Below are 461373 nucleotides of genomic sequence, written 5' to 3' on the forward strand. Positions count from 1 at the left end.
AGTAGTTCGCGGCCACACCCGCCCACGCGATGAGCAGGCCACCCAACGCGGGCCCGACCATGGTGCCCAGGTCGACGGTCAGCGCCATCAACGCGCCGGCCGCCGCCATCTTGTCGCGCGGGACGAGCCCCGGCATCGCCGCGACCAGCGCGGTGGCCGAAATCCCACCCGCCGCACCGTCGATCACCCCGCAGGCGAGGATCAACCACACTTGCGGCGAGGGCAGCATGGCGTTCACGGCGAGCAAAGCGAATCCCAGCGTCGCCGCCCCGCGCGCGACCACGATCACAGTGCGCCGATCGACCCGGTCGGCGAGCGCACCCCCGATCAGCGTGCCGCCGAAGGTGGCGGCGCCTGCCACCACCGTCACCATCGCGATACGCGCGGTGGAGCCGGTGAGCTGGTAGACCTGAATCGGCAGCGCCACCATGAGGAACCCGATCCCGAGCACCGAGATGGCCCGGGCGATGAACAAGGTCCGGAACTCACGACTGCTGCGCAGGGGGTCCAGATCGATGGCGATCCTACGCGGCGACATTCGCGTCATGCGCCGAGCGTGCCGAACCGGCCGGACCGCGCCGGATCCGGTGCGGTCCGGCATGCGGCCCCTTCGGGTCCGCATCGATGACCGTCGACCCGGCACCGCGCGGATCAGCTTGCGCGACGATGGCCGTGTGCCACGTGCCGCGGACGAGCGTGCGAAGCATTTCGTTTCTCCCACTGCATGATTCGACGATGTGACGGCCGGCGAGAAGCGCTTCGGCCGGTGCCGGCGAGAACGTTCGGTACGAACTCGGTGAGATGAAACCCGTCGCCGCCACCCTGTTCCCGGGCCCCGCCGCCGTCCGCATACCCGCATCGGCGATTGACTCGACAGGCCGGCCGATCGGGATGCCCGACGCCGCCGGCCCGGTGCGGCGAGGCAGCCCGACCGGCCGCGAACCCGCGAGCACCGCCTTACCCGAGGCAATCGCGCCGTCCGATCGGCCCCACCGGAAGACCCTGCGACGGACATCGGCGGGTCCGGAGCCCGGACCCGCCGATCGAACCGCTCGGCGCCGTGGCTACTTGGCCGGAGCGGCGGGCGGCAACGGCGCCGTGACGGTGCTGAAGTACTCGATCGCACCCGCGATGGCGACCGGGACGCCGACGAGCAGCGCGCCGGCGATGGTGCCCACGGGAGCCAGCATCACGGCACCGGCGATGCAGCCCGCGATCGGTCCGCCGCCCAGCAGCAGGGCGACCGGAGCGGTCAGCGCCCCACCGAGCACGCCGCCGGCCACACAGCCGACCGCGGATGCGCCCACCGCGCCGACCAGCGCGCCGACGGCGGCACCGACCGACAGGCGGCTACCCAGCTTCTGCCAGGCCGCCTGCTCGCGCTGCGCCGCCGTCTGCTCGCTGATCTCCTTGGCGGCCGACAGTGCGGGGCGGAAGTAGGCGCCCTCGGTGGTCGGGGTGAGCTTGGCGGTGTTGCCGGTGATCTCGGCCTTCACCGGGTAGGCGATCTCGTCGACGGTCACCTCGAGCGGCACGCCGCCCACCAGCCTGCCTTCGGCATCCGTGATCTGGAACTGCCCGCCCACGACGGTGAGCGCGCCCACGTCGGTGGTGATGATCGCCGAGGTGCCGTCGTTGGTCGCGGTGTAGTTCACCACGCCCGGGATGATCGGGGTCGCGATGCCGCCGGGCGGAGCGACCGGTGCGGGCAACGCGTTGGCGGTGCCCCCGGCGATCCCTACCGCGGCGATCGCCACCATCGCGGCGACCGCCGTGTTCCTCATCTTCATGCTGCTTCCTTTGCCTCTTCGATCGCAGACGGCGTCACAGCCGCCTGCGATCCGTCGGGAATGTCCCGCCCGGCCGATCCGCAGCGGAGTCCCAGCACCGGACGGTGCCGGTCTCGGGCTCGGCGAATCCCGCTCAGCGGAACCCGAGCAAAGTTAGCCTATCCTTCATAACCGCACAAGAGGTTGCGATTCATCAAGTGCGACCGGGACACGAGAGCACCCGCGCCGGCGTCGCCGACGGGCGATCCGGCACACGACGGCACCGCACAGCCCCGCACGTCGGACGTGCGTGTTGTGTGCGAGAGCGACGGACGTGGCCCGGGGCGTCAGCGCGACTCGGCGGCCTCCGGTGCGCCGTCCACCGGCGCCAGCAACTCCGGCCCGTTGTTGCGCACGCTGTTGACCAGCGTCGACACCGGCCGCGCCACGATGCTCGCGACCACCTCCTCCGACGGCGTCTCGAGCAGGCTCGCGGGCGCGGGGTGATCCGGGTCCAGCCAGGCGTCCCAGTGCTCGCGGGGCATCGGCAGCGGCATCCGGTCGTGGATGCGGGTCAACTCGCCCACCGCGTCGGTGGTGAGGATCGTGCAGGACAGCAGCGGTTCACTATCGGCCACCGACCGGTCCCGCCACACCGACCACAGGCCCGCCATGTACAGGCGGGAACCGTCGGCATCGGCCATGTAATAGGGGCGCTTGACCGCCTTGCCCTTCGCGCCGCCGATCGGGTCGGGCTCGACCAGCCACTCGTACCAGCCGTCCATCGGCACCAGGCAGCGCCGGTACTTCACCGCGTCGCGGAACGACGCCGTGGTGGCCGCCTTGTCGGCGCGCGCGTTGAACAGCGGCTTGCCCTTCACCGGCACGCCCGGCTCGGCCGCCTTGGTCCACACCGGGATCAGGCCCCACCGCATCCGCCGCACGCGCAGGCGCGGATCGTCGTCTGGGTGGTCGCGGTCGTGGCGGGCGACGACGGTGAGCACCTGGGTCGTCGGGGCCACGTTGTAGTTCGTGAATCCGTCACCGCGGGAATCGTTTTCGCCGGTCTCGTCGATCGCGTCGAGGTCGGCCGCGAGCCTTCCCGGGTTGGTCGTCGTCGCGTATCGTCCGCACATGTCACCGATCCTCCCACCCGGGGCCGACATCGCGCGGACAATGGGAAGGGCAGGGGTGGTGACCAGTTGAGAGTTGTGGAATAACATTCTCTCAACGGATGGGATGAGCGTCACACCCCCGTCCGCACCGGCACGCGCACCGACCGGCCGATCGCACCGAGGCAGAGGAGAGCACCACCCGTGACTACCATCGAGACCACCCCCGACACGTCGCTCGAGTCGGTGAATCCCGCCACGGGCGAGGTCATCGCCACCCATCCGATCGCCGACGAGCAGGCCGTGCGCGCCGCCGTCGCCACCGCCCGCGCCGCCGCCACGACCTGGGGCGCACTCACCTACGACGAACGCCGTCACCATTTGCTGCGCTGGGCCAGCTACCTGATCAACAACGCGGACGAGTTCACCGCGCTCATCCACCGGGAGAACGGCAAGCCGCTCGACGACGCCTACCTCGAGCTCATGCTCGCCGTCGAGCACGTCTCCTGGGCGGCCAAGAACGCCAAGAAGTACCTCTCGCCCAAGCGCGTCTCGCCTGGCGCGCTGATGTCGAACTTCTCCGCCCGCCTCGAGCAGCGCCCCCTCGGCGTCATCGGCGTCATCGGCCCGTGGAACTACCCCGTCTACACCCCGAACGGTTCCATCGCCTACGCGCTGGCCGCGGGCAACACCGTGGTGTTCAAGCCGAGCGAGTACTCCACCACCATCGGCAACTACCTGGCCGACGCCTTCGCCAAGGCCAATCCGGAACTGCCCGCGGGCGTCTTCGCGACGATCAACGGCTTCGGCGCGACCGGCGCGGCCCTGGTCAAGGCCGACATCGACAAGATCGCGTTCACCGGCTCCACCGCCACCGCGAAGCGAATCATGGCCGCGGCCGCCGAGAACCTCACCCCGGTGTTGCTCGAAGGCGGCGGCAAGGACGCGGTGATCGTCGCGGCCGACGCCGATGTGAAGGCGGCCGCCGACGCGGTCGCCTGGGGCGCCACCTCCAACAGCGGCCAGACCTGCGCGGGCGTGGAGCGCGTCTACGTAGACCGATCGGTACGCGACGAGTTCGTCGCCGAGGTCAAGCGCATCCTCACCGACGTCAAGCCCGGTTCGGGCGACAAGGCCGCCTACGGACCCATGACCATGCCCAAGCAGGTCGACATCGTGCGCCGCCACATCGAGAGCGCGCTGAGCAACGGCGGCACCGCCGTGCTCGGCGGACCGGAGTCGGTCAAGGGCCCGTTCATCGAACCGGTCGTCCTGGTCGATGTGGACGAGAACTCCGAGGCGGTGCAGGAGGAGACCTTCGGTCCCACGATCACCATCAGGACCGTCGACAGCGTGGATGAGGCGGTCGATCTGGCCAACAATTCCCGCTACGGACTGTCCTCGGCGGTGTACTCGAAGCGCAACGGCCTCGATATCGCCCGGCGGCTGCGCGTCGGCGCGACGTCGGTGAACTCGGTGCTCGCCTTCGCCGCCATCCCCGGCCTGCCGTTCGGCGGCGTCGGCGATTCCGGCATCGGCCGCATCCACGGTGAGCCGGGCCTGCGCGAGTTCACCCGTCCGCATTCCATCGCGGTGCAGCGCTTCGCCATTCCCGGTATGGCGCTGCTGAGCTACGCGCGCACCGATTCGACCATGAAGCTGCTGCGCAAGATCACGCCCCTGCTGCACGGGCGCCACAAGTAGGCCGGCCGCGGGCGGTCGCGGTAACGGATCCGCGACCGCCCGTGTGTCCCGGACGGCGATGGGTCAAGATGGACGGGTGACTTTCTGGCCAGCGCCCCACGTCGATGTCCCCGTACACGCGACCGTCACCCTGCCCGGTTCCAAATCGATCACCAATCGCGCGTTGATCCTGGCCGCCCTCGCCGACGGGCCGTCCACCCTCACCGGCGCGCTGCGCAGCCGCGACACGGATCTGATGATCGCCGCGCTGCGCGCGCTCGGCACCGGCATCGACGGTGACGGCGACACGCTGACCATCACCCCCGCGCCGCTGGGCGGCGCATCCGTCGACTGCGGGCTCGCGGGCACCGTGATGCGTTTCCTGCCGCCGGTCGCCACGCTCGCGGGCGGCGACGTGGCCTTCGACGGCGACGCGCAGGCGCGGGTGCGCCCGCTGAGCACCATCCTCGACGCGCTGCGCGGGCTCGGCGCGCGCATCGACGGCGACGCGCTGCCGTTCACCGTGCACGGCGCGGGCTCGCTGCGCGGCGGTGCGGTGACCATCGACGCGTCGGGTTCCTCGCAGTTCGTCTCGGGCCTGCTGCTCTCGGCGGCCCGCTTCGACGAGGGGCTCACCGTGCACCACGACGGCAAGGCGCTGCCTTCGATGCCGCACATCGAGATGACGGTGGAGATGCTGCGCCGCGCCGATGTGGCCGTGCAGGCGCCCGCCGACAGCCGCAAGGCGCAGACCTGGACCGTCGCGCCCGGCCCGATCAGCGCGGTGGACTGGGACGTGGAGCCCGACCTGTCCAACGCCACGCCCTTCCTCGCGGCGGCCGCGGTGACCGGCGGCGAGGTGCGGATCCCGCACTGGCCGCGCCTGACCACCCAGCCCGGCGACGTGATCCGCGAGATCCTGGTGCGCATGGGCGCCGAGGCGCGGGTCTTCGACGGGGTGCTCACGGTGCGCGGGCCGGAGCGGCTGGCGGGCATCGACATCGACCTGCACGACGTCGGCGAGCTGACCCCGACCGTGGCCGCCCTTGCCGCACTGGCGGATTCGCCGTCCTGGCTGCGCGGCATCGCGCACCTGCGCGGGCACGAGACCGACCGGCTGGCGGCGCTGTCCACCGAGATCAACCGGCTCGGCGGCAAGGTCACCGAGACCGAGGACGGCCTCGAGATCGTTCCGGCCACCCTCCACGGCGGCCAGTGGCACTCCTACGCCGACCACCGGATGGCCACCGCCGGAGCGATTCTCGGCCTGCGGGTGCCCGGTGTGGAGATCGAGGACATCGGCACGACCGCCAAGACGCTGCCCGCCTTCACCCTCCTGTGGGAGCAGATGCTGGCCTCGGCCGGCGAGGGAGCGGCACGCTGAGCCGCCCGCGCCGCTCCGCCGCGGGGTACGACGAATCCGATGTGCGGGTTCGTCCGGGCCGCAGTTCCCGTCCGCGCACCAAGAATCGCCCGCAGCACAACGACGCCGAACCGGCAATGGTGGTGTCGGTGGATCGCGGGCGCTGGGGGTGCGTGCTCGACGGCGATCCGGAGCGGCGCATCGTGGCCATGCGCGCGCGGGAACTGGGACGCACGCCGATCGTGGTGGGCGACCAGGTGGAAGTGGTGGGCGACCTGTCCGGCCGGCCCGACACGCTGGCGCGGATCGTGCGCGTGGGTGAGCGGCGAACGGTGTTGCGCCGCACCGCCGATGACACCGATCCGTTCGAACGCATCGTGGTGGGCAACGCCGAGCAGCTGTTCATCGTGGTGGCACTGGCCGATCCGCCGCCGCGCACCGGTTTCGTGGAGCGCTGCATGGTCGCCGCGTTCGTCGGCGGGTTGCGGCCGGTGCTGTGCCTCACCAAGCACGACTTGGCCGCCGATTCCGAATTCGCCTCCGCCTTCGACGATCTGGATCTCACCATCGTCTACGGCGGTATCGACGACCCGCTCGAACCCGTGCTCGAACTCCTCACCGACCGGCTCACCGCGTTCATCGGGCACTCCGGCGTCGGCAAGTCCACGTTGGTGAATCGCCTTGTGCCCGACGCGGATCGGGCCGTCGGTGAGGTGTCGGGGGTCGGCAAGGGCAAGCACACCTCCACCCAGTCGGTCGCCCTGCCCCTCCCCGACGGCGGGTGGGTGATCGACACCCCCGGCGTCCGCTCCTTCGGCCTGGCCCACATCACCCCCGACGACGTCATCCACGCCTTCAGCGACCTCTCCGAAGCGATCGAGGACTGCCCCCGCGGCTGCACCCACCTCGGCCCACCCACCGACCCCGAATGCGCCCTGGATTCCCTGCCCGGCAAGCAACGCCGCGTCGCCGCCATCCGGTTGCTGCTGGTGGCGTTGAATTCGAATGATCCGTGGTGAGAGGCGCTAGCCACGCACAGTTGTCGTCACCGCCGAATCGAATGTACAATTTCTTGTACGTCAGCTGAAATGGTGGTGGTCATGATGCGCACGATGTCCTACTCCGAATCGCGGGCGCGCTACGCAGAGGTCCTCGACAGTGTCGTCAATGATCGGGAGGAAGTAGTGATTACGCGCGCTGGACACGAGCCGGTGGTCATGGTGTCTCTCGACGATTACGAATCCCTCAAAGAGACCGCCTACCTGCTGCGCAGCCCGGCCAACGCGCGCCGGCTGCTATCCGCGATCGAGCGGTTGGAAGAGGGTGGCGGCACCATCCGTGAGCCGATCGAATGAAGCTTGTCTGGGACGAGAACGCCTGGTCCGACTACCTGTGGTGGCAGACTCAGGACCGGAAGGTCCTCAAACGGGTCAACCAGTTGCTCGCGGACATCGATCGCAATGGCAACGAGGGAATCGGCAAGCCGGAGCCACTGAAGCACGGGTTCCATGGCTACTGGTCGCGGCGCGTCACCGACGAGCATCGGCTCGTCTACAAGATCGTCGGTGACGAGATCCGCATCGCGGCCTGCCGTTACCACTACAGCTGAGCCGGCCGGTTCTCCGGACGCAGGATGGCGTCGAGGAATTCGATCTGGTCGGCGAGAACCTTGGTCCGGTTCTCGGGGCGGTAGATGTCGAAGTGGGAGAACGAGTAGTTGATCACGCGGCCGTGCGGGGCCAGGTCGGCCAGCTGCCTGCTGTCGGAAGCCGCTGTCTCCTTGTCGAATTCGCCGACGCACACCAGGATCGGCATGCGCAGGTTCGGGGCGTGCTCGCCGGGTTTGTAGCGGGCCATGGCGAGCAGCGAGCGCGGGGCGACCTCGTTGCGCCAAGTGGCGCTGTCGAGTTCCGCGACCGCGGCCTGCGCCTGCGGGCCGGTCATGACGGCGACCTCGTTGGTAGCGCCGACGGCGGGGATGTAGTACGGCGGGCGGCCGAGCATCCCGCGCCAGCGGTCGCGCAGGATCGCCGCGAGCACCTTCAGCGTCGCCCACCGCGACCGTCCCTCGACCCGCTTCGGAAAACCGTTGTACGGCACCTGCGCGACCACGGCGGCGATGGCCGGGTCAGCCGCCGCCACGGTGACGACGTGTCCGCCGCCGAGGGAGGTGCCCCACAGCGCGATGCGGGACTCGTCCACGTCGGGGCGCGCTCGTGCGGCGGCGATCGCGGCCTCGATGTCGAGCGGCTGGCCCGCGATGTCCACGAGCTGGCGCGGCTCGCCGCCGCTGCGGCCGAAATTGCGGTAGTCGAAGGTGAGCGCCACATAGCCGGCGGTCGCGAACGCCGCCGCGGCCGCCTCCAGGGACGGGGTGTCCTGGGTACCGCCGTAGCCGGTGCACAGGACCACACACGGGTGCGGCCCCGCCCCCTCCGGCAGGTACACGAATCCCGCCAATTCGGTATCGGCGACGGTGAATTCGATCGGTTCGACTCTCATCGGGGCTCCGTTTCTCGGATCTGCGGATCGGCGAGCATCCGCGCGAGCACGGCGAGCAGGTGCTCGCGATGCCGCGACAGCTCGAAATCTTTTCGCGCGGCGTAGGTTTCGTGCAGTCCGGTCAGAGCGCCCAGCATTGCCGCAGCCGTGAACTCCGCGTCCTCGACGTCGAATTCGCCCGCTTCCACACCTTGCGCTATGAGCGCGGCGAACACCGGGAGAAGCCGCGCGGCAACCGATTCCGTGACGCGGTGATGCACGTCGGCGAACCCGCCGGAATGCAGATCCGCCGCGAGCTCCGCCCCGCTCGGCCGCGCCGCCAGCGCGTAGTTGTGGTCGACGTAGTCCACCAGCCGCCGCCTCGGCGAACGCGTTTCGTCACCCAGGATCGCCACGTACTCACCCAGCAACCGCTCGGCCAACGCCTCCACGCACGCCTCGAACACCTCGGCCTTGGACGCGAAGTGGTGATAGAAGCACCCCTTCGCCACCCCCATCCGCCCGATGATCGCCCCCACCGTCGTCCGCTCGAACCCCTCCTCCGCGAACAACCCCGTGGCCGTCTCCACGATCTCGGCCTTCCGCACCTCGGGTTTCTTCACCTGCCGCACACGGGCCAGGTTACCGACCGACCGTCGGTCTGTCGATCGCCTGATATTTCTGCACTTGTGCCCCTCGAACGCACAACGGTCTACGCCGAGGCCGAGGACCTCGCCGTGATCAAGGATGCCGCCGCCCGGACCGATGTCAGCGAAGCCGAGATCATTCGGGACGCGATCCACTCGGCGGCCATGCGGGTGCGACGACGCAACGAGCCGCTGCGGCTACGCCGATTCGCCACCGGCGACCCGACGTTGGCGCATCGAGTGGACGAGATACTCGCAGAGAACGGCAGGGAGCAATGTCCCATTCCCGACGGTTCGAGCGAGGCCGGCGACGCATAGGCACCGCCGAAATGAGTGCTACATTTTGGAGGGTTCACGGTGCGCGGTTGCCTGCGAAAAGCGGGGCGCGGGACCGGAATTCGATAAATTTCCGGGTGGAAGGTTTGGGGGAATCCCCCTTCGGGGCGTGCACTGGGCGGGATTCGGGGCGAATCGGGCAATCCGCGAGCGTAATCGGGTCTAGGGTGACGACTGATTCATTGATTCGTCAACGGCATCGGAGCCAGAAGGCGAGGCAGTTGTGGACAAGGATTTCGGAACCCGGTTGACCCTGGCGTTCGAGATGTGGGAGCGACGGTACGGGCGTCCACTCTCCGATGAGATCGTGGCCGGGTGGCTCACCGCCGTCGGCCATCGCGTCTCCGCCGACTACGTGCGCCGATTGCGCAAGGGCGAGATCACCGCCGTCCCCGCACCGACCAGATCGGCCCTGGCCCAGGTCTTCGGCGTGGACCCCGGCTATTTCGCCCACGTCCCCGTCCTGGCCCACTCCCACGACCAGGACGTCGTCGCCGATTTCGACAACCCCGCCCTGCGCCACCTCGGCCGCGTCGTCACCGGCCTCTCCATGCGCACCCTCCTCTACCTCGAATCCGTAGCCGATACCCTCCGCCGAGCCGACGGCCTCCCACCCGCCAACTGGACCGCCCAGATCTGACCGATCCCGGTCAGCGAGGAAGGTGCCCTCCTTTCTGGGGCACCTTCCTCGTATCGGTGATCAGCTGGTCAGAGCTCGCTCAGCAAGGCCACGACCTCACGGGTGAGGGTGTCGTCCGGCCCCCGCAGGACACCGAGATCGTCTCGGAGGGTTTGCAGCATCTCGCGAGCGCCTTCCCGATCCCCGAGCCGGTGCTTGAGTTCGCCGATCTCGAAACGCAGATCCAGGGAGAGTTCGGTACCGTCCCCTCCTGCCGCCGACAAGTCGGCCACCACCTGCTCGAGCTCGGCCAGACCGCCGGGCACGTCGCCCAGCGCCATGCGCGACCGGGCCGCAGCCGCACGGCACGCCAGCGCCGCGGCGCTGAACCGTCCTTCGACGCGCCGGTAAGCCGCGGCCAGCGCATCGAACTCACGGACCGCTCGGCGGTCGGCTCCGGACAGCTGCCATGCCACCGCGACCTGCTTGCGCAAGCCGAGCACACCCGCATTGTCCGGCCCGTTCGATTCGGCGGCGCTGGCCAGCACACCCGCCAGGACGTCGGCAGCCTGATCGAAGCGGCCCTCTTCCATCAACTCCCAATAGCGCTCGTCCGCGGCGGCGATGGCGGTGCTGAGGTGTTGCGCGGACAGCGGTGCCGTAGGCTCGGCCGGCGCCGGGCCGAATCGGGTGGGCTCGACCTGGTCGATCTCGAGTGGTGCGTTCGGACGCCGGAACACCCGGGTCGGGTCCGGATAGCCGGGCAAGTACAGCTCGGTGGGAGGGACCGGCGCGCCGGGCGCAGGCAGAAACGGCAGCAACCGTTCGTAGACGGTGTAGGCATCGGCGGGACGGTGACTCGGGTCCTTGCCGACGAGGTCGAGGACCAGGCGCTCGAATTCGGCGGGCACGTCGAAACCCAGTTCCCGCAACGGGATCGGTTCCTCCTCGACATGTCGCCGCTGGACCAGATACTCCGAAGCGGCGTCGAAAAGCGGGTTGCCGGTGATCATTTCATGCATGACGCACCCGAGCGCGTACAAGTCACTGAGCGGCGTACCCTGCTGACCGTGCACCCGCTCGGGTGCCATATACCGAAAGGTGCCGATCTGCTGCCCCGTTCGGGTGATCCGGGAGCGCTCGTCATCGAGGAGCGCGGCGATGCCGAAGTCGATGACCTTCACCGAACCGTCCCGGGTGATCAGCACATTGGACGGCTTGAGGTCGCGATGCACCACAGGCAGCGCGTGCGCGTGCGACAAGACCGTCGCGATCTGCGCGGCTACCGCCGCCACCCACGTGAACGGCAGCGGGTGGACCGGGTCGATGTAGTTCTGGAGCGCGACCCCGTCGATGAGTTCCATCACCAGGTAGACGCTCTCGAAGGACGCGTCGAGGACGGCGTCGAACACCTGCGGGACACCGTGGTGGCGGATGCGGGCGGTGACCCGCGCCTCCCGCCGGAACCGCTCGACGAACTCGGCCGCCTGCGACCCGTCGACCACCTGGTCGAGCCGGATCGTCTTCACGGCGACCTGCCGGTCGAGCACGGCGTCGTACCCCCGCCACACCGACCCCATACCGCCCGAGCTGATCTTCTCGATCAACTCGTAGCGGTCGCCGATCCGATGCACCTGCATCCCGCGACACCCCTGCCCCTGTTGTTCAGGCCACGCCGTCGAGGCCGTGCTGCCTTCTGATCATCCGCCACGCGGCGCGACTGGCGTGCCGGTTCAACGTCTCCTTGAACGCGGGATCGGAACGGCTGAAGTACTTGTTACCGAGGTCGGCCACGGTGTCGAAGTGCTCCATCATCTTGTCCTGGAAGACCTCGATGAACTTCCCCTGGAATTCGTCTTCGCTGCGGTTGGCGACGGCGGCGAGCTGCACGCCGGGGTCGGCGAGCGCCTCCTCGTACGGCTTGGCGACGTCGCCCTCGTCGAACTCGGTGCCGAACCGCTCGTTGAGCTGCTCGATGAGCTCGGACAGCAGTGATTTCTCCGGCTCGGACGTGGTCGCCGAGGTATCGCCGAATCCCCGAAGTTCCGCCGGGCCTTCCGGGGTGAGCCCGAGGTCGTACTCACCCATCTGCTGAACCCGGACGTGGCTCAGGTCCACTTCGCCGATGTCCACACCGCCGTCCCCCCGCCGCGGCAGCACGGAGAGCAGGTGTTTGCCGTATAGGTGCAGCACCGTCAGGTCACGGTCGTGATACGGGATGATCTGTGCCAGGAACGACCATTTGCGCACATAGTCGCGCAGCTCGGCGCGGAACTGTTCGGCCAGTTCCACATCGGAGTCCTCCTCGCTGTGCAGGAAGACCGCGAAACGGTCCACCGCGGGCGCGAGATGGCGGTAGAGCTCGGCGTGCAGCTTCTGCCATGCGGCCTGCGATCCGGCCGCCTGCTGCTCGGCGAGCAGGTACGCGTCGACGAAGGCGCGCATCTCCGATTCGATCAGAATCGGCGGCGCCATCACCTTGTTCTGGGCCAGATAGAGCAGATTCGGGTCGGTGGGCAATGTCTCGGCGAGTTCGTAGTACGGCTTGAACTGCTTCTGAATGTGGTCGCCCTCATTGGCGAAATCCAGCACCACGAGGTCGTCCTGGGTCTTGAGTTCGTGGGTTCGGTTGAGCCGCGAGAGCGTTTGCACGGCCGCGATGCCGTTGAGCTTCTTGTTCACGTACATCGTGGTGAGCAACGGCTGGTCGAACCCGGTCTGGTACTTCTCGGCAACCACCAGGATCCGGAACTCGCGCTGCCCGGCGCCCCCGGAGCGGGTCGCCACATCGTCGGCGCGGGTGTAGCCGAAGGCCTTGGGCAGCTGCGATTCCGGCAGCCCGTCGTTCTCCTTCGATTCGGTGGTCTCCTCGCCCTCGTAGTCGAGAGAGCCCGAGAAGGCCACCAGCACACCGACATCCGGGTACTGCTTGTCGAAACCGTTGTCCGCCAGATGCTTTTTGATGGCCCGGGCCATGGCGACCGCGCTCTTTCGGGAGTCGGTGACCACCATGGCCTTCGCCCGGCCGCCGAGCCGCGGGCGGGTGTGGGTGATGAAGTGCTCGACGATCACCTGCGCCTGCTGCACCACCGTCGACGGATGCGTGAACGCGAACCGCGCCAGCAGGGTCTTCGCCTTCGACTCCGGCACTTCGAAATCCGACGGATTCTCGTTGACCAGCCGGTAGAAGGTCTTGTAGGTGACGTAATTGCGCAACGGGTCGACGATGAAGCCCTCGTCGATGGCCTGGCGCATCGAATACGTGTGGAAGGGCTTGTACTTGTCGCCGTCCAGAGTGCCGAACGCTTCGAGAGTCTTTGCCTTCGGCGTCGCGGTGAACGCGAAGTAGGAAAGGTTCGCGGCCCGTGCGCGTTCGGCGGCTTTGCGGTCGAGTCGCCGTTCGAGCGTCAGTTCGGTGGCGCCTTCGTCGTCGTCATCGGCATCCAGTCCGAGGTCGCGCAACGCGGCGCGGACGGCGGTGGCGGCGTCACCCGACTGGGAGGAATGTGCCTCGTCGACGACGATGGCGAAACGGCCGCCACGCAGTTCGGTCGGGTTGCGGCGCAAGAAGTCCAGCAGGGCGGGGAAGGTGTGCAGCGTGACCGTGATGATCTTCCCGGACTCCTGGGTGAGCGCCTGGGCCAACTGTCCGGACTTCGCACCCGCCCGGTCGTCGATCTTCACCACCAGGCCGTGCACCCGTTCGAAACTGCCGACCGTCTCACGCAGCTGACTGTCCAGGTTCCGCCGGTCGGTGATGATGATGACCTTGTCGAAAACCGGTGCACCCGTGGGCAACCCCGCCTTGCGCGCTTCGGGATCGAGAGCCGCCGGATCGGTGGGAGTGTGCAGGTCGGTGAGCCGGTGCGCGAGCCAGCCGATGGTGTTCGACTTCCCGGAGCCGGCGGAGGCCATGATCAGGTAGTTGTGCCCCGGACCGTGTGTGGCGGCGTGCGCGGTGAGCTTCTTGACGACATCCCACTGGTGATAGCGGGGGAATATGGTGGTCCTGGTGCCGCGCCCGCCGGGGCCCTTCGACTCATGCGTGTGCACGAACCGTTCCAGCATGTCGAGCCAGTTGTCGGGCTGCCAGATCTGCTCCCACAGGTAGGCGGTCGCATGTTTACCGGGCTCGGACGGTGCGGGGTTGCCCGCGCCACCCGGGTTGCCCGGTCCCTCCGATCCGGTATTGAACGGCAAGAACCGCGTCTTCTTGCCGCGCAACTGCGTCGTGACGAACACCAGGTGCGGATCGACCGCGAAGTTCGCGATCACCCGCCGGGTGAAGATCAGCTCGCTCGGATCTCGCTCGGTGCGGTACTGCTCCTTCGCATGCTCCACCGTCTGCCCGGTGAGCGGGTTCTTCAGCTCGGCGGTGGCGACGGGGATCCCGTTGAGCAGCAACGCGAGATCGAGACGGTGTTTGGCATCAGCCTGTTTGGTCGCGTAGGGCAATTCCTGCACCACTGTCAGCCGGTTGGCGCGATACTGCGCCAAATCAGCCTCGGAGGTAACCAGATTCGGCTTGAAATAGGCCAATCTGATGCGGATGCCGCGATCCTTCACCCCATTCCGCAGTACATCCAGAACACCCCGCGACCCGATCTGCTGCTCGATCACCCTCACGAACCCGGCCTGCGCGGCGGTGGCGTCGCCCCCGTAGAACGAGACCAACTCATCCCACTCCTCCTGCTGGGTAGCGCCGAGGAACGCCAGCAACTCCCCCAGATCCATCCCCAGGTCGGCGCGGTACTCGTGCGGATTCCCCCGGCGCCAGCCGTTGTCCACCATCGCCGCGACGATCGAGTCGCCGAACGTGCGCTCATCATGCACCGGGCTCATGTGATCCCCTCTGTGTTGCCGAGCGGATTCATCCGCGATCTCGAACAGCATTCCCACCCCGGCGGTACCAGCGTGTTCGCCAGCGCCTTGATCGGCACGGTTCGCGAGTACCGCCGAGCGTTCACATCCGCCGACCTGAACCCTCGCCGTGAGTTCTTCCGCGGTCGACCAGCGCGGCAACAAGTCGCGGTCACCACGCCCACAACCGTCGAGTCGACACTCGGCGCAGACGGCGTCCAATGGAGCGCCCACAGTGGATCGGGAGCATAATCAGATGCTATCCGGGCGAACCGACAACCTTCACCAGCGCGATTACCTCGTGTCGATCTCGCGTCGGCAGCTCGCGGGGCGGGCGGCGCGCGCACTACCCCAGATACCACCGAATGCGTGGCCCGGGCTCACACCCAACCCGCGCCCGTTCCGAGCCTCGTACGACGGATCTGGTCGATCGTCGGCTGCCGCGAACCGGTCGCGCGACAAGGACCATCTCGGAACGAGTTTCCACTGTCATCCCCAGTGCCACAAAGCAGTTCGTCATGAACCTTCAACCGACGGGTTCCGGCCAACCTTGGCCGACTCCGCGTTCATCGCACCGTCGCTGTGGCATATTCGACGGGTGCGCAGCTCATCGGTACGGCAGTGCCTACATCAACTGACCCACGAGGAGCTCGAGGAGGTGTTGTCGTCCAGCCCGGGGCTACGCGCAGCGGTGCGGGAGGCTGCGAGCAAGCCCAAAGGGCAGCGTGTAGACGCGCGCGTATTCCGACGCTGGATGAGCATGCCCGCGGTATCCGATCCGCTGCTGCAGGATCTCGGAAAGCGTTACGCGCACGAGATAAAAAGACGGGAGCTGGACGGGGAAATCGTTCCACGTACCGTAGGTGTGCAGGCGTTGCTGGCCCTCGGCCACGATGCGATGACCGTGGAGCGGTTCACGACTCTACTGGCCGAGTTGCGGGCCGATCCACCCGATTTCGACGAGGAGCCAGGGCACAGCGTGACTGGTACGCACACTGACGATGACCAGCCGGCGCTCCCTCGGACTGTGCGGTCGCAAGTTGTCGAAGATCTGACAGTCCGGCTACAAAACCGGGCTACGCAGGTAGTCGAACAGCTAACACTCTGCATCGAAGACGTGCGGTCGGGTAAGCCCGTGCTCGAATCGACTGACCTCCTCGACTCGTGGAATACCGAGATCGCCTCTGCCTGGGCGGAACTCGGCGAAGCCGAAGTTCCCGCGCACGCGTCGTTCTCATCTATGGAACAGGTCCGCGAGCGCTTGGCCGCCGACGAAGAGTTGGAAGCAGACCGCGCACGGGCTCGCGAACACGAGGCTGCTGAACGGGACAAGCGACTCGAGCAACTGCGTGCGACTGCGACCGCGCTCGAACCGCTGATCGGAGACGCGCGTTTCCGGTCTGCATACGAGCAAGCGAACCAGCAGATCGCGGAGCTCGAGAGCGAATATGAGACCAGCAGGATCACTACCGACGCACCTGAGGTTGGACGTACCGGCGACACTGACAGTGCGTCACCCGATCTGACAGGCGGATTCGGTGCTCCGAGTAGCACAACACGATCCGGTGTACCCGGCAGACCAACGGACGTGCCAGGTCAGGACGACGAGCCCGTTGGCTCCCGAACGGCTGTCGGAGTCGCTGTGGAGACGTCTGGCGAGGAGGACAGTACCGACCGCTTGATCCCGGTCGCGACCAACGACGCTTCGCCTGAGATGCAGTCACATCCCCGGATCGCTGCCAGCACCGCAGTAGCCACAGAAGCAAATGCGGAAGCACACGAAACGGCCGGCCCCCTCGACACCGACGCACATGCCGAGGCGGCGAAGTCGTCGTACAACTGCGCGGACGATCTGGTTCGCCACCTGTTCGATCGGAATTTCGGTGCCGCGTGGCTGGTGGCCCAGGCCGCCGGCTTACCGGACGCCGATATTCAGGCCTACCGCTTCGCGGCCGCGGCGTTCCACTGCGCGACCGGCAGCATCGACCCGGCCGAGGTGCTCATCGGGTTGACGACACTTCTCGGTGGGCGTGACTTCGCGACCTCGCACGCGGCACGAACCGCGCTGGCCGCAACGTTGCGGGCCGGTTTGGCCGCAGGCTGGATTCCGCGGTCGGAACTGGAAAGCATTGCTCGACAAGCGAATCTGGACACCGCGTGGAGAACCTTGGTCGACGCCGCGATTGCGGCGAGCGATCGCAACTACCAGCATCTCCAGGACTCCGGTGACAGGCGCGAACTGTCGACCGACGACGTTACGGAGCGGGCCCGTGGGTTACGCGCAGAGATCGAAGGCCAGCGCATCAAGTTCGCTCGCGCCGACAAGGTCCGCAAGTACCTGCTGAGTCCACAGCAGCCGCTGGGAGCGGCCTTCGCAGCGATACTCGGGACCGGGCCGGCCGACGAACGTAGACTCGCACTCACCGAAGCGCTAGCCCGCCTGGAACAACCCGACGACGTGATCAAGGCTGCGGACCAGGCCGTGAGCTCACCACAACAGTTGCGTCGGCATATCGAGTCCCATGCGCGCAACCGGCTGCGCAAGATGATCGAGTCGGTGGCCGAATGCGCGACCGAAGCCCTCAACGCAGCCGTGGTGGTTGCCGCGGATTCACCCGCCGCCGTCACCCAGCAGGTGCGTCACGAATTGGTCGCAGCCGCGCAGGCGGCTCGCGCGTCGGTCGACGACACCGGGCCGGGCGAAGTTGCCCTGGCCCGTCTGGCCGACTGGATCGTCTCACCGGAATCCCCGGCCCGTGTTGCAAGCGAACTGGCCGTTCTGATCGAAGCATCGCTACCGGTCGTGTGCGCGGATCGCGACGCTAGCGGCCTGCCTATCATCACACCTGACAACCGCAACCAAATCATCACTGAACTGCGTACACCTCTCACATACCAGGAGTTGTTCGAAACCTATTTCTCGTGGCGATCTCCAAGAAGCCGCGCTGGTGGCCGCACACCAGCCCAACCTGCAAGATCGCCTCGCAACGGAGCGATCTGTGTGGATGAGGCGGCTGCGCCGGGGCGTCGACGCGGCGCGTGCCGACCTCGGCCGCACCTACGCCGACGATTCCAACCAGGGTGCGCGTGCGGTAGCCGAAGCGAAGCTGGTTGCGCCCGGCCAGTACACCGGAGACCGGTTCGATCTCCAGATGCGCGAGCTGCGTAGCTTGTCCGAGGAACTCGCAGACCATCGGAACGGAACGGCATCGAATCTACGTCACCGAGTGAACGAGGAGATCTCCGACAGCCGCGCGCGGAATCGCATTATCGCGCTGATCGACGACGCCGACTTCGTTGGGGCGAACGAACTACTCGCACTCGCCAGAACTGGCTCGTTACCAGAGGCCGATATTGGGGATACGCCCGTCGGCGCACATGTTTTCGATGCCTTCGTCAGCGCATTGGCATCGCTGCACCGCACGACGCCCACCACGATCCATGATGTCGTGGCGCAGGTCGGTGAGGCGCGGTCGGATGGCGACGCGACCATTGAGCACGGTGACCTGACCCGACTCGCCCACTGGGAGCATCTGGTACACAAGGGACACGGCAGCCGTACGAACCGGCAAGCGACTCTCGGGTCGATTCTGCGCGCGCTCGGACTTGATACACGCGGAGAAATCAACCGGGATCCGATTCCCGGAGTGCGCCACTTCGAGCGCTATCGGGTGACTGCCACGCCTGTAGATGGCTCCTTGGTCCCGGGTCTCGGCAGTCGAGCGACGCACTACATGGTGGTCACAACCGATGATCACAAGCTTCTGCGCGAGACCCTGTCGAAAGCGTTCCCTACCAAGAGCGGTCCCAATATCGTGTTGTTCGCCGGAGTGTTGACGTTGGATCAGCGCATTCAGTGTCTGAATACCTGCCGGGAACAGAAAATCAGTGCCATCGTGGTCGACCATGCGGTCGCCGCGTTCGTGGCGGCCCGATACCCTCGATCCTTCCGGGCGGTTCAACAGATCACCTTGCCGTTCACCTGCTTCACCCACTACACAGTCATCGCCGGAAATGTACCCGACGAAGTGTTCGTGGGCCGGGCAGATGAACTCGCGACGCTTACCGATCCCACCGGAAGCCTTTTCGTATACGGCGGTCGTCAGCTGGGCAAGTCGGCACTGCTGCGCAAAATTCAGCGAGACTTCAATGCCGAGCCGGATCATAGAGCGATCTTCATAGACTTGAATTCGCACGGCATCGGTACCTGGGCCGACTCTCAGCGACTGTGGCCCGTTCTGTACAACGAACTCGCCAGGATCGGCGGTATCGATGTCAAGCAGAACAGAGCCGTTCGAAATCCGGAACCGGTGATCCGCGCTATCCAGCAGTGGCTGGGCGGCAAAGAGTCACGGCGCCTGCTGCTACTGCTCGACGAAGCCGACGCTTTTCTGGAGAAAGAGTCGAGTGGCTCGGCACGTTCGTTCGAGAACATCGGCCCTTTGAAGGGCTTGTTCGATGATACCCAGGGCCGCTTCAAGCCGATATTCGCAGGCCTCCACAAGGTACAACGACTCCAGAACGTTGCGAACACTCCGCTCGCACATGGGGGGCGAGACGTACTCATCGGCCCACTGGCGGCCAAGCCTGCGAGCGATCTCGTCAGAAAGCCGCTGGAGGCACTCGGATATCGATTCGAGAATCCCGAGGCAGTGTGGCGATTGTTGGCATTCACCAACCTTCAGCCCGGTCTCATCCAGGTCGTTTGCAACGACCTGATTTCCCATCTCCAGTCGCGGCCGCTGCACAAGGGTGAGCCCCTCGTCACCATCCGTGACACCGACATCGACACCGTGACTCAGGATCCGCGCACCAGGGACAAGATCGCCGAGAAGCTGCGGCTGACAATCGCCCTGGAGGACCGTTACCGCGTGATCGCGCTCGCGGTAGCGATCATGTGCATGGACGACGAGTTCCGAGAGAAGTACACCGCAGCTGACGTTCGTGAGCATTGCGAAATGTATTGGCAGCAAGGGTTCGAGGACCTCAACAGCGCCGAATTCGAGGTCTACTTGGACGAGCTCGTCGGCCTCGGGGTTCTCATCAAGGATCGCGACGGCCGGTTCTCGGTGCGCTCGCCGAACATCGTCACCATGCTGGGGACCAAAGAGCAGCTGGAGACCGAGCTCGACGAGAACAAAGAGCAGTTCGAGCTACCGCACGAATACAATCCCCGGTCGACTCGACGCCAAGTCACCGTCTCGGGTCATACGGTTCGCAGTCCGCTCAGCGAGCACGACCTCAGTCGACTTGTTCCGGTGAAGACAAAATACGAGGCCGCCAATTTCGCCATAGTCGGAAGTCATGCACTCGGCGTGACCGACGTTGCGCGAGTTCTCAAATCGGTGGGAGACGAGCGCGCCATCGATGTCACCGTGATAGATGCTGCGCACTCTGCGGACATCGTCTTCAATCTGTCGCAGTTCAAGTTCGCGGGCAGCGGATCTAGTGTGCCTCGGATGCTGGTCGTGGATGCGTCCGAAACCCCTCCCCAACAGACTCGTGCTCTGGCCGACGCGGTGCGGTCGATGCGCGGCCGCGCACACGGACATCTCGTTGTCGTGTTGGGTGCCTCGGGTCTGGGCGCTGCACGTGCCCTCGCCGAAAACGCACACGGCACGACAACCACGGTGGTCCAGCTTGGCAAGTGGTCCGGCGACGGAATCCGGTCCTGGCACGATAACCCATTCAACACACCGAGCGACCGCCGCGAGCTGCTGACACACTCCGGCGGCTGGCCGGAGCTGGTGGAACGAGCGGTATCAGACGTCTCGAATCGGAATATCAGCCACAGCGAGGAGTGGGCCCGGCTGTCCGAATTCCCTGAGCACGAAGACGCGGCCCGAGCATTCCTGGAGAGGGTCGGCGTCACCGACCGCGACCGCAGCGTTCTGACTCCGTGGCTCGAGCTCGGGTCCGCAAGCTACGAGCGAATATCTGATATCGCCGAGGTGCTCGAGAGCGACTTCGACGAGATGAACGAGATTGCCGTCGACCTGGCTACTCTGGGCGTTCTCGATGAACGCCACGAGGAGTACGCGATCGATCCGGTAGTAGCACGAGCCCTCAATAGACTCCTATGAGTTCCGCCCCGATTTCTGAGGTCTACCCCCATCTTCCAGGACCCAACAGGTTGGTAAAAGAGGTGGTCGATGACCTCACCTCCGGTAAATCTGTGGTGATCGTCTTTCCCGATGTGCTGGTGGAGTCGAGTGTCGCAGACTCGATGCTTCATGACGTCGCATTGGAGGGGGCACGGTCGGAGTACTGCCACAGCTCAGCTGAGCCCTTTCACAGCAGGGTACTGACCACGTTCGGCGCCGACCCAGCCAAAGAGCGCGAGTTCGACGAGTGGGACACGATCATCGAGTGGGAACCATGGCACGGGTCGTGGTTGGTTGTCCCAAGCTGGGATCACCCTGATGTTGCCGAGATCGTCCGCAGGTGGCCGGCCCAGCTGACAGCCTGCGGGCTGCCCGTGGAACACCGTCCCAAGATGATCATCGGCGTCCGGCTGGCAGACCTGCCAAGGAGAATAATCGCCCACCTGGACCGCAGCGCGATCTCGGTGCGTTGGTGGTGGGGAGTCCTGGACCGACTCGATACGGAGTCCCTTCTGGTCGGACTCTCCGAATGCCGCCTCAGACCGCTGGACCACGCGGTCATAACGGAACTCTCCGGGTGGGACCTGCGGTTCACAAGATACCTTCTCGACAATTGGGACCGGACGACTCCGGGTCTCGCGCACACGGTGCATCGCTATCGGGAAACGATCACGAATCTACCGTCATCCGACCCATCCAGCTCAGGAGACGCACCCCGTCGACGCTTGACAGCTCCACCCGCCGATCTGGAAGAGTCATGGCGAGACGGCTTGGTCGACTGGTGGGGGCAGAGCCTCCGGTGGGCACCGGCGGTACTCGACACGACGGCGATCTCCCAGCGGTTGTGGCTGGCGCACAGTCGAGTACTCATGCCGCACGTCGACGAAGAGCGAGCACACTTCGAGCGGAAAATCCGAATAAAAGCTACGGAACGAGCACTGTCCGGCCTTTTCCGGCGAGACGACGACATCATCGAGATCGGCTCCCTGGCTTGGTTGGTCGAGTACCGCGGAATCGACATCGGCGTCCACGAACGTGGTCGGCTTCAGGCATTTCGGGACCTGCGCAACGTCCTCGCCCACCGCAATCCTGTTCCCGATGAGCTGTTACGACGGATAGCCGACTATCTCGACCTCTGACAGTGACCACCCGCGACGTTGATGAGCAGCGTGGCGGGGCCGTTCGTCAGGATATGCGAACCCGCACTATGCCCCGCTCACAAGCCCGCATTGCGCCCAGGGCAAGATCGGCTCAGGCCTATTTTCGTCGATCTCGTCAACACTGACCAGCTGACATCATCCGGGGGTATCCGTGTCAGATTCATTGCTGGTCACGAGGCTCTTCACATCGTTCAGCGCAAGCACCGGAATCGCGTAGTTGCGCACACGGAATGCGCTGGAGTCGGATGCGAGCGCCGCGTTCACGTAGCCGAGTGCGTAGGAGACGCCGTAATCGCGCATGAACTCGGTGGCTTCCGCGGGGGCCGGAGGATCGACATCGTTCTCGAAGAAGAATCTGCATGTCAGCTGATAGTTGATCTCTATGTCAGGCGCGTCCAGATTCACATCGAAAGCGGCGTCTACGTAGGGGATGTCTTTCGCTCCGTCCATACCCCCGACCGCGCTGAGGGAGATACTGAATCCGTCCGATGAGGGCGTATCAGGGCTTCCTTTCGCGCGTCGGCGAACGGACCGCTCGTTCCAGATGAGTAGCGCGGCTGTGGCGCGTTCAGCAAGATTCACGCCTTGACCTGCGTTTTCCCGTAGAAGTACTGCTTGGGCTCCGAAGGCACTGGATGCTGGTACGCCTCATTCGCCAGCTTTATCCCCCACATCGCCAGTCGGCTCGACGGAGCCTTGCCAGCACTCTGGGCGACGGGCCCTTGCGATGGAAGGCCACTGTCCTCCGCCGCACCACCTCGCTCGCCATCCCATCGGCGTGTCGAGATCCGCAGGATGGCTCCCACCGCACGCGCATAGCGACGCACCGTGGACATCGTCGGATTGGTCCCCCCGCTCTCGAATCGGGAAACCTGCGATGCGTCGACTCCCATCATCTCGGCGACGTCGCCCACCGACAGTCCGCGTTCGATGCGGATCTCGCGCAGGTCGAGGATCATGTTGAGCTGCTCGCCTGCGAGTTCGACACCCAGTTCATCCTCTGGTGTGGGGTTTCTGGTCCCCGGGGACCCGGTGGAACTCATGTACGTACCTCTCTCGTGTCGCCAGTATTCCGCATCGGACCCAAGAGCGCATGCGTTATAACGCAAACACTATCAAGCCGAGTCCCAGCGTCTCCATCGCTTGCGGACATTCCCGCATCGCGTCACACCCGATAGCATCGCGTCGTGGATCTGTCGCGTCTGGACTTCGCTCGACCAGTCCGGGTCATCCCAAGCGGGCTTCGCCCCAATGCCGGAGGCGACGACCTCATCTGTCACGGCCATCCAAGTGGGCCGTGCCTCGATGAAGTAGAGCCTGTACATAGTCCGCCGATCGTGCGACTCGGCGTACAGCTCGCCAGTCCACGGGAGCGGCAGATCGGCGGCGTCGAAGCGGCAATCCGGAAGGTCCTTCACCCGGTCCCCTACTGGACAGCGGTGGCTGGGCGCCCGGGCAGATGGGTCTGCGTTATTGGCTGTCGGCGGAAGACCATGGGATCGTGCCCGGCGTGTCATGGCTTCCAGTAGGTAAGCCGCCTCGGCATCGACACTGCGCAAGTGCTCGAAGTGCTCATCGCATTCGGACGTCCAACTCCACAGGCAGCCAGGTCGATGAATCCTGGATCGTAGAGCGCTGTCCACAGGCTCCCCCCTGTCGTGATCGAGAGTTCGATCTTGCCCCCGCACGTCATTCTTTGCCAATGATGTCCCAGCGTGTCGCACCGGAGTGTCGCGAGCTCTCGTTCTACCTGCACGATGCTGGCCTTCTGCTGCGGACTGCTTCGGCCCTATCGTGTAGGCCTGGGAGTTCAGGGACAACGTTCAGCGCAGTCACGCCGGCTCGTCGTCGAGCAGGTCGGCGAAGACGGCGCGTAGTTCCGGCTTGTTGGACAGCATGCCGACGAACGCCAGTGGGGTATTGCCTCGGTTGTTGGGGAGGTGGGGGTCGGCGCCACGGTCTCGGAGGAGTTGGACGACGCTCGCGGTGCTCCAGGGACTGCGGAAGGCGTAGTACAGGGGCGTATCACCCTGGGAATCACGGGCGTTGACGTCGGCGCCGGCATCGAGAAGGGTGCGCACCGTGTCGATGTGGTGGTGCTCGACGGCGGCGTGTAGTGGTGTGACGCCAGCGTGGTCGCGATCGTTGGGATCGAAGCCCGCAGCGAGCAGGTACGCGACGTACGAACTGCTGTCCTCGATACTGGCGGCGGCGTAGTGGAGTTCGGTGCGACCCGCGCGATCACGAGAAATCTTGGGCTGCGTCTTTTTCCACATGAACAATGGGGTCCCCCGAGGGTTCGGCGGTCGTCTGCGTGCTTCTCGGTGCTGTCAATGGTCCGGAGTCCGAGGAAGCGGGTGCCACGGTACCGGCCTGTGACGCGCGATTCAGTCGGTCTCCTCCAGGCCCTCGAGCACGCGCCATGCGAGATCCGCCAGCGATTCGCCGGTGCTCGCCACGACCCAACGTTTGGTGCCCTGGTTGGCGACCGGTTTGTCCTCCCATCCCGCGGATTCCCACATCGAGGTGATCAAACCCGACGGTGAATACTGGTTGCCGTCGACGGCCCACAGAATCGGCTTGAGGCGATGCGGAACCCAGGTGGCACGGCCACGCTGCGGATCCTGCGCGAGCCAGTCCGCCAGAGCTTCGGTCTCGGCGGGGAAGGCGTCCGATAGTGCCAACGCCTCCCCCTCGGCCAAGACATTGCGGTCGATCAGCACCGAGACCGCATTGGGGCGCCTGCGCCTCTTGGCCGGGCGCACACGGTCGTACTTGGTGGAAGTCGCGATATCCTCGGTGCCCGCGCGCAATACGGTGGCGACAACCTCGCGACTGCGGGAGATGTCGGCGCACACGGCGCGTACCTGGGAACGTTCGCCGTACAGGCGATCGATCACGTTCACCGTCTCGGGAAGCAGCCGGGCAACCAGACCCGGGATCTCGTCCCGCGCGCGGGCCAGCCACTCCAGATTGTGATCGGGTTCGCTGATCGCTTCGGTGTCCAAGCTCCGGAAGGTGAGGTGGGTCAGCAAGTAGACGCCGTGTTCGGCGAGCGCCACCGCCCTGCCCTCGTACTTCGGCCGCAGGGCGAGCAAAGTCCGGCGCACCTCACGCAGTACGTTGACCGCGTTCCACAGCAGATACGCGCTGGGGCGGGGACGGAACAGCACGTCGTAGATGCCTTGGGAACCGCGCTCCCACAGCACATCGAGGTCGGTGGCGATCCGAGCCGCGTACTTGGACTCCGAGTGCGCGCAGGCCAGTGCCAGCGCCGCTTCGACGACCGAGCAGCCCGTTTCGGGGGCGGGCTCGAGTTCGCCTCGGCGCACCACATATTCGAGCCCGAGCTCGATGCGCATATCGGCCATGATCTCCGCCTGCACCGATTCCAAGGCAATGAAATCCCTGGCCTCCACTCGGTTCTGGCGATTGGCGGCCTGCGTCGTCTTCTTGGCGAACTCGGCATCCGCACCGACCACGATGATGCGGACACCGACTTGGGCGCCGCCGGCATCGGTATCGCCCGCCACAGCTTCGGCGATGGATCGCACGGTTTGCGCCCCATTGACGACACTCGCATTGTGCAACCTCAACGCGAGCGGCCGTACGTGCGGCTGAAGCATCGCATGACTGAGCTTCTCCGCGGAGTCGCACAGGATCGTGATGCCGTTGTTGTAGTACCAGAAGTAGGCGGGCTCGCTGGTCAATGTTTCGATCACGCTGTTATTGATCGCGGTGCGGCCGAGTGGATTCCGGATATTCGACGTGAACAACCGGTCGCCTGCTCCCGCCCACTCCGCGACTTGCGCGGCGTACACGATGCCTTGGTAGGACTCGAACGGCGTCATCACCGAGAACCACGGAAAAAGGTCGGCGGTCAGCGAAACAGGCTGGGGCGCATAGTCATCGCGTACCGACTGCCAGATCTCGGGGGCGAGGACGATGCGATGGCCCAATACCGCACCGTGCTTGTTGAACTCCTTCTCTCCGTTGGCGATCGCGTCCAGGAAGCCCGGCGTGACCTCATCGGAGCGCATCAGAGCCACCACTTGGGTGACCGGAACCGCGCCCGAGTCCATGACCTTCCTGGCCAGTTCGGCGAGCTGACGTCCGCGCGGATTGAAGGGTGTGAAGTCCTCGCTGTCGATGAGGCGTAGACCGGCGAGCAACTCCATCACGGCCGATCGCTCACTGGGCGCCCGGCCGGTCTTGCTCCACTTCGCTTGCACCAGATAGATATGCGGCTGGGCGCCCTCCACGACGGCGAGGGCATCGATCCCCTGGTCGGCGACACCGTCGATCACAGTGCGCGCGGCGTGCTCCGGGCTGAACCCGGTGACGAGGCGGACCGCCTGCGCGGCGAGTGCGCGGGACAGCTCCCGAGGCTCACGTTCTTCCGCCGGCTTACCCTCGAGATCGCTCAGGTCGAGAAGACCGGAGTCGATATAGGTGCGGCGCAACCCTCGAGCGACCTGCCGGACCTGACTGGGCGCACCGGGACCACTACCCCGCTCCGCAGTCGTCACACGCCATCCTCCCTGCTCAGTAACACCCCAGCTCGACGCGCTCACACCTCGAGTTCGCCCGATCCGCACCAGAGTACCTGGGGCGCACCGCTATTCGCGCCCCTCCAGCCAACACGGAAGTCGAGATTTCAGGATGCCTCCGTCGCGTTCCGTCGAGCGGTCGTTACGTCGAACTGGCCGGTGACGGCGGCGGTGATTAGGGCTTGTTTGCGCTCCAACAAGAGCTGCTTCGCAACAGCTATCTTATTCTGAAGCACGTCAGTCGCCGCAATCAACGATCCCATCGCATCTATATACGATTCAGGGGCATTCGGGATTGGCAACCTCTGACGCCTCAACTGTTCTCCGGTCAGATGCGGGATCGTAGCTACGTTCCCCTCGGCATAGAACACGCCGCACGATTTCGCGAACCTAAGCCAGTACATCAACCACTCGACGGGCAGGCCGGAGGACGAGCGAACACGATGAAGGGACTTCTGAAAGTAGCAATCAGCGATCCTTCCATCCCATACGGCGGCCTCGGCTACACCAGCACCACCCTCACATACCAGAAGGTCGCCCTCCCTCAATGAATACCTGCGCACCTCGTCCGCGCCGAATTCCATCGTCGAAACATCGTCGATATTTATGTGGAACCAGCCAACGTTCGCGTTTCTCAGATAGGGACGCTGCCTATCTCCGCTCGCACGTTCAGCATTAAGCATCTTCCCCAACTCAGTGTCGTAGTGCGCGTAAACTGGAGCGATCGCCCAGTGCTCAGGAATTTCGGGCAACCACTTCCATCCAGTCCTTTTTCTCGGACCACGAACTGACGATCCGGATAACATGGCGCCGATGGACGACAGCAGATGTTCCGCCAAGGCCGACGCCTGTGCATCTCTCGACTGCGTAATACGATCGATGCGGGAGGTTTCGGCGTCGAGGAAGTCGGCGATGCGGCGCTGTTCGTCTAGTTCCGGCGGAGCAGGTACCAATGTCGTATACGCTACTTCTCTCGATAACCCCGGGACTCCAACATCCTGCGAAGCACCCTTAAAATTTACCGAATCAAGTGCGTAGTAGAGCCAGCGTAAGTCAACGGTTGTCAGTCGATCATTTATGAAGTAGGCCGTGTCGATCGCAAAACCATCACCGGGAACCCAATGTATCGATCCATAGGATCCCTTCCGTCCCACAACAATCCCCGGACCACTGAAGTTTGCCTCGTCATGATACCCGGACACACCTCCCGAACCCACAACGGGAATCGTTCCTTCTCTCCTCGATTCAGACGACAACGCATCGCCGTAGGCGAGCCTCGCTATTCTTCTCAGCGGCACCCGCTCCACAGGTTTCACGCTCACTGCGTAACCTCCCCCAACAACTTCTGAATCTCCGTCTCCAACTCCCTCAACTCCGCATCGATCTCCTCCAGCGGACGCGGCGGCGTATACACGTAGAAGTGCCGGGTGAAGGGGATCTCGTACCCGATCTTCGTCTTGGAGTGGTCGATCCACGCGTCCGGTACGTGGGGCAGTACTTCGCGGGCCAAGTACTCGTCAACATCCTCGTCGAGGGGAACGTTCTCGTAGTCGCGGAGGTCGGGATCGGGTTCCGGTGCGCCTTTCAGGAGCTGGAGTTCACCCTCCGGGTCGCGCACGCCGAGCGCATCACGGAGCGCCTTGGCGAACGGCGCCCCGGTGGGCCAGGGCTCGCCGGCGCCGACGACGGCGTCCTTCAACGCATTCACGGTGTCGGCCTTGGTTTTCCACACCGAACCCACCAGCGGGGCCAGCAATCCGCGGAAGACCCCCGGGTCGGTGTACGCCTTGCGGACCGCGGCGGCGGAGACGAGTTGGTCGAGGGATTCCTCGGTGAGCTCGAAGCGCAGGCGCAGGGGGCGTTCGACGGTGATGCGGCGGTAGCCGAAGTCGTTATTGGCGAATACCTTCACCTTGCCGTGCAGGGGGTGGTCGGGGTCGGCGGCGACGTCGAGGGCGTCGCGGTAGAGAAGGGTGATCTCGTCGATCTGCTCCTTGCCCACGTACTTGCGCTTGTCGCCCAACGACTTGCGCATCTTCTGCCAGTAGTCGCGGGCGTCGAGCAGCACCACCTTGCCGCGGTGGTCGGGTGACTTGCGGTTGGTGAGGATCCAGAAGTACGTCGAGATGCCGGTGTTGTAGAACAGTTGATCCGGCAGGGCGACAATCGCTTCCAGCCAGTCGTTCTCGATGATCCACTTGCGGATGTTCGACTCACCCGACTCGGCGGCGCCGGTGAACAGCGGCGAACCGTTGAAGACGATCGCGACGCGACTGCCGCCGCCGTCGACGCCCACGGGCTTCATCTTCGAGATCATGTGCTGGAGGAACAGCAGCGAGCCGTCGTTGATCCGGGGCAGTCCGGCACCGAAACGCCCTGCGTCGCCGAGGTTCTTGTGCTCCCACTCGACGTCCTCTTTCACCTTCTTCCACTCCACACCGAACGGCGGGTTGGCGAGCAGGTAGTCGGCGCGCAGGTGCTTGTGCCCGTCGTCGCTGAAGGAGTTGCCGAAGGCGATATTGTCGGGCACCTGCCCCTTGATCATCAGGTCCGAGCGACAGATGGCCCATGATTCCGGGTTGAGTTCCTGGCCGTAAACCTCCACGCGCGCTTGGGGATTCATCGCCAGGATGTGTTCCTCGGCGGCACTGAGCATGCCGCCGGTGCCGCACGCGGGGTCGAGCACCTTGCGGGTGACGCCCGGAGTGCCGACCAGCTCGCCGTCGGGTGCGATCAGCAGGTTCACCATGAGCTCGATGACCTCGCGGGGCGTGAAGTGCTCACCGGCCGTCTCGTTGGACTGCTCGGCGAATCGCCGGATCAGCTCCTCGAACACGTAGCCCATGTTGTGGTTCGACACCACGTCGGGCCGCAAATCCAGATCCGCGAACCTGCCGATCACCTGATACAGCAGATTCGCACTGTCGAGCCGCTTCACCTGTTGGGCGAATTCGTACTTCTCCAGCACCTCGCGGGCGTTCTCGGAGAAGCCGCCGATGTAGTTGATCATGTTCTTCGCGGCGTGCCCCGAATCGGCCAGGATGCTCTTCAAGGTCAACGGGGTGACGTTGTAGAAGCTGGTCCCGGATGCCTTGCGCAGGAACGGATCCAGATCCAGATCGCTGTCCTTGCGCGCCTCGACCACCGCGGACACCTTCTCCCGCGTCGGCTCCAGCACGCATTCCAACCGCCGCAACACCGTGAACGGCAGGATCACCTTGCCGTAGTCGGACTGCTTGTAGTCACCGCGCAACAGATCGGCCACCGACCACGCGTGGTTGGCCAGTTCGGTGTGCTTGTTGGTGTTCACTTCCTACCTTTCGAAGGTATGGCGGGAGGTTCGAGGGCGCCCGCGGTGAGGCCGGTATGGACGAGCTCGCCGATCCGATCGGCGAGTTCGGCGGTGCGGCGCCCGGAGGCATGCAGCTCGTGCAGGAGGCGGAACGCCGCACCGTAGCGCTGCTGCGCGGGCAGGGGCAGCAAGGGGATGCGCAAGCGGTTCGGCACCACCCGGACGACGGTGGCGCCCATCAACGCGCCGGAGTTCTCCGGGCTGCCGGTGAAACCGGCGACGAACCACGGGTCCAGGCGCTGCGGGTCGACGCGCAGGACGAACAGCCCGGGACCGAGCACCGCGCCCACCCAATCGTCCTGTGCGACAACGCCGACGGGCGCGTTCCCCCGGTGCGACCGGGATTCCTGCAAGACCACGTCGCCGGGCTCGATCCGGATGATCGCCGTGGACCAACTGTCATCGACGATCTCCGACGGCGCACTTGCGCTCGCGACATCCGCCGATCGCAGAACCGGTAGGCCGAGTTCATCCTCGGCCGGCTCGGCGTCGGCCCCCAGTGGACGTGTGAGGACGCGCAGCGCACCGCCGTTGACCAGGTCACCCACCGTGGCGGTCCGCCACGTCAGTCCTTGCAGGGCGGACAAGTCGCGTAGGTTGTCGGCAGCCGATCGCAGCACCGCCAGGTATCCACTCAGATCATCGAAGGCTCGCTCGGCTTGCGCGACGGCGCGGTCGGCGTCGACCGGTGCTCGCACGTAGCGAGCCGGCGTCAGATCCACCTCCTCGCCCAGCACATCCATCACGCGCACCACCGCCGCCACATCGGGAACGGTAGCCGCCTGTATCTCACCCCGGGCGTAGGCGTGCCAGGCGGCGAGCACAGTGTGCGCCAGACGATCCCAGGTCCCGCCGGCCCGCGCGTCGTCGTCCAGGCGCGCGGTGTCCATGAGCAGCAGGTCCTCGGGCTGCGGCTCACCGTCGACCGGACGGCGCAGGACCCACAGCTGCAACGCGACTTGACGAGGTGGAGCGGCGCCGGCCGGCAGCCCGATGACCGCACGTAATGCCCCCGCGCGCAAGAGATTCGTGCGGATCTTCCGGCCCGCGGCACGCATCGCCACCGATGGTGGCAGCAACAGGACCGCGACACCTCCGGGACGAAGGTGCGCGAGGGCGTGCTGGACCCACGCCATCTCGGATTCGTAGCGCGACGGCGCGCCGTACTCCCAGCGCGGATCCAAGGCGACCTCATCGGCGCCCCAGTCCCGCACGCCGTAGGGCGGGTTGGTTACGACGGCGTCGACCTCGAGGCCGGAAAAGGCGTCCCCGGTCAGGCTGTCGCCCAACCTGATCGTCGATTCGGCGGTGGGCGCGACCATGGACAGCAGCGCCTCTGCGCGGACGGCCTGCAAACGGTGCACGTCCTGCCCGTAACAGGCCTTGGCGCCCGCCTCGGCCGCGACGCGTAGCAACGTTCCGCTGCCGCACGCGGGATCGAGCACTTCGGCGGGTGGTTTGCCGTCCACGCTGAGCAACTCGACCATCAGCCGGGCCACCGGCGGCGGCGTAGCGTACGCACCTGTCTTCGCGGTCTCGCCGAGCCCCCGTTCGGCGAGCAGATCCAGGATCCGCTCGGGGGTTTCGTCACGGATCGCCGCGCGCAGGGCACGAACGAGATCGTCGTCCTGCAGAACCGCCCGATCGGGAACCTTGCCCGCCACGATCCCCGGTAGCACCTCGATCAGCACGGCGATGTCGTCGGGTGCGACGCGGGTGTGCAGCATCGCGCGCAACTCCCGCACCGGCGACTCCGCGGGCGCGAGTCCGTGCTCCCGGATCCATTGCTGCACACGAGGCAGATCGAAGAGCGGCCGCGATTCGCTACCACCCGCCGGCGCCGGAAAGTCGGGGTAGCGCCTACGCCAGTTGCTCACGGTGGCTCGGGTGACCCCGGTCAGCCGGGCGATCTCCGCGGCGGTGACCAGTGGGGTGACTTCGGACATGCCCCTCCTCTCGTATCGAACCAGCATCGTTCACACGATCCAGTAAGTCAATCTTCGGATTTCGATTGACGATGTTTTACCGATCGCATACGCTGGCACACGCCACACCGACGACGGTGTGCTCAGCCCTCCCGGTCCGGGAGACCCTCTGCACGACAGGAGCTTTCGCATGTCCACCACCGCTGTCCGACTCGTCGCCACGGCCGCCGCCTGCGCGGCGCTCGCCGTCCTCGGCACCGCCACCGCCGGTGGCGCCCAGGCCGCAACCCACCTGCGGCACTACTCCGGCCCCGGCGCGCAGTACGCGTGCAACGCCGACAAGGCGGCGCTGGGAAGCGTTCCCGGCTCGGTGGTGCTGTGCGACCGGTTGAACAACGGCGTCTACCGCCTGTCGGTGGTACCGCACCAGGAGATTCCGCTGCACCTGCTGCTGCTCGGCGTCACCGGCAGCTTCGACGGACTGTCGTCCTAGCCGCGTCACCCGGCCGCACAGGAACAGAAGGAGGAGGCAATGACCGGTCAGCGACAGCGGCGTGGCCTGCGCCGCGCCGACGGCGCCCTGCTGGTGCGGTCGGGCGCCGAGCTGCGGAAGACACGAGCGCGCATCCCGGCAACACGGTGCATCGGCGGCGGTAAGCGCAGATACTTCACTCGGGGCGATGCGGAACTCGTGCTCGCCTCCCTCGATCGGGACGATCCGCGCCGGCGCGAGCGGCGCGCGTACCGCTGTCCGATGTGCCACGGGTGGCATTTGACCAGCCGAACTCTCGCGCAGCACCGGGCCGAACAGCTCGCAGCGGCCCACTCGAGCGATTCGGTCGTGCACGACGGGGAGTTGCACGACCACACACCGCGCCCGGTCCGGGGCCAAAGGGCCGACCCAGTTCGCGAGAACACGCGCACCGCACCGGCAGATCCCGCTAGGCAGGTACCCACTCCCGCGGAGGTGGCCGCACGCACCGCGGCATTGCGGCGCCGGCGCGTCGAAGCAACTGAATCACCCGTGCCGCCACGTTCCGTCCGGAACAACCGGATCGCGAAACTGCTGCGAACAGCGATCACCCGGCTGACACGTATCGCGCCGCGTCGGGGTCGCTGACCCGCACAACTCCCACCGCGCACGCACCGACCGCCACACCGGGCGGCCGGTGGACCGAACGCGCCCTCGTCATCCCCCGGCCTCACCTGATCGGAGCGACCGAGCCATGCCCATCGAACCCGTAAATTCCTCCTACACAACACCTCTCGCTGTCGTCGATCGCGAGGACGATCACCTGATCGTCTGGCACGTCCAGACGGGACATACGAATGGACTCTCCCGCCTGGCCGGGGCGTGGGTCCTCGACGCGAGTGAGCTGCACCGCCTGCGCGGCTTGATCACCGAACGGCCGGGAGTGCGGTGCGCGCCGGAACTCGAGATGCCCACGGAACTCTCGTTCACCACCGAGATCGACGCGGATGCCACGGTACGGGCCGTGCGCGCGGAGGTCGCGGCGCTGGCCCAACGAGCGGCCGAGCACGTCGCGAACGCGAAAACCCGCCTCGTGGAGCCTGATTGGCCCGACCTGCCGCACCCGGCGGAGGCGAAGGCCGTCTCGCCACCGGACACCCGCGTCACCCGCGCCCTGCGCATGGCACACGGATTCGCCGAGCTCGCCGACGCCTGGGCCGCCTGCGAGGCCCTGCGCCTCACCCGCGAGTACCTGATCCCCCTCGGCGGGCCGGTCGCCCGCCCACTCCCCTTGGAGGAAATCCGATGACCCGTGAATTGTCCTTCGCCGCGCTCGATGTCGAGACGGCAAATCCGAAGCGCGGCAGCATCTGCGCGATCGGGGTAACCGTGGTGCAGGACGGCGTGCGTGTCGCGTCGCGTTCCTGGCTGTGCCGGCCGCCCGCGCCCGTGTCGGACTTCGCGCCGCTTCAGGTCCGCATCCACGGCATCACGCCGAATGCGGTCGCCGGTGAGCCGTCCTTCGCGCAGCGCTGGCCGGAGGTGCTGTCGGTCATCGACGGGCTGCCGGTTGTCGCGCACAACGCCGACTTCGACATCAGTGCCGTGACGCAAGCCTGCGGTCACAGCGGAATCCCGCTTCCCTCTTGGGACTACGGGTGCACGAAGGTCTGGTCGCAGCGCACGCTCGGCCTGCCCGACCACAAGCTGAAGACGGTCGCGAACCGCCTGGGTGTCCGGGTGGACCACCATCACCACGCGGGCGACGATGCGCGTGTAGCCGCGGAGATCGCCGTCGGGCTCGCCACCCTCACCAGTGCCGAGAACCTGCCCGACCTGGCCAGGGCTTGCGGTACGCGACTCGGGCGCATGAGCCCGTCCGGCGTGCGGGGATGCCGATGAGCGGGGCGGACAGCGCGATCGATGCGCTCACGGTGCCGCGCAGGCGCGACCTGCGCGGGATCAAGGCCACCCTCGCCGGCATCGTCCCCGGCGACACCGTGGCGGCGACCTTTCGCTCGGATCTGTTCGGCCCCTTCGTCCTCACCGGACGGGTAGTCGAGTCCGGGTCGACCGGCGGGCTGCTCGTCGGTGGTGTCCACCTCGACACCGGGAACCGCAACCCGGTGCCCGAGCTGTGCCGGCTGGCTGTGCTCGACGAGGCGTCGACCGAGACCGCGGCGGAGACGGTGCCCCAGCGTGTGTCGCTCCGGCACGGCGACGTGATCCGCGCGGCATTCGTGCAGGCCCCGTACGACGCGTTCGAGATCACCGGATTCGCCGTCCAGGCAAGGGCGAACGGCGACGTGTTCGCCGTCGGCGGCGGGTGGTTCCTCACCGAATCCGGCGGGATGGTGCGTGCCCGGCGAGTCCTGGTCGTCGACGTGCTGTGCCGGGCCGAGTTCCACCGGCTGCCGGTGCCCGCGCCCATCGACCGGTGGCCCGAACCGACCGGAGATCTCGACGCCTGAGCGGCCTCGTACGCACCACCGCGCAGCCGCGAATCGACAGTCCACATCCAACACCTAGTGAAAGTCACACTCCCATGCGCAAATTCATCATGTCCCTCCTCGCCGTCACCGCCGTGCTCCTCGGCGGCGCACCCGTCGCGGTCGCCGCGCCCGCCGACAGCGGCTCGGCCAGTGGCAGTTTCGGACCGGCGCGCAGCGCCGCGGATCGGCAGTTCCTGCGGCAGAGCTACTACGACGACGAGAGTTGGTCGGTGCAGGATGCCGCGATCAGCCTGGCGCACAGCCAGTGCCGGTGGCTCGATGCCCACGGCAGCACTGCGGCCAATCGGATCCGCCTCGCCGAACGCTCGCGCGACGCCGTCGAGTACCCGTACCTGTTCCTGAACGCGGCGATCGAGGCCTACTGCCCGTGGAACGGCTGAGGCCCGACAGGCACTCGACCGCACCCACTTCACAGCTCCCGACAACCCCTGACGAGGAATCGCCATGACTCACAACACCCCGGGCCCGCAGCCCTACCCGCCGAATTCCTATCCCCCGCAGCCCGTTCGGAAGAAGCCCGTGTGGCCGTGGATTCTGATCGGCGCCATGGTGCTGCTCTGCGGAGGCTGTTTCGGCATCGTCGGCATCGCGACGAACAACAGCGGCAGCGAGACGACCGCGACCGTGCTGCCGCCCAGCGCCGACCCCGCGGATCCGGCGACTCCGGCGCCCGCGCCGGAACCCGATGCGGCACAGGCGGGTTCGGCAGTACGTGACGGCAAGTTCGAATTCGCTGTCACCGCGGTCGACCCGCCCGTGACGGCGGTCGGCGACAACCCCTACCTCCAGTCCACGGCGCAGGGCGTGTACATCCTGGTCCACGTCACCGTCACCAATATCGGGGATCGGCCGCAGACCTACTTCGGCAGCAATCAGAAGCTCATCGATGACCAGGGCCGCCGGTACGAGAACGACACCCGCGCCGAGATCAACGTCAACGACCACCTGGCGACGCCGATCAACCCGGGCAACAGCGTCGACGTCACCATCGTGTTCGATGTCCCCGCCGGGACGGTTCCCGCGGTCTTGCAGCTGCACGACTCGGCGTTCTCCGGTGGCGCGAAGGTCGCGTTGCGCTGAATGCCGACGAAGGTGCCCGGAAACCCCGGGCACCTTCCTTCTCGACCGCTGCGCTGACGAGCACAGCCTCGGCGTCGAATACGCGCCCGGGGCCGGCGGCTGCGGGGACGTGACCGGCCGAGATCGATCACCCCCGCTCCACGACCGAATCACCCTGCTGGGCAGGATGATTCAGGAGACGAGTAATACTCCCGTGCCCGGGATGAGGGAGATGGGCATGGGTGGGGCGTTCCACTGTTCGCGCTGCTCGGTGGCGGTGGCGAGGATCGGGCCGGGGCCGGTGGGAGCGGTGGCGGCGGTGGGGAGGGAGGCGGCGTAGCCGGTGCTGCCCGAGGTGGGGTTGGTGGTCCAGTGGCGGATGTCGACGCTGCCCGTCGCGCCGGTCTGGAGGTTGCGCCAGTGGACCGTGATCCAGCGGTAGTTGTATTGACTGTCGTACGGCGCGAGGACCGGAATCGAGAAGGTCGCTGCGCCAGGTGTTTCACCGACGGTGCCCACCACACCGATCGTTCCGAACGAACCGCCCGGCACGCCGCCCGGCCCCACCTCCAACCCCTTCACCACCGGGATCTGGAACGCGACGTGCGTCGGCGCTGCCTCGGCGACCGGCATCCCGAGCCCGAACAGCAACGGCACCGACACCAGAGCGCCGGCCATCATCTTCTTGACACGCATGTACCCCTCCAGGACAGTTGACTTTCATGTTGGGACATCTATGTATCATTTCCAGCGCCTGTCACAGTAACCACTTCCCCTGCGGATAGCCACCCGCTTTCCGCAACGAACCGGTCGGCGGGTGCACGAGTGGCAAGTACGCGACTTCCGGTTCGAACCGAGACTCCGTTCCAGCCGCCCACCGCCGCATGCCCCTAACGTGTCCCTATTTCGGCGGCAAACTCGCTGACCAGGCCGCGAACCCTCGTAGCGTCGAAGCAGCGGTTCGCGCCGGTGGCGAACGCGCCGGATCCGGAGCCGAGCCGCCCGCACAGAACGGGACAGCCATGGGCTATCCGCAGATGCCCCAGCAACCATGGCCCGGCAATCAGCCAGGATGGCCACAGCCGTATCGGCAACCGCCCCCGCCACCGAAGAAACAGATCCTCTGGCCGTGGATTCTGATCGCGGCGATTGTGCTGTGCGGTGGCGGCTGTCTCGGCATCGTCGGCATCGTCGCGAACAACAGCGCCACCGATACCACCGCCACCGTCCTTCCTCCGACCACTGCGCACGATGCCGGAAACGCTGTCCCGGCACCGCAACCCGAAGACGCGCCGCAACCTGAACCGGCGCCGGAACCAGCGCCGCGACCAGCGCAGGAACCGGACGCGGCGCAAGCCGGTTCATCGGTCCGGGACGGCAAGTTCGAGTTCACCGTCACCGCTGTCGACCCTCCGGTAACCGTCGTCGGCGACAACCCCTATCTCCAGACGACCGCACAGGGCGTGTACATCCTGGTCCACGTCACCGTCACCAATATCGGCGACCGGCCCCAGACCTATTTGAGCAGCGACCAGAGACTCATCGACGACCAAGGGCGCCGGTTCGAAACGGACGTCTACGCCGAGATCAACCTCAATGTTTACCTTGCGACACCGATCAACCCCGGCAACAGCGTCAATGTCACGCTCGTCTTCGATGTCCCCCCGGGCACGGTCCCCGCGGTCCTGCAATTCCACGATTCGGCGTTCTCAGGCGGCGCCAGAGTCGCCCTGCGCTGACCTCGAACCGCACACAAAAACGAAGGCGCCCAACTGTTTCCGGTTGGGCGCCTTCGTGCTGGGCTCGGTCGCGGCGGGGACCCGCCACGGGGCTCAGTGCTTGCGGCGGCTCTTCGGCGCGCGCTTGCCCTTGGCCTGGGCGCGGGCGGCTTCGCGGCGCTCGCGGCGGGTGGCGGGGGCGCCGCCGTCGCCGTCGCCGTACTCCTCGGCGTCGCTGTGGACGGCCGCGTGGCCGCCCTCGTCGGGACCGGAGTAGCTGAAGCCGCGGGTGTTATTGGACTCGTCGATCCCCTTGGCGCGCAAGGCCGCCGGGGCGGCGCTGCCCGAGGGGGCCGGGGCGGCGGGGACCGGGGCGGGCGCTGCGGCGCCGACCGGGGAACGCAGGCCCGGGTCGACCGAGACGCCGGCGGGCTGCGGCTGCTGCACCTCCACCTGGAGGTTGAACAGGAAGCCGACCGACTCCTCCTTCAATCCGTCCAGCATGGCGGTGAACATGTCGAAGCCCTCGCGCTGGTATTCGACCAGCGGGTCGCGCTGCGCCATGGCGCGCAGGCCGATGCCCTCCTTGAGGTAGTCCATCTCGTAGAGGTGCTCGCGCCACTTGCGGTCCAGCACCGACAGCAGCACCTGGCGCTCCAGGTTGCGCATCGACCCCTCGCCCGCGAGCCCGTCGATATCCTGCTCGCGCTTGGCGTACGCGTCGTGCGCGTCGTCGAGCAGGGTCTCGAGGAGTTCCTCGCGGGTCAGGTCGCCCGCCTCGCCGACCTCGGTCTCACCGGTCAGCTGCTTGTGGTCGACGCTCACGGGGTACAGCGTCTTCAACGCGGTCCACAGCTTCTCCAGGTCCCAGTCCTCGACATAGCCCTCCGCCGTGGCGCCCTCCACGTAGGCGGTGACCACGTCGGTGATCATGTTCTGGACCTGGCCCTCCATGTCCTCGCCGCGCAGGATCCGGTTGCGCTCGCCGTAGATCACGGTGCGCTGCTGGTTCATGACCTCGTCGTACTTGAGGACGTTCTTGCGGATCTCGAAGTTCTGCTGCTCGACCTGCGTCTGGGCGCTCTTGATGGCCTTGGACACCATCTTCGCCTCGATCGGCACGTCGTCGGGCAGGTTCAGGCGCGTCATGATCGCCTCGAGCGCGGCGCCGTTGAAGCGCCGCATCAGCTCGTCGCCCAGCGACAGGTAGAACCGCGACTCACCCGGGTCGCCCTGACGGCCGGAACGACCGCGCAGCTGGTTGTCGATACGCCGCGATTCGTGGCGCTCGGTGCCCAGCACGTACAGGCCGCCCGCGGCGCGCACGTCGTCGGCGTCGGCCTCGGTCTGCTCCTTGACCTTCTCCAGGGTGGGCAGCCAGGCGGCCTCGTACTCGTCGGGGGTGTCGATCGGGTTCAGGCCGCGCTTGCGCAGCTCCAGGTCGGCGATGATGTCGGGGTTGCCGCCGAGCACGATGTCGGTGCCTCGACCGGCCATGTTGGTGGCCACCGTGACCGCGCCGGGCCGGCCGGCCTCGGCGATGATCTGGGCTTCCTGCTCGTGGAACTTGGCGTTGAGCACATTGTGCGGGATGCCGCGCTTGGTGAACTGCTTGGACAGGTATTCCGAGCGCTCGACACTGGTGGTGCCGATCAGCACGGGCTGGCCCTTCTGGTGCCGCTCGGTGACGTCGTCTACCACGGCGGCGAACTTGGCCTCTTCGGTTTTGTAGATCAGGTCCGACTGGTCGGCGCGGATCATCGGCTTGTTGGTGGGGATCGGCACCACGCCCAGGCCGTAGATCTGGTGCAGCTCGGCCGCCTCGGTCTCGGCGGTACCGGTCATACCGGACAGCTTGTCGTAGAGGCGGAAGTAGTTCTGCAGCGTGATGGTGGCCAGCGTCTGGTTCTCCGGCTGGATCTCGACGCCTTCCTTGGCCTCGATGGCCTGGTGCATGCCCTCGTTGTAGCGGCGGCCCACCAGGATGCGGCCGGTGAACTCGTCGACGATGATGACCTCGCCGTCACGGACGATGTAGTCCTTGTCGCGCTGGTAGAGCTCCTTGGCCTTGATGGCGTTGTTCAGGTAGCTCACCAGCGGCGAGTTCGCGGCCTCGTACAGGTTGTCGATGCCGAGCTGGTCCTCGACGAACTCCACGCCCGCCTCGTGCACGCCGATGGTGCGCTTCTTGATGTCGACCTCGTAGTGCAGGTCCTTCTTCAGCAGCGGCGCGATGCGCGCGAACTCGGCGTACCACTTCGAGGACGCGTCGGCCGGGCCCGAGATGATCAGCGGGGTGCGGGCCTCGTCGATGAGGATGGAGTCGACCTCGTCGACCACGGCGAAGTTGTGCTTGCGCTGGACCAGATCGTCCAGCGAGTGGGTCATGTTGTCGCGCAGGTAGTCGAAGCCGAACTCGTTATTGGTGCCGTAGGTGATGTCGGCGTGGTAGGACGTGCGGCGCTGGGCCGGGCTCATCCCGCCGAGCACCACGCCCACCTCGAGCCCGAGGAAGCGGTGCACGCGGCCCATCCACTCGGAGTCGCGCTTGGCCAGGTAGTCGTTGGTGGTGACGATGTGCACGCCGTCGCCGCTGAGCGCGTTGAGGTAGGCGGGCAGCACCGAGGTCAGGGTCTTGCCCTCACCGGTCTTCATCTCGGCGATATTGCCCAGGTGCAGCGCCGCGCCACCCATCACCTGCACCTTGTAGTGCTTCTGGTTGAGCACGCGCCAGGAGGCCTCGCGCGCCACCGCGAACGCCTCGAGCAGCAGGTCGTCGAGGGTCTCGCCGTCGGCGTAGCGCTGGCGGAACTCGTCGGTCTTGCCGCGCAGCTCGGCGTCGGTGAGATCCTCGTAGTCCGGGGCGAGCGCGAGGACCTCGTCGGCGAGATGGGACAGCCGCTTGACCGTGCGACCCTCACCAATCCGTAGCAACCTCGTCAAAGTCAGCGCAGGCACGGGTCTCGTCAGTCCTCTGGTCGGTGTGTCATTCGTGGTGTGGTGGTCCGCCCCGGCCGCCCGCCGGGCAGGCGGAATCTCCCAGCACGCCCCCATGGTAATGCCGCGACCGCACCGAGCGCCGGTGACCAGCGTCGTCACAGGTCGTGGCGCGACCTCGCCGGAGGCGTACCACCTCACCGTACCCGCACCGCGCAGTACTTCGACTGGGCAATCCCCACCGCCTGTGGTCGAATCGGTCAACACTGCCACGCGAACCGACGCGGGTGAAGATGTGCGCCGATTTCGCTGGAAATGCCACAGATCCCCTTCGGAACCGTTGTCGGGCACGACAATGGGTCGCAGGACACAGCGGCATCGGAAGGAGCATCGGGCAGCGTGATCACGCGATTGACGCCGCAGGACGCGTCGTTCTACCGGCTCGAATCGAGCAGCAATCCGATCCACATCGGCTCCCTCGCGATCGTCCGCAACGGCGACGACGAGCCCGCGCTCGACTACGACCGGCTGGTCGACCTGGTCGAGAGCAGGCTGTCGCTGGTCCCCCGCTACCGCCGCAAGGTGCGCGAGATCCCGTTCGCGCTGGGGCGGCCGGTGTGGGTGGAGGACAGCCGCTTCGACATCACCTATCACATCCGCCGCTCGGCGCTGCCCAAACCGGGCACCGACGACCAGTTGCACGATCTGGTGGCCCGCCTCGCCTCGCGCCCGCTCGACCAGAGCAGGCCGCTGTGGGAGATGTACCTGATCGAGGGGCTCAGCGGGGGTCGCAGCGCGATCTTCACCAAGACCCACTCCGCGCTGGTCGACGGATCCAGCGCGCTGGAGATCGGGCACGTGATCCTGGACAACACCGCCTCGCCGCGCGATTTCGCCGACGACTCCTGGATCGCGCCCCGCGAACCCAACGACGTGGAGCTGCTGGTCGGCGCGCTCACCCACCTGGCGGGGCAACCGCGCGAGGCGCTGGAGGTGGCCCGCGACGTGAGCGCCGACGCGTTCGCCATGATCAACGCCGCGGGCAAGGCGGTGGAGTCGGTGATCTCGGCCGTGCGCACCGCCGCGATCGGCGCGCCGGACAGCCCGCTGAACATCCGCACCTCGCGGCACCGCCGGTTCGACGTGGTGCGCACCGACCTCGAGGACTACCGCACCATCCGCAAGCGCTTCGACTGCTCGATCAACGACGCGATCCTCGCCGTGGTGACGGGCGCGCTGCGCAACTGGCTGCTCTCGCGCGGCGAGGCGCTGACCGAGTCGACCACGCTGCGCGCGGTGGTGCCGATGTCGGTGTACGTCGACGGGCAGGGCTCCGAACGGCTCGAACCCGACAGCGAGGTGTCCTCGTTCCTGCTCGATCTGCCGGTGGGCGAACCGAATCCGGTGATGCGCCTGTCGCACATCGCGCACGCCAACGAGGCGGGCGCGCGGCACCGGCGCGGGGTGCGGGCGCGCACGCTCGTCCATATGGCGGGTTTCGCGCCCGCCAGCCTGCACGCGATGAGTGTGCGGGCGGCGAGTACGTTCGCAGAGCACACGTTCAACTTGGTGATCACCAACGCGCCGGGTCCGCAGACGCCGATGTACATCGGCGGCGCGCGGATGCTGGAGATGTATCCGGTGTCGCCGTTGCTGCGCAACCAGGCCTCCAGTATCGGGATCACGTCCTATGACGGACAGGTGTTCTACGGGCTCAACGCCGACCGCGACGCGATGGCCGACATCGGGGTGCTGGCCGCCGCGGTGCACGAATCCATGGAGGAGATGCTCGGTGCCTGCGCCTGACCGGAACGAGACCACGCGGGTCTACGTGCCCGCGACCGTGTCGATGCTGCGGAGACTGGTCGCCGACCGGGAGCTGTTCCCGCTCGGCGGCACCGCGTTCGCGCTCACGCCCACGCTGCGGGAGGCGTACGCGTCGGGCGACGACGAGGAACTGGCCGAGGTCGCGATGGCGGAGGCGGCGCGCGCCTCGCTGCGGCTGCTGGCCGGTGAGCGCGAGGACGCCGAGACCGACCCCGCCGACGACGAGCCGTCGTCCTCGGGCCGCCCGGTCTACCGCCGCGCGGTGATCGCGGCCGACGTGTCGGGCGTGAAGCCGCGCCCCGATCTGGACGACGCGGTGGTGAAGCTCTCGGGCCCGATCACCTACGACCGGATCGCCTCGGTGCACGTCGACCTGGCCGAGGCCGAGCCCGCCGTCGCCAAGGCGGTGGACGTCGTCGATGCCGCCGACCTGGGCGATCCCGATGCCGAGTTCGTGCTCGGCGACGCCGAGGACCACCAATTGGCCTGGTACGCCGCCCAGGAACTCCCCTTCCTGCTGGATCTGCTCTAGTACGTGCGCGGGCTCACCGGAATCGCTAACCTACGATGCCGTAACCTTGCCCTATGACCGGTCGCCGACGGTGGCCGTCCCGACGGAAAGACGAACGGCAGCGAATGGTCCTGAAGAATGTCCGCGAGTGGCTCGAGGCACCCGCGGCGAGCGTGGCCGAGCGAGGTGGGCGGCTCAACGTGCTGCGCGGCGCCGTCGCCCGGGTCACCACGCCGCTGTTGCCCGACGACTACCTGCACCTGGCCAACCCGCTGTGGTCGGCACGCGAACTGCGCGGGCGCATCGTGGACGTCCGCAAGGAGACCGCCGATTCGGCGACCCTGGTGATCAAGCCGGGCTGGGGTTTCGACTTCCGCTATCAGCCCGGCCAGTACATCGGCATCGGCATCCTGGTCGAAGGCCGCTGGCACTGGCGCTCGTATTCGCTGACCTGCCCGCCGGACTGGAACGATCCCAGCCGCGGTTCCGGGCGCCTGATCTCCATCGCGGTCAAGGCGATGCCGGAGGGTTTCCTGTCCAGCCACCTGGTCAACGGCGTCAAGCCGGGGACCGTCGTGCGGCTGCAGACCCCGCAGGGCGGATTCGTGCTGCCCTACCCGCCGCCGCCCAAGGTGTTGTTCCTCACCGCGGGCAGCGGCGTGACGCCCGTCATGTCGATGCTGCGGGCGATGGATCGCCGCGACACCGTCACCGACGTGGTGCACCTGCATTCGGCGCGCACCGCCGACGACGTGATGTTCGGCGCGGAGCTGAAGGAACTGCACCGCCGCCACCCCGGCTTCGAATCGCACCTGCATCTCACCTCCGAGCAGGGCAAATTCGCGCTGGCCGACCTCGATACGCGCTTCCCGGACTGGAAGGAACGCGACACCTGGGCGTGCGGTCCGGCGGGCATGCTGGACGAGATCGAACAGCACTGGCGTGCGGCGGGCATCGAGAACCGGCTGCACATCGAGCGTTTCGAGATCGAGCGCTCCGCCGTCGGGGAGGGCGGCACCGTGACGTTCGGCAAGACCGGACGCAGCATCGAGGCCGACGGCGCGACCAGCCTGCTGGAAGCGGGTGAGTCGGTGGGGGTGCAGATGCCGTTCGGCTGCCGGATGGGTATCTGCCAGACCTGTGTGGTGACAATCAGTTCCGGGCACGCGCGCGATCTGCGCAACGGCGAGGAGCGTCGCGAGGGCGACAAGGTTCAGACGTGCATCTCCGCGGCCGCGGGCGACTGCACACTGGACGTCTGAAACACCCCCGACAGCCTGGCTCGCCTTCGGCGGCGCTTGCCCGGGTACCCTCGATGCAGACCGCCGAACGACGAAGGGACCCCGGTGGCCATCACCGACATTCAGGCGTTCTCGCACCTCACCGACTCCGACATCGAAGCGCTCGGGCAGGAGCTCGACAGCATCCGGCGCTCTGTGGAGTTGAGCCGTGGTGAACGCGACGCCAAGTACATCCGCCGCACCATCGCCGCCCAGCGCGGCCTCGAGGTCGCGGCGCGCGCTGTGCTGTTCGGCAGCCGCAACCGCTGGGCTTGGGTCGCGGGCACGGCCATGCTCTCGGTCGCCAAGATCATCGAGAACATGGAGCTGGGCCACAACGTGAGCCACGGCCAGTGGGACTGGATGAACGATCCGGAGATCCACTCCACCTCGTGGGAGTGGGATATGACCGGGCCGTCGGCGCAGTGGCGCCGCGCCCACAACTACTCCCACCACACCTACACCAACGTGCTGGGCAAGGACGAGGACCTCGGTTTCGGCATCCTGCGGATGACCCGCGACGAGGAATGGCGCCCCGTCCACCTGGTGCAGCCGTTCGCTAATCTGCTGCTGGCCGCCACCTTCGAGTGGGGCATCGCCCTGCACGACTGGACCATCGACAAAGAGCTGTCCGGCACGCCCCGCTACCAGCTGGCCTCCGAACCCAACAAGCTGTTCGCCCGTAAGATCGCGCGGCAGGTGGGCAAGGACTTCGTGCTGTACCCGCTGCTCACCGGCCCGGCGTGGAAGTCCACACTGAAAGCCAACGCGACGGCGAATCTGGTGCGCAACCTGTGGGCCTACGCGGTGATCTTCTGCGGGCACTTCCCCGACGGCGCGGAGAAGTTCACCATCGAACAGCTCGACGGCGAGACGCAGGCCGAGTGGTACCTGCGCCAGATGCTCGGCAGCGCCAACTTCAAGGCGGGCCCGGCGATGGCGTTCATGAGCGGCAACCTCTGCTACCAGATCGAGCACCACCTGTTCCCCGATCTGCCGAGCAACCGCTACCCGGAGATCGCCGCGCGGGTGCGCGAACTGTGCGACAAGTACGACCTGCCCTACACCACCGGCTCGCTGGGCAAGCAGTATCTGCTGGCGTTCCGCACCATTCACAAGCTCGCGCTGCCGGACCGCTTCCTCATGCGCACCGCCGACGACGCTCCGGAGACCTCCTCGGAGCGCAAGTTCGCCGGGATCACGCTGCCCGCCGCGGGGTGGACCGAGCACAACCGGCTGATCACCGACCCCGAAACCGGGCAGCGGCGCGGGCTGCGCTCGGCGCTGCACGAGGCGAAGGTGGCGCTGGAGGAGAAGGCGGCCCACGAGAAGCAGGTGCTGCGGGAGGCGAAGGCCTCGCTGAAGGAGAAGGCCCGCCACGAGAAGCAGGTGCTGCGCGAGGCCAAGCGCTCGCTGCGGGAGAAGGCCGAACCGCGCCGTAAGTCGCTGCGGGACCGCGTTTTCCGTGCGCGGGCACGCTTCGCGTGATATAGCACTCGTACGTTGCTGTGGCAATGCGGTATTTGCCACAGTATCGGCACGATCCCGGCAACCTACGGTGTCGTAACTTACGGTACTGTAACCGCCATGGCGATCTCGGATGTCAAGGAATACGCGCATCTCACCGCTGCCGACGTGGAAGCGCTCGGCGCGGAATTCGACGCGATCCGGCGGGAAATCGAAGCCTCGCGCGGGGAAAAAGACGCGCGCTACATCCGCAACGTGATCCGGCTACAGCGCGCCCTCGAGATCAGCGGGCGCACCGTGCTGTTCGCCAGCTTCCTGCCGCCCGCGTGGCTGGCCGGCGTCGCCCTGCTCGGCACCGCCAAGATCATCGAGAACATGGAGATCGGGCACAACGTCATGCACGGGCAGTGGGACTGGATGAACGATCCGGAGATCCACTCCACCTCATGGGAATGGGACAACACCGGCCCGGCCAAGCACTGGAAGCACACCCACAACTACCTGCACCACAAGTACACCAATGTGCTCGGCATGGACGACGACATCGGCTACGGCCTGCTGCGCGTCACCCGTGACCAGCGCTGGCGGCCCTTCTACCTGGGCAACCCGGTCTACAACCTGCTGCTGCAGCTGTTCTTCGAGTACGGCGTGGCCATCCAGCACCTGGAGCTGGGCAAGCTGGCCGCGGGCAAGTACAAGCCGGGCACGCCGGAGCGGGCGGAGTTCGAGCGCAAGCGGCGCGAGGTGCTGACCAAGATCGGCAAGCAGACCCTCAAGGACTACGTGATCTTCCCGGCCCTGACCGGCCCGGCGTTCCTGACCACGCTGACGGCGAACCTGGCCGCCAACATGGTGCGCAACGTGTGGACCAACGCGGTGATCTTCTGCGGCCACTTCCCCGACGGCGCGGAGAAGTTCACCAAGCACGACGTGGAGACCGAGACCCAGGCCGAGTGGTACCTGCGCCAGATGCTGGGCAGCGCCAATATCGACGGCGGCCCGATCATGCACTTCATGACCGGCAACCTGAGCCACCAGATCGAGCACCACCTGTTCCCCGATCTGCCCAGCAACCGGTACGCCGATATCGCGGTGCGGGTGCGCGAACTGTGCGACAAGTACGACCTGCCCTACACCTCCGGCTCGCTGCCGGTGCAGTACTTCAAGTCGTGGCGCACCATCCTCAAGCTCTCGCTGCCGAACAAGTACCTGCGCCACACCGCCGACGACGCCCCCGAGACCTCCTCGGAGCGCCGCTGGGGCGGCAACGCGGTCCCCACCGTCGACCCGCTGACCGGCAAGCGCCGCGGCCTGCGCACGGCTCTGGAGCAGGGGCGCAAACGCGCCGTGGCGGAGGGCCGCAAACGCCTCACCCGCCGTGTGCCGGTGCTGTCGAAGGTGGGCTGAACGACCCACTACGCTTCGCCAGGTGGATGATCCGACCGGCCACCTGATTTCGTTCGAACCGGACTCGCCGTCGCGCCAGAGGGTGCGCCACGCGGGTGGCGGCGAGAACGGCACGGAAGGTTCGCCGCGAACGGACGACGCCGATCGAGTTCGCGGCACCGCCTTGGACGCGCCGGCCCGCGCGGGCGTCTACGAGGCCATTCACCTGCGCCGTGACGTGCGCGCGGAGTTCACAGGCGAGACCGTGGACGAGTCCACCCTGTGGCGCATCCTCGATGCCGCGCATCGCGCGCCCAGCGTGGGCAATTCGCAGCCGTGGGATTTCGTGGTGGTGCGCGATCCGGACCGGCTGGCCGCGTTCGCCGCGCACGTCGCCGAGCACCGGATCGCCTTCCGCGACGGGTTGCCGCCCGAGCGCGCGGCCGTCTTCGAGCCGATCAAGATCGAGGGCATCGTGGAGAGCGGGACGGGCATCGTCGTCACCCACGACGACAGCCGCGGCGGCCCGCAGGTGCTCGGCCGCGCGACCGTCCCCGAAACCGGCGTCTACTCCACGGTTCTCGCGATCCAGAACCTGTGGCTGGCCGCCACCGCGGAGGGCGTCGGCGTCGGGTGGGTGTCGTTCTACGACCCGGCCTTCCTCAGCGACCTGGTCGGCCTGCCCACGGGTATCCGGCCCATCGCGTGGTTGTGCGTCGGGCCGGTCCGCGAGTTCCAGACCGTCCCCGATCTGGAACGGTTCGGCTGGCGCTCCCGCCGCCCGCTCTCGGCGGCGGTCCACCACGAAACCTTCGGCACCGCAGACTGATCCGCTGCGGCCGAAGGACCACCGCTCACACGCGTTCCAGCACCGCCGAGGCGCCGATGCCGCCGGCCGCGCAGATGCCCAGAAGGGCCGCGTTCTTTCCCGAGAGGGCGAGCTCATTGGCCATGGTGGTGACCATGCGGGCGCCGGTGGCGCCGAAGGGGTGGCCCAGGGAGACCGAGCCGCCGTGGACGTTGAGGCGGTCGACGTCGATCTCGCCGACGGCGGTGTCGCGGTCCAGGCGGGTCTTGGCCCACTCGTCGCTGGCCAGCGCCTTCACCACGGACAGGGTCTGGGCGGCGAACGCCTCGTGGATATCCACGAAATCCACGTCGACCAGCGACATCCCGGCCTTGTCCAGCGCGCGCGGCATGGAGATGGCGGGGCCGATGAGCACCTGGTCGGTCGGGTCCACGCTCACGTAGCTCCACGAGCGGAACGCGGCCAGCGGGGTGAAGCCCAGCTCGCGGGCCTTCGCCTCGCTCATGAGCAGCACCGCCGAGGCGCCGTCGGTGAGCGGGCTGGCGTTGCCCGCGGTGACGGTGCCGTTCTCCGCGAACACCGGCTTCAGCTTCGCCAGCTTCTCGACGCCGGTGTCGCCGCGCACGAGTCCGTCGCGGCTGATCTCCACGCCGTCGGGCGTGCGGACGCTCAGCACCTCGCTGTCGAAACGGCCGGAGGCGATCGCGGCGGCGGCGCGGGCGTGCGAGCGGGCCGCGAACTCGTCCTGTTCGGCGCGGGTGACGCCGTGGATGCGCGCCATCTTCTCCGCCGACTCCCCCATCACCTCGCCGGTGGTGCGTTCGGCGATCTTGGGCCGGCTCGGCAGCAGATCGGTGAACGGCGCGAGCTGCGCGGCGGCCGAGAGGTAGTCCTTGACCTTCGGCTTGCCCAGCGCCAGCGGCGCGCCCGCGTGCACCAGCTTCTGGGGCAGCTTCACCTCGGCGTTGCTGGTGGAGTCGCTGCCGCCGGCGATCATGATGTCGTACTCGCCTCGCTCGATGGCGGCGACCGCCGAGGAGACGGCTTGCAGTCCGGACGCGCACGCCCTGGTGACGGTGTGGCCCTCGCACCCGGGGTCGAGCTTCAGGTCCAGTGCGATCTCGCGCGCGATGTTCGGCGCGGCGCTCGGCAGGATCACCCCGCCCCACACGATGGCCTGCACCTGGTCACCCGGCAGCCCGGTGCGGTCGAGCAGACCGCGCACGGCCGCGTCGGCAAGTGCGATGGAATCCATCCTGGTGAAGTCGGTGAACGCGCGCACGAACGGCGTGCGGGCACCGGAGACGATTACGGCACGGCGAGCAGCGTCGGAGGCCATGCGGAGTCCTTTCGAGGGAGATGTACCCCACAAACTTACTTGGAAGTAAGTTCAAGGGCCAGTGATACCTCCACCAATCCTTCCCGCACCCCACCGGGCGGGAAGGCCGGCAGACCCCTCGTTGGATACGCCGACGAGCCGGAAGGGCTCAGCGATCCCCTCCGTGCCGCTGAGCCCGCCCGCGCCGTCACCGCGCGGGAGCCCGTCCGTCGAACGCCCCTGCTCGCCCCGGACGGCAGGTCCGGCGCTCAGCCACGCACGGACCGCACCCTACGTCCGGCGCGAAAGAACAGTAGCGTTCTTTCCATAGACTTTTCAAATCTTTTCTATGAAGTTGTCATTTGTACCATCGGCCGCTTAGCATGAACGGCACTATGAGAAGCCCTTCGGAGCTGTCGCGGCAGAAGCGCTTCGGCCGGATCATCAAGGACCGCCGGGACGAACTCGGCCTCACGCAGCTGCAGATCGGCGACCTGGGTGGGCCGTCGGCTCCGACCATCCGCAAGATCGAGGACGGCGACGCCGCGATCAGCACCCACACGCTGAACAAGCTGGACGCCCCGCTGCGCTGGCTGCCGGGCAGTGCGGCGCGCACGTACGCGGGCGGCGCGCCCACCGCGCACGAGAGCGCCGCCGCCCCCGACGAATCGGTCGTCGCCGGGCCGACCTCGATCCGGTTCGACATCGCCGACCTCACCGGCCTGCTCGCCGCGACCGGCAGGCTCAGCGACGCGGTCGAACACGGCCGCACCACCGAACCCGCGATCACCGAGGCCGTCGCGGATCTCAACCGCGTGGTGTCGCGGCTGTCGGCGCGCTACGCCACGGTGATGCTGGAACGCAACGGCGGGCCGGGGCGGCAGCTGCACCCGCTGGTGGAGATGGCCTTCGCGCATCTGCTGGAGACCCCCGCCGACACCGACGATCCCGAAGAACTGGAAGAGCGCCGCTACCGGCGCTGGCTGGCGGGCCGCCCGGCGGACCTGACCGCCGCGGCCGAAGCCCGATTCCGCGCCCGCTGGCTGGCTGCGGGCGGAACGCCGACCACGAACGGCAAGCACTGAGGTACCCATGCCCGACACCGTGAACCTGACCCTGAGTCACAAGATCAACCGCTTGTTCGCGGTGATGCATCCCCGCTCGGCGCCCGAACGCAGCACCGAATCGGTGGCCGAACAGGTCGCCGAAGCGTTGAACCGGGCGGTCACCCCGGACTACCTGGAACAACTGCGCGACGGCCGCGTCGATCAGGACGGCGCCGACACCGAGGTGCTGGCCGCCGTCGCGTCGTGCTTCGGGGTGGCGCCGTGCTACCTCACCACCGCGGGCCCGGCCGCCGCGGGCATCGATCGCGAACTCGAACTGCTGGCCACCATGCGCGACGCGAACGTCGCCAGCATCGCGCTGCGCGGCTCCGCGATCGACCGGTCCGTGCTGGCGGCGGTCGTGCGGGAGGTCGACGACACCGCGGGCGAAATCAACCGCTGATCGTGGATTCGCGGCGCCGACTCGGCAACGGCACCGACTCCGGTTACCATCGTCAGCCACGGGGCGGGACCGCGGAACTGCTGTAGGAGAACGCATCGCATGGCCGGTATGGATACCCGCTTCCGGGAGCTGTCCCGGGACGTGCCGATACCGCACCCGTGGCGCCTGGACACCTACCTCGACGCCGTCGCGGAATTCCGCGGCCGCCCGATCAGCCTGCATCCCGTGGACACCGCGGTGCTGGCCGGGGCGGGCTGCGGCACCGGCAGCGGCCTGTGGATCGCCAAGCGCGACGCCGACGTCATCGTCTACGGCGCCGACACCACCGAGTGGCACGCCGAGCACATCATCGCCCACGAACTCGGGCACATGCTGCTCGGTCACGGCCCCGACACCGAGGAGACCCCGGACGGGCCGACCGCGCGGACCGTCGCGGCGGTCGCCGAGCTGCTGCCCTCCATCTCCCCGGAGTCCATCGCGCACGTGCTCGGCCGCACCGACTACGGCACCACCCGGGAACGCGACGCGGAGACCTTCGCCGACATGGTGATGTTGCAGGCCATGCGCCCGCCGCACCGCGATTCGCTGCTGCACCGGACGTTCTTCCGCGACCGCCGCAGGTGAGTTCGCCGATCCCAGGCCCGGTCGCCGCGCCGCTGATCGCGTTCGTCGCCCTGGTGACGATCGGCCGCTGGATCCTCTTGCGCCGCACCGCGACCGATCGCCTGCTCAATCGCGCGCTGGCGTGGGCGGGCGCGGGGCCGCTGCTGCTCGAACGCGGCCTGGCCCCGCAGTTCGGCAGCCTCATGCATCAGGTGTCGATGGGCTGCATGGTGAGGGGCGTGATGAGCGCGTACGGCGCGGCGGCGCTGTGGGCGGGCGCCGATCCGGCGACGGCGCGCGCCCGGCAGCGACGTTACGACCTGGTCGGCGTGACGGGCGCGGTGACGATCCTGCTGGTGGGCACCGAGTCGCGGGGCGAGGGCAGGTTGCTGGGACTGGGAGTCGGCCGTGTCGGCGCCGGCGCTGTGCCTGCCCGCGGTGGCCTGCGGGCGGCTGATGTGGCGGGCGCTGTGGCGCGAGGCCCGGCGCGCCGACGCGACCCGGCGCGAACGCCTCGTCTACGGCACCCTGTTGGCCGCGCTCACCGCGGGCGCGGCCGGGTTGCCGTTCTCGGCGGCGCTGCTGATCGGCCGCCGCACCGTGGACGGTCCGGAACTGCTGCGCTGGGCGGTGCCCAATTTCGTGGTGATCACGGTCGCCGCCGTGCCGCTGGCCGATGTCCTCGCGACCCGCGCCGGACTGGATCGCTCGCGCTAGGCGCTGCCGCCGACTGCTGTGGCGGGACGTGACGGGCGCCGTGCCGGCAATCGTGCTCGATTCGGATGCCGCGCCGCACCGGGGCGACGCCGACGTCCGCCTGATCCGGATGACGGTCGAGATCCGCGACGCCCTGCTGCACCTGAATCGCTATGTGCCCGAAGACCTTCCGGACACCGGTGACGATCCGCCACGCCGGTACGCCACGCGCATCGCCGACGCCATTCGCACCGAGCGGGCGGGCACCGGCCCGGTGCGCACCAACCCGGGCTCGGCACCGCTCGGACCGGAGTGCGCCGATATCGACGCCGAACTGCGGCACCTGCTGGCGTTGGCGAAGGTGTCGCCGGTGGAGACAGGCGCCCGGCCGGCGCCGCGAACGGCACCGGCCGGGTGGTCCGGACGCTTCGCTACGCGAGCCTGATCAGGCCGTAGTCGAAGGCGTGGCGACGGTAGACGACCGACGGTCGGTCGGTCTCCTTGTCCTGGAACAAGAAGAAATCGTGGCCGACGAGCTCCATCTGGTACAGGGCGTCGTCGACGGACATCGGCGTGGCGGAGTGGACCTTGGTGCGCACGATGTGGCCGGGACCGGCCTCGTACTCGATCTCGTCCTTCTTCGCGTGCTCACCGGGGTGCTCGTGCGCGGCCGACCCGTTGGTCAGCGTGAACAGCGAGTCGTCGATGAGATCGGCGGTGGCCTCGGCCACCGAGAGCGGGGTCTTTTCGCCGTAGTGCACGCGGCGGCGGTCCTTGGTGCGCCGCAGCCGGCTCTCCAGCTTCGCGGTCACCGACTCGAACGCGGCATAGAAGCTGTCCGCGCAGGCCTCGGCCCGGACCACCGGGCCCTTGCCGCGCGCCGTGATCTCCACACGCTGGCAACTCTTACGCTGACGACGGTTGCGTTCGTGGAACAGCTCGACGTCGAACAGGAATATCGACGGGTCGAAGCGTTCGAGACGGGAGAGTTTCTCCGCGACATAGATTCGGAAATGATCGGGGACCTCCACATTGCGGCCCTTGACCACGATGTCGGCTCGGGTGGCCGGTGGCCGGTCCGCTTCGGATGGGTCTGTCGCGTCCACGACGCCGGCGAGCGTCGAGGGATCAGCGGCTTTCGCTGAAGGTCGTGAAGTAGTCGTCACGCGTACCTCCCGGATCTGGCCGCACGAACCGAATACCCGTGCGGCGGGATTGAACCGTGCCGAACGAGAATCCTGACGAATGGGAGCGCGGACCGAGAGAGGTCAGCCAGGCTGACGCCTTCGAGCGAGCTCACACCGGGGAATCGCACGACACGTAGATGTCCGAGGCGCCACCTCCAAACTCTCGGTTCGGGTGTGTGTTCGCGACGCTAGTACGCCGCGCGGCAGTCCGCCAGTGTTCACGCAAATTTCCCGGAGTCAAGCAGCGCACGTCACCAGAACGGCACGTGTCGCCAGCCCGGAACGGGCCAGCGCACGCACCGATTCGCGGGCGGTCGCGCCGGTGGTGAGGACGTCGTCGACCACGATCACCTCGGCGTTTTCCGTCACCTCCGCGTCCGGTACGCGGCGGTGGCACACCGATACCCGCCCGCTCAGGTTGTGCACGCGCTCACGAGGGGTGAGGCCGACCGAATCCCGCACACCCCGCCCGGCACGCAGGATCGGCGCCACCCGGCAATCGTCCAGCCAACCCGCCGCCACCCGCGCGGCGCGCAGCACCGGATCACCGCCGCGCCTGCGGGCCGCCGCGCGACGGGTCGGCGCGGGCACTACCAGCAGCGGACGTGCTGGCGCACGCAACCGGGCCAGCGCGAGCGCGTACGCGAAGCCGACCGGATTCGCGACATCGCGGCGCCCGGATTCCTTGGCCGCCAGCACCGCCCGCCGGGCCGCTCCGCGATACGGGGCGATCGCCCAGCACGGCACCCCCGGATCGGACCGCGGACGCAGCCGCACCGGCCTGCGGGCGAGCACGGCGGCGCAGTCCAGGCACCAGCGCACCCCGGGCGCGCCACAGCCCGCGCAGGCCAGCGGGAGCACCAGGTCGGCGAGGGTCGATTCCATGGGCGGATTCTGCCCCGCCGCACCGACATCCGGCCGGGCTCAGCCGGGCAGCACCGGAGCGGTGTCGGAGCCGGAGAGGCCGGGGATCTCGGTCCAGTAGCGCAACTCGCTGGTCTCGTTGCTGGTCAGCCCGAGCACGCCGCGCGAATCGGCGACGTACTGGGTGGTGGGCGAGGCCGCCACCACGCGCACCGGCGGGGTGAGGTTCTGCGAGGTCGTCGACACCTGCTCGGACCCGTCGATGGCGACGGTCACCACCGGGTCCACATTGCCCTCCCTGGCCACGATGATCCGGTCGCCGCCGAGCCAGTTCAGCGACACCGCGCTGGTGCTGAGCACGGCGATCGGCAGCGGCGAGGTGAGCACGTAGCGGCCGTCGGGGCGCGGCTCGACCACCGCGACGAACACCTTGCCGTCGGCGATGATCGCGGCGCGCACGCCCGTGGCGGAGACCCGCAACTCGGTGATGGGCCCGCGCAGCGCGGGCGCCGAAGGCGAACCGAAGAGCGCGGAGGTGTCCACATCCCGCACCGACACGTTGCCGGTGCCGCGGTCGTTGACGGCGCGGATCACCCGGTCGCCGTTGATCACCGCCCAGGCGGCGCCGCCGTCGGCCGTCCACGACGGTCTGCTGATGGTGTCGCCCTCCGCGACGGGGAACGCGCCGCCGCCGTAGGTGCCGATCATCAGCGTGCGTGGCGGTTCCGGGGCCGGGCGGCCCGCCTCGGCCACGGCCGCCACCAGCTGGCCGTCGGGGCTGAGCGCGATCGAACGCAAGTTGTTCACCCCGCCGAAGTAGCCGGGCGCGTTCACCACCCCGCTGTCGGTGACCTGCACCAGCGCCCCGTCGCGCAGCGCGTGCAGGCCGATCCGGTTCTGCGCCACCGCCGTCGGGCCGAAGTGCTCGACGTCGGCCACCGACCAGCCGTTGGCGGCGAACCGGTCGTCGAGGGGTTTGCCGTCGGCCAGGAGCATGTACGGGCCGAGGATGTCGGCGGCGGCCAGCGTGAGCACCACCTGCGCGGCGAGCAGTTCTCGATCGCGCGGGGCGAGTTCGGAGGCGCCCGCGAAATCGATGCGCACCCCGCCCAAGCCCACACCGACCTCGTCGGGATCGCCGTTGGCCTTGGTGATCGGACCGCGCAGCGTGACGGGGGCGGCGAGTTCGTTGCGCACCACGGCCGCCAGCGCGGGCTGGCTGCCCTCGGTGAGCAGCGTCAGCAGCCGCTGGGTGAGCTGGTTCTTGGGCACCGAGATCCAGCGCAGATCGGGCACCACGGAGGCGCCCGACGGGTCGGCGAAGTAGAGCACGTTGCGCCGGTAGGACTTGGCGAACGCGGTCTTGTCCATGACCACGCCGTCGGGCAGCTCGTCGATGCGCCACTCGCCGTCGACCCTGGTCATCTCGATCTTGTTCTCGACCGTGCCCTCCACGGCCCGGTAGGACCCGTCGGGCGCCAGTTCGGCCACCCGCTGCGCGCGGATCACGTAGGTGGCCTGGTCGCCGGAGCGCGACTCGCGCAGGGTGTCGGGCTTGTCCACGATGAGGGTGCCCGCCGAGTCGTCCCACTGGGCCGAGGCCGCGGGCGTCATGTACTGACGCGCCGCCAGGTGCCGGTTGGTGGGGTCGGCGGTGGCCTGCAGGAAGTCCCGCAGCAGCAGGTCGGGGTCGCGGCCGGGCAGGGGCGGCGGCGGGCCCTCGGTGGTGGGCTCGCGGTTGAGCGTGCCCAGCGCCTGCGGCGAGGAGGAGTCGGGCAGGCTCGCGCAGCCGCCGAGCACCAGCAGCGCCGCGAGCAAGGTCGCGCACACCGCGAACCGGCGGGGGGTTCTGGCACCGGGCATCGTCATGACTGTACGTCTCCGCGTTCGGTGAGCACCGAGCCCGCGGCCGTGTCGGCGGCCTCGGCCGCACCGTTCACCGGCGTGGCCGGGGGTGTCGTGCCGTCGCCGCGCGCGGCGGGCTCGGCGGGCGATTCGGCGCGCTGGAACGGCACCGTCGGCACGTCGCCGTCGGCGAGGTCCGCCGTGCGCGTGGGCTTGCGCCCGGCCGGTTCCAGCGGCAGCGGGCTCACGCCCATCTTGCGGCCGCGCACCATCGGCAGGGTGAGCCGGAACGCCGCGCCGACGCCGACCTCGCCCCACGCCTCCAGCCTGCCCTCGTGCAGGTTCGCGTCCTCCACGCTGATCGACAGGCCCAGGCCGGTGCCGCCGGAGCGGCGCATCCGCGACGGGTCCGAGCGCCAGAACCGGTTGAAGACCAGCTTCTCCTCGCCGGGCCGCAGACCGACGCCCTGGTCGCGCACGACCATCGCGACGGCGTTGACCTCGGCGTCGCCCCGCATGCGGATGAGCACCGGTTTGCCCTCGCTGTGGTCGATGGCGTTGGCCAGCAGGTTGCGCAACACGCGCTCCACGCGCCGCGGGTCGACCTCGGCCACCACCGGGTCCTCCGGCAGGTCGATGACGATCTCCACGCCGGCGTCCTTGGCCAGGTGGCGCACCGTGGAGATGGCCGCCCGCGCGCACATCCGCACGTCGAGCGACTCGATCTGCAACTCGGCCACGCCGGCGTCGTGACGGCTGATCTCGAGCAGGTCGTTGAGCAGGCCCTCGAACCGGTCCAGTTCGGTGACCAGCAGTTCGGCGCTGCGCGCCAGCGTCACGTCCAGATCCTCGCTGCTGCCGTGGATCAGGTCGGCGGCCATGCGCACGGTGGTCAGCGGGGTGCGCAGTTCGTGGCTCACATCGGAGGTGAATCGGCGCTGCAGGTTGCCGAATTCCTCGAGCTGGGTGATCTGGTTGGACAGGCTCTCGGCCATCTCGTTGAACGCCTGCGCCAGCCGCGCCATATCGTCCTCGCCGCGCACCAGCATGCGCTCTTTCAGGCGGCCGTCGGCGAAGCGGCTCGCGATGCGCGCCGCCGAGCGGATCGGCAGCACCACCTGGCGGGTGACCAGCGCGGTGATCGCGGCGAGCAGGACCAGCAGCACCAGGCCGCCGATCATCATGGTGCCGCGCATCAGGGCCAGGCTGCGTTCCTCGTTGGCCAGCGGGAAGATCAGGTAGATCTCCAGGGTCGGCACCTCGGCGCTGGGGCTGCCGATGATGAGCGCACTGCCGTGGTAGCCGTCCGGGTCGTCGACCGTGGCGAACTGGTAGCTGACCTGGTTGCGCTGCACGAAACGGCGCAGCTCCTCGGGCACCTCCTGGATCGGGCCGGAGGCGACCTGCTGCGGCGGGGTGCCGCCGATGACGCTCAGCGCCGAATCGAAACTGCCCGCGGCGCCCGCGGATTGGCCGGTGCCGCCGCGATTGGACAGGCTGTTGCGCGTCTCGTCGAGGCGCTGGCGCTGCGCGCCGATGTCGTGCACGCCCGAGAGCTGGCTCTCGACCGTGTTGCGGGCGCGTTCCATTTCCTCGACGGCCGCGTTGATCTTCGCGTCCAGCAGGCGGTCGGTGATCTGACTGGTCAGCACCACCCCGAGGATGGTGATGACGATGAGCGAGAGCGTCAGCGTGGACACGATGACGCGCAGCTGCAGCGAACGCCGCCACAAGTGCCCGAGGGCGGTGCCCGCGTCCTTGAACCATGCGATCGCGGGCGCGAGCCAGGTTTCCAGGCGTGCGATCACCCCGGCCGGCGGCCGAACCGGGTCCCCCGGACCCGACGCGTCACCGGCGGGGCGATCCGCGTCGCCATCGGTCACGGCGGTCCGGCCTTGTACCCGACCCCGCGGACGGTCAGCACGATCTCAGGATTCTCCGGGTCCTTCTCGACCTTGGCGCGCAGGCGCTGCACGTGCACGTTCACCAGGCGGGTGTCGGCCGCGTGGCGGTAACCCCAGACCTGTTCCAGCAGCACCTCGCGGGTGAACACCTGGCGCGGTTTGCGCGCCAGCGCCACCAGCAGGTCGAACTCGAGCGGCGTCAGCGAGATCTGCTGACCGGCCCGGCTCACCTTGTGCGCGGGCACGTCGATCACGATGTCGGCGATCGACAGCAGCTCCGCCGGCTCCTCCTCGGTGCGGCGCAGGCGCGCCCGCACCCTGGCCACCAGCTCCTTCGGCTTGAACGGCTTCACGATGTAGTCGTCCGCGCCGGACTCCAGACCGAGCACCACGTCGACCGTGTCGGTCTTGGCCGTGAGCATGACGATCGGGACACCGGAATCGGCCCGCAGCACGCGGCACACGTCGATGCCGTTCATGCCGGGCAGCATCAGGTCCAGCAACACCAGATCGGGGCGGATCTCGCGAACCGCCGCCAGGGCCTGTGTGCCGTCGCCGACCACGTGCGGGTCGAACCCTTCCCCGCGCAGGACGATCGTGAGCATCTCAGCGAGTGCCATATCGTCGTCGACGACCAGAATCTTCGGCTTCATAATTACTATGTTGTCATCTCCCAGGCCAGGATCGGGCCGCCACGCCAACACCGATGCGTAACAACCGGCCGTTCACACCGCGTAGCCGGACGAATTGTTTCGCCGCTCCACACTAATGGACGCGACCGGAACGGTCACCGTCAGGCCGCACCCGCGCGACCCGCTCATCTCGCGCGGATTTCGGCGATCCGCGCGGCCAGCACCTCAGGGTCGTCGCCTGGGGCGTGCACCCACCACCGGCCGTGCCATCCGGTCTCGACGAGTTCGCGGTAGACCTCCAGCGTGCGCTGCTGTAGGTCGGCGTCGCGTTCGTAGGCGTCGAGCGCGCGCGTGCTGTCGAGTTCGCCTCGGCGGCGCGCGCGTTCGGCCGCGAGTTCGGTCGGCACGTCCAGCAGCACTTGCGCGTCGGGTTCGGGCATGCCGAACCGACCGAACTCCAAATCCGCTGTCCAGCGGGTCATCTCGCCGTCGGCGGACTGGTGCAGGCGGGCCGCGTTGTAGGCGGCGTTGGAGGCGACGTAGCGATCCAGGATCACGATGTCGTTGTCCGCCAACAGTTTCGCCAGTTCGGTGCGGGCGTCGGCGCGGTCCAGCGCGAACAGCAGCGCCATCGCGTACACCGAGTCGGCCAGATCGCCGTGCGCGCCGCGCAACGCCTCGGCGGCGAGATCGGCGTGCGCGGAACGTCCGTAGCGCGGGAAGGCCAGTGTCGCGACCGAGAGTCCGCGCGCGGCCAGCGCCGCCACGACGGCATCGGTCAGCGTGCGCTTACCCGCGCCGTCCAGCCCTTCCACCGCGATCAGCACTCCCATGGCACGCACAGTACCCCCGCCCGCGCGAGGCTCCGGGCCGAGGTCACGACGGCGACCGGATGCGCCGCGCGCCAACGCAATACGCGAAAGGCCCGGCGGTGCGATGCCGCCGGGCCTGTCACAGATCGACCGGAAATGTCAGTACCGGTAGTGCTCGGGCTTGTAGGGGCCCTCGACGTCGACGCCGATGTACTCGGCCTGGTCCTTGGTGAGCTTGGTCAGCGTGCCGCCGAGCGCTTCGACGTGGATGCGCGCGACCTTCTCGTCCAGGTGCTTGGGCAGCCGGTAGACCTCGTTGTCGTACTGCTCGGGCTTGGTCCACAACTCGATCTGCGCGATCACCTGGTTGGAGAAACTGTTCGACATCACGAACGAGGGGTGCCCGGTCGCGTTGCCGAGATTGAGCAGACGCCCTTCCGAGAGCACGATGATGGACTTGCCCGACTCACCGAAAGTCCACAAGTCGACCTGCGGTTTGATGTTCAAACGCGTGGCGCCGGACCGTTCCAGGGCGGCCATATCGATCTCGTTGTCGAAATGCCCGATATTGCCCAGGATGGCCTGGTCCTTCATCGCCTTCATATGGTCGAGGGTGATGATGTCCTTGTTGCCGGTCGAGGTGATGACGATATCGGCGCCGCCGATCGCCTGCTCCACGGTGACCACGTCGTAGCCGTCCATCAGCGCCTGCAACGCGTTGATCGGGTCGATCTCGGTGACCTGCACCCGCGCGCCCTGCCCGGCCAGCGACTCCGCGCACCCCTTGCCGACATCGCCGTACCCGCAGATCAGCACCTTCTTACCGCCGATCAGCACGTCGGTGCCGCGGTTGATGCCGTCGATCAGCGAGTGCCGGGTGCCGTACTTGTTGTCGAACTTCGACTTGGTCACCGAGTCGTTGACGTTGATCGCCGGGAACACCAGCTCCCCCGCCGCCGCGAACTGGTACAGGCGCAGCACACCGGTGGTGGTCTCCTCGGTGACACCCTGCACGCTCTCCGCGATCGCCGACCACTTGCCCTTGTCGGTCTCGAAACGCTCGCGCAGCAGGTTCAGGAACACCTTGTACTCGGCGGAGTGCTCCTCCTCCTCGGGCGGCACCACACCGGCCTTCTCGAACTGCGCGCCGCGCAGCACGAGCATGGTGGCGTCACCACCGTCGTCGAGGATCATGTTGGCCGGCTCGCCGGGCCAGGTCAGCATCTGCTCGGCCGCCCACCAGTACTCCTCCAGCGTCTCGCCCTTCCAGGCGAACACCGGGGTGCCCTTCGGCTCGTCCACCGTGCCGTGCGGGCCCACCACCACCGCCGCGGCGGCGTGATCCTGGGTCGAGAAAATGTTGCACGAGGCCCACCGGACCTGCGCGCCCAGCGAAGTCAGGGTCTCGATCAGCACCGCGGTCTGCACCGTCATGTGCAGCGAGCCCGAGATCCGCGCCCCCTGCAACGGCTGCACCTCGGCGTACTCGCGCCGCAGCGCCATCAGACCGGGCATCTCGTGCTCGGCGAGCCGGATCTCCTTGCGGCCGAACTCGGCCAGCGACAGGTCCGCCACCTTGTAGTCGATGCCGTTGCGGACATCGGGGGTCAGGGACACACGTGCGGGAAGTTCTGAGGTCGTCATCTGCCTCTCCATGGTTCGGCTGTACCGAAGCAAGGCTAGCCGTTGTGTCCCGGCCGGTGTGGCGCGACCGCCGACGGGTCAGCCGAAGGGGATGCCGCTGGGCCAGAGGCTGGACTCGGCGGTGACCGATCCGTCCGGATCGTCGGCGAATTCGCCCGCGCAGTCACCGTTCAGCGCGGCGCGCACCTGCTCCCACACGACCGGCAGCACCGGTTCGAGGCTGTGGTCGAGGCCGCCGTTGCCGAGCGTGGCGAAGGGCGTCAGCCGGCACTGTCCGCCGTCGAGGTCGCCGGTGGTCCACTCGCGCTCGCTGCGGATCGAGTAGTAGGCGGTGTCGCCGGGGGTGTCGTCGCCCTCGTTGAGCGCGGCCATGAAGTCGGTGCCCGGGCACACCTCCGCGCCGACGGGCTGGCCGCACGCGCCGGGCGAACCGTATTGCGGCGCACCGATGGACACGTAGGTCGCCACCGACTCGGTGCCGCCGAGATTGCGCAGGTAGTAGCGGGCGCTGACGGAGCCGATGCTGTGCGTCACGAGCGAGACGGGCACGCCGGGATGGTCCGCGCGGGCGGCGGCGACGGCCGCGCCGATGACGGGCGCCTCGGCGGCGAGGTCGAATCCCTCGAGATCCAGCACGATCGGGGTGTAGCCCGCGCGGCGCAACATCTCGGCCATCGGCTGGTACGGCAGCGCGCCGAGATACTGACCGGGCACGATCACCACCACGCCGCGCGACGGGTCCTGCGCGTGCGCGGGCGCCGCGAGACCCGCCGCGACGAGCACGAAGAACAGAATCCGCTTCATCATCAGCTGAGCCTTACCTGAGCACGATGTGTGCCGGAAGGTTACCAAGCGGCGGCGGCACCGTCGGGAAAGTGGGAGTCAGCCCACACCGTGCTGGGCCAGCAGCTTCTCACGCTTGCGCGGCTGGATGTTCGCGCGGGTCACGTCGCCGCCGTAGTGCTCGAGCACCCGGTGATCCATGATCCGGCGCCACAGCGGCGGGATGGCGGCGAACACGATCATGCTCGCGTACCCGCCGGGCAGTTGCGGCGCCTGCTCCGAAGTGCGCAGCGTCTGGTAGCGACGGCCCGGGTTGGCGTGGTGGTCGCTGTGCCGCTGCAGGTGGAACAGGAAGATATTGGTGACCAGCCGGTCGCTGTTCCAGCTGTCGCGCGGGGAGCAGCGGGCCCAGTGCCCGTTGGGCCTGCGTTCGCGCAGCAGACCGTAGTGCTCGACGTAGTTCACCGTCTCCAGCAGCAGCGCGCCGATCGCGGCTTGCAGCAGCAGCCACGGCAGCACCTTCGGGCCGAAGGCCACGACCAGTCCGCCGAAGAGCACCAGCGTCATCGACCACGCCTGCAGGATGTGGTTGTCGAGCGACCACCAGCCCTTGCCCTTGCGCGCCAGCCGCTCCTTCTCCAGCCTCAGCGCGGACCGGAAGCCGCCCGCGACCGTGCGCGGCAGGAATTCATAGAGCGACTCACCCAGCCGGGCGCTCGCCGGATCGTCCGGGGTGGCGACGCGCACGTGGTGGCCGCGGTTGTGCTCGACGAAGAAGTGGCCGTAGGCCGACTGCGCCAGCGCGATCTTGGCCAGCCATCGCTCCAGGTGCTCGACGCGGTGGCCCAGTTCGTGCGCGGCGTTGATGCCGATGCCGCTGACGAAACCGAGCGTCGCGGCCAGGCCGAGCTTGTCGACCACGCTGAGGTCGTCGCCCGCCCACATATAGGAGGCGATCATCAGGCCGATCATCTGGATCGGGAGGAAAATGAAGGTGCACCAGCGGTAGTAGCGATCGTTGGACAGCAGTTCATAGTCCTCGTCGCGGGGGTTGCTGCCGTCCTCGCCGACCACCCAGTCCAGGACCGGAATGGCCACCAGCACGATGATCGGACCGATCCACCAGAAGACCTCGGAGCCGGTGTGGAGCACCAACTGCGAGGGCAGCAACGCGGACGCGGGCGCGATCAGGCCGAGAACCCACAGATGGCGTTTGGGATCGGGTGATCCCGCCGGTTTGCCAACCGTTTGCACGTTTGCCCCGCTAAAAAAAGACCCTGACTCAGCTATACGAGAATACTGACAGACCTTACGTCTCCCACACAGGGTCCATCGCTTCAAACGTGGTGACGGTTACAACCGTGGTGGTCGGTTTTTGAGCGGGTTCACCTGTGACCCGCGACACGGCACACTGCGCGCAAATCAGAAATGAGCAAAGTTCAAATATGGTGAGAGGCGGAGCAACTCGGGGTTCGCCGAGCCCGGAACCGTTCAGCGAACTTCGCGCGCGGCGAGAATCGCCTCGACGTACGGACCCAGCAACTCCGCGAGTTCGGACGGGGCGTTGCTGCCCGGGGCGGGCGGAGTCGGGATGTAGCTGAGCGCGATGCGGACCACGGCGTGCGCCAGGATCCGCGACTGTTCCGCCGTCGCGTTCACCCAGCTGTGCTCGAACACCGAGGCCAACCGCGCACCGGCGTGCTCGAGCAGCGGCCCCGCGTCCAGCGTGATCAGGCGCAGCAGATCCAGTTTCACCTCGCCGGCCAGCAACGACCGGACCAGCGGGTCGGACGCCGCGTCCAGGAAGAAGCCCGACAGCCCCTCCCGGAACGCGGCCCGCACATCACCCACATTGCCCGCGATGGCGGCGCGCACGTGGTCGACCAGGTCGTCGGCCAGCCGCAGCGCGTAGGCCTGCGCCAAGCCGGAGCGGGAACCGAACTCGTTGTAGAGCGTCTGCCTGCTCACCCCGGCGCGGCCGGCCACGTCGCCGAGGGTGATCTTGGACCAGTCGCGTTCGGTGAGCAGTTCGCGCATCGCGTCGAGGACGGAGGCGCGCAGCAGTTCCCGCGCCGCCTCCTGATACGGGACCCTCGGACCTGTGCGCGGCATACCCGCGAGGTTGTCACGGGCATCGGCCGCAGTCAAAATCTCACGACCGCTCGATCTCGACCATGAAGAAGTCGGCCTTGGCCGCGCCGCAGTCCGGACAGGTCCAGTCGTCGGGGATGTCGTCCCACCGGGTGCCCGGCGCGATGCCGTCCTCCGGCCAGCCTTTCGCCTCGTCGTACTCGAAACCGCACTGGATGCACTGGAAGAGCTTGTACTCGGTCACTTGCTCGACACCTCCACCGGTTCGAAGTCGATCTTGTCGCGAACGCCACAATCCGGGCAGTTCCAATCGTCGGGCACCGCGTCCCACGACGTGCCGGGCGGGAAGCCCTCGTGCGGCGCGCCTTTCGCTTCGTCGAAGACGTAGTCGCACACCGGACAGCGATACGAACTCATGCCCGCTCCTGCGCCCCGTAGCGCGCGAGCACCCGCTCGCGCTTGGCCGGATGGATATTGGCGCGGGTGATGTCGCCGTCGTAGTGCGCGAGCACCCGCTTGTCCATCACCTTGCGCCACAGCGGCGGAAAGTAGGCCAGCAGGATCATGCTCGCGTAGCCGCTGGGCAGGTTCGGCGCGCCGTCCCAGCTGCGCAGCGTCTGGTAACGCCGCGTCGGGTAGGCGTGGTGATCGCTGTGCCGCTGCAGGTGGTACAGGAAGATATTGGTGACGATGTGGTCGCTGTTCCAGCTGTGCGTCGGGGCGGGCCGCTCGTACCGGCCCGACGCGGTGCGCTGGCGCACCAGCCCGTAGTGCTCGAGGTAGTTGACCGCCTCGAGCAGGCTGAATCCCACTACCGCCTGCAGGATCAGGTATGGCAGCACCTCGAGCCCGAACACCGCGACCAGCGCCGCGTACAGCACCACCGACATCGCCCACGCCGAGAGCACCTCGTTGTGCCGCGACCACGGCTTCTTGCCCAGCCGCTCCAATCGCGCCTTCTCCAGGTGCCACGCGGACTTCAGGCTGCCCCACACGGTGCGCGGCCAGAACGCCCAGAAGGTCTCGCCCACACGGGAACTCGCCGGATCCTCGGGGGTGGCGACGCGCACGTGATGGCCGCGGTTGTGCTCGATGTAGAAGTGGCCGTAGAAGGACTGGGCCAGCGCGATGCGCGAGAGCCAGCGCTCCAGATCGACCTTCTTGTGCCCGAGTTCGTGGGCGGTGTTGATGCCGATGCCGCCGATCATGCCGACGGTGATGGCGATGCCGATCTTGTCGGCCACGTGCAGCCCGCCGTCGATGCCGAGCCAGGACAGATCGCCCGCGGTGATCAGGTAGCAGGCCATGATCAGCGAGGCGTACTGGAACGGCAGGTACAGGTAGGTGAGGTAGCGGTAGTACCTGTCGTTCTCCAGGTACTCCATGACCTCGTCGGGCGGGTTGTCCCCGTCGGGGCCGAAGAAGATGTCGGCCAGCGGGATCACCAGGTACACCAGGATCGGCCCGAGCCAGAACGGCACGTGCGCGAGTTCGGTCCACCCCAGCTGATTGAGCGCCCAGATCATCGGCAGCCCGATCGTGAACAGTCCGGTCGGCGCGAACAGCCCCCACAGCCACCAGTAGCGCTTGCGGTCCCGCCAGGCCGGAACCTCGACCGGGCGATCCGGCGCGTCGGCTTCCGTCGACATCGTTGTCTCCCATCACGCGGCGTCACGCTGTGACGCGCACAACATCCTGCTTTTGACAGTAGAACGCCGACTGTCGTCTGTCTATACAAATGACAAGATTTGTAAAGTTGTGACGGGTGGGGTTCTTGTGACGTGGACAAAACGGGGCACGCCCGGTTCGGCGCGTGGACCGAACGGGGCGTGCAAGGTCGCCGGTTGCCGGTCGGCTGATGGCTGAACCGATCCCGGCGTGCGGGAAGGACGGAGCGGGCCGACGCCCGGCCGCGCGAGCCCGTCAGCGCAGGAGCACGTCCGCGTCGGCGGGCAGGGCGTCGACCGGCCACCAGCGCAGGTCGGTGGACTCCGCGCTGCGGATCGGGACGGCGCCGGGCGGGGCGGTGATGCGGAACAGGAGGTCGAGGTGGCGGGTGGGCCGGCCGAGGGAGCAGGTGATGGGGTGGGCCTGGGCGCCGTAGAGACCGGGTTCGAGGCGCAGGCCCGCGATGCCGGATTCCTCGGTGGCCTCGCGGAACGCGGCGGCGGACACGGTGTCGTCGGACTCCTCGCAGTGCCCGCCGAGCTGGATCCAGCGGCCGACCCTGGGGTGCAGGGTCAGCAGGATCTCGCCGCCGTCATGGGAGAACACCAGCGCCGAGGCCGTGATGTGCCCGGGGGCATGTTCGCGTAGGCAGCCGCGCGGTGCGGAACCGAGGAACGCGAGCATCGCCTCACGCAGCGATTGATCGGAACCCGCACTCGGCGACCAGGATTCGAGCAGTTCGGTCGCGGAGGCGTGCAACGACTCGGCGCTCATCGGGGGCACCTCGCCGCGGGCGCACCACTCACAGCTCCACCAGCCCCGCCCCGGAGGGCACAGGCGTACGCGGAGCCAGCTCCTCGAGCGGGTGTCCGATCGCGATGGCGCCCAACGGGTTCCAGTCGGACTCCAGGCCCAGCACCTCGCGGGTGATCTCCGGGGCGAAGATGGTGGACCCGATCCAGCAGCTGCCGATGCCTTCGGTCGCCAGCGCCACGAGCAGGCCCTGCACGGCCGCGCCCACGGCGACGGTGAACATGGTGCGCTCGGCCGCGCGGCGACGCTCGTCGGGATAGTCGTGCGCCCCGTCGGGCACGCACACCGGAATGATCACCTCGGGGGCGTCGCGCAGAATCTGCCCGCGCCCCACCCGGCGTTCGACGCGCTCGGGGTCCAGACCGTCCCCGGCGAGGTCGGCGCGCCACTTGTCCGCCATAGCGTTCAGCAGCCGGGCCCGCTTCTCCGGATCGCGCACCCACACGAACCGCACCGGCCGCGTATGGTGCGGCGCCGGCGCCGTCAGCGCCACCGACACCGCCGCGCGGATCCGCTCGGGATCGACAGGGGTGTCGGCGAATTGGCGCACCGATCGTCGCAACAGCACGGCTTGGCGCCGGCCCAGCTCGATCGCCTCCGCCGTGCCGAGCCAGAACAGATCCTCTTCCCCGCCGCGCAGCAGATCCGCGGCGCTGGACCCGTCATCGGTGACGGGCAGCCCGCGCACCACCGCGACGGGCACGCCGCCCAGCTTGCCCTTCACCAGATCGGCCGCGGCGGCCAGTTCATCGGCGATGGCCACCTGGGTGACGTGCAGTTCGTTGCCCTGTCCGTCCACCGCGCCCGCGTAGTCGTGCAGCACCCGCAGCCCGGCCGCGCCGATCGCGGCGTCGATCTGCCCGTTGCGCCACGCGCGGCCCATGGTGTCGGTGACGACCACCGCGACCGTCACCCCCAAGCGCTCGAAGATCGCCGTGCGCAACGCTTTCGCGCTGCCGTCGGGGTCGGCGGGCAACAACACCAGCTCGCCCTGCTCCACGTTGGAGCCGTCCACGCCCGAGGCGGCCTGCACGATGCCGAGCTTGTTCTCGGTGATCAGGGTGCGGCCCTTGCGCGCGAGCACGCGCACCGCCTCCTGGTCGACCAGCGCCCGCCGCGCGCTGTCGCGCTCCTCGGGATCGGTTGGGGCGGTGACGATCCTGCCCTCCGCCTTGGCGACGATCTTGCTCGTCACCACCAGGATGTCGCCGTCGGCCAGCCACGGCGCGGCGGCGGCGATGCGCTCGCCGAGGTCGTCCCCGGGCCGGAACTCCGGCAGTCCGGTGATCGGGCGGATGGTCAGCTCCCCCGCCGCGTGGTCGTTCACCACTTCACTCCCGCGAGATCCAGTGCCGCACGCACGATTTCGGCCGTGGTGGGCGGGTCGGTCATGAGCAAGGGCACGCTGCGCACCTCCACGCCCGGCACGTCGGCGGTGTCAGTGGTGTGGATGAGCCAGCCGTCGAGAATACCGGTGGTGGCCCGGGCGCCGTAGTGCCGGCCGACGGCCTCGGCCGTGGTCTCCACCCCGATCACCGACAGGCACTCATCGGCCATGCCGCGCAACGGTTTTCCGTCGATCACGCCCGACACCCCGATGACCTTCGCCGGCGTGGTGCGCAGCGCGCCACGAATGCCGGGCACCGCGAGGATGGACCCGATGCTCACCACGGGGTTGGACGGGGCCAGCAGCACGGCGTCGGCCGACTCTATGAGATCGATCACATTGGGCGCGGGTTTGGCCTCCTCGGCCCCGATTGTGGCGAATCCATGGGTCTCGATGTTCGCGCGGTAGCGCACCCACCACTCCTGGAAATGGATCGCGCGACGTTCGCCAGGGTTGTCCGGATCGCTCACAACGACATGCGTTTCACACCGATCGTCGGTCGCCGGGATCAGCTTCACGCCGGGTTGCCAGCGATTGCACAGAGCCTCGGTGACCGCCGAGAGGGGGTAGCCGGCGCGCAGCATTTCGGTGCGGATCAGGTGGGTGGCGATATCCCGGTCGCCCAGGCCGAACCAATCCGGCTGCGCGTGGTATTTCGCCAGTTCCTCCTTGGCGTGCCAGGTCTCGTCGATCCGGCCCCAGCCGCGCCCGGTGTCGATCCCGCCACCCAGGGTGTACATGCAGGTGTCCAGGTCGGGACAGATACGAAGGCCGTGCATCCAGACGTCGTCGCCCACGTTCACGATCGCCGCGACCTCCGCGCCGGGCAGCAGTTCGCGCACGCCCTGCAGGAAGCGCGCACCGCCGACGCCGCCGACCAGGACGACGATCTTCGGCTCGGTCGCGGGCGCGATGTCCGCTTGTTGTCCAGTCACATCCGCACAGCCTATGCGGTACCCGTGACGCACTCCGTTCACACCATATTTGCTGCTCATTTGCTATTGCGCCCATCAAGATCAGCGCGGAAATCGGTCGCGGATAGTAACGGAATAGTGTCGGCAGCTTGACCATCGACACGTACGGCGTGTCTAATCACAGTCATGTCATTCCGGGTTCGCGCGAGAGGGCAAGGCGCGGACGGCTTTTCGAACGGATGTTCGCATCGGGATGGCGAGCTCGGGGATGTCCGCGGGACAACGTCGCGGGGTACGGCCGCCGGTGTGCGCGTTGATCCGGCGGAAAGAATCATTCTGCGCTAACACACAGTGAGGAGGCGGAGCGATGACCGAAGACATGGTCTCGCGAAGCGATTCCACAGCAGGCGCAGCACGTGGCGTCTGCGCAGACATCGACCGAAGCGAGCACGACGGCGGTGACGCGGTGCCGACACCCCGGCTCAGCCTGGTCGTGACCGGCTTCGACGAGATGTTCGACACCATCGAGGAGCAGTGGCAGGAGCGTGCCCTGTGCGCGCAGACCGATCCGGAGGCGTTCTTCCCCGAGAAGGGCGGCTCGACCCGCGAGGCGAAACGGATCTGCATGGGCTGCGAGGTACGCGACGAGTGCCTGGAATACGCCCTCGCCCACGATGAGCGCTTCGGCATCTGGGGCGGCCTCTCCGAGCGGGAGCGTCGTCGCCTCAAGCGCGGCATCGGCTGACAGTACGGTGTCGCACCGGCCTCCGCGGCGGGGTCGGTGCGAGTTCACCCCGGTGCCCTGATTCCCCTAGATTCGGAGCATGTCCCGTTCCCGCAATCGACGACCGCCGACCGCGCGTTCGGTGATCCGGCGCGGCCGCGGTGTGCGCGGGCCCATGCTGCCCCCCACCGTCCCCGCGTGGCGAACCCGCGGCCAGCAGTTCGACCGGCTGGTGCTGGAGGCGTTCGCCCCGCTCGACAGTCGCTGGCACGACCGGCTCACCAAGCTCGACATCGCCGTCGACGACGTGCCGAAAATCCGCCCGCTGCATCCCGATACGGTCACCTGGCCCGACGAGGTGGTGGCCGACGGCCCGGTGCCGCTGTCGCGCCTGGTGCCCGCCGGCGTGGACCGGCACGGCCAGGCCACCCGGGCGCGCGTGGTCCTGTTCCGCAAGCCGCTGGAGTTGCGCGCGGGCGATCCCGACGATCTGGTCGACCTGCTGCGCGAGGTGCTCGTCCAGCAGATCGCGACGTATCTGGGCGTGGATCCCGATCTCATCGATCCCGAGGCGTGAGAACACCGGTGTGAGCCGAGACTCGCACCCGCGTGTCTGTCCACATCCGGGGGTCGAGGGGGTTACTCTCATCGGCGTGATCCCCATGCGTCGTTGCTGCCGACCCGGCTGCAAGAACCCGGCCGTCGCGACGCTCACCTATGTGTACTCGGACTCGACCGCGGTGGTCGGCCCGCTCGCGACGGTGGCCGAACCGCACTCCTGGGATCTGTGCGAAACCCACGCCTCCCGGATCACCGCCCCGAAGGGCTGGGAACTGGTCCGCCACGAGGGCGGGTTCTCCACCACCCCGGACGACGACGATCTGACCGCACTGGCCGAGGCCGTCCGCGAAGCCGGACTGCGCCGCCGCCCCCCGGAACCCGATCAGCGCGGTTACCGCGACTACGCGCCCCCGCCGCCGCGCCCCACGCGCACCGGCCGCCGCGGCCATCTACGGGTCCTGCCCGATCCGCCCAACTGATCCTCCGCGGATCCCGCCCTGGCCTCCACCTCCCGCTGAGATCCCGGCCCGCCGTCGAGCATTCGCGGATCCGAGCCGCCGCACCCCGACCTCCTGCCGCACCCCTGACCTCCAGCGGCCCGCCACTCCCCACATCGACTCCGCGACAACGGATCGCCTCGACGCCCGGCCGCGCGCGGTTCCGCTCACCTCCCGCCCGAGCACACACAGTCCCCCAACCGGACGAAACGCCGAAACCGACTGCGCGCCCGGATCTCCCGGAGCGTCCGCCACCCGCCGTATCGCCGCCCGCCAACCGCGCGGCAAGCGGAAATCGGGCCGCCCGGCAGGGACCGTCCCGGCCCCGCGCGCGGGCACACTAGGGTAGGTGCCATGACAGTCGCCCGCTCTGCCGAATTCGTGAACGCGGTGATCAAGGCTTACGACGTTCGCGGTGTGGTCGGTGAACAGATCGACGCGCGGTTCGTCGGTGACGTGGGCGCCTCGTTCGCCCGGCTGATGCGCGCCGAGGGCGCCACCCGCGTGGTGATCGGCCACGATATGCGCGCCTCCTCCCCCGAACTGTCCGAGGCGTTCGCCGAGGGCGTGCGCGAGCAGGGCCTGGATGTGGTGCACATCGGCCTGGCCTCCACCGATCAGCTGTATTTCGCCTCCGGCCACCTCGGCTGCCCCGGCGCCATGTTCACCGCGAGCCACAATCCGGCCCGCTACAACGGCATCAAGCTGTGCCGCGCCAACGCGCTGCCGGTCGGGCAGGACACCGGCCTGGCGACCATCAAAGACGAAGTGATCGCGGGCGTGCCCGCGCACGACGGCCCGCGCGGCGGCGAGAGCCGGGTCGACCTGCTCGCCGACTACGCGAAGTTCCTGCGCGGCCTGGTCGACCTGGAGAACATCCGCCCCCTCACCATCGCGGTGGACGCGGGCAACGGCATGGGCGGGCACACGGTGCCCGAGGTGCTCGGCACGCTCGCCCCCATCACGATCGTGCCGCTCTACTTCGAGCTGGACGGCACCTTCCCCAACCACGAGGCCAACCCCCTCGACCCGAAGAACCTGGTGGACCTGCAGCGCCTGGTGCGCGAGTCCGGCGCCGACATCGGCCTGGCCTTCGACGGCGACGCCGACCGCTGCTTCGTGGTGGACGAGTTGGGCGAGCCGGTCTCGCCGTCCGCGATCACCGCGCTGGTCGCCGAGCGCGAGCTCGCCAAGGAGCCGGGCGCCACCATCATCCACAACCTGATCACCTCGCGCGCCGTACCCGAGCTGGTGCACGAACTGGGCGGCACGCCGGTGCGCACCCGGGTCGGGCACTCGTTCATCAAGCAGCAGATGGCCGCCACCGGCGCGGTGTTCGGCGGCGAGCATTCCGCGCACTACTACTTCCGCGATTTCTGGGGCGCCGACTCCGGCATGCTCGCCGCGCTGCATGTGCTGGCCGCGCTCGGGGAGAAGGACCGCCCGGTGTCGGAGCTGATGGCCGCCTACACCACCTACGCCGCCTCCGGGGAGATCAACTCCACGGTCGACGACGCCGCCGCGCGGACGATGGCGGTGCTGGACGCCTTCGGCGACCGGGCGCAGTCGGTGGACCGGCTGGACGGCGTCACGGTGCAGCTGGCCGACCACGCCTGGTTCAACCTGCGCGCCTCCAACACCGAACCGCTGCTGCGTCTCAACGTCGAGGCCCGATCGCCGGAGGAAGTAGACGCACTCGTAACCGAGATTCTGGGCATCGTCCGGTCCTGACTGGAATAGTGGAATCACAGACAGTGGATTCGCCCGACCCGGGCTCGGTGTGGACGATCCGGACGCAGCGCGATGAGGGGAGGTGGAACGCGGAGATGATCGCGGGAACACCGGTGCTCGACCTCGACGATGCCGCTTCGCTCGAGGCAGCCGACAACGGCGGCGCACTGCGCTCGGCCGCCTCCGGCGGCGCCCAGGTCCGGGCCACGGCGGCAGCCGTCGCCGAACAGGCCCTGGCTCGCCTCACCGATCTGCGCCCGCGCAGCCTGGTACTGGTCTCCGGTTCCGGGCGGGCGGCGCGCGCCGCGGCGATCCTGGTGGCCGCGCTGGGCGACCGGGCGGGCATGCCGGTGGTGCCGGTGTCGGCGCTGCCGCCCTGGGTCGGCCCGCTGGACGTGGTGCTCGTCGCGGGGGACGACGCGGGCGATCCGCGCCTGATCGACGCGGTGGACCGCGCGCTGCGCCGCGGCGCCGAGGTGGTCGTGGCCGCACCGCTGGAGGGTCCGCTGCGCGCCGTCGCGGCGGGTCGCGCCGCCGTGCTGGAGCCGCGGGTCCCGGTGCTCGATCACAACCGCCTGCTGCGCTATCTGGCGGCCGGAATCGCCGTCCTGCGCCTGGTGGACCCGGGCCGCACCGGCGCGTCCGTGCCGGACCTGACGGAGCTGGCCGACGTGCTGGACGCGGAGGCGTTGCGCGACGGCCCGCACAACGAGGTCTTCCACAATCCCGCCAAGACGCTGGCCGCGCGCATGCAGCAGCGCGGTGTGGTGCTGGCGGGCGACTCCCCCGCCGCGGCCGAGCTGGCCGGGCACGGTTCCGAGGTGCTGTTGCAGGCCGCGGGCCGTCTGGCCGCCGAGGCCGAACTGGCCGAGGCCGTCGCGGCGCTGCCGCGGCTCACCGCCGCCGCGGGCGCCGCGGCCCCCGACTTCGATCCGCTGTTCCACGACGAGGAACTCGACGGTCCCGCACCGGTCGAGCGGGTCCGGGTGTTCGTGCTCAGCGCCGACGCCGATCAGTCGGCCGCGCGGCGCAGGCTCGCCGTCTTCGGCGGCGACTCCTCGGCCCTGGTCGACGCCGATCTGGTGAGCGCCGATGTGGACCTGCTGCGCAGCGGGCTCACCGACCCGGCCGCACCCACCCCGCCCGAGGACGCCGAAACACCCTCGCGCGGCACCGAACTCGAACAGCTGGCGGTGCTGGCGCTGCGCCTGGAGATGGCCGCCGCCTATCTGCGGCTGATCGGCTCGCACGGCACCGACACCTCCGCGCGAGCGCCCTACGGCGGCGACCAGTACGACGGGGGACGCTACTAGTGCACGAACTCGTTGGTGCACTGCGTTCCTACGCTTGGGGTTCGCGCACCGCGCTCGCTCGGCTGTGCGGAAGGCCGGTCCCGTCGGCTCATCCGGAGGCCGAACTCTGGTTCGGCGCGCACCCCGCCGACCCCGCGCACGTGAAAGCCGCCGAGGGCACGCTGTCGCTGCTGGAACTGGTGGCGGCCGATCCGGAGGGCGAACTCGGCGCCGTCGCGGGCGAATTCGGCGGCAAGCTGCCGTTCCTGCTGAAGATCCTCGCGGCCGAGGAGCCGCTGTCGCTACAGGCGCATCCCTCGGCGGCGCAGGCGAAGGCGGGCTACGAACGCGAGAATCGCGCACGGGTGCCGCTGGATTCGCCGATGCGCAACTATCGCGACGACAACCACAAGCCCGAACTCGTGGTGGCACTGGACCGTTTCGAGGCACTGGCCGGGTTCCGCGAACCCCGCCGCACGGTCGAACTGTTCCGCGCGCTCGAGGTGCCCCAGCTCGTCTCCTACGCGGATATGCTGGCCGCCCAACCGGATTCGGCCGGCCTGCGCACCCTGTTCACCACCTGGATCACGCTGCCGCAGCCGGTGCTGGCCACCCTGCTGCCCGCCGTGCTGGACGGCTGCGTGCGCTACCTGTCCGGAAAAGGCAAGCGGCCCTTCGCCGCCGAGGCGCGCACCGCGCTGGAACTGGCCGAGGTGTACCCGGGCGACGCGGGCGTGCTCGCGGCGCTGCTGCTCAACCGCGTGACGCTGGAACCCGGTCAGGGCCTGTACCTTTCGGCCGGCAACCTGCACGCCTACCTGCACGGGCTTGGCGTGGAGATCATGGCGAACTCCGACAACGTGCTGCGCGGCGGGCTCACCCCCAAGCACGTCGACGTCCCGGAGCTGTTGCGGGTGCTGGACTTCGAGCCCATCGACCTGCCCGCCGTGCTGCCCGAACCCGCGGGCGACGGCTCGGTGCGCTACCGCACGCCCGCGCCGGAATTCGCGCTGCGCCGCTTCGACCTCACCGAGGGGTCGGGTCAGGTGCCGCTCATGTCGGCGGGCCCCGGCATCGTGCTGTGCACCGGGGGCACGGTGCGACTGCTGCGCGACGAGACCGAACTGATCCTGGGCCGCGGCTCGGCCGCGTGGATCTCGGCATCCGACAACGATATTCGTGCCCAGACCGTGGACGGACCGGCCCAGGTCTTCTGCGCGTGCGTCGGGCCGGGGGCCTGAACCGAGACGTCCCGGCGTGAGCGCGCTATCTTGACCGAGGTTCGCGCATACGAGAGAGGGCGGTCGGACATGTCGGCTAGCGGTGGGAAGAAGGCGATTCTGGCCGCGTTGGTGGCGAACGCGGGTATCGCGGTGGCGAAGTTCGTCGGCGCCGCGATCACCGGATCGGCGTCGATGCTGGCCGAGGGCGTGCACTCGGTGGCCGATACCTCCAACCAGGCCCTGCTGCTCTACGGCCAGCGCGCCGCCGCGAAGGAGGCCACCGAGCTACACCCGTTCGGGTACGGCCGCAACCGGTACTTCTATTCGTTCGTCGTTGCGCTGGTGCTGTTCACCCTCGGTTCGGTGTACGCGCTCTACGAGGGCATCCACAAGGTGCAGCACCCCGAGGAGCTGAACTCGCCGATCGTCGCGATCGTCATCCTGGTGATCGCGATCGCGCTGGAGACCTACAGCTTCATGACGGCGGTGAAGGAATCCCGCCCGCTCAAGGGCGGCGCGAGCTGGTGGCGGTTCATCCGCAACTCGCGCAGCCCCGAGCTGCCCGTGGTGCTGCTGGAGGACACGGGCGCGCTGGTCGGCCTGATCCTGGCGCTGTTCGGCGTCGGCCTGACGATGATCACCGGCGACCCGGTGTGGGACGGCGTCGGCACCCTGTGCATCGGCGTGCTGCTCGGCGTTATCGCGATCATCCTGATCATCGAGATGCAGAGCCTGCTCATCGGCGAGGGCGCCACCCCCGAAGAGGACCGCGCCATCCGCGAGAGCCTGGTCGACGGCGAGCGCATCGACCGCCTGATCCACCTCAAGACCCAGTACATCGGCCCCGAGGAGATCCTGGTCGCCGCCAAGGTGTCGGTGGTGCGGGGACTCGACATAGCCACCATCGCGGCCGCCATCGACGCCGCCGAGGCCCGGGTGCGCCGGGCCGTGCCCGCGGCGCGCACCATCTACATCGAGCCGGATCTGTATCGCACGGAGAACAGTCCGGCCAAGTGAGCGAGGCCGCGTCCGGATACGGCCTTCCGGTCGTTGCGCGCAAGTCATTTCGCGGCGACGCTCAGGTCCGGGCTGGGTCGTGTTTCGCGGCACGCGCACGTGCGGACCGGGCAGGTTCCGCGGCAACGCTCGAGTCCAGACCAGGCGTGTTCCGCGGCACGCTCACGTTCGGACCGGGTCGTGTTCCGCGACAGCGCACACGTTCGGACCGGGTCGTGTTCCGCCGCAGCACTCAGGTGCGGACCGGGTCGTGTTCCGTGGCGAACGCCAGCAGCCTCTGCATCACCTTGTCCTTGATGGCCCACGGCATTTCGTGGCCGACGCCGGGGTAGACCTCGATGTCGGCCGCGGGGATGTGGTCGCGGATGCGGCGGGCGACGGCCTCCGGATCGTTGACCACCGTCGCTGCGCCGAAAAGGACCAGCAGCGGAGCGGTGAGGGCGCGCAGCTGATCCTCGGTGAGCGGGCGCTCCCACGGCAGCGCGAACCGGTACTTGCGGCCGGCCCGCACCATCGCCCGCTCGTTCTCATCGAGTTCGAGTCCGGGCGTGAGCCATTCAGTCAGCTTGCGCATCCGCTCGTCGGTCGGTCGGAGACCCGCCACCAGGAACTTCCACAGCACGGACAAGCGCGGTCTGATGAACGCACCGCCGCTGGGCTCCAGCATGATCACGCTCGCCAACCGGTCGGAGCGGTGCGCGCCCACCACCCCTGCCATCCACGCCCCGAACGAGACGCCCGCGAGGTGCACGCGCTCGACGCCCAACCCGTCGAGGACCTCCACCACCCAGTGCGTGATATCGGCCTGGTCCAGGATGGGCGCGGTCTGCCGGCAGCGGCCCGGCCAGCCCATGATGTCGGGCGTGTAGACGACGCGGTCCTTGGACAACTCCTCGACGAACCCCCGCGACGCCATCCCGTTGCCGGTGATCCCCGGGAACAGCATGAGCGGCGCCGGTCCGCTTTCCCGCGTCGTCCCACCGATCGCAGGAGCCTCCCCGGACCTGCGCACTCGCGTTGTGCCGAACGAGGTTTCGATATCGAGGTCGGTGAACGACACCGGCCACTCCGCGCCAACCGCCTCGTACGCCCGCAGGAACGCCGCCTCGTCGGTCGCGTTCCGGAACCGTCCGATCTTCGCCATGGTCTCCCCTTTCCTCCGATCCGAGCGCTCAGGTCCGGGCTGGTTCGTGTTTCGCAGCGAAGGCCAGGAAGCGGGGGATCACCGTGTCGGTGCGCGCCCACAGCAGGTCGTGGCCGACGTCCGGGTAGGTCTCGACGTCGGCCGAGGGTACGTGGTCGCGGAGGCGGCGCGCGCCGATTTCGGGGTCGTTGACGACGGTGTCGCGGGCGAAGAGGACCAGTAGCGGGGCCGTGAGGGCGCGCAGCTGGTCGTCGGTGAGCGGACGCTCCCAGGGCAGCGCGAGCCGGAATTTGCGGCCCGCCTTCGCCATCGCCCACGCCTCGTCGTCGAGCGCGACGCTCGGCGTGAGCAGCGCCGCGATCTTACGCATGCGCCTGTCGGTCGGCCACAGCCCGGCCGCCAGGAGCTTCAGCAGCAGGCTCCACTTCGGTTTGGCGAAGGTCGCGCCGCCCGGTTCCAGCATGCTCAGGCTGGCGAGGCGATCCGAGTGCTTCGTTCCGACCAGGGCGGCCAGCCACGCGCCGACGGAATATCCGGCGAGGTGCACGCGGTCGACGCCGAGTCCGTCGAGGGTTTCCGCCAGCCAGCCGATGATGTCGTCCTGGTCCCGGATCGGCGCGGTCTGCCGACAGCGGCCGGGCCAGCCCATGATGTCGAGGGCGTAGACGACCCGGTCGCGCGCCAGTTCCTCGATGAACGGCTGCCAGAACAGGCAATTGCCGGGCATGCCCGACAGCAGCACCAACGGCGCGTGGTCGCCCGACCCGGATTTGCGTACTCGCGTTGTGCCGAAAGAGGTTTCGATATCGAGGTCGGTGTATGGGACCGGCCACCGCGCGGAGATCGCGTCGTAGGCCCGGAGGAACGCCGCCTCGGCCTTGTCGTTGGTGAACCGCCCGATTTTCGCCATGGTCTCCCCTGTTCCAAGTATGTGATATGAGCGTATCAGTTAAAGCGATACATGCATACCATCAAAATCGGGCGGTGGGACCGCCGTGTCGGGATCGCGGGGCGGGGCGGTCCGGGTAGCGTCGCGCGCATGGCGTCCAGTGGAGGCAAGGCGGCGATCTTCGCGGCGCTGGCGGCGGATGCGGGGATCGCGATCGCGAAGTTCATCGGCGCGGGGATCACCGGGTCGTCCTCGATGCTGGCCGAGGCGGTGCACTCGGTGGCCGACACGTCGAATCAGTTCCTGCTCCTGCTCGGGCAGAAGCGGGCGGCGCAGAGCCCGGACCGGTTGCATCCCTTCGGCTACGGGCGCAACCGGTATTTCTACGCGTTCGTGGTGGCGCTGGTGCTGTTCTCGCTCGGGTCGCTGGCCGCGATCTACGAGGGCGTCGGCAAGATCCGCGAGCCCGAAGAGTTGACGTCGCCGCTGGTCGCGATCGTGATCCTCGGGGTCGCGGTGGCGCTGGAATCGTTCAGCCTCGCGACGGCGCGGCGCGAATCCCGGCCGCTCAAAGGACGTTCCAGCTGGTGGGAATTCATCCGCACCTCGCGCAACCCGGAACTGCCCGTGGTGCTGCTGGAGGACAGCGGCGCGCTGGTGGGCCTGCTGTTCGCGTTCGCGGGCGTCGGGCTGACCGTGCTCACCGGCGATCCGATCTGGGACGGCATCGGTACCCTGGCCATCGGCGTGCTGCTCGGCGCGATCGCGGTGGTGCTCATCGTGGAGATGAAGAGCCTGCTCATCGGCGAGGGCGCCACCCCGGCGGAATACGCCGCCATCCGCGCCAACCTCGTCGACGGCGAGCACATCGACCGCGTCATCCACCTGGAAACCGAATACCTCGGCCCCGAGGACATGCTCGTCGCCGCCAAGATCGCCATCGTCCCCGGACTCGACATCGCCACCGTGGCCACCGCCATCGACGCCGCCGAAGTCCGCGTGCGCGCGGCGGTGCCGCACGTGAACCGGATGTACTTGGAACCGGACCTGTATCGCGCGGTGCGTGCAGATACGTGAGCCCGCGCGTCAGCGGGACCGAATCTTGCTGTCGCGCACCAGGTCCAACGGTTCAGTGTGGATGTCGAACTCGCGGCGCAGGACGCGGTGGGCGGCGTGGAGGCCGCACATGCCGTGGACGCCGGGGCCCGGTGGGGTCGCTGACGAGCACAGATAGACGCCGGGAAGTGGTGTGGCGTAGGGGTTCCAGCGGGGTGCCGGGCGGAATGCCGTCTGCAGCAGCGTCATCGCGCCCGCGGAGATGTCGCCGCCGACGTAGTTGGCGTTGTGCGTGGGCATTTCGGCGGCCGTGCACACGTTCTTCGCGAGGATCAGGTCGCGGAATCCGGGGGCGAAACGTTCGACCTGGTCGATCACGACCTCACTGATGTCGATATCGGAGCCGTTGGGTACGTGGGCGTAGGTGTAGAAGGTGTGTTTGCCTTCGGGTGCGCGCGTGGGGTCGACGACGCCGGGTTGGATGGCCAGCACGTAGGGCCGGTCGGCGTGGCGGCCCGAGGCGACCGCGCCTTCCGCCGCCATCGCCTCGGCCCGGCTGCCGACCAGGTGCAGGGTGCCCGCGCGATCGCAGCCCTCCGCCGCCCACGGCACCGGGCCCGACAGGGCGAAGTCGACCTTGCACGCCGCGCCGCCGTAGCGGAACTTGCCGAGCCGCTTGGCATATCGCTGCGGCAGCCGGTCACCGGCGATGCGCAGCAAGCCCGCCGGGGCCAGGTCGAGGAGAATCGCTCGCGCACCGCCGAATTCGTCCAGCGAGTCGACGCGGTGGCCGGTGTGCACGGTGCCGCCGAGGGATTCGAGTTCGGCGATCAGCGCATCGGGGATCGCTTGGCTGCCACCGCGCGGGATCACCCAGCCCTCGGCGTGCGCGAGGGTGCCGAGCAGCAGGCCCGCGCCCACGGCCGGGAGCGCGCGCGGTGACGTGATCGCGTGCGTCGCAACGCCACTCAGCAGCGCGGGCGCGGCGTCCTCGCGGAAACGGATGTTCCACAGCGGCGAGCCCTGTTCCAGTAGCCGCAGCCCGAACCGCGTCGCGGCTCCCAGATCGTCGGGGATGCCGCGCAGATCACCCATCGCGACGTCCACGACCCCGGGCCAGTCGCGCACCAGCGGCCCGAACAGCCGCCGCCACGCCTTCCCGTCGAGCCCGAGTCCCGCCACGGTCCGCTCCAGATCCCGCCACGCCACCGCACCCCGCCCGCCGTCGAGGGGATGCGCGTACGACGCCTCGGGGGTGAGCAGTTCCACCCCGTGCGCGGGCAGGTCGAACGCCCGGAAGAACGGTGACGCCGCGGCCATCGGATGCGCCCCCGCGCACACATCGTGCCGGAACCCCGGCAACGTCAACTCCGCCGTCCGCGACCCACCCCCGGCCGTGTCCTGGGCCTCGAACACCTCCACCGACAACCCCGCCGCCGCCAACGTCACCGCCGCCGCGAGCCCATTCGGCCCCGACCCGACCACCACGACATCAGCCATACGCCCACGCTACCCGCGCCCCAGGTTATCGATGGCCGGTGCCACGTCGCCGTGAATACAGTCATCGACGGTGCCACCACCCACTCGACCACCGACCCGGTCCGCGCACCGTCCGACGGCTGCGGACCGCTCCATGACGTGCGTCACATCGGGCGCCGAAGCGGTGAGTTCGACCGGTTCGTCTCGTCGGAAGGATGAACAGCGAGATGAGGAGAGTTCATGTCCGGCAAGCCGAGTGGTCCCGCTTCCTATTTCCCGTCCATCGAAGCCAAGTACGGCAAGCCGGTGACCGAGTGGTTCGAGTTGCTGGCAAAGTCCGGGGTGGCGGGGCACAAGGGATTGGTGGAGTGGTTGAAAGCCGAGCACGGGGTGGGGCACGGGCATGCGAACGCGTTGGTGCAGGTGCATTTGAATCCCGAGAAGTGGGGTTACTCCGCGTGATTCACGAACGAAGGGCCCGCGGATCGCGCGGGCCCTTCGTCGAGGGGGCGGGCGGCACCGGCGGGAGCTAGGCGCACGGTGCCGCCCTGGTCCCCGGCCCGGGCCGGGGACTGGCAACCGGGATCAGACCGGTACCAAGGACTTCGGTTTCGGGTCGGGTTCGGGGGAGGCGTGGTCGTCGACCATGGTGCTTTCGTCGAACGGGATCTCGCGGGCCAGCACACTGCGGACCCGGTCCACGTCGAGGGTTCTCGTCCAGGTGCCGATGAGCACGGTGGCGACGGCGTTGCCCGAGAAGTTGGTCAGCGCGCGGGCCTCCGACATGAACCGGTCGATGCCGACGATCAGACCGACCCCGTCGAGCAGTTCGGGCCGGTGACTCTGCAGGCCGCCCGCCAGCGTCGCCAGGCCGGCGCCGGTGACACCCGCCGCACCCTTCGACGCCACGATCATGAACAGCAGCAGCCCGAGCTGTTCGGGAATGCTGAGCGGCACGCCGAGCGCGTCGGCGATGAAGATCGACGCCATCGTCAGATAGATCGCGGTGCCGTCCAGGTTGAACGAGTACCCGGTGGGCACGACCACGCCCACGGTGGTGCGCTGCACGCCCATGTGCTCCATCTTCGCGATGAGCCGCGGCAGCGCCGACTCCGACGACGAGGTGCCCACGATCAGCAGGTACTCACGCCCGAGGTAGCGCGCCAGCTTGAAGATCGACACCCCCGACACCACCCGCATCAGCACGCCGAGCACGCCGAACACGAACACCAGGCAGGTCAGGTAGAAGGCGATCATCAGGGTGGCCAGCTGCACCACCGCGTCCAGCCCGGTGCGCCCGACCACGTTGGCGATGGCGCCGAACGCGCCGATCGGCGCCAGCCACAGGATCATCGCCAGGATGCGGAACACCAACTTCTGCACGATGCCGACGGCCTCGAGAATCGGCTCGCCCGCCGACCCCATCGCCTGCACCGCGAACCCCACCAGCAGCGCGACGAACAGCGCCTGCAACACGCTGCCCGCGGTGAGCGAGGAGACCAGTGTGGTCGGGATGATGTCGTGCAGGAATTCGATGGTGCCGCCCCCGCTGTGCGCCTGATCGGCGTATTTCGCTCCAGCACCGGCATTTTCGGCGATGTCCATACCGCTGCCCGGATCGAGCAGGTTGCCGACGACCAGGCCGATGCCGAGCGCGACGGTCGACATGACGAGGAAGTAGCCGAGCGCGAGCCCGCCGACCTTGCCGACCGTGGCGGCGGTGCGCACCGAGCCGATGCCGAGCACGATGGTGCAGAAGATGACCGGGGCGATCATCATCTTGATCAGGTCGACGAACATGGTGCCCAGCGGCGCGAGCGACTGCCCGACCCCGGGTGCGAGCCAGCCGACCAGCACGCCCGCGACGACGGCGACGATGACGGCCAGGTAGAGCCAGTGCGTGCGGTCGCGTTTGCGGGCCGGAGCGGGGGCGGCGTCGGTGCTGGCGCTCATCGGTTGACCTCCCCGGTGCCGCCGGGCGGCGGGGGCGGGCACTGGATGGCGCGCCCGTGCCCGGAGCGCCACGGCGCGGACAGCCGATCGCGTCGCGCGCAGTCGACACCAGCGTGCGACAAGCGCGCTGATCTAGATTTATCGCTCATGGCGAATCCTGCTCTCCGATTTGATGCCGGAATTGGCGGCCGCGCTGCCCGTGTGAGGCGGGTACGGCGTCGGAGCCGGGGTATGCACCGCGCGGCCCGATGTGCACAATGTTCTCGGCCCCAGTGACGCGGGTCACTGTTTGGTGCATAACGTTCAACGGTTATGCATAACGTTCGATGGAGGAAATCAAGTGCGACGTGATCGACCCGCATCCGGCGCGGGGTCCGATCCGTCCCCGCGACCTCGCCGGTTCCGGCACGGCCGCTATCGGCTGTCGCTGGCCGCGCAGGCGTTCGTCCTGCAGCTGGTCGTCCTGGCGCTGGTGATCGTCGGCGGTACCGTCGCCGCGGTCTTCGAGGCGCGGCGCACCAACGACCTCACCACCGAACGCGAGGTCAGGGACATATCGGTCAGCGTCGCCCAGGCTCCGTCCACGCGCGAGGCGGTGCTCTCGCCCGACCCGACGGCGCGGTTGCAGCCGGTGACCGAACAGATCCGCGTGCGCACCGGCATGGACTTCATCGTGGTCATGGCCCCCGATCGGACCCGGTTCACCCACACCAATCCCGCACAGATCGGCGGACAGTTCGTCGGCAATATCGATCGCGCGCTGGCCGGCGAGACCTTCACCGAGACCTTCACCGGCACCCTCGGCCCCTCCATCCGCGCGGTGACACCGGTGCGCGACGACGACCGGGTGATCGCCCTGGTGTCGGTCGGGGTCACCCGCGCCCGCATCGGGGATCAGGTGGCGGCGCGCCTGCCCGACATCCTGGGTGTCGCGGCGGCGGGCCTGGTGGTGGCGGCGATCGGCTCGTTCCTGCTCAGCAGGCGGCTGCGCCGCCAGACCCACGGCCTGGACCCCGACGAGCTGCGCATCATGTACGAGCACCACGACGCGGTGCTGCACTCCGTGCACGAGGGCCTGGTGGTGTTCGGCACGAGCGAGCTGGCCGAGGTGGTCAACGACGAGGCGCGCAGGCTGCTCGATCTGCCGGACGGGCCGGTGCGCCGTGCCGACCTGCCGCTGTCGCTGCGACGGATGGGCGGCGGCGTGGTGCGCGACGAGATGCACGTGACGGGCGATCGCATCCTGCTGGTGAACCAGGACATCGTCACCTCGCAGGGCCGCGCGCTCGGCACCGTGATGACGATCCGCGACCACACCGAATTGCGCAACGTGCTGGGCGAACTCGACTCGGTGCGCAGCTTCGCCGAATCGCTGCGCTCGCAGGCGCACGAGGCCGCCAACCGGTTGCACACCGTGGTCACCATGGTCGAACTCGGCAAGCCGCGCGAGGCGGTGGAGTTCGCCACCGCGGAACTCGAACTCTCCCAGTCGCTCATCGATCGGCTGATGGCCGCGGTCGGCGAACCCGCGCTGGCCGCACTGCTGCTCGGCAAGGTGAACCAGGCCGCCGAACGCGGCCTGGAGCTGACCGTCTCGGAGGACACCGCACTCGACTCCACCGCGCCGCTCACCGCCCGCGAGGCGGTGACGCTGGTCGGCAACCTGGTCGACAACGCCATCGACGCCGCCGCGGGCAGCTCCGCCGCATGGGTGGAAGTGGCGGTGCGCCAAGATGATTCGACGCTGTTCGTCCGGGTGTCGGACAGCGGGCCCGGCATGACGGCGGAGACCTTCGCCAGGGCGGCCGAGCGCGGCTACACCACCAAGGATGATCACCACGGCCTCGGGCTGGCCCTGGTGCACCGGGTCGTCGCGCGGCATCACGGGGTGATCACCGCCGACAGCACACCGGAAAGTACTGTCACCGTGACGATTCCGCGGGGGGAAGATCGAAAAAGCGCCGGACACAACGCAATACCGGCGCGAACCACCCTGGAAGGACCGTCGTGATCCGAGTGCTGATCGTCGAGGACGAACCGTTGATCGCCGAGGCGCATCGCGCCTACGTCGAGCGCATCCCCGGGTTCACCGCCGTCGGCGTCGCCCACACCGGACGCGACGCCATGCGCGCGGCCGCCACCGCCGCCGCCGACGAGAGCCCGATCGACCTGGTGCTCATGGACATCGGCCTGCCCGACACCAGCGGCCTGGACGTGGCGGCCGCGCTGAGCGGGCTCACGCCGAGCCCCGACGTCATCGCCATCACTTCCGCGCGCGACCTCACCATGGTGCGCACGGCCGTCGCCAACGGCGTGGTGCTGTATCTGCTCAAGCCGTTCACCTTCGCGGCGTTCCGCGACAAGCTGGAGCGCTACCGGGAGTTCCGCACCGCGCTACCCGCGGGCGAATCCGCCCTCTCCCAGCTCGACATCGACCGCGCGCTGAGCGCCCTGCGCACCCCCGACCAGCGCGCCAACACCCCGAAAGGCGTTGTGCCGCAGACACTCGAGGAGGTGTCGCGGTCGGTGCGCGCCGCCGCGAACGGCATCACCGCCGCGGAGGCCGCCAACACCGTCGGCGTCTCGCGGATCACCGCGTGGCGCTACCTGGAGAAGCTGGCCGACGACGGCCTGGTGCTGCGCAAGTCCGACTACGGGCGCGCGGGCCGGCCGAAGACGCGCTACCTGTGGAAGCGCGCCGACACGACCTGAGCTCAGACGTCGGTGGAGAAGCGGATGCCGCCGTCGGGGATCTCCACCCCCGGCCACACCCGCGCACCGCGCAGCAGTTCGCAGCGGGCGCCGATGTTGGCGCCGTCGCCGATGACGCCGTCGCGCACCAAGGCGCGGGGGCCGATGCGCGCGCCGAAGCCGATGATGGTGCGTTCCACCGTCGCGCCCGCCTCCACCACGGCGCCGTCGAAGACGACCGCGCCGTCCAGCCGCGCGCCCGCGCCGATCTCCGCGCCGCGACCCACCACGGTGCCGCCGATCAGCACCGCACCCGGCGCGACACCCGCGCCCGGGTGCACGAGCGATTCGCCGCGCTGACCGGGCAGCGCGGGCGAGGGCGCGATCCCGCGCACCAGATCGGCCGAACCGCGCACGAAGTCCTCGGGCGTGCCCATATCGCGCCAGTACGAGGAGTCGACGTGGCCCTGCACGCGCGCGCCCTCGGCCAGCAGCGCGGGGAACACCTCGCGCTCGACCGACACCGGCCGCCCGGCCGGGATCTTCTCGATGTACTCGCGGCGGAAGACGTAGCACCCGGCGTTGATCTGGTCGGTGGGCGGGTCCTGGGTCTTCTCCAGGAACTCCAGCACGCGGCCGTCGGCGTCGGTGGGGACGCAGCCGAACGCGCGCGGGTCCGAGACGCGCACCAGGTGCAGCGTCACATCCGCCTTGGTGGACTCGTGGGTGTCGAGGATGGCGCCCAGGTCGGTGCCGCCGAGGACGTCGCCGTTGAACACCATCACGTTGTCGGCGCGCAGCTTGGGCAGCACGTTGCGGATGCCGCCGCCGGTGCCCAGCGGCTCGGTCTCGGTGACGTACTCGATCTCGAGCCCGAGTTCGGCGCCGTCGCCGAAGTGCTCCTCGAACACCTCCGCCTTGAACGACGTGCCAAGCACCACATGCGTGATCCCGGCCTCGGCGATGCGCGCGAGCAGGTGGGTGAGGAACGGCAAGCCCGCCGTGGGCAGCATGGGCTTGGGGGCCGACAGGGTCAGCGGCCGCAGCCGCGTGCCCTGACCGCCGACCAGAATCACGGCGTCGGTGCCTGGATTTCCTGCCATCGGTGTTCCCCTGTTCGCCTCTCCACGCGGCGCTGGTGCGCCTGTTGACCGCGCCTCGGGGACCGTTACCGGCCCTGCTGGCGCAGAGCGGATCGAACCGCAATCCGGGAGCGGATCGCAAGTCCGGCGCGCAGCGCCAGCCGCAGCGGTGCCTGCCACCAGTGCGGATGCCGGTCGGCCTGGAAGCGGTACGCGCTGGCGTGGTGCGCGGGCAGCATCACCTCGGGATGCCGTCCGGCGGCGTGTCCCTTGGCGTGCGTGACCTCGGCCGACGGCACGAAGACATTCTGCCAGCCCGCCTTGCCCATGCGGTCGCCGAAGTCGACGTCCTCCATGTACATGAAGTAGCGGGAGTCGAAGCCCTCGATGGCGTCGAACGCCGAGCGGCGCACCAGCAGGCAGGAGCCGGACAGCCAGCCCACCGGGCGCTCGGAGATCTCCTCGTTCTCCTGGCGGTAGCGCCGCGTCCACGGGTTGCCGGGCCACACCGCGCCGAGGATGGCGTGGCCCGCGCCGTCGGCCAGGCCGGGCACCCGGCGCGCGGAGGGGTAGACGCTGCCGTCCGGTTCGCGCACCATCGGCCCGAGCGCGCCCGCGCGCGGCCACCGCTGGGCGGCGGCGAGCAGGTCGTCGATGGCGTCGGTGCCCCAGCGGATGTCGGGGTTGGCGATCACGATGAACTCGATCGACGGGTCGATCTCGGCGACCGCCCGGTTGATGGCACCGCCGTACCCGATATTGCCGCCGGTGCGCAGCAGCCGCACGTGCGCGTTGGCCTCGGCCACCAGCTCCGGCACCCCGTCCACCGACCCGTTGTCGGCCAGGATCACCCGCGGTTTCTCGCTGGTCGCGTGGGCCAGGGTGGTGATGAAGTGCTCGAGGTGCTCGCCGGGCGAATAGGTTACCGTGACGACGGCAAGGCCACCGGGGGCCGCGGGATCGGGTGCGCTCACGCCACAGCCTCGCTGGCGCTCGCCCGCAGCGTGCGCGCGGCGCACTGTGACATGGTTCGCTCACTACGTTCGCTCACGACTCCGCAGCCTAGTAGGAACCACGCCGCCGCGCGTGGCCGGTTCCACACTCGCGCGAGACCGGACGGTCTGGATCGGCGGGGCCGGACGACCCGAATCCGGTACGCGCCCATCGTTTCTCATCGCGCGGGTGGCGGGCCTTCCGGCTCGGGCCGCGCAGGGCCTGGGCAGCGGATCGACGTCACGGACCGGTCCGCTGCCTGCCGCCCCGCGGTATGTCGGCCAACGCGGGCGGTTCGCCGACGGGCCCGTTCGCGAAGTGCATCGCGCCGTTCCACCGGCCTACGTGCCGCCACAGATCTCCGGCCGAAGGCGAGCGTCGATCACCGCTCGTCCGACAGCGCCGCGTGCAATGCCGCGCGCCAGTCGCGCAGCGGGGTCAGCCCCGCCTCGGCCCAGGCGCGGCCCGAGAGCACCGAGTAGGCCGGGCGGCGGGCGGGGCGGGGGTAGGCGGACGAGTCGACGGGACGGATGCGCTCGGGATCGGCGCCGATCTCGGCGAATACCGCGCGGGCCAGGTCGAACCAGGTGGCATGCCCGGCGTTGGTGGCGTGCAGGACGCGGGGAGCGCCGGGGTGCGCGGCGAGTTCGAGCAGACCGGCCGCCAGGTCGCGGGCGTAGGTGGGTGAGCCGAGCTGGTCGTTCACCACGGTGAGGGTGTCGCGTTCGCGCTCCAGGCGGCGCATGGTGGCGACGAAATCGCTGCCCACGCCCGTGTAGACCCACGCGGTGCGGACCACGTGGACCTGCGCGGCGCGTTCGAGCACGGCTCGTTCTCCCGCGAGCTTGGTGCGGCCGTACACCGATCTCGGGCCGGTCGGGTCGCCGGTCTCATAGGGCGCGCGCGCTGTGCCGGGGAACACATAGTCGGTCGAGAGGTGGATGAGGCGCGCGCCGACCCGTGCGCAGGCCGCGGCGAGCACGGCGGGTCCGGTGGCGTTGACGGCGAACGCGGCGCCCGGATCGGACTCGGCGGCGTCCACGGCGGTATACGCGGCGCAGTTGATCACCACGTCACCCGGCGCGATCACCGCGCCGACGGCGGCCGGGTCGGTGATGTCGAGCTCGGCGCGGGGTAACCCCAGCGCAGCGGGGTCCAGTCGCAGGATCTGTGCGCCGACCTGTCCCCCGGATCCGGTGACGAGCAGGCGGCGGGCGGCGGGCGATGCGGCGGTCACGGCCGCAAGTCTGGCACGCCGGTACACCTGCGGGTCCGGTCCGCCGGGGTAACCGTTCGTTAGCCTGGGGGCGGGGTATCCGGTCGGCACGGCCGCCGGAACGCACTACGGGGGGCCACCGGACGCGGGGGCGGTCGGGGCGAATATCGGGCTTTGTCGAGAGGATGCGCAGTGCAGCGGAGGAGTACACCGGCAGCCGCGGCGCGGTTCGACCGGCGCCCGCTGGGCGCGCTGCGCCTGTCCGCCGCGGCGCTGGCGGCGGCGGTGTTCGTGGTGACGGGTTTCGGCTGGCACAGCGTGGACGCGCTCATCTCGGGCATCGAGCGGATCGGCGGGCTCGGGCTGGGCGGCGGGCGCGACGGCGCCGTCGACATCCTGCTGGTCGGCGTGGACAGCCGCACCGACGCCCACGGCAACCCGCTCAGCCAGGCCGAACGCGACATGCTGCACGCGGGCGACGAGGTGGGCACCAACACCGACACCATCGTGCTGGTCCGCGTCCCCGACGACGGGCGCTCCGCGACCGCCATCTCCATCCCGCGCGACTCCTACGTCGACATCCCCGGCTTGGGCAAGGGCAAGATCAACTCCGCGTACGGCGCCACCAAGGAGGCCGAACGCGCCGAACTCATCGAGAGCGGCGTCGCCGCGGACCGCGCCGAGCGCGAGTCCACCGAGGCGGGCCGGCGCGCCCTGGTCGAATCCGTGGCGAACCTCACCGGCATCACCGTCGACCACTACGCCGAGGTGAGCCTGCTCGGGTTCGTGCTGCTCACCGATGCCGTGGGCGGTGTCGAGGTGTGCCTGAACAATCCCGTGAACGAGTGGATGTCGGGCGCGAACTTCCCGGCGGGCCCGCAGCGCCTGGACGGGCCGCGGGCGCTGAGCTTCGTGCGCCAGCGCCACGACCTGCCGCGCGGCGATCTGGACCGGATCGTGCGCCAGCAGGTGTTCATGGCCCAGCTGGTCGGGCAGGTGCTCAGCGCGAAGACCCTGGCGAATCCGGGCCGGTTGAGCGAACTCACCGAGGCGGTCGGGCGCACCGTGGTGCTGGACGAGGACTGGGACGTGATCGCGTTTCTTCAGCAGCTCCAGGACCTGTCCGGCGGGCAGGTGACCTTCGAGACCATCCCGGTCGCCGACCTCAACGGCACCACCGCCGGCGGCGAATCGGTCGTGCGCGTCGATCCGAAGACGGTCAAGACCTACGTCGCCTCGCTGGTCGGCGAGCAGCAGGCCGACGAACCCGCGGTGGACCCGAGGACGGTCACCGTGGACGTGTTCAACGCCGGCGGCGTCGCCGGACTGGCCGCGCAGGTGTCGCAGGCGCTGGGCGGCAAGGGTTTCCGGCCGGGCGAGGTGGGCAATTACCAAGGGGCGGGCGTCACCGGCAGCCGGGTGCTCGCGGCCGACAGCTCGGACCCGAAGGCCGCCGCCGTGGCCGAGGCCCTGGGCGGACTGACCGTGGTCGCGGAACCGGGCATGGCGCCGGATGCGGTGAGCGTCGTGCTGGCGAGCGACTATTCTGGTCCGGGCTCGGCCGCGAGTTCGGTGTTCGACTTCTCCGGAACGTCGGGCACCGCGACACCGGTTCCCCCCGCCCCTCCGATCGACGCAGGCCAGAACGGACCGAAATGCGTGAACTGAAGCGTGAAGGAACCCATGCGTGACCACGGCGCGCCGAACCTCACCGAGGCGGTGCTCGATCCGATCCTGTCCAGGGACCCCGCCGGGCCGCGCGTCACGTATTACGACGACGCCACCGGCGCCCGCGTCGAACTGTCCGGCCTGACGCTGGCGAACTGGGCGGCCAAGACGGCCAACCTGATCCGCGACGAATTCGGCCTCACCCCCGGCGCGCGCGTGGCGGTGCTGCTGCCCGCGCACTGGCAGACCGCGGCGGTGCTACTGGGCTGTTGGTGGGCCGGGACCGAAGTGGTGCTGCGCCCCGATCCCGACGCCGAACTGGCGCTCGTCACGGCGGGCCGGATCGACGACGCCGACGGTATCGATGAGGTGGCCGCGCTGTCATTGGACCCGCTGGGCGCCCCGATCCGCGATCTGCCCGTCGGCATCACCGATTTCGCCACGGCGGTGCGCGTGCACGGCGACCAGTTCTTCCCCGGCGGCGCCGGTGTGGCGCTGGACGGCCTGGCGGTCGCCGAGGTGCTCGCGGCGGCCCGCAAATCGGCGGCCCGCCAAGGGTTCTCCGAGGGCGACCGGGTGCTCTCCAGCGCACCGTGGGACACCCCGGAGGAACTGATCAACGGGTTCGTCGCGGTGCTGGCGGCGGGCGCCTCGCTGGTGCAGGTCGCCAACCCCGACCCCGGCCGTCGGGATCGATTGATCGAATCGGAGCGGGTCACCGCGCAGGTGGGGTGAGCGCGAACCGGCGTCTCCTACCGGAGTAGGAGACGCCCTCCGACTCCGGAACAGTTCCCCCGTCGGCCGCGAATCCGTACCGTGGATGTTGTCCGCACAACGATGGGGTTGATGGGATATGAAGCCGCAGTACTGGTTCCGCTGGCTGTCACAGCAGGGTCTGCCTCGCCTGATCCTGCGCACCCGCGCGCGGCGCGGGGACACGTTCGCCCAGTTGATGGGCGGGCCCGCGGGCATCGCCGATCCGTATCCGCTGATCGAGGACCTGCGCGGCCGCGGCCGGATGGTCCGCACGCCGCTGGCCTGGGCCACCGTCGATCACGAACTGTGCCGCACCATTCTGCGTGACAACCGCTTCGGCGTGCGCACCACCGAGAGCTTCGGCATCCCGAAGCCGCTGCAGATCCTGGCCGACCGCTCGCCGCTGCCGCCCAACCCGGTCGAACCGCCGTCGATGCTGGTGATCGACCCGCCCCAGCACACGGCCATGCGCAAACCGGTCGCCTCGGCGTTCACCCCGCGCGCCATCGGCAGGCTGCGCGACCGCATCGAGTCGGTCACCGTGGAACTGCTGGACGCGCTGCCCTCCGGCGGCTCGGCCGACCTGGTCGCGGCCTACGCCTCGCAGGTCCCGATCGCGATCATCTCCGAGATGCTCGGCTTCCCCGACCGGGACCGCGCCATGTTCCTGGAGTGGGGCGACCGGATGACGCCACTGCTGGATCTGGGCATCCCGTGGCGGGCGCACCGGCGCGCGCTGGTGTCGATGGAGGTGATGAACGACTACCTCGATCAGCACATCGCCCGGCTGCGCCGCGATCCCGGCGAGGACATCCTGAGCACCCTGGTCGCCTCGGGCGACCTGGACGACTACGCGCTCAAGGCCACCGCCAGCCTGCTGATGGGCGCGGGTTTCGAGACCACGGTCAACCTGATCGGCAACGGGGTGGTGCAGCTGGTCCGCAATCCCGATCAGCTCGCGCGGCTGCGCGAGGAGCCGGACCTGTGGCCGAACGCCGTCGAGGAAGTGCTGCGCCTCGACTCCCCGGTGCACACCACGGCGCGCACCGCGCACGAGGACGTGGAACTCGGCGGCGTGCGGCTGCGCAAGGGCAACACGGTGGTGCTGTCGCTGGCGGGCGCGAACCGCGACCCGAAGGTGTTCGCCGACCCCACCCGCTTCGACGTGGGGCGGGCCAACGCCAGGGATCACCTGTCGTTCAGCAACGGCATCCACGTCTGCCTGGGCGCGGCCCTGGCGCGCATGGAGGGCACGTACGCGTTGCGGGCACTGTTCGAACGGTTCCCGGATCTCCGCCTGGACGGCGCACCCCGCCGCCGCGAACTGTTCACCCTGCACGGATATTCGCGGATGCCGGTCGATCTCGGGCACCGCGCGCCGCTGCGGACCACGGCGAGTGTCTGAGGAATCCGGGCGTCCGAACGTCGCGCGTTTCACCGCCCCTCGCAGGAGCGGGCGGCGCTGAATACACGCCGCGGCCGGAGTGTCGGGTACGCGGATGCGGCCCTCGTGGCTCGGACACGACCTCGAGATCTCGGCCGACGACGGGCGGGTCCTGGATCACGACACCGATCGCGACGATGACGACTGAGGGCTGACCGCCTCGGCGGACGGTGGGTCGGCGGGCGCGGTTCGCCTGGCGCGCAAGCGAACCGCGCGCACCGCTACCACCGCCGCCCCGGCGACCGACGCCACCACCAGGAAGATCGGCGCGGACGGCAGCACGTACAGCACGTGCTCGTACCCGCCCGCGCGACCCGCGAACACCAGCGAACCCAGCTGGGGCAGCAACACCAGCGGGGGAATCGCCGCCAGATAAGGCAATTGGGTCGCCACGGTACGCGCGAGCGGCCATCCGGCTCGACGGTCGGCCCAGCCCTTGGCGCGGCCGATCAGCACCCCCGCGCTCACCACCACACCGAGGGTGGCCGCGCCGAGCGCCCAGTCGGCGTAGATCCCGGCCGGGCGGCGCACCTCGGGATCCTGGCCTCGGGTCAGCGCGACCAGTCCGTCGGCGATGATCGCGGGGTCGTCCTCCAAGCCCATCCCCATGTTGGCGAGAACGGCTATGCCGTAACCGGTTTCGGGGAGCAGCACCTGCTGGGCGGTATAGGTGAACCAGTCGCCGCCGTGATAGACGCGCGTGGGATCGGTCTCGTCGTACTGCCACCCCATGCGATAGCCGCCGACCGGAGACGGGGCGTGCATCAGATTCACCGACTCCTCGGTGGCGATCCGCGGCCCCTCCCCCGCGCGCCCGCCGCCGTTCTGCACCGTCAGCCAGCGCGCCAGATCCGCCGCCGTGGTGACGATGCCGTGGCTGCCGTTGACGAACCAGTCGATCTCGCCGACCGCGATCGCCTTGCCGTACAGGCGGATATGGCCGCGCGGTACGTCGTGCGCGTCGGCCGGGCGGTCCACGGTGTAGCTGTCGGCCATGCCGATCGGCTCGAAGATGTGCTCGCGCAGGTAGTCCCCGTACGGTTGCCCCGCGACGACTTCCACGATGCGGGCGGCGACCTGGAAATTCGGGTTGTGATAGTGGTACTCGGTCCCCGGTTCGGAGGCCAGCTCGGCGTCCTTCAGCCGCGTCACCGCCTCCTCGAGCGAATGCGCCTGCGGCATACGCAGATCCGCGAACGCGCTGTCGGCCATCCCGGAGGTCTGCTGCATCAGCTGCCGCACGGTGATGCGCTCGGCGCGGTCGTCGGCCATGACGAAGTCGGGCAGGTACCGTCGCACCGGCTCGTCCAGCGAGACCCGCCCCGCTTCCACCAGCTGCATGACCGCCAGCGCCGCAAAGGATTTGCTCACCGACGCGACGGGCATCGGGGAGTCACCGGTGATGGCGGCCCCTGTCGAATCCGTTCCGTACCCCGCGACGTGCACCACCCGGTCGCCGTGCGTGATCGCCACCGCCACCCCGGGCAATCCGGTCCGGTCCAGGTACTCCTCCACGAACCTGTCCACCGCCGCCGCGTCGACGTCACCGGCCGCCTCCTGCGCACCGACCGGCCCGGCGGGAAATACGGCGAGCAGCAGGAACCCGAACACCGCGAGCAGCGCCCCGCCCGCGACCCGCCACGACGCCCCGCCTCGACCACCCATCACGCCACACTCCAATCCGGCACCCGAACCTCGGCGGATGCCGAACGCACCACCAGCCGCCCCCACCCGGCACATCCGGCCGGGCTCGACCGCCCCACCAGTCTGCCCGAGCCGATCCGCGAGCCCCAGGCACCAGAAATCGGGTCCACCGGCCCGACTGCGTGGCCCCGCGCTCAGCTGAAGCCCACGGCTTGGTCCCCCCAGGCGGTGAAGAGCTGTTCGTCGGGGTTGTCCACCACGCGGTCGGCGGTGTCGATGACGAGGGTCGTGCGGGTGGCCGGGTGGTACGGGGGCCAGTGCTTGGAGCCGTCGAGCGCGGCGGGCACGCCGTGGGTGGCGAAGGCCAGCCAGCGCCGCATCATGCGGCCGGAGATCTCCGTCGCCACCTTGCGGCCACCCAGCCAGAAGGTGGGGTCGTGGTTCAGCGTGCCGAAATTGCCGAAGACATACGGCAATTCGGTCGCGTGTCCCGCGCCGACGCGGGCGGCCCGCAACATCGGGGTGGCGGCGTCGAAGCGATAGGCCCAGGTGCGGGAGTGCTGGGCGTGGGCGTCGGCCACCCAGTGCGCGGGCATGCGGAACGCCGCGTCGGTGGACATGGCCAGCGCGCCGCGCGTCTTGTCCAGATCCGGGTAGGCGGAGGTGATCTCGGCGATGCGCTCCGGCGACATGTCGGGGTGGCTCTGCGCCACGTCGCGCAGCATCACGTTCACCGCGTCGGGCGTCACCGGCATGATCGGCGAGCGGAACACCCGGAACAGCGACGCCTCGTCCTTGTTGGTCCCGATGATCAGCGGCACCCGGTGCGAACGCCCCTGCTGGAACCGGTCGATCGGATACCCCGGCAACAGGTCGCCGTCGACCACCGGCGCGGCCGCCAGCCGTCCCGGCTCGGCCAGCGGCACCTCGTCGAGCAGGATGTCCGCCGCGCGCACCACCCGGTCGATCGGCAGGTCGATCAGTTCCAGCGCGCGCGAGGGCGGCAGCTCCAACAGCTCGAGGAATCGGCAGGCCACCCGCGCCGCCCGTTCCTGCCCGAAAACCGTTGTCGCGGGCGGACTCTGCGCGATCGCTCGGTGGAACAGCCCCTCGGCCGCCGGCGAGGTGAGCAGGGCCGTGACGCAGCCCGCGCCCGAGGACTCCCCGAACAGCGTGACGTTGCCGGGGTCTCCGCCGAACGCGGCGATATTGTCGCGCACCCAGCCCAGCGCGGCCAGCTGATCGTGCAGCCCGAGGTTCGGGGTGAAGCCGTGGAACAGCGAGGAGAGGTCGAGGAACCCGAGCGCGCCGAGCCGGTAGTTCACCGTGACGACCACCACGTCGCCGGTCTCGGCCAGCCTGCGCCCGTCGTAGATGGCCTGTGCGGCGGTGCCCAGGCAGTACGCGCCACCGTGCAACCACACCAGCACCGGGCGCGGCGCCTCGGCCGGCGCGAGCGGGGCCCACACGTTGAGCCACAGACAGTCCTCGCCCATGTGCAGGTCGGAGTCGACCGGCACCATGTTGCCCATCGTCTGCGGGGCGATCTCGCCGAACATGACGCAGTCGCGCACGCCGTCCCACGGCTCGGGCGGCACGGGCGGACGGAACCGGCGCGTCCCGGTGACGGGCGCCGCGTACGGGATGCTGCGCCAGACGGCGATCCCGCCCTCGGCCTGGCCGCGCACCCGTCCGGAGGTCGTCGGGACCACGGGGGCCGCCGCGTCGGCGAGGGCCCGGTCCTGCTCGATCCCAGTGCTCATGGTTCGCACCTCCTGCCACCGGCCCCACGTGCGCTGCGGAGTAGCCACACCGCGGCCGGCGCTTCGCGATCTTCCTTCGATGCTACGTCCGCCCCGGAGGTGCCACCGGGACGACGCACCAACCGTGACCGCGGCGCTACCCTGATCGAATGCCGAACTACAGCTTCCGATGCCGCAGCTGCGGGGATACTTTCGAGGTGAATCGGCCCATGGCGCGGTCCGCCGATCCGGCGACCTGCCCGAGCGGCCACGACGACACCGTCAAGCTCCTGACCACGTTCGCGACGGTCGGGAAGGCCGGTGCGGGCGCACCCCCGCCGCCCGCCGCGCCCGCCGGCGGGGGCGGTTGCTGCGGCGGAGGCTGCTGCGCCTGAGCGGCGCGGACCGGCTCAGGCGGACGGCCCATCCGCCTGACGGTCGGCATGACCGAGATCACGGTCCGGGGCGACCTTGTCGCGCACCCGCTGCTTGAGCACCGCGATCTCCGGGAACCCGCCGTCGGCCTTGCGCTCCCAGATCTGCGCGCCGTCGACGGTGATCCGGAACACCCCGCCCTCCCCGGGCACCAGCGCGACCTCGTCCAGGTCGGTGGCGAAGGTGGTGAGCAGCTCCTGCGCCATCCACCCCGCCCGCAATAGCCAGCGGCACTGGGTGCAGTACTCGATCGCAACACGTGGCATAGGGGTCGACGCTACTCGAGCGCGGGGGTGCGCGCCGGGCGGGGATCGGCCGCGTCAGGCTTCGATCACACCGTCCAGGTACATCCACGCCCCGTCTTCCCGCACGAACCGGCTGACCTCGTGCAACTCTCCGCGCCCGCGATCGTCCCGATAGTGCGCGACGAACTCGACCACCCCGGTGTCGTCGAACGGCCCGCCCCGCTCGGTCCGCAGCACCTCCAGGAACAGCCACCGCTGCCCGGGGTCGAGGTCGATCGTCGCGGGCCGGGTCCGCGCCGACCACGACCGCAGCAGGTAGTCCGCATCGCCGGTGGCGAACGCCGTGAATCGCGAGCGCATCAACGCCTCCGCCGTCGGCGCGGGCTTGTCTCCGGAAAGCGCGGGCCCGCAACATGATTCGAACGGCTCACCCCTTCGGCACGGGCACACCTGCGACTTTCCCATGCGCCCCATCCTGCCGCGCCCGGTTCGCGCTCGGGCGACCGCCCCCGCCCAGCGAACACGGCTCGATACCCACACCCGGCGGGCACAGCGCGAGCCACTACCCGCACCCCGCGAAGCCGGCTGGGGCAACCGCACCGCACCCAGCGAAGTCGGCGCACGCCACTACTCGCACCCGGCCAACGGCTCACGCCTCGGCCCGAACCCGTCACGACCGCCGACAGGCTCGGCGCAGGCTCACCCCTCGGTCCGCACCCACGTGTAGCCGTGACCCGCCAGCGCCTCGGCCACCGCCGCCGTCTGCTCCCGCCAGCGGCGCAGTTCGGTGACGCTCGGCGCGAGTTCGTAGTCGTGGTGGTGGGCGGCACGTGAGAGTGCCGCCCACACGGCCGCGACCTGCGCGGCGACCTCCGGCGTCGTGTACACGCGCAGCGCGACGAGCTGGGCGCGCATCGGGCAGCGGGTCAGCTCCGGCGCCTCGCGCGCCCACAGCTCGTCCACGGCCTGTTCGAGGGCCAGGCGCAGGATCCACGCCGTCGCCCGCGACCACACGCCACCGGCGGCCGTCACCTGGCCGTCGAGCAACCGGTCCACGGCGTCGAACCGTTCGGCCACCGACGGTCGCGGCGCGCGCGGCGGCCGCGGCGGGCGTTTCGCACCGTGCGGGCGCCGACCCGGACCGCGGCGGCCCGTCACCGGCTGATCCAGGCGATGAAACGTTCGGTGTCGCCGATCAATTCGCGCACACCGCGACGGATCGGCACGTGCGCGCCCGCCGTGACGTCGCGCAGCACGCCGACCAGCCAGCCCGCCTCCCGCGAGAGATGCGCGTTGAGGTGGTCCACGTTGTAGGTCACGCCCATGACGGCCAGCGCGACCATCGCCCGGGTGGTGTGCGCGCCCTCGACGTGGCGTTCCACCTGCCGGTGGTGCATCCCGCCCGAGAGCAGCACGCGCCGCGCCTTGGCCAGCGCCGCCGCCTCGATCGCCGAGCGGCAGCAGGTGGCGACGAGTTCGTCGGCGATGGCGGGCGGCAGCTGCGGGGTGCGGGCCAGCGACCGCGCGTCGTCGAGGTAGCGGCGCACCGGGTCGCTCGCGGTGCGCACCTCCACCACCGACCGCTCGCGCCGCTGCACCTCCAGCACCCGCGCGTCGAGTTGCATGCGGCGCACCGCCTCGGCCAGCCGCTCGTCGTGGGTGAAGACGACCACCTGCCTGCTCCACGCCACGAACGCCAGCACCCGGGCCAGCCCGTCCACCTTCGCCGGATCCATCGCCTGCACCGGATCATCGATCATGACGAAGCGAAAAGGGCTGTCCTCCACCGTGGCTCGCGGCAGGAACAGCGAAAGGCCCAGTGCGTGCAGCTCACCCTGGCTCATCACGCCCAGCGCCGCGCCGTCCACCTCGTCCACGGTGACGTCGAGCAGCACCCGCCGCGCCGTTCCGGCGTTGCCCTGCAAGCGAATCGCGCCCAGCTCCACATTGCTCTGCTGGCGCAGTGTGCGCCACACCCACCGCGCCGTGGTCTCCAGCGGCGCCATCCGTTCGTCGCGCAGACCGGCGGTGGCCGACTTCAACCACTCCTCGGCGCGCTTGAGCGTGCGCAGTTCGGCGGCGTTCACCGCCACCTCGCGCGCCCGCGCCAGCCAGCCCGCCACGCGCGGCACCAGCGGCGCCCACACCTCGTCCAGGCGGTCCAATTCCTTGCGCGTGCCCTGCTGGAGCAGATCCAGCTCGTCCACCAACCGGGTGTGCGCGGAACGCAGCCGGCCGGGCAGCCCCGGGCTGTACTCGGCGGAGCGCAGCGCGGCCCAGGCGGCCCAGGCGCGGCGCACGGCGCCGGTGTCGACGGTGGGCGGGTTGCTGGGATCGAAATCCAGTTCGGCGGGCACGTGCTCGGGCAACGACCGCGCCGCGCGCACGGCGTTGTCGAGTTCGGCGCGCGCCGTGGTGAGCGCGTCCACCTCGGCCGAAAGGCGCGCGATGGTCGCGTCGGTCTCGCGTGCCCACTCCTCGCCGAGAGTGCCGCGCCCGCACACCGGACACGCGCATTCTCCGCTCGCCGCAACGTGTTCGCGCGCACGGCGCAGCAGGTCGAGCACCCGCAGGTCGGCTTCGGCGTCGGCGGTGGAATCGCGCGCCAGCGCGTCGGCGCAGCGTTCCAGCCGTGCCGCGACGGCGTCCACCTCCGCCTCGGTGGGCAGCGCGAGCCGCACGATGGCGCGCAGTTCGGCCGGGCCACCGGTCTCGTCGGCGCCCATCATGTCGCGGCCGACGGCGGTGAGGTCGGGTTGCGCGGGACGCAGCAGTTTCGCCATCCGCACGGCGCGGTCGTCGGCCAGGCCGTCCAGCGCGGCGAGCAGATCCAGCTTCTCCTGCCGGGAATCGCGTGCGGCGCGCTCCAATTCGAGCCTGCGCGCCCGCAGGCGGTCCTGGGCGGCGGTCAGGTCGTCGAGGCCGAGCAGCTGATGCAGCGCGTCGAACAGATCGCTCGGCTTGCCGTCGACCAGGGTGCCGAGTTCGCTGTAGGAGAGGAACGGACGGTACAGCTCGAGCGCCGAAGACCAACGCGCGGCGTCGAATTCGGACTGCGCGCCGGAGGACCGGCGCTGGGTCCAGCGCGCTTCGGTGAGATCGTCGTGCTCGGACCACTCTTTCGTGATGGTGAGGTCGGGATCGCCGCCGCCGGTGAGCAATTCGAGTTCGATGCGGGTGCCACCGCCGTCGTGCAGGTTGCGCCACCCCTCCCGCCACGCCGCCGAACGCCCCTCCCACCGGCGATTTCCGCCGGTGAACGCGAGTTCGGCGGCCTCGGCGAAACTGGATTTACCGCTGCCGTTGCGGCCCACCACCAAGGTCAGGCCGGGGCCGGGCGCCAGGTCCAGGGTGGTCTCGGCGCCGATGCCGCGGAAGCCGCGCACCCGGATCGAGCGCAGGAAGATGCCGGAGTCCTCGAATTCGGTGGCCGGGTCGCCGGAGTGCACACCGCCCAGCGCGCCGAGCACCGCGTGCGCGACATCGGGGGTCACCGCGGGATCGTCGTGCAGTCGCCGCGCGACCACCTCGGTCAGACTCTCGGCGACCTCGGCCGCCGTGTCGACCGCGGGCTCGGGACACACTGTCTGACCACCCCTCCACCACCGCACCGCCGCGCGCCCTCCCGCTCGCACGCTCGGTGTCAACCTGTCGAAAGCTGAGCGAAACGCTACCCGATCGGCACGCATTCCCGCACTCGCGAACGGGTGCGACGGTGGGAAGGCGAATCTGCCCGCGGGGATGGATATGGCCATCGACAACCACGGCGGCGTCGATGTCCACCCCTCGGCCAACCCCGGCGGGCAGCTCGATGGTGTATCACCCGAAGGGGGGTGGCTCGGACGAAGCCGAACAAGACAGAATGCCAGACGAATTCGCGGTGCACAAGACCTGAGTGGTCGCGAATTCAACCATCGCCCAGCCGTTTCCACCGGCCCCTGGTGGGCGCGTCGACTGTCGGTGTGGTGGGGTAGAAATCGGGACGGCGGGGGTGGGGCCCTTGCCGTCGCGAAAGCAGGAGGCGAGATGACGCACGGCCCGATGAGCGCGCCGTGGCCCGCGGAACGGGTCACCGCGCTGGCGCCCGACGCGCGCTCGCTGGCCGCCGCGCGGGGCCTCGCCGATCGGTGGTCGGACACGGGATACCTCGGGGACGCACTGTGGGGGCGGTGTCGTGGCACGCAGATCTACGAGACCGTGGTCGATATGTCCGGTCCGGCGTCGCGCTGTTCGTGCCCGAGCCGGAAGTTCCCCTGCAAGCACGCACTGTCACTGTTGCTGGCGTGGTCGGCGGGCGCGGTGCCCGAGGCGCAACGGGTGGCCGATTTCGCCGAGTCGTGGCTGTCGGGGCGGGTCGCGCGCCCGGCTCCCGTCGCGCGCACCGCGAACCCGGCCACCGCCGAACAGCGCCGGGTGCGGGTGACGGCGGGGCTCGAGGAACTCGACCTCTGGCTCGGCGACCAGATCCGCACCGGCCTGGCCCAGACCGATCGGTCCTTCCGGGCGTTCGAGGCGGTGGCGGCGCGCATGGTCGACGCGCAGGCGCCCGCCGTGGCGAGCGTGTTGCGGCGGTTGCCCGGCACGGTCGTCACGCGCGCCGACTGGCCCGCGCGGATGCTGCGCGAGTTCGCCGGCCTGCACCTGCTCGTCGCGGCGCACCGCCGCCTGGACGAGCTGCCGCCCGGCCTGCGCGCGAGCGTCCGCACCCACATCGGCTACCCGACCCCGGCCGAGTCGGTGCGCGCCGAACCCCGCGTCCGCGACGAGTGGATGACGCTCGGCGTGCGCGTCACCGAGGACGAGCGGCTGTACACCCGCCGCACCTGGCTCTACGGCCGTCACACGCACCGCTGGGCCGTGCTGGTGGACCATTCCTTCGGCGATCCCACCTTCGCCGCCACCGCCCCCGCGCTCGGGTTCCAGAGCGACGCCGACCTGCACTTCTATCCGGCCGCCGCGCCGCTGCGCGCGCTGTGGGGGACGCGGCACGGGGCGGATGAACCGTTCACCACGCTGCCGAAGGCGCCCGATACAGCGGAGTCCTCCTCGCCCGGCGAAACTCCGGTGCCCCAACCAGCCGTGGGTCACTCGTCGACCGCACGCCGTGGGCCTGTCGCACGGGCGCTGGAGGAGCACGCGGCGGCGCTGGGGGCGGACCCGTGGTTGCGCGGGTGGCCGGTGCTACTGCGGAATGTGGTGCCCGTGGCGGCGCAAGCGCCGGGTGCCGAGGAACCTACCGGAGAGGGCGGTCTCGGCAGGTGGCGAGTGGTGGATGCGTCCGGTGCGGCGCTGCCCCTTGTCGCCGGTGCGGAGCCGTGGATGTCGCTCGCGGTGTCAGGTGGGTATCCGGTGGCCGTGGCCGGGGAATGGACCGCCGACGGTTTGGTGCCGGTCTCGGTGTTCACGTCCGGTGAGTGCGTGGGCTTGGAAAGCGAAGGCGGGCAAGGGAAAGAGGCCGCGTCCGAGTCCCCGGACGAACTGGTCTCCGTGGCGTTGCTCGGGACCGCGCGCCGAGCGCCCGACCCGTCGCGGCTGCCCGAACCGGTGGCCGCCGCCGCGAGCGCACTGGACACCGATCCCGCCTTCCTCCTTCTCGAATCCGCCGCTCTCCGCGACTCTTTCGCACATGGCGGGGTGCGCGCGGATACCGCCGATCCGCCATCCGCCGCCGTCGACGACGACCGCCCCGCACTCCCCCGGGCTGTCGCCGCCCGTCTGTCCGACATGCTGCGCGACCGCTCGCCGTTCCTCCCGGAGTGGTTCGCCGCCACCGCCGCGCGCGACTTCCGCGCCCCCGACGCGCTGTGCCCGCAGGTGCTCACCGCCGCGCTGACTACACAGGAACACCGCGAACAACTGCTCCGGCTGGCGGGCGCCCGTGGCCGGTGGCTCGCCGAGCAGCATCCCGGATGGCGGAACCTGTTGTCGCTGTGGCCTTCCGACGACGACGGCGACGATCTGTGGCGGCACGGCACCCCTGCGCAACGCCGCTCGTGGCTCGCGCGCCTGCGCCACCGTGACCCCGATGCCGCCCGCGAGATCCTCGCCGAATCGTGGGCGAGCGAACCGGGCGCGGAGAAAGCCGATCTGCTCGGCATTCTCGCCGACGGGCTCGGCACCCGCGACGAATCCCTGCTGGAGACCGCGCTCGACGACCGCAGGGCCGAGGTGCGCAGAACGGCCGCGAGCCTGCTCACGGTACTGCCGGATTCCGCATTCGCCCGGCGGATGCGGCACCGAGCGCGCGAGTGGGTTGTCCCGAACGCCGACGGCTCCCTGGCCAGGATCGCGGTCCCCGACGACCTCGACGCCGACGCCCGGTGCGACGGAATCACCGATCGCACCGTCGAATTCGCCTACCGCTGGAACGGCGCACCCGATCTCGCCGCCGGCCGCCTGCGCCAACTCGTCGCGGCCACCCCGCTGGACCACTGGGCGGCCGTCCTCGGCCCACCCGCCACGGCCCTGCGGGTCACGGTCGAGGAACGTTTCCGCCAGCCGCTGTTCGACGGCTGGGTCGACGCGGCCCTCGCCCACGGCGATCCCGACTGGGCGGCAGCGCTTTTCGCGGGCGGCATCCCTTCCGACACCGCACTGCTGCGCCGCCGCGAACTGTTCGCCGAACTCGCCGCCGAGGACCGGGTGCGGCATCTGCTCCGCCTCGACGGCTCCTGGCTGTCCGAACTGGAAGCGCTGCTGCCCGCCGCCCCGCACCCGTGGCCGCAGGCGCTGGCCCAGCACGTGCTCCTGCTGCTGTTCGAGCGCGCCCGCGTCGCCGCGGGACGCACCGCGGGGCACGGCGTCGGCCCCGCCGCCCACCGCTCCCTGCTCGCCGCGGCCGCCGCCCACCTCCCGGTCGACGCGGCCGACGCAGCGAGCGCCCTCGCCGCCCGCTGCGAGGACCCGGCCTGGTCGCGCGCCTTCGACCGCCTCGCCACCGACCTCACCTTCCGATCCGAAATGCTGGAGGAATTGCCGTGATCGAAGCGCTGTTGCGTCCGCACGCCGAGCAAGCGCACGCCGAGGAGTTGCGCGCGCTGGCCGCGGCCGACGACCGGCCGCGTCCGCCCGCGTGGCGGCTCTCGCCGTGGGCGGTGGTGACGTATCTGCTGGGCGGCACGCTCGACGACGGCACCGTGATCACGCCGAAGTACGTGGGGCCGCGCCGGCTCATGGAGGTCGCCGTCGCCACGCTGGCCACCGACCGCGCGCTGCTGCTGCTCGGCGTGCCGGGAACCGCGAAAACCTGGGTCTCGGAACATCTTTCGGCCGCGATCTCCGGCGCGTCCACGCTGCTGGTGCAGGGCACGTCGGGCACCACGGAGGAGTCGATCCGCTACGGCTGGAACTACGCGCGCCTGCTCGCCGAGGGGCCGAGCGAGGCCGCGCTCGTCCCCTCGCCGGTGATGACAGCGATGCGCACCGGCGCGCTGGCCCGGATCGAGGAGCTCACCCGCATTCCCTCCGACGTGCAGGACGCGCTGATCACCGTCCTGTCGGAGAAGACGCTGCCCGTACCCGAACTCGGCACCGAGGTGCAGGCGGCGAAGGGCTTCAACGTGATCGCGACCGCCAACGACCGCGACCGCGGCGTGCACGAACTCTCCTCCGCGCTGCGCCGCCGCTTCAACACGGTGGTGCTGCCGCTGCCCGCCGACGAGGAGGACGAGGTCGCGATCGTCACCCGCCGCGTCGCCCAGCTCGGCGCGGCACTGGAACTGCCCGCCACCCCGTCCGCCGCCGAGGAGGTGCGCCGGGTGGTGCGGGTGTTCCGCGAATTGCGCTCGGGCGTCACGGCCGACGGGCGCACCAAGCTCAAATCCCCCTCCGGCACCCTGTCCACCGCCGAGGCGATCTCGGTGCTCACCAACGGCATCGCCCTGGCCACCCACTTCGGCGACGGCGTGCTGCGCCCCACCGATGTGGCGGGCTCCCTGCTCGGCGCGATCGTCAAGGACCCGGTCACCGACGCCGCCATCTGGACCGAATACCTGGAAGCCGTTGTCCGCGAACGGCCCGACTGGGCCGACCTGTACCGCGCCTGCCGCGAGGTCGGCGAGTAGACGGACATGGTCGCGCCACTCGAAGGGTCCGGAGTCGACCGGCGATCCGACAGCGTGGACGCCGGGATCCGTCGTGCACCGGAAGCCGTTCGCGCCGAGCATGATTCGGCTCGGGCGGCCAACGGAGCGGTGGTTCCGACCGCCGCGCCCGAGTCGGCGACGCCAGCCACTACACGCCCTCCGGCTACCGCGGGTGCCGCCGAATCCGAGGTGCACGATCCGCGTGCCATCGGCGACGACGTGCTCCCCGACGCGGATCCGATCACCCGCGTGTTCGGGATCCGCCACCACGGCCCAGGTTCCGCGCGCTCACTTCGGTTGGCGCTGGAGAGTTTTCGACCGGACACGATCCTCATCGAAGGACCGGCCGACGCCGACAACCTGGTGCAGTACATAGCCGACGAGGGGATGGAACCGCCCGTCGCGCTGCTCGGATACCTACCGGATCAGCCTGCGCGCGCGGCGTTCTGGCCGTACGCCGTGTTCTCCCCCGAGTGGCAGGCGCTGCGCTACGCCGCCGAACACGAAGTGCCCGTGCGGTTCTGCGACCTCCCCGCCTCCGCCGCGCTGGCCACCGGGTCGGAGCCGGGCGATCGCGTCGACCCGCTGGCGCGGCTGGCCTACGCCGCCGGATACGACGACGCCGAACGCTGGTGGGACGCGGTGGTCGAATCCAACACCGACACCGATATTTTCGACCCCCTCACCGAGGCGATGGCCGCCCTGCGCGAGGAGCCCGAAGCCCTCGACGACCACACCCTGCGCCGCGAGGCGTACATGCGCCAGACCATGCGCAAAGCGTTGAAGGCCGGAGCACGGCGGCTCGCGGTGGTGTGCGGGGCCTGGCACGCACCCGCGCTGGCGGGCCCGCTCGGCCCCGCCGCCCCCGACGCCCGGCTGCTCAAGGGCCTGCCGAAGGTGAAGACCGCGCTCACCTGGGTGCCGTGGACACATTCGCGTCTCGCCGCGGCCTCCGGGTACGGCGCGGGCGTGGATTCGCCGGGCTGGTACCACCACCTCTTCACCGCAGGCGAGCAACCGATCGCGCGGTGGCTGACGAAGGTGGCGGGCGTGCTGCGCGCCCACGATCTGCCCGTGTCGAGCGCGCACGTCATCGAATCCGTCCGTCTGGCCGAAACTTTGGCGACACTGCGGCAACGTCCCCTCGCCGGGTTGTCCGAGGTGACCGAGGCGGTGCGGTCGGTGATGTGCGGCGGCGACGAGACCATGGTGCGGGTCGTCACCACCAAACTGGTGGTCGGCGAAGCGCTGGGCACCGTGCCCGAGCACGCCCCGACCGTCCCGCTGGCCGCCGATCTGCGCGCCCGCGTGCGCCGCCTGCGCATGAAGACCGAACCGACCGCCCGCACCGTGGATCTGGACCTGCGCAAGGAGCGCGAACGGGAACGCTCGCACCTGCTGCACCGCCTGCGTCTGCTCGGAATCGACTGGGGCACACCGACGGAGAGCGAGACCGGCAACACCGGGACCTTCCGTGAGACCTGGACCCTGCGCTGGCGCCCGGAATTCGCGGTGTCGATCATCGAGGCCTCCCGCTGGGGCACCACGCTGCGCACCGCCGCCGAGGCGAAGATCCTCGACGTCGCCGACCGCGACGACCGCACCCTCGCCGAGGTCTCGGCGGCGCTGGAACAGGCGCTGCTCGCCGATTTGGGCGATGCCACACCGGGTCTCATCGCCCGCCTGGCATCTGTGGCCGCGCTGGACCACGACATCACCCACCTGCTGGCGGCCCTACCCGCCCTGGTGCGCACCCTGCGCTACGGCGATGTGCGAGGCACCGACACCGCCGCGCTCACGCACGTCGCCGACGGGATGCTGGTGCGCATCTGCGCCGGACTCCCCGGCGCGGTCACGGGTTTGGACGCCGAGGCGGCCGCCCAGCTCCGCGGCCAGATCGACGCCGCGCACCTGGCCATCCACACCCTCGACGACACCCGGGCCACCGCGGCCTGGCTGGACGCGCTGCACCGCTTGGCGAACCGGCCGGATGTGCACGGCGCGCTGGTCGGGCGGGCCGTGCGATTGCTGTGCGACGCCGGGCTGATCGAGGACGCCGAATCGGCCCGCCGCCTGGCCGCCGCCCTCTCCGTCGGCGCGACCGCCGCCGCGAAGGCCGCGTGGGTGGACGGGTTCCTCGGCGGGCGCGGCCTGTTGCTCGTGCACGATCGAGACCTGTTGCGCCTCATCGACTCCTGGCTCGCCGCCCTCGACGACGACCAGTTCCTGGAAACCTTGCCCGCCCTGCGCCGCACCTTCGGGGCCTTCGAATCCGGGGAGCGCCGAGCCATCGGACGAGCGGTCCAGGACGCCGCGCCGACAGCCGAGCAGACCGCGCTCGACATCGAAAGAGGGCGCGTCGCCATGCGTACCGTCGCCGAGATCCTGGGGGTGCCGGTATGAACTCCCCCGCACCGAAGGGTGCGTCGACCGTGCCGCATCCGCGTACTCGAACCACGAGCACGCGTAGCGGATCTGCGAACGAACCGGGCGACCCGAGCCCGGCGCCGACACATCGCCGCGCCGACCGCGGGAGGCAGTAATGACCACTCCCGACGAAACCCGCGCGCGCCGTTGGCGTCTCGTGCTCGGCACGGCCGCCGAACCGGAGCTCGGCGGGCTCGGCTCGGCCGACGACCTCGCTGTCGACCGCGCCCTCGGCGCGCTGTACAACACGGGCGACGAACCGGCCCCGGGTCGGCGCACCGGCGGCCTCGGCGGGTCCGCGCCGCGCGTCGCACGCTGGCTCGGAGATATTCGCACCTACTTCCCCAGCAGCGTCGTGGAGGTGATGCAGCGCGACGCGATCGACCGGTTACAGCTCACCGAATTGCTGTTGGAGCCGGAGCTTTTGGCGGCCGTCGAACCCGACGTGCATCTCGTCGGCACCCTGGTCGGACTCAACCGGGTGATGCCCGAGACCACCAAGGCCACCGCGCGCACCGTGGTCGAGAAGGTGGTGCGCCAGATCGAGGAACGCATCGCCACCCACACCCGCACCGCCGTGTCGGGCGCGCTGAACCGCGCGGCCCGGGTGTCGCGCCCGCGCCCCCGCGATATCGACTGGGACCGCACCATTCGCGCGAACCTCGCCCACTACCTGCCCGAGCACCGCACGGTGGTGCCGGAGCGGCTGATCGGCTACGGCCGCAACACCCAGGCGGTGCGCCGCGACGTGATCCTGGCCCTCGACCAGTCCGGGTCCATGGCGGCGAGTGTGGTGTACGCGTCGGTGTTCGGCGCGGTGCTGGCGTCGCTGCGGGCGCTGCGCACCTCGCTGGTCGTCTTCGACACCGAGGTGGTGGACCTGACCGAGCTGCTCGCCGACCCCGTCGACGTGCTGTTCGGCGCGCAGCTGGGCGGCGGCACCGATATCAACCGCGCCCTGGCCTACTGCCAGAACCTCGTCACCCGCCCCGCCGACACGCTGTTCGTGCTCATCTCCGACCTGTACGAAGGCGGGATCCGGGAGGAGATGCTGCGCCGGGTGCGCACCATGACCGAGTCGGGTGTGCAGATGATCGTCCTGCTCGCACTCGCCGACGACGGCGCCCCCGCCTTCGACCACGACAACGCCGCCGCCCTGGCCGCCCTGGGCGTCCCCGCCTTCGCCTGCACGCCGGACCGCTTTCCCGACCTGCTCGCCGTCGCGTTGGACCGCGGTGACGTGCACGCCTGGGCCGACGCCAACGCCGGCCGGTGAACTCCTCGCGCCCGCGGCCGGGCCGGTTCGCCGAGATGTTCGATAGGCTCGGACGGTTCCGAGTCAGTCGAGGGGGTGCGTGTGCTTCGCCGGGGTGAGACGTTCGCCGGGTACGTCATCGAGCGGGAGCTCGGGCGCGGCGGCATGGGCGCGGTCTACGCGGCGCGGCACCCGCGACTGCCCCGCCTCACCGCGCTCAAGCTGCTGCACCGGGAGATGTTCGGCGACGACGAGCTGCGGGTGCGCTTCGAACGCGAGGGCGATGTGGTCGCCCAACTGGACCACCCGAACATCATCACCGTGTTCGATCGCGGTATCGAGGACGACCGGCTGTGGATCTCCATGCAGTACGTGGACGGTCCCGACAGCGCCACCGTGCCGCGCGACGGCATGTCCGCGGAGCGCGCGGTCCAGATCGTGGTGCAGACCGCCGCCGCGCTCGACTACGCGCACGGCAAAGGCATCCTGCACCGGGACGTGAAGCCCGCCAATCTGCTGCTCTCGCGATCGGCGGGCGTCGGCGCTGGGTTCGACGAACGGGTGCTGCTCACCGATTTCGGCATCGCGAAACTCCTCGACGACACCGGCCAGCTCACCCGCACCGGCAACCTCACCGCCACCCTCGCCTACGCCGCGCCCGAACAACTCACCAACACACCGCTGGACCACCGCTGCGACCAATACGCCTTGGCGTGCACGCTGTTCCGGCTCATCACCGGCTTCGGCCCGTACGACGCGCCGAGTGTCGGCGCCGTGGTGTTCGGGCACATCCAGGGCCCGATCCCGTCGATCCGCGCGGCCCACCCGGAGCTGCCCGCGGAATTGGACGCCGTGCTCGCCAGGGCGATGGCGAAAGATCCCGCGCAGCGCTACGACTCGTGTGGCGAGTTCGCCGAGGCGGCGCGCTCGGCGCTGCGCGATCCGGCGCGCCTGGCCCTGGCGCTCCCGCCGCACGTGCCCGACTTCACCGCGCCGTCCGGTCCCGAGCCGACTCGGCGCGTTGCGCCGCGACTGATTCCGGACCTGTCCGTGCACTCGAGTGGCGATCACCGGATAGACGAAACCGCCTCGACCTCGCGTGGACTTCGCGATTCCGGCACACGCGCCGATCCCGAACCCACACAACACAATTCGGCGCACCCGAGCACCGACAGGACGCTGCGCCGGGGCGAGATCCCTTCGGGCCGAACGGGATACCGGCCTTCCGCCCGGAGGACGCACGCGATCACCGCGCACCCGCCCTTGTCGCCGCACGACCTGCGCGACGCCGTCCTCGGCTGCCTGCTCGGCGGTGCCGTCGGGGACGCGTTGGGCGCGCCGATCGAATCCCTAGACCTCGAACGGATCCGGCGGCGCTACGGTCCCCGGGGACTCACCAGCGACCCCGCCGCCTACGAAGGCCGGATCTCCGATGAGACGCAGCTGACCCTGTTCACCGTGGAAGCGCTGATCAAGGGCTCGCAGCGGGCGCGCGAGCGCGGGGTGGGCGGCGCGACGCTCGGCCTGATGCAGCAAGGATTCCTGGTGTGGTTGCAGGGGCAGGGCGTCACCATCCCCGAACAGCCGGTGCCGCTGCACAGTTCGCTCGCGGCGTATCCGGAGCTGATGCAGCGACGCGGGGTCTCGCACGCGGCGTCCACCGCGCTCCAGCAGGCCGGGGCCCGCCGCGCGCCCACCGACCCGCTCGGCACCAGGTCCGCGCCGGTCAACGATTCCAAGGGCTGTGCCGCCGTGGTACGCGCCGCGCCGTGCGGGTTCGGCTACGCCAGCGACAGCACCGGCGCTGTGCTCGAGCACGTCTTCGAATTGGGCTGCGACGCCGCCGCTCTCACGCACGGCCACCGGTCGGGCTGGCTGCCCGCGGGTGCCATGGCCGCCCTGATCTACCGGCTGTGCCGGGGCGCGTCGCTGTCCGCCGCGCTCGACGACGTGCGCACCGAACTGGCCCACCACGACGGCCACCAGGAGACCACCGACGCGCTCACCGCCGCCGTGGACCTCGCCGCCCGCACCACCGGCGACCCGCGCGCGGAACATGTCGAAACGCTGGGTAGCGGCTGGGTGGGGCCGGAAGCGCTAGCCATCGCGGTCTATTCGGCCCTGAGCGCCGAATCCGTGGGCAGCTCACCGGAAGCGATCTTCCGGACCGGAGTCCTGCTGTCGGTCAACCACTCCGGTGACAGCGACTCCACCGCGTCCCTCTGCGGTCACCTCCTCGGCGCCCACCTCGGCCGCACCGCCATCCCGTCGGCGTGGGTGACGCCGCTCGACGCCGCCCCCGTCATCACCACCCTCGCCAACGCCTATTACACGGAGTTCGGGCCCGCACCGGTCACGCCCTGAACGGCTTCTCCGCTATCGTCGGCCGTAGTGGACGCCCGGCAATCCCGGGTGCGGCCGCCGCGATCGGCACCGGCCGGAATCGTGCCCGATGTGGGTGATCCCACACCGAAGTTCGATAGGCTCGGGCCGGTTCCGAGGTAACGGGGGAGACAGTCGTGTTGCGCCGAGGTGAGCTGTTCGCCGGGTACGTGATCGAGCGCGAGCTCGGCCACGGCGGCATGGGCTCGGTGTACGCGGCGCGACATCCCCGGCTGCCCCGCCTCACCGCACTGAAGCTGCTGCACCGGGAGATGTTCGGCGACGACGAGATCCGGGTGCGGTTCGAACGCGAGGGCGATGTGGTCGCCCAGTTGGACCATCCGAACATCATCACCGTCTTCGATCGGGGCGTGGAGGACGACCGGGCTGTGGATCTCCATGCAGTACGTCGACGGTTACGACAGCGCGTCGGTACCGCCCACCGCGATGTCGCCGGAACGCGCGGCCCAGATCGTGGTGCAGACCGCCGCCGCGCTGGACTACGCACACGCCCGGGGTGTGCTGCACCGGGATGTGAAGCCCGCCAATCTGCTGCTCTCCCGCTCGGCGGGCGTCGGCGCGGGGTTCGACGAACGGGTGCTGCTCACCGATTTCGGCATCGCGAAACTCCTCGACGACACCGGTCACCTGACCCGCACCGGCAACCTCACCGCCACTCTCGCCTTCGCCTCGCCGGAACAGCTCACCAACGCCGCGCTGGACCACCACTGCGACCAATACGCCTTGGCGTGCACGTTGTTCCGGCTGCTCACCGGCATCGGGCCCTATGACGCGCCCCGCGTGGGGGCGGTGGTGTTCGGGCACCTGCACGCACCGATCCCCTCGCCGCGCATCTATCGTCCCGACCTGCCCGCCGAGCTGGACGCGGTCCTGGAGCGCGCGATGGCGAAGGAGCCGTCCGAGCGGTTCGATTCGTGCGGGGCGTTCGCCGACGAGGCGCGGCGGGCGCTGCGCGGGCGTTCGGGTGGGGTATCTCGGCATTCGAAAGTGGATGTTCCCAGCGGATTGTGCCTCTCGCCGACTTCGGGGATAAACGCTCGCACGCCGAACCGCCGGTCCCCGAGCCCGATACGCGGCGGACGGTCACCGACGAGGATGCGGAAGGAGGGTCCGAGGAGGCCCTGATGACCGCCGGAAAGCCTTCGCCCGCGGCGGCCGAACACTCCCCGCCGAAGGCGAATCCGCTCTCGCACGAACGTCCGGAATACGTTGCTGCTCAATTAGATTCGCCAGACTGTGCACCGCGTCCCCCGGCGGCGGCACCCGCCGCTGCCCCACATGCCGTGCCGGCGGGCGGCGAACCCGAACACTCGTCTCGCCCACCGGCGGCAGACCAACCCCGCCTCGCCCGCGACCACGAGAACGCCGTGCTGGGTTGCCTGCTCGGCGGCGCGGTCGGTGATGCGCTCGGCGCGCCCGTGGAAACCATGCAGCTGCACAACATCCTGCGCCGCTACGGCCGACGCGGGGTCACCGGCGACGCCGAGACCTACAAGGGGCAGATCTCCGAGGAGACGCAGGTCGCCCTGTTCACGGTGGAAGCGCTCATCAAAGGTTCGGTGCGGGCGCGGGCGCGCGGAACCGGCGGCGCGACACTCGGTTTGATGCAGCAGGGCCTGCTGGTCTGGTTGCAGGGGCAGGGTGTGGTGATCCCGGAGCAGCCGGTGCGGATGCGCAGCGCGCTGGCCGGCTACCCCGAGCTGATGGCGCAGCGCGGCACCGCGCACGCGGTGGTCACCGCCCTGCGCCGGGCCGCCGCCCGCCGCGAGCCCACCACCCCGCTCGGCACCAGGGCCGACCCGATCAACGCGTCGAAGGGCTGCGGCGCCGTGGCGCGCGCGGCGCCGTGCGGGTTCGGCTACGCCCTCGACAGCGCGGGCGCATCGCTCGAGCACGTCTTCGAATTGGGTTGCGACGCCGCGGCACTCACCCACGGACACCCGTCCGGCTGGCTGCCGACCGGGGCGATGGCCGCGCTCGTCTACCGGTTGTGTCGCGGTGTGGGGCTGCTCGACGCGATCGAGGACGTGCGCACCGAACTGGGCAGGCACAGCGGGTACGAGGAAACCTCGGCCGCGCTCGCCACCGCCGTCGACCAGGCGCGCTGGACCGTCGACCAGGCCCGCCCCGAAGACGTCGAAACGCTGGGCCGCGGCTGGACCGCCCCCGAAGCACTGGCCATCGCGGTCTATTCGGCGCTGTGGGCCGAATCCGCCGGCGGCCCAACGGAACAGATCTTCCGCACCGGAATCCTGTTGTCCGTCAACCACTCCGGTGACAGCGACGCCACCGCCTCCCTCTGCGGCAACCTCCTCGGCGCCCACCACGGCCCCCGCGCCATCCCCACCCCCTGGCTCACCCCCCTCGACGCCGCCCCCGTCATCACCACACTCGCCACCGCCTACTGCACCGAATTCGGGCCCACGCCACCACCGGTGGGGGTGTGAATGTTTTCCATGCCGGGGGCGTCCCGGTTTCCATCGAGCGCGGCCGGGCAAAGGTGAATGAAAGTCCGTATGCTCGGCCGAGAAACCGCAGGTCAAGAAGTATGCTCCCCGCGCACGCGGGGATGAGCCCACGGGGAGGCGATAGCGGCCGACCTACTGACGATGCGCACGCGGGGACGAGCCGGTCAACCAGAAACGCAGGTTCGGGTCGGTGATATATGCCCCGCGTATGCGGGGATCAGGCCGCCTTCGACCTCGGCTTGTCGACAGTTACATTTGCTCCCCGCGCAGGCGGGGGATTGCCGCACAGACCCTCGGCCGGGCGGTTCGAAGCCGCCCGGCCGACAAGTCCGGTTACAGGTCCGCGATCGCCGCCAACGGTGGCGTTCGGGCCGCGCGGATACCCGGCCACACCGCCGCCAGGATGCCCACCACCGCCGACGCGATCACGACCGCGACCAGCTGATCCCATGGGATCGCGATCTGGTCGATCCCGAGGTCACGCAGGGTGCGCAGGAATCCGATCCCCAGACCGAGGCCGAGGATGACGCCCACGATCGCGCCGAAGACGGCGATCAGCATGGACTCCAGGTAGATCGTGCGCCGCACTTGCGCGCGGGAGGTGCCCACGGCGCGGAGCATGCCGATCTCGCGACGGCGTTCCACCACCGAGAGGGCGAGCGTGTTGACGATGCCGAGGATCGCGATCACCACGGCCAGCGCGAGCAGTCCGTAGAGGATGGCGAGCATGGTGTTGATCTGGCGGCCCTGCTCGCCCTTGAACTGCTCGCGGTCCTGCACCTGGATGATGGCGAACCGGTCGGTGGCGTTCTCCAGGTCGGTGCGCAGCGCGTCCAGATCGGTCCCCGGCTGACCCTTGACCAGCACGAAGAAGTTGCTGCGGAAGGCCGTCGGCGTCACCTCGTCGAACACCGCGGGCGGTGCCACCAGATCGCCGAGCAGCGGCGACGCCTTGAACACGCCCGCCACGGTGACCGGCACCTGCTCGTTCTTGTCCAGCGTGGTCAGCTCCACCTGCTGGCCCGGCTGCCAGCCGTGCTCGGCGGCCTCGTCCTCGGAGACCAGCACGCCGCGCTCCCCGAGATCGCGCGACCCCTCGATCAGGTCGATGCTCAGCAGCCCGGTGAGCGGCCCGTCGGGTGCGATACCGGCGATGCGATCGTCACCGACCCGCGCCGCCACACCGCGCAGCCCGACGACCTGACCGGCGGCGGGCACCTCGGCGCGCACGGTGTCGGGCACGCCCATCGGCAAGCCGATGAACTGCTGCGGCGGGCCGGTGAGCACGTAATCCGCCTCCACGCCCTTGTCCACCAGCACGTCCACGCTCGCTTTGGCCGAGGCGCCGAGCATGCCGATGGCCGAGACGAGCATGAGCCCGAGGGTGAGCGCGAACGCCGTCGCGGCGGTGCGGCGCGGATTGCGCACGGCGTTATTGCGCGCCATCCGCCCGATCGGTCCGAACGGGCGCAGCGCCGCACCGAGCGCGCCGACCACCGGCCGCGACAGCGCGGGCGCGGCGAGCAGCACCGACAGGATCAGCCCCAGCGCGCCGACCCCGACCGTTGCCGCGGCGCTGCCGCCGGTCGACTGCGCACCCACCACCACCAGCGCGATGCCGGCGACAGCGAGCACCGCGCCGACGAGCGTGCGGACCCGCAGCGAATCGCCCGCCGACGCGAACTCCTCGCGCATCGCCTCGACCGGCGGGATCTTCGCCGCGCGCCGGGCGGGCGCGTAGGCGCTGATCACGGTGACCGCGATGCCGACGAGCAGCGCCACGATCACCGTGCGCGGCAGCACCGCCATCGTGCCGGTCGGCAGGCCGAGATCGAACGCATTGAGCAGAGCAGCGAGCCCGAAGGCCAAACCCACACCCGCCGCGAGTCCGATTGCGCTGCCGATGATTCCGATCACCAGCGCCTCGCCGACCACCGATCCGCCGACCTGCCTGCTGCTCGCGCCGACCGCCCGGAGCAACGCCAGCTCTCGCAGGCGCTGCGCGACGATCATCGCGAAGGTGTTGTAGATGATGAACGTGCCGACGATCAGCGCGATCGCGCCGAAGGCCAACAAGAAATAGTTGATGAAGTTCAGCGCTTCGGAGACTTGGGATCTCAGGTCCTCGCGCACCTGCTCACCGTTCTGCACCTTGTAGCCGGGCAGCGCGGCGGCGATCCGTTCCTGCGTGGATTCCGAACCGTCCGTGGCGATGTCGACGTAGCCGACGTGCGCGCCGTCGGTGAACAGCTGGCGAGCCTGCGCGTCCTCGAACAGCACGCCGATGTATCCGCCTGTGTCGGACGGGGTTTCGTAGATGCCGGTGATGGTGACGTCCAGCATCGGCTGCTGCTGGGTGCTCTGCGAGGGGATGAGGACCTTGGTGGTGTCACCCACGGCGAGCCCCGCGCGTTCGGCGCCGCTCTTGTTCAGCGCGACTTCGTTCGTGTTCGCGGGCGGCGCGCCCTCGAGGAACTTCTCGGGTTCGGCGACAGCGCGTTCCGGCGGGAGGTAGGACTCGCCCCAGCTCGGCGCGCCACCCGTCTGCACGGGCTTCTCACCCGCCGGATCGAGCAGCACCAGCGGGCCGCCCACGCTCGGCGCGACCGTGCGCACGCCCTCCATGCCGGCGATCTCGTCGACCACGCTGTTGGGGACGCCGAACGACTGCTGCTCCTCGGGGCTGACCCGCACGTCCACACCCATCGCCTCGTTGGCGAAGATGCCGTCGAACGTGCGCTGGAGGGTGTCGGTGAACACGAACGATCCCGCGATGAACGCGGTGCCGAGCACCACCGAGAGCAGGGTCAGCGCCAAGCGCACCTTGTGCGCGGCGAGATTGCGCAAGGCGACCTTGCGCATCGGCGAGCCGGTCATGCCTGCTCCAGCGACTTCATCCGGTCGAGCACGGATTCGCTGGTGGGATCGCGCAATTCGGAGACGATGCGGCCGTCGGCGAGGAACACCACGCGGTCGGCGAACGACGCGGCGTGCGGCTCGTGGGTGACGATCACGACGGTCTGCCCGAACTCGTCCACCGCCGCACGCAGGATCGACAGCACCTCCTCCGAGGATCGCGAGTCCAGGTTGCCGGTGGGTTCGTCGCCGAAGATGATCTCGGGTTTGCCCGCCAGCGCCCGCGCGCAGGCGACGCGCTGTTGCTGCCCGCCGGACAGTTCGCTGGGCCGGTGCCCGAGCCGGGCGGTGAGCCCGAGCCGCTTGGTGACCGTGTCCAGCCATTCGGCGTCGGCGGCGCGGCCGGCGATGTCCAGCGGCAGGGTGATGTTCTCCAGCGCGGTCAGCGTCGGCACCAGGTTGAACGCCTGGAACACGAACCCGATCCGGTCGCGGCGCAACTGCGTCATCTGCTTGTCGCCGAGCGAGGTCAGATCGGTGTCGCCGATGCGCACCTGCCCCGAGCTGGCGCTGTCCAACCCGGCCAGGCAGTGCATGAGCGTCGACTTCCCCGACCCCGACGGCCCCATGATGGCCGTGAACTCCCGCTGCGCGAAATCCACCGACACCCCGTCCAGAGCCCGGACCTGCGTGTCTCCGGACCCGTACACCTTGACCAAGTCCACGGCGCGCGCCGCCACCCCGGTCCCGACGGCCTCAGCCGTCCCAGCCACTCCACCGTGCGAAGTCATGCACTCCAGTCTGTCGGTGATCGGTGCCGCGCGCCATCGGGGAAGTCCCCGATGGCGCGGGGTTGATGCAGATCACCCTCGAGAAGTAGGTGGTGCCGTGCCTCGATCGGTCTCCGGCTCGCGCCGGAGGCGGTCGAGGCGATCGGCTTCGGCGCGGGCCTGATCGCGCGCGCCGTGCAGATAGGCGATCGTCCCGATCATCACCTGTTCGAGCGGATCCCCCTCGGGGCCGAGCAACGCGAGACGAGCCGCCATCTTCGCGGCGACCTCCTGCATGTTCAGCCCCTCCGACGCCAACGGAAGATTGCGCCACCAGATGTCCGCGAAGGTGTCCGCCATCTGCTCCGAGGATTTCGCGAGCCGCTGCCAGATGTCGACGATCTGCTCCCGGTAGGCGTCCACGGTCTCGGGAGGGAACTCCGGCTCGTCGTTCATCGGTGTCCGCTGCGTTGCCGTGTGGCTCCGCCCGCCCGCCCCTGAGCCCCAGCGCGCGGGTGCACGCCGGCGACTACCAACGCACCCGCCAGCAGCACCACACCGAAGACTCGTCGCATGCTCACCCCCACTACCCACGCCGGGCCTTCATCGTTGCTGCAACTATACAAACGTCCACCCCTGACCGGGTTCCCGCCCAGATCGACCATCCAAAGTGCGGCTTGGTCGGGCATCCGCGCCGCCCACCCACCGTCGACGGCGATCGCGGGCGTGCGACAACTGCCCACCGGGCAGTTTCGAACCACCAGGGCAAGGTGCTGATGCGGAGATCCACACGCGCGGGGAGCGTGACGCCGATGGCCGGCACTACTTCGGCGGCCCAGGCTCAACCCCGCCGGCGCGGGGAGCACGTGCTACAGGCACGGTAGGGATGGATAGTACCGCCGGAGATAGTATCGCCAGAGATACTATCGCTCGCGATACTATCCATTTCGGTACGAACACTTCGGAATCCGCTCACGGGGCGGAGTCGCACGGATTCCACCAACGGCGATGATCGCGACTCTGCAAATGGTTGACCGCCTGGCACTTCGGCGCCGCCCGGCTGGGGGGGCATCGTGAACCATCTCCGCATGCGACTGGAGCATCCGAGCGGGTCGATCAGCGCGCCCATGACGCCGAGGCCCATCCCCGCATGCGCGGGGAGCATAAGGGGACCACCCAAGAACTCATGGCCGCCGCGGGCTCATCCCCGCACGGGCGGGGACCATCTCGGCGTCGAAATTAAGGCCGACACAACAGGGGGCTCATCCCCGCACACGCGGGGACCATGACTCGGCGGTCAGCAGGGTGATCGGGGTGGCGGGCTCATCCCCGCATGCGCGGGGACCATGGTCCAGGCAGATCAGGCCGAGCGCGTCGCGTGGGCTCATCCCCGCATGCGCGGGGACCATACTTCTTGACCTGCGGTTTTTCGCAGAGCTGAGCCGATTCTCATTCACTTTCGTCCGACCACGGCCATCGCGTCCGGACGCGACATCCACCGTATCCCCTCACCGTAAGATCAGCAGCGCCGATTTCTCGATCCGGTCGGCGATCTCCGCGTACGACGCGTAGCCCATTCCCGCGCGGACCAACGCTCCGGCGTAGAGCAGTTCGAGGGATTCGACGATGTCGGGGTCGGGGTCGGGGCCGAGGGCGCGCAGGATGCGTTTGCGGATTTCGGCGCCGATGCGGTCGCGCAGGTGGGCGACGTCGGGGTCGCGGCCGAGCAGGGCGCTGGTGACGGCGCCGGAGAGTTCTTGTTCGTCGGCGACGAGCAGGGCGATGTCGCGCAGTTCGGCGATGACGCGGACCACGGGGTCGGGGTCCTCGCTGGCGGGCGAGGGGGAGGCGATCAGGCGGCGCCAGAAGATCTCCGCGACCAGGTGTTCCTTGGAGGAGAAGTAGGTGTAGGCGGTGGCGGTGCCCACGCCGGCGGCGGCCGCGACCAGGCGGACGGTCATGCCGGCGAAGCCCTCGCGGGCGAGCACTTCCACCGCCGCTTTGGTGAGCTTGTCGACGGTGTCGGCCTGCTTGCCGCTGAGGCGACGGCGGGTCGCCTCCAGCATCACGAAATCACCTTCAGACATGTGTCCAGACGCTATCAGGGTCTAGCCGTCTTTGGCGGCGGCCCTCCCGGCACGGCGGCCGTAGAAGCTGCCGTCACCCAGCGACGCACCGCTGACATAGCCGCCGGCGCACAATCCCGACGTGCACCGGCCGGCCGCGTACAGACCCGGGATCGGCTCGCCGGACACGTGCAGGACGCGCGAATCCAGATCGGTGCGCAACCCGCCGAGGGTGAATCCCGCGGTGAAGTTGCGCATGTCGAAGCCCGCCAAGGGCGTACCGATCGGCCGCACCCATTCCGGCTTCTTCCCCAGCACCGGATCGTGCCCGTCGGCGGCGTGCCGGTTGTAGACCTCGATGGTGGATTGCAAAGTGCCGCTGGGCAATCCGATCTCGGCTTCCAGTTCGGCGACGCTCTCGCACGCCCACGTGGGCGGCTGCCGGAAAAACGGCGTGGCGGTCACGGTGGCCAGCGCCTCCTCGTAGGACCGCTCGTCGATCACCAGGAAGGCCTGATTCTCGTTGCGCAGCAACGTCGCCTGCCCGATGTGGCCGCCGTAGGTGTCCTCGGGGACGTAGCGCTGGCCGCGCCCGTTCACCAGGATGCCGCGCGCCAGCAGCTGCGGATCGCCGAAGAACGCGACCTCGGTGGCATCCATGTGGGCCAGGTCGGCGCCGAGCGCCTGCGCCACCCGGATGCCGATGCCGTCGTGCTCCTCGATCGCCGCCGCCGGACGGCCGATCAGGCGCGGCGCGTAGCCCTGCACCATGGACTGGGCGTAGGCGAAACTGCCGGTGGCGAGCACCACGCCGCGCTCGGCGCGGATCGCGACGCGCTCGCCGAACCGGGTGGCGAGCACGCCGACGACGCGGTCGTCGTCGTCGACGATCAACCGGCGGATGCGGGTGTCGAATTCGACTCGCGCGCCGAGCTTTTCGGCGGTCTCCGCGAGCGGCTTCATGAGCATGTAGCCGCCACTGCGCTGCCCGGGGCGCTTGTCGGAGTACTGCGGAACATGGCCGCGCGGTGCGGGTTTCGCGAGAGTGTTGAAGGGCGCGGAGTTCTCGCCGCCGGAATAGCCGAGCCCTTCGTCGTGGGGCACCTCCCACCCCGGCTCACCCCAGAACGCTTCGCGGAACGGCACTCCGCACGCCACGAGCCATTCGTAGTGCTCGACACTGCCGCGGCAGTAGTCGGCGATCCTGGCCTCGTCGGCGCCCGGCCCGACGGCGGCGAGCAGGAACTGCTCCATGTTCTCCGGGGTGTCCTCGAAGCCGAGCGCCTTCTGCAACGGCGTGCCGCCGCCGAGGTAGATCCAGCCGCCCGCCATGGACGCCGCGCCGCCCCAGCCGCCCGCACGTTCGAGGATGAGCACGTCGGCACCGGCCCGCGCCGCCTCGACGGCCGCGCACACCCCGGCGATCCCGTAGCCTGCGACCACCACGTCGGCGGTGTGCGCCCAGGTGTCCACGTCGCGGGCGCGCAGCGGTCGGACGGTGTCGATATCGGTCACGGTTTCTCCTCGGATTCCGTCGCGCGGGCCGCGTCGGTGCGCGGCGCCGCGAGGATGCCCACTCGTTCCGGAACGCGGTCCGGAGTCACAACAGCAACAGTAACTTGTTCCTGTTTTCCGAGTGGAGAACTTACCCGCCGCGACTCGATCCCATCGACCCATTGTCCCGGTAGCCGGTGCACTGATAGTGTCCAGACACATGTCCAGCTACGCGTCTCCACGAGTCGGCAACCCGGCGCGTGGTCGCGAGAACTCGTTACGGAAATTCCGGACCGAGATCGACTCGCCGTCACCGACCTTCGACCTGCGCGACACGTCCGCGCACCCGATCCCCGTGGAGAGGTAATGCCGCGCTTCGAACCCCATCCCACCCGCCGCCCCGCCCTGATCGCGGGCGCGTCCTCGGGCATCGGCGCGGCTACCGCCGTGGCGCTGGCCGAACTGGGCCATCCGGTCGCGCTCGGCGCGCGCCGCGTCGAGTTGTGCGAGGAACTGGCCGGCAAGATCCGCGCCGACGGCGGCGACGCGCTCGCGCACCGGCTCGACGTGACCGACGCCGACTCGGTGGACGCCTTCGTCACCGCGGCCGAGGACGCGCTCGGACCGGCGGAGATCCTGGTCTCGGGCGCGGGTGACATCGAATTCGCCCTGGTGCAGGACATGGATCCGGAGAGCTTCCTGCGGCAGGTGCACGTGCACCTGGTCGGGGCGCAGCGCTTGGTGCATCGGGTGCTGCCCGGCATGCTGGCGCGCAAGCGCGGCGACCTGGTCCTCATCGGCTCGGACTGCGCGCCGCAGCCGCGCCCCCGCACCGGCGCCTACACCGCCGCCAAGGCGGGACTGGAGGCGATGGCGACCCAGTTGCGAATGGAGTTGGAGGGCACCGGGATTCGCTCCTCTGTGGTGCGCCCCGGACCGACGCTGACGAATATGGGCATGAACTCGACGCCCGAGGTGGTCGGGCCGCTGCTGGAGGACTGGCAGCGGTGGGGTTTCGCCAGGCACCCCTACATGCTGCGCGCCTCCGACCTCGCGGCGGCCGTGGTGGCAGTGGTGTCGGCGCCGCGCGGGGCGCACCTGGTGCTCGTCGAGGTGCAGCCCGAGGCCCCGCTGAAGTGAACGGAGATCCGGTAGCGTGGCGCTCGGGGTGGGCCGACGACATCGAAGAGGTGTAGACGCGTGAGCATTCGCGAGATTCCGCTGCGGACCCTGACGGGCGCGCCGACCACGCTGGCCGAACTGGCCGGCGACAAGGCCGTGCTGCTGGTCAATGTGGCCTCCAAATGCGGTCTGACGCCGCAGTATTCGGGGCTGGTCGAGCTGAACAAGACCTACGGTCCGCGCGGGTTCACTGTGATCGGCGTGCCGTGCAACCAGTTCATGGGACAGGAGCCGGGCACCGCCGAGGAGATCGAGCAGTTCTGCTCCACCACCTACGGCGTCGATTTCCCGCTGCTGGAGAAGACCGAGGTGAACGGTGAGAACCGGCACCCGCTCTATGCCGAGCTGGTCGAGACCGCCGACGCCGAGGGCGGCGCGGGCGATATCCAGTGGAACTTCGAGAAGTTCCTCATCGACCGCGACGGCAAGGTGGCCGCGCGCTTCCGCCCGACCGTCACGCCGCAGGACGCGACGATCACCTCGGCCATCGAGGGCGTGCTCTAACTCAGCGGCGCGGACTGCCACCAGGCCATGAGCTCCTCGCGCGTGGCGATGAATCCCACGCTGTAGAGGAGGAAGGTGGCGCGGTCGGCGTCGCCGGAGAACCAGGTGACCATGCGCGGACGCTTGCTCACCGGATTGTCGTCGAGCAGGTAGTTCCGGTACAGGTACGGGCCGTGTTGCGCGGTCGAGACGGTGTACCCGGGCAGGTGATCGATCGCGACCTGCGCGCTCTCGGAGTCCTCGTAGACGAACAGCTGGTAGTTGGCCTTGTTGTCGCCGCCGAAGCAGTACCAGTACGCCGAGAAGTCGCCGAAATCCGGTGCGCCCGCGTCCATCGCGTTCGGTGAGCCCGCGTCGTGCGCGAAACAGGTGCTGCCGTTGAAGCCGTCGCCGATGTGGACGATGCCGTCCGGATCCACCGGCGGTGTCATGCCGGGGAACGCGGTGCTGATGCGGGTGAGCCGTTCGGCGAGGCTGCCGGAGAGTGGTGGTGACGCGGGCGCGGAATCGACCGTCGTCGTGGGCGTCGTCGTGGATGCCGCAGCGGGCTCGGTCGTGATCGCGGCCGCCGACGCGTCGGATTCGCCGCCGCGATCCAGGGCGAACACCGTCGCGCCCGCCCCGACCGCCACCGCCGCCACCAGGGCGAGGCCGATCCCCAAGGCGCGGCGGGATCCGGACGCGCGCGGCGGGCCGGGTGGGAGCGGGCTGTCGGAATCGCGGACGGGCGCGGCGTTGTCGTAGGCCAGGGGTTCGTGTGCGCGGTACGAGTCGGAGTCCGCCCCGGTCGCCCGCCCCTGTGCGAAACCCGGCCCAGCCGAGGAGAACTCGGCGGACCGCTCGGATGCGAAGCCCGGCTCGGCGGCACCGCCGGGCGGAAAGCTCGAATCGCCCGGCCGGCCCCGTCCGAATCCCGGTCCGTCAGCGTGGGCGAACCCGAAATCCGAAGCCGCAGGGCCTGGAACGAAGGTCGCGCCGGCGGCCGATGGTGACGCGAACCCTTGACCCGCACTCGGGCCGGGGGCGAGGGGCGGACCGTCCACGAACTTCGGTGGCGCACCCCATTCCGCGGTGACCGGCGCGCCGAAACCGTTGTCGCCCGGCGCATCCGGCGCGGCCAATGCGCGCCACGCGGCGGCCGCGAACTCCGTGCACGAATCGAACCGATCCGCGGGTCTTTTCGCGAGGGCGCGGGCGAGGACGGCGTCCAGCGCGACCGGCAATCCCGGACGGGCCGACGCCAGCGGCGGCGGTTGCCGCTGCATGTGACCCTGGATCACCGCGACCGGGTTGTCCGCCTCGAACGGCACCGCGCCCGTGAGCAACCGGAACAGCGTGCAGGCCAAGGAGTACTGGTCGGAGCGGTGGTCCAGCGGCACGCCGGACAGCTGCTCCGGCGAGGCGAAAGCCAGGGTGGCGGTGAAGGTTCCGGTCTGGGTGAGCTTGCGCTTGTCGTCGCGCAGGCGGGCGATGCCGAAGTCGGTGAGGAAGACCCGCTCCCCGGCGTCGGCCCGCTCCAGCAAGATGTTGGCGGGCTTCACATCCCGGTGCAGCACACCCTTGCCGTGCGCGAAGTCGAGGGCCTTCGCGGTCTCCGCGACGATTCGCACCGCGCGATGCGGCGGCAGGTGCCAGGCATCCAGCGACGCGGCATCCTCGCCCTCGACGTACCGCATCGAGATCCACAGCTGCTCGTCCTCGATGCCCCGGTCGAACACCGTCACGATGTTCGGGTGGTCGAGCCGGGCCACCAGATCCGCCTCCCGCTCGAAGCGGGCGCGGATCTCGTTGTCGTGGAACAACTCCCGATTGAGCAGCTTGAGCGCCGTCAGCCGGGGCAGGCGTGGGTGGCGCGCCAGGTACACCGACCCCATGCCCCCGCGACCCAGCAGGCGTTCGACGGTGTACCCGGCGAAGACCGCGCCGTTGTCCAGCATCGGGTCAGTTCAGCGGCGCCGAGCGCCACCAGCGCAGCACCTCGTCGATGGTGCCGACGATGCCGTCGGTGTACATCAGGTACTGGCCGCGGTCGCCGCCGAACACGGTGACCATCTTGGGCCCGCTGTCGTCGAACTTGTAGTTGGTGTAGGACTCGCCGCCGTTGGTGTCGGTGGACTTGGTGGCGCTCGAGGGCAGGTTGCTCAGCGCGGCCTCGGCGTCGGCCGCCGTCTCGTACACGAAGAACGTGTAGAACGGGTCGTCGTTATTGCCGCCGCCGTAGCAGTCCCACTGATAGGCCCAGTTGCCGAAGTCGGGCGTGCCCTGCGTGGGGTAGGCCGGGCTGTCGGGGGTGTGCGCGCTGCAATCGGCGTCGTTGTAGCCGCGATCCTCGCTGGTGGACGCCGGGACCATGCCGGGGAATTCGGCGCTGATCGACTCCGCGGTGGCCGCGACGGGACCCGAGCTGTTCGAGCCCGTGCCCGGCGCACCGGCGGTGGTGGACGTGCCGCCGCCACCGCTCGAGGACGAGCCGCCGCTCGACGCCACGACGACGATGCCGATCACGACACCGATCAACACCACGACGCCGAGTGCGAGCGCGACGATCAGTCCCGTATTCGACTTACCGCCGCCCGCACCCGCGCCGGTGCCGCCGCCCACGCCACCGCCGGGCGGCGGGGACGCGAACCCGTAGCTCTGCTGCGGCGCCGAGGCGTACCCGGCGGGCTGTTGCTGCTGACCCGAGGCGTACCCGGTCGGCTGCGGCTGCTGACCCGAGGAGTACCCCGCTGCCTGCGGGTGCGGGGCCGAGGAGTACCCCGCTGCCTGCGGGTGCGGGGCCGAGGTGTAGCCCGTGGGCTGCGACCCGGTGCCGGTGGGCGTCGAGCCCTGGTACGTCGGGGTGTTGCCCTGGTACGTCGCGCCCTGGTACGTGGGCGCGGTGCCCTGATGCGTCTGCTGACCGGTGAGCGGCTGTGATCCGCTGGTGGTGGGCCCGGGGAACCCGGCACCCATCACCGGCATCTGCCCGCCGGTGGACGCGTACGGCATCGCGCCGCCGGTCACCGGTCCGCCCGCCAGCGGCATCGCGGGCATGCTCTGCCCCGACAGCGCGGCCTTCGCGGCGGCGGCGAAATCCGAACACGAGTCGAACCGGTCGTCGGGCCGCTTGGCCATCGCCTTGGCGAGCACGCCGTCCAGCGCGTTGGGCAGGCCCGGCCGCACGCTGCTCAGCGGCGGCGGCGCGGATTGCAGGTGGCCCTGGATGACCTGGGCCGGATTGGTCGCGGCGAACGGCCCGCTGCCGGTGAACAGCCAGAACAGCGTGCAGGCCAGCGAGTACTGGTCGGACCGGTGATCCAGCGACGCGCCGGTGAGCTGCTCGGGCGAGGCGTAGGCCAGGGTGGCGGTGAAGGTGCCGGTCTGGGTGAGGTGACCGGTGTCGTCGCGCAGGCGCGCGATGCCGAAGTCGGTCAGGAACACCCGCTCACCGCGGCCGCCGGTGGACCGGGCCAGCAGGATGTTGGCCGGTTTCACGTCGCGGTGCAGCACGCCCATGCCGTGCGCGTAGTCGAGCGCGTCGGCGGTCTCGGCGATGATCTGCACGGCCCGTGCGGGCGGCAGCGTCTTCGGATCCACCGACGCGGCATCGACACCGTCGATGTACTGCATCGAGATCCACAGCTGCTCGTCCTCGAGCCCGCGGTCGTAGACGGTGACGATATTGGGGTGGTCGAGCCGGGCGACCAGATCCGCCTCCCGTTCGAACCGCGCCCGCACCTCCTTGTCGAAGAACATCTCTCGGTTCAACAGCTTGAGCGCCGTCATCCGCGGCAGCCGCGGATGCTTCGCCAGATACACCGAACCCATGCCACCGCGGCCGACTTGCCGCTCGATGACATAGCCGGCGAAAGCCTCACCGCTGGCCAGCATGTCTGCTCCACTTCTCGCCTGCACCGGGACCCGCCGGGAACAGACGTCCAGCACGAACGCGCGGACGGGTGGGCCCGACCACGGAAAACACCGAAACCTTAGCAGCGTCACCCGGTCCCGGACGGTCCGAGAGCGGAGCGCAGCACCTGCCATGCATAGCGAAAAGCTATGGCGGAGGCCGTTGTTCCGGTGGTTGCGGGCTGCTTCCCGCTCCCGGCGCGGCGCGCGGCCTGCGCACCTGATCGGGCAAAGCGATGGTGATGGGGCGCACCGGCCGGCCCGACGGGCGAGCCGAGCCTGGTGCGCGCGGGGGTTCGCCCGAGCCGGCACCCGGCGGACGCGGCGGGCTCGCGGAGTGACGCGCCTGCTCGGCGGGGCTCGAAGCGGCACCGCGCACCGGTTCGGCCGGGCCGGAAACCGGGCCGCGTACCGGCTCGGCCGGGCCGGAAACCGGGCCGCGCACAGGCTCGGCCGGGCCGAAAGCAGAACCCCGGACGTGCTCGGCGGGGCTCGAAGCCGCACCGCGCGCGTACTCCCCCGGAACGGGCCCGCGCACCGGTTCGGCGGAACCGGAAACCAGTCCGCGAGTAAGCGGGCTCGGACCCGAAACCGGGCCGCGCACCTGCTCCGCCGGGCTGGACACCGGCCCTCGGCCCCGCTCACCCGCGCCGGAGGCGGCTCCACGGCCCTGCTCACCGTGACTCGGAACCGCCCCGCGCCCCTGCTCACCGGGCACCGACCCCGGTCCACGGGTGTACTCCGGCCCCGTCCCCGGCCGACGGTTCCCCGACGGCCCCGCACCCGGGGGACGTGACGGCTGAGCGCCCCGATTCAGGTCCACGGGTGGTCCGTACGGCGGCATCGCGCCGGTGGGTGGCATCGCCCCGGTATGCGGGGCGACCGGCCGCCCGTGCGGCGCGACAGGCGGTCCGGGCCGCGGCGGCACGGCCCCGGGCGGAACGGCTCCGGTGTACCCCGGATAGGGCGGCGCGACATTCGGCCGCGCCGGGTATCCGCCGTACGTCGGCATCGGCGCCTGCGGGACCGAGTGCGGGTACCCGGGCGGCACGTGCCGGGGCGGCGCGGGCGGTGCGGCGGCGAGCGCCTGACGGGCGGCGGCCGCGAATTCGGTGCAGCTGGCGAACCGGTCGTCGGGCCGTTTGGCCAGCGCCCGCGCCAGCACCGCGTCGACGGCGGGCGGCAGCCCCGGACGCATCCGGCGGGCCGAGGGCACCGCGCCGTGCAAGTGCCCGTGCATGACCGCGACGGGCGTGGACCCGTTGTAGGGCACGCTGCCGGTGAGCAGCCAGAACAGCGTGCAGGCCAGCGAGTACTGGTCGCCGCGATGGTCCAGCTGTTCCCCCGACAGCTGTTCGGGCGCGGCGTAGGCGAGGGTGGCGGTGAGCGTGCCCGCCGAGGCGAGGGTGGTGTCGGAGTCGCGGATGCCCGCGATGCCGAAGTCGGTGAGCAGCACCCGCTCGGCTTGGCCGATCGGCATCTTGGCGAGCAGGATATTGGCCGGTTTCACGTCGCGGTGCAGCACTCCGTTGGCGTGCGCGAAATCCAGTGCCGAAGCCGTCTCGGCCACGATCTGCACCGCGCGGGCGGGCGCCAGCACGCCCACGTCGGCGCTGGAGGCGTCGGACCCGGAGATGAACTGCATGGAGATCCAGAGCTGGTCGTCCTCGGCGCCCCGGTCGTACACGGTGACGATATTGGGGTGATCGAGCCGGGCGACGAGATCGGCCTCGCGCTCGAAGCGACCGCGGCTCTCCGGATCGCCGTACAGCTTGCGGTCCAGCAGTTTCAGCGCCGTCAGTCGGGGCAGCCGCGGGTGCTGAGCCAGATAGACCGTGCCCATCCCGCCCTTGCCGAGGACACCTTTGATGACGTAACCGGCAAACACTTCGCCAGCACGCAACAAGTGAATTCACCCCCCTCATCGGGTCGAGCACGCGTCCTACGGATGTATCTCGCGCGCGCCCTCCAGCGCAACAGTCCCCACGATTCTCGCACCGAATCGGCACCTCGCCACCGCGGTTCGCGTGTCGGTGCCCCCGGCTACGCTGGCCGCATGCGCATTGGAGCACATGTCCGGCTCGACAGCGATCCGATCGGCTTCGGCGAACAGCTCGGCGCCGAGGTCATCCAGCTCTTCGTCGTCGACCCGCAGAGCTGGGACAAACCCGTCCCGCATCCCAGGACCGAGCAGATCCTGGCCAGCCCGATCGACGTGGTGGTGCACTCGTCGTACCAGATCAATGTGGCCAGCCTGAACAACCGCCTGCGCATGCCCTCGCGCAACGCGGTGGCCCAGCAGGCGAAGGCCGCCGCCGAGCTGGGCGCGTTCGGGCTGGTCGTGCACGGCGGGCACGTCCGTTCCGACGCCGAGATCGAGACCGGGATCGACAACTGGCGCAAGCTGTTCCAGCGCCAGGAGGACAAGGGCGGTTTCGCGGTGCCGATCCTGATCGAGAACACCGCGGGCGGCAATCACGCCATGGCCAGGCATTTCGACTCCATCGCCCGGCTGTGGGAGGCGGTCGGCGACTACGGCGCGGGCTTCTGCCTGGACACCTGTCACGCGTGGGCGGGCGGTGAGGACCTGGTCGGCGTGGTGGAGCGGATCAAGGCCATCACCGGCCGCATCGATCTGGTGCACCTGAACTCCTCGCGCGACGAGTTCGACTCCGGGGCCGACCGGCACGCCAACTTCGCCGACGGCACCATCGACCCGCAGCTGCTGGCCGAGGTGTGCCGCACGGCGGGCGCGCCGGTGGTGCTGGAGACGCCCGCCGAGGGGCTCGCCGAGGACCTGGCCTACCTGCGCGAACACGTGGGCTGACGCGGGCACGTGTTGCGATCGGGCCGAGAGAAAACCTGGTCGCCGCCGGAGCCGGCTGGTGTGCTCTAGGGCACCAATCCGGCTCGACCAGCGAAGGTGATCACGTATGACGATCGCAGCCCCCACCGTCACGGTGACCAAGCTCGGCGCCCGCATCGGCGCCCTGATCGAGGGCGTCCGGCTCGGCGGCGAGCTGGACGCCGACACCGTCGGCACCGTCCGGCGCGCCCTGCTCGAGCACAAGGTGATCTTCTTCCGCGGCCAGGACCACCTCACCGAGGACGGTCAGTACGAGTTCGCCCAGCTGCTGGGCACGCCCACCACCCCGCACCCGACGGTCACCTCGCGCGGGCAGAAGAGCCTGGCCATCGACTCCGAGTACGGGCGCGCCAACAGCTGGCACTCCGACGTCACATTCGTCGACCGCATCCCGAAGGCGTCCATCCTGCGCGCGGTGACGCTGCCGGAGTACGGCGGCTCGACCACGTGGGCCTCCACCGTCGCGGCGTACGAATCGCTGCCCGAGGCGCTGAAGCTGCTGGCCGAGAACCTGCGCGCGGTGCACACCAACGTCTACGACTACACCGCCACCCACCGCGACAAGGCGCGCCCGAAACAGAACGAGTACCGCGCCGAGTTCGAATCGACCCATTACGAGACCGAGCACCCCGTGGTGCGGGTGCACCCGGAGACCGGCGAGCGCACGCTGCTGCTGGGCCACTTCGTCAAGAACTTCGTCGGGCTGTCCGGCAACGAGTCGCACGCGCTGTTCCGGCTCCTACAGGACCGGGTGACCCGGCTGGAGAACACGGTGCGCTGGAACTGGCAGCTCGGTGACGTCGCGATCTGGGACAACCGCGCCACCCAGCACTACGCCGTGGACGACTACGACGACAAGCCGCGCAAGCTCACCCGCATCACCCTGGCCGGTGACGTGCCGGTCGGCGTCGACGGCACGCCGAGCACCGTGCTCACCGGCAACGCCGAGCACTACTCGATCGTCGACGAGCCCGGCAAGGCGGCCTGAGCGGGTGGGCGCTCGGCGCCGGGAACGGACCGAGCGCCCTGCCGCGCGGCCCCATGGTCCACACTGGTGGCCATGAGTATTCGGCCGCTGGACGGTATCCGCGTCCTCGAGCTCGGCAATTACATCGCGGCCCCCACCGCGGGACGCCTGCTCGGGGACTTCGGCGCCGAGGTGATCAAGGTGGAAAGGCCGAAGGTAGGCGACGAGCTGCGCAACTGGCGGCTCTACGGCGGCGACACCTCGATGCTCTATCGCACCGTCAACCGGAACAAGAAGTCGATCACCCTGGATCTGCGCACCGAGGCGGGCCGCGAGGTGGTGCTCGGGCTGTTGCGGCACTGCGATGTGCTGCTGGAGAACTTCCGCCCCGGCATGCTCGAGAAATGGGGCCTGGGCCCCGAGGTGTTGAACGAGGTCAACCCCGCCCTGATCATCACGAGGATCTCGGCCTACGGGCAGACCGGTCCGCTGGCCGAGCGTCCCGGATTCGCCGCGGTGGCCGAGGCCGTCGGCGGCCTGCGCGAACTGGTCGGCGATCCGGACCGGCCGCCGGTGCGGGTCGGCGTCTCGATCGGCGATTCCATCGCGGGCATCTACGCCGCGTTCGGCACCGTGATGGCGCTGTTCCAGCGCGAACGGGGTGCGCGGGCGCCGCTGCGGGAGCGGATCATCGACGTGGCGCTCAACGAGTCGATCCTGTCGGTGATGGAATCGCTGGTCCCCGACTATCTCGCCTACGGCATCCGACGCGAACGCGTCGGCGGGCGGATGGAGGGCATCGCGCCCAGCAACGCCTACCCCTGTTCGGACGGGTCCAGCATCATCATCGGCGGCAACGGCGACGCGATCTTCCAGCGCTACATGGACGTGATCGGCCGCCCCGACCTGGCCGCCGACCCCGAACTCCAGGACAACGCGGGCCGCTGGCGCCATCGCGAACGCCTCGACGCCGCGATCGGCGAATGGACCGTGCGCCACACCGGCCCCGAAGCGCTGGCTATCCTGGAGGGCGCGGCCATTCCGTGCGGCCCCATCTACACCGCCGCCGACATCGTCGACGACGAACAGTACAAGGCGCGCAACATGATTCAGCAGTTCACCGTGGATGTCGGCGCGGCGGAACCGAAGTCGGTGGGCTTTCCCGGGATCGTGCCGGTGATCGGCGAACAGTCGCTGCCTATTCGCAACGTCGGGCCCGATCTGGGCGAGCACACCGCCGAGGTGCTCTCGGAACTGCTCGGCATGAGCGCCGACGAGATAGCCGCGCTCGGGGCGGACAGCGGGGTGAAGGCATGAGCGCCCGGCGCAGGCGGACCAGGCGCAGGCCGGTGGGGCGTCGCAGCTGGGATCTGAGCTCACCCGGCCACGTGCGCCCGACGATCCATCCGAATCCCGCCGGGGCGCACCGCAAGCCGTGGGCGGGCGTGATGTGCGTGCCGCAGCAGGCGCGGGAGGACAAGCACCGATGACCGGGGCCGTGCTGCGCGACGTCACGCTGCGCGACGGGTTGCAGCTGACCGGTAAGACGTTGCCGGTCGAGCGCAAGGTCGAGGTGGTGCGGACGCTGCTGGCGCTGGGCGTGCCCGCGCTCGAGATCGGGTCGATGGCCCGCCCGGACCTGGTGCCGCCGATGGCCAACACCATGGAACTCGTGGCGGCGCTCACCCCGGAGGAGCTGTCCCGCTGCTGGGTGTGGGTGGCCACGCCCCGCCACGTGGAGAAGGCCGCGGCCGCCGGCGTGCGGAACTTCCAGTACTGCTTCTCGGTGTCGGACGCGCACAACCGCGCCAATATCGGCCGCGACACCGAGCAGAGCGTGGCCGCCATGCCCGACGCCGTGCGCCTGGCGCGGGACGCGGGCGGGTCCATCCAGCTGTGCCTGGCGACCAGCTTCACCTGCCCGTTCGACGGACCGGTCGACCCGGAACGGGTGCTGGCCATCGCGGCCGACCCGCGCACCGAAGGCGCCGAGGACATCGTGCTCGCCGACACCCTCGGCCAGGCGCACCCCAGCCAGGTGAGCGCGCTGGTCACGGCGGTGCGGGAGCGGACTCCCCCGCGCCGCGTCGTCTTCCACGGTCACGACACCTGGGGCATGGGCGTGGCGAACACCCTCGCCGCCGTCGCCGCCGGCGCGGCCATGGTGGACGGATCGCTCGGCGGGCTCGGCGGCTGCCCGTTCGCCCCGGGCGCCAGCGGCAACACCTCCAGCGAGGACATCCTGTTCGCCACCCGGCCCGCCTGGTTCACCCCGGCGACGCTGGCGACGCTGGTCGGGTTGACCGGCGGATTGCTCGCCGACCTGGGCGAACCCAACCGCTCTCGCACCACCGAGGGCGCGCTGTCGAAGGCGGAGGCTTTCGAATGGGTGGTCTCTCACCCGAAGCCGTAGTTCACGAAATCGTGGACGGGCCGGTAGCCGATGGCCCGGTAGATCTTGTTCGAGGTGGGGTTGGCGAGATCGGTGAACAGGCAGACGTCGAGTCCGTCGGCGCGCAGCACCCGCGACACGTGCGCGGTGAGCGCCGACGCGTAGCCGCGGCCCCGCTCGGCGGGCGGGGTGTAGACCGGGCCGATGCGCGACCAGCCCGCCACCGGCACCTGATGCGCGACCAGGCTCACCGGCACATCGTCCACCTCCCACAACCACCAGCGCCCGGCCGCCACCCTGGCGCGAATCGCGTCGGCGGACAGGCCGGGCGCCGAACCCAGCGCCTCCCGGTTCATCGCGGCCGCCCAGGCGACGCACGGGTCGACGTCGGCCTCGGTGGCGCGCCGGGGCGCACCGGGCGGGGCGGCGGGCGCGTGCAACTCCTCGAGCCGAAACAGTCTGGTGCGGTAGCGTTCTCGCGCCTCGACGCCGAGCAACGCGCACCATCGTTGGGCGAACGCGTCGGCATCGCGGAGTGTGGCTTCCACCCCGCCGTTGTCCGGCGCGACACCGGCCAGGACCTCGGCGACGGCGACGGCCCCGCCCTCCGGGAGAGCGCCCAGGTAAGCGTCACGACCCGCGGTGCGCATCGCCGCGCCGACGACCACGTCGTCGGCGTCGCGGGCGCTGAGGAAGAACGAGGTGCCCACCTCGCCGTGCAGGCCGGTCAGGAGGTTGCTCACGGCGGTCGCGATCACGCTGTGCCGCAAGGGATCACGATCCAGGAAGGGGGCCGCGGCGGCGCGGTAGGCCGCGGCGTCGGAGGTGATCTCGATACGCATCCACCGCACGCTAGACGGACTCCGCCGCGCGGGCACGCGGTTTACGCGCGCGGGTGGAAAGGCTTGTGATTCAGTCGGATTCGGACGATGCTCCGGCGTCGGCACGGAGCTTGAGCAGGACCAGTCCGGCGGTGCAGGCCAGGATCAAGCCGGCGACGGTGATCTCCACGTGCAGCCCGGCGATGCCGAGCACGGCGCCGACGAGGCCGCCCGCGAAGAACAACCAGGCGAAGGACCTGATCAGCAGGGTGGGGGTGGACATGGTGCGCGCGGACGGTGCGGGTGACTCCCGCCGCGCCGGTTGTTTCGCTTCGGCGGCCGCGGTGAGCGGCGCGGATGTCGAGTATGCTCCCATCATCTTCTCCTCGTTGACGCCGATCGAAGTGTTGCCGTCACTCGGGCGGCGCGTCTCCCATCTCGAACCAGGCGTCTCACGCGTAACTTTGCTCACACGCTACGTCGCGCGGACGGCCGAACCCCGCGACACGTGCCCGCGACACGCCGAAGAAATCATTTCGATATCTGAACTAACGATGTTTGAGATGCCCGGTGGCGGCCCCGCGGGACGCGGCCCGAATAGCCCGGCCACCCCGCCTGGTTTAAGGTGGGGCCACTCGAAGTACACGAGGAGTGTTCGCGGATGGATCGCAGCAGGGCCAGGATCGCGGGGCCGGCCGCCGCCGTGGGGGCGGTGTCCCTCGGACTCGTCGTCATCGGCTCCTGCGGCATCGGCGGCGAGGACGTCTACGTGCCGCCGCCCCCGCTGCCCGACGGTCCGGCCGCCGCCGCGGTCGTGCACGACGGCGCGACCATCACCGGCTCACGCATCGTCATCCCACCCTCCCCGACCTGGCAGGTCGCCCCCGAGGGCCCACCGCGCAGGCCCGCCGGATTCGTCACCATGACCGTCTCTCCCGACGAAGAACACCAGGACGAGACCACCCGTCCCACGCGGCCGGGCCGCACCACCACGCCACCCGCCGACGTCGACGCACCGACCACCACCACCCGCACCAGGACTCTGTCGGCCACGCCCACCGCCCCGCCCACCACCGAGGCGCCCGAGCCGACCACTCGGCCCACCACAACGGCGGCCCGCCCGACCACGACGACGCCCGAGTACGAGAACGAGTACGAAAACCCGTTCGAGTACGAGGACGAGTAGCCCTCGAAATACCAGGGGCGGCGACGCGAGAACGCGCCGCCGCCCCTGGTGTTTCTCAGAGCTCGACCAGGTCGTAGTTGCCGACCCCGGCCGTGAGCACCTTCAGGTGGTCCAGATCGCCGCCGAGGGTGCGCCCGATGGCGGTGAGCCGCGCGACGTAGTGCCCGACCGGGTACTCGGCGGTGACGCCGATACCGCCGTGCATCTGGATGGCCTCCTGCCCGATGTGCCGGGCCGACCGGCCCACCTGCAACCGCGCCCGCGAGGCGACCACCGGGTCGTGCGCGTCGTCGGCCAGCGACCCCGTGACGTACAGGCTCATGCTGCGCGCCAGTTCCAGCGAGACGTACATGTTCGCCGCCCGCTGGGTGAGGGTCTGGAACTTCGACAGCGTGACGCCGAACTGCTTGCGCGCCTTCAGGTAATCGGTCGTCAGACGCAGCGCTTCCTCCATCGCGCCGATCGACTCCGCGCACAGGCCCGCGTGCGCGTGCCCGAGCGCGATCGAGACCGCTTCGGCGCCGTCCCGGTCGCCGCCGAGCAATTCGCCGGGGGTGCCGTCGAATTCGATCTGCGCCCCGCGCTGACCGTCGACGGTGCGGAAAGGCTTGCGCACCAGGCCCGTCGCGTCGGCGGCCACCAGGAACAGTCCGGTGCCACCGCCGGGCAGCTTCGCGCTGACCACCAGTTCGTCGGCGCAATCCCCGTGCGGCACCGGGTTTTTCACGCCGGACAGCACGTATCCGTCGCCCTGCTGTGCCGCCGTGACGAACAACTCGGTCGACGGCCAGCGCACTCCGGGCTCGTTGTGCGCGAAGGCGAGCAGCTTCTCCCCCGCCGCCACGGCGGGCAGCACCCGCTGCCGCTGCTCGGCGCTACCGATCTGCGCGACAATCGATCCCGGCACCAGCACCGCGTCCAGCACCGGCTCCGGCGCCAGCCTGCGCCCGATCTCCTCGAGCACCAGCATGGTCTCCACCGGCCCCGCGCCCACGCCACCGTCCTCCTCGGAGAACGCCAGGCCGAGCACGCCGAGATCGGCGAGCTGACCCCACACGTCGCGACTCCAGCCGAGTTCGGTGTCGGTGATCTTCAGCCGCGACTCGGGATCGTAGGTGCGGGCCAGGACGTCACGCACGGTGTCGCGCAGCATGACCTGTTCATCGGTGAGTTCGAAATCCATGGCGCGACCTCACAATCCGAGGATCGTGGAGGCGATGATGGTGCGCTGCACCTCACTCGACCCTCCGTAGATGGTTGTCTTGCGGTAGTTCAGGTAGCCGGGGCCGCTGCGCTGCGCCCAGTCGGGCGAGGCGATATCGGCCGCGTCCACCGGCAGGGCGTCGGGGCCCGCGATGTCGAGCAGCAGTTCGGTGGCGGCCTGCTGGAGTTCGGAGCCGCGCAGCTTCAGCACCGACGAGGCCGGATTCGGCTTGCCGTCCGAGGAATTGGAGACGACCCGCAGCTGGGTCAGCTCCAGCGCCAGCAGTTCGTTCTCCAGTTCGGCGACGCGGGCGGCGAACACCGGGTCCTCGAGCAGCGTGCCCGACCCCGACTTGATCTGGCGCGCGTAGTCCTTCGCGACACCGAGCTTGACCTTGGTGCGGCCAACGCCGGTGATGCCGGTGCGCTCGTTGCCGAGCAGGAACTTCGCGTAGGTCCAGCCCTGGTTCTCCTCGCCGACGAGCTGATCGGCGGGCACCCGGACGTTCTCGAAGAACACCTCGTTCACCTCGTAGCCGCCGTCGATCAGCTTGATCGGGCGGATGGTGACGCCGGGGCTCTTCACGTCGAACAGCAGGAAGGAGATGCCCGCCTGCTTCTTCGGCGCGTTCGGATCGGTGCGGACCAGGCAGAAGATCCAGTCGGCGTACTGGGCCAGCGTGGTCCAGATCTTCTGGCCGTTGACGATGTAGGAGTCACCGTCGCGGACGGCGGTGGTGCGCAGCGAGGCCAGGTCCGAGCCCGCGTCGGGTTCGGAGAAGCCCTGGCACCACCAGATGTCGAGGGCCGCGGTGGGCGGGAGGAAGCGTTCCTTGAGTTCCTGGGAGCCGAAGTGCGCGATGACCGGACCGACCATCTGGGCGTTGAAGGTGAGCGGCTCGGGCACCGAGGCCAGCTGCATCTCGTCCTGCCACAGGTGGCGCTGCATGGGGGTCCAGTCCTTGCCGCCCCATTCCACCGGCCAGTTCGGCACGGCGAGCCCGTTGTCGTTGAGGATCTTGTGGGCGGTCACGACGTCCTCGCGGGAGAGTTCGCGCCCGCGCTTCACGCGCTCGCGGATCTCGGCGGGAATCTGTTCGCGGTAGAACTGCCGCAACTCGTCGCGGAAGGCCACCTCGTCGGGGGACAGGGATAATTTCATACGCAGCTCCCGTTGTGTCTCGTACTTCCGAGTGCAAACCTACCCCTCGGTTCACCGGCACTGTCGAGTGGATCACATACCCGCCCCGCCGCGGACCATCCCTCGCCGAGATCGCCGCGCCGCGCCGCGTCACATCCGGCGTCGACCCGGGCGGCGCGGGCCCCGTCGAGCTGGTACGTTGCTGGCCAGGGTTCGGGGAATCCCGTGGTTCATATACGAGGAGTACTTGGTGAACGGCAGAACCATCGCACGTGCGGCCGCGACGGTGACCTCTCTCGGCCTCGGCGCCGTTCTGGCCTTCGCGGGGCCCGCCGCCGCCGCGCCGGAGGGGCCGATCGGCGAGGCCATCGCGCAGCTCACCGAGCGCGCGGGCGAGGACGCCGCCGCTCGGGCCGGTGTGGGCGCGCTGGACAAGTACACCGACATGCTCGACATCCCGCAGGTCCGCGAGATCGCGGGTCAGTGGGCCCCCTTCGCCTACGCCGCGCCCACCTTCGGCTGCGGCACGCACGGCCCGATCACCACGATCATCGCGGCGGCCACCACCGGGGGCAACACGCCCGACCACGCCGAGAACCCCGATCCGGGCACGCTGCGCTTCAGCGCCACCCCCGCGCACTCGGGCGTGCCGCTCAGCTCCGGGCTCACCGTCGCGTGGGTGAACGTGAACAACGGCCGCAGCGGCATCGATGTCCTCGATGACACCACCGACCACAACATGCCCACGCTGTCCAAGACCGTGCACAGCGGTCCCGGCACCGTGCTGGCGTCCATGTGGGGCATCATCGGCTACCCCGGCGCGCACTGCGTGATGACGCCGACGGTCGGCATGTTCGTCGTCCCGGATCTGCCTCCTCCGCCCCCGGCGCCCGCGCCCGAGGCGCCCGGCACCCCCGCCGCGCCCGCGCCCGCACCGCAGGCGGCGGTCCCCGCGCCCGGCGCTCCGGGTACGCCCGCCGCGCCCGCGCCGGCGCAGGCACCCGAACCGGCCCCGGCGCCCGCTCCGGCGCCCGCCGCGCCGAACCCCGGTGTGTCCGTGCACAACTGACGACTCACGTCCGGCCGCCGCGGAGATTTCTCCACGGCGGCCGTCGTGTTTCCGAGGTCAGGCCGATGCCTTGGCCCGGTGGTCGATGGCGTCGAAGCAGGCGCGGATGTCGTCGGCGTGCGCGGCCGGTTGTTCCATGGCGACGAAGTGGTTGCCGGTGTTGCCCTCCGGCCAGTACGCGATGTCGTTGTCGCGTTCGGCGAGCCTGCGCATGAGCGCCGAGCCGCCGCCGTACACGCCGGTCGGCACCAGCGTCTGCCCGGCGGGCCAGCCGAATCCGCCGTCGGCCAGCCCCTCGTACATCGGCCACGACGAGGTGCCCGCGGTGTCGGTGAACCAGTACAGGCTCGCGTTGACGAGCAGATGGTCGCGGTCGATGACGTCCTCCACGTGGTCGGCCATCGGCGTGAACTCGGCGAACTTCTGCATCAACCAGGCCAGCAGGCCCACCGCGGAATCGGTCCACGCGTGCGCGAACGTGCGCGGGGCGGCACGCAGCAGCGTGTGGTGGTCGACGCCGCCGGTCATCCACTGCCCCATGAGATCCCATTCGGCGCGCTCGTCGGGCGTCATCCCGGGCACGTCGGCCTCCGTCGGCATGCCGATGCCGCCGTCCAAGTGCACCCCGACCACGCGGTCCGGGGCAAGCGCCGCCACCCGGGGCGCGATGTAGGCGCCGAGGTCGCCGCCCTGCACGCCGTAGCGGGAGTATCCGAGCCGGTCCATGAGCGCGATCCACATGCGGGCGACCCGGTCCACGGACATATCGGGGCCGTGCTCGGAGAAAGCGAAGCCGGGCACCGACGGCACGATCACGTGGAAGGCGCGGGCACCGGGGCGACCGTGCGCGGCGGGATCGGTGAGCGGGCCGATGGTCTTGGTGAATTCGGCGAACGAATTGGGCCACCCGTGGGTGAGCAGCAGCGGCAGGGCGTCGGGGTCGGCGGAGCGCACGTGCACGAAATGCACGTCGAGGCCGTCGATCCCGGTGACGAACTGCGGGAACTCGTTGAGCGCCGATTCCTGTGCGCGCCAGTCGAATCCGGTGCGCCAGTACTCGGCGAGCTCCTTCAGGTAGTCCAGCGGGACGCCACGCTCCCAGCCGTCGCCGGGCAGGGCGTGGGCGCTCCAGCGGGTGCGGGCCAGCCGGTCGAGAAGGTCGTCGACGTCGGCCTGCGGGATGTGAATGTGGAAGGGGCGGATCTGCTGGTCGGTCATCGAGTACTCCCTGCGTCGTTCTTATCGTTCGTAGACGAAGGTAGAGCGCATATAGGACCATTCAAGTCCTAGTTCTCCGTCATGATGGAAAACGTGAACGACACCCCCGCCCGCCTGCTGAAACTGCTCTCGCTGTTGCAGACGCCCCGTGTGTGGCCGGGCAGCGAACTGGCCGAACGGCTCGGCGTCACCGACCGCACCGTGCGCCGCGATATCGACCGGCTGCGGGCGCTCGGCTATCCGGTGGACGCGGAGCTGGGCGCGGTCGGCGGCTACCGGCTGGCGGCGGGCGCGGCCATGCCGCCGCTGCTGGTGGACGACGACGAGGCGGTGGCCATCGCCCTCGGGTTGCGGGCGGCCGCCGCGTCGACGGTGGCGGGCGTGGGCGAGGCATCGGTGCGCGCGCTGACCAAACTCGAGCAGGTGCTGCCCACCCGGCTGCGCAGGCGGGTTCGCGTACTGAGTACGGCTACCTCCCACCGCATTTCGGCGGAACCCGCCGTCGACGCGGAGGTGCTCACCACACTGGCCGCCGCCGTGACGAACCGGGAACGCGCCCGCTTCACCTACCGCGACGCGGCAGGCCGGGCGAGCGCCAGGCACGGCGAACCGGCCGGGCTGGTGGCCTCGGGCCGCCGCTGGTACCTGGTCGCCTACGACCTGGATCGCGGGGACTGGCGCACCTTCCGCGCCGACCGGATCGAGAATCCACGGGCGACCGGGGCACGCTTCACGCCACGCCCGCTACCGGCCGAGAGTCCGGCCGACTACGCGGCAGGGGCGCGCACCAACTGGGGCACACCGGTGCTGCCCGTGTCGGTGACCATCCACGCTCCCGTCGCGGCGGTCGCGGGACCCCTCGCCGACGCACCGGGTGAGCTCGTCGCGCTCGACGAGACGAGCTGCCGCCTGACCGGCGAGGGCGACGACGCGCCGGAGTGGTTGGCGCACCGGCTGATCCGGCTCGGCGTGGACTTCGAGGTGCACGAGCCGAGGGAGTTGATCGAGGAGTTGCGTGTGGTGCGGGAGCGGTTGGAGCGAGCGTTGGGTGCGAGGCGGGCGGAGTAGCAGGGGGCCGGACGGTGGCCGGCACCCCTCCGACCCGGGACACGGCGAGCTCGGGGGTGCGGGGATCTCTACCCCACCGGGTGGAGGCGGCCGCCGTCCAACGTGAGGGTGCGGTCGGCGAGGCGGGCGACGACCTCGGGCTGGTGGCTGATGAGGATCATGGCCAGGCCGGTGCCGCGCAGATCGTCCAGGAGGTCGAGAACCGCCGCGCGGGAGCGGATGTCGAGCGAGGCCGTGATCTCGTCGCAGATGAGGACGCCGGGGCGAGCGGCCAAGGCACGGGCGACGGCGACCCGCTGCTGCTGTCCGCCGGACAGGCGGCCGGGGCGGCGGTCCAGGAGTGCCTCGTCCAGGTGCAGCGAGGCGAACAGGCGACGGGCCTCCCGCTGGGCGGACTCGTGGTCCAGGCCGTGCAGCAGGCGCAGGGTGCGCCGCACCTGCGCGCCGACCGGATAGACCGGATTCAGCGACGTGGCCGGATTCTGGAAGACCAGCTGAATCGCCCTGCGCTGCGCGATAGTTCGCCGATCCACGCTCGCAGGGACCCGCCCGCCCTCGAACTCCACGTGCCCGGCGGTGGGTGCGTGCAAGCCCGCCAACGCCCGCGCCACCGTCGTCTTCCCGACACCCGACCGCCCGACGATCGCCAGGCACTCCCCTTCCGCCACAGCGAAATCCACGTTATCGAGCACGCGCGTCCACCGTCCGTGGGCGACGGACAGGCCGGTCACCCGCAGGACCGGCGCGCCGGGTTCGCGGGCGGCAACACCGCCGGTCGGGACCGATTCCACGCCGGGACCACCACCGCCCCTGTTCGATTCGGCGTCGGAAGCGCCGCCCGCCCGTCCCGGCACCACGCCCTTGGCGCCACTCGCTCCGCCCGGCGCCCGGCTCGAAGTGCCTCCTGCCCAGATCAATTCGCCGCCCAGCGCCCCCTCCGACAGGCCAGGATCGCCATCGGAAACATCGGCCGTCCCGCATGGTTCACCAGCAGATGCGCCGTGCGGTGTGACCGGCCCGTCGTCGGAAACGGCATCCGCCCTGCCCGGCTGATCGGCTGCCGCGATGGTTGTGCCGGTGTCCTCGGTCGCGTCATCACCACGAGAAGGGGGCGGGGCGCCGGTCGTATCGCATTGCCGGGTGCCGGGCGTCAGCGCGTTTCCGACGGGCGGACGCACGGCCAGGTGCACCGGGCCGCTTTCGCCGGGCTCCGCATCCGAACCAGGTGTCGGGCCGAAGGAGACGAGCTTGCCCTGATCGAACTCCGCTACGTCGTCGACGACCGGGGCGAGGCCGGCGAGGTCGTGGGTGACGATGAGAAAGGTTGCGGTGGTGGAGTTCTTGATGTCGGTGAGGGTGGCGACCAGGTCCGCGCGGGTGCGGGGATCGAGGCCGGTGGTGGGTTCGTCGAGGACGATGAGCGCGGGGTTGCCGGTGAGCGCCATGGCGAGCAGGACGCGTTGCTGCTGGCCGCCGGAGAGTTCGTGCGGGTAGCGGCGGCGGAATTCGGGGGTGCCGGGCAGGCCGACGCGTTCGAGGGCCGCGGCGACGACGCTCGCGCCGGCGCGGCGATCGTGCAGGCGGGCGATCTCGCGCAGCGACGTGCCGATCCGTAGCGCGGGATTCAATCCGGCCGCCGGATCCTGCGGCACATAGCCGACGGTGCGCAACCCCTCCGTCACCGGGGTCGTGATCACGCCCGTGGCGCGCAGGCCGCGCGGCAGGGCGCCGAGCACCGCCGAGGCGAAGGTCGTCTTCCCCGCGCCGGAGGGTCCGACGACCGCCAGACTGCGGCCGCGCGCCACCGACAGCGAAACCCCTTCCAGCACGGCGCGACCGTGCCGGTCGTGGACGTCGAGATCGGAAACAGCAAGTCCCGCATCGGGATCGGAGGCTAGGCGTGCCAGGCGCGAAGGTGGCGGGACGTGTCCGCCCAGCAGCCCGTCGACCAGCAGGTTCACCGACACCACCAGCACCATCACCAGCGCGGCGGGCGCGAGCACCGACCACGGCTGCACGACGAACCCCGGCCGGTTCTCGGTGATCATGAGCGCCCAGTCCGCCGAGGGCGGCCGCAGGCCGAGGCCGAGGAATCCGCTCACCGCGACCATCGAGATGGTGCCGGACACGCGAATTCCCGCGTCCGCCAACACGACCGAACGCAGGTTCGGCAGCACCTCCACCACGGCGACGCGCCACCACGGTTCGCCACGGGCGCGCGCCGCCTCCACGTAACCGCTGCCCGCGATCTCGAGCACGGCGGTGCGGACGATGCGGATGATCCAGGGTGAGGCGGCCAGCGTCGTCGTCACCACGATCGCCGCCGGACCGGGCCCCATGGCGGTGGCGATCACCGCGAGCAGCAGGAACCACGGCACCACCACCAGCGCGTCGACCGGGCGCGACACCCACGGATCGGCGCGGCGCCGCAGACCGGCGAGCAGCCCGAGCGCGAGGCCGAGTCCGTAGGCCGCCATCAGCGCGGCGGCGGTGATCGCGACCAGCGACAGCCCGCCGTGCAGCAGGCGCGAGAACACGTCGCGCCCGACGACATCCGTGCCCAGCGGGAACTGCCCGGACGGCTCCGTGAACGGCCTGCCGACCGGCGACGTGGCCGGATGCGGCGCGAGCAACGGGCCGAGCACCACCACGGCGAGCACCGCGAGCAGCAGCGTCGCGGGCACCACCACACGCAGTCGTACTTTCGAACCCCTTTGCACAGCAATACTTTCCACAGACCGCCCGGCACTCATGCCGCACCCCCGAGCACTTCCCGCCGGGCACGCGGGCTCACCGCCAGCGTCGCCAGATCCGCGAGCAGGTACACGGCGAGTCCGAGCGCCGCCATCAGCACCGCGGCCGACTGCACGAACGGGAAGTCCCGCGCGGCGATCGCGCGCAAGAGTTCCTGGGAGAGACCGGGATAGGCGAACAGCGTCTCCACCACCGCCACGCCGCCGATCAACCCCACGATCGATCCGGCGACCGGATGGATCGAGGCCGACACGGCGTTGGGCGCGACATGCCGGGCCAGCAGGCGCCATCCGCCCACCCCGTTCGACCGCACGGCCGTGATGTAGGGGCTCGCCATCACATCGGCGGTCTGCGCGCGCACCACCCGCACCGGGTGCGGCGCCAGCCCGATCAGCAGGCACAGCACCGGCAGCACCAGGATCTCCGGCCGCTCCCACGGACTCGTCCCGGTCGGCAACAGCGACACCGCGGGCAGCAGATGCAACGTCAGCGACACCGTCGCCACCAGGATCACCCCGGAGACGAAGGAGGGCAACGACTCCGCGACGAGGGCGAGCGAACTCACCGCGCGGTCGGTGCGCGATCCGGCACGCGAGCCCGCCAGCAACCCGAGCGCGAGCGCGAGCGGGATCAGCAGCGCGGCCGTGATCGCCGCCAGCACCACGGAATTGCCGAGGCGGCCGAGCAGCACCTCGCGCACCGGCCGCCCCGACAGCAGCGAATCGCCGAGGTCGCCGCGCACGAAATCGCCGGTCCACTCCGCGAATCGGACCGGCGCGGGCCGGTCGAGCCCGAGTTCGGCGCGTTTGGCCGCGAGCTGTTCGGCCGTCGGCTGACCGCCGCCGTGGCGGCTCAACGCCACGGCGGCGGCATCGGAATCCAGCAGCTCGAACAGGCCGAACACCACCAGCGCGACCGCGAACAGCACCGCGATCGCGCCGCCGACGCGGCGCAGCAGATAGCGGATCACCGCGAGACCGCTACTCCGCCAACCAGGTGGTGGTGAAGTTCGCCCAGTCGTCGGTGCCCGGCACGCCGTCGCGCACGCCCTGCACGCGGACGTGCGCGACATCGGGACGCTTGGCGAAGCTGTGCAGGATGTAGCCGCCCTCGTTCCAGAGTTCTTCCTGGAGTTCGAAATACAGCTGCCTGCGGCGCTCCTGGTTCATCTCCGCGCGGGCGGCCGCGAACGTGGCGTCCCACGCCGGGCGGCGCCAGCCGGAGTCGTTGCTGGGCGAATCGCTGGTCATCGTCTGGCCGTAGAAGTAGTCCAGACTGTAGTTCCACCAACCGATGTGGGAGAGCGGCGCTGTGCCCACCACCTCGGTGAAATAGGTGTCGGCAGGCACGGTTTCGAGCCGGATGGTGATGCCCGCGGCCTTGGCGTGCTCGGCGAACAGCGTCGCGGACTCGACCATGCCGGGGATCGCGTCGGCCGTCGGCAGCGTGACGGTCAGGTTCTCCCGCCCCGCCTCCCGCAGCAACTGGCGCGCCCGCTCCGGATCGTAAGTCCGTTGCGGCAGTTGGTCGTTGTAGAACGGCGCGCCCTTGCCGTAGATGTCGTTGCCGACCTAGCCGAAGCCGTAGTACACCGCCTCGACCATGGCCTCGCGGTCCACAGCCAGCCGCATCGCCTGGCGCACCCGCACGTCGTCGAAGGGCGCCACGTCCACCCGCATCTGGAAGGCGCCCATCAGGCCCGCGGGCGGGGTGACGACCTGCGCGTTCGGATCGTTCGCCAGCGTGTGCGCCTGCAGGTAGGACATCTCGTGCGCGGTGTCGGCCGCACCGGAGAGGAAGGCGTTCATGCGCGCTTCGGTCTCGGCGATCTGGATGATCTCCACCTCGTCCAGGTGGACCGGGCCGTCCCAGTACTTCTCGTTGCGGCGCAACAGGGTCCGGTCACCCGGCGACCAGTTCGCCAGCGCGAACGGCCCCGTGCCGACGGGCAGCGTGTTCCGGTCGAACACCGTGGTGCCGTCCTTGATCACGTAGCAGTACCACCCGGCCAGCACCGAACCGAAGTCCGCGATCGGCGTCTTCATCGCCACCACCACGCCGAGGTCGCCGTCGGCGCGGGTGCGCGACATGTCGACCACGGCCAGGTCGCCGGAGGAGGGCCGCGCCGGGTCGAGCATCCGCTCGAAGCTCCACAGCACATCGCGCGCGGTGAGCGGGCTGCCGTCGCTGAACACCACGCCGGGGCGCAGGGTGATGCGCCATTCGCTGCCGTCGGCGTTGGGTTCGAGCGCGCTGGCCAGGCGAAAGCGCAGGGTGAGGTCGTTGTTGTAGGCGACGAGTTTGTCCCACACGTTCTTGCTCACCGCACCGCCCGCGGAGCTGCCCGCCAGGTGCGGGTCCAGCACGTCCACGCTGGCGGCGCGTCCGGCGATCGCGGCGCGCAACCGGCCGCCCGCGCGCGGTGGACCGCCCTGGGGCCCGGTGCCGCCGTCACCGCAGCCGGTGAGCGTGAGCGCGCCGGTCGCGAGCAGCCCCAGTGCGCCCGCGCTGCGCAGCAGCATCTCCCGGCGGCCGAGTGTCCGCCGGTGTCGTATCGAGTTGTCCATCGCCATCCTCGTGGAGTCGTCCCGGTGCCGGCCGACGCAGGTGTCCTGGCTCCCGGATCGACGCTCCCCACCGGCCTTCCAACCCGGGCAGGTCGTGGCCGTACTGCGGCGGTTCGCTCCTCGGTGACAGTTGCGGGACAGCCCCGGATTCGCACCGGTGTTCCCTGCGTCGAGGCCAGACCCTACCGCCCCGAGAAGCGGGCGCGGGCGGGCTCGTCGGCGAACGGCCCGGTCAGGGGGTCAGCTGGGGCACGAACGGCGAATCGGCGGAAAAGTGTAGCCGGTGGCCGTGCAGGACGGTGAACTCCACTGAGTCGCAGAAGTTTTGGCACTATCGGTACATGTTCTACTTCGACGGCGCGCGCGGCCGGATGCACTATCGGCGGTGGCCGGTCGACAACGCGGTGGCCACGGCGGCACTCCTGCCGGGGCTCGGTCAGCACAGCGGGCACTACCACCGATTCGCCCGGAGTCTGGGGGCGGCGGGCATCCGGCTGTGGGCCCTGGACACCTTCGGGCACGGGCTCAGCGAGGGCGATCCCCTGCACCCGGGCACGCTGGCCGAACTGGTGGCCGACGCGACCGCGTTCCTGGACCGGGTGCGTGCCGAAGCGGCGGGCCCGCTGGTGCTGATGGGGCATTCGCTCGGCGCCGTCACGGCGCTCGGGACGCTCGGCGCCGCCGTCCCCGACATCAGCGCGGGCACCGATCTGAACACCGTCGAGGCCAGCTATCCGCTCACGCCGAGCGTGCCGCACGAGGCGTTGGCGGGGCTCGTGCTGTCCGGCGTGCCGCGCCGGGCGCTCGGCGGCGGACGCCCCGATGCGCCGGGTACACCGCTGCCGTCGACGCTGCCGATCCTGGCGGTGCACGGCACCGACGACCGCCGCGCGCCGGTGGAGGCGATGCGCGAATGGGCCGGGCGGCACCCGTGGGCGCGCTGGCACGAATACGCCGACACGGGCCACGACGTGCTGCACGAACCCCGCTACGCCGAGGTGACGGCCGATGTCGTCGCCTGGCTGCTGGAGCGGGCGCACAGCGCGGCGGCAGCTTCGCGCTAGTCCGTGACACACTTCACAAATCCGGCCGAGCCCGCCCGGCGCCACGATCGGGCGGGCCTGGGTTCCCCGCGTGTCGACTTCCTCGGCCGTTGGTGTTTTACGACAAAGGCGACATCGGCGGGGGACAACGCGCCCGGGTACCTGCTTAAAATTGCGGGGACCATCGGCCCCCGGGGAGTGACCGGCCGGGCCGGTGCGCGCGGCGACGGTGTGCTCGCGCGCGGTGGAGCAGGCGCCGCCGTGGGGTCGGCGCGGCGCGGGAGAACCGAGTACGGCCGCGGGGCACGCGGCACGATGAGGAAGGGGGACGGTCGATGCGGCCACAGGTCACGAACCTGAATCAGGCTGTCGACGAGGGCAGGCTCTGGATCGACGATGTACTCGTCGCGGACGGCGCGCACGAACGGTGCGCGCGCCGCTACGAACAGCTGGCCGATCAGGTGGAGGCCCAGATCCACGGGCTCACGGCCGCCACCTCGCTGCCGGGGTTCGGCGGATTCGCCTCCGGTGACGCGCTGCGCGCCGGCTTCGAGGGCAAGGCGGGCGAGGCGATCACCCGGCTGCGGGCCTACGCCGACTCCGCGCGCGAGCTCGCGGCGACCTTCCGCGCCGCCGCGGCCGCCTACAGCGCGGCCGACGACGGGCTGGCCGCGGCCGTCGCCGAGGTGGACGCGGCGGGGGTGGCCCATGCCTGATCTGCCCCGCACCGATCCGGCGTACGCGCCGACCGTCGAGGTGTTCGACCACCTCCAGCAGCGCGAGATCCATCAGAAGGTGCAACTGCTCGACCCGGTCGCGCTGCACGCGGGCAGCCAGGCGTGGCAGGGCTCGGCGACCGGGCTCACCGACGCGGTGGCGCAGGCGCACACCGAGATCCGCGCGCTCATCGCCGACGGCTGGCGGGGCGGTGCGGCGGGCGCGGCCGCCGACGCGGTCCGCGATTTCGAACAGCACGGCCAGCGGTTGGCCGATGTGTTCGCCGCCGTCGCCCAGCGGCTCGGCCAGGCGGGCGACGCGGCCGAGGCGCTGCGCGCCGCCATCGGCGTCGGCGAGCAGACCGAGGCGGATCTGTCCTCGGCACTGCTGGATCCGACCCAGGCCACCGCCATCGTCGCCACCCAGAAGGCCGCCGAGCACGACCGGCAGGATGTGGTGCAGGCGATGGACAGCATCTACACCAACGTGTTCCTCGGCGCGGGCACCGGCGTGCCCGCCTTCCCCGACGCCCCCGCGGGCATCGGCGCCCCGGGTTCGGGCACGCCCGCACCGGGCATCCAGATCACCACCACCGTTGACCCGTCGGGAACGCCTGTCTCCCAACCGGTTTCGAACGTCGTGTCCGCGCCGCAGGCCGAGACGCCCGGCGCGACCGAGCCGGAGCAGGCCGAGGAACCGCAGCCGGAGCGGGAGCCCGAGGCGTCCACCGTGCCCGCGAGCACCACGCCCGCCGCCGTGCTCCCCACGATCCCGGGCGGCACCGACACCGCGCCCGCCGTGGCCAAACCGGTGCCGGTCGCGGCCGACACCGCGTCCGCAGCGGCCGCGCCGCAGGATCGCGCGGTCCGTCCTGTCGCGGGCGCGCCGGTCACCGCCGCACCGGCGGCCACGGTGCCCGCGGCGACGGTGCCCACCACCACGACTTCGCCCGCGTCCGCCGACGACGAGCGCAAGCGCGAGGAGCGCCGCCGCGAGACCAACGCGGGCGACGCCGCCGTCACCGGCATGGGCGCGGGCGCCGTCGGCGGGCTCATGGGTGGCGCGCTGGCCGCCGCCGACACCACCCGGCAGGGGTCGAGCGTCGCGGCGAACGCGTCACGCCCCGCGCGTCCGGAGGAGGACGAGGACGACGACGATCTGCTCTGGGAGGACGACGATCTCACCTTCCTGGAGCCCGGCGAGGAGAACAGCGAGCTGATCGGCGAACTCGATCCGACGACGCCCCCGGTGGTCGGTGAATGGACCGAGCTGGAGTGAACTGGACGCTGACCCCGGACCAGTTCGCCATGGCCTGGGAGCGCACCGACGGGGACCGCGTGCCCTACCCGCTGGCCGTCCGGCTCTCGGCGCGCGACTCCGATGAACGCGCCGCGCAACTGCCCGAACTGCACCGCTGGTGCGAGCACACGCTCGACGCCGATCTGGAGGCCGCGCTGCGGCTGCTGACCAGGCCCGCGGTGCTGGTGGAGGTGTACGGCGAGCACCGGCGCACCCTCGGGCCCGCCGTCGCGGACGACGAGTGGTCGGTCGACACAGCGGAATTCGCCATCGGCGCGACCGGTGACGCCGCGGACGACACGGCCGGCGCACCCGCCGCCGAGGCGAAGCCGGTGCGCGTGCTGGCGGTGGCGGCCGGCGAGGTGGCCGTGGTCGCGGCGCAGCGCCCCGGTCCGCTGCCCGACCGCGGCGGCGACGTGCGGCTGTTCGTCGGCAACACCAAGAACCTCGCGGCGCGCATCGTGTCGACCCTGCCCGAACAGCGCCCCGGCACGCTCGGGCGGCTCAGCTCGCCGCTGTCGCGGGTCAAGGAGGACAGCCGCGATCTGGTGACCGTGCCGGTTTCGGGGCCGTCGGCGCCCGCGCGAATCCGGCGGCTGCTCAACCGTCCGCGCGACGGCATCGGGCAGATCGTCATCTCGGTGCGGCGCGGTGCGGAAATGCGGCCGTTCGGTGTGCTCTCCTGGATCGACGTCGCCGAGGACGGCCGCTACGCGGTGCGCACCGGCGCCGATGTGCACGTGGCCCCGGTGCATGCCGAGGCATTCGCCGCGCACCTGCGGCCGATGCTGGCCGCCGCCGAGCAGGCGACAGCGCACGCCGAACGCTGGTAGACCTGGACGCGTGCCACTCTACGAATTCGAAGGCAAACGGCCGCAGGTCGATCCGACGGCGTTCGTCGCGCCCACCGCCACCCTCATCGGCGATGTGCGCGTCGAGGCGGGCGCGTCCATCTGGTACGGCGCGGTGCTGCGCGCCGACCTGGCGCCCATCGTCATCGGCGAGCGCGCCAATATCCAGGACAACGCGGTGCTGCACGTACCGCCGGACGTGCCGATGACCATCGGCGCGGGCGCGACCATCGCGCACAGCGTGGTGTTCCACGGCGCGTCGGTGGGCGCCGAGGCGATCGTCGGCAACGGCACCACGGTGCTGGACCTGGCGAAGATCGGCGCGGGCAGCATGATCGCCGCCCATTCGCTGGTGCCGCCGGGCGCCGAGATCCCCGACGGCGTGCTCGCCGCGGGCTCCCCCGCCCAGGTCAAACGCCCCATCGAAGGCACCCAGGCCGAGATGTGGGTCCGCGCCAACCCCGGCTTCTACGCCGAACTCGCGCAACGCCATCGCAAGGGGATCACCGAGGTCTGATCGACGCCGCCCCGCACGCCGCCGTGGCGACCGGTGACCCGGGGCGGGCGAATCCGGCTGCGCGCCGGCCCCGTTCAGGCGAGCAGCACCGACACTTCCTCGTCGGCGAGCTGGTGGAAGTCCCGGTACGCGGTGCCCACGCCACCGAGATCCGGTGGCACCAGCGGGCACACCACCTCGTCGGCCTCGCCCGCCGCCCGATGCACCGCCTCCGACGAGGACACCGGGACGGCGACGACCACGCGAGCGGGCTGGTGCAGCCGCACCACGCGGCAGGCCACCACCACGGTCGCGCCGGTGGCCATGCCGTCGTCGACGATGATCGCGGTGCGCCCGCCGATCGGCACCGGGCCGCCGCTCCCGCGCCAGACGGCCAGGCGGCGTTCGAGTTCCGCGCGCTCCAGCCGTTCCACGCGGGCGAGTTCGGCGCGCGACACCCCGGTGTGCCGGATCACGTCCGGGTTGAGCACGCGCACGCCCTGCTCACCGATCGCGCCCATGGCCAGCTCCGGCTGCCACGGCACGCCCAGCTTGCGCACCAGCAGGATGTCCAGATCGCCCCCGATGACCGAGCGGACCGCCGCCGCCACCGGCACACCGCCGCGCGGCAGCCCGAGCACCAGCGGCATCGATGCGCGCAGATGCTCCAGCCGGGCTCCCAGAACGCGACCGGCCGCCGTGCGATCGGGGTAGGTCATCCACTCCGACGCTACTCCGGTGCGCGCTCGGTGATCGCGAATCGCCGCAAGGCCAGGCTGGGATTGACGGCCCGCACCTCGGCGAGGCGGTCGAGTTCGACGGTCGCGGTGAGCACACCGGGCTCTGCACCGAGTTCGGCGAGCACCGCCCCGGTGGGGTCGATGATCATGGACGCGCCCGCGCCGCGCGGGGCGGCCTGGTCGGCGGCCGCGACGTACACCGTGTTCTCGATGGCGCGCGCCCGCAGCAGGGTGGTCCACTGATCCACCTTGGCGGGACCGGGAATCCACTGCGCGGGCACCAGCAGCGCCTGCGCGCCCGCCGCGGCGAGACGCCGGAATCCTTCGGGGAAGCGCAGATCGAAGCAGGTCTGGACGCCGAAGGTGACGTCTCCCACGGTGAACACGGGCGGCGCGGTGAGGGCGCCGGGCTCCACCACGTCGGATTCGAGGTGGCCGAACGCGTCGTAGAGGTGCACCTTGCGGTAGCTGGTGACGAGGTCGCCGTCCGGCCCGTGCACGAGCAGCGTGTTGCGGATGCGATCGGCGCCGGGCGCGACCTGTTCGATCATGCCCGCCACCAGGTGGACCCCGAACTCGCGCGCGAGGCCGGCCAGTCCGGTGGCGAACGGCCCGGTGAGCGGCTCGGCGACGGCGACGACCCGCTCGTCGAGGCGCGTCACGGCGTACATCGAATACTCGGGCGCCGCCACCACCCGGGCGCCGCGGCGCGCCGCCTCGGCGACGTGGTCGCGCAGCGCGGCGAGGTTGTCCGCGGGCTCGGTCGTGGGCGCGAACTGCACCACCGCGACCGGCACCTGTGCGGCAAGGTGATTCCGATGCTCCGGCGCGTCGTTGGGTTGCATGGGTCTCACCGTATTGGCCCCGTGGCCGGAACGGCCACCGCGAGGCAGTAAACTCCTGGTCAATGAGTACCAATCAGGTCGACAGCGTTCCTGGCGACAACGACAGGGATTCGGGTGGGGACGAGGACACGGTCACCCACCCCGTCGGTCCTACCTTCGCCGATCTCGGCATCGATGACCGCATCCTGCGGGCCATCGCCGACGTCGGCTACGAGTCGCCCTCCCCGATCCAGGCGGCGACCATCCCCCCGCTGCTCGACGGCGCCGACGTGGTCGGCCTCGCGCAGACCGGTACGGGCAAGACCGCCGCGTTCGCCATCCCGATCCTCATGGGCCTGCAGGACTCCGGCAAGGAGCCCCGCGCGCTCGTGCTGGCCCCGACCCGTGAGCTGGCGATCCAGGTGGCCGAGGCCTTCGGCCGCTACGCCACCCACATGCCCGGCCTGCACGTGCTGCCGATCTACGGCGGCCAGTCCTACGGCGTGCAGCTGTCCGGGCTGCGCCGCGGCGCGCAGGTCGTGGTCGGCACGCCCGGCCGCGTGATCGATCACCTGGAGAAGGGCACGCTCGACCTGTCGAAGCTGCGCTACCTGGTGCTCGACGAGGCCGACGAGATGCTCAAGATGGGCTTCCAGGAGGACGTCGAGCGCATCCTCGCCGACACCCCCGCCGAGAAGCAGGTGGCGCTGTTCTCGGCCACCATGCCCTCGGCCATCCGCAAGATCTCCAAGCAGTACCTGCACGATCCGGTGGAGATCACGGTCAAGGCCAAGACCCAGACCAACACCAATATCTCCCAGCGCTGGGTGCAGGTGTCGCACCAGCGCAAGCTGGACGCGCTGACCAGGGTGCTCGAGGTGGAGACCTTCGAGGCCATGATCATTTTCGTGCGCACCAAGCAGGGCACCGAGGAGCTCGCCGAGAAGCTGCGCGCCCGCGGGTTCTCCGCGGCCGCCATCAACGGCGACATCGCGCAGAACCAGCGCGAGCGCACCATCGGCCAGCTCAAGTCGGGCGCCCTCGACATTCTGGTGGCCACCGACGTCGCGGCGCGCGGCCTGGACGTGGAGCGCATCTCGCACGTCGTGAACTACGACATCCCGCACGACACCGAGTCCTACGTGCACCGCATCGGCCGCACCGGGCGCGCCGGGCGCAGCGGTGAGGCGCTGCTGTTCGTGGCGCCGCGCGAACGCCACCTGCTCAAGGCGATCGAGCGCGCCACCCGCCACCCGCTGACCGAGATGCAGCTGCCCAGCGTGGAGGACGTGAACGCGCAGCGCGTGGCCAAATTCGGCGACGCGATCACCGAGAACCTCTCCTCGGCGAACCTGCCGCTGTTCCGCAAGCTCATCGAGGACTACGAGCGCGAGCACAACATCCCGCTGGTGGACATCGCGGCCGCGCTGGCCGTGGGCTCCTACGACGGCGACAACTTCTTCATGGAGCCCGAGCCGGAGCCGCAACGCCGCGAACGCCCGCTGCGCGAACGCCCGGCGCGCGCCTTCGACGAGGGACCGTCGCGGCACCGGGCCACCGGCGCGGAACTGGCGACCTACCGGATCAGCGTCGGCAAGCGGCACCGGGTGGTGCCGGGCGCGATCGTCGGCGCCATCGCCAACGAGGGCGGCCTGCGCCGCAGCGACTTCGGGCACATCAGCATCCGGCCGGACCACAGCCTGGTGGAGCTGCCCGCGCACCTGCCCGAGGAGACGCTGGAAGCGTTGCGCCGCACCAGGATCAGCGGTGTGCTGATCCAGCTGCAACTCGATTCCGGTCCGCCCTCGCACCGTCCGTTCACCCGCGGCCCGCGCCGCGACCGCGACGGGGGCAAGCGACCGGAGCGCCGCAAGCCACGCTCCTGAACCGGGCGGTGTCCACCGCGGCCGCGAGAAGTGGCTAAGGTGTTGCCGTTGTCCCGGCGTAGACACAGGAGGGGCGCGTTTGTTCGTGTTCGGTGATCGTGTCGTCTGCACCGCCGCTGATCTCGTGCGCGCGGCGCGCTGTGAGTTCGCGATGCTGCGCGCCCTCGACGCCGAACTGGGCACGGCGCCCGGCGAGCCCGCCGCCCCACCGCCGTTCGCGGCGCCGGGCGGCTACGACGATGCGCGCGAGCGCAGGCTGGCCGACCTGCGCGACCGCTACGGCGGCGCGCTGGTCGAGATCCGGCAGCCCTGGCAGAATCCGGACGACCCTGCGGCGCGAATGCGGGCGCTGAGCGACGCGCACGAGGCCACGGTGGCGGCGCTGCGCGACGGCGTGCCGGCCATCCGGGGCGCGGTGTTCTTCGACGGCCGATTCACCTGTTCCTGCGACGCCGTGGTGGCCGCCGGGTCGCGGTACACGGTGCACGTCACGGCGCCGACACCGCACGACCGGATGGCCGCCGCACTGGAAGCGGCCGCGTGCGCCGACGCGCTCACGGCGGCCGACGCGCGCAGCGAACCCGTGGTGCGGCTGTACCCACCCGGCGCCACGACGCCGCTCGCGGAGTTGCTGCCGGTTTACCAGGCGCGCAGGCGGCGACTGGAACGGATCGTGGACGAGCAGCTGGGCGAACTGCTACCCGTCCAGTGGGGCGATCCGAGGTATCTGGCGTGCGGACGCTGCCCCGTCTGTGTGCCCGAACTGACCGCCGCGCGCGACCCGCTGCTGGTGGCCGGGATGACCGGCACCGCGCGCGCCCGGTTGCGCGAGGCCGGGGCGAGCACCGTGGAACGGCTGGCCGGACTGGGGTCTGCCGTACCCGGCCTGCCGCCGCGCACGGTGAAGGCGCTGCGTAGGCAGGCCGAGATCCAGTCGCGCGCAGCGGATTCCGGCGGGCCGGTGTACGCGGTGCTGGACCCGGTGGCGCTGGGCGCGCTACCGCCCGCGTCGGACGGGGACCTGGCGCTGACCCTGTCGGTCGATACCGCAGGCGACCCCGCGAGCTTGGCGGTCGCCGGATACGAGGGCACGCTGCTGTCGTTCGACGCGGCGACGGACGGCGGCGTCGAGGGGCTGCGGTCGGCCCTGCGGCGCTTGTTCGGCCTGATCGAGCTGCGGCGCCGCACCTATCCGGATCTGCGTCTGTACCACCACACTTCGGCGGTGCGGGGCACGCTGACGCGCTGGACCGGCGCGCTGGGGGTCGGGGAGGAACCGCTCGACGAGTTGCTGCGCGCGGGTGCCGTGGTGGACCTGTATCCGATCGTGCGGGGCGCGGTGCTGGTCGCGACCACGTCGTACGACCTCGCGCGGCTGCGCCCGCTGGTCGGCGGCGAGGGCACGAAGACCGTACTGTGCCTGCGCGACTGGCTGCTGGACCTGGCCACCGAACACGACGCCCCGCCGTACCGCAACGACTCCGTCCCGCTCGGAACCGATCTCGGGCCGAGCCCCTCCTCCGTCGAAGCCGCGCTCGCGGAATACGCCGCGACGCAAGCCGATCCCCAGCACCCGGCGGCCGCGATGGCGGCGGCGCTGGGCTACCGGCGCCGCGAACGGCAGGCGCTGTGGTTCGCGCACACCGACCGCCTCAGCCACCCGGTGCCGGAATGGCCCGACGCGCCAGGCGTTCTCGTCGCGGAGTGGGGCACCGTGGACACCAAGTGGCACCACAGTCCGCAGCGCGCCACCATGCGGCGCTACCTCACGGTGACCGGCCGCATCGGCACCGGCGACACGGGCGCGGGCATCCCCGCCCCCGGTGACACCGTCTACACCTTCTACGACCGCTCCGTCTCCCCCGGCATGAGCGGCGGGCCCGGCTTGCGCGCCACCACCACCGCGACCGTCCTGGGGTGCGCCGTCGACGCCGATTTCGACGACACGGTGCGCCTCGAGGAACATCTCCCCGCGGGCTGCGCTCCCTTCGACGATCTCCCCATCGCCCTCGCGCCCGCGTTGCCGCCCTGGGACGAAAACGCCGAAGCCGCCAGGGAATCGGCGGCCCAGCACCTGTTGATGACGCTGCCGCGCATCCCCGAGGGCGCGCTGTTCGACATTCTCGCCCGGCGCGCGCCGCGCCTGCACGGCGATGCCGCGCTGCCCGAGGTGCACGGCGACCACGCCGCGGCCGTCACGGCGGCGGCCAGGGCGCTGGACGGGTCCTACGTGGTGGTGCAGGGCCCCTCGGGCACCGGGAAGAACTCGACGCTCGCGCGCGTGCTGGAGCGGCTGGTGGTGCGCGACCGGTGGCGCATCGGCATTGTGGCGCAGGCACATTCGACGGTGGAGAACCTGCTCGACGCGATCGTGACGATCGGCGTACTGCCCGAGCTCGTCGCCAAGCGCGACGCCGAATCCGTCGCGCCGGAATGGGCGGTGGTGGAGGCCGCACGGTTCCCGCGTTTCCTGGACAACGCCGTCAACGGCTGCGTGATCGGCGGTCTGCCCGCCGATTTCGCCGACGACGCCGTGGTGCCCACCGAGAGCCTGGACCTGCTGGTGATCGCCGACGCGGGCCGCTTCCCGCTGGCCGAGACGGCGGCCGTGGCGGGCAGCGCGCGCAATCTGCTGCTGCTCGGCGATCCGGCGCCCGCGCTCAGCCGCGCCGGACATCCGGCGCCGGTGGGCGATTCGGTGCTGGACTGGCTGCTCGACGGCCGCAACACGGTGCCGGCCGAGCGCGGCTACTTCCTGGACCGCACCTGGCGCATGCATCCGCGCGTGTGCGAACCGATTTCGCGGCTCTACTACGACGGACGGCTGCGCTCCAACGAAACCGTGGCCCTGGCAAGGACTCTCGACGGTCTGGCGCCCGGGATCGGCACGATCCTGGTCGAGCACCGGGGCGACGCGACCGAATCGGTGGCCGAGGCGCGCGAAGTGGTGCGCCAGGTGCGCGCCCTGCTGGGCATGTCGTGGACGGCGGGCACGACGACCCGGCGGCTGCATCCGCACGACATCTTCGTCATCGCGCCCTACGGCGCGCAGGTGGGGCGCATCCGGAGCATGCTGGCGCGCGCCAAGATCGAGGACGTGCTGGTGGGCACGGCCGAGAAGTTCCGCGGCCGGGAGGCGGCGGTGGTCCTGCTGTCGATGACGACCTCGAGCCCCGCCGACGCGCCGCACGGGATGTCATTCCTGTTGTCGCGCGGTCTCGTTCGCGCCGCGCTCAGCCGCGCGATGTGGCGCGCGGTGATCATCCGGTCCCCGCTGCTCACCGAGTATCTGCCCGCGACACCGCGCGAGGTCGCCGAGCTCGCCGGGTTCCTCAGCCTCGGCTGAGCGTCAGCCGAAGTTCTTTCCCTCACCGCGATAGGTCGGCACCGTGACGCGCGAGCCGTCGGATTCGACCAGGTGCACCTCGTCGAACCGCTCGCACAGTTCGCCCGCCTTGGCGTGCCGGAACCACACGCGGTCACCGATGCGCAGTTCCGCGGCGGCCTTCAACGGCGTCTGCACCTCGCCCGCCCCTTCGGTGCCGATCAGGCGTAAACCGTTGGGCCACACAGGCTTCGGCACGCGAGTCGGACCGGCCGGACCGGACGCGATGTATCCGCCCGCGAAGACCGTGGCGATGGACGGCGCCGGCTTGCGCAGCACCGAGGTCGCGAAGAACAGCGCGGGGCGCGGGGTGAAGGCGCGGTAGTGGTCGAACAGCGTGGGCACGTAGAGGCCCGACCCCGCGGTCACCTCGGTCACGTCGGGATCGACCACGCTGACCTCGATCGACCCACTGCCGCCGCTGTTGACGATCTCGAGCGGGCCGGTCACCGAACGCACCGCGTCGACCACGGCCCTGCGGCGTTTGGTGATCTCGGCCGCCGAGGCGCGCTTGACCAGCCGCACCGCGATATTGCTGTCGGGCAGGCCCGCGATCTGCGCTTCGTAGGTCATCACGCCGACCACCCGGAACCCGCGCTCTAGCGCGGCGCGGGCCAGGGCGGCGGCCTGGTCGGGGGTGCGCACCGGGGAGCGCCGCACGCCCAGGTGCACCGGACCGATGCGCAGCGAGGCGTCGACGTCCAGGCAGACGCGGGGGTGCACGCGGTCGGAGCCGACGGCGGTGCGGATGAAGTCGAGTTGATCGACGTCGTCGACCATCAGGGTGATCGAATCGAGCAGCGTCTCGTCGGCCGCGAGTTCGGCCAGCGCGGCCCGATCGACGCTCGGGTAGCCGAGCAGGACGTCGCGGGCGCCGAGGCCGACGAGCCAGATCGCCTCGCGCAGCGAATAGGACATGATCCCGGCGAATCCGCCGTCGGCGGTGAGTCCCGCATCCAGCACGGTCTCCAGGATCGCGCGGCAGCGGACGGATTTGCTCGCAACGCGGATCGGGACCCCGCCCGCGCGGCGGGCCAGGTCGGCGGCGTTGGCGCGCAGCGCGGTCAGATCGAGGGCGGCCAGCGGCGGGTCCAGCTCCGCGGTGGCCGCGTGCAGACCGGCGATCGGCGATATCTCGCTCACCGGATCCACTCAACCACCCAACTGGTCACATGTCCAGTATCGAGCGGGAATGTCGTCAGACTTCGACCGCGCGGCCGGCCAGGCCGGTGACCAGGTCGTCGAGCACCACCAGCGTGGTCTCGTCATCGCAATCGGCCAGCCAGCGCAGGACCGTGCCCTGCAACACCGAGACGACGTAAGCGGCGATCGCGTCGACGGGCTCGATCCACTGCGCGCCCGAGCGGCGCGCACACAGTTCCAAGAACTCGGCGACTTCGCCGTCCATCTGACGGAACCAGGCGGAGGCGACCGGGTCGGGCACGCATTCCGACTGCTCCTCCCACCGCTCGCGCAGGGTCTGCACGGTCTCCTCGTAGGCGCGGATCGACTTGGTCGGCGCGGCCTTGACCTGCGGCCAGTAGGCCGTCACGCCGGCGTGCAGCAGGACCCGCAGCGCCCGCACTCCGGTGATATCGAGCGAGGCGGCCGCCTTCTCGACGGCCTCGCAGAGGGCCGGTCGCAACCGGCCCTCGACTGTTTCTCCACGTACGCTCAACGACGACTCCCTCGGGATGAGATCACGCGCCGTCGCACCGGCGCGTCTCGCTGAACTCGGACGGGCAACCCTGACAATCCCCGGGTTGTCCGGTCCAACGTTCATCAATGGTAGAGGGTTTTCGGGGTTTGAGAACGGGTTCGGTGGGTATTTCCAAACTGGAAGAATGTTTTGTTATCCAAACGGAATGACTCCGCAACGCCGCGGTGCCCCCATTCCGCTGCCGCTCCCTGCGCCCGTCACGGCCCCTCGCGGCCGTGACACACGCTTGTTCCACAGTACGGATGGACAGACGACACCCCCGCATTCTGTGGCCGATCACACAGTGACTACGGACAAACCGGACGCCGAACCCGACATTCACCCCTCGCTCCGGCGCTACCCGCCCGCCATCGGCGGTCGATAGCCTGGACCGGTGACCCTCACCCCACCCGCCGACACGCCCCCCACCGACCACTTCCTCGTCCCCGGGACGTTCAACTTCCGCGACACCGGCGGCCTGCGCACCGAGGACGGCGCGACCGTGCGCCCCGGGGTGCTGTTGCGCTCGGCGCAACTGAGCGGCCTCGACGGCGACGGGCACCGGGTGCTGCGCGACCTGCGCGTCACCGATGTGTTCGACCTGCGCGGCCCGGCCGAGATCGACCACGTCGGCCACGACAACCTGCCCGGTGACGTGCGGCTCACCATCACCCCGTTCGACACCCGGATGGGCGAGACCCCGCCGCACGACGCGCAGACCTCCGCGGCCCGCATCCACATGATCGAGGTCTACCGGGCCTTCCCCACCCTGCCCGAATCGCACGCCGCGATCACCGCGATCGCCCGGACCCTGGTGGACGGCGAGGGCGCGGTACTGGTGCATTGCGCGGCGGGCAAGGACCGCACCGGCTGGGCGGTGGCCACGCTGCTGCGCGCGGTGGGCGTCACCGAGGACGAGGTGTTCGGCGACTTCCTGCTCAGCAATCACGCGGTGCCCGCGCTGCGCGCGATGATCGCGCCGAAGCTGGCGGCCGGCGCGAACGTGTCCGACGATCTGCTCGGCGTGCATCCCGAGTACCTGCGCACCGCGCTCGACGCGGCGGTCTCGCACTTCGGCGATTTCGACAGCTACCTCGAGGCGGCCGGGCTGACGGATCCGCTGCGCGAGCGGCTGCGCGAGCGCATGCTGCGCTGACGCGACGCAATCGCCGGCCGCTCACGCTGTTTCGCGCCGGACCAGGCCGTCGGCCCCGATGCGCACCTGGTCGCCGGTGTGGAACCAGGTGCCGGTGAAGCGGTGCGCGGTGGCCTCGGGATCGTTCCAGTACCGCCGCGTGACATTCGGCCCGCGACACAGCAATTCGCCACACCCCAGTTCGGCGCGCGGACCCCACAGCGCCAATTCCGTACCGCCGAACGGGAATCCGAGCACGGTGGCCGAATCGTCCTGCGCCACCGTGTCGTCCACGGCCAGCCCGATGCCGCTGGTCTCGGTGGCGCCCCACACCGACCACTGCCGCGCCTCGGGGAAGGCGTCGCGCAGCGCGGTCACCGATTCGGCGGGCACCGGCGTGCGATGCCCGGCGTTGCTGATGCGGCGCACCCGCGCGGTGTCCAGGCCCTCGCCGCGCAGTGCGGCCAGGTGCGGCAGCAGTCCGGCGAACAGCCGCGGTGTGCCCGAGACCATATCGATCCGCTCGGTGACGAGCGCCTCGGCCAGGCGGCCGGTGTCGGGGGCCAGCACGACGGTGCCGCCGACCGCGAAGGTGGGCAGCAGCTGGTCGACGCAGCCGCTGGCGTGGGCCAGGGGCAGCAGCACCAGGTTGCGCAGGCCGTCGGCGGGCAGGTCCAGCGCCCCGACCACCGACCGGATCGCCGAGAGCAGGTTCTCGTTGGTCAGCTCCACGCCGCGGCGGGTGCCGCTGGTGTAGCAGAGCAGGGCCAGATCGCCCAGCGCGGCGCCGTCGTCGATGAACGCGGCGCCGTCGGGCAGGTCCGCGTCGCCGTCCCCGAGCACGAAATCGGCTCCGGCGTCGGCGATCACGCGCTCGGCGACCGGGCCGGGCAGGGCGTGATCGACCAGCACCGGCACCGCGCCGCTGAGCAGGGCGCCGAGGAAGGACCGCACCCAGCGGACGCCGACCGGCAGGTGCACGGCCACCCGGTCGCCGTAGCCGATGCCGTGCTCCTGCAACCCGCCCGCGATCCGGGAGGCCGAATGCCACAGCTCCCGGTAGGTCAGGCGCGGGCCGCCGAGTTCCACGACGGCCTCGCGATTCGAGAACGCGTGCACCTGCAGATCGAGCAGTTCGGTCAGCGCCGGGGTGAGGTTGCCGTACCGCAGCACCCCGTCCGCGCCCCTGGCCAGGGGATTGTCGCGCGCGAGCGGGCGATTCAGGGGGTACTCGACCAAGATCTGCTGCGACATGTGTCCTCCGCGCGGTGCCTCGAGCTGCCAGGCACCTGCGACTATATGACGCGGATCACATTTTCGCGGCGATTAGTGGCCGACCGTGTCCGGCCCGTCATGTCCCGGAGTAGGTCGCCTTGCCCGGACCGACCTCGAGGAAGCTGCGCACGGCGCCGCGCAGATCCTCGGTCGCGAACAGTGCGCCCGACACCTCCGGCGTCACCGAATCCGCGTGCGCCACACCGCCGGAACGCCACGCCTCGATGATCCGTTTGGTCGCCGCGTGCGCCTTGGTCGGCCCGTCGGCCAGGCGGTGGGCCAGCGCCCGCGCGGCCGCGTCGACATCGTCGTGCACGGCGTTGACCACGCCCCAGTCCGCCATCGTCGCCGCGTCGTAGAGATCGCCCGTCATCACGAATTCGCGGGCCCGCCCCGAGCCCGCGCGCTCGGCCAGCCGCTGCGGGCCGCCCATCGAGGGCGTCAGCCCGACCACGGTCTCCACCAGACCGAACTTCGCGCGCGGCGCGGCCAGGATGATGTCGCAGGCCAGCGCGATCTCGAACGCGGCGGTGAGGGTCAGGCCGTGCGCGGCGAACACCACCGGGCACGGCAGCGCCTCGATCGGGTGGATGATCTGGGCGAACAGCGTCTGCCACAGTTCGGCGCCCTGCTCCTCGGTGAGGCCGTCGAACACGTGCACGTCCACCCCGCCGGAGACGACCTTGCCCTCGGCCCGCAACAGCAGCGCGCGCGGCGGTTTCGCGCTCAGTTCGGCGAAATCGGCGGCCAGCGCGTCCAGCATCGCCCGGTCGAAGAGGTTCAGCGGCGGATGGGCCAGGGTCAGCACGGCCACTTCCGCACCGCCACCGGTGTTCTCGCGGTCCAGTCGGGTCGCCTTCGAATCAGTCATGCCGTCAGCCTAGAACCGCGGGCCCGCCGATCTGCCAGACTGGCGGGGTGAGCGAGGCGGTATCGGAGAGCGGTTCCTACGTGGAACCCGGTGAGTTCAAGCGGGACACGAACTACATCACCACGCGGATCACGGCCGACGGCCGCGACGGCTACCCCGTCGAGCCCGGACGCTACCGGCTGATCGCGGCCCGCGCCTGCCCGTGGGCCAACCGCACGCTGATCGTGCGCAGGCTGCTCGGCCTCGAGGACGTGCTCTCGCTCGGACTGTGCGGGCCCACCCACGACAAGTACAGCTGGACCTTCGATCTCGATCGCGACGGCGTCGACCCGGTACTCGGCATCCCGCGCCTGCGCGAGGCGTACCTGGCGCGGTTCCCCGACTATCCGCGCGGCATCACCGTGCCCGCGATCGTCGACGTGCCGACCGGACAGGTCGTGACCAACGACTACGCGCAGATCACCCTCGATTTCTCGACCGAATGGAGCGCCTACCACCGCCCCGGCGCGCCACAGCTGTATCCGGAGCATTTGCGCGAGGAGATCGACGCGATCAACGCCGTGGTGTTCCGCGAGGTGAACAACGGCGTGTACCGCTGCGGGTTCGCCGGATCGCAGGAGGCCTACGACGCCGCCTACGACCGGCTGTTCACCCAGCTCGACGCGCTCTCGGCGCGGCTGGCCGGACAGCGCTACCTGGTGGGCGACACCATCACCGAGGCCGACGTGCGGCTGTTCACCACGCTGGTGCGGTTCGATCCCGTGTACCACGGCCACTTCAAGTGCAACCGGCAGAAGCTGAGTGAGATGCCGGTGCTGTGGGCCTACGCCCGCGACCTCTACCAGACGCCCGGTTTCGGCGACACCGTCGATTTCGGGCAGATCAAGACCCACTACTACGTGGTGCACACCGATATCAACCCCACCCGCATCGTGCCCAAGGGCCCCGAACTCACCGATTGGCTCACCCCGCACGGGCGCGATGCGCTCGGTGGCAGGCCCTTCGGCGACGGCACCCCGCCTCCGCCACCCCCGCTCTCGGAACGTGTGCCCGCGCTGCGCGGCCCGCAGTTGTGACGACGTTCGCTCCGGCGTATCCGGGGAACCCCGGTCGGGAAGCGGTTCGTTGTCGTGTTGGGCTGGTACACGACCGGTGCCATAGAGTTCTGCCAGCGAAGGCTGAGACTTAAGGGGTGTTGCCGATGAGGCACAGCGCGTTCGAGAAGACCGTGGTCGCGTTGCTCGAAAACGGGTCGAAGCTGCAAGCGCCCGCCGTGGAGAAGTACATCGATCGCATCCGGCGGGCCCACCCCGACGAGACCCCGGCGCAGGTCGCCACCCGTATCGAACGGCAGTACCTGCTCGCGGTCACCGGCAGCGGCACGGCAGCGGGCGCGACCGCGGCCATGCCCGGCGTCGGCACCGTCGCCTCGCTGGCCACCATCACCGCGGAGACCGCGTTCTTCCTGGAGGCCTCCGCCCTGTACACGCTGGCCGTCGCCGCCATCCACGGCGTCGCGCCCGAGGCCAAGGAGCAGCGCAGGGCGCTGGTGCTCGCGGTGGTGCTCGGCGATTCCGGCATGGAGATCGTGGAGAAGTCGGTCGGGCACTCCGCCAAGAACTGGGGCACCCTGCTGGCCAACCACGTGCCCGGCCTGGCCGGGATGAACGACTCGCTGATGAAGCGGTTCATCGTCCGGTTCCTCACCAAGCGGATGGCGCTGATGGCGGGCAAGGTGATCCCGATGGGCATCGGCGCGGTGATCGGCGGCGTCGGCAACCGCGCGCTCGGCAAGACCACGATCGTCAACGCGCACAAGGCGTTCGGGCCCGCGCCGCGGGTGTGGCCCGCCAGCAGGCAGCTGGTGATCGACGCCGAGCCGCTCCCCGCGCTGGAGGCGCCGCAGCAGCCCGTCGATCCGCGATGACGGCGGCCAGGCAGGTGCTAGCCGCGCGCGGGCTCGGCAGGCGATTCGAGATGTACGCGGCGGTCACCGACGTGTCGTTCAGCGTCGCGGCGGGCAGTGTCGCGGCACTGGTCGGTCCGGCGGGGGCCGGCAAGACCACGCTGGTGCGAATGTTGCTCGGGCTGCTCGAACCGACCTCCGGCTCGGCCGAGGTCGCGGGCCGCACGATCCCCGCCACCATCTCCGACGATCCGCGCGAAGACGCGGCGGCGCAGGTGGGCGGGATGCTCGTGCCGCGCGGTCTGCATCCCGCCCGCGGCGCCCGCGACCACCTGCTGGTGTACGCGGCGGCGGTGAATGTCCCCGACACGCGCGTGGACGCGGTGCTCGAGACCGTGGGGCTCACCGACGCGGCACGGATCGCGGCGAGCGCGCTCTCGGTCGGACAGCAGACCCGGCTGGCGCTGGCGACCGCGCTGCTCACCGACCCCCAGCTGCTGATCCTGGACGAACCGACCGAGGGCCTGGACGGCGCCGAGCGCGGCTGGTTGCACGATTTCCTGCGCAGGCACGCCCGGCGCGGTGGGTCGGCGCTGCTCACCGCGCGCAGTCTCGCGGCCGTGGTGCCGATGTCGGATCAGCTGATCGTGCTCAGCGGCGGTTCCGTGGTGTACCAGGGAACGCCGGCCACGCTGCGGCGCGGCCACCCCGACCGGTTGGTCGTCGCGTCGTCGTCCCCCGTCGCGCTGGCCACCGCGCTCGCCGCACGCGGGCACACCGACGCCGTCATCCGGCCCGACGGACGGCTCGCCGTCGCCGAGACAACCGAGGCCCAGCTGCACGAGGCCGCCGCGGCCGCCGGGGTGCGGCTGGACAGCGTGACGCCCGATCCGATCCACCCCGACCGGGTGCTGGCCTCGCTCGTCAAACCCGCCGCGCCGCCCGTGCTGCAGGGCGCGGCCGTCCACCGTCCGCCGACGCCCTACGGGATCCCGCGATGATGCTGCTGCCCCCGGACCTCGTGCCCACCGTGAACTCCGAGGTCCGCAAGGTCTCCACGCTGCGCCGCAACTGGTTGCTCGCCGCGGGGCTGCCCGCGGTGGCGCTGGTCGCGGCCACCACGACGGCGCTGACGGCCGGGCCCACCGACCCCGAGGCGAACCCGGCCACCGGCGCCGCCACCATCGGGCTCTACCTCGCGTTGCTCGCCACGATCCTCACCGCGGCCGCGGTCGGCGCGGCGGGAGCCGGCGGGGAGTTCCGTTACCGGTCGATGCCGCTGACCGCGCTGTTCACCCCCGACCGTGACCGGATCGCGGCGGCCAAGGCGCTGGTGACCGGCGCGGGCGCGCTGGCCGTAGCGCTGATGGTCGAAATCGTCGCGCTCGTCTGCCTTTTCGCGTTCGGGCGCGGCAAGATCGCCTTCGGCGGACAGCTGTTCGCGGTGTGCGGGATCGGATTGCTCGCGGTGGTGTGCTGGGCGCTGATCGGCACCGCCGCCGGGCTGCTGCTGCGCCAGTCGACGGGGGCGGTGGCGCTGATCCTGGGCTGGCTGCTGTTCGCCGAACCGCTGATCTGGGTGATCGCCGACGCCATGGGCCTGGGCGGCCTGGTCACCCTGCTCCCCGGCTCGGCCACCGTCGGCGCCGTCGCCGTCGGCTCCTTCCCCGACAGCGACATCCTCGCCCCCACCCCCGCCGCCTTCGTCGTCCTACTGCTGTGGACCGTCGCCCTCTCCGCCGCCGCCTGGTGGCACCTGCGCACCCGCGCCGTCTGACCTGATCCCGCTGCGCACGCCGTCGGAGCGACCGCCGCGCAGCAGCTGGAGGATCTGCGTGACGCCGTGCTCCACCTGCCGCACCTGGGTGCCCAGGGCGCCGATGCTCCGTTCCATGGTGTCGAGGCGTTGGCCCATGGTGTCCAGGCGTTGGTCCATGGTGTCCAGGCGTTGGCCCATGGTGTCCAGGCGTTGGTCCATGGTGTCCAGCCGTCCGTCGATGGCGTCCAAGCGCCCGTCCACCGCATCCAAGCGCCCGTCGATGACGTCCAAGCGCCCGTCCACCGCATCCAAGCGCCCGTCGATGACGTCCAAGCGCCCGTCCACCGCATCCAAGCGCCCGTCGATGACGTCCAAGCGCCCGTCCACCGCATCCAAGCGCCCGTCGATGACGTCCAAGCGCCCGTCCACCGCATCCAAGCGCCCGTCGATGACGTCCAAGCGCCCGTCCATGGCGTCCAGGCGCAGATCTTGTTTGTGGAACCGTTTGTCGATTCGGCGGAAGCCGCGATCCATCTTCTGTTCCAGGACCGCGACCTGTTCGTAGACGTCGTCGACGTCGTGGCGAAGCTGCTGGTAGCGCCGTGTGAACTCCCCCTGCGTGGTCATGCGAGCGACGGTAGACCGAGTTTCGCGACCTGCCAAGCGAGCCTGTGGACAACTCGGTCGGGCGCGGCGTGTCGGGATGTGTCGCTACCTTCGAGTGGGAGGTGAGTGCGGGTGCGTGAGGGTGCTGTGCGGGAGCGCGGGTGGGTGCGGCGGCTGTGGGCCGAGAGCCGTGCCTATCCGGGGACGGTCGCGGCGGTGGGAGCCGCGATCCTGGCGGGGGCGCTGGTGGAGGTGGCCGCGCCGCTGCTGACCAAGCGTGCCATCGATGCGGCCGGGGTCGGCGACACCGAGGTGATCGGGACGGTCGCGGCGCTGCTGGTGCTGCTCGCGTTCGGCCGGTTCGGCGCGTCGTTCGGCAGGCGGCTGCTGGCGGGCAGGCTCTCCCTCGACGTGCAGCACTCGCTGCGGATCCAGGTGCTCGGCGCGCTGCAGCGCCTGGACGGGGCGGGCCAGGACGCGCTGCGCACCGGCCAGGTGGTGTCACGCTCCATCACCGACCTGCAACTGGTGCAGGGCCTGCTCGCGATGGTCCCGCTGTCGGGGATGGCGCTGCTGCAGTTCCTGCTCGCCGCAGCGGTGATGCTGTGGCTCTCGCCGCCGCTGGCGCTCGTCGCGCTGCTGGTGGTGCCCGGGATCGCGCTGGTGGTGTACCGGATGCGCCCGCGCGTGTTCGCGGCCACCTGGTCGGCGCAGCAGCGCGCGGCCGAGGTGGCCCAGCACGTGGAGGAGACCGTCACCGGCGTCCGCGTGGTCAAGGGTTTCGGGCAGGAAGCCCGGATGGTCGACGTGCTGGAGGGCCACGCCCGCAGGCTCTACGCCGAACGCCTGCGCGCGGCGCGGGTGGATTCCCGCTTCGCGCCGGTGGTCGCGGCGGTGCCGCAGGCCGGGCTGGTCGGGGTGATCGGCTTCGGCGGCTGGCTGGCGCTGCACGGGCACGTGGGCCTGGGCACCTTCCTCGCCTTCGCCGCCTACGTCGCGACGATGACCTCCGCGACGCGCGCGATGACGTCGGTGATCATCCTGGCCCAGCTCACCCGCGCGGCCGCCGAACGCGTCTTCCAGGTCATCGACACCACGCCCGCGCTGACCGACCCGCCCGACCCGGTGCCGCTGCCCGACGGCCCACTCGGCATCGAGATCGACTCGCTCACTTTCGGTTTCGATCCCGACCGCCCGGTCCTGCGCGACCTCGACCTCACCGTGCGCCCCGGCGAGACCGTGGCGATCATCGGCCCCACGGGTTCCGGCAAGACCACCCTGTCGCTGCTGCTCCCCCGGTTCTACGCCCCCGACGCCGGCCACATCCGCCTGGTCGGCGGCGATCCGGCGCACCCGGTCGACATCGCCGACGTGCGCGCCGCCGAGCTGCGCGCCGCCGTCGGCGTGGTCTTCGACGAGCCCTTCCTCTACAGCGCCTCGATCGCCGCCAATATCGCGCTGGGCCGCCCCGACGCCACCGACGCCGAGATCAGGCAGGCCGCGAAACTGGCCGCGGCCGACGAGTTCATCGGCGAACTGCCCGACGGCTACGACACCGTGGTCGGCGAACGCGGCCTCACCCTCTCCGGCGGCCAGCGCCAGCGGGTGGCGCTGGCGCGGGTGCTGCTGACCCGTCCGCGCGTGCTGGTGCTCGACGACGCCACCTCCGCCGTCGACGCCCTCACCGAGGCCGCCATCTTCGACGCGCTGCCCGACCGCGGCGGGCGCACCACCCTCATCCTGGCCCACCGCGAATCCACCCTCGCGCACGCCGACCGGGTGATCCGCCTGCCCGCGCCCGCGCATCCGCTCGCGCCGCGCGTCACCGAACCCGAGGCGCCGCTCTTCCGCAAACCCCGGGCGACCGGCCGGACCGGCGGCGGTTTCGGCGCGGCCAGCGCCGCGCTCGCCGAGACACCCGAATTGCGCCGCACCATCGACAGCCTGCCGCCCGCCACCGAGGAACCCCACCAGGACGACGCCGACCTGCGCCGCCCCGATCCGCACTTCCGCCTGCCGCGCCTGCTGCGGCCGGTGCGCGCGCTGGTGGCGGCCGTGGTCGGGCTGCTCGCGCTGGACGCGCTGATCGGCGTCGCGTTCCCGCCGCTGGTCCGCTACGCCATTGATCACGGCGTGCACGCCGCCGACACGGGCGCCCTGCGCTGGGCTGCGGTCCTGGGCGCGCTGCTGGTGGTGGCCGGGCTGATCGTGGGCGCGGCCACCATCGTGCTCACCGCCCGCACCGGCGAACGCGTGCTCTACGGGTTGCGGGTGCGTAGCTACGCGCACCTGCAACGGCTGGGCCTGGACTACTACGAGCGGGAACTGTCCGGCCGCATCATGACCAGGATGACCACCGACGTGGACGCCCTGTCGACCTTCCTGCAGACCGGGGTGGCCACCACCGTGATCGGCGGGCTCACCCTGGTCGGCATCCTCGGCGCGCTGCTGCTCATCGACCTGTCGCTGGCCTCGGTCACGCTGCTCGCGCTGCCGCCGCTGATCCTGGCCACCGTCCTGTTCCGCCGGGTCTCGGGCACCGCGTATTCGGTGTCGCGGGAACGGGTTTCGGCCGTGAACGCCGATTTCCAGGAAAACGTGGCCGGCCTGCGCGCCGTGCAGGCCAACCGGCACGAGCCGCGCGCCGCCCGCCGCTTCGCCGAGTACTCGGCCGGCTACCGCGCCGCGCGCATGCGGGCGCAGCGGGCGATCGCGCTGTACTTCGCGTTCGTCATCGCCTGGGCCGACGTGGCGCTGGCCGCCGTGGTGTTCGTCGGGGCGCGCGAGGTGGCGACCGGCGTGACGACGGCGGGCACGCTGGTCGCGTTCGTGCTGTACCTGGAGCTGCTGTTCGGCCCGATCACCCAGTTGTCGCAGGTCTTCGACAGCTATCAGCAGGCCCGGGTGGGCCTGCGCCGCATCGGCGATCTGCTGCGCACCCCGTCGACCCTGGCCGAGGACCCACCCGACGCGACGCCGCTGCGCGGGCGGCTGCGCGGCGAGGTGCGCCTCGACGAGGTGCGTTTCCGCTACGGCGACGCGGGGAAACCGGCGCTGGACGGCGTCACGCTCGATATCGCGCCGGGGTCGACCCTGGCGCTGGTCGGCCCGACCGGCGCGGGCAAGTCGACCATCGTCAAGCTGCTGGCCCGCCTGTACGACCTGCCGCGCGCCGACGACGCGGGCGCGGTCACCGTGGACGGGGTCGACATCCGCGACTACCGCCTCACCGAGTACCGGGCCCGGTTGGGGATCGTGCCGCAGGAAGCTCACCTCTTCACCGGCGACGTCGCCAGCAACATTGCGTTCGGACAACCTTTCGCGACCGACGACGAGGTGCTCGCGGCCGCGAAGGCGGTGGGCGCGGCCGACATGATCGCCGCCTTGCCGCTGGGCCTGCGCCAGCCGGTGGGTGAACGCGGTCGCGGTCTCTCCGCGGGCCAGCGCCAGCTGATCGCGCTGGCCCGCGCCGAACTGGTGCGCCCCGACCTGTTGCTGCTGGACGAGGCCACCGCCACGCTGGACGCCCAGAGCGAGGCATCGGTGCTGGTAGCGAGCAGATCGCTGACCCGGGGCCGGACCACCGTCGTGGTCGCGCACCGGCTCAGCACGGCCGCGCGGGCCGACCGCATCGCGGTGGTGGAGCGGGGCCGGGTCACCGAGTTCGGGACGCACGAGCAGCTGCTGGCGGCCGACGGCACCTATCGCAGGCTGTGGGCTGCGGCTTCGCCGGGCGCGGCGCCCGCGCGCGGGTGAGCGGGCCGCGGGCGCGGGTCGGGTGCGGGGCGCCGGTCAGAAGGAATATTCTCGCTTCGGGACGGGTCTGCACAGAGGAGTTCGTGTCTGTCCGGTGGTGGGTGGCTCCCTCGATTTGCCGCTGGGCATATCCTCGACAGAGGGTGAATCGGCGCCCATCCGCCGATCCCCGTGCCGGGCACGTCACAAACGTCGCAGCGCGAAGAACGAAATGAGGCGAACACCTGCTGTGAGCAGCTCAACTTCCCAGTTCGGACAGAACCAGTGGCTAGTCGACGAGATGTATCAGAAGTTCAAACAGGACCCGTCGTCGGTCGATGAGAGTTGGCACGAGTTCCTCGCCGACTACACCCCCGAGGCCACGGGCGAGTCCACCGACAACTCCGCCGCAGCGCCGACCGCCAACTCCGCCCCCGCTCCCGCGCCCGCCAAGCCGGTGACCTCCGCGCCCGCCCCGGCCCCCGCGCCCGCCGCCGCCGCGCCCGCCCCCGCTCCCGCGAAGGCGGTCCCGGCTCCCGCCAAGGCCCCCACCCCGACACCGGCGAAGGCCACCGCGCGCGCACCGCAGACCACCCCCGCCCCCACCTCCAACGCCGCGCCGACCTCCGGCGGGCCCAAGCCCGCCGAGGCCACCGACGAGGCGAAGGTGCTGCGCGGCGCGGCCGCCGCGGTCGCCAAGAACATGTCCGCCTCGCTGGCCATCCCGACCGCGACGTCGGTGCGCGCCATCCCGGCCAAGCTGATGATCGACAACCGGCTGGTCATCAACAACCACCTGGCCCGCACCCGCGGCGGCAAGATCTCGTTCACCCACCTGCTCGGCTACGCGATCGTGCAGGCGGTCAAGGCGTTCCCGAACATGAACCGCCACTTCGCCGAGATCGACGGCAAGCCGAACGCGGTCACCCCGGCGCACACCAACCTGGGCCTGGCCATCGACCTGCCCGGCAAGGACGGCAGCCGCTCGCTGGTCGTCGCGGCCATCAAGGGCACCGAGGCGATGACCTTCGGCCAGTTCCACACCGCCTACGAGGACATCGTGCGGCGCGCCCGCGACGGCAAGCTCACCACCGAGGACTTCACCGGCGTCACCATCTCGCTGACCAACCCCGGCACCATCGGCACCGTGCACTCGGTGCCGCGCCTCATGCAGGGCCAGGGCGCGATCATCGGCGCGGGCGCCATGGAGTACCCGGCCGAGTTCCAGGGCATGAGCGAGGAGCGCATCGCCGACCTGGGCGTGGGCAAGCTGATGACGCTCACCTCCACCTACGATCACCGCATCATCCAGGGCGCGGAGTCCGGCGACTTCCTGCGCACCATCCACCAGCTGCTGATCTCCGACGACTTCTACGACGAGATCTTCCACGGCCTCGGCGTGCCGTACGAGCCGGTGCGCTGGCGCAAGGACATCCGCGAGCGCGGCGTCGACAAGAGCGCGCGCGTGCTCGAGCTGATCGCCGCCTACCGCAGCCGCGGCCACCTGATGGCCGACACCGACCCGCTGCGCCTGGTCAAGGACAAGTTCCGCAGCCACCCCGACCTGGACGTCACCTCGCACGGCCTCACCCTGTGGGACCTGGACCGCGAGTTCAGCGTGGCGGGCTTCCACGGCCAGGAGCGCATGAAGCTGCGCGACGTGCTGTCCATCCTGCGCGACGCGTACTGCCGCCACGTGGGCGTGGAGTACACCCACATCCTCGATCCCGAGCAGTTGCAGTGGATCCAGGACCGTGTCGAGCAGAAGCACGTCAAACCGACTGTCGCGCAACAGAAGTACATCCTGAACCGGCTCAACGCCGCGGAGGCGTTCGAGACCTTCCTACAGACCAAGTACGTCGGCCAGAAGCGCTTCTCGCTCGAGGGCGCCGAATCGGTCATCCCGATGATGGACGCCACCATCGACCAGTGCGCCGAGCATTCGCTCGACGAGGTCGTCATCGGAATGCCGCACCGCGGCCGCCTCAACGTGCTGGCCAATATCGTCGGCAAGCCGTACTCGAAGATCTTCACCGAGTTCGAGGGCAACATGAACCCGGCGGCCACGCACGGCTCCGGCGACGTGAAGTACCACCTCGGCGCGCAGGGCACCTACCTGCAGATGTTCGGCGACAACGAGATCGAGGTCTCGCTGACGGCCAACCCCTCGCACCTGGAGGCGGTGGACCCGGTGCTGGAGGGCCTGGTCCGCGCCAAGCAGGACCTGCTGGACAAGGGCGACGGCCCCGAGGGCTTCTCGGTGATGCCGCTGATGCTGCACGGTGACGCCGCGTTCGCCGGTCAGGGTGTGGTGGCCGAGACGCTGAACCTCTCGGGTCTGCGCGGCTACCGCGTGGGCGGCACCATCCACATCGTGGTGAACAACCAGATCGGCTTCACCACCGCCCCGGAGAACAGCCGCTCCACCGAATACTCCACCGATATCGCGAAGTTCATCGGCGCGCCGATCTTCCACGTCAACGGCGACGACCCGGAGGCGTGCGACTGGGTGGCGCGCCTGGCGGTCGACTTCCGGCAGAAGTTCCGCAAGGACGTGGTCATCGACCTGATCTGCTACCGCCGCCGCGGGCACAACGAGGGCGACGACCCGTCGATGACCCAGCCGTACATGTACGACGTCATCGACACCAAGCGCTCAGTGCGCAAGAGCTACACCGAGAGCCTGATCGGCCGTGGCGACATCTCGCTGAAAGAGGCCGAGGACGCGCTGCGCGACTACCAGGGCCAGCTGGAGCGGGTGTTCAACGAGGTCCGCGAACTGGAGAAGTACCCGCCGGAGCCGAGCGAATCGGTCGAGGACGACCAGAAGGTCCCCGCGACCGTGCAGACGGCCGTGGACAAGTCGGTGCTGCAGCGCATCGGCGACGCGTTCGTCAACGTGCCGGAGGGCTTCAGCGTGCACCCGCGCGTGAAGCCGGTGCTGGAGAAGCGGCGCGAGATGGCCTACGAGGGCAAGGTCGACTGGGCCTTCGCCGAGCTGCTGGCCTTCGGCACGCTCATCGACGAGGGCCGCGCGGTGCGCCTGACCGGTCAGGACTCCCGCCGCGGCACCTTCACCCAGCGGCACTCGGTCATCATCGACCGCAAGACCGCCGAGGAGTACACCCCGCTGCACAACATCGGCTCGGCCAACCCGGGCTGGTTCGCGGTGCACGATTCGGCGCTGAGCGAGTTCGCCGCCGTCGGTTTCGAGTACGGCTACTCGCTGGGCAACCCGAACGCGCTGGTGCTGTGGGAGGCGCAGTTCGGCGACTTCGTCAACGGCGCGCAGTCCATCATCGACGAGTTCATCTCCTCCGGTGAGGCCAAGTGGGGCCAGCTCTCCGATGTGGTGCTGCTGCTGCCGCACGGCCACGAGGGCCAGGGTCCCGACCACACCTCGGGCCGCATCGAGCGCTTCCTGCAGCTGTGCGCGGAGGGGTCGATGACGGTGGCGGTGCCGTCCACGCCGGCGAACTACTTCCACTTGCTGCGCCGCCACGTGCACGACGACATCCGCCGTCCGCTGATCGTCTTCACCCCGAAGTCGATGCTGCGCAACAAGGCCGTGGTCTCGGACCTGAAGGACTTCACCGAGTCGAAGTTCCACTCGGTGTTCGACGAGCCCACCTACGAGCAGGGCGTCGGTGACCGCGGCAAGGTGAAGCGGGTGCTGTTGACCAGCGGCAAGCTCTACTACGAGCTGGTCGCGGAGAAGACCAAGCAGAAGCGCGAGGACATCGCGATCGTGCGGGTCGAGCAGCTGTACCCGATCCCGGCGTACCGCCTCAACGAGGCGCTGGCCGGGTACCCGAACGCGACCGACATCGCCTGGGTCCAGGAGGAGCCCGCCAACCAGGGCGCCTGGCCGTTCTTCGGCCTGAACCTGCCCGAGCTGCTGCCGGAGCGCCTCGGCAAGCTGCGCCGCGTCTCGCGCCGCGCCATGTCGGCCCCGTCCTCGGGATCGTCGAAGGTGCACGCGGTCGAGCAGGCGGAGATCATCGAAGAGGCCTTCGCGCCGACCGCCTGATCGGGTCAGGCCCGGACGCCGGGTGCGAATCCTCCCCTCGGGGAATCGGATTCGCACCCGGCGTTCGCCGTGTCCGGGGTCGGTCAGCCGCCGATGGCGGCGCCGCGCAGGACCTCGCCGAGGTCGGCGTGCAGCGCCATGGCCAGGCTGATGAGGGATTCGACGAGCAGTTCGACCAGTTCGTCGCGGGTGATGGGTTCGGCGCGCAGCCAGGTGAGGGTGGTCTCCTCGACGAAGGCGATCCAGCCGCGCATGCCGAGCATCAGGCGGGGGTGGGCGGCCGGGTCGATAGGGACCGGCGCCTCGGCGAGGATGATGCCGATGATGGCGTCGCGGGTCTGCTCGACCAGCGGCACCAGATCGGGGCTGACGCTGGTGGGCCCGCGCAGCAGCGCCAGATACGACGTGCTGTTCTCGCTGACGTAGTCCACGTAGCGGCCGATGGAATCGCGCAGCATGTCGAAGATGCCGAGCGTGCGATCCGGCGAGACCCGTTCCAGCAGTTCGGCGTTCGCGTGCCGCACCACTTCGCGCTGGAAGTCCTGTTTGGTCGGGAAGTAGTGGAAGAGCAGGCCGCGCGAGATGCCCGCCTGCGCCGCGATCTCGCTGACGGAGATCTCCTCGATCGAGCGCTCGCCGAGCATCTTCACACCGAGGGCGAGCAGCTGTTCGCGGCGCTCCTCCGGGGTGAGCCGGGTGCGCTTGCCGTTCTCGCCGGGGCTTCTGCGGTTCACGGGACTCATGTTACTGAACGTGGTTCAATACTGTTGACTCCTGCTCAATAGGATCGTAAGCTAGGTTACATGAGTCGTAAGGTTACAGACAAAGCTGTCGGCAACCGGCCTGCCCGCCACCTCGAGACGATCATCATCGGCAGCGGGTTCGCCGGGCTCGGTCTCGCCATCCGGCTGACCCAGCAGGGCCGTGACGATTTCCTGGTCCTGGAGCGCGGCAGCGATGTCGGCGGCACCTGGCGCGACAACACCTACCCCGGTGCCGCGTGCGATGTGCCGTCCCACCTGTACTCGTACTCGTTCGAGCTCAACCCGAACTGGTCTCGCTCGTTCTCCCGCCAGGGTGAGATCCAGGCCTACATCCAGGGCGTCGCCGACAAGTACCAGGTCCGCGACAAGCACCTGTTCGACTGCGACGTCACCGGCGCGCGCTGGAACGCCGAGCTGGCCCGCTGGGAGGTCACCACCTCCCGGGGCGAGTTCACCGCCGACACGCTGGTCTCGGCCGTCGGCGCGCTCTGCGAGCCGAACCTGCCCGATATCAAGGGCATTCACGACTTCGAGGGCGAGATCTTCCACTCCGCCCGCTGGAACCACGACGCCGATCTCACCGGCAAGCGCGTCGCCATCATCGGCACCGGCGCTTCCGCCATCCAGATCGTGCCCGCGATCGCGCCGCAGGTGGCCCACCTCGACGTCTACCAGCGCACCGCGCCCTGGCTGCTGCCGCGCCTGGACCGCCCGTACCTGGGCATCGAGAAGCTGGCGTTCAAGTACGTGCCCGGCGTGCAGCGCCTGTCCCGCGCGGCCATCTACGCCGCCCGCGAGACCCAGGTCGTCGGCCTGGCCAAGGTGCCCGCGCTGATGCAGGGCTTCGAGCTGCTGTCGAAGGCCAAGCTGCGCTTCGAGATCCGCGACGCCGAACTGCGCCGGAAGGTCACGCCCGACTATCGCATCGGCTGCAAGCGCATGCTGATCTCCAACGACTACTACCCCGCGCTGGACCGGGACAACGTCGACGTGGTGACCGATCCGATCGCCGAGATCCGCGCCGGCTCCATCGTCACCGAGGACGGCACCGAGCGCGAGATCGACGCGCTGATCGTCGCGACCGGCTTCCACGTCACCGACTCGCCGACCTTCGAGACGATCACCGGCAAGGACGGCCGCACGCTGAGCGAGGTCTTCGACGAGATCGGCCAGCAGGGCTACAAGGGCGCCTCGATCGCCAACTTCCCCAACATGTTCTTCCTGCTCGGCCCCAACGTGGGCCTGGGCCACACCTCGATGGTGTACATGATCGAATCGCAGATCAACTACATCGCCGACGCGTTGAACACCATCGCGAAGCAGGGCCTGCGCACCGTCGAGGTCCGCCGCGAGGCCCAGGACGAGTACAACAGGGAACTGCAGGCCAAGCTGGGCAGGTCGGTGTGGAACACCGGCGGCTGCGCCAGCTGGTACCTGGACAAGCACGGCAACAACACCACGCTGTGGCCCGACTTCACCTTCGAATTCCGCCGGATCACCAAGGAATTCGATGTCGAGGCCTACGAGACCACCACCGCGCCCGCCGAACTGAAAGCAGTGTGACACCCGTGAGCAAGGACGCTTACTTCACCAACAAAGTCTGTGTGATCACCGGAGCCGGCTCCGGCATCGGCCGCGCCCTGGCCGAGGATCTGGCCGCGCGCGGCGCGAAGCTGGCGCTCTCCGATATCGACACCGACGGGCTGGCCGAGACCGTGCGCCGCTGCGAGCAGCTGGGCGCGCAGGTCAAGTCCGACCGGCTCAATGTGGCCGAGCGCGAGGCCGTGCTGCTCTACGCCGATGCCGTCAAGGCGCACTTCGGCGTGGTGCACCAGATCTACAACAACGCGGGCATCGCCTTCCACGGCGAGGTGCTGCGCTCGGAGTTCAAGGACATCGAGCGCATCATGGACGTCGACTTCTGGGGTGTCGTCAACGGCACCAAGGCGTTCCTGCCGCACCTGATCGAGTCCGGCGACGGCCACGTGGTGAACGTATCCAGCCTGTTCGGCCTGATCGCGATCCCCGGCCAGAGCGCCTACAACGCCGCCAAGTTCGCGGTGCGCGGCTTCACCGAATCGCTGCGCCAGGAGATGCTGGTGGCCAAGGCCCCGGTCAAGGTCACCTGTGTGCACCCGGGCGGCATCAAGACCGGCGTGGCGCGCAACGCCACCTACGCCGAGGGCATCGACGGCGCGTCCGCGGCCGCGATGTTCGACAAGATGCTGGCCATCCACACCCCCGAGATGGCCGCGAAGACCATCACCGAGGGCGTGCGCAAGGGCCACGGCCGCGTGCTGATCGGCTGGGAGGCCAAGGCGCTGGACCTGTTCGTCCGCGCGACGGCCTCGGGCTACCAGCGCATCGTGTCCGCCACCACCCGGCGCTACCTGCCCTGAGCCGCCGGAATGCGTGATTTCGACATCCCGCTCCCCGTGGGGCGGGCGCTGCTGAACCCCGTCTTCCGCGTCCTGCTGCACCACCGGCTGCCGTTCGCGATGCAGCGCGGGCTGATGGATCTGGGCTCGCGGGCCCAGCTGCTGCCCGACGGCGTCACCATGCGCCGGATGCGCCTGGCGGGCCGGGTCACCGAACTGCACACCGCGGGCGACACCGCGCCCACCACCGCCGTGCTCTACCTGCACGGCGGTGGTTATGCGGTCGGCTCGCTCGCCACGCACCGCTCGCTGGCGGCGCGTCTGGCGCGCGACAGCCGGAGCGCGGTCTACGTGCTCGACTACCGGATGGGCCCGGAGCATCCGTTCCCCGCGGCCTTGGACGATGCCACCGCCGCGTTCCGCGAACTGGTCTCGCGGTGCGGATTCCGGCCCGACCAGATCACCGTCGCGGGCGATTCCGCGGGTGGCGGTCTGTCGCTGGCGCTGGCGCAGCGACTGATCGCCGAGCACGGTATGCGCCCGGCCGCGCTGGGCTTGATCGCGCCGTGGACCGATCCGAACGCGGTGTCCTCGCGCGAGCGCGATCTCGTGGTCAACGGGCCGTGGTCGCGCGCCTGCGCCGCCGCCTACCTGGGCGCCGGCGACGGGGCCGACACCGGCTACGCGCCGTTGCGCGGTGAGATGCGCGGACTGCCGCCGACCTACGTCCAGGTGGACGTGAGCGAGTTGCTGCACGAGCAGTGCCTGGAGCTGGTGGCCGCGCTGCGCGCGGCCGGCGTCGAGGTGCACTACACCGAGACCGAGGGCCTGTGGCACGTCGCGCAGATGCAGGCGGCCTGGTTCGCGCCCGCCGCGCGGGTGCTGGGCGAGCTCGCCGACTTCCTCCGCGCGGCCGCCTCGCCAGTGGCGTCCGCGACCGAGGAGACCCGAAGGGCGCGCGGCGATCGCGCGGCCGGAAGTTTGCCTAGGATGGGCGCGCCAATGCGTCCGGACCGGGCGGCCGAATGCCGAACAGCGGAGTTTTCGGTGGTCGATGACGCGCGCCGGCAAAAGGTGTCGTAGATTACTGGCGAGTTAACCCACGTGGAAGGGCACTGATGCGAGAGTTCGAAGTCCCGGCTTCTTACACCATTCCGGACGACGCGAACAATTCCGACAACGTCTTCCGCCATGCCGAACAGTCACCGAACGCGGTGCTGTTCAACGTCCCGAACGGCAATGGCGGCTGGAACGATGTGACCGCGGCGCAGTTCGCGAAGACGGTCACCGGCGTGGCCAAGGGCATCATCGCCTCCGGCGTCGAACTCGGCGACCGCGTCGCCATCATGGCGCCCACCCGCTACGAGTGGGCCGTGCTCGACTTCGCCATCTGGGCGGCCGGTGGCGTGACCGTCGCCATCTACGACAGCTCCTCGGCCGAGCAGGCCAAGTGGATCCTGCAGGACTCCGCGACCAAGCTGCTGGTGCTCGACAACGACAAGCACCAGGCCACCATCGACGAGATCGAGGCCGGGTCGCTGCCGGACCTGCGCGAGACGCTCCAGTTCGAGAAGGGCGCGGTCGATGAGCTGATCGCCCGCGGCGCCGATATCGACGAGCAGCGGGTGCACGAACGCCGCGCCCAGGTGGGTGCGGCCTCGCCCGCCACCCTGATCTACACCTCGGGCACCACGGGTCGCCCGAAGGGCGTGTCGCTGACCCACGCGAACCTGTACGCGGAGTCCAAGTCCGACCGCATCGCGCTGAACAAGTACGTCAGCGAGGGCAAGCGCACGCTGATGTTCCTCCCGCTGGCCCACGTGTTCGCCCGTGCGGTCGCGCTGGCCGCGTTCGACGCGAAGGTCGTCGTCGCGCACACCTCGGACTGGACCACCCTGGTGGAGCAGTTCGGCAGCTACAAGCCGCACTTCATCCTCTCGGTGCCGCGCGTGTTCGAGAAGGTGTTCAACGGCGCGAAGCAGAAGGCGCACGACGGCGGCAAGGGCAAGATCTTCGACGCCGCGGCCGAGACCGCCATCGCCTACAGCGAGTCCCTCGACAAGGGCGGGCCCGGCCTGGTGCTCAAGCTCAAGCACACGGTGTTCGACAAGCTGGTCTACAGCAAGCTCAAGACCGCGCTCGGCGGCCAGTGCGAGGCGGCCGTGTCCGGCGGCGGCCCGCTGGGCGCGCGCCTGGGCCACTTCTTCCGCGGCGTCGGCGTGACGATCTACGAGGGCTACGGCCTCACCGAGACCACCGCCGCCATCACCGTGAACACCCCCGAGCACATCCGGGTCGGCTCGGTGGGCCGCCCGATCGAGGGCCACGCCGTCAAGATCGCCGAGGACGGCGAGCTGCTGCTGCGCGGTTCGGTCGTGTTCGGCGGCTACTGGGGCAACGCCGAGGCCACCGAGGACGCGTTCCAGGACGGCTGGTTCAAGACCGGCGACCTGGGCGCCATCGACGCCGACGGCTTCGTCACCATCACCGGCCGCAAGAAGGAGATCATCGTCACCGCCGGTGGCAAGAACGTCTCCCCCGCGCTGCTGGAGGATTCGCTGCGGGCGCACCCGCTGATCAGCCAGGTGATGGTCGTCGGTGACGGCCAGCCGTTCATCGGCGCGCTGATCACCCTCGACCCGGAGGCGCTGCCGGGCTGGAAGGAGCGCAACGGCGTCGCCGCCGACACCCCGATCGAGACCCTGATCGAGAACAAGGCCCTGATCGCCGAGGTGGACGCCGCGGTGGCCGAGACCAACAAGAAGGTCTCGCACGCCGAGCAGATCAAGAAGATCCGCATCCTCCCGGTCGACTGGACCCAGGAGACCGGCGAGCTCACCCCGAAGATGTCGCTCAAGCGCGCCGTCGTGATGAAGCAGTACGCCTCCGAGGTGGAGAAGATCTACAACTAGGTCAACCGGGAAGGCGCCGTCCGCGAGTTCTGCTCGCGGACGGCGCCTTTCGCGTGTCCGCCGTGGACGCGGTCGAGGAAATCGCCGACGAGCGGCGCGATCTCGGGCAGGTGGGTCTCCAGCGCGAAGTGGCCGGTGCCGAACAGGTGGAGTTCGGCGTCCGGGAGATCGTCCAGGTAGGCGCGCGCGCCGGGTGCTCGACACCCCCGCCCGCCTGGACGAGTGGCCGGCACTGGAAGCGGACCGATTCGGCGAGCCGGTGCCCAGCCGGTGCACCGCCGCCGACCTCGCCGCCGTCCGCGACGTGCGCGCGCACCTGACCGCGGTGCTACACGCCTTGCTGGACGGTCGCCCGCCCGCCCGCCGCCGCGCGGGCGGGACTCACCGCCGCCCAATCCGCCGCGCCCGCCGTACGCGAACTCGGCAGGCACGACGGCGCGATCACCGCCACCCCGCGCCGCGCGGGCGCCTCCGGCACTCGGCTCGCGGCGGTGCCGGCCGAGGCCGCCGCCGACCTCCTCACCGATCCAGCGCTGGCCCGGCTCAAACGCTGCGAAGCCGAGGATTGCGTCCTGCTCTTCCTCCCGGCGCATCCGCGCCGTCGCTGGTGCTCGCCCACCCGCTGCGGCAACCGCGCACGGGTGAATCGCTATTACCACCGCCACAAACAGGATTGACGACGTCAGGCCGAAAGGGTGTCGGCAGGTTGGGGTTTCGACGTATCGACACGCTTGCCGTGGCTCACGAAAAGCGCCGAGGCGACCACGCCGAGCAGCAGGATCGCGGCGGGCAGGAGCACGGATTCGCCCAGCGCCGTGCTGAATTCGTCGAGCACCTGCGGTGGCACGGCCCCGTGCCCGAGGCCGCCCTCGCTCACCTGCGCGTCACCGAGCCCGGCCGCCGACATGCGCGCGGCGATGAGCGCGCTGATGGCCGCGCTGCCCAGCACCGACCCCACCTGCCGGGTGGTGTTGTAGACGCCCGCGCCCGCCCCCGCGAGGTGCACGGGCAGGTTGTGGGTGGCGGTGGAGGCCAGCGGCGCCCAGATGCAGGCGTTCGCCAAGCCCGCCAGACCGGCCGTCACCAGCAGCAGCACCAGATTCGACTCGGGCGTCATCAGCATCGCCCACCAGAAGGTCGAGGCCGCGAACAGCGCGAAGCCGGCGGTCGGGACGATCTTCGGGTGCAGCCGGTCGGAGAACCGGCCGATGAACGGCGCGCTCACCCCGGTCACGATCGCCATCGGCGCGAACACCAGCGCCGACTGCGTGGGCGTCATCTCCCGCACCGCCTGCAGATAGAAGTACAGCGGCAGCATCACCGAGGTGACCGCGGCGCCCATCGCGGCGATCGCCACGTTCGACAGCGCGAAGTTGCGGTCGCGGAACACCCCGAGCGGCACCAGCGGCTCCCCGCGGGTGCGGGCCTGGTTCACCACGAACAGCACCAGCACCGCCAGCCCCGCGCCGATCAGCACCCAGATCCGCGGCGACCAGTCGTAGTTGCCGCCCTCCTGGATGCCGAACACCAGCAGGAACATGCCGGCGCCGCTGAGCACCACGCCCACGAGGTCGAATTTGTGGGTGTGCGTGGGCAATTCGGGCACCAGCCACATCGCCAGCGCGAACGCCGCGAGCCCGACGGGCACGTTGACGAAGAAGATCCACTCCCAGCTCAGCGCGTCCACCAGCACGCCGCCCAGGATCGGCCCCACCAGCGTCGCGAGCCCGGCCACGCCGCCCCACAGGCCCATCGCCGCGCCGCGCTTGTCCGGCGGGAAAGTGCGGGTGATGACGGCCATCGTCTGCGGCGTCATCAGGGCCGCGCCCAACCCCTGCACGGCGCGCGCCGCGATCAGCATCTCGATGCTGTGCGACAACCCGCACCACAGCGAAGCGGCGGTGAAGATCGTCAAGCCGATCAGGTAGATGTTCTTCGGGCCGAACCGGTCGCCGAGGCGGCCCGCCACCAGCAGCGGCACCGCGTAGGTGAGCAGGTAGGCGCTGGTGACCCAGATGACCTGCGGGATATCGGCCCCGAGGTCGGCCATGATCGAGGGGTTGGCGACCGACACGATCGTCATGTCCAGCAGGATCATGAAGAAGCCCACGACCAGCGCGAACAGCGCCAGCCACGGATTGCGTTGGGTGGACACGGATTTCGTTCCTCTCTCAGGACGGCAGCGGGCCCGCCGCGGGCGGCGTGCGTTCGCCGTCCCCCGCCCGGGGGGTGTCGGATGCGGTGCGGCGCGCACCGGTGTCCGGATCGAACTCCTCCCACTCCAGCGCGCCGCCGGACAAGTCCGTTTCGAACTCGCGCAGCCACGTCAGTTCGGCGGCGCGAGTGGCACGCAGGTACGGCAGCGCGAGCCAGTACCGCCGCCGCACGGCGTGCTCGCGCGCCCGCGCGCTCATGGCGTCGAGCGCGGCGAGCTCCTGTTCGAGGTGCGTGACGCGTTCGCGCACCAGGGTGAGCACGTCGGCCTTCGGCAGGTTGTGCGCCTCGGCGAGCGCGAGCGGGAACAGCGGGTACTCCGGCGCGGGGTAGCGCAGGATCTCGGAGACCCTGGCGCGCAACGCCTCCCGGCCCGACGCGGTGATCCGGTAGGTGGTGCGTTCGGGCCGGTTGCCCGCGCGGTCCACCCCCTCGGCCACCACCAGCTCCTGACCGGCCAGCCGCGCCACCGTGTGATAGAGCGAGCCGGGCCGCAGCTTCACGAGCTGGTCCTCACCCCGCTCGATCAGCGTCTGGTACATCTCGTAGGGATGCATGGGCCGCTCCTCGAGCAGTGCCAGCACCGAGATCCCCAGCGCCGTCACCTGAGCACCCACCCGCCCACCTCCTCGAGGTGTTCCAGACCAAATATTCCATTCGGAATATACGGCGCGGGGTACGGGGCGACAAGGGGGATGACGCAGACCACATTCCGGGCTCTACCTGCTCAAATGCGACTATCGGGACACACAGGACGAACGCGGCCGCCCCTTGGGCGTACCCGGAAGATCGCCCGAGGGTTGGCTCCGCCGCGCCCGCGCCCGCCGCACCGGCAGGCCACCGGGCATCCCCTACAGCGCGTGCGCGTCCAACCACTCGCGCGCGACGTGGCTCGCGTCGGCCCCGCCGCGCACCCGCTCGATCATGGCGAGCAGTTCGTCGGTGGTCAGTTCGCCCGCGACGTAGTTCAGCTTGCGGACGCGCCGGTCGTCCAGGGAACCCTTGCGGAACAGCGGGATCACGTTCTCGGCGCGCACGGCGAAATCGTCGTCGGCGAGTACGGTCAGGCCTTCGGTCGCGCGCTCGTCGTCGGGCGGTCCGTTCAGGATGCCCGCGCGAATCCGGCCGTCCAGCAATGCCTCTCGCAGCGCGACCGCGTCGGGCAGCTCGACCACACCGGCGAACGAGCAGTCCGCCACCGTCACCGCCGGACCGCGCACCAGGTCGGGTTCGGGCGCGACGCCCGCCGGGATCTCGGGGCAGCGGGGCGCGAGATCGGCTACGGCGTCGGCGTTCTCGCTCTCCACGACGAGCACCCGTCCACGCAGATCGGCACCCTCGGCCGGGTCGGCGACCACCAGTCCCTCCGGCAGCGAGCGGTTCAGCGCTTCGAGCACGTCGTCGGGGGTGCGGGCCTCGGACCGGTCGTCGAAGTGCGCGAGCAGCGCCCCGGTGTGCTCGCCGACGAGCGCGACCCGCCCTTCGTCCAGCGCGCCGAGGTAGTCACCGCGCTCCCCGAGCCCCGGCTCCACGGCCACCCGCAACCCGGTGCGCGCCAACGCCCCGGCGTACACTTCGGCGAGCACGCGGGATTCCACCGCGTCACCCGCGCCGACCGTGAACTCCGGGCCGGGGTCGTCGTTTCCGCAGGACAGCACCGTCCCCGCGGCCGCGACCATCAGCATCCTGGCCACCCACCGCCGCGACGCGCCCGATTTCATCCGGCGACACCACCCCTTCGAAGACGAGTTCAACCCACGTGATCGCCCGGTTCCGGGCAGTATGGACACCCAGAAACATACCGCTGGCCCCAGCGCCTCGGTCGCACCGCCCGCACCTGCCGGAAGGACTTCCGTGAAGACCACGATCACCCCAGCCGCCAGGCAGTCGGCGGTGCGCATCGCCCTGCGCGCCGCCCGCTACCTCGCCGCCGCGGCACTGCTGGCCGTCGGCATGATCCTGTCCGCGTGCGGCGACTCCGATCCGCTCGCCCAGTCGGGCACCTGCGAAGGCGAGAGCCTGATCGTAGGCTCGGCGAACTTCCCGGAATCGGAGACGGTGGCCAATATCTACGCGGAGGCCTTGCGCCGCAACGGCTTCCAAGTGGACACCAAACTCAATATCGGCAGCCGCGAGGCCTATATCCCCGCGCTGCGCGAGTGCGCCATCTCGGTGATCCCCGAATACACCGGCAACCTGCTGCAATACCTGGACGCCGACGCCACCGCGACCAGCGCCGCCGACGTCGAGGCCGCACTGCCCGGCGCGCTCGGCACGGAGCTGGCCATCGCCGCGCCCGCGCCGGGTCAGGACTCCGACGCGGTGGTGGTCACGCGCGCCACCGCCGAGCGCTGGAACCTCACCACCATCGCCGATCTAGCGCCGCACTCGGCCGAGGTGACCTTCGGCGCGCCGGCCGAGTTCCAGCAGCGCCGCGGCGGCCTGCCCGGCCTGAAAGAGAACTACGGTCTCGACATCGCCGCCGAGAACTTCGTCCCGATCGCCGACGGCGGCGGCCCGGCCACCGTGCGCGCGCTGGTCGACGGCCAGGTCACGGCGGCCAATATCTTCACCACCTCCCCCGCCATCGCCGAGTACGACCTGGTGGTACTCGAGGACCCGCAGAACAACTTCCCGGCGCAGCACGTGGTGCCGCTGTTCAATGCCGCCAAGCACTCCGAGAAGGCGGTCGCGGTGCTGAACGCGGTGTCGGCGAAGCTCACCACCGAAGAACTGATCGGGCTGAACGAGGCCGTGTCGGGCGAGTCGAAGACCGAGCCGAAGGACGCCGCGACCGCATGGCTGGCCGCGCAGGGGCTGGATCAGCCGATCGGGTGATCGCGCCCGATCAGGAAGGGTCACGTTGTCCGACATCGAGTTCCGCGGCGTCAGCAAGATCTACCCCGACGGCACGCACGCCGTCACCGAGCTGGACCTGCGCATCGAATCGGGTTCGTTCACCGTGTTCGTCGGCCCGTCGGGGTGCGGGAAGACCACGTCGATGCGGATGATCAACCGGATGATCCAGCCCAGCTCCGGCACGATCACCGTGGCCGGGCGGGACATCTCGACCGTCGATCCGGTGCGGCTGCGCCTCGGCATCGGCTACGTCATCCAGAGCGGCGGCCTGCTGCCGCACCGCACCGTGCTCGACAATGTGGCGACCGTGCCGGTGCTGCGCGGTGATTCGCGGCGCGCGGCGCGGGCGGCGGCGCTGGAGGTACTGGATCGGGTGGGGCTGGATCGCGGGCTGGCCGGACGCTACCCGGCGCAGCTGTCGGGTGGGCAGCAACAGCGCGTCGGTGTGGCGCGCGCACTGGCCGCCGATCCGCCGGTGCTGCTCATGGACGAACCGTTCAGCGCGGTCGACCCGGTGGTGCGCGCCGAGTTGCAGACCGAGATGCAGCGCCTGCAAGCGGAATTGCGCAAGACAATCGTGTTCGTCACCCACGACATCGACGAGGCGGTCACGCTCGGCGACCGGGTGGCGGTGTTCGGGCGCGGCGGTGTATTGCAGCAGTACGACGCGCCCCAGCGCGTCTTGGCGCAACCGGCAACGGATTTCGTCGCGGGATTCGTGGGCCGGGATCGCGGATATCGCGGCCTGTCGTTCCGTTCCGCCGAAGACGTTCCGCTGCACGACATCCGCACCGTCGTGGCCGAGGGCGTCACGGCGTTGCGCTTGGCGCGCGGCGAATGGGTGCTGGTGGTGGATGATTCGGGTCGGCCGCTCGGCTGGGTCGACGTGACGGGTGTCGAATCGCACCGGGCGGGCACGGCACTGGCCGACTGCCTGGCGGCGGGCGGATCGCTGTTCGGGCCGAGCGGCGATCTGCGACAGGCGCTGGATGCCGCCATCTCCTCCCCCTCGGGAATCGGTGTGGCCGTGGACGACTCGGGCGCGGTGCGCGGCGGCGTGCGCGCCGATGAGGTGATCGCCCAACTCGCCGCCCAGCGCACCGCCGAGGACGACGCCCGCAACGCCCTCGCTTACGAACACGGCCTCGGATGAACTACCTCCTCGACAACTTCGGCGAGATCATCGGCATCACCCGCACGCACCTGTTCCTCGCGCTGCTGCCGCTGGTCTTCGGCCTGCTGATCGCGATCCCGGTGGGCGCGTCGATCCGCCGCGTGCCATGGTTGCGCCGGGTCACCGTGACCGCCGCGAATCTCGCCTACACCGTGCCGTCGATCGCGCTGTTCGTGATCATCCCGCCGCTGGTGGGGATTTCGGCGATCGACCCGTGGAACGTGATCATCGCGCTCACCATCTACTCCGCCGCCCTGTTGGTGATCGCCGTTCCGGTGGCGCTGGATTCGGTGCCGGCCGACGTGGTGGACGCCGCCGACGCGGTCGGGTTCGGGCCGCTGCGCCGCATCCTCACCGTCGAAATGCCGCTGGCCATCCCCGTTTTCGTGTCCAATCTGCGCGTGGTTGTGGTGACGAACATCGCGATGGTCTCCGTGGGCGCGCTCATCGGCGTGGGCGGGCTCGGCAAACTGTTCACCCAGGGCTACCAGCGCGACTACCCCGACGAGATCATCGCGGGCATCGTCGTGACCTTGGTGCTGGCGCTGCTCTTCGACCGCGCCGTGCATCTGCTGGGCCGGTGGGCGACGCCGTGGACGCGGGCCGATCCGCGCGTCGGCCGAGGGGCGGGCGCGTGAACCTCTTCCTCGACGCTTGGCGCTACTTCACCGACGGTGCGAACTGGGGTGGACCCACCGGCATCGAATCCCGTGTGGCGCAACATCTCTGGTACACGCTGCTGGCGGTGGGGCTGTCGGCGCTGATCGCGGTGCCGCTGGGTCTGGTGATCGGGCACCGTCGCCGGGGTGCGGCGCTGCTGGTGGGTTTCGCCAACGCCATGCGCGCGCTGCCGACGCTCGGTCTGCTGACCTTCCTGGTGCTGTTGCTGGGCCTGGGCCTGGTGCCGCCGATGCTGGCGCTGCTCACCGTCGGCATCCCGCCCTTGCTGGCCGGCGCGTACGCGGGCGTGGCGAACGTGCCCGCCGACGTGGTCGACGCCTCGCGCGCGATGGGCATGACCGAACGCCAGATCCTGCTGCGCGTCGAGGTCCCCAACGCCGCGCCGATCCTGCTCAACGGCCTGCGCGGCGCGACGCTGCAGGTGGTCGCCACCGCCACCATCGCCGCCTACGTCAACCTCGGCGGCCTGGGCCGCTACATCTTCGACGGCCTCGGTCTGTACCGCTACGACCTCGTCCTCGTCGGCGCCCTCCTCGTCGCCGCCCTCGCCCTCACCCTCGACGCCCTGCTCGCCCTCCTCGTCTGGGTCACCGCCCCGGGCACCGGCCGCCTGCGCACCCCCACGAAACTCCCCACCTGAGCACCTCCACGAATGGCGAAGGGCGCCCGTTCCTTTCCGGAACGGGCGCCCTTCTCGCTCTGGTGGTTACGCCACGCCCTCCGCGCGGGCCGCGGCGGCGACGGCCTCGGCGACGGCCGGGGCGACGCGCGGGTCCAGGGGGCTCGGGATGATCTTGTCCGGGGACAGCTCGTCGGCGACGACGCCGAAGATTGCGTTGGCGGCGGCGACCTTCATGCCCTCGGTGATGCGGCGGGCGCCCGCGTCCAGCGCGCCCTTGAACACGCCGGGGAAGGCGAGCACGTTATTGATCTGGTTCGGGAAGTCGCTGCGGCCGGTGGCCACGATCGCGGCGTACTTGCGCGCCACGTCGGGGTGGATCTCCGGATCCGGGTTCGACATCGCGAACACGATCGACTCCGGCGCCATCGAGGCGATGAGCTCCTCGGCGATCAGGCCGGCCGACAGGCCCAGGAACACGTCGGCACCCGCCAGCGCCTCCGCGGCGCCACCGATCAGGCCGCGCGGGTTGGTGCGCTGCGCCAGCTCCGCCTTGACCTCGTTGAGGTCGGTGCGGGTGGTGCTCACGATGCCCTTCGAGTCGAGCACGGTCACATCGGCGACACCGGCGGCCAGCAGGATGTTGGTGCACGCGACACCGGCGGCGCCCGCACCCGACACCACGACCTTCAGGCCGGAGATGGCGCGGCCCTGCACCTTGGCGGCGCCGTTGAGCGCAGCCAGCACCACGATGGCGGTGCCGTGCTGGTCGTCGTGCATGACGGGGCAGTCCAGCGCCTCGATGACGCGCTTCTCGATCTCGAAGCAGCGCGGCGCGGAGATGTCCTCCAGGTTCACCGCACCGAAGCTCGGGCGCAGGCGGATCAGGGTCTCGACGATCTCGTCGACGTCCTTGGTGTCGAGCACGATCGGAATCGAGTCCAGACCGGCGAACTTCTTGAACAGCGCCGCCTTGCCCTCCATGACCGGCAGCGAGGCGCGCGGGCCGATGTCACCGAGGCCCAGCACCGCGGTGCCGTCGCTCACCACGACGACCAGGCGGTCGGTCCAGGTGTAGCGCTTGGCCAGCGCCTCGTCCTTGGCGATCGCGCGGCTGACCTGAGCGACACCGGGGGTGTAGGCGATGGAGAGGTCACGCTGGGTCTCCAGCGGAGCCGAAAGCTCGACCGAGAGCTTGCCGCCGAGGTGGCCGGCGAAGATCTCTTCCTGCGTGATCTCGGACAGGCTCGCGGTGGCATTCGGTGCGTCAGTCACAGGTGACACGATTTCACTCCTGCTCGGGTCGGGCTGAACCGGGGGACGGTTACCGCCGGGTAGTTGGTCATAGCTGATACGTTCCGCTCATCGAGTGCGCTGACCGGGACGTTTCGGGTAGATGCGGAATCGCGATCCGGCTGTCCTCATCGAGACGTGGCGCTGCACTGATCTGCGGAGCGGAACCGGACGGGTGGGTCCGGATACATCGTGCGGGGCGATCTTCGGGGTGCGACGGTGCGTCGCGCGGCGGAGGTCACCGTGGTTCCCGGACCCGGCGGTGGCAAAGGACGGGAATCCGCAACATTCTGCCAGTCGGTCCGACCGGTTGACAAACCGGTGTGCCGGGTACCGACTGCGCATCATGAATCGAGGGTAGGCCGCCGGAATTGCCCCGACGTTAGGGGAAACTCGCACCCCGGCGCGAGCGTCCGGTGAGCTGTCTCGGGCGGTCGCCCGGCGGGGTGTGAGGTGCTACGCGGACGGCAGACCCGATTCCACCCACTCGGCCTCGGCCGCCTCCGGGGCGATCGGTGGCGTGGGCGACAGCGCCGGAGCCGGCTCCATGCCGACGGGCACCTGTCCCCGCACGACCGACGGCGGCGGGAGCACACCGGCGTCCTCGCTCGCCCGCGGCAACGCCTCCGGGATCGCGGGCAGCGGGATGGTGTCCACCCACACCTCGTCGAGCCCGCCCGAGAGCACCCGCGCCCGCCAATCGGCGGTGGTGGCGGGATGGTCGGTGCGCTGGTGCATGCCGCGGGTCTCGGTGCGGGCCAGCGCGCTGTACTTGGTCCAGCGGGCCACGGCGAGCAGGGCGGCGGCTTGGCGGGCGCGCACCCGGTCGGCGCCCGTGCCGCCGAGGTCGAAGGCCGCGCCCGGCCACATGGCGTCGAGTTCGGCGATGCTGTCGCGCAGGCTGCCCTCGCTGCGCCAGTAACTGCGGCGCAGCGGCAAGGTGTGTTCCTGCACCAGCCCGATCACCGCGCGGGGATCGACGTGCGCGACCGGGCCGAGCCCGGCGCCGGGCACCGCGCGCACAGCGCCGGGTCTGCCGCGCTCGCGCGCGAACCGTGCCGCCCCGGCCCCGGCCCACACGCCCGACGCGATCGCCCACGCCCCGCTCTGCCCGCCGAATCCGCTCATCGCGCCGGTGATCGCCTCGCGCGTGGCCGCGTCACCGGCGGCGAAGAGTCCGAAAACATCGGTGGCGCAGTCGTTTCCGGTGATGCGCAACCCGCCCGTGCCGCGCACGGTGCCCTCCAGCACGGCTCGCAGCGGCACGCGACTGCGCCGGTCCACCGCGCCTTGCCTGGTGAGCCAGTGCCGGATCGTCTCGGGCACGTCGTCCAGCGCGGCGAACACCCGCCGCCCGCGCGAGATCGCCCCGAACGCCGAGCGGTGCCCATCGATGACCTCGCCCGTCTCGTCGTAGAGCGTCGCGAAATGCAGCGCCAGCCCCGGCGCGTAGCTCGAATGCATCGACCGCGCACCGGAATTCAGCACGGGCGCGAGACCGTAGGCGCTGGAGAACTCCATCCCCGACAGCCGGGCGCCCGCTTCGGCGGCGAGCAGCAGTCCGTCGCCGGTCGCCACCTCCGTTCCGGCGCTGCCGGACTGGAACGCGCAGCCGCCGGTCGCCACGATCACCGCCGAGGCCCGCACCGTCCACGGCCGAAACCTGTTGTTGCGCTGCACACCCGACGCACCCGACACCGTCCCGTCGGAGTCCACCAGCAGTTGCAGCGCCGGATGATGGTCGAGGACGCGCACTCCGGCCTCGAGTACGGCGCGGCGCATCCGCCGCAGATAGCCCGCCCCGTCGAGGCATACGCGCAGCGAGGCACCGCCCGCGCAGTCCTCGGGAAACCTGTGCCCCCAGCTCGCCAGCTGCCCCACGCGGCGATGCGTCTCGTCCAGCACCCGGTACATCAGCTCCGCGTCGCCGAGTGCGCCCCCGTGCGTGTACGCGTGCCGCACCGCTTCCTCACGCGCCGCGCCGGGAGGGATGTTCCACAGCGACGTGCTCCCGAACGCGGAAGGCCCGCTGCTTCCGCAACGGGCCTTGTCCACCAGCACCACACGCGCTCCCGCGCCGGCCGCCGCGACGGCGGCCCACACCCCGGCGGGTCCACCGCCGAGGATCAGCACATCCGTCTGGATATCGTTCACAAGACAAAATATTCGGCCACAATTCACCCGGCCGCAACCAGTACACGACCCTCAACCCCACCACTGTGTCCACAGCAACGTTCCCGTGACCAAAAAAACGACCGCGCATCCGGAGAACGCCGCCGAACCCCGACGCCGATCCGCGAAAATCTGCGCCGCGAGCACCACCGCCGAGGCCACCAGATGCCAGGTCACCGACTCCGCGCCCGGTCCGGGAAACCCGCGCTGCCCGCCCAGCACCGCCGCTCCGACGACCACCAGGGTGAGCAGCACGGTGCCCGCGGCGGCGACACCGCTCAGCCCCCGTAGCAGCCTCACCGGGCGATCACCGGCACGCCGGAGGACTTGCCCACCAGTTCCTCGAATTGCGCGGGGTCCGTGGTGAATTCACCGAGCCGGATGGTCTTGTTCCGGCCGTGGTAGTCCGAGGAACCGGTGGTGATCAGCCCGAGTTCGCCCGCCAGTCCGGTGAGCAGGACACGGTCGGACGCGGAGTGGTCGGGGTGGTCCACCTCGAGCCCGCCCAGCCCCACCTCGGACAGCGCGCGGATGTCGTCGACCGCGAGCAGGCGGCCCCGCTTTCGGGCCCGCGTGTGGGCCAGCACACTCACACCGCCCGCCGTGGCGATCATCTCCACCGCGCGGCGCAGCGGCGTGTCGGCCTTCTCCGCGTAGTAGCGGCCGTGCGGGGCGAGCAGGTCGGTGAACGCCGCGTCGACGGTCGGCACCACGCCCGCCTCCACCAGCGCCCGCGCCAGGTGCGGCCGGCCCGCCGACACGCCCGCCGAGGCGAGTACCGCGTCGGGATCGATCGGCAGTCCGTCGGCGGCCATCCGCTCGGCCATCGACCGCAACCGGTCGACCCGCTCGGCGCGCAACCGCTCGCGCTCCTCGGCGAAGCAGCGGTCGGCGGGGTCGAACAGGTAGGCCAGCAGGTGCACGGGTACCGGCCACCCGTCCTCCCCCAACCCCACGCACGACATCTCCATCCCGCGCACCAGCGTCATCCCCTCGGGCAGCGCCGCCTCGGCCTCCGCCCACCCGGACGTGGTGTCGTGATCGGTGATCGCCACCACGTCGAGCCCGGCGGCCGCCGCGTTCCGCACCAGCTCGGCCGGACTGTCGGTCCCATCGGACGCGGTCGAATGAGTATGCAGGTCGATGCGCACGCCTCCAGTCTTACAGTGCGGGTTCCGAGTGACGCACGCGCCGCCGACGTCTCGCTCACATGCGCATGACATGCGCATGTGCCCTGGTGTCATGAGTGTGGCAATTCAGATCAAGGATGTACCGGAAGAGATTCGGGACGCGATCGCGGCACGTGCTGCCGCACGCGGCCAGTCCACCCAGTCCTACCTGCGGAGTTTGCTCGAGCGCGAGTTCCGCGCGGAGCGCAATCGGCATCTGCTCGAGAGCATGGTCGGGCATCGGGGGCTCGAACTCACACCCGACGAGATTCTCGCCGAGATCCGCCGTGACAGAGGGTCCGACGATTGATCGTCATCGACGCCGACGTGATGGTTTTCGCTCTGGTCGATCACACCCGGGCCGGTGACACCGCGCGCGCCGCGATGATCGCCGACGACGACTGGTCCGCACCGGCGCACATGCCCTTCGAAGTCCAACGGACCCTGCACAAAGCTGTTGTGGCGCGCAAACTTCCAGCCGCGGATGCCGACGCCGCCACCGAGGCGCTCGCCGCGATGCAGATCGAGTACGTGAGCACCGACGCGACCTTGCTGCGCACCGTGTGGCGATTACGACACAACGTCTCCGTCTACGACGCGACGTATCTGGCGGTCGCCGCGCTGGAGGACACCACCGCGGTCACGTTCGACGCCCGGCTGGCGAAGGCGGCGGAGTACTGCGGCCTTCCCGCCGCGGTACGACTGCTCACCTACTGACCTGGCGCGCGTTCCCGTCCTCGCACGCGCCGCCGACGTAGCATCGTCGGGTGCCGTCCATTCCGCCGATGCCGTCGTTCCGCGGTCCCGGGCGCGCGACGCCGGCCGCGTGGGTGCCGGTGCCGACCGCGCGGGCGATCGTGGACTGCGGCGTGTACGTGGACGGGGAGCGGCTGCCCGGACGGTTCACGCACGAGGCGGCGCTGGCCGAAGTGCGCGAGCGCGGGTCGGGGTTCGTGTGGGTCGGTCTGCACGATCCCGATGAGCACCAGATGGCCGATATCGCGCACGCGTTCGACCTGCACCCGCTCGCCGTGGAGGACGCGGTGCACGCCAAGCAGCGCCCGAAGCTGGAGCGCTACGACGACACGCTGTTCCTGGTGCTGCGCACCGTCAGCTACGTGCCGCACGACATCCACGCCATCTCCGAAATCGTGGAGACCGGCGACATCATGGTGTTCACCGGCCCCGATTTCGCCGTCACCGTCCGGCACGGCGAACACACCGGGCTCGCGGGCGTGCGCCACGAATTGGAGTCCAAGCCCGAACAACTCGCGCTCGGGCCGGGCGCGGTCCTGCACGCGGTGGCCGACCACGTGGTCGACTCCTACGTCGATGTCGCGGGCTCGGTGGAGAACGACATCGAGGAGATGGAGGAGGCGGTCTTCACCCCGCGCAACCTCACCACCGTCGAAACGATCTACCAGCTCAAACGCGAAGTGGTGGAACTGCGCCGCGCGGTGAACCCCCTCGCCCTGCCGCTGCAACTCCTCGTGCACAAGCCGGATCTGCCGCTGCCCAAGGAGATTCGCCGCTACTTGCGCGACGTGGCCGACCACCACACCACCGTCGCCGAGCACATCGCCGACTTCGACGAATCCCTCAGCGAACTCGTGAGCGCGGCCCTGGCGAAGATCAGCGTCCAGCAGAACACGGACATGCGCAAGATCTCGGCGTGGGTCGCGATCGCGGCAGTGCCGACGATGATCGCCGGCATCTACGGCATGAACTTCGAGCACATGCCGGAACTCAGTTCACCGTGGGGATATCCGGCGGTGTGGATGGTGATTCTCACGATCTGCACGGGGTTGTACGTGACCTTTCATCGCAACAATTGGTTGTGAGGGCTCCGAGTACAAGCAGAGCTTTTACCAACTGCGCGCCACCGGACGGAAACTCGCCTCCAGGAGTTTGTGGAGTTCGCGTTCCATCTCGGCGGCCGAGCCCGGCGCCAGCGTGAAGTCCTGCTCGGAGTGATTGTGCAGCAAGTACCTTCCGTCGGCGGGCAGATAATCCATCCAGTGGAACCCGCGCCCGTCGCCGGTGGGCCTGCTGTCGTAGGCCGCCCCGCGATACACCATGATCTCACCCAGGCTCGAACGTGGGCGACGCACAAGGCGATTCAGTTCCTCGGTGGGCGACAACCGCGTCGGATGCTGTCCGTACTCGGGACGGTCCAGATCGGAGCGCCGCCCGCTCAATGGACGATGCTTACCGGGCCCGCACTGGGGCAGATTGCCGACGATGTGCGTGACCGCACCGCGCGCCGGGCATCGATACAGAATCACGTCGCGTCCGTATTGCTGTGTGGGGCCGGACATTTGCACGGCGACGGTCGCGCTGCGCGCGTCCAGTCCGGCGTGGATGCGCACCACCTGGGCGAAATCCGGGCCGTAGAATCCGTGCACTTCCACCCGGACCCGCGGTTCGAGCAGCACGGTCAGCGCCTCGTACAGACGCTCGTCGGCGATGCCCTGCAAGCGCCGCGCCGCGTCCACCCGCGCCCGCAGGTAGTCGTCATGCGCCTCGACACCCTCGACCTTGTACCGCAGCGGGTAGGGCAACCGATCCCGCCCGAACGCCTCCAACGCCAGCTGGAACATGAAACCGTCCATGCGCCACTGGAACTCATTCATGCCGCCGCCTCACCGACATTCCCAACACCATGAATCCACCCGCGCACCAACGGTTCCCGCGATGCTTGTCCGGTTCTCATCCGCCGATCACCCCACCGGGCGGGAGCGCGGGCGGCTGCGTGCCCAGCAGTTCGTCCCCGTGGTCGTAGACCAAATAGTCGGGGATCTTGTGGTTTTCGTCGTCATCGCCCTTGCCGCGAGCACCGGCGCCACCCATACCGGGCATACCGGCCATTCCGCGCCCCATACCGGCGCCCGCGCGATTGTTCGCACCGTTCAACCCGGGCTGCTGCGTGGTCGGCGTCGCGGTCACACTGCGCCCCGCCCCCGGCCCCGGCGTCCCGGGCCCCGGCACACCGGGAACCCCCGGCCCCGGCGTGCTCGGCGTGGTCGACTTCGGCAGATCCGTACTGGGGATCTTGGTGTCGGGCACGGTCGACGCCGGATTCGTCGACGCCGGATCGGTCGACAGCGGATTCGACGACGGGTCGGTGCTGGTATCCGTGTCGTCCGGGTCCGTCGACGGATCCTCCAGTTCGGTTCCCGGCTGCGTGGGGTCCTCGGTGGTGCCGGGCCCGGGGCCTGGCCCCGGACCACCCGGACCGGGACCGGGCTGGCCGGGGCCGGGGACATCCGTGTCGTTCTTGATCGTGCTCTTGGGTTCGGGGATTTTCGGGGTGTAGGGGTCCACTTCCTCGGCGACGCCGGGCTGGTAGACGCGGTCCATGAAATCGCGGACGCGGTTCTCCGCCTCGTCGGCGCGGTATTGGGCGCTTTTCAGAACGCCGTTGCCGGGGATGTGGCCGATCAGCTTGTCCGCCCACGACAGTTCATGCGGAGGATCTACCGTCTGCTGAGCCTGAGCCAGATAGCCTTCGGTCAGATCGAGGCCGCGCGCCACCATCTCGAAGGAAACGAGCAGCTTGTTCAGCTCGCCCGCGTATGACTTCGTCGACTCGACCACCGCGTTGGCGGTCTGCCCTTTCATATAGGCCTCGATGTCGTCCTTCACACCGTTGGCGAACACGTCGCTCAGTTCCCGGCCAGCCTTGACCATATCGCGCCAACCGTTGGCACCGTCATTGATCTCCCCCGGCTTCACATCTTTCAGGTTGTTGTAAATCCAGTCGTGCGACGCCGTCAGGAAGGACTCTTTATTCTCCCCGACCACCACGCGATCCGAGTACCCGCCCTCGTGCTGCGATTGCAGATCCGACCAGTTCTTGTTGACAATCGCCCGATCCGAATCCCACTGCTGCTGCGCACCGGACTTGCGATCATCGAAGTCCTTCGACTGCTGCTCCGCCTCAGATCTGGCGTTGAAGACATCCTTGACGATATTGATCGGGTCGGACGCATAGCCACCGATATTGTTGAGCCAGTCCCACGTGGACGTTCCCACAACCCCTCCTACACGTCCGTATTGTTGAGATCGTTGGCGTTGGACTGGTCCTGGTCGGCCAGTTTCTGGGTTGCCAGTTTGTAGGTATCGCGCATGAGAATGACCAGGTCAATATGCTTCTTCAACTGGTTGACTGCCGAGTCTTGGTCGATTACGGCCTTGTTCGCGAATTTCGAACGCAACGCTTCCGCCGACGGCAATGTTCCGAAGCCGCTCAACTGATCGAGCAAGCCAGCCTTGCTCAACAGCGTGTCTTCGAGTCCGCTCAACAAAGTCTCGCAACGCGCCTGCAACGCACGCCCGATTTGCTCGTCTATGCGAAATTCGCCGGACTCCGCTTTTTCCTTGTATCCGCGCCATTGCGTGAGACTAGCTTCTATCGAAGTGTTACCAGACATCCGATCCCCCTCCTGCTACCGGGTGGTAGTACCATTCTTGCGAGCTGTTCATCACGGATTTCAGCCTGGGAGATGGGGTTCGAAGTATCCCGCATATTCAATCGCCAAGCCGCAGGGCGGAGACTCGGTCATTTTCTCACGCTCACTGTAACGCCAAAGTATTCCGACTTCGAACATACCCTGATGCGCCGGCATGCTCACATAGCATGCCAACTTGTCCACGTCCTTGTTTGTCGTCACGATCGCATCGCGCGAACCGACGGTGACGTCCTTCACGAACGGACTGTTCTCGTTCGCACGGCGCTCCTCGACCGTTCGTCTGGATGAGAGAACCGCGACAGCGTACGGCCCCTCGGTCGAACGCCAATCGCAGATCTTCCACCAGCTGGGCGGACCGTCCTGCCTGTCCACGGTCACCTGCTTGGACGCAGGATCCAGATCGGCCCCCGCCAGCACCTCATCCGACAGATCAGTACAGGGATTGAACAGCGGGATCGACTCGTCATGACTGGTCGGCGCACTCCCCTGCCCTTGCTCGGTAGCCGTCCCGTCAACCGTCGACGAACACCCGGCGAGCACCGCGACCGCCGCCACCCCGACAGCCGCCAAACGCACCGCACCCCGGCTCGTTCCACCAACCATCACGCCCGCACCCTCCTGATCTCAAGCGCACCCCGCACCGGGAGCAGGACGCAACCAGGCCCCCCGCAACTCCCACTCGGGCAGGACAAGGCTAACCGACCATCGACCCCCATCCAATCGGACGGTTGCACAATCCCACCCACAAACCTCCGCACTTGCACCCCACACTCGCTGCCCCCAGCCGCCCACCACCTCGAACAGCGGTACACCCCACCCCGGATTCGCAGGCCGCAACTAGCGCATTCTCACAGGCCGCCCCCACCCGGGCCTCACGCACCCACTCGATGCACCGCCGGTGAGGTGTTCGGTGCCGGCTCGTCGGAGCCGACCCGAACACGGCCGCCGATCACGCTCGGGAACTCGGCCGCAGCCGACCGTGGTAGGGCGCGAGACGGCGGGACAGCGGACGATGAGGCCGACCTCTCCTCGCGTATCTCGGATCGGCGAAAGAGAACTCGAGAAGATACTCGGTGGCGGTCGAGCCGCGCGGTGTGGTGGGCTGAGCGAATACGTGTGGACTCCGGATGATTCCTTCGCGGGACGTGCCGGCGGTGGATGGCGAGGGCTGTTGTGCGGATAGATGATGCTGCCTGGCAGGTGATTCTCGGCGCCGCCAGCGTTCCGGGGCAGCCTCCGACGACGCCGAACGAAATTCTCCGGCACTTCGGCGTCGAGGACGGGAAGCGACTCGGGCTCGACCTGATGGAAAGCGCTGCGGCGCGGCGTGATCCCGACGATCTCGAAGCGGCCATGATCGTGGCGAGTCTCTTCGGGATCGATGCGGACCACGTCGAGATCTATCTCCGGCTGGCGACGGAAAATTGGCATCGAGCGCAGGAGAGCATCACGTTCCAGCTGGGCCTGTTCGGCGATCCCCGCGCGGTCGACGTGCTGCTCCGGCTGTGCGAATGGGTGCCGGATCACCTGGCCTGGGACGACAATCGGGCGCTGGCCTCGAAGGCTGTGCACGCCCTGGCGCGGATACCCGGCGACGACGCCGAGCGAGCGTTGCTGTCGGTGCTGTCGTCCGAGGATCCGACCGTCCGGGCCATGGCGCGCAGACAACATGACAAGCGAACTCGCCGATAATTCGTCGACGCCGAGAGGACCACGGCCCCAGCAGTTCGTGAACGGTCTCCGGACCCACCCGCGCCTCTCCGGCATCGAGGGCACGGGATACGACGTATACGTGGCCTTCCTGCCGGGCCTTCACTCGCGCACGGGATGGCCCCTGGCTCTACGACTTCCGCGAATACCTCGCCGACAGGTTCGGTGACGAGTGAGGCACACCCGAACGGCGCAGTCCAACGACGGATCGATGAAGTGAGAGTCCTGAACAGAGCAGTCCCCGGTAGTCTGCATCGAATCCATGAGCCTCAGTCGTCGCTGACGGCTCCGGTCTTCGACTGGCTTGCCGGGGGCCTGGCCGGATCTCTGGAGGATGTTTCGCGTTCTCCGAACGTCTTCTTCGAGCGTTGCGCACCCTTCGGTGTTCCGGTGTAGTTCCAGTGTCCTCCTCATCCGGCGGGAGTCAAGGGGTGGTCGCGGGAGATTTGCCCGGGGTTCGGTCCCGGTCCGGGACCCTCCGGCACCTCGGTGGAGTCGATGCTCAGGCGGCCCGCGCGGACCAGCCGTGATGGGTTTCCCGGGTGCGGGCGGGGACGGTGGCGACGGGTGCGCCGGAGCAGTCGTCGCTCGCGAAGACGAGGTAGCTGCGGGAGCTGCGGTTGTCGACGTCGATGTCGCGGGGGAAGCCGGAGGCCCAGCATTCGTCGAGGTTGCTGATCTCGAGCACGCCGTCGATGATCACCACCTGCCTGCCGTCACCGAACGAACCGGTGGGGATCGCCGACGCGGTGGGTGCGACGACGGCCGCGGCGGCGAGGACGAGCGCGCTTGTGCAAGACAGCATTCCGAGTTTCACACCGAGCATGCTACGAGCGCGAGGTGGGCACGTGCATCCGCCTCGAGGATGACGTTCGACGCGCACGCACCACCGGCGCCGGTGCCGCGAGCAGCCCGAACCGGGCGGCGCGCCGGCGCGATTCGGCCTGGTCCGCGCGAAGCGCCGCGCCACGACCGCAAGCCACGCACTAAGGCTGGTGCTCATCGCACGGTCTCGGAGAACTCGGTCATGGCCGGGTCGTCGGTGCACTCCGGTCGAGCGGGTCCCCGAGGTTGGTGAAGGTGCGCGACGCACGTGAATCACCTTCGGCCAGAAGTACTTTCCCCGGACTCACGCGGACGCAGAATCGCGTCCCCCGCTTCCACGTACCTCTGGAACAGGTCGGTGACGTCGTTCAACCGCTCCCGCGCCCGCGGCCCGTCGGCGAGTTCCGCACCGTCGCGCAGCACGTCCACGAACCGCCGCGCCCGCTGCTGACTGGCCGCCAGGAGGTTCTCCAACCCGCCGCACGCCTCCACGAGCAGGCGTCGGCTACCGGGCTGCGGGATGGTGCGGGCGAGCCCCCAGGACACCAGCTCGCGGACGGCGGTGCTCACCGCGCCCGCGCTGGCCCCGGTGAGCGCGCCGAGGTGGTCGAGGCCGACCGGTTCGGATTCGAGCAGCAGCCTGCCGTAGACGCGGCCGGTGGCGCGGGCGAGGTGCCAGGCGGCGAACAGGTCGCCGAGTTGCTGGGCGAACTCCTCGCGTTCGTCGGCGCTCACCGCTCGATTCCCCGCAGGAAGTCGACGAGCACCGCACCGACGGCGTCGGGGGCGTCCAGCGGCGCGAGGTGGCCCGCGTCCGGGATGACGTGGTCGGCGACCCCCTCGGCTTCCGCCCATCGCCGCATCGCCGTGGCGATATTGCCGGTCCGGTCACGCTCGCCGCGAATCAGGCAGAGCGGCAACGGAATCCGATACCCCGGATCCGGATCCACCAGGCTCGCGGTGGCCCGCCAGACCTGGACGAACTCGGCCTTGCCGATCCGCGCGAACGCCTCGGCGGCGTAGGAGCGGGCCGCGGGCGTCTCCGCCGACGCGTCGGCCATCAGCCGGGGCAGCGATCGCGCCGGGATCAGCCGCAGCATCGGCGCCGCCAGGCGCAACAGCGCACGCTCCCCCGCCCGCAGCGGCCCGGAGTTCCACGTCGAGTCGATGACGACCAACCCCGCGAAGCGCTCCGGCGCCCGCCGCACCGCCGCTTGGCTCAGATTCCCACCCAGCGAATGCCCGACGAGCACCGGCCGGTCCAGGTCGAGGTGGTCGATCAACGCGGTGAGATCGGCCAGCGCCCGCTCGGCGGTGAATCCCGCGCGGTCCGGGCGCGATTCACCGTGGCCGCGCAGGTCCCAGCTCACCGCGCGGAAACCGGCCCGCACCACCGCGTCCACCTGCTGGTCGAACATGCGCGCATCGACACCGGCCCCGTGGGTGAACACCACCGGCAGACCTGTCTCGCCGCTGTCGCGGAACCGGAGGTCGCAACCCGAAAGAGCAAGCGTGTGCGTCATATTCATAATATTCTGAATATAGCGCAGATTGAAGGAGATGTCCGTCGAACGGCACCCGGGAGGGAAAGGTGCCGCCGACCGGGAACACGCTGGTTTCAGCTGACCTCGTCGAGCACTTCGTGGAGGACCCGCGCGAACGCCTCCGGCTCCCCCGCGTAGCCGGACTCGGGGCCCGTGAACCCGCCGTGATGGCTGGGGAAGACCGCCGGCTCGAGACCGAGCCGCGCGGCGACCGCCGTCGAAGTGCGTTCGGTGACCGTGCCCCTCGACTCCTCGCCGTAGCCGAGCACGATCCGGGTCGGCGCCGCGGTGAGCGCGGCGATATCGGGGCGGTAGCCGACGACGGCCCGGGACCGCTCCGACAGCAGCGGGTCGTCGCGCGAGCCGTCGTCCTCGGTGGGCAGGCCGAACATCGCGGGGTCCGCGGCGGGCGCGGCGAAGTACTCGTCGGTGTATTCGCCCTGCCAGGACGTCATCGCGATGAACGCCGCCATGCCCGCGCCGAAACCTTCGGCGGCGTAGGCGTTGCGGTATCCGTCGGCGGCGCGTTCGGCCGCCGCGGCGTCGGGGAGCACGGACAGCAGGGGCGGTTCGTGCGCGATGAGGGTGGTCACGTCGTCGGCGTGCGCGGTGACGAGCGCGAGCGCGACGATGGCCCCGCCGCTGCTGGCGAAGATCTCGACCGGGCCGGCGTCGAGGGCGCGGACGACGGCGTGCACGTCCTCGGCGTGGACGGCCGGGTCGTTGTCGACCGCGCCGTCGGTGCGGACGCTGCGCCCGAGGCCGCGCGGGTCGTAGGTGACAACCGTGCGCTCGGGGAAGTACGAGGCGAGCGTGGCGAACCCGCTCGCGTCCATCGGGAGTCCGGTCATGAGCAGCGGCGGCCGCCCGTCGGCGGTCGGGATGGGCCCGTGGACGTCGTAGGTGAGCGTGGCGCCGGGCACTTCGAGCTTGTGTGTCGTCATGCCGGTAGTGACGGGGCGGGTGGCGAGAACTCATCGGCGAGTGCCCGATCTTTGCCCGCGCCGGCGCGACGCCTGGACCGTCGACAACCCGGACATCCCTCGCCGCCCGACTTCGCCAGGGACCGATACTCGATCGAGCGGCGTCCTCGCCGGCATTCACGGATCACGCAACGTGCCGACGCTTCACGAACTCCTACAGCGACGCCGCCCCGCGCCCCGGATCGCGAGTGTCGATCCCCGCCTCGGCCCACGCATCCCGCAGCGCCCCCGCACCGCGCACCCGGACCCACGCGGCCTCCGTCGCCGTCACCGGCGTAACCGTCAGGTACCGAACGGGTTCCGCAGGTTCGGGCAGCGCCACGGCGGGAATGTCGCTGTCCCCCAGCAATACCGCGGTGAACACCGCGCCCTGCCACAGCGGTTCGCCCAGGTCCAGCAGCGCATCCGGTTGCAGGACAACACCTTCCACGGCGGGCGTCGCGACCAGGATGCCGAGCGATTTGGGCAGTCCCGGCTGCGCGGTGCCGATCCGCAGGCTCAGCACCAGCTCGGCGCGCGGCCCGCGCACCGGGTCGGCGTGCAGGTCGCCCGGATCGCCCATCGGGTGGCGGGAACCGCCGAGGGTGACGTAGTGGACGATCTCGCCGTCCGGAATGCGCAGGATCTCGATCGGCTCGAGCCCGAGAAAGGTCACCGAGGCGGAGTCGATGGCGCCGCGCTCCACCCCGAAGTGGTCCAGCACGCCGGTGCGGACCGCGTCGATCACGTCCATGCGCTCAGATCGCCAACCGCGCCAGCATGTCCCGCGCCTGCTCGGCCGACTTCGGGTCGCACAGCACGTCGTAACGGCCCGCCACCAGTTGCATGGTGGAGGCGAAGTCGCGCTGGCCCTTGGTGGCCGCGTACGGGATCGACGTCGAGATGACGCCGAAGATGATGCCGCCGACCAGGCCGACGAGCAGCGGGCCGAGGGTGCCGCTGGTGGTGAACAGGCTCAGCAGCAGACCGAGGAACAGGCCCAGCCACGCGCCCGACACCACGCCGCCGCCGATCACCTTGCCCCAGTTCAGGCGGTAGAGCACGCGCTCGACCTGCATGAGGTCGACGCCGACGATGGTCACGTCCTGCACCGGGAACTGGCTGTCGGCCAGGTAGTCGACCGCCCGCTGCGCCTCGGCGTAGGTCGGGTACGAGCCGACCGGCCACCCCGACGGCGGGGTCGGCAGGCCCTGGCGGGCACGATTCGAGTTCCCCAAGGGATTCGTCATAACACCATTCTGCTATCCGGAACCGTAGTTGGGTGGTGTGAAACGCGTCGTTCGCGCCATCCCGGCGGCCCGGCCCTTCTCGGCGATCACCTGCGCCATCTTGGCGCTGGCCTCATCGATCATCTCCGCACCCAGCATCACCGCGCCGCGCGCGCCGCCCTCGATCGACGTATGAAAGGCATAGGCGTCCAGGATTTCTTCCGCGCGATCGTAATCCAACTGGCGGGGGCTGAAGATCTCGTTGGCCGCGTCGATCTGGCCCGGGTGCAGCACCCACTTGCCGTCGAAACCCAGGGCGGCCGTGCGGGCCGCCGCCCGGCGGAAGCCGTCCACGTCGCGGATCTGCAGGTACGGGCCGTCGATGGCCTGCAACCCGTGCGCGCGGGCGGTGAGCAGGATCGTCATGAGGATGTGGTGGTAGGCGTCGCCGGTGTCGTAGCCCTCCGGCTGCTCGCCCACCACGAGTGTGCGCATGTTGATGCTGGCCATGAAGTCGGCGGGCCCGAACACCAGCGCCTGCACGCGCGGGCTCGCGGTGGCGATCTCGTCGATATTGCGCAGGCCGAGCGCGTTCTCCAGCTGCGGCTCGATGCCGATGCGGCCCGGCTCCAGGCCGTTGGCCTTCTCCAACTGCGTGAGCAGCAGGTCCAGTGCGCGCACCTGGCCGCCGTCGGTGACCTTGGGGAGCAGGATCGCGTCGATGGCCGAGCCCGCGCCGTCCACCGCGGCGATCACATCGGCGTAGGTCCACGGCGTGGTCCAGTCGTTGACGCGCACCACCCGCAACTGCGCGCCCCAGCCGGGCTGGTTCAGCGCCGCGACGATGTTCGCGCGGGCCGCCGCCTTGGCGGCGGGCGCGACCGCGTCCTCCAGATCCAGGAAGACCTCGTCGACGGGCAAGCCCTTGGCTTTCTCGATCATCTTCGGGTTGCTGCCGGGGACGGCGAGCACCGAACGACGCGGCCTCATCGAACACTCCTCCCGTGCCGTGGTGCGGTCTCCCGGCACGTCAACCTCTAGCCTGGGCAGCATGGCAGCTACCAGGGTGTACGTCGCCAGGCTTGCCGGATTGGCGGTTCTGGGACCCGACGGCGAGTCTATCGGCAGGGTCCGCGACGTCGTCGTGGCCGTCCGCTACGACCGTCAGCAACCCCGCGTGCACGGCTTGGTCGTCGAATTGCCGACCAGGCGAAGGATCTTCGTCCCGATGTTGCGCGTCACCTCGATCGAGCCCGGTTCCATCGCGCTCAACACCGGCACCGTGAGCCTGCGCCGCTTCCAGCAACGGCCCGGCGAGATGCTGGCGCTGGCGCAGATCGTGGATTCCACGGTGCGCGTGGAGGATCCGGAACTCACCGATCTGGCGGGCGTGGACGTGTTCGTGGTCGATCTCGGGCTGGAGCTGACCCGCACCAGGGACTGGCGGGTGTCGCGGGTCGCGGTGCGCGGGCACCGCAGGATCGGGCGGCGGCGCACGGTGCACGTGGTGGACTGGTCGACGGTCTCCGGTCTCACGCCGTACGAGATCGGCAGGCCGGGCCAGGACGTGACCCAGCTGCTCGAACGATTCGAGGGCCTGCGCCCGGCCGACGTGGCGCACCAGCTGCGCGAGCTGCCGGAGAAGCGCCGCATCGAGGTGGCCGAGGCGCTCGACGACGAACGCCTCGCCGACGTGGTGCAGGAACTCCCCGACGACGACCAGGTGGATCTGCTCGGCCACCTGGAGGTGCGCCGCGCCGCCGACGTGCTCGAGGCCATGGACCCCGACGACGCCGCCGACCTCCTCGGCGAACTGCCCACCGGCGAGCGCGAATCGCTGCTGGCGCTGATGGATCCGGAGGAATCCGAACCGGTGCGCCGGCTGCTGCAGCACTCGCCCGACACCGCGGGTGGCCTGATGACGCCCAAGCCGGTGATCCTGACGCCGGCCACCACGGTGGCGGAGGCGCTGGCCAGGGTGCGCAACCCCGACCTCACGCCCGCGCTGGCGTCGATGGTGTTCGTGGTGCGCCCGCCGACGGCCACGCCCACCGGCCGCTACCTCGGCTGCGTGCACATCCAGCAGTTGCTGCGCGAGCCGCCCGCGCACCTGGTGGGCGGGATCATCGACGCCGACCTCGCGCCGTTGGGCCCCGAGGTGCCGCTCACGGCGGTCACCCGCTATTTCGCGACCTACAACTTGGTGTGCGGGCCGGTGGTGGACGACGAGAACCACTTGCTGGGCGCGGTCAGCGTCGACGACGTCCTGGACCATCTGCTGCCGGAGGACTGGCGTGAAGAAGAACGGCACCAAGGGGTCGCGGTCCATGACTGAGAAGGGCGCGTGGCCGCGGCCGGGCACGAGCTCGGCGCGCCAGCGGCTGGAGACGCCGATGGAGTCGCGGTTCCGCTTCGACTGGGATGCCGAGGCCCTGGCCCGCAGCTCCGAGCGGGTGGCCCGATTCCTCGGCACCGGCCGGTACCTGGCGATCCAGACCGTGGTCGTGATCGTCTGGATCATCCTCAACGTGACCGTGGTGGCGCTGCGGTGGGACCCTTATCCGTTCATCCTGTTGAACCTGGCGTTCTCCACCCAGGCCGCCTACGCGGCGCCGCTGATCCTGCTGGCGCAGAACCGTCAGGACAACCGCGACCGGGTGGCGCTGGAGGAGGATCGGCAGCGCGCCGCGCAGACCAAAGCCGACACCGAGTTTCTCGCCCGCGAACTCGCGGCGTTGCGGTTGGCGGTCGGCGATGTGGCCACCCGCGACTACCTGCGCCGGGAGTTGGAGGAGCTGCGCGAAGTCCTCGACCGCATCGCGGTGGCGACCACCGACGGCGCGTCCGCGACACCCGAGACCACGGCTGGAAAGGTCAAACGCAAGAAATCCTCCGGTGGACGCGCCGCAACACCCCAGGTCGCGCCGCCGGTCTCCGATGATTGACCGGAAATGCTCTACAACATCCTGACCCCTGGGTAACCTGGACAGCGTTGTCCCGAGCGGGCCGGGTCGGGGGTTGCGAGGGCCGGGTAGACGCCCGTCCCAGCCGCCCCCTGTCGACACGCTCCCGTGACGTTGAAGGATTGGTGTGGCCGAATGCGAGTATCCGCCCCGATAACCATGTCGGCCCTCGTCGTCGCTGGTCTCGTCGCCTCGGGCTCGGCCGCCCAGCACGCGACCACCAGTGAGCCCCCCGCCGCGCCGGAGGCGTTGCTCGCCGCGTCCGCCCGGCCGAACGGCACCGGCGAGGAGGCCGCCGCCGACGGGGACGCCGCATTGTCCCGGACAGTGGGACTGCTCCCGGTCACCCCTGACTCCCCCCGCAAACTGCGAGCTATGAACCCGACGGCCGACGGTCTGCCGCCGTTCGCGGGCACCGTGCCGCTGCGGGAGATCTCGCTGCCCAACACCGGCGGGGCACTCGGCATCCCCGAGGTCGTGCTCGCCGCCTACCGCAACGCCGAACTCGCCATGCAGTCCTCGCAGCCGGGCTGCGGGCTCACCTGGAACCTGCTCGCCGGCATCGGCCGCATCGAGTCCGGGCACGCGGGCAGCGGGCGCACCGACGCGGCGGGCACCACCGTCACGCCGATCTTCGGCCCGGCGCTCGACGGCACGCTGCCCGGCAACGAAATCATCAAGGCGGCCGACGGCGGTTACGTGCGGGCGATCGGGCCCATGCAGTTCCTGCCCGGCACCTGGAGCCTCTACGCCGCCGACGGCAACGGCGACGGCGTGGCCGATCCGCACAACGTCTTCGACTCCGCGCTGGCCGCGGGCAAGTACCTCTGCTCGGGCGGGCTCGACCTGCGCGATCCGGCGCAGGAACTGCGCTCGGTATTGCGCTACAACAACTCGATGTCCTACGCCGCCGACGTGCTCAGCTGGTCGGCCGCCTACCGCACCGGCGGGTCGCCCAGCCAGGTGACCATCTCGCCCGATCTCATCCCGCCCGGCTCGGCACCCATCCAGGCGGGCCCGGACATGCAGGCCGTCGGCACCACGGTGCCCGGCGCGCCCACCTCGCCCGCCGACGCGCTGCCCTCGACCACCTACGTGGTGCCGCCGCAGCAGACCCCGACCCAGGTGATGATCACCATTCCCGGCCTGCCGCCGATCCCGTGCGGCATCTTCTGCCCGCCGCCGCCCCCGCCGCCGAATCCCTGTGAGCCCGTGGTGGTTCCGGCGCCGATGCCGCAGCCCGGCGAGCCCGCGCGGCCCCTCGGTCCGGACGGCAAGCCGGTCGGCACCGAGCAGGAGTTCGGCGCGCAGGGCGATCCGGCGAACGCCCCGGAGCCGAACCCCGCGTGCGCGCCCGCGCCCGAACCGGGTCAGCCCGGTCCGCAGCAGGCCCAGGAACCGGCGCCCGCCGCGCCGCCCGCGCCCGAGGTCACCAAGACCCCCGAGCCCGGCCCGGCCGAGGCTCCGCAGGACGTCCCGCCGCCCCCGCCGCCGGCCCCGGGCATCACGCTGCCGTTCGGAATCGTGATCCCGCTGCCGCCCGGCCCGCCCGCTCCGCCGCAGGGCTGAGACCAAACCTCAATCCAGATCACGAAGTAGTAACAAAAACGTCTCGAATACGGTAATCTCTCCTTCGTCCACGAAGGTGACCCAGCGCTCCCCGCGCACGGACACTTCGCGGAACGCAGAGCCTCAGCGCTATTGGAGGAGGGTCACCACACCGTGGGGCGTCACCGCAAGCAATCGCCTGCCACCGTCAAACGCGGCTCCGTTCTCGCACTGACAGGATTGGTTCCCACCGGATTCGTGGCCTGCGCCGCGGCATCCGATCTGAATTCCGGCCACACCGCCGTCCAGGAGGTCGCCGAGGAGGGCGGTCTCCTCGGCGCCCTCGGCGCCGCGGAGGTCACCGACGACGGTTACGTCGAACACGCGATGGCCGCACAGGGCGTCGCGGCCAAGCCGGTCGTGAAAACCGTTGCGCTGCCCACTGATCGGGCGAAGGCCGAACTCCCCGCCGGGCCGGGCGGCATCCCTGGCGTCGCGGTGGCGGCGTACCAGAACGCCGAGCAGTTGCTCGCCGCGCAGAACCCGGTCTGCAACATGGAGTGGACCCTGCTGGCCGGCATCGGCCGCGTCGAGTCCACGCACGTCTTCGGCGGCAAGGCCGATGCCGAGGGCAATCCGCTCGACCCCGTCTACGGTCCCGTCCTGGACGGCTCGCTGGCGGGCAACGCGGTCATCCACGACAGCGACGGCGGTGCCCTCGACGGGCTCGGCGGCTACGACCGCGCCGTGGGCCCCATGCAGTTCCTGCCCGAGACCTGGACGCGATACGCCGCCGACGGCAACGGCGACGGCATCGCCGACCCGCAGAACCTCTACGACGCCGCGCTGACGGCCGGAAAGTACCTCTGCGACGGCAATCTGGACATGCGGGATCTGTCCCAGCGCTCCCGCGCGATCCTGCGCTACAACAACTCGATGGCCTACGTCGCCAACGTCATGGCCTGGGCCAACTCCTACGGCACGGGGGTCGCACCCAAGCCCGCGGAGCTCCCCCGTATCTGAAGCCCGTAAAATTCGGATATGCCAGTGGTAACGGAAACGGACGTGCGGGGCGCGCTCGCGAAGGTCGACGATCCGGAGATCCGTAAACCGATCACCGAACTCGGCATGGTGAAGAGCATCGGGATCGATGCCGAGAGCAACGTCCACGTCGAGGTGTACCTGACGACGGCCGGGTGCCCGTTGCGCACCGAGATCATCCAGCGGGTCACCAAAGCGGTGGCCGATGTGCCGGGTGTGGGTGCCATCTCGGTCGACCTCGACGTGATGAACGACGAGCAGCGCACCGAACTGCGCAAGCAGTTGCGCGGCGATTCGGCCGAGCCGGTGATCCCGTTCGCTCAGCCCGGATCGCTCACCCGCGTGTACGCGGTCGCGTCGGGCAAGGGCGGCGTCGGCAAGTCCAGCGTGACCGTCAACCTGGCGGCGGCGATGGCGGCGCGCGGCCTGTCGGTCGGCGTGCTCGACGCCGATATCTACGGCCACTCGGTGCCGCGCATGCTCGGCACCGACGCGCGGCCCACGCAGGTGGAGCGGATGATCCTGCCGCCCGTCTCACACGACGTGAAGGTCATCTCCATCGCCATGTTCACCCAGGGCAACACGCCCGTGGTGTGGCGCGGCCCGATGCTGCACCGCGCGCTGCAGCAGTTCCTGGTGGACGTGTTCTGGGGCGATCTGGACGTGCTGCTGCTCGACCTGCCGCCCGGCACCGGCGACGTGGCCATCTCGCTGGCCCAGCTGATCCCCAACGCCGAGATCCTGGTGGTCACCACACCGCAGCTGGCCGCCGCCGAGGTGGCCGAGCGGGCCGGGTCGATCGCCCTGCAGACGCGGCAGCGGATCGTCGGCGTGGTGGAGAACATGTCGTGGCTGGACCTGCCCGACGGCACCCGCATGGACCTCTACGGCTCGGGCGGTGGCCAGACCGTGGCCGACAGCCTCACCCGCGCGGTCGGCGCGAATGTGCCGCTGCTGGGCCAGATCCCGATCGAGCAGGCGCTGCGCGAGGCGGGCGACGAAGGCACCCCGATCGTACTGCGCGACCCCGACAGCGCCTCGGCCAAGGCCCTGCTCTCCGTCGCCGACAAACTCGCCGTCCGCCGCCGCGGACTCGCGGGCATGTCGCTGGGCATCGATACCACCCGCCACCTGTAGGGGTCCGCGCCGGCGGGCTCTCGACCGGGGCAGTCGCGATCGCCGCTGGAGGGGTCTGCCCCGGCGAGCTCCCGGCCGGTCCGGTCGCGATCGCCGGGCGGTGAATTGGTGCTGCGGTGCTCGGTGCTGGAGAACCCGTTCGGCAGCGGGGGCGCGCGGTAGACGGGTGCGCCCGTCCCGGGTGTCGGCGCGGCCAAATAAGCTCGGGGCATGCTCACGCTGCTGATGTACGTGGTGTTCGTCGGGCTGGTGGCCGCGGCGCTGTTCTTCGTCGCGAGCGCGATCTTCGGACGGGGTGAGGAACTGGGCCCGTTGCCGGAGGGCACGACGGCCACCGTGCTGCCCGCCGAGGGGATCACCGGCGCCGATGTGCGCGCGCTGCGGTTCCAGCAGGTGGTGCGCGGGTACAAGGCGGCCGAGGTGGACTGGGCGCTGGCCCGGCTGGCCGCCCGCATCGACGAGTTGCAGATCGAACTCGCGCAGGCGCGCTCCGTGCCCGCCCCGCGTCCGGCGACGGGCCGCGACTCCGAATCCCGGACCGGCGGTACGGCGTCCACACCCGAGCTCGCCAAGGACGACGTGGGCTTCAACGGCACGGCCGGGCAGACGTGGACTCCGGAGGCACCGGGCGGCACCGCGACGGGCCCGGGAACCACCCCCGACAACGGTGCCTCGAGCACAGCGACCGGGTACCGATATCCCACGGCCTGGAGTGCCACCGGCGAACCGGCCACCTCCGGCTACGACCAGCAGACCACACCGGCTGGCGGCACACCGACCAGCCCGGCAGCGAGCGGTGGCGACACCGCCGGATCGTCCGAGCAGACCACCACCGGCTGGGGCACCCCGCTCAGCCGCGACGAGCCGGCCGCCCCCGCCGCGCAGCCCGGCGCGACACCGTCCTCCGACAGGTGGGGCATCCCGTTCAACCTCGCGTCCGAGCCGGCCGAGGGCTCGCGGCCGCACCGGACCTCCGGCCCGTCATGAGCGACGACTTCACCCAGCCGCCCGACGGACGCGTGCGCTGTGAGTGGGCGGACGGGTCCGATCTCTACCGCGCCTATCACGACCGCGAGTGGGGCAAGCCCGTCCACGGCGACGACGCCTTGTTCGAACGGGTCTGCCTCGAGGCATTCCAATCCGGACTGGCGTGGATCACCATTCTGCGCAAGCGCCCGGCGTTCCGCGCCGCGTTCGCCGGCTTCTCGATCGAGCGCGTGGCAGGCTTCGGCGACGACGACGTGGCGCGCCTGATGGCCGACGCGGGCATCGTCCGCAATCGCGCGAAAATCGAGGCGGCCATCACCAACGCGCGCGCCGCACTCGCCCTGCCCGACGGGCTGGACCGGCTGATCTGGTCGTTCGCGCCGCCGCCGCGCCCGCGCCCGCGCACCCTCGCCGACGTCCCCGTCACCACGCCCGAATCCGTCGCTCTGGCAAAACAATTGAAGAAACAAGGCTTTCGTTTCGTGGGACCCACCACGGCGTACGCGCTGATGCAGGCCACGGGAATGGTCGACGACCACCTCGCGGACTGCTGGGTGGGCGGCGACCCCGGCGATACCGACCCGGCGGTCACATTTCGAACTCAGGTATCCGTCCACATCGGCGATAGGGAAGAATAGGACCGGTGTAGCTCGCCGAATACCGGCGAGCTGCCTGGTTGGTGACAACTGTAGTTCCAAGAAAGTGCGCAGAAGACCGCGCAGATCTGGAGGGAGCAGAGGATGGCGGCCATGAAGCCCCGCACCGGGGACGGTCCCCTCGAGGCAACCAAAGAAGGGCGTGGAATCGTGATGCGGGTTCCACTCGAGGGTGGCGGGCGTCTGGTCGTAGAGCTCACGCCGGATGAGGCGGCGGCGCTCGGTGACGAACTGAAGAGTGTCACCAGCTAGTCCCACGACACTCGCCGAGGTGGCCGGCCTGCTGGCCTGCCCGGAGTGCCACCTCGGCCTCGAGGTGGCCGACCGGGCGCTGCGCTGCGGCCGCGGCCACAGTTTCGACCTGGCCAAGCAGGGCTACGTCAGCCTGCTGACGGGTGCGTCGACCAAGATGACCGGCGATTCCGCCGCCATGCTCGACGCCCGCGCCGCCTTCCAGAGCGAAGGACATTTCGCGCCGATCGCCGACGCGGTGGCCGCCGCCGTCGGCGGGCACGCGCCCCTGCTCGAGGTCGGCGCGGGCACAGGCTACTACCTGGCCGCCGCGCTGGACGCCGCGCCCGAGGCGCGCGGTATCGCGCTGGACGTGGCCAAACCCGCCGCGCGGCGCTGTGCTCGCGCGCATCCGCGCGCCGCCGCGGTGCTGGCCGACGCCTGGCGCGGGCTGCCGGTCCGCGACGGCGTGCTCGGTGGTGTGCTCTCGGTGTTCGCGCCGCGCAACCCGTCGGAGGTGGCGCGGGTGCTCGGCGCGGACGGACGGTTCGTGGTCGCCGCGCCCACCGACCGTCATCTCGGCGAACTGGTCGAGCACCTGGGCATGGTCGGCGTGGACCCCGACAAGGACCGCCGCCTCGCCGAGACCATGGCGGGACACTTCGCGCCCGGCGACCGCACGGTGGTCGAGTACCCGATGAAGCTGGGCCGCGCGGCGGTCGCGGCGGTGGTCGGCATGGGGCCGTCGGCGCACCACGGCACGGACGAGCGCGCGGCCCGCCTGGCCGCACTCCCCGACCGGGTGGAGGTCACCGCGTCGGTGGTCGTGACGACCTACCGCCCGGTCTGAGCGGGGCTCGCCGCCGCCCTGACCGGGGTTCGCCCCGGCACCTGCACGCGCGCCGCGCATCCGGCACCATCCGTCACCGGCTGGCGCGGCGCGTACTCAACGGCTGGTACCCGGCCCGACAGGCGCCGGCTGGGCACGAGGCGTACGCGGCGGCTGACCTCCAGGCCCCCGCACGCCTCCCGGCCCCCGCACGTCCACCCGGCCGCGACCTGGCTACTGCCCCGGCTGACCCACCCGCTCGGCGCGCGCGTGCCGGTACACCTCGACGGTGCGTTCCGCGATCCGGGACCAGTCGAATTCCGCGATGGCGCGGGCCCGCCCGGCCGCGCCGAACTCCGCCGCGCGGATCGGATCGCCGGCGACCTCGTTCACCGCGTCGGCCAGATCGCGTTCGTACTTCTCGACGGCGCCCGGGTCGTAGTGCACCAGCCGTCCGGTGTCGCCGTCGACGACCACCTCGGGGATGCCGCCCACGTCGGAGGCCACCACGGCGGTGGCGCAGGCCATCGCCTCCAGGTTGACGATGCCGAGCGGCTCGTAGACCGACGGGCAGACGAAAACGGTGGCGGCGGCGAGGATCTGGCGGATCTGCTCGGTGGGCAGCATCTCGCGCACCCAGAACACGTTGCCACGGCGGGCGCGCAGCTCCTCGACGGCGGCCGCGGTCTCTTCGGCGAGCTCCTCGGTGTCGGGCGCGCCCGCGCACAGCACCAGTTGGATGTCGGGCGCGAAATCGCGTGCGGCGGCGAGGAGGTGCCCCACGCCCTTCTGCCGCGTGATACGCCCGACGAACGCGGCGATGGGTTGGTCGGTGCGCACGCCCAGCTCGTCGAGTATGTGCCGGGAGCCGGGCTCGGCGGGCCCGGGCTGCCACAGCGTGGCGTCGATCCCGTTGTGCACCACGTGCACCCGGGCGGGGTCGATCGCGGGATAGGCGTCGAGCACGTCCCGGCGCATGCCTTCACTGACCGCGATGACGGCGTCGGCGTGCTCCATAGCGTTGCGTTCCGACCACGACGAGAGCCGATAGCCGCCGCCCAGCTGCTCCGCCTTCCACGGCCGTCGCGGCTCCAGCGAATGCGCGGTGAGTATGTGCGGGACGCCGTAGAGCGTGGCCGCCAGATGTCCGGCGAGGCCGGTGTACCAGGTATGCGAATGCACCACATCCACCTCGCCGACGGCGTCGGCCATCCGCAACTGGGTGGACATCATCTGCAACGCGGCGTTGGCGGCGTACAGCGACGGATCGGGTTGGTGCACCACGGCATCCGCGCGCTCGGCGCCCATGCAGTGCACCGTCACCTCGCACAGCCTGCGCAGCTCGGCGGTCAGCTGCGTGACGTGCACGCCGGCGCCCCCGTACACCTCAGGGGGATATTCGCGGGTCAGCATCGCGACGCGTAACAGGTCGCCGAGCTGCCCCGTCTCGCCGGAAACCGCCGTCGAGCGCCCGCCGTCCGTGCCGAAACTCACCGGTTCAAAGTAGACGCTCGACTGCGCAGGGGCCACCCGCGCCCGCACTTCACGGTAGTTTGTGGACTGTGAGGAGCCAGCCGCACGTATTAGGGATCGTGCTCGCCGGTGGCGAGGGCAAGCGCCTGTTCCCGCTCACCGCCGACCGGGCCAAGCCCGCGGTCCCGTTCGGGGGTGCGTACCGGCTCATCGACTTCGTGCTGAGCAACCTGGTCAACGCGGGCTTCCTGCGGCTGTGCGTGCTCACCCAGTACAAGTCGCATTCGCTGGACCGCCACATCTCCCAGACCTGGCGGCTGTCCGGGTTCGGCGGCGAGTACATCACGCCGGTGCCCGCGCAGCAGCGGCTCGGCCCGCGCTGGTACACGGGCAGCGCCGACGCGATCATGCAGTCGCTGAACCTGATCTACGACGAGGACCCCGACTACATCGTGGTGTTCGGCGCCGACCACGTGTACCGGATGGACCCCGAGCAGATGCTGGCGCACCACATCGAGTCCGGCGCGGGCGTCACGGTGGCGGGCATCCGGGTGCCGCGCAGCGAGGCGAGCGCGTTCGGCTGCATCGATTCCGACGAGTCCGGGCGCATCACCCAGTTCCTGGAGAAGCCGGCGCACCCGCCGGGCACCCCCGACGACCCCAATGTCACCTTCGCCTCGATGGGCAACTACGTGTTCACCACCAAGGTGCTGGTGGACTCGATCCGCGCCGACGCCGACAACTCCGACTCCGACCACGACATGGGCGGCGACATCATCCCCGCGCTGGTCGCGGCGGGCGAGGCGGGCGTCTACGACTTCGCCGACAACGAGGTGCCCGGCGCCACCGAACGCGACCGCGGCTACTGGCGCGACGTGGGCACCATCGACGCGTTCTACGACGCGCACATGGACCTGGTCTCGGTGCACCCGGTGTTCAACCTCTACAACAAGCACTGGCCCATCCGCGGCGCGGCCGAGAACCTGCCGCCCGCCAAGTTCGCCCAGGGCGGGCTGGCCCAGGAGTGCATCGTCGGGGCGGGCAGCATCCTGTCGGCGGCCACGGTGCGCACCTCGGTGCTCAGCTCCAACGTGATGGTCGACGACGGCGCCACCGTGGAGGGCTGCGTCCTCATGCCGGGCGTGCGGATCGGGCGCGGCGCGGTGGTGCGGCACGCGATTCTGGACAAGAACGTGGTGGTGGGCGAGGGCGAGATCATCGGCGTGGACCTCGAGCGCGACCGCGATCGCTTCGCCGTCAGCAACGGCGGTGTGGTGACCGTCGGCAAGGGTGTGTGGGTGTAGCCGTCAGGGCTGCGGCGCGATGCAGAACGGCTCGCACGGGCCCGGTGTGCGGGTCACCCCGGGCGAGGGCGCCTCGTCACCGAAATCGGCGGTGGAGACCAGCGCGGCCAGCACCACGGCGATCACCAGCAGGATCCCGAACACGACGGCCGCGCCAGCCCAGTCCTCCGGCCGGTTGCGCTGCTGATCGTCGTCGTTCCTGAACATCGGCTGCTGCCCTTCCGCCCCGGACCATCCGAACACATCGGCGTCGTCGCGGAAAGACCCCACGGTGTCGTAGCGGCCGCCGGACGGGCGGGGGCTCGGGTGGGCGCGCCGGATTCGCTGCTGTCGCTTCACTGACGATCCTTCGTGCGGAATGCCACGCCTCCCGGCGCGGCGGTCTATCTGTGCGCGTTGCGGGTGACCGCGCCGTCACCGCCACGAGTGTGCACCCGCGCGGCTACCCGCGCGACGCGCACAGCAGCCCGTCGCCCACCGGGATCAGCACGCTGGTGAGTTCGGGATGTTCGGCGATCGCCCGCGTGGCCGCGCGGACCGACTGGGTGGCCGGATCGCGCTGCGCCGGATCGGGCACCCGCCCGCCCAGCAGCGCGTTGTGCAGCACGATCGCGCCGCCCTCGCGCAACAGCCGCACACCCTGTTCCACGTATTCGGGGTGCTCGAGCGGCGCGGCATCGATGAAGACCAAGTCGTAGGCGCCGTCGGCGAGGCGGGGCAGCACGTCCAGGGCGCGACCGTTGATGAGCCTGGTGCGGGCGGGCGGGATATCGGCGGCCCGGAATGCCTCCTTGGCCGCCCGCTGATGCTCCGGTTCGGAATCGATGGTGGTCAGCGTGCCGTCCTCGCGCATGCCGTCGAGCAGCCACAGGCCGCTGATGCCCGCGCCGGTGCCGACCTCGACGACCGCCCGCGCGCCCAGCAGCTGGGCGTACATGCTCAGCAGCGCACCGACCGACGGCGGTACGGGTGCCGCACCCAATTCGGTGGCGCGCTCGCGCGCGCTGACGAGGATCTCGTCCTCCACGACGGATTCCTCCACGTAGGAGAGATTTCGCTCCAGGTTCGATGCCACGGGTATGAGGCTAATGCGGTGCGGCTCTCAGCGGCGTCCCGACAACGCGCTTTCCGCGCGGATCGGTTTTCTCAGGTGTCCCTCAGGATCTCCATATCCGGGCCATATCAGGACAGGAAAGAGTGAAGGCACCAGACCAGCCGACCGTGTCACACGGGGCTCGGGAACAACGACATACAGGTAGTCGGTTGTATCTCGTACGCGAGGGTCCGTGACCCGGACCCGCGTGCCGCCCCGAGTTCTACGGTCCTTAGCAGGAGGTAGCCCCATCCACATGGTCACAGGTTCGTTCGCGGCGCAGGGGCGCTCCGAGGTCGCCGAGGCGTCGCCCGCCCTGCCACCCGAGTACGCCACGCTGCCCGAGCAGATCGTCGCGCCCGAGGACGCCGACATCGATCCCGCCGACCTCACCGGCACCGCAGCCTTCGACGCGACCGGCGACCGGTCGGTCATGCCCTCCTGGGACGAGCTGGTCCGCGAGCACGCCGACCGCGTCTACCGGCTGGCCTACCGCCTCTCCGGCGACGCGCAGGACGCCGAGGACCTCACCCAGGAGACGTTCATCCGGGTGTTCCGGTCGCTGTCGAACTACCAGCCGGGCACCTTCGAGGGCTGGCTGCACCGCATCACGACCAACCTGTTCCTGGACATGGTCCGCCGCCGCAACCGCATCCGCATGGAAGCGCTGCCCGAGGACTACGACCGGGTGCCCGCCGAGGGACCCGGCCCCGAGCAGGTCTACCACGACGCCAGGCTCGATCCCGACCTGCAATCCGCCCTCGACGCCCTGGCGCCGGAGTTCCGCGCCGCGGTCGTGCTGTGTGACATCGAGGGCCTGTCCTACGAGGAGATCGGCGCCACGCTCGGCGTGAAGCTGGGCACCGTGCGCAGCCGCATCCACCGCGGGCGTCAGGCACTGCGCGAGCACCTTGCGCATAATGGAACACACCAGCGGTTCGCCGCTGACGCGAACATCGGGTGATCGGCCGGAAGGCGTCGCCCGGATCAGAGCACGTCGTCGGAAGGGTGAGCACCGCATGAGTGGCGAGTCCAGTACGTTCGGTCATCCGCCGCACGGGGCGGACCGGCGAACGCAGGGCCGCACGCCCCGGTTCGCGCCGACCGAGCACCTGGCCAGCGAGGCGGTCGTCGCCTACGTGGACGGCGAACTGCGCATGAACGCGTATCTGCGCGCCGCCCAGCACATCTCGGTCTGCCCGGAGTGCGCGGCCGAGGTGGACGCCCAGCAGCAGGCGCGCATCGCGCTGCGCCAGTCGGGCCCGATCTCCATCCCGCGCGGGCTGCACGACAGCCTGACCCGCATCCCGCTCGCCGAACTGCCCGGCGGCACCACCGAGGGGCGCGGCGTCGGCGGAAACACCCGCAACGAGGCTGTTTTCGGTTTTCTGCCGGATTCGCGCACCGCGACCCGGTGGGCAGCGTGGTGGCGCAAGTAGAGTTTTCCGCGTGACCACCGAAGCGAGGAACACCGGACCCGTGCCGGACGGGCGGCCCACCGAGGGCGACACCCCCGATTCGGCGGCCGACAGGGGGACCCTGAGGCCGCCGGACGCGCCCGTGCTCGGCCCCCGCCCGGTGGTACGTCCCCACATCGACAACCACACCGCGCACACGTTCCGCAGGCCGTCCGGCCAGAGCGGGTCGTTCGCACCCCGCGCCGCGACGCCCGCCGCGCCCGCGGCGCCGGATCTGCCGCAGGCCCGTCCGCCCGACGCGGTGCTGGCCGAGGCGTTCGGCCGCCCCGAGGGCTCCGACGAGCTGTTGCAGCGCGATCCCGGCGCCGCGGGTTCGGCCCCGGCCACCGCCGCGCCCGCCGATCCGTGGCGCGATCCGCACGCCGCCGCCCGTCTGGGCGCGCCCGCGATCCCCACGCCCGAACCGCAGCCGCTGCCGCAGTACCGCAAGCTCACCGCCCGCGAAGTCCTCTTCGGTTCTCGCGTGGCGCCCAAGGCGCTGGCGCTGCTGGCCGCCATCGCGCTCGGCATCGGTCTCCTCGGCGGCTTGGCGGGCCGGCTCACCGCCGAGCAGACCACCAATCTCACCTCCCGCAAGGTCACCCTGGAGCAGACCGAGGGCATCGAGCAGCCGCACGGCCAGATCGCCAAGGTCGCCGACGCGGTGCTGCCGTCGGTGGTGTCGATCCGGGTCACCGTGGGCGACAACGGCGCGACCGGTTCCGGCGTCGTCATCGACGGCGCGGGCTACGTGGTGACCAATAACCACGTCATCTCGATGGCCGCGCAGGACACCAGCGGCCGCGCCGTCATCCGGCTCACCTTCGCCGACGGCAGCCGCGTGCCCGCCGAGATCGTCGGCCGCGATCCCAAGACCGACCTCGCGGTGCTGAAGGTCGACGTCAAGAACCTCACGGTCGCCACGCTGGGCAAGTCCGACGAGGTCCAGGTCGGCGACGACGTGCTGGCCGTCGGTTCGCCACTGGGGCTGAGCAAGACCGTCACCTCGGGCATCGTCAGCGCCCTGCACCGCCCGGTGAAGCTGTCCGGCGAAGGCACCGACACCAACGCGGTGATCGACGCCGTGCAGACCGACGCCTCCATCAACCCGGGTAACTCCGGTGGCGCGCTGGTGGACATGCAGGGCCGCGTGGTGGGCATCAACACCGCCATCCGCAGCGAGACCGGCGGTTCGGTGGGCCTCGGCTTCGCCATCCCGGTCGACACCATGACCGAGGTGGCGCAGACCCTGATCCGCGACGGCGTGATGCACCATCCGATGATCGGCGTGGCCGCCAACACCCGCACCGTCGCCAACGAGGTGATGAGCGGCGCGGCCGTGGCCGATGTGGTGGCGGGCGGTCCCGCCGCCAAGGCGGGCATCGTCGAGGGCGATGTGATCGTGCGGGTGGGCGACCGCGAGGTCACCGGTCCGGACGAGCTGATCGTCGCGGTGCAGTCGCACGAGATCGGCGACACGGTGAACGTGCGGTTGATCCGTGATGGCAGGCAGGTGGATGTGCCTGTGACGTTGGAGTCCGACTGACCTTTCGCGCCGAAGTGCGGGTAGCCTGGTCTCGTGTTCAGCAACATCGGGTGGGGCGAGATGATGATCCTGCTCGTCGCCGCCCTCGTCATCCTCGGGCCGGAGCGGTTGCCCGGCGCCGTGCGCTGGACCACGCAGAGCCTGCGACAGATCCGCGACTACGCCAGCGGCGCCACCGCCCAGCTGAAGAACGAGCTCGGCCCGGAGTTCGAGGATCTGCGCAAACCGCTGGCCGACCTGAACGAGCTGCGCGGGATGACGCCGCGCTCGATGGTCACCAAGCACCTGCTCAACGGCGACGACTCGGTGCTGCGCAGCCTCGAGAAGGCGGTGCCCACCAAGGACGAGTTGTACGGCGCCAACAGCGGAATGCCGGATCACCCGAAGCCGAAGCTGGAAAAACCGTTGGCGCACAATGAACGTCCGCCGATCGATTCCGACGCCACCTGACCGGTGTGTCGCCCGGCGCGTCGTCGGAAAATGCCCGGTGAGGCCGAAACAGACTGGGCCGTCGCGCAGTACGCGATGTCAACGGCTCTAGACACCTGACGCTGTTCAGCTGTCTAGACTTCGCACATGTCGGCCGATGACGTGGCGCGAGTCTTCGCAATCGAGGACAAAGTCGAAAGACTCAAGGCGGCCACCGAGGGGGTGGCGGCGGCGCAGCAGACGATCAACGAACTCACGCGGATCCGCAGGGCGGTCATCAGGGAGCTCCACGCCGAGGGGTGGACGTTCGCCAGAATCGGTGCGGCCGCGGGACTTTCCCGTGCGCGCATCCACCAGGTGAGCACGCAGGGGCCCGCACCGGAGGGGTTGTTCTTCGGGCACGGGTCGCTCACGATCCTCACCCCCGAGGTGCGGGCCGGGCGGGTGCTCGGCGCACCCGATCCCAGCGCGTCGGCGCGGTTGGTGGAGCTGTTGCGCGAACTCGGGTTCGCCGTGTCGGTGGAGACTTTTGCGCCGGGACGGCCCGTGGACCTGAACCGGGACGGGCTGATCGTGCTCGGCGGGCCCGAGCTGTCGCCCAACCTGCGCCAGCTGGTGGCCGCCGATCCGCGCTTGCGGCGCACCGTGGTTCGGGCGGGCGACGCGCGGCGCGGCATCGAGGACCGGGCGGCCCGGCGCGTGTACCGGCCCGCGGGGCCGGAACCGCACGACATCGCGTACCTGGCGCGGCTGCCGCGGCCCGACGGGCGCGGGACCTGCCTGGTGATCGACGGGCTGCATCCGCCCGGTTCACTGGGGGCGGTGCGCCTGCTGGCCACCCGGCTGGCCACCCTGCACGAACGCGCGGCGACCCACCTGTTCTCGGTGCTGGTCGCCGTGCGCTACGACCGCACCAGCGGCGAACCGGTCGACGCGGATCTGCTCACCCCGGTGTACCGCCACGACGGCGATCATCGCCCCTTGCGGCCGCGCCCGCGCCGCTGATCGGATGCCGATCGATTGCCGGTGCACCGAAAGCGCCACGGGCGCACGCAGATAGAGCCGCGGCGGTTTTCCTGTGGCGCATGTCACCCCACCCTCTTATCGTCGTCTTACGAGTCGATGTTTAGATAGCCGTCGAGTAACTGTCGTCCGGGTAGGTGAGCATTCATGGCACACGAGACACGCACACACGCCGGCCGCGGCCCGAGCCGCCGTTGCGGGGAGTCGCGATGAACGTCCTCGTGATCGCCGGACTCCTGGTGTTCCTGCTGACTTTCATCGCGGTCCTGATCGGCGTCACCCGCCGCTCGAACTCCCCCGAAGGTCAGCTCACCGTCGCAGCCCTCCAGGCTCGCCTGGCGCGCGAATCCGACGCCCCCGAACCGTCCGACGAGGACGACGCGGAGGTTTCGTCGGCCGAAATCGAGGAGCCCGCCGACCGCTGACGCGGGCCGGTAAGGCCGTCATCGAGAGCCGCCTCGTCCGAGGTGAGGGGCTGGGTCCCGTGTTCGGCGGGCACCCGCCAGGCCTGGTTGCCGTATGTCGGCGCAGGCGGTGGCCCCGCTACGATCGCCGACGGCTGCCCGCCCGCCGGAGCCAGGCGCTGTCGCGGAGTCCGACCGGATCGGATTCCGTGGTTCGTTGTCGCCGCAGGGCAAGGCCGAGGAGGAGTCGATCACCGGGGCGTGCCGACAAGAACGCGGCCGAGGCCGGCCACGGCCGCCGGATGGAACTTCGCGGCGGGATCTAGCGGTGGATCGGGCCGTCGAGGTGGATGAGGGGGCGGGCGGTGGCGTTATTGCGGTCGGCGAGGATCTGGGCGGCGATCGAGATGGCGGTTTCCTCGGGGGTGCGGGCGTCGAGGTCGAGGCCGAGGGGGCTGCGGAGGCGGCGCAGAGCCGCCTCGGGGACGCCCTCTTCGCGGAGGCGGGCCAGGCGTTCGGCGTGGGTGCGGCGGGAGCCGAGAGCGCCGACGAAGGCGAGGTCGGGCAGGGCCAGGGCGGCGGCGAGCATGGGGACGTCGAATTTCTGGTCGTGGGCGAGCACGCACACCACCGTGCCGGCGTCGACCCGCCCTGCGGCGTGTTCGGCGGCCAGGTAGCGGTGCGGCCAGTCCACCACCACGTCGTGGGCGGCCGGGAAACGCGCCGGGGTGGCGAAGGTTTCGCGGGCGTCGACCACCGTGACGCGGTAGCCCAGCTGACGACCGGTGCGGCTGAGCGCGCGCACGAACTCGTTGGCTCCGGCCAGGATCATCCGCGCCGGCGCGGCCCACACCTGCACGAAGACGCGGGGGCGCCCCGCCGCGCACTCCTCGGTGCCGACGATCCCGCTGCGCCCGGCCGCCAGCGACGCCGCCGCATCCCGCTCGACACCGCGCCACGCGCCGGAATCGCCGGGCCGCAACACCTTCCACTCCCCGGCCGAGTCGAGCACGGTCGCCAGAGCGACCGGCCGACCGGCCGCGAGTTCCGCTCGCACGGCGGACAACTCGGGCAGCCGCGCGGCATCGACGCGCTCCACGAACACCTCGATCTCGCCGCCGCAGGTGAGCCCCACCGCCATCGCGTCGGCCGCCGCGTACCCGAACCGCTCGGTTACCGCTGCCCCGTCGCGCAGCACCGCGCGCGCCGTCTCCACGACCGCGCCTTCCACGCAGCCGCCCGACAGCGACCCGAACACCTCGCCGGATGCCGTCACGATCATCGCGGCCCCGATCTCCCGCGGCCCGGCCCCGGTGGTGTCCACCACCCGCGCCACCGCCACCGGCCCCGCCGCGACGAGCCCGATCAGCCGCTCCACCATTTCCCGCATCAACCCACCGGCCCTTCCTCGAACCGGATCGGCAACCATACCGATCCGCCCGGGCGCCGTTGCCCCCATGCTAGTTGTCCTGCGAATATCTGCCACGCCACCACCATCGGCGGCACGCATCGTTATCCGTCAGCTATCAATAGGCAATCATTGCCGACGGGCCGCGCCATCGCCGCATACCCGCACCGGACACGGCCGCGCACCCACAGTCGATCGCCGGTCCGTGCGAATGCTCGGCAATGTCGACCGGGGCCAGGGTTTCGGACAACGGTCCACCCTCGCCCCCGGTACCTGAGGCGAGTGCACGACTCGCGCGCGTGGCGCCCCGACCGAGAAGGGTTGCCCCACAGAGGCATCTGCCACTGACCGGGCCGCGCGCTCCGGCCGTGCCGCTCTCGTCCCGCGGCCGCTGCGATCGAGCGGGCCACGTCGCGAATCGGCCGACCGGGATGCGCGCGCAGGGATTCCCCCGGCATCACGCGAACCCCTACCGCGCCGCCGCCTCTCGCCCTACGCCGCCACTCGCGACGGGCGCAGGGTGTTCATCGGGGGCCGGTCGGCCAGCGACACTTCCGTGCTGTGCGGGGTGAAAGCGTTTTCCACCAAGGGGAATTGGGTGAGGGCGGCGCCGGAGTCCTGGATGCCGCTGCGGCCCAGGACGGTGCCGAGGATCTGCCTGCTCATCACGCCGAGGTCGGCGAGCGGGCGGTTGCGGTGGGTGCGCACGCCCAGATTGACCTGGCCGATGGCGGACAGGCCCAGGCGGTCGTAGGTGTCGAGCAGCAGCCCGATCTCCACGCCGTAACCGGGGGCGAAGGGTACCGAGGTGAGCAGTTCGCGGGTGCCCGCGTATTCGCCGCCGAGCGGTTGCAGCACCGAGCACAGCTGCGGGCGCAACGCCGCCAGCAGCGGCCGCGCGACGAGTTCGGTGACCCGCCCGCCGCCGTGCGCGTCGACGGACACGCCCTGACGCAGCGGCCGCCGGTAGTACGCCTTCACCAGGTGCATGTCATCGACCAGCAGCAGCGGGCCGAGCAGCTTCGGCACGAACGCCGGATCGGGATCGATGAGATCGGAGTCCACGAACGCCACCAGATCGCCGTCGGTGACCGCCAGCGACCGCCACAGCACCTCGCCCTTACCGGGCATCGGTTCGAGTTCGGGCACGGCCTGCTCCCGGGTGACGACGCGCGCCCCCGCCGCCCGCGCCCGCTCGGCGGTGGCGTCGGTGGAGCCCGAGTCGAGCACCACCAGTTCGTCCACGAGCGTGCCGAGCAGCGGCCGGATGCTGGCCACCACGTCGGCGACGGTGCGTTCCTCGTTCAGCGCGGGCAACACGACCGAGACCGTGCGCCCGCCCTTGGCGTCGATGAGTTCGTCGACCGACCAGCCGGGGGTGTCCCAGGTGTTCGTGGTGGCCCAAGCGGATTCGCGGTGGTGGATTGTCATACCAGACCTCGCAGGGTTCGTGCGGGGGGCCGGATGCCCTGGATCGCGGCGATCATGTCCACGACCCGCCGGGTTTCGGCGACCTCGTGTACGCGAAAGACGCGGGCGCCCGCGGCGGCCGACCACGCTGTCGCTGCCAATGTGCCCTCCAACCGTTCGGAAAGACCGACACCAAGAGTCTCCCCGATGAAATCCTTGTTGCTGAGCGCCATCAAGACCGGCCACCCGGTTTTTACGAGAACGTCGATTCCCCGCAACAACTCGAGCCCGTGATAGGTGTTCTTGCCGAAATCGTGGGTCGGGTCGATGAGGATCGCGTCCTCGCGCACGCCCGCCGCGCGCGCGTTCTCCGCGGCCCGCACCACCGTGTCGGTGACCTCGCGCACCACGTCGGCGTAGCGCACCCGGTGCGGGCGCGTGCGCGGCACCGCGCCGCCGGTGTGACTGCACACGATGCCGACGCCGAGTTCGGCGGCCACCCCCACCAGACCGGGATCCGCGCCCGCCCAGGTGTCGTTGATCAGGTCGGCGCCCTCGGCCACCGCCGCCCGCGCCACCTCCGAACGCCACGTGTCGACGCTGATCAACAGGTCCGGGTATTTGTCGCGGATGGCCGCGACGAACGGCACCACGCGCCGCGACTCCTCGGCCGCGTCCACGGTCTCGCCCGGCCCGGCCTTCACACCGCCGATATCGACGAGGTCGGCGCCCTCGTCCACCGCGCGGCCCACCGCGTCCATGGCGGCGGCGTCGCCGAAGGTGGCGCCCCGGTCGTAGAACGAGTCGGGCGTCCGGTTCACGATAGCCATCACCAGCGCCCGATCCGTCGCCACCGGCTTGCCGCACAGCGTGGGGAGCGGCACTGCGGTCGGGCTGAGCATGCCCTCGACTGTAGCGGCCCGGTGACCGTCGCCCGGTGCGGAGCCCGCGGCGGTCGGGTGCCGCTCACCCACCCGCGTCCGGTCTTCACGCACTGCCGCTACCTCGCCGGAGATCGCCCGCACAGGCCGGTCGTCCGATCTTCGCGACCGGCGGCAGGTGTCCGCCACCGGTCGCCAGGGTCCGTAGCGCCGGCGAGCTAGGCAGTGGGGGCCTTGCCCGCCGCCACGTCGTCGGCGTACCCGTCGTAAGCCGGGACGTAGCCCTCGGACCGCCCGGCCAGCACGTAGAGGGCGGTCTCGCCGTCCGGCGCGTAGCCCTGCTTGCGCAGTTCCACCTTGCGGCTCTTGAATGTGGAGGTCTGCTCGAGTTCGTCGACCACGCGCACGAACAGCGGCACCGCGTAACCGGGCAACTGCTCGAAGGCCTTCGCGGCCAGCGCGCGGCCGTCGAACTCGGCGCCGGGCTGCAAGGTGATCGCCGCCATGCCCGCCTTGCCGTCGGTGCCCGGGATGTCCACGCCGAACACCACGGCCTGCTCGACGGATTCGTGTGCGCCGATCGCGCCCTCGACCTCGGTGGTCGCGACGTTCTCGCCCTTCCAGCGGAACGTGTCGCCGAGCCGGTCCACGAACGCGATGTGCCACCAGCCCTGGTCGCGCACCAGGTCACCGGTGTCGAACCAGGCGTCGCCCTCGGCGAACGCGTCGCGCACGAGCTTGGACTCGGTGGCGTCGGCGTCGGTGTAGCCGTCGAAGGGCTGGCGGTTGTTCACCTTGGCCAGCAGCAGGCCGACCCCGCCCGAACCCACCTTGCGCAGCCGGCCGTCGGGCCCGCGCTTGGCCTTGCCGGTGGCGTCGTCGTACTCGACGATCGCGTACGGCAGGGGACCGAATCCGGCCGTACGGTTCACCCCGAACGCGTTGACGAACGCGATCGGCGCCTCGCTGGCCCCGTAGAACTCCACCACGCGCCGCACGCCGAACCGGCTGGTGAAGTCGTCCCACAGTTCCGGACGCAGGCCGTTGCCCACCATCAACCGCACCTTGTGCTGCCGGTCGGTGATCCGCCGCGGCTGGTTGAGCAGGTACCGGCACAGCTCGCCGATGTAGATGAACGCGGTGGCGCGCTCACGGATGACCTCGTCCCAGAAGCCCGACGCCGAGAACTTGCGCCCGAGCGCGTAGGTCGCCCCGCCCGCGAGCACCGAGGACAGCGCCACCGTGAGCGCGTTGTTGTGGTACAGCGGCAGGCAGCAGTAGAGGGTGTCGTTGCCGCGCAACCGGACCCCGAGTCCGCCCAGCCCCGACATGCTCTTGGTCCAGCGCTGGTGGGTCATCACGCTGGCCTTCGGCAGGCCCGTGGTGCCGGAGGTGAAGATCAGGAAGGCCCGCTCCCCCGCCTCGATCCGCGCGGTCACGTCGGGATCGGCGGCGTCGGCGGTGCGCGCGGCGACCGCGAGTTCCTCGCTGGACAGCACGTTCGACAGCGGTTCGGGCAGCGAGCTGAGCGCCTGCGCGCATTCGTCGCCCACCACGTTCAGCACGCTGTCGAGCAGGCCGAAGCTGTGCGCGAGCACCTGGTCGCGCTGGTTGTGGTTCAACAGCCCCACGGTCGCACCGAGCTTCACGACGGCCAGCACCGTGAACATCGTCTCGGGCCGGTTCGTCATGAGCACGCCCACCACGTCGCCGCGGCCGACCCCGCGCTGGGACAGCACATCCGCGTACCGGTTGACCTCGGCGTTGGCCTCGCCATAGGTGTAGGCGCGTCCTTCGAACCGCAGGAAAACGCGGTGGGGATGGCGGTGCGCGTTGCGCTGGAAGAAGAGCCCGATGGAGGCCTTCGTCCCCGAGCGCACCAGCATGCCGGGCGCGTTGCGCAACATGCCCGGCGCGTCCAGCGCCATCCCGGGCAGGGCCGTGAGCAGATCGCGCAGGCGCACGGTCGAACGGCTGTCGGTACTCACTCGCTTCGTCTCCTAGCTTCGCGCGGCACTGACCCCCAGTGCCGTCGGTGTCTCCGGGTCAGCCCGGTCGCAGCGCCTCGAAGGCGCCGTGCAGATCGCCGGCCACGGTGATGCGGCCCAAGGCGCGGCCGTTGACGAACCCGCGGTCGCGCAGTCCGTCCACCCAGCGGAAGAGCCCCTCGTAGAAGCCGTCCTGATCCAGCACGACCACGGGTTTGCCGTGCTGGCCGAGATACCCGCCGGTCCACGTCTCGAAGAACTCCTCGAGCGTGCCGATGCCGCCGGGCAGGGTGAGGAACGCGTCGGCGCGGTCCTCCATGATCTGTTTGCGCTCGCGCATGGTGTCGGTGACGACGAGTTCGTCGGCGTCCACGTCGGCGACTTCCTGGTGCACCAGGTGTTTCGGGATCACGCCGATGGTGTTGGCGCCGCCGGCCCGCGCCGCGGTGGCGACCGCGCCCATCATCGAGACGTGTCCGCCGCCCGACACCAATTGCCAACCGCGGCGGGCGATCTCGGTGCCCACCCGGGCCGCGAGCGCGAGCGCGTCGGGATCGGTGGTGCTGGCCGAGCAGTACACGCAGACCGAGTAGGGCGCCGGGCTCACCACTTGTCCTCCGTACCGAGGGTGTCGATATCGGCGCGCTCGGCGGCGGCGCGCGCGATGATGTCGACCACGTCCTCCACCCGGTCGGTCACGTGGATGAGGTCCAGATCGGTGTGCGAGATCTTGCCGGACCCCTCCAGGGAGCCGCGCATCCAGTCGACCAGCCCGCTCCAGTATTTGGTGCCGAACAGGATGATCGGGAACCGCGTGATCTTGCGGGTCTGCACCAGGGTGAGCGCCTCGAACAGTTCGTCGAGGGTGCCGAAACCGCCGGGCAGGCAGACGAACGCCTCGGAGTACTTCACGAACATCGTCTTGCGCACGAAGAAGTAGCGGAAGTTGATGCCCAGATCGACCCACTCGTTGAGGCTCTGCTCGAACGGCAATTCGATGCCGAGCCCGATCGAATAGCCGCCCACCTCGCAGGCGCCGCGGTTGGCGGCCTCCATCGCGCCGGGGCCGCCGCCGGTGATGACGGCGAATCCCGCTTCGGCCAGCGCCGCGCCGATCGCCATGCCCGCCTGGTACTCCGGGTGGTCGACGGTCGTGCGGGCCGAACCGAACACGGTGACCGCGCGCGGCACCTCGGCCAGCGCGCCGAAACCCTCCACGAACTCGGCCTGGATCCGTAGCACCCGCCACGGATCCGTGTGCACCCAGTCGCTGTCGCCGCGGCTGTCGAGCAGGTTGCGGTCGGCGGTGCCGACCCCCGGCCTGCGGTCGCGGCGGAACATGATGGGGCCGCGGAACTTGGCTGTCGACTTCGGCTTGCTGGAGACCTCGGGATCGGCGGCGTCGGCGGACATGCGGACCACGTTACCGGTCCGTAGGTTCACCTCGCGGTGCGACCGGTGAACGCTGTGCGGACTCCCGGTGGCGGCCGTGTCAGGCGGTGCCCTCCAGGTAGCTGCGGAGCATCGCGGTGACGGCGGTGATCTGGGCGGTGGGGACGCGCTCGTCGCGTTTGTGCGCCAGATTCGGGTCTCCGGGGCCGAAGTTGACGGCGGGGATGCCGCGCGCGGCGAAGCGGGAGACGTCGGTCCAGCCGTACTTGGCGCGCACGCCGCCGCCACCGTGGCGGTTCACGGCGGCGATCAGGTCGGCGGCGGCGGGGGCGGTGAGTCCCGGCAGCGCGCCGGGGGCGGAGTCGGTGAGCGCGATCTCGAGATCGAGGCCGTCGAAGACCTCGCGCACGTGCGCGAACGCCTGGTCGACGGTGCGGTCCGGCGCGAAGCGGAAGTTGACGTGCACCTCGGCCTCGTCGGGGATCACATTGCCCGCGACACCGCCCGACACCCGTACCGCCGAGAGCCCCTCGCGGTAGACGCAACCGTCGATGTCGACCTGGCGCGCCTCGTAGTCGGCGAGCCGGCTCAGGATCGGGGCCAGCTTGTGAATCGCGTTGTCCCCCATCCACGCCCGCGCCGAATGCGCGCGCACTCCGGTGGTGCTCAGCCGCGCGCGCAGCGTGCCCTGGCAGCCCGCCTCGATCCAGCCGCCGGACGGTTCGCCGAGGATCGCCAGATCACCGTCCAGCCACTCGGGCAGGTCGCGTTCGATGTGGCCGAGGCCGTTGTACTCGGCGGCGATCTCCTCGCCGTCGTAGAAGATCAGCGTGAGGTCGTGCACCGGTTCGGCCACCGTCGCGGCGAGGTGCAGGAATACGGCGTCACCGGATTTCATATCGACGGTGCCGCACCCGAACAGCACCTCGGCACCGCTCTCGTCGGTGGTGTACCGGCTCGGCACGTTGTCGGCGATCGGCACGGTGTCCAGATGCCCCGCCAGGATCACCCGGCTCGGCAACCCCCGATTCGTCCGCGCCAGCACCACATTCCCGTGCCGCACCACCTCGAACCCCGCCGCCTGCGTGCGCAACGCCGCCTCCACCACATCCGCGATCACCCTCTCCTCCAGCGAAACGCTGGGGATATCGACGAGCGCGGCGGTCAGCGCGATGGGGTCGGCGGTCAGGTCGATGCTCACCCGCTTCACCCTACGGGCGGGCGACCGGCACGGACATGCCCACCTCGCTATCGTCTGGCGAACACGACAGGACCGAGCAAGGGGGGACCGTGACCGTCGAAGCCTTGCGCGACGATGCCCGCGCAGTGTCCGATCTCGGCGATCACATCAGCCGCGCCGCTGAAGCCGCCCGATGTTCAGTCTGAATCTGCGGCGGGCCGAAACCGGCAAAGACATCGTCATCGGTGTCTCCGTGCGCGGCTACAGCGAGAGCTTCCGGGCGGTCACTGTCCGGCTGCTCGACGATCGGATCGATTGGGAGTACACCCGCGGCCGGAGTATCGCCTACACGGCGAGCTCGATTTCCCTGGCCGACGTTCTCTTCGTACACCCCGTTGAACATCCACGCGGCGCACCGGAATACCTGTGGTTCGCCGCGCCCGACAACTATCCGTTCTATTCCCGGCGGCGAAAGTGGTGGTTTGCGGGTTCGAAATCTGTCTCGCGACATCGTCATCCCGAACCGCAGGCCGGAGCTGGCGGCCGAGGTGATCGCGCGGCGGATCCGGCGGTTCGAACGGATGCGGCGCGGCGGGTGGTAGATCAGTCGGCGAAGGGGGCATGCGTGGGCAGCGGCACAGAGGTGGGCGAACACTTCTGCGGCGGTGCTCGGTACCCTCTGTGGCGTGAGCATTCAGGGAGCAGCAGCAGTCGGTATCGCCAATGTGACCGCGGACGGCACCGTCCTGGACACCTGGTACCCGAGTCCCGAGCTCGGCGAGTTCGGGGAGACCGGCACCAAGCGCCTGGACGACGCCCCCGCCGAGTACGCGGCGCTGCTCGGGCCCGATGAGGCGCGCGGCGTCGAGGTGATCGCGGTGCGCACCGTCATCGCCGATCTGTCGGCCGCGCCGGTCGACGCGCACGACGTCTACCTGCGCCTGCACCTGCTCTCGCACCGGCTGGTCAAGCCGCACGAGGTGAACCTGGACGGCCAGTTCGGCCTGCTCAGCAACGTGGTGTGGACCAACCACGGCCCGGCCGCCGTCGAAGGGTTCGAGGCCACCCGCGCCAAGCTGCGCGCCCGCGGCCCCGTCACCGTCTACAGCATCGACAAGTTCCCGCGCATGGTCGACTACGTCATCCCCGCGGGTGTGCGCATCGGCGACGCCGACCGCGTGCGCCTCGGCGCGCACCTGGCCGCGGGTACCACCGTGATGCACGAGGGCTTCGTCAACTTCAACGCGGGCACGCTCGGCGCGTCCATGGTCGAGGGTCGCATCTCGGCGGGCGTCGTCGTGGGCGACGGCTCCGACGTGGGCGGCGGCGCCTCCATCATGGGCACCCTCTCCGGCGGCGGCACCACCGTCATTTCGATCGGCGAGCGCTCCCTGCTCGGCGCCAACGCCGGCGTCGGCATCCCCCTCGGCGACGACTGCGTGATCGAAGCCGGCCTCTACGTCACCGCAGGCACCAAGGTCACCACCCCCGACGGCACCGTGGTCAAGGCGTCCGAACTCAGCGGCCGCGACAACCTCCTGTTCCGCCGCAACTCCACCACCGGCGCGGTCGAGGTCGTCCCCCGCAAGGGCACCGGCATCGAACTCAACGCCGCCCTCCACGCCAACTAAGACCCTTCCGGCCGCGACCGCTCCCCTCCCCTGGTGAACACAAAGGTTGGGAAAGCGGCAGATCGCCACCACGACCGGTTCGGATCGAGCCATTCCTCGCCCGTCTCGAGATCGTCGGCGCGGGAACGATCGCCGCGAATCCGATTCCTGCCGAGCGGGTTCGGCTAGTCCAGGCCGAAGGCGATGATGCGGTCGGGGTGGAGGCGGATGAGGGGGGCCGGCTGGTCGGACAGGTAGGTGGGGACGGCGGTGAGGGGTTCGGCGGTGCCGCGGATTTCGACGCAGCGGACGCGCCACGGGGAGACCGAGACGATGTCGTCGACGACGAAGGAGACGCGGGGGTTGGTGGCGAGGTTGCGAAACTTCTTGGAGGCGGCCAAGTTGTGGCCCGCGATGTCGATGGTGCCGAGTTCCGGGTTGTAGCGGAAGCCGACCGGGTTGTTCTGCGGTGAGCCGTCGGGGCGCACGGTGGCGAGCCGGCCCAGCCGCTGGCCGTCCAGGTAGGCGATCTGCTCGGGGGTGAAGGTTGTCATGGAAACTACGGTAGGACCTCGAGCGAACTCGAGGTCAACACCTCAGCCGAGCTTCTTCTTCTGCACCTTGCCCATGGCGTTGCGCGGCAACGCGTCCACCACGCGCACCTCGCGCGGGCGCTTGTGCACCGAAAGCTGTTCGGCCACATGGTCGATCAGCTGCTTCACCAGCTCCGCCCCGGCTTCCCCACGCGGCACCACGAACGCGACCACGCGCTGCCCCAGGTCGTGATCGGGCAGCCCGACCACCGCCGCCTCGGCGACCGCCGGATGCCCCAGCAGCACCGTCTCCACCTCGCCCGCACCGATCCGGTAACCACCGGACTTGATGAGGTCCACCGACTCCCGGCCCACGATGCGATGGAAGCTGTCCGCGTCGATGACGGCCACGTCGCCGGTCTTGAACCAGCCGTCGTCGGTCCAGTTCTCGGCCGTCACCTCCGGCCTGCCGAAGTACCCGTCGAACAGCATCGGACCGCGCACCTGGAGACCGCCGATGCTCTCGCCGTCGTGCGGAACGTCGGCGCCCGCCTCGTCCCGCAGCCGGGTTTCCACACCCCGCACCGGGAGGCCCACCCAGCCCGGCCTGCGTTCCCCATCGGCGCGGGTGGACAGCGTGATCATCGTTTCGCTCATCCCGTACCGCTCGACGGGCGCGTGCCCGGTCAGCTCGCGCAGCCGCTCGAACACCGGCACCGGCAGCGGCGCGCTTCCCGACACCAGCAGTCGAGCACCGGCCAATTCCTTTGCGACATCGGGATCTTCGACGATGCGCGACCACACCGTCGGCACACCGAAGTACAGCGAACCCTTCGCGTCGGCGTACGCGCGCGGCGTCGGTTTGCCGGTGTGGATCAGCGGGCTGCCGACGCGCAGCGGACCCAGCACACCCAGAATCAGGCCGTGCACGTGGAACAGCGGAAGTCCGTGCACCAGAACATCCCTCGATGTCCACTGCCACGCCTCGGCCAACGCGTCCAACCCGGCGGCAATCGCACCCCGACTGAGCACGACACCCTTCGGAAGGCCCGTCGTGCCCGAGGTGTACAGGATGAAAGCCGGTGCGGCAGAAGCGGGTTCGGGGTAGGTGTGCCAGGACCGCGCGTGCAGGCGCACCGGAATCACCGGTAGTTCAGTACCTTCCGGAGCCTCACCGAGCCACGCCTGCGCACCCGAATCCGCCAGCATGTGCGCGAGTTCGGCCGCACCGGAATCGGGCGGGATCGGCACCACGGTGACGCCGGCGATGAGCGACCCGACCACCGCCAGCACCGTGCGCGCGGTGGGCCGCGCGAGCACGGCGACCCGCTCGGCCCGCGCCACGCGCTCGGCCACCGACGTCGCCGCGCCGAGCAGATCACTGCGCGAGAGGGTGACGCCGTCGATGGTGATCGCGTCGGGAATGTCCGCGCCCGCGGCGACCGCGGCCGGATTCAGGGAACGCAGCAGCAACACCCGCCCAACCTACTGCGTCGCGGGGCGGCGGGCGGCGCGCGGGCTGCACGAACCACCTCGGGTTGCCGAGAACGGTGATGGCCCGACACGCCCGCATCACCGCGTCACGACAGGAAGACGGTTGCGCGGTCCCTGTTGACACCCTCACGAGACGGTGAGAAGGTCAATACACATCCTTCTCAACGACGAGAACGGGGTCCACGATGACCGCACCGCAGCGCGCGCACACCGCGCCCCCTACGGACTTCGACATCGAAAACCACCTGGACGGTTCCGCCGCTTTCTTCGGCGCCGCCGCGAACGTCATCATGCAGCTCAGTGCGCCGCCGGTCGGTTACGGCGTGCTCGAAAGCACCGTCGACAGCGGCAAGGTCATGCTGCACCCCATCAAACGCACGCGCACCACGCTGACCTATCTCGCCGTGGCGATGATGGGCACCGACGAGGAACGCACGGCCTATCGGGAGGCGGTGAACCTTTCCCATCGAGCGGTCCGGTCCACCGCGGGCAGCCCCGTGAAGTACAACGCGTTCGATCCGCAATTGCAGTTGTGGGTGGCGGCCTGCCTGTACTGGGGTGCGCGCGATCTCTACGAACGCATGCACGGGCCGATGGACGCGGCGACCGCCGACGAGTTCTATCGTCACGCGGAACGCCTCGGGACGACCCTGCAAATGAGGCCCGAGCAGTGGCCGCCCGACCGGGCCGCTTTCGACGCCTACTGGAACGCGCACCTATCGAAGACGGTCATAGACCCTCCGGTTCGCGAGTACTTCTGGGACCTCGTGAACCTGAAGATGTTCCCGCGGCCCGTCCAACTCGCCCTGGCACCTTTTCACCGCTGGGTCACGGCGGGCCTCCTACCCCCGCACCTGCGCACCCAGATGGGCATGCACTGGACTCCGCGCGACGACCGCCGCCTCGCCCGTATGCTCACCACGATCGGCGCCGTCGAGGGCCGTATGCCCAAGCAGATCAAGGCATTTCCCGTGAACGCCTTCCTCTGGGACATGCGCCTCCGCCGCCGCCTCGGCCGCAGCTTGGTGTGAACTCAGACCTCGCCGAGATCAATCTCCACCGCGAACGGCGCGGTCACCTTGACCGTGCCCGTATACATCTCGCCCTCGCGGTACACTATCGTCGCCGGATCGAGAACGTAGGTATAGACCAACGGAACCCCGGTCACCGCCTGCTCGACCCGCCAGTAGAAGGCGATACCGGCCTTCGCGTACTGGTCGACCTTCACGATCCGGTCCGTGGTCTCCGATCCAGGCGAGACGACCTCCACGACCATCAAGACATGCTCGGGACGAGTGGGAGTCACGTCGATGGTGTCCGCGCGGTATACGACCACGTCCGGGCGGCGGTTGTTGAGCGGGACATCCTGCAACCGGACGTCGAAATCCGTGTCCGCGTTCCAGTCCGGCCCGGCGGCCGCGTCCAAGGCATTGGCGAGGATTCGCGCCAGCCGGTTGTGCCGCTTGGACGCACTCGGGCTCACGACCACCATCCCGTCCACGATCTCGATGCCTGCACACTGCTCCTCGGACCAGGAGTCGTACTCCGCTGCCGTGATCTGCTGGTGCATCCATGCAGGGGTCACGATTTCAACAGTCATGACACCGCACCTCCCATGGCACCGTCGAGCCGGATCCCGCACGGACCAGTGTAAAGCGGTTTGCACATGATCCGGCCGCTACCCGCGGAGTACTTGCTCAGTCCGCGGTGGGTACCCGGAACGACACCACCACGTGGTCCCGGGCGAACTCTCGCAGCGCGGCGTCGTCGCCGAACGGGATCACCGTTTGCGGGGTGAGGGCGAGGGAGACGGCGGTGCGCGCGATCATTTCCGCCAGGGGTTCCGGGTCGTAGGCGGGGAGCTTGCCTTCAGCCTGGAGGCGGGCGATGAATTCGGCGACGTAGTCGCGGCCGAGTTCGATGACGGGGGCGCCCTTGGTGGTGAGGTAGGGCAGGACGAGTTCGGGTTCGGTGGCGAGGAGGCGGTGCACGAGCTTGTTGTCGCGCAATCCGTTGGCGAACGCGACGAACAGTTCGACGATCTGGTCCTGCGCGCTCGCGTCGCGGTCGACTTGGCGCGCGACCACCGCGTCCACGCTCTCGATGAACTCCCGGGTCTGGCGCAGCCCCACCGCCTGGATGAGATCGCTCTTGCTGGCGAAACGCCGGTACAGCGTGGCCAGCGACAGCCCGCAGCGCCGCGCCACCTCCACCATCGAGGTCCGCTTGATCCCGAAGTCCAGGAACGCCACCAGCGCCGCGTCCAGCACCGGCGCCTGCCCGCTGTCCTCCGGCCCCGACCCCCGCACCAACGGCAGCAATCTCGTCAGCCTCGCCATACCCCCACCCTACCCACCAGAACGACATGGTGAGGTACCTTCCCTCGCACCTCCTCACGTGCGATGCGTACCCTACGACTTGCTGACCAGTGCACGGAGGAAGAAGGTGAGGTTGGCGGGGCGTTCGGCGAGGCGGCGGGTGAGGTAGCCGTACCACTCGTCGCCGTAGGGCACGTAGACGCGGACGGTGGCACCCGCCTCGGCGAGGCGGCGCTGCTCGAGGTCGCGGACGCCGTAGAGCATCTGCTGTTCGTAGCGAGCGGGGGTGCGGCCGGTCTCGGCGGCGAGGCGTTCGGTGGCGAGGATGAGGACCGGGTCGTGGGTGGCGACCATCGGGTAGCCCTCGCCGCGCAGCAAGATCTCGAGGCAGCGCAGGTAGGAGTCGGTGACCTCGGCCGAGCGCTGGAAGGCGACCTCCGCCGGTTCGCGATACGCCCCCTTGCACAGGCGGATCCGCGACTCCGGCCCGGCGAACGCGGCGCAGTCGGCCTCGGTGCGGTGCAGGTACGCCTGGAGAACCGCACCCAGCCAAGGGAATTCGGGCCGCAGCGCGCGCACCGTGGCGAGCGTGGCGTCGGTGGTGGTGTGATCCTCGGCGTCGACGGTCACCCAGACGCCCGCCTCCACCGCCTTCGTGCACAGCGTGCGCAGGTTCTCGGTGGCGATGGCGGGCCCGTCCCCCGGCAGCGCCTGCCCGAGCGCGGAGAGCTTGACCGACACCTCCACCGCCCCCGCCGGCGCCCCGAACGACGCCAGATCGTTGATGAGCGAAAGGTATTCGGCGACGGTGGCGTCGGCGCGGGCCCGGTCGGTGGTGTTCTCGCCGAGGAAGTCGACGCTCACCGACCGCCCGCTCGCCAGCAACTCCCGCACCACGGGAATCAGTTCGGCCCGCGACTCCCCCGCCACGAAGCGCCGCACGATATCGGCCGTGATCGGCGCCCCGGTGAGCATGCGCTTCATCCGGGGCGAGGCCGCCGCCGCCAGGATCACCGGACGCAACGGGTTCATCGCCTCACCTCCTGACGCTCACGAATTCATGTGCGGGTAGCGGTAATCCACGGGTGGCACGAAGGTCTCCTTGAGCGTGCGCGGCGCCACCCAGCGCAGCAGGTTCAGCGGCGAACCCGCCTTGTCGTCGGTGCCCGACGCGCGCGCCCCGCCGAACGGCTGCTGCCCCACCACCGCACCCGTCGGCTTGTCGTTGACGTAGAAGTTGCCCGCCGCGTATCGCAGTGTGGTGGCGGCCTGTTCGATGGCGTGCCGGTCGTCGGCGAAGATCGCACCGGTGAGCGCGAACGGCGCGGCCGATTCCGCCTCCGCGAGAATCGTTGTGTACGCGGCAGGTTCGGCGTCGTCGTAGACGTGCACCGACAGCACCGGGCCGAAATACTCGGTACGGAAGGCCTCGTCAGATGGGTCGTCGGACAGCAGTACGGTGGGCCGCACGAACCAGCCCTCCTCGTCGGAGTATGTGCCGCCCACGGGGATCGTCAACCCCGCCGACCTGGCGCGCTCGATCGCGGCGACGTTCTTGTCGTAGGCGCGCTCATCGATCAGCGCCCCACCGAAATTCGACAGATCCGCGACGTCGCCGTAGTCGATCTCGGCGGTCTGGGTGAGGAAGTCGTCGCCCATCTCCCGCCACACCGAGCGCGGGATGTAGGCGCGCGAGGCCGCCGAACACTTCTGGCCCTGATATTCGAAGGCACCGCGAATCAGCGCCGTACGCAACGCGTCCGGGTTCGCGGAGGGGTGCGCGATGATGAAATCCTTGCCGCCCGTCTCGCCGACGAGTCGCGGATACCCGTGGTACCCGGCGATATTCGCGCCCACCTGCTGCCACAGGTACTGGAAGGTCTTGGTGGAGCCGGTGAAGTGGATGCCGGCCAGGCGCGGATCGGTGAGCGCGACCTCCGACAGGTGCACCCCGTCGCCGGTGACCATGTTGATCACACCGGGCGGCAGTCCGGCGGCCTCCAGCAGGCGCATCGTGTAGAACGCCGAAAGCGTCTGCGTGGGTGAGGGTTTCCACACGACCGTGTTGCCCATGAGCGCGGGCGCGGTGGGCAGGTTGCCCGCTATGGCGGTGAAGTTGAAGGGCGTGATCGCGTAGACGAACCCTTCCAACGGCCGGTAGTCCATCCGGTTCCACACGCCGGGACTCGACTGCGGCTGCTGCGCCAGGATGTCGCGCGCGAAGGCGACGTTGAACCGCCAGAAGTCGATCAGTTCGCACGGCGCGTCGATCTCGGCCTGGGTGACCGATTTGGACTGGCCGAGCATGGTGGCGGCGGCGAGGGTCTCGCGCCAGGGGCCGGAGAGCAGGTCGGCGGCGCGCAGCAGGACCGCGGCGCGTTCGTCGAACGGCATGGCCCGCCAGCCGGGCGCGGCGGCGACGGCGGCCTCGATGGCACTGCGGGCCTCGTCGTGGGTGGTATTCGTGTAGGTCCCCAGCACGTGGCGATGCCGGTGCGGTGCGACGATCGGGCGGCGCTCACCGATCCCGGGACGGTGCTTACCACCGATGACCAGCGGCACGTCCACGGATTCGGCGGAGATCTCGGCGAGCTCGGCGACGATGCGCTCCCGCTCGGGACTGCCCGGCGCGTAGGTGTGCACCGGCTCGTTGGCGGGCGTGGGGACAACCGTGACAGCGTCCATAACTCAGGCTAGCCCCATTCCCGCACCCCGCGCGGGCCACGCCGGACCCGCGTGTCGTCGGCACTGGTCAGGAGCTGTCTGCCGCCGGAGGTCCCCACCGGCCGCCGGCTCAACGCGGCCCGACAGCGATCACTCGACCGGATCGCCCCAGCCGTACCGGCCGCTGTCGACAGCCCGCCGCAGCGCCCAACTCGCCCCGGTGCCAGACCTCGCCGCAGCCGCGAGCTGACGGCTGCTGCCCAGCCAACTCTGCCCGGGCATCGGACCGTGGTTCAGGTCGTCAACCGCTGCGCCGCCGCCGCGACCCGCTCGTCGGTCGCCGTCAGCGCGATGCGCACGTGCTCACCCGAGGTGGGCCCGTAGAAGTCGCCGGGCGCGGCGAGGATGCCGCGCTCGGCCAGCCACTCGAGGGTGACGCGACAGTTCTCGCCGCGCGTGGACCACAGGTACAGCCCCGCCTCGGAGTGGTCGATGCGAAAACCGGCCTCGCGCAACGCGTTTCGCAGGATCTCGCGGCGAGCGCGGTAGCGTTCGCGCTGCTGCGCCTCGTGCGCGTCGTCGCCGAGGGCGGCGGTCATGGCGGCCTGGATGGGGTAGGGCACCATCATGCCGGAGTGTTTGCGCACCTCGAGCAGTTCGGCGACCAGCTCCGGATCGCCCGCCACGAACCCGGCGCGGTAGCTGGCCAGGTTCGAGGTCTTGGACAGCGAGTGCACCGCCAGCAGGCCGGTGTGGTCGCCGTCGCTGACCCGCGGGTCCAGGATGGACACCGGTTCGGCGTCCCAGGAAAGCCCCAGGTAGCACTCGTCGGAGGCGACGATCACGCCGCGCTCGCGGGCGAACTCCACCACCTTGCGCAGGTGCTCCACGCCCAGCACCTTGCCGCTGGGGTTGGCGGGCGAGTTGAGGAAGATCAGCGCGGGCGACTGCGGGCCCAGACGGGTGAGGCCGTCCGCGCGCAGCACCTGCGCCCCTGCCAGCAGCGCGCCCACCTCGTAGGTCGGGTACGCCACCTCGGGGATGACCACGAGGTCGTCGGCGCCGAGCCCGAGCAGGCGCGGCAGACCGGCGATCAATTCTTTGGTGCCGATCACCGGCAGCACGGCCGCCGGATCGAGACCCGTGATGCCGTAACGACGTTTGAGTGCGTCCACCGCGGCGGCGCGCAGTTCGGGAGTGCCGTGCGTGGTGGGGTAGCCGGGCACTTCCGCGACCGAGTTCAGCGCGGCGCGGATGAGCGGGGCGACCGGATCGACGGGCGTGCCGACGGAGAGGTCGACGAGTCCACCGGGATGCGCGGCGGCCTTCGCCTTGACGGCCGCGATGGTGTCCCAAGGGAAATCGGGCAGCAGCGCACTGACCCGCGGACGCGAACCCACCCCGCGCTCACTCACCCATCGGAGGGAGTTCTTTGACGAACGGCGGGTCGTAGTCGACCTTGCCGACCTTCGTCGCGCCGCCCGGCGAACCCAGCTCGTCGAAGAAGTCGACGTTGGCGTTCACGTAGCCGGTCCACTGGTCCGGGGTGTCGTCCTCGTAGAAGATCGCCTCCACCGGGCAGACCGGTTCACATGCACCACAGTCCACGCACTCGTCCGGATGGATGTACAGCATGCGACCACCCTCGTAGATGCAGTCCACGGGGCATTCCTCGATGCATGCCTTGTCCTTCACGTCAACGCACGGTTCAGCGATGATGTACGGCACTGCCGTTCTCCTAGTCTGTCCTCACCTGCGGGGATGGTCCGCCACGCGAAACCCTATCCCGACCATCCCACGTTACTACCGGTCAGCCTGTCCTAACTTCCGCCGGCTCCGCCCCCATGTGGGACCGGCGCCGACCACCGCCGACGCCGCTGTCCAGTACTGCCGATGGTAGGCCCGATCCGCCCCGCGTGCGGGGCACGTGACAGGTCACACGGGGCGGTCGGGGCGGCCATCACGACAGCGAGAGGGAAAGCGGCTTGGGCTTGGCGGGCACCGGGCCGTAGACGGTGTTGCGTTCGCGGGTGGGACGGCCGATGCCGTCGGCGATCTCGACGAGTTCGGCGACGGTCTTGGCGGAGCCGTGCTGGGAGCCCGCCATCCGGGAGATGGTCTCCTCCATGAGGGTTCCGCCCAGGTCGTTGGCGCCGCCGTTGAGCATCATGCGGGTGCCCGCGGTGCCGAGCTTCACCCAGCTGGTCTGGATATTGGCGATGCGGCCGTGCAGCATGATGCGGGCCAGCGCGTGTGCGGCGCGGTTGTCGCGGATGGTGGGGCCGGGCCTGGCCGCCCCCGCGAGGTAGAGCGGGGCGCTCTGGTGCACGAACGGCAGCAGCACGAATTCGGTGAAACCGCCTGTCTCGTCCTGGATTCCGCGCAGCACGCGCAGGTGGCCCACCCAATGCTTCGGGCTGTCCACGTGCCCGTACATCATGGTCGAGCTGGACCGCAGGCCCACCTGGTGGGCGGTGGTGATGACCTCCACCCACGCCGAGGTGGGCAGTTTGCCCTTGGTGAGCACCCAGCGCACCTCGTCGTCCAGGATCTCGGCGGCCGTGCCGGGGATGGTGTCGAGCCCGGCCTCCTTCAGCGCGACCAGCCAGTCCCGGATGCTCTGCCCGCCGCGCGAAGCCCCGTTGACGATCTCCATCGGGCTGAACGCGTGCACGTGCATCGACGGCACCCGCCGCTTCACCGCGCGCACCAGGTCGGCGTACCCGGTGACGGGCAGGTCGGGGTCGATGCCGCCCTGCATGCACACCTCGGTGGCGCCGTCCACGTGCGCTTCCCAGGCCCGGTCGGCGACCTCGTCGGTGCTCAGGGTGAACGCGTCGGCGTCGCCCTTGCGCTGGGCGAACGCGCAGAACCGGCAGCCGGTGTAGCAGATGTTGGTGAAGTTGATGTTCCGGTTCACCACGTAGGTGACGTCGTCGCCGACGGTGTCGCGGCGCAGCTGGTCGGCCAGCGCGGCGACCGCTTCCAGATCGGGGCCGTCAGCCGTGGCCAGCGCGAGGTACTGGTCGTCGGTGAGCCCGGCCGGGTCGCGTTCGGCCGCGCGCAGGGCGGCGAGCACGTCGGAGTCCAGGCGTTCGGGGGCGGCGGTGGCCAGGTCGCGGGCCTGTTCGCGAATGGTTTCCCAGTCGCCGAACGCGCCGACCACTTCCTGCCCGAGCCCGGAGTCGCTGCGGCTCTCGGTGTTGCGGCCCTCGGTGTCGATCGCGGTGTTCAGATCGACGCGGCCCACCGAATCCCACGATTCGTCCGGTTCCTGCCAGGGCAGGCCGACGGGGATCGCGTCGGCCTTGGCCAACCCGGTCTCGGGATCGCTGAGCGCGGCCACGTGCGCGCCGATGCGCGGGTCCACCCACGGGTTGCCCGCGCGCACGTACTTCGGGTGCGCGGAGGTGCGCTCCACCAGGGTGAAGCCGGCGGCCTCGGTGAGCTCGCGCAACGTGTCCAGATTCGGCCAGGGCCGTTCGGGGTTCACGTGGTCGGGCGTCACGGGCGACACCCCGCCCCAGTCGTCGATCCCGGCGTCGAGCAGGGCCTGGCACTCCTCGAGCGACACCAGGTTCGGCGGCGCCTGCACCGGCACGTCGGGCCCGAGCAGCAGCCGGGTGACGGCGATGGTGGCGCGGAACTCCTCCAGGTTCGCGTCGGGCGCGCCGCGCATGGCGGTGTCGCTCTTGGCGCGGAAGTTCTGGATGATCACTTCCTGGATGTGTCCGAACGCCTTGTGCTGCTTGCGAATAGCCATGATGGACTCGGCGCGTTCGGCGATCGTCTCGCCGATACCCACCAGGATGCCGGTCGTGTACGGCACCGAGAGCCGGCCCGCGTCGGTGATGGCGCGCAGCCGCACCGCCGGGTCCTTGTCGGGGCTGCCGTAGTGGCACTGCCCCTTCTCGGTGAACAGCCGGGTGGAGGTGGTCTCGAGCATCATGCCCATGGACTGCGCCACCGGCTTGAGCCGCGCGATCTCCTCCCAGCTCATCACACCGGGGTTCAGGTGCGGCAGCAGCCCGGTCTCCTCGAGCACCATGATCGACACGGCGCGCAGGTAGTCCAGGGTGGAGTCGTAGCCGCGCTCGTCGAGCCACTGCGCCGCCTCCGGCCAGCGGTCCTCGGGGCGGTCACCGAGGGTGAACAGCGCCTCCTTGCACCCCAGCGCGGCGCCGGCGCGGGCGATGTCGAGCACCTCGTCGGGTTCGAGGAACATGCCCTTGCCCTCGGCGCGCAACTTGCCGGGCACCGTGACGAAGGTGCAGTAGTGGCATTTGTCCCGACACAGGCGGGTCAGCGGGATGAAGACGTTGCGGGAATAGGTGATGGTGCCCGGCCTGCCCGCGGATTCGAGGCCCGCGTCGCGCACCCGGGCCGCACTGCGGCTCAGATCCGCCAGGTCCTCGCCGCGCGCGTGCAGCAGCACGGCGGCCTCGTCCACGTTCAGTGTCACCCCGTCACGGGCCCGGCGCAGCGCCCGGCGCATGGCCGACGGGCTGGGCGGTGCGGGTGGAACGTTCGGGCTGGGTAGCTCGGTCACGCCCTCGATCATGCGCCAACCATCCTGGACTGTCTCCCTCCAAGGCTCGTGAGCCTTGACAACCTCCGCGCCCGGCGGGGTTATTCCACGGCGCGGCGCGCCGTCGCGCGTCACCGTGCAACCATGACAGGCATGTCGCAGCCGCGCACGATCATGGCCGATCCCGCTTGGCGTCCGAGCCCGAAGGCCAAACTGCTGTGGACGATCCAGGCGGTGCTCTCCTGGATCGCGCCGTTCGTCGCGCTGGCCGTGTGGGCGGTGCTCGACGACCAGCGCCGGGACTGGCAACTGCTTGTGCTGCTGATCGTGCTGGCGTGGGCGGTGTTCAGCGTGGCGGTGGTGCCGTGGTGGCGGTACGCGGTGCACCGATGGGAGGTCACCGAGGAGGCCGTGTACACGCGGGTCGGCTGGTTCACGCAGGAGAGCCGGGTCGCGCCGATCTCGCGGGTGCAGACGGTCGACACCGAGCGCGGGCCGCTGGAGCGGCTGCTGGGATTGGCGACCGTCACGGTGACGACCGCGTCGTCGGCGGGCGCGGTGCAGATCACCGCGCTGGACCTGCCGATCGCCGAGCAGACCGTCACGCGCCTGACCGAGATCGCCGCCAGACACCGGGGAGACGCCACGTGACCGAGCCCTACCCGGCCCCGCCCGTGACCGAACAGCTGTGGGCGCGCCTGGACAAGCGGATGCTGCTGGTGCATCCGGTGACCGAGGTCGTGAAGTTCATTCCGGTGCTGATCGGTTCGGTCATCCTCGGCACCAGCAGCGGCAATCCGCTGTGGAGCGTGATCCCGCTGATCGCGATCGTCGGATTCGCGCTCACCCGCTGGTTCACCACCACCTACCGGGTGGGGCCCACGCACGTGGAGCTGCGGACGGGGCTGGTGCAGCGCCGGAAGCTGTCGGTGCCGCGCAGCCGGATCCGGTCGGTGGACATCGAATCCGATCTGCTGCACCGGGCGCTCGGGTTGTCGGTGGTGGTGATCGGGACCGGTCAGCAGGCCGAGGGCGGGGAGAAATTCGAACTGGACGCGCTGGACGCTCGCGTGGTGCCCGCGCTGCGCACCGAGTTGCTGGCACACACGGCGGTTCCTGCTGGTGCGCAACAGGTTTCCGATAGCCCTGCGCCCGGCCCGGAGCCCGAGGGTCGCGAGATCGGACACTGGGAGCCGGGATGGGTGCGCTACGCGCCGCTTTCGCTCACCGGGTTCGCCGTGGTGGCGCCGATCGTGGGCCTGGCGTTCCAATACGGGCTCGGGGAAAGGGTTTTCGACTCCGACGCCGCCCACGACATCGGTGAGCGGGCCGCCACCGGCATCGTGATCGCCATCGGGTTGCTGGTCGGCGCGGTGGTGCTGATCGTCAGCCTCGCCGCCTGCGCCCGCTACCTCGCGACCTATCACGGGCTGCGCGTCGTGGATTCCGGACGCACCCTGCACATCCGCCACGGCCTGTTCACCACCCGCCAGATCACGTTGGACCTCGCGCGGTTCCGCGGGGCGACCGTGAACGAGCCGCTGCTGTTGCGCTGGTCGGGCGCGGCGGAGCTGGAGGCGATCATGGTGGGGGAGAATCCGCGCCAGAAGATCCTGCCGCAGGCGCCGCGCGAGGCGGTGGAGCGGACGCTGTCGGAGTTGCTGGGGCCGCGTGCCGCCCAACCGGCGGCACACGTCTCCGACGCCGAGCGCCGGACGGCCTCCACTCCGAAAACGCCGGACGCACAGGGCGATTCTCCCGCACTGCCGCAAATGGCGGTCCCCCTCACCCCACACGGCCCCGCCGCGCGCCGCCGCCGCTACACCCGCGCCCTCGCCCTGCCGGCCCTCGTCGCCCTGGCCGTGCTCGTCCTCTCCGTCACTACCGATCTGTCCGTCTGGTGGTGGCTGCTCCCCCTCACCCTCCTCGCCCTCGCGATCGCCCTCGCCGAGGACCGCTACCGGGGCCTGGGCCACGCCGTCCTCCCCCGCACCCCCGCCGGCCCCGCCTGGCTCATCACCCGCTCCGGCTCCCTCGACCGCGACCGCGACTGCCTCGAATCCCCCGGCGTCATCGGCTGGACCGTCCGCCAGACCTTCTGGCAGCGCCGCGCCGGCCTGTCCACCGTCGTCGCCGCCACCGCCGCGGGCAAGAAGCGCTACCTGGTGATCGACATCCCCGTCGACCAGGCTTGGACGCTGATCGACGCCGTCACCCCGGGCCACCTCGGAAACCGTTGAGCGGCTTGCCGACTCACCCGCTCGGGCGGAGGGAGAGGGGGTCGTCGAGGAGGGGGGTGAAGGCCAGTTCGGCGGCGCCGATGAGGGTGGCGTCGCCGGCGAGGGCGGAGGTGCGCAGGCGGACGCCGTCGCGGACGGCGCGCAGGCCGTCGGTGGCGAGGCGGCTGCGGACCTGGGCGGCGGAGGCGAGGTAGATGCCGCGCAGGACGCCGCCGAAGACCACCATCGCGGGGTTGAAGATGTTCACCAGGTTGGCGACGCCGTAGCCGAGCCAGTCCCCCACCTGGTGCAGCGCGTCGCGGGCGGCCACGTCGCCGTGGGCGGCGGCCTCCACGATGGCGTCCACCACGGCCGCGCCCGGCGGATCGGTGCGCCCCGCGGCCGCGATGAGCGCGAGTTCGCCCGCCTCGGCCTCGAGGCACCCGCGGGAACCGCACGCGCAGGCCCGCCCGCCCGGGTTCACGATCATGTGGCCCACTTCGCCGCTGTAGCCGCCCTGGCCGCCGAGCAGGTTGCCGCCCATGATGATTCCGCCGCCGATGCCGATATCGCCGTGCAGGTACAGCAGATCCGGCACGCCCGCGGCGACCCCGCGTTCCCGCTCCGCCAGCGCGCCGAGGTTGGCGTTATTGCCGACGGCCACGCGCACACCGAGATCGAGCCGCTCGGAAAGCAATTCGCCGAACGGCACGTCGGTCCAGCCGATGTTCGGCCCGTAGCGCACCACGGCGTCGGACTCGCGCACCATCCCGCAGAACGCCACACCCACCCCGACGCACTCGGCTCCCGGCGCCACCGACGCCATCAAGCCGCGCGCCATCTCGGTGAGCGCGCCGGCCACCTGTTCCGGATCGAACGCCCCGTCACCCCGGGGCGCCTCGGCGCGGCCCAGCACCGTGCCGCCGAGCCCTACCAGACCCGCCACCAGACGGTCGGCGCTCACATCGAGCGCGAGCACATACACCCGCTCCGATTCCGGGCGCACCACCAGCGAGGGGCGACCCGCGCGGCCGGTCTGGCCCGGCAGCTGTTCGCTGACCAGACCGGCCGCCACCAGATCGGTGGTGAGGGCGAGAATCGTGCTGCGGTTCAACCCCATCCGCTCGGCGAGCACCGCCCGCGACAGTGGACCGTCACGGTGCACATGGCGCAGCAGCACGGCGAGGTTGCGCCGCCGGATCTCGTCGGGAGCGGGTGCCGCTCGCATTCACCTGACCTTCACCGATCGTCCGTATCGGGTCATCGCTGCGGTGCGGCGCGGGTGCGTGACAGGGCGTCCACACCGGCCGCCAGCAGCAGGACGAATCCTGTCACAATGAATTTCGTCCCCGCGCTGTACCCCATCAGGCCCATGCCGTTATTGATCACCGCCACCACGGCGGCGCCGAGTACGGCGTCGAGCATGCGCCCGCGCCCGCCGAACAGGCTCGTCCCGCCGATGACAGCCGCGCCGACGGCGGTCAGCAGCACATCGCTGCCGCCGGTGTTGGGGTCCACCGAATTGGCGCGCGAGGCCGCGATCAACCCGCCAACGGCCGCCATCGTCGAGCACAGCACGAACGCGGCGATCTTGATGCGGTCCACCGGGATACCGGCCCGCCGCGCGGCTTCGGCGTTGCCGCCGACTGCGTAGATGTGCCTGCCGAATGCCGTGCGGCGCAACACGAATGTCCACAGCAACAGCAGCGCCACGAGCAGCGGGACCACGATCGGCACGCCGCGCAACGAGTTCAGATCCGGATTGCGGCTGCGTTCCTGGTTGAGCACGAACACCGCGATCCCGGCGACCAGCGCCACCGCCGCGACCCGCAGCCCGACCACGGCGAGGGTGTCGCTGGTGAGCCCGCGCGCCGTGCGGGCGCGGTACGAACGCAGTTGCACCACAGCGAATCCCGCGACCAGCACCGCGCACAGCAGCCAGCCCAGCGCCGGTGGCACGTTCTTGTTCGCGATCGCCAGGACGGTCTGATCGGTGATCGAGATGTTGCGGCCGTTGTCCATGATCTCGAGCACGACCCCTTGCAGCGCGAGGAAGGCCGCCAGCGTCACCACGAACGACGGCACGCCCACCCGCACCACGATCGCGCCGATCGTCAACCCGATCACCGCACCGGTCAGCAACGACACCGCTACAGCCGCGTACCAGGGCCACCCCTGATCGGTGAGCAGCGTCGCCAGCACGGCCGCGCACACCCCGGAGGTGAAGCCCGCCGACAGGTCGATCTCCCCGAGCAACAGCACGAAGATCAGGCCCATGGCGATCACCGCGACCGCCGCAACCTGCGTGAACAGGTTGGCGAAATTGGCCTCGGTGAGAAACGCGGGCCGCGCGAGGGAGAACACCACCGTGAGCACCACCAGCGCCACCACCGACGGCAGCGCACCCATATCGCCGCTGCGCACCCGGCGCAGATACGCGCCCGCCGTCTCCGCGACGGGCGCGAACGAGGGCGGCAGCTCCCGCACAGTTACCGTCATCGCAGCGCTCCGTTCTGGTCGAGGCCGAGTTCCCCGCTGCGCCCCGCGGTGATCAACTCGACCACCTGGGCGTGCGTGACGTCGGTGGTGCGCACCTGCGCCGCCACCCGGCCCAGGTACAGGGCGGCGATCCGGTCCGACACGGCGAACACGTCGTTCATGTTGTGCGAGATCAACACCACCGCAAGGCCTTTGTCGGCCAGCCTGCGCACCAGCTCGAGCACCTGCTGGGTCTGCGCGACGCCGAGCGCCGCCGTCGGCTCGTCGAGGATCACCACCTTGCTGTTCCACAGCACGGCCTTGGCGATGGCGACGGTCTGGCGCTGCCCGCCCGACAGGCTCGAAACCGGTTGCCGCACCGAGCGAACCGTCCGCACGCCGAGCGAGGACAGGGTGCTCGCCGCCGACTCCTCCATCGAGTACTCGTCCAGCACCGCGCCGCGGCGCAGCTCCCGGCCGAGGAACATGTTCTCGGCGATGTCGAGGTTGTCGCACAACGCCAGGTCCTGGTAGACGATCTCGATGCCGAGGGCGGCGGCGTCGCGCGGATTGCGCACGTGCACCGGCACGCCGTCGAACAGGAACTCGCCCGCGTCGATGGGATGGGTGCCGCCGATGCACTTGACCAGCGTGGATTTACCCGCGCCGTTGTCGCCGACCAGCGCGGTCACCTCCCCCGCGTGGGCGCTGAAGCAGACGCCGTGCAATACCTGGACCGCGCCGAAACGCTTGTCCACACCGCGTAATTCGATGAGTGGGGACATGCCGGCTCGTCAGATGCCGTTCTCGGCGCACAACTGCGCGAATTCGTCACGGCACAGTTCCGCCTTGTCGACGAAGCCGTCGGCGACGACGTCCTTGACCTCGGCGCGGAAGATCGGCTTGGGCTCCAGCAGCACCGAGGGCACGTCCGATCCCGAAATCGGGTCCCGCACAGTGCCGTTGGTCTCGCCGGTGCGGCCCTCGAACAGCGCGACGGCCAGCGACGCCGCCGCCCGCGCCTCCTCGCGGATCGCCTTGTACACGGTGAGGCACTGGTCGCCCGCCAGCACGTTCTGCAAGCCCTGCACGGTGGCGTCCTGCCCGGTCACCGGGATCTGGCCGTTGAGGCGCTGCTTCTTCAGCACCGCGATGGCGGCGTTGGCGAGCCCGTCGTTGGCCGCGACCACGCCGGCGATATTCGGTGTGCCGGTGAGCATCTGCTCGAAGATGGTGCCCGCCTTGGTGTTGTCCCACTCCGGGACGTCCTGGTCGGGGCCCTTCACGTATTCGCCCGAGGAGAACTTCGGGGCCAGCACGCCGTCGTAGCCGCTCTTGAACAGCGCCGCGTTATTGTCGGTCGGGCCGCCGTTGAGGTAGGCCACGACGGGCGCCTGCGCGTTGCGCTCGGACAGGCAGCGGGCCAGCCCTTCACCCTGGAGCCTGCCGACGCGGGTGTTGTCGAAGGAGACGTAGTACTCCGCGCCGCCGCCGAGAGTCATTCTGTCGTAGTCGATTACGGTGACGCCCTGCGATCGCGCCTTGTCGATCACCGCCTTCCCGGTGCCGCTGTCCAGGTTCGTGATCAGCAGGACGCGCGCACCGTTGGTGATCATCTGGTCGGCGATGGTCTGGAAGGCGTTCTTGTCGCCCTGGGCGTTCTGGATGTCGGCCCGCACCCCCGCCTCGTCGAACGCTTGCTCGAGATATTGACGGTCGGCGGTTTCCCAGCGCGCCGAGGTCTTGCTGTCGGGGAGGATGACGCCGATGTCCACGCCACTCGACTCGGTGTCGCTCCCGCAGCCGGTGAGCGAGGTGAGAACGACGGCCGAGGCGGCCGAAACGGCCAGGATGCCCTTGCGCATGGTGGGCCTTTCAGTAGGGACGCCCAGATGGGAGCGACCCGGAGAACGAATGTTGTTCGATACAACATATTCGACACATCCTGTTCACCGGGCGGTTTCGGCGAATCTCGCGGCGGGCTGTCGGGCGATGCCCGGAAGCGATGCACGGCGGGCTGGGACCGAGGCGGCGCCGCCTGGCGGCGCTGCCGAAGCCGGATGCGGTCGATGGTGTCCCCGGACGATTCCGCAACACACGGGCGCCGATGGCGCGCTGGTGCGGCAATCACTGTCGCGGACTGGCGCAAGCGCGGTCACGGACGCGGTGCGTGAAGATGTAACCCCGACAGGTCAGCGCGGGGCGAGGGTTCCTTCGTTGACGCGGAAGTACACGTAAGCCATCGGCGGCGCGAGTCCGCAGACCAGCAGCAGCAGGGTCGGCCAGTCGCTCATGAGGACCAGATCGCCGCCCGGTCCGGCGACGGTGCAGGCGAGGAAGGCGAAGGTCCACGCGACCACCGGGAGCAGAGCCACGCGCAGGCTGTCGGTGAGGGTGCGGGCGGCGGCGACCAGGGCGACGTTCAGGACGCCGGCGAGCAAAGCGGTGATCGGGAAGACGAAGACGCCGGGGCCGGCCTGGGCGGCCAGCGGCGCGGCGACCAGGGTCTCGGTGCCGGTGCGCAGATCGGTGGAGCCCAGGTAGATCGGCAGGTACAGGACCTCGAACGCGAGCGTGAACACACCGCTGAGCGTGAGCAGCACCAGCAGGATCGCGCGGACGGGGGCGGGCCAGTCCGCGTCGGGTTCGGCGGGCGCGGCGGCGCGCTTGTCGAGATCGGTCACGAGACGGGCGGGTAGCCGAGGAGGGTCAGCAGGTGGCTCTGCATGTCGGCGAACGCGTGGAGCACCGACATGTACAGCTCGTGCTGCTGCTGCGCGCCGGGGCGCAGACTGTCCACGAAGGCCGCGATCGCGTCCTGGAGCTGCCAGTTGTACACGTCAGCAGTCTAGGCGCACGGATCCGGCGACCGTTCCGCCGCCGGACCTAGTCACCGTCCACCGGAAGGTTCGCCACCACCGGGAACTCACCCGTGTACCCACGCCGTTCCTGCGCGATCGCCAACACGCGCCCGCGGCACACGAACCACCCCACGATCAACGCGGGCACGATCAGCGCCAGCGTCGCGACCGTCCACGTGCCGACCGGATAGTCGATCCCCGTGAGTACCACCACGAAGAACAGGAAGACCAGCGTGACGATCCCCGTGTACGGCGCGCCGAACAGCCGGAACGCGGGCCGCTCGACGCGCCCCTGCTTCGACCACCGCCACAGCTGCAACTGACACAGCACGATCGTCGCCCACGACGCGATGATGCCCAGCGAAGCCATGTTCAGCACGATCTCGAACGCCGAATCCGGCACCACACCGTTGAGCGCGATGCCGAACAGCGCGATCAGACTGGTCAGCAGGATGCCGCCGTAGGGCACGCCGTTGCGGCCCATCACGCCGGTGAACTTGGGCGCGCTGCCGTTCATCGACATCGACCGCAGGATGCGCCCCGTCGAGTACAGCCCGGCGTTGAGGCTGGAGAACGCGGCCGTGAGCACCACGATGTTCATCACGCTGCCGATGCCGGGCACGCCCAGCGCGGTGAAGAACGTGACGAACGGGCTCTCCTTGGACGAGTACGCGGTGTAGGGCAGCAGCAGTCCGAGCAGCACCAGCGACCCCACGTAGAACACCGCGATCCGCACGATCACGGCGTTGATGGCGCGCGGCATGATCGCCGCCGGATTCTCCGTCTCGCCCGCCGCCGTGCCCACCAATTCGACCGCCGCGTAGGCGAACACGACGCCCGACACCACGACCACCAGCGGCAGCACGCCGGTCGGGAACAGTCCGCCGTGGTCGGCGATCACCTCGGGCCCGGTGGGCGCGCCCTGCACGGTGAACCGGCCGAGCAGGAAGACGGTGCCGATGATGAGGAAGGCGCTGAGCGCGAACACCTTCACCAGCGCCGCCCAGAACTCCATCTCGCCGAACCACTTCACCGACACCAGGTTGATGCCGAGCACGAGGAGCAGCGCGATCAGCGCCAGCACCCACTGCGGCACCGAGGTGAACCCGGACCAGTAGTGGAAGTACTGCGCGATCGCGGTGGTATCGGCGATACCGGTCATGGACCAGTTCAGGAAGTACATCCACCCCGCGACGAAAGCGGCCTTCTCCCCGAAGAATTCGCGCGCGTAGGAGACGAACGAACCCGAGGAGGGCCGATGCAGCACCAGCTCACCGAGGGCCCGCAGGATCAGGAACGCGAAGAACCCGCACACCGCGTAGACCAGGAACAGCCCCGGCCCGGCATTGGCGAGGCGCCCGCCCGCGCCGAGGAACAGGCCCGTGCCGATCGCGCCGCCGATGGCGATCATTTGCAGCTGCCGGGGTTTGAGGCTCTTGTGATAGCCCTCGTCCTCGGCGCCGAGGTGATTGCGGTCGCTGACTGTCGTCATGGAGCGTGGGTTCCTCCGCGTCGGGTCGTCTTGTGGACGAAGGCACCCTACCCGCACGCCGCCTAGCAGCAGATATCCAGCTACCCGTAATGACCTGGGATAACCGGCAATTCAGACAAGACCGGCAAACAGGTCGTGCTCCCGGCCGTCCGCCCCGGACGGACCGCGCCTGCCGCGCACCAGCACGTAGTGCTCCTCCGGCAGCACCGGCTGCGCGACCCCGTTGGACAGCGCGAACTCCCGCCCCGACGGCGCCACCGTGACCTGCGTGGCATGGGCCCGCAGCGCCGCGCGCTTGGCGGCCAGCACGTCCGACACCTCCACGACCGTGGTCACCGTATGACTTGGCACACAAGCCAGTTCGCCCACCGAAGGCAGCCGCCAGCCCTTGGGCAGCGCGCCCGGCAACCCTTCGGCGGTGCGGCGGGCCAGCGTGTCGGTGTGGACGCGCAGGAGATCGGCGTCGGTGACGGTCCAGTAGAACTTCGGCACATCCCAGCCGCGTCCGGCGGCCGCCTCGACCGCTCCGGTCGTGACCTCGTGCGCGCGGATGTGGTCGGGATGACCGTAGCCGCCCCTCGGGTCGTAGCCGATCACCACGCGCGGGCGAAGTTCCAGCAATACTTCGGTCAGCGCCTCGACGGCCTCGGCGCCGGAGCGCACGAACGCGCGGGGATGCTCCGCCGATGGCGTGCCCGCCATCCCCGAATCCCGCCAGTGACCCGCGCCGCCGAGAAAACGGGGCGGGCCCGCGTCCAGCGCGTCGAGCGCCCTGGTGAGTTCCAGCACCCGGTAGCCGCCCAGCTGGTCGGCGCGGTCGGCGGTGAGCTGCGCCCACTCCTCGCCGATCACCTCGCCCTCCTCGCCGAGCGTGCAAGTCACCACCGTCACCGGCACCCCGCGACGGCGATACTGCGCGATGGTGCCGCCCGTGGTGATGGATTCGTCGTCGGGGTGCGCGTGCACCAGGACGATCCCGCCCGTGCTCATTGGATGCGGCGCCACATCGCGGCGTCCCCGAAGATGCCGACCTGGATCGCCCCGCTCAGCGACGCGCCGTCCACCCGCGGGCCCGCCGCCGCGACCACGTTGTCCTGCACGATCGGCAGCACGGTCCCCAGCGCCCACAGCGCCGGTTCGGCCGCGCCCAACGCCGCGGGCACGTCGATGCCGTGCAGGGCGGCGTCGATGGCGGGTTGCAGCACCGGATCGCACACGCCCGAGAGGTTGCTCGGCGCACGCCGCGCCGCTTCCACCGCGGCCTGCGCATCGTCGCCGTCCTCGGTGCCCACCGGGACGGGCGGGCAGCCGAACCGCGATGCCAGCACGGTCGCGGGATCGGTCCCGGCGACCTCCCAGCCGACGATCGCCTCCACGCCGCCTTCGACGAGTTCCTTGCCGTACAGGGCGTCGGCGTCCAGACTGCGCACGCTGGCATTGATACCGGCGCTGCGCAATTGGTCGGCGGCGGTGTTGGCGACGGCCAGCGCGGTCGCGTCACCGGTGACGGCGCCGATTCGGATCTCGAGCGCCCGCCCGTCCTTGGCCACCGGCCGCGGCTGCGGGGCGGGCGAGGTGGGCGACATCACCGGCGGCGGCTCCGGCGCCCGCGCGAAACCGGCCTCCTCCAGTAGGGCGAACGCCTCGTCGGTGGTCGGGCGCGGCGGCGCGGTCGCGGTATAGCCGGGGTCGGACGGGGTGAGGATCTGCGCGCGCACCGGCTCCACCCAGCCGCCCGTCTGCGCGCCGACGGTCGCCAGCAGCGCCGGATCGAGCAGCGCGAGCAGGCCGTGGCGCACCCGCCCGTCGACCAGATCGGCGTCGCGCCCGTTGAGCACCAGTTGCAGCTCCCGCGACTGCGGCATGATCGCCGTGCGCACCGAGGGGATCGCCGCCAGTTGGGCCTGCGTGGCGATGCCGCCGTGCACCAGCGCCATCTGCGCGTCGTCGGTGCGCAGCGAGTCGGCCAGCTGCGCGGGAGTTCCGCCGCGCCGCAACAGGATCTGGTCCGGCGCGGCGGGCGTACCCCAGTAGCGATCGTTGCGTTCCAGCAGGATCTCGTCGCGGCCGATGTCGACGGACTTGATCGCGAAGTTGCCGCCCGAGACCGGGATGCCCTCGGCCAGCCCGTTCATGAACCCGCCGGGCTGATCCTTGATCAGATGCGAGGGCAGCAGATTGGCGAACAGCTCCCGCCACGCCGGATACGGCCTGCCGAGCACCACGGTCACCGTCTTCCCGCCGCCGGAGGAGCCGACGTCGGTGATCAGCCGGTAGCCCGCCGGGTCCGCCACGCCGGGCTGGGTCACCATCTGCTGCCACAGGAAGCGGAAGTCCTCCGCCGCGATGGGCGCGCCGTCGGACCAGTTCGCGTGGTTGCGCAGCTTGTAGGTGACGGTGAACGGCTCCTGGGAGGTCACCTCCGCCGACTCGAGCAGCGCGGTGTCGGGCACCCACTCCGTCGCGCCCGGCACCGCCGGACTCGGCACCGGCCGGAACGGGCTCGGCAGCACCATCGAACTCACCGCCGAGGTGGCGGGCGACTGATTGGCACGCAGATGCGGGTTGAACCCGATCCCGATGTCGTCGATCGCCACCACGACGGTGTTCTTCGTCGGCTTGGCCGGCGTGGTCTTGGGGCTGTCGGTGCTCTCGATCGGCGGCGGCGGGTTCGCGGTGCACCCGGCGAGCACCGTCACCGAGGCCGCGAACAGAACCGATAGTGCGCGCAGCGTCGCGCGTCGTCTTGCCCCCGAGCTCACCTTCGGCACTCTACAACGCGGCCCGGTCCCGTGCCTTCCGCCGCGACAGCTCGCGTGCGCGCTCGTTGGCGTTGAGGATGACCTTGCGCACCCGCACCACCTCCGGGCCCACCTCGACGCATTCGTCGCCCGCGCAGAATTCCAGCGCGCCCTCCAGGTCGAGCACCAGCGGCCGGGCCAGGGTCTCCAGCACGTCACCGGTGGAGCTGCGCATGTTCGTCAGCTTCTTCTCGCGGGTGACGTTGATGTCGAGATCCTCGGCGCGCGGGTTGATGCCCACGACCATGCCCTCGTAGGTGTCGGCGCCCGGCTCCACGAAGAAGGTGCCGCGGTCGGCCAGCTGCAACATCGCGTAAGCGGTGACGCTGCCCGCGCGGTCGGAGACCAGCGAGCCGGTGTGGCGCGAGCGGATCTCGCCCGCCCACGGCGCGTACCCGTGCGAGACGGCGTTGGCGATGCCGGTGCCGCGGGTCTCGGTGAGGAAGTCGGTGCGGAAGCCGATGAGCCCGCGCGAGGGCACGATGAACTCCATGCGCACCCAGCCGTGACCGTGGTTGGTCATCTGGACCATCTTGCCCTTGCGGGCGGCCAGCAGCTGGGTGACGGCGCCGAGGTGCTCCTCGGGCACGTCGATGGTCAGCTCCTCGAACGGCTCGTGGATCTTGCCGTCCACCACCCGGGTCACCACCTGCGGCTTGCCGACGGTGAGTTCGAAGCCCTCGCGGCGCATGGTCTCCACCAGGATGGCCAGCGCCAGCTCGCCGCGGCCCTGCACCTCCCAGGTGTCGGGGCGCTCGGTGGGCAGCACGCGCAGCGAGACGTTGCCGATGAGCTCCTGGTCCAGGCGCGCCTTGAGCAGGCGGGCGGTGAGCTTGGTGCCGCCGTTGCGCCCCGCCAGCGGCGAGGTGTTGATGCCGACGGTCACCGAGATGGCGGGCTCGTCGACGGTGATGCGCGGCAGCGCGATCGGGTTCTCCGCGTCGGCGAGGGTGTCGCCGATCATGATCTCCGGGATGCCCGCGACGGCGACGATGTCACCGGCCTCGGCCTCCTCGGCCGGATTGCGCTCGACGCCGACGGTGGTGAGCAGCTCGGTGATCTTGACGTTCTTGGTGCCCTCGGCGCTCATCCACGCGACGTTCTGGCCCTTGCGCAGGGTGCCGTTGTGGATGCGGACCAGCGCGAGCCTGCCCAGGAACGGCGAGGCGTCGAGGTTGGTGACGTGGGCTTGCAGCGGGGCCGACGCGTCGCCCTTGGGCGCGGGGACGTACTTCAGCAGCACGTCGAACAGCGCGTCGAGGTTCGGGGCGTCGGGCGCCTGCCCGTTCTCGGGCGCCTCGGTGGAGGCCTTGCCCTCGCGGCCGGAGGCATAGAGGACGGGCAGGTCCAGCGCCAGCTCGGCGGCCTCGGCGGCCTCGTCGTCCAGATCGGAGGCCAGGTCGAGCAGCAGATCGTGGCTCTCCTCGACGACCTCGGCGATGCGGGCGTCGGGGCGGTCGGTCTTGTTCACCACCAGGATCACCGGCAGCGAGGCGGCCAGCGCCTTGCGCAGCACGAACCGGGTCTGCGGCAGCGGGCCCTCGGACGCGTCGACCAGCAGGACGACGCCGTCGACCATGGACAGGCCGCGCTCGACCTCGCCGCCGAAGTCGGCGTGGCCGGGGGTGTCGATGACGTTGATGACGGTGACCGAACCGTCGGGGTGGTGCCGGTGAACGGCGGTGTTCTTGGCGAGAATGGTGATGCCCTTCTCGCGTTCGAGATCGCCGGAGTCCATCACGCGGTCGACGGGCTCGGCCCGCTCCGCGAAAGCGCCGGATTGGCGCAGCATGGCGTCGACGAGCGTCGTCTTGCCGTGGTCCACGTGGGCCACGATGGCGACGTTGCGGAAATCGCGTGCAGACGACACGCCTGGATCCTCCTGCTGTTTCGGTGTTCGTTGGGCGGGCGAGCCCGGGACCCTTCGCACCGGCGCAGGCCGCTGCCTCCGGGTCCATAGCTCGCACCGCGCGTTGGTGCCGGCCGACCCCTGCAAACAGGTGGACAATGAAAGACGCACCGGGCATCGCGGCCAGCTACACACTACCGGCAACCGAACTCCCCCCGGGAGTCAGGCGTTCGAGTAAGGGTACGGTAACCAACTGTGGGCAAGGTGAAGGCGAGCAAGGTTTCGAAGCTGAAACCGAAGAAGAAGTGCTGTCGGAAGAAGACGCGCTGCCTGAAATGCCCGGTTGTGATCATGCGGATGAAGAAGCAGGAAGCCGCCGGGGTGAAGGGCAAAGACCTGAAGAAGGCACTGAAGCAGGCCCGTGCGGCCTGACTTTCGCCGAACCCGGTGCACGCCCGGCAAACGGGGGTAGAACCGAGGTATGGCGCTCCTATCCGAATCCGACATCGCCGAGGGGCTGGCCACGGTCCCCGAATGGACGCGCGCGGGCGCGAGCATCAGCCGCACGGTCCAGGCACCCACCTTTCTCGCGGGCATCGATCTGGTGCGCGCCGTCGCCGCGGCGGCCGAGGCCGCCGATCACCATCCCGATATCGATATCCGCTGGCGCAAAGTGACTTTCACGCTGTCCACCCATTCCGCGGGCGGGCTCACGGCGCGTGATTTCGCCCTCGCGCGCGAGATAGATCAGCTGGCCGCGCGGCCGGACTGAACGGGCTCGGCCGGCTCCGCCGGGGACCGCCGCCGCAGCGTCACGCGGGGCGACCCGGCGGGTTCGGCGCGGCGCGGGCCCATCACGATCACCCAGACGAGGAACACCAGCACGCCCGCCACGTCGACCGCGCCGAGCCAGGCCAGCAGTCCCGGCCGCGAGATCTCCCAGATCGTCGGCTGGAAGAACGAGAGCACCCACGGCACGCCGATCAGCGTGGTCACCAACCAGTAGCCGGCCAGCAACCGCGCGCCCGGGGCGTCGCGCAGCGGTCCGTAGACCAGCCACAGCACGGTCGGCAGCAGCCACACCCAGTGGTGCGACCACGAGATCGGCGAGACCATCAGGCCGAACAGCTGCACCAGCAGCAGCGTGCCCAGCCGGTCGTCGGGGCCGAGCGCGCGCCAGGCGAACCACGCCAGCGCGGCCACCACCAGCACCGCGCCGATCCACACCGGGCCCGACTCCACGTCGTAGCCGAGGACGCGGCTGAGCGCCCCGCGCAGCGACTGATTCCACACCGAGCCGACCGGGCCGATGCGGTCGGCGTCGCCGAGCAGCGTGCCGAAGTAGCGGGTGGCCTCGTGATCGTTGATCAGGTAGCTCACGCCGACCGTCGCGCCGAACACCACCGCCGACCACACCGCGGTGCCCCAGCGCCGCCGCGCCACGAAGTACAGGCCGGTGATGGCCGGGGTGAGTTTGATGCCCGCGATGACGCCCACGAGTCCGCCCGCGATCCACCAGCGCGTGCTGCGCACCGCGAGCATCGCGCCGAGCACCAGGAACACGTTGACCTGTCCGTAGTCCATGGTGGTGCGCACCGGTTCCATCCACACGCCGACCGTCGTCCAGCCGACGGCCGCCACCCGCCACGGCGTCTCGCGCATCCGCTCGCGGCCGACGAGCAGTTCCAGCGCGATCCACACCACGCCGAACAGCGCCGCCACGATGGCCAGCAGCCATCCGATGGCTATCACCGTGAAGGGCAGGTAGTGCAGGGGGAAGAAGACCAGCGCCGCGAACGGCGGGTAGGTGAACGGCAGCGGGAAGTCCGGCGTCTTCTCCGCGTAGGTGAAGTCGTAGAGGCGATCGGTGAGCAGCGCCGCGGACCCGTCGACGTAGACGTGCAGATCGACCAGGTTCATCCCGTTGGGCGAGACCAGCATCCACAGCAACCGGGCCAGCACGGACACCCCGAGCAGCAGCACCGCCCAGCGCAGCAGGACGGCCGGACGGTGGTCCGACCGGGCGCGGTCTCGGTTCAAATCGCGGGCTTTCGCGTCGGGGAGGGCCGCGCCGCCGCGGCGACCCGCCGATGTCGGGGGTGTCGGCGCTGTGCCGAATGCTGGGACTAGATTAGCGGCAGCGCCCGATCGCCCCCGCGCAGGCATCGCATCACCGGTAACATTTGCATCAACTTTCACACCAGTAACAGCACGGCGCGCTACCTTCTGATAACACTGATCGTCCACCGCACTACGTGAGAACCGCGCCCGCTGTACAACTCGTGGGCGTTGTCCTTAGAGTGACCCACGAAACAATGGGTTTTCACCCCCCATTGCCCAGATGTACCCGAGGTAAGGACGGCTAGACCAGTGCTTCGCACCCGAGGATCGCGGATCGCCTTGACCGCACTCGCCCTGGCGGCGAGCGCTTCGCTCGCCATGCCGACCGCAGTAGCGGCACCGGCGCCCGCCCCCGCCGCGGTTCCCAGCGTTCCGATGGTGCCCGAGGGCGTCCCGGTGGACGCGATCGCCGCGCTCACCCCCGCCATCGTCGGCGCGATCGCCGGTCCGGCCGATATCGCCGAGGGCCCGCAGGCCGCGATCCTCGATCAAGCCCGCGCGCTGCTGGCCACCCTGAACCTGCCGCCGCAGATCAAGGCCACCCTGGAGCGGATCATCACGTTCCTCGACGGCAGTGGCGGCGGCGGTCCGGACATCCCACCGCAGGACGGCCCGGCCATCGCGCAGTTCCTGTACCCGACCATCGGCCGCGGCTGCATCAGCCCGACCGCCGACTCGGTGGGCACCGCACTCGCCGTGCCCGGCCCGGCCACCCTGCCGCCGCCCGGCCCCGCCGCGGGTCAGACCGGTTTCGTGTTCACCGCGCTGGGCACCAAAAAGCCCACGGCCGTGCAGAACCCGCCGATGACCGTGCAGTGGCTCAACCTCGACACCCGCCAGACGGGCGTCCAGGCGCTGACCGACGAGGCCAAGATCAACCCCGACGGCCCGGCCACCCTCTCGGCCATCGCGAACACCGGCTCCGGCCGCGTCGTCGCCGTCGTCGGCGGTTCGCTGACCACGCAGGCCGACGACGCCGAGCCGCGGACCTGCTCGTTCCTGCCGACGCTCGGGTTCTTCACCGTCGCCTGATCGCACCTCGGAGCCCGGTGGTCACCGCGACCGCCGGGCTTCGTCGTGTCCCGGCCCGACACGCTGCGCCCGAATCCCGGCGGATCGGCCACGACCCCCGAGGCGGTGTGGTAGACCGAGACCATGGCCACTGTCGCACGTCAGGTCCGGTCCGGCCGCTCCGTCCGGAGCAGGCATTCGCACCGATCGATCCTCTCGATCCGGTCGGAAGGCTCGATCCTGTCCATCGGCTCGGCCTACTCGATCCTGTCCATCGGCAGCGTGGGCTCGGTGCTGTCGATCGGCTCGGTGGGCTCGTTCGCCTCGGTGATCTCCTCGGGCTCGTTCGTCAGCCTGGGGTCGGCGCTGTCGGGGCTTTCGCGCTGGTCACTGCTGTCCTGGCTGGGCAACCACGACGCCCCCGACACCCGGCCGACGCTGCGCGTGGTGCCCGACGACGAGCCGGACCTGCGGGTCGACCCGGCCTGCCACTGCCAGACCTAGGGATTCACCACTGCCCGTATTCGGGCTTCAGGATGTTGTTGAGATCGATGCCGATGCCGTCGATGGCGCGCTTGTCGATCTCGAATTGGTGCAGGTGCGCGGCCGGGTGCACATAGCCCTTGGGCGTGCCCCAATTGTGCTGCCAGAACCAGGAACCCAGCCCGGCGGCGCGGGCCAGGTCGATGGTGGGAGTGTTGGCGTAGACGCCCACGTTCCGCTTGCCGAGCACCGCCTCCCAGCCCAGCAGATACGGCGCGATCATGGTCGCGAATTCGACGGCCGTCGGGTTGTCGTCGATGGAGGCGTAGATGGGCCGATCCTCCGGTCCGCCCGCGGCCAGATGCAATTCCAATCCGCGTTCGGCGTGCTTCTTACCGGCTTCCAATCCGCCGCGCCAATCGGCCGTCGGGCCCTTTCCGAATTGATAGCACGAGACAATTTTCAGGCCGGCTTCGTTGAGCGCTTCGACCTCGTTCGCGCGCAAGGGTTTACCCGCCATCCATTCCGCGCCGGGGCGCCGATCGGAGACATAGCGAATGACGCCGAGATGCCCGGCGTCGCGGATGGCGGTGGCCGACGGGACGCCGCCGGAATAGTCGATGAGGGTGCCGAGCGAGGCGGCCGAGGCCCGGCCGGCGGTCGCCGTGATGCCGACGGCGGCGGCCGCGGCGGTGTAGGCGAACAGCTTGCGCCGGGACAGATCTGAAGAACGCATCGCAGGACTCCTTCGCGCAACCCCCATCGGCTGGCAGCGTGCCCGGCGCACCTTCCCCAAGGCTCGTGCGCGCGCCGGGAGCCTCGAACGTGGACTCATTTCACCACAATCACAGGGGAACCGCCAGACCCATCGGGCACTCTCATCCCATTCGTCACACGGGTCACGGACGGGTCAGGCGAGGCCGTCCATCCGGGCCGCCACATCGATGGTCCGGCCGGAGCTGTCGGCGAGTTCGCCGCGCACCACCTCGGCCACCTGGGCCACCACTTGCTTGCGGATTCCGGCGATCGCGCCGAGCGTGGCGGCGCGCATGCCGTGTGCTTTGTACTCGAGTGTCAGATCCGCCGGATCGGGCGGTACGACGTCGATGACGATGAGCAGCGGATCGGCCGCCCGCGCCGTCAGCCGCAACGGGATGTCGACCTCCGCGCGGTACTTGTTGGCCTTGAACACCTGCACCGTGATGTCCAGGCCCACCGGCAGTGTCAGGTCGAAGCCGACGTGTTCGCCCGCGTCGCGGTCGACCAGCACCGGCCGCTCGATCGCGCCCTGCACCGTGACGGTGGCCCGGTTCTTCGGCCCGGTGCGCAGCGGCCCCACCTCGATGGGACGGCCGGTCATCTTCTCCAGCACGTCGAACACGCGGTCGCGGGTGACGATGCGCTCGAAGAACCGGTGGCCGAACTCGCCATAGTCGATCCAGGTGAACTCCGCCCGCTCGTGGTGGGTGGATTCGACGCCGTCGATGATGGCCTCCACGTCGAACACGCGCCCGCTGCGGACCTGCGGTTCGGCCAGGATCGCGTTCACCCGGTTGGCCACCTCGCGCTGGACCATCCCCGCGATCGGCTCGAGCAGCCACTCCCAGGCCGCCTCCACTGCCTGGGCGCGCAGCACGAAACTCACGTCGCGGGTGGTCAGCGGCGGGATGTCGATGACGATCAGCAGCGGGTCGGCGGTGCGCGCGTGCAGGGTCAGATCGATCTCGACCACCGCGGCCAGGCGCAGTTTGCGCCCGCCGAGCAGCACTTTCACCGCGAGCGTGAGCGGGACCGTGACCTGGAAGACGACGTGCGGATCGTGGCGCAGCACCTTCGGCTCGCCCACCTTGCCCTCGGCCACGAATCCCGCGAGCCCGGCGGGGCCCAGGTTGAACGGCCCGATCGTCATCCCGCGCCCGGCCATGCCCGACACCGCGGCCACGATGCGCTCCTCGGTCACCGCGTGGGTGACGAAGCGTTCGCCGAACTCGGCGTAGTCGATCCAGCGCGGATCGTTCGTCGTTTCTCCGGTCGGCTGCATCAGAGTTCCGAAACCCTCACCTTTCAACGGACACCCGACACGGTACGCGACGAGATCGACGGCTCGGTGGCAGCGGCGGGGCCCTGTCCTGCTGATGAGGGGGTAGCAGGACAGGGCCCATACGGCAGCGCTGCCGGGCGCCACCACCCTCCATAGTACGACCGGCGCGACGTCCCGAGGAGGGCTCGCGGACCGGAATTCCGGCTGAAAGACCAGGGTTTCGGCGCTCAGAACCGGCCGATGCCGACCACGTCGCGCACCTGCGACAGCGTGAACCGGTGCAGGCGCACCTCGCCGAACTCGTTGCCGCCGATGGTGGTGACCTCACCCCCGGACGCCGCGAGCACGATATTGGTGTGCTGGGTGAACTGGCTGTCCGGCCCGTAGAGCAGCACGTCACCGGTGCGCGGCTGGTAGTCGGCCCCGATCGGGACGAATCTGCCCTGGGCCTGGTAGTACTCCTGGAGCGTGTAGACGCCCGGGATGCGCCACGACCCCGAATGCGGGTTGGCCAGCGGGCGCCCCGCCTCGCGCATCACCCAGCTCACGAAATCGGCGCACCACGGTTCCTCCACGCCCTCGGCGTATTCGGTGCCCGCGCCGGGATCGGCGTACTCGCGTTCCAGCACCTCGACCAGCGCGGATTGCGACGAGTCCAGCGCGGACCGGTCGAGCGCCGGAAACGACGACGGGCTCTCCCCCACCACCGCCGGACGGTCGGACCCGATCAGCCACCAGCCGACGGCCACCGCGACCACCCCGGCCACGACGGCGAGCGCCAGCGCGGACCACAGCCCCGCGCGCATTCGTGTGGACATCCCGCTCCCCCGTTCTGCCTGGCGGGTCCGCGTGCGACCCACTCGAAGACTAGGACGAACGGGCGGGCCGATCGGTTCCCGCCCGGCGAGATCAGGTGTCCTTCTTGCCCATCGGGATGCACGCGGTGAGCACGATGGCCACGATCGACGCCGCCACCGCGATGTAGAAGGTGGTGTGGAACCCGTCGCGCGAGGGCAGCACGTGCGCGCCGAGCGAGACGGTCATGTGGGCGAGCACCACGCTCATCACGGCGGCCGAGGTGGAGGTGCCGATGGAGCGCATGAGCGAGTTGAGCCCGTTGGCGGCGGCGGTCTCGGTGATCGGCACCGCGCCCATGATCAGGGCGGGCATGGCGGCGAAGGCCAGGCCGACGCCGCCCGCGACGATCACGCCGGCCAGCACGATCTCCCAGACGCTGTTCATCAGCAGCACCGCGCACAGATAGCCGACGCCGATCACCGCCGCGCCGAGCATGAGCGTGACCTTCGGCCCGCGCGCCGCCGACAACCGCGCCGACACCGGGGAGAGCAGCATCATCACCACGCCGCCCGGGGCCAGCGCGAGGCCGGCCTGCACCATCGACAACCCGAACCCGTACCCGGTCTCCTCCGGAGCCATCAGCAACTGCGGGAACGTCAGCGACATGCCATAGAGCGAGAAGCCGACCGCGATCGACGCGAGATTGGTGAACAGCACCCGGGGGCGCGCCGACACCCGCAGGTCGACAAGTGGTGCCGCCCTGCGCAATTCGTAGTAGCCCCAGCCGAGGAACACCACCACCGACACCGTGAACAGCGTCAGAATCGAGGCGCTGGACCAACCCCAGTCCACGCCTTTGGTGATGCCGACCAGCAGCGCGAGCAGCGCTATGGACAACCCGATCGCGCCGAAGAAGTCGAAACGCGCGGGCGTGCGCACCGGCGACTCCGGCACGAACGCGAACACCAGCGCCGCGCACAGCACACCCATGCCCGCGGCCGCCCAGAACAGCACGTGCCAGTCGGCGTTCTGCGCGATCAGCGCGGCCACCGGCAGGCCGATCGCGCCGCCGACGCCCAGCGTCGCGCTCATGATCGCCATCGCCGAACCGACGCGCTCGGGCGGCAATTCGTCGCGCATGATGCTGATGCCGAGCGGGATCGCCCCGACCGCCGCGCCCTGCAACGCGCGCCCCGCGACGGCGGGCGCCAGCGCGGAGAAGCTCGCGCAGATCACCGAGCCCGTGATCAGGAAGAGCAGGTTGATCAGCAGCACGCGCCGCTTGCCGTACATATCGCCGAGCCGGCCGCTGATCGGGGTGAACACCGCGCCCGCCAGCAGCGTCGCGGTGATCACCCAGGACGCGTTGGCCGCCGAGGTGTCGAGCAGGGACGGCAGCACCGGGATGATCGGGATGACCAGCGTCTGCATCAGCGAGACGACGACACCGACGGTGCCGAGCGTGGCGATCAGCAGTCCGGGCGACGGGCGGCGTGTGGGCGTCGCCCCGGTGGCCGTGGCGGCCGCGTCGGCTGCGAGAGACATGAATGTGTACGGTACACATCATGTGTATGGGCCACAATTTGGTGCGCGCGTGACGGGCGCGACATAGTGGACGCCATGTCCGACCGGGACCCCACCGCGCTGGCGCGCCTCGCCTTCGAGCTGACGCTGTTCTCGCGCCATTTCCCCGCCTCCGTCCTGCGCCGCCCCGGCTTCCGGCTGGACCGTTCGGCGTTCCTGATCCTCACCCGGCTCGAGATCGACAGCCCGCTCAGCCTGCGCGAACTCGCCGACGCCTTCCGCCTGGACATCTCCACCATCAACCGCCAGGTCGGCGCGATGCTCAAACAGGGCCTGGTGGAACGGGTTTCCGATCCCGACGGCGGTATCGCGCGCAAGCTGCGCGCCAGCGCGGAAGGGCTGGCGCAGCTCGCCGCGGACCGCGCGCTCAGCCGGACGAACATCGGCACCGTGGTCTCGGACTGGAGCGATGACGACATCGCCCAGCTCAGCGGGCTCATCGCCCGGTTCAACGGGTCGATCGAACAGCTCGAGGAGAATCCCTGGCCGCGCCCGCCCGACGCGCGCTGAGCCGGATTCCGCCGAAATCGCCGCGCCGCCGGCGGATCCCACTAGGCTCCCCACGGTGGCAACACATCGCCGGTCCCGCCTGGCGTGGGACAACTTCCTGGTCGGCGTCATCGGCCTGGTCTTCGCCGTCGCCTTCGGCACGGCCGCCGCGATTCTCGCCGAGGCGGGCCACTATCCCGCCGCGATAGCGCTGGCCGTGGCCGCGGTGCTGTTCGCGCTGCCCGCGACCGTGCAAGCCCTCGGCGAACTGCTCACCGGGGTGCTGATGGTCGGGATGCTGCTCGGCTCCGTGGTGTTGCTGCCCGCGCTGCTGGTCAGTCCGTCGTTGCGCCGGTGGGCGAAGCGGTACTGGGCGCGCGCGACGGCCTGACGACCACACCATCCACCACATCGACCTCGGCCGTCAGGTACGTCTGCACGGTCGGCGCGATCCACTCCACGACCTGCTGCCGATCCATCCCCGCCAGCGGCGGGAACGCGAGCACGTACCGGCACAGCGCCATCCCCAGGATCTGAGACGCCGCCAGTCCCGCGCGGATCGGCGCCGAGCGCGGGTCCGGGTCCAGCTTCGTCACGACGGGTGCGAGCTGCGCGGCGAAGATCGTGCGCATGCGCTCGGCGACCGACTCGTCGACCACGCCGGCGCGCAACAGGATGATCAGCGCCTCGTCGCGCTCCCACCGCTCCACGAAGTGGCGGGCGACGGTCTCGCCGAGACGCTCGCGCGGCACATCCGATAGATCGGGCAGCTCTAGGTCGAAGTCCACGGCCGCCGCGAACAGCCCCTCCTTGTTGCCGAAGTAGCGCATCACCATCGCGGGATCGATCGCCGCGTCCTTGGCGATGGCACGGATGGTTGCCCGGTCGTACCCGTCGGCCGCGAACCGTTCGCGTGCCGCCGCCAGGATGACCGCCTTCGTCTCTTCCGCTGATCGCCTCATGTCAACGAGTGTAGGCCAACAACTGTTGACATAGCCAGCGGCGCGGGTCTACCGTAAGTCAACAGATGTTGGCCAACGATTGTTGACAAAGGAGTGGTCATGATTCCCACCACCACGGAGGTACTGATCGTCGGGGCGGGCCCGGTCGGACTCGCCGCCGCACTCGCACTCGTCCGGCGCGGCCACGACGTCACGATCGTGGACAACCAGGCCGAGGGCGCGAACACCTCGCGCGCGGCCGTGATCCACCCGCACACCCTCGAACTGCTCGAGCCCTACGGGGTCACGCCCGCACTGGTCGCGCGGGGCGTACACATCCCCACCTTCACCATTCGCGACCGCGACCGCGTGCTGGTCGAGGTGCCGTTCGACAACCTGCCGACCGCCTACCCCTACACGCTGATGATCTCCCAGGCCGACACCGAGGCGTTCCTGCTGGCGCGGCTGGAAGAGTTGGGCGGCAAGGTGATTCGACCGGCGACCGTCACCGCGGTCACGCAGGACGCCACCTCGGTGACCGCCACCTTCCAGGACGGGCACCAGGTCACGGCGCGCTACCTCATCGGCGCGGACGGCATGCACAGCACCGTCCGGGAGCAGGCCGGGATCGAGTTCACCGGCGGCACCTACGCCGATTCGTTCGTACTGGCCGACGTCCGGCTCTCCGGCGGCGTGCCGGCCGACGAGGTGATCCTCTACTTCTCACCGGCCGGGCTGGTGGTGCTGGCGGCGTTGCCGGACAACATGTTCCGCGTCGTTGCCACCGTCGAGGACGCGCCGCGCGAACCCGGCGCCGCGTTCGTCCAGCGGCTGCTGGACCAGCGCGGGCCGGAAGCGAATCCCGTGGTGGTCGAGGAGGTCGTCTGGAGTTCGCGGTTCCGCGTGCACCACCGCGTGGCCGCATCGTTCCGCGCCGGACGCGTCCTGCTGGCGGGCGACGCCGCGCACGTGCACTCCCCCGCGGGCGGCCAGGGCATGAACCTCGGCATCGAGGACGCGATAACCCTCGGCGACAACCTCTCTCGGGTGCTCGGCGGCGCGGACGACCAGCTGCTCGACGCGCACGCCACCGCCCGTCGCGCCGTCGCCGAACAGGTGGTCGGGTTGGCGAGCAGGCTCACGAAGCTCGCGACCGCGTCGGCGGGCAAGCGGCCCGCGCGCAACCTCCTCGTGAGCCTGGCCGGGCGGCTGCCCGTATTCCGGCGCAAGCTCGCTCGCCAACTGTCCGGCCTCGAGCGCCGCTGACATCCCCGCGGAGAAAGGCAACATCATGCGAATCATCAACGACCACCTGGCCGTTCCGGCCCGCCTCGGCGAATCCGACGACAACGGCTATCTGCTGCTCGCCGCCGAGGTCGGCGGCTGGCTCGGACTCTTTCCGCTGCCGAGCAAGACGCGCGCGCGGCTGGTCGACCGGGTCGCCGAACTCGCCGAGAAGCTGGACGCCCGCGCGGATGTGGTGCAGGCGGTCGCGTTCCGCGCGATCTTCCGCACGCCCGGCGAAGGCAGCGAACTGCTGCGCCGCCACGGCGTGCGGCCCGCCCGCTACGACGTGGCGGTGCTGATCAGGACCAAGACCGTCGAGGCGATCGACGATGTGCGCGCCGACAACGACTTCCGCGCCCTACGGGCCGCGCTGGCGGAGTCCGAGCGGGTGCACGAGGTCGCGAGCCGCAATATCGCACGGATCGCCGAGGTCGCGGTGGACGATCGGAAACCGTTTCTGTTCAACTACTTCCATGCCACCGATACCGAAACACTGATCGACGTCTGGCGATACACGGCCGGCTGGTTCCAGGAGAAGACGCATCTCCCGGATTCGACGCTCCTGCGGCCGATTCCCGGCGAACCCGGGGACTACGGCATCGTGAACTTCGCCAGCTGGCCCAACGTCCGGACGTTCCTGCCCAAGCTGGTCTTCCACCCGCAGTTCCGCCGGTTCGTGCTGGCCAACTTCGCCGCGAACGGCATTGCGGCGCAGCCGATCATCTACCGGCACGTCCCGGCGCGCTAGCCGCGCCCCTTCGGACGCACGCGCAGATGGGCACGCTCCCCCTGTTTGCCGAACAGGCTCAGGATCTCCGCCGGCTGATCACCGGCGGAGCCGAACCAGTGCGGGACGTGGGTGTCGAACTCGGCGGCCTCGCCGGGGCTCATCACGAAATCGTGCTCCCCGAGGAGCACGCGGAGCCGGCCGTCGAGTACGTACATCCACTCGTAGCCCTCGTGCGTCTGCAACCGGGGCGCGCGGCCCGGATCGGCGGGCGGGAGGATGATCTTGAACGCCTGCACGCCACCGGCCCTGCGCGAGAGCGGCACCATGGTCAGGCCGTTGCTGGTGACCGGCCGCATGTGCACGCGCGGGTCGCCGGTGGGCGGTGCGTCCACCAGTTCGTCCAGCGTCACGCCGTAGGCTCTGGCCAGCGGGAACAGCAGCTCCAGGGTCGGTTTGCGCGCGCCGGACTCCAGCCGCGAGAGCGTGCTCACCGAGATGCCGGTGGTGTCCGACAGCTCGGCCAACGTGGTGCCGCGGGCGCGGCGCAGGTCGCGCAGCCGGGGGCCGACCGCGCCGAGGGCATGATCGAGATCTGTGTCCACCCCTCCAGTTTGCCACGTCGGCAAATTACTTTGCCACGCCGCTGGGAGCCGACGCATAGTCGGACGCGGAGGTGGTCCAGTTGACCGAAAAGCTGAACAGCAGCTACGAAGTGGTGGTCGTCGGTGGTGGCCCGGCCGGGTTGAACGGCGCGCTGATGCTCGCGCGATCGCGCCGCTCGGTGGTGGTGATCGACGCGGGTGCGCCGCGCAACGCACCGGCCGACCGGGTGCACGGCCTGCTCGGCCGCGAGAACACCCCGCCCGGTGAGCTGCTGGCGCGCGGGCGCGAGGAGGTGCGCTCCTACGGCGGGCAGGTGGTGTCCGGCGAGGTGGTCGACGCGCGGCCCGACGGGGACGGGTTCGTCGTCACCCTCGCGGACGGGCGCACGACCCGGGCCCGCCGGCTGCTCGTCACCACGGGCCTGGTCGACGAACTACCCGACATCACCGGCCTGCGCGAACGGTGGGGCCGCGATGTTCTGCACTGCCCGTACTGCCACGGATGGGAGGTACGCGACCGCGCGATCGGCGTGCTCGGCACCGGCCCGATGTCGGTGCACCAAGTGCTGATGTTCCGCCAGTTGAGCCCCGAGGTCACCTTCTTCCGCAACGGACTCGAGATCTCCTCCGAGGACGAACTCCGTTTGCGGGCAAGGGATATCACCGTCGTGAACCGCGAGGTGACCGGCCTCGACGTCGCGGACGACCACCTCACCGGCGTCCGCCTCGCCGACGGCACCTCCGTCGCCCTCGACGCCCTCGCCGTCGGCACCCGCATGGTCGCGCGCAGCGGCCTCCTCGACCGCCTCGGCCTGCGCCCCGAACAACACCCGATGGGCGAGTTCTACCCGTCCGAGCCGACGGGCCGCACCTCGGTACCGGGCGTCTGGCTGGCGGGCAACGTCACCGACCTGTCCGCCTTCGTCGGCGGCGCCGCCTCCGCGGGCGCCTTCACCGGCGCCCAGATCAACGCCGACCTCATCGCCGAAGAGACGGAGAGGACGGTCGCGCGTTATCGGGCGGAGGAGTTGACGCCGGCAACAGATTAGTGAACGTGCGCTGATCCCCTTGTGCGCGAGCCGATCTCGCCGGCGACGGTGACGGCGAGATCCGGCGCACACCTCATGGCGCCTCATCGGCCAGGAGGGTCGGGGTCGCTCAGACCTCGAGGTCTTCTTCGATGCCCTTGAGGCGGTGGCGGGCCAGGGCGAGGTTGGCGCGGCCGCGGTCGAGGGCCAGGTAGAGGAACAGGCCCTTGGATTTGCGGCCGGTCATGGGGCGGATGATGTGGTACTGGCCGGAGAGCGTGATGAGGATGTCCTCGATGGCATCGTTGAGCCCGAGCTGTTCCATGGTGCGCAGCTTCGCGCGCACCACTTCGGTGTTGCCGGCTCCCGCGACCTGCAGGTCGAGTCCCTTGGAGCTGCCGAGCATCCCCAGCGACATCCCGCTGGTGTAGTCGACCACGGCGGCGCCTATCGCGCCGTCGATCACCATCATGTCCTTCAGGGCGACATCCATTGCGGACATATCATTCCTTTCCATCGGTGTTCGAAACTTGTTGTCTTCGTTGGTCTTTCGTGCGAGCCGCCAGATGCTCGCCGATCGCGCGGGCGGCTGGACGCGATTCCAGGTGCAGGCGGCCGACATTCACGCCCGGCCCGGCCAGCACGGTGAGCGCGGCCGCCCACCCGGCCGCGTAGATCACGACGTTGCCCGCGGACCCGTTCACCACCACCTCGTCGAAACCACCGCCGTGCGCGGTGGTCGCGACCCGATGCGAGAGCGACAACTGCGAGGCCGTGAGTGCGGCCATCCCGTTGGGTTCGATGTGCGGCGGCAGATCGTGCGCGATGAGCAGGCCGTCGGTCGAGGCCACCAGCGTGCCGGTCAGTTCGGGCACGCGATCGCCGAGTGCTTTGAGTTCGGCCAGCACGATCGCGCTCGGTTCGGGTCCGGTCGTCGGCATCTTGGTCAGCCTTCCTATCAGTTCACCGAATCGCTTCCTGCGCACCGCTATGTCAACTCCCGCAACGCGACTCGGAGCCGGACGAGCAGGTCTCGGTCGACCGGCTGCCACCGGTCCGCGGCCGGCACCGGCACACTCGCCTGCGCGCGGCGACGCAGCGGCAGCGCCGGAGATCCGGCCTGCGTGGGCGAATGACGCACGAGGCCAACGGAATCGGAGAACTCGGCCGATTCCACCCGAGCATGCCGCGGACCACGGCGGGCAACGCCGTCGCTGCCACGCGAAACCGCCACGGCGGGAACAGCTTCCGGCGGCGCGATGAGACCGGCTTCGGTGAGGTCGCGCACCGCCACCAGGCATCCGTACGTCGTGCGGCCCAGTTCCCTGGCGATCCCGGCGATGCTGCGGCGCGCGTCGGCGGCGGCCAGCACTTCGGCCTGCCCACCGGTGAGCGTCACCCGCTCCTGGGGCACCCGTCGCGCGGGGACGACCGGCACGCGGTCGACCAGGTCCGCCAACCAGGGCCCGGAGTCCCCCCGCCGCACGCATTCGCGGACCAGGGCGCGCGGACGTACCCGGCACACCCCCGACAACCAATGCGGAGGTGTCGGCCGAAATTCGGGAGCGGCGTCGGAGGTCAGCACGAAATAGGCAGCGTCGTACACCGAGAGCACCGCCAGCGTTTCCAGCTTCGGCTTTTTCAGCAGCGGCGCGGCATCCCCAGATCCGGCGCGCCGCCAATCCTCGGTGGTCACCACCCCCGCTTCGACGGCGAGCCGCTCCAACCCGGTCGTGCGCGGGCAATCCACCGAGGTGATCGCGCCGTCCGAGAAATGGAAGACACCGTCGCCCGCACGCAGTACGCCGGTGCTGCCCTCCTCCTCGAGGCGACACAGTTCGCCGGCCAGATCAACGCTCATCGATGCCTCCGGCGAACTCTTCGAGAATTCCCCGCAGCCGGAATCTCGCCAGCGCGAGATTCCCGGTGTCTCCGTCGAAGACGACGTGCACGAACAGCCTGCCCTCGAAGTCGCCGTCGACCAGATTCACCAGGTGGAATCCGTGATCGCCGCTGACGACGATCTCGGTGACATCGTCACCGTGATGGCCGTTCGCGAAAGCGGGACAAGCCAAGACGGCCCGGACGACGTCGGTCGTGGCGGCCGCGTCCTCGTGCTGGTCGGTGGGGCCGGGCAGGCCGGCCGAGGCGATCGCCAACCCGCTCGCACTGTCCGCCAAGGTCGCCCCCCGGGCTCCGGGAATCTCCATGATCCGATCCAGACAACCCTCGATACCGATCACCGCATCACCATTCGCCTACCTGCCTGCCATTGGCACGAGACGCTACAGGCAACCCCTCGGGAAATCGCGGGCTACTGCCGAATTTTTCGGAAAATAGGGGAAAGAATACCTTCCGGTATTTCATACCGGAAGGTATAAGATACCCCCCGGTAGCCCGTGTTCCGATAATAAACCGTACGGAACTCTATACCTCCTGGTCGCTTACCGATCGGTATTCGGTTCGGTTCGGAAACCATTCGGGTGCGGGACATTTCGATGTCCGAACTCCACGGTTGGCAAAATCGCAGCGTCCTGGACTGCGCGGGATTCATGCCGACCGGTCGGCAATGTTCTGGCTTCTTCCGGGCCGCGATCTTTCGAGTCGACATCCCGGATGGATATCGCAGAGTGCGCGATTCAAGTAGGTGAGCTCCGTTGCGAGTCCCGCTGTGGGCCACCGTCTCGAGCAGGTCGGCCATCGGCACTCGCCGCGTTCCCGTCGAGACCGCTGAACCGGGGGCTCGGGTCCGCGCCGGGTGCGCCGATCTCGGCAACGGTGCGCCGGCCCCTTCGACCGCACCGGACGCGCCGTCGCCGTCCACCTGCGCCGCCCGCACCCGGCTGCGGATCAAGGTCTCACCCACGCAGAGCCCCATGAACGCCGACGGGATTACCGCACACGCACACCACCGCACGCATATGACCACCCCGCCACACGCGCGTGCCCACCGGACGCCCAGGATCGCCAGGCGAGCACTGGCTTGCCGAGATCAGCTCAGCACCAATAGCTCTCGCAACTGCGCCGCCCCCTCCAGCAACGCCTCGGAACGCGCGAGGATGCTCGCATCCCGAGCGGCCAGACCTTCCGCGACCTCCTCCCACCGCCGCGCACCGCGCAACCGCGGCATCAGCTGACGCAACGGTTCGATCCCGTACCCGGCCAGGCGGAGTTGATGCACGATCCGCGCGTCCCGCACAGCGGCGGGCGGGTACTTCCGCGCTGCGCCCACCGAATCACGTTCGGGAACAACGAGTTCCATAGCATCCCAGTGCCGCAACGTCGACGTGCGCACACCGAGCGCTTCCGCCAGCTCGGCGATGCTCATCTCATCCGCGGCGACCGGTTCCACGATCGGCTCGTCCGCGATGAAACGCACTGCCGCCCGCGCGGATTCGAGATCCCGCCGTTCCGCGTGCAACCGCGCGTGCACCTCGTCGAGCAGAGCGAACATGCGGGGCCGTGACTCGTGCGCGGCCCGCATGATCCGCTTCGCCTCCACCGGCCCCGCACCACGCGCCAACGCCCGATACGCGCGCGCCGCCACCACGTGCGGGCGTCCGTACACCCGGTATCCACTCGCTGTGCGCGCGGCAGCCGGCAGCACACCTTGCCCCTCCAGATTCCGGATCTGCTGCACCGAGAACCCGGCGGCCCGCGCCACGTCCGCCGTCCGCAATGCACCCGATTGGAGACTTTCCACAGATCCACCTCCAGAAACCGGCCAGAAGTCCACACTGGCACTTCAATGTAACGCTGGAACCATGACCATCGACGAGATCATCACCTACCTCGAATCCCTCGGCGGCACCCTCGTCCTGCGCCCGACCGAGGGCGACGGCTCCCCGGAGATCGCCTGGGGCGACGTCTTCTTCTACTACGCGCCCGACGGCAACGTCCCCACCACAACCCAACCCTTCGCCACGATCGTCACCAAGGACTACCCCGACGAACCGGCCTCCCGCCTCGACCGCCCCGGCGCCTTCCGCCTCAACATCAACGCGGGCCGCGACGCCTTCGTCCACCACACCGGCCACACACCCCGCGAAACCCCGAACCACCCCTTCGACCCAACCGCCGAAGACACCCTGTTCCCCCACCTGACCTACTTCTCAGCAGCCTGGCTCTCGGTCGTCAACCCCGGACCCGGCACTTCGGCCTACGTCAACGACCTCCTGCACTCCGCCCACGAACGCGCCCGTGCTCGATACGAGCGCAAGGGGTAGTGCGTGGCGAACCCACCCGGCAAGGGGCACGCCCGCGATACACACCACGCCCGTTATCGGACGCCCCTGCGGTTGCCGACCAGGCCGTCACGGGCAGCCTCGTCACCTCCATTCCGACGCGAACCGGGTCGGGGTGTCGCCGCTCCGCTCCGCCCGGACGGATCCCATCCCGATCCGCGCCGAAATACTCAGCGCACCAAGGTGATTCCGGCGTCGGTGCCGTCGCGCGTCCCACCGCGCCGGGTCGGATATGGCGGGCCACGCCACGTCCGCAGCCACCCGCCGGAACTGGCCACAGCGCATCCAGCGACGGCCGCGCGTCCCCGACCTCTTCGATCTGCCTGCTGGTCAGATGTCCACCTCGACCTCGACCTGACCCGACGAGGGCACTACGGTCCAGGATCGTGGGCCAGCCTCCGGAAGAATCGACACCGCCGACTATCTTTCGATCTTCGTGGGCCCGTTGGGCAGAGATGTTGTTGTTGGGCTTGATAGCGGTCGGGGGCGGCTGGTTGCTACTCGTGACGACCACGCCCGGCTCGCCGCTGATGTTTCCCGTGGTGGCGCCGATCATCGTAGGATCCCTCGCCCTCCTTCTCGTGCTGGACCGCGTCATCCGTCCCACACCAGAACTGGTAGTCGATGATCAGGGGCTGACGTTCAGCCCATTCGGCCGAATCCCGTGGGCTGCGATATCGCGCATCCATCTGATCACGGCCCACGGCACGAGGTACCTGGCCGTCGAACTGGTCGATCGCGGCCCGAAGGTCACCGAAAGCCGTTGGCCCAGATGGATTCTCGGACCGATAGGCAGACTTGCGGCCGGCTACCCGCGCACCCTCGCGGAACGCTGGCTACGCCCGGTATCGCTGGACGACATCGCCGCCGAACTACACAGCCGAAACCCCAGCCTGATCATCACAAGATCCGAACGCGGAGGCTTTCGACGCACTCGTCCGTAGCCGCTCGACCAGGCGAGTCAGGATGGTCACCGCCAATGGTCCGCGCGGGCGATGCCCTGACGCCAGTGACAAGTCGCCGCAGGTCAGGCGATCTGCATCAGCGGATGAGCTGCATCCGGTCAGAGCAAGCCATTGGAGCGCGCCCATGTCGGGAATTCGGATCCCTTGCAGGGCAGCCGCAATCCACTGTCATCCAACATATCGACCAGGTTCGAGGTCTCGCCTTCGGTGAGTTTGCCGTCGCTGCAGGCGCCCGCGAGCAGCCACAGCGTGCCGTGGACTTCCAGCCCGTGGTTCCTGGCCACCTTGATAGACGCCCGATCGTCGGTGATCGCGATACCGTTCAACAGCTCCGCCGCAGCGAAGACACTCGCCTCTCCCATATCGCGACTGCCTGCACCGATGCGCCGGACTCACCCGTCGAACGCGAGAAGTGCTTCGGCCGTGTCGAGTTGCTCGACGCTCAGCCGATCCGCTTCCGACGCACGGCGATTCCGGATACTGTCCGCAGCCGCCCCGCAGCTCCTCACGGACGAACTCCGTGGTCGAGCATTCATACTCGACCGGAACACATCCCAGAACATCCACGCGGTCGATGCGGGCGAAGCGCGCGAGACACGTTGTGTCGAAGACGAGCCGAGATCGTTCGCTCACGGCTCGTCCGCGCTGTCATCCTCCACGCCCAAGTCGTCGCGCGTGACCTGGCCGTGCATCAGCTCGATCACCCGCGCGACCGTGATCAGGTTGCCGGTCCACGCGGTGAGGACCGCATCGGCATACCCCGGTGGCACCCGTACTCGATCGAAGTCCGGGGGCGGAGTCCATTCGACCGCCTGTCTGATCTCGGCGTGCGTCGGCTTCGACGACGACAGCCAGCGGACCTCGTCCGAGGGGTCGATCAAGCCGGCAACGATGGCCTGCCTGATCGCCAACGTCCACGATGTGCGATACCTGGCCGCGAGCTCGATCAGGTAGGCGCGCGGGTCCCCGGTCGGCGGACCGCTCTGCCGGATCGCCGCCACCGGCAGCAGGAGTTCGGCGGCGAACGCATCGATGACCGCCTCTCGGTCGCGCCTGGCCGAGGCGACGCCGCCACCCAGGTCGCTCGAGTACTCGTCACCGAGCACCATGTGCCCGAGTTCGTGCGCCGCGGTCGCCCGCCGCCGCCCGGGATCACGCGTACTGCTGACCACCGCGACCGCGAGGTCGTCCTCGATCAGCGAGGCGCCGTCACCGGGAACGTCGACCACGAGCACGAGCTGGCCGGCCTTTTCGCACACCGACATCATCGTTTCGATGGGCCCCCGATCGAGACCCAGCTGCTTTCGCGTCCAGTTCGCCACACCACGCGCGTCGTCCGCGGTCTCGACGCTGCCTGGGTAACGCAACAGGGACGGCGGTTTCCACGAACCGAAGCCGAGGACATCCCGGACATCGCGCAACCACGCCGCCAGAACTGCCTCGACGCGATAGGACACTTGTGCCGTGGGCGAATTCGTATCGTCGACCAGCGGTGTCCGCTGGGAGATCACCTTCGGCCGAGCGTGGAGGAAGTGCCCCAACGGCATGCCCAGTTCGGTAGCCAGCCGCGTCAGTTCCACCGCACTGATCTGCCGCGCGCCCGCCTCGATCTTGGTGATCTTGCTGCGCTCCAGCCCGACACGCTGCGCCAACTCCCCCTGGGAGAACCCCGCGGCGAGCCGGCTCTCGCGTACGCGATCGCCGATCTCCGCCCACAGGCTTTCGTCCACCATGGTGCGATTTCGCACACCAGCGCCGTGCCGTCACCCGTCTCAGCAGTACGAATTCCGGGGATCTCGTCGGCCCGATAGGCAGGGTGGAGTGAACGCCGCCGACAGACAATCCTGTGTCCTCTGGGCTGACCATCGATGCGCAGGCCTTCAGAGCTTCCGGGCGGGTCACATCCTCACAGAGGCTAGTCCTCGGGCATTCCGACGATGCCGAACACGACGAAGAGCGCCACCACCACGACGAGCAGCAGCCCACCGACGACGATTCCGCCGATCGCAAGAGTTCTGCCCTGCTCACCGGTCCGGTTGATCTGTTGCAGCGCGATGATCCCGAGCGCGATCCCCGCGATCGACGCGAGCAGAGTAGCCGCGCCGAAGAAGAGCGCGCTCGCGGCGAGCCCGACCACCGGAGCAGCCACTGCGCCGATCGCCAGCCCGTTCGTACCGGGCCGTATGCCGAAACGCTCACTCATCCGTCGATGGGTAACGCCCGCCGTCGCGGCGCCTACTCCCTGGATTCAGACCCACGACTCCGCCCCATCCACCACGATGATGCGAGCGGAGAGGGCTGGGCACGTTGCGTTGAGGACGAGCCCACCGGATCGGGTCGGAACGTCAGACGTTGAACCTGAACTCGACCACGTCCCCGTCCACCATCACGTAATCCTTCCCCTCCATCCGCACTTTGCCCGCGGCCTTGGCGGCCGCCATGGAACCGGCGGCGACGAGGTCGGTGAAGGCGACGACTTCGGCTTTGATGAAGCCGCGTTCGAAGTCGGTGTGGATGACGCCGGCGGCTTTGGGGGCGGTGTCGCCTTGGTGGATGGTCCAGGCGCGGGCTTCTTTGGGGCCCGCGGTGAGGTAGGTCTGGAGGCCGAGGGTGTGGAAGCCGGCGCGGGCCAGTGCGTGCAGGCCGGGTTCGGTCTGGCCGATGGATTCGAGGAGTTCGGCGGCGGATTCGTCGTCGAGTTCGAGGAGTTCGGCTTCGACCTTGGCGTCGAGGAACACGGCGTCGGCGGGGGCGACGGAGGCCGTCAGTTCGGCGATCTTGGCCTCGTCGGTGAGGACGGACTCGTCGGCGTTGAAGACGTAGAGGAAGGGCTTGGTGGTGAGCAGCGACAGCTCTTTGAGCAGGTCGGTGTCGACCTCGCCCTGCGCGGCGAAGAGGGTCTTGCCGCCGTTGAGGATCTCCTGGGCGGCCTTGGCGGCGTCGGCGACCGGCTTGCGGTCCTTCTTGACCTTCGCCTCCTTGTCGAGGCGCACGACGGCCTTCTCCAGGGTCTGCAGGTCGGCGAGGATCAGCTCGGTCTCGATGACCTCGATGTCGGCGGACGGGTCGACGCGCCCGTCCACGTGCACCACGTCGTCGTCGGCGAACACGCGCACCACCTGGCAGATGGCGTCGGCCTCGCGGATATTGGCGAGGAACTTGTTGCCCAGGCCCGCGCCCTCGGAGGCGCCCTTCACGATGCCGGCGATGTCGACGAACGACACGGTGGCGGGCACGATGCGTTCGGAACCGAAGATCTTCGCCAGCTCGTCGAGCCGCGGATCGGGCAGCGGCACCACGCCGACGTTCGGCTCGATCGTCGCGAACGGGTAGTTCGCCGCCAGCACGTCGTTCTTGGTCAGCGCGTTGAACAGCGTCGACTTTCCGACGTTGGGCAGGCCGACGATTCCGAGGGTGAGACTCACGAGATGGGGAGTCTACGCGCTGGTCTCCGCCCCTCGGACGTCGCCGTCCGCCGGATCCAGCTACCGGCCGAGGGAGCAGGCGCTGCCGACCCGCTCTCGGATCGGGATGCGACGCGAAGCCCGACGTCCCCACTCACGGAACCAGCACGACCTTCCCCAGATTCGCCCGCCCGGCGATCACCGCGTGCGCCTCTCCCGCGTCGTCCAACACGAACTCGGCGTGCACGGCGGGACGCAGCTGACCGGAGGCGAAGTACTGCCAAAGCTCTTGGCGCAGGTCGTCGTACACCTCGGGCGCCAGGCGCGCGATCTGGAAACCGATGATCGACTTGGCGTCGGTGAGCAGGTCGTCGGTGCCGACGGCGCCGCCACCGGAGCCGAACGCGACAAGTCGCCCACCCGGAGCGAGCGCGGACAGTGCCGGTGCCAGATGCCCGACACCGTCGAGGGCGTAGTCGACCGGCTCGGCCGGCGGCTCGGCGTAGACGATCACGTCGTCCACGCCGAGGTCGCGCAGGAAATCGCCCTTGGCCGGATCGGAGACCGCCGCGACCACGCGCTTGGCGCCGCGCACCCGCGCCAACTGCACCGCGAGATGACCGACACCGCTCGCCGCAGCCGTGACCAGCGCCGATTCCCCCGATTGGGGACTCGCCGCGTCGAGTGCGCCGAGCGCGACCAGTCCACCGCGCACCAGGGCGACGGCGTCGACGGCCGACGCGCCGTCGGGGATCGGCGAGGCCAGATCGTCGCGCAGGATCGCGTACTCGGCGTAGGCGTGCCCGGTACAGAGCCCGGTGACGCGGAAGCCGGGCGCGCAGGTGGTGACGCCCTCGCCGACCGCGATCACCTCGCCCGCGATCTCACCGGCGAGCACGGCCGGGTCGCGCACGACGGGCAGGGTGACGCCGATCGCGTCGACCTTCACCAGAAGTTCGCCGGCACCGGGCACCGGTGTCTCCGCCGTCTCCGGTTCGAGCACGTCACGACCACCATGGCGCTCATAACGGATTCGACGCATGACACCTCCACTCTTCCAGGACCGCGTAACGGTAACCGTCTGGCAACCGCATCTCACAGGCCGTGACCGGCCCGTGTGCGCGATCTCACCGCCCCGGTGAGCGCGGCGCGCGCCACTGCGCGAGCCCGCTCGAAGCCGTTTGCGGATCGCCCGCACGGGCGTACCGTGACGCGTATGGAGCCCACCACGGAGGTGGTGAGAGCACGCCCCGCGCCCGCGCTGGCCGGCTTCATCGACCACTACCTCGGCTACCGGATGACCGGTTACGCACCCGGTCTGCACCGAGGGCTGCCATCACGCCACATGACGTTCATCGTCGCGATCGGCCCGACCATAGATGTGGTGGCGCAGACCGATCCGGCACAAAGTCCGCAGGATTACCGCTGTGTGCTCAGCGGGTTGCAGGCGGCCTCGGCCTCGATCTCCCACACCGGGAATCAGGAGGGCGTCGCGATCGCGCTCACACCGTTGGGGTGCCGCACGCTGTTCAGTGCCCCCGCCCGCGCGCTGTGGAACATCTCGCTCGAATTCTCCGATCTGGTGGGCAACGTCGGGGACGAACTGTGGGAGCGCTTGCAGGGCCCGGCACCGTGGTCGCGGCGCTTCGCCATCTGCGACGAGGTGCTGACCGGGCTCGCCCACCCGGACCGCGCCGTGGGGCCCGAGCTCACCTGGGCTTGGCGCACCGTCACCCGCACCGACGGCACCGTGCCGATCGGTGCGCTCGCCGAGCGCGTCGGCTGGAGCAGACAACACCTGACCCGCCGGTTCGCGGCGGAATTCGGGCTCGGCCCGAAGCTGGCGGCGCGCATCGCCCGGTTCGAGAAGGCGCGGCGAATGCTGGAACGCACGCCCTCGTTCGTCACCATCGCGCAGGTCGCGGCCAGCTGCGGGTACTACGACCAGGCGCACCTGAACCGCGACTTCGCCGAGCTCGCCGGATGCAGCCCGACGGTGTGGCTGGGCGAGGAGATTCCATCCGTCCAAGACGAACCCGACCTGCGCGGATGAGGCTGAGACCATGACGAATACGACGAACACCACCCGTACCGCACTCTGGCCCTGTCTGTCGTTCCGCGATGCGCGGGCAATGGTCGACTTCCTCGTGAACGCCTTCGGTTTCCAGCAGACCGCGCTCTACGCGCGCGAAGGCGACCCATCCATCGTCGAACACGGTGAACTGCGCTGGCCGCTGGGCGGCGGCCTCATGTTCGGCAGCGCCGACAAGGACGACAGCCCGTTCAGCCGCCCGCCCGGCACCGACACTATTTACCTGGTCTGCGAGCACCCCGACGACCTGTTCACCCGCGCTACGGCGGCCGGGGCCGAGGTCGTGCGCGGGATGCGCGATGAGGACTACGGCTCGCGCGGGTTCAGCGTGCGGGATCCGGAGGGCAATATCTGGAGCTTCGGGACGTACTGGGGCGAGTGATCTCCGGCGAGGTGTTGCGGTCGCGCGCGGGCTCGCGATGTTGAGGTGTGGAGCGGTTGGCTTCCACCTGCGGGCCCGCGGCGCGGGAGCGTCCGGACCGATCGACACGGGGGCGCGGTGGTGCCGGCCGTGAGCGATACGCGACCGGAGGCTGCTGATGATCACCGAAACACCCGTTCACCGCCGGGGTGACGGCATGTCCGGGAACGGGCGCGGTGATCGCGCGGCGCGGAGTCCCGGGAGATCCGCGGTGCGGACGCGCGGTTCGCGCTGCGTGGACGGGCCGTCGTGAACGACCGTCGCCCGGCCCGTGAGGTGCAGGTGTTGGTCGTGGGTGCGGGGCCCGCCGGGTTGACCGCGGCCGCGACGCTGGCCCGATACGGCGTGTCGACGTTGCTCGTGGACCGGCGCGCGGAGGTGGGTGCGGCGCCGCGCGCGACCGTGATCAGCCTGCGGTCGATGGAGATCTTCCGTGCGATGGGGTTGGAAGCCGAATTGCGTGGCGGCTCAGTCGATGTGGAGATGCTGGCCTGGCGATGTCGCACGCTCGCCGAGGTGGGGAACGGTGAGGCGTCCGATGTCGGGTTTCCGTCGCGCGGGCGGGCGGCGCGGCTGAGTCCCACCACACCGTTGTGCGCGCCGCAGGACCATCTCGAGCGGGTGCTGTCGCGCTATGTGGGCGCGTTGGCACCGGTCGAGGTGCGACGCGGGGTGGAACTCGTGGATCTGGAGGTCGGGCCGGACGGAGTGGACGCGCGGCTCTCGGATTCGACCCAGGTGCACGCGCGGTACCTCATCGCCGCCGACGGCGCGCACAGCACGGTGCGGAGCATGCTGGACATCGGAATGACCGTCCCACCAACAGAATTGACCGGGTTCACCGTCGTGATGCGGGCGCCTTTGTGGGATCGGATCGGGCCGCACCGGTATCTGATCTACAGCGTCGGTGCACCCGGAGCGGAGGGCGTATTCATTCCGGCGGGACCCGACGACAGGTGGGTGTACGCGGCCGAGACCACCGCACCGGACTCGGAAGCCGCGGCGCTGGAACGTATTCGGGTCGCAGCCGGCGATGCTTCGCTGAGCGCGGAGATTCACGGCATCCACCGAGTGACCGCTGTTTCCCAACTCGCCGAACGCTTCCGGCACGACTCGGCGTTCCTGGTGGGCGATGCGGCGCACCGGGTGACGCCGCGCGGTGCCACCGGCATGAACACCGCCGTCCACGACGGCTTCGACCTCGGCTGGAAGCTGGGCTGGGTGCTCGCGGGGTGGGCACCCCCGCACCTGCTCGACACCTACGAGGCCGAGCGCCGCCCCGTCGCCGAACACAACGTGGCGCGCTCCGCCGACCCGACGGGCTCGTGGCGCAGTGCCGAACAGGAACTGCGCGCCGACCTCGGCGGCCGGCTCCCCCACGCCCGCCTGCGCGACGGCAGATCGACGCTGGACCTGCTCGGGCCGGGCTTGACGATCCTGCGCCGCCGCGCACCCGGCCGTCCACCGCCGCGCACTCCCGACAGCGCGGCCATGATCACGCGTCTGGTGGACGAAAAAGCCTCCCGGGCAATCGGACTCGATGAGAACGGCGTGATCGTCCGGCCCGACGGGAAGTACGTCCGCACTGCGCGCGCGGCCCGCATCAGGCACACGGCCCAATCAGACGCCGCCGTGCGCTGAGCCCGCGCCCGCCGCCTTCCGCACAAGCCCCCAACCTCACCGCCCACCCAACCCCGACATCGCCGTCCCGCGCAGGAACGCCCGCTGCGCGACGGCGTACACCGCGACCAACGGCGCGAGAATCACCATCGCCGCCGCCATCAGCAGCGGCCACTGCGAGTAGTACTGCCCTTGCAGGCGCACCAGACCCAAAGTGGCGGTGGCGTATTCATTCCGCTGGATCATCACCAGCGGCCAGAGGAAGTCGTTCCACACGGTGATCCAGGTGAGGACCGCCAGGACCATGAGGGCCGGGCGGGTGTGCGGGAGCAGGACGCGCCAGTAGACCTGCCAGGTGGTGCAGCCGTCGAGGATGGCCGCCTCCTCCAGTTCGTCGGGGAGCGTACGGAAGAACTGCCGCATGAGGTAGGTGCCGAAGGCGCTGCCGAACAGGCCGGGCACGATCATCGACCACGGCGTGTCCACCCACCCGAAGGCCCGCATGAGCAGGAACTGCGGGATAACGGTGACGGTGAGCGGCACCATCAGCGTGGCGAGGTATGCCAGGAACAGCACGTCCCGCCCGCGAAACCGCAAGCGCGCGAACGCGTATCCGGCCAGCGAGCAGAAGAACACCTGCCCCGCCGTGACGCACGCGGCGTAGACAGCGGTGTTGAGCAGCATCCGGCCCATCGGCAGCACCTCGAACACCCGCCCGAAGTTGGACCACCGCGGGCTCTCGGGCAGCACCTCCGGCTCGACGATCTCGCCGTCGGACTTCAACGCCCCCGACAGCGCCCACAGGATCGGCCCCAGCGCGCACCACGCGACGGCCACCAGCGCGAGGTAGACGCAGATGCCCTGCACCACCCTGCGCCGAATCCCCCGCTCGGCCCGGCCCTTCGGCATCACCGCCGGTCACCGGTCGCGGGCCGCCCGGACCCGGGTCCGGGTGCCCCGACAGCGTTCGGCTCGGGCACTCGCGCCTCGCGAATCAGCACCCTCACAGGTCACTCTCCGCCCGCCGCGCCAATCGCAGCTGGATCACCGTGAGCACCAGGAGAATCCCGAAGATCACCCACGCCAGCGCTGAGGCGTACCCGACCTCGTAGAACCCGAAGGCGTGCTGGAACAACATGATTCCCAGCAGGTACGTCCCCGTCTCCGGTCCGCCGTTGCCGCCGGTGAGCGCGTACGCCTGGTCAAACGCCTGCACCGAATTGATCACCGTGATCACGAAGACGAACGAGAGCGGTCCCCGGATGAGCGGCAGCGTGATCGACCGGAACCTCCGCAGCACACCTGCCCCGTCGATCTTCGCCGCCTCGTACAGCGTTTCGGGTACACCCTGCATCGCGGCCAACAGGATGACGGTCGCGAACGGCAGGCTCTTCCACACCGTGACGATGCTCAACGAGACCAGCGCCCAATCCGGATCGGTCAGCCAAGGCACGGCCGGTACGCCCGCCCAGCCGAGCATCACGTTCAGCAGCCCGCCGTCTGTGGTGAACATGAACCGCCACACCACCGCCATCGCCACGGTCGAAGCGACCAGCGGCAGGAACGCCATGGTCCGGAATACGCCTATCCCCGGCACTTTTCGATTGAGCAGACCCGCGATCCCCAACCCGATCACTACGGTCGGCACCAAGGTCAGCACCGTGAATACGGCGGTATTGCGCAGCGCGATGAGGAACAGCGGATCGGAGCCGAACAACCGACGGTAGTTCCGCAGTCCGACGAACTGCGGCGGGCTGAACAGATCCCACGAGTGGAAGCTCAGGTACAGCGAGAACACCAGCGGAAACACCAGGAACACCAGCACCGCCAGCAGATTCGGCGCGATGAACAACCACCCCGCCCGCTCCCGGGTCCGCGCGAGCGCGCCGGGACGTCCACCGGTGTCCGCCGAAGCCGGTGCCACCGCGCGCTTCTGCGACGCGCCGAGAACCCCCGCTCTCATCGCGCCTCCAGCAAAGCGTTCACGTCCGCCGTGAATCCGCCGCCCAGCGACTCCGCCGTCGCCGCGCCTCGCAGCACCCGGTTCCCGCCGCGCTCGAGCAGCGCCGACACCTTCCCCCACGTCGGCGTAATCGGCAGTGCCCGTGAACTTTCCGGCCCTTCGGTCAGCACCGCCAGGTTCGCGATATCGCGATGCGCCCGCGCGAACCCCGGCGACGCCATCGCCGATTTCAACACCGGCACGAACAATCCCGACGCCGCCACGATCTCCTGCCCCACCGGCCCCGTCGCGAACTTCACGAATTCCCAGGCCTGTTCGATACGCGGACTGTCGGCGGCGATGGCGAGCCCGGTGCAGCCCACGTCGGTGATCGCCCCGGGTCCACCGTCCGGACCGACCGGCAGTACCGTCAGATCGATGGGCAGGCCCTCGATCCCGGCGAATTCCGAATACAGCCAGTGCCCGCCCAACGCCATCCCGGCCCGCCCGCGCCGGAACAGATCGGGCGCCGAAATCGACTGCCGGTCATCGACTCTCGGCGCGACACGGTGCCGCACGGCAAGGTCGGCGTAGAACTGGAATCCCGCCGCGAATCCCGGGTCGTCGAAGTTGGCGCGCACCGGATCGACCGGGGGCGTGAACCATTCCGACCCGTTGTTCATGCCGAAGCAGGCGGCGGAGAAGTAGGGCACCCACGCGTCGGCGAAACCCCATCGCGTGCTGCGCCCGTCGTGCCGGGTGAGCGCGCGCGTGGCGTCCAGGAACTCCTCGTAGGTCCAGGCGTCGCGCCACCGCGCGGGCGGGCGCACACCGGCCGCAGCGCACAGGTCGCGGTTGTAATAGAGGAACACCCCGGACCACTGCTCGGGCAAGGCGTACTGCCCGCCTCGATAGGTGAACGTGTCGTAGAGCGTGGCATAGCTGTCTGCCCGCAGCGCCGCCGCGTACTCCGGCTCGCGGTCCAGCAGCGTGTTCAGATCCAGCAGCACACCCCGCGCCGCCAGGCCCGCGTAGAGCAGTTCCCACGCCATCAGCACGTCGGGGCATTTGCCGCCCGCGCAGTAGGTGAGCATCTGTTGCAGCGGATCGGGCCCGGACATGATCGTCCGCACCCGGATGTCGGGGTGGCGCGCCCGGAACTCGTCGATGATCCGCAGCCGCACCCGTGCCTCCTCCGGGCGGGCCTGGAAGAAGAAGGTGAGCGCGTCGTCGTCGGCGCCGCAGCCGCCCGCGAGCAGCGGCGCGGCCAGTGCCGCGCCGATCAGCGTCCGCCTGCGGAACCGGGCGGGCGACGGCGGGATCGATTCCAGTGCGGCTTCCTCCGGCGACGGCGGGCTGCGGACCGGGTGGGAGCATACGTCCGGCGGCTGTCGCGGTGGCCGACGACACACGAACAATATTTAACGGTTGTCCGGCGGCGACCCGATACGGCACGGCCCCGAACGGCGATCGGCTACCTTTTCACCTGTTTTCCGCAAGATCCTGTGCGTTTCGCAGGGGAGAGTAGGGCAGATGGCGACAATCGAATATCTGCGGACCGACCCCGGCCTGCCGCCCGTCGGCGTGGTCGACCGGACTCCGATGACTCCGGCCAAGAAGGCCGTGTTCGCGGGGATCGCGATACTCGGTGCGCTCGCCTGGGCCATCCTGGCCTTGGCGCGCGGGGAGAACGTCAACGCGGTGTGGATCGTCATCGCCGCGGTCTGCACCTACGTCATCGCCTACCGCTTCTACTCGAAATTCATCGAGTGGAAGATCACCAAACCGCGCGACGACGTCGCCACCCCGGCCGAGATCCTGGAGAACGGCAAGGATTTCATGCCGATGGACCGGCGGGTGCTCTACGGACACCACTTCGCCGCCATCGCGGGCGCCGGACCGCTGGTCGGCCCGGTGCTGGCCGCGCAGATGGGCTACCTGCCCGGCACGATCTGGATCGTGGTCGGCGTGTGCGTGGCCGGAGCGGTGCAGGACTACCTGGTGCTGTGGGCCTCCACCAAGCGCCGGGGCCGCAGCCTCGGGCAGATGGCGCGCGACGAACTCGGCGCGGTCGGCGGCGTGGCGGCCATCGTCGGCATCCTCGTCATCATGATGATCCTGCTGGCGGTGCTGGCGCTGGTCGTCGTGAACGCGCTCGGCGAGAGCCCGTGGGGCGTGTTCTCCATCGCGATGACCATCCCGATCGCGCTGTTCATGGGCGTCTACTTGCGGTACCTGCGGCCCGGCCGGGTCGGTGAGGTCTCCGCGATCGGCCTGGTCCTGCTGCTGCTGGCCATCGTGTCCGGCGGCTGGGTGGCCGAAACCGACTGGGGCACGGACTGGTTCACGCTCTCGCGCACCACCATCGCGTGGCTGCTCATCGGGTACGGGTTCCTGGCCTCGGTGCTGCCGGTGTGGCTGCTGCTGGCCCCGCGCGACTACCTGTCCACGTTCATGAAGATCGGCACCATCGCGCTGCTGGCCGTCGGCATCCTCATCACCATGCCGGTGCTCAACGCGCCCGCCGTCTCCGATTTCGCCATCTCCGGCACCGGACCGGCGTTCGCGGGCAGCCTGTTCCCGTTCCTGTTCATCACCATCGCCTGCGGCGCGCTCTCCGGTTTCCACGCGCTGGTGTCCTCGGGCACCACGCCGAAACTGCTGGAGAAGGAATCCAACGCCAGGATGATCGGCTACGGCGGCATGCTGACCGAATCGTTCGTCGCGGTCATGGCGATCATCACCGCCTGCATCATCGACCAGCACCTGTACTTTGCCATGAACGCGCCGCTGGGCCTCACCGGCGGCACTCCGGAATCGGCCGCCGACTACACCAACTCGCTCGGCCTGTCCGGCCCGCCCGCGACGCCGGAGACGTTCTCCCAAGCCGCCGAGGACGTCGGCGAGGCCAGCGTCATCTCCCGCACGGGCGGCGCGCCCACCCTGGCCGTCGGCATCGCCGAGGTGTTCCACCAGTTCCTGGGCGGCGAGAGCATGAAGTCGTTCTGGTACCACTTCGCGATCATGTTCGAGGCGCTGTTCATCCTCACCACCATCGACGCGGGCACCCGCGTGGCGCGGTTCATGATGTCGGACGCGCTGGGCAACTTCGGCGGCCCGCTGCGCAAGTTCAAGGACCCGTCCTGGCGGGTGGGCGCGTGGGTGTGCTCGCTGCTCGTGGTGGCCGCGTGGGGTTCCATCCTGCTGATGGGCGTCACCGATCCGCTGGGCGGCATCAACGCCCTGTTCCCGCTGTTCGGCATCGCCAACCAGCTGCTGGCGGCGGTCGCGCTGATGGTGGTGCTCACGATCATCGTGAAGAAGGGCCTGGTGAAATGGGCCTGGATTCCCGGCATCCCGCTGGTGTGGGACCTGATCGTGACGATGACCGCGTCCTGGCAGAAGATCTTCTCCGCCGACCCCAAGGTGGGTTACTGGAAGCAGCACAGCATCTGCCAGCAGGCAAAGGAGGCCGGGCAGCTGTGCCTCACCGCCAAGACGCCCGAGGAAGTCGACACCGTCATCCGCAACACCTTCATCCAGGGCACGCTGTCCATCGTGTTCGCCGGACTGGTACTGGTGGTCACGGTGGTGGGTGCGCTGGTATGCCTGAAGGCGTGGCGTTCCGGCGGCACGTCCACCACCGAGTCGCCGGAGGAGCCGTCGAAGATCTTCGCGCCCAGCGGGTTCTTCGCGACCCCGGCGGAGAAGGCGGTGCAGAAGGAATGGGACGAGCTGATCGCCTCGGGCAAGGTGCGCGCGCCCGGCGCGGCGCTCACGAAGGCGGAGACGCACGCGTGAACGTCCCCGCGCCGCGGGACGCCCGGTCCGGACCGGGCGTCCTGCGGCGCGCGGGCGCGGGTGCGCGCGGCCTGCTGCGCTGGTTCGACGCGATCGTCGGCGGGCAGGACTACCAGCGCTACGTGGCGCACCTGCGCCGCATGCATCCGGACCGTCCGATTCCGACCGAGCGGCAGTACTGGCGCGAGCGGCACGACGCCGCCGACCGCAACCCCTCGAACCGCTGTTGCTGAGGGCGCCGGCACGGCTTCCGCGCAGGTGAGGCCACGTTCCTCGTACGCGTCCGTTTTCCGCTAGCACGGTCCGGCGGGAGCTGACATTGTGGAGGACGTGACCATCACGGGGTTGGATTTCGAACGATGCTATCGGGCGGTGTCGACGCGCGACTCGCGCTTCGACGGCCAGTTCTTCACGGCCGTGCGTACCACCGGAATCTATTGCCGCCCTTCATGTCCCGCGATCACGCCGAAGCGCGCCAACGTCACCTTCCTGCCGACGGCCGCGGCCGCGCAGCACGCGGGGTTCCGGGCCTGCCGCCGCTGCCTGCCCGACGCCGCGCCCGGTTCGCCGCTGTGGAACACGCGGGCCGATCTGGCGGCGCGGGCCATGCGGCTCATCGGCGACGGCGTCATCGAACGGGGTGGGGTGCCCGCGCTGGCCGCCACCCTCGGGTATTCGCAGCGCCAGCTCACGCGGGTGCTCACCACCGAACTCGGCGCCGGACCGCTGGCGCTGGCCAGGGCCCATCGCGCGCACACCGCGCGGCTGCTCATCCAGACCACCGACATGCCGATGTCGGATATCGCGTTCGCGGCCGGGTTCGCGAGCATCCGCCAGTTCAACGACACGGTGCGCGAGGTGTTCGCGGTGAGTCCCACCACCATGCGCACCGAGGCCCAGCGCGCGCAGCGGAATCCGGCCCGGTCCGCACCCGTGGCGAACGGCGTTCTCTCCCTGCGCCTTCCGTATCGGGAGCCGCTGGACAAGGCGTGGCTCGAATGGTTCCTCTCGGCGCACGTGGTGCCCGGTATGGAGCTGTGGGAGGACCGCGTCTACACCAGGAACCTGCGCACGCCGCACGGTCACGCGGCCGCCCGGCTCAGCTTCCAGCGCGATCACGTGCGCGCCGAGCTGGCACTGCACGACATGCGCGATCTCGCGCCGACCGTCGCCCGGGTGCGGCACCTGCTGGATCTGGACGCCGACCCGGTCGGGATCGATGAGGCGCTCGGGGTGTCGGGGCCCGACTCCGGTGGCGCCGCACCGGATGACGCCGGCGGCCGATCGAACGGTCGTTCCCGTCCCCAGCTGACGCCCGGCATCCGAGTGCCAGGCTGCCTCGACGGCCCGGAACTGTTGTTGCGCACCATGATCGGGCAGCAGATCTCGGTGTCGGCGGCCGCCACCCACACGGCCCGGCTGGTGGAGGCGCTCGGCGAACCCGTCGAGGGTCCGGTGCCGCGACTGTTCCCCACCCCGGCCGTGATCGCCGAGCGCGGAGCCGAGGTGCTCACCGGGCCCGCGCGCCGCATCCGCTCGATCGTGGGCGCGGCCGCCGCCCTGGCCTCCGGCGATCTGGTGCTGCACGCCGGGCGCACCGCCGCCGACCTGCGCCGCGACCTGCTCGCGCTGGACGGTGTGGGCCCGTGGACCGCCGATTACGTGACCATGCGCCTGCTGGCCGATCCCGACGTGCTGCTCGCCACCGACCTGGTGGTCCGCCAGGGCGCGGACCTGCTCGGCGTCGACCTCACCGACACGGGGCGCTGGGCGCCGTGGCGGTCCTATCTCTCCATGCACCTATGGCGCGCCGCGCTGCGTCAGCGCGCCGCCCGACCCTCGGATTCCCTTGCCGCACAGCCGAAAGCGAGCATCTCATGACCACCTCCAGCACCGCCGACTACGCCTTCGTCCAGACCAGGATCGGTCCGTTCACCACGATCGTGGACGGTGACGGCGCGGTCCTCGCGTCGGGCTGGACCGGCGATCCGGAGACGCTGCGAGGCCTCATCCACCCGAGCCTGCGGCCCGCCGACCTGCGGCCGCGCGACTCCCTCGGCGAGGTCACCGACGCGGTCGGCGCGTACCACGAGGGCGATATCGCGGCCATCGACGACATCCCCGTGCGCCAGCGCTCCGGCGAATTCCTCATGCACGCCTGGGACATCCTGCGCAAGGTACCCGCGGGCGCGCCCGTCACCTACACCGAGTTCGCCGCGCTCTCCGGCCGCCCCGACGCCACCCGCGCCGCCGCCAACGCCTGCGCCCGCAACGCCGCCGCCCTGTTCGTCCCGTGCCACCGGGTGACGCGCATCGGTGGTGCGCTGGGCGGGTTCCGCTGGGGGTTGTACGCGAAGCGGTGGTTGCTGGCGCACGAGGAAGAGTAGGTCGGCGATCCCGACCTCTCGGTGCCGTCCGGTGCGCGCCAGCTCCCGCTGCGCCGCGAACGCCCGCTGCCAATGCTCGTCATCGGTCGGCAGGTACTCGTAGGACTCGCGACGGGCGCCGCGCACCCGCTCGTACTCCCCGGCGCCGCGCGCGCTGAACAGCTCAGGCGACAGTGGTGCGGAGGTGGGAGCCGGTGCGGTCGCGCAGGACGTGGAGGCGGCTGGGGATGCGCTGGCGCATTTCATCGACGTGGCTGACGATGCCGACGACGCGGCCGCCGGCGCGGAGTTCGTCGAGGACGCCCATGACGGCGTCGAGGGTGTCGGCGTCGAGGCCGCCGAAGCCCTCGTCGATGAACAGGGTGTCCAGGGCGATGCCGCCGGATTCGGCGGCGACGGTGTCGGCCAAGCCCAGCGCCATGGACAGCGACGCCATGAAGGTCTCGCCGCCGGAGAGGGTTTTGGCGGGGCGGATGGCGCCGGTGTAGTCGTCGCGGATGTCCAGGCCGAGGCCGCCGCGCCTGCCGTGGCGGCCCGCGCGGTCGGTGTGGACGAATTCGTAACGGCCACCGGACATTCGGCGCAGCCGCTCCGAGCCCGCCAGCGCCACTTCCTCGAGCCGGGCGGCCAGCACGTACGAGCGCAGCGACATCTTGCGGTTGTTCTCGCCGCGCCCCGCGACCACGTCGGCCACGCCCGCCAGTTCCTCGTAGGCCCGCCTGCGCGGACCGATCCGCTCCACCTCGGTCCACAGCTGGGCGCCGAGCTCCTCCAGCAACTGCACCCGCCGCGCCGCCTCGGACTGCGCGGCGGCCGCGGTCTCGAGGCGCTCGCGCGCCTCGTGCAAGCGGCGTTCCAGCTCGGCGGGGTCGTCGAGTTCGGCGGTGGCCGCGGCGGCGCTCTCCGGCTCGGCCAGAACCTGTTCGGCGTGCGCCCGGGCGTGCTCGGCGGCGGTGAGTTCGGACTCGATCTCCCGCTGTCGCTGGGGGGTTCGGGCCGCCGCCTTCACGACCACGGCGTAGGCGGCGAGCAGGGCGATGTCGTCGCGGGGCGGGGTGGCCGAACCACGTTCCGCCGCAACGTTATCCGGTGCGGCGCCTGCCGAACCGGTCTCCGCGCGCACAGCGTCCGCCCCGGCGCGTACGCCATCCACGTGGAGTTGCGTGGAATCCGTCGCAACGGAATCGGGATCGGCGGCCGACTCCCCTTCGAGCAGGAAACCTGCGGCGCGGGCGAGGTTTTCGACGCGATCGGCGAGCGCGGTGACCTGTTCGCGGGCGGCGGTGGCGGCCGCGCGGGCGGCGCGCAGGGCGTCGGCGGCCGCGACCAGTGCGTCGAGGCGGGCACGGCGCGCTTCGACGGTCGTGTCCGCGCCCGCGGCGGCGCGCAGGCGTTCGGTGAGTTCGGCGAGGCGCGCTTCGCCGGCCGAGAGCCGGGCGGCCAGCGCGCTGCGGCGGGCTTCGGCGGCGCGCAGATCGTCGTGCAGGCGGGTTTCGTCGGTGCGCAGGCGGGTGACGTCGGCGGAGGCGGCCTCGATCTGTTCGGCGGCGTCGGCGGCGTCCTCGTAGCGGGCGGTGACGCCGCGCAGAGCGGCGGCGAGTTCGACGCGGTCGGTGTCGCCGCCGCGCGCGATCAGCGCCTCGATCTCGCGCTCCAAGCCGGTGACGACCGTCAGCGCGGTATCGCGCTCGGCTTCGGCGGCGCGCTCGGCCTCGGCCGCCTTCCGTTCCGCCGCGTCGGAGACCGCGCTCGCCCCGGGCGTCGCCGGATCGGGATGGTCCGGCGATCCGCACACCTTGCACGGATGGCCCGTGACCAACTGGCCCGCGAGCTCGGCCGCCATCCCGGACAGGCGGCGCTCGCGCAGGTCGAGCACCCGCTCCTTGGCGTCGTTGTGGGTGGCGCGGGCGGTCTCGTAGGTGACCCGGGCGCGGTCCAGATCCGTTCGGCGACCGGTCAATTCGACGGCCGCCGCGGTGGCCGATTGCAGACGTTCCAACTCGGCGCTCAGCGCGGGCAGCGTCGCGGCCGCGTCGGACACTTCGCGCATCCTGGCCTCGGCGGCGGCGATCGCCGCGGGCAACCGCTCCCGCGACGCCGCCAGCTCACCCATGCGCCGCGCCACCGCCTCCGATTCGGTGCGCAGGCCGGCCAGCTCGGCGGACAGCTGTTCGGCGGCCTTCGCGTCGGAGCGGACCTCGTCCAGCGCGCCGATGCGTTTGCCCCACCGCAAGATCGCGGCACCGAGATCGGCGTCCACGCGAATCCCCGGCTCGGTGGCGGGGCCGGCCCCTGTGCCTGATTGTTCAGGGTCGGCGGCGGATACACCGGTCAGCAGGTCCAGCCCACCGAGGTCCGCGGCGCGCGGGTCCAGCAGTGCGTCGGCGAGTTTCCGTGCGGCGGAATGCGCTTCGGATTCCCGCTTACGCGAGTTCATCACCGCGTCGCGCGCCTCGTCGATGGCTTCCTTGACGGGCTGGGCGCGGCGGGCCAGGTCCAGCTCGGCGGCGAGGGCGGAGCGATGCGGCGCCCCGGCGGCGTAGTCGTCCAAACGATGCCGGGCGGCGTCCATGCGGCGGCGCTGTTCGGCGAGCCTGCGCTGTGCGTCGGCGTGCTCACTCAGGCGGGTGGATTCGGCGCGGCACCGTTCGACCTCGGCGGAGGCGGCGGTGAGGTCGGCGCGGGCGGCGGTGAGCAGGTCCTGGGACCAGCCGACGGCGTCCACGGTGCCCACCGAATCGGTCGCGCTCAGCCCGGCCGCGCCCCGGATCTGGGCGATGAGCCGCTCGATGTGCTCGCGCTGGGTGTCCAGTTCCGCGCCCGCCACGCGTTTGCGTTCCAGCAACCACTGTTCGGCGGTGCCGAAACGCTCGGTGTCGAAGAGCTTTTCGAGCAGCTTCTCGCGCTCCTCGTTCTCGGCGCGCAGGAACCGGGCGAAATCGCCCTGCGGGAGCAGCACCACCTGGAAGAACTGGTCGGCGCTCATGCCGAGCAGGCGGATGATCTCGTCGCCGATATCGCTGATGCGCGCCAGGTTGACCCCGGCGCCGTCCAGCCATTCCAGCGTGGCCTTCGCGGGCTCGGTGCGCATACCGGTGCCGCGCAGCTTCGGCCGCTCGAATTCTGGTGTGCGCGTGAGCCGCAGCCGCCGCCCGCCCAGCGTCGCCTCCAGCACCACGCGCGGCGGCGTCTGCGGGGACGCGTGATCCGAGTGCAGCCGCTTGCTCTCCCCCCGCGCGCCCGGGACCTTGCCGTACAGGGCGAACGCGATCGCGTCGAGCACGGTCGTCTTGCCCGCCCCGGTGTGCCCGTGCAGCAGGAACAGCCCGTCGGCGCCGAGGGCGTCGAAATCGACCACCGTGGGCGCGGCGAACGGGCCGAACGCCGTCATCTCCAACCGATGCAGCCTCACCTCACCACCCCGATCCCACCCGTCGAGCCGTGTGGCGGGCTCCCACGCTTCCCCGCGAACAGTGCCCGTCCTCGTCCGGGCGCTCGGGTCTCAGCGGCGGCACCGCCGCGTTCCATCGGCCGCGACATCCCTGCCGTGATCACCCACGTGCTCATGCCGCGCGCCCGCTCGTCTCGGCCACACGCGACGCACACCGGCAGCTCACCCACCCGCGCATTCATACGCACCGCGCCCGCTCGGCTCCAGCACGCACGGAGCGCGCCAGCAGCTCACCCACGCGTCGTGCCCCCTCAGCGCAGGCGAAGCGCGTCAGCGGCTCACCCCACCCGCTCATGCCGTCAGCCCCTCCGTCACCGATCCGTCCTCGAGGACGACCGGAGCCGGCCGATCCGATTCGCGCACCGCCGCCGCCAGCGCGCGCTCCACCCACACCATCTCGCCCGCCGTGGGCTCGCGGCGCACATCGGTCAGAAAGCTCTGCGCCACTTCGGCATCGCGGCGGCCGCGCACACGCTCACGATAGTGCAGCTCCGGATTGCCGCCCGGCCGTTGCCATTCCACGTGCACGGCGTGCGGAAAACGTTCGCGCAGTTTGCGCAGCGCGTCGATCGGGCGGGTGTCGTCGGTGAGGATCGCGGACACGTAGTGGTCGACCACGGCCTCGTGCGTCGCGTCGGAAAGCAATTCCTCCAGGGTTCCGGTGAGGTTGCTCAACCCGCGCACAACGGGCAGATCGCGGCGCTCGACCGCACTCAGCCCCGACTCGTCCAGGTCCACGATCCACACGGCCTTGCGGTGGGAGTTCTCCGCGAACGAATACGGCAGGGGCGAGCCCGAATAGCGCACCGACTCCGAGAGTGCCTGTGGCGAATGCAGGTGCCCCAGCGCCACGTAATCGATGCCGTCGAACGCCGAGAGCGGGACCGTCTCGACCCCGCCCACCGAGATGGACCGCTCCGAACCGGTCGCCGCGCCGCCCACCACGAACGCGTGCGCGAGCACCACCGTGCGCACCCCCGGCCGCTCCGCGATATCGGCCCGGATCCGCGCCATCACGGCGTCGAGCACCTCGGCGTGCGAACGCGCCTGCGGCACACCGAGTTCGGCGCGCGTGACATCCGGCTCCAGGTACGGGATGCCGTAGAACGCGACCTCGCCGTGCGCGTCGGCGAGCAGCACCGGCCGGTGCGCCTCGGCGACGGTGGTGCGCAGGTGCAGCCCGCCGGCGGCCGCGAAACTCGCCCCCGCGCCCAGCCGGGTGGGCGAATCGTGATTGCCCGCCGTGGCCACGATGCGCGCGCCGGCCGCGCGGATCGCCTCGAAACCCCTATTGCACACCGCGATCGCGTCGGCACTCGGAATGGAGCGGTCGTACACGTCGCCGGGCACCACCACCACGTCCACCGATTCCGCCGCCACCAACTCGGCGACGGCCGCCAGCGAACACGCTTGATCGGCAAGCAGATCGACGCCGTGGAACGTCCGGCCGATATGCCAGTCCGAGGTGTGCAGGATCCGCATGGCCCGAAACCGTAGGCCCACCCACCGACAAGTGGCAATCGGCTGGCGTGTCGCCACGCGGACACGCGGGCAGGTCCGCGAACCTGTCGGTGGGGTGCGGCACTATCGGCGCCATGACCGCACCGATGCTCGTCGCGTTGCTGCTGGTGTTCGCCGCCGGGGCGGGCATCGGCTGGCTCGGCCACGCGGCGCGCGCGGGGCAGCGGGCCGTGGCCGCCGAGGCGCGGCTGGCGGCGGCGAGCGAGAACGAGCGGCTGCTGCGGCAATCGCTGCACGCGGCCAACGAGGATGCGGCGCGCAGGCATTCGCACGCGGTGGGCACGCTGGTGGAACCGCTGCGCGAGGCCGTCGGCGTGCTGAACCAGCAGATCCAGCAGGTGGAGCGCCACCGCGTCGACGCCTACGCCGGGCTGCGCGAGCAGGTGGCCACCATGCAGCGCACCTCGCACCAGCTGGCGGGCCAGACGAGTCAGCTGGTCGCGGCGCTGCGGGCGCCGCAGGTGCGCGGCCGGTGGGGCGAGATCCAGCTCGAGCGCGTCGTGGAACTGGCGGGGATGACCAAGCACTGTGATTTCTCCACCCAGGTGCATCGCGCGGCGGGCGACGAGCACCGCACCGGCGTGGTGCGGCCCGATCTGGTGGTGCACCTGTCCGGTGGCAGGCACATCGTGGTGGATGCCAAGGTCCCGTTCTCCGCGTATCTGGACGCGGCCACCACCGACGATCCCGACGTGCGCGCCGACCTACTCGCCCGCCACGCCAAACACTTGCGCGCCCACGTCGACCAGCTGGCCGACAAACAGTATTGGGCGGCGTTCGACCCGGCCCCCGAGTTCGTGGTGCTGTTCGTGCCCGGCGACCCGTTCCTCGACGCGGCACTCACCACCGATTCGGGCCTGCTGGAGTACGCGTTCGGCCGGAACGTGATCCTCGCTACTCCCACCACGCTCGTCGCCCTGCTGCGCACCATCGCGTTCGGCTGGCGCCAGGAGGCGGTCTCGCGGGATATGGCGGCGGTGCAGCGGCTGGGCCGCGAACTCCACACCCGGCTCGGCATGACGGGCAGGCACCTGGACCGCCTCGGCACCCAGCTGGGCAAGGCCGTGGACGCCTACAACTACGCCGTGGCCTCGGTCGAATCCCGGGTGATGGTCACCGCCCGCAAGCTCCACGACTTGGAGATCGCCGAACAGGAGGTACCCGCGATCGGCCGGGTGGACGTCCGGCCGCGAACGGTCGGTTTCGCCGACGTGGACGATCCACACTGACGGGCCGACGCCGCGCACCGCCGTAGGGAAGGCGCAGGTGCCCCTTCGGCCCTGCGTTGACACCCACCGCCGCCGTGGCGGTTAGTGTGCACTGTGTGGCTCCTTCCCAACGTGTGCGATCCGAGGTGCCCGCGCCGCAGCGTTCCATCCTGCCGACGGTGCCGGGTGTCCCGGCCTGGTCGGCGGTTCTGATCGCGGTCGCGTGCACGCTGCTCGGCTTCCTGATCGATGCCCACGGCGACCAGACCGACCTCACCGGCAGTTTCGCCGCGCTCTACGTCATCGGCTGTGTCGCCGCGGTGCTCGCCGTGCGCTACCGGGGGATCTTCACCACGCTGGTGTTACCGCCGCTGCTGTTGTTCCTCGCCGTGCCGCTGGCGTACCAGCAGCTCACCGGAAGCTCCTCCACCGGCATCAAGGACATCCTGTTCAACCTGGCGATCCCGCTGGTCAACCGGTTCCCGACGATGATGCTGGCCACCGCGCTGGTGCTGGCGATCGGCGCGGCGCGCATCCTGCTGCACCGGCGCGAGGCGGCGGCGGAGAAGTCGACCCAGGCCAGGCGGGGCACCAGCTGGGGCCGCAGTGCGATGGCGAAGCGCGAGGACAAGCGCTCGATGAAACGCGCGGAGAAGCGTCCGGAGCCGCGCGTCGCGAAGAAGGAGGCGCCGCAGGCGAAGCGCCGCCCGCGCAGGCCGCAGCCGGAGATCGATGATCCGGTGACCGACAAGTACGAACCCCCGCGCCCCGGCCGTCGCCCGCCCCGCGACGTCGCGGACGCGCCGCCCCGGGTAGGCGCGCGCGGACGGGAAGGCAGGCCCCCGGCACGCGGTGGCAGGCCCGCGGCGGTGCCGCGCGGCGAGGCCGAGCCCGCGCGCGGGGCGCGCGGACGAGCCGAGGCGCCACCCCATCCGCAGCCGAACGTCCGCTACCGCGACCGGGAACCCGGCCGCCCCCAGCGGCGCAAGCCGGAAAGTCTCTAGCGGCGGGCGGTGCGCAATTCGCGGGGCAGCGCGAACACCAGCGTCTCGTTGGCGGTGGTGACCGGCTGCACCTCGCCGAAGCCGTACTCGGCGAGCATGTCGAGCACGCCGCGCACCAGGATGTCGGGCACCGACGCGCCCGAGGTGATGCCGACCGTGCGCACGCCCTCCAGCCAGGCCGGGTCGACCTCGCGGGCGTAGTCCACCAGGTGGGCGGCCCGTGCGCCCGCGCCGAGCGCCACCTCGACCAGCCGCACCGAGTTCGACGAGTTGCGCGAGCCGACCACGATCACCAGATCGCACTCCGGCGCCATCGCCTTCACCGCGACCTGGCGGTTCTGGGTGGCGTAGCAGATGTCGTCGCTGGGCGGGTCCTGCAGCGAGGGGAAGCGCTCCCGCAGCCGCTGCACGGTCTCCATGGTCTCGTCGACGCTCAGCGTGGTCTGGGAGAGCCAGATCACCTTGCTCTCGTCGCGGACGGTGACGCGGTCCACCGCGTCGGGACCGTCCACCAGCTGCACGTGGTCGGGCGCCTCACCGGCGGTGCCCTCGACCTCCTCATGGCCCTCGTGGCCGATGAGCAGGATGTCGAAGTCGTCGCGGGCGAAGCGCTTGGCCTCCTGGTGCACCTTGGTGACCAGCGGGCAGGTCGCATCGATCGTGTGCAGGTCGCGCGCGGCGGCGGCCTCGTGGACGGCCGGGGAGACGCCGTGCGCTGAGAACACCACGACCGCGCCGTGCGGCACCTCGTCGGTGTCGTCGACGAAGACCACGCCGCGCTCGCGCAGCGTCTCCACCACGTGGCGGTTGTGCACGATCTCCTTGCGCACGTAGATAGGGGCGCCGTGCTTCTCCAGCGCCTTCTCCACGGTTTCCACCGCGCGGTCGACGCCGGCGCAGTAGCCGCGCGGCTCGGCGAGCAGCACGCGCTTGCCACCGTCGGCCTCGGTTTTCACACCGCCCGCGGAGCGGGCGATTCCGACGTTCAGGGGGATGGCCGAAGACATGCCCCTCAGCTTACGTGGGCCGGGCGAGTGGCGAGCGCCCGGACGAAGGCCGGGCTGCGGCATCCGGCGGGCTTCCTACAGAATGTGTCTGTGACAGCAATTAACACTACGATCGGCGAGTACACCGGGTCACTCGACGCGCGCCCGCCCGGCCGCGGCACCCGGAGTCTTTGCAGATCACGACGTATCGGGCAGGCTATGACCATGTTTCGACCTCCGTTCGTGGCACGGGTCGCCGCCGGTGCCGCCGTCTACGCCATTGAAGAAACCCGCCGGCTACCGACCGTCGCGCTGAACTTCCCGATCACCGCGATCAGTCAGGTGCTGCAGACCACGATGCACGTCCAGCAGTTCGTGACCAGCCTCGCTCTCAAGGGCGACGGCGTGTTCGAGCGTCTGGGCGGCAAGCCGGTCGAGCAGCCCGAATGGGCCACCTTCGACGAGGATCTGACCAACGGGCAAACCTCCGGCGCCGCCGCACAGGTCAGCGCGTTCGACCTGTTCACCGCCGAGGAGCCGGTCTCGGCCAACGGCCACGCCGCCGCGCAGGCCGAGGTAACCGAGATCACACCGGAGCCGGTCGCGCCGGAGCCGGTGGAGATCGTGGTCCCCGAGATCGCGGTCCGCTACGACTACGACAACATGACCCTGGCCCAGCTGCGCGCCCGCCTGCGCATGCTGACCATCGACGACCTCACCGCGCTGCTGGACTACGAGCAGCAGACGCACGCCCGCGCGCCGTTCGTCACCATGCTGACGAACCGGATCGCCACCGTCCGGGCCCAGTGACCGCTGTCCCAGCGGCCACGCGGCGGGCCGGCCGAGCACGAACCGGTCGGACCCGCCGCGTATACCTGTCCGTATGACACAGAGCGGGCAGCAGACTCCGGCGAATTCCGCCGAGAATCCCTGGCCGGTGCGCTCGGTGGCCGTGAAGGTCATGCAGTGGATCGAGCGGCTCGGCAGCGTCTGGGTCGAGGGCCAGGTCACCCAGATCTCCCTGCGCCCCGGGGCGCGCACCGCCTTCCTGGTGCTGCGTGACCCGTCGGCCGATATGTCCCTGCAGGTCACTTGCGAGGCCGACCTGTTGCGCCGCTCACCCGTCCCGCTGCAAGAGGGCAGCCGGGTGGTGGTGTACGGCAAACTCACCTTCTTCACCGGGCGCGGCACGCTGTCGCTGCGGGTGGTCGAGATCCGGCCCGTCGGCGTCGGCGAACTGCTGGCCCGCATCGCGCGCTTGAAGGCGCTGCTGGATGCCGAGGGCCTGTTCGATCCGCGGCTCAAACGGCCCCTCCCGTTCCTGCCCCGCACCGTCGGGTTGATCACCGGACGCGCGAGCGCCGCCGAGCACGACGTGGTGAGCGTCGCCGAGAACCGGTGGCCCGCCGTGCGTTTCGCGATCCGCAACACCGCCGTGCAGGGGCCCACCGCGGTGCCGCAGATCCTGGAGGCGCTGGCCGAGCTGGATCGAGACCCGTCCGTCGACGTGATCGTGCTGGCGCGCGGCGGCGGCAGCGTGGAGGATCTGCTGCCGTTCTCCGACGAGGCGCTGTGCCGCGCCATCGTGGCCGCCACCACGCCGATCGTGAGCGCGATCGGTCACGAACCCGACAACCCGCTCTCGGACTACGTCGCCGACCTGCGCGCCGCCACCCCCACCGACGCCGCCAAACGCGTCGTGCCCGACGCCGCCGCCGAACTGGCCGGTGTGCGCGAACTGCGCGCCCGTTCGGCCGCCGCCCTGCGGGGCTGGGTGGACCGCGAGACCCGCGCGCTCGCGCAGCTGCGGTCGCGGCCCGTGCTGGCCGATCCGCTGCGCGAGATCGACCGGCGCGGCGAGGAGATCGCCCGGCTGCGCACCGCCGCCCGCCGCGATGTCGACCACCTGATCCGCGCCGAGTACACCGCCACGCGGCATCTGCGCGAGAAGCTGACGGCGGTGGGCCCGGCCGCGACACTGGCCCGCGGCTACGCTGTCGTGCAACGCGTGACCGGCGCCGAACGCCATGTCGTGCGCACCATCGAGGACGCGCCCGCGGGCAGCCAGCTGCGCATCCGGGTCGCCGACGGCGCGGTCACCGCCGCCGCCCTCGGTACCCGGGAACTCGGCGCCCGCCAGCACACAGGAGGGAAGTGACCTTGGCCGAGCCCGGCAAGGACGAACTGGCCGAGATCGCGACCTTCGGCTACGAACGCGCCCGCGACGAGCTGGTGAACGTCGTCAAGATGCTCGAGCAGGGCGGGCTGGACCTCGACGACTCGCTGGCGCTGTGGGAGCGCGGGGAGGCGCTGGCCAACCGGTGCGAGGAGCACCTGGCGGGCGCGCGCAAACGGGTCGAGGACGCGCTGAGCCATGGGGAATCCGAGAACGACTGACGCCGCAGACTGACCGTCCGGGGTCACGGCCACGGGTCGGTGGCGGGGTTCCTCGGCCGCACTCCGCCGCGCATCGCACACGCCGACGATCCGCGCGGTCCTCGCGACGACAACGGCCCGCGCTCCGATTCGGAACGCGGGCCGCGTATCGACGCCGATCAGGGCAGCGGCGGCACCGCGCCCTCGTCGCCGTCGAAGTCCACCGAGGAGTACTCGCGCAGCTTGGTCAGGCGGTGGTAGGCGTCGATCATGCGGACGGTGCCCGACTTGGAGCGCATCACGATCGACTGGGTGGACGCGCCGCCGCCGAAGTAGCGCACGCCGCGCAGCAGGTCGCCGTCGGTGACGCCGGTCGCGCAGAAGAAGACGTTCTCGCCGGCGACCAGGTCGGAGGTGGTGAGCACGCGGTCCAGATCGTGGCCCGCGTCGATCGCCTTCTGGCGCTCGTCGTCGTCCTTGGGGGCCAGCATGCCCTGCAGCTCGCCGCCCATGCAGCGGATCGCGGCCGCGGCGATGATGCCCTCGGGGGTGCCGCCGATACCGACCAGGATGTCGGTGCCGGATTCGGGACGGGCCGCGGCGATGGCGCCCGCGACGTCGCCGTCGGAGATGAGGCGGATGCGCGCGCCCGCGTCGCGGGTCTGCTGGATGAGCTCGGTGTGGCGGGGCCGGTCCAGGATGCAGACGGTGAGGTCGGAGACCGAGGAGTTCTTCGCCTTCGCGACGCGGCGGATGTTCTCGCCGATCGGGGCCGAGATATCGATCACATCGGCGGCCTCGGGGCCGACCGCGATCTTGTGCATGTAGAACACGGCCGACGGATCGAACATGGCGCCGCGCTCGGCCACCGCCAGCACCGAGATGGCGCCCGGCGAACCCTTCGACATCAGCGTGGTGCCGTCGATCGGGTCGACCGCGAAGTCCACGTCGGGGCCGGTGCCGTCGCCCACGGCCTCGCCGTTGTACAGCATGGGCGCCTCGTCCTTCTCGCCCTCGCCGATCACCACGACGCCGCGCATGGACACCGAACTGACCAGCTGCCGCATGGCGTCGACGGCCGCGCCGTCGCCACCTTCCTTGTCACCGCGGCCCACCCAGCGACCGGCGGCCATGGCGCCCGCCTCGGTCACGCGGACCAGTTCGAGCGCCAGGTTGCGGTCGGGCGCCTCGCGGCGGCTGGGAGCGGGGGAAGATGCCGTCATTGCGGGGTGCCTCCTCGGTTGGTACGTACCGGACGATTGTCTCATTCCGCGATGGCGCGCCCGTGCACCCCTGGTCGGAGCCGGTGGGGTGCCCGGCGACCGGCGATCCCGGCACCGTGGATACTGGGAGTGTGTCGTACCAAAAGCCACGCATCCTGCACAGCTACAAGGATCTGTTCTTCTCGCTGATCCCGCTGGTGCTGATCGTCGTGGTCTTCGCCGGGCTGGCCAGTCAGTGCACCTTCGCCGCGCAGGGCCCGACGCCGGGCCAGATCCCGAACTTCGATGTGGACGCCGCGCTCGGCTCCGACGCGCGCACGCTCTCGTTCCCGATCCGCAACCCCGACCTGCCCGAGGGCTGGACGCCGAACTCCGGCCGCCGCGACACCATCACCGGCGAGGGCGGCGGCGCCGTCAGCGTGGTCGGCTTCCTCACCCCGCAGGGCCGCTACATGCAGGTCGCGCAGAGCAGCGCCACCGAGGAGTCCTTCGCCCGGTTCCTGCTCGGCTCGCGCTACGCCACCGGCGCCGAGCAGATCGGCGAGCAGAAGTGGGTCGTGTACACCGAGCCCACCGAGGAAACCGCCTGGATCGCCGACTTCGGTGATGCCCGGATCGTCATCAAGGGCGCGGGCAACGACGAATCCTTCACCACCCTCGCCACCGCCCTCACCAACGCCACCCCCCTCCCCCGCACGCAGTAGGGACTGCCCGGCGGACAGGAGCACAGTAGGGCTGTCTCCGGGACGGGACCACCGCAGGAGCGCGCCGCTGCCCCGCACACGGCGGCGGCCGTCTCCCGGACGGGCACACTGCTGGAGCCACCTCCCGGTCGGCACACTGAAAGAGCCACGCATCCGGACAGGTACGGCCGTGGCCGGTACGCAGTAGAAGCCACCCTGGACAGGCAAAGAGCGGGAGCCGCCGCTTCCAGGGCGAGCACGGCCGCCCACGGTGACATGGTGCGCACCAATGGAGCCGGGCAGGCCACCCGATAGCGGTGGTGTCGCGGCGGGATAGCGGGGATGTCGCATTGTGGATTCCGTATGGGGTTCGGGTGCGCGGGACCGGCGCGGCGGGGAAGATGGGGAGGTGATCGTCGGGCATGAATTACGTTTCAGCGCAATGGAACTCGTCAAAGAGACAGTTGCAGTGGGAGTCGGTGCGGGCGGGGGTCACGGGCCGCCCACCGTGCTGGTGGAACGGGCGGACGTTCTCGTCGTCCGGACCGGGGATGTGGTCGTGAAGGCGCACGCGGCGGAAACCTGTGGGGTGGAATTGGTTTCGCGACTCACGCTGGCCGAGGAGTCGGGCGCGCACGGCCCGCTGTTGCGGCCCGTGCGGGTGGCCGGGGCCCTGATCACCTGGCGCAAGCGGCGGATGCTGACGGTGTGGCCGTACGGGAAACCGGTCGACCCGGTCGATCCCGACGTGGCGCCGTGGGAGGAGGCGGCCGCGCTCCTGGCGCGGTTACACGGAACCGAAACGCGGGGGCGGGGTTTGCCGCGAGCGGGCGGACCCGGCCGTGTGCGGCGCGCGGTGCGGCGGTTGCGGGACGCGGGCGACGCGGTGCACAGCGCCGCCGCCGAGGTCGTGTGCCACGCATTCGCTCGATTGCCGGAACTGAATTCGGCGGGCCGGGCGTTGACGCACGGCGACTTCCACCTGGGCCAGCTGGTGTGCGTGACGGACGGCGGCTGGCGGCTGATCGACATCGACGACCTCGGAATCGGCGATCCCGCTTGGGATCTCGCCCGCCCCGCCGCGATGTTCGCGGCCGGCGTGCTGGAACCGGCCGCCTGGCAGCGTTTTCTCACGGCGTACCGCGACGCGGGTGGTGTCGCGGTGCCCGCCGAGGGCGACGAATGGGCGGCGCTGGACCTCCCGGCACGAGCGGTCGCCGTGCAGGCGGCGGCGCTCGCGCTCGTCACCGCCGCCCTGTCCGGACGCGAATTGGATGATCTGGACACGGCTTTGGTGGACGCGTGCCGGCGGATTGCTGCCGTAGACGCCATATCGTGATGCGCGCATAGGTCGTCGGATCCGAGTAGCGTGGCCGGAATGCAGTGTCCGAAGTGTGGGTTTCATGCAGACCTACCACCGCAGCAGGGTGCAGATCGAGCAGTGCGGTAACTGCCGGGGGATCTTCCTGGACTGCGGCGAGCTCGAGAATCTGACCCGCCTCGAGGCCGGCTACGCGGCTCCGCCGCCCCCCGGTCGCGCCCGTCGCGCCGCCCGCCGCCCCCGCCTGGGGCGCGCCCGCTCCGCACTACGGCTACGGCCATCACCACAAGCACCGCGCCTTCGGCAAGATGCTCTTCTCGTCCTGATCACTGTCCGCCGGAAACGGCAGCCGCGCACCGGCCGGAGAACGGCTCGCCGAGCAAGTCGCCCGCTCGGACCGGGGCACGCGACACGGAGCCGCCCGGGAGTCGGTTTCGACCCGACTTCCGGGGGCCGTTCCTGTGGCAAACCGCTCAGGCGTGGCAGCCCCACAGGCCCCGCGCGCGGCATAGGGTCGGGTTCATGACCGAGGAGACGCAGTACCGCATCGAGCACGACACCATGGGCGAGGTCCGGGTACCTGTGCACGCTCTGTGGCGGGCACAGACCCAGCGGGCCGTGGAGAACTTCCCGATCAGTGGACGCGGGCTGGAGCGGGCGCAGATTCGCGCGCTCGGATTGCTGAAAGCCGCGTGCGCGAAGGTGAACAAGGATCTCGGGCTGCTCGACGCCGCCAAGGCCGACGCCATCATCGCCGCCGCGACGGAGATCGCCGAGGGCAAGCACGACGACCAGTTCCCGATCGATGTGTTCCAGACCGGTTCGGGCACCAGCTCCAATATGAACGCCAACGAGGTGATCGCCTCCATCGCCAAGGCGAACGGCGTGGACGTGCACCCCAACGACGACGTGAACATGTCGCAGTCGTCCAATGACACCTTCCCCACCGCCACGCACCTGGCGGCCACCGAGGCCGTGATCAAGGAGCTGGTGCCCGCCCTGGACCACCTGCGCCTGGCGCTGCTGGACAAGTCGACCGAGTGGCGCACCGTGGTGAAGTCCGGCCGCACCCACCTGATGGACGCGGTGCCGGTGACGCTGGGCCAGGAGTTCGGCGGCTACACCCGCCAGATCGCGGCGGGCATCGAGCGCGCCATGGCCACGCTGCCGCGCGTGGGCGAACTGCCGATCGGCGGCACCGCGGTGGGCTCCGGGCTCAACGCCCCCGACGGTTTCGGCACCCGGGTGGTGGCCGAGCTGGTCCGCACCACCGGCATCGACGCGCTGTCGGAGGCGCAGGACCACTTCGAGGCCCAGGCCGCCCGCGACGGCCTGGTCGAGCTGTCCGGCGCGCTGCGCGTGGTCGCGGTGAGCCTCACCAAGATCGCCAACGACATCCGCTGGATGGGGTCGGGCCCGCTCACCGGCCTGGCCGAACTCCAGCTCCCGGATCTGCAGCCGGGCAGCTCGATCATGCCGGGCAAGGTGAATCCGGTGCTGCCCGAGGCGGTGACGCAGGTGGCGGCGCAGGTGATCGGCAACGACGCGGCGGTCGCGTTCTCCGGCGCGAGCGGCGCGTTCGAGCTCAACGTCTACATCCCGGTGATGGCGCGCAACGTGCTCGAGTCGATCACGTTGCTGGCCAACGTGTCCCGCCTGTTCGCCGACAAGTGCGTTCGCGGCCTGACCGCCGACGTGGAGCGCCTGCGCACGCTGGCCGAGTCCTCGCCCTCCATCGTGACGCCGCTGAACTCGGCGATCGGCTACGAGGAGGCCGCGGCCGTGGCCAAGGAGGCGCTGAAGGAGAAGAAGACCATCCGCCAGACCGTCATCGACCGCGGCCTGATCGGCGACAAGCTCACCGAAGAGGAGCTGGACCGCCGCCTCGACGTGCTGTCCATGGCGAAGGTGCGCGAGCAGGGCTAGACACGGCGAAGGCCGGGCGGTGCGACACCGCCCGGCCTCCCACCGGATCTCACGCGGGCAGGAATTCCCGCAGGTACTCCAGCTCGGCGCGCGCCGTACGGCCCTCGTCACCGAGGTCGGTGCGCTCGAAGACGTTCCAGCGGCGCAGCAGCGGCGCGAACACCAGCTCACCCTCCTTGGCCGGATCGTAGATACCGGCCTCGGCCAGCAGCTCGTCGCTGGAACGGCCGTCGGGCAGCTGCGCGGTGGGCACGTGGAAATCGGCCACGCGATCGGCGATGGCCCGCATGGTCTGATCGGGCGTGAGCGCGAACGCCGCCGCCACCAGGTCGGCGAAGAACTCCGACTGCAGTTCGTCGTCGGCGGCGATGCGCTCGGCGATCGCGGTGACGATCGGGTTCTCGTTCAGCGCCGCGGTGTTGCGGTGCCGGATGCCGGAGGCCGCCTCCTCGAACGCGCAGTTGGCGAGCACATCGATCAGGTGCAGCGGCGGGCGGCGGAAGCCGTTGGTCATGTGCGCCATGCGCAGCCGCTCCAGTTCCACCGGATCCACCGACCGGGTGACCATGAGGTAGTTGCGGATCATGATCTCGTGCCGGTTCTCCTCGGCCGTCCAGCGGCCGACCCAGCGCCACCACGGCCCGATCCGCAGGTACTTGCCGATCTCGCGGTGGTAGGAGGGCAGGTTGTCGGCGATCAGCACGCTCACCGTCAGCGCCAGCTTGGCGACCTCGCTCAGCTCGGACTGCTCCGGCGACCAGTCGACGCCGCCGAGGAACTCGAAGTTGCGGCCGTCGTCCCAGGGCACGTAGTCGTGCGGCTGCCAGCCGTCGGCGACGGAGATGTGGCGACGCAGATTCAGTTCCACCTCGTCCGCCAGCTGCTCGAGCAGTTCGCGGTCGGTCCAGAGATTTTGCACCATGACAACCTAGCTGCTCGGGCCCCGCAGCGGGGCACTACGGACATCGAACCGTCACGACACCCGCGAACGGGCCGCGGGTGTCGTGACGAATCACTAATTCCGGGTGACGGTGATCTCGCCGTTGATCCAGGTGATGGTGCCGCCGGTGAACTCGCTCTGCTTGCCGCCGGGGACGTCGGTCTCGTCGCTGGTCGGATAGCCGAGGTCGCCGTTGGCGCCGCCGTTCTCCTCCCACGCCTCGCGGATCAGGCCCCACACGATGTGCGGTTCGCCCTCCTCCGGCTCGTAGATGGTGCCGCCGACGAAGTCCTGGTAGCGGCCGTTGTTCGGGCCGGTCTCCTCGGCCTCCTCGGGGGCGCCGAGCGGACCGGTCAGGCCGCCCGATTCGAGGTACTTCTCGTAGATGTCCCCGGAGATGGTGACCTCGGCGCCGCCCGGCGTGGCGATGGTGGTCTGCTCGCCCGCCGCACCGCCGGGGGCCGGCATCGCGGTGCCGTCCGGGGAGGTGGTGTGGTCGCCCGCGTGCGTGGTCGTGGCCGCGGCGGCGGTCGTGGTGGTGGCGCTGTCGCCGTCGGTGTCGGTGTCGTCGCCGCAACCGGCGATCAGCAGGCCGGCGGCCGCGAGTGCGATGGTGAATCCAGCCGTGCGTCGAGCGTGGTGCATGTGGTCCCCTCTCGAGTAGGCAACAACGGGCAACGGCCCGGCGAATCGTGAGACGACCCGCCGGACCGCGCCCGAACTGGGTAACTCGGCGGAGTCTACCCACCCGCTGTGGTGTGAAACACGCACCTGGCTATCACATGTTGGGCCCGTACTCCTCCAGCATCTCGGTGACGAGCGCCGCAATCGGCGAACGCTCGCTGCGGGTCAGCGTGATGTGCGCGAAAAGCGGGTGCCCCTTGAGCTTCTCGATCACCGCGGCCACACCGTCGTGCCTGCCGACGCGCAGGTTGTCGCGCTGGGCGACGTCGTGGGTGAGCACCACCCGCGATCCGGTGCCGAGCCTGCTGAGCACGGTGAGCAGCACATTGCGCTCCAGTGACTGCGCCTCGTCGACGATCACGAAGGAGTCGTGCAGCGAGCGGCCCCGAATGTGGGTGAGCGGCAACACCTCCAGCATGTCGCGGCTGAGCACCTCCTCCATCACCTCCGGCGAGGCCAGCCCGTCGAGGGTGTCGAAGACCGCCTGGGCCCACGGGCCCATCTTCTCGCTCTCGGTGCCGGGCAGGTAGCCCAGATCCTGGCCACCGACCGCGTACAGCGGGCGGAACACCACCACCTTGCGCTGGGTGCGGCGCTCCAGCACGGCCTCGAGACCGGCGGTCAGCGCCAGCGCCGACTTGCCGGTGCCCGCCTTGCCGCCGAGGGAGACGATGCCGACGCTCTCGTCGAGCAGCAGGTCCAGCGCGATGCGCTGTTCGGCGGAGCGGCCGTGCAGGCCGAACGCCTCGCGCTCGCGCACCAGCTGCACGCGCTTGTCCGCCGTGACCCTGCCCAGCGCACTGGAACTCGGGCCGAGCAGCCGGACGCCGGTGTGGCACGGCAGTTCTCGCGCCTCCTCCAGATCCACCACCGATTCGGCATAGAGCTGGTCGATGCGGTCGGTGACCACGTCGATCTCGGTCATACCGGTCCAGCCGGAGGTCACCACGTCCTGGGCGTGGTACTCGTCGGCGTGCAGACCGACCGCGCTCGCCTTGACGCGCAGCGGGATGTCCTTGGACACCATCACCACGCGGCGGCCCTCGGCGGAGAGGTTCAGCGCGCAGGCCAGGATGCGGGAATCGTTGCTGTCGGTGCGGAAGCCCACCGGGAGCACGGAGGGGTCGGTGTGATTGAGTTCCACCTGCAGCGTTCCGCCCTCGGTGCCGATCGGCACCCGCTGATCCAGCCTGCCGTGCTGCAGGCGCAGATCGTCCAGGTTGCGCAGGGCCTCCCGCGCGAACCAGCCCAGTTCGTGATGATGCCGCTTGCCTTCGAGTTCGCTGATGACGACCAGCGGAAGCACGACGTCGTGTTCGCCGAACCGGGTGAACGCCCAGGGATCGGAGAGCAGGACCGACGTATCGATGACGAACGTCTTGGCACCGGCGTGACGGGTGTGCGAGGGGCGGTCCCCCTTGGTGTCGGAAGAGACAGCGGCGTCCGAACCAGCGGAACGGGAGGGCGCCGAGGGGGCGGAAACGGAGCGTGCAGCAGTCACGGTGGGCTCCTTTTGTGTCCGCGCGGCACCCGTGCGGACGATCTCGCTGGACCGGTCCGTCCTGATGGACCCGACTTGCGTCAGATGCCACGAGGGCCGGGTGCCGGCCCCCTCGTACTGAGTAGCTCAGTCACGGTCAGGACCTCCCGTACGGACCACACCGACGCGACCCGCACCACCGACGCTACCGCCGACCACCCGGTCCGCGCTCGCCGACGAATAGGCGTGTCGGTGAAGATCCCGTTAACGGGCGCATCGCACGTCCCGTTCGCCAGGGTGTTCCCGCAGGTCACCCCCGCCGGATAGAGTCGCTGACATGGCCGGTCAGGAAGAACTCGAGAAGCTGTCGTCCAAGGAACTGCACGACCGCGCGGTGCGGCTGGCGGTGCGGCGCGGGGACGTCAAATACCTGTGGAAACTGCTCACCCGCATCCCCGCCGCGGAGGCCGCCGCGGGCAATCTCGGCGAGAGCGAGGCCGAGATCAAGTACGTGCTCCCGCTCATCGACGACTACATCCACGCCGGGGACGGGGCGCTTGCCGAACAGTTGCGGCCGTACTACCTGGACTACTTGGTCGAGCATTCCTGACGCTGGCGGCCGCGTCCCAGAGCGGCTCGTGCGGCGCCCACCGCGACCCCGCGCAGCAGGTTCTCCCAGCTGAAGTGGTCGTGCCACAGCGTGATTCGGCCGTCGCGTAGCTCGAACGTGCCCGCCACCCAGAACTCGACGCGCAGCGGGCCGAAGATCAGGATGTCGGTGCGGTCGGTGAGCACGACGTCGCGGTCGGCGGCAATGTGGTGGATGCGCACGTCGAAACCCAGCCACGGCCGCTCCAGGCCGCGCAGCACCCGCCCCACCATCGCACCGCGCATATCGGGGAGCGAGGTGTTCCGCCATACCGCGTCCGGGGCGAGCAGTTCCAGCGCCTCGTCGACGGCGCCGAGCCCGAGCGCGGCGAAGAACTCCCGCACCGTGGTGATCGAGTCCTGCTGGAGGTCGAGTTCCTCGGACATTTCTCGACTCTAGGCCGAGCCGGGCGTCGGCGGGTTCGAGATGGCCCGATTCGCGATCAGGGCGGCCAGGCCGTCGAGGATGCGGTCGATGCCGAAGTCCAGTGCGGCGCCGGAACTTTCCTGTTCGGCCTCCTCCGCGAACGCGGCGAGAACCGCGGGGTAGCGGTCGCCCGCGGCCGCGAAGGTGTCGCGATAAGCGGACTGGATGCGGTCGGCGCTGACGTCGTCGGAGGCGGTGCCCAGTTGCTGGGCGAGGGCGCGGACGTGGCCGCTGAGCAGGACGACGGTGTCGAGCCGCTCCGGGCCGGTCATCCCGGTGCCGTCCATGGCCCGCAACGCCGCGTCCAGCCAGCCCATCTCGTTCGGGCCGATCGGGCGCGGGCCGACGGCGAGTTCCAGGGCCCACGGGTGCGCGCGGTAGCGCGTGAACAACGCGTGCGCCCAGTCGCGCAGACCCGCTCGCCACGAGTCACTCGCGCGGGACGGCGGTTCCCCCATGGCCGCGTCCAGCATCAGGGCGGTGAGCTGCTCTTTTCCCGGCACGTAGCGGTACAGGGACATCTTCGTGAAGCCGAGACGCTCAGCGAGCCGCTGCATCGACAGGTTCGCCAGTCCGTCGGCGTCGGCCAGCCCGATCGCGGCGTCCACGATGCCGCCGAGCGTGAGCGCGGGTTTCGGACCGCGGCGGGCCGGTCGCGCGGTGCCCCATAGCAATTCGACGGTGCTCGGCGACGTCATCGGCGGCTCCTCCGGGGGTTGACCAGGTAACTGTGTCTACCATACGCTAATTTGCGTCCATCGGAAACAGATTCCGTCGGACGCAGTAGATTGGAGACCTCATGCGCGCGCTCATCTCCGGTGCCGGTATCGCCGGGCCCGCGACGGCCTATTGGCTGCACGATTCGGTTGGACCGTCACCGTCGTGGAACGCGCCGCCGCGCCGCGACCGGGCGTGCAGGCCGTGGACTTCAAAGGCCGCACCCACCGCACCGTGCTGGAACGTATGGGCATCTGGGACGAGGTACATCGACAGCGCACCGGCACGACGGACTTCGTATTCGTCGACGAAAAGGATCGACGCCGCGCGACGCTGCCCGGCGAGTTCACCGGTGGCGATGTGGAGATCCAGCGCGGCGACCTCGCCGAAATCCTCTATCGCCACACGGCGGACACCTGCACGTACGTCTTCGGCGACACGATTGCGGACCTGTCGGAGGCGAGCGACGGTGTGCGGGTCACCTTCGAACACGGTGCGCCGCAGACGTTCGATCTGGTCATCGGCGCGGACGGAATACATTCCCGGGTCAGGCATCTGGCGTTCGGGCCTGAGCGCGAACACGTCAAGCACCTGGGGTATTACAACTGCGTCGCCGCCGCGAGTCCGTGGGGTGATGAGCAGAACCGTGATCGCCTCACCGCATACGGCTTCAACGCGCCCGGCCGACTGGCGATGAGTGGCGGGCCGAAAGCCCAGCAATTCTACCTTTTCGCGTCCGACGAATTCGCCTATGCGCGACGATGTGGACGCGCAGCGACGTATCGTCCGGGAAGGCTTCGCGGGACTGGGTTGGGAGATCCCCCGCATGCTGACGCCGCTACGCCCAGCTCGGCGGGCAGACGAATCCCGGGCGGTTCCTGGCCCCGCGGACCGCGACGGGCATCCGGCTGCGCAACCGGTTCGTGAACTCGCCGCTGTTCGCGCTCATGACGCGGGGTCGGCGACAAAGCCGCCGAGGACATCGACCTGATCGACTATCCGGCCGTCGCGGCGCGGTGATCAGAGGTAGCGGTGATCAGAGGTAATCGATTGCGTTTCAGTGGAACCCGGCGGGGAGTGGGTGCGTCTATAGGGTCAAACGAGCACTGACGAAGGGGCGTCGAGATGACGGTGCGAGGCACGGACGGGCGGGCGATCACCGATCCCGAGAACGCGCACAGCCTCACCCACGCCGAGATCAAGGCCGCGGCCGACGGTATGGACCCCGGTGCGGCCGGTGCCGCGAGCCGAGCGTGGGCGGCACTGGCGGCCACGGTCGCGGGGGCGGGCGAGGAGTTCGGCGCGGCGGCGGCGCAGGCGATGGAACAGGGCTGGGAAGGCGAGGCGGCGGAGTCGGCCGCGCGGCACGTGCGCGAGTTCGTCGCGGGACTGGGAGACCTGGGCGCGGCGTTGGGGGCGCAGAGCGAGCCGATCGTCGCGGCGGGGGAAGCGGCTGCGCGGTTCAAGGCCGCCATTCCCGAACCGGGCGGGTCGGAAACTGCAGCGGGGGAACGTAATTCGGCGGAGGAACAGGCGCGCGACGATATGCACGCGCTGTATATCGAGCCGTTTCTGCGCGTCGCGGGGAGTCTGCCGACCTTGCCGGAGCCGTTCGCGTCTTCGTCGGGGGCGGGTGGTGGTTGGGGTCCGCTGCTCGGGGTGTGGAGCGGCGGATCCGGCGATCCGGGGGGCGAGGAGGGCTGGGGTACGGACGCCGGTCGCGAACCGGACAGCGGCGCGGATCAGGGAGCTGATGCCGGTCACGGAACCGGTGCGGGTCACGGAACTGATGCGGGCGAAGGAACCGGTACGGGTGCAGGCACCGATGCCGATCAGGGAATCGACGCGGATCAGGGTGCGAACTCGGAGGTGGATACGAATCCCGCCGGGGACGACGGTGACGGCGCAGGCGGGAATCGACCCGAAAATTCCACGCAAGGCTCGCAGGACTCCTTGCTGGGCGGCGACCAGCCCGGCGAACAGGGCCGGCCCGACGATCAATCCGAGGCCCAGGGCGATCCCGCCAACCAGTCGGGCGACGACCAGGCCGAGCCGGGTGCGACCCCCGAGAGCGAGTCGCCGGACCAGAACCCGGAGGATCCGGCCGCACAGGAGAATCCGAGCGGTACGGACCCCGTGACAGATCCGGACCACGCCACGGATGATCGATCGTCGGACGGTGCCCCGCGACCCGGTGGCGGCGAGACGAACTCCGGTGACCAACCGGGTAACAACCACCCGGCCCCGGGCACGTCCACACCGAACGACACCACCCCGTCGAACTCGGTTACCGCGCAGTCGCTTTCACAGCCACCCGCACACCAACCGCAGGGATACCAGCCCGGCCCAGCACCCACGTCACCCATCGGCACCACCCCCATCGCAAGCCCCACACCAACGCCCGCACCCGCATACACAGGCCAACCCGCACCGCCAGGCTTCTCCCCCACACCGGAAACCCCTTCCCGCCCAGGCATTCCGACGGGCAGCACCGGTCTCCCCACTCCCCCACCCGCGCCGGGCTCGTCGGTCGCCGCCACACCCACGACTCCCCAGCCACAGCCCGGCCAACCCCGACCTTCTCTTCCCGGCGCACCGGGTTACGCCGGTGCGTTCGCCGCCGCACCCCGGGCGCGAAAGGAGGAGGACGGCGAACACGACACGGCCCGGTACCTCCGCTCCGAAGAGCACGGTCGAGAACTGATCGGCGAGATCCCCAAGACGGTGCCGCCCGCCCTGGGGGCCGACTGATGAGCCGCTGGACGTTCTCGTCCGAGCAATTCGCGGCGCTGTGGTTCGGCACCGGACTGGATCGGATGCCGTTCCCGTTCCGCTTCACCAGCCGCTACCCCGGTCTGCGCGAATACCGCGACTACCAAAGGGATTTCCGCGCCGAACTGGAGGACGAGGAGCACACGCCGCTGCACCGCTGCCTGCACGTGCTGGCCCACCCCGACTGGCGCGTCGAACTCCTTGGCATCGACAACCGCAAGGGCGGGATCGAGATGCGCGGTATCGGCTGCGGGAACCGCGCGGGTGCGGGCGTGGTCGCATTCCAGAACCCGGCGCCCGATGGCGGGAAGATCCAAGTGCGTCGCTGTCGCGTCGACCAGCTCGCTACCGAACTCGTGCGGCTGCTGCCCGATCCGCCGCCGGGCACCGTCGCCGAACGCGGCTACCTACTCGACGACATCGCAGGCGACCGCGCCGCCGACAACGACACCAGGGAGCGCTACCACCGCTTCTGGCGCCAGAAATACACCACCCGCGGCGCCGCCACCGTCCTGCTCGGCCCCCGCAATGCCACCCCACAACGCACGGGCCGCATCCGCTGGATCGACACCCCCGACGGCCGCTACTGCGAAGTCCCCGCCAACCGCTCCCTCATGATCCGCCCCGCCCGCAGCACCGACATCATCCGCTACCTGGACGAGTCCATAGTCCGCACCCGCGCCCGCCTCGACCGATGAGCGGACGCCCCGCTCGGGACAGCGATGCTCGTAACTTGCACAATCACCTGAGGGGTTCCCTGCCTGTCACTCGAATCGGTCCGGACGACGACGCCCTCGACAGGGCGACGCGTTCGATGGGAGCCACTACCGACGACGCCGTCAGCGCCGCACGCGGCGGCCTCCAGCGCGCGACGCGTGAACGCGGCGCGACGGCGGCGCGCACGCGGACAGCGTGGCGATTTCGAGCAGACGGCGACCGCGCACACTGCCGCGAAAGCCGCGCGGAAGAAGGTCTTCGAGCAGTGATCACCTGACGGCCAGCCCTTGAATTGGTCAGCTTATCTGACTATATTGATCAGATAAGCTGACCAACTCCCGAAGGGGTGACCCCATGGTGCACCGTGTGGAGCTGTTCGTCGATCCGGCGTGCCCGTACACCTGGATCGCGTACCGGTGGCTCAGCGAGGAAGTGCATCAGCGCAGGCCGATCGCGCTGCGCTTGCGCCTGATGAGCCTTCACCTGCTCAACACCGCCCCCGCACCCGACTACCGCGCGCAGCTAGCGGTCGCCGACCGGCTCACCCATCTCGCCGCCGGGATACGCGCCGCGCACGGGGAGGCCACGTTCACCCGGTTCTACCGCGAGTTCGGGCGCACATTCTTCACGCCCGCCCACACCGACATCGTCATCGCCGCCCGAGAAGATCAGCGGCCGTGGGCGACTCAGCTCACCACTGCCGTGGACGCCGCTCTCCACACCATCGGCCTCGAGCCACCGGCCGACATCACCGCCGCCGACGCCACCCTGCGCGCGGAGCACGCCGAGGCCATCGCGGCCGTCGGCACCGACGTCGGCACACCCGTCCTCCGCATCGACGGCGCGGCCTGCTTCGGCCCGGTGCTCAGCGCCGTCCCGCGCGGACGCGACGCCCTCGACCTCTTCGACGGCGTCCGCCTGCTCACCGCCCACCGGCACTTCTTCGAACTCAAACGAACCCGCCTGCGCGAGTTGAGTTTCCACTGAAACGCCGAGCGGCACCACCCACTTGTCGTCGGTTACAGCGAATCTCGGCATCCACTGAACGCCGACCGCCACCCACGTGAGCTACCGCGGAACTCGACCTCCACGGAAAACGCCGAGCGCCCCCGCACCAACGGCACGGGAGCGCTCGACGAAAACGGGCTCAGCCCAGCAGGTTCCAGTCTTCCAGACCCTGGTACAGCGGCACGCTCTGCGCGAGTTCGGTGACGCGGCCGCGCAGCGTCTCCACATCGGAACCGCCGGCGAGCGCGGTGGCGATGATGTCAGCGACCTCGGTGAACTCGGCGTCGCCGAAACCGCGGGTGGCCAGCGCGGCGGTGCCGATGCGCAGGCCGGAGGTGACCATCGGCGGGCGCGGGTCGAACGGAACGGCGTTGCGGTTCACCGTGATACCGATCTCGTGCAGCAGATCCTCGCCCTGCTGGCCGTCGAGCTGCGAGTTGCGCAGATCCACCAGCACCAGGTGCACATCGGTGCCGCCGGTCAGCACGCTGACCCCCTTGCCCGCCACATCGGCGCCGGTGAGGCGCTCGGCCAGGATCTTCGCGCCCGAGAGCGTGCGCTCCTGACGGTCACGGAACTCCGGGGTACCCGCGATCTTGAACGCCACGGCCTTCGCGGCGATCGCGTGCATGAGCGGACCGCCCTGCTGGCCGGGGAACACGGCGCTGTTGAGCTTCTTGGCCCACTCCTGCTTGGCCAGGATCAGGCCGGAGCGCGGGCCGCCCAGGGTCTTGTGCACGGTGGAGGAGACCACGTCGGCGTAGGGCACCGGCGAGGGGTGCAGCCCGGCGGCCACCAGGCCGGCGAAGTGCGCCATATCGACCCACAGGTAGGCGCCGACCTCGTCGGCGATCTCGCGGAACGCGGCAAAATCCTGGTGGCGCGGGTAGGCCGACCAGCCCGCGACGATCACGCGCGGCTGCGCCTCCCGCGCGATCTTGCGGACCTCGTCCATGTCGATCCGGTGGTCTTCTTTGCTCACCCCGTAGGAGTGGACCTCGTAGAGCTTGCCCGAGAAGTTCAGGCGCATGCCGTGGGTCAGGTGACCGCCGTGCGCGAGGTCGAGGCCGAGCAGCTTCTCGCCGGGGTTCATCAGCGCCATCAGCACCGCGGCGTTGGCCTGCGCGCCGGAATGCGGCTGCACGTTGGCGAATTCGGCGCCGAAGAGTTCCTTGGCGCGGTCGCGGGCGAGCGTCTCGACGACGTCGACGTGCTCGCAGCCGCCGTAGTAGCGGCGGCCGGGGTAGCCCTCGGCGTACTTGTTGGTGAGCACGCTGCCCTGGGCCTGGAGCACCGCGCGGGGCACGAAGTTCTCCGAGGCGATCATCTCGAGGGTGTCGCGCTCCCTGGCGAGCTCGCCTGCCATCGCGGCAGCCAGCTCGGGATCGAGCTCACCGAGGGACTGGGAATTGACAGAGGCGGTCGTCTGCGTCACCGGCCCAGTCTATGGGGCCGCGTCGGCGCAGATCACGCGGGGTTCGACCGGTGACCGCGGGGTGATATGGCACACATCCGGCCTCAGGTCCGCGGCGGTCCGGCGTCGAGCAGCAGCGCGAGGTTGGCCGCCACGTCGTCGAGCGGGCGGGTCGTCTTGCCCGCGCGGGACTGCACGATGGCGCCCTCGATCGCGCTGATGACGAAGCTCGCCAGCGAGCGCGACCGTTCGGCGCCCACCCCGTGCTCGGCGAGAGCGGCGGCGAGCAGTTCGGTCCAGTCGCCGAAGACCTCGCCCGCAGCCGATTGCGCGCGCGGCTCCGATTCGGCCAGCGCCGCGCCCACCACCGGACAGCCCGCGGTGAAATCGCTGGTCTCCAGGGTCTGCTTCCACCAGTCGACGAGCGTCGCCAGCCAGTCGGCCGGCGCACCCTGCGCGGTGACGCCGGTGAGCAACGCCGACATCCGCCGCCCCGCCGCCTTGGTCGCCGCCTCGACCAGTTCGCCCTTGCCGGACGGGAAGTGCTGGTAGAGCGAATTGCGCGAGGTGTTGCTGCGTTCGAGCAGGGCGGCCAGTCCGGCGCCGTGCACCCCGTGTTCGCGCACCAGCTCGATGGCGCCCTCGATCAGCCGGTCGCGCGGCCCCATACCCATGCGTCGCTCCTTCCGCTTGCGTGGACCGATCGGTCCATGTTGCAATCATGACAGATGTGGACCGATCGGTTCACCGAAAGGACGGAATCACCCATGAGTACCGCCGCCCCGATCGATCCGGCCCAGCTCTCCGGGCTCGAATTGCTGCGCACCGCGCTGGCGCTGGAGGACCGCCCGCCCGTCATCGGCGATCTGCTCGGCTTCGAGGTCGAGGAGATCGAGCACGGCCGCGTGACGTTCGCGCTGCACACCCGGCCCGAGTTCGCCAACCCGCTGGGCACCACGCACGGCGGCATCTGCGCCACGCTGCTCGACTCGGTGATGGGCTGCGCCGTGCACACCACGCTGGAGGCCGGCGTCGGCTACAGCACGCTCGAACTCAAGATCAACTACATCCGCGCCGTCCCCACCGACGGGCGCAAGCTCACCGCCACCGGCACCACCATCCACGTGGGCCGCACCACCGCCACCGCCGAGGGCCGCGCCCTGGATGCCGAGGGCCGGCTCGTCGCGCACGCCACCACCACCTGCGTCATCTTCCGCTGAAGGAGCCCACCGTGCCGACCTCGACGAGTCTGCGAAAGTTCAAGCGGGAGCGGTTCATCGGCCGCTACCTCGCCAATCCGGCGGTCGCCGCGCTCGACCGCGTCGGTATCCGGTCCAAGCTGGTGTCCGAACTCGAGACGACCGGCGCGAAGACCGGACTGCCGCGCCGGGTGCCGGTGACCGCGACCTTCGACGACGACGGCGCCTGGGTCATCTGCCAGCACGGGCAGCGGGCGGGCTGGGCGCGCAATATCGCCGCCGACCCGCAGGTGCGCATCCGCCGCGGCGACCGCTGGTACACCGGCACCGCCGAATTCGTCCCGGACGACGACGTGGTGGCGCGGGCGCGGACCTTCGCCGACGGGCGGATCATGCGGTCGGCCGTCGCGTGGACGGTGCGGGCGCTGGAGACCGACCCGGTCTCGGTGCGCATCACCTTCACGTCCTGACCGGGGTCCGGCGATCACCCGTAGGCATCGCCCGGACCGAGCGAACCGCCCTGAGCTGGGAATACGTCTGTCGACCCGAATATTCGGGGCAGGACAACGGGTAACGAGAGGCCCGGCGCGGACCGGTCTACCGGGTGTACGTCATGCCCGACCATCCGAAGGAAGTGTCACCCATGCTGCACCCGGTCTCCGTGCCCAACAACCCGATCGAAGCGCTGCTGCGCACCATCTCCTGGCTGATCTGTTCGATCTCGTCCGGCCAGGGCTGCGCGATCATCCAGTGACGGCGCGGCCGCTCACATCCGGCGCACGGCGGCGGGTGTGAGCGGCTCGTCCAGCAGCCGCCGGAAGCGCTCGGCCCGGTCGTCGGCGTCGGCCGCGCGATCCAGCCACCCGCCGAGCAACCGATACCCTTCCACGTAGGTGCTGATGTAGGCCCGCCACAGCGGCGAGGAGAGGAACCGCAGCGATTGGCGCGCCCGCTCCGGCGGCAACAGATTCCACCGCTGGAGGAACTCCGCCACCTCGGTCTCGTCGAGGCGGCGGTCGTGCAGGAGCAGCGCCGCGTCCTGCCGCACACCGAGCAGTTGCGCCGACGCCTCGGCCAGCCGCTCGGCGCGTTCCCCGTCGAAACGCAAGCCGAGATCCGCGTAGATCTCCTGCGCCCACTTACCCCAGCCGGGGCCGACGATCGACCGCAGGGCCAGATCGGCCAGACCCTCCGCCATCAGGCACTGCGGCGTGTTCACCAGGAACAGCGTCTGTTCCGCCTGTCCCGCCGCCACCAACCCGGCCTCCTTGCGGCAGTGCTCGGTGTGGTGGCCCGGATAGGACTCGTGCGCGATCAGATGCGGCAGGTTCGCCATGTGCTGCTTCAGGTCCGAGTTGATCGCGACCGTCGACCGGTAATCGCCCAGGTAGTAGTTGAATCCGGACCACGGCTTGTCGCCGACCACCTCGTAGGCGACGTGTTCGTGGTCGGGCAGCGGATAGCGGGCGCGGACCAGTTCGCGCAGCGCGCCGGAGAACGCCTCCACGCAGTCGCGCAGCCGCTCCGGCGGGATCTCGTCGGCCTTGCGGTGCGCGGCGACGCGTTCGGCCAGCGTGCCGTCGCCGGCCAGCACCTCGTCCATGCGACGGTGCGCCTCGCGGTAGTCGGCCTCGTCGCCGGGCGCGATGTCGACGTCGAAGTAGGAGCGGACCTCCTCGACGAACGGGATGTCCTCGCCGGCGAACTTGCGCGCGGAGGTCTCCAGCGCGCGCAGGTGCGCGTCCAGGAATTCGGTGCGCTCCGGGACCAGGCCCGCGTCGGGCAGCGCCGAGCGCAGATCGGCGGCCTTGCGGGCCAGCTCGCGCGGCTGCGGCGCGGGTGCGTTCTCGCTGTCCCTGCGCAATTGGGGATCGCCGGTGTAGGCGTCCACGAAACCGGATTCGAGGCGATCGAAGGCTAGACCGAGCCGCAGGTACTCGGTGACGAGCGGATGCGCTTCCATACCGGCCGACCCTAGCGCGCACGCGCGCGCGTGTTAGGCGCTGTGATGATCACCGCACGTCCGGGCGGTTACCAACCGGTAGCGGGACCCCCCGTTTCACCCCGCGCCGGTACCGGGGGAACAATTCGTCCATGCGGCAAGAGCTGGACCGAATCTCACCGGGGGGACCCGACAGGAGTGCGTGTTTGCCGAAACGGAGCGTCGGGTAAGTGGCACGAATGAGCGAGCCGAGTCCGTATGTGGAATTCGACCGGAAGCAGTGGCGAACCCTTCGCAAATCGACTCCCCTGGTGCTCACCGAGGAAGAACTCATCGGTTTGCGCGGTCTCGGCGAACAGATCGACCTGGAGGAAGTGGCCGAGGTCTATCTGCCGCTCGCTCGTCTGATCCACCTCCAAGTCGCCGCCAGGCAACGGCTTTTCGCGGCCACCGCGACATTCCTCGGGGAGACGCATCCGGACCGCCAGGTGCCCTTCGTGATCGGCGTGGCGGGCAGTGTCGCGGTCGGGAAGTCCACCACGGCGCGTGTGTTGCAGGCGTTGCTGGCGCGCTGGGATCACCATCCGCGTGTGGATTTGGTCACAACCGACGGGTTCCTCTACCCGACCGCGGAACTCACCCGGCGTGGGATCATGCACCGCAAGGGATTCCCGGAGAGCTACGACCGCCGCAAGCTGCTGCGCTTCGTCACCGAGGTGAAATCCGGTGCGTCCGAGGTGTGCGCGCCGGTGTACTCGCACATCTCCTACGACATCGTGCCGGGCAAACTGCACTGCGTGCGCCATCCCGACATCCTGATCGTGGAGGGGCTCAACGTTTTACAGACGGGTCCGCGTTTGATGGTCTCGGATCTGTTCGATTTCTCCATCTACGTCGACGCCCGCATCGAGGACATCGAGAACTGGTACGTGCAAAGGTTTCTCACGCTGCGCGCCACCGCGTTCGCCGACCCCGACGCCCATTTCCACCACTACGCCAATTTCACCGACGAACAGGCCACCGCCGCCGCCAAGGAGATCTGGAACTCCACCAACCGCCCCAACCTCGTCGACAACATCCTGCCGACGCGGCCGCGCGCCACCCTCGTCCTGCGCAAGGACGCCGACCACAGCATCAACAGGCTCCGCTTGCGGAAACTCTGAAATATTCAGACATACCGGGCATTACAGGCACCGGCGCACCGAACACCCCGCGCGGCAGCGGGAATAGCTACATAGAATCGAATTCCACTGGGGTGCACAAACTCCCGATCTACAATGCCCAGGCCCGATCCAGGCGGGTCGCCACGTCGATATCGAGGACGGCGGCGATGTGAGGTTTGCGGAGTTCGGCGCTGAGATACGTGGCGACGAAGCGGCGGATCTCCTCGTCCACGCCCACCAGGTGACGAAGGAGCTGGGCGCGTTTCGTGCCCGCGGCCACGTTGACGCGCACGTCGCGCGGATGCGGGTCGGCGATGTCGATGAGCACGCGCAGGGGCTCGGCGGTGCGGGCGGCCAGGCGCAGCTGGATGGCGCCGTCCACCTCGAAGCGGTGCCGGTCGATACCGAGATCGACCAGCAGGCCCACGCGCAGCGGCAGCACCAACCCGAAGTCGATGATCTCGTCGACGCGACGGTGCACGAGCGGTTCCCCGAGCCGCACGTGGGCGGCGACCTTGGCCAGCCGGGCAGGCCCGACCCGGATCGGACCGACGTCGAAGGCGGTGCCGGTGAGCGCGGCGAACGCGGCCGCGATGCGCTCCTCGGAGACGGCGTACTCGAGGAAGCGGCGGCCGAACTCCTCGTAGCTGATCGGGCGCTCCGGTGCGGCAACCGGCACCCGCGGGGTCTGCGTCAGAACATGCACGGACCGGACGGTACTGGAATATTATCGTTTCAGATGCCGAAACGGCGATGACGGGCCGCGTAATCGCGCAACGCCCGCAAGAAGTCCACCCGGCGGAACTCCGGCCAGTACACCTCGGTGAACCAGATCTCGGAGTACGCGCTCTGCCACAGCAGGAACCCGGACAGCCGCTGCTCGCCCGAGGTGCGGATGACCAGATCCGGATCGGGCTGCCCGGAGGTGTAGAGATGCTGGCCGATGGCGTTCACCGTGATCGACTGGACCAGATCCTCCCCGGTCTCCCCCGCCGCGATCTCCTGGCGCACCAGCGAGCGCACCGCGTCGGTGATCTCCTGCCTGCCGCCGTAGCCGACCGCCACGTTCACGTGCACGCCCTGACGCCCCTCGGTGCGCTCGGCGGCGGTGCGCAGCCGCTTGGCGATCAGCTCGGGGAACCCGTCCAGCGAGCCGACGATCCGCACGCTCCACTCGCGATCCGGCGCCGACAGCTCCTCCACCACGTCGGTGATGACCTCGAAGAGCGTCTCCAGCTCGTCGGGATCGCGCTGCAGATTCTCCGTCGAGAGCAGGTAGACGGTGACCATCTCGATGCCGGCGTCCGAACACCAGCCGACCAGTTCCGCGATCTTCAGCGCGCCGACCCGATGGCCGTGGCTGACGTCGGTGAACCCGTTCTCGCGCGCCCAGCGGCGATTGCCGTCGCACATCACCGCGACGTGGCGTGGGTGTTGTTTTCCGGCCAGCTGCTTGGACAGCCGGGCCTCGTAGATGCGATACGGCAGCACGCGCACCCGACTCCGAAGCTCCACGGCGTCCAACAGTACGCCTCGCCGACGCGATACCGGCATCGACCGCGATAGCGTGGGGCGCTGGCGGAGACCGATAACCTACGCTAGCGTAGGTTACTCGCCGGTTCACCAGGAGGTTGTCCGTGTCCGAACCCGTCGGCACCGCAGACCCGGAGCTGCTCGGCACGTCGCCCGCCGAAGCGCTGGCCGCGCTCGTCAAACCGAGCATGCGCGGCTGGATCCACACGTGGGCCGTCGGCATCGCCGCGATCGCGGTGGCGGTGCTGGTCGCCACCGCCGCCACCGTGTCGGCGACGGCGGGCTGGTCCACGTTCGTCTACGGCGTCACCGTGTGCGGCTTGTTCGGCATCAGCGCCGTCTACCACCGCATCACCTGGAAGTCGGTGCGCACTCGCATCCGGATGAAGCGCGCCGACCACTCGATGATCTTCCTGTTCATCGCGGGCAGCTACACCCCGTTCGCGCTGCTCGGCCTGCCGGGGCGCACCGGGCAGACGCTGCTGGCCGTGGTGTGGGCGGGCGCGCTCGCCGGCGTCGCGCTGAAGCTGCTGTGGCCCACCGCGCCACGCTGGGTGGGCGTACCGCTGTATCTGCTGCTGGGCTGGGCGATCGTGCCGGTGGCCGGGCAGCTCTACGACCGGATCGGGCTCGCGCCGCTGATCCTGCTCGTCATCGGCGGGCTCGTCTACAGCATCGGCGCCATCCTCTACGCCACCAAATGGCCCAACCCGTGGCCGGAGGTGTTCGGGCACCACGAGTTCTTCCACGCCGCCACCGTGCTCGCCGCGCTGTGCCACTACATCGCGATCTGGCTGGTCGTCTTGCGCTGACGCGTTCGCGCCCTCGGCGCGGGTGTGACGGATAAGCTCGTCGTTCGTGTCACCTGTCGCCCCGCGGCCGCCCGGCCGCACCCGTCTGCCGTGATCGCGAAGCTCGTCGTCTGGGCGCTCAAGGCGCGGTGGGGTCTGGCGACACTGTTGACCGCCGCCCACCTCAGCGGCCTCGCGGTGATCTTCACGCTGCTGGTGCTGAGCGGCTTCCTGGGCAGGCTCGGCACCGACTGGGTGCGCGCCCTGCTGATCATCGGCATCTACCCCGTGTTCGGCTTCGCGGTGGGCCTGGTGATGGCGGTGCATGACCGCGCCGCGTACTTCGGCTGGTTGGACCAGACCCGCAGACCGACCACGGAGGAGGCGCGCAGGCTGCTGCGCCTGCCGATGGCGGTGTCGCTGCGCGCGCTGGCGCTGTGGATTCCCGGCGTGGTGGTCGCGACCGTCACCTTCTCCCACCTCACCGAACACGATCCCGCCGTGACGGCCGCGCTGTTCACCATCGGCGCGTTCGAGACCGCCGCGGTGACGTTCCTGATGGTGGACCGGCTGATCCGCCCGACCATTCCCGTGCTCACGGCGGTGCTGGGCACCACCGTCCACTGGAGTTCGTCGGTGCTGGTGCGGCTGCTGCTCACCTGGGCGGTGGCGGGCGCGCTGCCGCTGCTCATGCTGATCGTGGTGCTGGCCGACAAGGTCGCCACACCCGCCGACCGCGTGCGCACCGGCATCTACCTGGCCGCCGTCAGCATCGGGGTGGGCGCGCTGGCGACGGCACTGCTGGCCCGCGCCGTCGCCTTCCCGCTGCGCACGCTGCGGTTGGCGCTGGATCTGATCGGGCGCGGCGAGCTGGAGGCGCGGGTGCCCGTCACCAGCAGCGGTGAGATCGGGCGGCTGGAGCATTCGGTGAACGAACTGGCCGCGAACCTGCGCGAACGCGAGCGCATGCGCGATCTGTTCGGCAGGCACGTCGGCGCGGAGGTGGCCGAGCGCGCGCTGGCCGGCGGCATGGACCTCACCGGCGACGTGCGGGTGGTCTCGGCGCTGTTCGTGGACGTGACGGGGTCGGTGGAGCTGTCGACCGGGCTGGCGCCGCAGGAGTTCGTGGCGAAGCTGAACCGGTTGCTCACCATCGTGGTGGCGGCCACCGAGGAGAACGGCGGGCTGGTCAACAAGTTCGAGGGCGACGCGGCGCTGTGCGTCTTCGGCGCGCCGATCGCGTTGCGCGACAACGCCACTCCCGCGCTGCGGGCGGCCCGGCGCATCCGCGACGAGGTGACCGAGGTCGGGGAACTCGACATCGGCATCGGCGTGGCGCACGGGCGGGTGTTCGCGGGCGACGTGGGCAGCGACACCCGCCTGGAATACACCGTCATCGGCGACGCCGTGAACGAAGCGGCTCGCCTGACCACCGAGGCGAAGACGGTGCCGCGTCGAATCCTGGTGAGCGGCGCGGTGATCGAGGCCGCCGACGCCGCCGAACGCGCCCGCTGGACCCGCTACGACGACATCCTGTTGCGCGGTATGGCGGAGCCGACCACCTGCTGGACCGACATCATCGGCGCGACACCGGTCCCGCCTCCGGTGGTCACGGAGGAACCGCCGGTCAGCGCGATGACCGAGATCCACGGGTCGGCGGCCGAACCCGAGGTGGGGTGATCACCTGCGGGCCAAGGACTCCTGAATCGCGTCGGCCGTCGTCACCGGGAGGTCGCACACCGAGCCCCGGCAGATGTAGGCGGCGGGGGCGGTGCCGACCAGCGGGCGTTCGGCCAGCAGCGGAGCCGAATCCGGTGGCGCGGCCAGGATCACCGAACCGCCCGGTGCCCAGTGGCGGGAGGCGGAGAGGAGTTCCGTTGCGGTGTCGGCGGTTTCGGCCGAGACGGCGATCGCGACCTGGATCGGGCCGCGCAGGGCGGCTTCGGCGACCGCCAGCCACTGACCGGCCGAGCGCGGGGCGCGGGCGAGGACCACGGCACCGCGGGCGAGGGTCCGGTCGGCCAGGTCGCGGTAGCGGATCGCGCGGTCGGGGTCGCTGAGGGCCGCGGCGGTGAGCAGGGCTTCGGCAAGCGAGGACGCACCGGCCGGGGTGGCGCCGTCGACGGGATCGCGGGGGCGGGCGACGAGAACCTCCGCGTCATCGGCGGTGTCGAACCAGCTGCCGGGGGCGTCGGGATCGGCGAAATGCTCGATGGCCGAGTCCAGCAGACGTTGCGCGTCGGTGAGATGGCCCGGGTCGCCGTCGGCTTGATACAGCGCCAGCAGCCCGGTGACCAGCCACGCGTAGTCCTCCAGCACGCCGGGCGAGGCCCCCGCCCGCCCGCCGAGCGAGGCTCGCCGCACGCGACCGTCCACCACGTGCTCGGCCAGCAGGAACCGCGCGCAGCGGTCGGCGGCCGCGACCCAGTCCGGACGGCCCAGTGCCGCACCGGCTTCCGCGAGCGCGGTGATCGCCATGCCGTTCCACGCGGTGACCACCTTGTCGTCGCGCTCGGGCTGCGGGCGGGTGTCGCGTTCGGCGCTGAGCCGGGCCACCACGCGCTCGAGCAACTCGAGGTCGTCGGGGTCTCGGTAGCGGGTGAGCACCGAGGTGCCCTGCTCGAAGTTGCCTCCCGTGGAGACGCCGAAGAACTCCGCCGCCCAGGTGCCGTCGCGCGGGCCGAGCACACCGACGAGTTCGGCGGGCGTCCACACGTACGTGGCGCCCTCGACGCCGGGACCGCCCGGCTCCAGATGGGTGTCGGCGTCCAGCGCCGAGGCGAACCCGCCGTGCTCGGTGCCCAGATCCTTCAGCAGGAAGTCGACCGTCTCGCGAGCCACGCGCAGCGCCAACGCTTCTCGTTCCCCGCCGGGGAATCGGCGCGCGAGATGGGCGTAGACGCGCAGTAATTGGGCGTTGTCATAGAGCATCTTCTCGAAATGCGGCACCACCCAGGCGGCGTCGACCGAGTAGCGCGCGAACCCGCCGCGCAGCTGGTCGTAGATGCCGCCGCGCGCCATCGCCTCCGCCGCGCGCCACACCACCTCGGCGATCCGGTCGTCGCCGGTGCGCTCCCAGCCGCGCAGCAGACCCTCCAGCAGCGCCGAGGGCGGGAACTTCGGCGCGCCGCCGAACCCGCCGTGCTCGGGGTCCTCGTCGCGCAGCACGGTGGCCGCGGTGTGGTTCAGCAGTTCGGCGGTGATGGTGAGATCGGCGTCGGGCAGGCCGGCGGTGTTCGCGCGCAGAGCCTCGGTGACCTGCGTCGATGCCTTGTCCACCTCGTCGCGGCGGGTGCGCCAGGTCTGGATGACGGCGGTCAGCAACTGCGTGAACGACGGCATGCCGCCGCGCGGCGCCTTCGGGTAGTACGTGCCGCAGTAGAACGGTTCCCCGGCCGGGGTGAGGAAGCACGTCATCGGCCACCCGCCCTGCCCGGTCATCGCGACGGTCGCGCTCATGTAGATCGCGTCCAGATCGGGCCGCTCCTCGCGATCCACCTTCACGCACACGTAGTTGTCGTTCATCAGCGCCGCTGTGGCCTCGTCCTCGAACGACTCGTGCGCCATCACATGGCACCAGTGGCAGCTCGCGTACCCGATCGACAGCAGAATCGGCACATCCCGCCGCGCCGCCTCCGCCAACGCCCCCGCATCCCACTCCCGCCAATGCACGGGATTGTCGGCATGCTGACGCAAATAGGGCGAGGTCGCACCGGCCAATCGATTCACCCTGCCAGCCTCCCACACCTCCCATGCGGCACACGAGATCCCGGCCAGTGCGATCCGGTCGTGACGCACCTTCCCAGCCCACAGCCACGAGACGCCACCTGCGTGCCTTGCACTGCCGTCTCGGGCCCTCTACACGAGATCCTGGCAATGTGACGGCCAAAACGCGCCCGATAGCCGATCAACTGACGATCGGCCGAGATCCGGGCGAAGGTCATCACGCGGATTGCCGTGCACGAGTTGCTCGCCGTCTCCGGTACGCACGCTGCCGGCAAGCATTGCTGCAGTACTTCGGTCGACGACCATGGTGGTGAGGGAAAACGAGCCGATAGTCGGCCATTGCGACGAACCGGGGGTCAGCCCAACCGCCCCCGAAGTTGGAGGCCGGTTCACACGGACACTCCTCACACGGTCTGCGCCCGAACGCAGGGACGTAGCCGTGGTACTCACACCAGGTCACCGCCGCCCGCTGCCCGGTAACTCCCGGACCTTCGACTTTCGCGGCGAAATCCCCGATCTGCTGCAGTACCCGGTCTCGATCACTCGCGTCCAGGTCGGCGAACATCGGACGCAACTCGGTGCGCAGCAGATGGGAGATCGTGCCCCAGATGAAGGCCTGGAACGGCCAGCTGACGTCGAAATCCCGCTCGGCCTCGATCCTTCGCCGGATCCAGTCGAGTTCGTACTGCGCCTTCGCGGAAGTGAGCGCCTCGTCGAACGCTGCTGTGAACCGCTGAAATACGTCTCGAACGACAGCCGCCGAGGCGGAGGTCTCTTCCACCGGCGTGCGGTTTGCGCGGCTCTTGCTCACTCGACCTCACCCAGTTCGCCGCGCACCTTCGCGGAAGCCGCCTGAAAGGCGTTTCGCTCGATGCGATCGTCGGCTCGTCGCTTTCGGAATCCGAATCCAGCCACGAACGCCGCGAAGATCTTCGATACATCGCTGCGTGGTGCCCTGCACAATGCCACGACAGTGACGATCGCGACAACCGCAAGGAAGACAACCGCCGGCCACACACCTGCCGTGATAGTCGAGTTCACGGGATGAAAGATGCTGCTGTACAAGGGACCTCCAGGAACCGGAGAAGCCCTCAGCGCGCGCGCCGAAGGCTTCTGGATAGTCTGAATCGGTTGCGAGACAACAAAAAAAGCCCCAGCGAAGACGCTGAGGCCGCCGAGAACATAGCTCTCCCGACATCGGACATCATATCAAGTCAACGGGATGCCGCAATCCCTGATCAGACGAGCCAAACTCGCAGTTAGATAGCACTTTTCGCCTTCTCGCTGATCTTTGGGCACCTTTCGTAACGCGTCCAGGGCGCTCCCCCACGTCTCCGAGTTCAGCCGACAGCCCTGAGTCAGCCATCACATCTTCGGAGGGCAACGTGCATGTGCGGGACCGATACGACGTGGACAGCGGCGAGAGCGTCGAAACCGCCGGTATCCCTGGGCTTGACGAGCGCATGGGAGCATCGCACACCGACGACATCGCGCGGAGAGAGCAACATCGAAGGATCCCCCGAGGTTTCTACGCCGCAAGGAGCTGTAGTGCCTACAGGTCCGCTGAGCCTGCCCGATACCGTCGGCGGACGAGATGGCGAGAGGACCGATCCGACTCGATGAGGTATTCCATGCGCAAGAATCGACTTCTCGGGCCGACCTGTGTTTTCGCGGGCCTGCTCGTGGCGATGGCAAGTGTGGTGGGCTGTGGCGGTGAACAGCATGGTGATGATCGACGACTGGAGACCACCCCGGTCGAAAGCGACATCGCCAGGGAGGCGTCCGAGTTCGGCGGGATCGTGATACCCGAGGACGCCACGGTGCTCGGCGCCCGCTCGGAGCACGGGCGCGACACGCTCTATCGGGTGGCCGTGTCGACTGATCCGGAGGGCCTGGCCCTGCTTCTGGCCTCGTCGAAATTCACCGTTCCACTGACCAAAGTGTTCCGCGTGGCAGAGACCACTATCGCAGGCCCGCCGTTGGAGACCTCTGCGTCTCTGCTGCAGGCCGAAGATGTCTACCAACGCCCGGACGGACTGTCGGTCAACCGGATCGTCGTCGTGGACGAGAGGGATTCGTCGAGCCGGATCGTTCACATTCAGCTGTTCGACACGTAATCAGCGGACACCCTCTACCACGCACGACCGGCCGCCAACCACACCATTCTCACCGCGCGAGACGGCCTCCCTCGGGGATCGATAGGTCCGGCTGTGGGCGTAATCGGAATCGTGTATTCCATCGGCTACAGGGTGCGCAAGGATGGGAACAGCCTTCGGCGCAACCGCCCGGGGCTGGCGGTCGCCGTAGTCCGCGTACTCCGGCTCTATCCGCCGCGCCTCGCTCATCGCCAACCCTTGATCCGGCACTCGGGCAGCACTGACATCGCCCACCGGCGGAACTGCGCGTCCAACGGCGAACGGATACATTGCCGACCGCGAGAACCTACAAGTCGTCGGGCAGGAGCGTGAACGCCTTCGCCTGGGTCAGCGGGCGGATCGTACGGAAGTCCCGGCGCTCGAGGGTCGGCACCGACTCGGTGCGGAACTCGGCGGCGGGTGCGACGCGCCCTCGGCCACCGCTCCGGTCACATCACCCCCGGCAACGGCCCCCCGCTCCCCTCGAAGGTCGGCCTGTCGAGCGAGTCGTCCCACACGCGACACGAGAGCGCCGCCAAACGAATGCCTTCACGAATGATCTCCGCCTCTGCGATGCCCCGCTGCTTCGCGGCTTGCTTGATCAGCGCTAGATCCTCGGCATCGGCATAGACGTTCGTTCGCTTCATCGGCATGCACCAAAGGTGACACATGCACCGACGGGAGCACCTGCCGTGCAACGACAACTCGTGCGATTCGCACTTTCGCAGGACCCGTACATCGCGGCCCGGTACCCGCCGATTCGCCGGACCCGCGCACGGGGCACAGGGCCCAAGGCACGGGATGACACCGTAACGGCCACCCGCACCGGCCGGGCGACCGATAAACTGTGCGGCCAGATCACCTGGGAGGGGCATTCGAGTGGCCGACTCAGCGACTGCACGTCCCTTTGCGCACGTCCATGCCACGAACTCGGAGCTGTACCGTGCCATCCTGAGCACCTTCACCACAGCCAAGCGCAGGTTCACGGTGCACCTGCGACCGGACGATGTGCACGCTGCGCTCCGTTCGGCCGGATTCGCCTGCGATCAACAAGGATTGGCGACCGCACTGAATCAGCTGTGCGAATGGGGCAACCTGCGCGCGGACCCCGACACCAGCCGGGTGACCACCGTCGAAGAGTTCCACCGCGCGCGATTCCTGTATCAGCTGACCAGGGAAGGCGAGGCCGCCGAAGCGGCGCTGACGGTCTACTACTCCGCGCTGGGCCGACGCGGTGCGCTCCAGTCTGTCGCGTTGACCGACATCGTGACGCACCCACGCGCCCTGCTCGCCCTCGCGACCGAATCGGAACCGGATGACGCGCGGGCGCATCTGTCACTGCTCGCGCTGGCGAGCCGTTTCAGGATCTCGCCGACAATGCCCAGGCGTTCATGGGTTCGCCGCAGAACGTGCGCGACCTGCACGAGGCCGACGTCGACGCCTTCCTCGCCTACGAGGACCGGCTCATCGAGTACCTGGAGCGGTTCATCAAGAATCTGGTCGGCACCGGGGCCGAGATCGCCGGTCTCGTCGTCGAACTCGACGGACGCCGGTTCGAAACCTGCTCGATCTGGCCGCGCTGCGCGAATCCGCCGAGACCGCACCGGACGGCACCGACGACTTCCGCGAGCGGGCGTTCGCGCGAGTACGGCCGAACAGGATCGGCACCGACACACAACCCCGGGTGGACGAACTCACGGTCCGATCAGCTCTTCACCGGCCATGAATGAGAATGCGCGGTCACCTCGACGCCGGTTTCGTGGACATACGGACGCTTGATTGGTGGTCACATAGACGGACTTCAGTGGTCGCTTGGACGCTGCCTCCAGCGTGGGCCGTGCCGCTCGGTCACCGTGCGCCCACGACGGCGATCGAAACATGGTCACCGGGCCGGCGATGAACGGCGCCGCAATCGTCCGGTCACCGATTCAGCTCGGGCCGCCGTCCGGCACCTCCACGTTCGTGTGCCACGTCCCTTCCGGATACGTGATGTACATCGGTCCCAGGTTGCACGGGTTGAGGCAGCCGGTGGGGGTGATGAGGGCGTCGGGGTGGTCGGTGCGTAGCGTGCGGTGGAGGGCGGCCGCGCCGTAGACCGTGCAGCGGGGGCCGCGGCAGACCAGGATGTGTTCGGTGTGCTCGGGGATCTGCGACCAGGCCGGGCTGCGGAAGGCGCGGGGGCTGGCGGTGACCGGGCTGCCCGGGGAATCCATCAGGCCGCGCACCACGTCGGCGAATCCGGCGGCCGCGTCGAGACTTTCGGCGATCCGCACCTCGTCATCAACCCCGCGGACCTCCTTCCAGTTCGCCACCGCCCGCGCGATCCAGGTCTCCAGGTACCGGTCGCGCGGCACGGCCAAGGGGATCAGGGTGACCGGCTCCCCCGCCGCGACCGCCTCGTCCAGCACGGTCCGGATGGTCGGCTCACCCTGATCGAGCAGGGCGTAGCCGATGCCGCACTCGGCGGCCAGCTTCTCGACGGCGGCGAGGTCGACACCCGAGGGCGTGGGCCGCGCGACCAGGACGTAGCGGCGGTTCATCGCGCCCGCACCGCCCGCGCGGCGGGGACCACCAGCGGGGTCCCGGTGGCCGGATCGTCGATGACCAGGCAGTCGAGCCCGAACACCTCGGCCACCAGGTCGGGCCGCACGACGGCCGCGGGCGCGCCGCTCGCGACGATCCCGCCGTCCTTCATCACGACCAGGTGGTCGGCGTAGCGGGCGGCCAGGTTCAGGTCGTGCAGCACTGCGATGATGGTGCGCGGCAACAGGTTTCGCAGCACCTCCAGCACGTCGAGCTGATGGGCCAGGTCCAGGAAGGTGGTCGGCTCGTCGAGCAGCATCACTTCCGGGTCCTGCGCGATGGCCAGCGCGATCCATACCCGCTGCTTCTGCCCGCCGGAGAGCAGGTCGACGGGGCGGTCGGCGAGGTCGAGGGCGTCGGTGAGTTCGAGGGCGCGGCGCACCGCGGCGTCGTCAGCGGCGGACCACTGCCGGAACCAGCGCTGATGCGGGTAGCGGCCGCGTCCGACGAGTTCGGCGACGCTGATCCCGTCGGGCGCCTGCGGCTGCTGGGGCAACATGCCGAGGCGGCGCGCCAGCGTGCGCGCCGGGGTGTCCGCGATGTCGGCGCCGTCGAGCAGCACCGCGCCCGCGGCCGGACGCACCAGCCGCGCCAAGCCGCGCAGCAGGGTCGACTTGCCGCAGCCGTTGCGTCCGACGATGACGGTGAGCTGCCCGGCGGGGAAATCCACGGTGGCGTCCGTGACGACGCGGCTGTCGCCGTAGGCGAGGCCGAGGCCCGCGGTCGTGAGATGTGCGGTCATCCTGCGTGTCCGATTCGAGTAGCGCGGGCAAGGAGATAGACGAGCACCGGCGCGCCGAGGATCGCGGTGACGACCCCGACGGGGAGCTCGGCGGGAAACAGCCGCCGGGCCGCGAGATCGGCCGCCGTCACGAGCAACGCGCCCGCCGCGGCCGCCGGAGCAAGCCCGGCACCGCGTTCGGCGAGCAACCGGCGCACGATCTGCGGCGCGACCAGCGCGACGAAGGCGATCGGCCCGGCCGCGGCGGTGGCCAGGCTCGCCGCGACGGCGGCCAGCACCGTCGAGGTCACGCGATGCGCGCCGCGCCGCCCGGCCAGGGCCGCGGCGAGATCGTCGCCCAGTTCCAGCAGCGGCAGCGTGCGGGCGAAGACCACCAGCGGCGGCACCACCGCGCCCACCGCCGCGGCGGCGAACCAGACGTGGGTCCAGTCGCGGTTGGCCAGGCTGCCGGTGAGCCACATCGCCGCCGTGTGCGCCTGGTAGGAATCGGCCCTGGTGAGCAGGAACGAGATCGCCGAGGTGAGCATGGCCGTCACCCCGACCCCGACCAGCACGAGCCGGTACCCGTGCAGACCGTCCTTCGTCGCCACCGCGACCACCAGCGCCATCGCCACGACCGCGCCGGCCAGCGCGCCCCCGACCATCGCCACCCCGGCGACGCCGAGCACGGTGCTCACCGCGAGCGCGCCGAGCGAGGCACCCGCGTTGATCCCGATGATCTCGGGACTGACCAGGGGATTCGACGCGATCCGCTGGAGGATCGCCCCCGAGATACCGAATGCCGCGCCGGTGCACAGCCCGGTGAGCACGCGGGGCAACCGGTCGGCGTAGACCACGTCGTATTCGATGAGCGTGCCGCCTCCGCCGAGCACCCGCACCACGTCGCCCGCGCCGAGCGGATAGTGCCCGACGGTCATCGACCACAGCGCCACACCCAGCGCGGCCGCCGCGAGCAGCACGGTGACCAGCACCGACCTGGTGTGCACCCGCACCACGACCCGGCGCCCGGGCGAACTCAGCAACACCGTGCCCGCGGGCAGCACTCCCTGCGCCCTCACAGCGTCGACACCTTCCGGTTGCGCACGAGGTAGAGGAAGAACGGCGACCCGGCGAGCGCGGTGACGATCCCGGCCTGGATCTCCTGCGGCGGCGCGACGACGCGCCCGAGCACATCGGCCAGCAGGAGCAGCGCCGGTCCGAGGACGGCGCACCAGGCCAGCACCCACCGGTAGTCCTGCCCGGCGAAGGCCCGCGCGACGTGCGGAACGACCAGCCCGACGAACCCGATCGGCCCGGCGATCGCCACCGCCGACCCGGCCAGCAGCACCACGCTCACCGCACCGGCCGCGCGCACCGTGGCGAGCCGGGCGCCCAGTGTGCGCGCCATATCGTCGCCGATGGCGAGGGCGTTCAGCGCCCGCGCCAGCGCCACGGCCAGCACCGCGCCCACCGCGAGGAACGGCGCCGTCACCGCCATGGTCTCGGTGTCGGCCCGGCTCAGCGACCCGACCACCCAGAACCGGAAGTCGTCGAAGACGTTGCGGTCCAGCAGGGTGACGGCCGTGGTGACCGACCCGCACAGCGCCGTGAACGCGGCCCCCGCGAGGACCAGCTTCACCGGCGTCGCGCCGCCCAGCCCCAGCGAACCGAGCGTGTAGACGAACACGGCGGCAACGGCCGCGCCGAGGAACGCGAACCAGACCAGCCCGGCCGGCGCCGTCATCCCCAGCCCGCCGATGGCCGCGACGATGGCCAGCGACGCGCCCGCGTTGATGCCGAGCAGACCGGGACCGGCCAGCGGATTGCGGGTCAGCCCCTGCATCACGGCACCCGCCAGCGCGAGCGCGGCACCGGCGAGCAGCCCGGCGACGGTGCGCGGCACCCGGATGTAGCGCACGATCCGGTCGGTGTCGGTGCCCTGGAAATCGGTGAACGCCGAGAACACCGCCGCCGGGGTGAGCGCGTGCCTGCCGACCAGCACCGACGCCAGGCAGGCGGCGGCGAGCCCGACGCCGGCGACCAGCAGGCCGACGCCGCGAGACGACGGGTTCACCCGCCGAACAGATCCGGGTGGATCAGCCGCGCCACCAGTTCGGTCGCGTGCGCGAGGCGGACCCCGACGGCGCGGTCGGCGAACAGGAACGGGTGCACCGCGCGCTCCCGCACGGCCGTCAGGTTCGCGAACGCGGGATCGGTGAGGATCTTGTCGGCCTGCGGCTGGGCGTCGGCGCGCGTATAGGTCGCCTGGCAGCACAGGCTGGTCAGGATGATGTCCGGGTCGCGCGCGATCAGCTCCTCCGCGCCGATCTGGATATTGCGCCGTTCGGTGCGGTCCTCGAAGACGTTCACCCCGCCCGCGGCCTCGATGAGCTGGGTGACGAAGTCGATGCCGCTCGCGATGCTGTAGGTGCCGTCGTCGCGGGGCGTCACGACCGCCACCCGGGGCCGTTCGGCGCCCGCCACGGTCGCGCGCACCGCGTCGATGCGGGCGCTCAGATCGGTCACCACCTGCTCGGCCCGCTCGGACACACCCCACAGCGCGCCGAGATCGCGCAGGTCGGCGTAGACGTTGTCGAAGCGGACGGTGGCCGGGTCGATGGCCTCGTCGGCCAGGCCGTCGGCGCTCGGGCACAGCGGGCTCAGCACCCAGGTGCGCACGCCGAGACCGTGCAGGCTCGCGCGGGTGCCCACGCTGGACTGCGCCGACTCGGCGAACATCCCGTTGTAGCCGGACAGCACGAAATCCGGGTTCTGCGCGAGCAATTCGTCGCGGCTGGGCAGCCGCTCGACGTAGGCCGAGCGGGCCTGCGCCTCCTGGTACTCGGGCAGCACCGCCGCGTCCAGGAACGCCGTCCCGGCCAGCCGGTCGGTGACGCCGAGCGCGTGCGCGATCTCGATGGACGGCTGATACGCCGCGTAGATCCGCTGCGGCGGGCCGTCGACGGCGACCTCGATCCCGCAGTTCACCCGGGTCGCGGCGGCCTCGCCCGCCGCGGCCGGTTCGGGTGGTGCGGCACAACCGGCCAGCGCGAGTGCGCCGACGATGAGCGCGCCGAGACGCGGGCGCGCGAAAACAGATGGGGTCACCGTGACCGCCTTCCAGGTCCTCGTGGAGCGGGTAGCGCCGTGGCCGGTCTCCTGGCTGACGGGTGGTGCGCGGCGTATCTACCTTCCCAGGGCGGGCCCCAGTGGCTCCGGACGCGCGGGCGCCCGGGTCGATATGTCACTCCCGATCACAGTGGCGAGGGCCGCACCGGTTCCACACCGGTTTCCCGAACACCACGGCCCCGGGACCTTACCAAGGGCAATGAACCTCCGGGTGACCCAGCGGCCGTCTCACCACTTGCGGCCGGTGTAGGCGAGCAGCTTGCGGTGCGCGGGGGCGTCATCCTCGATGGGGACCTCGGCGTCGTAGATACCGGGGCGGCGGAAGACCTCGATGCCGCCGCCCGCGTACATGGCCGCGAGGAGTTCGGCGCACAGGCCGTCGTCGGCGAGGTCGGGGCGGTCGATGGCCAGGGCCAGATCGACGCCGTGGACCACCACCTCGGCCAGGTGGATGAGCGCCGCGGCGCGGCCGGGCAACGGGCCGAGCGACAGGTGCACGGTGGCGTCGGAGACGTCGGGCCGGTGCCAGGCGGCCCGGTCGACCTCGGCGGCCGCCGAATAGGCGCCCAGCGCGTCGCCGCCCAGCCAGTCGTCGCCGCGCGCCCCGCGCGGATCGATGCCGCACAGCGCCGCCGCGTGGGCGTGCATACCGCCCACGGTGTGGTTGAGCACGGCGCGCACATCCCAGTCGCTGCACGGCGTCGGCGCGGCGAGCATCTCGTCGTCGACGGCGGCGACGATCGTGCCGGTCATGTCGAGGGCGCGGTCGATCTGGCCGAGGAGAGTGTCCATGGAGGTCCTTCGGTCGAGCGGAGTTCCCGCATTGATAGCACAACCGAGTGACCACCGCCGGATGACGGAACGCGCCGTTGTGGTCCACCCCAATCGACACGAAAAGTATTGTGTCACCGCAAGTATCGCGTGGTGCGAGGTACGCGGACCGCGACCCTGGATGTCGGTGTTCGTACCGGTCCGCGAGGGTGTCCTCGATGTGAGCGGAGTCATGCCCGCCTGTCCAGATCCCTTGCCGCGCCGGCCCGGCGGCTCAGCCGGTCTGCGGCTTCCCGCCCGCTTGTGCGTCGGGCTTCTCGCGCGGCACCGCGCCGGGCTCGGTGCCTTCGTCGGCCGCTTGATCCGGCTCCGGATGCTCCGGCTCGAAGGTGTCGGGCAGGTTCTTCAGGTGGCGGTTCATCGACCGCACGAGCAGGAAGGTGCCGACGAGCAGGACGAGCACGATGGCCAGGCCCAGCGGCGAGGCCTTGCCGAACTCGGGACCGGTCGGGGTGTTCGGGGTCTGGGCGAGCAGAACGAGCATCACCGCGACGCGTCCTCGATACCGGCGAACAGATCGGTCTCCGGGATGGCCGTGCGCACGCGGGTCTTGGCCAGCTCGAACTCCTCGGTGGGCCACAGCCGCTGCTGCAACTCCAGCGGGATCGCGAAGAACGCGCCGTTCGGGTCGATCTGGGTGGCGTGCGCGCGCAGGGCGTCGTCGCGCTGCGGGAAGTACTTGCCGCACTCCACCTGGGTGGTGACCCGCGCCATCACGTCACCGCGCTCCACGGCGTGCGAGCGGATCCGGTCCAGCCAGTCCTGCAGCGGGAACGGCTCGCCCATGCGCTCGTACTCGGCGGCGAACACCTCGAGCCGCTTCATGCTGAACCCGTGGTCGTAGTAGAGCTTGAGCGGCGTCCACGGCTCCCCGGCCTCGGGGAACGCCTCCGGATCGCCCGCCGCGTCGAACGCGGCCACCGACACCTGATGGCAGCGGATGTGGTCGGGGTGCGGGTAGCCGCCGGTCTCGTCGTAGGTGGTGATGACGTGTGGTTTGAACTCGCGCACCACGCGCACCAGCGCCTCGGTGGCCTCCTCGAGCGGCACCAGCGCGAACGACCCCTCCGGCAGCGGGGGCAGCGGATCGCCCTCGGGCAGCCCCGAGTCCACGAAACCGAGCCAGGTCTGGCGCACGCCCAGCGCGCGCGCCGCCGCCGCCATCTCCTCGCGGCGCACCTCATCGATGCGTTCGAGCACGCCCGGGGTGTCCATCGCGGGGTTGAGAATGCTGCCGCGCTCACCGCCGGTCAACGTCACCACCAGGACCTCGTGGCCCTCGTCGGCGTACCGTGCGGTCGTCGCGGCTCCCTTGCTGGATTCGTCGTCCGGGTGGGCGTGCACCGCCATGAGGCGAAGGCCACTCACGTCTCGTTCACCATCGCTCTCGGTCGCGGGTGTCGGGTCTTCGTTCCCTATAGTTCCATTCGACCGACTTTCTGTTCCGACCCACCCCCGGGAGCGAGAAGATGAGCGATACTGCGCCCGGCGGCGACGCGGCCGCGCGACACGCCGACCGGTACGGCAGCGCACCGCCCGCCCGCCGCCGCGGACTCGCCATCGCGCTCGGTGTCGGTGTGCTCGCGGCCGGTGTGGGCGTCGCCTACCTGGGATTTCAGAAGTACGGGCCCGACGAGATCAACGCCGAACAGCTCGGCTACACCGTCGTCGACGATTCCACGCTGAGCGTGCGCGTGAAGGTCAGCCGCGACGATCCGGCCAAGCCCGTGGTGTGTTTCGTGCGGGCGATGGACCGCGATGGCGCCGAGGTGGGCCGGCGCGAGGTCCTGGTCGAGGCGTCGGACTCCGGCACTGTCCAGTTCACCACCACGGTCCGCGCGTCGAGCAGGCCCGCCGCGGGCAGCGTGTACGGGTGCAGTGACAGGGTGCCCGCGTACCTGCGCGCCCCGTAATCCGGCCGCCGGATTCGCGATGTCCGGCTACCGTCCCCGCGTTTTCACCCGCCCAGGCACCGCCCCCACGGGCGAAAACGCCGGGCGACGTCCGGAAAATTAACTCCGACCTGCATGTTTGTGATTCATGCTAAAATGGCGTCACACACGGTTCCGGGCCACGGAGCCGTGTTTGCTGCATTGGCGGCCAGCGCTGCTGCGTTCCGGGGTCGGGTTCACCCGGAACCGGGCCTGTCGGGGTTCGTAGAACTTCCCCAGGATCGCTCTAGCCGTCGGCTGGTGCATGCCCGCCTCCGGGTGGGTACTGCGGCAGTGATCAGGGAATCCCGGCTCGCGCCGGGAACAACTACTAGGGAGTGATCGAGATGACCGAGACGAATGTGACCTGGCTGACCCAGGAATCGCACGACAGGCTCAAGAGCGAACTCGACGCGCTCATCGCCAACCGTCCGGTCATCGCCGCCGAGATCAACGAACGCCGCGAAGAGGGCGATCTCAAGGAGAACGGCGGATACCACGCCGCGCGCGAGGAGCAGGGCCAGCAGGAGGCGCGCATCCGCCAGCTGCAGGAGCTGCTGAACAACGCCAAGGTCGGCGTCGCGCCCACCAAGTCCGGCGTCGCGCTGCCCGGCTCGGTCGTGAAGGTCTACTACGACGGCGACGAGTCCGATACCGAGACGTTCCTCATCGCGACCCGCGAGGAGGGCCTCGGCCACTCCGATCTCGAGACCTACTCGCCGAACTCCCCGCTCGGCGGCGCGCTCATCGACGCGAAGGTCGGCGAGACCAGGGAGTACACCCTGCCCAACGGCAACACCATGAAGGTCACGCTGGTCAGCGCGGAGCCGTACCACAGCTGACCGGTTCGGTCTCCGCGCCGCGGATCGGCACGACCCGCACTGCCGCATCCCGGCGCGTGGACACCGCCGCAGCACCGCGTGTCCGCCGGATCGGACCGCCGGCCGAAGGACGGTCGCCTCCTGATCGGCCGTTTCCGACCGGACGTGCGGTCTTTCCGGCGGTCTGGTGAGTGACGGACGGTCGAGCCCCGAGCTGGTTACGCCCGGGCGCCGCGACCCTCGACAGACGCGAGCGGCCGCACTCGATCTCGAGTGCGGCCGCTTCGTCGTCTTCATGCCGGTGTCAGGCCAGCGCCTGCTCGACGTCGGCCAGCAGATCGCTGACGTCCTCGATCCCCACCGAGAGCCGCACCAGATCGGCGGGCACCTCCAGCACGGACCCCTCGGTCGAGGCGTGGGTCATGGCGGCCGGATGCTCGATCAGCGACTCGACGCCGCCCAGCGATTCGGCGAGCGTGAAAATCTGTGTGCGCGAGCAGAAGTCGTGGGCCGCCTCGCGTCCGCCGTGCAGGCGCACCGAGATCATGCCGCCGAACCGGCGCATCTGCTTGTCGGCGACGCCGTGGCCGGGATGCTCGGCCAGGCCCGGGTAGATCACCTGGGAGATGGCCGGGTGGCCGGTGAAGAACTCGGCCAGCTTCTCGGCGTTGTCGCAGTGGCGCTCCATCCGCACCGCCAGCGTCTTGGTGCCGCGCAGGGTGAGGAACGCGTCGAACGGGCCGGGCACCGCGCCCGCGCCGTTCTGCAGGAAGGCGAACGCGGTGTCGAGTTCGGCGTCGTCGGTGACGAGCGCGCCGCCGACCACGTCGGAGTGGCCGCCCAGGTACTTGGTGGTGGAGTGCAGCACGATGTCGGCGCCCAGCGCCAGCGGCTGCTGCAGGTACGGGGTGGCGAAGGTGTTGTCGACCACCAGCTTCGCGCCCGCGGTGTGCGCGATGTCGGCCAGCGCGGGGATGTCACCGATGCTCAGCAACGGGTTGGTGGGCGTCTCGATCCAGACGAGCTTGGTGTTGGGGCGGATGGCCGCGCGCATCTCGTCGGTGTCGAAGACGTGCGCCGGGGAGTGCTCGATGCCCCACTGGCTGAACACCTTGTCGATGAGCCGGAAGGTGCCGCCGTAGGCGTCGTCGGGGATGACGATGTGGTCGCCGGGGCGCAGCAGGGCGCGCAGCGCACAGTCGGTGGCGGCCATGCCGGACGCGAAAGCCCTTCCGTAGCGGCCGGATTCGAGCGCGGCGAGGTTGGCTTCCAGCGCGGTGCGGGTCGGGTTGCCGGTGCGGGCGTACTCGTAGCCGCCGCGCAGGCCGCCGACGCCGTCCTGGGCGAAGGTGGAGCTCGCGTAGATGGGCACGTTGACCGCGCCGGTCTGGGGATCGGGATCGAAACCGGCGTGCACGGCCCGTGTGGAGAATCCCAGCTCACTCATGGCCACAGCCTAGATGCGGCGTTCGCGGGACTTTCGCCGGGGCACCCCCTTTCCCGCGCGAGGGTCTGCTGCGCGCCCGCGCCTGCCTTTAGGCTGAGGCCCATGGTGACTGTCGAGGAATTGTTCGCTATCGATACCCTGCTCTCCGCCGAGGAGCGCGAGATCCGGGACACGGTCGCGGCTTTCGCGGCGCAGCGGCTGCGCCCGCACATCGCGGACTGGTTCGAGGCGGGCACCTTCCCGGCCCGCGAGATCGCCCCCGAGCTGGGCAAACTCGGTCTGCTGGGGATGCATCTGGAGGGGTACGGCTGCGCCGGGATGTCGGCAACGGCGTACGGCCTGGCCTGCCAGGAGCTCGAGGCGGTGGACTCCGGCGTGCGCAGCATGGTGTCGGTGCAGGGGTCGCTGGCCATGACCGCGATTCACAAGTTCGGCTCCGAGGAGCAGAAGCAGCGGTGGTTGCCCGAGATGGCGGCGGGCACCGCGCTGGGCTGTTTCGGCCTCACCGAACCCGACTTCGGCTCCAACCCCGGCGGGATGCGCACCCGCGCGGTGCGCGACGGCGACGACTGGGTGCTCAATGGCGCGAAGATGTGGATCACCAACGGCACGGTCGCCGATGTCGCGGTGGTGTGGGCGTACGCGCACGAAGGCGACGCCAAGCCCGTGGTGCGCGGATTCCTGGTGCCGGCCGGCACGCCCGGATTCACCGCTCGTGAGATGCACCACAAGCTCTCGCTGCGGGCGTCGGTGACCGCCGAACTCGACTTCGACGACGTGCGGCTGCCCGCCGACGCGGTGCTGCCGGACTCGCGCGGGCTGAGCTCACCGCTGGCCTGCCTGAGCGAGGCGCGGTTCGGCATCGTCTTCGGGGCGCTGGGCGCGGCCCGCGACTGCCTGAGTGCGGCGATCGACTACTCCCGCACCCGCGAGGTGTTCGACAAGCCGCTGGCCGGCTACCAGCTCACCCAGGCCAAGCTGGCCGATATGGCGCTCGAGGTGGGCAAGGGGCAGCTGCTGGCGCTGCACCTGGGCCGGCTCAAGGATCGCGGCGAGATCACCGCCGAGCAGATCAGCGCGGGCAAGCTCAACAGCACCAGGGAGGCGATCGCCATCGCCCGCGAGTGCCGCACCATCCTCGGCGCGAACGGCATCACGCTGGACTACCCCGTGCTGCGGCACGCGAACAATCTGGAGTCGGTGCTCACCTACGAGGGCACGGCCGAGGTGCACCAGCTCGTGCTCGGTAAGGCGCTCACCGACGCCAACGCGTTCCGCTGACCGATCGTTCACCCGAAGTGTCGCGCGCACCGGCGGCACCCCGACGCCGACCTGTTCCGCCGACCGATCGTTCGCCCAAAGTGTTCGCGCGCCGACAGCACCGCGACGCCGACGCATTCCGCTGACCCGATCGCCGGTCGTTTGCCCCAAGCGCCGCAGACGCCGCGCGGCGCTACGGGGTCACCGCGTAACCCGCTGATTGCCGGGCGCGCGGCCCGGATCAGCGAAAAGCCCTGCGGGACGGCGTGATCGAATCCGCGGGCCGGATCAGGCCGCCGCCGATCGCGACCGCCAGCGTCGCGCCCACGGTCACCAGAACCGTGACCAGGATCGGCACCGTGACCGACGCGGGAACACCGATCAGGGCCAGCGCGGCCACGGCTCCCGCGCCCCACACGAGCACCGCGGCGAACCGGCCCAGGATCCGTCCGTAGGGCGGCGCGCCCACCATCGAGGTGACGATCAGCCGCACCTCCTGTCCTACCACCGCCGCGACCACCGCGAGCACGATCGCCGCCGCGCACCTCGGCAACCAGGCCACCACGTCACCGAGCAGCGCGCCCACCGCGGTCGGCCCGAACACGCCCAGGCCGAGCCAGAGCGCGACCAGCAGAACGGTTCCGGCCGAAGCGGCGGTGAGCAGGCCGGTCGCGCGGTGACCGTACGGGAGCCCGCGCACGAGCCGGTCGAAGCCGGTCAGCCGCAGGACGCACGTCACGATCGCGGCGACGGCCCGCGCGACGAACCAGCCCGCGAGCAGGATCGCGAGGAACCCGGCGACCATGGTCAGGAAGGTCGCGACCGAACCCCACGCCTCGGCGAACCCCCACTCCGGATCGACCCCCGATCGAGAGGTGTGCACGGGCCCATCCCTTCGGAATCCGACGATGCCGAGCACGGTTGCCCGCCACGGCTCCAAGGCCGGTTATACCCCTGGAAGTGCTCGATCATAGGCAATTGCGATGAATTTGCCATATGCGTCGCCGCGACAGGCCCCGGTGCGCCGAAGCTGGACGGTCGTCCACAGCCGGACGCACGCGCTCACCGGAAAAGCCCACCGCCCGGACGCGTACGCCGACCGTCGCCGTCGGGCCCGAACTCAGGCGCCGATGCGCCCCGTGCTCAGGAACCCGAGCAGGTCGTGGCGGGTGATGACGCCCACGGGCTTGCCGTCCTCGACGACCATCAGCGCGTCGGTGTCCGACAGCGCCTTGGTGGCCGCCGAGATCGGCTCGCCCGACCCGATCAGCGGGAACGACGGGCTCATGTGCTCGGCCACCGAATCGGTGAGCTGGGCGCGGCCCTCGAACACCGCCGAGAGCAGATCGCGCTCGGTGACGCTGCCCGCCACCTCGCCCGCCATCACCGGCGGCTCCGCGCCGACGACCGGCATCTGCGACACCCCGTACTCGCGCAGGATCTCGATGGCGTCGCGCAGCGTCTCCGACGGGTGGGTGTGCACCAGGTCGGGCAGGCCGCCGGTCTTGCCGCGCAGGACGTCGCCGACCAGCGGCTCGGGGCTGCCGTCCAGGCGGCTGCGCAGGAAGCCGTAGGAGCTCATCCACCGGTCGTTGAAGATCTTCGAGAGGTAGCCGCGGCCGCCGTCGGGCAGCAGCACCACCACGACCGCGTCCGGATCGCGGCGCGCCACCTCGATGGCGGCCACCACGGCCATGCCGCAGGAGCCGCCCACCAGCAGGCCCTCCTCGCGGGCCAGCCTGCGGGTCATGTCGAAGGAGTCGGCGTCGGAGACGGCGATGATCTCGTCGGGCACGGCCGGGTCGTAGGCGGTGGGCCAGAAGTCCTCGCCCACGCCCTCCACCAAGTACGGGCGGCCGGTGCCGCCGGAGTACACCGAGCCCTCCGGATCGGCGCCGATGATCTTCACCTTCCCGCCGGAGACCTCCTTGAGGTAGCGGCCGGTGCCGGTGATGGTGCCGCCGGTGCCCACACCCGCGACGAAGTGCGTGACCTTGCCGTCGGTGTCGCGCCAGATCTCCGGGCCGGTGGTCTCGTAGTGGCTCTCGGGGCCGCCCGGGTTGGAGTACTGGTTCGGCTTCCAGGCGCCCTCGATCTCGTCGACCAGGCGGTCGGAGACGCTGTAGTAGCTGTCCGGGTGGTCCGGCGGCACGGCGGTCGGGCACACCACCACTTCGGCGCCGTAGGCGCGCAGCACGTTGCGCTTGTCCTCGGACACCTTGTCGGGGCACACGAACACGCACTTGTACCCGCGCTGCTGGGCGACCAGGGCGAGGCCGACGCCGGTGTTGCCGGACGTCGGCTCGACGATGGTGCCGCCCGGTTTCAGCAGGCCGTCCCGCTCGGCCGCCTCGATCATCTTGACGGCGATTCGGTCCTTGGAGCTGCCGCCCGGGTTGAGATATTCGATCTTGGCCGCGACCAGCCCGGCGTTCGGGCCGACGACGCTGTTCAACCGGACCAGGGGCGTGTTGCCGATGAGGTCCACGACATGATCCGCGATGCGCATTGCCCCATCGTTGCAGAAGGCTCCGGAGCGGGTTCGCCCACGCCACCCTCGAGGTGACGATTCCGACATCGAGGCACCGGCCGCGCTCCGCGCTTAGGATCGGGAGCCATGAGGCAGACCTCCATCACCAGGGCCGCCATCGTCCTCGCCGCATCGGCCGCCGCCACCGTCCTCGGATCCGGTGCGTCGGCGCACGCGGCCACCGTCGGCTTCCCGGACGTCCCGACGGTCGCGCGCGGCGGCCTGTGCTGGACCACCATCCAGACCTGGGCCGACACCAGCCCCGAATGGCCGGGCCGCGCCATCCTGAACATGCGCGCCGCGCCCGTCTCCGGCGTCGGCCCCGGCCGCTACCCGCTGGCCCCGCTGTGCGAGGTGAAGGCCACGGTGGCCTGGCGCAATGTGACCACCGGCGCGGCGGGCGTCTACGAGAACATCGTCGTCACCGGCATCTACGGCAGCATCCAGTACGCCCTGTTCCAGGACACCGGGCCCGGCCGCGTCGACGTCACCGTCACCACCGACGCGCCGAGCATCCCCGCCCACGCCTCCTTCGACGTCCCCGCCTGACCCATCCCGGCCCGCTCGCGTACCTCGTGAGCGGGCCGCTTGCTGCTCGGCGTACCGGGCGGTGCGGGCGCGTTGGCCCGACAGCCCCGAATACCGTCGACCCGCGCCGATCTCGCATCCTTCGGTCCCGGCGCGACGCGCGACCGTCGTCCCTGGTGAGCGGCCCGGGCGGGCGCGAGCACGTACCATGTCTGAACGTGGGCGCACCTAGGATCAGCTGGCGCACGGCCGCCGTGACCGGTGCCGCGACGCTGATCGCGGGATCGGGCGCGGGCACCGCGTCGTGGGTGGCGTATCGATGGTTGATGGCGCAGGCGGGGGCGGCGCGCGGCGTCATCGGACGCGACACCTCCAAGCCCCCGGAGGCCGACGGCATCTACACCGCGGGCTGCGCGGCGCCCGAACCGTGGCGCACCGGCAAGCACGCCGACCTGCACCTGATGATCTTCGGCGACTCCACCGCGGCCGGTGTGGGATGCGCCGACGCCGAGGGCGTACCCGGCGTGCGGATCGCCCGCGCGCTGGCCGAGGCCACCGGCAAGCGAATCCGGTTGAGCACCAAGGCGATCTCCGGCGCCACCTCCAAGGGCCTCGCGGGCCAGGTGGACGCGATGTTCGTCGCGGGGCCGCCGCCCGACGCGGCCGTGATCTTCGTCGGCGCCAACGACATCACCAAGAAGCACTCGATCAGCGCCTCGGCGCGCAGGCTGGGCGCGGCGGTGGCCCGCCTGCACCTGGCGGGCAGCGTGGTCGTGGTGGGCACCTGTCCCGATCTGGGCACCGTCGCGGCCATCCCGCAGCCGCTGCGCACCATCGTCCACAACTGGAGCGTGCGGCTGGCCAAGGCGCAGTTCGCCGTCACCACGGCCGCGGGCGGGCACCCGGTGCAGATGGGCGTGCTCGGCCGCGAATTCCTCGCCGCGCCCGACGAGATGTTCTCCGCCGACGGCTTCCACCCGTCGGCGGCGGGCTACGAACTGGCGGCGGCGCAGATCCTTCCGGTGCTGCTCGAGGCGCTGGAACGGCGCGGCGTCGACACCGACGACGGCGCGGCGCGGGCCCGGCGCGGGCTCGCGGCGCGGCTGGTCGCGATGGTCGCCCAGAAACCGGCGGCCGACGCCGGAGCGCGCAATGGCCGGGGCGACGTTCCCGGCGCTCTCCACATTCGGTACACATAGAGGTGCCAGTACAAAACTGAGCAGCACGCACGAAGGAGCCCTCATGCCAGAGGCAGTTATCGTTTCGACCGCCCGCTCTCCCATCGGCCGCGCAGGCAAGGGTTCCCTGGTGAGCATGCGGCCGGACGACCTCGCCACCCAGATGGTCCGCGCCGCCCTGGACAAGGTGCCCGCGCTGGATCCCACCCAGATCGACGATCTGATGCTGGGCTGCGGCCAGCCCGGCGGTGAAGCCGGCTTCAACATGGCCAAGGTGGTGGCCACCCAGCTCGGCTACGACTTCCTGCCCGGCGTCACGCTGAACCGCTACTGTTCCTCGTCGCTGCAGACCACCCGCATGGCGCTGCACGCGATCAAGGCCGGCGAGGGCCACGTGTTCATCTCGGCCGGCGTCGAGACCGTGTCGCGCTTCCCGAAGGGCACCTCCGACGGCTGGCCCGACACCCACAACGAGCAGTTCGCCGAGGCCGAGGCCCGCACCGCCAAGCGCGCCGAGGGCGGCTCCGACGGCTGGGCCGACCCGCGCGAGGCGGGCGAGCTGCCCGACGTCTACATCGCGATGGGCCAGACCGCCGAGAACGTCGCCCAGTTCACCGGCATCTCCCGCGAGGACCAGGACCACTGGGGCGTGCGCTCGCAGAACCGCGCCGAGGAGGCCATCAAGTCCGGCTTCTTCGAGCGTGAGATCACTCCGGTGACGCTGCCCGACGGCACCGTCGTCTCCACCGACGACGGCCCGCGCCCCGGCACCACCTACGAGAAGATCTCGCAGCTCAAGCCGGTCTTCCGCCCCGACGGCACGGTCACCGCAGGCAACGCTTGCCCGCTCAACGACGGCGCGGCCGCGCTGGTCATCATGAGCGACGTGCGTGCCAAGGAGCTGGGCCTGACCCCGCTGGCGCGCATCGTGTCCACCGGCGTCTCGGGCCTGTCGCCCGAGATCATGGGCCTTGGCCCGATCGAGGCGGTCAAGAAGGCGCTGGCGCTGGCGGGCAAGACCGTCGGCGATATCGACCTGTTCGAGATCAACGAGGCGTTCGCCGTGCAGGTGCTCGGCTCGGCGCGCGCGCTGGGCATCGACGAGGACAAGCTGAACGTGTCCGGCGGCGCGATCGCGCTGGGCCACCCGTTCGGCATGACCGGCGCCCGCATCACCGCGACGCTGCTGAACAACCTCCAGACCTACGACAAGCAGTTCGGTGTGGAGACCATGTGCGTCGGCGGCGGCCAGGGCATGGCGATGGTGCTCGAGCGCCTGAGCTGAGCGCACCCCCGAGCCGAAGGGCGGTCACCGGTCGCGGTGGCCGCCCTTCCGCTTTACCTCGCGGGTAATCGACTCCGGCCTCGTCGCGCGGAAGTATGAAGGGCGACAAGCAACCCCATCGCCCAGGAGGCCACGATGCCCGCCTACGCCGTCGCGCATCTGCACAACGTCGATCTCGGACCCGGAATCGTCGAGTACCTCGAGCGGATCGACGCCACGCTCGCGCCGTTCGGCGGGAAGTTCCTGGTGCACGGCGCGGGCCAGGTGGTGAAGGAGGGGCCCGCCGACGGCAACGTGGTGGTGATCCAGTTCCCCGATATGGCCGCCGCGGAGGGCTGGTACGACTCGCCCGCGTACCGCGACATCCTCGCCCTGCGCACCGACAATTCGTCGGGCGTCGCGGTGCTGGCCCCGGATTGCGGCGACGACCACGTCGCCACCGACGTGTTGAAGGACCTCGGCTGAAGGTCCGGACGAACGAAGGGCGGCCACCGGAATTCCGGTGGCCGCCCTGTGCCGGTAGCGGGCGTGACCCGCGGTCGGCTAGTCGCTCTGGAAGTAGGTCAGCAGGCGCAGGATCTCGATGTAGAGCCAGACCAGCGTGACGGTCAGGCCCAGCGCCACGCCCCAGGCCGCCTTCTCCGGCGCCTGCGCGCGGATCAGCTGATCGGCGGCGTCGAAGTCGAGCAGGAAGCTGAACGCGGCGATCGCGATGCAGACCAGGCTGAAGATGATGGCGATCGGGCCGCCGTCCCGCAAGCCGAAGCCGCCGTCCATGAAGAAGCTCGCGACCAAGTTGCCCAGCATGAGCACCACGACGCCGATGGTGGCGCCGATGATCATGCGGGTGAAGCGCGGGGTGACGCGGATGGCGCCGGTCTTGTAGACCACGAGCATGCCCGCGAACACGCCGAACGTGCCGAGCACCGCCTGCGCGATCAGACCGCTGCCGCCGACGCCGCCGAAGGAGATGTCGGTGAACATGAACGACAGCGCTCCGAGGAACAAGCCCTCGGCCACCGCGTATCCCAGCACGAGGGCCGGGTTGTCCATTTTGTTGGCGAAGCTGGCGATCAGCACCAGCACCAGGCCGGTGAGGCCGCCGACGATCACGAACAGCGGCGCGAGACCGGTGTTCATCGAGGTGAGGGCGTAGGCGATGATCGCGCTGACGGCCAGGACACCCAGGGTGATGCCGGTCTTGGTCACCACGTCGTCGATGGTCATCGAGCGGGTGGCGGGGGCCTGCTGGTACGGCTGGCCGTACCCGGCGGGGTACTCACCGTACTGCTGCTGGCCGTACTGGTGCCCCATCTGGCCGGCACCCGCTACGCCCGACCCGAAGTTGGCGTAGCCGCCGCCCTCCTGCCGAGGGAGGTTTCGAAAAACCGGATTGCTTGTCGTGCGCACCGTCAGTGCCTTTCTGGAGTCGTTGCCGCTGTCTGTCGGGGCAGTGCCCGATATCCAACTGCCTTCTCCAACGTACGGGCACCCGTACCGAGTTCCCGTCACGTCGGGCGAGGCGGACAATTCGGACTCTACCGCTGCCGGACGTCGTGCAGACCACGCACCGACCGTGTCACGGTGAACTTCCGGTTCCGGCCGACCACATCGGTCCGCCCGACCATCCGCTCCACAACGCCACGATAGTCCAGATGGGTGTTGTACACAGTCCAGAGTTCGCCGCCGGGACGCAGCACCCGGCCGGTCTCGGCGAACATCTTGATGGCCGAGCCGGTGTGCACGGCCGCCCCGACGTGGAACGGCGGATTGCACAGCACCAGGTCGGCGCTGTTGTCGGCGGCCGAGGACATGGCGTCGTCGCGCACGACCGCCACCCGGTCGGCCAGGCCGTTGGCCGCGACGGTGGCGCGCGCCGAGGCGACCGCGGCGGCGGACTGGTCGGTGCCGGTGACCCGCAGCGCGGGCCGGGCCTTGGCCAGCGCCACCGCCAGGATGCCGGTGCCGCAGCCGAGATCGATGGCCTCGCGCGCGTCGGGCTTCATCAGCTTGAGGTGTTCGAGCAGGAAGCGGGTGCCGATGTCGAGCTTGGCGCCGGAGAACGCGGCCCCGTGCGCAACCACCTCGATGTCCAGCTCCCCGATTCGCTCGTACACCGGAAAGGGCGGCTCCCCAACGGTTTTCGGACCCGAGACGAACAGCGCGCGGGACTTCTGCCTGCCCAGGCTCGCGCGGACCTCCGAAAAGTATTCGCCCAGCACGTCGTTCATGGACTTGGTGAGATGCTTGTCACGCCCACCCGCGATGATGCGCACCCCGGGCGCGGCGTAACGGGCGATGGCGTCGGCGATCTCGGCGAGCCCCGACAGCGCGCGCGGCAGGCGCATCAGCACCACGGTCGCGCCGGTGAGCAGGCCGGGGCCGAGCGGATGGGCGGTGTAGCGGTCGGTGCGCCCGGCGGCTTTGGCGTTGTTCGCGAGCGCGAGTTCGCCGGTCAGCAGATCCTGGTGCACGCGCACGTCGCGCAGGTCGTGCGCGGCGATGGCGCCGAGCGTGAGCGCGCCGTAGCTGTCGCCGATAATGGCAACCTCCCCGCTACCGGCGCTCGCGAGGGTGTCGGCGGCCACGTCGAGGATCAGCCGATCGGCGGCGTCCACGGCATAGAGGTTCGCCGCCTCCACATCCGGATACCGCCGCAGGCGACCCAGCACATCCTCGACCTCGTCCACGACTCAAGTGTGCTAGATCGTTGCCCGATCGGCGCGACCACCCCGGGGATCGGGGTCGTAATGGCTTGTGCCCGCGTCGCGAGTCCACGTTATGTCAACCGGCGCAAGCGAATTCGACAGGATCGCGCGATTACTTCCGACGCGAAAAATGCGCTGCCCCAACGACCGGCGTTCCGGACAGTGGGACGCGAACACGGTTTCGCCAGGACGCGCACGATTGCGAACCGCAACCTTCGTTTCGAATTCCGCCCGCACGCGTCCGAGACCCGTCGGGGCAGCGTCGCACCCCGCCGGAACCCCGGACGCGGAGGCGTCCGCCGTGCGGCTTTCCGGCATACCGCTGGCGACCACGCCGGCAGTCGGCGAAGCCATCGCGTTCCCCGGCAACGACTTTCACCACCCCGATGCGGGAACTTCCACTCGCGGAGCGAGTCTCGTCCTAGACTCGCGTGGGGACACATAACAGCACCACCGCCACACGCCGAGTCCCGGCGATCCCACCGCAACCCCCGCGCGTCTGAGTAGCATCTGCCACATGCGCAACAAGTTCTTGGTGGCGATCGCCGCGGTGGCGGCCCTGGTCGCGGGCTGCGACAGCGACAGCGGATCGTCCGCCGAACCCGGCACCACGGCGGTCGCGCCCACCTCGGACGCCGCACCGCCCGCCGACGCGCAGCCCAAGCGGGGCGCACACTCCCCCGGTGCCGCCCTCACCGTCACCGATATCCGCATCGGCACCCATTCCGGTTTCGACCGGGTGGTGTACGAGTTCGGCGGCACCGGGACGCCGGGCTGGCAGGTCGGCTACACCGACCGCGCGGTGCAGGACGGCAGCGGCGCCGTGCTCGACATCGCGGGTCAGTCGTTGCTGGAGGTGCGGATCACCGGCTCGGCGTATCCGTTCGACAGCGGCGTCACGCCGTACGAGGGCCCCGACCCCGCCACCGACGCCAGCGCGCCGCTCATCGCGGGCGTGTACCGCACCCTCGTCTTCGAGGGCACCACCCAGTCCTTCATCGGCGTGAACGACGAGCGCCCCGCCTTCGAGGTCACCACACTCACCAACCCCACCCGCCTGGTCATCGACATCGCCGCTCCTCACTAGCGGTTTTCGATACCAGCAGGGGGTACAGGTAACCACCCACCCCACTCCTCTACACTGGCGGCCGTGGACCTCGAGCCCGCCCCGCAGCGCGCATCCGGACTCCTCCGGCTGCTGGGCCTGCTCGCCCTCATCACCGGCATCCTCGCGATGCACACGGGCCTCGTCACCGGCCACGGGTCGGCCGACGCGACGCGTGCCGGCCACCACCAGCCGGGGGCGGGCGACCTTACCGCCGCACGTTCCTCCGCCGCGTTCCCGGCCGACCCTCACCACGCTCTTCTCGACTCTCGCCAGGCGGCCACCGGCTCCGCCACGAGCTTTCCCGCCGAACCTGCGGCAGGCGCCGCCTCACTGACGTATCTGCCTGACGACGTTGCGGCCGGCGACCGCCCGCACGACCCCACCACACTCACTCACGACCCGATCGCCGCCACCTGGGCCGAAGCTCTCACCGTGCCCGCCGACGCGTCGCTCACGCACGCCCACCACATCACCGACCCGCCAGTGAGCGAGCCAGGCTCGGCGAGCGCACCCACTGCCTTCTCCCCCGCTCCCGGGTGCGCGGACTGCGACGACAACCACGCCGGGCTGCACGCGTGCGTGTTCATCCTGACCATGCTCGCGCTGGCCGTGGCCCTCGTCGTGCTCTACCGCCTGGCCGTGGACCGGCCGGGCGGGGGTGTCACGCGGCCGCGACATTGGCGGCCGCGGCGGGAGCGCTCGCCACCGTGGACCGTGTTATCCCTGGCCGAATTGTCGATTCTGCGGATCTGATGGGCCTCCCGCGCCCGTGGCACAGCCACGCGGCGCGGTCGCAGCCTGCCCATTTCCGCACGAATTCCCCAGGAGTACAGACATGTCCCGCACCCGTACCCGCGTCGCAGTCACCGCCGTCGCGGCCGCCGCCCTGTTCGCCGCCGGCTGTAGCGACGACACCGAATCGACTACCACCGCCGACCACGGCACCCACGCGACGACCGCGTCCGCCACCACCGCGCCCGCCGCGCGCACCGATTTCACCGACGCCGACGTGATGTTCCTCCAGATGATGTACCCGCATCACGCGCAGGCCGTCGAGATGGCGCAACTGGTGCCGTCGCGCACCCAGAACGCGGCGCTGCGCGATCTGGCCGCGAACGTGGAGGCGGCGCAAGCCCCCGAGATGGCGCAGATCAGCACCTTGCTGGTCGCGTTCGGCCAACCCGCGCCCACCGCCGACGCCAGCGCGCACGGCGACCACGGCATGGCGGGCATGATGACGCCGGAGCAGATGGCCGCGCTCGAGGCCGCCTCCGGAGACGCGTTCGACCGGATGTGGCTGGAGATGATGATCGAGCATCATCTCGGCGCGGTCGATATGGCGAAGACCGAACTCGCCGAAGGCGTCAATCCCGACGCCCAAGCGCTGGCCCGCACCGTGATCGCCGATCAAGAGGCGGAGATCACCACGATGCGCCAGATGCTCGGCCAGAACTGAGCCGACCTGCGCGCGGCGGGCCCCGACCGGCCCGCCGCGCACGGGGGGCGTATATCGGTTGGCCATCGATATCGGCACGCCGAGCCGACAGGGAACACCGGGAGAAGTAACGTCGAAGCCGACCCGGCGCGATCCGTTTACGCCGATGTATCGAGGGGAAGGCGAACAGACATGCGACGATTGGAACGCGCGGGCCTGACCGCCACCGTGGCCGCCACCGCTACGGGACTGATCTTTCTGGGGGCGTGTGCCGAGCAGGTGACCGGCACACCGGAGGTGAATCAGGCCGATCTGGCCGCGTACGCGTCGGAGGTCACCTCGTCGTCGGTGGCGGCGTCGTCGTCGCGGGCGGCGGCGGCCGCGCGGGCCGCCGAGAGCGCCTGCGAGACGTTCGGCACCGCGAACGAGAGTTCGGTGGACACCTTCAACGCCTACATCGACGCGGGCAATAACAATGCGCCCGACGTCGAGGCCAAGGCGAACGCCGCGGTCGAGACGCTGCGCGCGAACGCGCAGGAGGTCGACGAGGCGATCACCCGGGACCTGCCGAGCGATCTGTCGGACAAGCTGACCGCCTACCGCGACGACACCAACGCGCTCGCCGACACGCTGGAGCAGCGCGCCGACGTCGACACGCTCAACGCCGCGATCGACACGTTCAACGACACCAAGGACGCGCTGCGCGAAGCCTGCCGCGCGTACTAGGCGCTGTTGCGGGACTTCAGGCTACAGTCCAGTTCACCAGGTCGTGCCCGTGCGCGCGCCGGGCGCCGATCGCGTCCAGCACGCCCGTGAGAAACGGTGCGGGCCTTGGCAGTTCGTAGCCGGGCGGCCAGAGCCAGTGCCGTTCGTCGGCGGTGATCCTGCGCCCCTCGCTGAGCAGGGGCAGGGCGATCTGGTCACCCCATTCGGCGATCCGCACGCCCGCGTCGGCCAGGCGCGCGCGGTCGTGCGGTTCGCATTCGGGAATGCCGTCGGTCAGGAACACCCAGCGCGCGGCGGCGGGGTCGGCGTACACGGGCCCGGCGTCCTGTTCGGGCTGGAGCAGCCGCTGTACGAGTGAACCGAGCGGGTCCGGCATGGACACGGCGCCGACCGCGCCGATCCGCAGGACCACCTGTGTTCCGGCCAGCGCCACCGGTATCCGGTACAGCTGCCGGTAGGTCATGTACGTCTGCCGTACTGTCATCGTCGCAATCCGCCTTCCGAGGGACCGGCCACCGTGGCCGGGGCATCGCGACGCGGTCGCGCATACGTCGCGCAATCTCCGCTTCGATCGTGACCTGGGTCTCAGTCCTGCGGCAACGCGATCCGCGATCGCTGGGGATTTCACCAGCGGGCCGACCGCCGCCCTGGAGATCCCACAACGAGTCCTCGGGACCGGCTACTAGTATGCAACTTGTGTCTAAGACGTATTCATCGGCCGAGCAGGCCTATCGCGCGGTCAAGGAGCGCATTCTCACCGGCGCGCTGGCCGGCGGCGAGCTGATCAGCGAGGGCGAGGTCGCCGCCGAGCTGGGCACCTCGCGCACGCCCGTGCGGGAGGCGTTCCTGCGTCTGGAGACCGAGGGCTGGATGCGGCTCTACCCCAAGCGCGGCGCACTCGTGGTGCCGATCCCGCCGGACGAGGCCGAACACGTCGCGCACGCCAGGTACGTGGTCGAGACGGCGGCCGTGCGCGCACTGGCGGTCACCGACCGCGCGGGCATCGACGCGGCGCTGCGCGAGTCGCTGGCGCGGCAGCGGGAGCTCGCCACCGATCTGGACGCGTTCGCGCTCGCCGACACCGACTTCCACCGCGCCTACGTGGCCGCCGCGGGCAACCCGCTGCTCACCGGCTTCTACGACTCGCTGCGGGAGCGTCAGCGCCGGATGAACAGCCTCGCGCTGCGCCGCGGCCCGCTCGACGTGCCGCGGATCATCGACCAGCACGCGCACCTGGCCGCTCTGATCGCCGACGGCGACACCGCCGCCTTCGCGACCGCGCTCGTCGAGCACCTTTCCGGCGTGCACCAGCTCGCGCTGCGAGGGCTGTGATGGCCACGCTCACCACCACCGCCACGCCGCCCGCGCGCTCCGGCACCGCGCCGCGCGCCTGGTGGGGCGTGGCCGCCGCCGTGTTCGCCATCGCGTGGGGCGGCAACGAGTTCACACCGCTGCTCGTGATGTACAAGAGCCACGGCCTGGGGCTCACCACCGTGGACCTGCTGCTGTTCTACTACGTGCTCGGCATCGTGCCCGCGCTGCTGATCGGCGGGCCGCTCTCGGACCGATGCGGTCGCCGCCCCCTGCTGCTGCCCGCGCCGCTGATCGCGGCCACCGGCTCGCTGCTGCTCGCGTTCGGCGGGGATGCGGTGCCCGTGCTGGCCGCGGGCCGGGTGCTGTGCGGCGTCGCGCTGGGGTTGGCGATGGCGGTGGGCGGCAGTTGGCTCAAGGAACTCGCCCAGCCGCCGTTCGGACCGGCGGCGCGCACCGGGGTCGGGGCACGCCGGTCGGCGATGAGCCTCACCGGCGGGTTCGCGGTCGGCGCGGGCGTGGCGGGTGTGCTGGCGCAGTGGGGGCCGCTCCCCGAGACGCTGCCGTACCTGCTCAACGCCGCCCTGTGCGTCGCCGCCGCCGCGTGGATGGCACGGGCTCCGGAAACTGTGGCACCACAGGCAGATCCGGGACGACTGGTGGACGACCTGAAGATTCCGGCGGCGGGGCAGCGGCGCTTCCTGCTGGTCGCGCTCCCCATCGCGCTGTGGCTGTTCACCTCCGCGGCCACCGCCTACGCCGTGCTGCCGACGCTTATGCTGCCGCACGTGGGCGGCGCGCCGATCGCGTTCTCCGCGTTGATCACCGTGATCACCCTCGGCTGCGGATTCGCCATCCAATCGGTGGCGCGCCGCATCGACCGGCCCGGCACCGCGCGGGCCGCCGTGGTCGGCCTGATCCTGGTCACCGCGGGCATGCTCGTCGCGAGCCTGGCCTCGGCGGCGCTCACCCTGTGGACGACGGTGCTCACCGCCGTGGTGCTCGGCGCGGGCTACGGCATCGGGCTCGTCGCGGGATTGCAGGAGATCGAGCGCCTCGCCCGCCCCGACGACCTCGCCGGCCTCACCGCGGTCTTCTACTCGGTGAGCTACCTGGGTTTCGGCATCCCCGCGGCACTGTCGTTCCTGCACCGCAGCACGGGGCTCGGCTACCCGATCATGTACGTGGGCCTGGCGGTCGTCGCGGCCGGCTGCCTGGCCACTGTGACGCGCCACTACCGGGCGCCCATGAACTCTCCGGCAAGGGAAGTCGGGGCGCAGGTGGGAGGCCGTTTCCGGTAACGCGCACCCGCCTCTTCCGATCTCACAACCGGGTCGAGGGAGACGGAGGACAGACGGTGCGGCGGTTCACGAAAATCCTTGCGGCTCTGGCTATCACACTTCTCGTGGCGACGACAGCCGGTAGTTTCCCCGGCACTGTGAGCGCCGCGCCCGCGGAGTTGCGCCGGTGCGCACTGCCCATGGGCCGCGACTTCCAGACCGCCACACCCGAGGAGGTCGGCCTCGACTCCGCCGCCCTCGCCCCGGTGCGCGCGATCATCGACGCGCCGACCCGGCTGAACGTCAAGATCTTCCGCAACAACTGCCTGATCGTCACCGGCCCGCGCAACGCCGCGACCGGCGGGCTGCCGTGGAACCTATGGAGCGCGACAAAGCCCGTGGTGGCGCTCGTCGCGGGGCTCGCGGTGGACGAGGGCCTGCTGGATCTGGACGCCCCCATCGACGCCTACCTGCCGCCCGGCCTCGGTGACGCCGAGCATCGCGCGCTTCTGGTGCGCAACCTGCTCACCGAATCGTCCGGGCTGCGAGTAGCCGTTGTCTCCGAAGGCTTTTCCGGCATCGCACACCTGGACTCGAATATCGTCGCGCAGGCTCTGGCCATTCCGTTCGAAGCGCCGCAGGGCACGGTGTGGAAGTACAGCCAGCGCGTGGTCGACCTACTCGCGTACGTCGTGCAGCAGGCGGTCGGCGAGGACTTCCAGTCCTACGCCCAGCGGAAGCTGTTCGACCCGTTGGGCATTCGACCCACCGACTACCACTGGGCGCGCGACCGCAGCGGAAACACCTACGGCCACGCGCATCTCATCATGGCGCCCGACGATTTCGCCAAACTCGGCCTGCTCGTGGCGAATCGGGGCATGTGGAACGAGACGCGCGTACTCTCCGCCGGCTATCTCGCCGACACCGCGCGCCCGTCGGCGGCGATGCCCTGCTACGGCTATCTGTTCGTGGTGAACGGTCCGATCTGCGAACAGGAATTCCCCGGCCTGCCCGCCGACGCGCTGAAGATGAGCGGCATGATGCGCCAGGACAACTACATCGCGCCGAGCCTGGACCTGCTGGTGAGCTGGACCGGGATCACCACACCGGGCACCGACACCGCCTTCGCCTACCGCGTGATGGAGACCGTCACCGGCGCCTTCCGCGTACCCCGCCTGCCCACCCTGCCGCCGTTCATCGAGCCCACCGACGTCAGCGTCACCGACCCGATGATGACCAACCTGGACGCCACCCTCGCCGCCTTCGGCCTCGGCCCGTACGCCTACCCGGGCTGCGATCCCCTCGCCTGCCTCGGCAAACCCCTCCCGCCCCCGTTCGCGGACTGGCCCGCCGGCTGTTTCGTGATCGGCTGCTTCAACCCGCAACCCGGACGCCGCTGACCCCGTGCCGACGCGCCCGCCCACCGCCGGGCTACGGTGGTCGGGCCGTCGGTCACAGGAGCGAACTAAGGTGCGCTCCTCTTCGGAACGAATCACCCCGAACGGGTCCGTCTCCCACGTCACCGGCGACGTCGAACGCTGCCTCGCGGACGACGGGGCGATCACCATTCCCTGTGCCGATGCCTTGCGGCGCGAATTCGATCTGGCGATATCGGTACATCACAGCGGTGAATTGCACAGAATACAAGCACCTTTGGCGGTTTGTCGCACGGAATCGTGCTACGGCTTGGCGCGGGGCTGGCTGGTTCACGAGGACGGTTCCGTTCCCGACGCGGTCGTCCTCGCCCACGAATACGACCGCGTCCGTCTCGCGCGCCTCGCGCCCGAAGCCCTCACGAATGCCGTCGTCGCGGGCGACCCGTGCTACGACCGCCTGTTCGCCAGTCGTGAACTGCGCGAACGGTATCGCGCGGTACTCGGCGCACCACCCGGCACCACGGTGGTCACACTGTCGTCCACCTGGGGCGCAGGCTCACCGCTCGGCAGGCACCCCGACCTGATCGATGATCTGATCAGCCAGCTCGACCTGGACGAGCACGTCGTCGCCGCGATCGCCCACCCCAACGCGTGGTTCGCGCACGGACCGCTGCAGATGCGCGCCTGGTTCACCGACGCCCTGCGCGCCGGCCTCCGCCTCATTCCGCCGGAAAGAGGCTGGCAGCAAACGATTCTCGCGTCCGATCTGGTCACTGGCGACCACGGATCGGTCACCGGATACGCCGCCGCGCACGGCATTCCCACCATGCTTGCCTCATTCCCGCGCGAGGAGGTGGCCGGGGGGCACGGCCATCGACCTGCTCAGCCGCATCGCCCCCATGCTGGACACGGAAACCGCACTACCCGAATAGATTTCGCGGGGCATCGCGACCTGCGATCGGGACGCGCTCGCCCAAGTCGCACGACTCACCACCTCGCTCCCGGGTACCGGAGCCGACGCCCTGCGCACCGCCTTCTACCGGCTGATGACTCGGCGTCGGAGTCCGCCTCGGTTCCGGCGGACCTTGGTGAACGCAGAATTTCGGCACCCCCGCGTAGTTCCGAGGTCGATAGCGGCGCCCCGGTCTCGATGACCCGGGGCATCGCGCCACGACCGTGACGGCCTCGGTCTCTGCGCTCACTGCCGGACGCCCCGGCCCACAGAGGGCCGGGACGTCGCACCACCCTTGACACCCGGTAAATGAAAGCGCACGCTTACGTACGTGACGGCTTTCGAAGATGTAGATCTGACCCTCCTCGGCGATCCGACGCGGAAGGTGATCTTCGAACGACTCGCCCGCACACCGTCCTCGGTCGGCGACCTGGCCGAGGCGCTGCCGATCACCCGGCAGGCGGTGTCTCAGCACCTTCGGGTGCTCAAGGAGGGCGGGCTCGTGATCGCGACACCGCAGGGCACCCGGCGCATCTACCGGGTGAATCCGGACGGGCTCGCCGCGTTCCAGGCGTACTTCCAGCAGCTGTGGGACCACGCGCTGAGCAGTTTCCAGAAAGCCGCCGAAACCGATTCCGAGCGGAAGGAACCGTCATGACCGTGCCCGTCTTGCGCCGCAGCACCGGCGTCGCGCTGCCCCCCGAGAAGGCCTTCGCCTTCTTCACCGAATCGTTCGGCTCCTGGTGGCCATCGGACTACCACATCGGTGCCGCCGAGGTCGCTGAGGCGATCCTCGAACCGCGCGACGGCGGGCGCTGGTACGAGCGCGGTGTCGACGGCAGCGAATGCGACTGGGGGCGCGTCCTGGTGTGGGAGCCGCCGCACCGGCTGGTTGTCACCTGGCAGATCAACGGACAGTGGCGCTACGACCCAGATCCCGAGCGCGCCAGTGAGGTCGAGGTGCGCTTCACCGCCGACGGCGCCGACCGCACCACCGTCGAGCTCGAACACCGCCACCTCGACCGGCTCGTCGACGGCCGCGCCATGCACGACCGCGTCTCCGCCGAACCCGGCGGGTGGGGCACCTTGCTCGGCATCTTCGCCGAAACCGCAGGCGGACAAGGCTGACCGCCTACCGGGCGACTTGGATCACCGCGTACTCACCCGTCGTGCGCCAGGGTCGTCCGGTGGCGTCCAGTTCGCGGACGCACTCCGCGGTGAGTCCCGCGATCACATCGGATTTCAGGGTGCGCAGGGCGGCGACGGGAGTGGGGAAGTACGCCACGAGGTCGCCGAACACGGTGGTGGGTGGCCAGTTCCGGTCGCCCAGTAGACGCCGGTAGTTCAGGTCGCCCTTGAGGATGGTGAGAGTGGAGCGCGCCAACTCCGTCGCGAGATCTTCGGGCAGATCGCGGTAATCCAAGGGGGCGCAGAAGAATTCGTGTGTGCGGAGTTCCAGCTGCCCGTCGACCATCGCGTCGCGGAGCCGCCGCCCGATCGCCGCCGCACCCTCGAAGCGGCTGTCGATCATCACACGGAGCGTGGCCAGCAGGTCGGCCATTGTCGCATCGGAGACGTAGTAGGGCGCGGGTTTGAGATACAGCGAAACCCGCTGCGCGCGGCTGGTGTTGAGGAGGTGGTCGATCAGCACCAGGTCCGGCAGCAGTTCTCGCCCGGCATTATCGGCGATGACCGCGACTGCGGCATTTCCGTTGTGCGGCAACGTATCCCAGAGCACAGCGCTGTCGTCCACCAGCAGCGGTGCGCGGGTGGCCGCGGCGGTGACCAGTTGGAAGCTGAGGTCGGCCTGATTGCCCCACAGCGCCGACATCAGTAGCGCGGTGCGCGTCTCCTCGGTGTCGGGGAACTCCCCGAGCGCGGACAGCTCCGCCTCGACCTCGCCCCCGCACAGTTCGGCCCTCTTGGTGGGCGCGAACGGATCCACCCCGCACCAGATTCCAGGACGGTCGTACTCTACCGCCGCCAGAATCCGCCGGTAGAAATAACTCTCGCCCCACAGGAACGATGCCTCGCTCCACGGCCGCCCCCACATTCCCCGGCCCCACTCCTCCCATCGCGCCGCGTCGGCCGGATTCCCCGGAATCCGTTCGATCACGCCGCCGGTCGATTCCGCGAGCAGCTCACGCAACGCCGCCCGCTGCGCCGCCCCGTACGGGTGGGCGCCGATCACCTGCTCGATCAGCTTCGGGTGGCGTTCGTGGAACACGCTACGGGCGAACGAGTCCGGTGTTCCGAGGGAGATCGGCGGTGGCAGGTCCATGGAGATGATGGTGTCAGTTCACCGCCAGCGCGAACCACGCCGATGCGGCGAGCAGGATCACCGCGATGGCGTACACGGCGCGGGTTGTGTAGGTGTGGCGCATGATTACCCCGTTTCAGACGAAGTCGAAGCGTTCGGTGTGCACCCGTTCGGCCGGGATGCCGAGGGCGGCGAGCGCGTCTTCCACGGCGGTCACCATCGGCCCCGGCCCGCAGAGGAAGTACTGCATCCGCTCGCTGCCGGGCGGCAGGTGCCGGGCCAGCATGGCGCGGTCGAGGAATCCGCGTTCGCCCGTCCAGCCTTCGGGCGGGTGCTCCAGGACGCGGACGACCGTGACGTCCACGCGCTCTTCGAGAGCGCGGATCTCGTCGTCCAGGGTGGCGTCGGCCGGTGAGCGGTTCGCGTAGAACAGGAGGCAAGGCCTGCGGTCGCCCCGATCGGCCATGGTGCGCAGAATGCTGGTCATCGGGGTGATGCCGACGCCGCCGGCGATCAACACGAACCCCGCCCCTTCGTTGCGGTCGGGGCTGAAGACACCGTGCGGCCCGTCCACGAAAGCGCGTGTGCCCGGCGCGATTTCGCCGACCGTGGAGGTGAAGTCACCGAGCGATTTGATCGTCATCTGCACCGCGTCACGGCGTTCGGCGCTGGAGGAGAACGAGAACGGGTGCGCGGTGACCGAGAACGGCGAGCGGTCCACGACCAGCCAGCCGAACTGTCCCGGCTGGAACCGGAATCCCCCGTGGCCCACGGGTTTCAGGGTGAGCGTGTGCGCGTCGCCGCGCTCGGCGGTGACCTCGGCGACCTCCCACGGGCACCGCAACCGCAGCACGATCGGTTTCACCACCCGCACCCACGCCAGCAGACCGACCAGCGCCACCGTCATCGCGACCCACAGCAGCTTCTTCCACAGGTCGTCGAGGTAGTAGCCGACGAGCAGCATATGGGCGAGCGCGAACGCCACCACCAGGACCGACAGCCCGCCGTGCAGGACCTGCCAGGTCTCGTATCGCAACCGCAGCCGCTTGCGCCAGATCGACGTGCCGATCACGATCAGCAACAGCACCGTGGACGCCACCGCGAACCTCGCGCGCGGCGGCGCCTGCGCGAGGTTCAGCAGCGCGACGATGTCGGTGCCCGCGACCTGCAACAGCACCGGATGCGCCAGGATGAACGCCAGCGCGACGTAGGACACCTGCCGGTGGAACTGCACCAGCGCGTCCTCGCCGAACGGCGCCGCCACCGCCTGGAACCGCGCCACCAGCGCGAATTGCAGCCCCATCATGGACATGCCGACGAAGCCCAGCGCCACCGAGAATTCGGTGAGGAACCCCCGTCCCTCGGGCGCACCCCCGGCCACCGCGAACACCAGTGGCACCACCGCCACCGCAAGATACAGGCCGAACCACGCGATACCACGAGTTACCAGCGACAACACATCCTCCTGACGGTCGCGCCCCGGCTACAGCAGTTCGGACACTTGCGATCGGAGATCGGTTGACGAGGAGTCTAGCTACGGGTGGTGCGGAAACGAGGGAAACGAGCCGCACTCGCCGCGCGCTCGTCGGCCTGCTTGCCGGGACCGTTCCAGTCGGAAACCCGGGACCGTTCCAGTCGGGAGCCGCAAGTCAGCGCGTCGGCCAGCACGGCGCCGACCGGGAGCCATGAGTCAGCGCTTCGGCCGGCACCGCACCGGTCGTGAGCCGCACGTCACCGCGTCGGCTGACGACCAGCGTCTCCCCCATCACCGGATGAGCCGGTGGGTGTCCTGCCTCGTCGCCTACAAAGTTCGCTCGATGAACACCCGAGCGGAGACGGCGCACAGCGGGCCACACGCTAGGAAGCGGGCAAGCCTTCCAATTCCGCTGCCGTCCTGGCGATTTCGGCGGCCTCGGCGGGCGGTACGCCCGAGGCGATGAGGGAGGCACGGGCGACGACGACGGCGGGCTGGGGGTCGGTCCAGGATTCGTTATTGCGCTCTTCGAGAAGGGTGAAGATCAAGGCGGTCTGGGTGCGGGCCAGCACATCGGGGGGTAGGTGGTCGGCGAAGTCGCCGCGCCGCTGGCCCTCGGCGATCAGTGCCCGGCACACCGCGTAGACCGGCGCGAGACGCTGTTCGATCCGCTGCTTCAGATCGGTCTCGGAGAGGCGCAGCAGCAGCCGGTACCTGTCCCCGACCTGCCACAGCGAGATCGTGTACCGCGCCGCGGTGACCCGGACCGGCTCACCGGGCTCGGGGTCGTGCAGCGCCTGCTCGATGTCGTCGAAGGCGCGGTCCACGATGCCGTCCAGCAGCGCGTCGCGGTTGGGGAAATGCCCGTAGAGCGTGCGGCGCACCACGCCCGCCGCCGCGGCGATGTCCTCCATGCTCGCCGACGGGTTCTCGGCGAGTTCGGTAGCCGCGACGTCGAGGATGCGACGCCGGTTGGCCTGGGCGCGCGCGCCACCCGGCGCGGTCATGGTTGCGGTCGAGCTCATGTGAATCCCTTCACTTCCTCCGCCGCCATAGTTGCACATCGGAGTGCAAATCTCCTAAATTGCACATAACTGAGCAATTTCACACCGGTGTGCATAAACGATGGAGGAACTCGGATGTCCCTGATAGTCACGACACCGGTCGCGCAGCTCGACCGGGCCTACGGCCGGCGCTGGGCCGCGCTCGCGGTGCTGTGCCTGAGCCTGCTCATCGTGGTGATGGCCAACACGTCGCTGATCGTGGCCGCCCCGGATATGACCATGGATCTCGGGCTGACCAGCAACGATCTGCAATGGATCATCGATGCCTACACCATCCCGTACGCCGCGCTGATGCTGCTCATGGGCGCGATCGGCGACAAGTACAGCCGGCGCGGCATGCTGCTGGGCGGCCTGGCGATCTTCGCGGCGGGCGCGGTGCTCGGCTCGACCGTCGACGGCGTCACCGGCGTGATCGTCGCCAGGGCGGTGATGGGCGTGGCCGCCGCGATGATCATGCCCGCGACGCTGTCGCTACTGGTGGCGACATTCCCGAAGCGCGAGCGCGCGCTGGCGATCACCCTCTGGACCGCCACCTCGGGCTTGGCCATCGCCGCGGGCCCGCTGCTGGCCGGCGCGCTGCTGGAGGGCAACGGCTGGGCGTCGACCTTCCTGATCAACGTGCCGATCGCGCTCGCCGCCATCGTGGCGGCCGTGGCGCTGGTGCCGCCGTCGCGGGCGCAGTCGGCCGGGCAGCTGGACCTCGTCGGTGGGGCACTGTCGGTGATCGCGGTCGCGGCGCTGGTGTTCATGATCATCGAGGGGCCGCGCAACGGCTGGCACCTGTCGGCGGTCGTCGCGGGCGTCGTCTCGGCGGTCGCGCTGGCCGGGTTCGTCGCGTGGGAGCTGCGGCACCCGAATCCGATGCTCGACATCCGCAAGTTCCGCGACCGGGGCTTCGCGGGCGCGAATCTGGCGGTGCTGCTGTTCTTCCTGGCCGCCTTCGGCTCGATCTTCTTCATGGCGCAGCACCTGCAGTTCGTGCTCGGCTACAACGCGCTCGAGACCGGCATCCGGCTGCTGCCGCTGGCGGGCGCGGTGTTCGCGGGCGCCGCGATCACCGGTGTGGTGGCGCCGAAACTCGGCCTGCGGGCCACGGTCGTGACCGGGATGACGCTGGGCACCGGTTCGCTGGCGTGGCTGATCGCGGTGGACGCCGCGTCGGGCTACTCGACGTTCCTCGGGCCGCTGATCCTGCTCGGCCTGGCCATCGGACTCAGCGTCGCCCCCGCCACCGACGCCATCATGGACGCGTTCCCCGAGCGGCTGCTCGGCGTCGGCGGCGCCGTCAACGACACCTCGCTGGAGCTGGGCGGCACGCTCGGCATCGCCATCCTCGGCTCCCTGCTGTCGAGCGCCTACAGCTCCGAGCTGGCCCCGCAGGTGTCCGGCAGGCTCCCCGCCGAGGCCGCCGACGCGGCGCAGGACTCCATTGGCGGCGCCCTCATGGTCGCCGAACGGGTCAGCGCCGCGGGCATGCCCGATGCCGCCGCCCAACTGGTCGCGGCCGCCGAAACCGCTTTCGCCGGTGCGGTTTCCAGCGCCAGCGGGATCGCCGCCGTCATCCTGGCGGTGGGGACCGTGGTGGTCGCGGCGCTGCTGCCGCGCAAGAGTGCGGCGGAGCCGGATGCGGCCGACGCCGAGCCCCAGGCGGTGGTGGTAGGGCAGTCGTAGGACCGGGCCGGAGCTGGTGACGGTCGGGCGGACGCAGCACCTCTAGAGTGCGAGTGCCCAGTGCACATCGATTGTGCACCGGGCATTTTCGCGTTGTCCTCCGCGAGCTACGGCACCAGCACCGCGGCCCCGTCGAACCTCCCGTGCGCGAGGTCGCGCAGCGCCTGATCGGCGCGGTCCAGGGAATAGGCGTGGGTCGAAACGTGCAGCCGATGCCCCTGGGCGAACGCCAGGAACTCGGCGGCCTGCCGCCGCGTATTCGAGGTGACGCTGTGAATCTGCCTCTCGCGGAACAGATGTCGCTGATAGTTCAACGGCGGGATGTCCGTCAGGTGGATGCCCGCCAGGGCGAGGGTGCCGCCCGCGTCCAGCGCCTCCAGCGCCGGCAACACCAGTTCCCCCACGGGTGCGAAGAGGATCGCCGAGTCCAGCGGTTCGGGCGGCGGGTCCGACGCCCCCTGCACCGAATGCGCTCCGAGCGCCGTCGCCAGTTCACGAGCCGCGGCGCCCCTGGTCATCACGTGCACCCGTGCGCCCCGCGCCAGCGCCACCTGCGCGGTGAGATGCGCACTACCGCCGAAACCGTAGATCCCCAGTACCCCCTTCTCTGGCAGATCGGCCCGCAGCAGCGCGTGATACCCGATGATCCCCGCGCACAACAGGGGCGCCACCTCTTCATCGCCGTAACCCGGCGGCAACCGCAGCGCGAAATCAGCTGACACCGTGGCATATTCGGCGTATCCACCGTCGGCGTCCCACCCGGTGTACCGCGAATTCGGACACAGATTCTCGGCGCCCCGCCGACAGTACCGACACTCCCCGCACGTGTACCGCAACCACGGAATCCCCACCCGCTCCCCCACCGTGAACCCCGCCGCCCCCTCGACCACCTCACCCACGATCTCGTGACCGGGCACCACCCCCGGCCGATGCACCGCCAGATCCCCCTCCACCACGTGCAGATCCGTCCGGCACACCCCACAAGCCAGCACCCGCACCAGCAACTCCCCGTCCCCCGCCTCCGGCACACCCACGGCCTCCATCACCACCGGCGCCCCATCCACCGGCCCCGGCTCCTTGACCCGCCATGCCCGCATCTTCCCACTGTGACAGCCCAGGCAGCCCGACGCACGCACCGCGGGCGTGCAACGGATTATCCGTCGACCCGACCGTGCGGCTGGCGCAGCCGTCCGGCCGGTCGCGTATAGGCCGTCAACGTCGAGCCACCTTCCTCGTACCGGCCGGGGAAGGTGGCTCGACGTAATCGGCGGTCACCTCACGCCAGGAAGAAGTACCACCGGCCGGACTCGAGCCAGCGATCGTTGAACTGCATCGGCGCATTCGGACTGAAGCAGTGGGAGATCGACCAGGCGAGGCCCGGGTGCGAGGATCCCGGGATCAGTTGATCCCGGGCGGCATTGCACTTCTTTGCTGTCGTAGGCACCGAAAGCGAGTTCGTCACTCCCCTTGGGAATGCAATTGACGGCGATCATTACGAGGGCGCCGCCGATCGTCGCGGCGATCGATCCGCCGGTGCCAGACCGCACGCGACTGCCATGCCAGCACATCGGCCTCGGGCGAATCGAGCAGTGCGGACGTGGCGCGCGGCCCCTCCGCGACGGCGGCGCGGCACAGCACCGCTGGACCGGCTGCTGACCGCCGTCGAGGATGTCGACACCGACGACGAACTGGACGACGAGGCGAAGGCGGCCGGTCTCCGGATCGCCGAACGACTGACACGGCGGTGGGCCGCGGACCCGAATCCGCCGATCGCGCTCGACGCCCGCCGGACCCGAATCCCGGCGTGGACGACCACGATCCGCGCCGCCGCGTCCAGCACCGCGGCACCGATCCAGAAGGTGACCGACGCCGCGTCCGGACTCGAGTACATCAGGGCGCCCGGCAGCAGTTCCGGAACGCGGATCACCGTATCCGCTTCCGGCGATCTGCCTGCCGCCGCCGATCTCGTCCGTGTCCGCGTTCTGGACGGCGGAACGACACCCGATCTGCTGATCCCACTGTCCCCCACGGAGAACGACCGCCTCGCGGGCCGCGTCATCACCACCCGCATCGCGATGTCGGACGAACTCGAAGGGTCGATCGCCGACGTGTCGTCTCTGGACGCCGCGGACGCCCTCGCCATCACCGAATCCGTGCACGCGGCGCCGATCGCGGGCCGCAACGCCTGGCGCCGGATCGCCAAACGGTACCCCGACGACCACCCCGTCCGGGCGGCGGTCCTGGAGGGGCTCCGACGCCGGTGATCGGATCGGCGTCGCTGATCCACATGGTCACCGACGCCGACACATTCACCGCCGCGCGCGGTCGACGTCGCCGTCTCACCACAGTGATCGCCGAAGCGCTTGCCCCAGCGCATAGTTCGCACCCCATTCGACTCTCCCGGCCGGATTCGATGGCTGCCGAATTTCGGGCGGCGCGGCGTATCTACGCGTTCTTGTAGATCACCCCGTCCTTCATGATCACGTCGAAGTTGGTCGTCGGGTCGCCGATGAGGTCGATATCGGCCAGCGGGTCGCCGTTGACGAGGATCAGGTCGGCCAGGGCGTTGGGCTCGACGACGCCCAGCGTGCCTTGGTAGGGGCTGCGGAGGCCGCTGAGGGCCAGGAGGCCGGCGTTGTCGAGGGTGGCCAGGCGCAGGAGTTCGGCCGGGCTGAACCATTCGGCGAGGGGGAGCAGGAAATTGTTCTGCTCGGCGTTCAATTCCGGCTCGAACAGGAAGTCGGTTCCCCAGGCCAGTTTCACGCCGGCGTTCTTGGCCATCGGCCAGACGACCGAATTCCCCTCCAGGACGGCTTGGCGCTTCGCGCGACGCTCGGCCGACATGCTCTCGGTATTGGGGCGCAGGTATTGGCCGCTGAGCCAGACGCCGCGTTCGGCGAGCAGATTCACCGTCGGTTCGTCCAGCAGTTGCCCGTGCTCGACGCAGAGAACACCGGCTTCGACGGACCGCTGCACCGCTTTGGGCGTGTAGGCGTGCACCGCCACATAGGTGTTCCAGTCGCCGGCCGCGTCGACGGCGGCGCGTAATTCGTCGAGCGTGAACTGCGTGACGTCGACCGGGTCGTACGCCGAGGAGGTGCCGCCACCCGCAGTGAGTTTCAATTGGCTCGCGCCCATGCGCAGGTTCTCGCGCGCTGCCGTGAGTACTTCGTCGCGGCCGTCGACGATGAATGTCGCGCCGATTTCCTCGGCGCGCGACTGCTTTCCGGTGAAGCGGCGCGACCTTTCCTCGGGAGTGCGGAAGTCGCCGTGGCCCGAGGTCTGGGAAATCATCGCGCCCGACGGCCACACCCGCGGCCCCTTGGCCTGCCCCGCATCGATGGCCGCTTTGAGCGGGAAGATCGGGCCGCCCATATCCCGGACGGAGGTGAAACCGCGCATCAGCATCTCGCCGGCCGAGGTGAGTGCGGCGCGGGCGTAGAACTCCGGGGTCTTCTCGGGATCGTTCAGGTCGGCCATCGACGCGCTGCCGAACACCAGGTGCACGTGGTTGTCGATCAATCCGGGCATCAAGGTGCGGCCACGCCCGTCGATGACCTCGGTCTGGTCGGCGGCGGGCTGACCCGTGCCGATCGCCGAAATGGTATTGCCGCGAATCAGGACATCCGTCGGATCCCCCAGCACGCCCTGCCGGACATCGAGCACCCGCACATTGCGGAACAAGCTGTCCGGCTTGGGCGGCGGCGCGGGAGTCGTGGTCGCCTGCACCGGACTCGGATCGTCCGACGTGCACGCGCTCGTCAGCACCGCGGCCCCGATCGATGCCACCCCCAGCACGGCGAAGAAATGCCGCCGAGTCAACCCTGCGGACAATCGACAGCTACACCCCGGAGATTGCGACATGGCAGCGTCCTTTTCCGTTCAGGGCCAGCACCACGTCCGGTTACCAAACAGTGAGCAGAGCGCCGGATGACCGATCGTCGAGTCCGGGGACAGATCCTTCGGGACGTGACACAACGCCGAGATGATCTTTCGGGCGTCAGAGTACGCCGCGCTGGTCGCGACCAGCGCCATTTGCCGCGAGGAAGTCCGGGGGCGACATCCGCCGGAGGAATTCGCACACCGCGCCGATGGCCTGCTCCGATTGCGGGTACACGCCGATCTCGGGGAAGAAGCCGTGAAATACCCCGTCGTAGCGAATGGCGGTGGCCGGGACTTCTTCCGCCGCCAGGCGCGCGGCGAAGGCTTCGGCGTCGTCGCGGATCGGGTCCACTTCGGCCGTCACGATCAATGCGGGCGGCAGGCCGCGTAATGATTCCGCCCGCATCGGGGCGGCCAGGGCATCGGAGAACTCGGCGCCGGCATATAGGCCGTAGCACCATTTCGCGTCGGCGGCGGTGAGCAAGGGGGCGTCGGCGAACTCCGTCCACGAGTGACGCGCGAACCGATTGTCGACGGCGGGATAGGCGAGCACCTGGGCGACCGGCATGGGCCCGCAGGCGTCGCGCTGCGCGAGACACAGTGCGGCCGCGAGGTTTCCGCCCGCCGAGTCGCCGCCGACGGCGATCGCGGCGGGATCGATCCCGAGGCTCGTCGCCGAGGCCCGGAGCCAGGCGAACGCGTCCACGGCGTCCTCGAGTGCGGCGGGGTACGGGGCTTCGGGGGCGAGCCGGTACTCGAGCGAGATCACCGCCCATCCGGTGCGCGCCGCGATCGCGCGGCACAGCTCGTCCACGCCGTCCAAGGTGCCGAGCACGAACCCGCCGCCGTGCAGATACAACAGGGCCGGCGCGCGCTCGGCCCGGCTTCGGCGATACAGGCGGGCCCTGGCCGCGCCCGCCCGGGTCGGAATCAGCATCACCTCGACCACGTCGACGGGCGTGCGCGGAGTATCCGCCGGTTGGGTCGCGAGCAGGGTTCTGGCGAGTTCCGGCCCCAGTTCGCGCAGCGGCGCGGGGAGTGCGGCGGCGATTGCCTCCGCTACCGCTCTCGCGTTGTCGTCCAAGAGATTCCAGCAGCTGGGCGGGCCCTCGCTCATCGCGGCCACCTTCCGTGTCGTTGACAAAGTGTGATCCGTACCGCACCATCATAGTCAAATGACCCAGACAAGCGACAATGTGGGACCGTGATCAACCGGCCCGCCGCGCACGCGATCCTGCCGAGTCGAAAGGACCGGAGATGACCGAAACCATCGCGCCACCGGCGCGCACCGCCGGAGCAGCCGCGGACGTCGAGGTGCGGCTCGAGGACGACGCGAGCCCGATCGTCCGCCTGATCGGCCGCACGCTGCGGGACTCGGTCCGCGCGGGCCACGCCCACACCACGTTGCGGGAGCTCAACGCCGTGGTGGCCCTTCGTTCCCACGACACACCACAGGCCGCGACGGTCGTGTTCGGGGGCGGTGTGATCGCGGTGTCGAGCGGCGTGTTCGTCGAGCCCGATGTGACGCTCGTGGTCGATCTGAACGCGCGATTCGCCCCCGCCGTCGACCCGGACGGCCCCGCCGACGTGGCGGCCGCCATCCTGGACGCCCTCCGCCCACCGGTGCCCGACTGGCGCGAGGCGGCCGCGAGCTTCTGGAGCGCCGCGCGCTCGCTGCGCGGCATCCCCGACGTGCTGATCGCGGTCGCCGCCGACGAGACGGGCGGCATCGAGACCGCCGTGCTCGGCGAGGGCGAGACCCAGTATCTGATCGCCGGTCCCCCGGACGCCCTGGCCGGGATCTTCAGCGGCGCCGACGATCTCGTCGCCGTTCTGGCGAGCGGCGCGATCGGGCTGCGCGGCACCATGTCTCAGCTATCGGTCGTGGCCGGCGCGTCCTGGAAGGTTCGTTACGATGTCTGACCTGCTCATCCCCACCGTCGAGAACGCCTCCGAGACAACGCGTCCCGGCGTGCGGGCCTACCGCCTCGAGGCCACGAACCACGACGGCTCGTTCCTCGGCAAGATGGTGGCGCCCAGGAAGTTCGCCGCGTGTTCGAGCTCGGGCTTCGCCTTCGCCGATCTCCTGTTCGGCCTCGATCTGGGCAACCAGCCGCATTTCGGCTTCGCCTACCCCTCCTGGCGCGGCCACCTCGAGGACCTCTACTTCCGCCCGGACATGGCGACGGCGGTCGCGTGGAGCCCCGAGGTGACCTCGGTGATCGGCGACTTCTGGCTGAAAACCGGTGAGCCGGTGTCGATCTGCCCGCGCAATCTGGTGCGCAAGATGGTGGACCGGCTCGGCGCGCTCGGCTACACCGCGACCATCGCCGTCGAGATCGAGACCACCCTGTTCGAGGAGTCGATCCACGAGGCGCGGGCGAAGGGCTACCGCGACCTGACGCCGCTCGGCGGCTCCGCGGGCACCGCGTATCACCTGGCCAGGTCCAAGGATTGGATCGACTACATGACGGCGGTGGAGCACCGCCTCGACGAGATCGGTCTCGAATGGGAGGCATGGAGCGACGAGGACGCGGCGGGCCAGGCCGAGCTCAATCTCGTTCCCGGAGCGCCGATCTCGGTCTGTGACGCGTGGGCGCGCGCTCGCCAGGTACTGCGCGAGGTGGCGTTCGAGCGCGGGCACACCGTGACGTTCATGGCCAAGCCCACCGCGGGCTACGGCCAGGCCTCGCACATCAACCTGTCGTTGCGGTGCGACGGCGCGAACGCGTTCTTCGCCGAGGAGGGCCCGTCGGAGGTGATGCGGCACGCCATCGGCGGCCTGCTCGCGACGATGCCGGGCGCCACCTCGATCGTGCTGCCCCAGATCACGTCGTTCCGGCGGCTCGTGGACCTCAGCGGTCCGCCGACCACCATCTCCTGGGGCATCAGCAACAAGACCACGTCGGTGCGCGCCGTCTGCGGCCACCCGGAGTACTCGCGCCTGGAGTATCGCGTGCCCGGCGCCGACGCCAACCTCTACCTGGCGGTCGCCGCCGTGCTGGCCGGCGTGATCGCCGGACTGGAACGCGCGATCGAACCGCCCGAGCCCGTGAGCGATATGGCGTGGTGCGTACCGCCGGGGCTGGGCATCGAACGGATCCCCGACACCATGTCGAAAGCGGCCGACGCCCTCGACGCGGACCCGGTCCTGCGCGAGATTCTGGGCGAGGAGTTCGTCGACTTCTGGGTCGGCTCGCGGCGCTGGGAGTGGATGCGGTTCCACACCGCGGGCGGCGATCCGTTCGCGGAGCTGTCGGAGTGGGAGTCCTTGCGCTACTTCGAGTTCCCGTGAGCGCCGACCGGAGGAAACCGCTGATCGGACTCACCGGCCGGCGGTTCCGGATGAACCTGATCAGCGGCAGCCACCCGGGCTACGGACACCGACTCACCGACAGTTTCATGTCCGATTTCGCGCACCGGATCGCGCGCGCGGGCGGCGTGCCGGTGATGCTGCCCTACGACGCCGATCCGCACGCCCTGTGCGATTGGTTGTCCGGCGTGGTGATCACCGGCGGCCAGGACGTGCACCCGAGCTGCTGGGGCGGAGACGAGTCGGCGGTCCGCGATATCGACCCGCTCTCGGATCCCGGCGTCCACGACCTGGACCGGGACATGTTCGAGACCGCGCTGACCACGGCCGCGCTGGACCGCGAGCTCCCGCTGCTCGGCGTGTGCCGCGGCATGCAGGTGCTCAACGTGACGCTCGGCGGCACGCTGATCCCCGACCTGCCCGCGGGCCCCGTGCGTCACCTCATGGCGACGGGGCCGCTGTCGGACGGCGACCCCGAGCACGTGGTGACATTCGATCCCGGCACCCGCGCGCACGCGGTGTTCGGCGACCGGCTGGTGACCAATTCGTGGCACCACCAGGCGATCGACATCTGCGGCAAGGGACTGGTCGTCACCGGCCGCACCGCGGACGGCGTCGCCGAAGCGGTGGAGCTCTCCGACGCGCCAGCGCTCGGGGTCCAGTGGCATCCGGAGTGGATGGTGGGCGACGACGGCGCACTGCGCTGGATCGTCGACGCGGCCGCCGCGCGACTCTGACCGACGCGAATGCCGCTGCCGCCCAAAGATAGTGGGCAGCAGCGGCATTCCGTCAGCTGACGCTCACCCAGGAGACGAGCGAACGCTTGGCCTGCGCGGGCTCCACCTCGGGAACCACGGCGGCGGGCCCGGACCCGGCACCGAGGTTCGCCGCCATCCACACATCGAGCGCGCCGAGGACGAGGTCGATCTGCCGCCGGGCCGCCGCGCTGTCGTCGAACACCAGCCAGTTGAGGGCGAACCCGTCGGAGAGCGCGGTCACGACATAGGCCAGTTCGTCGAGGGTGTCCGAATCGACCGTCCGGCCCGAGGCCGTGGCGTCGTTCTCGAGGATCGTCCGGATGGTCGCGAACGCCTCGTTGTAGACCATTTCGGCCTGCTCGCCCTCCTGGCGTTTGGCCCAGCTGATCAGCTCGACGATCGCCGCGCAGAACTCCCGGTTCTCCAGGTACCACTCCAGCACACCGCGCATCAGCCCGCGCGCGGTGGTCTCCAGGTCGCCGTGCACATCGCTGCGCACGAGCACGTCCCGATACTGCGCGGCGACGTATTCGAAGACCGCGGAGAACAGCACTTCTTTCGAGGAGAAGCAATAGTGCAGCGTGGCCAGCGGCGCGTTCGCCGCCTCCGCGATGCGGCGCGTGGTGGCGCCGTCCACCCCGTGGGTGGCGATCACGTGCACGGCGGCCGCCACCAGTTCGGCACTGCGTTCGGCGGCGGGAATGCGAGCCATACGTCTCTCCTGTCGAGCCGGTACTGAACAGATGATCAAGTCAAATCTACGTTACCAGTGTCTTCCGTTCGAATTTATCAGTCAAATGACTGGATCGTTTGACTGCGATGGGCTACTGTCTATGACAGGCCTCACAGACCGATTCCCGCCGTGGCGCGTTCCGGCTCCCGACATCGCGATCGGCCCGTCCGTCACCGTTCCAGCCCCCGGAGAACCACATGACCGAAGTCGACTCACTTCGCACCGAGCGCGAGACCGCGCTCGATCGCCTGGCGATGGATCCGCCGATCGACACCCTCGTGGGTCTGCTGGCACACCGGGCCGCCGAGTCGCCGGACCGCGAGTTCCTCCGGTTCGAGCGGGGTTCCTGGTCCTTCGGCGTGATCGAGGAGTGGACCGCGCGCCTGGCGCGGCGCTTGGCGACCGAAGACGGGGTCCGCCCCGGCGACCGGGTCGCGATCATGTTGCCCAATGTCGTGGAGTGGCCGGTCGCCTGGTTCGCGATCCTGAAGGCGGCCGGCGTGGCGGTGCCGGTGAATTCGTCGTACCGCAGCGCGGATCTCGAATTCGTGCTCCGCGATTCGGGTGCGCGCGTGGTGTTCACCGACGCCGAGCACACCCCGCTGGTCGAGGAGGTGCGCGCCGCGAACGGCGAGCTGCGCGACCTCCGCATCGTCGAGGTCGCCTCGCGGAGTGAACTCGCGGGCTTTCCGGCGGCCGGGCCGCAGGTGGTCGTCGCCGCCGAGACCCTCGCGAACCTGCAATACACCTCGGGCACCACGGGATTCCCGAAGGCGTGCATGCTGACCCACGACTACTGGGTCCGGCTGGGCTGGATCTGCGCGGGCGCGGCCGGCCTCGGGCCCGACGACGTGGTGCTCACCTCGCAGCCGTACTCGTACATGGACCCGCAGTGGAACACTGCGCTGTGCCTGACGATCGGCGCGCCGCTGGTGGTGCTCCCCCGGTTCTCGGCCTCCGGCTTCCTGGCCGATGTCCGCAGGCACCGGGCCACCTTCTGCTACGTCCTCGGCTCGATGCCCACACTGCTGTTCAAGCAGCCGCCGACCCCGCAGGACCGGGACAACGACCTGCGCCTGGTGCTGTGCTCGGCGATCCCCGCCGCGCTGCACGCGCGGCTCGAACAGCGGTGGGGCGCGCCGTGGCGGGAGATCTACGGGATGACCGAGAGCGGGGCCGACCTGGTCAGCCTACCCGGGGACACGGCCGATGTCGGCAGCGGACGACTCGGAAATCCCATCCCCACCAAGCGGATTCGGATCGTCGATCCGGAGGGTCACGAGGTGGGCGAGGGCGAACCCGGCGAGCTGATCACCTCGGGCCGCCCGATGATGCTCGGCTACTGGAATCGCCCCGAGGACACCGCGAAGGTCCTGCGCGACGGCTGGCTGCGCACCGGCGATGTCGCCGTGCGCGACGCCGGCGGCTACCGCCTGGTCGGCCGGATCAAGGACATGGTCCGCCGGGGCGGGGAGAACATCGCGAGCGCCGAGGTCGAACGCGTCCTCGAACGCGACGACACCATCGTCGCCGCGGCGGTGGTGGGCGTCCCGGACGAGTTGTTCGGTGAGGAGGTCAAGGCCTTCGTGCAGCTGAAACCCGGTGTCGAGGAGAGCCACGCGACCGCGGAGCGGATCGTGAACGCCGCGCGGAACCAGTTGGCTCGCTTCAAAGTTCCGCGCTATGTCGAGTTCGTCGCCGACTTCCCGCGCACCCCGTCCGAACGGGTCTCCAAGCCCGCGTTGAAGGCGCGCGCCGCCGAGCATCCCGGCACCACCTACGACCTGCGGCCACCGCGCACCGGCAACTGAGGAGCCAGCCATGACCGACAGCTATCTGGACGAGCGCCTCGACCGCGACGTCGCCGTGCTCACCCTGAACCGCCCGGCGAAGCTCAACGCGATGGACGTCGCCACGCGCGTGCGGCTCGCGCGGGCGATACGCCGTTACGGGACAGGCGATCTCGTGCGCGGGATCGTGCTCACCGGCACGGGACGGGCGTTCTCCGCCGGCGAGGACCTCCAGTCGGTGCCGTCCACCTACGACGAGATCCGCGAGGCGTTCGCGACGTTCCACGACATCACCCGGGCCGTCCTCGCGACGAGGGTCCCGGTGATCGCGGCCGTGAACGGGATCGCGGTCGGCGGCGCCTCGGAGATCACGCTGTGCTGCGACGCGCGGATCGGCACGCCCGCCGCCGAGTACTACCAGCCCGAAAACCACCGCGGGATCATCATCTCCAACGCATCGAGCGTGCTCATGGGTCGTTTGGTGGGCAACCACGCGATGCGCGTCATCCTGGGCTCGCCCCGGATCGACGCCGAAGAGGCCCTGCGCATCGGGCTGCTGGACGAGATCGTGGCGCCGGAGGCACTGCTGGACCACGCCATCGACACGGTCGCGCAATGGAATTCGGACCCCCGCACCACAGCGCTGCACCTGGGCCTGCTGCGGCCGCGGCCTGAGGACATCGAGGCCGCCTTCGCCCGGGAGGACGACGCCGCCCGCCAGGCGTGGGAATCCGGCGCTTTCACCGAGGGCATCGGCGGCTTCTGGGCAGCCAAGAGCACCGCGCCGACGGCGCCCGAGACCAGCAACCGAGATCGGAGCCGATTGTGATCACCACCGAGGCAGCACTGCTCACCGCGCTGAACGAGCCGCTCGAATTCACCGACATCCTCGTCGACGATCCGCAACCGCACGAAGTGCGCGTCGCGGTCTCGAATGTGGGCCTGTGCCACAGCGATCTGCACTACATGACCGGCACCGTGCACGCCGACCTGCCGGTGGTCGTGGGCCACGAGGTGGCGGGCGTCGTCGAAACGGTGGGCGAGGCCGTGACCTCGTTGCGGCCGGGCGACCGCGTGGTCGGCGCGCTCACCCCCTCGTGCGGGCTGTGTCGCAACTGCGCGGTGGGCCGCTCGACGCAATGCGAGCGCGTCGCGGAGATCCGACGGCGGCCCCGCCCGGCGTTCCAGCTACCCGACGGCCGCGCCGTCGAACGGCTCGGCGACATCGGCGCGTTCTCCCGCCACACCCTCCTGCGGGAGAACTCGCTGGTCCGGGTGCCCGACGAGGTGGGCCTGCACGTCGGGTGCCTGCTCTCGTGCTGCGTGGTCACCGGCGTCGGCGCGGTGTTCCGTGGCGCGCGGGTGCGGCCGGGCGCCACGGTGGCCGTAATCGGCTGCGGCGGTGTAGGTTCGGCCATCATTCAGGGGGCACGCCTGGCCGGCGCCTCGGCGATCGTCGCCATCGATCTGGACGACGCCCGGCTGGCGGCGGCCCGGCGGTACGGCGCCACGCACGTCGTGAACGGCACGTCCGATGTGCCCGCCGAGATTCGCGAGGCGCTCGGCGACGGGGTGGACTACGCGTTCGAGGCCGTCGGTTCCGCGCGCACCGCGGCCACCGCGCTGGCGGTGCTGCGCGCCACGGGCACCGCCTGCCTGGTGGGCATCGCGCCCGACGGCACCGAACTCACCCTGCCCGCCGCCGACTTCTTCTTCGGCGAGAAGCGCCTGGTCGGCTCGTACATGGGGTCGGGCCAGGCGCGCGAGGACATCGCGCAGTTCGCGCGCCTGTATCTCCAGGGCCGACTGCTGCTCGACGAGATGGTCACCGACGTGATCCCGTTCCGCGCGATCGACAAGGGCTTCGAGGCGATGACGTCGGGCGAGGTGACCCGCATCGTCGCCGACCTGACCGTGTGACCACACCCCGACATAGGAGGCCGCAGATGTCGAATCCGTCACTGCCCCAACCGATCAACTACATCGCCGACGAGTGGTCCGAGTGCCGGACGGTCCCGGACGCGTGGAATCTCGACCCCAACTCGGGCGAACCCGTCCACCGCACCGTCACCACCGCCCCCGAGGATGTGGAGCGGGCCCTGCGGCATGCCGAGCGGTCCTACGGTTTCGACCGCTGGGAGGACGCCGCGAGCGAGGAGCGCGCGGCCGTCCTCGAGCGCGCGGCCGCGCTGCTCGAGACCCGGATCGAGGACATCGCCAGAACCGACGCCCTCACCAGCGGCGTCCCGATCGCGAAGGCCAGGATCATCGCGGGGTTCCTCCCGCACCGGATTCGCGCGACCGCCGCGGACCTGCGCGCGCTCCCGCGGCGCACGGCGCTGAAGTCCGACGGCCGCGACGTGCGGCTGTACAAGGTGCCGTGGGGGCCCGCGGCGATCCTCACCCCGTGGAACGGGCCGAGTTTCATCCCCGCGGCGAAAGTGGTGAGCGCGCTGGCGGCCGGGTGCCCGGTCATCCTCAAACCGTCCGAGCACGCGCCGAGCAGTGCGCAGATCGTGGTGGAGTGCTTCGTCCGGGCGGGGCTGCCCGCCGGCGCGCTCCAACTCGTCCACGGCGCGGGTGAGGTGGGCGCGGCGCTCACCGGCGATCACCGGGTGAAGGTCGTCTCGTTCACCGGCGGTCCGAACGCGGGCCGCGCGATCGCCCGCGCGGCCGCCGAGGACTTCAAGGTGCTCCAGCTCGAACTGGGCGGCAACAACCCGGCTCTCGTGCTGCACGACGCCGACATCGACGTGGCCGCCGACGGGATCCTCGAAGGCATGACCAAACTCAACGGCCAGTGGTGCGAAGGTCCGGGCAAAGTGTTGGCGCACAAGGACATTGCCCAACCGCTGCTGGACGCGCTACTCGACCGCATCGCCCGCGTCGACATCGGGCATTCCCTCGACGAGAGCACGCGGCTCGGCCCGATCTCGAACGCCCCGCACTTCACCACGCTGCGCAACCGGATCGAGGAACTGCGCGCCCTCGGCGCGACGATCCATCAGCCCGCGCGGCTCCCGGCCTTCGGCGGGTTCTTCCTCTCGCCCACCGTCGCTTCGGGAATCGACCCGTCGGCGGCGACCGCCGAACTGTTCGGACCGCTGATCAGCCTGCACGCCGTCGAGTCCGACGAGGAGGCACTGCGCGCGGCCAACGCCAACCCTTCGGGCCTGGACGCGTATGTGTTCGGTGGCGATCTGGATCGCGCGATCGAGATCGGCTCCCGGGTGCTGTCGGGCGAGGTGCGCGTGAACGGCGCCAAGATCGCTGATCTCGGTGACGATTCGGCCCAGAGTTTCTGGGGCACTTCGGGAATCGGCGGGCACGGGCCCGGCGAATCCGTTCGGGTGTTCTGCGGCGACCGCGTGGTGGGCGTGGATTCGCCCGACCTCCCCCTGTAGCGCGCACCCACCTCGGAACCCAGGGACACGCACACGCCGCGAATTAAGTCAATTGATCCAGTCTTAAGACCACTATTCAGAAAGTGCCGATGCCATGAACTCCACCCCCACCCCGGCTCCCGCGGTCGTCGATGTCATCGGCGTCGGCGCCGGCTTCTCCGGCCTCTACCTCGCGCACCGGCTCACCAACGCCGGCTGGACCTTCGCCGGTTTCGAAGCCGGACCCAGCGTCGGCGGCACCTGGTTCTGGAACACCTATCCAGGCGCCCGCTGCGACGTCGAGAGCATCTACTACTCGTACTCGTTCGATGAAGCGCTGCAACAGGAGTGGACGTGGAGCCAGCGGTTCGCGCCGCAGTCCGAGATCCTCGCCTACATCAATCACGTCGCCGACCGCTTCGACCTGCGCAAGCACTTCACGTTCGGCACACGCGTGGTCGGCGCCACCTGGCACGCGGACGAGCGGCTGTGGGAGGTGCGGCTGGACAGCGGCGAGACGCGGCGCGGCCGGTATCTGATCTCCGGAGCGGGCGGGCTGTCCACGCCCAAGGATTTCGACGTGCCTGGCCTCGAGAACTTCGCCGGCCTCCAGGTGTCGACCAGCAGCTGGAACATCTCGCTCGACGAGCTCGCGGGCAAGCGCGTCGCGGTGATCGGCACCGGATCTTCCGGCGTGCAGGCCATTCCGCTGATCGCGGAGGTCGCCGAGCACCTCACGGTCTTCCAGCGCACGCCGAACTACGTGATGCCCGCCCGCAACGCCGAACTCACGCCGGAGCAGGTGGAGGCGATCAAGAGCGCGTACCCGGAGATCCGTGAGGAATGCCGGCACTCCCCCGGCGGCATCCCCGACCGCCCCGCCACCGACCGGGCGTTCGACGTCTCGGACGAGGAGCGGCGGCGGCGCTACGAACGGGCCTACGAACTCAGCGGATTCAACGGCGTCGGCGCCGAATTCGCCGACCTGCTCACCGATCCCGAGGCGAACCGGACCGCCTCGGAGTTCATCCACGACAAGATCCGCGAGATCGTCCGTGACCCGGCCACCGCCGAACTGCTGGTGCCCAAGTACCACCCGCTGGGCGCCAAGCGCAGCTGTTTCGGCACGGACTACTACGAGACCTACAACCGGCCGAACGTGTCGCTGGTGTCGTTGCGCCAGGAGCCGATTCAGACGATGACCGCGAACGCGATCGTCACGGCGGAGGGCACGTACGAGGTGGACGCCGTGGTGCTGGCCATCGGGTTCGACGCCTTCACCGGCCCGTTGTACGGGCTCAACCTCACCGGAGCTTCCGGACGGATGCTCCAGGAGGCGTGGCGCGACGGAGTCCGCACCTACCTCGGCATGATGACCGCCGACTTCCCCAATTTCTTCATGGTGGGTGGTCCGCTGAGCCCCGCGCTGGCCAGCAACGTGGTGATGACCATCGAACAGGCCGTCGACTGGATCGCCGACCTGCTCGACCACGCCCGCGAAGTCGGCGCCACCGTGGTCGAGGCGACCCCCGAGGGCCAGGACGACTGGGTGAACATCACCGAGGAGACCGTGGCCGCCACGCTGTACGCCACCACCGACTCCTGGTATCGCGGCTCCAACGTCGACGGCAAACCCAACACCTTCATGGGCTACGTGGGCGGCGTGGGCAAGTACCGCCGCATGTGCACCGAAATCGCCAAACGCGGCTATCCCGGCGTCGCGATCGACGGCGAAGCACAGGCCCGCACCCTCGGCCCGATCCACCAGGAGATCTCATGAGCACGGTCACGCATCGGCGCTACGTCGCCTTTTCCGACGCGCACTACGCCGGGAACCTGGTCGACGGCGCCTTCGCCTTGAAACTGTTCGGTGACGTCGGGACCAACCTGGCGATCGAGGTCGACGGCCACGAAGGACTTTTCGCCGGCTACTCGTCGGTCGAGTTCCTCGAACCGGTGCGCGGCGGCGATGTCGTGGAGGCCCAGGCCACGCTGGTGAAGAAGGGAAATCGCAGCCGCACGGTCGATTTCGAACTCCGCGTGCTCTGCCGCGCCGCCGACGACACCGGCCGCTCCCAGGTGCTCGAGACGCCGCTCGTCGCGGTGCGCGCCCGCGGCACGGCCGTCGTTCCCGCGCAAGGGGCGTGATCGACATGCGACTTCTCCACGACACCGGCTGGGCCGGGCAACCTGCCACCGTCGAACCCCCGCCGTCCGGCGACCTCGACTGCGAGGTAGTCGTGATCGGTGGCGGCGGAGGCGGCATGTCGGCCGCGATTCGCCTCGCCGACAAGGGGATCGACGTGGTGCTGCTCGAGGCGAAGACCCTCGGCTGGGGCGCGACCTCTCGCAACGCCGGGTACATCACCAACTCGATCGCCGCCGATCCGGCGTTGCTGGGCCTGTTGCTGAAGCCCGAGCGGCTGCGCGCGCTGTACCGGTATGCCGAGAACGCCGTGCACTTCGCCGAGAGCGCCCTCGCGCGGCACCGCATCGACTGCGGCTACCGGTCCGAGGGCATCGTGATGGCCGCAGTGTCGAAAGGCCAACTGCGACATGCCCGGCGCAACGCGAAAGTCCTTGCGGCGGCGGGCTCTTCGGCCGAGTTCGTCGCGGGTCCCGACGCGGGGCTGCCGGAGGGCTTCCTCGGCGGCCTGCGCGAGGGCGTCGGCGGCACGCTCAATCCCGGCGAGTTCGCCCTCGGGCTGCGCGCCGCGACGCTCGCGGCCGGCGTGCGCGTCCACGAGTACACCCCCGCCCTCGATGTCGTCGACACCGTCGGCGGGGTGACCGTCGAGACGCCGCGCGGGCGGGTCCGCGCCCGAAAAGCGTTGCTGACCACCAACGCTCACACTCCGAGCTTGCCCGGGGCGCCGAAGAACCTCGCCACCCCGGTGTGGACTTCCCTGGTCGAGACCGAACCCGTCGCGCCCGAGCGACTGGACGAGATCGGCTGGACCAGCCGGGCCCCGCTGGTGACGCTGCACATGATCCTCGAGAGCTATCGCGTCACCCCGCGCGGGACCATCGCTTTCGGCACCCGCCGCGTGCAGGCCGGCCGCATCCCGCTGCCGGATCGCACCCCCGCGCGCCACGTCGCCGACGACCTCGTCCGCGGCTTCCGCGAGCGCTTTCCCGGACTGCGCGATATCGAGCCGCGCCGCGCCTGGGGCGGCTGGATCGGGATGAGCTCCACCTGGTTGCCGGTCGCCGGCGAGGCCTCCGACAACGTGCTCTACTCCCTGGCCTGCAACGGCCACGGCTTCGCCCAGGCGCAGTACGTCGGCCACCTGCTGGCCGACCGCCTCGCCGGCGCGGCGCCCCACGCGGACCTGGCGGCGATCTGGCACGGCCGAAAGCGCTTCTGGCCCAGCCTCGTCAGCGGTCCCGCGCTGTACGCGGGCTGGCTCGCCGACCGCGCCTCCGACCGGCTGGCAGCCCTCACGAAACAACCCTCGACACCGTCCGACCGGCGTCACCCCCGAAGGAGAAGGTCATGACCATCCGAGAGTCGCTCTTCATGGTCGCCGACATCTGGATGATCGCCGTTGGATTCATCTACGGCGTCAAATTCATCCGGCACTACCGGAACTATCTGCTCGGCCTCGAGTGGATCATCGTCGCGACGTCGGGGACGAACTTCCTGATCTACGGCATTCTCAAAGCCGGTCACGACAGCCCGATGTACACCGCGGCGTACTTCCTGGACGCCTTCTCCCGGTCGATCGGCATCACCCTGATCCTGGTCCTCGGACTGATGAAGGTGACCCACCGCTACAAACCTTCCGCCGCCGTGGACATCGGCGCGTTCGCGCTCGCGGGCGTGGTGGGGTTCTTCCTCAGCGTGTACGCCGAGGAGATCGGCACCCCCGGCAAGATCTTCTACATCGTGGCCAACGTGCTCACCACGGCGTTCCTGATCTACTTCGTGCGGCGGCTGTGGGAGATCGGCGAGCGCGGCCACGCGGTGTGGGCGGGTGTCGCCACGGCCTGCGGATTCGTCATCGCCGCCACCTACGACTTCGTCCACATCCCGGGCGACGATTCCGAGCGGACGATCTTCTACATCTTCGCGCTGTCCACCTGGGGCTTGCAGATGTTCGCCTACTTCCGGGCCTACCGGGCGTTCGACGCCCACAACAAGCGCGTCGACGCCCGGGTGGTCGCGGGCGGCGCTCCGGTCACGGCCTGAGCCGGACCTCTCCCTTCGATCGCCCCACGGGCAGGAGTCCCCATGACAACGCATGAAGTACACGACGTGGTCGTCGTCGGCGCCGGCATGGCGGGTTTGACGGCGGCGACCACCCTCGCGCCCGACGCTGACGTGGTGGTGCTCGAATCCACCGATCGCACGGGCGGACGCGTGGAGACCGTCCGGCGGGGCGACTACTGGATCAACCTCGGCACCCAATTCACCGAGGGCACCGGCACTTTGATCAAGGCGCTGCGCAGGCACGGCATCGAGATGGGCTCGCTGGCGGACAAGAGTGTCGCGCTCTACTTGAACGGCGCGATGGTCGATACCTCGAATCCCGCGCAGCTCGTGTTCGGTTCGCGGATGAGCCTGCTGGACCGGATCGGGATGGCCGTCGTCGGCGCGCGCATCCTCGCGGTCACACCGTTCATGGAGTCGGAAAGCCTTGTGGCGCAGCGTGTTCGGGCGAGGCTCGATACCAAGCTGGCCTCGTACCTGTTGAAGGGCGTCCGGTCGGAACTGGCCGCCACCGTCGTCCGGTCGTGGTCGGCGCAGTGGATGGGCTGCGAGGTGGAGGAGACGGCCGCCACGCAGTTCGTCACGTCGGTCGGCATCGCGCTGGCCGATCCCGCGAAAGTCCCGAACTTCTCACTTCCGGTGGGCGGCAACCAGACGCTGACCGACGTGCTGGCCGAGGACCTCGGCGACCGCATCCGACTGAACTCGACGGCGCGGTCGGTGGTCCGGGACGGTGACGGCGTGCTCGTCGACTATCTCGACGGCGATCGTCCGGTGCGGCTGCGAGCGAAGCGCGCGATCGTCACCGCGCCCGCCGACATCGCCGAGCGGATCATTCCCGACCTGCCGCAGCGGCACCGCAACGCCTTCAACGACATCACCTACGGCCGGTACGTGGTCGTCGGCTTCTTCACCGACGAAACCGGGCCGCAGCGCTGGGACGACCACTTCGCCGTCTCGACACCCCAGCTCTCCTTCCAGGCGATGTTCAACCACGCCGCGGCCCTGCGCGGCGAGGGCGACCGGAAACCGGGCGGAGCACTGGCCTGTTTCGCCGGCGGCGCGAGAGCCGACGACCTGCTCGACCGCTCCGACGACGAGATCGTGGCGCGCTTCGCCACCGACCTGCTCACCGTCTTCCCCGAGCTGGACGGGAAACTCGGCGAGGGCATCGTCCACCGCCACCGCCGCGTGGTGCCCTTCTGGGCGCCGGGACGCCGGAATTCGCTGCCGGCACTGCGTGATCCGCTCGATGGGATCTACCTGGCCGGTGATTACCAGCTCGACCTGCCGTCGCTGGCGGATGCGGCGACGTCGGGTGAGCGGGCGGCGCAGGCGGTGCTGGAGAGTTTGGGACGTGTCCGGGGGCCACGCGGACGCCCGCACTGATCATCGCGAGGCGGAACGGCCGGCGGGCCGCGCAGTCGCGCAACGCGGCCTCGGTGGCATCGGGGTCGGCGGGCACCTGGCAGGTGATGATGTCTGACCAGCTCACGGGACCCGGTCGGTGCACGTGACGCACCCTGGTTTCGCGCTTCGACGAAAGGCCGGGTGAAGCACGCACATACATCCCGATTTGGCGCTACAGTCACGCAGCAGCGGTTCGGCGATCGGACGGAGGGCCCGATGCGAGAGGTGCAGGCGAGAGAGCAGTGGGGGTCGCGGGCCGGCTTCCTGTTGGCCGCGATCGGATCCGCGGTCGGCCTCGGCAATATCTGGCGATTTCCCTACGTCGCCTACGACAACGGTGGCGGCGCGTTTCTGCTCCCCTACCTGATCGCGCTGCTGACCGCCGGCATTCCGGTCCTGCTGTTCGAGTACGCCATCGGTCACAAGTTCCGGGGCTCGCCCCCGCGGGCCTTCCTGCGGCTGTCCCGGCCCGCGGCTGCGATCGGGTGGTGGCAGGTCGCGATCTGTTTCGTCATCGCCACCTATTACGCGGTGATCATCGCCTGGGCGGTGCGCTATGTCGGGTTCTCGGTCGGTCAGCAGTGGGGTGACGACACCGACGCCTTCTTCTCCGACTTCATCCACCAGGCCGACGAGCCGGGATTCAGCACCAACTACGTGGCCGGTGTGGCCGTACCGCTCATCGCCGTCTGGGCGATCACGCTGGGGGTGCTCGCATTCGGTGTACGGCGGGGGATCGAGACCGCCAGCAAGATCTTCATCCCGCTGCTGGCGGTGCTGTTCGCGATCTTGGTCGTGCGGGCCTTGTTCCTGCCCGGAGCGGCGCAAGGGCTGGACGCCTTCTTCACGCCCGACTGGTCGGCCATCACCGACGGCAGCGTCTGGGTCGCAGCGTACGGGCAGATCTTCTTCTCGCTGTCGGTCGGCTTCGGCATCATGATCACCTACTCCTCATACCTGCGCCGACGCGCGGATCTGACCGGTTCCGCGCTGGTGGCCGGGTTCGCCAACAGTTCGTTCGAGATCTTGGCCGGCATCGGCGTCTTCGCGGCTCTCGGGTTCATCGCCGCCCAATCCGGCGTCGCGGTGAACGAAGTCGCGACCAGCGGTATCGGGCTGGCGTTCGTAGCCTTCCCCGAAATCATCTCGCAGCTGACCTTCGGTGCGGGATGGTTCGGCCTGCTGTTCTTCGGATCGCTTGTCGTCGCCGGCCTGACGTCATTGATCAGCATCGTGCAGGTCATCATCGCCGCGGTCCAGGACCGCACCGGCATGACGCGGGTGCCGGCCGTTCTCATCGTCGGCGGCGCTACCGCCGCGGTCTCGATCGCGCTGTTCCCGACCGAAGGCGGACTGTTCCTGCTCGATGTGGCCGATCACTTCATCAATTCCTACGGCATCGCGCTCGCCGGCCTGATCGCGTTGATCGTCGTGGTGTGGCTGCTGCGCAAACTGCCGGTGCTGCAAGAGCATGTCGACGAGATCTCGGCGATCCGGCTCGGCCGAGTGTGGACGCTGACTCTCGGAGTGATCACTCCCGTCGTACTCGGCTGGATGATGATCGACACGCTGCGCGCCGAGTTCGCCGAGAACTACGGTGGGTACTCCACGGGTTTCCTGGTCATCGCGGGGTGGGGCGTCGCGATCGGCGCGGTGGTCGTCGGCGTTGTGCTGGCGATGATCCCGTGGCGCGACGTCGCCTCGGACGGTCCCGCGGTGACCCCGGAAACCGGTGGCGGTCAGGCGCAGACACGGAAGGCGGAGAACTGATGTCGGCGGGTGCGATCATCATGATGATCATCGCGATCACGGTGGTCTGGGGCGGCTTGGCCGCATCCATTCTGCTGTTGCGGCGTTTCCCTGAGGCGCCGGAGGACCAGGACTGATCGGATGCGCGGACGCTGAGCACCGGAGTGCGCGGCTACCGTGCGAGCAAGTGCGCGGTCACCGCGTTGGTCAGCCAATCGCGGTACTTGGTGGCCGGCCAAGCGCTTTCACGGCGCAGCAGCCGGAAGACGTGTGGCGAGGCGAGGGCGAAGAGGCTGTCGGCGGCGGTGTCGATGTCGATGTCCGGGCGCAGGGTGCCGCGCTCGGCGAGGCTGCGCACGAACGCCGCCCATAAGGCCCGGGTGGCGGCCGCGCCCGCTTCGGCCCCGGATCTCATGGCGGGGTCGGCGGACGCCGCGTCCACGCCGACCATGATGAGATCCCCGGCACGTTCGAGCAGGCCAACGGTGTAGTCCACGATCCTGTCGACGGCCGCCCGCGGATCGGCTTCGGCCAGCGCGGCCTGGACTTCTGGTCGTTCGGCCACCGCGATCGGCTCCTCGTCGCCCACCGTAGCCACGTCGAGAGCGTGCCGGAACAGCGCGAGCTTGCTGGGGAAGGCGTCGTAGAGTGTGCGTTCCCCGACTCCCGCCCGATGCGCGATCTCCCGCATCGGCGTGCCGGCATAGCCACGCTCGACGAACAGTTCACCGGCCGCCTGCCGAATCGCGGCCCTGGTCGCCGCGGCCCCCTCGGCGCGTTTGGTGGCCCGGTACGGCCTCTTGACGGGTTGGCTCACGAGGAGGATTCTAGCAATATTCACCGCAGTGGCACTGCGGCTAATTCGAGGAGGTGGCCCCGATGCCCGATCTCGCCGTCGTCCATCACGTCAAGATCCCGGGCTCCGACCTGCCCCGGTCGGTGCGGTGGTACCGCGAAGTCTTCGGCTTCCGCCCGACGATGCAGTTCGCCGACAGCGGCGACGGCGATGTCCGCGGCGCGGCCGGCGACATCCCAGGCCTCGGCATGGTCGCCCTACGCGAGACGCTGACCTCTGAGAGTCCGTGGTCGCGATGCCGGATCGGACGATTCGCTCGAGCCCGGCGCCGTGCGGGAAGCCGGTGCTCGAACGGGGTTCGGACGCTGGTTGCCGGTGCCCCCAGTCGGATTCGAACCGACACTGAATGGATTTTAAGTCCACTGCCTCTGCCAATTGGGCTATAGGGGCTGCGCGGCCAGACTAGCCGACTCGTACGCCTGTACCGGAATGATCGGAGGGGTAGGTCTCGGAGGATGGGATCGGGCGGAGCGCCGGGGTTGCCGGAGAGCCGCCGGTTTCTAGTGGACGCCCGCCATGTAGCGACTGATCCACGGTGCCAGAGCCGCGACGATCAGGCCGACCCCGATCGCCACCGCACCGGTGATGCCAAAGTAGGCGACTTCGTTGTCCGTGTCGTAAAAACGAGCGAGAACGCCCGACATCGACGTACCAATACCGACGGAGAAGAAGTACAACGCCATCATTTGCGCCCGGAACGCCTCGGGGGCGAGCTGGGTGGTGACGGCCAGGCCGATCGGCGAGAGCAGCAGTTCCGACACCGCGAAGCCGCCCATGATGAACAGCACGAACAGCGCGGGCACCGAATCCAGCCCGGCCAGCGGCACGAACAGCAGGAACGCCGCGCCCATCCCGATCACGCCGTAGGCGAACTTGCGCGGTGTGCTGGGCGCGCGGTTGCCGAGCTTGGTCCACATCAGCGCGAACAGCGGGGAGAGCGCGATGATCCACACCGGCTCCACCGAGCCGATCCAGCTCGCCGGCGCGGTCCAGCCGAAGATGTTCCAGTTCATCCGCTCGTCGGAGTAGACCGCGAGCACGGTGAAGATCTGCTGGAACAGCGACCAGAACACCGCGTTGGCGAGGAACAGCGGGATGAACGCGCGTACCCGGCTGCGTTCGAGCTGATCCACCCTCGGGCTGGTCAGCATCACGGCGAAGTAGACGATCGAGGCCACGGCGATGACGCCCGCGGTGACGTCGGGCAAGTTGTCCAGGTCGACCAGGCCGGTCGCGAAGGCCGCCACCACGACGACGGCGGCCGCGACGACGAAACCGACGATCCGTACGATCTCGTTGCGCCGCAACGGGTTCGGCACGTCACGGCCCGCATCGCCCAGATTGCGCCGGAAGATCACGTACTGGGTGAGGCCCAGCGCCATGCCGATGGCGGCCGCGCCGAAGCCGTAGTGGAAGCCGAGGCGGGTCTGGAGCAGACCGGTGAGCAGCGGGCCGACGAACGCGCCGAGGTTGATGCCCAGATAGAACAGCGTGAATCCGCCGTCGATGCGGGCGTCGTCCTTGGGATAGAGGGTGCCCAGCAACGACGACGCGTTCGCCTTGAGCGCGCCGCTGCCCAGCGCCACCAGCACCAGACCGACGCCCACACCGGCCAATCCGGGCAGGATCGCCAGCGCGATATGGCCGGCCATCACCACCACACCGCCGTAGAAGACGGTGCGCTCCATGCCCAGCACCCGGTCGGCAATCCAGCCGCCGAGCACGGTGGACAGGTAGACCAGGCCGCCGTAGGCGCCGACGATGCCGACGGCCGTGCTCTGGTCCAGCCCGAGCCCTCCGTCGGTCACCGAGTAGTACAGGTAGTACCCGAGGATGGTGACCATGCCGTAGAAGGAGAATCGCTCCCACAGCTCGACCCCGAACAAGTTCGTCAACCCGATCGGGTGACCGAACACCGTCCGGCCGGGTGACGGCCGGTCGGATTCCACTACTTGGGACATGACGAGCACCTTGACATAAATCGCTACTGTGCAGCAACTCACGTCTCCCGCGTCGCGCACATCGGATCACACGCCACGGGCGGCGCGGGGATTTCGGTCCTACGCTGGAACGCGGCGCCAGCCCAGACGAGCCGGAGGTGCGACCGTGTTGGATGCCGAACTGACCGTGCCGGTGAGCGCCCCCGCCGCCTTCGGCGTGCTCGCCGACGGGTGGCTCTATGCGAGCTGGGTGGTCGGCGCGTCCCACATCCGCGAGGTCGATCCCGGCTGGCCCGAGGTCGGCACCCGCATCCACTACAGCGTCGGACTGTGGCCGGTGATGGCGCGCGATGTGACCACCGTGCGCGCCGTCGACCCGCCCCGGCTGCTCGAACTGGAAGCGCGGCTGTGGCCGGTGGGCTCGGCGCGAATCCTGTTGGAGCTGGACGAGTTCCGGCCCGGCGAGACCAGGATCCGGATGACGGAGCACGCGGTGAGCGGGCCCGCCGCCCTCATTCCCGGCGACGTGCAACGCCTGGCCATCAAGCTCCGCAATCAGGAGTCCCTGTCCCGGCTGGCCCACCTCATCGTGGGCCGCGCCGCGCGCTGACGCGATCCGGCCGGATGGTCCGGCCGGATCGCGCCCGCCCTAACTGTGGATGCTGCGGTCCTTGGTCTCCACGATCAGATACGTGCACAGCACGCTGAGCGCGGAGAGTCCCGCCAGCAGCAACCCGACCCAGATCGCGCCGGGCCCGGCGATCAACGGCGCCGCGATCAGCGGGGGCAGCGCGCCGCCGAGGATGCCTGCCAGGTTGTAGCCCATGCCCGCGCCGGTGTAGCGGTAGCGCGCCTGGAACATCTCGGGCAGCAGCGCACCGGCCGGGCCGTAGGCGATCCCGAAGATCAGCAGGGTGCCGAGCAGGCCCACCGCGAAAGCCAATCCACCGCCGAGTTCCAGAATCGGGAAGAGCAGCAGCGCCCACACGACCGCGGCCGAGCAGGACACCAGGATGACCTTGCGCCGCCCGATCCGGTCCGACCACAGCGCCGAGGCCGCCGTCGACAGACCGAAGCAGACCGCGGCCACCATGCCCATGCCGAGCACGAAATCGCGGGACAGGTCCATGCTGTCGACGCCGTACTTGGTGAGGAACGCGGTGCCCATGTAGAACAGCGAGAACAGGCTGGCCAGCGCACCGGCGGCGATGAGGATCTCCCGGCTCTGGAAGCGCACCGCGTCCAGGAACGGCAGCTTGCGCGCGGCCGGTTCGGCGGCGGCGCGCTGTTCACGGAATACCGGCGTCTCGGCCACCGCGAGCCGCACCCACAGGCCCACGCCGACCAACGCGAAGGACAGGATGAACGGGATGCGCCAGCCGTAGTCGAGGAACGCGCTGGAGGAGGTGCCCAGCGTGCGGCTGGCGATCAGGAAGGTCGCGCTGGAGAGGAAGAACGCGAAGGCCGGTCCGAGCTGCGGGAACATTGCGTAGAGACCGCGTTTGCCCTGCGGCGCGTACTCGGCGGTGAGCAGTGTGGCGCCCGCCCATTCGCCGCCGACGGCGAACCCTTGCAGGAAGCGCATGGCCACCAGCAACACCGGCGCCCAGATCCCGATCCCGCCTTCGGCGAAGCCGAACACGCCGCTCTCGTAGCCGGGCAGCAGGCCGATGGCCACGGTGGCGAAACCCATGATCAGCAGGGTCCACACCAGGGTGCGCTTGCGCCCGATCCGGTCGCCGAAGTGGCCGAACAGCACCGCACCGACAGGACGGGCGAAGAACGCGACGGCGAAAGTCGCGAACGACGCCAGCGTCGCGGTGGTCGGATCGGCGGCCGGGAAGAACACCGTGGGGAAGACCAGCGCGGCGGCCGTGCCGTAGATGAAGAAGTCGTAGAACTCGATGGTCGTGCCGATGCTGCTGGCCGCCGCGACTCGGCGCAGACTGGTCTTGCCCCGCAACGTCTCCGGGGTCACCGGATCGGGCGGGGACGGCGGCGCGGATATGCGGGAGGTCGTCACCGTTGTCTCACTCTCTCGAAGCAGCCCAACGACTTCTTGGGCGTGGAGACCTCAAGGTAGTGATTCAGGTCACGTCGGGGTTACCCCCGAATGGGTGTAGGTCCGGTCCGCGCGGCAGGCGGATCAGGCGATGGACAGCGCGATCCCGTCGAGGATGTCGTGCTCGCTGACGATCAGCGCACCGATGTTCGCGCGCCGCGCGAGTTCCTCGGCGAGCACCTCGGTGATGAGCGCACCGCCGCCGATCACGTCGACCCGGCCCGGATGGATGGGCCCGAGCGCGGCGCGCTCGTCGTGGCTCATGGAGAGCAGCCGCGCGCACACGCCGTGTACGTCGTCGAGGGTGAGCTCGCTCAAATGCACACGGCTGGCGTCGTATTCGGGCAGGCGCAGCCCTACGGCGGCGAGCGTGGTCATGGTGCCCGCGACGCCGACCCAGGTGTGCGCCTGATCGACGGGCACCTTCGCGAACGCTTCGGTCAACCGCTCGGCCGCGAATTCCCGTGCGGCCGCGACCTGTTCGGCGGTGGGCGGATCGGAGTGCAAGCAGCGCTCGGTGATGCGCACGCAGCCGATGTCGGCGGAGAACGCCGCGCGCACGCCGTCACCGTCGCCGAGCACCAGTTCGGTGGAACCGCCACCCAGATCGACCACCACGAAAGGCCCTGCCGCGCTGGACAACTCACCGACCGCGCCGGTGAACGAGAGGCGCGCCTCCTCGTCGCCGGTGATCACCTCGGCCTGCGCGCCCGCCACCACGGTGCCGAGTTCGGCGCGCGCCATCGCGAAGAAGTCCTCGCGGTTGGCGGCGTCGCGGGTCGCGGAGGTGGCGACCATGCGCACCTTCGCCACACCGTGCTCGCGCATCAGCGCGACGTAGTCGGCCAGCGCGACCCGGGTGCGCTCGATGGCCTCCGGCGCGAGCGAACCCGTCGCGTCGACGCCCTGGCCCAGCCGCACGATGCGCATCTCGCGGTGCACGTCGGTGAGGCGGCCGTCGGCGCCGGAGTCCGCGATCAGCAGGCGAATGGAGTTCGTGCCGCAATCGACCGCGGCGACCCGCTCACTCATCGGTGCTTCCATCCTTCGGATAGTAGGCGGGCCAGTCGGCCGGCACCGCGGTGCCGCGCAACCCGTGATCGGCGGCGAGAGCGACGGATTCGTCGCCGAAGGGATTCACGCCCGGCCCCTTCGCGAGGCTGTGCGCGATGAGCACGTGCAGGCACTTCACCCGGTCGGGCATGCCGCCGCCGGTGAAATCGGTGCCCAGCGATTCGATGGCGTCGCGCTCGGCCAGGTAGCTCTCGTGCGCGGCGCGGTAGGTGGCGGCCAGCTCGGGATCGGCGGCCAGCCGCTCGGTCATCTCCCGCATCACCCCCGCCGACTCCTGCCTGCTCGCCTCGGCGGTGAGCCGGGGATCGGTGAGGTAGTACAGCGTCGGGAAGGGGGTGCCGTCCGGCAGGCGCGGCGCCGTCTTCACCACCGCGGGCACCCCGTCGGGGGTGCGGTAGGCGATGGCGAGCACCCCGCGCGGCTCCCGGCCGAGCTGGGCGGCGACGATCTCGAGATCGCGGTCTGTCGGTGCGGTCACCTGGGTCCTTCCGGTCCGGGCGGGGGCGGGGTGGTGGGAGACGGCGCGGGCTCGGTGGTCTGCGGCGGTTCGGAGATGGTGCGCCACAGATCCGTGTACCAGGGGTCGGGCACCTTCGACTTCGTCGGCGGGGCCGGGCGCGGCGGCGCCTCGATACCGGGCACCTGCACGATGTAGGGCGTCTCCCCCGGCATCACCAGGCGCAGCCGGTCCTTGGCCTCGGAGCGGATGTAGGCCGGATCCTGTTGCTGGGCACGGCGATCCCGCAGCCGCGCCAGATCCGCCTCCAGCTCCCTGCGCTCCTGCGCGAGCTGCGCGGCCTCGGCCCGCTGGCCGAAATAGGTGCGCATCGGCACCGACAGGGTCAGCGCCAGCGCGCACACCACCACCGCGAGCACCACGGCCTTCCCGGTGGACAGGCCCAGGATGGTGCGCTCGGGCTTGTCGGCGGAACGGGCCGCGATCTTGCGCGGCTCGGCCTTCTTCTTGTCGGCGCCCTCGCGCCTGCGGGCGCGTTTGGCGGCGGCGGGCCTGGCCGCGGACTCCGGGTCGGCGCCCGCCCGCGGGCGTGAACGCGCGGCGCGCGACGTGCGGCGGTCCCCGCGTCCGGCCGGACTGGTCCCACGCGCACGTCGCTCCGTCATCTCACACCTCGGTATCCGTGTTCACGACGCGGCCGAGGGTCTCGCGGTCGACCCGCCCCCGGACCGCATCGCCGTCAGCCCTCGAACGTGAAACGCGGGAACGCCACGTCGCCCGCGTACCTGGCCGAGTCGCCGAGCGCGTCCTCGATGCGCAGCAGCTGGTTGTACTTGGCCACCCGCTCGCTGCGCGCCGGGGCGCCGGTCTTGATCTGGCCGCTGCCGACCGCGACGGCGAGGTCGGCGATGGTGGTGTCCTCGGTCTCGCCGGACCGGTGCGACATCATCGTCTTGTAGCCGTTGCGGTGCGCGAGGTCCACCGCGTCCAGGGTCTCGGTGAGGGTGCCGATCTGGTTGACCTTCACCAGCAGCGCGTTGGCCGCGCCCTTGGCGATGCCCTCCTCGAGCCGCTCGGGGTTGGTGACGAACAGGTCGTCGCCGACGAGCTGGACCTTGTCGCCGATCTGGTCGGTCAGCACGACCCAGCCGTCCCAGTCGTCCTCCGACAGCGGGTCCTCGATGGAGACCAGCGGGTAGGCGGTGAGCAGCTCGGCGTAGAACTCCGCCATCTGGGCGGCCGTGCGGTCGCTGCCCTCGAACTTGTAGCCGGTGCCCGCGGTGTAGAACTCGGTGGCGGCCACGTCCAGCGCCAGCGCCACATCGCTGCCCAGCTTCAGGCCGGTCTTGGCGACGGCGGTGCTGATCAGGTCCAGCGCCTCGCGGGTGCCCGCCACGTCGGGGGCGAAACCGCCCTCGTCGCCGAGGCCGGTGGCCAGGCCCTTGGACTTCAGCACGGCCTTGAGCGCGTGGTAGACCTCCGCGCCCCAGCGCAGCGACTCCTTGAAGGTGGGCGCGCCGATCGGGGCGACCATGAACTCCTGCACGTCCACGCCGGTGTCGGCGTGCGCGCCGCCGTTGAGGATGTTCATCATCGGCACCGGCAGCACGTGCGCGTTCGGGCCGCCCAGGTAGCGGAACAGCTCCAGGCCCGAGGACTCGGCGGCGGCGCGGGCCACGGCCAGCGACACGCCGAGCAGGGCGTTCGCGCCGAGGCGGGACTTGTCGGGGGTGCCGTCCAGATCCAGCAGGACCTGGTCGACGGTGCGCTGCTCCACGGCGTCCAGGCCGATGACGGCGGGCGCGATCTCGTCGAGCACGCCCTCGACGGCCTTGCGCACACCCTTGCCCAGGTAGCGGTCGCCGCCGTCGCGCAGCTCGACGGCCTCGTGCTCACCGGTGGACGCGCCGGACGGGACGGCGGCACGGGTCAGCGTGCCGTCGTCGAGGGCGATTTCGACCTCGACGGTGGGGTTTCCGCGGGAATCCAGGATCTCGCGAGCTCCGACCTGTTCGATGATGGCCACGAAAACGACACTCCTTCGGCTGGCTGGCACGGTTTGTCTCACGGAAGGCCCGTGCGGTGCCGAGCCTAGCGCCCTCGGGCCGCGCGGGGTAACCGGCACTCCGGGGCGGCTCAGACGCGCCTGCCCACGCTGTAGGCGGCGGCGCGGTCGCGCACGGTGAGCAGATAGCTGTTGGAGCGGTTGTAGGTCATCAGGGCACCGTGCCAGCCGCGCTCCGAGGTGAGGTCGCCGCCGCTGGCGCACAGGTAGCGGGCGGCGGTCAGGGCCGCGTCATCGATGTTGTGCGGATCCGCGACGCCGTCGCCGTTGGCATCCACACCCCAGCGCTGCCAGGTCTCGGGGATGAACTGCATGGGACCGACAGCGCGGTCGTAGACCGTGTCGCCGTCCAGCACGCCGTCGTCGGTGTCCTCGATGCGCGCGACACCGGGTGACCCGTCCAGCGGGATGCCGATGATGGGTGGGCTGACGTTGCCCGCGTCGTCGGCGGAGGCACCGCGGTGGGTGCCGTGCGCGCTCTCCACGCTGCCGATTCCAGCCAGCGTGGTCCAGGCTATGCCGCACTCCGGGCGGGAACGGGCCATCACCGCGGCCGCGTATCCGTACGCCTCCAACGCGATCCGGGGGATGCCGAGCGCGCCGGCCTGACCGTCGGCCCAGTCTCGCAGTTGCAGCGCGGTGCGGCCGGGACCGTCGACATCGATCAGCGGCAGCGGCACGCCGGGGCCCGGCGGGATGCCCTCGGGGATCGGTGGCAGATCACGGCCGACACCGCAACCGGCGAGCAGAACGGCCACCACAGCGGCGGCCACGGCGCCGGACTTTTTCGCGAACACCCTTTCCATCATCCAGACGCGCGGAAGTGCGCACCCGCGCGTCGCTCGCTCGCGCCGGTCACGGCGGATTTCCGCGCACGCGACCGTGTTTGTCGTCACGCTCGGGAGAATGGCGCCGGTCGCCCTGCCGACCATCGCGGGGGATTCCCTGGGCACTCACGGGCCGGATCGCGCGCGTTCCCCGCCGGAGTCGTCACGCGACCCGCGCGACCGCGGCCCGGCGCGATGGACCGGAATCGCGCCCCTGACGCACCGCCGCCGGAAGCTGCGGCACGCGCGCAATGACGACTCGCCACACCGGAAATCATTCTCGACGCCTGGAACACCCTGCCCCGCAAGGAGTTCCACATCCGTTCGGTGCACCCAGCGACACCGCTCCAACCAGGGCAGGCTAGCCTAATTGCACTGTCCGCCTACGGATATGACGTCAGAGCGGTAGCACTCCCGCCGGTCACGGGCACGATGTCCGGGAAACGGCGTCGGCACTACCTCCGGGATTTAACCTCGGTGATACGCGCACGCTATTATCTCTCGCAGCAATTAGGCAAGCCTTGCTTAAGAGAGCAAGAGGCGCTAGCTTCGCAGATCGATCGTCACCACCCCGATTCTCGACCCGATGCGAAGAAGGGAACATCCGGTGAAAAGCGTTCTCTCCGAACGTAAGACGTTTCACCCGCATGATATCGAACGCCGCGAGCTGAGCGCCGCCACCGCCGCGGCGGTGCGCCGGATCGCCGGTGAGATCTGCGCCACATTACCGGACGGCCCGCGCGCGGCCGTGGCGCGCACCCTCACCGACCCCGCGCTGCTCACGCTGATCGAGGAAGGCACCGCCGATCTGCCCGAGGAGGTGCGCCACGCCATGCGCGCGCCGGGCGACGCGGGCGCCTGCGTGGTGCGCCGGATCCCGGTGACCGACGACGAATTCGGCCCCACCCCGCCCAGCTGGCGCGAGGCCGCCCGGTGGAGCGCGGATACCCGGCGCGGCAACTCTTTCCAGCTCGACGTCGTGCTGCTGCTGCTCGCGCGCGCCGCCGGTGAGCCGTTCGGCTGGCACGGCCAGCAGGACGGCCGCCTGGTCAATAACATCCTGCCGACGCCGGGCCACGAGGACGAGCAGTCCGGCGCGAGCAGCAAGACCCTGCTGTGCCCGCACACCGAGGACGCCTTCCACCCGGCCCGCGCCAACCTGCTGATGCTCGGCTGCCTGCGCAATCCGGACAGGGTGGGCACCACCGTGTCCTCGGTCCGCCGCGCCGAACTCACCGACGACGAGCGCGCGTTGCTGAGCACGCCGACGCTGCCGATCCTGCCCGACGTCTCCTACGGGACCGGGCACGAGAAATACACGCCGCCCCCGCTGCCGACCATGTGGGACGCCGCCGAAACGAGCGGCGGCGCTTCGGCTCCCACGCTGCGCTACGACCCCGCCTACACCCCGCTCGACGACGCCGATCCGGAATTCCGGCGCGCCTACACGCGACTCACCGCCGAATTGGAAAGGGTATGTGTCACCGCGGCGCTGGCCCCCGGCGAGCTGCTTCTGGTGGACAATGACGTCGCGGTGCACGGCCGGGTGCCGTTCACCGCGCGTTACGACGGCACCGACCGGTGGCTCAAGCGGGTCAATATCCGCTTGCCCGAACGGCCGCGCCGTCCCGCGGAAGCCGACGAGAATGGTTACGGGCAACGAATTGTCGCCCCGTTCCGGAACGGAAACGGCCGAGCGGAGACAGAGCGGGAAACGACGACACATGATCGAGGAACCGTTGAACACTCGTGATCGGAGCATGCCGCTGCGCGTGCTGAGCCGCAGCGACCTCGCGGACGTTCCCATCACCCCGCACGACGTGGTGCGCGCCGTCGAGGAGGCGTATCTCGCGCTGGCCGCGGGCGATTCGGACAACCCGCGCAAACTGAGCGTCGCCAACCCGGACGGCTGGTCGGTCGCCTACGCCATGCTCGGCCGCGACGGGCGCAGGCGCGTGGTGGCCATGAAGACCTCCTACAAGTTCGATCCGGGCCACGACCGCAGCACCAAGCGCTACTACACCACCATCACGCTCTACGACGACACCACCGGCGCGCCCATCGCGATGATGGACTGCGCCAGGGTCGGGGCGCTGCGCACGCCCGCCGTGTCGGCGCTGCTGGTGCGCGAGACCATGCGCCGCGGCGCGGAGAGCGTGCTGCTGATCGGCACCGGCACCCAGGGCCGCAACGCCCTGCCGCATCTGCTCGCCGCGAATCCGCAGCTGCGCAAGCTCATGGTGTACGGCACGCACGCCGAAGGACTCGCGGCGGTGCACAGTCATCTGGCCGCGCACAATCCGCACGCGGTGCTCGAGACCGTGCCCGACCCGCGCGCCGCCGCGGCCGCCGCCGATGTGGTGCTGGCGACCGCGGGGCCCGGCACCGAAGTGGCGCTGGAGGCCGACGATCTCGCGCCCGGCGCCACCGCCGTGCTGGTGGGATACGGCCTGGCGCCCTCCGCGCTGGTGCACGCCGACCGCGTGGTCGCCACCAGCGCCGAGCAGATGCGCCTGACCGGCACCGATATGGCGGGCCCCGACGGCACGCTGCGCGCCGTGGACGCCGAACTGCCGCACATCCTGACCCGCCGGGCCGTGGCCCGCCGCTCCGACGAGGAGAAGATCTTCGTCTACAACAGCGGTCTGGTGCTCACCGATATCGCGGTCGCGCACGCGCTCGCCGAGCGCGCCATCGCCGAGGGACGCGGCACGGAGGTGCCCCTGTGGGATTAGAGGTCGCCGCCGACAACGTCGCCGAGCCCGTCGACCCCGACGCCATGATGCTGTTCGACATCGACCCGCCACGCCAGGTGCGCGGCGGGTCCGCTGTGCCAAGCGATCGCGACGACCCGCTGCTGGAGTTCGCCCCGGTCCCTTGCCCTTTCGACGCACCCGCGCCACCGGCCCCCGGGAATCGCGACGACAGCACCTCGAACGCCTCACCGATGGATGTCGCGCTGCCGTTGCCGGAGCTGGAACATGTTGCGCCGCAGGTCATCGCGCCCGAACCGGCATCCGCGACTCCGGATCGTGCGCGCCCGCATACCGATACGCCCCCGCCGCGCACGATCGGCACCGCGCCGGAGGACAACGACACGCCCGCCCCGGAACGCGGCGGTGTGTCCGAACACGAACACGCGGAGACGAGCGCGGACCAGACGCCCACCGCCTCCGACGACTCCCCCCTGCTCGAGCTGGCGGCCGAGGAGATCGCGGCCGAGACCGCGCCCCACGGCATCACCGCCCCCGCCCTGCCCGCGCACCTGGACGAGTGGGAGCGGCGGGTGCTCGCCGATCCGGATCTGCTGGCCGATATCGCGTACGCGGTGGGCGGGCCGTTCCACCTGATGTATCCCGCGCGAGTCGGCCAGAACATCCGCGCGTTCCGTGACGCATTCGCCGCCGCGGGGGTCGACGGGGTCGTCTACTACGGCAAGAAGGCCAACAAGGCCGCGTGCGTCGCGCGGGCCTGCGCCGAGAACGGTGCGGGCATCGACGTTTCCAGCGTCGGCGAGCTGACCTCGGCGCTGGCGGGCGGGGTGCGTGGCGAGGACCTGGTGGTGACCGGTCCGGCCAAGGCGCGCGAGCTGCTGTGGCTGGCCGTGCGCCACGGCGCGCTGCTGGCCGTGGACGATCTGGACGAACTCGATCGCCTCGCCGAACTCGCCACCGCCGCGCTGCCCGCCCGGGTGCTGTTGCGCGTCCTGCCCCCGGGTTCGGCGAGCCGCTTCGGCATGTCCGCCGAGGAACTGGACGCGGCGCGGGCGGTGATCGCGGCGTCGGGTCCGGTCGGGCTGGAACCGATCCGCTTGGAGGGCTTCAGCTTCCACCTGTCCGGCTACGACGCCGTCGCCCGCGCGGAACTCGCCGCCGAGCTGATCGACCGCTGCGTCTCCGCCCGCGAATACGGCCATCCCGTCACCACCCTGTCCATCGGCGGCGGCTTCGGCGTCGACTATGTGCCGAACGACGCGTGGGAAGAGTTCACGGAAGGCGTCGATCGCGCCTGGTTTCACGCCGGGAAGTCGTTCGGCTCCTACTACCCGTATCACTTCCCCACGCCCGGCGCCGCGATGCTCGCCGAGATTCTCGCGCACAACGACCTCGCGACAAAGCTGCGCGACAACGACATTCGCCTCGCCGTCGAACCGGGCCGCGCCCTGCTCGACCGCGCCGGCAGCACGGTGTTCCGGGTGCAGGGCGTGAGAACCCGTCGGGCGCACGGCGCCCCGTACGACTTGCTCACCGTGGACGGCAGCAGCCTGAGCCTGTCCGAGCAATGGTTCGACAGCGAATACCTGCCCGACCCGGTGCTGTGGCCGCGGCGCCCCGGCACGCCGACCCCGACGAGTGTCGGCGCGGCCAGCTGTCTGGAATCCGACATGCTCAGCTGGCGGCGGATCCCGTTGCCGCGGGCGGCCGCGGTGGGCGATCTGCTGGTCTACCCGAACACCGCCGGTTACCAGATGGATTCCAACGAATCGGGCTTCCACGAGTTGCCGATCCCGCCCAAGGTGGTACTCGCGGAAGAACCAGGCGGCCGCCGACGCTGGTCGCTGGACGCTCGATAACCCCACGCACCACAGGCCGCACCGCACCCGCCCCGGCGGTGCCGCCCGCCCGCACACCCGAGGAGACTCCCATGCCGATCGTCACGCGTGTCACGGACCTGATCGGTCGCACCCCGCTGTTCGAGCTGGCCACCACCGACACCGGCACCCGCCTGCTGCTCAAGCTCGAACCGTTCAACCCCACCGGCGCCGCCAAGATCCGGATGGCGCGCGCGATGGTGCTCGAGGCCGAGCGGCAGGGTTTGCTGCGAAGTGGCGGGCATATCATCGAGTCCACGTCCGGCAATACCGGACTCGGCCTCGCGGTGGTCGCCGCCGAACGCGGATACCGGTTCACCGCCGTGGTCGACCACCACGCATGTAAGGACAAGCTGCGCGCGATGCGAGCGATGGGTGCGAAACTGGTGTTCGTCTCCGCCGAGGGCGACGACGACCTGGCCACCTCGGCGCGGGAGGACCTGGCCGAGGCCATGGCCGCCGAGCGCGCGGACGCCTACTTCACCGAACAGCACAACAACCCGGCCAACGCGCTGGGCTATCACGCTGTCGCCGAGGAGTTGCTGGAGGACCTGGATCGGGTCGACATCCTGCTCTCCGCGGTCGGCACCGGCGGGTCGCTGTTCGGCACCGCGGCCCGGCTGCGCCAACTCGGGCAACCCCCGTATGTCATAGGCGTGGAGCCGGTGGGCTCCATCGCGTTCGGCGGTCCCGGCGGCCCGTACTGGCAGTCCGGCACCGGCACCCCGCCCGGCGCCACCATCGGCACGGCCGTGGACTATTCGCTGCTGGACGAGGGTGTGAAGGTCTCCGACGAGGCCGCCTTCGCCACCGCGCGCGCCGTCGCCGCCAAGCTCGGACTCATGATCGGCGGGTCGGCGGGCGGCTCGGTGTACGAAGGGCTCACCCGGCTGTCCGACTTCCCGCCCGGCTCGACCATCGTCACCATCGTCTGCGACGGCGGCGAGAAATACCTCGACACCGTCTTCGACGACGAGTGGATGGCCGCGCGCGATCTGCTCGCCCCGGACACCGAACGCGCCGTGCTCGACCTCCTGGACCGCTACGCGCCCACGCGCCGAAAGCAATTGGCGGAGGTGTGGTGAACCTGGGCGAGTTCCGCGCCGACGGGCGACGGCTGGCCGCGCTGGCCACGCCGATCGCCATGACCCAACTGGCCCAGATCGCGGTGTCCACCACCAATATCGCGCTGATGGGCACGCTCGGCGTGCGGCAGGTGGCCGCGGGCGGGCTGGCGATCGTGCTGTTCAACCAGATCCGCACCATGTGCGTCGGATTGATCACCGGCACGGGCAACCAGATCGCGTCCGCGGTCAGCGCGGCGGGCAAGCGCGGCGAATCCGCCGACCGCGAGGTGCGGGAGGTGGTGCGCTCGAGCTTCCTGATCGCCACCCTCGCGGGCCTGCTCGGCGGTGTGCTGCTCGTCGGGCTGGGCTGGTCGCTGCAATGGCTCGGCCAGGACGCGGGCGTGCTCGCCGACGCGCGCCCGCTCATGGTCGCGCTCGCGCCGGGCTTGCTGCCATGCCTGTGGTTCCAGGTGCTGCGCCAGTACACCGTGGGCCTGCAACGGCCGCAGGCGCTGCTGCTGGTGACGCTCGGGTCGGTGGTGCTGAATCTGGTGCTGGCGCTGGCGTTCATGCACGGCTGGGCCGGGCTGCCCGCGCTCGGGCTCACCGGCATCGGCGTGGCCACCTCGCTGGTCTTCCTGATCACCTTCGCCGTGTTCTGGGCGATGGTGCGCCGCGACGCGGAACTCGGCCGCACGCTGGCGATCCGGCCGTGGCCGGTGCAGCGCGCCACCGTGGTGTCGGAGTTGAAGCTGGGCACGCCGATCGCGCTGACCTACGGGTCGGAGGCGGGCATGTTCTCGGTGCTGGCCCTGGTGATGGGCAGCATCGGCCCGGCGGCGCTGGCCGCGCACAATGTGGTGTACCAGATCATCTACATCGTGTTCCAGGTCGCGATCGGGCTCTCGCACGGCGCGTCCATCCTGGTCAGCCACGCCGTCGCGCGCGACGAGTACACGCACGCCAAGGCGCTGGCCTGGCTCGCCCTGCGCTACGCGGGCGTGATCGCGGTGGTCACCGGCCTGGCGTACGTGCTCGTGCCCGATCTGGTGCTGCGCCCGTTCCTCGATCCCGGCGACACCGGGACCGTCGAGTTGGCGCACACCCTGCTGTTGATCGGCATCGTGCTGCAATTCTTCGACGCGGCGCAGAACATCGGCACCGGATTGTTGCGCGGGCTCAAGGAGACCCGGATCGGATTCCGGCTCTCCCTGGTGGGGTACTGGATGGTCGGCCTGCCCAGCGCGCTGCTGCTCGCGTTCCCGGTGGGCCTGGGCGCGGCCGGTGTGTGGTGGGGCCTGACGGCCGGTCTGGCCACCACGGCCGTGCTCATGCTGTGGCGCTATTTCGCGCTGCTCGACGGCCGCGCCGCCGAATACCCGCGCCCGCTGCCCGGCCCGGCCGCCGAGCGCGAACTCACCCGGCGCCGCGGGGCCTGACCGCGACGAGAACCGCCCCCGGCTCGATCACGAACCGGGGGCGGACATCTCGCGTGGGTGCGACCTAAACGTTGACGCCGTAGTCGCGCGCGATACCGGCCAGGCCGGAGGCGTACCCCTGGCCGATGGCCCGGAACTTCCACTCCGCGCCGTGCCGGTACAGCTCGCCGAACACCATCGCGGTCTCGGTGGACGCGTCCTCGCTGAGGTCGTAACGGGCCAGCTCGGCGCCGGTGACGGCGTCGACGACGCGGATGAACGCGTTGCGGATCTGGCCGAACGACTGGCCGCGCGCGTCGGCGTCGTGGATCGAGACCGGGAAGAAGATGTTGGTGATCGTCGGCGGCGTGGCGGCCAGGTCGATGTTGATCACCTCGTCGTCACCCTCGCCCTCGCCGGTGAGGTTGTCACCGGTGTGCTCGATGGTGCCCTCCGGCGAACGCAGGTTGTTGTAGAAGATGAAGTGCTTGTCGGACAACACCTTCAGGTTCTGTCCCGTGGCGAGCGCACTCGCGTCGAGGTCGTAGTCCGCCCCCGTCGTAGTGCGCACGTCCCAGCCCAGGCCGACGGACACTTTGGTGAGATTCGGCGCCTGCTTGGACAGCGAGACGTTTCCGCCCTTGGCGAGTGTGACGCTCATGGTCCCCTTCCCTTCGGCGCGGGTGCGCCGCGTTTCCTCTTACAGTTTTACCCGGTTCAGTGGTCGTGCTCGCGCGCCCATTCCCTCAGCGTCTCGACCCGGCCCTGCAACGCCCGCAGCTCGGTCTGATCCAGCACGGTGCGCTGAATGCCCTTGTCGACCTCGAACGCCGACTGCCGGTGATCGTCGATCACCGCGACATCGATGCGCACGGCCACGTAGTCCGGCGCCTCGGGCATCGGATCGGCGATCACCTCGGCGGTGCCGCGCGCGCAGAGCGCGACGTTGCCGCCGCCGAGGATGACCAGGGCGACCTCGGGCCGCTCCCGCAGCCGGGCCAGCGAACCGCGATCGAACTTGAGGCTGATCAGGATTCGCCGGTCGCCCGCGCGCACGGGCCACGACACCGGGATGGCGTGCGGGGCCGGATCGGTGGTCACGAGGACGGCGATGGTCTCGCGGGGCCATTCCGGGAGCACGTCCAGCTCGGGATGTTCGGTCGAGTGGTCTTGACGTTGCGCTGGGCTCACTCCGGCTGCCATCTTCGTCACCTCGCGGATCGTCGCGCGCGACGGGCTGTGCCGCGCTGACAGCCAGTCTAAAACGCTGCGCCACATGCCCGCTGGCGCACCGAACTCCGAGCGGGGGATCTCAGGGAGATTTCAGGACCCGCCGGGGCCGCTCAGACGGCGGCCAGTTCGCGGATGGGCAGCGACCGCGCCCACTCGCGCGCCATGTCCTTCACCTTCACGTCGGTGGAGGCGTCGTGGCGCCCGTGCTCGCCGACTTGGACCGCGCCGCGCGCGGTCAGCTTCTCCGCGCAGATCTCGCCGCCGCGGTTGAACGTGTCCTCGTAGACCGAATCGCCCAGGCCGAACACGGCGAAGCGCAGGCCGGTGAGGTCGGGCTCGCGGGCGTCGAGCGCGTCGAAGAACGGCTCCGCGCCGGTGGGCAGGTCGCCGTCGCCGTAGGTGGAGCAGACGATGACGTGGAAGTCGGCGACGTCGAGGTCCTCGGGGTCGTAGTCGAGCATGTCGTAGAGGGACACGTCGTGGGCGGCCAGCTCGTCCGCCACGCTCTCGGCGGCGGACTCCGAGGTGCCCATCTCCGAACCGAACAGAATGACCACACGCACCGCGAACGCTCCTTTCCGTGCCGCCCCGGCCTGCGCCGGGACCCGCAGAATTCGTTTTGGCGAGGCTACCCTAATTTCGGCCCGAATGGGCAGCCGGGCCGGGCCCGATCGCCCCTGTTCGCGCCTCCGATTGACGGAATCCTCGCGCGGATGCATCATTTCTGGCAACGCCCTGTTCAACAGGGGTTCTTCTCCCGGTCGGCCGACGATTGCCCGACCGTCGCGCTGCCGCCGGTCCGGCCGCACCGCCGTATTCCGGTCCAGCGCTCCCGTCCACGTCGACGCTTCGGCGTCCCGCCGTAAGTGAGGTGAGAACTGGTGTCCCGATCGTTCGTCATCCGGCGTATCACCGCGTTCCTGCACTACGGCAGCGCTCCCCATTTCTGACTCCGCACCGCACCGGGTAAGGCCGTCCGCGACGCGACGCCGTCGCACGGCCCGCCCGGCTCCCGGTGCGGTGCGAACGAGCGCGCGGGCGAGTCATCCGACAGCGAAGTGGAGGCGAAGTGGACATCGAATCGGGTACGGCGCGCGTGGGTTTCGGCACGGTCGGCGCACTGGCGGGCAATCTCGCCGTCGCGGAGACGACCGTCGCCGACCTCGGCTATCTGCGCGGACAGCTGGCGGCGGCCGAAGTGCCGTTCCTGCTGGTCCGCGACACGGGGCACCGGTTGATCCTGGCCGCCGACGCGGCGCACCGCGCCATGGTCGCGCGGGTGACCGAAGCCGCCGAGGCCGCGGGATTCGCCTGCGAGCCGGTGGGGTCCGGTGTGCTGCGGCTGGGCCGCGACCCCGATCCCGCGCACCACGTGGAGCTGGAACTGTGGGAGTACCACGGTGACACCGTCACCTGCCCGCGCCCGAACGCGTTGACGCGCACCGTATTCGACCTCGCCGATGTGGAGACGACCCAGATCCGGCTCTACGACCGGGTCTGGCCGACGCTGGCGGACATGTTCGCGCCGAATGTCACCGACGTGAACTTCGACATCGACATCGTCTTCTCCTGGGTCGACGGTTCCGATCCGGAGTTCCGCGCCCGCCGGGCCGGGATGATGGCGCAGGTCGTCGTGGGCGAGGGCGACGACGCCGACGCGCGCATCCGCCAGATCGAGGAACTGCGCTACGCGCTGCGCTCGGTGCACAAGAACGCGCCGTGGATCCGGCGCATCTTCATCGCCACCGACTCCCGCGTGCCCGACTGGCTCGCCGACCACCCGCGCGTCACGGTGGTGCGCGCCCTCGACCACTTCCGCGACACCGACGGGCTGCCCACCTTCAACTCGCACGCCGTGGAATCGCAGTTGCAGCACATCGAGGGGCTCAGCGAGCACTTCCTGTACTCCAACGACGACATGTTCTTCGCGCGGCCGGTGCGCCCGTCGATGTTCTTCACCCCGGCCGGCGTGAGCCGGTTCATCGAGGCCGACACCCGCATCGGCGCGGGCCGGAACAACGAGCGGCGCAGCGGATTCGAGAACGCCGCCCGGGTGAACCGGCAGCTGCTGGCGCGGCGTTTCGGGCACGTCATCACCCGGCACCTCGAGCACACGCCGGTGCCGCTGCGGCGAGATGTGCTGCTGGAGATGGAGACCGAGTTCGCCGAGGATTTCGCGCGCACGGCGGCGAGCCGATTCCGTTCGGCCACCGACATTTCCGTCACGAACTCGCTCTACCACTACTACGCGATGCTCACCGGGCGCGCGGTGCCGCAGGAGGCGGCGCGGGTGCGCTACGTGGACACCACCAGCCGGGCCGGCCTGGCGCTGCTCGACGAGCTGGCCGCGCACCGCGACGTGGACTTCTTCTGCCTCAACGACGGCAGCTTCCCCGAGATCCCGGAAAGCGAACGGGTGCGGGCGGTTTCGCAATTCCTGGCGCACTGGTTCCCGGAACCCGCGCCGTGGGAACGGATCAGCGCACCGCCCCGTCGCCCGCTTGCCGATCCGACGGCGGGCGCCGCATGACGTGCGGGATGCGCGCGGCGGGCGGGATCACGATGCCCGCCGCGGCCAGCTTCTCGGCGGCCTGCTCGGGGGTGGCGGGCTCGCCGACGGTGGGGCCCGCGTCGATCGGGACCACCGTGTGCACCACGGTGTCCGGGTAGACGTGCACGAAGTTGAACGCCTGCGCGCCGTCGCGGCCGCGCAGGCCCCCCTCGGCGACGCCGAGATCCTGGGTGTAGCAGGTGGCCGAGGACACCGACACCGGGATGCCCGCGAACGTGGCGAAGGTGGACAGGTGCACGTGACCGGCCAGGATCGCGCGCACGTCGGAGCCGTCCAGCACCGCGGCCAGCCTGCGCTGATCGCGTAGTTCCACGGTGACGGCCAGGTCCAGCACGCACGGCACCGGCGGGTGGTGCATGGCCAGGACGGTGCCGAACGGGGCCGGCTCGGCCAGCACCGACCGCAACCAGTCGAGCTGTCGGTCGCTGATCTCGCCGTAGTGGTGGCCGGGAACGGAGGTGTCGAGGGCGACGATCCGCAGTCCGTCGACCATGTGCACCCGGTCGAACGGCTCGTCGGAGGCGGTCTCGCCGAGCAGGCCGCTGCGCAGCGCGCCCCGGTCGTCATGATTGCCCATCACCCACACCACGGGCGCGCCGAGTTCCTCGGCGAACGGGTCCACCAGCGCGCGCAGTTTCGCGTATGCGCCGGGCTCGCCCCGGTCGGTGAGGTCGCCGGTGAACACCAGCGCGGTGGGGCGGATGCGGCTGGCCGCCGCGTGGTCGAGCAGCTGGCGCAACCGTCGCTCGGCGTCCACGGCGCCGTAGAGCGCGTCGTCACCGGCGATCAGATGGGTGTCGCTGAAATGGAAAAGCACATGATCCGGCCGCGGGTGCTCCGCGACTCTGCTGATGGGCACCGGACCGCAGTCCCTCCCGGCGGGTCTCCGCCATCGGCTTCGGGTCGCCGGACAGAATAGCGAACCCGTACCGTTCTTTTCTCCCCCACCACGGTGACGGCCCGCTTGCGCGCGGGTGAGAGTTCGGTGTCGACTCGGAATCCGCAGGTATCGCGCCCGTCGCGGGGTTGACTTGGAGTGCGCTCCAGGTCATAGCCTGGCGGCATGCGACTCGGAATTCATGTGCCGAACTTCGATATGCCCGGTGGACCGGGCGCGATCGCGCCGGAACTGGCGCGGGTGGGGGCCGCCGCCGAGGAGGCGGGCGCCGACTGGCTCTCCTTCATGGACCACTTCTTCCAGATCCCGCCGCGCGGCGAGGCCACCCAGCCGATGCTGGAGGGCTACACCTCGCTCGGCTACCTCGCGGCGCACACCTCGCGAATTCGCCTGGGCCTCTTGGTGACCGGTGTGACCTACCGGCACCCCGGCCTGCTGGCCAAGATCGTGACCACGCTCGACGTGCTGTCCGGCGGGCGGGCGACGCTCGGGATCGGCGCCGCGTGGTTCGAGCGCGAACACCTCGGGCTGGGAGTCGAGTTCCCGCCGCTGGCCGAACGGTTCGAGCGCCTGGAGGAGGCGCTGCGGATCGTCCAGCAGATGTGGGACCAGGGCGAGAACGGGCCGTTCGAGGGCAAGTACTACCGGCTCGCGGAGACGCTGTGCTCGCCGCCGCCGGTGACGCAGCCGCGCCCGCCGATCCTCATCGCGGGCGGTGGTGAACGCAAGACGCTGCGGCTGGTCGCCCAGTACGGGGACGGGTGCAACCTCTTCTTCGACACTCCCGAGGGCGTCGCGCACAAACTGGACGTGCTGCGCGCGCACTGCGACACCGTCGGCCGCGACTACGACGCGATCGAGAAGACCATGATCTACGCCGCCGGACAGCCGGGCCCCGACTTCGCCGACCGAATGAGCGATTACGCGCGGCTGGGCATCGATACGGTGATGGTCGCCCCGCCCGGCGACCACCCGGCGCAGTGGATCACCGACGTGTGCGCGCCGCTGGTACCGAAACTCGCGGATCTGCCCAGGAATTGAGCCAACGCCTTCAGTCGTAGGCGGGCCAGTGGGTGCGCCAGTCCTCCGGGGACAGTGGAAGGCGTTCGCCCCGAACCGATTCCGCGGCGTCCTCGGCGGCGCGGATATCGGCGGCGAACGCCAATGTCGCCTTGCGCAGGCGTTCCTCGGCGCTCTCCGGCTCGCCGAGGTGCACGATGCGCAGGGTCTCGGGGACCAGATCGTCGGGCAGCCCGGCGCGCGCGCTGCGGGCGCGCACCTTCTCCGCCAGCGCGAGCGCGGGCTGCGCCATGGCGATGCCGTCCAGGCAGGAGCGGCGCGCCTTCTCCGTGGATTTGCGCTCCTCCCAGGCGCGTTCCTGCGCGGCGATCTTCTCCTCGACCGTCGCGTCCGGCCCCAGCTCCGACTCGCGCAGCAGCGGGCTGCGATGCACCAGCTTGGCCACCAGCGCGGCGGCCACGTCATCGACGGTGAATTCGCCTGCCGCTTCGGCGATCCGGGAGTGGAACAGCACCTGCAGCAGCAGGTCGCCCAGCTCCTCCTTGATGGTCTCGGCGTCGGCGTGCTGGATGGCGTCGAGCAGTTCGTAGGTCTCCTCGAGCAGGTAGGGGCGCAGCGAGTCGTGGGTCTGGGTGCGCTCCCAGCCGCCGAAATGCCAGAGCCGGTCCATCACCTCGACGGCGTCGGCCAGCCCCGCGGCCACCGTGCGGCGGGCCTCGTCGCGTTCGGCGCGCGTCACAGGCCCGCGCTCGCCTCGGTCGCGACCGTGAGATCCACGGCGCCCTGGGCCTTTCCGTCCAGCGCCAGCAGCAGATCCGCCACGAACTGCAACAGCCGCACGTCGCGCACCCGCTCCGCGCCCACGCTGTCCTCCACGCGCGGCAGCGGCAGCTGCACCACGCCGCTGGCGGGCTTGTAGCTCGCGCTCGGGTAGATCCGCTTGAGCCGCAGCTGTTTCGAGTCGGGCAGGTTCAGCATCGGCGAGATCTTCAATGTGGTTCCGGTGACGGCGATCTCGGTGACGCCGTACTCGCGGGCCAGCAGCCGCAGCTTGGCCACCGACACCAGCCTGCCCACCTCCACCGGCAGCGGGCCGTAGCGGTCGACCAGTTCCTCGATCACGGCGGCCAGCGCCGGATCGTCCTGTGCGGAGGCCAGTTTGCGGTATGCCTCCAGCCGCAGGCGGTCGCTGGCGATGTAGTCGGGCGGGATGTGCGCGTCCACCGGCAGATCGATGCGCACCTCCTTGACCTCCTCTTGCACGATCGGCTTGCCGTCGGCGGCCGCGCGATACGCCTCCACCGCCTCACCGACCAGCCGCACGTACAGATCGAAGCCGACGCCCGCCACGTGCCCGGACTGTTCGGCGCCCAGCACGTTGCCCGCGCCGCGAATCTCCAAGTCCTTCATGGCCACCGCCATGCCCGCGCCCAGATCGGAGTTCTGCGCGATGGTGGCCAGGCGGTCGTAGGCGGTCTCGGTGAGCGGCTTCTCCGGCGGATACAGGAAGTAGGCGTACCCGCGCTCGCGGCTGCGCCCGACGCGGCCGCGCAACTGGTGCAGCTGCGAAAGTCCCAGCGCGTCGGCGCGTTCCACGATGAGGGTGTTCGCGTTGGAGATGTCCAGGCCGGTCTCGATGATGGTGGTGCAGACCAGCACGTCGTATTCGCGCTGCCAGAAGCCCTGCACGGTCTGCTCGAGCATGTCCTCGTTCATCTGGCCGTGCGCGACCACCACCCGCGCCTCGGGCACCAGATCGCGAATCCGCTTGGCGGCCTTGTCGATCGAGGACACCCGGTTGTGCACGTAGAACACCTGGCCGTCGCGCAGCAGTTCGCGGCGGATAGCGGCGGTGACCTGTTTGTCGTTGTAGCCGCCGACGTAGGTGAGCACCGGATGGCGCTCCTCGGGCGGGGTGAGGATGGTCGACATCTCGCGGATGCCCGCCAGGCTCATCTCCAGGGTCCGCGGGATCGGGGTGGCCGACATGGTGAGCACGTCCACGTGCGTGCGCAGCGCCTTGATGTGCTCCTTGTGCTCCACACCGAAACGCTGCTCCTCGTCCACGACCACCAGGCCGAGGTTCTTCCACCGCACACCGGTCTGGAGCAGGCGGTGGGTGCCCACCACGATGTCGACGGAGCCGTCGGCCATCCCCTCCAGCACCGCGCGCGATTCGGCGGGATCGGTGAAGCGCGACAGGCCTTTCACGGTGACGGGGAAGCCCGCGACGCGCTCGGTGAACGTCTGGAGGTGCTGCTGGGCGAGCAGCGTGGTGGGCACCAGCACCACCACCTGCCTGCCGTCCTGCACGGCCTTGAACGCGGCGCGCACCGCGATCTCGGTCTTGCCGTACCCCACGTCGCCGCACACCACGCGGTCCATCGGGACCGGCTTCTCCATATCGGCCTTCACCTCGGCGATGGCCGTCATCTGGTCGACGGTCTCGGTGAACGCGAACGCGTCCTCCATCTCCTGCTGCCAGGGCGTGTCGGGTCCGAACGCGTGCCCGGGGGCCGCCTGGCGCGCGGCGTAGAGCTGCACCAGTTCGCCCGCGATCTCGCGAACGGCCTTGCGCGCCTTGCGTTTCGTGTTCGCCCAGTCCGAGCCGCCGAGTTTGGAGAGGCTGGGCATCTCACCGCCGACGTAGCGGGAGAGCTGGTCCAGCGACTCCATCGGCACGAACAGGCGATCGCCCGGCTGGCCGCGTTTGCCCGGCGCGTACTCGATGACGAGATACTCCCGGCGCGCGCCGCCGACGGTGCGCTCGATCATCTCCACGAACCGGCCGATGCCGTGCTGGTCGTGCACCACCATGTCGCCGGCATTGAGCGCGAGCGGGTCGACCTGGTTGCGCCGCTTGGCTGGCAGGCGCTTGCCCTCGGCGGGCGCGGTGACGCGGTTGCCGGTGAGGTCGGATTCGGCGACGACCACCAGTCCGGCGTCGTCGAAGATCACACCGTCGTGCAGCGAACCGCACAGCACCCCGACCACTCCGGGCGCGGGTTCGGCCCCCGGGTCCAGCGAGCCGGCAGGGACGTCGGCGTCGGACAGGCGCTCCAGCACGCGCTGCGCGGTGCCGTGACCCGCCACCACCACGACGGCGCGCCCGCCGGTGGCGACGTGCGCGCGCAGCGACGCGAAGATGGTGGCGACCAGCTCCTCGGACCCGCGCGCGGTGGGCCCGGCCAGCACCGGCAGCACCACCTCGGACGGGTCGCCCGAAGACAGCGGGCTCAGCGTCCACCAGGGCAGGCCGTGCCGGTCGGCGCTCTCGTGGATCTCGGGCAGCGCGCGATACGAGGAGGCCGCCAGGTCCAGGCCGTGCCCGCCCAGCGGGGCGGTGCCGCCGAACGACGCCGCCGTCCAGGACGCCTCCAGGAACTCCTCGCCGGTGCGCACCAGATCGGCCGCGCGGGTGCGGATCTTCTCCGGATCGCACAGCAGCACGTGCGTGCCCTCGGCCAGCTGATCGGTGAGCAGCCGCAGCTCACCGGGTTGCAGCACCGGCAGCAGCGCCTCCATGCCGTCCACGGGGATGCCCTCGGCGAGCTTGCTCAGCATCTCCACCAGCGCCGCGTCGGCGGCGTTCTCCTCCGCGACCAGGGCGGCGCGCTCCCGCACGGCCTCGGTGAGCAGCAGTTCGCGACACGGCGGGGCGACCACCACGTCGGCGGCGAGGTCGGTGAGCGAGCGCTGATCGGCGACGGCGAAGGGCCGCAGCTCGGTGATCTCGTCACCCCAGAACTCGACGCGCACCGGATGGTCGGCGGTGGGCGGGAACACGTCCAGGATGCCGCCGCGCACCGCGAACTCGCCGCGCTTGCCCACCATGTCGACCCGCGTGTAGGCGAATTCGACCAGGCGGGTGAGCAATTCGTCGAAGTCGAACTCGGCGCCGACCCGCAGCACGATCGGCTCGATGTCACCGAGGCCCGCCGCCATCGGCTGCATGAGCGAGCGCACCGTGGTCACCACCACCCGCAGCGGTTCCCCGAAGTTCGGGTCCTCGGGGTGGGCGAGGCGGCGCAGCACTTCGAGCCTGCGGCCGACGGTGTCGGCGCCCGGAGAGAGTCGCTCGTGCGGCAGCGTCTCCCAGGACGGGAACTGGGCGACCGATCCGCCGAGGATCTCGGTGAGCTCGACGGTCAGGTCGTCGGCCTCGCGGCCCGTCGCGGTCACCACGACCAGCGGGCGCTTCGCCGCCACGGCCGCCGCCACGAACGGCCGCACCGCCGAGGGCGCCACCAGCTCGACCGACGACTTGCCGACCAGCTCGGCGACGGTCCGCAGCGCGGCATCCGCACCGGCCGCCGCGGCCAGTCCTGCCAGTGGTGGACGGTGAGGCATCGACACAACTCCTGAGCTCGAGCGGGACACCCCGCCACTGGCGCGTTCACGGCCGGTCTATCAGTCGCCGCCACCACCTCCACACGACTAAGTCGGCAGGTCGAAGTGATGTTTCGGCGGTTAAAAACATACCTTGCCCGCCTCCCCGCGATTCTTGCCGGTCGTGGGAGCGGAGGCGCTTCGGGCACCGGGCCGGGGGTTGGCAGGGTGGTTGTGTTCTGGGCGTCGCATGCCCGCCTCCCCGCGATTCTCGCCGGTCGTGGGAGCGGAGGCGCTTCGGGCACCGGGCCGGGGGTTGGCAGGGTGGTTGTGTTCTGGGCGTCCCCGGTGAGTTACCCATGTTCGTGCGAAATCACGGGGGACTTGGATAGCTGGTGGGATGGGGCTCGATAGGTTTTCGTCCTGACTGGGGCAAGCACCGTTCAGTGCCAACGGGTCCCTCCGGCGTGTCCCCCGCTCCCCCGACTACGCGTCACACGGTCTCGCACGACCGTGGGTCACGCACCGGGTAGGCCCAAAAGGCTTGCAGTACACCGCTGTCGGACCTCACGCACTCCGACGACCGAGGGTTGGAAGGTGCAAAAGAACCATGTGATCTCGTACCTACATGGGTAACTCGTCGGGAACGCCCAGAACTCACCTCGCACAGAACCGCCGGCCCGGCCCGAAACCCACCCCCACTCCCACGACCGGCGAAAAAACGCGGAGAGGCGGAGGAGCGCAGCCCTAGGGCACGTAGCGGCGGAGGCGGCGGGCGGCGAATTCCCTGAAGTACGAGAGCTTTTCCGCCGGCACGATGGACGGCAGCAGGAAGTACCAGGCCCGCTCCATGCGGGTCGCCATCTGGTCGATCGACTCCGTGCCGATGGCCACGATGTGCACGCCCGCGGTGATCTCCTGCAGCAGCATGCCGATGACCTCGGGGTCGAGGTCGGGTTCGAGATCGCCTTGGGCGATGGCGCGTTCGGACAGGACGCGGTAGGTGTCGCCCCAGTTCTTGGTGATGTTGTCACCGGAAGCGCCGCGGTAGTCACCGATCTGGTGGGTGAGCTTGAGCATGGCGCCGACCATCGGGTCGTTCATCGACAGGTCCGCCACCACGTAGGTGATGCCGATGCACGCCTCCAGCGCGGGGACCCGGGAATCGAAGAAGCCCTGGCACGAACTGACCAGTCGCTCGTTGCCCTGATCGACGACGGCACGCGCCAGTTCTTCCTTCGACCCGAAGTGAAAGTACAAGGCGCCCTTGGTCACGTTGGACTGCGCGATGATCTCGCTGAGGCTCGCGTTCGCGTACCCCAACCGCAGAAAGACATCGGCCGCGCCGGCGAGTACGGAATCGCGAGTGATCTCCGCGCGCGCTTGCCTAGCCATCAGCTCCGCCTGTCATTCCTGAAACCAGCCATCCTGAAGTAGACCGACATCTCGAACCAAGACCGACATACCGCCCGAACAGCACCCAGAGGTTGGGAGCACCGTACCACCAGCGCGGTGCGCGACAGTCACTTCGCGCGTTCCCCCCGGACGCCGGCGCAATCGTCCCGCTAATCATCGCGGCGTTCGGCCGCCGGCCATTCCGAGTCCAGCCGCGGGTCCGCCTCGAGGTGACTCAACCCGTTCCAGCACAGGTTCACCAGGTGGGCGGCCACCACCTCTTTGGAGGGTTCCCGCACGTCCAGCCACCACGTCGCCGCGGTCGACACCATGCCGACCAGCGCCTGCGCGTACAGGGTGGCCAGCCCGGTATCCAGATCACGCCGCTCGAAATCGCCCGCCAGGATGTGCGCGACCTGGTTCACGGCCTCGTTGAGCAGGCTGGAGTAGCGGCCGTCGTCGGTGGTGGCGGCCTGATCGCGCACCAGGATCCGGAACCCGTCGGTGCGCTCCTCGATATAGGTGAGCAGCGCCAACGCCACCTGCTCCAACCGCACCCGCGACCGATTCTGCGTCAACGACGAAGTGATCATGTCCAACAGCATCGACATCTCGCGGTCCACCACCACCGCGTACAGGCCTTCTTTGCCCCCGAAATGCTCGTACACCACGGGTTTCGACACCTGCGCCCGCGCGGCGATCTCCTCGATCGAGGTCGCGTCGTACCCGCGCTCGGCGAACAGGGCACGCCCGATCTCGATAAGTTGCTGCCGCCGCTGCGTACCGGTCATCCGCGGCCGCACCACTCCTCCGCCTCTCCGCGATTTTTCGCCGGTTGTAGGTGCCTCGGACGTTCGGTCGCCGGGCCGGCGGTAGGTATCCGGTCGGGTTCTGGGCGTTCCCGGCGAGTTACCCATGTACGTACGAGATCACGTGGTTCTTGTGCACCGGCAACCATTGCTGGTTGTCATGGTCGCACGGTGGGCGTCGGGCCGACAGCCATGTACGGCAAGCCTTTTGGGCCTACCTGACGGACATCCCGATCCGCGCGAGGTCAGGTGGTGCGATACGCAGACTAGCAGCGGAGACTCGGGTGGGGGACAGCTGACCCAGTCAGTCCGCCCGCTCCGCCTCCCTCTTCCTCACCGCATCCCGCGTTATCCCCGGCATCCCGCGAGAACTCGCTGGACCTGGCGAGCACCTGGACAGCCCTTCGCCCCACGAAAACGACCTGCTCCCCTCGCCCGCGTGATCTCGCGAAGACACAGGTAAACCGCCAGGAACGCCCAACATTCACCCCCACAGAAACAGCTGACCCGGGCCGAAGCCAACCACCGCCCCGCCACCAAACCTCCACCCACCCCCTCCCACCGACCCCAAAGCACCCCGTGATCTCGCAACAACATGGGTAACTCACCAGGGAACGGGCTAACCCACCCCCTCCACGACTGGACACGGCAACCAAACCCCACCCGCACCTGACGCAGCCGCCTTGAACGCGGAGAGGCGGGTTAGCCCTTGGGTGGGGTTTTGTGCGAGGATTCTTCGCGTGCCGAGGCAGCAGCGGCGGGTCGTGAGGACCGCCGGTGTGACGGTCCGCCGTAGTGTAATGGCAGCACCTCTGATTTTGGTTCAGATAGTTCAGGTTCGAGTCCTGGCGGCGGAGCACACCGGCACGGTGACTATCGTTGGCCCCGCACATCGCGACCACGCACAGCCAGCACGATGACAGGCAGCCGAGGGAGATCCATGCCACAGCAGACCGCCGTCGTCGTTCTCGCCGCCGGAGCCGGGACGCGGATGCGGTCGAAGACTCCCAAAGTTCTGCATTCGCTGGCCGGCCGGAGCATGCTCGCCCACGCGCTGCATGCCGCCGACGAGATCGACCCCGCGCACCTCATCACGGTGGTGGGCCACGACAGAGAGCAGGTGGGTGGCGCGGTCGCCGCGGTCGCCGCCGAACTCGGGCGCGAGATCACGCCCGCGCTCCAGGAGGAGCAGTTGGGCACCGGGCATGCCGTCCAGTGCGCGCTGCGGGCGTTGCCGGAGGACTTCACCGGCGATCTGCTCGTCACCTCGGCGGACGTGCCGCTGCTGGACGGGCACACGCTGTCCGCGCTGCTCGACGAACATCGCAGCTACACGCCGCGCTCGGCGGTGACGGTGCTGACGTTCGTGCCCGACGACCCGAACGGCTACGGCCGCATCGTGCGCGACGCCGACGGCGGTGTCGTCGAGATCGTCGAGCACGCCGACGCCACCCCCCAGCAGGCCGCGATCACCGAGGTGAACTCGGGTGTGTACGCGTTCGACGCGGCGGTGCTGCGCACCATGATCGGGCGCCTGTCCACGGCGAACGCCCAGCACGAGCTGTATCTCACCGATGTGCTGCGGCTGGCGCGCGAGGCCGGGCATCCGGTGCACGGCGCGCGCCTGGTGGACGCGGCGAAGGTGACCGGCGTCAACGACCGCGTGCAGTTGTCGGAGGCGGCGCGCACCCTCAACCGCTACATCCTGGAACGCCACATGCGGGCCGGTGTGACGGTCGTCGATCCGGCGACCACCTGGGTGGACGCCTCGGTGAGCATCGGCAGGGACGCGGTGCTGCGCCCCGGCGTGCAGTTGCTGGGCGCGACCGTGATCGGCGAGGACGCCGAGGTCGGCCCCGACAGCACCCTCACCGACGTGGTGGTGGGCGACGGCGCGTCCGTCGTGCGCACCCACGGGGAAGGGGCCGCGATCGGGCCCGGCGCGACCATCGGGCCGTTCGCCTACCTGCGGCCGGGCACCGTGGTGGGCGATGCCGGCAAGCTCGGCGCGTTCGTGGAGACCAAGAACGCCACCATCGGCGCGCACTCGAAGGTGCCGCACCTCACCTACGTGGGGGACGCGACGATCGGTGAGCACAGCAACATCGGCGCGTCCAGTGTGTTCGTCAACTACGACGGGGTGCGCAAACATCACACGGTCGTCGGTTCGCATGTGCGGACGGGCAGCGACACCATGTTCGTCGCGCCGGTGACGGTGGGTGACGGCGCCTATACGGCGGCGGGTACTGTACTGCGCAGAAACGTTCCACCAGGGGCGCTCGCGGTGTCGGGTGGAGCACAGCGCAATATGGAGAACTGGGTGCAGCGGAACCGGCCCGGAACCGCTGCGGCGATCGCGGCGGCGGCAGCCCTCGCGGCCGAAGAGACGTCGGGTCAGGCAATCGAGCAAAAGGATGGCAAACAGTAGTGACCGCGTCATGGATCGAAAACCAGAAGAACCTGATGCTCTTCTCGGGACGCGCTCATCCTGAGCTGGCCGAACAGGTCGCCAAGGAACTCGACGTTCACGTCACCCCGCAGATCGCGCGCGATTTCGCCAACGGCGAGACGTTCGTGCGGTTCGAGGAGTCGGTGCGCGGGTCCGACGCCTTCGTGCTGCAGAGCTTCCCGGCTCCGGTGAACCAGCACATCATGGAACAGCTCATCATGATCGACGCGCTCAAGCGCGGTTCGGCCAAGCGGATCACCGCGGTGCTGCCGTTCTACCCCTACGGGCGCCAGGACAAGAAGCACCGCGGCCGCGAGCCCATCTCGGCCCGCCTGATCGCCGACATGCTCAAGACCGCGGGCGCCGACCGCATCATCACCGTCGACCTGCACACCGACCAGATCCAGGGCTTCTTCGACGGCCCGGTCGATCACATGCACGCGCTGTTCCAGCTCTCCGAGCACGTCCGCGCCAACTACAGCCTCGACAACATCACCGTGGTGTCCCCCGACGCGGGCCGCGTGAAGGTCGCCGAGAAGTGGGCCGACGCGCTGGACGGCGCCCCGGTGGCGTTCATCCACAAGACCCGGGACCCGCTGGTGCCCAACCAGGTCAAGTCGCACCGCCCCGTCGGTGACGTGGACGGCCGCACCTGCATCCTGATCGACGACATGATCGACACCGGCGGCACCATCGCCGAGGCCGTGCGCGTACTGCGCGAGGCGGGCGCGGGTGACGTCGTGATCGCCGCGACCCACGGCGTGCTGTCGGCGCCGGCCGCCGAGCGGCTCGCGGGCTGCGGCGCCCGCGAGGTGGTGGTCACCAACACGCTGCCGATCACCGAGGACAAGAAGTTCCCGCAGCTGACGGTGCTGTCCATCGCGCCGCTGCTGGCCCGCACCATCCGCGAGGTGTTCGAGAACGGTTCGGTCACCGGCCTTTTCAACGGCAACGCCTGATTCTCCGCGCCGCACCTCGGCGCTGGATTTCCGCACGGCCCCGGCTCGACGCCGGGGCCGTGCGTGTCGCCGGGGCCGTGCGTGTCGGCGAAGTCGTTCGCACCAGCGGCCGGTCGCCTCGAACGCCGGTCCCGCGGACGGCGGTGCGCGTCGAGATCGCGCCGGGGCCGACCCGCGAAGTGGTGTGCGGCCGGTGGCTCGTGATACGCATGTGGGGCAATCGCAGACTTCGGAGGGGACTCAGATGACGACGCCGCAGGAGCCGCGGCCGGGACTCGATCTCGGCAAGGGGGGCGCGCAGGACGATCGGCGTACCGCCGAAACCCAGGTGTACCAGCCGGGATCGTCGACGGGCCCGTCCGGTGCCGCGCCGGAGACGAAGGTCTACCAACCCGGCACCGCTCCCGAGACGCAGGTGTACCAGCCGGGTGCGATGCCGGAAATGCCCGGGCTGCAAGGGGGTTCGGTGTTGGAGCCGCCCGCCTACCAGTTCGGTGCGCCGTACGACGCGCCCGCGTACCCGTCCGATCCGATTCCGCAGCCGCCCGCCGCGCCGGGGTACCAGTCGGGGTCGTCGGCTCAGCCCGCCGCCTATCCGGAGGGTGGAGTGTACGGCTATCCGCCGGTCGGGGGGACGCCGCCGGCGGGGTATCCGCAGCAGGGTGGTTATCCCCAGCAGGCGGGGTATCCCGCGGCGGCGGGGTATCCGGCACAACCCGCCTATCCCGCGCAACCGGGCTACCCGCAGCAGGGCGCGTACCCTGCCTACCCGCAACAGCCCTATGGCTATCCCCCCACGCCCGGCGGTTACGGGTACCAACCCACGCCGACGCAGACGCTGTCCATCCTCAGCTTCGTCGGTGCGGGCTTCACGGTCCTGCTCGGACTGTGCGGCCTGGCGGCACTCATATTCGGTGTCACGAGCATCGTGCTCGCCGGCGTCGCCAAGAGCAAGGGCGAGCCGCTGGGAACCCGGGCGCTGATCGTGAGTACGAGCGCGTTCGGTGTCATGGTCGCGATCCAGATCGTGATCCAGGTCCTGATACGCGTCTAACGCTCGGCGTGGTCGCCCGCGACCAGCGATCTTGTCGCGAGCGACCCGGCTGTTCGCCGCTGACCCGCCTATCCAGCGGTGATACCCCGGTCCCAGCTATCCAGCTATTTTCCGGCGAGTCAGCAGCGACACGCGGGCCGCGCGACGATACTGGTCCCCATGAACCGTGAGCCACTCGATATGGACATGGGCGACGACGAGCAGGCCGACGAGATCCGCGAGTACGAGCGCTATGTGGAGGATCCGCCCGCCGACCTCACCATCCGCAACCGCGAGAACGAGGACGACGGACGCCTCGGCATCGGCGAGGAGCTCGATCAGGAGTGGACCCGGCGCGCCCAGCGCGCCGAGGACCTGGAGGCGGACGACCGGCCCGCCGAGGTGGCGGCCGTGGAGATCGTCGACGACTCCGACCTGTAGTGATTGACGCCCGCGACGAGTGGTACCCACGGTTCGGCGACCGAACTCGACAAGGAGGGCGCTGATGACCACCCCGAACGATCCCGGCGAGCCCGGCGAGAAGTCCGCCTCCGGCGACCGGCCACCGACCGGCGACCAGGAGTCCCCCTCGCTGCCCGAGCCCGGCGAGGCACCGGGGACAGGGTGGGCGACGCCCGCCGCATCGCCGGCGTGGGAGCCACCCGGATCCGACACATCAGGGGATACACCCTTCGGTGTGGGTGCGGGGGATGCGGGGGCGGCGACGCCGGGTTCCGGCACCCCCGGCGGCGCGGACCTGGGTAAAGCACCCTATGGAGCCAGCGGTAAAACGGGCACACCCAGTGGCACCCCGTCCAGCGGGGACCCGAGCCAGACGCCCTACGGCTCGGGACCTCCCGGCGCGACACCGCCAGGGTCCGAGACTCCCGGTGGCACCCCGTACGGGACGGATGCGGGCCAGACGCCCTACGGGTCGGGACCTCCCGGCGCCACGCCGCCCGGTCAAGGTGGCTGGGGCCAACCGGAATCCCCCGCCTACGGGCAGGCGCCGTACGGTTCGGGCCCGAGCGCGTACCCCGACCAGCCGGATTATCCGTCCGGGCAGCAGTACCCGTCTGATGATCAGCGCTCGTTGAGCGGGCAGAGCTACACCCCGCAGCAGCCGGGCGGATACCCGTCCTACCCGCAGGGTTACCAGCCCTACGACCAGGGCCAACCGGCCAAGCCCGGGACGCAGACGTTCTCCATCATCGGATTCGTCTGCGCCGCACTGGCTCTGGTGATCTGCCCGATCATCTTCGGACCCGCGGGCATCATCCTCGGCCTCATCGGCCACAGCAAGGGTGAACCGCTCGGCCGCTGGGCCGCCATCGCCGCGGGCGTCGCCATGCTCCTGGGCTTCGTGATCGGCTTCGCTGTCCTCAACACCGACATAGTCCCCGATCAGAGCTGACCGCGAGCCGGGCCCGATCCTTCGATCGAGCCCAGCTTTCGCCTGTCCGGGACCCCTCTCACACCCGGGTGGCGAGCAGCAGGGCGAAGCGGTCGGCGGGGTCGGTCCAGATGTGTTCGGTGCGCAAGCCCGCGGCGGCGAGTTCGGCGGTGAGGGTGCCGGGGCGGAACTTGGCCGAGATCTCGGTGCGGAGCTGTTCGCCGCGGGCGAACTGGACCGTGAGGTCGAGGTCGGTGAGGGTGACGGTCATGTCCTCGGTGGCCGCCAGGCGCATCTCGATCCACTCGCGTTCGTCGTCCCACAGCGCGATGTGCTCGAACTTCTCCGGGGTGAAGTTCGCGCCGAGGCGGTTGTTCAGCACGTACAGCACGTTGCGGTTGAATTCGGCGGTGACGCCCGCCGCGTCGTCGTAGGCGGGCACGAGGACGGCCGGGTCGATCACCAGGCCCGCGCCGAGCAGCAGGTGCTCGCCGGGTTCGAGCACGTCGTGGATGCCGCCGAGGAATTCGGCGCGTTCGGAGGGCACCAGATTGCCGAGGGTGCCGCCCAGGAAGGCGATCATGCGCCGCCCACCGCGCGGCAGGTTGTGCAGGGTGTCGGTGAAGTCGCTGACCACGCCGTGCACGGCCAGGCCCGGGAACTCCACGGCCACCCGCTCGGCCGACTCGCGCAGCGCCGCCTCCGAGACATCCTGGGGTACATAGGTTTTCAACGGCCCCTCGGCGGTGAGCGCCGACAGCAGCAGCCTGGTCTTGGCGGCCGAGCCCGCGCCCAGCTCGATCAGCGCCTCGGCGCCCGCCAGTCGCGCGATCTCCCCCGCCACGCGCTCCAGCAGGGCGCGCTCGGTACGGGTGGGGTAGTACTCGGGCAGCGCGGTGATCCGCTCGAAGAGTTCGCTGCCGCGCGCGTCGTAGAACCATTTGGGCGGCAACCACTTCGGGTCGGCGGTCAACCCGAGGCGGGCGTCCGCGCGCAGTGCCGCGGTGAGATCGGCGTCGGAGAGGTGGACTTCCAGCGTCGGTGCGGTCATGGCGGTGAGCCCTTTCGGTGTGGCTGAGTGGTGCGGATCGTGCTGCGGCGGTGCGCGTCTCAGGTGGGCGTGAGCTCGTCAACGGAGAGCTCGCCCGGTCGCGCGACCACCAGCTTCCGGTCGGCGACGGGTTGCCAGCGCGGGTCGTCGTCGTACGGCTCGGAGGCGAGGACGGCCGCGTCCTCGGTGACCAGCGCCGACAGCCCGTGGTGCACGGAGACGGCGAGGAGTTGTTCGCCGTCACCGAGCAGCAGGGTGAGCCGGGCCTCGGGCGCGTGCCGCAACACCGCCTCGGCCACCAACCGCAGTGCGGTGGCGGGCGATTCCCCGTATCCGCCCGATTCGGCGGAGGCGATCAAGTCGCTCAGCAGCACCCACAGCACCGCCGAATCGGTGAGCGCCTCCGCCTCGAGCAGCCGCGCGGTTTCGAACAGCCGGGTGGCACCGGCCCGGGTCGCTTCCACGTCCAGATCCGACGAAACGGCGGTGAGCACCTCCCGCCAGCGCGGCACGACACCGTTGTGGCTGAACGCCCACCGCCCGGCGGTGAACGGCGCGCAGGCCGACCGCTCCACCGGCATCCCGACCGTGGCCGACCGCACCGACCCGAGCACCGCGCCGGAGGTGAGCTGCGGCAGCACGTCGGTGACAGCCGGGTCGGTCCAGATCGGCGCCGGGTTGCGGTAGCGGCGCACGGCGCCCTCCTGCCACCACGCGACGCCGAACCCGTCGGCGTTGATGGTGCCGCCGCCGCGCATATCGCGCGGGGCCCACGACTGATGATGCAGCGAATGCGTTCCGCGCGTGAGGATTTCCCCGACACCGACGGACGGACCGACGTACCCCAGGTGACGGCACATCAGCGCTCGTCCCGCCGCAGGTCGCGGGCCAGCCGGAAGCCGGCGAAGATCTGGCGGCGGATCGGATGGTCCCAGTTGCGGAACGTGCCCCGGCACGCCACCGAGTCGGTGCCGAACGAACCGCCGCGCAGCACACGGTAGTCGCCGCCGAAGAACACGTCGGAGTATTCCTGGTACGGGAACGCCCGAAACCCCGGATAGGGCTCGAAACCCGAAGCGGTCCACTCCCATACGTCACCGATGAGCTGATGCACACCCGAAGGCGACGCACCCGCCGGATAGGCGCCCACATCGGCGGGCTCGAGGTGGCGCTGCCCGAGATTCGCCGTGGTGGAATCGGGTTCGGCATCGCCCCACGGATACCGGCGATCGGTCCCGGTCGCGGGGTCGTGCCGCGCGGCCTTCTCCCATTCGGCCTCGGTGGGCAACCGCTTGCCCGCCCAGGTGGCGTACGCCTCGGCCTCGAACCAGCACACGTGCACCACCGGCTGGTGCGGGCGCAGCGGCGTCATCACGCCGAACACCCGCCGCCACCAGGCGCCCGACGGGTCGCGCTCCCAGAACTGCGGCGCGGTGAGCCCGGCCTCCATCCGGTGCGCCCACCCCCGCTCCGACCACAGCTCCGGCCGGTCGTAGCCGCCATCGGCGACGAAGGCGAGGTACTGCTCGTTGGTCACGGGTGCGGCGTCGATCGCGAAACCCGGCACGTGCACGCGGTGCGCGGGGCGTTCGTTGTCCAGCGCCCACGGGTCGGTGGAGGCGCCCATCGTGAACTCCCCGGCCGGGATCACCACCTCGCCGGTCACCGGTGCCACGGCGGCGGGCGCCCCCGGCGCACTCAACACCGCCGCGCCGGAACGCAATTGGTGGGTGGCCAGCATCGTCTCGTCGTGCTGCTGTTCGTGCTGGGCGATCATGCCGAACGCGAAACCGCCGTCCACCAAGGGATCTCCGCGCAGATCGCTGCGCGCGAGCACGTCGAACACCTTGTCGCGCACGGTGCCCACGTAGTCGCGGGCCTGCGCCGGGTCGAGCAGCGGCAGTTCGGGACGGTCGGCCCTGCGGTGTTTGAACGCGTCGTAGAGCTCGTCGATATCGGCGCGGACCGGCTCGCGGCCGCCCACATCGCGCACCAGCCACAGCTCCTCCTGGTTGCCGATGTGCGCGAGGTCCCACACCAGCGGGCTCATGAGGCGGGAGTGCTGGGCGACGAGTTCGGCCTCGTCCACCACGTCGGTGAGGCCGAGGGTGCGGGTGCGGGCGGTGACGAGCGCCGCGGCGATGCGGTCGCGGAGGCGTTCGGTGTCGGAGTGGTCGGACGGTGCGGAAAAGGTGGTCACGGTACTGCTCTCCGGATTCGAGATGGGGTGCCGACGAACGATGCTGGGCGCGAGTATGTTTCGCGGTGCCCGGGGTCAGGGACCGGCCGCGACGCCGTCGGGCGTGTGCCCGCGGCGACATCGGTGCGCGGCGGCGTCGAGTTCGGCCCGCGCGGCCCGGGTGGGTGCGTGGGCGGCGGCGAGGGCGAGCACGTCGGCGGCCAGGGCGCGGATCTGCGGATCGGCCAGGCCGTGGCGCGCCGCGTCCAGCCAGGCGTCGGCCAGCGGCTCCGCCAGCTCCGCCGCCTCCGCCGCCACGGCGGGCGCGCCGAGCAGTGCGTCGACGGCATGGATGGGTGCCGTCCAGGCGCCCTCCGGCTGCGCGTCGAGGTAGCGGATCTCCAAGTGACCCGACGCGCGGACGGGCGGGAACAGCGTGGTCAGGTGGTAGTCGAGATCGTCGCGGCTCGGGCGGCGGCCGATCTCGTCGTCGAGCGCGCCCGAGAGCCAGTCGGCGAACGTCGCGCCCGGCGGGGCGCACCAGTCGGCGCCGTTCGCGCCGCACGGGCCGCGCACGCACAGCAGCGGCACGTCCAGCGCCCAGCGGCTGTAGGCGGCGACCGGGTCGGACCAGTCGGCGACGGGCGGGCGGGTGCGGGTGCCGTCGAGCCGCAGCCAGGTGCGCATCCGCTGCGAGGCCCACATACCCGCCGGTGCGCCCCGCAGCCCGGGTGAGCGGGCGAACGCCGCGATCAGCGCCGGGCCCACGGCGTGGACGGTGCGCCAGCGGGCGGTGACCTCGGCGCGGTCGGCGCCGGCGTCCACGCTGACCTGGGTGGCCGCGGTGTTGCACATCATCAGCCTGCCGAACGGGCCGATGCCGTCGAACACACGCTCCATGGCGTGATAGCGGGGGGAGGCGAGCACCCGTTCGGGGAGGCGGTGGGCGTCGGCGGCTTCCGGGACGATGCGGATGCGCTGGGTGGCGAGCAGCGCGCGAAGGGTGCGGATATCGGAGTCCAAGCGCGCGCACAGTTCCGCGGCGGTGCGGAAAGGGGCGCTGGAGAGTTCGATCTGACCACCGGGTTCGACGGTGATCCGGCTGCCACCGGGCAGCGGTAGCGCGGGCGAATCGGGGGCGACGGAAGGGGGAGCGTGCGGGCCGAGGGCGGCGGCGAAAGCGGACGAGGGCGGGCGGGGCGCCGGACACTCACCGTGCTCGGTGAGCCATTCGAGTTCGGCGCCGAGGAGCCCCGGTGGACCGAGCTTGAAACACACCCCGCCGACGTAGGCCTCGGCCACGGCGCGCGAGGTGAGATCACCCGGCGCGCGGGCCGGGCTGGTCGATTCCGGATGTTCGAGAGTGACCGCCATGCCAACCTCCACCTGGTTCGTGCACGGCGCCGGACCAGGTGTCCGGACGCCCGATCGTCGCTGTCGTCATCGGTCCCGCGAGCGGCCACGCGGGGTGGCCTCGTGTCGACCAGGGTAGCGAGAACGACCGACAGAAATCCGGCGAGAACGTGAATAATCGGCCTGACCTGCGGGTCCGTCACGGGGATTCGCGGGCGGCTAAGGTCGTCGGCATGCTGGACGACACACGCGTACGCGACGACACCCCCGGCGTCGGATCGGGCCTGGTCTTCCTCGACAGCGCGGGCTCCTCGCTGCCGCCCCGCGTCGTCGTCGACACCGTCGTCGGGCACCTGCGGCGCGAGGCCGAGATCGGCGGCTACCGTGCCGCGAACGAACGGCTCGCCGACCTCGACGGCGTGAAGACCGCGATCGCCGCACTGATCGGGGCCGAGCCCGCGTCGATCGCGCTGAGCGACAGCGCGACCCGTGCCTGGGCGGACTTCTTCTACTCGGTGCACCTCGGCCCCGGCGACCGGGTGCTCATCTCCGGCTCCGACTACGCCAGCAATGCCATCGCCGCGCTCCAGCGGGCGCGCGCGTCCGGCGCGACCGTCGAGCGAATTCCCAGCGACAGCACCGGCCAGCTGGACCTGGACGCCCTGGCGGACCTGGTGGACGAGCGCGTCAAGGTGGTGTCGCTGCTGCACGCGCCCACCAACGGCGGGCTGGTGAATCCGGCGGCCGAGGCGACCCGGATCGCGCACTCGGTGGGCGCGCTGGTGCTGCTCGACGCCTGCCAGTCGGCGGGGCAGATCCCGCTCGACGTGACCGAGCTGGACGTGGACGCGCTGTCGGTGACCGGGCGCAAATGGTTGCGCGGGCCGCGCGGCACCGGCTTCCTGTACGTGCGTCCCGAACTCGCCGCCACCATGGAGCCGGGGCGGCTCGATCTGCACTCGGCGAGCTGGACCGGGCCCGACAGCTACGAACTGGCGCCCGACGCGTCGCGCTTCGAGTTCTGGGAGTGCGACGTGGCGGGCCGGCTCGGGCTCGGGGCCGCCGTGCGCTACCTGCTCGAGCTCGGCCCGGACGCCGTGTACGACGCGATCGGGGCGCGCGCCGAATACCTGCGCAAGGCGCTGCCGGAGATCTCCGGGGTCACCGTGCGCGATCTCGGGGTGCGGCGCAGCGGGATCGTGTCGTTCACCGTCGACGGGGTGGCGGCCACCGAGGTGCGCGACCGGCTCGCCGCCGAGAACATCACGGTGACAGTGAGTTTCGCGCGGTCGACGCTGCTGGATATGACCGGGCGCGGGCTCGACGCCGTGGTGCGGGCGTCACCACACTGCTTCGTGAGCTTCGACGAGCTGGATCGCTTCGTGGCCGCCGTCGCGGCGCTGTAGGTGTCGCAGCGCGAACTGGTGGTGCTGGGGACCGCCAGCCAGGTGCCGACGAAACAGCGCAACCACAACGGGTATTTGCTGCGCTGGGGCGCGGAGGGGGTGCTGTTCGATCCCGGCGAGGGGACGCAGCGGCAGATGGCGTTCGCCGGGTTGGCGGCCGGGGACATCACGCGGATCGCGATCACCCATTTCCACGGCGACCACTGCCTCGGGCTGCCCGGGATCGTGCAGCGGATCAATCTGGACCGGGTGGCGCATCCCGTCGACGCGTACTATCCCGCTTCGGGCGCAGTGTATTTCGAGCGGTTGTGCCATGCGACGGCGTTCTATCGGACCGTGGAGTTGCGGGAGCATCCGATCGCGGCGGCGGGGCCGCTGGACGCGCCGGGCGCGCCGTTCGGGCTCGAGGCGGTGGGGTTGTCGCATCCGGTGGAGTCGTTCGGCTACCGGCTGACCGAGCCCGACGGGCGGCGGATGCTGCCGGATCTGTTGCGCGCCAAGGGGATTTCCGGGCCGGACGTGGGCAGGTTACAGCGCGAGGGTGCGCTGGAAGTGGACGGCGTGCGAATCGCGCTGGACGAGGTCAGCGCACCGCGCCCCGGCCAGAGTTTCGCGTTCGTCATGGATACCCGCCTGTGCGAGGGCGTCCACGAATTGGCTTCCGGCGTAGACGTTCTCGTCATCGAGGCGACGTTCCTCGACGAGGAGGCCCACCTGGCCGAGGAGTACGGTCACCTCACCGCGGGCCAAGCCGCGCGCGCCGCCCGGGACGCGGGCGCCCACACCCTCGTCCTCACCCACTTCTCCCAGCGCTACCGCACCCTCGACGCCCATCGCGCCGAAGCCGAACGCTACTTCCCCGGCCCCCTGATCATCGCCGAAGACCTCACCCGCATCCCCTTCCCAGCCCGCGGATAGGTATTCAGACGAACAGATCGTCCATACTCTCGGCGGTGGCGGCCCGGTCGATCCACCGCCCGAGCTGCTCGAGATCCTCGCAACCCTCGATCCGGCCGCGCACATCGTCGGGCACGACGATCCGCCGAGCCGCCAACACCCGCAACAGCGCGTCGGCCTCACCGGCGACTCGCCCCTTCGAGAGGTGAGTCTTGGCAAAATTGCTCTGGGGTTCGAAGTTCTTCAGCACATCGGCGTTCATCAGCGACTCCCATACGGATCGGACTGCCTCCGGCAGCCGTGAGAAGACGAAGCATTCACCGCCATGCCGTCGTCAGATGAACAGATCGTCCACGCTCTCGGCGGTGGCGGCCCGGTCGATCCACCGCCCGAGCTGCTCGAGATCCTCGCAACCCTCGATCCGGCCGCGCACATCGTCGGGCACGACGATCCGCCGAGCCGCCAACACCCGCAACAGCGCGTCGGCCTCACCGGCGACTCGCCACTTCTTGGCAAAATTGCTCTGGGGTTCGAAGTTCTTCAGCACATCGGCGTTCATCAGCGACTCCCATACGGATCGGACTGCCTCCGGCAGCCGTGAGAAGACGAATTCATAGTATCGCGAGCCCCGGTCCGTCTCGATCTTGCCGAGGGCGGCCATGAGGGCCTCGAAGGTGGCGCGCGGGTCCGGGTAGTCGGGATGGGCGACGACCGACAGGACCGTCAGTTCCGGCAGTCGCACCGCGACCTCGGGATCCGTGATCAACGGCACCCCGCGCGGGTCCAGGACCAGGGAGCGCAGCAGCGCGGGCGGGCTGCCATAGCCGAAATCGACCGGTTCGGCGGCCCAATCAGCAGTGCGCTTGTCGGGGCACAGCACGAGCAACACGGTGGGGCATCGTAGCCGGGCGCGCAGCGTGGCCGCGTACACCGGCCACGTCCATGGCTTGTCGGGGTCCGGGCGGAGTTGGACCTCGACCACCACCGCGAACACCGGGCGATCAGCGGCGCGCAACACGACAACGGAGTCGGCGTGGAACTCCGTGACCGCCAGCGCCGGGGTTTCCTCCGAATGACTTTCCGCTCGATCGAACTTCGGCAGCGGACAACCGAGCGCGTCCAGCAACGGCGCGACGAGCCGCGGCTGGCTTCGAAACAGATCGACGATCATTTCGTGCGGAATTGAGGGCATGGCGAGCAAGCTAGCGCATCACACCGCCTCGAACAAATGCCGAAATCCGTTCGCATTCAGCAATTTTCAGCATTTCTCCGATGACATCACCAATGGTTCGATCGTTACTGATGAGGCGGTGACTATGATGGGGCCAGAGGGGTAACGCGACCCCAATATGCACCTCGCGAGCACCGAATTGGCGGGACTATCGCAACCGAATCGGCGCATTGCGGACGACTATCGTGGCGAGGCCCCGCAACGCGCTTCGGCCGGTTCACCGGGGAGTCAGGTGCGGCATCAGGGAAGGTTTCGCGGGGTGCTCGACCGGGTCCGGGGGCGGGAGAATCCACGTTGTGGCGGAAAAGGGGTTAACGCGGGCGGGGTGGGGCGGGATAGTGGGGAGAGGCCGGGTGGTCGGCCCGGCTGGTAGCTAGGAGTTCGGTTGTGAGCAAGTTCACCGACGAGATGTTTGCGACGGCGCTGTCCTCGGAGCGCGGGTTGATCACCGGGGAGCCCAGCGCGCCGCTGCGGCAGACGTGGGGCGAGATACATCGGATCGCGCGGCGCATGGCGGGTGGGCTCGCGGGGGCGGGGATCGGGCACGGGGACGCGGTCGGCGTGCTGGCCGGGATGCCGGTCGACATCGCGCCGGCCTGTCAGGCGGTGTGGATGCGGGGCGCGTCGGTCACGATGCTGCACCAGCCCACCCCGCGCACCGATCTGGCGGTCTGGGCGCGCGACACCGAGACCGTGCTCGGCATGATCGAGGCGCGCGCGGTGATCCTCGGCGCGCCGTTCGACGCCGCCGAACCCCTGCTGCGCGAGCGCGGCATCACCGTGGTGCGCATCGACCAGCTCCCCGACGGCCCCGATATCGATCCGGTGCCGACCACCGAATCCGATATCGCCCTGCAACAGCTGACGTCGGGTTCCACCGGATCACCGAAGGCCGTCCGCATCACGCACGGCAATTTCTACGTCAATGCCTACGCGATGTTCAACCGCGTGAAATTCCAGCTCGACGCCGACGTGATGGTGAGCTGGCTGCCCCTCTTCCACGATATGGGCATGGTCGGATTCCTCAGCGTCCCCATGCAATTCGGCGCGGAAGTGGTGTGCGTGACGCCGATGGACTTCCTCGCCCGCCCGCTGCTGTGGGCCGAATTGATCGGCAAGTACCGCGGAACCGTCACGGCGGCACCGAACTTCGCCTATTCCCTGCTGGCCCGCAAACTGCGCCTGGCGCCCGACGGCGCGCTCGACCTGAGCAGCGTCCGCTACATGTGGAACGGCGCCGAACCGGTCGATCCGGAGACCATGATCGCCATGGCCGAGGCCGGAAAACGCTTCGGCCTCAACCCGATGGCGCTCACCCCCGTCTACGGCATGGCCGAGACCACGCTGGCGGTCTCGGTCCCCGACGCCGGTCACGGCCAGGTGCTCGACCTGGTGGACGCCGACCTGCTGGAATCCCTCGGCAAGGCGGTGCCGGTGCCGCGCCACCACGCGGGCCTGGCCACGGTGCGCGCGCTGCCGACGCTGGGCTACCTGGTGGACGATCTGGAGGGCCGGATCGTCGACGACGACCGCAACCCGCTGCCGGTCCGCTCGGTGGGCGTCATCGAATTGCGCGGCCCCGCCGTGACTTCCGGCTACGTGACGGTGGACGGCTTCCGCCCGGCGCAGGACGAGGACGGCTGGCTCGACACCGGCGACATCGGCTACTTCACCGAGGAGGGCTTGGTGGTGGTGTGCGGCCGGGTGAAAGACGTGATCATCGTCGGCGGCCGCAACCTCTTCCCCACCGATATCGAACGCGCCGCCCTCCAAGTGCGCGGCGTGCGGCCGGGCAACGCGGTCGCGGTGCGCCTGGACGCGGGTGAGAAGCGGGAGAGTTTCGCGGTGGTGGTGGAGTCCAACGACTTCCAGGATCCCGACGAGGTCAAGCGCATCGAACGCGAGATCGTGCACGCGGTGGTGTCCGAGCTCGGGGCCCGCCCCCGCACGGTGACGGTCCTGGGTCCCGGCGCACTGCCGAAGACATCGTCGGGCAAGCTGCGCCGCGCCGCCACCGCTGTGCACTTGCGCTGAGCGGCGCGCGGGTAATAGCCGAAAATCGCGCCGACTCAGTGCAACTGGTTCTGCGCGGTCTCCAACCCCACGCGCAGCAGCAGTTCCACCGCGTCGGCGGCCTGCTCCACCACCACCGGTACTTCCTTGCGCTCCGGCGCGGAGAACGGCTTGAGCACGTAGTCGGCCGGATCCTGACGCCCCGGCGGGCGCCCGATCCCGATGCGGGTGCGCAGATAGTCCTTGGTGGCCAGCGCGCTCGACACCGACCGCAGCCCGTTGTGGCCGCCCTCGCCCCCGCCGCGCTTGAGCTTGATCGCCCCGAACGGCAGGTCGAGTTCGTCGTGCACCACCACGACCTCGGTGGGCGGCACGGAGAAGAACCGCGCGAGCGCCGCGACCGGCCTGCCGGACAGGTTCATATAGGACCGCGGTTTGGCGATCAGCACCTGACGCCCGTCCAGGCGGGCCTGCAACAGGTCGGCCCCGGACTTCTTGTGCACGGCGAAACGGCCGCCGACGCGCTCGGCGAGCACGTCGGCGACCAGGAATCCGACATTGTGCCGGGTGCGCTCGTATTCGGGGCCGGGGTTGCCCAGCCCGACGACGAGCGCGGGCCCGGTGTTCTCGGTCATCGGTGAACCGCTGGTGCTGTCCTTATTCGGCGGCTTCGGCGGCGGCCTCGGCCTCGGCTTCGGCGGCCTCGGCGGCGGTCGGCTCGGCGGCGGGCGCGGCGATGACGTTGACGACGAGCAGGTCGGGCTCGACGTTCAGGCTGACGCCGGCGGGCAGGGTCAGCTCGCCCGCGGTGATCTGGGTGCCCGGCTCGACGCCCTCGACGGAGACCTCGATGGACTCGGGCAGGTTCAGCGCCTCGGCCTCGATGGACAGCGTGGTGGACTCCTGGGTGACCAGGGTGCCCGGGGCGGCCTCACCGGTGATGGCGAGGGTGACGTCGGCGGTGACCTTCTCGCCGCGCTTCACGATGAGCAGATCGGCGTGCTCGATGTAGCGGCGGATCGGGTGCACGACAACGGATTTGGTGAGCGCAAGCTGCTTCTTGCCGTCGATCACGAGGTTCAGCACCGCGTTGGTGCCGTGCTCGCGCAGGATCGCGGCGAAGGCCTGGGCGTTGACCGACAGATGCTGCGGCTCGGCCTGGTGGCCGTACAGCACAGCGGGAACGTTGCCTGCGCGACGGGTGCGGCGCGCGGCACCCTTGCCGAACTCGGTGCGAACGGCGGCTTCGAGAACGTTGACGTCGGACATGACGGGATCTACTCCTACGGCTCTTCCGGGCTGGTCACGGTTGCCCGCCAGGGAGGGTGGCGCCCTGGACTGGGGTCTGGTCTACTCGTCGGGGCGAGACCGAACTCCGGACGGCCGGAAGCCGCGCCGCGTCGATCACGGTGTCCGCATTAACGTCTGCGGACACCCTCGCCGAGACAACCCGGACACTGTACCGCAGCCCAGCGCCCACCCTTGAATCGGGTGGTCACGGCGGGTCGGGCCGGTCGCGAGCGCCGTCGCGTAGTCTGGAGCGGTTGTCGATCCGGCCGTACGCGAAAGGTTGCCCCACGTTGACCGCCCCTGAGGACGTCGTCGCGCCCACACCGCGCGGTCTGCCCGCCGAGGTCGCCCGGCGTCGCACCTTCGCCGTGATCTCGCACCCCGACGCGGGCAAGTCGACGCTCACCGAGGCGCTGGCGCTGCACGCCAGGATGATCTCGGAGGCGGGCGCCATCCACGGCAAGGCGGGCCGCAAGTCCACCGTGTCGGACTGGATGGAGATGGAGAAGGCGCGCGGCATCTCGGTCAGCTCCACCGCGTTGCAGTTCAACTACCGGGTCGAGGGCTCGGACGTGGACAACGTCATCAACCTGGTCGACACCCCCGGTCACTCGGACTTCTCCGAGGACACCTACCGCGTGCTCACCGCCGTCGACGCCGCGGTCATGCTCATCGACGCCGCCAAGGGCCTGGAGCCGCAGACGCTCAAACTGTTCCAGGTGTGCCGCCACCGCGGCATCCCGGTCATCACCGTCATCAACAAGTGGGACCGGCCGGGCCGCGCGCCGCTGGAACTGCTGGACGAGATCGACGAGCGGATCGGCCTCACGCCGACGCCGCTGTTCCTGCCGGTCGGCATCGCGGGCGATTTCCGCGGCCTGCTGCGCCGCGGCCCCGACGGCGCCGCGCTCGAATACATCCACTTCACCCGCACCGCGGGCGGCGCGACCATCGCACCGGAGGAGTCGCTGACGGCCGAGGACGCCGAGGCCCGCGAGGGCGAAGCGTGGACCACGGCCGCCGAGGAGAGCGAACTGCTCTCGGCGACCGGGCAGGACCACGATCAGGAACTGTTCCTGGCCGGGCAGACCTCGCCGGTCATCTACGCCTCGGCGATGCTGAACTTCGGTGTGCGCCAGTTGCTGGAGACGCTGGTCGCGCTGGCGCCGGCACCCGGCCCGCGCAAGGACATGCAAGGCGTCCCGCGCGAGACCACCGATCCGTTCAGCGCCGTGGTGTTCAAGGTGCAGGCGGGCATGGACACCGCGCACCGCGACCGGTTGGCGTTCATGCGCATCGTGTCGGGCGAGTTCGAGCGCGGCATGGTGGTGACCCACGCCCAGACCGGGCGCCCGTTCGCCACCAAGTACGCGCTCACCGTGTTCGGCCGCGAACGCGCCACCGTCGACACCGCCTACCCGGGTGACGTGGTGGGCCTGGTGAACGCCACCGCGCTCGCCCCCGGCCACACGCTGTTCGTGGACAAGAAGGTGGAGTTCCCGCCGATCCCGTCGTTCGCCCCGGAGCACTTCGCGGTGCTGCGCGCGCAGAGCGCGGGCAAGTACAAGCAATTCCGCAAGGCCATCGACCAGCTCGACTCCGAGGGCGTGGTACAGGTGCTGCGCAACGACCTGCGCGGCGACGCGTCGCCGGTGCTGGCCGCCGTGGGCCCCATGCAGTTCGAGGTCGTCACCGCCCGCATGCTGGCGGAGTACAACGTCGAGACCACCATGGAGCACCTCGGCTATTCGCTGGCCCGCCGCACCGACGCCGCCTCCGCCGACGAGCTCGGCAGACAGCGCGGCGTCGAGGTGTTCACCCGCACCGACGGTGTGCTGCTCGCCCTGTTCAGCGACAAGTGGCGGTTGCAGTACATCGAGAAGGAACACCCCGGCCTCACGCTGGAACCGCTGGTCGCCGCGGCCGACAACTGATCGGTCAGGGGCGCAGCGGTTGTTCGGCCGCGGCCGGGTCGTCGACCGGCAGCGGGAACGAATGGTGTTCGTGGGAGACGACCCAGCGCTCGCCCTCCTTGCGCAAGCCGAGGGTGATGCGCAGGCGCACCGACGGATCGGTCAGCGGCGCGCCGGCCCGCCCGCATTTCAGCAGCGCGTGCGCGAACGCGACGTCGGTACCCGCCGTGACCTCCACGGCGAGCGGTTCGAACACCGCGCCGGTGGCGAGCCAGGCGAAGAACGGCGGCCAGGTCTCGCGGTAGGCGTCGAGGCCGCGCGCACCCTCGTTGGGCGGGGGCACGTCGAACATGACGATGTCGTCGGCGTGGTCGCGCAGCACTCCGTCGAGGTCGGCGGCGTTGATGGCGGCGAACCAGCGGTCGATGAGATCGCGGATGAGTTTCTCGTCGCTGGTGGTCGTGATGGTCACGAGGACTCCTCGGATTCGGTGGGCGGGGCGGTCCCGCGCACGTATAACCCGGAGCGCGACGCGAACTCATCGGTGCGCGCGCAGAAAGTCCCTCGCCGGTTCAGGACTCGACGTACTCCGGCAGCCCGAACATCGGGAACAGCGCCGGGTGCAGGAACGACACCACCTCCGTGATCGCCCCCTCGCGCACCGCGATCACGTCCAGCGCCATAGCCGCGAACACCTGGCGCTCCTCATCCCACATATAGGTGCCGAACGCGGGCTGCCCGTTCGCGGAGGCAGGCAGGAAACGCCACCGATGGTGCAGCGGACCCTCGACCAGGAAGTCGCGGATGGCCGCGTGGCCCGCGTACCACTCGGGCAGCGGCGGCATGGAGTAGCGGGCGTCGGCGCTGAGCAGATCGACGATGGCGGACACGTCGCCCGCCTCCCACGCGTCGGTATAGCGGCGGGCCAGCTCGCGCAGCTCGCCCGCACCGAAGTCGCGCAGCGCCCGCTGCTGGGTGTCGCCGGCGAGCCGATCGTCCACCGCGGCGCGCGCCCGTTGCAGCGCGCTGTTGACGGCGGCGACGCTGGTGTCGAGCAGTTCGGCGGTCTCGCGCGCCGAGAATCCCAGCACGTCACGCAAGACGAGCGCGGCCCGCTGGTTACCCGGCAGATGTTGCAGCGCGGCGACGAACGCCAGCTCCACCGCCTCGCGCGCCTCGTACCTGGCCTCGGGCGCGCGGCCGCGCACATCGGCGTCGGGATAGGGCTCCAGCCAGGCGATCTCGTTGAGCGGCGCGCCCGGCCCCAGATCGACGGGCAGTTCCCGGCGGCGCCGCGTCTCGATCAGGGTGAGACAGCGGTTGGTCGCGATCCGATACAGCCACGGCCGCACACCGGAGCGGTCGGTGAGCCGGTCCAGATGCCGCCAGGCCCGCAGCAGCGATTCCTGCACCGCGTCGTCGGCGTCGTGCACCGAACCGAGCATGCGGTAGCAGTGCAGGTGCAGCTCGGCCCGCAGCGGTTCGACCAACCGCTCGAACTCTTCGCCGGGCCCCTCGCTCACTCGGTGCCGGGCTCCCGGCGCAGCGGTGTGGTGCCGGGATCGCGCTCGACGGGGGCGATTCCGTCCTCGCGCGCGATCAGACCCCAGCGACTCGACGTGAGACGCAGGCTGGGCAGGTCGCTGAGCGAGAGCACCACCTCGTAGGTGCGCTCGTACCCGGTGTGCGCGATGCGCCACCGCCCGTCCGAGCAGCGGACGTATTCGTCGGAGTAGAAGGCCGCACCGCGCAACAGCATGTTGTGGGCGGGGATGAGCACCGTGTCGGCGAGATACCAGGTGCCGGTGGCGGAATCGCCGTCGATATCGATCTCGGGGTGATCGCAGCGATGCTCGGTGATGACGTGCGGACCGAGCGTATTGCGCATGAAGGCGAGGAAGGCGTCGCGCGATTCGAACTGCAGGTACTCGCTGTAGGTCGCGGTGGCCTCGGGAATCATGGTGTCGGCGAACTCTTCCCAGGACTTGGTGTCCAGGGCGCGCAGATAGCGGAACTTGAGGCGGCTGATATCGGCCAGATCGTCCCCGGTGGGGCCGCGGTCGCGGGGCACGGGACGCACCCGGTGCGTCGTGTCGGCGTCGCGCTCGGCGCCGTTGGGATCACCACGCCCGCCGACGGGCGCGTCCACCGCCGCGTCGCCGCGCCCCTGCTCGCCGCTGCCCTGGTCCATACGTCAACAATCCCATCAGAAGACGCCGAGCTGTACGGTTTGGGAGATTTGTATCAGATCGCTATCACCGTGCCGGGTCTTTCGACCCGGAAGATCAACTTCCGATGGTAAAGCAGGTGCGGCAGAAATCCTCGCCGAACTCGGTGAGCCGCAGACTCTTGCGCACGATCTTCGGCGCGCGGCCCGCCTTCTTCAGCGCCGCCTCCACCACCGGCTGCACCTCGAGCACCATGTAGCGGCTCAGCACCACCGGGTCCTCGGAGGTCATGGTGAGACCGAGGCGGTTGAGGTTGATCAGGTAGGAGCGCGCCCGGTCGGGGTAGCGCACGCCGGCCTGTTCGGGCACCGAGGTGAGATCGCCCTGCACCAGCTCCGAGCCGATGCCCAGCGGGCGGTTGGTGCGCACGTCGACCGCGGGCTGCGGTCCGTTGAGCGACATGAACCGCAGGATGCGCGCCTCGTCGGGGGCGATCTCGTCCAGGATGCGGTCGTAGGCCGGGTGCACGTCCTCGGTGAAATAGACGTCGGCCGAACGGGCCAGCAGCGCGTCGCCGCGCCTGCGCAGTTCCTCGGTGCTGGCCGAGCGCACGAGCGAGCCCATCGGGATGGCCTGCTGATTCGGCCCGGTCGGGGTGGGCACGTAGCTGACGATCTCGCGCACCGACCCCTCGGTGACGCCCAGGGCGCTGCGCGCGATCGAGCGCAGCGCGTTGCCGGTGCGCTCGGCGATCTCCGCCGAGGACTCGCCGTCGAGGGCGGCCTTGGTGATCTCCTTGGTGACCTCGTAGGAGGTGTTCACCGCCCACTGCCCGCCGCGCACGGCCGTGCCCGCGGCCAGTCCCGCCGCCCGGAACACGCCCCTGATCAGCCGCGCCTCATTGCTGATCTGCCGCTGTTCGACATCCGAGCTGCGCTCCACGGCGCGGGAACCGGCTCGGGTCACGTCCTGTCCGGTCCTGTCGTCTGTCACGTCTTCTCCGAAGTATCGCCGAGTGAACGAATCCGCCCACAGATTATTGCCCGACCGTCTTCCAGGCGTGGCGAACCCGATTGTTCGCCGCGTCCCGGCCGACCCCGACTCGTCGAACCGATCGCCGGCACCCTGCTCGTGTAGTCACGGCCCGGATGTGGTGCGTGCCATTCTCTCGTCCCGATAGAGACAATGCCGCATTCCGGACACGTTCTGTGACTGATGTCTCAGACACTACCCTGTGTCCTGGCACACCCCGCTGTGGACCCAGTTCCGCACCTCACAGTAGGGTCACGCTGCCTACTCGGTGTTAGTTTGGGGTGCCGGTGAGGCTGCGGTCACCGGTTTTTTCGGCAGGAGGGTGTCGTGCTAGAGAACGTTTTCGGGGTTCACCCCACGATCCTCCTGGAACTACTGACCATCCCGCTTTTCACAGGTGTGATCGGGTATATCACCAACTGGACCGGCGTGCTGATGCTGTTCCGTCCCATCGCATTCCACGGCATCAAGGTGCCGGGCCTGCGCGCGCTGTACCCGTTCCTGCCCAAGCGCATCCAGGTGCTGCCGCTGCTGTCCTACGACGGCCGATTCGGCTGGCAGGGCATCGTCCCGTCGCGCGCCGACAAGATGGCGAGCATCGCCGTCGACAAGGGCCTGGCCAAGCTGGGCAGCGTCGCCGATTTCTACCGCGAGCTCGAGCCCGACAAGCTGGCCGAACACCTGGCCAGCATCGCCGACGCGCAGATCACCGACATCGTCGAGGAGATCCTGCGCCGCGAGCATCCGCAGCTCTGGTACAACCTTCCCAGTCAGGTCCGCGAGATGGTGCACATGCGGGTGCGCCAGCAGCTGCCGGACATCCTGCGCGAGCTGACCGTCGAGCTGGGCGAGAACATCGACCAGCTGCTCGACGTGAAGCAGATGGTGATCCGCTACTTCCAGGCCCGCCCCCACCTGCTGAACACGCTGTTCCAGGTGCTGGGCGCCAAGGAACTGCGGTTCATGCAGAACTTCGGCTTCTACTTCGGCGCGCCGATGGGCGTGGTGCTGGTGGGCCTGCTGCACGTCACCAAGCCCTACCTCGGCACCTGGACCAGCTGGGTGGTGCTGCCCATCGGCGGCGTGATCATCGGCTGGGTGGTCAACTGGATCGGCATCAACATGATCTTCGCCCCGGCCTACCCCAAGTGGTGGTGCCCGTGGCGGCAGGGCCTGCTGATCAAGCGACAGTCCGAAATCACCGACGGCTACGCCGAATTGGTGTCCAGCCAGGTCATGACGGTCGCCAATATCGGCGACGAGCTGCTCAACGGCCCGCGCTCGGACCGCACCATGCAGATGCTCGAGGACACGCTGCGCCCGGCCGCCGACCGCGCGCTCGGCCCCGCTCGCCCCGCGGTGAAGTTCATGCTCGGCAGTCGCGAATACGACTCGCTGCAGGCGACATTGACCAATGAGGCCATGTCCATCGCGCCGATCGCCTTCGCCGACCCGGACTTCAACCTCCAGCAGGGCAAGCAGATCAACGACTACATCGCCAAACAGATGGCCAATCTGAAGCCCCCGGACTTCGTGGAAATGCTGCGATCGGCCATCAAACAAGATGAATGGTTGCTTTTCGTCCATGGCGGCGCGCTCGGGCTCTTCGCCGGATACGCTCACATCCTGGTCTTCGGAACAGGAGTGGCGACTTCATGGATATGACGGATCCGAGTGGCGGCGACGCGAAATCGGACGCGCGGGGTGACCAACCGAGCCCCGCGCCGTCCACCGAGGTCGCGCGCTGGGAGGCGCCCGAACTCGAACCCGTCGACCGGCAGCGCAGGCGGGTGCCCTCGCCGCGCCAGACCGTGCGCGCGGCGGGCGGGGTCGCCAAGGTCGCGCTGACCGCCGCCTCCGAGGTCACCTCCTGGACGGTGGACACCGCGCTCGGCGTCACCGGCACCGTCGTGAAGGGCAGCATGGCGGGCGTGCCGCCGCGCGAAGTGCTGGCCGAGGCCGAAGCCGAAGTGCGCGACGCGGTGCGCCGGGCCCTCGGCCTGCCACCCCAGTCCGCGCTGCGGGCCGATCCGGCCGTGCCGACGTTGCGGGAACAGGGCGCGGAACTGCTGCGCCTCTCCTCCAGCCCGCGCGGCGACGGTTCCGAGATCCACCCCGCGTTCGCGGGCATGCTCGCCGAACTCACCCCCGACGAGGCCCGCATCCTGCGCTTCGTCCACGTCGACGGACCGCAACCGTCTATCGATATCCGCGTCGGCCGCCCGCGCGCGCTCGGCGCCGACCGCTACCTGTCCGGCCTCACCCTGATCGGTGACCAGGCCGGGCTGCGCTTCCCCAACCGGGTGCCGCAATACCTGACGAACCTGCGCAGGCTCGGGCTCATCGAGTTCGCCCGCGAACCCGTCGACAACCCGAACCGCTACCAGCTCCTCGAGGCGCAGTCGCCGGTGCGAGAACTGTTGAAGCGCTCCGGTTTCGGCACCAAGGTGATGTATCGCAGCATCGTGCTGACGACGTTCGGCACGGACTTCGTGCAGACCTGCCTGCCGGTGGTCACCGAGGGACGCGAGTCGAGCTAGATCCGGGCTACGCGCCGTCGGCCAGTTCCAGCCAGCGCTCCTCGGCCGTCTCCTTCTCGGCGAGCACCTGTTTGAGTTCGGCGCCCAAGGTCATGAGACGGTCGGGTTCGGTGGCGGCGTCGGCCAGGGCCGCGTGCAGCTTCTGTTCGCGCTCGGTGAGCTTGTCGATGGCGCGCTCCAGGCGCGTGAGCTCCTTGCGTGCCGCACGGTAGGCGGCGGAATCCGTTGCGGTGGCGGGCTTCTCGGCCGACGGCCGGGCGGCGGGCGGCGCGCTCATGGCGGCCCGCTTGGTGAGGTACTCCTCGATGCCGCCGGGCAGGTTGGTCAGTTTGCCGTCGCCGAACAGCGCCCAGGTGGTGTCGCAGATGCGCTCGACCAGGTAGCGATCGTGGCTGATGACCACCAGGGTGCCCGCCCAGTTGTCGAGCAGGTCCTCGAGCTGTTGCAGGGTGTCGATGTCCAGGTCGTTGGTCGGCTCGTCGAGCAGCAGCACGTTCGGCTCGGACATGAGGATGCGCGTCAGCTGCAACCTGCGGCGCTCACCGCCGGAGAGGTCGCCCACCGGCGTGCGCTGGCGAGCCGGGGTGAAGCCGAGCCGCTCGGCCAGCTGCCCGGCCGAGATCTCCTTGTCGCCCAGCATGATTCGCTGCGCGACCTGCTGCACGGCCTCCAGCACCCGCATCTGGGTAGGCAGGTCGTCGAGTTCCTGTCGCAGCCAGCCGATCTGGACGGTCTGGCCCTGAATCCGCTTGCCCGCGGCCAGTTCCGCGTCGCCCGCGAGCGCGCGCAGCAGCGTGGTCTTGCCGGAGCCGTTCACCCCGACCAGGCCGAGGCGTTCGCCCGGCGCGAGCCGCCAGGTGAGGTCGTGCACGAGTTCGCGGCCGTCGGGGGTGGTGAGAGTGGCGTCCTCGAGCTCGATCACCACCCGGCCCAGGCGTTTACGGGCGAACGCGGCCAGCGAGACGCTGTCGCGCGGCGGCGGCACGTCGGCGATCAATGCTTCGGCGGCCTCCACGCGGTAGCGCGGTTTGGAGGTGCGGGCCTGCGGGCCGCGCCGCAACCACGCCAGTTCTTTGCGGGCCAGGTTGCGCCGCCGCGCCTCGGTGGCGTCGGCCTGGCGCGCGCGTTCAGCGCGGGCGAAGATCCAGTCGCCGTAACCGCCCTCGTAGCTCTCGACCTTGCCGCCGACGACCTCCCAGGTGTTGGTGGCGACGGTGTCGAGGAACCAGCGGTCGTGGGTCACCACGATCAGGGCGCTGCGGCGGTCGATGAGGTGGCGGGCCAGCCACTGCACGCCCTCCACGTCGAGGTGGTTGGTCGGCTCGTCCAGCACCAGCAGATCCAGGTCGCGCACCAGGGCGGCGGCCAGCGCGACGCGGCGACGCTCACCGCCGGACAGGTTGCGCACCGGCGTGTCGAGGCCCAGGTTCTGGATGCCGATGCCGTCGAGCACCGAACGGATGCGCGGGTCGGAGGCCCATTCGTGTTCGGCCACCTGCCCGGAGAGCGCGTCGTCGGCGAGTCCGGCCAGCACGACCTCCCCCACCGTCGCGCCGTCGGGGAGCACGCCGCGCTGGGTGACCACGGCCATCCGCAGGCCGCCGAGCCTGCTCACCCGGCCGCTGTCGGGCTCCTCCAGACCGGTCAGCACTTCGAGCAGGGTGGTCTTGCCGCCACCGTTGAGCCCGACCACGCCGATGCGCTCCCCCGCGTGCACGCCCAGCGACACGTTGTCCAGCAGCGGTTTGATCCCGAAGCTCTTGGAGACCTGTTCCAGATTGATCAGGTTGGCCATGAACCCTGTTTCCACCTCTCGCGCGCCGACCTTACGAGCCTACTCACCGGGGGCGGGGCACTTCCGCACGGTGTGGGTGCCGAGGGCGGGGCCGACGCCGGTCGCGCGCCTCGACTACCGGGGTCGAGGTACGGAGCACTCCCGCACGGTGCGGGAGCCGAGAGTGGGGCCGACGCCAGGTCGCGTGCCCGGGGTGCGGGGCACTCCCGCGCGGTGCGGGAGCCGGGTACGGCGCGGCTGCCGGGTTTCACGTGCCCCCGGTACGTGGAGCAGTGGGACGCGGCCCGGACCCTCGTCGCGGCCCGCCCGCGCCCGCCGCCACTCGGCCTGGGTCGTCCACGCTCGACCGGGGACGTGCACCGAACCTGGGTCAGCGCTTGTGAGGGTCCGGATCGATGACGCGGGCGCCGGGAACGGGGCCGTTGGCGGTGCGGATGCCGCGCGCCACACCCGCGCCCGCGAGTTCCGCCGCCACCGAGACGGCGGCCTCCTCGGATTCGCAGAGGAACGCGCAGGTGGGGCCGGAGCCGGAGACCAGTCCGGCCAGGGCGCCCGCGGTGACGCCGCCGCGCAAGGTGCGGCGCAGTTCGGGGCGCAGGGAGACGGCGGCGGCTTGCAGATCGTTGCCGAGCAGCGGGGCGAGCTGGTGCGGGTCGCCGGAGGCCAGGGCCTGCATGAGCTGCTGGGGTTCGCCGAGGCGCGGCGGGTCGCCCTGTTCGCGCAGACGGTCCAGTTCGGCGAACACCGACGGCGTGGACAGCCCGCCCTTGGCCAGCGCGAGCACCCAGTGAAAAGTGTTGCGGGACAACACCGGGAGCAGTCGTTCACCGCGCCCGGTGCCGAGTGCGGTGCCGCCGTGCAGGGCGAAGGGCACATCGCTGCCGAGTTCGGCGGCGACGGAGGACAATTCGTCGCGGCTCAGCCCGATGTCCCACAGTTCGTTGAGGCCGACCAGCGCGGCCGCGGCGTCGGCGCTGCCGCCCGCCATCCCGCCCGCGACCGGGATGCCCTTGGCGATGGTGATTTCCACCAGCGGGGCGCGCCCGGCCAGGTGCGCCAACCGCACGGCGGCCTTCCACACCAGGTTGGCGCGGTCGGTCGGCACCTCGCTCGCGCCCTCACCCGTCACCCGGACGGTGAGCGCGGCCGCGGGCGCGAGTTCGAGATCGTCGCCGAGCGAGAGGGCCTGGAACACCGTGGTCAGATCGTGGTAACCGTCGGGGCGCAGGTCACCGACCCCCAGGTGGAGGTTCACCTTGGACGGCGCGCGCACGGTGACGGGGCTCGGCACTACTGACAACACGAGGTTCAAGCCTAATGCGTGGGTGCGACAAACGCCGGGCTCGACGACGGCCGTTCACCCGCCGGTCAGCCGCGTCACGGGCGCACCTTGCCGACAGATACCCCTATAGGGTATTTTCGCTGTCGTCGGGGATACCCCTGGACCGTATGATGTCAGCGAGCGAAGGAGTCGGACATGGCCACCACCACCTACACCGTCAAGGGCATGACCTGCGGTCACTGCGTCAGCTCGGTCAAGAGCGAGATCGGCAAGATCGACGGCGTCACCTCGGTCGACGTCGACCTGGCGACCGGACTGGTCCGCGTGGACAGCACCGGCCCGCTGGCCGACGCCGACATCAATGCCGCGGTCGACGAGGCCGGCTACGAGGTCGCCGTCTGATGCGGAACCGGCTGCGGTTCGCCGCGGTCGGCGTGGGACTCGCCGCGCTCCTGGGCGCCGCACTGGGGATCGGAGCCCTGGTCGGTGAGCCGGAGCGCGGCGCAGTCGCCTTCGACGCGAGCTACTGGCCGACCGGGTTGTCGGAGGAGGCATCCGCCTTCCGGATGTCCGAGATCAGCGCGCCCGACGTGCCAGGCCGCGCGGGCACCCTCAGCTTCCGCATCACCGGGGTGGACGGGGCGCCCTGCACCGATTTCGAGATCCGGCACGAGAAGCCGCTGCATCTCATCGTGGCGCGGTCCGACACGGCCGAGTTCCGGCATGCGCATCCGCAGATGGCGGCCGACGGGACGTGGACTGTCGACTGGACCTGGGCGAGCCCGGGGGTCTATCGCGTGTTCGCGGATTTCGCGCCGGCCGATAAGGCGCTCGCGTTCGACGGTGTGGTGCTGAGCCGCGAGTTCACCGTCGAGGGGCCCGCGCCGTCGCGGCCGCTGCCACCGCCCGCCGACGTCGCGACGGTGGACGGTTACGAAGTGCGGCTCGCGGGCGCGCTCGCCACGCACAAGGCGGACGAGCTGCGCTTCACCATCACTCGCGACGGCCGTCCGGTCACCGATCTCGAGCCGTACCTCGGCGCGTACGCGCACCTGGTCGGGCTGGAGGAGGAGACCCTCGCCTACATGCACGCGCATCCGACGGGCGAGGTCGGGAGCACGCTCGCGGGCCCGGACGTGGCCTTCTCCGTGGGCGCCCCGGCATCCGGCGAGTATCGCGTCTTCCTCGAATTCGCCCACGGCGGTTCGGTGCACCGTGCCGAGTTCACCGTTCCCGCCGCTTCCACAACGGAATTCGCGCCCGACGGGGCGCACGAGCACGGCGACGGGCACCGCTGAGCGAATCGCGATCAGCGCATCGGCCCTGGATTCAGGCGGGCGAGTCGCCGTGAGCGGGTCGCCCGCGTCGCCGGTGTTCACCACGCCGGCGGGCTCGATGAGCATTATTTGCACCTCGCCCTCGGCGATCGGGCAGTGCTCCACGCCTTTTCGGCACCACGAACAACTGTCCCGGCCCAGGCGCAGGTCGCCGTCGCGCAGTTGGATGGTCAACTCCCCCGCGATCACGAAGAACACCTCGACAGTGTCGTCGTGCATGTGCCACACGAACTCTCCGCCGAGCTCGACCACCTCGACCTCGTAGTCGTTGAGCCGCGCCACGACTTTCGGCAACCACTGCTCCGAGAACAGCGCGGGCTCGACGGGCTCGTTCGGCATGGTCCGATACGACATGGGCTGCCGGACCGTGCCCCCGGTGCTAGCCCTGTTCGGCCAGGCGGACGAAGGCGGCCGTATCGAGGGTTTCGCCGCGGGCGGTGGGCGCGATGCCCGCCGCGGTGAGGCGGCGTTCGGCTTCGGCGGGGGAACCGGCCCAGCCGGCCAGCGCGGCGCGCAAGGTCTTGCGGCGCTGGGCGAACGCGGCGTCGACGACCTCGAAGACGCGGCGGCGATGCTCGGCGTCGATCGGCCACGGCGGTTCGGCGAAGCGCTCGACGCGGACCAGACCGGATTCGACGCGCGGCACCGGCCAGAACACTTGGGTCCCCACCGCGCCCGCGCGGCGCACGGTCCCGAAGAACCCGGCTTTCACGCTCGGCACGCCGTAGGTGCGGCTGCCCGGTTCGGCGGCCAGCCGGTCGGCGACCTCGGCCTGCACCATGACCAGCGCGGTGCGCAGGCTCGGCAGCTCGGCCAGCAGGTGCAGCAGCACGGGGACCGCCACGTTGTACGGCAGGTTCGCCACCAGCGCGGTCGGCTCGGCGGGCAGGTCGGCGGCGCTCACCCGCAGCGCGTCAGCTTCCACAACCCGCAGGCGGTCCGCCAGCTCCGGCGCGCGATCCGCGACCGTGGCCGGAAGATGCCGCGCCAGAACGGGATCGATCTCGACGGCGACCACCGAGTCCACCACATCGAGCAGCGCCAGCGTCAGCGACCCCAGTCCCGGCCCCACCTCGAGCACCACATCGTCGCGCCCCACCCCCGCCGCACTCACGATCCGCCGCACCGTATTCGCGTCGTGCACGAAGTTCTGCCCGAGCTGCTTCGTCGGCCGCACCCCGAACCGCTCCGCCAACACCCGCACCTCAGCGGGCCCCAACAGCGCAGCACTCCCACGAGCGGATTCCTCAGCATCGGACACCGCTAGAACCTATCAACCCGGCGAACTACGCCGGGACACCGCGCGGGTGCGCCGACACGACACGGACACCGGCGCCTCTGGCGATACTTGATGGGGAGGCAAGGAGGTGGCGGTGTGATCGATGTGTTTCGCGATGCCTTGTTCACGCCTACGGACGTGTCCCATCACCTGCTGATTCCTCGCCGCACTGTGAACAATTGGCTGGCCGACGACACACCGTCCGGACCGCTGGTCCACCACGTCCCTCCCGAACGCCGTGGGGCCGCCAGCGTGCCGTATCACTCCACCGCCCAGTGCACGCGGTTCACTCCGACAGGGACGGTACGCCTATCGGAGTGAGGCCGAACGCACTGCGGCGCCGCACGGATTCCCGTGCGGCGCCGCGGTGTTCGTCTTGGAGAGTTCAGCTCAGCCCGAGGCGGCTGGTGCAGGAGGGCCAGGCGCCCCAGCCTTGGCGGGCGCGGGTGACTTCGGCGATGGCGATTTGTTCTTCGCGGGTGGCCAGGTCGGCGCGGGGGGCGTATTTGAGGCCGCCCTGGCGGGCCCAGGTGTTCTGGTCGAACTGCACGCCGCCGTAGTAGCCGTTGCCGGTGTTGATGGACCAGTTGCCGTTGGACTCGCAGCGGGCCAGGGCGTCCCAGATGTGGCCGTCGCGTACGGGCGGGACCTCGGTGCCGGGCTTGGCGCCCTTGCGCACCGTCTTCGGCTGCGCGGGGACCTGCACGCTGGCGCTCACCTGCGTGCGCTCCACCTCCTGGCCGTTGACCAGGGTCACCGCGAAGGTCACGTCGTGCACGCCCGGCGCGCCGGGATTCTCGACGATGGTGCGACTCATGTTCAGCGTGGGGTCCTCGATGACGTTCTCCGGCGGGTCGAACGGCAGCGTCTCGGTGCGCTGTTCGACGCGCTTGCGCGTCACCACGATGTGCTGGCCGTCGGTCAGCGGGGTGCTCGCGGCGGGCTCGACGGTGTCCTGCTCGATCAGCGGCACCCCGGCCACGGCCAGGAGGTCGCCGACGGTCGGCGCGGCCAGCCGCAGGTCGACCGCCTGACCGGCGCCGTCGACCAGCGTCACCGCGCGCGGGCTGGCCACGTGCAGCTTCGCGCCGTCCAGCGGCAGCGGCTCGTCGCGGGCCGGAGAGACGAACATCTCGGCGGAGAGGTTCAGCTCGTCGAGGGCCTCGCCCGCGGTCAGGCCGGTGGTCCACACCTGCTCGACCTTGCCGTCCAGGGTGAGCGCCACCTCGCGCGCCCGGTTCAGCACGATCGTCGCGCCGTCGGTCACCGACGAGCCGCGCCCGGGGCGGACCAGGTCGCGATCGGTCACGTCGTATCCGGCCGCACGCAGCACCCCGTCGACATCACGGGACATGGTGGTCAGGATCGAGCGCTCGCCGTCCACGACGACCGTGACCGTCTTGCGGTTCACGATCGCCATCGAGGCGCCGACGATCAGCGTCAGCAGCAGCGCCGCGATCGCCGCGTACAACAGCGGCGAGCGGGACTGGTTGATCCTCGTTAAGGGGGACATGGTCACAGTACGATAACGAAGCGGTCAGCGCTGGACAACCGCGCCGCCGTGACCGGTACCAGCGGTGATCACGAATTGATATCGACGCCGCAGGTAGATCACGGCCTCCGAGACCGGAAGTGACCTGAAACACATTCCGCGTTTGCCCGCGACACGCCGGGGTACGCGTCGCGCGGGCGCCCGCGTTCACTACTCCGCGCGAGCACCGCGCACGAGCACTACCGCGCGAGCGCCGCCGCACGAGCACCCCGCGCCAGCACCGCGCACGAGCGCTCCACGCACCTCACCGAGCAGTTCAGCGCTCCCCGCGAACCTCACTCAGAAACCACTCCCCGCCCCTCGCTCAGAACCGATACACCCGCCGCGCATTGGCGGTCGTGATCTCCGCCAACTCCCGCGGATCCTGCCCGCGCAACTCGGCCAGCGCCCGCACCGTGTACGGCAGGCAGTACGGCTCGTTGGGCGCGCCCCGGAACGGATGCGGGGTCAGGTAGGGGGCGTCGGTCTCCACCAGAATCTGCTCGTCGGGCACCACCTTGGCGGCCTCGCGCAGCTCGTGGGCGTTCTTGAAACTCACCGTGCCGGAGAAGCTGAGCACATACCCCTCCGCGACGCAGGACAGCGCCATGTTCGTGTCGGAGGAGAAGCAGTGGAAGATCACGGTCGGCGGCGCGCCCTCGTCCAGCAGCACCGTGAGCAGGTCGTGGTCGGCCTCGCGGTTGTGGATCATGAGCGGTTTGCGCACCCGCTTGGCCAGGTCGATATGCCAGCGGAAGCCCTCGACCTGGGTCTCGATATCGGCGCAGCCGTCCAGCTTGCCGGGCCAGTAGTAGTCGAGCCCAGTCTCGCCCACCGCGACCACGCGGGGATCGCCCGCCAGGGTTTCCAACTCGGCCTTGGCCGCGTCGTCGAGCGCGTTGGCACGGGTGGGATGCAGCGCCACGGCCGCGTACACGCGCGGGTCCCAGTGCGCGGCCTCGACGGCCCACCGGGCGGCGGCCAGGTCGTCGGCCACCGTCACCACGCGGCCCACACCCACCGATTCGGCGCGGTCGACGATCACCGCGGTCGACGCCGCGTCGGTCGCACCGCACGCGTCCAGGTGGGTGTGCGCGTCCACCAGCGGGGTCAGCGGTTCGGGCAATTCGGGCGCGGAACGCTTGGCGCTCATCGGCACTCACCCGCGAGCCGGACCGGCGCGCCGGGGCCGGAGACACAGACACGGATATTCACGTGGGCGACGGAATGCACGCGCACTACAGTAGAGCCACCATGACTGCAGCCGGACGCACAGCATCCTCTGGTGCCGAGGCACCAGCCTTCTACATCACCACGGCCATCGCGTACCCGAACGGTGCGCCGCATATCGGGCACGCCTACGAGTACATCTCGGCCGACGCCCTGGCCCGGTTCAAACGGCTCGACGGGTACGACGTCTTCTTCATGACGGGTACCGACGAGCACGGCCAGAAGATGCAGCAGGCCGCGGCGGCGGAGGGCGTTCCGGTCCAGGAGCTGGCGCGGCGCAACTCCGACGTGTTCGAGCAGCTCGACAAGACCCTCGACATCTCCTACGACCGCTTCATCCGCACCACCGACGAGGATCACAAGCGCGCCAGCATCGCGATCTGGGAGCGGATGCTCGCCGCGGGCGACATCTACCTGGACAACTACTCCGGCTGGTACTCGGTGCGCGACGAGGCGTTCTACACCGAGGAGGAGACCACCCTGCTCGACGACGGCACTCGCGTCTCCACCGAGACGAACACGCCCGTCGAGTGGACCGAGGAGTCCAACTTCTTCTTCCGGCTCTCGAAGTACCAGGACCGCCTGCTCGCGCTCTACGAGGAGCACCCCGAGTTCATCGCGCCCGCCACGCGCCGCAACGAGATCGTCAGCTACGTGAAGGCCGGGCTGAAGGATCTGTCCATCTCGCGCACCACGTTCGACTGGGGCGTGCCGGTGCCCGACCATCCCGACCACGTCATGTACGTGTGGGTGGACGCGCTCACCAACTACCTCACCGGAGTCGGCTTCCCCCAGACGGATTCGGCGGCGTTCACCAAGTTCTGGCCCGCCGACGTGCACATCATCGGCAAGGACATCACCCGATTCCACACCGTGTACTGGCCGGCGTTCCTGATGTCGGCCGGCGTCGAACTGCCGAAACGCGTGTTCGTGCACGGGTTCCTGTACAACAAGGGCGAGAAGATGTCGAAGTCGGTCGGCAACGTGGTCGACCCGCTCGAGCTCGTGAACGAGTACGGCGTCGACGCGGTGCGCTTCTTCCTGCTGCGCGAGATCTCCTACGGCCAGGACGGCAGCTACAGCCACGAGGCGATCGTCTCCCGCATCAACAGCGATCTGGCCAACGAGTTCGGCAACCTGGTGCAGCGCAGTCTGACCATGGTGAACAAGAACTGCGGCGCGGCCGTGCCCACGCCCGGTGAGTTCACCGACGAGGACCGCGCACTGCTGGACCGCGCGCACGGCCTGCTGGAGCGCTGCCGCGCCGAATTCGACGCGCAGCAGATGCATTTGGCGCTCGAGGCGATCTGGCTGACGCTGGGCGAGACGAACAAGTACTTCTCCGCCCAGGCGCCGTGGGCGCTGCGCAAATCGGGCACCGAGGCGGACCTGGCCCGGATGGCGACCGTGCTGTACGTGACGCTGGAGGTGGTGCGTATCGTCGCGCTACTGGTGCAGCCGGTGCTGCCCGCGTCGTCGGCGAAGATCCTGGACCTGCTCGCGCAGGAGGGCCGCACCTTCGCCGACATCGCCACCCCACTCACGCCCGGCACCCCGCTGCCCGCACCGGAGCCCGTGTACCCGCGCTACCTGGACAAGAAGGACGCGTAATCGCTGGACGCAGATACGTGGCGCGCGGTGTTCCCGGCGGATATCGCATCTGGGACAACAAGAATCGCCGCTACCGGGGTGAGCTGTACGAGCTGTGCCCCGACGATCTGCTGACGGAGCTGAACGGGGCGCGCGACTACGCCCGGATCACCGCGTTGCTGCGGCGGTACCGGGCGTTGCGGCGGTGAGCCTCGCCCCGTCGCCCGCTCAGATCCAGCGCGCGAGCAGGCGGTTCGCCTCCTCGGCGAGGGCGGCCTGGAGGAACGGGCCGAAGCTGATGCGGGCGACGCCCTGCGCGGCGAGTTCGGCCTTGTCGGACTTGTCCGGCAGGCCGATCGCGTTGACGGGCAGCGGGAGTTCGGCGGTGAGCCTGCGCTGCACGTCGGCCGCGTGCCTGCCGACCGGGTAGAGCACGTCGGCGCCCGCGTCGGCGGCCAGCTTCAGCCGGGCGATCACGCGGTCGACCCGGTCGGACTCGTCGCCGTCCTGGCGCAGGAACAAGTCGGTGCGCGCGTTGACCACCAGGTGCACGCCCGCGGCGTCGGCGTACTCGCGCAAGCCGTGCACCAGTTCGGCGTGCTCCTCCGCGCCGCGCAGGCGCTTGCCCTCGCCGTGCACGGTGTCCTCGATATTGAGCCCCACCGCGCCCACCTCGAGCAGGCCCTCGACGAGCTGGGCCGGGCCGAGCCCGTAGCCGGATTCGATGTCGACCGAGACGGGCACGTCGACGGCGCCGGTGATCTGGCGGACCCGGGTGAGCAGTTCGGTGAAGGTCATCCCCTCGCCGTCGGCGCGCCCCACCGAATCGGCGACGGGGTGCGAGCCCAGGGTGAGCGCCGAGAATCCGGCCGCCACAGCGAGATTCGCCGACCACGCGTCCCACACGGTGGGCAGGACCACCGGGTCGCCCGGACGGTGCAGCGCGAGCAGGACATTGGCCTTGCTTTCGAGAGAGGTCATATCCCGATCATCCCCGGCGGTGCGGTACTCATGCACGGGCGACACACGAACAGCGGGTGAACCGCTCGCTCGGCGGGGAGATTCGACAACTCGGCCCGAGCCGTGCCGTCGCCGCTGCGCGGCGCCCTCGTGGCCCGGTTCGCGGCGAACGGCGTCGATCACCGCGTGGTCACCGGCACCGGGCAGCACACGGAACTGAACGCGGCGATGTGGGCGGCGATGACGGAGTTCCTGGCCCAGCTGCGCGCCGCGCCCACCGAACGCTGAGGTAGGAACCCGCACAGATAATCGGTGTCTCCCGGCGCGCGCCGTGCGGCGCGCAGTACCCTGCGGGTGCCGTATCGGGCTAGTGAGATGGGGATGCCGTGGTGCTAGGTGTGGGGCGGCGGCGGATCGGCCGCCGTGACTTCCGGGGCGCGAAAGTGCTGGTGACGGGGGCGGCCAGCGGGATAGGGCGGGCGACGGCGCTGGCGGTGGCCGAGGCGGGCGGTGAGCTGGTGCTCACCGATATCAACGCCGAGGGGCTGGCCGCCACGGTCGCCGATATCGAGGCGGCGGGCGGACAGGTGCCGGCCTGGCGCGCGTTCGACATCACCGATTACGAGGCGGTGGCCGCGTTCGCCGTCGACGTGCACGCCGCGCACGGCAGCCTGGACGTCGTGATGAACGTGGCGGGCACGTCGACCTGGGGCACGGTGGAGAACCTCGAGCACCGGCACTGGAAGCGGATGGTCGACATCAACCTGATGGGCCCGATCCACGTGATCGAGAGCTTCGTGCCGGAGATGGTGCGGGCCGGGCGGGGTGGCGCGCTGGTGAACGTGTCGTCGGCGGCTGGGCTGCTGGCGCTGCCGTGGCACGCCGCCTACAGCGCGGGCAAGTACGGCATCCGCGGGGTGTCCGATGTGCTGCGCTTCGATCTGGAACGCCACGGCATCTCGGTGCACCTGGTCGCGCCCGGCGCGGTGAACACGCCGCTGGTGCACAGCTTCGAACTGGTCGGCGTCGACAAGGACGATCCGAAGGTGCGCCGGTTCACAAAGGTGTTCACCAAGCACGCGGTCGCGCCGGAGAAGGTGGCGGCGGCGATCCTGCGCGGTGTCACGCGCAACCACTACCTGATCTACAGCTCGTTCGACATCCGGTTCGGGTACTGGTGGGCGCGCAAGTTCGCCTTCCCCTACGAGTTCGTGATCCGCAGGGCGAGTGCGCAATTCAGCAAGTTGCAGGATTCGCTGACCAAGTAGGGGGTCAGCCCGCCCGCTCGATGGACTTGCTCCCGGACACGCTCTCGATCGGAATCACCAGGGGCGCACCGGAAACCGGATCGGTGATGATCATCGCCTGCAAGCCGAACACGGCCTCGAGCAGATCCGGCGTCAGCACCTCGGCGGGCGCGCCGGTGGCCACGACCGCGCCCTCGCGCAGGACGACGAGGTGGTCGGCGTAGCGGGCGGCCTGGTTGAGGTCGTGCAGCACCAGCACCAGGGTGCGCCCGTCCTCGGCGTTGAGCCTGCGGCACAGCTCCAGCACGTCGAGCTGGTGGGCGATGTCGAGGTAGGTCGTGGGTTCGTCCAGCAGCAGCACCGGCGTGTCCTGCGCGAGCACCATGGCCAGCCAGACCCGCTGCCGCTGCCCGCCGGACAGTTCCTCGACGGGCCGGTCGGCCAGCGCGGTGATCGACGTCGCCGCCATCGCCTTCGCCACCACGCGCTCGTCCTCGGGCGACCACTGTCGCAGCAGCCGCTGGTGCGGGAACCGCCCGCGTGCGACGAGATCCGCGACGCAGATGCCGAACGGCGCGACCGAGGTCTGCGGTAGCAGGCCGAGCCGGCGCGCCACCTCCTTCGCCGAATACTTGTGGATGTCCTTGCCGTCCAGGATCACCTGCCCGGCGTCGGGGACCAGCAGGCGCGAAAGTGCCCGCAGCAGCGTCGATTTGCCGCAGGCGTTGGGCCCGAGGATGACGGTGATCGCCCCCGCCGGGATGTCGACGCTGAGATCGCTCGCCACCCGCCGCGAGTCGTAGGACAGGTCCAGTCCCACCCCGCGCAGGGGTGTGGTGTCGGCCTCTGGCATGTGATCCCTCCGCTACACCTGTTTCGACCGGCTGAGCAGCCAGATGAGATAAAGGCCGCCGACGATGCCGGTCATGCGGCCGATGGGCACGCTCGCCCCGATCGGCAGGGTCCGGGTGATCACGTCGGCGGTGACCAGCAGGAACGCGCCCATCGCCGCCGCGCTGAAGACCGGCAGCGTGGTCGATCGGGTGAGCCGCAGCACCAGTTGCGGTGCGGCGAGGGCGATGAAGACGATCGGCCCGGCCGCGCCGGTGGCCAGCGCGGCCAGCAGGACCGCGCCGAAGATCAGCGACAGCCGGACGCGTTCGACAGGCACGCCGAGCTGGCCCGCGATGTCGTCGCCCATCTCCATCAGCGTCGAATGCCGCGCGATCACCGCGATCAGCGGGACGATCACCAGCACGCCGATCAGCACCGGCACGGCGTGCATCCACTTGCGCGACTCCAGAGAGCCGGCCAGCCACATATCGGCCGCGATCGCGTTGTCCAGATCGCCCTTCACGAGCATGAGACCGTTGAGCGCGGCCAGCACCTCGCCGACGCCGATACCGGTGAGCACCAACCGGTATCCGCCGGTAACTCCGGCTTTCACCGACAGCAGGTACACCACGACAGCGGTCGCGACGCCGCCCAGGATCGCACCGAGCGCGACCTGCAACGGGCCCGCGCCGAAGAAGACGATCTGCGCGATCGCGCCCGTCGCGGCGCCCGTGGTGAAGCCGATGACGTCGGGCGAGCCGAGCGCGTTGCGCGATACCGACTGGAACACCGCGCCCGAGACGCCGAGCGCCGCCCCGGCGCACACGGCCGTCACCACGTGCGGCAGCCGGATGTCGCGGATGATCCGCTCGTACCGGCCGCCGTCGCCGCCGGTGAGGGTGGCCAGGATGTCGGCGACCGGGATCGGCAGCGTGCCGAGCGTCATCGCGTAGACCGCGCCCGCGACCGTGAGCGCGGCGAGAATCGCGGTGACGGTGAGCACTCGGGGCCGGATGACGACGGAGTGCTTGCTCCCCCGCCACACCCGTCCCGTGGTCCGCACCGGCGCGCTCACAGCTGCACCAATCGACGGCGGCGCACCAGAGCGACGAAGAACGGTCCGCCCATGAGCGCGACCATGATGCCGACGCCCACCTCGCCGGGCGGCGCCACCACCCGGCCCAGCGTGTCGGCCGCGACCACCAGCACCGCCGAGATCAGCATCGAGTACGGCAGCACCCAGCGGTGATCGGCGCCCGCGACGAAGCGCGCGATGTGCGGCGCGGTGAGTCCGACGAAACCGATGGGCCCCGCCGCGGCCGTGGCCGCGCCGGCCAGCACGATCACCGCGACCGCCGACAGCGCCCACACCCGCAGCGGTTGCGCGCCCAGCGCCCGGCTCAGGTCGTGGCCGAGCGCGGCCGCGTCCAGCAGCCGGGCCAGCGCGGCCGCCAGGAGCAGGCCGGCGGCGACCAGCGTGACGACCGGGATCAGCACGTCGTAGCCGCGCCCTTGGAGCGAGCCGACCATCCAGTGCCGGAAGCGGTCGAACACGGCTTCCTCGCTGTTGACCAGGATCACCTGGGTGAGCGCGAGCAGCACCACGGTGAGCGCCGCGCCGGCCAGTACCACCCGCACGGGGTGGGTGCCGCGGCCGACGCCGCCGAGCAGGTAGACCGCCGCGCCGGCCAGCGCGGCGCCCGCCAGCCCGAACCACATGTACCCGCTCACGGTGGTGACGCCGAAGAAGGAGATCGCCGCCGCGATCGCGACGGTCGCGCCCGCGTTGACGCCGAGGATGCCGGGATCGGCGAGCGGGTTGCGGGTGAGCGCCTGCATGATCGTGCCCGCCACGCCGAGCGCGCAGCCGACCACGATGCCCAGCAGGGTGCGCGGGATGCGCAGGTGCCGCACCAGCAGGTGATCGCTGTCGGCGGGATCGAACGCGACGATCGCGTCCCAGGTGTCGGCGAGCGGGATCGAGGTGGTGCCGGTGATGATGCCGAGCACGACGAAGACGGCCAGCAGCGCGAGCAGCACCAGCAGGCCGTTGCGGCGCAACGCGCGCTGACGGGCGTGCGGGCGGCGGGTCGGATAGGCGACGGTGGACATGGGGCGGTCGGTGCGCCGGAACGGCCGCCCGCGCCGGGCGGGCGGCCACCCCGTCACTTGCCGAAGTTCTCGACCACGCCGTCGACGATCTCGATGGCGCTGTAGTAGTCCATGCGGAACGAGTTGAGCCCCAGGCCGTACACCTGGTTCGCCTTGACCGACGGCACATTCGCCAGCACCGGATCATCGCGGAACCCGGCGGCGCGGGCGTTGTCGGCGCTGAGGATGAACGTGGTCTCGGCGGTGAGCTTGGTCAGGTTCTCGTAGGCGGTCCACACGAAGTCGGCGCGCGGCTGCGGCTGGGTGTGCCAGCTCGGGTCCGGGTCCTCCACGGTGAAGCCGAGCGCGGTGAGCAGTTCGGCCTGCGCGCCGCCCGCCCTGGCGATCGGGTTGTCCTGGCCGGGGCCGTTGTAGGAGATGATGTTGGCCTTGCCCGCGGGCACGGTGATCTTCGCCTTCGCCTCCGCGACATTCGCGTCGAAGTCCGCGATCACCTGCTCGGCGCGCTCCTCCAGACCGGTGGCGGTGCCGAGCTGGCGCGCGAGCGACTGCCAGGTCTGGCCGCCGTAGTCGACCACGATGGTCGGCGCGATGCGCCCGAGTTCGCCGACCTGGTCGACCAGCGCGTCGCGGCCCGAGGTCACCACCACGATCAGGTCGGGCTCGGCGGCGTACACGGCCTCGACGTCGAAAGTGCCGACCGACCACAGGTTTTCGACCCCGCGCTCGGCGGCCACGTCGGCCCACTGGTCGAAGAACCTGCCCTCGGTGGCGGCGGCGCTGGCCACCACGGGCGCGTCGATCGCCAGCAGGGTGCCGGTGACCGAGACTCCGGTGGAGACGATCCGCTGCGGCTGAGCGGGGATCTCGGTGGTGGTGCCGTCGGCGTTGGTGAAGGTGCGCGGCCAGGCGCCCGACGACGCGGTGTCGCCGGTGGCGGACGTGTCGTCGGAGCCGGAGCACCCGGCAACGGCCAGCACGGCCGCCAAGAGCAGGGCGAGCAGCGCCATGAGACGCGTCCGCGGCGATCTCGACGTGGCAGGCAGGGGTGACATGGGTGCCCTTTCGTCCGACGGGCCCGGACGACCGGGTCACGCTGATGGATCGGTGGCCATACCCGGACTACTTCCAGGCTCTGCCCGCAGAAGTATAGGCTAACCTAAGCCGACGCGGTCGACTCCCCGCAACCGCCCCGTCTCAGCAGGCGGCGGGCTTCGTCGGGCAGTTCAGATGCGTGTCGAGCACGTGCGCGCCGGGGCCTTCCTCACCGAGCCGGTCGTGCTCGTTGACGAGTTTGCAGGTGCCCAGCGAGAGGCAGCCGCAGCCGATGCAGCCGGTGAGGTTGTCGCGCAGGCGGGTCAGCTGATTGATGCGATCGTCGAGGTCCTCGCGCCACAGCGTGGACACCGTCTCCCAGTCGCGACGGGTGGGCGTGCGGCTCTCCGGCAGGCGGTCCAGCGCGTCGCGGATCTGGCTCAGCGGGATGCCGACCCGCTGCGAGATGCGGATGAACGCGACCCGGCGCAGCGTCTCCCTGGTGTACCTGCGCTGATTGCCGCTGGTGCGGCGGCTGGAGATCAGACCCTCCCGTTCGTAGAAGTGCAGTGCGGACACCGCCACTCCGCTACGCTCGGAAAGCTGTCCGGGGGTCAGTTCCTTGGCTCGCCAATCGGCTGTCGACATCACGCTCCTCCATTCACCTCAACAATAGTCGAGGTTTTCTGGGGGCGGAGCGAAACCGGACACCCCGCGCCATTCGGTGGCCGATTTCCGTGCTCCCGGGCCCGCGGCGAACTACGGTCGGAGCATGGGAGCAGATGCTGTGCCCGTGAACGGCGGGACACGCTACGGAGTGACCTCCGAGGTGGGCGCCCTGCGCACGGTGCTGCTGCACCGGCCCGGCGCCGAGCTGCGCAGACTCACCCCGCGCAATAACGATCAGCTGCTGTTCGACGGCATCCCGTGGGTCGAGCGCGCGCAGCAGGAGCACGACCTGTTCGCCGATCTCCTGCGGGCGCGCGGCGTGGAGGTCCTGCTGCTCTCGGACCTGCTCGCCGAGACCGTCGCGGTGAGCGGCGCGGCCCGCATCCAGGGCATCTCCAAGGCCGTCGACGCCCGGCGGCTCGGCCACCCGCTGGCCGACGAGCTCGCCGCCTACCTGCGCGGCGTGCCCGCCCCGGAGCTGGCCGAAATCCTCATGGCGGGTATGACTTTCGACGAGCTGCCGTTCGGCCACGACACCACCTCGCTGGTCCGGCGCATGCACCAGGGCGCCGACTTCGTCATCGACCCGCTGCCCAACCTGCTGTTCACCAGGGACTCCTCGTTCTGGGTCGGGCCGAGGGTGGCCATCACCTCGCTGGCGCTGCCCGCGCGGATGCGCGAGACCTCGCTCACCGACCTCATCTACGCCTTCCACCCGCGCTTCCTGGGCGTGCGCCGCGCCTACGAATCGCACACCGCGCCCATCGAGGGCGGCGACGTGCTGCTGCTCGCGCCCGGTGTGGTGGCGGTGGGCGTGGGCGAGCGCACCTCCCCCGCCGGCGCGGAGGCGCTCGCGCGCAGCCTCTTCGACGACGGGCTGGCCCACACCGTGCTGGTGCTCCCGATCGCGCAGACCCGCGCGACCATGCACCTCGATACGGTGTGCACCATGGTCGACACCGACGCCGTGGTCATGTACCCCGCCGTGCGGGACGAATTGCGCGCCTTCACGATTCGCCGCGACGACGATTACACCGCCTACGAGCACGGCGGCGTCACCATGCGCGGGCCCGACCCGTTCCTGCCCGCGGCCGCCGAGGCCATGGGCATCGGCAAACTCCGGGTGATCGACACCGGACTCGACGGCGTCACCGCCGAACGCGAACAGTGGGACGACGGCAACAACACCCTGGCCCTGGCGCCCGGCGTGGTGGTGGCCTACGAGCGCAACGAGATGACCAACGCGCGGCTCACCGACGCGGGCATCGAGGTGTTGCCGATCCCCGGTTCGGAACTGGGCTCGGGCCGCGGTGGCCCGCGCTGCCTGTCCTGCCCCTTGGCCCGCGACGACGTCTGAGGCGACCATGCTGACCACCGTCAGGATCGACCACGACTCGCCCGTTCCCCCGTACGAGCAGCTCCGGCTGGCGGTGGTGGACCGGGTGCGCTCCGGCCGCTTGACCGCGGGCACGAAGATCCCGACCGTGCGCGCGCTGGCCGCCCAACTGGGTCTCGCGCCCAACACCGTCGCCAGGGCCTACCGCGAACTGGAGGCCGACGGCGTGATCGAGACCAGGGGCAGGCAAGGCTCGTTCATCGCGTCCTCCGGCGATCCCACCCGGGACGCGGCCGGGCGCGCCGCCATCGCGTACGTGGCGACCATCCGCCGCCTCGGCCTCGACGACGACGCCGCACTCGGTTTCGTGCGCTCGGCGCTGGAGACGGCGGGCTAGCGCCAGCTCGGCAGCCAGAGGTGGTCCTGCCAGGAGCCGGGCGTGATGGACTGCCCGGTCAGGATCGGCCACAGCCAGGCGAAGTTCACGATCACCAGCGCCAGGTAGAGGCTGACCGCCAGCAGGCCGAGTCCGTAGCGTTCGCTGGGTGGGGCGGGCAGGAACGTGCCCTTGGGACTGCGCGCGACGCGCACCGGCCGCGCGGGCCCCAGGATGTCGCCGAGGACGAGCGCGATGCCCATCATCAGGAACGGGGCCAGCGGCACCGCGTAGAAGAAGTACATCTGGCGGTCCAAGGTGAGGAACCAGGGCAGCAGGCCCGCGCCGTACCCGGTGAGCACCGCCGCGTAGCGCCAGTCGCGGCGCACCACCGCGCGCCACAGCATCCAGCCGAGCACCGGCAGCGCCACCCACCAGATGGCCGGGGTGCCGACCAGCATGACGGCCTTCACGCATTGGGCCTCGCCGCAGCCGCCCACGTTGTTGTCGGCGAAGTAGTACAGCATCGGGCGCAGGCCCATCGGCCAGGTCCACGGCTTGGATTCCCAGGGGTGGTGGTTGCCCGCCGAGTTGGTGAGTTCGGAATGGAAGCGCAGGGATTCACCGCTGTAGAACCACAGCGAGCGCAGCGCGTCGGGGAAGAACGACCACGGGCCGCCTTCGCCGACCTGATTGCCGACGGCGTAGCGGTAGACGCCGGTCTCGCTGGCGAACCAGGCCCAGTAACTGGCCAGATACACCCCGAGCGGGATCACCACCAGCGCGTACAGCGCCGGGCCCACATCGCGCAGCGCGGTGCCCGACCACGGCCTGCGCACGCCGTAGGCGCGGCGGGCGGCGAGGTCGAAGCAGACGCTCATGAGGCCGAACGCGGCGATGTAGTACAGGCCCGACCATTTGGTGCCGCAGGCCAGGCCGAGCAGCACGCCCGCGCCGAACCGCCACCAGCGCACGCCCAGCCGCGGGCCGAACGCGGTGAGCCCGATGCGGCCCTCCGCGTCGACGCGGGCCATCCTGGCGCGCACCTCGTCGCGGTCCACGATCAGGCAGCCGAACGCGGCGACCACGAACACCGCCATGAAGATGTCGAGCATCGCCATGCGCGAGGTGACGAACAGCATGCCGTCGGCGATCACCAGGATGCCCGCGAACGCGCCGACCAGCGTGGAGCGGGCCATGCGCCGCACGATCCTGATCACCAGCAGCACCAGCACGGTGCCCGCCACCGCGGAGGCGAACCGCCAGCCGAAACCGGTGTAGCCGAACAGGAATTCGCCGATGGCGATCATCTGTTTGCCGACCGGCGGGTGCACGATCAGGCCGTAACCGGGGTTGTCCTCGACGCCGCCGCCGGTGAGCATCTGCCACGCGTGCGGCGCGTAGTGCTTCTCGTCGAAGACCGGGGTGCCCGCGTCGGTGGGATAGTGCAGGTTGACGAACCGGGTGATCGCCGCGATCAACGTGAGGAACCCGGTGACGAGCCAGCCGCGCAGGGTGTCGCTGGGCCCGAAATCGGGCGCGGGACGCAGCGGGGCGGGGCTCGACCAGGTGGGCACGGCCCCGGTTACGGTCGCGCGGGAGGTCACCTGGGTCACGCCCCGATCGTATTAGGTCGGTGCGCACCGGCCGCGCATCGGTGACCGAGACACCGCGCGAATCACAGGCGCGCGGTGCGGGTGCTGGGAATCCTCACTTCGCCCGGGCCGCTGCACTCACCCCGACCCGGCAGCCGCGAGCGCGCTTAGTCCGGGTTACGGCGAGAGCAATGGCCAGGCGAACGGTTCGGCATGCCGGGTGGTCCGGCGGTGTCGATAGGCTGGCTCGGGAACTGTGAACCAGAGGTGCGAAGCGGAGGCGTGGTGGCGGACGGGAACGCGGGACGGTTGGTGCTCGCGGCGACGCCGCTGGGCGATATCGGCGACGCCTCGCAGCGGTTGCGCGACGGGCTCACCACCGCCGACGTGGTCGCGGCCGAGGACACCCGGCGCACTCGCTCGCTGGCCAAGGCGCTGGGCGTGGAGATCGGCGGGCGCGTGGTGAGCTTCTACGACCACGTGGAGAACGCGCGCATCCCCGCCCTGCTCGAGGACATCGAGTCCGGCCGCACCGTGCTGCTGGTGACCGACGCGGGCATGCCGTCGGTGAGCGATCCGGGCTACCGGATGGTGGCCGCCTGCGTCGAACGCGGCCTGCCGGTGACCTGCCTGCCCGGACCGTCGGCCGTCACCACCGCGCTGGCGCTGTCCGGAATCCCGGTGGAGCGCTTCTGTTTCGACGGGTTCCCGCCGCGCAAGTCCGGCGCGCGCAAACAGTGGCTGGGCACGCTGCGCACCGAGCCGCGCGCGTGCGTGTTCTTCGAGGCGCCGCACCGGTTGGCCGACTGCCTCGCCGACGCCGTCGACGTGCTGGGCCCCGACCGCCGCGCCGCCGTCTGCCGGGAACTCACCAAGACCTACGAGGAAGTCGTGCGCGGCACCCTCGCCGAGCTCGCCGCGTGGGCCGTCGAGGGCGCGCGCGGCGAGATCACGGTGGTGCTGGAGGGCGCCGTCCCCGTCGCCGCCGACCCCGCCGACCTGGTCGAAGCCGTCGAATCCCTCACCGCCGCCGAAGGGTTGCGCCTCAAGGACGCCTGCGCGCGCGTCGCGGCCACCCACAACGTGTCCCGCCGCGAGCTCTACGACGCCGTCCTGGCGTCGCGTGCGGACGACGACTAGGCGATCCCACGGTTCCGGTTCGCCCGTCAACGACCCAGCACCGCGAGCATGCCCGCGACCGCGCGGGGCCAGGTGAACTGTTCGGCGCGGGAGCGGGCGGCGTGGCGGCGGGCCGGGGCGGGCAGGGCGAGGACGTCGGTGACGGCGCGGGCGAAGGCGCCGGGGTGGTCGGCGGCGACGGCACCGCAGTCGGCGGTGACGATGTCGGCCAAAGCGGACGAGCGGCTGGCGACGACGGGCGTGCCCGCGGCGAGGGCTTCCAGCGCGGCCAAGCCGAAGGTCTCGTGCGGGCCGGGAGCCAGCGAGACATCGGCGGTGGCAAGCAGTTTCGCGACCATCGAGCGATCGCTGATGAATCCGGTGAAGTGCACGGCCGGCTGGCCGCCCGGCAGCGGGGGCAAGGTGCGGGCGCGACGTTCCAGCGCGTCGCGGCGCGGCCCGTCGCCCGCGATCACCAGCCGCACGCCCGCCCCCGCCTTGCGCAGCGCGGCGACCGCCTCGATGCTGCGGTCCACGCGCTTCTCCACCGAGAGCCTGCCGCAGTGCACCAGCAGCGGCTGCCCCGGCACCGCCAGCTCCTCGCGCAACCGCAGGTCGCGCCGGCGCGGGCTGAACAGATCGAGGTCCACCCCCAGCGGCACCAACTCCACGTTCGGCGCGCCGATGCGATCGAACTCCGCGCGCGCGAATTCGGTGGTGCAGACCACGATGTCGTATTCGTCGGCGGTGCGCCGGTTCGCGAGGTCGGCGCCGCGGCGGGCCAGCGGGCCGGGCAGCACCTGCCCGAGCAACCGGTCCAGCCGCTCGTGCGAGATCATCACGCTCGCCACGTCACGGCGGCGCGCCCAGCGCCCGAAACCGCGCAGCGTGAGCCGGTCCGACACCTCCAGCACGTCCGGCCGCAGCCCGGCCAGCACATCGGCCACGCGGCGCGGATCGGCGGCGCGGTAGCCGCCGGTCCACGGAATCGCCAACGTGGGCAACGTGATCCGCACCGCCCCGCCCGGCAGCACCTCCTCGGCCCGCCGCGGCCCCGGCACGATCAGCACCACCTCGTGTCCCGCCGCCACGTACCCGGCGCCGAGGTGATGCAGTGCGGTGCGCAGCCCACCCGACCGCGGACCGTAGAAGTTCGCCAGCTGCACGATGCGCACCCGCCGATCGTCGCAGCGCGACGGACCCTCCCGTGCAACACGTGGTGAACAGTGGGCGAAAAGCTACCGCCCCTCCTAGTGCTTGGCGACCCCGCGCGTCACCCGAGGCAGGTCCAGATCCAGCGGGATCCGTCCCAGCGCCAGATGCGCTTCCACCTGGTCCGACGGCATGGGCCGCGCGATCAGGAACCCCTGGGCCCGGTAGCAGCCGAGACCCACCAAGGTCCGGGCGGCCACGGCGGTCTCCACGCCCTCGCCGACCACGCCCAGCCCGAACGACCCGGCCAGGCCGATGATGGACTTCACGATGGCCAGATCGTC

At 70.0% G+C, this 461373-nt stretch carries 427 protein-coding genes, 2 tRNA genes, 5 pseudogenes and 2 riboswitches (2 of these 436 only partly in view); of the genes and pseudogenes, 210 read left to right on the forward strand and 224 right to left on the reverse strand.

Features of this window, described 5'->3' with window-relative positions; all coding sequences use genetic code 11:
• The 3 genes from entS to DFR74_RS10685 all read right to left on the reverse strand — a co-directional run.
• Positions 1-547: the start of an enterobactin transporter EntS gene (entS, locus tag DFR74_RS10670; protein WP_067510189.1), read on the reverse strand. It extends 710 nt beyond the left edge of the window; 547 of the gene's 1257 nt are visible here — the first part of the coding sequence; its start codon is at positions 545-547; its stop codon lies beyond the left edge, outside the window.
• A gap of 517 nt (positions 548-1064) precedes the next feature.
• Complete coding sequence (locus DFR74_RS10680) at positions 1065-1790, reverse strand: hypothetical protein (protein WP_067510095.1); 726 nt, start codon at positions 1788-1790, stop codon at positions 1065-1067.
• 326 nt (positions 1791-2116) lie between these two features.
• On the reverse strand, positions 2117-2905 hold the full coding sequence (locus DFR74_RS10685) for an SOS response-associated peptidase (RefSeq protein WP_067510097.1): 789 nt from the start codon (positions 2903-2905) through the stop codon (positions 2117-2119).
• A gap of 180 nt (positions 2906-3085) precedes the next feature.
• Between DFR74_RS10685 and DFR74_RS10690 the strand changes: the two genes are divergently transcribed.
• The 5 genes from DFR74_RS10690 (at position 3086) to DFR74_RS10710 (ending at position 7536) form a co-directional block, all read left to right on the forward strand.
• Positions 3086-4585 carry an aldehyde dehydrogenase family protein gene (locus DFR74_RS10690; protein ID WP_067510099.1) on the forward strand — a complete coding sequence of 500 codons (1500 nt, stop codon included), beginning with the start codon at positions 3086-3088 and terminating at the stop codon, positions 4583-4585.
• 58 nt (positions 4586-4643) lie between these two features.
• The gene (gene aroA, locus DFR74_RS10695; RefSeq protein ID WP_067510101.1) at positions 4644-5948 is read left to right on the forward strand and encodes a 3-phosphoshikimate 1-carboxyvinyltransferase; all 1305 of its coding nucleotides are present in this window, start codon (positions 4644-4646) and stop codon (positions 5946-5948) included.
• Complete coding sequence (gene rsgA / locus DFR74_RS10700; RefSeq protein ID WP_228789648.1) at positions 5945-6946, forward strand: ribosome small subunit-dependent GTPase A; 1002 nt, start codon at positions 5945-5947, stop codon at positions 6944-6946. Before aroA ends, rsgA begins: the two co-directional genes overlap by 4 nt.
• Before the next feature lie 84 nt (positions 6947-7030).
• On the forward strand, positions 7031-7282 hold the full coding sequence (locus tag DFR74_RS10705; protein ID WP_067510191.1) for a type II toxin-antitoxin system Phd/YefM family antitoxin: 252 nt from the start codon (positions 7031-7033) through the stop codon (positions 7280-7282).
• A complete protein-coding gene (locus DFR74_RS10710) occupies positions 7279-7536 on the forward strand; it encodes a Txe/YoeB family addiction module toxin (RefSeq protein ID WP_067510105.1) in 258 nt (85 codons plus the stop codon). Before DFR74_RS10705 ends, DFR74_RS10710 begins: the two co-directional genes overlap by 4 nt.
• Here DFR74_RS10710 and DFR74_RS10715 read toward each other — a convergent pair.
• Positions 7527-8429: an alpha/beta hydrolase gene (locus DFR74_RS10715; protein ID WP_067510107.1), complete on the reverse strand. Its 903-nt coding sequence runs from the start codon at positions 8427-8429 to the stop codon at positions 7527-7529. The genes DFR74_RS10710 and DFR74_RS10715 overlap by 10 nt on opposite strands.
• Positions 8426-9040, reverse strand: a complete 615-nt coding sequence (locus tag DFR74_RS10720) for a TetR/AcrR family transcriptional regulator (protein WP_067510109.1) — start codon at positions 9038-9040, stop codon at positions 8426-8428. The genes DFR74_RS10715 and DFR74_RS10720 overlap by 4 nt, the downstream gene beginning before the upstream one ends.
• 57 nt (positions 9041-9097) lie before the next feature.
• Between DFR74_RS10720 and DFR74_RS35890 the strand changes: the two genes are divergently transcribed.
• Positions 9098-9373, forward strand: coding sequence for a ribbon-helix-helix domain-containing protein (locus tag DFR74_RS35890; protein ID WP_067510111.1), 276 nt, complete (start codon positions 9098-9100; stop codon positions 9371-9373).
• A 241-nt stretch (positions 9374-9614) separates the two neighbouring features.
• Positions 9615-10031 carry a hypothetical protein gene (locus DFR74_RS10725; protein ID WP_067510113.1) on the forward strand — a complete coding sequence of 139 codons (417 nt, stop codon included), beginning with the start codon at positions 9615-9617 and terminating at the stop codon, positions 10029-10031.
• Between the two features lie 68 nt (positions 10032-10099).
• On the opposite strand, the gene DFR74_RS10730 is transcribed toward DFR74_RS10725, so the two are convergent.
• The gene (locus tag DFR74_RS10730) at positions 10100-11650 is read right to left on the reverse strand and encodes a serine/threonine-protein kinase (protein ID WP_067510115.1); all 1551 of its coding nucleotides are present in this window, start codon (positions 11648-11650) and stop codon (positions 10100-10102) included.
• 25 nt (positions 11651-11675) lie between these two features.
• Positions 11676-14852 carry a type I restriction endonuclease subunit R gene (locus tag DFR74_RS10735; RefSeq protein ID WP_067510193.1) on the reverse strand — a complete coding sequence of 1059 codons (3177 nt, stop codon included), beginning with the start codon at positions 14850-14852 and terminating at the stop codon, positions 11676-11678.
• Positions 14853-15624: 772 nt separating this feature from the next.
• On the opposite strand from DFR74_RS10735, the gene DFR74_RS37055 reads away from it, so the two are divergent.
• From DFR74_RS37055 to DFR74_RS10750, 3 genes are all read left to right on the forward strand, one after another.
• Complete coding sequence (locus tag DFR74_RS37055) at positions 15625-18039, forward strand: coiled-coil domain-containing protein (protein ID WP_232331773.1); 2415 nt, start codon at positions 15625-15627, stop codon at positions 18037-18039.
• Between the two features lie 565 nt (positions 18040-18604).
• Positions 18605-20953: an AAA family ATPase gene (locus DFR74_RS10745; protein WP_067510122.1), complete on the forward strand. Its 2349-nt coding sequence runs from the start codon at positions 18605-18607 to the stop codon at positions 20951-20953.
• Positions 20954-21015: 62 nt separating this feature from the next.
• The gene (locus DFR74_RS10750; RefSeq protein WP_147265776.1) at positions 21016-22113 is read left to right on the forward strand and encodes a hypothetical protein; all 1098 of its coding nucleotides are present in this window, start codon (positions 21016-21018) and stop codon (positions 22111-22113) included.
• A gap of 156 nt (positions 22114-22269) precedes the next feature.
• Here the strand turns inward: DFR74_RS10750 and DFR74_RS10755 are convergent, their stop codons facing one another.
• The 7 genes from DFR74_RS10755 to DFR74_RS10790 form a co-directional block, all read right to left on the reverse strand.
• Positions 22270-22716 (reverse strand): hypothetical protein, encoded by a 447-nt coding sequence (locus DFR74_RS10755; RefSeq protein ID WP_147265777.1) that lies wholly within the window; start codon positions 22714-22716, stop codon positions 22270-22272.
• A complete protein-coding gene (locus DFR74_RS10760) occupies positions 22713-23177 on the reverse strand; it encodes a helix-turn-helix domain-containing protein (protein WP_084537767.1) in 465 nt (154 codons plus the stop codon). The genes DFR74_RS10755 and DFR74_RS10760 overlap by 4 nt, the downstream gene beginning before the upstream one ends.
• A gap of 789 nt (positions 23178-23966) precedes the next feature.
• Entirely contained in the window at positions 23967-24410 is a 444-nt protein-coding gene (locus tag DFR74_RS10770) for an ankyrin repeat domain-containing protein (RefSeq protein WP_067510133.1), read from the reverse strand.
• 111 nt (positions 24411-24521) lie between these two features.
• Positions 24522-26663 carry an AIPR family protein gene (locus DFR74_RS10775; RefSeq protein ID WP_067510135.1) on the reverse strand — a complete coding sequence of 714 codons (2142 nt, stop codon included), beginning with the start codon at positions 26661-26663 and terminating at the stop codon, positions 24522-24524.
• A 128-nt stretch (positions 26664-26791) separates the two neighbouring features.
• Positions 26792-28006 carry a restriction endonuclease subunit S gene (locus DFR74_RS10780; protein WP_113975060.1) on the reverse strand — a complete coding sequence of 405 codons (1215 nt, stop codon included), beginning with the start codon at positions 28004-28006 and terminating at the stop codon, positions 26792-26794.
• A complete protein-coding gene (locus DFR74_RS10785; RefSeq protein ID WP_067510139.1) occupies positions 28003-29994 on the reverse strand; it encodes a type I restriction-modification system subunit M in 1992 nt (663 codons plus the stop codon). The genes DFR74_RS10780 and DFR74_RS10785 overlap by 4 nt, the downstream gene beginning before the upstream one ends.
• Complete coding sequence (locus tag DFR74_RS10790) at positions 29991-31982, reverse strand: N-6 DNA methylase (protein WP_067510141.1); 1992 nt, start codon at positions 31980-31982, stop codon at positions 29991-29993. The genes DFR74_RS10785 and DFR74_RS10790 overlap by 4 nt, the downstream gene beginning before the upstream one ends.
• Positions 31983-32151: 169 nt before the next feature.
• On the opposite strand from DFR74_RS10790, the gene DFR74_RS10795 reads away from it, so the two are divergent.
• From DFR74_RS10795 to DFR74_RS10820, 6 genes are all read left to right on the forward strand, one after another.
• Positions 32152-32454: a hypothetical protein gene (locus DFR74_RS10795; protein WP_067510143.1), complete on the forward strand. Its 303-nt coding sequence runs from the start codon at positions 32152-32154 to the stop codon at positions 32452-32454.
• Between the two features lie 733 nt (positions 32455-33187).
• Positions 33188-33742 carry a hypothetical protein gene (locus DFR74_RS10800; RefSeq protein WP_067510146.1) on the forward strand — a complete coding sequence of 185 codons (555 nt, stop codon included), beginning with the start codon at positions 33188-33190 and terminating at the stop codon, positions 33740-33742.
• Positions 33739-34335, forward strand: coding sequence for a 3'-5' exonuclease (locus DFR74_RS10805; protein ID WP_067510148.1), 597 nt, complete (start codon positions 33739-33741; stop codon positions 34333-34335). Before DFR74_RS10800 ends, DFR74_RS10805 begins: the two co-directional genes overlap by 4 nt.
• Entirely contained in the window at positions 34332-34904 is a 573-nt protein-coding gene (locus DFR74_RS10810; protein ID WP_067510150.1) for a hypothetical protein, read from the forward strand. Before DFR74_RS10805 ends, DFR74_RS10810 begins: the two co-directional genes overlap by 4 nt.
• Positions 34905-34978: 74 nt before the next feature.
• Positions 34979-35326: a DUF732 domain-containing protein gene (locus tag DFR74_RS10815; RefSeq protein ID WP_067510153.1), complete on the forward strand. Its 348-nt coding sequence runs from the start codon at positions 34979-34981 to the stop codon at positions 35324-35326.
• Between the two features lie 64 nt (positions 35327-35390).
• Entirely contained in the window at positions 35391-36026 is a 636-nt protein-coding gene (locus DFR74_RS10820) for a DUF4352 domain-containing protein (RefSeq protein ID WP_067510155.1), read from the forward strand.
• A gap of 171 nt (positions 36027-36197) precedes the next feature.
• On the opposite strand, the gene DFR74_RS10825 is transcribed toward DFR74_RS10820, so the two are convergent.
• Positions 36198-36701, reverse strand: coding sequence for a hypothetical protein (locus DFR74_RS10825; protein ID WP_067510157.1), 504 nt, complete (start codon positions 36699-36701; stop codon positions 36198-36200).
• A gap of 326 nt (positions 36702-37027) precedes the next feature.
• Here DFR74_RS10825 and DFR74_RS10830 point away from each other — a divergent pair, with 326 nt between their 5' ends.
• Positions 37028-37744 (forward strand): DUF4352 domain-containing protein, encoded by a 717-nt coding sequence (locus DFR74_RS10830; protein ID WP_067510160.1) that lies wholly within the window; start codon positions 37028-37030, stop codon positions 37742-37744.
• 93 nt (positions 37745-37837) lie between these two features.
• Here the strand turns inward: DFR74_RS10830 and secA are convergent, their stop codons facing one another.
• The gene (gene secA / locus DFR74_RS10835) at positions 37838-40681 is read right to left on the reverse strand and encodes a preprotein translocase subunit SecA (RefSeq protein WP_113975062.1); all 2844 of its coding nucleotides are present in this window, start codon (positions 40679-40681) and stop codon (positions 37838-37840) included.
• A 378-nt stretch (positions 40682-41059) separates the two neighbouring features.
• On the opposite strand from secA, the gene DFR74_RS10840 reads away from it, so the two are divergent.
• The 6 genes from DFR74_RS10840 to bluB all read left to right on the forward strand — a co-directional run bounded on the left by DFR74_RS10840 (position 41060) and on the right by bluB (position 47960).
• Positions 41060-42466 carry a WS/DGAT/MGAT family O-acyltransferase gene (locus DFR74_RS10840; protein WP_067514026.1) on the forward strand — a complete coding sequence of 469 codons (1407 nt, stop codon included), beginning with the start codon at positions 41060-41062 and terminating at the stop codon, positions 42464-42466.
• Entirely contained in the window at positions 42453-43019 is a 567-nt protein-coding gene (locus tag DFR74_RS10845; RefSeq protein WP_407675217.1) for a DUF6912 family protein, read from the forward strand. The genes DFR74_RS10840 and DFR74_RS10845 overlap by 14 nt, the downstream gene beginning before the upstream one ends.
• Before the next feature lie 104 nt (positions 43020-43123).
• Positions 43124-44260: a ferredoxin reductase gene (locus DFR74_RS10850; protein ID WP_067514025.1), complete on the forward strand. Its 1137-nt coding sequence runs from the start codon at positions 43124-43126 to the stop codon at positions 44258-44260.
• Between the two features lie 84 nt (positions 44261-44344).
• Positions 44345-45766 (forward strand): fatty acid desaturase family protein, encoded by a 1422-nt coding sequence (locus tag DFR74_RS10855; protein WP_067514024.1) that lies wholly within the window; start codon positions 44345-44347, stop codon positions 45764-45766.
• Positions 45767-45865: 99 nt separating this feature from the next.
• The gene (locus DFR74_RS10860) at positions 45866-47152 is read left to right on the forward strand and encodes a fatty acid desaturase family protein (protein ID WP_067514023.1); all 1287 of its coding nucleotides are present in this window, start codon (positions 45866-45868) and stop codon (positions 47150-47152) included.
• A gap of 163 nt (positions 47153-47315) precedes the next feature.
• Positions 47316-47960 (forward strand): 5,6-dimethylbenzimidazole synthase, encoded by a 645-nt coding sequence (gene bluB, locus DFR74_RS10865; protein ID WP_067514032.1) that lies wholly within the window; start codon positions 47316-47318, stop codon positions 47958-47960.
• A 25-nt stretch (positions 47961-47985) separates the two neighbouring features.
• Here the strand turns inward: bluB and DFR74_RS10870 are convergent, their stop codons facing one another.
• On the reverse strand, positions 47986-49278 hold the full coding sequence (locus DFR74_RS10870; RefSeq protein WP_067514022.1) for an acetyl-CoA C-acyltransferase: 1293 nt from the start codon (positions 49276-49278) through the stop codon (positions 47986-47988).
• Positions 49279-49652: 374 nt separating this feature from the next.
• On the opposite strand from DFR74_RS10870, the gene DFR74_RS10875 reads away from it, so the two are divergent.
• The 5 genes from DFR74_RS10875 to DFR74_RS10895 all read left to right on the forward strand — a co-directional run bounded on the left by DFR74_RS10875 (position 49653) and on the right by DFR74_RS10895 (position 52510).
• Positions 49653-50342, forward strand: coding sequence for a helix-turn-helix domain-containing protein (locus DFR74_RS10875; RefSeq protein WP_067514021.1), 690 nt, complete (start codon positions 49653-49655; stop codon positions 50340-50342).
• Between the two features lie 7 nt (positions 50343-50349).
• Positions 50350-50766, forward strand: a complete 417-nt coding sequence (locus DFR74_RS10880) for a hypothetical protein (RefSeq protein ID WP_067514020.1) — start codon at positions 50350-50352, stop codon at positions 50764-50766.
• Between the two features lie 99 nt (positions 50767-50865).
• Positions 50866-51390, forward strand: coding sequence for an ImmA/IrrE family metallo-endopeptidase (locus DFR74_RS10885; RefSeq protein ID WP_067514019.1), 525 nt, complete (start codon positions 50866-50868; stop codon positions 51388-51390).
• 387 nt (positions 51391-51777) lie between these two features.
• Positions 51778-52086, forward strand: a complete 309-nt coding sequence (locus tag DFR74_RS10890; protein ID WP_067514018.1) for a hypothetical protein — start codon at positions 51778-51780, stop codon at positions 52084-52086.
• A gap of 28 nt (positions 52087-52114) precedes the next feature.
• Entirely contained in the window at positions 52115-52510 is a 396-nt protein-coding gene (locus tag DFR74_RS10895; protein WP_067514017.1) for a DUF6545 domain-containing protein, read from the forward strand.
• On the opposite strand, the gene hpf is transcribed toward DFR74_RS10895, so the two are convergent.
• The 16 genes from hpf to cofD all read right to left on the reverse strand — a co-directional run bounded on the left by hpf (position 52497) and on the right by cofD (position 68630).
• Complete coding sequence (gene hpf, locus DFR74_RS10900) at positions 52497-53171, reverse strand: ribosome hibernation-promoting factor, HPF/YfiA family (protein WP_067514016.1); 675 nt, start codon at positions 53169-53171, stop codon at positions 52497-52499. The genes DFR74_RS10895 and hpf overlap by 14 nt on opposite strands.
• A gap of 318 nt (positions 53172-53489) precedes the next feature.
• Positions 53490-54137 carry a ComF family protein gene (locus tag DFR74_RS10905; RefSeq protein ID WP_067514015.1) on the reverse strand — a complete coding sequence of 216 codons (648 nt, stop codon included), beginning with the start codon at positions 54135-54137 and terminating at the stop codon, positions 53490-53492.
• A 39-nt stretch (positions 54138-54176) separates the two neighbouring features.
• Complete coding sequence (lpqB, locus tag DFR74_RS10910) at positions 54177-55985, reverse strand: MtrAB system accessory lipoprotein LpqB (protein WP_084538175.1); 1809 nt, start codon at positions 55983-55985, stop codon at positions 54177-54179.
• Positions 55982-57733 carry an MtrAB system histidine kinase MtrB gene (mtrB, locus tag DFR74_RS10915; RefSeq protein WP_084538178.1) on the reverse strand — a complete coding sequence of 584 codons (1752 nt, stop codon included), beginning with the start codon at positions 57731-57733 and terminating at the stop codon, positions 55982-55984. Before mtrB ends, lpqB begins: the two co-directional genes overlap by 4 nt.
• 107 nt (positions 57734-57840) lie before the next feature.
• On the reverse strand, positions 57841-58518 hold the full coding sequence (gene mtrA, locus DFR74_RS10920) for an MtrAB system response regulator MtrA (RefSeq protein ID WP_067514013.1): 678 nt from the start codon (positions 58516-58518) through the stop codon (positions 57841-57843).
• Positions 58519-58682: 164 nt separating this feature from the next.
• Positions 58683-59330 carry a dTMP kinase gene (locus DFR74_RS10925; protein ID WP_067514012.1) on the reverse strand — a complete coding sequence of 216 codons (648 nt, stop codon included), beginning with the start codon at positions 59328-59330 and terminating at the stop codon, positions 58683-58685.
• 138 nt (positions 59331-59468) lie between these two features.
• The gene (gene ahcY / locus DFR74_RS10930) at positions 59469-60953 is read right to left on the reverse strand and encodes an adenosylhomocysteinase (RefSeq protein WP_067514011.1); all 1485 of its coding nucleotides are present in this window, start codon (positions 60951-60953) and stop codon (positions 59469-59471) included.
• 78 nt (positions 60954-61031) lie between these two features.
• Positions 61032-61760: a lipase family alpha/beta hydrolase gene (locus tag DFR74_RS10935; RefSeq protein ID WP_067514010.1), complete on the reverse strand. Its 729-nt coding sequence runs from the start codon at positions 61758-61760 to the stop codon at positions 61032-61034.
• Positions 61761-61835: 75 nt separating this feature from the next.
• Positions 61836-62990 (reverse strand): alkane 1-monooxygenase, encoded by a 1155-nt coding sequence (locus DFR74_RS10940; RefSeq protein ID WP_067514009.1) that lies wholly within the window; start codon positions 62988-62990, stop codon positions 61836-61838.
• A 237-nt stretch (positions 62991-63227) separates the two neighbouring features.
• Entirely contained in the window at positions 63228-63848 is a 621-nt protein-coding gene (locus DFR74_RS10945; RefSeq protein WP_067514008.1) for a TetR/AcrR family transcriptional regulator, read from the reverse strand.
• 40 nt (positions 63849-63888) lie between these two features.
• Entirely contained in the window at positions 63889-64071 is a 183-nt protein-coding gene (locus DFR74_RS10950) for a rubredoxin (RefSeq protein ID WP_067514007.1), read from the reverse strand.
• Positions 64068-64244: a rubredoxin gene (locus tag DFR74_RS10955; RefSeq protein WP_067514006.1), complete on the reverse strand. Its 177-nt coding sequence runs from the start codon at positions 64242-64244 to the stop codon at positions 64068-64070. Before DFR74_RS10955 ends, DFR74_RS10950 begins: the two co-directional genes overlap by 4 nt.
• Positions 64241-65476, reverse strand: coding sequence for an alkane 1-monooxygenase (locus tag DFR74_RS10960; protein ID WP_067514005.1), 1236 nt, complete (start codon positions 65474-65476; stop codon positions 64241-64243). The genes DFR74_RS10955 and DFR74_RS10960 overlap by 4 nt, the downstream gene beginning before the upstream one ends.
• Positions 65477-65750: 274 nt before the next feature.
• Entirely contained in the window at positions 65751-66269 is a 519-nt protein-coding gene (locus tag DFR74_RS10965; protein ID WP_067514004.1) for an NUDIX hydrolase, read from the reverse strand.
• A 28-nt stretch (positions 66270-66297) separates the two neighbouring features.
• Positions 66298-67638: a coenzyme F420-0:L-glutamate ligase gene (locus DFR74_RS10970; protein ID WP_067514003.1), complete on the reverse strand. Its 1341-nt coding sequence runs from the start codon at positions 67636-67638 to the stop codon at positions 66298-66300.
• Positions 67632-68630: a 2-phospho-L-lactate transferase gene (gene cofD / locus DFR74_RS10975; protein ID WP_232331918.1), complete on the reverse strand. Its 999-nt coding sequence runs from the start codon at positions 68628-68630 to the stop codon at positions 67632-67634. The genes DFR74_RS10970 and cofD overlap by 7 nt, the downstream gene beginning before the upstream one ends.
• Positions 68631-69120: 490 nt before the next feature.
• On the opposite strand from cofD, the gene DFR74_RS10980 reads away from it, so the two are divergent.
• The 7 genes from DFR74_RS10980 to DFR74_RS11010 all read left to right on the forward strand — a co-directional run bounded on the left by DFR74_RS10980 (position 69121) and on the right by DFR74_RS11010 (position 75654).
• A complete protein-coding gene (locus DFR74_RS10980) occupies positions 69121-69354 on the forward strand; it encodes a WhiB family transcriptional regulator (RefSeq protein WP_040827503.1) in 234 nt (77 codons plus the stop codon).
• Between the two features lie 79 nt (positions 69355-69433).
• Positions 69434-69910: a metallopeptidase family protein gene (locus DFR74_RS10985; protein WP_170160732.1), complete on the forward strand. Its 477-nt coding sequence runs from the start codon at positions 69434-69436 to the stop codon at positions 69908-69910.
• An 85-nt stretch (positions 69911-69995) separates the two neighbouring features.
• Positions 69996-70373 carry a DUF3499 domain-containing protein gene (locus DFR74_RS10990; RefSeq protein ID WP_067514027.1) on the forward strand — a complete coding sequence of 126 codons (378 nt, stop codon included), beginning with the start codon at positions 69996-69998 and terminating at the stop codon, positions 70371-70373.
• A 372-nt stretch (positions 70374-70745) separates the two neighbouring features.
• Positions 70746-72122 (forward strand): phosphomannomutase/phosphoglucomutase, encoded by a 1377-nt coding sequence (locus tag DFR74_RS10995; protein WP_067514002.1) that lies wholly within the window; start codon positions 70746-70748, stop codon positions 72120-72122.
• Positions 72123-72217: 95 nt separating this feature from the next.
• Positions 72218-73435: a tobH protein gene (locus DFR74_RS11000; RefSeq protein ID WP_113975091.1), complete on the forward strand. Its 1218-nt coding sequence runs from the start codon at positions 72218-72220 to the stop codon at positions 73433-73435.
• Positions 73435-74655, forward strand: coding sequence for a mannose-6-phosphate isomerase, class I (gene manA / locus DFR74_RS11005; protein WP_067511000.1), 1221 nt, complete (start codon positions 73435-73437; stop codon positions 74653-74655). The genes DFR74_RS11000 and manA overlap by 1 nt, the downstream gene beginning before the upstream one ends.
• Positions 74656-74724: 69 nt before the next feature.
• Positions 74725-75654: a cation diffusion facilitator family transporter gene (locus tag DFR74_RS11010; RefSeq protein ID WP_067511001.1), complete on the forward strand. Its 930-nt coding sequence runs from the start codon at positions 74725-74727 to the stop codon at positions 75652-75654.
• Positions 75655-75886: 232 nt separating this feature from the next.
• On the opposite strand, the gene DFR74_RS11015 is transcribed toward DFR74_RS11010, so the two are convergent.
• Positions 75887-76798 carry an alpha/beta fold hydrolase gene (locus DFR74_RS11015; RefSeq protein WP_067511002.1) on the reverse strand — a complete coding sequence of 304 codons (912 nt, stop codon included), beginning with the start codon at positions 76796-76798 and terminating at the stop codon, positions 75887-75889.
• A 28-nt stretch (positions 76799-76826) separates the two neighbouring features.
• Positions 76827-77708, reverse strand: coding sequence for an alpha/beta fold hydrolase (locus DFR74_RS11020; protein ID WP_067511003.1), 882 nt, complete (start codon positions 77706-77708; stop codon positions 76827-76829).
• Positions 77709-77837: 129 nt separating this feature from the next.
• On the opposite strand from DFR74_RS11020, the gene DFR74_RS11025 reads away from it, so the two are divergent.
• Positions 77838-78764 (forward strand): cation diffusion facilitator family transporter, encoded by a 927-nt coding sequence (locus DFR74_RS11025; RefSeq protein ID WP_067511004.1) that lies wholly within the window; start codon positions 77838-77840, stop codon positions 78762-78764.
• A 9-nt stretch (positions 78765-78773) separates the two neighbouring features.
• On the opposite strand, the gene DFR74_RS11030 is transcribed toward DFR74_RS11025, so the two are convergent.
• The gene (locus tag DFR74_RS11030) at positions 78774-80243 is read right to left on the reverse strand and encodes a phytoene desaturase family protein (protein WP_067511005.1); all 1470 of its coding nucleotides are present in this window, start codon (positions 80241-80243) and stop codon (positions 78774-78776) included.
• A gap of 219 nt (positions 80244-80462) precedes the next feature.
• Between DFR74_RS11030 and DFR74_RS11035 the strand changes: the two genes are divergently transcribed.
• A complete protein-coding gene (locus tag DFR74_RS11035; RefSeq protein WP_067511006.1) occupies positions 80463-80684 on the forward strand; it encodes a DUF4287 domain-containing protein in 222 nt (73 codons plus the stop codon).
• A 123-nt stretch (positions 80685-80807) separates the two neighbouring features.
• Here the strand turns inward: DFR74_RS11035 and DFR74_RS11040 are convergent, their stop codons facing one another.
• Complete coding sequence (locus DFR74_RS11040; protein ID WP_067511007.1) at positions 80808-82175, reverse strand: cation:dicarboxylate symporter family transporter; 1368 nt, start codon at positions 82173-82175, stop codon at positions 80808-80810.
• A gap of 421 nt (positions 82176-82596) precedes the next feature.
• Here DFR74_RS11040 and DFR74_RS11045 point away from each other — a divergent pair, with 421 nt between their 5' ends.
• A complete protein-coding gene (locus tag DFR74_RS11045) occupies positions 82597-84186 on the forward strand; it encodes a sensor histidine kinase (RefSeq protein WP_084537856.1) in 1590 nt (529 codons plus the stop codon).
• Positions 84183-84887, forward strand: coding sequence for a response regulator (locus tag DFR74_RS11050; RefSeq protein WP_067511008.1), 705 nt, complete (start codon positions 84183-84185; stop codon positions 84885-84887). Before DFR74_RS11045 ends, DFR74_RS11050 begins: the two co-directional genes overlap by 4 nt.
• A gap of 2 nt (positions 84888-84889) precedes the next feature.
• Here DFR74_RS11050 and manB read toward each other — a convergent pair whose 3' ends face one another.
• The 3 genes from manB to rfbD all read right to left on the reverse strand — a co-directional run bounded on the left by manB (position 84890) and on the right by rfbD (position 88178).
• The gene (gene manB, locus DFR74_RS11055) at positions 84890-85969 is read right to left on the reverse strand and encodes a mannose-1-phosphate guanylyltransferase (RefSeq protein ID WP_067511009.1); all 1080 of its coding nucleotides are present in this window, start codon (positions 85967-85969) and stop codon (positions 84890-84892) included.
• 65 nt (positions 85970-86034) lie between these two features.
• Entirely contained in the window at positions 86035-86922 is an 888-nt protein-coding gene (locus DFR74_RS11060; protein ID WP_067511010.1) for a glycosyltransferase family 2 protein, read from the reverse strand.
• Between the two features lie 401 nt (positions 86923-87323).
• A complete protein-coding gene (rfbD, locus tag DFR74_RS11065) occupies positions 87324-88178 on the reverse strand; it encodes a dTDP-4-dehydrorhamnose reductase (RefSeq protein WP_067511011.1) in 855 nt (284 codons plus the stop codon).
• 222 nt (positions 88179-88400) lie between these two features.
• Here rfbD and DFR74_RS11070 point away from each other — a divergent pair, with 222 nt between their 5' ends.
• The 3 genes from DFR74_RS11070 to DFR74_RS11080 all read left to right on the forward strand — a co-directional run bounded on the left by DFR74_RS11070 (position 88401) and on the right by DFR74_RS11080 (position 91986).
• A complete protein-coding gene (locus DFR74_RS11070) occupies positions 88401-89825 on the forward strand; it encodes an LCP family protein (RefSeq protein ID WP_407675245.1) in 1425 nt (474 codons plus the stop codon).
• 15 nt (positions 89826-89840) lie between these two features.
• Positions 89841-90560, forward strand: a complete 720-nt coding sequence (locus tag DFR74_RS11075) for a TIGR03089 family protein (RefSeq protein ID WP_067511019.1) — start codon at positions 89841-89843, stop codon at positions 90558-90560.
• Positions 90561-90678: 118 nt separating this feature from the next.
• A complete protein-coding gene (locus DFR74_RS11080; protein WP_067511012.1) occupies positions 90679-91986 on the forward strand; it encodes a cytochrome P450 in 1308 nt (435 codons plus the stop codon).
• Positions 91987-92142: 156 nt separating this feature from the next.
• Here the strand turns inward: DFR74_RS11080 and DFR74_RS11085 are convergent, their stop codons facing one another.
• A complete protein-coding gene (locus DFR74_RS11085; protein ID WP_067511013.1) occupies positions 92143-93690 on the reverse strand; it encodes a serine hydrolase domain-containing protein in 1548 nt (515 codons plus the stop codon).
• A gap of 173 nt (positions 93691-93863) precedes the next feature.
• Positions 93864-95432: a carboxylesterase/lipase family protein gene (locus DFR74_RS11090; protein WP_084537855.1), complete on the reverse strand. Its 1569-nt coding sequence runs from the start codon at positions 95430-95432 to the stop codon at positions 93864-93866.
• Between the two features lie 149 nt (positions 95433-95581).
• Here DFR74_RS11090 and DFR74_RS11095 point away from each other — a divergent pair, with 149 nt between their 5' ends.
• Positions 95582-95806, forward strand: coding sequence for an FmdB family zinc ribbon protein (locus DFR74_RS11095; protein WP_067511014.1), 225 nt, complete (start codon positions 95582-95584; stop codon positions 95804-95806).
• A 15-nt stretch (positions 95807-95821) separates the two neighbouring features.
• On the opposite strand, the gene DFR74_RS11100 is transcribed toward DFR74_RS11095, so the two are convergent.
• The 4 genes from DFR74_RS11100 to DFR74_RS11115 all read right to left on the reverse strand — a co-directional run bounded on the left by DFR74_RS11100 (position 95822) and on the right by DFR74_RS11115 (position 99675).
• Entirely contained in the window at positions 95822-96112 is a 291-nt protein-coding gene (locus DFR74_RS11100) for an Rdx family protein (protein ID WP_067511015.1), read from the reverse strand.
• Between the two features lie 54 nt (positions 96113-96166).
• On the reverse strand, positions 96167-96565 hold the full coding sequence (locus tag DFR74_RS11105; RefSeq protein WP_113975064.1) for a YchJ family protein: 399 nt from the start codon (positions 96563-96565) through the stop codon (positions 96167-96169).
• 225 nt (positions 96566-96790) lie between these two features.
• Positions 96791-97168: a hypothetical protein gene (locus DFR74_RS11110; RefSeq protein ID WP_067511021.1), complete on the reverse strand. Its 378-nt coding sequence runs from the start codon at positions 97166-97168 to the stop codon at positions 96791-96793.
• Positions 97169-97245: 77 nt separating this feature from the next.
• Positions 97246-99675, reverse strand: coding sequence for an AAA family ATPase (locus tag DFR74_RS11115; RefSeq protein WP_232331801.1), 2430 nt, complete (start codon positions 99673-99675; stop codon positions 97246-97248).
• 442 nt (positions 99676-100117) lie between these two features.
• Between DFR74_RS11115 and DFR74_RS11120 the strand changes: the two genes are divergently transcribed.
• The 5 genes from DFR74_RS11120 to DFR74_RS37810 all read left to right on the forward strand — a co-directional run bounded on the left by DFR74_RS11120 (position 100118) and on the right by DFR74_RS37810 (position 110221).
• Positions 100118-103072, forward strand: coding sequence for a DUF5691 domain-containing protein (locus DFR74_RS11120; RefSeq protein WP_233444438.1), 2955 nt, complete (start codon positions 100118-100120; stop codon positions 103070-103072).
• Positions 103063-104154, forward strand: a complete 1092-nt coding sequence (locus DFR74_RS11125; RefSeq protein ID WP_067511023.1) for an ATP-binding protein — start codon at positions 103063-103065, stop codon at positions 104152-104154. Before DFR74_RS11120 ends, DFR74_RS11125 begins: the two co-directional genes overlap by 10 nt.
• Positions 104155-104364: 210 nt before the next feature.
• The gene (locus tag DFR74_RS11130) at positions 104365-106578 is read left to right on the forward strand and encodes a DUF5682 family protein (protein ID WP_232331803.1); all 2214 of its coding nucleotides are present in this window, start codon (positions 104365-104367) and stop codon (positions 106576-106578) included.
• Positions 106579-106717: 139 nt separating this feature from the next.
• Complete coding sequence (locus DFR74_RS11135) at positions 106718-107878, forward strand: VWA domain-containing protein (RefSeq protein ID WP_067511024.1); 1161 nt, start codon at positions 106718-106720, stop codon at positions 107876-107878.
• A gap of 81 nt (positions 107879-107959) precedes the next feature.
• Positions 107960-110221 carry an ADP-ribosylglycohydrolase family protein gene (locus tag DFR74_RS37810; RefSeq protein WP_170160733.1) on the forward strand — a complete coding sequence of 754 codons (2262 nt, stop codon included), beginning with the start codon at positions 107960-107962 and terminating at the stop codon, positions 110219-110221.
• On the opposite strand, the gene DFR74_RS37815 is transcribed toward DFR74_RS37810, so the two are convergent.
• A complete protein-coding gene (locus tag DFR74_RS37815; RefSeq protein ID WP_067511025.1) occupies positions 110185-110640 on the reverse strand; it encodes a hypothetical protein in 456 nt (151 codons plus the stop codon). The genes DFR74_RS37810 and DFR74_RS37815 overlap by 37 nt on opposite strands.
• On the opposite strand from DFR74_RS37815, the gene DFR74_RS11145 reads away from it, so the two are divergent.
• Positions 110639-111385 (forward strand): serine/threonine-protein kinase, encoded by a 747-nt coding sequence (locus DFR74_RS11145; protein ID WP_067511026.1) that lies wholly within the window; start codon positions 110639-110641, stop codon positions 111383-111385. The two genes, DFR74_RS37815 and DFR74_RS11145, sit on opposite strands and share 2 nt — an antisense overlap.
• A gap of 242 nt (positions 111386-111627) precedes the next feature.
• Positions 111628-112707, forward strand: a complete 1080-nt coding sequence (locus tag DFR74_RS11150) for an ADP-ribosylglycohydrolase family protein (protein WP_170160734.1) — start codon at positions 111628-111630, stop codon at positions 112705-112707.
• A 354-nt stretch (positions 112708-113061) separates the two neighbouring features.
• On the opposite strand, the gene DFR74_RS11155 is transcribed toward DFR74_RS11150, so the two are convergent.
• The 5 genes from DFR74_RS11155 to DFR74_RS11175 form a co-directional block, all read right to left on the reverse strand.
• A complete protein-coding gene (locus DFR74_RS11155) occupies positions 113062-115605 on the reverse strand; it encodes an ABC transporter permease (protein WP_067511027.1) in 2544 nt (847 codons plus the stop codon).
• The gene (locus tag DFR74_RS11160; RefSeq protein ID WP_067511028.1) at positions 115602-116375 is read right to left on the reverse strand and encodes an ABC transporter ATP-binding protein; all 774 of its coding nucleotides are present in this window, start codon (positions 116373-116375) and stop codon (positions 115602-115604) included. Before DFR74_RS11160 ends, DFR74_RS11155 begins: the two co-directional genes overlap by 4 nt.
• A 72-nt stretch (positions 116376-116447) precedes the next feature.
• Entirely contained in the window at positions 116448-116810 is a 363-nt protein-coding gene (locus DFR74_RS11165; protein ID WP_067511029.1) for a hypothetical protein, read from the reverse strand.
• A 1052-nt stretch (positions 116811-117862) separates the two neighbouring features.
• Positions 117863-118423: a TetR/AcrR family transcriptional regulator gene (locus DFR74_RS11170; RefSeq protein WP_195124886.1), complete on the reverse strand. Its 561-nt coding sequence runs from the start codon at positions 118421-118423 to the stop codon at positions 117863-117865.
• 39 nt (positions 118424-118462) lie between these two features.
• Complete coding sequence (locus tag DFR74_RS11175) at positions 118463-119935, reverse strand: FAD-dependent oxidoreductase (protein ID WP_067511031.1); 1473 nt, start codon at positions 119933-119935, stop codon at positions 118463-118465.
• 345 nt (positions 119936-120280) lie between these two features.
• Here DFR74_RS11175 and DFR74_RS11180 point away from each other — a divergent pair, with 345 nt between their 5' ends.
• Positions 120281-121054 carry an SDR family oxidoreductase gene (locus DFR74_RS11180; RefSeq protein ID WP_067511032.1) on the forward strand — a complete coding sequence of 258 codons (774 nt, stop codon included), beginning with the start codon at positions 120281-120283 and terminating at the stop codon, positions 121052-121054.
• A gap of 60 nt (positions 121055-121114) precedes the next feature.
• Positions 121115-121600, forward strand: a complete 486-nt coding sequence (locus DFR74_RS11185) for a glutathione peroxidase (protein WP_067511033.1) — start codon at positions 121115-121117, stop codon at positions 121598-121600.
• Here the strand turns inward: DFR74_RS11185 and DFR74_RS11190 are convergent.
• From DFR74_RS11190 to DFR74_RS11200, 3 genes are all read right to left on the reverse strand, one after another.
• A complete protein-coding gene (locus DFR74_RS11190; RefSeq protein WP_067511034.1) occupies positions 121597-123537 on the reverse strand; it encodes a serine/threonine-protein kinase in 1941 nt (646 codons plus the stop codon). The two genes, DFR74_RS11185 and DFR74_RS11190, sit on opposite strands and share 4 nt — an antisense overlap.
• 4 nt (positions 123538-123541) lie before the next feature.
• Complete coding sequence (locus tag DFR74_RS11195) at positions 123542-125473, reverse strand: serine/threonine-protein kinase (protein WP_067511035.1); 1932 nt, start codon at positions 125471-125473, stop codon at positions 123542-123544.
• A gap of 166 nt (positions 125474-125639) precedes the next feature.
• A complete protein-coding gene (locus DFR74_RS11200; RefSeq protein ID WP_411719597.1) occupies positions 125640-127394 on the reverse strand; it encodes a serine/threonine-protein kinase in 1755 nt (584 codons plus the stop codon).
• Between the two features lie 153 nt (positions 127395-127547).
• On the opposite strand from DFR74_RS11200, the gene DFR74_RS11205 reads away from it, so the two are divergent.
• The 5 genes from DFR74_RS11205 (at position 127548) to DFR74_RS11220 (ending at position 131737) form a co-directional block, all read left to right on the forward strand.
• The gene (locus DFR74_RS11205) at positions 127548-128318 is read left to right on the forward strand and encodes a deoxyribonuclease IV (RefSeq protein WP_067511052.1); all 771 of its coding nucleotides are present in this window, start codon (positions 127548-127550) and stop codon (positions 128316-128318) included.
• A 106-nt stretch (positions 128319-128424) separates the two neighbouring features.
• Complete coding sequence (locus tag DFR74_RS11210; protein WP_067511039.1) at positions 128425-129345, forward strand: TauD/TfdA dioxygenase family protein; 921 nt, start codon at positions 128425-128427, stop codon at positions 129343-129345.
• Positions 129346-129417: 72 nt separating this feature from the next.
• Positions 129418-130641 (forward strand): CaiB/BaiF CoA transferase family protein, encoded by a 1224-nt coding sequence (locus tag DFR74_RS11215; RefSeq protein ID WP_067511053.1) that lies wholly within the window; start codon positions 129418-129420, stop codon positions 130639-130641.
• The gene (locus DFR74_RS35900) at positions 130638-130814 is read left to right on the forward strand and encodes a hypothetical protein (protein WP_157115851.1); all 177 of its coding nucleotides are present in this window, start codon (positions 130638-130640) and stop codon (positions 130812-130814) included. The genes DFR74_RS11215 and DFR74_RS35900 overlap by 4 nt, the downstream gene beginning before the upstream one ends.
• Entirely contained in the window at positions 130811-131737 is a 927-nt protein-coding gene (locus DFR74_RS11220) for a beta/alpha barrel domain-containing protein (protein ID WP_067511040.1), read from the forward strand. Before DFR74_RS35900 ends, DFR74_RS11220 begins: the two co-directional genes overlap by 4 nt.
• On the opposite strand, the gene DFR74_RS11225 is transcribed toward DFR74_RS11220, so the two are convergent.
• Both DFR74_RS11225 and DFR74_RS11230 read right to left on the reverse strand, forming a co-directional pair.
• On the reverse strand, positions 131722-132558 hold the full coding sequence (locus tag DFR74_RS11225) for a GNAT family N-acetyltransferase (protein WP_067511041.1): 837 nt from the start codon (positions 132556-132558) through the stop codon (positions 131722-131724). The two genes, DFR74_RS11220 and DFR74_RS11225, sit on opposite strands and share 16 nt — an antisense overlap.
• Before the next feature lie 70 nt (positions 132559-132628).
• Complete coding sequence (locus tag DFR74_RS11230; RefSeq protein WP_411719598.1) at positions 132629-132913, reverse strand: hypothetical protein; 285 nt, start codon at positions 132911-132913, stop codon at positions 132629-132631.
• 285 nt (positions 132914-133198) lie between these two features.
• Here DFR74_RS11230 and DFR74_RS11235 point away from each other — a divergent pair, with 285 nt between their 5' ends.
• Complete coding sequence (locus DFR74_RS11235; RefSeq protein ID WP_067511042.1) at positions 133199-133723, forward strand: hypothetical protein; 525 nt, start codon at positions 133199-133201, stop codon at positions 133721-133723.
• A 55-nt stretch (positions 133724-133778) separates the two neighbouring features.
• On the opposite strand, the gene DFR74_RS11240 is transcribed toward DFR74_RS11235, so the two are convergent.
• The gene (locus tag DFR74_RS11240) at positions 133779-134906 is read right to left on the reverse strand and encodes an acyl-CoA dehydrogenase family protein (RefSeq protein ID WP_067511043.1); all 1128 of its coding nucleotides are present in this window, start codon (positions 134904-134906) and stop codon (positions 133779-133781) included.
• A gap of 9 nt (positions 134907-134915) precedes the next feature.
• Complete coding sequence (locus DFR74_RS11245) at positions 134916-136088, reverse strand: acyl-CoA dehydrogenase family protein (RefSeq protein ID WP_067511044.1); 1173 nt, start codon at positions 136086-136088, stop codon at positions 134916-134918.
• 229 nt (positions 136089-136317) lie between these two features.
• On the opposite strand from DFR74_RS11245, the gene DFR74_RS11250 reads away from it, so the two are divergent.
• Positions 136318-137136 (forward strand): hypothetical protein, encoded by an 819-nt coding sequence (locus DFR74_RS11250; RefSeq protein WP_067511045.1) that lies wholly within the window; start codon positions 136318-136320, stop codon positions 137134-137136.
• A gap of 57 nt (positions 137137-137193) precedes the next feature.
• Here the strand turns inward: DFR74_RS11250 and DFR74_RS11255 are convergent, their stop codons facing one another.
• The gene (locus DFR74_RS11255) at positions 137194-138354 is read right to left on the reverse strand and encodes an epoxide hydrolase family protein (RefSeq protein WP_067511046.1); all 1161 of its coding nucleotides are present in this window, start codon (positions 138352-138354) and stop codon (positions 137194-137196) included.
• Positions 138355-138447: 93 nt separating this feature from the next.
• On the opposite strand from DFR74_RS11255, the gene DFR74_RS11260 reads away from it, so the two are divergent.
• On the forward strand, positions 138448-139422 hold the full coding sequence (locus tag DFR74_RS11260) for a helix-turn-helix transcriptional regulator (protein WP_067511055.1): 975 nt from the start codon (positions 138448-138450) through the stop codon (positions 139420-139422).
• 68 nt (positions 139423-139490) lie between these two features.
• On the opposite strand, the gene DFR74_RS11265 is transcribed toward DFR74_RS11260, so the two are convergent.
• From DFR74_RS11265 to DFR74_RS11275, 3 genes and pseudogenes are all read right to left on the reverse strand, one after another.
• Complete coding sequence (locus DFR74_RS11265; RefSeq protein WP_170160735.1) at positions 139491-142142, reverse strand: ATP-binding cassette domain-containing protein; 2652 nt, start codon at positions 142140-142142, stop codon at positions 139491-139493.
• Positions 142143-142171: 29 nt separating this feature from the next.
• Positions 142172-143146 (reverse strand): ABC transporter permease, encoded by a 975-nt coding sequence (locus DFR74_RS11270; RefSeq protein ID WP_067511048.1) that lies wholly within the window; start codon positions 143144-143146, stop codon positions 142172-142174.
• Positions 143147-143156: 10 nt separating this feature from the next.
• Positions 143157-144749 (reverse strand): annotated as a pseudogene (locus tag DFR74_RS11275) (ABC transporter substrate-binding protein).
• Between the two features lie 32 nt (positions 144750-144781).
• Positions 144782-144909, reverse strand: a riboswitch (cobalamin riboswitch).
• 175 nt (positions 144910-145084) lie between these two features.
• On the opposite strand from DFR74_RS11275, the gene DFR74_RS11280 reads away from it, so the two are divergent.
• The 5 genes from DFR74_RS11280 to DFR74_RS11300 all read left to right on the forward strand — a co-directional run bounded on the left by DFR74_RS11280 (position 145085) and on the right by DFR74_RS11300 (position 149170).
• A complete protein-coding gene (locus DFR74_RS11280) occupies positions 145085-145807 on the forward strand; it encodes an alpha/beta hydrolase (protein WP_067511049.1) in 723 nt (240 codons plus the stop codon).
• A gap of 314 nt (positions 145808-146121) precedes the next feature.
• On the forward strand, positions 146122-146502 hold the full coding sequence (locus DFR74_RS11285) for a hypothetical protein (protein WP_067511050.1): 381 nt from the start codon (positions 146122-146124) through the stop codon (positions 146500-146502).
• Positions 146495-147781 carry a PPE domain-containing protein gene (locus DFR74_RS11290; RefSeq protein ID WP_113975066.1) on the forward strand — a complete coding sequence of 429 codons (1287 nt, stop codon included), beginning with the start codon at positions 146495-146497 and terminating at the stop codon, positions 147779-147781. Before DFR74_RS11285 ends, DFR74_RS11290 begins: the two co-directional genes overlap by 8 nt.
• Positions 147763-148635, forward strand: a complete 873-nt coding sequence (locus DFR74_RS11295; protein ID WP_228789048.1) for an ESX secretion-associated protein EspG — start codon at positions 147763-147765, stop codon at positions 148633-148635. The genes DFR74_RS11290 and DFR74_RS11295 overlap by 19 nt, the downstream gene beginning before the upstream one ends.
• Before the next feature lie 10 nt (positions 148636-148645).
• The gene (locus DFR74_RS11300; RefSeq protein ID WP_067511056.1) at positions 148646-149170 is read left to right on the forward strand and encodes a gamma carbonic anhydrase family protein; all 525 of its coding nucleotides are present in this window, start codon (positions 148646-148648) and stop codon (positions 149168-149170) included.
• Between the two features lie 74 nt (positions 149171-149244).
• On the opposite strand, the gene DFR74_RS11305 is transcribed toward DFR74_RS11300, so the two are convergent.
• Positions 149245-149868, reverse strand: a complete 624-nt coding sequence (locus DFR74_RS11305; RefSeq protein WP_067511057.1) for a phosphoribosyltransferase — start codon at positions 149866-149868, stop codon at positions 149245-149247.
• 11 nt (positions 149869-149879) lie between these two features.
• Positions 149880-150734 carry a carbon-nitrogen hydrolase family protein gene (locus DFR74_RS11310; RefSeq protein ID WP_067511058.1) on the reverse strand — a complete coding sequence of 285 codons (855 nt, stop codon included), beginning with the start codon at positions 150732-150734 and terminating at the stop codon, positions 149880-149882.
• Positions 150735-150796: 62 nt separating this feature from the next.
• Between DFR74_RS11310 and DFR74_RS11315 the strand changes: the two genes are divergently transcribed.
• Together DFR74_RS11315 and DFR74_RS11320 are read left to right on the forward strand one after the other, a co-directional pair.
• Positions 150797-152599 (forward strand): DEAD/DEAH box helicase, encoded by a 1803-nt coding sequence (locus DFR74_RS11315; protein WP_195124812.1) that lies wholly within the window; start codon positions 150797-150799, stop codon positions 152597-152599.
• 85 nt (positions 152600-152684) lie between these two features.
• The gene (locus tag DFR74_RS11320; RefSeq protein ID WP_232331805.1) at positions 152685-155945 is read left to right on the forward strand and encodes a bifunctional RecB family nuclease/DEAD/DEAH box helicase; all 3261 of its coding nucleotides are present in this window, start codon (positions 152685-152687) and stop codon (positions 155943-155945) included.
• A 3-nt stretch (positions 155946-155948) separates the two neighbouring features.
• On the opposite strand, the gene DFR74_RS11325 is transcribed toward DFR74_RS11320, so the two are convergent.
• On the reverse strand, positions 155949-157136 hold the full coding sequence (locus tag DFR74_RS11325) for an amino acid deaminase/aldolase (RefSeq protein WP_407675215.1): 1188 nt from the start codon (positions 157134-157136) through the stop codon (positions 155949-155951).
• A gap of 46 nt (positions 157137-157182) precedes the next feature.
• Positions 157183-157662 carry a TetR family transcriptional regulator gene (locus DFR74_RS11330; protein ID WP_228789046.1) on the reverse strand — a complete coding sequence of 160 codons (480 nt, stop codon included), beginning with the start codon at positions 157660-157662 and terminating at the stop codon, positions 157183-157185.
• Positions 157663-158077: 415 nt separating this feature from the next.
• On the opposite strand from DFR74_RS11330, the gene DFR74_RS11335 reads away from it, so the two are divergent.
• The gene (locus DFR74_RS11335; protein WP_067511061.1) at positions 158078-158839 is read left to right on the forward strand and encodes a tyrosine-protein phosphatase; all 762 of its coding nucleotides are present in this window, start codon (positions 158078-158080) and stop codon (positions 158837-158839) included.
• Between the two features lie 21 nt (positions 158840-158860).
• Here DFR74_RS11335 and DFR74_RS11340 read toward each other — a convergent pair whose 3' ends face one another.
• Together DFR74_RS11340 and DFR74_RS11345 are read right to left on the reverse strand one after the other, a co-directional pair.
• On the reverse strand, positions 158861-160072 hold the full coding sequence (locus DFR74_RS11340; RefSeq protein WP_067511062.1) for a class I adenylate-forming enzyme family protein: 1212 nt from the start codon (positions 160070-160072) through the stop codon (positions 158861-158863).
• Positions 160073-160169: 97 nt separating this feature from the next.
• Complete coding sequence (locus DFR74_RS11345; protein WP_067511063.1) at positions 160170-160964, reverse strand: enoyl-CoA hydratase/isomerase family protein; 795 nt, start codon at positions 160962-160964, stop codon at positions 160170-160172.
• Positions 160965-161011: 47 nt separating this feature from the next.
• Here DFR74_RS11345 and DFR74_RS11350 point away from each other — a divergent pair, with 47 nt between their 5' ends.
• From DFR74_RS11350 to DFR74_RS11365, 4 genes are all read left to right on the forward strand, one after another.
• Positions 161012-162040 carry a glutathione S-transferase family protein gene (locus DFR74_RS11350; protein WP_067511064.1) on the forward strand — a complete coding sequence of 343 codons (1029 nt, stop codon included), beginning with the start codon at positions 161012-161014 and terminating at the stop codon, positions 162038-162040.
• Positions 162041-162165: 125 nt separating this feature from the next.
• Entirely contained in the window at positions 162166-162891 is a 726-nt protein-coding gene (locus tag DFR74_RS11355) for a hypothetical protein (protein WP_067511065.1), read from the forward strand.
• A complete protein-coding gene (locus tag DFR74_RS11360; protein WP_067511066.1) occupies positions 162888-163871 on the forward strand; it encodes an ABC transporter ATP-binding protein in 984 nt (327 codons plus the stop codon). Before DFR74_RS11355 ends, DFR74_RS11360 begins: the two co-directional genes overlap by 4 nt.
• Positions 163868-164647, forward strand: a complete 780-nt coding sequence (locus DFR74_RS11365) for an ABC transporter permease (protein WP_067511067.1) — start codon at positions 163868-163870, stop codon at positions 164645-164647. The genes DFR74_RS11360 and DFR74_RS11365 overlap by 4 nt, the downstream gene beginning before the upstream one ends.
• Here DFR74_RS11365 and DFR74_RS11370 read toward each other — a convergent pair.
• Positions 164582-165256, reverse strand: coding sequence for a hypothetical protein (locus DFR74_RS11370; RefSeq protein WP_113975068.1), 675 nt, complete (start codon positions 165254-165256; stop codon positions 164582-164584). The genes DFR74_RS11365 and DFR74_RS11370 overlap by 66 nt on opposite strands.
• Before the next feature lie 111 nt (positions 165257-165367).
• Between DFR74_RS11370 and DFR74_RS11375 the strand changes: the two genes are divergently transcribed.
• Both DFR74_RS11375 and DFR74_RS11380 read left to right on the forward strand, forming a co-directional pair.
• A complete protein-coding gene (locus DFR74_RS11375; RefSeq protein WP_232331807.1) occupies positions 165368-168991 on the forward strand; it encodes an ABC transporter ATP-binding protein in 3624 nt (1207 codons plus the stop codon).
• Between the two features lie 280 nt (positions 168992-169271).
• On the forward strand, positions 169272-173000 hold the full coding sequence (locus DFR74_RS11380; protein WP_411719599.1) for a multifunctional oxoglutarate decarboxylase/oxoglutarate dehydrogenase thiamine pyrophosphate-binding subunit/dihydrolipoyllysine-residue succinyltransferase subunit: 3729 nt from the start codon (positions 169272-169274) through the stop codon (positions 172998-173000).
• 83 nt (positions 173001-173083) lie between these two features.
• Here the strand turns inward: DFR74_RS11380 and DFR74_RS11385 are convergent, their stop codons facing one another.
• A complete protein-coding gene (locus tag DFR74_RS11385) occupies positions 173084-173743 on the reverse strand; it encodes a TetR/AcrR family transcriptional regulator (protein ID WP_067513751.1) in 660 nt (219 codons plus the stop codon).
• Positions 173744-173803: 60 nt separating this feature from the next.
• On the opposite strand from DFR74_RS11385, the gene DFR74_RS11390 reads away from it, so the two are divergent.
• From DFR74_RS11390 to DFR74_RS11405, 4 genes are read left to right on the forward strand one after another with little or no spacing between them, the layout of a single operon-like run.
• Entirely contained in the window at positions 173804-175327 is a 1524-nt protein-coding gene (locus DFR74_RS11390; protein WP_067513750.1) for a flavin-containing monooxygenase, read from the forward strand.
• Positions 175328-175332: 5 nt separating this feature from the next.
• Positions 175333-176163 carry an SDR family NAD(P)-dependent oxidoreductase gene (locus DFR74_RS11395; RefSeq protein ID WP_067513760.1) on the forward strand — a complete coding sequence of 277 codons (831 nt, stop codon included), beginning with the start codon at positions 175333-175335 and terminating at the stop codon, positions 176161-176163.
• Positions 176164-176172: 9 nt separating this feature from the next.
• The gene (locus DFR74_RS11400) at positions 176173-177225 is read left to right on the forward strand and encodes an alpha/beta hydrolase (RefSeq protein WP_067513749.1); all 1053 of its coding nucleotides are present in this window, start codon (positions 176173-176175) and stop codon (positions 177223-177225) included.
• A gap of 35 nt (positions 177226-177260) precedes the next feature.
• Complete coding sequence (locus tag DFR74_RS11405; RefSeq protein ID WP_067513748.1) at positions 177261-179054, forward strand: AMP-dependent synthetase/ligase; 1794 nt, start codon at positions 177261-177263, stop codon at positions 179052-179054.
• Here the strand turns inward: DFR74_RS11405 and DFR74_RS37070 are convergent.
• Positions 179051-179287: a hypothetical protein gene (locus DFR74_RS37070; protein ID WP_067513747.1), complete on the reverse strand. Its 237-nt coding sequence runs from the start codon at positions 179285-179287 to the stop codon at positions 179051-179053. The two genes, DFR74_RS11405 and DFR74_RS37070, sit on opposite strands and share 4 nt — an antisense overlap.
• A 95-nt stretch (positions 179288-179382) precedes the next feature.
• Positions 179383-179532 (reverse strand): hypothetical protein, encoded by a 150-nt coding sequence (locus DFR74_RS36625; protein WP_211334135.1) that lies wholly within the window; start codon positions 179530-179532, stop codon positions 179383-179385.
• Positions 179533-179545: 13 nt separating this feature from the next.
• Between DFR74_RS36625 and DFR74_RS36630 the strand changes: the two genes are divergently transcribed.
• The gene (locus DFR74_RS36630) at positions 179546-179731 is read left to right on the forward strand and encodes a CGNR zinc finger domain-containing protein (protein ID WP_211334136.1); all 186 of its coding nucleotides are present in this window, start codon (positions 179546-179548) and stop codon (positions 179729-179731) included.
• 5 nt (positions 179732-179736) lie between these two features.
• On the opposite strand, the gene DFR74_RS11420 is transcribed toward DFR74_RS36630, so the two are convergent.
• From DFR74_RS11420 to DFR74_RS11430, 3 genes are all read right to left on the reverse strand, one after another.
• A complete protein-coding gene (locus DFR74_RS11420; RefSeq protein WP_084538133.1) occupies positions 179737-181209 on the reverse strand; it encodes a DHA2 family efflux MFS transporter permease subunit in 1473 nt (490 codons plus the stop codon).
• 16 nt (positions 181210-181225) lie between these two features.
• A complete protein-coding gene (locus DFR74_RS11425; RefSeq protein ID WP_232331901.1) occupies positions 181226-181885 on the reverse strand; it encodes a PadR family transcriptional regulator in 660 nt (219 codons plus the stop codon).
• Between the two features lie 234 nt (positions 181886-182119).
• Positions 182120-182989, reverse strand: a complete 870-nt coding sequence (locus DFR74_RS11430; protein WP_067513744.1) for a glycine betaine ABC transporter substrate-binding protein — start codon at positions 182987-182989, stop codon at positions 182120-182122.
• A gap of 232 nt (positions 182990-183221) precedes the next feature.
• Between DFR74_RS11430 and DFR74_RS11435 the strand changes: the two genes are divergently transcribed.
• Genes DFR74_RS11435 through DFR74_RS11450 form a run of 4 tightly spaced genes read left to right on the forward strand, consistent with a single transcriptional unit; the run spans position 183222 to position 186622 of the window.
• On the forward strand, positions 183222-184106 hold the full coding sequence (locus DFR74_RS11435; RefSeq protein ID WP_228789570.1) for an ABC transporter substrate-binding protein: 885 nt from the start codon (positions 183222-183224) through the stop codon (positions 184104-184106).
• Positions 184107-184131: 25 nt separating this feature from the next.
• Positions 184132-185280, forward strand: a complete 1149-nt coding sequence (locus DFR74_RS11440) for an ABC transporter ATP-binding protein (protein WP_067513743.1) — start codon at positions 184132-184134, stop codon at positions 185278-185280.
• Positions 185277-185939 (forward strand): ABC transporter permease, encoded by a 663-nt coding sequence (locus DFR74_RS11445; RefSeq protein ID WP_067513742.1) that lies wholly within the window; start codon positions 185277-185279, stop codon positions 185937-185939. The genes DFR74_RS11440 and DFR74_RS11445 overlap by 4 nt, the downstream gene beginning before the upstream one ends.
• Entirely contained in the window at positions 185936-186622 is a 687-nt protein-coding gene (locus DFR74_RS11450; RefSeq protein ID WP_067513757.1) for an ABC transporter permease, read from the forward strand. The genes DFR74_RS11445 and DFR74_RS11450 overlap by 4 nt, the downstream gene beginning before the upstream one ends.
• A gap of 66 nt (positions 186623-186688) precedes the next feature.
• Here DFR74_RS11450 and DFR74_RS11455 read toward each other — a convergent pair whose 3' ends face one another.
• The 4 genes from DFR74_RS11455 to DFR74_RS11470 form a co-directional block, all read right to left on the reverse strand.
• The gene (locus DFR74_RS11455; protein ID WP_067513741.1) at positions 186689-187885 is read right to left on the reverse strand and encodes an NAD(P)-dependent malic enzyme; all 1197 of its coding nucleotides are present in this window, start codon (positions 187883-187885) and stop codon (positions 186689-186691) included.
• A gap of 465 nt (positions 187886-188350) precedes the next feature.
• Positions 188351-190048 (reverse strand): FAD-binding protein, encoded by a 1698-nt coding sequence (locus DFR74_RS11460; protein WP_084538132.1) that lies wholly within the window; start codon positions 190046-190048, stop codon positions 188351-188353.
• A gap of 51 nt (positions 190049-190099) precedes the next feature.
• Positions 190100-190366 (reverse strand): hypothetical protein, encoded by a 267-nt coding sequence (locus DFR74_RS11465; protein WP_084538131.1) that lies wholly within the window; start codon positions 190364-190366, stop codon positions 190100-190102.
• Positions 190363-191217 carry a PHP domain-containing protein gene (locus DFR74_RS11470; protein WP_067513739.1) on the reverse strand — a complete coding sequence of 285 codons (855 nt, stop codon included), beginning with the start codon at positions 191215-191217 and terminating at the stop codon, positions 190363-190365. Before DFR74_RS11470 ends, DFR74_RS11465 begins: the two co-directional genes overlap by 4 nt.
• Before the next feature lie 91 nt (positions 191218-191308).
• Here DFR74_RS11470 and DFR74_RS11475 point away from each other — a divergent pair, with 91 nt between their 5' ends.
• From DFR74_RS11475 to corA, 3 genes are read left to right on the forward strand one after another with little or no spacing between them, the layout of a single operon-like run.
• Positions 191309-191545: a FitA-like ribbon-helix-helix domain-containing protein gene (locus DFR74_RS11475; protein ID WP_067513738.1), complete on the forward strand. Its 237-nt coding sequence runs from the start codon at positions 191309-191311 to the stop codon at positions 191543-191545.
• Positions 191542-191952, forward strand: a complete 411-nt coding sequence (locus tag DFR74_RS11480) for a type II toxin-antitoxin system VapC family toxin (protein ID WP_084538130.1) — start codon at positions 191542-191544, stop codon at positions 191950-191952. The genes DFR74_RS11475 and DFR74_RS11480 overlap by 4 nt, the downstream gene beginning before the upstream one ends.
• A 50-nt stretch (positions 191953-192002) precedes the next feature.
• Positions 192003-193076: a magnesium/cobalt transporter CorA gene (corA, locus tag DFR74_RS11485; RefSeq protein WP_067513737.1), complete on the forward strand. Its 1074-nt coding sequence runs from the start codon at positions 192003-192005 to the stop codon at positions 193074-193076.
• A 24-nt stretch (positions 193077-193100) separates the two neighbouring features.
• Here corA and DFR74_RS11490 read toward each other — a convergent pair whose 3' ends face one another.
• The 4 genes from DFR74_RS11490 to DFR74_RS11505 form a co-directional block, all read right to left on the reverse strand.
• Positions 193101-193868 (reverse strand): ESX secretion-associated protein EspG, encoded by a 768-nt coding sequence (locus tag DFR74_RS11490; RefSeq protein WP_067513736.1) that lies wholly within the window; start codon positions 193866-193868, stop codon positions 193101-193103.
• A gap of 76 nt (positions 193869-193944) precedes the next feature.
• Positions 193945-195270: a hypothetical protein gene (locus DFR74_RS11495; protein WP_067513735.1), complete on the reverse strand. Its 1326-nt coding sequence runs from the start codon at positions 195268-195270 to the stop codon at positions 193945-193947.
• A gap of 8 nt (positions 195271-195278) precedes the next feature.
• Positions 195279-195668, reverse strand: a complete 390-nt coding sequence (locus tag DFR74_RS11500; RefSeq protein ID WP_067513734.1) for a hypothetical protein — start codon at positions 195666-195668, stop codon at positions 195279-195281.
• Between the two features lie 60 nt (positions 195669-195728).
• Positions 195729-196310, reverse strand: coding sequence for a DUF3558 domain-containing protein (locus DFR74_RS11505; protein WP_067513755.1), 582 nt, complete (start codon positions 196308-196310; stop codon positions 195729-195731).
• A 597-nt stretch (positions 196311-196907) separates the two neighbouring features.
• Here DFR74_RS11505 and DFR74_RS11510 point away from each other — a divergent pair.
• Entirely contained in the window at positions 196908-197399 is a 492-nt protein-coding gene (locus DFR74_RS11510; RefSeq protein WP_084538127.1) for a HEAT repeat domain-containing protein, read from the forward strand.
• A 520-nt stretch (positions 197400-197919) separates the two neighbouring features.
• On the opposite strand, the gene DFR74_RS11515 is transcribed toward DFR74_RS11510, so the two are convergent.
• The 7 genes from DFR74_RS11515 to DFR74_RS11545 all read right to left on the reverse strand — a co-directional run bounded on the left by DFR74_RS11515 (position 197920) and on the right by DFR74_RS11545 (position 202967).
• Positions 197920-198234, reverse strand: a complete 315-nt coding sequence (locus DFR74_RS11515) for a hypothetical protein (RefSeq protein ID WP_147265779.1) — start codon at positions 198232-198234, stop codon at positions 197920-197922.
• Positions 198235-198515: 281 nt separating this feature from the next.
• The gene (locus DFR74_RS11520) at positions 198516-198977 is read right to left on the reverse strand and encodes a GbsR/MarR family transcriptional regulator (protein WP_067513731.1); all 462 of its coding nucleotides are present in this window, start codon (positions 198975-198977) and stop codon (positions 198516-198518) included.
• Complete coding sequence (locus DFR74_RS11525; protein ID WP_084538134.1) at positions 198974-199765, reverse strand: alpha/beta fold hydrolase; 792 nt, start codon at positions 199763-199765, stop codon at positions 198974-198976. The genes DFR74_RS11520 and DFR74_RS11525 overlap by 4 nt, the downstream gene beginning before the upstream one ends.
• Positions 199766-199860: 95 nt before the next feature.
• Positions 199861-200730 carry an alpha/beta fold hydrolase gene (locus DFR74_RS11530; RefSeq protein ID WP_067513729.1) on the reverse strand — a complete coding sequence of 290 codons (870 nt, stop codon included), beginning with the start codon at positions 200728-200730 and terminating at the stop codon, positions 199861-199863.
• A 193-nt stretch (positions 200731-200923) separates the two neighbouring features.
• The gene (locus tag DFR74_RS11535) at positions 200924-201502 is read right to left on the reverse strand and encodes a suppressor of fused domain protein (protein WP_084538126.1); all 579 of its coding nucleotides are present in this window, start codon (positions 201500-201502) and stop codon (positions 200924-200926) included.
• Positions 201503-201506: 4 nt separating this feature from the next.
• Positions 201507-201998 carry a YflT domain-containing protein gene (locus DFR74_RS11540; protein ID WP_067513728.1) on the reverse strand — a complete coding sequence of 164 codons (492 nt, stop codon included), beginning with the start codon at positions 201996-201998 and terminating at the stop codon, positions 201507-201509.
• Positions 201999-202010: 12 nt separating this feature from the next.
• Positions 202011-202967 (reverse strand): HpcH/HpaI aldolase/citrate lyase family protein, encoded by a 957-nt coding sequence (locus DFR74_RS11545; protein ID WP_067513727.1) that lies wholly within the window; start codon positions 202965-202967, stop codon positions 202011-202013.
• Positions 202968-203028: 61 nt separating this feature from the next.
• On the opposite strand from DFR74_RS11545, the gene DFR74_RS11550 reads away from it, so the two are divergent.
• From DFR74_RS11550 to DFR74_RS11590, 9 genes and pseudogenes are all read left to right on the forward strand, one after another.
• Positions 203029-204312 (forward strand): magnesium transporter MgtE N-terminal domain-containing protein, encoded by a 1284-nt coding sequence (locus DFR74_RS11550; RefSeq protein ID WP_067513726.1) that lies wholly within the window; start codon positions 203029-203031, stop codon positions 204310-204312.
• Positions 204305-204922, forward strand: a complete 618-nt coding sequence (locus DFR74_RS11555; protein WP_067513753.1) for a DUF1003 domain-containing protein — start codon at positions 204305-204307, stop codon at positions 204920-204922. Before DFR74_RS11550 ends, DFR74_RS11555 begins: the two co-directional genes overlap by 8 nt.
• A 153-nt stretch (positions 204923-205075) precedes the next feature.
• Entirely contained in the window at positions 205076-206509 is a 1434-nt protein-coding gene (locus DFR74_RS11560) for a lytic transglycosylase domain-containing protein (protein WP_113975073.1), read from the forward strand.
• Between the two features lie 153 nt (positions 206510-206662).
• Positions 206663-207511: a lytic transglycosylase domain-containing protein gene (locus DFR74_RS11565; RefSeq protein WP_067513725.1), complete on the forward strand. Its 849-nt coding sequence runs from the start codon at positions 206663-206665 to the stop codon at positions 207509-207511.
• A gap of 18 nt (positions 207512-207529) precedes the next feature.
• Positions 207530-208666 (forward strand): Mrp/NBP35 family ATP-binding protein, encoded by a 1137-nt coding sequence (locus DFR74_RS11570; protein WP_067513724.1) that lies wholly within the window; start codon positions 207530-207532, stop codon positions 208664-208666.
• Between the two features lie 210 nt (positions 208667-208876).
• A pseudogene (locus DFR74_RS11575) lies at positions 208877-209239 on the forward strand (DivIVA domain-containing protein); the annotation flags it as partial.
• A gap of 410 nt (positions 209240-209649) precedes the next feature.
• Positions 209650-210291 carry a DNA-3-methyladenine glycosylase I gene (locus DFR74_RS11580; protein WP_067513723.1) on the forward strand — a complete coding sequence of 214 codons (642 nt, stop codon included), beginning with the start codon at positions 209650-209652 and terminating at the stop codon, positions 210289-210291.
• 102 nt (positions 210292-210393) lie between these two features.
• Positions 210394-210561 (forward strand): DUF3117 domain-containing protein, encoded by a 168-nt coding sequence (locus tag DFR74_RS11585; RefSeq protein ID WP_011211259.1) that lies wholly within the window; start codon positions 210394-210396, stop codon positions 210559-210561.
• Between the two features lie 19 nt (positions 210562-210580).
• Positions 210581-211390 (forward strand): putative RNA methyltransferase, encoded by an 810-nt coding sequence (locus DFR74_RS11590; RefSeq protein WP_113975074.1) that lies wholly within the window; start codon positions 210581-210583, stop codon positions 211388-211390.
• A gap of 213 nt (positions 211391-211603) precedes the next feature.
• On the opposite strand, the gene glgA is transcribed toward DFR74_RS11590, so the two are convergent.
• Positions 211604-212782, reverse strand: a complete 1179-nt coding sequence (glgA, locus tag DFR74_RS11595) for a glycogen synthase (protein ID WP_067508507.1) — start codon at positions 212780-212782, stop codon at positions 211604-211606.
• 149 nt (positions 212783-212931) lie between these two features.
• Between glgA and glgC the strand changes: the two genes are divergently transcribed.
• The gene (glgC, locus tag DFR74_RS11600; RefSeq protein WP_067508476.1) at positions 212932-214146 is read left to right on the forward strand and encodes a glucose-1-phosphate adenylyltransferase; all 1215 of its coding nucleotides are present in this window, start codon (positions 212932-212934) and stop codon (positions 214144-214146) included.
• 3 nt (positions 214147-214149) lie between these two features.
• On the opposite strand, the gene DFR74_RS11605 is transcribed toward glgC, so the two are convergent.
• Both DFR74_RS11605 and DFR74_RS11610 read right to left on the reverse strand, forming a co-directional pair.
• Positions 214150-214485 (reverse strand): hypothetical protein, encoded by a 336-nt coding sequence (locus DFR74_RS11605; protein WP_067508474.1) that lies wholly within the window; start codon positions 214483-214485, stop codon positions 214150-214152.
• A 103-nt stretch (positions 214486-214588) separates the two neighbouring features.
• A complete protein-coding gene (locus DFR74_RS11610; protein WP_407675212.1) occupies positions 214589-215221 on the reverse strand; it encodes an O-methyltransferase in 633 nt (210 codons plus the stop codon).
• 274 nt (positions 215222-215495) lie between these two features.
• Between DFR74_RS11610 and sigE the strand changes: the two genes are divergently transcribed.
• From sigE to DFR74_RS11640, 6 genes are all read left to right on the forward strand, one after another.
• Positions 215496-216203 carry an RNA polymerase sigma factor SigE gene (sigE, locus tag DFR74_RS11615; protein WP_084537545.1) on the forward strand — a complete coding sequence of 236 codons (708 nt, stop codon included), beginning with the start codon at positions 215496-215498 and terminating at the stop codon, positions 216201-216203.
• Between the two features lie 55 nt (positions 216204-216258).
• Positions 216259-216678 carry a hypothetical protein gene (locus DFR74_RS11620; RefSeq protein WP_067508470.1) on the forward strand — a complete coding sequence of 140 codons (420 nt, stop codon included), beginning with the start codon at positions 216259-216261 and terminating at the stop codon, positions 216676-216678.
• A 10-nt stretch (positions 216679-216688) separates the two neighbouring features.
• Positions 216689-218242, forward strand: coding sequence for a S1C family serine protease (locus tag DFR74_RS11625; RefSeq protein WP_084537544.1), 1554 nt, complete (start codon positions 216689-216691; stop codon positions 218240-218242).
• A gap of 33 nt (positions 218243-218275) precedes the next feature.
• Positions 218276-218692 carry a Sec-independent protein translocase protein TatB gene (tatB, locus tag DFR74_RS11630; RefSeq protein WP_067508468.1) on the forward strand — a complete coding sequence of 139 codons (417 nt, stop codon included), beginning with the start codon at positions 218276-218278 and terminating at the stop codon, positions 218690-218692.
• Between the two features lie 126 nt (positions 218693-218818).
• A complete protein-coding gene (locus tag DFR74_RS11635; protein WP_067508466.1) occupies positions 218819-219676 on the forward strand; it encodes a hypothetical protein in 858 nt (285 codons plus the stop codon).
• Positions 219677-219903: 227 nt separating this feature from the next.
• Complete coding sequence (locus tag DFR74_RS11640) at positions 219904-220119, forward strand: hypothetical protein (RefSeq protein WP_067508463.1); 216 nt, start codon at positions 219904-219906, stop codon at positions 220117-220119.
• Between the two features lie 301 nt (positions 220120-220420).
• Here the strand turns inward: DFR74_RS11640 and DFR74_RS11645 are convergent, their stop codons facing one another.
• The 8 genes from DFR74_RS11645 to DFR74_RS35315 form a co-directional block, all read right to left on the reverse strand.
• Positions 220421-221488 carry an XdhC family protein gene (locus DFR74_RS11645; RefSeq protein ID WP_067508461.1) on the reverse strand — a complete coding sequence of 356 codons (1068 nt, stop codon included), beginning with the start codon at positions 221486-221488 and terminating at the stop codon, positions 220421-220423.
• Positions 221489-221998: 510 nt separating this feature from the next.
• Positions 221999-222937 (reverse strand): glucosyl-3-phosphoglycerate synthase, encoded by a 939-nt coding sequence (locus DFR74_RS11650; RefSeq protein WP_067508459.1) that lies wholly within the window; start codon positions 222935-222937, stop codon positions 221999-222001.
• Positions 222934-223818 (reverse strand): dihydropteroate synthase, encoded by an 885-nt coding sequence (gene folP / locus DFR74_RS11655; RefSeq protein ID WP_067508456.1) that lies wholly within the window; start codon positions 223816-223818, stop codon positions 222934-222936. The genes DFR74_RS11650 and folP overlap by 4 nt, the downstream gene beginning before the upstream one ends.
• A 197-nt stretch (positions 223819-224015) precedes the next feature.
• Entirely contained in the window at positions 224016-225785 is a 1770-nt protein-coding gene (locus tag DFR74_RS11660) for a long-chain-acyl-CoA synthetase (protein ID WP_195124789.1), read from the reverse strand.
• A gap of 58 nt (positions 225786-225843) precedes the next feature.
• Entirely contained in the window at positions 225844-226395 is a 552-nt protein-coding gene (locus tag DFR74_RS11665) for an LOG family protein (protein ID WP_067508451.1), read from the reverse strand.
• Positions 226389-227198, reverse strand: coding sequence for an LOG family protein (locus DFR74_RS11670; protein ID WP_067508449.1), 810 nt, complete (start codon positions 227196-227198; stop codon positions 226389-226391). Before DFR74_RS11670 ends, DFR74_RS11665 begins: the two co-directional genes overlap by 7 nt.
• A 79-nt stretch (positions 227199-227277) precedes the next feature.
• Entirely contained in the window at positions 227278-228378 is a 1101-nt protein-coding gene (dapE, locus tag DFR74_RS11675) for a succinyl-diaminopimelate desuccinylase (protein ID WP_067508447.1), read from the reverse strand.
• Positions 228379-228520: 142 nt separating this feature from the next.
• Entirely contained in the window at positions 228521-229051 is a 531-nt protein-coding gene (locus DFR74_RS35315; RefSeq protein WP_147265780.1) for a hypothetical protein, read from the reverse strand.
• Here DFR74_RS35315 and dapD point away from each other — a divergent pair.
• On the forward strand, positions 229044-229988 hold the full coding sequence (dapD, locus tag DFR74_RS11680; protein ID WP_067508445.1) for a 2,3,4,5-tetrahydropyridine-2,6-dicarboxylate N-succinyltransferase: 945 nt from the start codon (positions 229044-229046) through the stop codon (positions 229986-229988). The two genes, DFR74_RS35315 and dapD, sit on opposite strands and share 8 nt — an antisense overlap.
• A 164-nt stretch (positions 229989-230152) precedes the next feature.
• Here dapD and DFR74_RS11685 read toward each other — a convergent pair whose 3' ends face one another.
• Both DFR74_RS11685 and DFR74_RS11690 read right to left on the reverse strand, forming a co-directional pair.
• A complete protein-coding gene (locus DFR74_RS11685; RefSeq protein ID WP_067508443.1) occupies positions 230153-230521 on the reverse strand; it encodes a PPOX class F420-dependent oxidoreductase in 369 nt (122 codons plus the stop codon).
• Between the two features lie 42 nt (positions 230522-230563).
• Positions 230564-231973: an acyl-CoA synthetase gene (locus DFR74_RS11690; RefSeq protein WP_067508499.1), complete on the reverse strand. Its 1410-nt coding sequence runs from the start codon at positions 231971-231973 to the stop codon at positions 230564-230566.
• Between the two features lie 206 nt (positions 231974-232179).
• Here DFR74_RS11690 and DFR74_RS11695 point away from each other — a divergent pair, with 206 nt between their 5' ends.
• The gene (locus DFR74_RS11695) at positions 232180-233025 is read left to right on the forward strand and encodes an oxygenase MpaB family protein (RefSeq protein WP_067508441.1); all 846 of its coding nucleotides are present in this window, start codon (positions 232180-232182) and stop codon (positions 233023-233025) included.
• A 2-nt stretch (positions 233026-233027) separates the two neighbouring features.
• On the opposite strand, the gene DFR74_RS11700 is transcribed toward DFR74_RS11695, so the two are convergent.
• From DFR74_RS11700 to DFR74_RS11730, 7 genes are all read right to left on the reverse strand, one after another.
• On the reverse strand, positions 233028-233594 hold the full coding sequence (locus DFR74_RS11700) for a Uma2 family endonuclease (RefSeq protein ID WP_067508438.1): 567 nt from the start codon (positions 233592-233594) through the stop codon (positions 233028-233030).
• A 97-nt stretch (positions 233595-233691) separates the two neighbouring features.
• On the reverse strand, positions 233692-234333 hold the full coding sequence (locus DFR74_RS11705) for a TetR/AcrR family transcriptional regulator (protein WP_067508436.1): 642 nt from the start codon (positions 234331-234333) through the stop codon (positions 233692-233694).
• 72 nt (positions 234334-234405) lie between these two features.
• On the reverse strand, positions 234406-235344 hold the full coding sequence (locus tag DFR74_RS11710; protein ID WP_067508434.1) for a proline dehydrogenase family protein: 939 nt from the start codon (positions 235342-235344) through the stop codon (positions 234406-234408).
• Positions 235345-235362: 18 nt separating this feature from the next.
• Entirely contained in the window at positions 235363-236997 is a 1635-nt protein-coding gene (gene pruA / locus DFR74_RS11715) for an L-glutamate gamma-semialdehyde dehydrogenase (RefSeq protein WP_067508432.1), read from the reverse strand.
• 272 nt (positions 236998-237269) lie between these two features.
• On the reverse strand, positions 237270-238391 hold the full coding sequence (dapC, locus tag DFR74_RS11720) for a succinyldiaminopimelate transaminase (protein WP_411719600.1): 1122 nt from the start codon (positions 238389-238391) through the stop codon (positions 237270-237272).
• Positions 238384-238704 carry a ferredoxin gene (gene fdxA, locus DFR74_RS11725; RefSeq protein WP_067508428.1) on the reverse strand — a complete coding sequence of 107 codons (321 nt, stop codon included), beginning with the start codon at positions 238702-238704 and terminating at the stop codon, positions 238384-238386. Before fdxA ends, dapC begins: the two co-directional genes overlap by 8 nt.
• Before the next feature lie 232 nt (positions 238705-238936).
• Positions 238937-241537 (reverse strand): bifunctional FO biosynthesis protein CofGH, encoded by a 2601-nt coding sequence (locus tag DFR74_RS11730; protein WP_067508426.1) that lies wholly within the window; start codon positions 241535-241537, stop codon positions 238937-238939.
• 120 nt (positions 241538-241657) lie between these two features.
• Here DFR74_RS11730 and DFR74_RS11735 point away from each other — a divergent pair, with 120 nt between their 5' ends.
• Positions 241658-242155: a PH domain-containing protein gene (locus DFR74_RS11735; protein ID WP_067508424.1), complete on the forward strand. Its 498-nt coding sequence runs from the start codon at positions 241658-241660 to the stop codon at positions 242153-242155.
• A 59-nt stretch (positions 242156-242214) separates the two neighbouring features.
• Complete coding sequence (locus DFR74_RS11740) at positions 242215-243744, forward strand: PH domain-containing protein (RefSeq protein ID WP_084537547.1); 1530 nt, start codon at positions 242215-242217, stop codon at positions 243742-243744.
• 13 nt (positions 243745-243757) lie between these two features.
• Here DFR74_RS11740 and DFR74_RS11745 read toward each other — a convergent pair whose 3' ends face one another.
• From DFR74_RS11745 to typA, 10 genes are all read right to left on the reverse strand, one after another.
• Entirely contained in the window at positions 243758-244951 is a 1194-nt protein-coding gene (locus DFR74_RS11745) for an ROK family transcriptional regulator (RefSeq protein ID WP_067508420.1), read from the reverse strand.
• Between the two features lie 32 nt (positions 244952-244983).
• The gene (locus DFR74_RS11750) at positions 244984-246222 is read right to left on the reverse strand and encodes a sugar ABC transporter permease (protein ID WP_067508418.1); all 1239 of its coding nucleotides are present in this window, start codon (positions 246220-246222) and stop codon (positions 244984-244986) included.
• The gene (locus DFR74_RS11755) at positions 246219-246986 is read right to left on the reverse strand and encodes an ATP-binding cassette domain-containing protein (RefSeq protein ID WP_067508416.1); all 768 of its coding nucleotides are present in this window, start codon (positions 246984-246986) and stop codon (positions 246219-246221) included. The genes DFR74_RS11750 and DFR74_RS11755 overlap by 4 nt, the downstream gene beginning before the upstream one ends.
• A 9-nt stretch (positions 246987-246995) precedes the next feature.
• Positions 246996-248066, reverse strand: coding sequence for a sugar ABC transporter substrate-binding protein (locus DFR74_RS11760; protein ID WP_067508414.1), 1071 nt, complete (start codon positions 248064-248066; stop codon positions 246996-246998).
• Positions 248067-248393: 327 nt separating this feature from the next.
• Positions 248394-248885, reverse strand: a complete 492-nt coding sequence (locus DFR74_RS11765; protein WP_067508412.1) for a hypothetical protein — start codon at positions 248883-248885, stop codon at positions 248394-248396.
• On the reverse strand, positions 248882-249040 hold the full coding sequence (locus tag DFR74_RS35905) for a hypothetical protein (protein WP_170160737.1): 159 nt from the start codon (positions 249038-249040) through the stop codon (positions 248882-248884). Before DFR74_RS35905 ends, DFR74_RS11765 begins: the two co-directional genes overlap by 4 nt.
• A gap of 47 nt (positions 249041-249087) precedes the next feature.
• The gene (locus tag DFR74_RS11770) at positions 249088-250554 is read right to left on the reverse strand and encodes an amino acid permease (protein ID WP_067508410.1); all 1467 of its coding nucleotides are present in this window, start codon (positions 250552-250554) and stop codon (positions 249088-249090) included.
• 111 nt (positions 250555-250665) lie between these two features.
• Positions 250666-251544: an N-acetyl-1-D-myo-inositol-2-amino-2-deoxy-alpha-D-glucopyranoside deacetylase gene (mshB, locus tag DFR74_RS11775; protein ID WP_067508408.1), complete on the reverse strand. Its 879-nt coding sequence runs from the start codon at positions 251542-251544 to the stop codon at positions 250666-250668.
• Positions 251541-253325 (reverse strand): ABC transporter family substrate-binding protein, encoded by a 1785-nt coding sequence (locus tag DFR74_RS11780; RefSeq protein WP_113975076.1) that lies wholly within the window; start codon positions 253323-253325, stop codon positions 251541-251543. Before DFR74_RS11780 ends, mshB begins: the two co-directional genes overlap by 4 nt.
• 1 nt (position 253326) lies before the next feature.
• Entirely contained in the window at positions 253327-255225 is a 1899-nt protein-coding gene (gene typA / locus DFR74_RS11785) for a translational GTPase TypA (RefSeq protein WP_067508406.1), read from the reverse strand.
• Positions 255226-255459: 234 nt separating this feature from the next.
• Between typA and DFR74_RS35910 the strand changes: the two genes are divergently transcribed.
• Together DFR74_RS35910 and DFR74_RS11790 are read left to right on the forward strand one after the other, a co-directional pair.
• Positions 255460-255636: a hypothetical protein gene (locus tag DFR74_RS35910; RefSeq protein ID WP_170160738.1), complete on the forward strand. Its 177-nt coding sequence runs from the start codon at positions 255460-255462 to the stop codon at positions 255634-255636.
• 49 nt (positions 255637-255685) lie between these two features.
• Complete coding sequence (locus DFR74_RS11790) at positions 255686-255976, forward strand: 4a-hydroxytetrahydrobiopterin dehydratase (protein WP_067508403.1); 291 nt, start codon at positions 255686-255688, stop codon at positions 255974-255976.
• On the opposite strand, the gene DFR74_RS11795 is transcribed toward DFR74_RS11790, so the two are convergent.
• Positions 255952-257244, reverse strand: coding sequence for a mannosyltransferase (locus tag DFR74_RS11795; protein WP_228789040.1), 1293 nt, complete (start codon positions 257242-257244; stop codon positions 255952-255954). The two genes, DFR74_RS11790 and DFR74_RS11795, sit on opposite strands and share 25 nt — an antisense overlap.
• Before the next feature lie 330 nt (positions 257245-257574).
• Here DFR74_RS11795 and DFR74_RS11800 point away from each other — a divergent pair, with 330 nt between their 5' ends.
• Together DFR74_RS11800 and DFR74_RS11805 are read left to right on the forward strand one after the other, a co-directional pair.
• A complete protein-coding gene (locus tag DFR74_RS11800) occupies positions 257575-258357 on the forward strand; it encodes an Rv1157c family protein (protein WP_067508401.1) in 783 nt (260 codons plus the stop codon).
• Positions 258358-258480: 123 nt separating this feature from the next.
• Positions 258481-258840: a hypothetical protein gene (locus DFR74_RS11805; protein WP_067508399.1), complete on the forward strand. Its 360-nt coding sequence runs from the start codon at positions 258481-258483 to the stop codon at positions 258838-258840.
• Between the two features lie 4 nt (positions 258841-258844).
• On the opposite strand, the gene DFR74_RS11810 is transcribed toward DFR74_RS11805, so the two are convergent.
• The 4 genes from DFR74_RS11810 to DFR74_RS11825 all read right to left on the reverse strand — a co-directional run bounded on the left by DFR74_RS11810 (position 258845) and on the right by DFR74_RS11825 (position 263203).
• On the reverse strand, positions 258845-259555 hold the full coding sequence (locus tag DFR74_RS11810; protein WP_067508397.1) for a DUF1906 domain-containing protein: 711 nt from the start codon (positions 259553-259555) through the stop codon (positions 258845-258847).
• 174 nt (positions 259556-259729) lie between these two features.
• Positions 259730-260860, reverse strand: coding sequence for a hypothetical protein (locus DFR74_RS11815; RefSeq protein WP_067508396.1), 1131 nt, complete (start codon positions 260858-260860; stop codon positions 259730-259732).
• A 227-nt stretch (positions 260861-261087) separates the two neighbouring features.
• A complete protein-coding gene (locus tag DFR74_RS11820; RefSeq protein WP_067508395.1) occupies positions 261088-261678 on the reverse strand; it encodes a CHAP domain-containing protein in 591 nt (196 codons plus the stop codon).
• 91 nt (positions 261679-261769) lie between these two features.
• The gene (locus DFR74_RS11825; RefSeq protein ID WP_067508394.1) at positions 261770-263203 is read right to left on the reverse strand and encodes an MFS transporter; all 1434 of its coding nucleotides are present in this window, start codon (positions 263201-263203) and stop codon (positions 261770-261772) included.
• A gap of 75 nt (positions 263204-263278) precedes the next feature.
• Here DFR74_RS11825 and DFR74_RS11830 point away from each other — a divergent pair, with 75 nt between their 5' ends.
• Together DFR74_RS11830 and DFR74_RS11835 are read left to right on the forward strand one after the other, a co-directional pair.
• Positions 263279-263752 (forward strand): MarR family winged helix-turn-helix transcriptional regulator, encoded by a 474-nt coding sequence (locus DFR74_RS11830; protein ID WP_067508494.1) that lies wholly within the window; start codon positions 263279-263281, stop codon positions 263750-263752.
• A 55-nt stretch (positions 263753-263807) separates the two neighbouring features.
• Entirely contained in the window at positions 263808-264122 is a 315-nt protein-coding gene (locus tag DFR74_RS11835; RefSeq protein WP_067508392.1) for a hypothetical protein, read from the forward strand.
• Here DFR74_RS11835 and DFR74_RS11840 read toward each other — a convergent pair.
• Positions 264067-264693: a TetR/AcrR family transcriptional regulator gene (locus DFR74_RS11840; RefSeq protein WP_084537542.1), complete on the reverse strand. Its 627-nt coding sequence runs from the start codon at positions 264691-264693 to the stop codon at positions 264067-264069. The genes DFR74_RS11835 and DFR74_RS11840 overlap by 56 nt on opposite strands.
• A 99-nt stretch (positions 264694-264792) precedes the next feature.
• On the opposite strand from DFR74_RS11840, the gene DFR74_RS11845 reads away from it, so the two are divergent.
• Together DFR74_RS11845 and DFR74_RS11850 are read left to right on the forward strand one after the other, a co-directional pair.
• Positions 264793-265938 (forward strand): FAD-dependent oxidoreductase, encoded by a 1146-nt coding sequence (locus DFR74_RS11845; protein WP_067508489.1) that lies wholly within the window; start codon positions 264793-264795, stop codon positions 265936-265938.
• Positions 265939-265963: 25 nt separating this feature from the next.
• Entirely contained in the window at positions 265964-266707 is a 744-nt protein-coding gene (locus DFR74_RS11850; protein ID WP_067508390.1) for a hypothetical protein, read from the forward strand.
• Here DFR74_RS11850 and DFR74_RS11855 read toward each other — a convergent pair.
• A complete protein-coding gene (locus tag DFR74_RS11855; protein ID WP_067508388.1) occupies positions 266704-267291 on the reverse strand; it encodes a helix-turn-helix domain-containing protein in 588 nt (195 codons plus the stop codon). The genes DFR74_RS11850 and DFR74_RS11855 overlap by 4 nt on opposite strands.
• Before the next feature lie 80 nt (positions 267292-267371).
• Here DFR74_RS11855 and DFR74_RS11860 point away from each other — a divergent pair, with 80 nt between their 5' ends.
• Positions 267372-268340 (forward strand): NAD(P)/FAD-dependent oxidoreductase, encoded by a 969-nt coding sequence (locus DFR74_RS11860; RefSeq protein WP_067508487.1) that lies wholly within the window; start codon positions 267372-267374, stop codon positions 268338-268340.
• 109 nt (positions 268341-268449) lie between these two features.
• On the opposite strand, the gene DFR74_RS11865 is transcribed toward DFR74_RS11860, so the two are convergent.
• The 5 genes from DFR74_RS11865 to DFR74_RS11885 form a co-directional block, all read right to left on the reverse strand.
• On the reverse strand, positions 268450-268821 hold the full coding sequence (locus tag DFR74_RS11865) for a hypothetical protein (RefSeq protein WP_067508386.1): 372 nt from the start codon (positions 268819-268821) through the stop codon (positions 268450-268452).
• A gap of 1 nt (position 268822) precedes the next feature.
• Positions 268823-269260: a roadblock/LC7 domain-containing protein gene (locus DFR74_RS11870; protein WP_067508485.1), complete on the reverse strand. Its 438-nt coding sequence runs from the start codon at positions 269258-269260 to the stop codon at positions 268823-268825.
• Positions 269261-269307: 47 nt separating this feature from the next.
• Positions 269308-270180 (reverse strand): hypothetical protein, encoded by an 873-nt coding sequence (locus DFR74_RS11875; protein WP_067508384.1) that lies wholly within the window; start codon positions 270178-270180, stop codon positions 269308-269310.
• Positions 270170-270529 carry a roadblock/LC7 domain-containing protein gene (locus DFR74_RS11880; protein WP_084537546.1) on the reverse strand — a complete coding sequence of 120 codons (360 nt, stop codon included), beginning with the start codon at positions 270527-270529 and terminating at the stop codon, positions 270170-270172. Before DFR74_RS11880 ends, DFR74_RS11875 begins: the two co-directional genes overlap by 11 nt.
• A gap of 782 nt (positions 270530-271311) precedes the next feature.
• Positions 271312-272022, reverse strand: coding sequence for a MerR family transcriptional regulator (locus DFR74_RS11885; RefSeq protein WP_113975077.1), 711 nt, complete (start codon positions 272020-272022; stop codon positions 271312-271314).
• Positions 272023-272083: 61 nt separating this feature from the next.
• Here DFR74_RS11885 and DFR74_RS11890 point away from each other — a divergent pair, with 61 nt between their 5' ends.
• Together DFR74_RS11890 and DFR74_RS11895 are read left to right on the forward strand one after the other, a co-directional pair.
• Positions 272084-272545, forward strand: coding sequence for a DUF6194 family protein (locus tag DFR74_RS11890; protein WP_067508378.1), 462 nt, complete (start codon positions 272084-272086; stop codon positions 272543-272545).
• A gap of 521 nt (positions 272546-273066) precedes the next feature.
• Positions 273067-273507 (forward strand): hypothetical protein, encoded by a 441-nt coding sequence (locus DFR74_RS11895; protein ID WP_147265781.1) that lies wholly within the window; start codon positions 273067-273069, stop codon positions 273505-273507.
• Between the two features lie 119 nt (positions 273508-273626).
• On the opposite strand, the gene DFR74_RS11900 is transcribed toward DFR74_RS11895, so the two are convergent.
• The 5 genes from DFR74_RS11900 to DFR74_RS11920 all read right to left on the reverse strand — a co-directional run bounded on the left by DFR74_RS11900 (position 273627) and on the right by DFR74_RS11920 (position 277974).
• Positions 273627-273890, reverse strand: coding sequence for a hypothetical protein (locus tag DFR74_RS11900; protein WP_067508374.1), 264 nt, complete (start codon positions 273888-273890; stop codon positions 273627-273629).
• A 267-nt stretch (positions 273891-274157) separates the two neighbouring features.
• Entirely contained in the window at positions 274158-275261 is a 1104-nt protein-coding gene (locus tag DFR74_RS11905; protein WP_067508483.1) for a helix-turn-helix domain-containing protein, read from the reverse strand.
• A 182-nt stretch (positions 275262-275443) separates the two neighbouring features.
• Positions 275444-275731, reverse strand: a complete 288-nt coding sequence (locus tag DFR74_RS11910; protein ID WP_067508372.1) for a DUF4190 domain-containing protein — start codon at positions 275729-275731, stop codon at positions 275444-275446.
• 142 nt (positions 275732-275873) lie between these two features.
• Positions 275874-276953, reverse strand: a complete 1080-nt coding sequence (ychF, locus tag DFR74_RS11915) for a redox-regulated ATPase YchF (RefSeq protein WP_067508370.1) — start codon at positions 276951-276953, stop codon at positions 275874-275876.
• 133 nt (positions 276954-277086) lie between these two features.
• Entirely contained in the window at positions 277087-277974 is an 888-nt protein-coding gene (locus DFR74_RS11920; protein WP_067508367.1) for a quinone oxidoreductase family protein, read from the reverse strand.
• 174 nt (positions 277975-278148) lie between these two features.
• On the opposite strand from DFR74_RS11920, the gene DFR74_RS11925 reads away from it, so the two are divergent.
• From DFR74_RS11925 to DFR74_RS11935, 3 genes are all read left to right on the forward strand, one after another.
• Complete coding sequence (locus tag DFR74_RS11925) at positions 278149-278985, forward strand: AraC family transcriptional regulator (protein ID WP_067508365.1); 837 nt, start codon at positions 278149-278151, stop codon at positions 278983-278985.
• 10 nt (positions 278986-278995) lie between these two features.
• Positions 278996-279406: a VOC family protein gene (locus DFR74_RS11930; protein WP_067508362.1), complete on the forward strand. Its 411-nt coding sequence runs from the start codon at positions 278996-278998 to the stop codon at positions 279404-279406.
• 288 nt (positions 279407-279694) lie between these two features.
• Positions 279695-281086, forward strand: coding sequence for an FAD-dependent monooxygenase (locus DFR74_RS11935; RefSeq protein ID WP_170160739.1), 1392 nt, complete (start codon positions 279695-279697; stop codon positions 281084-281086).
• 36 nt (positions 281087-281122) lie between these two features.
• Here the strand turns inward: DFR74_RS11935 and DFR74_RS11940 are convergent, their stop codons facing one another.
• The 3 genes from DFR74_RS11940 to DFR74_RS11950 form a co-directional block, all read right to left on the reverse strand.
• Positions 281123-281974: a carbohydrate ABC transporter permease gene (locus DFR74_RS11940; protein WP_067508359.1), complete on the reverse strand. Its 852-nt coding sequence runs from the start codon at positions 281972-281974 to the stop codon at positions 281123-281125.
• A gap of 94 nt (positions 281975-282068) precedes the next feature.
• Positions 282069-283028, reverse strand: coding sequence for a carbohydrate ABC transporter permease (locus tag DFR74_RS11945; protein WP_084537539.1), 960 nt, complete (start codon positions 283026-283028; stop codon positions 282069-282071).
• A complete protein-coding gene (locus DFR74_RS11950) occupies positions 283025-284329 on the reverse strand; it encodes an ABC transporter substrate-binding protein (protein WP_067508481.1) in 1305 nt (434 codons plus the stop codon). Before DFR74_RS11950 ends, DFR74_RS11945 begins: the two co-directional genes overlap by 4 nt.
• A 211-nt stretch (positions 284330-284540) precedes the next feature.
• On the opposite strand from DFR74_RS11950, the gene DFR74_RS11955 reads away from it, so the two are divergent.
• The 4 genes from DFR74_RS11955 to DFR74_RS11970 all read left to right on the forward strand — a co-directional run bounded on the left by DFR74_RS11955 (position 284541) and on the right by DFR74_RS11970 (position 289195).
• Entirely contained in the window at positions 284541-286808 is a 2268-nt protein-coding gene (locus DFR74_RS11955; RefSeq protein ID WP_067508356.1) for a carbon starvation CstA family protein, read from the forward strand.
• Between the two features lie 41 nt (positions 286809-286849).
• Positions 286850-287041, forward strand: coding sequence for a YbdD/YjiX family protein (locus DFR74_RS37075; protein WP_067508478.1), 192 nt, complete (start codon positions 286850-286852; stop codon positions 287039-287041).
• Between the two features lie 88 nt (positions 287042-287129).
• A complete protein-coding gene (locus DFR74_RS11965) occupies positions 287130-288689 on the forward strand; it encodes an Ada metal-binding domain-containing protein (RefSeq protein ID WP_067508354.1) in 1560 nt (519 codons plus the stop codon).
• Entirely contained in the window at positions 288686-289195 is a 510-nt protein-coding gene (locus tag DFR74_RS11970; RefSeq protein WP_067508352.1) for a methylated-DNA--[protein]-cysteine S-methyltransferase, read from the forward strand. The genes DFR74_RS11965 and DFR74_RS11970 overlap by 4 nt, the downstream gene beginning before the upstream one ends.
• 163 nt (positions 289196-289358) lie before the next feature.
• Here DFR74_RS11970 and DFR74_RS11980 read toward each other — a convergent pair whose 3' ends face one another.
• Positions 289359-292607, reverse strand: coding sequence for an AAA family ATPase (locus DFR74_RS11980; protein WP_067508350.1), 3249 nt, complete (start codon positions 292605-292607; stop codon positions 289359-289361).
• 330 nt (positions 292608-292937) lie between these two features.
• Positions 292938-294128 carry an exonuclease SbcCD subunit D gene (locus tag DFR74_RS11985; RefSeq protein ID WP_067508348.1) on the reverse strand — a complete coding sequence of 397 codons (1191 nt, stop codon included), beginning with the start codon at positions 294126-294128 and terminating at the stop codon, positions 292938-292940.
• A gap of 113 nt (positions 294129-294241) precedes the next feature.
• Here DFR74_RS11985 and DFR74_RS11990 point away from each other — a divergent pair, with 113 nt between their 5' ends.
• A complete protein-coding gene (locus DFR74_RS11990) occupies positions 294242-295396 on the forward strand; it encodes a DNA recombination protein RmuC (protein WP_067508346.1) in 1155 nt (384 codons plus the stop codon).
• Between the two features lie 95 nt (positions 295397-295491).
• A complete protein-coding gene (locus tag DFR74_RS11995) occupies positions 295492-296379 on the forward strand; it encodes a DUF6542 domain-containing protein (protein ID WP_113975078.1) in 888 nt (295 codons plus the stop codon).
• Here the strand turns inward: DFR74_RS11995 and DFR74_RS12000 are convergent.
• Complete coding sequence (locus DFR74_RS12000; RefSeq protein WP_067508305.1) at positions 296376-297386, reverse strand: 4-hydroxy-3-methylbut-2-enyl diphosphate reductase; 1011 nt, start codon at positions 297384-297386, stop codon at positions 296376-296378. The genes DFR74_RS11995 and DFR74_RS12000 overlap by 4 nt on opposite strands.
• Before the next feature lie 204 nt (positions 297387-297590).
• On the opposite strand from DFR74_RS12000, the gene DFR74_RS12005 reads away from it, so the two are divergent.
• From DFR74_RS12005 to DFR74_RS12015, 3 genes are all read left to right on the forward strand, one after another.
• The gene (locus tag DFR74_RS12005; RefSeq protein ID WP_084537537.1) at positions 297591-298175 is read left to right on the forward strand and encodes a lipid droplet-associated protein; all 585 of its coding nucleotides are present in this window, start codon (positions 297591-297593) and stop codon (positions 298173-298175) included.
• A 73-nt stretch (positions 298176-298248) separates the two neighbouring features.
• Positions 298249-299523 carry an exodeoxyribonuclease VII large subunit gene (gene xseA, locus DFR74_RS12010; RefSeq protein ID WP_067508301.1) on the forward strand — a complete coding sequence of 425 codons (1275 nt, stop codon included), beginning with the start codon at positions 298249-298251 and terminating at the stop codon, positions 299521-299523.
• A 2-nt stretch (positions 299524-299525) separates the two neighbouring features.
• Positions 299526-299762: an exodeoxyribonuclease VII small subunit gene (locus DFR74_RS12015; RefSeq protein WP_067508343.1), complete on the forward strand. Its 237-nt coding sequence runs from the start codon at positions 299526-299528 to the stop codon at positions 299760-299762.
• 158 nt (positions 299763-299920) lie between these two features.
• Here the strand turns inward: DFR74_RS12015 and glpX are convergent, their stop codons facing one another.
• Positions 299921-300964 carry a class II fructose-bisphosphatase gene (gene glpX / locus DFR74_RS12020; RefSeq protein WP_067508299.1) on the reverse strand — a complete coding sequence of 348 codons (1044 nt, stop codon included), beginning with the start codon at positions 300962-300964 and terminating at the stop codon, positions 299921-299923.
• A 131-nt stretch (positions 300965-301095) separates the two neighbouring features.
• Here glpX and DFR74_RS12025 point away from each other — a divergent pair, with 131 nt between their 5' ends.
• The 4 genes from DFR74_RS12025 (at position 301096) to DFR74_RS12040 (ending at position 304894) form a co-directional block, all read left to right on the forward strand.
• Positions 301096-301668, forward strand: coding sequence for a DUF4245 domain-containing protein (locus DFR74_RS12025; protein WP_067508342.1), 573 nt, complete (start codon positions 301096-301098; stop codon positions 301666-301668).
• A gap of 421 nt (positions 301669-302089) precedes the next feature.
• On the forward strand, positions 302090-302986 hold the full coding sequence (locus DFR74_RS12030) for an aminoglycoside phosphotransferase family protein (RefSeq protein WP_067508297.1): 897 nt from the start codon (positions 302090-302092) through the stop codon (positions 302984-302986).
• A 64-nt stretch (positions 302987-303050) separates the two neighbouring features.
• Positions 303051-303494, forward strand: a complete 444-nt coding sequence (locus tag DFR74_RS36635) for a TFIIB-type zinc ribbon-containing protein (protein WP_198161722.1) — start codon at positions 303051-303053, stop codon at positions 303492-303494.
• Positions 303491-304894 carry a class II fumarate hydratase gene (locus tag DFR74_RS12040; protein WP_067508295.1) on the forward strand — a complete coding sequence of 468 codons (1404 nt, stop codon included), beginning with the start codon at positions 303491-303493 and terminating at the stop codon, positions 304892-304894. Before DFR74_RS36635 ends, DFR74_RS12040 begins: the two co-directional genes overlap by 4 nt.
• Before the next feature lie 49 nt (positions 304895-304943).
• Here the strand turns inward: DFR74_RS12040 and DFR74_RS12045 are convergent, their stop codons facing one another.
• From DFR74_RS12045 to DFR74_RS12055, 3 genes are all read right to left on the reverse strand, one after another.
• Positions 304944-305816, reverse strand: a complete 873-nt coding sequence (locus tag DFR74_RS12045; RefSeq protein WP_067508293.1) for an acyl-ACP desaturase — start codon at positions 305814-305816, stop codon at positions 304944-304946.
• Between the two features lie 93 nt (positions 305817-305909).
• Complete coding sequence (locus DFR74_RS12050; protein WP_067508290.1) at positions 305910-306479, reverse strand: LGFP repeat-containing protein; 570 nt, start codon at positions 306477-306479, stop codon at positions 305910-305912.
• Positions 306480-306612: 133 nt separating this feature from the next.
• Positions 306613-308019, reverse strand: coding sequence for a PhoH family protein (locus DFR74_RS12055; protein WP_067508288.1), 1407 nt, complete (start codon positions 308017-308019; stop codon positions 306613-306615).
• 316 nt (positions 308020-308335) lie between these two features.
• On the opposite strand from DFR74_RS12055, the gene DFR74_RS12060 reads away from it, so the two are divergent.
• Entirely contained in the window at positions 308336-308608 is a 273-nt protein-coding gene (locus DFR74_RS12060; RefSeq protein ID WP_067508286.1) for a hypothetical protein, read from the forward strand.
• Here DFR74_RS12060 and DFR74_RS12065 read toward each other — a convergent pair.
• Together DFR74_RS12065 and DFR74_RS12070 are read right to left on the reverse strand one after the other, a co-directional pair.
• A complete protein-coding gene (locus DFR74_RS12065) occupies positions 308587-309033 on the reverse strand; it encodes a limonene-1,2-epoxide hydrolase family protein (RefSeq protein WP_067508284.1) in 447 nt (148 codons plus the stop codon). The two genes, DFR74_RS12060 and DFR74_RS12065, sit on opposite strands and share 22 nt — an antisense overlap.
• Before the next feature lie 9 nt (positions 309034-309042).
• Complete coding sequence (locus DFR74_RS12070) at positions 309043-309771, reverse strand: TetR/AcrR family transcriptional regulator (protein WP_067508282.1); 729 nt, start codon at positions 309769-309771, stop codon at positions 309043-309045.
• A gap of 184 nt (positions 309772-309955) precedes the next feature.
• Here DFR74_RS12070 and DFR74_RS12075 point away from each other — a divergent pair, with 184 nt between their 5' ends.
• From DFR74_RS12075 to DFR74_RS12090, 4 genes are all read left to right on the forward strand, one after another.
• Complete coding sequence (locus DFR74_RS12075) at positions 309956-310717, forward strand: FAD-dependent monooxygenase (protein WP_232331724.1); 762 nt, start codon at positions 309956-309958, stop codon at positions 310715-310717.
• 198 nt (positions 310718-310915) lie between these two features.
• Positions 310916-312541: a hypothetical protein gene (locus DFR74_RS12080; RefSeq protein ID WP_067508280.1), complete on the forward strand. Its 1626-nt coding sequence runs from the start codon at positions 310916-310918 to the stop codon at positions 312539-312541.
• The gene (locus DFR74_RS12085; RefSeq protein WP_067508278.1) at positions 312541-313260 is read left to right on the forward strand and encodes an ESX secretion-associated protein EspG; all 720 of its coding nucleotides are present in this window, start codon (positions 312541-312543) and stop codon (positions 313258-313260) included. Before DFR74_RS12080 ends, DFR74_RS12085 begins: the two co-directional genes overlap by 1 nt.
• A 373-nt stretch (positions 313261-313633) precedes the next feature.
• A complete protein-coding gene (locus DFR74_RS12090; protein WP_067508276.1) occupies positions 313634-314266 on the forward strand; it encodes a mycothiol-dependent nitroreductase Rv2466c family protein in 633 nt (210 codons plus the stop codon).
• Positions 314267-314426: 160 nt separating this feature from the next.
• On the opposite strand, the gene glyA is transcribed toward DFR74_RS12090, so the two are convergent.
• Both glyA and DFR74_RS12100 read right to left on the reverse strand, forming a co-directional pair.
• Positions 314427-315722, reverse strand: coding sequence for a serine hydroxymethyltransferase (gene glyA / locus DFR74_RS12095; protein ID WP_067508274.1), 1296 nt, complete (start codon positions 315720-315722; stop codon positions 314427-314429).
• A gap of 83 nt (positions 315723-315805) precedes the next feature.
• Entirely contained in the window at positions 315806-316375 is a 570-nt protein-coding gene (locus tag DFR74_RS12100; protein WP_228789034.1) for a TetR/AcrR family transcriptional regulator, read from the reverse strand.
• Between the two features lie 93 nt (positions 316376-316468).
• On the opposite strand from DFR74_RS12100, the gene DFR74_RS12105 reads away from it, so the two are divergent.
• The 3 genes from DFR74_RS12105 (at position 316469) to DFR74_RS35915 (ending at position 317654) form a co-directional block, all read left to right on the forward strand.
• Complete coding sequence (locus DFR74_RS12105) at positions 316469-316921, forward strand: PaaI family thioesterase (RefSeq protein WP_067508338.1); 453 nt, start codon at positions 316469-316471, stop codon at positions 316919-316921.
• An 11-nt stretch (positions 316922-316932) separates the two neighbouring features.
• Positions 316933-317370 carry a nitroreductase/quinone reductase family protein gene (locus DFR74_RS12110; RefSeq protein ID WP_232331723.1) on the forward strand — a complete coding sequence of 146 codons (438 nt, stop codon included), beginning with the start codon at positions 316933-316935 and terminating at the stop codon, positions 317368-317370.
• 143 nt (positions 317371-317513) lie between these two features.
• On the forward strand, positions 317514-317654 hold the full coding sequence (locus DFR74_RS35915) for a hypothetical protein (protein WP_157115827.1): 141 nt from the start codon (positions 317514-317516) through the stop codon (positions 317652-317654).
• 12 nt (positions 317655-317666) lie between these two features.
• On the opposite strand, the gene DFR74_RS12115 is transcribed toward DFR74_RS35915, so the two are convergent.
• Positions 317667-318863 carry a DUF885 domain-containing protein gene (locus DFR74_RS12115; RefSeq protein ID WP_067508271.1) on the reverse strand — a complete coding sequence of 399 codons (1197 nt, stop codon included), beginning with the start codon at positions 318861-318863 and terminating at the stop codon, positions 317667-317669.
• A 209-nt stretch (positions 318864-319072) separates the two neighbouring features.
• On the opposite strand from DFR74_RS12115, the gene coaA reads away from it, so the two are divergent.
• Positions 319073-320005, forward strand: coding sequence for a type I pantothenate kinase (coaA, locus tag DFR74_RS12120; RefSeq protein WP_067508269.1), 933 nt, complete (start codon positions 319073-319075; stop codon positions 320003-320005).
• Positions 320006-320114: 109 nt separating this feature from the next.
• Here coaA and DFR74_RS12125 read toward each other — a convergent pair whose 3' ends face one another.
• Both DFR74_RS12125 and DFR74_RS12130 read right to left on the reverse strand, forming a co-directional pair.
• A complete protein-coding gene (locus DFR74_RS12125; protein WP_232331722.1) occupies positions 320115-320711 on the reverse strand; it encodes a hypothetical protein in 597 nt (198 codons plus the stop codon).
• Between the two features lie 29 nt (positions 320712-320740).
• Entirely contained in the window at positions 320741-321559 is an 819-nt protein-coding gene (locus tag DFR74_RS12130; RefSeq protein WP_067508267.1) for an isoprenyl transferase, read from the reverse strand.
• 116 nt (positions 321560-321675) lie between these two features.
• Between DFR74_RS12130 and trhA the strand changes: the two genes are divergently transcribed.
• Both trhA and DFR74_RS12140 read left to right on the forward strand, forming a co-directional pair.
• Positions 321676-322350 (forward strand): PAQR family membrane homeostasis protein TrhA, encoded by a 675-nt coding sequence (gene trhA, locus DFR74_RS12135; protein WP_324191991.1) that lies wholly within the window; start codon positions 321676-321678, stop codon positions 322348-322350.
• A gap of 90 nt (positions 322351-322440) precedes the next feature.
• Positions 322441-324009, forward strand: coding sequence for an adenylate/guanylate cyclase domain-containing protein (locus tag DFR74_RS12140; RefSeq protein ID WP_084537531.1), 1569 nt, complete (start codon positions 322441-322443; stop codon positions 324007-324009).
• Here DFR74_RS12140 and DFR74_RS12145 read toward each other — a convergent pair whose 3' ends face one another.
• From DFR74_RS12145 to DFR74_RS35325, 3 genes are all read right to left on the reverse strand, one after another.
• The gene (locus DFR74_RS12145) at positions 324010-326058 is read right to left on the reverse strand and encodes a thioredoxin domain-containing protein (protein ID WP_232331721.1); all 2049 of its coding nucleotides are present in this window, start codon (positions 326056-326058) and stop codon (positions 324010-324012) included. It abuts the gene before it with no gap.
• Positions 326059-326272: 214 nt separating this feature from the next.
• Positions 326273-326866 (reverse strand): hypothetical protein, encoded by a 594-nt coding sequence (locus DFR74_RS35320; RefSeq protein ID WP_147265782.1) that lies wholly within the window; start codon positions 326864-326866, stop codon positions 326273-326275.
• Positions 326863-327096, reverse strand: coding sequence for a hypothetical protein (locus DFR74_RS35325; protein ID WP_147265783.1), 234 nt, complete (start codon positions 327094-327096; stop codon positions 326863-326865). Before DFR74_RS35325 ends, DFR74_RS35320 begins: the two co-directional genes overlap by 4 nt.
• 590 nt (positions 327097-327686) lie before the next feature.
• On the opposite strand from DFR74_RS35325, the gene DFR74_RS12150 reads away from it, so the two are divergent.
• Positions 327687-328172, forward strand: coding sequence for a hypothetical protein (locus DFR74_RS12150; protein ID WP_084537530.1), 486 nt, complete (start codon positions 327687-327689; stop codon positions 328170-328172).
• A 467-nt stretch (positions 328173-328639) separates the two neighbouring features.
• Here DFR74_RS12150 and DFR74_RS12160 read toward each other — a convergent pair whose 3' ends face one another.
• On the reverse strand, positions 328640-328843 hold the full coding sequence (locus tag DFR74_RS12160) for a ribbon-helix-helix domain-containing protein (RefSeq protein ID WP_067508263.1): 204 nt from the start codon (positions 328841-328843) through the stop codon (positions 328640-328642).
• 226 nt (positions 328844-329069) lie between these two features.
• Here DFR74_RS12160 and DFR74_RS12165 point away from each other — a divergent pair.
• Positions 329070-329920, forward strand: a pseudogene (locus tag DFR74_RS12165) (TIGR02677 family protein).
• 198 nt (positions 329921-330118) lie between these two features.
• Here the strand turns inward: DFR74_RS12165 and DFR74_RS12170 are convergent.
• The 8 genes from DFR74_RS12170 to mca all read right to left on the reverse strand — a co-directional run bounded on the left by DFR74_RS12170 (position 330119) and on the right by mca (position 336804).
• Positions 330119-330730, reverse strand: a complete 612-nt coding sequence (locus DFR74_RS12170; protein WP_067508259.1) for a (2Fe-2S) ferredoxin domain-containing protein — start codon at positions 330728-330730, stop codon at positions 330119-330121.
• Positions 330727-331515, reverse strand: a complete 789-nt coding sequence (locus tag DFR74_RS12175) for an ABC transporter ATP-binding protein (protein WP_067508257.1) — start codon at positions 331513-331515, stop codon at positions 330727-330729. The genes DFR74_RS12170 and DFR74_RS12175 overlap by 4 nt, the downstream gene beginning before the upstream one ends.
• Positions 331512-332573, reverse strand: coding sequence for a FecCD family ABC transporter permease (locus tag DFR74_RS12180; protein ID WP_232331720.1), 1062 nt, complete (start codon positions 332571-332573; stop codon positions 331512-331514). Before DFR74_RS12180 ends, DFR74_RS12175 begins: the two co-directional genes overlap by 4 nt.
• Positions 332570-333568: a FecCD family ABC transporter permease gene (locus DFR74_RS12185; RefSeq protein WP_198161720.1), complete on the reverse strand. Its 999-nt coding sequence runs from the start codon at positions 333566-333568 to the stop codon at positions 332570-332572. The genes DFR74_RS12180 and DFR74_RS12185 overlap by 4 nt, the downstream gene beginning before the upstream one ends.
• Positions 333565-334602, reverse strand: a complete 1038-nt coding sequence (locus DFR74_RS12190) for an ABC transporter substrate-binding protein (protein WP_067508328.1) — start codon at positions 334600-334602, stop codon at positions 333565-333567. Before DFR74_RS12190 ends, DFR74_RS12185 begins: the two co-directional genes overlap by 4 nt.
• Before the next feature lie 24 nt (positions 334603-334626).
• A riboswitch (cobalamin riboswitch) is annotated at positions 334627-334814 on the reverse strand.
• Positions 334815-334851: 37 nt separating this feature from the next.
• Entirely contained in the window at positions 334852-335415 is a 564-nt protein-coding gene (locus DFR74_RS12195; RefSeq protein ID WP_067508253.1) for a TIGR03086 family metal-binding protein, read from the reverse strand.
• Between the two features lie 253 nt (positions 335416-335668).
• Complete coding sequence (locus tag DFR74_RS12200) at positions 335669-335938, reverse strand: hypothetical protein (protein ID WP_067508251.1); 270 nt, start codon at positions 335936-335938, stop codon at positions 335669-335671.
• Positions 335938-336804 (reverse strand): mycothiol conjugate amidase Mca, encoded by an 867-nt coding sequence (mca, locus tag DFR74_RS12205; protein ID WP_113975079.1) that lies wholly within the window; start codon positions 336802-336804, stop codon positions 335938-335940. Before mca ends, DFR74_RS12200 begins: the two co-directional genes overlap by 1 nt.
• Before the next feature lie 119 nt (positions 336805-336923).
• Between mca and DFR74_RS12210 the strand changes: the two genes are divergently transcribed.
• Together DFR74_RS12210 and greA are read left to right on the forward strand one after the other, a co-directional pair.
• The gene (locus tag DFR74_RS12210; RefSeq protein ID WP_067508247.1) at positions 336924-337367 is read left to right on the forward strand and encodes a DUF4307 domain-containing protein; all 444 of its coding nucleotides are present in this window, start codon (positions 336924-336926) and stop codon (positions 337365-337367) included.
• 365 nt (positions 337368-337732) lie between these two features.
• Complete coding sequence (greA, locus tag DFR74_RS12215; protein WP_067508245.1) at positions 337733-338227, forward strand: transcription elongation factor GreA; 495 nt, start codon at positions 337733-337735, stop codon at positions 338225-338227.
• Between the two features lie 283 nt (positions 338228-338510).
• Here greA and DFR74_RS12220 read toward each other — a convergent pair whose 3' ends face one another.
• Positions 338511-339653 (reverse strand): cystathionine gamma-synthase, encoded by a 1143-nt coding sequence (locus tag DFR74_RS12220; RefSeq protein ID WP_067508243.1) that lies wholly within the window; start codon positions 339651-339653, stop codon positions 338511-338513.
• Positions 339654-339755: 102 nt separating this feature from the next.
• Here DFR74_RS12220 and DFR74_RS12225 point away from each other — a divergent pair, with 102 nt between their 5' ends.
• A complete protein-coding gene (locus tag DFR74_RS12225; RefSeq protein ID WP_067508241.1) occupies positions 339756-340934 on the forward strand; it encodes an acyl-CoA dehydrogenase family protein in 1179 nt (392 codons plus the stop codon).
• A 220-nt stretch (positions 340935-341154) separates the two neighbouring features.
• On the opposite strand, the gene DFR74_RS12230 is transcribed toward DFR74_RS12225, so the two are convergent.
• On the reverse strand, positions 341155-341796 hold the full coding sequence (locus DFR74_RS12230; RefSeq protein ID WP_067508240.1) for a mechanosensitive ion channel family protein: 642 nt from the start codon (positions 341794-341796) through the stop codon (positions 341155-341157).
• Positions 341797-342033: 237 nt separating this feature from the next.
• The gene (locus tag DFR74_RS12235; RefSeq protein WP_067508237.1) at positions 342034-343422 is read right to left on the reverse strand and encodes a cystathionine beta-synthase; all 1389 of its coding nucleotides are present in this window, start codon (positions 343420-343422) and stop codon (positions 342034-342036) included.
• Positions 343423-343530: 108 nt separating this feature from the next.
• Here DFR74_RS12235 and DFR74_RS12240 point away from each other — a divergent pair, with 108 nt between their 5' ends.
• The 4 genes from DFR74_RS12240 (at position 343531) to DFR74_RS12255 (ending at position 346899) form a co-directional block, all read left to right on the forward strand.
• Positions 343531-343992: a hypothetical protein gene (locus tag DFR74_RS12240; protein ID WP_067508235.1), complete on the forward strand. Its 462-nt coding sequence runs from the start codon at positions 343531-343533 to the stop codon at positions 343990-343992.
• A gap of 197 nt (positions 343993-344189) precedes the next feature.
• Entirely contained in the window at positions 344190-345170 is a 981-nt protein-coding gene (locus DFR74_RS12245) for an SGNH/GDSL hydrolase family protein (RefSeq protein ID WP_067508233.1), read from the forward strand.
• Positions 345171-345213: 43 nt separating this feature from the next.
• The gene (locus tag DFR74_RS12250) at positions 345214-346434 is read left to right on the forward strand and encodes an acetyl-CoA C-acetyltransferase (protein ID WP_067508231.1); all 1221 of its coding nucleotides are present in this window, start codon (positions 345214-345216) and stop codon (positions 346432-346434) included.
• A 135-nt stretch (positions 346435-346569) separates the two neighbouring features.
• Positions 346570-346899: a DUF1330 domain-containing protein gene (locus DFR74_RS12255; protein ID WP_067508229.1), complete on the forward strand. Its 330-nt coding sequence runs from the start codon at positions 346570-346572 to the stop codon at positions 346897-346899.
• Positions 346900-346977: 78 nt separating this feature from the next.
• Here DFR74_RS12255 and DFR74_RS12260 read toward each other — a convergent pair whose 3' ends face one another.
• Together DFR74_RS12260 and DFR74_RS12265 are read right to left on the reverse strand one after the other, a co-directional pair.
• Positions 346978-347844, reverse strand: a complete 867-nt coding sequence (locus DFR74_RS12260; RefSeq protein WP_067508227.1) for a Bax inhibitor-1/YccA family protein — start codon at positions 347842-347844, stop codon at positions 346978-346980.
• Between the two features lie 128 nt (positions 347845-347972).
• Complete coding sequence (locus DFR74_RS12265; protein WP_067508226.1) at positions 347973-349124, reverse strand: class I SAM-dependent methyltransferase; 1152 nt, start codon at positions 349122-349124, stop codon at positions 347973-347975.
• Between the two features lie 535 nt (positions 349125-349659).
• Between DFR74_RS12265 and DFR74_RS12270 the strand changes: the two genes are divergently transcribed.
• The 4 genes from DFR74_RS12270 to DFR74_RS12285 all read left to right on the forward strand — a co-directional run bounded on the left by DFR74_RS12270 (position 349660) and on the right by DFR74_RS12285 (position 352411).
• Entirely contained in the window at positions 349660-350229 is a 570-nt protein-coding gene (locus DFR74_RS12270; protein ID WP_067508224.1) for an AMIN-like domain-containing (lipo)protein, read from the forward strand.
• Positions 350230-350292: 63 nt separating this feature from the next.
• Positions 350293-351003: a DUF6153 family protein gene (locus tag DFR74_RS12275; RefSeq protein ID WP_067508223.1), complete on the forward strand. Its 711-nt coding sequence runs from the start codon at positions 350293-350295 to the stop codon at positions 351001-351003.
• 82 nt (positions 351004-351085) lie between these two features.
• Positions 351086-351706 carry a DUF305 domain-containing protein gene (locus tag DFR74_RS12280; protein WP_067508221.1) on the forward strand — a complete coding sequence of 207 codons (621 nt, stop codon included), beginning with the start codon at positions 351086-351088 and terminating at the stop codon, positions 351704-351706.
• Between the two features lie 171 nt (positions 351707-351877).
• On the forward strand, positions 351878-352411 hold the full coding sequence (locus DFR74_RS12285; protein WP_067508219.1) for a hypothetical protein: 534 nt from the start codon (positions 351878-351880) through the stop codon (positions 352409-352411).
• A gap of 16 nt (positions 352412-352427) precedes the next feature.
• On the opposite strand, the gene DFR74_RS12290 is transcribed toward DFR74_RS12285, so the two are convergent.
• Positions 352428-352895: a hypothetical protein gene (locus tag DFR74_RS12290; protein WP_147265784.1), complete on the reverse strand. Its 468-nt coding sequence runs from the start codon at positions 352893-352895 to the stop codon at positions 352428-352430.
• A gap of 203 nt (positions 352896-353098) precedes the next feature.
• Between DFR74_RS12290 and DFR74_RS12295 the strand changes: the two genes are divergently transcribed.
• The 6 genes from DFR74_RS12295 (at position 353099) to DFR74_RS12320 (ending at position 358458) form a co-directional block, all read left to right on the forward strand.
• Entirely contained in the window at positions 353099-353743 is a 645-nt protein-coding gene (locus tag DFR74_RS12295) for a GntR family transcriptional regulator (RefSeq protein WP_067508215.1), read from the forward strand.
• On the forward strand, positions 353743-355023 hold the full coding sequence (locus tag DFR74_RS12300; protein WP_067508213.1) for an MFS transporter: 1281 nt from the start codon (positions 353743-353745) through the stop codon (positions 355021-355023). Before DFR74_RS12295 ends, DFR74_RS12300 begins: the two co-directional genes overlap by 1 nt.
• Positions 355024-355127: 104 nt before the next feature.
• Entirely contained in the window at positions 355128-356402 is a 1275-nt protein-coding gene (locus DFR74_RS12305) for a serine hydrolase domain-containing protein (RefSeq protein ID WP_232331719.1), read from the forward strand.
• 70 nt (positions 356403-356472) lie between these two features.
• Positions 356473-357558 carry a hypothetical protein gene (locus tag DFR74_RS35330; protein WP_147265785.1) on the forward strand — a complete coding sequence of 362 codons (1086 nt, stop codon included), beginning with the start codon at positions 356473-356475 and terminating at the stop codon, positions 357556-357558.
• A gap of 103 nt (positions 357559-357661) precedes the next feature.
• Complete coding sequence (locus DFR74_RS12315) at positions 357662-357988, forward strand: ArsR/SmtB family transcription factor (protein ID WP_067508207.1); 327 nt, start codon at positions 357662-357664, stop codon at positions 357986-357988.
• On the forward strand, positions 357985-358458 hold the full coding sequence (locus tag DFR74_RS12320) for an SRPBCC family protein (RefSeq protein WP_067508205.1): 474 nt from the start codon (positions 357985-357987) through the stop codon (positions 358456-358458). The genes DFR74_RS12315 and DFR74_RS12320 overlap by 4 nt, the downstream gene beginning before the upstream one ends.
• Before the next feature lie 4 nt (positions 358459-358462).
• Here DFR74_RS12320 and DFR74_RS12325 read toward each other — a convergent pair whose 3' ends face one another.
• The 3 genes from DFR74_RS12325 to DFR74_RS12335 form a co-directional block, all read right to left on the reverse strand.
• Positions 358463-359611 (reverse strand): damage-control phosphatase ARMT1 family protein, encoded by a 1149-nt coding sequence (locus DFR74_RS12325; protein ID WP_067508203.1) that lies wholly within the window; start codon positions 359609-359611, stop codon positions 358463-358465.
• A 115-nt stretch (positions 359612-359726) separates the two neighbouring features.
• Complete coding sequence (locus tag DFR74_RS12330; RefSeq protein WP_147265786.1) at positions 359727-361046, reverse strand: ferredoxin reductase family protein; 1320 nt, start codon at positions 361044-361046, stop codon at positions 359727-359729.
• Between the two features lie 401 nt (positions 361047-361447).
• Positions 361448-362089, reverse strand: coding sequence for a TetR/AcrR family transcriptional regulator (locus DFR74_RS12335; protein ID WP_170160740.1), 642 nt, complete (start codon positions 362087-362089; stop codon positions 361448-361450).
• A gap of 114 nt (positions 362090-362203) precedes the next feature.
• On the opposite strand from DFR74_RS12335, the gene DFR74_RS12340 reads away from it, so the two are divergent.
• A complete protein-coding gene (locus DFR74_RS12340) occupies positions 362204-363799 on the forward strand; it encodes an MFS transporter (RefSeq protein WP_067508198.1) in 1596 nt (531 codons plus the stop codon).
• A 107-nt stretch (positions 363800-363906) separates the two neighbouring features.
• Here DFR74_RS12340 and DFR74_RS12345 read toward each other — a convergent pair whose 3' ends face one another.
• Entirely contained in the window at positions 363907-364896 is a 990-nt protein-coding gene (locus DFR74_RS12345; RefSeq protein ID WP_067508196.1) for a zinc-binding alcohol dehydrogenase family protein, read from the reverse strand.
• A gap of 492 nt (positions 364897-365388) precedes the next feature.
• Here DFR74_RS12345 and DFR74_RS12350 point away from each other — a divergent pair, with 492 nt between their 5' ends.
• Complete coding sequence (locus DFR74_RS12350) at positions 365389-366063, forward strand: hypothetical protein (protein WP_067508195.1); 675 nt, start codon at positions 365389-365391, stop codon at positions 366061-366063.
• 181 nt (positions 366064-366244) lie between these two features.
• Here DFR74_RS12350 and DFR74_RS12355 read toward each other — a convergent pair whose 3' ends face one another.
• Positions 366245-367621 (reverse strand): metal-dependent hydrolase family protein, encoded by a 1377-nt coding sequence (locus DFR74_RS12355; RefSeq protein WP_228789026.1) that lies wholly within the window; start codon positions 367619-367621, stop codon positions 366245-366247.
• 178 nt (positions 367622-367799) lie between these two features.
• Entirely contained in the window at positions 367800-368798 is a 999-nt protein-coding gene (locus tag DFR74_RS12360) for an alpha/beta hydrolase (RefSeq protein ID WP_067508193.1), read from the reverse strand.
• Positions 368799-368938: 140 nt separating this feature from the next.
• Between DFR74_RS12360 and DFR74_RS12365 the strand changes: the two genes are divergently transcribed.
• Genes DFR74_RS12365 through DFR74_RS12375 form a run of 3 tightly spaced genes read left to right on the forward strand, consistent with a single transcriptional unit; the run spans position 368939 to position 371731 of the window.
• Positions 368939-369604, forward strand: a complete 666-nt coding sequence (locus tag DFR74_RS12365) for a hypothetical protein (protein WP_067508191.1) — start codon at positions 368939-368941, stop codon at positions 369602-369604.
• Entirely contained in the window at positions 369597-370976 is a 1380-nt protein-coding gene (locus DFR74_RS12370; protein WP_067508189.1) for a glutamine synthetase family protein, read from the forward strand. Before DFR74_RS12365 ends, DFR74_RS12370 begins: the two co-directional genes overlap by 8 nt.
• 50 nt (positions 370977-371026) lie before the next feature.
• Entirely contained in the window at positions 371027-371731 is a 705-nt protein-coding gene (locus tag DFR74_RS12375; protein WP_084537535.1) for a gamma-glutamyl-gamma-aminobutyrate hydrolase family protein, read from the forward strand.
• Between the two features lie 52 nt (positions 371732-371783).
• Here the strand turns inward: DFR74_RS12375 and DFR74_RS12380 are convergent, their stop codons facing one another.
• The gene (locus tag DFR74_RS12380; RefSeq protein ID WP_067508185.1) at positions 371784-372464 is read right to left on the reverse strand and encodes a TetR/AcrR family transcriptional regulator; all 681 of its coding nucleotides are present in this window, start codon (positions 372462-372464) and stop codon (positions 371784-371786) included.
• Positions 372465-372682: 218 nt separating this feature from the next.
• Here DFR74_RS12380 and DFR74_RS12385 point away from each other — a divergent pair, with 218 nt between their 5' ends.
• The 11 genes from DFR74_RS12385 (at position 372683) to DFR74_RS12435 (ending at position 385167) form a co-directional block, all read left to right on the forward strand.
• The gene (locus DFR74_RS12385; protein WP_067508182.1) at positions 372683-374296 is read left to right on the forward strand and encodes a class I adenylate-forming enzyme family protein; all 1614 of its coding nucleotides are present in this window, start codon (positions 372683-372685) and stop codon (positions 374294-374296) included.
• A 10-nt stretch (positions 374297-374306) separates the two neighbouring features.
• Complete coding sequence (locus tag DFR74_RS12390; RefSeq protein WP_067508180.1) at positions 374307-375104, forward strand: enoyl-CoA hydratase/isomerase family protein; 798 nt, start codon at positions 374307-374309, stop codon at positions 375102-375104.
• Positions 375101-376195 (forward strand): Zn-dependent alcohol dehydrogenase, encoded by a 1095-nt coding sequence (locus tag DFR74_RS12395; protein WP_067508178.1) that lies wholly within the window; start codon positions 375101-375103, stop codon positions 376193-376195. The genes DFR74_RS12390 and DFR74_RS12395 overlap by 4 nt, the downstream gene beginning before the upstream one ends.
• A gap of 26 nt (positions 376196-376221) precedes the next feature.
• On the forward strand, positions 376222-377679 hold the full coding sequence (locus tag DFR74_RS12400) for an aldehyde dehydrogenase family protein (RefSeq protein WP_067508176.1): 1458 nt from the start codon (positions 376222-376224) through the stop codon (positions 377677-377679).
• Between the two features lie 94 nt (positions 377680-377773).
• Positions 377774-379438: a flavin-containing monooxygenase gene (locus tag DFR74_RS12405; protein WP_067508174.1), complete on the forward strand. Its 1665-nt coding sequence runs from the start codon at positions 377774-377776 to the stop codon at positions 379436-379438.
• Complete coding sequence (locus tag DFR74_RS12410; protein WP_067508172.1) at positions 379435-379806, forward strand: hotdog fold domain-containing protein; 372 nt, start codon at positions 379435-379437, stop codon at positions 379804-379806. Before DFR74_RS12405 ends, DFR74_RS12410 begins: the two co-directional genes overlap by 4 nt.
• 5 nt (positions 379807-379811) lie before the next feature.
• Entirely contained in the window at positions 379812-381158 is a 1347-nt protein-coding gene (locus DFR74_RS12415; protein ID WP_067508322.1) for an NAD(P)/FAD-dependent oxidoreductase, read from the forward strand.
• Positions 381155-381850, forward strand: a complete 696-nt coding sequence (locus tag DFR74_RS12420; RefSeq protein WP_067508170.1) for a transporter — start codon at positions 381155-381157, stop codon at positions 381848-381850. Before DFR74_RS12415 ends, DFR74_RS12420 begins: the two co-directional genes overlap by 4 nt.
• 42 nt (positions 381851-381892) lie before the next feature.
• Positions 381893-383260: a flavin monoamine oxidase family protein gene (locus DFR74_RS12425; RefSeq protein WP_067508168.1), complete on the forward strand. Its 1368-nt coding sequence runs from the start codon at positions 381893-381895 to the stop codon at positions 383258-383260.
• 162 nt (positions 383261-383422) lie between these two features.
• Positions 383423-385051, forward strand: coding sequence for a sodium-dependent transporter (locus DFR74_RS12430; protein ID WP_325050979.1), 1629 nt, complete (start codon positions 383423-383425; stop codon positions 385049-385051).
• Complete coding sequence (locus DFR74_RS12435) at positions 385051-385167, forward strand: methionine/alanine import family NSS transporter small subunit (RefSeq protein ID WP_084537526.1); 117 nt, start codon at positions 385051-385053, stop codon at positions 385165-385167. The genes DFR74_RS12430 and DFR74_RS12435 overlap by 1 nt, the downstream gene beginning before the upstream one ends.
• Positions 385168-385202: 35 nt before the next feature.
• Here the strand turns inward: DFR74_RS12435 and DFR74_RS12440 are convergent, their stop codons facing one another.
• Entirely contained in the window at positions 385203-385847 is a 645-nt protein-coding gene (locus tag DFR74_RS12440; RefSeq protein WP_067508164.1) for a TetR/AcrR family transcriptional regulator, read from the reverse strand.
• 62 nt (positions 385848-385909) lie between these two features.
• On the opposite strand from DFR74_RS12440, the pseudogene DFR74_RS37965 reads away from it, so the two are divergent.
• A pseudogene (locus DFR74_RS37965) lies at positions 385910-386041 on the forward strand (VOC family protein); the annotation flags it as partial.
• A 161-nt stretch (positions 386042-386202) separates the two neighbouring features.
• Here DFR74_RS37965 and DFR74_RS12450 read toward each other — a convergent pair.
• A tRNA-Leu gene (locus tag DFR74_RS12450) sits at positions 386203-386276 on the reverse strand.
• A gap of 110 nt (positions 386277-386386) precedes the next feature.
• A complete protein-coding gene (locus tag DFR74_RS12455; protein WP_067508162.1) occupies positions 386387-387847 on the reverse strand; it encodes a peptide MFS transporter in 1461 nt (486 codons plus the stop codon).
• Positions 387848-387992: 145 nt separating this feature from the next.
• Here DFR74_RS12455 and DFR74_RS12460 point away from each other — a divergent pair, with 145 nt between their 5' ends.
• Positions 387993-388436, forward strand: coding sequence for an SRPBCC family protein (locus DFR74_RS12460; protein WP_067508160.1), 444 nt, complete (start codon positions 387993-387995; stop codon positions 388434-388436).
• A 39-nt stretch (positions 388437-388475) separates the two neighbouring features.
• Here the strand turns inward: DFR74_RS12460 and DFR74_RS12465 are convergent, their stop codons facing one another.
• The 6 genes from DFR74_RS12465 to DFR74_RS12490 form a co-directional block, all read right to left on the reverse strand.
• Complete coding sequence (locus DFR74_RS12465; RefSeq protein WP_407675195.1) at positions 388476-389849, reverse strand: MFS transporter; 1374 nt, start codon at positions 389847-389849, stop codon at positions 388476-388478.
• Between the two features lie 123 nt (positions 389850-389972).
• Positions 389973-390920 carry a Ppx/GppA phosphatase family protein gene (locus DFR74_RS12470; protein ID WP_113975080.1) on the reverse strand — a complete coding sequence of 316 codons (948 nt, stop codon included), beginning with the start codon at positions 390918-390920 and terminating at the stop codon, positions 389973-389975.
• The gene (locus DFR74_RS12475; RefSeq protein WP_067508318.1) at positions 390913-391440 is read right to left on the reverse strand and encodes a DUF501 domain-containing protein; all 528 of its coding nucleotides are present in this window, start codon (positions 391438-391440) and stop codon (positions 390913-390915) included. The genes DFR74_RS12470 and DFR74_RS12475 overlap by 8 nt, the downstream gene beginning before the upstream one ends.
• Entirely contained in the window at positions 391437-392084 is a 648-nt protein-coding gene (locus DFR74_RS37615; RefSeq protein WP_067508156.1) for an FtsB family cell division protein, read from the reverse strand. The genes DFR74_RS12475 and DFR74_RS37615 overlap by 4 nt, the downstream gene beginning before the upstream one ends.
• 74 nt (positions 392085-392158) lie before the next feature.
• Positions 392159-393445: a phosphopyruvate hydratase gene (gene eno, locus DFR74_RS12485; RefSeq protein WP_067508154.1), complete on the reverse strand. Its 1287-nt coding sequence runs from the start codon at positions 393443-393445 to the stop codon at positions 392159-392161.
• 110 nt (positions 393446-393555) lie between these two features.
• A complete protein-coding gene (locus tag DFR74_RS12490; protein WP_228789423.1) occupies positions 393556-394290 on the reverse strand; it encodes a lytic transglycosylase domain-containing protein in 735 nt (244 codons plus the stop codon).
• Between the two features lie 628 nt (positions 394291-394918).
• Here DFR74_RS12490 and DFR74_RS12495 point away from each other — a divergent pair.
• From DFR74_RS12495 to DFR74_RS12515, 5 genes are all read left to right on the forward strand, one after another.
• Positions 394919-396064: a TauD/TfdA family dioxygenase gene (locus DFR74_RS12495; RefSeq protein WP_067508149.1), complete on the forward strand. Its 1146-nt coding sequence runs from the start codon at positions 394919-394921 to the stop codon at positions 396062-396064.
• Entirely contained in the window at positions 396036-397046 is a 1011-nt protein-coding gene (locus DFR74_RS12500; RefSeq protein WP_195124738.1) for an ornithine cyclodeaminase family protein, read from the forward strand. The genes DFR74_RS12495 and DFR74_RS12500 overlap by 29 nt, the downstream gene beginning before the upstream one ends.
• On the forward strand, positions 397037-398884 hold the full coding sequence (locus DFR74_RS12505; protein ID WP_325050980.1) for a type III PLP-dependent enzyme domain-containing protein: 1848 nt from the start codon (positions 397037-397039) through the stop codon (positions 398882-398884). The genes DFR74_RS12500 and DFR74_RS12505 overlap by 10 nt, the downstream gene beginning before the upstream one ends.
• Before the next feature lie 71 nt (positions 398885-398955).
• The gene (locus tag DFR74_RS12510) at positions 398956-399987 is read left to right on the forward strand and encodes a PLP-dependent cysteine synthase family protein (RefSeq protein WP_067508147.1); all 1032 of its coding nucleotides are present in this window, start codon (positions 398956-398958) and stop codon (positions 399985-399987) included.
• Positions 399984-401408, forward strand: a complete 1425-nt coding sequence (locus DFR74_RS12515) for an MATE family efflux transporter (protein WP_067508312.1) — start codon at positions 399984-399986, stop codon at positions 401406-401408. Before DFR74_RS12510 ends, DFR74_RS12515 begins: the two co-directional genes overlap by 4 nt.
• Before the next feature lie 64 nt (positions 401409-401472).
• Here DFR74_RS12515 and DFR74_RS12520 read toward each other — a convergent pair whose 3' ends face one another.
• The 3 genes from DFR74_RS12520 to DFR74_RS12530 form a co-directional block, all read right to left on the reverse strand.
• On the reverse strand, positions 401473-402048 hold the full coding sequence (locus DFR74_RS12520) for a TerD family protein (RefSeq protein ID WP_067508145.1): 576 nt from the start codon (positions 402046-402048) through the stop codon (positions 401473-401475).
• Between the two features lie 56 nt (positions 402049-402104).
• A complete protein-coding gene (locus tag DFR74_RS12525) occupies positions 402105-402590 on the reverse strand; it encodes a pyridoxamine 5'-phosphate oxidase family protein (RefSeq protein ID WP_067508310.1) in 486 nt (161 codons plus the stop codon).
• 140 nt (positions 402591-402730) lie between these two features.
• Positions 402731-403183: a flavodoxin domain-containing protein gene (locus DFR74_RS12530; RefSeq protein WP_067508143.1), complete on the reverse strand. Its 453-nt coding sequence runs from the start codon at positions 403181-403183 to the stop codon at positions 402731-402733.
• A 506-nt stretch (positions 403184-403689) separates the two neighbouring features.
• Between DFR74_RS12530 and DFR74_RS12535 the strand changes: the two genes are divergently transcribed.
• Entirely contained in the window at positions 403690-405150 is a 1461-nt protein-coding gene (locus DFR74_RS12535; protein ID WP_067508141.1) for a stealth family protein, read from the forward strand.
• Here DFR74_RS12535 and DFR74_RS12540 read toward each other — a convergent pair.
• Entirely contained in the window at positions 405098-406051 is a 954-nt protein-coding gene (locus DFR74_RS12540) for a phosphodiesterase (protein ID WP_067508139.1), read from the reverse strand. The genes DFR74_RS12535 and DFR74_RS12540 overlap by 53 nt on opposite strands.
• A gap of 204 nt (positions 406052-406255) precedes the next feature.
• Here DFR74_RS12540 and DFR74_RS12545 point away from each other — a divergent pair, with 204 nt between their 5' ends.
• Positions 406256-407131: an LLM class F420-dependent oxidoreductase gene (locus DFR74_RS12545; protein ID WP_067508137.1), complete on the forward strand. Its 876-nt coding sequence runs from the start codon at positions 406256-406258 to the stop codon at positions 407129-407131.
• Between the two features lie 10 nt (positions 407132-407141).
• On the opposite strand, the gene DFR74_RS12550 is transcribed toward DFR74_RS12545, so the two are convergent.
• The 4 genes from DFR74_RS12550 to DFR74_RS12565 form a co-directional block, all read right to left on the reverse strand.
• Positions 407142-407849 carry a nucleoside triphosphate pyrophosphohydrolase gene (locus DFR74_RS12550; RefSeq protein ID WP_067508135.1) on the reverse strand — a complete coding sequence of 236 codons (708 nt, stop codon included), beginning with the start codon at positions 407847-407849 and terminating at the stop codon, positions 407142-407144.
• Positions 407846-411460: a transcription-repair coupling factor gene (gene mfd, locus DFR74_RS12555; RefSeq protein WP_067508308.1), complete on the reverse strand. Its 3615-nt coding sequence runs from the start codon at positions 411458-411460 to the stop codon at positions 407846-407848. The genes DFR74_RS12550 and mfd overlap by 4 nt, the downstream gene beginning before the upstream one ends.
• Before the next feature lie 726 nt (positions 411461-412186).
• The gene (locus tag DFR74_RS12560; protein ID WP_067508134.1) at positions 412187-412834 is read right to left on the reverse strand and encodes a TetR/AcrR family transcriptional regulator; all 648 of its coding nucleotides are present in this window, start codon (positions 412832-412834) and stop codon (positions 412187-412189) included.
• Between the two features lie 170 nt (positions 412835-413004).
• Complete coding sequence (locus DFR74_RS12565; protein WP_067508131.1) at positions 413005-413625, reverse strand: TetR/AcrR family transcriptional regulator; 621 nt, start codon at positions 413623-413625, stop codon at positions 413005-413007.
• Between the two features lie 804 nt (positions 413626-414429).
• Here DFR74_RS12565 and DFR74_RS12570 point away from each other — a divergent pair.
• From DFR74_RS12570 to DFR74_RS35335, 6 genes are all read left to right on the forward strand, one after another.
• Positions 414430-414500 (forward strand) — tRNA-Gln (locus DFR74_RS12570).
• 83 nt (positions 414501-414583) lie between these two features.
• Positions 414584-416071, forward strand: a complete 1488-nt coding sequence (gene glmU, locus DFR74_RS12575; protein ID WP_067508129.1) for a bifunctional UDP-N-acetylglucosamine diphosphorylase/glucosamine-1-phosphate N-acetyltransferase GlmU — start codon at positions 414584-414586, stop codon at positions 416069-416071.
• A complete protein-coding gene (locus DFR74_RS12580) occupies positions 416071-417051 on the forward strand; it encodes a ribose-phosphate diphosphokinase (protein ID WP_067508127.1) in 981 nt (326 codons plus the stop codon). The genes glmU and DFR74_RS12580 overlap by 1 nt, the downstream gene beginning before the upstream one ends.
• Before the next feature lie 244 nt (positions 417052-417295).
• Complete coding sequence (locus tag DFR74_RS12585; RefSeq protein ID WP_067508125.1) at positions 417296-418105, forward strand: hypothetical protein; 810 nt, start codon at positions 417296-417298, stop codon at positions 418103-418105.
• 159 nt (positions 418106-418264) lie between these two features.
• Positions 418265-418525: a hypothetical protein gene (locus tag DFR74_RS12590; RefSeq protein ID WP_067508123.1), complete on the forward strand. Its 261-nt coding sequence runs from the start codon at positions 418265-418267 to the stop codon at positions 418523-418525.
• A gap of 64 nt (positions 418526-418589) precedes the next feature.
• Positions 418590-419498 carry a hypothetical protein gene (locus tag DFR74_RS35335; RefSeq protein WP_147265787.1) on the forward strand — a complete coding sequence of 303 codons (909 nt, stop codon included), beginning with the start codon at positions 418590-418592 and terminating at the stop codon, positions 419496-419498.
• 58 nt (positions 419499-419556) lie between these two features.
• Here DFR74_RS35335 and egtD read toward each other — a convergent pair whose 3' ends face one another.
• The 4 genes from egtD to egtA all read right to left on the reverse strand — a co-directional run bounded on the left by egtD (position 419557) and on the right by egtA (position 424081).
• Entirely contained in the window at positions 419557-420528 is a 972-nt protein-coding gene (egtD, locus tag DFR74_RS12600; protein WP_067508119.1) for an L-histidine N(alpha)-methyltransferase, read from the reverse strand.
• Positions 420529-420587: 59 nt separating this feature from the next.
• Positions 420588-421388: an ergothioneine biosynthesis protein EgtC gene (gene egtC, locus DFR74_RS12605; protein ID WP_067508117.1), complete on the reverse strand. Its 801-nt coding sequence runs from the start codon at positions 421386-421388 to the stop codon at positions 420588-420590.
• Positions 421388-422671, reverse strand: coding sequence for an ergothioneine biosynthesis protein EgtB (egtB, locus tag DFR74_RS12610; protein ID WP_407675242.1), 1284 nt, complete (start codon positions 422669-422671; stop codon positions 421388-421390). Before egtB ends, egtC begins: the two co-directional genes overlap by 1 nt.
• A 132-nt stretch (positions 422672-422803) precedes the next feature.
• Positions 422804-424081, reverse strand: a complete 1278-nt coding sequence (egtA, locus tag DFR74_RS12615; RefSeq protein ID WP_113975081.1) for an ergothioneine biosynthesis glutamate--cysteine ligase EgtA — start codon at positions 424079-424081, stop codon at positions 422804-422806.
• Positions 424082-424293: 212 nt separating this feature from the next.
• Here egtA and DFR74_RS12620 point away from each other — a divergent pair, with 212 nt between their 5' ends.
• Positions 424294-425466 (forward strand): aminotransferase class V-fold PLP-dependent enzyme, encoded by a 1173-nt coding sequence (locus DFR74_RS12620; RefSeq protein WP_067513533.1) that lies wholly within the window; start codon positions 424294-424296, stop codon positions 425464-425466.
• Complete coding sequence (locus DFR74_RS12625) at positions 425467-426384, forward strand: ribonuclease Z (protein ID WP_067513531.1); 918 nt, start codon at positions 425467-425469, stop codon at positions 426382-426384.
• Positions 426385-426388: 4 nt separating this feature from the next.
• Here the strand turns inward: DFR74_RS12625 and DFR74_RS12630 are convergent, their stop codons facing one another.
• Positions 426389-426625: a hypothetical protein gene (locus DFR74_RS12630; protein ID WP_067513529.1), complete on the reverse strand. Its 237-nt coding sequence runs from the start codon at positions 426623-426625 to the stop codon at positions 426389-426391.
• A 72-nt stretch (positions 426626-426697) separates the two neighbouring features.
• Entirely contained in the window at positions 426698-427555 is an 858-nt protein-coding gene (locus tag DFR74_RS12635; protein ID WP_067513527.1) for a hypothetical protein, read from the reverse strand.
• Positions 427556-427981: 426 nt separating this feature from the next.
• Between DFR74_RS12635 and DFR74_RS12640 the strand changes: the two genes are divergently transcribed.
• Positions 427982-429628: a fatty acyl-AMP ligase gene (locus DFR74_RS12640; protein ID WP_067513525.1), complete on the forward strand. Its 1647-nt coding sequence runs from the start codon at positions 427982-427984 to the stop codon at positions 429626-429628.
• Between the two features lie 35 nt (positions 429629-429663).
• On the opposite strand, the gene pth is transcribed toward DFR74_RS12640, so the two are convergent.
• A complete protein-coding gene (pth, locus tag DFR74_RS12645) occupies positions 429664-430242 on the reverse strand; it encodes an aminoacyl-tRNA hydrolase (protein WP_067513523.1) in 579 nt (192 codons plus the stop codon).
• Between the two features lie 22 nt (positions 430243-430264).
• Positions 430265-430876 carry a 50S ribosomal protein L25/general stress protein Ctc gene (locus DFR74_RS12650; RefSeq protein WP_067513522.1) on the reverse strand — a complete coding sequence of 204 codons (612 nt, stop codon included), beginning with the start codon at positions 430874-430876 and terminating at the stop codon, positions 430265-430267.
• 311 nt (positions 430877-431187) lie between these two features.
• On the opposite strand from DFR74_RS12650, the gene DFR74_RS12655 reads away from it, so the two are divergent.
• The gene (locus DFR74_RS12655; RefSeq protein WP_067513520.1) at positions 431188-432831 is read left to right on the forward strand and encodes a peptide chain release factor 3; all 1644 of its coding nucleotides are present in this window, start codon (positions 431188-431190) and stop codon (positions 432829-432831) included.
• A gap of 4 nt (positions 432832-432835) precedes the next feature.
• On the opposite strand, the gene DFR74_RS12660 is transcribed toward DFR74_RS12655, so the two are convergent.
• The 4 genes from DFR74_RS12660 to DFR74_RS37085 form a co-directional block, all read right to left on the reverse strand.
• Positions 432836-433282 carry a nuclear transport factor 2 family protein gene (locus tag DFR74_RS12660; RefSeq protein WP_084538103.1) on the reverse strand — a complete coding sequence of 149 codons (447 nt, stop codon included), beginning with the start codon at positions 433280-433282 and terminating at the stop codon, positions 432836-432838.
• 100 nt (positions 433283-433382) lie between these two features.
• Complete coding sequence (locus DFR74_RS12665) at positions 433383-434333, reverse strand: sigma-70 family RNA polymerase sigma factor (protein WP_067513518.1); 951 nt, start codon at positions 434331-434333, stop codon at positions 433383-433385.
• Positions 434330-434848 (reverse strand): nuclear transport factor 2 family protein, encoded by a 519-nt coding sequence (locus DFR74_RS12670; RefSeq protein ID WP_228789393.1) that lies wholly within the window; start codon positions 434846-434848, stop codon positions 434330-434332. Before DFR74_RS12670 ends, DFR74_RS12665 begins: the two co-directional genes overlap by 4 nt.
• Positions 434849-435095: 247 nt before the next feature.
• On the reverse strand, positions 435096-435971 hold the full coding sequence (locus tag DFR74_RS37085) for an Abi-alpha family protein (RefSeq protein WP_084538101.1): 876 nt from the start codon (positions 435969-435971) through the stop codon (positions 435096-435098).
• Positions 435972-436337: 366 nt separating this feature from the next.
• On the opposite strand from DFR74_RS37085, the gene DFR74_RS12680 reads away from it, so the two are divergent.
• Together DFR74_RS12680 and DFR74_RS12685 are read left to right on the forward strand one after the other, a co-directional pair.
• On the forward strand, positions 436338-437675 hold the full coding sequence (locus DFR74_RS12680) for a hypothetical protein (protein ID WP_067513516.1): 1338 nt from the start codon (positions 436338-436340) through the stop codon (positions 437673-437675).
• The gene (locus DFR74_RS12685) at positions 437672-438550 is read left to right on the forward strand and encodes an Abi-alpha family protein (RefSeq protein WP_113975082.1); all 879 of its coding nucleotides are present in this window, start codon (positions 437672-437674) and stop codon (positions 438548-438550) included. The genes DFR74_RS12680 and DFR74_RS12685 overlap by 4 nt, the downstream gene beginning before the upstream one ends.
• Before the next feature lie 7 nt (positions 438551-438557).
• Here DFR74_RS12685 and DFR74_RS12690 read toward each other — a convergent pair whose 3' ends face one another.
• Entirely contained in the window at positions 438558-440345 is a 1788-nt protein-coding gene (locus DFR74_RS12690) for an ABC-F family ATP-binding cassette domain-containing protein (RefSeq protein WP_067513512.1), read from the reverse strand.
• Positions 440346-440715: 370 nt separating this feature from the next.
• Positions 440716-441648, reverse strand: coding sequence for a 4-(cytidine 5'-diphospho)-2-C-methyl-D-erythritol kinase (locus DFR74_RS12695; protein ID WP_067513547.1), 933 nt, complete (start codon positions 441646-441648; stop codon positions 440716-440718).
• A 174-nt stretch (positions 441649-441822) separates the two neighbouring features.
• Between DFR74_RS12695 and DFR74_RS12700 the strand changes: the two genes are divergently transcribed.
• Complete coding sequence (locus DFR74_RS12700) at positions 441823-442029, forward strand: heavy-metal-associated domain-containing protein (protein WP_067513510.1); 207 nt, start codon at positions 441823-441825, stop codon at positions 442027-442029.
• Positions 442029-442925, forward strand: coding sequence for a hypothetical protein (locus tag DFR74_RS12705; protein ID WP_067513508.1), 897 nt, complete (start codon positions 442029-442031; stop codon positions 442923-442925). The genes DFR74_RS12700 and DFR74_RS12705 overlap by 1 nt, the downstream gene beginning before the upstream one ends.
• A gap of 114 nt (positions 442926-443039) precedes the next feature.
• Here the strand turns inward: DFR74_RS12705 and DFR74_RS37620 are convergent.
• The 4 genes and pseudogenes from DFR74_RS37620 to DFR74_RS12725 form a co-directional block, all read right to left on the reverse strand.
• Positions 443040-443318: pseudogene (locus DFR74_RS37620) on the reverse strand (cupin domain-containing protein); the annotation flags it as partial.
• Between the two features lie 25 nt (positions 443319-443343).
• Positions 443344-444225 (reverse strand): 16S rRNA (adenine(1518)-N(6)/adenine(1519)-N(6))-dimethyltransferase RsmA, encoded by an 882-nt coding sequence (gene rsmA / locus DFR74_RS12715; RefSeq protein WP_067513506.1) that lies wholly within the window; start codon positions 444223-444225, stop codon positions 443344-443346.
• A gap of 403 nt (positions 444226-444628) precedes the next feature.
• On the reverse strand, positions 444629-445756 hold the full coding sequence (locus DFR74_RS12720) for a resuscitation-promoting factor (protein WP_067513505.1): 1128 nt from the start codon (positions 445754-445756) through the stop codon (positions 444629-444631).
• A 343-nt stretch (positions 445757-446099) separates the two neighbouring features.
• Positions 446100-446927 (reverse strand): TatD family hydrolase, encoded by an 828-nt coding sequence (locus DFR74_RS12725; RefSeq protein WP_067513503.1) that lies wholly within the window; start codon positions 446925-446927, stop codon positions 446100-446102.
• A gap of 101 nt (positions 446928-447028) precedes the next feature.
• Between DFR74_RS12725 and metG the strand changes: the two genes are divergently transcribed.
• Both metG and DFR74_RS12735 read left to right on the forward strand, forming a co-directional pair.
• Entirely contained in the window at positions 447029-448615 is a 1587-nt protein-coding gene (gene metG / locus DFR74_RS12730) for a methionine--tRNA ligase (protein WP_067513501.1), read from the forward strand.
• Positions 448616-448632: 17 nt separating this feature from the next.
• On the forward strand, positions 448633-448803 hold the full coding sequence (locus DFR74_RS12735) for a hypothetical protein (protein ID WP_113975083.1): 171 nt from the start codon (positions 448633-448635) through the stop codon (positions 448801-448803).
• A gap of 19 nt (positions 448804-448822) precedes the next feature.
• On the opposite strand, the gene DFR74_RS12740 is transcribed toward DFR74_RS12735, so the two are convergent.
• Positions 448823-449575, reverse strand: coding sequence for an isocitrate lyase/PEP mutase family protein (locus DFR74_RS12740; RefSeq protein ID WP_067513499.1), 753 nt, complete (start codon positions 449573-449575; stop codon positions 448823-448825).
• Positions 449576-449677: 102 nt separating this feature from the next.
• On the opposite strand from DFR74_RS12740, the gene DFR74_RS12745 reads away from it, so the two are divergent.
• Positions 449678-449842, forward strand: a complete 165-nt coding sequence (locus tag DFR74_RS12745) for a hypothetical protein (protein ID WP_195124725.1) — start codon at positions 449678-449680, stop codon at positions 449840-449842.
• 125 nt (positions 449843-449967) lie between these two features.
• Positions 449968-450822 carry an SDR family oxidoreductase gene (locus tag DFR74_RS12750; protein WP_067513544.1) on the forward strand — a complete coding sequence of 285 codons (855 nt, stop codon included), beginning with the start codon at positions 449968-449970 and terminating at the stop codon, positions 450820-450822.
• A gap of 4 nt (positions 450823-450826) precedes the next feature.
• On the opposite strand, the gene DFR74_RS12755 is transcribed toward DFR74_RS12750, so the two are convergent.
• The 5 genes from DFR74_RS12755 to soxR form a co-directional block, all read right to left on the reverse strand.
• Positions 450827-451654, reverse strand: a complete 828-nt coding sequence (locus DFR74_RS12755) for an ABC transporter ATP-binding protein (RefSeq protein WP_067513498.1) — start codon at positions 451652-451654, stop codon at positions 450827-450829.
• A gap of 12 nt (positions 451655-451666) precedes the next feature.
• The gene (locus tag DFR74_RS12760; RefSeq protein WP_067513497.1) at positions 451667-452710 is read right to left on the reverse strand and encodes a FecCD family ABC transporter permease; all 1044 of its coding nucleotides are present in this window, start codon (positions 452708-452710) and stop codon (positions 451667-451669) included.
• Positions 452707-453747 carry a FecCD family ABC transporter permease gene (locus tag DFR74_RS12765; protein ID WP_084538105.1) on the reverse strand — a complete coding sequence of 347 codons (1041 nt, stop codon included), beginning with the start codon at positions 453745-453747 and terminating at the stop codon, positions 452707-452709. Before DFR74_RS12765 ends, DFR74_RS12760 begins: the two co-directional genes overlap by 4 nt.
• Before the next feature lie 53 nt (positions 453748-453800).
• Entirely contained in the window at positions 453801-454757 is a 957-nt protein-coding gene (gene fepB, locus DFR74_RS12770) for a Fe2+-enterobactin ABC transporter substrate-binding protein (protein ID WP_113975084.1), read from the reverse strand.
• A gap of 187 nt (positions 454758-454944) precedes the next feature.
• On the reverse strand, positions 454945-455430 hold the full coding sequence (soxR, locus tag DFR74_RS12775; RefSeq protein WP_067513495.1) for a redox-sensitive transcriptional activator SoxR: 486 nt from the start codon (positions 455428-455430) through the stop codon (positions 454945-454947).
• Positions 455431-455554: 124 nt separating this feature from the next.
• Between soxR and arcA the strand changes: the two genes are divergently transcribed.
• A complete protein-coding gene (gene arcA / locus DFR74_RS12780) occupies positions 455555-456808 on the forward strand; it encodes an arginine deiminase (protein WP_067513494.1) in 1254 nt (417 codons plus the stop codon).
• A 7-nt stretch (positions 456809-456815) separates the two neighbouring features.
• Positions 456816-457184 (forward strand): GntR family transcriptional regulator, encoded by a 369-nt coding sequence (locus tag DFR74_RS12785; protein ID WP_067513492.1) that lies wholly within the window; start codon positions 456816-456818, stop codon positions 457182-457184.
• Here DFR74_RS12785 and DFR74_RS12790 read toward each other — a convergent pair.
• Entirely contained in the window at positions 457181-458779 is a 1599-nt protein-coding gene (locus DFR74_RS12790; RefSeq protein WP_067513490.1) for a dolichyl-phosphate-mannose--protein mannosyltransferase, read from the reverse strand. The genes DFR74_RS12785 and DFR74_RS12790 overlap by 4 nt on opposite strands.
• A gap of 264 nt (positions 458780-459043) precedes the next feature.
• On the opposite strand from DFR74_RS12790, the gene rsmI reads away from it, so the two are divergent.
• Positions 459044-459898, forward strand: a complete 855-nt coding sequence (gene rsmI, locus DFR74_RS12795) for a 16S rRNA (cytidine(1402)-2'-O)-methyltransferase (RefSeq protein WP_067513541.1) — start codon at positions 459044-459046, stop codon at positions 459896-459898.
• A gap of 26 nt (positions 459899-459924) precedes the next feature.
• Here the strand turns inward: rsmI and DFR74_RS12800 are convergent, their stop codons facing one another.
• Together DFR74_RS12800 and DFR74_RS12805 are read right to left on the reverse strand one after the other, a co-directional pair.
• Entirely contained in the window at positions 459925-461052 is a 1128-nt protein-coding gene (locus tag DFR74_RS12800) for a glycosyltransferase (RefSeq protein WP_067513488.1), read from the reverse strand.
• A 75-nt stretch (positions 461053-461127) separates the two neighbouring features.
• On the reverse strand, positions 461128-461373 hold the final stretch of the coding sequence (locus DFR74_RS12805) for a putative bifunctional diguanylate cyclase/phosphodiesterase (protein ID WP_267898904.1). Its footprint extends 1623 nt past the window's final position; the window shows 246 of its 1869 coding nt (coding positions 1624-1869); its start codon lies beyond the right edge, outside the window — the gene reads right to left on this strand; it ends in the stop codon at positions 461128-461130.

Origin of the sequence: Nocardia puris (assembly GCF_003315035.1) — a bacterium.
Lineage (GTDB): Bacteria > Actinomycetota > Actinomycetes > Mycobacteriales > Mycobacteriaceae > Nocardia > Nocardia puris.

Bases quoted from the DNA above. Each gene is read 5' to 3' on its own strand.
- DFR74_RS11405 (WP_067513748.1), top strand. From the start codon at position 177,261: ATGCGAGAGTTCGAAGTCCCGGCTTCTTACACCATTCCGGACGACGCG.
- pth (WP_067513523.1), bottom strand. From the start codon at position 430,242: ATGACCGAGAACACCGGGCCCGCGCTCGTCGTCGGGCTGGGCAACCCC.
- DFR74_RS11985 (WP_067508348.1), bottom strand. From the start codon at position 294,128: ATGCGGATCCTGCACACCTCGGACTGGCATATCGGCCGGACGTTCCAC.
- DFR74_RS11635 (WP_067508466.1), top strand. From the start codon at position 218,819: ATGTCGGCCGATGACGTGGCGCGAGTCTTCGCAATCGAGGACAAAGTC.
- DFR74_RS11790 (WP_067508403.1), top strand. From the start codon at position 255,686: ATGGCGCTCCTATCCGAATCCGACATCGCCGAGGGGCTGGCCACGGTC.
- DFR74_RS11735 (WP_067508424.1), top strand. From the start codon at position 241,658: ATGTCGCAGCCGCGCACGATCATGGCCGATCCCGCTTGGCGTCCGAGC.
- DFR74_RS11580 (WP_067513723.1), top strand. From the start codon at position 209,650: ATGAGCGACGACTTCACCCAGCCGCCCGACGGACGCGTGCGCTGTGAG.
- DFR74_RS11920 (WP_067508367.1), bottom strand. From the start codon at position 277,974: ATGCGTCGAATCCGTTATGAGCGCCATGGTGGTCGTGACGTGCTCGAA.
- DFR74_RS11705 (WP_067508436.1), bottom strand. From the start codon at position 234,333: ATGGCGAGGCTGACGAGATTGCTGCCGTTGGTGCGGGGGTCGGGGCCG.
- DFR74_RS11645 (WP_067508461.1), bottom strand. From the start codon at position 221,488: ATGCGGGAAATGGTGGAGCGGCTGATCGGGCTCGTCGCGGCGGGGCCG.
- DFR74_RS11015 (WP_067511002.1), bottom strand. From the start codon at position 76,798: ATGGCGAAGATCGGACGGTTCCGGAACGCGACCGACGAGGCGGCGTTC.
- DFR74_RS11155 (WP_067511027.1), bottom strand. From the start codon at position 115,605: ATGACCGGCTCGCCGATGCGCAAGGTCGCCTTGCGCAATCTCGCCGCG.
- DFR74_RS11570 (WP_067513724.1), top strand. From the start codon at position 207,530: ATGCCAGTGGTAACGGAAACGGACGTGCGGGGCGCGCTCGCGAAGGTC.
- DFR74_RS12700 (WP_067513510.1), top strand. From the start codon at position 441,823: ATGGCCACCACCACCTACACCGTCAAGGGCATGACCTGCGGTCACTGC.
- DFR74_RS12725 (WP_067513503.1), bottom strand. From the start codon at position 446,927: ATGAGCGCCAAGCGTTCCGCGCCCGAATTGCCCGAACCGCTGACCCCG.
- DFR74_RS11080 (WP_067511012.1), top strand. From the start codon at position 90,679: ATGAAGCCGCAGTACTGGTTCCGCTGGCTGTCACAGCAGGGTCTGCCT.
- DFR74_RS11285 (WP_067511050.1), top strand. From the start codon at position 146,122: ATGCGGCCACAGGTCACGAACCTGAATCAGGCTGTCGACGAGGGCAGG.
- DFR74_RS11240 (WP_067511043.1), bottom strand. From the start codon at position 134,906: ATGGATTTCGAACTCACCGATGAACAGGTCATGCTGCGCGACACCGTG.
- DFR74_RS12650 (WP_067513522.1), bottom strand. From the start codon at position 430,876: ATGTCCGACGTCAACGTTCTCGAAGCCGCCGTTCGCACCGAGTTCGGC.
- DFR74_RS12060 (WP_067508286.1), top strand. From the start codon at position 308,336: ATGGCCGGTCAGGAAGAACTCGAGAAGCTGTCGTCCAAGGAACTGCAC.
- DFR74_RS12000 (WP_067508305.1), bottom strand. From the start codon at position 297,386: ATGTCTTCGGCCATCCCCCTGAACGTCGGAATCGCCCGCTCCGCGGGC.
- DFR74_RS12380 (WP_067508185.1), bottom strand. From the start codon at position 372,464: ATGGCTCGCATTCCCGCCGCCGAACGCAGTGCCGAACTGGTGGCGGCC.
- DFR74_RS10825 (WP_067510157.1), bottom strand. From the start codon at position 36,701: ATGCGTGTCAAGAAGATGATGGCCGGCGCTCTGGTGTCGGTGCCGTTG.
- DFR74_RS11365 (WP_067511067.1), top strand. From the start codon at position 163,868: ATGATGCTGCTGCCCCCGGACCTCGTGCCCACCGTGAACTCCGAGGTC.
- DFR74_RS12740 (WP_067513499.1), bottom strand. From the start codon at position 449,575: ATGACCTCTCTCGAAAGCAAGGCCAATGTCCTGCTCGCGCTGCACCGT.
- DFR74_RS12765 (WP_084538105.1), bottom strand. From the start codon at position 453,747: ATGTCCACCGTCGCCTATCCGACCCGCCGCCCGCACGCCCGTCAGCGC.
- DFR74_RS11400 (WP_067513749.1), top strand. From the start codon at position 176,173: ATGCGTGATTTCGACATCCCGCTCCCCGTGGGGCGGGCGCTGCTGAAC.
- DFR74_RS11095 (WP_067511014.1), top strand. From the start codon at position 95,582: ATGCCGAACTACAGCTTCCGATGCCGCAGCTGCGGGGATACTTTCGAG.
- DFR74_RS11525 (WP_084538134.1), bottom strand. From the start codon at position 199,765: ATGACGCACACGCTTGCTCTTTCGGGTTGCGACCTCCGGTTCCGCGAC.
- DFR74_RS10990 (WP_067514027.1), top strand. From the start codon at position 69,996: ATGCGTCGTTGCTGCCGACCCGGCTGCAAGAACCCGGCCGTCGCGACG.
- DFR74_RS12080 (WP_067508280.1), top strand. From the start codon at position 310,916: ATGACGGTGCGAGGCACGGACGGGCGGGCGATCACCGATCCCGAGAAC.
- DFR74_RS12220 (WP_067508243.1), bottom strand. From the start codon at position 339,653: ATGAGTGAGCTGGGATTCTCCACACGGGCCGTGCACGCCGGTTTCGAT.
- DFR74_RS12320 (WP_067508205.1), top strand. From the start codon at position 357,985: ATGACCGTGCCCGTCTTGCGCCGCAGCACCGGCGTCGCGCTGCCCCCC.
- DFR74_RS12720 (WP_067513505.1), bottom strand. From the start codon at position 445,756: ATGTCCCCCTTAACGAGGATCAACCAGTCCCGCTCGCCGCTGTTGTAC.
- DFR74_RS11230 (WP_411719598.1), bottom strand. From the start codon at position 132,913: ATGGGAGCATACTCGACATCCGCGCCGCTCACCGCGGCCGCCGAAGCG.
- DFR74_RS10820 (WP_067510155.1), top strand. From the start codon at position 35,391: ATGACTCACAACACCCCGGGCCCGCAGCCCTACCCGCCGAATTCCTAT.
- DFR74_RS11870 (WP_067508485.1), bottom strand. From the start codon at position 269,260: ATGCCGACGACCGGACCCGAACCGAGCGCGATCGTGCTGGCCGAACTC.
- DFR74_RS11215 (WP_067511053.1), top strand. From the start codon at position 129,418: ATGAGTATTCGGCCGCTGGACGGTATCCGCGTCCTCGAGCTCGGCAAT.
- DFR74_RS37615 (WP_067508156.1), bottom strand. From the start codon at position 392,084: ATGACGGAGCGACGTGCGCGTGGGACCAGTCCGGCCGGACGCGGGGAC.
- folP (WP_067508456.1), bottom strand. From the start codon at position 223,818: ATGCTCAGCCCGACCGCAGTGCCGCTCCCCACGCTGTGCGGCAAGCCG.
- DFR74_RS11815 (WP_067508396.1), bottom strand. From the start codon at position 260,860: ATGCAGCCGACCGGAGAAACGACGAACGATCCGCGCTGGATCGACTAC.
- DFR74_RS12565 (WP_067508131.1), bottom strand. From the start codon at position 413,625: ATGACCGGTACGCAGCGGCGGCAGCAACTTATCGAGATCGGGCGTGCC.
- DFR74_RS10710 (WP_067510105.1), top strand. From the start codon at position 7,279: ATGAAGCTTGTCTGGGACGAGAACGCCTGGTCCGACTACCTGTGGTGG.
- DFR74_RS11475 (WP_067513738.1), top strand. From the start codon at position 191,309: ATGAGTGTGGCAATTCAGATCAAGGATGTACCGGAAGAGATTCGGGAC.
- DFR74_RS10870 (WP_067514022.1), bottom strand. From the start codon at position 49,278: ATGGCCTCCGACGCTGCTCGCCGTGCCGTAATCGTCTCCGGTGCCCGC.
- DFR74_RS12295 (WP_067508215.1), top strand. From the start codon at position 353,099: ATGCAACTTGTGTCTAAGACGTATTCATCGGCCGAGCAGGCCTATCGC.
- DFR74_RS12470 (WP_113975080.1), bottom strand. From the start codon at position 390,920: ATGAGTGAGCGGGTCGCCGCGGTCGATTGCGGCACGAACTCCATTCGC.
- DFR74_RS12410 (WP_067508172.1), top strand. From the start codon at position 379,435: ATGAGCACGGTCACGCATCGGCGCTACGTCGCCTTTTCCGACGCGCAC.
- DFR74_RS11390 (WP_067513750.1), top strand. From the start codon at position 173,804: ATGAGTCGTAAGGTTACAGACAAAGCTGTCGGCAACCGGCCTGCCCGC.
- DFR74_RS11810 (WP_067508397.1), bottom strand. From the start codon at position 259,555: ATGCGTTCTTCAGATCTGTCCCGGCGCAAGCTGTTCGCCTACACCGCC.
- DFR74_RS11445 (WP_067513742.1), top strand. From the start codon at position 185,277: ATGAACTACCTCCTCGACAACTTCGGCGAGATCATCGGCATCACCCGC.
- DFR74_RS10965 (WP_067514004.1), bottom strand. From the start codon at position 66,269: ATGAGCGCCGAGTCGTTGCACGCCTCCGCGACCGAACTGCTCGAATCC.
- DFR74_RS11555 (WP_067513753.1), top strand. From the start codon at position 204,305: ATGACTGAGAAGGGCGCGTGGCCGCGGCCGGGCACGAGCTCGGCGCGC.
- DFR74_RS11075 (WP_067511019.1), top strand. From the start codon at position 89,841: ATGCGTGACCACGGCGCGCCGAACCTCACCGAGGCGGTGCTCGATCCG.
- DFR74_RS10960 (WP_067514005.1), bottom strand. From the start codon at position 65,476: ATGTCGACGGAAGCCGACGCGCCGGATCGCCCGGTCGAGGTTCCGGCC.
- DFR74_RS11830 (WP_067508494.1), top strand. From the start codon at position 263,279: ATGTCCGACCGGGACCCCACCGCGCTGGCGCGCCTCGCCTTCGAGCTG.
- DFR74_RS35335 (WP_147265787.1), top strand. From the start codon at position 418,590: ATGACCACCCCGAACGATCCCGGCGAGCCCGGCGAGAAGTCCGCCTCC.
- DFR74_RS11195 (WP_067511035.1), bottom strand. From the start codon at position 125,473: ATGCTGGCCAGCGGTGAGGCTTTCGCCGGCTATGTCATCGAGCGGCAA.
- DFR74_RS11900 (WP_067508374.1), bottom strand. From the start codon at position 273,890: ATGGGAGAGGCGAGTGTCTTCGCTGCGGCGGAGCTGTTGAACGGTATC.
- DFR74_RS11550 (WP_067513726.1), top strand. From the start codon at position 203,029: ATGGCAGCTACCAGGGTGTACGTCGCCAGGCTTGCCGGATTGGCGGTT.
- DFR74_RS12365 (WP_067508191.1), top strand. From the start codon at position 368,939: ATGACCGAAACCATCGCGCCACCGGCGCGCACCGCCGGAGCAGCCGCG.
- DFR74_RS12405 (WP_067508174.1), top strand. From the start codon at position 377,774: ATGAACTCCACCCCCACCCCGGCTCCCGCGGTCGTCGATGTCATCGGC.
- arcA (WP_067513494.1), top strand. From the start codon at position 455,555: ATGGGAGCAGATGCTGTGCCCGTGAACGGCGGGACACGCTACGGAGTG.
- DFR74_RS12385 (WP_067508182.1), top strand. From the start codon at position 372,683: ATGACCGAAGTCGACTCACTTCGCACCGAGCGCGAGACCGCGCTCGAT.
- DFR74_RS12420 (WP_067508170.1), top strand. From the start codon at position 381,155: ATGACCATCCGAGAGTCGCTCTTCATGGTCGCCGACATCTGGATGATC.
- DFR74_RS10925 (WP_067514012.1), bottom strand. From the start codon at position 59,330: ATGGGAGTGCTGATCGCGGTGGAAGGGCTGGACGGCGCGGGTAAGCGC.
- DFR74_RS11740 (WP_084537547.1), top strand. From the start codon at position 242,215: ATGCTGCTGGTGCATCCGGTGACCGAGGTCGTGAAGTTCATTCCGGTG.
- DFR74_RS11255 (WP_067511046.1), bottom strand. From the start codon at position 138,354: ATGACCGACCAGCAGATCCGCCCCTTCCACATTCACATCCCGCAGGCC.
- ahcY (WP_067514011.1), bottom strand. From the start codon at position 60,953: ATGACGACCTCAGAACTTCCCGCACGTGTGTCCCTGACCCCCGATGTC.
- DFR74_RS12370 (WP_067508189.1), top strand. From the start codon at position 369,597: ATGTCTGACCTGCTCATCCCCACCGTCGAGAACGCCTCCGAGACAACG.
- DFR74_RS12545 (WP_067508137.1), top strand. From the start codon at position 406,256: ATGCGACTCGGAATTCATGTGCCGAACTTCGATATGCCCGGTGGACCG.
- DFR74_RS12785 (WP_067513492.1), top strand. From the start codon at position 456,816: ATGCTGACCACCGTCAGGATCGACCACGACTCGCCCGTTCCCCCGTAC.
- DFR74_RS12100 (WP_228789034.1), bottom strand. From the start codon at position 316,375: ATGGGTATGGGGCCGCGCGACCGGCTGATCGAGGGCGCCATCGAGCTG.
- DFR74_RS12755 (WP_067513498.1), bottom strand. From the start codon at position 451,654: ATGCCAGAGGCCGACACCACACCCCTGCGCGGGGTGGGACTGGACCTG.
- DFR74_RS11650 (WP_067508459.1), bottom strand. From the start codon at position 222,937: ATGACAATCCACCACCGCGAATCCGCTTGGGCCACCACGAACACCTGG.
- DFR74_RS11530 (WP_067513729.1), bottom strand. From the start codon at position 200,730: ATGACGACACACAAGCTCGAAGTGCCCGGCGCCACGCTCACCTACGAC.
- DFR74_RS11585 (WP_011211259.1), top strand. From the start codon at position 210,394: ATGGCGGCCATGAAGCCCCGCACCGGGGACGGTCCCCTCGAGGCAACC.
- DFR74_RS10985 (WP_170160732.1), top strand. From the start codon at position 69,434: ATGTCCCGTTCCCGCAATCGACGACCGCCGACCGCGCGTTCGGTGATC.
- DFR74_RS11360 (WP_067511066.1), top strand. From the start codon at position 162,888: ATGACGGCGGCCAGGCAGGTGCTAGCCGCGCGCGGGCTCGGCAGGCGA.
- DFR74_RS11970 (WP_067508352.1), top strand. From the start codon at position 288,686: ATGACCACCTCCAGCACCGCCGACTACGCCTTCGTCCAGACCAGGATC.
- mtrA (WP_067514013.1), bottom strand. From the start codon at position 58,518: ATGAAGCCGAAGATTCTGGTCGTCGACGACGATATGGCACTCGCTGAG.
- DFR74_RS11355 (WP_067511065.1), top strand. From the start codon at position 162,166: ATGAGGCACAGCGCGTTCGAGAAGACCGTGGTCGCGTTGCTCGAAAAC.
- DFR74_RS11910 (WP_067508372.1), bottom strand. From the start codon at position 275,731: ATGAGTGAGCGTTTCGGCATACGGCCCGGTACGAACGGGCTGGCGATC.
- DFR74_RS10705 (WP_067510191.1), top strand. From the start codon at position 7,031: ATGCGCACGATGTCCTACTCCGAATCGCGGGCGCGCTACGCAGAGGTC.
- DFR74_RS12210 (WP_067508247.1), top strand. From the start codon at position 336,924: ATGAGCGATACTGCGCCCGGCGGCGACGCGGCCGCGCGACACGCCGAC.
- DFR74_RS12285 (WP_067508219.1), top strand. From the start codon at position 351,878: ATGCGACGATTGGAACGCGCGGGCCTGACCGCCACCGTGGCCGCCACC.
- DFR74_RS10980 (WP_040827503.1), top strand. From the start codon at position 69,121: ATGTTCGACACCATCGAGGAGCAGTGGCAGGAGCGTGCCCTGTGCGCG.
- aroA (WP_067510101.1), top strand. From the start codon at position 4,644: ATGGGTCAAGATGGACGGGTGACTTTCTGGCCAGCGCCCCACGTCGAT.
- DFR74_RS12255 (WP_067508229.1), top strand. From the start codon at position 346,570: ATGCCCGCCTACGCCGTCGCGCATCTGCACAACGTCGATCTCGGACCC.
- DFR74_RS12415 (WP_067508322.1), top strand. From the start codon at position 379,812: ATGCGACTTCTCCACGACACCGGCTGGGCCGGGCAACCTGCCACCGTC.
- DFR74_RS11750 (WP_067508418.1), bottom strand. From the start codon at position 246,222: ATGACGGTAACTGTGCGGGAGCTGCCGCCCTCGTTCGCGCCCGTCGCG.
- DFR74_RS11035 (WP_067511006.1), top strand. From the start codon at position 80,463: ATGTCCGGCAAGCCGAGTGGTCCCGCTTCCTATTTCCCGTCCATCGAA.
- DFR74_RS12225 (WP_067508241.1), top strand. From the start codon at position 339,756: ATGGTGACTGTCGAGGAATTGTTCGCTATCGATACCCTGCTCTCCGCC.
- xseA (WP_067508301.1), top strand. From the start codon at position 298,249: ATGACACAGAGCGGGCAGCAGACTCCGGCGAATTCCGCCGAGAATCCC.
- DFR74_RS12130 (WP_067508267.1), bottom strand. From the start codon at position 321,559: ATGCCGGTATCGCGTCGGCGAGGCGTACTGTTGGACGCCGTGGAGCTT.
- DFR74_RS10770 (WP_067510133.1), bottom strand. From the start codon at position 24,410: ATGTGGAAAAAGACGCAGCCCAAGATTTCTCGTGATCGCGCGGGTCGC.
- DFR74_RS11875 (WP_067508384.1), bottom strand. From the start codon at position 270,180: ATGAGCGTTGATCTGGCCGGCGAACTGTGTCGCCTCGAGGAGGAGGGC.
- DFR74_RS12070 (WP_067508282.1), bottom strand. From the start codon at position 309,771: ATGACGTCGCCGAGCACCGTCGAATTGCTATGGGGCACCGCGCGACCG.
- DFR74_RS12290 (WP_147265784.1), bottom strand. From the start codon at position 352,895: ATGACAGTACGGCAGACGTACATGACCTACCGGCAGCTGTACCGGATA.
- DFR74_RS12510 (WP_067508147.1), top strand. From the start codon at position 398,956: ATGCCGATCGTCACGCGTGTCACGGACCTGATCGGTCGCACCCCGCTG.
- DFR74_RS11235 (WP_067511042.1), top strand. From the start codon at position 133,199: ATGGATCGCAGCAGGGCCAGGATCGCGGGGCCGGCCGCCGCCGTGGGG.
- DFR74_RS35900 (WP_157115851.1), top strand. From the start codon at position 130,638: ATGAGCGCCCGGCGCAGGCGGACCAGGCGCAGGCCGGTGGGGCGTCGC.
- DFR74_RS11105 (WP_113975064.1), bottom strand. From the start codon at position 96,565: ATGGGGCGCATGGGAAAGTCGCAGGTGTGCCCGTGCCGAAGGGGTGAG.
- DFR74_RS11925 (WP_067508365.1), top strand. From the start codon at position 278,149: ATGGAGCCCACCACGGAGGTGGTGAGAGCACGCCCCGCGCCCGCGCTG.
- DFR74_RS10830 (WP_067510160.1), top strand. From the start codon at position 37,028: ATGGGCTATCCGCAGATGCCCCAGCAACCATGGCCCGGCAATCAGCCA.
- DFR74_RS11640 (WP_067508463.1), top strand. From the start codon at position 219,904: ATGAACGTCCTCGTGATCGCCGGACTCCTGGTGTTCCTGCTGACTTTC.
- DFR74_RS11430 (WP_067513744.1), bottom strand. From the start codon at position 182,989: ATGAAATCGGGCGCGTCGCGGCGGTGGGTGGCCAGGATGCTGATGGTC.
- metG (WP_067513501.1), top strand. From the start codon at position 447,029: ATGACTGCAGCCGGACGCACAGCATCCTCTGGTGCCGAGGCACCAGCC.
- DFR74_RS10795 (WP_067510143.1), top strand. From the start codon at position 32,152: ATGTCCACCACCGCTGTCCGACTCGTCGCCACGGCCGCCGCCTGCGCG.
- DFR74_RS11345 (WP_067511063.1), bottom strand. From the start codon at position 160,964: ATGACTGATTCGAAGGCGACCCGACTGGACCGCGAGAACACCGGTGGC.
- DFR74_RS12300 (WP_067508213.1), top strand. From the start codon at position 353,743: ATGGCCACGCTCACCACCACCGCCACGCCGCCCGCGCGCTCCGGCACC.
- DFR74_RS12175 (WP_067508257.1), bottom strand. From the start codon at position 331,515: ATGACCGCACATCTCACGACCGCGGGCCTCGGCCTCGCCTACGGCGAC.
- DFR74_RS11880 (WP_084537546.1), bottom strand. From the start codon at position 270,529: ATGGAGATTCCCGGAGCCCGGGGGGCGACCTTGGCGGACAGTGCGAGC.
- DFR74_RS11295 (WP_228789048.1), top strand. From the start codon at position 147,763: ATGGACCGAGCTGGAGTGAACTGGACGCTGACCCCGGACCAGTTCGCC.
- DFR74_RS11040 (WP_067511007.1), bottom strand. From the start codon at position 82,175: ATGAGCGCCAGCACCGACGCCGCCCCCGCTCCGGCCCGCAAACGCGAC.
- DFR74_RS12150 (WP_084537530.1), top strand. From the start codon at position 327,687: ATGCGCAAGAATCGACTTCTCGGGCCGACCTGTGTTTTCGCGGGCCTG.
- DFR74_RS12400 (WP_067508176.1), top strand. From the start codon at position 376,222: ATGTCGAATCCGTCACTGCCCCAACCGATCAACTACATCGCCGACGAG.
- DFR74_RS10875 (WP_067514021.1), top strand. From the start codon at position 49,653: ATGAGAAGCCCTTCGGAGCTGTCGCGGCAGAAGCGCTTCGGCCGGATC.
- DFR74_RS11760 (WP_067508414.1), bottom strand. From the start codon at position 248,066: ATGCGCAAGGGCATCCTGGCCGTTTCGGCCGCCTCGGCCGTCGTTCTC.
- DFR74_RS11160 (WP_067511028.1), bottom strand. From the start codon at position 116,375: ATGACTTCGCACGGTGGAGTGGCTGGGACGGCTGAGGCCGTCGGGACC.
- DFR74_RS11090 (WP_084537855.1), bottom strand. From the start codon at position 95,432: ATGAGCACTGGGATCGAGCAGGACCGGGCCCTCGCCGACGCGGCGGCC.
- soxR (WP_067513495.1), bottom strand. From the start codon at position 455,430: ATGTCGACAGCCGATTGGCGAGCCAAGGAACTGACCCCCGGACAGCTT.
- DFR74_RS11385 (WP_067513751.1), bottom strand. From the start codon at position 173,743: ATGAGTCCCGTGAACCGCAGAAGCCCCGGCGAGAACGGCAAGCGCACC.
- DFR74_RS12390 (WP_067508180.1), top strand. From the start codon at position 374,307: ATGACCGACAGCTATCTGGACGAGCGCCTCGACCGCGACGTCGCCGTG.
- DFR74_RS11755 (WP_067508416.1), bottom strand. From the start codon at position 246,986: ATGTCCCCACTCATCGAATTACGCGGTGTGGACAAGCGTTTCGGCGCG.
- mshB (WP_067508408.1), bottom strand. From the start codon at position 251,544: ATGAGCACGGGCGGGATCGTCCTGGTGCACGCGCACCCCGACGACGAA.
- DFR74_RS12040 (WP_067508295.1), top strand. From the start codon at position 303,491: ATGACCGAGGAGACGCAGTACCGCATCGAGCACGACACCATGGGCGAG.
- DFR74_RS11030 (WP_067511005.1), bottom strand. From the start codon at position 80,243: ATGGCTGATGTCGTGGTGGTCGGGTCGGGGCCGAATGGGCTCGCGGCG.
- DFR74_RS37055 (WP_232331773.1), top strand. From the start codon at position 15,625: ATGAGCATGCCCGCGGTATCCGATCCGCTGCTGCAGGATCTCGGAAAG.
- DFR74_RS11380 (WP_411719599.1), top strand. From the start codon at position 169,272: ATGTATCAGAAGTTCAAACAGGACCCGTCGTCGGTCGATGAGAGTTGG.
- DFR74_RS36635 (WP_198161722.1), top strand. From the start codon at position 303,051: ATGCAGACCTACCACCGCAGCAGGGTGCAGATCGAGCAGTGCGGTAAC.
- DFR74_RS12195 (WP_067508253.1), bottom strand. From the start codon at position 335,415: ATGGACACTCTCCTCGGCCAGATCGACCGCGCCCTCGACATGACCGGC.
- DFR74_RS10760 (WP_084537767.1), bottom strand. From the start codon at position 23,177: ATGAGTTCCACCGGGTCCCCGGGGACCAGAAACCCCACACCAGAGGAT.
- DFR74_RS11100 (WP_067511015.1), bottom strand. From the start codon at position 96,112: ATGCCACGTGTTGCGATCGAGTACTGCACCCAGTGCCGCTGGCTATTG.
- DFR74_RS12065 (WP_067508284.1), bottom strand. From the start codon at position 309,033: ATGTCCGAGGAACTCGACCTCCAGCAGGACTCGATCACCACGGTGCGG.
- greA (WP_067508245.1), top strand. From the start codon at position 337,733: ATGACCGAGACGAATGTGACCTGGCTGACCCAGGAATCGCACGACAGG.
- glgA (WP_067508507.1), bottom strand. From the start codon at position 212,782: ATGCTGACCCGCGAATATCCCCCTGAGGTGTACGGGGGCGCCGGCGTG.
- DFR74_RS12690 (WP_067513512.1), bottom strand. From the start codon at position 440,345: ATGGCCAACCTGATCAATCTGGAACAGGTCTCCAAGAGCTTCGGGATC.
- DFR74_RS12490 (WP_228789423.1), bottom strand. From the start codon at position 394,290: ATGGAAAGGGTGTTCGCGAAAAAGTCCGGCGCCGTGGCCGCCGCTGTG.
- DFR74_RS10945 (WP_067514008.1), bottom strand. From the start codon at position 63,848: ATGCCGCGCACAGGTCCGAGGGTCCCGTATCAGGAGGCGGCGCGGGAA.
- DFR74_RS11210 (WP_067511039.1), top strand. From the start codon at position 128,425: ATGACGATCGCAGCCCCCACCGTCACGGTGACCAAGCTCGGCGCCCGC.
- DFR74_RS11225 (WP_067511041.1), bottom strand. From the start codon at position 132,558: ATGCGTATCGAGATCACCTCCGACGCCGCGGCCTACCGCGCCGCCGCG.
- DFR74_RS11770 (WP_067508410.1), bottom strand. From the start codon at position 250,554: ATGACGACAGTCAGCGACCGCAATCACCTCGGCGCCGAGGACGAGGGC.
- DFR74_RS11435 (WP_228789570.1), top strand. From the start codon at position 183,222: ATGATCCTGTCCGCGTGCGGCGACTCCGATCCGCTCGCCCAGTCGGGC.
- DFR74_RS11545 (WP_067513727.1), bottom strand. From the start codon at position 202,967: ATGAGGCCGCGTCGTTCGGTGCTCGCCGTCCCCGGCAGCAACCCGAAG.
- DFR74_RS10885 (WP_067514019.1), top strand. From the start codon at position 50,866: ATGGCCGGTATGGATACCCGCTTCCGGGAGCTGTCCCGGGACGTGCCG.
- DFR74_RS37815 (WP_067511025.1), bottom strand. From the start codon at position 110,640: ATGGAGATCCACAGCCCGGTCGTCCTCCACGCCCCGATCGAAGACGGT.
- DFR74_RS11370 (WP_113975068.1), bottom strand. From the start codon at position 165,256: ATGACCACGCAGGGGGAGTTCACACGGCGCTACCAGCAGCTTCGCCAC.
- DFR74_RS35315 (WP_147265780.1), bottom strand. From the start codon at position 229,051: ATGCTCACGCCACAGAGGGTACCGAGCACCGCCGCAGAAGTGTTCGCC.
- egtD (WP_067508119.1), bottom strand. From the start codon at position 420,528: ATGACCGCACCGACGCTGGAAGTCCACCTCTCCGACGCCGATCTCACC.
- DFR74_RS12085 (WP_067508278.1), top strand. From the start codon at position 312,541: ATGAGCCGCTGGACGTTCTCGTCCGAGCAATTCGCGGCGCTGTGGTTC.
- DFR74_RS11905 (WP_067508483.1), bottom strand. From the start codon at position 275,261: ATGGTGGACGAAAGCCTGTGGGCGGAGATCGGCGATCGCGTACGCGAG.
- DFR74_RS12270 (WP_067508224.1), top strand. From the start codon at position 349,660: ATGCGCAACAAGTTCTTGGTGGCGATCGCCGCGGTGGCGGCCCTGGTC.
- DFR74_RS11820 (WP_067508395.1), bottom strand. From the start codon at position 261,678: ATGTCCACACGAATGCGCGCGGGGCTGTGGTCCGCGCTGGCGCTCGCC.
- DFR74_RS11180 (WP_067511032.1), top strand. From the start codon at position 120,281: ATGCCGCGCTTCGAACCCCATCCCACCCGCCGCCCCGCCCTGATCGCG.
- DFR74_RS11500 (WP_067513734.1), bottom strand. From the start codon at position 195,668: ATGTCTGGTAACACTTCGATAGAAGCTAGTCTCACGCAATGGCGCGGA.
- egtC (WP_067508117.1), bottom strand. From the start codon at position 421,388: ATGTGCCGTCACCTGGGGTACGTCGGTCCGTCCGTCGGTGTCGGGGAA.
- mfd (WP_067508308.1), bottom strand. From the start codon at position 411,460: ATGCCTCACCGTCCACCACTGGCAGGACTGGCCGCGGCGGCCGGTGCG.
- sigE (WP_084537545.1), top strand. From the start codon at position 215,496: ATGGTCACAGGTTCGTTCGCGGCGCAGGGGCGCTCCGAGGTCGCCGAG.
- DFR74_RS12160 (WP_067508263.1), bottom strand. From the start codon at position 328,843: ATGCCGATGAAGCGAACGAACGTCTATGCCGATGCCGAGGATCTAGCG.
- egtA (WP_113975081.1), bottom strand. From the start codon at position 424,081: ATGGCGGTCACTCTCGAACATCCGGAATCGACCAGCCCGGCCCGCGCG.
- DFR74_RS11865 (WP_067508386.1), bottom strand. From the start codon at position 268,821: ATGTCCGCAATGGATGTCGCCCTGAAGGACATGATGGTGATCGACGGC.
- manB (WP_067511009.1), bottom strand. From the start codon at position 85,969: ATGGCAGGAAATCCAGGCACCGACGCCGTGATTCTGGTCGGCGGTCAG.
- DFR74_RS11020 (WP_067511003.1), bottom strand. From the start codon at position 77,708: ATGGCGAAAATCGGGCGGTTCACCAACGACAAGGCCGAGGCGGCGTTC.
- DFR74_RS10850 (WP_067514025.1), top strand. From the start codon at position 43,124: ATGGTCCTGAAGAATGTCCGCGAGTGGCTCGAGGCACCCGCGGCGAGC.
- DFR74_RS12030 (WP_067508297.1), top strand. From the start codon at position 302,090: ATGGAACTCGTCAAAGAGACAGTTGCAGTGGGAGTCGGTGCGGGCGGG.
- DFR74_RS11290 (WP_113975066.1), top strand. From the start codon at position 146,495: ATGCCTGATCTGCCCCGCACCGATCCGGCGTACGCGCCGACCGTCGAG.
- DFR74_RS11190 (WP_067511034.1), bottom strand. From the start codon at position 123,537: ATGCTGGACAACGGCGCGGTCTTCGCCGGGTACACCGTCGAACGCCTG.
- DFR74_RS10805 (WP_067510148.1), top strand. From the start codon at position 33,739: ATGACCCGTGAATTGTCCTTCGCCGCGCTCGATGTCGAGACGGCAAAT.
- DFR74_RS12425 (WP_067508168.1), top strand. From the start codon at position 381,893: ATGACAACGCATGAAGTACACGACGTGGTCGTCGTCGGCGCCGGCATG.
- DFR74_RS10680 (WP_067510095.1), bottom strand. From the start codon at position 1,790: ATGAAGATGAGGAACACGGCGGTCGCCGCGATGGTGGCGATCGCCGCG.
- DFR74_RS12500 (WP_195124738.1), top strand. From the start codon at position 396,036: ATGATCGAGGAACCGTTGAACACTCGTGATCGGAGCATGCCGCTGCGC.
- DFR74_RS11145 (WP_067511026.1), top strand. From the start codon at position 110,639: ATGCAGTACGTCGACGGTTACGACAGCGCGTCGGTACCGCCCACCGCG.
- DFR74_RS11220 (WP_067511040.1), top strand. From the start codon at position 130,811: ATGACCGGGGCCGTGCTGCGCGACGTCACGCTGCGCGACGGGTTGCAG.
- DFR74_RS12585 (WP_067508125.1), top strand. From the start codon at position 417,296: ATGACGACGCCGCAGGAGCCGCGGCCGGGACTCGATCTCGGCAAGGGG.
- DFR74_RS10715 (WP_067510107.1), bottom strand. From the start codon at position 8,429: ATGAGAGTCGAACCGATCGAATTCACCGTCGCCGATACCGAATTGGCG.
- DFR74_RS10800 (WP_067510146.1), top strand. From the start codon at position 33,188: ATGCCCATCGAACCCGTAAATTCCTCCTACACAACACCTCTCGCTGTC.
- DFR74_RS10880 (WP_067514020.1), top strand. From the start codon at position 50,350: ATGCCCGACACCGTGAACCTGACCCTGAGTCACAAGATCAACCGCTTG.
- DFR74_RS12005 (WP_084537537.1), top strand. From the start codon at position 297,591: ATGTTTCGACCTCCGTTCGTGGCACGGGTCGCCGCCGGTGCCGCCGTC.
- DFR74_RS10905 (WP_067514015.1), bottom strand. From the start codon at position 54,137: ATGGAATCGACCCTCGCCGACCTGGTGCTCCCGCTGGCCTGCGCGGGC.
- DFR74_RS10860 (WP_067514023.1), top strand. From the start codon at position 45,866: ATGGCGATCTCGGATGTCAAGGAATACGCGCATCTCACCGCTGCCGAC.
- DFR74_RS11850 (WP_067508390.1), top strand. From the start codon at position 265,964: ATGCGAATCATCAACGACCACCTGGCCGTTCCGGCCCGCCTCGGCGAA.
- DFR74_RS12590 (WP_067508123.1), top strand. From the start codon at position 418,265: ATGAACCGTGAGCCACTCGATATGGACATGGGCGACGACGAGCAGGCC.
- DFR74_RS10685 (WP_067510097.1), bottom strand. From the start codon at position 2,905: ATGTGCGGACGATACGCGACGACGACCAACCCGGGAAGGCTCGCGGCC.
- DFR74_RS12435 (WP_084537526.1), top strand. From the start codon at position 385,051: ATGTCGGCGGGTGCGATCATCATGATGATCATCGCGATCACGGTGGTC.
- DFR74_RS10790 (WP_067510141.1), bottom strand. From the start codon at position 31,982: ATGTCCGAAGTCACCCCACTGGTCACCGCCGCGGAGATCGCCCGGCTG.
- DFR74_RS11505 (WP_067513755.1), bottom strand. From the start codon at position 196,310: ATGGTTGGTGGAACGAGCCGGGGTGCGGTGCGTTTGGCGGCTGTCGGG.
- DFR74_RS11685 (WP_067508443.1), bottom strand. From the start codon at position 230,521: ATGACAACCTTCACCCCCGAGCAGATCGCCTACCTGGACGGCCAGCGG.
- DFR74_RS11205 (WP_067511052.1), top strand. From the start codon at position 127,548: ATGCGCATTGGAGCACATGTCCGGCTCGACAGCGATCCGATCGGCTTC.
- DFR74_RS11730 (WP_067508426.1), bottom strand. From the start codon at position 241,537: ATGATCGAGGGCGTGACCGAGCTACCCAGCCCGAACGTTCCACCCGCA.
- DFR74_RS11165 (WP_067511029.1), bottom strand. From the start codon at position 116,810: ATGAACGACGAGCCGGAGTTCCCTCCCGAGACCGTGGACGCCTACCGG.
- DFR74_RS11805 (WP_067508399.1), top strand. From the start codon at position 258,481: ATGGCCACTGTCGCACGTCAGGTCCGGTCCGGCCGCTCCGTCCGGAGC.
- DFR74_RS11025 (WP_067511004.1), top strand. From the start codon at position 77,838: ATGGCGTCCAGTGGAGGCAAGGCGGCGATCTTCGCGGCGCTGGCGGCG.
- DFR74_RS12525 (WP_067508310.1), bottom strand. From the start codon at position 402,590: ATGGCAGCCGGAGTGAGCCCAGCGCAACGTCAAGACCACTCGACCGAA.
- DFR74_RS12250 (WP_067508231.1), top strand. From the start codon at position 345,214: ATGCCAGAGGCAGTTATCGTTTCGACCGCCCGCTCTCCCATCGGCCGC.
- DFR74_RS11315 (WP_195124812.1), top strand. From the start codon at position 150,797: ATGAGTACCAATCAGGTCGACAGCGTTCCTGGCGACAACGACAGGGAT.
- DFR74_RS11670 (WP_067508449.1), bottom strand. From the start codon at position 227,198: ATGTCCGCCGACGCCGCCGATCCCGAGGTCTCCAGCAAGCCGAAGTCG.
- DFR74_RS11845 (WP_067508489.1), top strand. From the start codon at position 264,793: ATGATTCCCACCACCACGGAGGTACTGATCGTCGGGGCGGGCCCGGTC.
- DFR74_RS12170 (WP_067508259.1), bottom strand. From the start codon at position 330,730: ATGAACCGCCGCTACGTCCTGGTCGCGCGGCCCACGCCCTCGGGTGTC.
- DFR74_RS12200 (WP_067508251.1), bottom strand. From the start codon at position 335,938: ATGCTCGTTCTGCTCGCCCAGACCCCGAACACCCCGACCGGTCCCGAG.
- DFR74_RS10815 (WP_067510153.1), top strand. From the start codon at position 34,979: ATGCGCAAATTCATCATGTCCCTCCTCGCCGTCACCGCCGTGCTCCTC.
- DFR74_RS12705 (WP_067513508.1), top strand. From the start codon at position 442,029: ATGCGGAACCGGCTGCGGTTCGCCGCGGTCGGCGTGGGACTCGCCGCG.
- DFR74_RS11280 (WP_067511049.1), top strand. From the start codon at position 145,085: ATGTTCTACTTCGACGGCGCGCGCGGCCGGATGCACTATCGGCGGTGG.
- DFR74_RS11890 (WP_067508378.1), top strand. From the start codon at position 272,084: ATGACCATCGACGAGATCATCACCTACCTCGAATCCCTCGGCGGCACC.
- DFR74_RS12280 (WP_067508221.1), top strand. From the start codon at position 351,086: ATGTCCCGCACCCGTACCCGCGTCGCAGTCACCGCCGTCGCGGCCGCC.
- DFR74_RS12345 (WP_067508196.1), bottom strand. From the start codon at position 364,896: ATGCGGGCATGGCGGGTCAAGGAGCCGGGGCCGGTGGATGGGGCGCCG.
- DFR74_RS10730 (WP_067510115.1), bottom strand. From the start codon at position 11,650: ATGCAGGTGCATCGGATCGGCGACCGCTACGAGTTGATCGAGAAGATC.
- DFR74_RS11695 (WP_067508441.1), top strand. From the start codon at position 232,180: ATGACCGCACCGCAGCGCGCGCACACCGCGCCCCCTACGGACTTCGAC.
- DFR74_RS11990 (WP_067508346.1), top strand. From the start codon at position 294,242: ATGACCGCACCGATGCTCGTCGCGTTGCTGCTGGTGTTCGCCGCCGGG.
- DFR74_RS11310 (WP_067511058.1), bottom strand. From the start codon at position 150,734: ATGCAACCCAACGACGCGCCGGAGCATCGGAATCACCTTGCCGCACAG.
- DFR74_RS11535 (WP_084538126.1), bottom strand. From the start codon at position 201,502: ATGGACGTGATCGACGCGGTCCGCACCGGCGTGCTGGACCACTTCGGG.
- DFR74_RS35915 (WP_157115827.1), top strand. From the start codon at position 317,514: ATGCCCGACCATCCGAAGGAAGTGTCACCCATGCTGCACCCGGTCTCC.
- DFR74_RS12340 (WP_067508198.1), top strand. From the start codon at position 362,204: ATGTCCCTGATAGTCACGACACCGGTCGCGCAGCTCGACCGGGCCTAC.
- DFR74_RS12105 (WP_067508338.1), top strand. From the start codon at position 316,469: ATGAGTACCGCCGCCCCGATCGATCCGGCCCAGCTCTCCGGGCTCGAA.
- lpqB (WP_084538175.1), bottom strand. From the start codon at position 55,985: ATGACGATGCCCGGTGCCAGAACCCCCCGCCGGTTCGCGGTGTGCGCG.
- DFR74_RS11700 (WP_067508438.1), bottom strand. From the start codon at position 233,594: ATGACTGTTGAAATCGTGACCCCTGCATGGATGCACCAGCAGATCACG.
- DFR74_RS10745 (WP_067510122.1), top strand. From the start codon at position 18,605: ATGGTGGTCACAACCGATGATCACAAGCTTCTGCGCGAGACCCTGTCG.
- DFR74_RS10735 (WP_067510193.1), bottom strand. From the start codon at position 14,852: ATGAGCCCGGTGCATGATGAGCGCACGTTCGGCGACTCGATCGTCGCG.
- DFR74_RS11620 (WP_067508470.1), top strand. From the start codon at position 216,259: ATGAGTGGCGAGTCCAGTACGTTCGGTCATCCGCCGCACGGGGCGGAC.
- DFR74_RS12635 (WP_067513527.1), bottom strand. From the start codon at position 427,555: ATGCCCTCAATTCCGCACGAAATGATCGTCGATCTGTTTCGAAGCCAG.
- DFR74_RS11945 (WP_084537539.1), bottom strand. From the start codon at position 283,028: ATGAGAGCGGGGGTTCTCGGCGCGTCGCAGAAGCGCGCGGTGGCACCG.
- DFR74_RS12240 (WP_067508235.1), top strand. From the start codon at position 343,531: ATGAGGCAGACCTCCATCACCAGGGCCGCCATCGTCCTCGCCGCATCG.
- DFR74_RS12235 (WP_067508237.1), bottom strand. From the start codon at position 343,422: ATGCGCATCGCGGATCATGTCGTGGACCTCATCGGCAACACGCCCCTG.
- DFR74_RS11085 (WP_067511013.1), bottom strand. From the start codon at position 93,690: ATGGGTGGTCGAGGCGGGGCGTCGTGGCGGGTCGCGGGCGGGGCGCTG.
- DFR74_RS11305 (WP_067511057.1), bottom strand. From the start codon at position 149,868: ATGACCTACCCCGATCGCACGGCGGCCGGTCGCGTTCTGGGAGCCCGG.
- DFR74_RS12520 (WP_067508145.1), bottom strand. From the start codon at position 402,048: ATGAGCGTCACACTCGCCAAGGGCGGAAACGTCTCGCTGTCCAAGCAG.
- DFR74_RS11490 (WP_067513736.1), bottom strand. From the start codon at position 193,868: ATGAATGAGTTCCAGTGGCGCATGGACGGTTTCATGTTCCAGCTGGCG.
- DFR74_RS11340 (WP_067511062.1), bottom strand. From the start codon at position 160,072: ATGTCGCAGCAGATCTTGGTCGAGTACCCCCTGAATCGCCCGCTCGCG.
- DFR74_RS12335 (WP_170160740.1), bottom strand. From the start codon at position 362,089: ATGAGCTCGACCGCAACCATGACCGCGCCGGGTGGCGCGCGCGCCCAG.
- DFR74_RS10810 (WP_067510150.1), top strand. From the start codon at position 34,332: ATGAGCGGGGCGGACAGCGCGATCGATGCGCTCACGGTGCCGCGCAGG.
- glpX (WP_067508299.1), bottom strand. From the start codon at position 300,964: ATGACGGCATCTTCCCCCGCTCCCAGCCGCCGCGAGGCGCCCGACCGC.
- DFR74_RS11710 (WP_067508434.1), bottom strand. From the start codon at position 235,344: ATGAACCCGTTGCGTCCGGTGATCCTGGCGGCGGCGGCCTCGCCCCGG.
- DFR74_RS11010 (WP_067511001.1), top strand. From the start codon at position 74,725: ATGTCGGCTAGCGGTGGGAAGAAGGCGATTCTGGCCGCGTTGGTGGCG.
- DFR74_RS11825 (WP_067508394.1), bottom strand. From the start codon at position 263,203: ATGTCTCTCGCAGCCGACGCGGCCGCCACGGCCACCGGGGCGACGCCC.
- DFR74_RS11560 (WP_113975073.1), top strand. From the start codon at position 205,076: ATGCGAGTATCCGCCCCGATAACCATGTCGGCCCTCGTCGTCGCTGGT.
- glmU (WP_067508129.1), top strand. From the start codon at position 414,584: ATGCCACAGCAGACCGCCGTCGTCGTTCTCGCCGCCGGAGCCGGGACG.
- DFR74_RS11930 (WP_067508362.1), top strand. From the start codon at position 278,996: ATGACGAATACGACGAACACCACCCGTACCGCACTCTGGCCCTGTCTG.
- DFR74_RS11745 (WP_067508420.1), bottom strand. From the start codon at position 244,951: ATGCGAGCGGCACCCGCTCCCGACGAGATCCGGCGGCGCAACCTCGCC.
- DFR74_RS12630 (WP_067513529.1), bottom strand. From the start codon at position 426,625: ATGAACGCCGATGTGCTGAAGAACTTCGAACCCCAGAGCAATTTTGCC.
- DFR74_RS12685 (WP_113975082.1), top strand. From the start codon at position 437,672: ATGACGGATCCGAGTGGCGGCGACGCGAAATCGGACGCGCGGGGTGAC.
- DFR74_RS12455 (WP_067508162.1), bottom strand. From the start codon at position 387,847: ATGTCCCAAGTAGTGGAATCCGACCGGCCGTCACCCGGCCGGACGGTG.
- DFR74_RS10935 (WP_067514010.1), bottom strand. From the start codon at position 61,760: ATGATGAAGCGGATTCTGTTCTTCGTGCTCGTCGCGGCGGGTCTCGCG.
- DFR74_RS11840 (WP_084537542.1), bottom strand. From the start codon at position 264,693: ATGAGGCGATCAGCGGAAGAGACGAAGGCGGTCATCCTGGCGGCGGCA.
- DFR74_RS11940 (WP_067508359.1), bottom strand. From the start codon at position 281,974: ATGCCGAAGGGCCGGGCCGAGCGGGGGATTCGGCGCAGGGTGGTGCAG.
- DFR74_RS10995 (WP_067514002.1), top strand. From the start codon at position 70,746: ATGACAGTCGCCCGCTCTGCCGAATTCGTGAACGCGGTGATCAAGGCT.
- fepB (WP_113975084.1), bottom strand. From the start codon at position 454,757: ATGGCGCTGCTCGCCCTGCTCTTGGCGGCCGTGCTGGCCGTTGCCGGG.
- DFR74_RS12045 (WP_067508293.1), bottom strand. From the start codon at position 305,816: ATGGTGCAAAATCTCTGGACCGACCGCGAACTGCTCGAGCAGCTGGCG.
- DFR74_RS11955 (WP_067508356.1), top strand. From the start codon at position 284,541: ATGGCGACAATCGAATATCTGCGGACCGACCCCGGCCTGCCGCCCGTC.
- DFR74_RS12115 (WP_067508271.1), bottom strand. From the start codon at position 318,863: ATGGAAGCGCATCCGCTCGTCACCGAGTACCTGCGGCTCGGTCTAGCC.
- pruA (WP_067508432.1), bottom strand. From the start codon at position 236,997: ATGGACGCTGTCACGGTTGTCCCCACGCCCGCCAACGAGCCGGTGCAC.
- DFR74_RS11120 (WP_233444438.1), top strand. From the start codon at position 100,118: ATGACGCACGGCCCGATGAGCGCGCCGTGGCCCGCGGAACGGGTCACC.
- DFR74_RS12375 (WP_084537535.1), top strand. From the start codon at position 371,027: ATGAACCTGATCAGCGGCAGCCACCCGGGCTACGGACACCGACTCACC.
- DFR74_RS12360 (WP_067508193.1), bottom strand. From the start codon at position 368,798: ATGAGCGAGGGCCCGCCCAGCTGCTGGAATCTCTTGGACGACAACGCG.
- mca (WP_113975079.1), bottom strand. From the start codon at position 336,804: ATGGCGGTGCACGCCCACCCGGACGACGAATCCAGCAAGGGAGCCGCG.
- DFR74_RS12090 (WP_067508276.1), top strand. From the start codon at position 313,634: ATGGTGCACCGTGTGGAGCTGTTCGTCGATCCGGCGTGCCCGTACACC.
- DFR74_RS11135 (WP_067511024.1), top strand. From the start codon at position 106,718: ATGACCACTCCCGACGAAACCCGCGCGCGCCGTTGGCGTCTCGTGCTC.
- DFR74_RS12050 (WP_067508290.1), bottom strand. From the start codon at position 306,479: ATGCACCACGCTCGACGCACGGCTGGATTCACCATCGCACTCGCGGCC.
- DFR74_RS10955 (WP_067514006.1), bottom strand. From the start codon at position 64,244: ATGAGTTCGTATCGCTGTCCGGTGTGCGACTACGTCTTCGACGAAGCG.
- DFR74_RS11245 (WP_067511044.1), bottom strand. From the start codon at position 136,088: ATGAAATTATCCCTGTCCCCCGACGAGGTGGCCTTCCGCGACGAGTTG.
- DFR74_RS11000 (WP_113975091.1), top strand. From the start codon at position 72,218: ATGATCGCGGGAACACCGGTGCTCGACCTCGACGATGCCGCTTCGCTC.
- DFR74_RS12325 (WP_067508203.1), bottom strand. From the start codon at position 359,611: ATGGACCTGCCACCGCCGATCTCCCTCGGAACACCGGACTCGTTCGCC.
- DFR74_RS12620 (WP_067513533.1), top strand. From the start codon at position 424,294: ATGCTGGACGACACACGCGTACGCGACGACACCCCCGGCGTCGGATCG.
- DFR74_RS11540 (WP_067513728.1), bottom strand. From the start codon at position 201,998: ATGACGAATCCCTTGGGGAACTCGAATCGTGCCCGCCAGGGCCTGCCG.
- DFR74_RS12560 (WP_067508134.1), bottom strand. From the start codon at position 412,834: ATGGCTAGGCAAGCGCGCGCGGAGATCACTCGCGATTCCGTACTCGCC.